General features: G+C 46.6%; 335 protein-coding genes, 1 tRNA gene and 1 pseudogene (1 of these 337 only partly in view). 185 read left to right on the top strand and 152 right to left on the bottom strand.

Translation table 11 applies throughout. From position 1 onward, the window contains the following. From K1Y79_RS01680 to K1Y79_RS01645, 8 genes are all read left to right on the top strand, one after another. On the top strand, positions 1-1,083 hold the end of the coding sequence (locus tag K1Y79_RS01680) for a non-ribosomal peptide synthetase (protein ID WP_220248264.1). It extends 1,569 nt beyond the left edge of the window; 1,083 of the gene's 2,652 nt are visible here — the last part of the coding sequence; its start codon lies beyond the left edge, outside the window; it ends in the stop codon at positions 1,081-1,083. 8 nt (positions 1,084-1,091) lie between these two features. Next, positions 1,092-5,435 (top strand): type I polyketide synthase, encoded by a 4,344-nt coding sequence (locus K1Y79_RS01675; protein WP_220248263.1) that lies wholly within the window; start codon positions 1,092-1,094, stop codon positions 5,433-5,435. Between the two features lie 32 nt (positions 5,436-5,467). Continuing rightward, on the top strand, positions 5,468-9,430 hold the full coding sequence (locus K1Y79_RS01670; RefSeq protein WP_220248262.1) for a condensation domain-containing protein: 3,963 nt from the start codon (positions 5,468-5,470) through the stop codon (positions 9,428-9,430). 111 nt (positions 9,431-9,541) lie between these two features. Beyond that, the gene (locus tag K1Y79_RS01665) at positions 9,542-10,249 is read left to right on the top strand and encodes a thioesterase II family protein (protein ID WP_220248261.1); all 708 of its coding nucleotides are present in this window, start codon (positions 9,542-9,544) and stop codon (positions 10,247-10,249) included. A 23-nt stretch (positions 10,250-10,272) separates the two neighbouring features. Beyond that, the gene (locus K1Y79_RS01660) at positions 10,273-14,685 is read left to right on the top strand and encodes a non-ribosomal peptide synthetase (RefSeq protein WP_220248260.1); all 4,413 of its coding nucleotides are present in this window, start codon (positions 10,273-10,275) and stop codon (positions 14,683-14,685) included. A gap of 10 nt (positions 14,686-14,695) precedes the next feature. Then, entirely contained in the window at positions 14,696-16,324 is a 1,629-nt protein-coding gene (locus K1Y79_RS01655) for a cyclic peptide export ABC transporter (protein WP_220248259.1), read from the top strand. Then, positions 16,312-17,277, top strand: a complete 966-nt coding sequence (locus K1Y79_RS01650) for an aminoglycoside 6-adenylyltransferase (protein WP_220248258.1) — start codon at positions 16,312-16,314, stop codon at positions 17,275-17,277. Before K1Y79_RS01655 ends, K1Y79_RS01650 begins: the two co-directional genes overlap by 13 nt. 25 nt (positions 17,278-17,302) lie before the next feature. Next, positions 17,303-19,672 carry an outer membrane beta-barrel family protein gene (locus K1Y79_RS01645; RefSeq protein ID WP_220248257.1) on the top strand — a complete coding sequence of 790 codons (2,370 nt, stop codon included), beginning with the start codon at positions 17,303-17,305 and terminating at the stop codon, positions 19,670-19,672. A gap of 67 nt (positions 19,673-19,739) precedes the next feature. Here the strand turns inward: K1Y79_RS01645 and K1Y79_RS01640 are convergent, their stop codons facing one another. After that, complete coding sequence (locus K1Y79_RS01640) at positions 19,740-20,513, bottom strand: OBAP family protein (protein ID WP_220248256.1); 774 nt, start codon at positions 20,511-20,513, stop codon at positions 19,740-19,742. Positions 20,514-20,711: 198 nt separating this feature from the next. Between K1Y79_RS01640 and K1Y79_RS01635 the strand changes: the two genes are divergently transcribed. Together K1Y79_RS01635 and K1Y79_RS01630 are read left to right on the top strand one after the other, a co-directional pair. After that, the gene (locus tag K1Y79_RS01635; RefSeq protein WP_220248255.1) at positions 20,712-21,131 is read left to right on the top strand and encodes an organic hydroperoxide resistance protein; all 420 of its coding nucleotides are present in this window, start codon (positions 20,712-20,714) and stop codon (positions 21,129-21,131) included. A gap of 104 nt (positions 21,132-21,235) precedes the next feature. After that, positions 21,236-21,682, top strand: coding sequence for a MarR family winged helix-turn-helix transcriptional regulator (locus K1Y79_RS01630; RefSeq protein ID WP_220248254.1), 447 nt, complete (start codon positions 21,236-21,238; stop codon positions 21,680-21,682). A gap of 48 nt (positions 21,683-21,730) precedes the next feature. Here the strand turns inward: K1Y79_RS01630 and K1Y79_RS01625 are convergent, their stop codons facing one another. Beyond that, positions 21,731-21,979 carry a hypothetical protein gene (locus tag K1Y79_RS01625; RefSeq protein WP_220248253.1) on the bottom strand — a complete coding sequence of 83 codons (249 nt, stop codon included), beginning with the start codon at positions 21,977-21,979 and terminating at the stop codon, positions 21,731-21,733. Positions 21,980-22,121: 142 nt separating this feature from the next. Between K1Y79_RS01625 and K1Y79_RS01620 the strand changes: the two genes are divergently transcribed. Further along, positions 22,122-22,514: a barstar family protein gene (locus K1Y79_RS01620; protein WP_220248252.1), complete on the top strand. Its 393-nt coding sequence runs from the start codon at positions 22,122-22,124 to the stop codon at positions 22,512-22,514. 108 nt (positions 22,515-22,622) lie between these two features. Here the strand turns inward: K1Y79_RS01620 and K1Y79_RS01615 are convergent, their stop codons facing one another. The 8 genes from K1Y79_RS01615 to K1Y79_RS01580 all read right to left on the bottom strand — a co-directional run bounded on the left by K1Y79_RS01615 (position 22,623) and on the right by K1Y79_RS01580 (position 38,671). Then, complete coding sequence (locus tag K1Y79_RS01615; protein WP_220248251.1) at positions 22,623-24,575, bottom strand: outer membrane protein assembly factor BamB family protein; 1,953 nt, start codon at positions 24,573-24,575, stop codon at positions 22,623-22,625. 133 nt (positions 24,576-24,708) lie between these two features. Continuing rightward, the gene (locus tag K1Y79_RS01610; protein WP_220248250.1) at positions 24,709-26,583 is read right to left on the bottom strand and encodes a Kelch repeat-containing protein; all 1,875 of its coding nucleotides are present in this window, start codon (positions 26,581-26,583) and stop codon (positions 24,709-24,711) included. A 25-nt stretch (positions 26,584-26,608) separates the two neighbouring features. Continuing rightward, a complete protein-coding gene (locus tag K1Y79_RS01605; RefSeq protein ID WP_220248249.1) occupies positions 26,609-30,199 on the bottom strand; it encodes a hypothetical protein in 3,591 nt (1,196 codons plus the stop codon). Positions 30,200-30,210: 11 nt separating this feature from the next. Next, positions 30,211-32,466 (bottom strand): hypothetical protein, encoded by a 2,256-nt coding sequence (locus tag K1Y79_RS01600; RefSeq protein WP_220248248.1) that lies wholly within the window; start codon positions 32,464-32,466, stop codon positions 30,211-30,213. Further along, positions 32,453-35,668 carry a DUF6603 domain-containing protein gene (locus tag K1Y79_RS01595; protein WP_220248247.1) on the bottom strand — a complete coding sequence of 1,072 codons (3,216 nt, stop codon included), beginning with the start codon at positions 35,666-35,668 and terminating at the stop codon, positions 32,453-32,455. The genes K1Y79_RS01600 and K1Y79_RS01595 overlap by 14 nt, the downstream gene beginning before the upstream one ends. A 97-nt stretch (positions 35,669-35,765) precedes the next feature. Further along, on the bottom strand, positions 35,766-36,488 hold the full coding sequence (locus K1Y79_RS01590; RefSeq protein ID WP_220248246.1) for a hypothetical protein: 723 nt from the start codon (positions 36,486-36,488) through the stop codon (positions 35,766-35,768). Between the two features lie 53 nt (positions 36,489-36,541). Then, the gene (locus K1Y79_RS01585) at positions 36,542-37,261 is read right to left on the bottom strand and encodes a tail fiber protein (protein WP_220248245.1); all 720 of its coding nucleotides are present in this window, start codon (positions 37,259-37,261) and stop codon (positions 36,542-36,544) included. A gap of 531 nt (positions 37,262-37,792) precedes the next feature. Continuing rightward, a complete protein-coding gene (locus K1Y79_RS01580; protein ID WP_220248244.1) occupies positions 37,793-38,671 on the bottom strand; it encodes a LysR family transcriptional regulator in 879 nt (292 codons plus the stop codon). A gap of 75 nt (positions 38,672-38,746) precedes the next feature. Here K1Y79_RS01580 and K1Y79_RS01575 point away from each other — a divergent pair, with 75 nt between their 5' ends. Continuing rightward, complete coding sequence (locus tag K1Y79_RS01575; protein WP_220248243.1) at positions 38,747-39,634, top strand: DMT family transporter; 888 nt, start codon at positions 38,747-38,749, stop codon at positions 39,632-39,634. Beyond that, entirely contained in the window at positions 39,631-40,149 is a 519-nt protein-coding gene (locus tag K1Y79_RS01570) for a GNAT family N-acetyltransferase (protein ID WP_220248242.1), read from the top strand. The genes K1Y79_RS01575 and K1Y79_RS01570 overlap by 4 nt, the downstream gene beginning before the upstream one ends. 211 nt (positions 40,150-40,360) lie before the next feature. Here the strand turns inward: K1Y79_RS01570 and K1Y79_RS01565 are convergent, their stop codons facing one another. Then, positions 40,361-41,227, bottom strand: coding sequence for a DUF808 domain-containing protein (locus K1Y79_RS01565; protein ID WP_220248241.1), 867 nt, complete (start codon positions 41,225-41,227; stop codon positions 40,361-40,363). Between the two features lie 90 nt (positions 41,228-41,317). Next, entirely contained in the window at positions 41,318-41,932 is a 615-nt protein-coding gene (locus tag K1Y79_RS01560) for a hypothetical protein (RefSeq protein WP_220248240.1), read from the bottom strand. Positions 41,933-42,115: 183 nt separating this feature from the next. On the opposite strand from K1Y79_RS01560, the gene K1Y79_RS01555 reads away from it, so the two are divergent. Further along, the gene (locus tag K1Y79_RS01555) at positions 42,116-42,886 is read left to right on the top strand and encodes a pseudouridylate synthase (RefSeq protein WP_220248239.1); all 771 of its coding nucleotides are present in this window, start codon (positions 42,116-42,118) and stop codon (positions 42,884-42,886) included. A gap of 267 nt (positions 42,887-43,153) precedes the next feature. Here the strand turns inward: K1Y79_RS01555 and K1Y79_RS01550 are convergent, their stop codons facing one another. The 3 genes from K1Y79_RS01550 to K1Y79_RS01540 all read right to left on the bottom strand — a co-directional run bounded on the left by K1Y79_RS01550 (position 43,154) and on the right by K1Y79_RS01540 (position 49,840). After that, entirely contained in the window at positions 43,154-44,995 is a 1,842-nt protein-coding gene (locus K1Y79_RS01550; protein ID WP_220248238.1) for an alkaline phosphatase, read from the bottom strand. 69 nt (positions 44,996-45,064) lie between these two features. Further along, positions 45,065-46,594, bottom strand: coding sequence for a SusD/RagB family nutrient-binding outer membrane lipoprotein (locus K1Y79_RS01545; RefSeq protein WP_220248237.1), 1,530 nt, complete (start codon positions 46,592-46,594; stop codon positions 45,065-45,067). Between the two features lie 42 nt (positions 46,595-46,636). Next, positions 46,637-49,840: a SusC/RagA family TonB-linked outer membrane protein gene (locus K1Y79_RS01540; RefSeq protein WP_220248236.1), complete on the bottom strand. Its 3,204-nt coding sequence runs from the start codon at positions 49,838-49,840 to the stop codon at positions 46,637-46,639. 361 nt (positions 49,841-50,201) lie between these two features. Here K1Y79_RS01540 and K1Y79_RS01535 point away from each other — a divergent pair, with 361 nt between their 5' ends. The 4 genes from K1Y79_RS01535 to K1Y79_RS01520 are packed head-to-tail and all read left to right on the top strand — an operon-like array spanning position 50,202 to position 52,045. Then, positions 50,202-50,525 (top strand): ArsR/SmtB family transcription factor, encoded by a 324-nt coding sequence (locus K1Y79_RS01535; RefSeq protein WP_220248235.1) that lies wholly within the window; start codon positions 50,202-50,204, stop codon positions 50,523-50,525. A 6-nt stretch (positions 50,526-50,531) separates the two neighbouring features. Continuing rightward, positions 50,532-50,999, top strand: a complete 468-nt coding sequence (locus K1Y79_RS01530; protein WP_220248234.1) for an SRPBCC domain-containing protein — start codon at positions 50,532-50,534, stop codon at positions 50,997-50,999. A 6-nt stretch (positions 51,000-51,005) separates the two neighbouring features. Continuing rightward, positions 51,006-51,410, top strand: a complete 405-nt coding sequence (locus tag K1Y79_RS01525) for a DoxX family protein (protein WP_220248233.1) — start codon at positions 51,006-51,008, stop codon at positions 51,408-51,410. A 59-nt stretch (positions 51,411-51,469) separates the two neighbouring features. Next, on the top strand, positions 51,470-52,045 hold the full coding sequence (locus tag K1Y79_RS01520) for a DUF4256 domain-containing protein (RefSeq protein WP_220248232.1): 576 nt from the start codon (positions 51,470-51,472) through the stop codon (positions 52,043-52,045). Positions 52,046-52,342: 297 nt separating this feature from the next. Here the strand turns inward: K1Y79_RS01520 and K1Y79_RS01515 are convergent, their stop codons facing one another. Continuing rightward, on the bottom strand, positions 52,343-53,107 hold the full coding sequence (locus K1Y79_RS01515) for a hypothetical protein (RefSeq protein WP_220248231.1): 765 nt from the start codon (positions 53,105-53,107) through the stop codon (positions 52,343-52,345). 228 nt (positions 53,108-53,335) lie between these two features. Between K1Y79_RS01515 and K1Y79_RS01510 the strand changes: the two genes are divergently transcribed. From K1Y79_RS01510 to K1Y79_RS01455, 12 genes are all read left to right on the top strand, one after another. Then, entirely contained in the window at positions 53,336-53,743 is a 408-nt protein-coding gene (locus K1Y79_RS01510; protein WP_220248230.1) for an HYC_CC_PP family protein, read from the top strand. 326 nt (positions 53,744-54,069) lie between these two features. Further along, positions 54,070-54,450, top strand: a complete 381-nt coding sequence (locus K1Y79_RS01505; protein ID WP_220248229.1) for a heavy-metal-associated domain-containing protein — start codon at positions 54,070-54,072, stop codon at positions 54,448-54,450. Positions 54,451-54,530: 80 nt separating this feature from the next. After that, a complete protein-coding gene (locus tag K1Y79_RS29245) occupies positions 54,531-55,817 on the top strand; it encodes an efflux RND transporter permease subunit (RefSeq protein ID WP_220248228.1) in 1,287 nt (428 codons plus the stop codon). An 8-nt stretch (positions 55,818-55,825) separates the two neighbouring features. Continuing rightward, positions 55,826-57,760 (top strand): efflux RND transporter permease subunit, encoded by a 1,935-nt coding sequence (locus K1Y79_RS29240; RefSeq protein WP_220248227.1) that lies wholly within the window; start codon positions 55,826-55,828, stop codon positions 57,758-57,760. After that, positions 57,744-58,997 (top strand): TolC family protein, encoded by a 1,254-nt coding sequence (locus tag K1Y79_RS01490; protein WP_220248226.1) that lies wholly within the window; start codon positions 57,744-57,746, stop codon positions 58,995-58,997. The genes K1Y79_RS29240 and K1Y79_RS01490 overlap by 17 nt, the downstream gene beginning before the upstream one ends. Next, positions 58,975-60,282: an efflux RND transporter periplasmic adaptor subunit gene (locus K1Y79_RS01485; protein WP_220248225.1), complete on the top strand. Its 1,308-nt coding sequence runs from the start codon at positions 58,975-58,977 to the stop codon at positions 60,280-60,282. Before K1Y79_RS01490 ends, K1Y79_RS01485 begins: the two co-directional genes overlap by 23 nt. A 15-nt stretch (positions 60,283-60,297) precedes the next feature. After that, positions 60,298-61,497 (top strand): efflux RND transporter periplasmic adaptor subunit, encoded by a 1,200-nt coding sequence (locus K1Y79_RS01480; protein WP_220248224.1) that lies wholly within the window; start codon positions 60,298-60,300, stop codon positions 61,495-61,497. 31 nt (positions 61,498-61,528) lie between these two features. Continuing rightward, complete coding sequence (locus tag K1Y79_RS01475) at positions 61,529-62,080, top strand: DUF3347 domain-containing protein (RefSeq protein WP_220248223.1); 552 nt, start codon at positions 61,529-61,531, stop codon at positions 62,078-62,080. Between the two features lie 177 nt (positions 62,081-62,257). After that, on the top strand, positions 62,258-62,749 hold the full coding sequence (locus tag K1Y79_RS01470; RefSeq protein ID WP_220248222.1) for a hypothetical protein: 492 nt from the start codon (positions 62,258-62,260) through the stop codon (positions 62,747-62,749). Positions 62,750-62,770: 21 nt separating this feature from the next. Then, the gene (locus K1Y79_RS01465) at positions 62,771-63,571 is read left to right on the top strand and encodes an SOS response-associated peptidase (RefSeq protein ID WP_236059448.1); all 801 of its coding nucleotides are present in this window, start codon (positions 62,771-62,773) and stop codon (positions 63,569-63,571) included. Positions 63,572-64,155: 584 nt separating this feature from the next. Further along, a complete protein-coding gene (locus K1Y79_RS01460) occupies positions 64,156-74,757 on the top strand; it encodes an Ig-like domain-containing protein (protein ID WP_220248220.1) in 10,602 nt (3,533 codons plus the stop codon). Position 74,758: 1 nt separating this feature from the next. After that, complete coding sequence (locus tag K1Y79_RS01455; RefSeq protein ID WP_220248219.1) at positions 74,759-75,742, top strand: PorP/SprF family type IX secretion system membrane protein; 984 nt, start codon at positions 74,759-74,761, stop codon at positions 75,740-75,742. Between the two features lie 199 nt (positions 75,743-75,941). Here K1Y79_RS01455 and K1Y79_RS01450 read toward each other — a convergent pair whose 3' ends face one another. From K1Y79_RS01450 to K1Y79_RS01415, 8 genes are all read right to left on the bottom strand, one after another. Next, positions 75,942-76,388: a lipocalin-like domain-containing protein gene (locus K1Y79_RS01450; RefSeq protein ID WP_220248218.1), complete on the bottom strand. Its 447-nt coding sequence runs from the start codon at positions 76,386-76,388 to the stop codon at positions 75,942-75,944. A gap of 186 nt (positions 76,389-76,574) precedes the next feature. Continuing rightward, complete coding sequence (locus K1Y79_RS01445) at positions 76,575-77,975, bottom strand: TolC family protein (protein WP_317197465.1); 1,401 nt, start codon at positions 77,973-77,975, stop codon at positions 76,575-76,577. A gap of 25 nt (positions 77,976-78,000) precedes the next feature. Further along, a complete protein-coding gene (locus tag K1Y79_RS01440) occupies positions 78,001-81,174 on the bottom strand; it encodes an efflux RND transporter permease subunit (protein WP_220248216.1) in 3,174 nt (1,057 codons plus the stop codon). A 26-nt stretch (positions 81,175-81,200) separates the two neighbouring features. Further along, entirely contained in the window at positions 81,201-82,283 is a 1,083-nt protein-coding gene (locus K1Y79_RS01435) for an efflux RND transporter periplasmic adaptor subunit (RefSeq protein WP_220248215.1), read from the bottom strand. A 164-nt stretch (positions 82,284-82,447) separates the two neighbouring features. Continuing rightward, positions 82,448-82,843 carry a hypothetical protein gene (locus tag K1Y79_RS01430; RefSeq protein ID WP_220248214.1) on the bottom strand — a complete coding sequence of 132 codons (396 nt, stop codon included), beginning with the start codon at positions 82,841-82,843 and terminating at the stop codon, positions 82,448-82,450. Between the two features lie 436 nt (positions 82,844-83,279). Beyond that, on the bottom strand, positions 83,280-84,167 hold the full coding sequence (locus tag K1Y79_RS01425) for a retropepsin-like aspartic protease (RefSeq protein WP_220248213.1): 888 nt from the start codon (positions 84,165-84,167) through the stop codon (positions 83,280-83,282). Positions 84,168-84,266: 99 nt separating this feature from the next. Next, complete coding sequence (wrbA, locus tag K1Y79_RS01420) at positions 84,267-84,866, bottom strand: NAD(P)H:quinone oxidoreductase (protein WP_220248212.1); 600 nt, start codon at positions 84,864-84,866, stop codon at positions 84,267-84,269. Positions 84,867-84,973: 107 nt separating this feature from the next. After that, entirely contained in the window at positions 84,974-85,348 is a 375-nt protein-coding gene (locus K1Y79_RS01415) for an SPW repeat domain-containing protein (protein ID WP_220248211.1), read from the bottom strand. A 197-nt stretch (positions 85,349-85,545) separates the two neighbouring features. Here K1Y79_RS01415 and K1Y79_RS01410 point away from each other — a divergent pair, with 197 nt between their 5' ends. Continuing rightward, on the top strand, positions 85,546-86,565 hold the full coding sequence (locus tag K1Y79_RS01410; RefSeq protein WP_220248210.1) for an SDR family NAD(P)-dependent oxidoreductase: 1,020 nt from the start codon (positions 85,546-85,548) through the stop codon (positions 86,563-86,565). Positions 86,566-86,663: 98 nt separating this feature from the next. On the opposite strand, the gene K1Y79_RS01405 is transcribed toward K1Y79_RS01410, so the two are convergent. From K1Y79_RS01405 to K1Y79_RS01370, 8 genes are all read right to left on the bottom strand, one after another. Continuing rightward, entirely contained in the window at positions 86,664-88,811 is a 2,148-nt protein-coding gene (locus K1Y79_RS01405; protein WP_220248209.1) for a RagB/SusD family nutrient uptake outer membrane protein, read from the bottom strand. 25 nt (positions 88,812-88,836) lie between these two features. Further along, positions 88,837-92,103 (bottom strand): SusC/RagA family TonB-linked outer membrane protein, encoded by a 3,267-nt coding sequence (locus K1Y79_RS01400; protein ID WP_220248208.1) that lies wholly within the window; start codon positions 92,101-92,103, stop codon positions 88,837-88,839. 930 nt (positions 92,104-93,033) lie between these two features. Continuing rightward, positions 93,034-95,640 (bottom strand): S9 family peptidase, encoded by a 2,607-nt coding sequence (locus K1Y79_RS01395; RefSeq protein WP_220248207.1) that lies wholly within the window; start codon positions 95,638-95,640, stop codon positions 93,034-93,036. Next, on the bottom strand, positions 95,640-97,637 hold the full coding sequence (locus tag K1Y79_RS01390) for a TlpA family protein disulfide reductase (protein ID WP_220248206.1): 1,998 nt from the start codon (positions 97,635-97,637) through the stop codon (positions 95,640-95,642). Before K1Y79_RS01390 ends, K1Y79_RS01395 begins: the two co-directional genes overlap by 1 nt. 115 nt (positions 97,638-97,752) lie before the next feature. Further along, positions 97,753-99,111, bottom strand: a complete 1,359-nt coding sequence (locus K1Y79_RS01385; RefSeq protein WP_220248205.1) for a RagB/SusD family nutrient uptake outer membrane protein — start codon at positions 99,109-99,111, stop codon at positions 97,753-97,755. Between the two features lie 10 nt (positions 99,112-99,121). Next, positions 99,122-102,679 (bottom strand): SusC/RagA family TonB-linked outer membrane protein, encoded by a 3,558-nt coding sequence (locus K1Y79_RS01380; RefSeq protein WP_220248204.1) that lies wholly within the window; start codon positions 102,677-102,679, stop codon positions 99,122-99,124. A gap of 224 nt (positions 102,680-102,903) precedes the next feature. After that, positions 102,904-104,061: a FecR family protein gene (locus K1Y79_RS01375; RefSeq protein ID WP_220248203.1), complete on the bottom strand. Its 1,158-nt coding sequence runs from the start codon at positions 104,059-104,061 to the stop codon at positions 102,904-102,906. 76 nt (positions 104,062-104,137) lie between these two features. Beyond that, complete coding sequence (locus K1Y79_RS01370) at positions 104,138-104,758, bottom strand: RNA polymerase sigma factor (RefSeq protein WP_220248202.1); 621 nt, start codon at positions 104,756-104,758, stop codon at positions 104,138-104,140. Positions 104,759-104,901: 143 nt separating this feature from the next. On the opposite strand from K1Y79_RS01370, the gene K1Y79_RS01365 reads away from it, so the two are divergent. After that, positions 104,902-106,140, top strand: a complete 1,239-nt coding sequence (locus tag K1Y79_RS01365; protein WP_220248201.1) for a PQQ-dependent sugar dehydrogenase — start codon at positions 104,902-104,904, stop codon at positions 106,138-106,140. A 193-nt stretch (positions 106,141-106,333) separates the two neighbouring features. Then, positions 106,334-107,209 (top strand): fructosamine kinase family protein, encoded by an 876-nt coding sequence (locus tag K1Y79_RS01360; protein ID WP_220248200.1) that lies wholly within the window; start codon positions 106,334-106,336, stop codon positions 107,207-107,209. A gap of 18 nt (positions 107,210-107,227) precedes the next feature. On the opposite strand, the gene K1Y79_RS01355 is transcribed toward K1Y79_RS01360, so the two are convergent. After that, positions 107,228-107,776 carry a lipocalin family protein gene (locus tag K1Y79_RS01355; RefSeq protein WP_220248199.1) on the bottom strand — a complete coding sequence of 183 codons (549 nt, stop codon included), beginning with the start codon at positions 107,774-107,776 and terminating at the stop codon, positions 107,228-107,230. A gap of 121 nt (positions 107,777-107,897) precedes the next feature. On the opposite strand from K1Y79_RS01355, the gene K1Y79_RS01350 reads away from it, so the two are divergent. From K1Y79_RS01350 to K1Y79_RS01325, 6 genes are all read left to right on the top strand, one after another. Next, positions 107,898-108,947: a sensor histidine kinase gene (locus K1Y79_RS01350; RefSeq protein WP_220248198.1), complete on the top strand. Its 1,050-nt coding sequence runs from the start codon at positions 107,898-107,900 to the stop codon at positions 108,945-108,947. After that, positions 108,922-109,683 (top strand): LytR/AlgR family response regulator transcription factor, encoded by a 762-nt coding sequence (locus K1Y79_RS01345; protein ID WP_220248197.1) that lies wholly within the window; start codon positions 108,922-108,924, stop codon positions 109,681-109,683. The genes K1Y79_RS01350 and K1Y79_RS01345 overlap by 26 nt, the downstream gene beginning before the upstream one ends. Positions 109,684-110,377: 694 nt before the next feature. After that, positions 110,378-112,585 carry a peptidase domain-containing ABC transporter gene (locus tag K1Y79_RS01340; protein WP_220248196.1) on the top strand — a complete coding sequence of 736 codons (2,208 nt, stop codon included), beginning with the start codon at positions 110,378-110,380 and terminating at the stop codon, positions 112,583-112,585. Positions 112,586-112,616: 31 nt separating this feature from the next. After that, entirely contained in the window at positions 112,617-115,172 is a 2,556-nt protein-coding gene (locus K1Y79_RS01335; RefSeq protein ID WP_220248195.1) for a lantibiotic dehydratase, read from the top strand. Between the two features lie 3 nt (positions 115,173-115,175). Further along, positions 115,176-116,009 carry a thiopeptide-type bacteriocin biosynthesis protein gene (locus K1Y79_RS01330; protein ID WP_220248194.1) on the top strand — a complete coding sequence of 278 codons (834 nt, stop codon included), beginning with the start codon at positions 115,176-115,178 and terminating at the stop codon, positions 116,007-116,009. Further along, on the top strand, positions 115,981-117,843 hold the full coding sequence (locus K1Y79_RS01325) for a lanthionine synthetase LanC family protein (RefSeq protein WP_220248193.1): 1,863 nt from the start codon (positions 115,981-115,983) through the stop codon (positions 117,841-117,843). Before K1Y79_RS01330 ends, K1Y79_RS01325 begins: the two co-directional genes overlap by 29 nt. A 497-nt stretch (positions 117,844-118,340) precedes the next feature. On the opposite strand, the gene K1Y79_RS01320 is transcribed toward K1Y79_RS01325, so the two are convergent. The 9 genes from K1Y79_RS01320 to K1Y79_RS01280 form a co-directional block, all read right to left on the bottom strand. Next, positions 118,341-118,529, bottom strand: coding sequence for a pinensin family lanthipeptide (locus tag K1Y79_RS01320; protein WP_220248192.1), 189 nt, complete (start codon positions 118,527-118,529; stop codon positions 118,341-118,343). Positions 118,530-118,597: 68 nt separating this feature from the next. Then, a complete protein-coding gene (locus tag K1Y79_RS01315; RefSeq protein WP_220248191.1) occupies positions 118,598-120,730 on the bottom strand; it encodes a TonB-dependent siderophore receptor in 2,133 nt (710 codons plus the stop codon). 23 nt (positions 120,731-120,753) lie between these two features. Further along, complete coding sequence (locus K1Y79_RS01310) at positions 120,754-122,199, bottom strand: DUF3526 domain-containing protein (RefSeq protein WP_220248190.1); 1,446 nt, start codon at positions 122,197-122,199, stop codon at positions 120,754-120,756. After that, positions 122,183-123,607, bottom strand: coding sequence for an ABC transporter permease (locus tag K1Y79_RS01305; RefSeq protein WP_220248189.1), 1,425 nt, complete (start codon positions 123,605-123,607; stop codon positions 122,183-122,185). Before K1Y79_RS01305 ends, K1Y79_RS01310 begins: the two co-directional genes overlap by 17 nt. 25 nt (positions 123,608-123,632) lie before the next feature. Continuing rightward, entirely contained in the window at positions 123,633-124,337 is a 705-nt protein-coding gene (locus K1Y79_RS01300) for an ABC transporter ATP-binding protein (RefSeq protein ID WP_220248188.1), read from the bottom strand. Between the two features lie 53 nt (positions 124,338-124,390). Next, positions 124,391-124,723, bottom strand: coding sequence for a hypothetical protein (locus K1Y79_RS01295; protein ID WP_220248187.1), 333 nt, complete (start codon positions 124,721-124,723; stop codon positions 124,391-124,393). Between the two features lie 79 nt (positions 124,724-124,802). Beyond that, entirely contained in the window at positions 124,803-125,642 is an 840-nt protein-coding gene (locus K1Y79_RS01290; protein ID WP_220248186.1) for a DUF922 domain-containing protein, read from the bottom strand. Positions 125,643-125,716: 74 nt separating this feature from the next. After that, on the bottom strand, positions 125,717-127,174 hold the full coding sequence (locus tag K1Y79_RS01285) for a hypothetical protein (RefSeq protein ID WP_220248185.1): 1,458 nt from the start codon (positions 127,172-127,174) through the stop codon (positions 125,717-125,719). Then, positions 127,171-127,614: a hypothetical protein gene (locus tag K1Y79_RS01280; RefSeq protein WP_220248184.1), complete on the bottom strand. Its 444-nt coding sequence runs from the start codon at positions 127,612-127,614 to the stop codon at positions 127,171-127,173. Before K1Y79_RS01280 ends, K1Y79_RS01285 begins: the two co-directional genes overlap by 4 nt. A gap of 341 nt (positions 127,615-127,955) precedes the next feature. Here K1Y79_RS01280 and K1Y79_RS01275 point away from each other — a divergent pair, with 341 nt between their 5' ends. The 14 genes from K1Y79_RS01275 to K1Y79_RS01210 all read left to right on the top strand — a co-directional run bounded on the left by K1Y79_RS01275 (position 127,956) and on the right by K1Y79_RS01210 (position 152,412). After that, positions 127,956-128,309: a Bor family protein gene (locus tag K1Y79_RS01275; RefSeq protein ID WP_220248183.1), complete on the top strand. Its 354-nt coding sequence runs from the start codon at positions 127,956-127,958 to the stop codon at positions 128,307-128,309. Positions 128,310-128,336: 27 nt separating this feature from the next. Continuing rightward, positions 128,337-129,848 carry an FAD-binding protein gene (locus K1Y79_RS01270; protein ID WP_220248182.1) on the top strand — a complete coding sequence of 504 codons (1,512 nt, stop codon included), beginning with the start codon at positions 128,337-128,339 and terminating at the stop codon, positions 129,846-129,848. A 305-nt stretch (positions 129,849-130,153) separates the two neighbouring features. After that, complete coding sequence (locus K1Y79_RS01265) at positions 130,154-130,948, top strand: MlaE family ABC transporter permease (RefSeq protein ID WP_220248181.1); 795 nt, start codon at positions 130,154-130,156, stop codon at positions 130,946-130,948. Between the two features lies 1 nt (position 130,949). Beyond that, positions 130,950-131,723, top strand: a complete 774-nt coding sequence (locus tag K1Y79_RS01260) for an ABC transporter ATP-binding protein (RefSeq protein ID WP_236059447.1) — start codon at positions 130,950-130,952, stop codon at positions 131,721-131,723. A 3-nt stretch (positions 131,724-131,726) separates the two neighbouring features. Next, positions 131,727-132,746 carry an MlaD family protein gene (locus tag K1Y79_RS01255; protein WP_220248180.1) on the top strand — a complete coding sequence of 340 codons (1,020 nt, stop codon included), beginning with the start codon at positions 131,727-131,729 and terminating at the stop codon, positions 132,744-132,746. Positions 132,747-133,045: 299 nt separating this feature from the next. Further along, positions 133,046-133,588, top strand: coding sequence for a sigma-70 family RNA polymerase sigma factor (locus tag K1Y79_RS01250; RefSeq protein ID WP_220248179.1), 543 nt, complete (start codon positions 133,046-133,048; stop codon positions 133,586-133,588). Positions 133,589-133,660: 72 nt separating this feature from the next. Next, the gene (locus tag K1Y79_RS01245) at positions 133,661-134,662 is read left to right on the top strand and encodes a FecR family protein (protein WP_220248178.1); all 1,002 of its coding nucleotides are present in this window, start codon (positions 133,661-133,663) and stop codon (positions 134,660-134,662) included. A gap of 55 nt (positions 134,663-134,717) precedes the next feature. Beyond that, on the top strand, positions 134,718-138,209 hold the full coding sequence (locus tag K1Y79_RS01240; RefSeq protein WP_220248177.1) for a SusC/RagA family TonB-linked outer membrane protein: 3,492 nt from the start codon (positions 134,718-134,720) through the stop codon (positions 138,207-138,209). Between the two features lie 11 nt (positions 138,210-138,220). After that, entirely contained in the window at positions 138,221-139,723 is a 1,503-nt protein-coding gene (locus tag K1Y79_RS01235) for a SusD/RagB family nutrient-binding outer membrane lipoprotein (RefSeq protein ID WP_220248176.1), read from the top strand. 27 nt (positions 139,724-139,750) lie between these two features. Further along, positions 139,751-141,265, top strand: coding sequence for a DUF5689 domain-containing protein (locus tag K1Y79_RS01230; RefSeq protein ID WP_220248175.1), 1,515 nt, complete (start codon positions 139,751-139,753; stop codon positions 141,263-141,265). Positions 141,266-141,280: 15 nt separating this feature from the next. Then, complete coding sequence (locus K1Y79_RS01225; RefSeq protein ID WP_220248174.1) at positions 141,281-142,774, top strand: calcineurin-like phosphoesterase C-terminal domain-containing protein; 1,494 nt, start codon at positions 141,281-141,283, stop codon at positions 142,772-142,774. A 250-nt stretch (positions 142,775-143,024) separates the two neighbouring features. Beyond that, a complete protein-coding gene (locus K1Y79_RS01220) occupies positions 143,025-149,558 on the top strand; it encodes an Ig-like domain-containing protein (RefSeq protein ID WP_220248173.1) in 6,534 nt (2,177 codons plus the stop codon). A 24-nt stretch (positions 149,559-149,582) separates the two neighbouring features. Beyond that, a complete protein-coding gene (locus K1Y79_RS01215; RefSeq protein WP_220248172.1) occupies positions 149,583-150,551 on the top strand; it encodes a PorP/SprF family type IX secretion system membrane protein in 969 nt (322 codons plus the stop codon). Positions 150,552-150,576: 25 nt separating this feature from the next. Further along, a complete protein-coding gene (locus tag K1Y79_RS01210) occupies positions 150,577-152,412 on the top strand; it encodes an OmpA family protein (protein WP_220248171.1) in 1,836 nt (611 codons plus the stop codon). A 169-nt stretch (positions 152,413-152,581) separates the two neighbouring features. Here K1Y79_RS01210 and K1Y79_RS01205 read toward each other — a convergent pair whose 3' ends face one another. Then, positions 152,582-154,048, bottom strand: coding sequence for a DUF6770 family protein (locus K1Y79_RS01205; RefSeq protein ID WP_220248170.1), 1,467 nt, complete (start codon positions 154,046-154,048; stop codon positions 152,582-152,584). Between the two features lie 21 nt (positions 154,049-154,069). Then, entirely contained in the window at positions 154,070-155,539 is a 1,470-nt protein-coding gene (locus K1Y79_RS01200) for a M48 family metalloprotease (RefSeq protein WP_220248169.1), read from the bottom strand. 170 nt (positions 155,540-155,709) lie between these two features. Here K1Y79_RS01200 and K1Y79_RS01195 point away from each other — a divergent pair, with 170 nt between their 5' ends. Next, on the top strand, positions 155,710-157,407 hold the full coding sequence (locus K1Y79_RS01195; protein WP_220248168.1) for a trypsin-like peptidase domain-containing protein: 1,698 nt from the start codon (positions 155,710-155,712) through the stop codon (positions 157,405-157,407). Positions 157,408-157,518: 111 nt separating this feature from the next. Then, positions 157,519-157,791: a UBP-type zinc finger domain-containing protein gene (locus tag K1Y79_RS01190; protein ID WP_220248167.1), complete on the top strand. Its 273-nt coding sequence runs from the start codon at positions 157,519-157,521 to the stop codon at positions 157,789-157,791. Positions 157,792-158,024: 233 nt separating this feature from the next. Here K1Y79_RS01190 and K1Y79_RS01185 read toward each other — a convergent pair whose 3' ends face one another. After that, a complete protein-coding gene (locus K1Y79_RS01185) occupies positions 158,025-162,338 on the bottom strand; it encodes an nSTAND1 domain-containing NTPase (protein WP_220248166.1) in 4,314 nt (1,437 codons plus the stop codon). Then, the gene (locus tag K1Y79_RS01180; RefSeq protein ID WP_220248165.1) at positions 162,335-164,407 is read right to left on the bottom strand and encodes a CHAT domain-containing protein; all 2,073 of its coding nucleotides are present in this window, start codon (positions 164,405-164,407) and stop codon (positions 162,335-162,337) included. The genes K1Y79_RS01185 and K1Y79_RS01180 overlap by 4 nt, the downstream gene beginning before the upstream one ends. 316 nt (positions 164,408-164,723) lie before the next feature. Here K1Y79_RS01180 and K1Y79_RS01175 point away from each other — a divergent pair, with 316 nt between their 5' ends. Beyond that, positions 164,724-166,553, top strand: coding sequence for a beta-N-acetylhexosaminidase (locus tag K1Y79_RS01175; RefSeq protein ID WP_220248164.1), 1,830 nt, complete (start codon positions 164,724-164,726; stop codon positions 166,551-166,553). Between the two features lie 132 nt (positions 166,554-166,685). Beyond that, positions 166,686-167,276 carry a hypothetical protein gene (locus K1Y79_RS01170; RefSeq protein ID WP_220248163.1) on the top strand — a complete coding sequence of 197 codons (591 nt, stop codon included), beginning with the start codon at positions 166,686-166,688 and terminating at the stop codon, positions 167,274-167,276. 472 nt (positions 167,277-167,748) lie between these two features. On the opposite strand, the gene K1Y79_RS01165 is transcribed toward K1Y79_RS01170, so the two are convergent. Then, a complete protein-coding gene (locus K1Y79_RS01165) occupies positions 167,749-168,513 on the bottom strand; it encodes a hypothetical protein (protein WP_220248162.1) in 765 nt (254 codons plus the stop codon). 863 nt (positions 168,514-169,376) lie between these two features. Here K1Y79_RS01165 and K1Y79_RS01160 point away from each other — a divergent pair. The 23 genes from K1Y79_RS01160 to K1Y79_RS01050 all read left to right on the top strand — a co-directional run bounded on the left by K1Y79_RS01160 (position 169,377) and on the right by K1Y79_RS01050 (position 209,094). Next, positions 169,377-169,991, top strand: a complete 615-nt coding sequence (locus K1Y79_RS01160; RefSeq protein WP_220248161.1) for a DUF4255 domain-containing protein — start codon at positions 169,377-169,379, stop codon at positions 169,989-169,991. 2 nt (positions 169,992-169,993) lie between these two features. After that, positions 169,994-171,217, top strand: a complete 1,224-nt coding sequence (locus K1Y79_RS01155; RefSeq protein ID WP_220248160.1) for a hypothetical protein — start codon at positions 169,994-169,996, stop codon at positions 171,215-171,217. An 11-nt stretch (positions 171,218-171,228) separates the two neighbouring features. Beyond that, complete coding sequence (locus tag K1Y79_RS01150) at positions 171,229-172,626, top strand: phage tail sheath family protein (protein ID WP_220248159.1); 1,398 nt, start codon at positions 171,229-171,231, stop codon at positions 172,624-172,626. A 60-nt stretch (positions 172,627-172,686) separates the two neighbouring features. Continuing rightward, on the top strand, positions 172,687-173,628 hold the full coding sequence (locus K1Y79_RS01145) for a hypothetical protein (protein WP_220248158.1): 942 nt from the start codon (positions 172,687-172,689) through the stop codon (positions 173,626-173,628). 44 nt (positions 173,629-173,672) lie between these two features. Next, positions 173,673-174,515, top strand: coding sequence for a hypothetical protein (locus tag K1Y79_RS01140; RefSeq protein ID WP_220248157.1), 843 nt, complete (start codon positions 173,673-173,675; stop codon positions 174,513-174,515). Positions 174,516-174,556: 41 nt separating this feature from the next. Beyond that, the gene (locus tag K1Y79_RS01135) at positions 174,557-175,000 is read left to right on the top strand and encodes a phage tail protein (protein ID WP_220248156.1); all 444 of its coding nucleotides are present in this window, start codon (positions 174,557-174,559) and stop codon (positions 174,998-175,000) included. 2 nt (positions 175,001-175,002) lie between these two features. Beyond that, entirely contained in the window at positions 175,003-175,467 is a 465-nt protein-coding gene (locus tag K1Y79_RS01130; RefSeq protein WP_220248155.1) for a phage tail protein, read from the top strand. A 23-nt stretch (positions 175,468-175,490) separates the two neighbouring features. Next, complete coding sequence (locus tag K1Y79_RS01125; RefSeq protein WP_220248154.1) at positions 175,491-175,658, top strand: DUF5908 family protein; 168 nt, start codon at positions 175,491-175,493, stop codon at positions 175,656-175,658. Continuing rightward, positions 175,658-176,365, top strand: coding sequence for a CIS tube protein (locus K1Y79_RS01120; protein ID WP_220248153.1), 708 nt, complete (start codon positions 175,658-175,660; stop codon positions 176,363-176,365). Before K1Y79_RS01125 ends, K1Y79_RS01120 begins: the two co-directional genes overlap by 1 nt. 2 nt (positions 176,366-176,367) lie before the next feature. Then, complete coding sequence (vgrG, locus tag K1Y79_RS01115) at positions 176,368-178,158, top strand: type VI secretion system tip protein VgrG (RefSeq protein WP_220248152.1); 1,791 nt, start codon at positions 176,368-176,370, stop codon at positions 178,156-178,158. Between the two features lie 14 nt (positions 178,159-178,172). Then, a complete protein-coding gene (locus tag K1Y79_RS01110) occupies positions 178,173-178,463 on the top strand; it encodes a PAAR domain-containing protein (RefSeq protein ID WP_220248151.1) in 291 nt (96 codons plus the stop codon). A gap of 25 nt (positions 178,464-178,488) precedes the next feature. Then, positions 178,489-178,947, top strand: coding sequence for a GPW/gp25 family protein (locus K1Y79_RS01105; protein ID WP_220248150.1), 459 nt, complete (start codon positions 178,489-178,491; stop codon positions 178,945-178,947). Next, positions 178,947-182,945 carry a baseplate J/gp47 family protein gene (locus K1Y79_RS01100; protein WP_220248149.1) on the top strand — a complete coding sequence of 1,333 codons (3,999 nt, stop codon included), beginning with the start codon at positions 178,947-178,949 and terminating at the stop codon, positions 182,943-182,945. Before K1Y79_RS01105 ends, K1Y79_RS01100 begins: the two co-directional genes overlap by 1 nt. A gap of 29 nt (positions 182,946-182,974) precedes the next feature. Further along, the gene (locus tag K1Y79_RS01095; protein WP_220248148.1) at positions 182,975-184,654 is read left to right on the top strand and encodes a tail fiber domain-containing protein; all 1,680 of its coding nucleotides are present in this window, start codon (positions 182,975-182,977) and stop codon (positions 184,652-184,654) included. A gap of 45 nt (positions 184,655-184,699) precedes the next feature. Further along, positions 184,700-191,887 (top strand): hypothetical protein, encoded by a 7,188-nt coding sequence (locus tag K1Y79_RS01090; protein WP_220248147.1) that lies wholly within the window; start codon positions 184,700-184,702, stop codon positions 191,885-191,887. Between the two features lie 28 nt (positions 191,888-191,915). Continuing rightward, on the top strand, positions 191,916-195,125 hold the full coding sequence (locus tag K1Y79_RS01085; RefSeq protein ID WP_220248146.1) for a hypothetical protein: 3,210 nt from the start codon (positions 191,916-191,918) through the stop codon (positions 195,123-195,125). Then, entirely contained in the window at positions 195,122-196,885 is a 1,764-nt protein-coding gene (locus K1Y79_RS01080) for a contractile injection system tape measure protein (RefSeq protein WP_220248145.1), read from the top strand. Before K1Y79_RS01085 ends, K1Y79_RS01080 begins: the two co-directional genes overlap by 4 nt. A gap of 35 nt (positions 196,886-196,920) precedes the next feature. After that, on the top strand, positions 196,921-200,877 hold the full coding sequence (locus K1Y79_RS01075) for an eCIS core domain-containing protein (protein ID WP_220248144.1): 3,957 nt from the start codon (positions 196,921-196,923) through the stop codon (positions 200,875-200,877). Positions 200,878-200,883: 6 nt separating this feature from the next. Next, complete coding sequence (locus K1Y79_RS01070) at positions 200,884-201,996, top strand: SMI1/KNR4 family protein (protein ID WP_220248143.1); 1,113 nt, start codon at positions 200,884-200,886, stop codon at positions 201,994-201,996. 28 nt (positions 201,997-202,024) lie between these two features. Next, positions 202,025-202,804: a ParA family protein gene (locus tag K1Y79_RS01065; protein WP_220248142.1), complete on the top strand. Its 780-nt coding sequence runs from the start codon at positions 202,025-202,027 to the stop codon at positions 202,802-202,804. A 28-nt stretch (positions 202,805-202,832) separates the two neighbouring features. Next, on the top strand, positions 202,833-204,434 hold the full coding sequence (locus K1Y79_RS01060) for an eCIS core domain-containing protein (RefSeq protein ID WP_220248141.1): 1,602 nt from the start codon (positions 202,833-202,835) through the stop codon (positions 204,432-204,434). A gap of 49 nt (positions 204,435-204,483) precedes the next feature. Continuing rightward, positions 204,484-205,866: an ATP-binding protein gene (locus K1Y79_RS01055; RefSeq protein ID WP_220248140.1), complete on the top strand. Its 1,383-nt coding sequence runs from the start codon at positions 204,484-204,486 to the stop codon at positions 205,864-205,866. 1,677 nt (positions 205,867-207,543) lie between these two features. Further along, a complete protein-coding gene (locus K1Y79_RS01050; RefSeq protein ID WP_236059445.1) occupies positions 207,544-209,094 on the top strand; it encodes a M81 family metallopeptidase in 1,551 nt (516 codons plus the stop codon). 1,394 nt (positions 209,095-210,488) lie between these two features. Here the strand turns inward: K1Y79_RS01050 and K1Y79_RS01045 are convergent. Continuing rightward, the gene (locus K1Y79_RS01045; protein ID WP_220248139.1) at positions 210,489-210,905 is read right to left on the bottom strand and encodes a hypothetical protein; all 417 of its coding nucleotides are present in this window, start codon (positions 210,903-210,905) and stop codon (positions 210,489-210,491) included. 78 nt (positions 210,906-210,983) lie between these two features. On the opposite strand from K1Y79_RS01045, the gene K1Y79_RS01040 reads away from it, so the two are divergent. From K1Y79_RS01040 to K1Y79_RS01030, 3 genes are all read left to right on the top strand, one after another. Continuing rightward, positions 210,984-213,647 carry a T9SS type B sorting domain-containing protein gene (locus K1Y79_RS01040; protein ID WP_220248138.1) on the top strand — a complete coding sequence of 888 codons (2,664 nt, stop codon included), beginning with the start codon at positions 210,984-210,986 and terminating at the stop codon, positions 213,645-213,647. A gap of 408 nt (positions 213,648-214,055) precedes the next feature. Next, on the top strand, positions 214,056-214,463 hold the full coding sequence (locus K1Y79_RS01035; RefSeq protein ID WP_220248137.1) for an NUDIX hydrolase: 408 nt from the start codon (positions 214,056-214,058) through the stop codon (positions 214,461-214,463). Positions 214,464-214,520: 57 nt separating this feature from the next. Beyond that, positions 214,521-215,636, top strand: a complete 1,116-nt coding sequence (locus tag K1Y79_RS01030) for a metallophosphoesterase family protein (RefSeq protein ID WP_220248136.1) — start codon at positions 214,521-214,523, stop codon at positions 215,634-215,636. A gap of 9 nt (positions 215,637-215,645) precedes the next feature. Here the strand turns inward: K1Y79_RS01030 and K1Y79_RS01025 are convergent, their stop codons facing one another. After that, positions 215,646-216,347 (bottom strand): alpha/beta fold hydrolase, encoded by a 702-nt coding sequence (locus K1Y79_RS01025; protein ID WP_220248135.1) that lies wholly within the window; start codon positions 216,345-216,347, stop codon positions 215,646-215,648. A 151-nt stretch (positions 216,348-216,498) separates the two neighbouring features. On the opposite strand from K1Y79_RS01025, the gene K1Y79_RS01020 reads away from it, so the two are divergent. Further along, a complete protein-coding gene (locus tag K1Y79_RS01020; protein WP_220248134.1) occupies positions 216,499-217,467 on the top strand; it encodes a YjgN family protein in 969 nt (322 codons plus the stop codon). Then, the gene (locus K1Y79_RS01015) at positions 217,355-218,551 is read left to right on the top strand and encodes a M48 family metallopeptidase (protein ID WP_220248133.1); all 1,197 of its coding nucleotides are present in this window, start codon (positions 217,355-217,357) and stop codon (positions 218,549-218,551) included. The genes K1Y79_RS01020 and K1Y79_RS01015 overlap by 113 nt, the downstream gene beginning before the upstream one ends. Before the next feature lie 263 nt (positions 218,552-218,814). Here K1Y79_RS01015 and K1Y79_RS01010 read toward each other — a convergent pair whose 3' ends face one another. After that, positions 218,815-219,453 (bottom strand): hypothetical protein, encoded by a 639-nt coding sequence (locus tag K1Y79_RS01010; RefSeq protein WP_220248132.1) that lies wholly within the window; start codon positions 219,451-219,453, stop codon positions 218,815-218,817. Positions 219,454-219,680: 227 nt separating this feature from the next. Here K1Y79_RS01010 and K1Y79_RS01005 point away from each other — a divergent pair, with 227 nt between their 5' ends. After that, positions 219,681-220,628 (top strand): alpha/beta fold hydrolase, encoded by a 948-nt coding sequence (locus K1Y79_RS01005; RefSeq protein WP_220248131.1) that lies wholly within the window; start codon positions 219,681-219,683, stop codon positions 220,626-220,628. Positions 220,629-220,712: 84 nt separating this feature from the next. Here the strand turns inward: K1Y79_RS01005 and K1Y79_RS01000 are convergent, their stop codons facing one another. Beyond that, entirely contained in the window at positions 220,713-222,317 is a 1,605-nt protein-coding gene (locus K1Y79_RS01000; RefSeq protein ID WP_220248130.1) for an alpha-N-arabinofuranosidase, read from the bottom strand. A gap of 78 nt (positions 222,318-222,395) precedes the next feature. Then, a complete protein-coding gene (locus tag K1Y79_RS00995) occupies positions 222,396-223,307 on the bottom strand; it encodes a ClpXP adapter SpxH family protein (protein ID WP_220248129.1) in 912 nt (303 codons plus the stop codon). A 187-nt stretch (positions 223,308-223,494) separates the two neighbouring features. Here K1Y79_RS00995 and K1Y79_RS00990 point away from each other — a divergent pair, with 187 nt between their 5' ends. The 9 genes from K1Y79_RS00990 to K1Y79_RS00950 all read left to right on the top strand — a co-directional run bounded on the left by K1Y79_RS00990 (position 223,495) and on the right by K1Y79_RS00950 (position 234,207). Continuing rightward, positions 223,495-223,821 (top strand): winged helix-turn-helix transcriptional regulator, encoded by a 327-nt coding sequence (locus K1Y79_RS00990; protein ID WP_220248128.1) that lies wholly within the window; start codon positions 223,495-223,497, stop codon positions 223,819-223,821. 326 nt (positions 223,822-224,147) lie between these two features. Beyond that, positions 224,148-224,618, top strand: coding sequence for a DMP19 family protein (locus K1Y79_RS00985; RefSeq protein ID WP_220248127.1), 471 nt, complete (start codon positions 224,148-224,150; stop codon positions 224,616-224,618). A 60-nt stretch (positions 224,619-224,678) separates the two neighbouring features. Continuing rightward, on the top strand, positions 224,679-225,743 hold the full coding sequence (locus tag K1Y79_RS00980; protein WP_220248126.1) for a zinc-dependent alcohol dehydrogenase: 1,065 nt from the start codon (positions 224,679-224,681) through the stop codon (positions 225,741-225,743). Positions 225,744-226,045: 302 nt separating this feature from the next. Then, the gene (locus K1Y79_RS00975) at positions 226,046-226,816 is read left to right on the top strand and encodes an SDR family oxidoreductase (protein WP_220248125.1); all 771 of its coding nucleotides are present in this window, start codon (positions 226,046-226,048) and stop codon (positions 226,814-226,816) included. A gap of 125 nt (positions 226,817-226,941) precedes the next feature. After that, on the top strand, positions 226,942-227,481 hold the full coding sequence (locus tag K1Y79_RS00970) for a DUF4142 domain-containing protein (protein WP_220248124.1): 540 nt from the start codon (positions 226,942-226,944) through the stop codon (positions 227,479-227,481). Between the two features lie 52 nt (positions 227,482-227,533). Further along, positions 227,534-228,157 (top strand): alpha-ketoglutarate-dependent dioxygenase AlkB family protein, encoded by a 624-nt coding sequence (locus K1Y79_RS00965; protein ID WP_220248123.1) that lies wholly within the window; start codon positions 227,534-227,536, stop codon positions 228,155-228,157. 187 nt (positions 228,158-228,344) lie between these two features. Continuing rightward, on the top strand, positions 228,345-228,827 hold the full coding sequence (locus tag K1Y79_RS00960; RefSeq protein ID WP_220248122.1) for an LIC11966 family surface protein: 483 nt from the start codon (positions 228,345-228,347) through the stop codon (positions 228,825-228,827). 590 nt (positions 228,828-229,417) lie between these two features. Continuing rightward, the gene (locus K1Y79_RS00955) at positions 229,418-232,432 is read left to right on the top strand and encodes a SusC/RagA family TonB-linked outer membrane protein (RefSeq protein ID WP_220248121.1); all 3,015 of its coding nucleotides are present in this window, start codon (positions 229,418-229,420) and stop codon (positions 232,430-232,432) included. A gap of 11 nt (positions 232,433-232,443) precedes the next feature. After that, positions 232,444-234,207 carry a RagB/SusD family nutrient uptake outer membrane protein gene (locus tag K1Y79_RS00950; RefSeq protein ID WP_220248120.1) on the top strand — a complete coding sequence of 588 codons (1,764 nt, stop codon included), beginning with the start codon at positions 232,444-232,446 and terminating at the stop codon, positions 234,205-234,207. 203 nt (positions 234,208-234,410) lie between these two features. Here the strand turns inward: K1Y79_RS00950 and K1Y79_RS00945 are convergent, their stop codons facing one another. Further along, on the bottom strand, positions 234,411-235,400 hold the full coding sequence (locus K1Y79_RS00945; protein ID WP_220248119.1) for a hypothetical protein: 990 nt from the start codon (positions 235,398-235,400) through the stop codon (positions 234,411-234,413). Between the two features lie 250 nt (positions 235,401-235,650). Between K1Y79_RS00945 and K1Y79_RS00940 the strand changes: the two genes are divergently transcribed. Continuing rightward, entirely contained in the window at positions 235,651-236,307 is a 657-nt protein-coding gene (locus K1Y79_RS00940; RefSeq protein ID WP_220248118.1) for a dihydrofolate reductase family protein, read from the top strand. Between the two features lie 29 nt (positions 236,308-236,336). On the opposite strand, the gene K1Y79_RS00935 is transcribed toward K1Y79_RS00940, so the two are convergent. The 5 genes from K1Y79_RS00935 to K1Y79_RS00915 all read right to left on the bottom strand — a co-directional run bounded on the left by K1Y79_RS00935 (position 236,337) and on the right by K1Y79_RS00915 (position 239,829). Further along, a complete protein-coding gene (locus K1Y79_RS00935; protein ID WP_220248117.1) occupies positions 236,337-237,239 on the bottom strand; it encodes a Ppx/GppA phosphatase family protein in 903 nt (300 codons plus the stop codon). A 51-nt stretch (positions 237,240-237,290) separates the two neighbouring features. Further along, complete coding sequence (locus tag K1Y79_RS00930) at positions 237,291-238,112, bottom strand: HEAT repeat domain-containing protein (protein WP_220248116.1); 822 nt, start codon at positions 238,110-238,112, stop codon at positions 237,291-237,293. A gap of 45 nt (positions 238,113-238,157) precedes the next feature. Continuing rightward, positions 238,158-238,763, bottom strand: a complete 606-nt coding sequence (locus K1Y79_RS00925) for a PhnA domain-containing protein (protein WP_236059444.1) — start codon at positions 238,761-238,763, stop codon at positions 238,158-238,160. Positions 238,764-238,847: 84 nt separating this feature from the next. Then, entirely contained in the window at positions 238,848-239,609 is a 762-nt protein-coding gene (locus K1Y79_RS00920; RefSeq protein WP_220248115.1) for a hypothetical protein, read from the bottom strand. Positions 239,610-239,625: 16 nt separating this feature from the next. Further along, entirely contained in the window at positions 239,626-239,829 is a 204-nt protein-coding gene (locus K1Y79_RS00915) for a hypothetical protein (RefSeq protein WP_220248114.1), read from the bottom strand. Between the two features lie 289 nt (positions 239,830-240,118). Between K1Y79_RS00915 and K1Y79_RS00910 the strand changes: the two genes are divergently transcribed. Next, on the top strand, positions 240,119-241,003 hold the full coding sequence (locus K1Y79_RS00910; protein WP_220248113.1) for a sugar phosphate isomerase/epimerase family protein: 885 nt from the start codon (positions 240,119-240,121) through the stop codon (positions 241,001-241,003). 132 nt (positions 241,004-241,135) lie between these two features. Here K1Y79_RS00910 and K1Y79_RS00905 read toward each other — a convergent pair whose 3' ends face one another. Further along, positions 241,136-241,840, bottom strand: a complete 705-nt coding sequence (locus K1Y79_RS00905) for a DUF4198 domain-containing protein (RefSeq protein ID WP_220248112.1) — start codon at positions 241,838-241,840, stop codon at positions 241,136-241,138. A 155-nt stretch (positions 241,841-241,995) separates the two neighbouring features. Further along, entirely contained in the window at positions 241,996-242,568 is a 573-nt protein-coding gene (locus K1Y79_RS00900) for a hypothetical protein (RefSeq protein ID WP_220248111.1), read from the bottom strand. 77 nt (positions 242,569-242,645) lie between these two features. Between K1Y79_RS00900 and K1Y79_RS00895 the strand changes: the two genes are divergently transcribed. From K1Y79_RS00895 to K1Y79_RS00885, 3 genes are all read left to right on the top strand, one after another. Next, entirely contained in the window at positions 242,646-243,209 is a 564-nt protein-coding gene (locus tag K1Y79_RS00895; protein WP_220248110.1) for a Crp/Fnr family transcriptional regulator, read from the top strand. Between the two features lie 78 nt (positions 243,210-243,287). Then, on the top strand, positions 243,288-243,617 hold the full coding sequence (locus K1Y79_RS00890) for a DMT family transporter (RefSeq protein WP_220248109.1): 330 nt from the start codon (positions 243,288-243,290) through the stop codon (positions 243,615-243,617). A gap of 56 nt (positions 243,618-243,673) precedes the next feature. Further along, positions 243,674-244,123: a GNAT family N-acetyltransferase gene (locus K1Y79_RS00885; protein WP_220248108.1), complete on the top strand. Its 450-nt coding sequence runs from the start codon at positions 243,674-243,676 to the stop codon at positions 244,121-244,123. Positions 244,124-244,129: 6 nt separating this feature from the next. On the opposite strand, the gene K1Y79_RS00880 is transcribed toward K1Y79_RS00885, so the two are convergent. From K1Y79_RS00880 to K1Y79_RS00865, 4 genes are all read right to left on the bottom strand, one after another. Further along, a complete protein-coding gene (locus K1Y79_RS00880) occupies positions 244,130-244,549 on the bottom strand; it encodes an arsenate reductase ArsC (protein WP_236059442.1) in 420 nt (139 codons plus the stop codon). 14 nt (positions 244,550-244,563) lie between these two features. Continuing rightward, positions 244,564-245,409 carry an arsenite methyltransferase gene (locus K1Y79_RS00875; RefSeq protein WP_220248107.1) on the bottom strand — a complete coding sequence of 282 codons (846 nt, stop codon included), beginning with the start codon at positions 245,407-245,409 and terminating at the stop codon, positions 244,564-244,566. Between the two features lie 56 nt (positions 245,410-245,465). Beyond that, on the bottom strand, positions 245,466-245,798 hold the full coding sequence (locus K1Y79_RS00870; protein ID WP_220248106.1) for an ArsR/SmtB family transcription factor: 333 nt from the start codon (positions 245,796-245,798) through the stop codon (positions 245,466-245,468). 68 nt (positions 245,799-245,866) lie between these two features. Beyond that, positions 245,867-246,235, bottom strand: coding sequence for a winged helix-turn-helix transcriptional regulator (locus K1Y79_RS00865; protein WP_220248105.1), 369 nt, complete (start codon positions 246,233-246,235; stop codon positions 245,867-245,869). Between the two features lie 94 nt (positions 246,236-246,329). Between K1Y79_RS00865 and K1Y79_RS00860 the strand changes: the two genes are divergently transcribed. Next, positions 246,330-246,875, top strand: coding sequence for an NAD(P)H-dependent oxidoreductase (locus K1Y79_RS00860; RefSeq protein WP_220248104.1), 546 nt, complete (start codon positions 246,330-246,332; stop codon positions 246,873-246,875). Positions 246,876-246,935: 60 nt separating this feature from the next. Here K1Y79_RS00860 and K1Y79_RS00855 read toward each other — a convergent pair whose 3' ends face one another. Next, a complete protein-coding gene (locus tag K1Y79_RS00855) occupies positions 246,936-247,799 on the bottom strand; it encodes an alpha/beta hydrolase (protein ID WP_220248103.1) in 864 nt (287 codons plus the stop codon). 207 nt (positions 247,800-248,006) lie between these two features. Here K1Y79_RS00855 and K1Y79_RS00850 point away from each other — a divergent pair, with 207 nt between their 5' ends. Both K1Y79_RS00850 and K1Y79_RS00845 read left to right on the top strand, forming a co-directional pair. Then, entirely contained in the window at positions 248,007-249,095 is a 1,089-nt protein-coding gene (locus tag K1Y79_RS00850; RefSeq protein ID WP_220248102.1) for a sensor histidine kinase, read from the top strand. Continuing rightward, a complete protein-coding gene (locus tag K1Y79_RS00845; RefSeq protein WP_220248101.1) occupies positions 249,092-249,790 on the top strand; it encodes a LytR/AlgR family response regulator transcription factor in 699 nt (232 codons plus the stop codon). Before K1Y79_RS00850 ends, K1Y79_RS00845 begins: the two co-directional genes overlap by 4 nt. A gap of 64 nt (positions 249,791-249,854) precedes the next feature. Here K1Y79_RS00845 and K1Y79_RS00840 read toward each other — a convergent pair whose 3' ends face one another. Then, positions 249,855-250,955: a S41 family peptidase gene (locus K1Y79_RS00840; RefSeq protein ID WP_220248100.1), complete on the bottom strand. Its 1,101-nt coding sequence runs from the start codon at positions 250,953-250,955 to the stop codon at positions 249,855-249,857. Between the two features lie 281 nt (positions 250,956-251,236). Between K1Y79_RS00840 and K1Y79_RS00835 the strand changes: the two genes are divergently transcribed. Then, positions 251,237-254,305 (top strand): beta-L-arabinofuranosidase domain-containing protein, encoded by a 3,069-nt coding sequence (locus K1Y79_RS00835; protein ID WP_220248099.1) that lies wholly within the window; start codon positions 251,237-251,239, stop codon positions 254,303-254,305. A 32-nt stretch (positions 254,306-254,337) separates the two neighbouring features. On the opposite strand, the gene K1Y79_RS00830 is transcribed toward K1Y79_RS00835, so the two are convergent. From K1Y79_RS00830 to K1Y79_RS00805, 6 genes are all read right to left on the bottom strand, one after another. Next, positions 254,338-254,679 carry a nuclear transport factor 2 family protein gene (locus tag K1Y79_RS00830; protein WP_236059440.1) on the bottom strand — a complete coding sequence of 114 codons (342 nt, stop codon included), beginning with the start codon at positions 254,677-254,679 and terminating at the stop codon, positions 254,338-254,340. A gap of 152 nt (positions 254,680-254,831) precedes the next feature. After that, a complete protein-coding gene (locus tag K1Y79_RS00825; RefSeq protein ID WP_220248097.1) occupies positions 254,832-255,926 on the bottom strand; it encodes a cytochrome-c peroxidase in 1,095 nt (364 codons plus the stop codon). A 9-nt stretch (positions 255,927-255,935) separates the two neighbouring features. Then, complete coding sequence (locus tag K1Y79_RS00820) at positions 255,936-257,438, bottom strand: DUF6850 family outer membrane beta-barrel protein (protein ID WP_220248096.1); 1,503 nt, start codon at positions 257,436-257,438, stop codon at positions 255,936-255,938. After that, on the bottom strand, positions 257,438-258,769 hold the full coding sequence (locus tag K1Y79_RS00815; protein WP_220248095.1) for a DUF4876 domain-containing protein: 1,332 nt from the start codon (positions 258,767-258,769) through the stop codon (positions 257,438-257,440). The genes K1Y79_RS00820 and K1Y79_RS00815 overlap by 1 nt, the downstream gene beginning before the upstream one ends. Before the next feature lie 106 nt (positions 258,770-258,875). Beyond that, positions 258,876-261,905 (bottom strand): carboxypeptidase-like regulatory domain-containing protein, encoded by a 3,030-nt coding sequence (locus tag K1Y79_RS00810; protein ID WP_220248094.1) that lies wholly within the window; start codon positions 261,903-261,905, stop codon positions 258,876-258,878. After that, positions 261,886-262,746, bottom strand: coding sequence for a FecR family protein (locus tag K1Y79_RS00805; protein WP_220248093.1), 861 nt, complete (start codon positions 262,744-262,746; stop codon positions 261,886-261,888). The genes K1Y79_RS00810 and K1Y79_RS00805 overlap by 20 nt, the downstream gene beginning before the upstream one ends. A 221-nt stretch (positions 262,747-262,967) precedes the next feature. On the opposite strand from K1Y79_RS00805, the gene K1Y79_RS00800 reads away from it, so the two are divergent. The 3 genes from K1Y79_RS00800 to K1Y79_RS00790 all read left to right on the top strand — a co-directional run bounded on the left by K1Y79_RS00800 (position 262,968) and on the right by K1Y79_RS00790 (position 265,441). Further along, the gene (locus K1Y79_RS00800) at positions 262,968-263,525 is read left to right on the top strand and encodes an RNA polymerase sigma factor (protein ID WP_220248092.1); all 558 of its coding nucleotides are present in this window, start codon (positions 262,968-262,970) and stop codon (positions 263,523-263,525) included. 143 nt (positions 263,526-263,668) lie between these two features. Then, complete coding sequence (locus K1Y79_RS00795; protein WP_220248091.1) at positions 263,669-264,499, top strand: SDR family NAD(P)-dependent oxidoreductase; 831 nt, start codon at positions 263,669-263,671, stop codon at positions 264,497-264,499. A 36-nt stretch (positions 264,500-264,535) separates the two neighbouring features. Then, positions 264,536-265,441 (top strand): helix-turn-helix domain-containing protein, encoded by a 906-nt coding sequence (locus K1Y79_RS00790; protein ID WP_317197464.1) that lies wholly within the window; start codon positions 264,536-264,538, stop codon positions 265,439-265,441. Positions 265,442-266,040: 599 nt separating this feature from the next. Here the strand turns inward: K1Y79_RS00790 and K1Y79_RS00785 are convergent. Continuing rightward, positions 266,041-266,697, bottom strand: a complete 657-nt coding sequence (locus K1Y79_RS00785; protein WP_220248089.1) for a DUF6766 family protein — start codon at positions 266,695-266,697, stop codon at positions 266,041-266,043. A gap of 382 nt (positions 266,698-267,079) precedes the next feature. Here K1Y79_RS00785 and K1Y79_RS00780 point away from each other — a divergent pair, with 382 nt between their 5' ends. From K1Y79_RS00780 to K1Y79_RS00770, 3 genes are all read left to right on the top strand, one after another. Then, positions 267,080-269,281, top strand: coding sequence for a glycoside hydrolase family 88 protein (locus K1Y79_RS00780; RefSeq protein ID WP_220248088.1), 2,202 nt, complete (start codon positions 267,080-267,082; stop codon positions 269,279-269,281). Positions 269,282-269,331: 50 nt separating this feature from the next. After that, positions 269,332-269,901 carry a chemotaxis protein CheB gene (locus K1Y79_RS00775; protein WP_220248087.1) on the top strand — a complete coding sequence of 190 codons (570 nt, stop codon included), beginning with the start codon at positions 269,332-269,334 and terminating at the stop codon, positions 269,899-269,901. 208 nt (positions 269,902-270,109) lie between these two features. Next, the gene (locus tag K1Y79_RS00770; RefSeq protein WP_220248086.1) at positions 270,110-271,141 is read left to right on the top strand and encodes an LLM class flavin-dependent oxidoreductase; all 1,032 of its coding nucleotides are present in this window, start codon (positions 270,110-270,112) and stop codon (positions 271,139-271,141) included. A 31-nt stretch (positions 271,142-271,172) separates the two neighbouring features. Here K1Y79_RS00770 and K1Y79_RS29470 read toward each other — a convergent pair. The 10 genes and pseudogenes from K1Y79_RS29470 to K1Y79_RS00720 form a co-directional block, all read right to left on the bottom strand. Next, positions 271,173-271,520 (bottom strand): annotated as a pseudogene (locus K1Y79_RS29470) (DUF1016 N-terminal domain-containing protein); the annotation flags it as partial. Positions 271,521-271,854: 334 nt separating this feature from the next. Next, entirely contained in the window at positions 271,855-275,358 is a 3,504-nt protein-coding gene (locus K1Y79_RS00760; RefSeq protein WP_220248084.1) for a carbohydrate-binding protein, read from the bottom strand. Between the two features lie 114 nt (positions 275,359-275,472). Further along, positions 275,473-276,936: a RagB/SusD family nutrient uptake outer membrane protein gene (locus K1Y79_RS00755; RefSeq protein WP_220248083.1), complete on the bottom strand. Its 1,464-nt coding sequence runs from the start codon at positions 276,934-276,936 to the stop codon at positions 275,473-275,475. A gap of 10 nt (positions 276,937-276,946) precedes the next feature. Further along, positions 276,947-280,216, bottom strand: a complete 3,270-nt coding sequence (locus tag K1Y79_RS00750; RefSeq protein WP_220248082.1) for a TonB-dependent receptor — start codon at positions 280,214-280,216, stop codon at positions 276,947-276,949. A gap of 253 nt (positions 280,217-280,469) precedes the next feature. Then, a complete protein-coding gene (locus K1Y79_RS00745) occupies positions 280,470-281,699 on the bottom strand; it encodes a FecR family protein (RefSeq protein ID WP_220248081.1) in 1,230 nt (409 codons plus the stop codon). A 123-nt stretch (positions 281,700-281,822) separates the two neighbouring features. After that, a complete protein-coding gene (locus K1Y79_RS00740; RefSeq protein ID WP_220248080.1) occupies positions 281,823-282,407 on the bottom strand; it encodes an RNA polymerase sigma factor in 585 nt (194 codons plus the stop codon). A 193-nt stretch (positions 282,408-282,600) separates the two neighbouring features. Continuing rightward, entirely contained in the window at positions 282,601-283,218 is a 618-nt protein-coding gene (locus K1Y79_RS00735; protein WP_220248079.1) for an SIMPL domain-containing protein, read from the bottom strand. 31 nt (positions 283,219-283,249) lie between these two features. Beyond that, positions 283,250-283,675 carry a hypothetical protein gene (locus tag K1Y79_RS00730; protein WP_220248078.1) on the bottom strand — a complete coding sequence of 142 codons (426 nt, stop codon included), beginning with the start codon at positions 283,673-283,675 and terminating at the stop codon, positions 283,250-283,252. 131 nt (positions 283,676-283,806) lie between these two features. Beyond that, positions 283,807-284,448 carry a response regulator gene (locus K1Y79_RS00725; RefSeq protein WP_220248077.1) on the bottom strand — a complete coding sequence of 214 codons (642 nt, stop codon included), beginning with the start codon at positions 284,446-284,448 and terminating at the stop codon, positions 283,807-283,809. Further along, positions 284,438-286,363: a tetratricopeptide repeat-containing sensor histidine kinase gene (locus K1Y79_RS00720; RefSeq protein WP_220248076.1), complete on the bottom strand. Its 1,926-nt coding sequence runs from the start codon at positions 286,361-286,363 to the stop codon at positions 284,438-284,440. Before K1Y79_RS00720 ends, K1Y79_RS00725 begins: the two co-directional genes overlap by 11 nt. A 274-nt stretch (positions 286,364-286,637) precedes the next feature. On the opposite strand from K1Y79_RS00720, the gene K1Y79_RS00715 reads away from it, so the two are divergent. Continuing rightward, entirely contained in the window at positions 286,638-288,038 is a 1,401-nt protein-coding gene (locus K1Y79_RS00715; RefSeq protein WP_220248075.1) for a ThuA domain-containing protein, read from the top strand. 115 nt (positions 288,039-288,153) lie between these two features. On the opposite strand, the gene K1Y79_RS00710 is transcribed toward K1Y79_RS00715, so the two are convergent. The 10 genes from K1Y79_RS00710 to K1Y79_RS00665 form a co-directional block, all read right to left on the bottom strand. Continuing rightward, complete coding sequence (locus K1Y79_RS00710) at positions 288,154-289,311, bottom strand: hypothetical protein (RefSeq protein WP_220248074.1); 1,158 nt, start codon at positions 289,309-289,311, stop codon at positions 288,154-288,156. Positions 289,312-289,394: 83 nt separating this feature from the next. After that, positions 289,395-290,180, bottom strand: coding sequence for a M90 family metallopeptidase (locus tag K1Y79_RS00705; RefSeq protein WP_236059437.1), 786 nt, complete (start codon positions 290,178-290,180; stop codon positions 289,395-289,397). A gap of 977 nt (positions 290,181-291,157) precedes the next feature. Then, positions 291,158-291,895 carry a metallophosphoesterase family protein gene (locus K1Y79_RS00700; RefSeq protein WP_220248073.1) on the bottom strand — a complete coding sequence of 246 codons (738 nt, stop codon included), beginning with the start codon at positions 291,893-291,895 and terminating at the stop codon, positions 291,158-291,160. Between the two features lie 11 nt (positions 291,896-291,906). Further along, positions 291,907-292,680 carry a metallophosphoesterase family protein gene (locus K1Y79_RS00695; protein WP_220248072.1) on the bottom strand — a complete coding sequence of 258 codons (774 nt, stop codon included), beginning with the start codon at positions 292,678-292,680 and terminating at the stop codon, positions 291,907-291,909. A 21-nt stretch (positions 292,681-292,701) separates the two neighbouring features. Further along, complete coding sequence (gene arsB / locus K1Y79_RS00690) at positions 292,702-293,787, bottom strand: ACR3 family arsenite efflux transporter (protein WP_220248071.1); 1,086 nt, start codon at positions 293,785-293,787, stop codon at positions 292,702-292,704. A gap of 217 nt (positions 293,788-294,004) precedes the next feature. After that, positions 294,005-294,259 carry a hypothetical protein gene (locus K1Y79_RS00685; protein ID WP_220248070.1) on the bottom strand — a complete coding sequence of 85 codons (255 nt, stop codon included), beginning with the start codon at positions 294,257-294,259 and terminating at the stop codon, positions 294,005-294,007. 145 nt (positions 294,260-294,404) lie between these two features. Continuing rightward, positions 294,405-294,893: a GNAT family N-acetyltransferase gene (locus K1Y79_RS00680; RefSeq protein WP_220248069.1), complete on the bottom strand. Its 489-nt coding sequence runs from the start codon at positions 294,891-294,893 to the stop codon at positions 294,405-294,407. Between the two features lie 10 nt (positions 294,894-294,903). Continuing rightward, positions 294,904-295,746: an arsenite methyltransferase gene (locus tag K1Y79_RS00675; protein WP_220248068.1), complete on the bottom strand. Its 843-nt coding sequence runs from the start codon at positions 295,744-295,746 to the stop codon at positions 294,904-294,906. 62 nt (positions 295,747-295,808) lie between these two features. Further along, a complete protein-coding gene (locus tag K1Y79_RS00670) occupies positions 295,809-296,138 on the bottom strand; it encodes an ArsR/SmtB family transcription factor (RefSeq protein WP_220248067.1) in 330 nt (109 codons plus the stop codon). A gap of 189 nt (positions 296,139-296,327) precedes the next feature. Beyond that, complete coding sequence (locus K1Y79_RS00665; RefSeq protein WP_220248066.1) at positions 296,328-296,585, bottom strand: hypothetical protein; 258 nt, start codon at positions 296,583-296,585, stop codon at positions 296,328-296,330. 609 nt (positions 296,586-297,194) lie between these two features. Between K1Y79_RS00665 and K1Y79_RS00660 the strand changes: the two genes are divergently transcribed. Next, complete coding sequence (locus K1Y79_RS00660) at positions 297,195-297,452, top strand: hypothetical protein (RefSeq protein ID WP_220248065.1); 258 nt, start codon at positions 297,195-297,197, stop codon at positions 297,450-297,452. A 63-nt stretch (positions 297,453-297,515) separates the two neighbouring features. Here K1Y79_RS00660 and K1Y79_RS00655 read toward each other — a convergent pair. The 4 genes from K1Y79_RS00655 to K1Y79_RS00640 form a co-directional block, all read right to left on the bottom strand. Next, positions 297,516-297,588: transfer RNA gene (locus K1Y79_RS00655), tRNA-Lys, on the bottom strand. Between the two features lie 111 nt (positions 297,589-297,699). Further along, the gene (locus tag K1Y79_RS00650) at positions 297,700-301,095 is read right to left on the bottom strand and encodes a carbohydrate-binding protein (RefSeq protein WP_220248064.1); all 3,396 of its coding nucleotides are present in this window, start codon (positions 301,093-301,095) and stop codon (positions 297,700-297,702) included. Positions 301,096-301,377: 282 nt separating this feature from the next. Further along, complete coding sequence (locus K1Y79_RS00645) at positions 301,378-304,554, bottom strand: Ig-like domain-containing protein (RefSeq protein WP_220248063.1); 3,177 nt, start codon at positions 304,552-304,554, stop codon at positions 301,378-301,380. A gap of 126 nt (positions 304,555-304,680) precedes the next feature. Next, on the bottom strand, positions 304,681-307,575 hold the full coding sequence (locus K1Y79_RS00640; RefSeq protein ID WP_220248062.1) for a ligand-binding sensor domain-containing protein: 2,895 nt from the start codon (positions 307,573-307,575) through the stop codon (positions 304,681-304,683). 226 nt (positions 307,576-307,801) lie between these two features. Here K1Y79_RS00640 and K1Y79_RS00635 point away from each other — a divergent pair, with 226 nt between their 5' ends. Beyond that, on the top strand, positions 307,802-309,028 hold the full coding sequence (locus tag K1Y79_RS00635; RefSeq protein WP_220248061.1) for a family 16 glycosylhydrolase: 1,227 nt from the start codon (positions 307,802-307,804) through the stop codon (positions 309,026-309,028). Between the two features lie 172 nt (positions 309,029-309,200). On the opposite strand, the gene K1Y79_RS00630 is transcribed toward K1Y79_RS00635, so the two are convergent. Together K1Y79_RS00630 and K1Y79_RS00625 are read right to left on the bottom strand one after the other, a co-directional pair. After that, on the bottom strand, positions 309,201-311,495 hold the full coding sequence (locus K1Y79_RS00630) for a GAF domain-containing protein (protein ID WP_220248060.1): 2,295 nt from the start codon (positions 311,493-311,495) through the stop codon (positions 309,201-309,203). Between the two features lie 87 nt (positions 311,496-311,582). Then, positions 311,583-312,485: an NAD(P)-dependent oxidoreductase gene (locus K1Y79_RS00625; protein WP_220248059.1), complete on the bottom strand. Its 903-nt coding sequence runs from the start codon at positions 312,483-312,485 to the stop codon at positions 311,583-311,585. Between the two features lie 175 nt (positions 312,486-312,660). Here K1Y79_RS00625 and K1Y79_RS00620 point away from each other — a divergent pair, with 175 nt between their 5' ends. Next, complete coding sequence (locus K1Y79_RS00620; RefSeq protein ID WP_220248058.1) at positions 312,661-314,085, top strand: serine hydrolase; 1,425 nt, start codon at positions 312,661-312,663, stop codon at positions 314,083-314,085. Between the two features lie 30 nt (positions 314,086-314,115). Here K1Y79_RS00620 and K1Y79_RS00615 read toward each other — a convergent pair whose 3' ends face one another. From K1Y79_RS00615 to K1Y79_RS00600, 4 genes are all read right to left on the bottom strand, one after another. Next, the gene (locus tag K1Y79_RS00615; protein ID WP_220248057.1) at positions 314,116-314,862 is read right to left on the bottom strand and encodes a YggS family pyridoxal phosphate-dependent enzyme; all 747 of its coding nucleotides are present in this window, start codon (positions 314,860-314,862) and stop codon (positions 314,116-314,118) included. A 65-nt stretch (positions 314,863-314,927) separates the two neighbouring features. Next, complete coding sequence (locus K1Y79_RS00610; protein WP_236059435.1) at positions 314,928-315,548, bottom strand: MarR family winged helix-turn-helix transcriptional regulator; 621 nt, start codon at positions 315,546-315,548, stop codon at positions 314,928-314,930. A 19-nt stretch (positions 315,549-315,567) separates the two neighbouring features. Further along, the gene (locus K1Y79_RS00605) at positions 315,568-315,834 is read right to left on the bottom strand and encodes a DUF2024 family protein (protein WP_220248056.1); all 267 of its coding nucleotides are present in this window, start codon (positions 315,832-315,834) and stop codon (positions 315,568-315,570) included. 62 nt (positions 315,835-315,896) lie between these two features. After that, entirely contained in the window at positions 315,897-316,661 is a 765-nt protein-coding gene (locus K1Y79_RS00600; RefSeq protein WP_220248055.1) for a hypothetical protein, read from the bottom strand. A 345-nt stretch (positions 316,662-317,006) separates the two neighbouring features. On the opposite strand from K1Y79_RS00600, the gene K1Y79_RS00595 reads away from it, so the two are divergent. The 3 genes from K1Y79_RS00595 to K1Y79_RS00585 all read left to right on the top strand — a co-directional run bounded on the left by K1Y79_RS00595 (position 317,007) and on the right by K1Y79_RS00585 (position 319,592). Then, positions 317,007-317,435 (top strand): hypothetical protein, encoded by a 429-nt coding sequence (locus tag K1Y79_RS00595; RefSeq protein WP_220248054.1) that lies wholly within the window; start codon positions 317,007-317,009, stop codon positions 317,433-317,435. Between the two features lie 21 nt (positions 317,436-317,456). Continuing rightward, positions 317,457-318,014, top strand: a complete 558-nt coding sequence (locus K1Y79_RS00590; protein WP_220248053.1) for a globin family protein — start codon at positions 317,457-317,459, stop codon at positions 318,012-318,014. Positions 318,015-318,194: 180 nt separating this feature from the next. Then, complete coding sequence (locus K1Y79_RS00585; protein WP_220248052.1) at positions 318,195-319,592, top strand: aminopeptidase P family protein; 1,398 nt, start codon at positions 318,195-318,197, stop codon at positions 319,590-319,592. A gap of 351 nt (positions 319,593-319,943) precedes the next feature. On the opposite strand, the gene K1Y79_RS00580 is transcribed toward K1Y79_RS00585, so the two are convergent. The 3 genes from K1Y79_RS00580 to K1Y79_RS00570 all read right to left on the bottom strand — a co-directional run bounded on the left by K1Y79_RS00580 (position 319,944) and on the right by K1Y79_RS00570 (position 321,252). Further along, positions 319,944-320,498 (bottom strand): anthrone oxygenase family protein, encoded by a 555-nt coding sequence (locus K1Y79_RS00580; RefSeq protein WP_236059433.1) that lies wholly within the window; start codon positions 320,496-320,498, stop codon positions 319,944-319,946. A 5-nt stretch (positions 320,499-320,503) separates the two neighbouring features. Next, on the bottom strand, positions 320,504-320,800 hold the full coding sequence (locus K1Y79_RS00575; RefSeq protein ID WP_220248051.1) for a c-type cytochrome: 297 nt from the start codon (positions 320,798-320,800) through the stop codon (positions 320,504-320,506). Positions 320,801-321,006: 206 nt separating this feature from the next. Next, entirely contained in the window at positions 321,007-321,252 is a 246-nt protein-coding gene (locus tag K1Y79_RS00570) for a hypothetical protein (RefSeq protein WP_220248050.1), read from the bottom strand. Positions 321,253-321,624: 372 nt separating this feature from the next. Here K1Y79_RS00570 and K1Y79_RS00565 point away from each other — a divergent pair, with 372 nt between their 5' ends. From K1Y79_RS00565 to K1Y79_RS00555, 3 genes are all read left to right on the top strand, one after another. After that, positions 321,625-322,383, top strand: a complete 759-nt coding sequence (locus K1Y79_RS00565; protein ID WP_220248049.1) for a hypothetical protein — start codon at positions 321,625-321,627, stop codon at positions 322,381-322,383. Between the two features lie 124 nt (positions 322,384-322,507). Then, the gene (locus K1Y79_RS00560; RefSeq protein WP_220248048.1) at positions 322,508-323,101 is read left to right on the top strand and encodes a TetR/AcrR family transcriptional regulator; all 594 of its coding nucleotides are present in this window, start codon (positions 322,508-322,510) and stop codon (positions 323,099-323,101) included. Between the two features lie 145 nt (positions 323,102-323,246). After that, positions 323,247-323,846, top strand: a complete 600-nt coding sequence (locus K1Y79_RS00555; protein WP_220248047.1) for a TetR/AcrR family transcriptional regulator — start codon at positions 323,247-323,249, stop codon at positions 323,844-323,846. 93 nt (positions 323,847-323,939) lie between these two features. On the opposite strand, the gene K1Y79_RS00550 is transcribed toward K1Y79_RS00555, so the two are convergent. Next, complete coding sequence (locus K1Y79_RS00550) at positions 323,940-329,495, bottom strand: Calx-beta domain-containing protein (protein WP_220248046.1); 5,556 nt, start codon at positions 329,493-329,495, stop codon at positions 323,940-323,942. Positions 329,496-329,807: 312 nt separating this feature from the next. On the opposite strand from K1Y79_RS00550, the gene K1Y79_RS00545 reads away from it, so the two are divergent. From K1Y79_RS00545 to K1Y79_RS00500, 10 genes are all read left to right on the top strand, one after another. Continuing rightward, the gene (locus tag K1Y79_RS00545) at positions 329,808-330,839 is read left to right on the top strand and encodes a LacI family DNA-binding transcriptional regulator (protein WP_220248045.1); all 1,032 of its coding nucleotides are present in this window, start codon (positions 329,808-329,810) and stop codon (positions 330,837-330,839) included. A gap of 428 nt (positions 330,840-331,267) precedes the next feature. Continuing rightward, positions 331,268-334,234 carry a SusC/RagA family TonB-linked outer membrane protein gene (locus K1Y79_RS00540; protein ID WP_220248044.1) on the top strand — a complete coding sequence of 989 codons (2,967 nt, stop codon included), beginning with the start codon at positions 331,268-331,270 and terminating at the stop codon, positions 334,232-334,234. Positions 334,235-334,253: 19 nt separating this feature from the next. Then, a complete protein-coding gene (locus K1Y79_RS00535; protein ID WP_220248043.1) occupies positions 334,254-335,846 on the top strand; it encodes a RagB/SusD family nutrient uptake outer membrane protein in 1,593 nt (530 codons plus the stop codon). Positions 335,847-335,889: 43 nt separating this feature from the next. Beyond that, positions 335,890-336,927: a SusE domain-containing protein gene (locus K1Y79_RS00530; RefSeq protein WP_220248042.1), complete on the top strand. Its 1,038-nt coding sequence runs from the start codon at positions 335,890-335,892 to the stop codon at positions 336,925-336,927. A gap of 67 nt (positions 336,928-336,994) precedes the next feature. Continuing rightward, on the top strand, positions 336,995-338,854 hold the full coding sequence (locus tag K1Y79_RS00525) for a glycoside hydrolase family 13 protein (protein WP_220248041.1): 1,860 nt from the start codon (positions 336,995-336,997) through the stop codon (positions 338,852-338,854). 30 nt (positions 338,855-338,884) lie between these two features. Next, positions 338,885-339,544, top strand: coding sequence for a beta-phosphoglucomutase (gene pgmB / locus K1Y79_RS00520; protein ID WP_220248040.1), 660 nt, complete (start codon positions 338,885-338,887; stop codon positions 339,542-339,544). A 44-nt stretch (positions 339,545-339,588) separates the two neighbouring features. Next, positions 339,589-341,913 (top strand): glycoside hydrolase family 65 protein, encoded by a 2,325-nt coding sequence (locus K1Y79_RS00515; protein WP_220248039.1) that lies wholly within the window; start codon positions 339,589-339,591, stop codon positions 341,911-341,913. A 12-nt stretch (positions 341,914-341,925) separates the two neighbouring features. Beyond that, positions 341,926-343,299 carry an MFS transporter gene (locus K1Y79_RS00510; protein WP_220248038.1) on the top strand — a complete coding sequence of 458 codons (1,374 nt, stop codon included), beginning with the start codon at positions 341,926-341,928 and terminating at the stop codon, positions 343,297-343,299. A 463-nt stretch (positions 343,300-343,762) separates the two neighbouring features. Further along, entirely contained in the window at positions 343,763-345,451 is a 1,689-nt protein-coding gene (locus tag K1Y79_RS00505; RefSeq protein WP_220248037.1) for an arylsulfatase, read from the top strand. 87 nt (positions 345,452-345,538) lie between these two features. Continuing rightward, complete coding sequence (locus tag K1Y79_RS00500) at positions 345,539-346,417, top strand: SDR family oxidoreductase (protein ID WP_220248036.1); 879 nt, start codon at positions 345,539-345,541, stop codon at positions 346,415-346,417. A 3-nt stretch (positions 346,418-346,420) separates the two neighbouring features. Here the strand turns inward: K1Y79_RS00500 and K1Y79_RS00495 are convergent, their stop codons facing one another. Next, positions 346,421-346,696: a hypothetical protein gene (locus K1Y79_RS00495; RefSeq protein ID WP_220248035.1), complete on the bottom strand. Its 276-nt coding sequence runs from the start codon at positions 346,694-346,696 to the stop codon at positions 346,421-346,423. A gap of 112 nt (positions 346,697-346,808) precedes the next feature. Then, positions 346,809-348,446 (bottom strand): carboxylesterase/lipase family protein, encoded by a 1,638-nt coding sequence (locus K1Y79_RS00490; RefSeq protein WP_220248034.1) that lies wholly within the window; start codon positions 348,444-348,446, stop codon positions 346,809-346,811. A 120-nt stretch (positions 348,447-348,566) separates the two neighbouring features. Between K1Y79_RS00490 and K1Y79_RS00485 the strand changes: the two genes are divergently transcribed. Further along, a complete protein-coding gene (locus K1Y79_RS00485; protein WP_220248033.1) occupies positions 348,567-349,118 on the top strand; it encodes a gluconate 2-dehydrogenase subunit 3 family protein in 552 nt (183 codons plus the stop codon). 11 nt (positions 349,119-349,129) lie between these two features. Next, a complete protein-coding gene (locus tag K1Y79_RS00480) occupies positions 349,130-350,839 on the top strand; it encodes a GMC oxidoreductase (RefSeq protein ID WP_220248032.1) in 1,710 nt (569 codons plus the stop codon). A gap of 67 nt (positions 350,840-350,906) precedes the next feature. Here K1Y79_RS00480 and K1Y79_RS00475 read toward each other — a convergent pair whose 3' ends face one another. The 5 genes from K1Y79_RS00475 to K1Y79_RS00455 form a co-directional block, all read right to left on the bottom strand. After that, positions 350,907-351,878 (bottom strand): hypothetical protein, encoded by a 972-nt coding sequence (locus K1Y79_RS00475; protein ID WP_220248031.1) that lies wholly within the window; start codon positions 351,876-351,878, stop codon positions 350,907-350,909. Positions 351,879-351,964: 86 nt separating this feature from the next. After that, positions 351,965-353,005, bottom strand: coding sequence for a hypothetical protein (locus tag K1Y79_RS00470; protein WP_220248030.1), 1,041 nt, complete (start codon positions 353,003-353,005; stop codon positions 351,965-351,967). A gap of 65 nt (positions 353,006-353,070) precedes the next feature. Further along, complete coding sequence (locus tag K1Y79_RS00465) at positions 353,071-353,478, bottom strand: hypothetical protein (protein ID WP_220248029.1); 408 nt, start codon at positions 353,476-353,478, stop codon at positions 353,071-353,073. Between the two features lie 11 nt (positions 353,479-353,489). Further along, positions 353,490-354,263, bottom strand: coding sequence for a DUF899 domain-containing protein (locus K1Y79_RS00460; RefSeq protein WP_220248028.1), 774 nt, complete (start codon positions 354,261-354,263; stop codon positions 353,490-353,492). A 110-nt stretch (positions 354,264-354,373) separates the two neighbouring features. Then, positions 354,374-355,468 (bottom strand): DNA alkylation repair protein, encoded by a 1,095-nt coding sequence (locus K1Y79_RS00455; RefSeq protein WP_220248027.1) that lies wholly within the window; start codon positions 355,466-355,468, stop codon positions 354,374-354,376. A gap of 125 nt (positions 355,469-355,593) precedes the next feature. Here K1Y79_RS00455 and K1Y79_RS00450 point away from each other — a divergent pair, with 125 nt between their 5' ends. Genes K1Y79_RS00450 through K1Y79_RS00440 form a run of 3 tightly spaced genes read left to right on the top strand, consistent with a single transcriptional unit; the run spans position 355,594 to position 358,684 of the window. After that, positions 355,594-355,860: a hypothetical protein gene (locus tag K1Y79_RS00450; RefSeq protein ID WP_220248026.1), complete on the top strand. Its 267-nt coding sequence runs from the start codon at positions 355,594-355,596 to the stop codon at positions 355,858-355,860. A gap of 39 nt (positions 355,861-355,899) precedes the next feature. Further along, the gene (treF, locus tag K1Y79_RS00445; RefSeq protein WP_220248025.1) at positions 355,900-357,510 is read left to right on the top strand and encodes an alpha,alpha-trehalase TreF; all 1,611 of its coding nucleotides are present in this window, start codon (positions 355,900-355,902) and stop codon (positions 357,508-357,510) included. A gap of 1 nt (position 357,511) precedes the next feature. Then, on the top strand, positions 357,512-358,684 hold the full coding sequence (locus tag K1Y79_RS00440) for a DUF5009 domain-containing protein (protein ID WP_220248024.1): 1,173 nt from the start codon (positions 357,512-357,514) through the stop codon (positions 358,682-358,684). Here K1Y79_RS00440 and K1Y79_RS00435 read toward each other — a convergent pair. Further along, positions 358,668-360,014, bottom strand: coding sequence for an NAD(P)/FAD-dependent oxidoreductase (locus tag K1Y79_RS00435; protein ID WP_220248023.1), 1,347 nt, complete (start codon positions 360,012-360,014; stop codon positions 358,668-358,670). The two genes, K1Y79_RS00440 and K1Y79_RS00435, sit on opposite strands and share 17 nt — an antisense overlap. 122 nt (positions 360,015-360,136) lie before the next feature. On the opposite strand from K1Y79_RS00435, the gene K1Y79_RS00430 reads away from it, so the two are divergent. From K1Y79_RS00430 to K1Y79_RS00420, 3 genes are all read left to right on the top strand, one after another. Next, on the top strand, positions 360,137-360,649 hold the full coding sequence (locus K1Y79_RS00430; RefSeq protein WP_220248022.1) for an alpha-ketoglutarate-dependent dioxygenase AlkB: 513 nt from the start codon (positions 360,137-360,139) through the stop codon (positions 360,647-360,649). Positions 360,650-360,676: 27 nt separating this feature from the next. Beyond that, positions 360,677-361,327 carry a GDSL-type esterase/lipase family protein gene (locus K1Y79_RS00425; protein WP_220248021.1) on the top strand — a complete coding sequence of 217 codons (651 nt, stop codon included), beginning with the start codon at positions 360,677-360,679 and terminating at the stop codon, positions 361,325-361,327. Positions 361,328-361,447: 120 nt separating this feature from the next. Continuing rightward, positions 361,448-362,725: a PQQ-dependent sugar dehydrogenase gene (locus K1Y79_RS00420; protein WP_220248020.1), complete on the top strand. Its 1,278-nt coding sequence runs from the start codon at positions 361,448-361,450 to the stop codon at positions 362,723-362,725. A 252-nt stretch (positions 362,726-362,977) separates the two neighbouring features. On the opposite strand, the gene K1Y79_RS00415 is transcribed toward K1Y79_RS00420, so the two are convergent. Then, positions 362,978-363,271, bottom strand: a complete 294-nt coding sequence (locus K1Y79_RS00415) for a chaperone modulator CbpM (RefSeq protein ID WP_220248019.1) — start codon at positions 363,269-363,271, stop codon at positions 362,978-362,980. Positions 363,272-363,281: 10 nt separating this feature from the next. Beyond that, complete coding sequence (locus K1Y79_RS00410; protein ID WP_220248018.1) at positions 363,282-364,208, bottom strand: DnaJ C-terminal domain-containing protein; 927 nt, start codon at positions 364,206-364,208, stop codon at positions 363,282-363,284. Positions 364,209-364,298: 90 nt separating this feature from the next. Between K1Y79_RS00410 and K1Y79_RS00405 the strand changes: the two genes are divergently transcribed. The 5 genes from K1Y79_RS00405 (at position 364,299) to K1Y79_RS00385 (ending at position 370,252) form a co-directional block, all read left to right on the top strand. After that, on the top strand, positions 364,299-364,769 hold the full coding sequence (locus K1Y79_RS00405; protein ID WP_220248017.1) for a hypothetical protein: 471 nt from the start codon (positions 364,299-364,301) through the stop codon (positions 364,767-364,769). Between the two features lie 5 nt (positions 364,770-364,774). Beyond that, complete coding sequence (locus K1Y79_RS00400; protein ID WP_220248016.1) at positions 364,775-366,622, top strand: sensor histidine kinase; 1,848 nt, start codon at positions 364,775-364,777, stop codon at positions 366,620-366,622. Then, entirely contained in the window at positions 366,588-367,331 is a 744-nt protein-coding gene (locus tag K1Y79_RS00395) for a LytR/AlgR family response regulator transcription factor (protein ID WP_220248015.1), read from the top strand. Before K1Y79_RS00400 ends, K1Y79_RS00395 begins: the two co-directional genes overlap by 35 nt. 187 nt (positions 367,332-367,518) lie before the next feature. Next, positions 367,519-369,066, top strand: coding sequence for a SulP family inorganic anion transporter (locus tag K1Y79_RS00390; RefSeq protein ID WP_220248014.1), 1,548 nt, complete (start codon positions 367,519-367,521; stop codon positions 369,064-369,066). A 34-nt stretch (positions 369,067-369,100) separates the two neighbouring features. Further along, entirely contained in the window at positions 369,101-370,252 is a 1,152-nt protein-coding gene (locus K1Y79_RS00385; protein ID WP_220248013.1) for a putative sensor domain DACNV-containing protein, read from the top strand. 399 nt (positions 370,253-370,651) lie between these two features. On the opposite strand, the gene K1Y79_RS00380 is transcribed toward K1Y79_RS00385, so the two are convergent. Further along, entirely contained in the window at positions 370,652-371,398 is a 747-nt protein-coding gene (locus K1Y79_RS00380) for a 4'-phosphopantetheinyl transferase family protein (protein WP_220248012.1), read from the bottom strand. A 390-nt stretch (positions 371,399-371,788) separates the two neighbouring features. Here K1Y79_RS00380 and K1Y79_RS00375 point away from each other — a divergent pair, with 390 nt between their 5' ends. Continuing rightward, the gene (locus K1Y79_RS00375) at positions 371,789-372,163 is read left to right on the top strand and encodes a response regulator (RefSeq protein WP_220248011.1); all 375 of its coding nucleotides are present in this window, start codon (positions 371,789-371,791) and stop codon (positions 372,161-372,163) included. Positions 372,164-372,165: 2 nt separating this feature from the next. On the opposite strand, the gene K1Y79_RS00370 is transcribed toward K1Y79_RS00375, so the two are convergent. Then, entirely contained in the window at positions 372,166-373,596 is a 1,431-nt protein-coding gene (locus tag K1Y79_RS00370) for an MFS transporter (RefSeq protein ID WP_220248010.1), read from the bottom strand. A 388-nt stretch (positions 373,597-373,984) separates the two neighbouring features. On the opposite strand from K1Y79_RS00370, the gene K1Y79_RS00365 reads away from it, so the two are divergent. Then, positions 373,985-374,521 carry a hypothetical protein gene (locus K1Y79_RS00365; protein ID WP_220248009.1) on the top strand — a complete coding sequence of 179 codons (537 nt, stop codon included), beginning with the start codon at positions 373,985-373,987 and terminating at the stop codon, positions 374,519-374,521. 63 nt (positions 374,522-374,584) lie between these two features. On the opposite strand, the gene K1Y79_RS00360 is transcribed toward K1Y79_RS00365, so the two are convergent. From K1Y79_RS00360 to K1Y79_RS00345, 4 genes are all read right to left on the bottom strand, one after another. Continuing rightward, complete coding sequence (locus tag K1Y79_RS00360; protein WP_220248008.1) at positions 374,585-374,809, bottom strand: hypothetical protein; 225 nt, start codon at positions 374,807-374,809, stop codon at positions 374,585-374,587. A 48-nt stretch (positions 374,810-374,857) separates the two neighbouring features. Further along, positions 374,858-375,358, bottom strand: a complete 501-nt coding sequence (locus tag K1Y79_RS00355; protein ID WP_220248007.1) for a CinA family protein — start codon at positions 375,356-375,358, stop codon at positions 374,858-374,860. 19 nt (positions 375,359-375,377) lie between these two features. Beyond that, a complete protein-coding gene (locus K1Y79_RS00350) occupies positions 375,378-376,898 on the bottom strand; it encodes an FAD-dependent oxidoreductase (RefSeq protein WP_220248006.1) in 1,521 nt (506 codons plus the stop codon). 138 nt (positions 376,899-377,036) lie between these two features. After that, positions 377,037-378,194 carry a zinc-dependent alcohol dehydrogenase gene (locus K1Y79_RS00345; protein ID WP_220248005.1) on the bottom strand — a complete coding sequence of 386 codons (1,158 nt, stop codon included), beginning with the start codon at positions 378,192-378,194 and terminating at the stop codon, positions 377,037-377,039. A gap of 461 nt (positions 378,195-378,655) precedes the next feature. Here K1Y79_RS00345 and K1Y79_RS00340 point away from each other — a divergent pair, with 461 nt between their 5' ends. The 5 genes from K1Y79_RS00340 to K1Y79_RS00320 are packed head-to-tail and all read left to right on the top strand — an operon-like array spanning position 378,656 to position 384,151. Then, positions 378,656-379,699 (top strand): glycosyltransferase family 4 protein, encoded by a 1,044-nt coding sequence (locus K1Y79_RS00340; protein WP_220248004.1) that lies wholly within the window; start codon positions 378,656-378,658, stop codon positions 379,697-379,699. A 16-nt stretch (positions 379,700-379,715) separates the two neighbouring features. Then, the gene (locus K1Y79_RS00335) at positions 379,716-380,999 is read left to right on the top strand and encodes a glycosyltransferase family 4 protein (RefSeq protein WP_220248003.1); all 1,284 of its coding nucleotides are present in this window, start codon (positions 379,716-379,718) and stop codon (positions 380,997-380,999) included. Continuing rightward, complete coding sequence (locus tag K1Y79_RS00330; protein WP_220248002.1) at positions 380,977-381,573, top strand: D-glycero-alpha-D-manno-heptose-1,7-bisphosphate 7-phosphatase; 597 nt, start codon at positions 380,977-380,979, stop codon at positions 381,571-381,573. The genes K1Y79_RS00335 and K1Y79_RS00330 overlap by 23 nt, the downstream gene beginning before the upstream one ends. Further along, positions 381,549-383,033, top strand: a complete 1,485-nt coding sequence (gene rfaE2 / locus K1Y79_RS00325; RefSeq protein ID WP_220248001.1) for a D-glycero-beta-D-manno-heptose 1-phosphate adenylyltransferase — start codon at positions 381,549-381,551, stop codon at positions 383,031-383,033. The genes K1Y79_RS00330 and rfaE2 overlap by 25 nt, the downstream gene beginning before the upstream one ends. Next, positions 383,033-384,151: a glycosyltransferase family 9 protein gene (locus tag K1Y79_RS00320; protein WP_220248000.1), complete on the top strand. Its 1,119-nt coding sequence runs from the start codon at positions 383,033-383,035 to the stop codon at positions 384,149-384,151. Before rfaE2 ends, K1Y79_RS00320 begins: the two co-directional genes overlap by 1 nt. Here K1Y79_RS00320 and K1Y79_RS00315 read toward each other — a convergent pair. The 4 genes from K1Y79_RS00315 to K1Y79_RS00300 all read right to left on the bottom strand — a co-directional run bounded on the left by K1Y79_RS00315 (position 384,116) and on the right by K1Y79_RS00300 (position 388,153). Beyond that, entirely contained in the window at positions 384,116-385,096 is a 981-nt protein-coding gene (locus tag K1Y79_RS00315; protein WP_220247999.1) for a glycosyltransferase family 9 protein, read from the bottom strand. The genes K1Y79_RS00320 and K1Y79_RS00315 overlap by 36 nt on opposite strands. 1 nt (position 385,097) lies before the next feature. Further along, on the bottom strand, positions 385,098-386,069 hold the full coding sequence (locus tag K1Y79_RS00310; RefSeq protein WP_220247998.1) for a glycosyltransferase family 2 protein: 972 nt from the start codon (positions 386,067-386,069) through the stop codon (positions 385,098-385,100). A 7-nt stretch (positions 386,070-386,076) separates the two neighbouring features. Beyond that, the gene (locus K1Y79_RS00305) at positions 386,077-387,795 is read right to left on the bottom strand and encodes a carbamoyltransferase family protein (protein WP_220247997.1); all 1,719 of its coding nucleotides are present in this window, start codon (positions 387,793-387,795) and stop codon (positions 386,077-386,079) included. Positions 387,796-387,901: 106 nt separating this feature from the next. Beyond that, the gene (locus K1Y79_RS00300; protein ID WP_220247996.1) at positions 387,902-388,153 is read right to left on the bottom strand and encodes a hypothetical protein; all 252 of its coding nucleotides are present in this window, start codon (positions 388,151-388,153) and stop codon (positions 387,902-387,904) included. A 39-nt stretch (positions 388,154-388,192) separates the two neighbouring features. On the opposite strand from K1Y79_RS00300, the gene K1Y79_RS00295 reads away from it, so the two are divergent. The 11 genes from K1Y79_RS00295 to K1Y79_RS00245 all read left to right on the top strand — a co-directional run bounded on the left by K1Y79_RS00295 (position 388,193) and on the right by K1Y79_RS00245 (position 396,466). Next, positions 388,193-388,369, top strand: coding sequence for a hypothetical protein (locus K1Y79_RS00295; protein WP_220247995.1), 177 nt, complete (start codon positions 388,193-388,195; stop codon positions 388,367-388,369). 597 nt (positions 388,370-388,966) lie between these two features. Beyond that, positions 388,967-390,091 carry an NAD(P)/FAD-dependent oxidoreductase gene (locus K1Y79_RS00290; protein ID WP_220247994.1) on the top strand — a complete coding sequence of 375 codons (1,125 nt, stop codon included), beginning with the start codon at positions 388,967-388,969 and terminating at the stop codon, positions 390,089-390,091. 6 nt (positions 390,092-390,097) lie between these two features. Beyond that, positions 390,098-390,811, top strand: a complete 714-nt coding sequence (locus K1Y79_RS00285; RefSeq protein ID WP_220247993.1) for a methyltransferase domain-containing protein — start codon at positions 390,098-390,100, stop codon at positions 390,809-390,811. Beyond that, a complete protein-coding gene (locus K1Y79_RS00280) occupies positions 390,808-391,860 on the top strand; it encodes a type III polyketide synthase (RefSeq protein WP_220247992.1) in 1,053 nt (350 codons plus the stop codon). Before K1Y79_RS00285 ends, K1Y79_RS00280 begins: the two co-directional genes overlap by 4 nt. After that, on the top strand, positions 391,854-392,651 hold the full coding sequence (locus tag K1Y79_RS00275; RefSeq protein WP_220247991.1) for an SDR family oxidoreductase: 798 nt from the start codon (positions 391,854-391,856) through the stop codon (positions 392,649-392,651). Before K1Y79_RS00280 ends, K1Y79_RS00275 begins: the two co-directional genes overlap by 7 nt. Positions 392,652-392,654: 3 nt before the next feature. After that, positions 392,655-393,101 carry a 3-hydroxyacyl-ACP dehydratase FabZ family protein gene (locus tag K1Y79_RS00270; RefSeq protein WP_220247990.1) on the top strand — a complete coding sequence of 149 codons (447 nt, stop codon included), beginning with the start codon at positions 392,655-392,657 and terminating at the stop codon, positions 393,099-393,101. Beyond that, positions 393,094-394,365: a beta-ketoacyl-[acyl-carrier-protein] synthase family protein gene (locus K1Y79_RS00265; RefSeq protein WP_220247989.1), complete on the top strand. Its 1,272-nt coding sequence runs from the start codon at positions 393,094-393,096 to the stop codon at positions 394,363-394,365. The genes K1Y79_RS00270 and K1Y79_RS00265 overlap by 8 nt, the downstream gene beginning before the upstream one ends. A gap of 5 nt (positions 394,366-394,370) precedes the next feature. Next, positions 394,371-394,625: an acyl carrier protein gene (locus tag K1Y79_RS00260; RefSeq protein ID WP_220247988.1), complete on the top strand. Its 255-nt coding sequence runs from the start codon at positions 394,371-394,373 to the stop codon at positions 394,623-394,625. Then, the gene (locus K1Y79_RS00255; protein WP_220247987.1) at positions 394,622-395,161 is read left to right on the top strand and encodes a 4'-phosphopantetheinyl transferase family protein; all 540 of its coding nucleotides are present in this window, start codon (positions 394,622-394,624) and stop codon (positions 395,159-395,161) included. Before K1Y79_RS00260 ends, K1Y79_RS00255 begins: the two co-directional genes overlap by 4 nt. Positions 395,162-395,203: 42 nt before the next feature. Next, entirely contained in the window at positions 395,204-395,455 is a 252-nt protein-coding gene (locus K1Y79_RS00250) for a hypothetical protein (protein WP_220247986.1), read from the top strand. 42 nt (positions 395,456-395,497) lie between these two features. Further along, positions 395,498-396,466 (top strand): TIGR03885 family FMN-dependent LLM class oxidoreductase, encoded by a 969-nt coding sequence (locus K1Y79_RS00245; protein WP_220247985.1) that lies wholly within the window; start codon positions 395,498-395,500, stop codon positions 396,464-396,466. Positions 396,467-396,563: 97 nt separating this feature from the next. Here K1Y79_RS00245 and K1Y79_RS00240 read toward each other — a convergent pair whose 3' ends face one another. Both K1Y79_RS00240 and K1Y79_RS00235 read right to left on the bottom strand, forming a co-directional pair. After that, positions 396,564-396,953, bottom strand: coding sequence for an SPW repeat domain-containing protein (locus tag K1Y79_RS00240; protein WP_220247984.1), 390 nt, complete (start codon positions 396,951-396,953; stop codon positions 396,564-396,566). Positions 396,954-396,967: 14 nt separating this feature from the next. After that, positions 396,968-397,573, bottom strand: coding sequence for a DUF4142 domain-containing protein (locus K1Y79_RS00235; RefSeq protein WP_220247983.1), 606 nt, complete (start codon positions 397,571-397,573; stop codon positions 396,968-396,970). Positions 397,574-397,682: 109 nt separating this feature from the next. Here K1Y79_RS00235 and K1Y79_RS00230 point away from each other — a divergent pair, with 109 nt between their 5' ends. After that, positions 397,683-397,922 (top strand): hypothetical protein, encoded by a 240-nt coding sequence (locus tag K1Y79_RS00230; RefSeq protein ID WP_220247982.1) that lies wholly within the window; start codon positions 397,683-397,685, stop codon positions 397,920-397,922. 100 nt (positions 397,923-398,022) lie between these two features. On the opposite strand, the gene K1Y79_RS00225 is transcribed toward K1Y79_RS00230, so the two are convergent. Both K1Y79_RS00225 and K1Y79_RS00220 read right to left on the bottom strand, forming a co-directional pair. Next, on the bottom strand, positions 398,023-398,703 hold the full coding sequence (locus K1Y79_RS00225) for a DUF421 domain-containing protein (protein WP_220247981.1): 681 nt from the start codon (positions 398,701-398,703) through the stop codon (positions 398,023-398,025). Positions 398,704-398,705: 2 nt separating this feature from the next. Then, positions 398,706-399,401, bottom strand: a complete 696-nt coding sequence (locus tag K1Y79_RS00220; protein WP_220247980.1) for a DUF421 domain-containing protein — start codon at positions 399,399-399,401, stop codon at positions 398,706-398,708. A gap of 197 nt (positions 399,402-399,598) precedes the next feature. Between K1Y79_RS00220 and K1Y79_RS29235 the strand changes: the two genes are divergently transcribed. Then, positions 399,599-399,730 (top strand): hypothetical protein, encoded by a 132-nt coding sequence (locus tag K1Y79_RS29235; RefSeq protein ID WP_262903152.1) that lies wholly within the window; start codon positions 399,599-399,601, stop codon positions 399,728-399,730. A 310-nt stretch (positions 399,731-400,040) separates the two neighbouring features. Here the strand turns inward: K1Y79_RS29235 and K1Y79_RS00215 are convergent, their stop codons facing one another. The 3 genes from K1Y79_RS00215 to K1Y79_RS00205 form a co-directional block, all read right to left on the bottom strand. After that, entirely contained in the window at positions 400,041-400,688 is a 648-nt protein-coding gene (locus K1Y79_RS00215) for an HAD family hydrolase (RefSeq protein ID WP_220247979.1), read from the bottom strand. Between the two features lie 2 nt (positions 400,689-400,690). Then, on the bottom strand, positions 400,691-401,872 hold the full coding sequence (locus tag K1Y79_RS00210; protein WP_220247978.1) for an MFS transporter: 1,182 nt from the start codon (positions 401,870-401,872) through the stop codon (positions 400,691-400,693). Positions 401,873-402,034: 162 nt separating this feature from the next. Continuing rightward, on the bottom strand, positions 402,035-404,485 hold the full coding sequence (locus tag K1Y79_RS00205) for an MG2 domain-containing protein (protein ID WP_220247977.1): 2,451 nt from the start codon (positions 404,483-404,485) through the stop codon (positions 402,035-402,037). Positions 404,486-404,603: 118 nt separating this feature from the next. Between K1Y79_RS00205 and K1Y79_RS00200 the strand changes: the two genes are divergently transcribed. Then, a complete protein-coding gene (locus K1Y79_RS00200) occupies positions 404,604-405,185 on the top strand; it encodes a Crp/Fnr family transcriptional regulator (RefSeq protein ID WP_220247976.1) in 582 nt (193 codons plus the stop codon). Positions 405,186-405,626: 441 nt separating this feature from the next. Here the strand turns inward: K1Y79_RS00200 and K1Y79_RS00195 are convergent, their stop codons facing one another. From K1Y79_RS00195 to K1Y79_RS00165, 7 genes are all read right to left on the bottom strand, one after another. Next, positions 405,627-406,244, bottom strand: a complete 618-nt coding sequence (locus tag K1Y79_RS00195) for an alpha/beta hydrolase (RefSeq protein ID WP_220247975.1) — start codon at positions 406,242-406,244, stop codon at positions 405,627-405,629. Between the two features lie 20 nt (positions 406,245-406,264). After that, positions 406,265-406,567, bottom strand: coding sequence for a GNAT family N-acetyltransferase (locus K1Y79_RS00190; protein ID WP_220247974.1), 303 nt, complete (start codon positions 406,565-406,567; stop codon positions 406,265-406,267). A 10-nt stretch (positions 406,568-406,577) separates the two neighbouring features. Continuing rightward, positions 406,578-407,510 (bottom strand): ring-cleaving dioxygenase, encoded by a 933-nt coding sequence (locus tag K1Y79_RS00185; RefSeq protein WP_220247973.1) that lies wholly within the window; start codon positions 407,508-407,510, stop codon positions 406,578-406,580. Positions 407,511-407,527: 17 nt separating this feature from the next. Further along, positions 407,528-408,388, bottom strand: coding sequence for a pirin family protein (locus K1Y79_RS00180; RefSeq protein ID WP_220247972.1), 861 nt, complete (start codon positions 408,386-408,388; stop codon positions 407,528-407,530). A 23-nt stretch (positions 408,389-408,411) separates the two neighbouring features. Then, entirely contained in the window at positions 408,412-408,723 is a 312-nt protein-coding gene (locus tag K1Y79_RS00175; protein ID WP_220247971.1) for a response regulator, read from the bottom strand. A 10-nt stretch (positions 408,724-408,733) separates the two neighbouring features. Continuing rightward, positions 408,734-409,312, bottom strand: a complete 579-nt coding sequence (locus tag K1Y79_RS00170) for a nitroreductase family protein (RefSeq protein ID WP_220247970.1) — start codon at positions 409,310-409,312, stop codon at positions 408,734-408,736. 82 nt (positions 409,313-409,394) lie between these two features. Next, complete coding sequence (locus K1Y79_RS00165; RefSeq protein ID WP_220247969.1) at positions 409,395-410,114, bottom strand: pirin family protein; 720 nt, start codon at positions 410,112-410,114, stop codon at positions 409,395-409,397. Positions 410,115-410,445: 331 nt separating this feature from the next. On the opposite strand from K1Y79_RS00165, the gene K1Y79_RS00160 reads away from it, so the two are divergent. The 3 genes from K1Y79_RS00160 (at position 410,446) to K1Y79_RS00150 (ending at position 412,099) form a co-directional block, all read left to right on the top strand. Beyond that, entirely contained in the window at positions 410,446-410,829 is a 384-nt protein-coding gene (locus K1Y79_RS00160; protein WP_220247968.1) for a hypothetical protein, read from the top strand. A gap of 162 nt (positions 410,830-410,991) precedes the next feature. After that, positions 410,992-411,183 carry a hypothetical protein gene (locus K1Y79_RS00155; protein WP_220247967.1) on the top strand — a complete coding sequence of 64 codons (192 nt, stop codon included), beginning with the start codon at positions 410,992-410,994 and terminating at the stop codon, positions 411,181-411,183. A 19-nt stretch (positions 411,184-411,202) separates the two neighbouring features. After that, positions 411,203-412,099, top strand: a complete 897-nt coding sequence (locus K1Y79_RS00150; RefSeq protein ID WP_220247966.1) for an SDR family NAD(P)-dependent oxidoreductase — start codon at positions 411,203-411,205, stop codon at positions 412,097-412,099. A gap of 21 nt (positions 412,100-412,120) precedes the next feature. Here K1Y79_RS00150 and K1Y79_RS00145 read toward each other — a convergent pair whose 3' ends face one another. After that, a complete protein-coding gene (locus K1Y79_RS00145; RefSeq protein ID WP_220247965.1) occupies positions 412,121-412,789 on the bottom strand; it encodes a class I SAM-dependent methyltransferase in 669 nt (222 codons plus the stop codon). Positions 412,790-412,898: 109 nt separating this feature from the next. Between K1Y79_RS00145 and K1Y79_RS00140 the strand changes: the two genes are divergently transcribed. The 3 genes from K1Y79_RS00140 to K1Y79_RS00130 are packed head-to-tail and all read left to right on the top strand — an operon-like array spanning position 412,899 to position 418,758. Further along, complete coding sequence (locus K1Y79_RS00140; protein WP_220247964.1) at positions 412,899-413,174, top strand: hypothetical protein; 276 nt, start codon at positions 412,899-412,901, stop codon at positions 413,172-413,174. Positions 413,175-413,216: 42 nt separating this feature from the next. After that, on the top strand, positions 413,217-417,572 hold the full coding sequence (locus K1Y79_RS00135; RefSeq protein ID WP_220247963.1) for a CusA/CzcA family heavy metal efflux RND transporter: 4,356 nt from the start codon (positions 413,217-413,219) through the stop codon (positions 417,570-417,572). Positions 417,573-417,585: 13 nt separating this feature from the next. Beyond that, positions 417,586-418,758, top strand: coding sequence for an efflux RND transporter periplasmic adaptor subunit (locus K1Y79_RS00130; RefSeq protein ID WP_220247962.1), 1,173 nt, complete (start codon positions 417,586-417,588; stop codon positions 418,756-418,758). Between the two features lie 134 nt (positions 418,759-418,892). Here the strand turns inward: K1Y79_RS00130 and K1Y79_RS00125 are convergent, their stop codons facing one another. Next, a complete protein-coding gene (locus tag K1Y79_RS00125; RefSeq protein WP_220247961.1) occupies positions 418,893-419,954 on the bottom strand; it encodes a winged helix DNA-binding domain-containing protein in 1,062 nt (353 codons plus the stop codon). Between the two features lie 74 nt (positions 419,955-420,028). Next, positions 420,029-420,748 carry a DsbA family oxidoreductase gene (locus K1Y79_RS00120; RefSeq protein WP_236059431.1) on the bottom strand — a complete coding sequence of 240 codons (720 nt, stop codon included), beginning with the start codon at positions 420,746-420,748 and terminating at the stop codon, positions 420,029-420,031. Positions 420,749-420,848: 100 nt separating this feature from the next. On the opposite strand from K1Y79_RS00120, the gene K1Y79_RS00115 reads away from it, so the two are divergent. Next, on the top strand, positions 420,849-421,247 hold the full coding sequence (locus K1Y79_RS00115; protein WP_220247960.1) for a winged helix-turn-helix transcriptional regulator: 399 nt from the start codon (positions 420,849-420,851) through the stop codon (positions 421,245-421,247). An 8-nt stretch (positions 421,248-421,255) separates the two neighbouring features. Here the strand turns inward: K1Y79_RS00115 and K1Y79_RS00110 are convergent, their stop codons facing one another. The 3 genes from K1Y79_RS00110 to K1Y79_RS00100 all read right to left on the bottom strand — a co-directional run bounded on the left by K1Y79_RS00110 (position 421,256) and on the right by K1Y79_RS00100 (position 425,895). Then, the gene (locus K1Y79_RS00110; protein WP_220247959.1) at positions 421,256-422,551 is read right to left on the bottom strand and encodes an acetyl-CoA hydrolase/transferase family protein; all 1,296 of its coding nucleotides are present in this window, start codon (positions 422,549-422,551) and stop codon (positions 421,256-421,258) included. 88 nt (positions 422,552-422,639) lie between these two features. After that, positions 422,640-423,461, bottom strand: a complete 822-nt coding sequence (locus tag K1Y79_RS00105; RefSeq protein ID WP_220247958.1) for an MBL fold metallo-hydrolase — start codon at positions 423,459-423,461, stop codon at positions 422,640-422,642. A gap of 28 nt (positions 423,462-423,489) precedes the next feature. Next, entirely contained in the window at positions 423,490-425,895 is a 2,406-nt protein-coding gene (locus K1Y79_RS00100) for a glycoside hydrolase family 127 protein (protein ID WP_220247957.1), read from the bottom strand. 105 nt (positions 425,896-426,000) lie between these two features. Between K1Y79_RS00100 and K1Y79_RS00095 the strand changes: the two genes are divergently transcribed. Continuing rightward, on the top strand, positions 426,001-426,639 hold the full coding sequence (locus K1Y79_RS00095; RefSeq protein WP_220247956.1) for a pseudouridine synthase: 639 nt from the start codon (positions 426,001-426,003) through the stop codon (positions 426,637-426,639). A gap of 70 nt (positions 426,640-426,709) precedes the next feature. After that, complete coding sequence (locus K1Y79_RS00090; RefSeq protein ID WP_220247955.1) at positions 426,710-429,028, top strand: family 20 glycosylhydrolase; 2,319 nt, start codon at positions 426,710-426,712, stop codon at positions 429,026-429,028. A 91-nt stretch (positions 429,029-429,119) separates the two neighbouring features. Here K1Y79_RS00090 and K1Y79_RS00085 read toward each other — a convergent pair whose 3' ends face one another. Together K1Y79_RS00085 and K1Y79_RS00080 are read right to left on the bottom strand one after the other, a co-directional pair. Beyond that, on the bottom strand, positions 429,120-430,931 hold the full coding sequence (locus K1Y79_RS00085; protein WP_220247954.1) for a RagB/SusD family nutrient uptake outer membrane protein: 1,812 nt from the start codon (positions 430,929-430,931) through the stop codon (positions 429,120-429,122). 10 nt (positions 430,932-430,941) lie between these two features. Next, positions 430,942-434,049: a SusC/RagA family TonB-linked outer membrane protein gene (locus K1Y79_RS00080; protein WP_220247953.1), complete on the bottom strand. Its 3,108-nt coding sequence runs from the start codon at positions 434,047-434,049 to the stop codon at positions 430,942-430,944. Between the two features lie 460 nt (positions 434,050-434,509). Here K1Y79_RS00080 and K1Y79_RS00075 point away from each other — a divergent pair, with 460 nt between their 5' ends. Further along, positions 434,510-434,974 carry a macro domain-containing protein gene (locus tag K1Y79_RS00075; RefSeq protein WP_220247952.1) on the top strand — a complete coding sequence of 155 codons (465 nt, stop codon included), beginning with the start codon at positions 434,510-434,512 and terminating at the stop codon, positions 434,972-434,974. A 10-nt stretch (positions 434,975-434,984) separates the two neighbouring features. Beyond that, the gene (locus K1Y79_RS00070; protein WP_220247951.1) at positions 434,985-435,365 is read left to right on the top strand and encodes a DUF5071 domain-containing protein; all 381 of its coding nucleotides are present in this window, start codon (positions 434,985-434,987) and stop codon (positions 435,363-435,365) included. Positions 435,366-435,375: 10 nt separating this feature from the next. Here K1Y79_RS00070 and K1Y79_RS00065 read toward each other — a convergent pair whose 3' ends face one another. Together K1Y79_RS00065 and K1Y79_RS00060 are read right to left on the bottom strand one after the other, a co-directional pair. Then, positions 435,376-435,927, bottom strand: a complete 552-nt coding sequence (locus tag K1Y79_RS00065; protein ID WP_220247950.1) for a hypothetical protein — start codon at positions 435,925-435,927, stop codon at positions 435,376-435,378. 3 nt (positions 435,928-435,930) lie between these two features. Next, a complete protein-coding gene (locus K1Y79_RS00060; RefSeq protein WP_220247949.1) occupies positions 435,931-436,407 on the bottom strand; it encodes an RNA polymerase sigma factor in 477 nt (158 codons plus the stop codon). Between the two features lie 803 nt (positions 436,408-437,210). Here K1Y79_RS00060 and K1Y79_RS00055 point away from each other — a divergent pair. Genes K1Y79_RS00055 through K1Y79_RS00020 form a run of 8 tightly spaced genes read left to right on the top strand, consistent with a single transcriptional unit; the run spans position 437,211 to position 459,744 of the window. Next, entirely contained in the window at positions 437,211-437,924 is a 714-nt protein-coding gene (locus K1Y79_RS00055) for a hypothetical protein (protein WP_220247948.1), read from the top strand. Positions 437,925-437,969: 45 nt separating this feature from the next. After that, positions 437,970-440,987: a hypothetical protein gene (locus tag K1Y79_RS00050; RefSeq protein ID WP_220247947.1), complete on the top strand. Its 3,018-nt coding sequence runs from the start codon at positions 437,970-437,972 to the stop codon at positions 440,985-440,987. A gap of 6 nt (positions 440,988-440,993) precedes the next feature. Continuing rightward, a complete protein-coding gene (locus K1Y79_RS00045; protein WP_220247946.1) occupies positions 440,994-442,091 on the top strand; it encodes a hypothetical protein in 1,098 nt (365 codons plus the stop codon). Further along, complete coding sequence (locus K1Y79_RS00040) at positions 442,088-442,588, top strand: hypothetical protein (protein ID WP_220247945.1); 501 nt, start codon at positions 442,088-442,090, stop codon at positions 442,586-442,588. The genes K1Y79_RS00045 and K1Y79_RS00040 overlap by 4 nt, the downstream gene beginning before the upstream one ends. Beyond that, positions 442,585-449,991: a PA14 domain-containing protein gene (locus K1Y79_RS00035; protein WP_220247944.1), complete on the top strand. Its 7,407-nt coding sequence runs from the start codon at positions 442,585-442,587 to the stop codon at positions 449,989-449,991. The genes K1Y79_RS00040 and K1Y79_RS00035 overlap by 4 nt, the downstream gene beginning before the upstream one ends. Positions 449,992-450,009: 18 nt before the next feature. Beyond that, on the top strand, positions 450,010-450,795 hold the full coding sequence (locus K1Y79_RS00030; RefSeq protein WP_220247943.1) for a hypothetical protein: 786 nt from the start codon (positions 450,010-450,012) through the stop codon (positions 450,793-450,795). Between the two features lie 26 nt (positions 450,796-450,821). Then, on the top strand, positions 450,822-459,332 hold the full coding sequence (locus K1Y79_RS00025; RefSeq protein ID WP_220247942.1) for an RHS repeat-associated core domain-containing protein: 8,511 nt from the start codon (positions 450,822-450,824) through the stop codon (positions 459,330-459,332). Position 459,333: 1 nt separating this feature from the next. Further along, positions 459,334-459,744, top strand: coding sequence for a hypothetical protein (locus K1Y79_RS00020; RefSeq protein WP_220247941.1), 411 nt, complete (start codon positions 459,334-459,336; stop codon positions 459,742-459,744). A 237-nt stretch (positions 459,745-459,981) separates the two neighbouring features. On the opposite strand, the gene K1Y79_RS00015 is transcribed toward K1Y79_RS00020, so the two are convergent. After that, a complete protein-coding gene (locus K1Y79_RS00015) occupies positions 459,982-460,344 on the bottom strand; it encodes a helix-turn-helix domain-containing protein (RefSeq protein WP_220247940.1) in 363 nt (120 codons plus the stop codon). Between the two features lie 154 nt (positions 460,345-460,498). On the opposite strand from K1Y79_RS00015, the gene K1Y79_RS00010 reads away from it, so the two are divergent. Then, complete coding sequence (locus tag K1Y79_RS00010; protein ID WP_220247939.1) at positions 460,499-460,711, top strand: SymE family type I addiction module toxin; 213 nt, start codon at positions 460,499-460,501, stop codon at positions 460,709-460,711. After that, positions 460,692-461,373, top strand: a 682-nt coding sequence (locus K1Y79_RS00005; RefSeq protein WP_236059428.1) for a CHC2 zinc finger domain-containing protein, incomplete at its 3' end; no start/stop codon positions are given. The genes K1Y79_RS00010 and K1Y79_RS00005, both read left to right, overlap by 20 nt.

Below are 461,373 nucleotides of genomic sequence, written 5' to 3'. Positions count from 1 at the left end.
GTAGACCTGTCACAGTTGGCTTCTCTGAAGAAGGTGATTCTTGGCGGGGAAGCAATTGATATCAGGCAGGTCAGGAAGCTGCAACAGGTATATCCTGAAGTACAGTTTTACAATAGTTACGGACCTAGTGAGGCCAGCGATGTATCGGTTTATCACCTCTTAAGAGATACAGAAACGGCTAATATACCAATCGGAAGACCTGTACGTAATACTACGGTGTACATCCTCAACAGCCATGAACAGGTCGTGCCCGTAGGTGTAGCCGGTGAAATATGTATAGGAGGTACTGGCGTAGGCTTAGGGTATCTCAACAATGACCAGTTAACCGGCGAAAAGTTTGTCGATACTATAACATATGGCAGGATCTATAAAACAGGAGATCTTGGCCGCTGGTTGCCGGACGGAATCATTGAGTTCCTGGGCAGAAGGGATCAGCAGGTGAAAGTACGTGGTAACCGCGTAGAACTGGGCGATGTAGAAGTGAACATTGCCCGTTTTGATGAAACCATCAGGCAAGTGGTGGCAGATGTGCGCGAAGTAAATGGGGAAATGATGCTGGTTGCCTATTATGTAGCGGGTGCAGCGATTGATAAAAGCGCCTTGCGTGAATACCTGCTGAGGAAGCTGCCGGACTATATGACGCCCAGTTTTTATGTGGCGCTGGATGTGATTCCATTGACCCCTAACGGAAAGATTAACCGCAAAGCATTACCTGCAGTTACTTCCCGCGATATTATCCGCAAAGCATATGTGGCCCCCGAAAGCAATATTGAACGCCACCTGGTAGAACTATGGGCAGAGATCCTGCACCTGGGAACAGCAGATATCAGTGTGGACAGCAATTTCTTTGAAATAGGCGGCACCTCACTCAAACTTATCAGGATGGTGAACGCCATTAACAGTATTGAAGGTATAAAGAAGGAAGTGGCTCCGATGACCATTTTTGAATATCCGAATATCCAGGGGCTGGCTGCTTACCTGACAGGTAATGTGACTAAAGATGAAATGCTGGAGACTACTATCACAGAATCAGTAGAGGTAATGGATGAGACACTAAATATTTTAAACAGTATCAATAATTGATCAGGCGTATGGAAAATGGATATACAGGTCTGGAGGTAGCAGTGGTGGGCATGTCCTGCCGTGTTCCACAGGCAGACAATCACCGGGAGTTCTGGGCAGGTCTGCTGGCAGGGTTTGAACCAATGGAAGTATTGAGTGCAGAAGAAGTAATCCGGTCAGGCGTAGATGAAAAAACTGCGCGTGCAGAAAGTTATGTGCGTATTTCCAGACGGTTGAAAAACAAGAAATACTTTGATGCCAACTTCTTTAAATTCAACCGTAATGAAGCGCCGCTGCTATCTCCGCAGACGAGGCAGTTACATGAGTGCATATGGGAAGCGATAGAAGATGCCGGCAGTGATGTCAGTACCATGGAAAACACGGGTCTGTTTGTCAGCCTTATTGAGGACTTTACCTGGCAGTTACATGTACGTGCCATGAGAGATGAGGCACCAATAGACTTTTTCTCATTTAATTTTCTTACAGCGCACCATTTCACACCAGCGTTGCTATCATATAAATTCGGATTTCAGGGCATCACCCTACCGGTGATCAGCGCCTGTTCCAGTTCGCTGGTAGCGATACATAACGCCTACAAGAGTCTGTTGCTCGGAGAAAGTAAAATAGCTATTGCCGCAGGCGCTAACCTGATCAATCATAGTGAGAAAGGTTATCCCTACCAGGATGGCAATATTGAGTCAAGGGATGGCCGGTGCCGGTCTTTTGACAAGGACTCAACAGGAACCAGCTGGGGCGAGGGAGTGGGTGTGATCGTAATGAAAAGGCTGAAAGATGCCTTGAAGGACAATGATCATATCTATTGCCTGATAAAAGGCGGTGCATGTAATAATGATGCTGACAGGAGGGTAGGGTATACTGCGCCAAGCGTTACGGGCCAGACTGAATGTATCACAAGAGCGCTCCGATTCAGTAAAGTAACGCCGGAAAGCATTGCTTACATCGAGACGCATGGTACTGGCACGCAGCTAGGTGATCCGATAGAAGTGGAGGCGTTGAACAGGGCATTTGAACTGACAACCCCCAATACAATCCCTATCGGGTCTTTGAAGAGCAATATTGGTCATACCAGCTATTCCGCTGGTATCCTGGGCTTTATTAAGGCAGCGCTTTGTCTGAAAAATAAGACGATACCGCCCAGTATCAACTTCACAGCGCCTAACCCGGGTGTTGGGTTTGCCAATGGTCCGTTTTATGTCAATACACAAACCAGCGCTATGGACCGTAAAGACGGACAACCTTTACGGGCAGCGGTTACTTCACTAGGTATTGGTGGTACAAATGCGCACATGATACTGGAAGAAGCGCCCGCGGTACTTCCAGCCAATGCTTCGGTTGCGCCTATACAAGTAATAACCATTTCAGCAAAGACGCCACAGGCGCTGAAGGGTAATGCCATCAGGTTATTTGATTTCCTCCGTAAAGAGGACGTGAACTTCGCCGACCTGGCATACACTTACCGGTCTTCACGTGCCGGTATGGAATTAAAGAAAAGTTTTGTAGCTGCATCGGCAGCTGAATTATTGGCAGCCCTGCAGGAATATATTTATTCAAATGTGTCTCCTGTACAGCAGCAGTCAGCGCCGCTTGTATTTATGTTCCCCGGCAACGGAGCACACTTCGCGCAGATGGGAAAGGCGCTATACGGACAATCTGCTGTGTTCAGGGAGTACATGGATATTGCTTTTGCCACATTGAGTACCCTCAGCGGAGAAGATTATAAGGCTGCATTATATGCCGACGATGAGCTAACGGATGATATAGCCTACCTGCATCCATTGATATTTGCTATTCAATATGCGAAGTCGAAGATGTTATTACAGGCAGGAATTAAACCGGCTTATATGTCCGGCTACAGCCTGGGTGAATACACCGCTGCCTGTCTGAGCGGAGTGTTTTCATTTACTGCCGCATTAACCATGTTGTACCGCAGGGCATTGTTGATGAAGAACCTGCCCGCAGGCAGGATGGTAAGTGCCAACGTTACCAGGGAACAGTTGGAAACATTACTTGCGGACCATCCGCAGATATACATTTCCGGGGAGAATAACAGCGGCAACTTTGTGTTATCAGGATTGACGAGGCCTATGGAGGCGCTGGTACGTACATTGGAAGCTGCAGAGATTTACTATCGGGAGGTAAGTGGAGAAAAGCCATTTCACACCCCCTTGTTGCAGGTAATGGCAGCCGCTTACCGCGAAGTAATGAGTCAATTCGCATTCAGTACGCCGGAACTGCCTTTTCTTTCTTCACTGACCGGACAGCTCATAAAACCCGAAGAGGCAGTATCCCCCGATTACTGGATCAGTCAGATGATGAGCGCTGTGAAATTCCACCCGGGGATAGAAAACCTGGTGGCTGCAAACAGTCCGTTATTGTTCATTGATCTGGGTCCTGACCATACCAGTTCCAAAATGCTGCGCAACATCAATAATGAACTGGAAGTACTGACAACCTATCATAAAACGGATGAATTAACGCAATGCCTTACCGTAGCTGGAAAACTGTGGGAGAAAGGCATTGACATCAACTGGAATGACTTGCAGCCTGCGGGTAAAAAAATGTCAGTGCCAACTTATGCATTTGATAAGCAGGAGTTTGTCGCGGAGGTGCGTACGTCAAAGTTATTGACAGGGAAAAAGATAAAACCGAAAGACTACGTGTCCTATACGGAAACGTGGGTACAGGATAATTCATTCAGTATAGACCATGCCCAGGCATTTCGCGAAAGGCAGGTACTGCTGTTCTCACATGACAAGATAGCGGCTGAGCAGTTCGCAGCGCTTGCCGGAGAGCAGCAGGCATTTATACTGATCCCCGGAGATGCTTACCAGCGTACGGACAATCTCATTGTATTCAATCCGGCTACAGACAGCGAAAGGTTGTTCGCCGATCTTAGAGCCATCAGCTTTATGCCCGCAGACCTGATTTTCATCTGGACAGATGGAAAAACAGGCCTGGTAGAAGGGTTGGAATATGGATATACATCCCTGTATCACCTGGTGAGGGCTTATACCAATGTGTTTGCGGATCGCAACCTGCATCTTTCTTTTGTAGCGAATGGTATACATAGGATGGGTGATAATGCTGCGCTGCAACCGATAAAGGCTACCGCAGCAGGGGCGGTGAGGATGATCAGTATAGAGTTCAGCAATATGCGTTGCCGCGTGATTGATGTAGACATACTTTCTGCGCAGAACTTGCCTGTTGTTATCAATGTAATACTGAGTCATGAAAAACTGCTGGAAATCACTGTAAGGAATGGTCATACCTATCATAAAGAATATGTGGACACACCACTGGAAGTATCCGGCAAAAAAAGATTATCCGGCAGGAAGACCTACCTGGTAACTGGTGGCGTACGTGGTCTGGGATATGAGGTAGCCCGCCATATAGCAAAAAAGCACAAGGCAGGGCTGATCATTATCGGAAGAAGTGCCGAAAATCAGGAGCGTACCGCCGCACTTGAAAAGCTGGGCACTAGAGTGGTATATATCCAATCAGACCTCTCTTCACTGGAGCAGCTGTCGCCTTTATTGGCAGCTGCGCAGGAGAAAGTGGGTATGGTAAAGGGTGTTATTCATGCAGCAGGTGTAGGCGACTATAATGGTATCATATTGCGTAGAACAGCGGATAATGATGCAGACATCTTTAATCCTAAAGTATACGGCACTTATAACCTGTACACCATTCTGAAGGATAATAAACTTGATTTCTTTGCAGGTTACTCCTCCAGGGCAGTATCCAAACCGTTTGTCGGACAATTCGGTTATGTAGCAGCCAACTCCTTCCTGGATAATTTCCTCGTAGCCATCAATGGTACAAGTATTCACTGGCCTGCAGTATCAGGAGTGGGGATGGCAATTGATGCATTGAAGCTGGTACCGGAGAATCAGCATGAAGCCATCCTCAGCAGGACCATCCGGCCCGAGACTATGCTGGAGGTACTGTTTGACGGCATTCGTAGTGATGAGCGGTTGCTGGTAGTATCTAAAACAGCTATTGACACCAGGACCGGTTATATCATCGGGGTTGAAGAAGAGAATGCGGCGGATAACACTGTTTCAAGGCAACGTACCGGTAGTACCAATGAGTATGTAGCGCCTGTTACAGAAATGGAGACGGGGGTTGCTGATATCATGAAGGAAGTACTCTGTATTGATAGCGTGGGAATGAGAGATAACATGTTTGAACTGGGAGGCGACTCGTTGAAAGCCATGGTTATTCTCAGTAAAATAAAAGCCCGTTATAATGTAGACTATACCCTGAAAAAACTGCTAGAAGCACCTGACATAGACAGCATTGTCAGAGACATTGATGAAATACTCAATGACAAAATTGTAATCACTATCTGATAAAAAATCTTTCATCGCTTAACTGTTAACATATGGACATCAACGAACTGATCGTGGAGATCGAAAGTAGCAACATTGAAATTACTATCAATGATTCCGGCAACCTGAATGTAGTGTTGTCGAAGGCCAACATGAAAAATGAAGCCCTCATCAATAAGATCAGGGCAAACAAAGAACTGCTGATCAAACACATTCAGGAAAAGAAGGCAAAAAAGGGTATTTCCCGTTTTAGCATTACCCCATTCCAGGAAGGCCTTGTTAGCTTTGCAAAGAATAACCCTGACAGTAAGCGTTACATTATTCAGCTGACCTTTGAAGCTGATCAGCCATTGTCTTTCGAGTCTTTCCACAAAGCATGCGAGTTCCTTATTTCCCGTCATGAAATATTGCGATCTACATTTGATTTTGACCTCAATGAACAACTTTTCAGAACCCGCCTGCTACCCGCAGAGTCATTGGTATGTCTGAGAATAAACGGAGACGAGGAGCATGCTTTACGTAACAAGCCATTCCAGATCTCTGAAGAATCGTTGATACGTTTTTGCCTGGTAGATGACAAACGTATTGTACTGATCATTCATCACCTGGTAGCAGACGTGCTTTCTGTGCAATTACTGCTGAAAGAATTGTTCAGCGTGTATTCCAGTCTGGAGAATGGTACCCCGCAGCTGGAAGCAACCGAGACCATGCAGTTCTCATCTTATGTAGAGTGGGTATTACAGCAGGACAAGAAAAAGGCCAAAGACCATTGGACCAGGCAGCTGAAAGATGTTGCTCCTGCAAGACTGGAGAATGTGATCATGCCGGATAATGCGATCCAAGAAGAAACTTATAAGGAATTTAATCTCCAATATACGTTGAGTGCCGGTACAAGAGAGCTGTTAAGACGTAAACACATCGCCAGCTCTACCGTGCTGAACTTCCTGGGCGGGCTTGTATTGTCTGCTTATCATGGCGGCGGACAGTTTGTATGGGGTAATACTATCACTCACCGTTATTCTGGTCATCCACATTTCAGCAGTATTATCGGTCCGCTGATTGCCACCGTACCGCTGGTATATGATTTTGGGCAACAGAAGACATTACTGGAAGCATTAACAGAGTTTCAGCAGCAGTTACTGGAAGCCAGAGACTTCTCTTATATCTCCCTGAATGAAATCTACGATACAGTTAAATCACAGAACCTGTTCAGTGCCTCCTTCAGCTTCCAGGATATTACTGAGCGTATAGATCCTTCCTTTGCCGGAGCTGGTATCAGAAGGGTAGTAGAGGAAAGTCAGAGCATCTCTCACTTCCCGCTGGCTATTCTGGTATCTCTACCCGAAGACGCAGCAGAATTTGATGTGAGCTACAGAGCAGACCTGTTCCCTGAAGCAACTATCCGTAGCATTGCAGACCTTATTATTGACCTGTATAATAAATTTGGCGAGATCTGCGAGCAGCAACTGACCACCCTTGATATATTCGGAGCGGCGACAGCACGTGCGCTGATTGCAGGTACGACCACACCAGCCGCATCCGCTACACTGCTGGATCTGTTTTATAGCTCTTTACAACAATATCCATCCAGGGTTGCGGTAGAGGACTACGACAATCATGCTTATACCTTTACAGAGCTGGACGAGAAGAGTAATCATATTGCTAACTTATTGACAGACCAGGGAATCACAGGCAATGTCGGTATTCACCTGAATTATTCTGTTAACCTGGTAGCCAGTGTGCTGGGTGCTTTGAAAGCAGGATGCAGCATTGTAAGTCTGGAACACGGTTTCCCAATTGATAAGCTGAACTGGCTGGCGGTAGAAGCAGGCATTTCAGCCGTATTGCTAGGCGACAGAGAGCGTACGCTGTTCGGCGATATGCTGCATACAGTGCTCCCTTCCTGCAAGATCATTTCTTTACCGGAAGAACTCCCGCTGGCAGCATTAAAAGTTCCGGCAGCTAAGCCTGCACCGTCAGATATATGTACACTGTATTATACATCGGGTTCTACAGGTACGTCAAAGATTATCAGGACAAGTCATGAAAACGTACTGAACGGTTTTTACTGGCTCAAAGATCATTTCCCGGTAAATGGAGAAGAAACATTCTGCCTTAATATCCGGTTGTCTTTTAGTCCGTCTATCCGTAACATCTTTGAATCGCTTAGTCAGGGAGCGCGCCTGCTGGTAATACCAGAGTTTCTGTATCACAACGTAGACAAATTCACGCAGTTTATTGCAGACAAGGGTGTAACCAGGATATCACTGACACCAAGTTTTGTGAAGGTGCTGATGGAAAATGAAAAGACCTCGTTATTGCAAGGCGTACGTTTGCTCGAACTCCGTGGAGAGGCTGCCAAGATGGCCGATGTTAAGGCAATTAAAGCAGCCATGCCGGATGCAGTTGTCATCAACCGTTATGGATCTACAGAGGCATCTTCCACAAGTTATAACTACGAATACGATACTGAATTTGAATATTACCCGCTTGGTAAACCAGTATACAACACTACCATCAGCATCATTGATGATCACCAGCGTACCAAGCCACTGAACGTAGTAGGAGAGATATTGATCCAGAGTAGAAGCGTATCCCTGGGATATATGCATCCTGAAGATAATAAAGATACTTTTCTGTTTGGCACTGATGATACCCGCACATTAAAAACCGGCGACCTTGGTTTTATTGATGGCGAAGGCGTATTGCATTATATCGGCAGGAAAAACAGGATGCTCAAGCTTAGAGGTTACAGGATCGAGCCGAGCGAAATTGAATATAACCTGGAGCAGTTTGAAGATGTGAAAAAAGCAGAAGTGCTTGTGGTGGATAACAGCCAGGGAGCTAGGCTGGTAGCTTTCTGTCAGGTAGATAATCCTGCTGAATTTTCTGAAAATAACCTGAAGCATTTCCTGAAAGACAGGATTCCGAATTATACGATCCCGAACAAGATTGTGTTCATGAAGGAATTTCCAAGAACTGTTACAGGCAAGGTTGATCAGATCGGATTGCAGGCGTTTCTTAAGAATGAAAGTTTGCAGCGGGTGAAAGAACCGTCCACCATTACTGAGAAACGTACCAGGGACGTGTTTGCAGCCCTGATGCCTGACGCAGTGATTGCCCTGGATGAGGATCTTTACAGCATGGGCGCTAACTCTATCGTAGTAATGAGAGCAGCTTATAAGCTGGGTATGGAGTTTAATATTAAACTGAAAGGTGCGGAGCTGTTCACTTACAATACTATTGAAAAGTTATCTGCATACATTGACGAGGTGATGGGCAATAAGAACTTCAAGCGGAAAGAAAATTATCATATTCTAAATCAGCGCGAGGGTAATGAGCACATCTTCTTCCTGGTACCACCATTGACAGGTACATCTACACACCAGGCATTGACGCCTTTTGTTCCGGAGAACATGGACTTTGTTGTATTTGCCACTATTGCAGTTGAAGAATATCAGACACTGGGTCGAGATATGGAGACGCTCGCAGGCTTCTATAAGAATACCATACTTCAGCTGTCTAAAGGCAAGTCAATACATATGGCAGGGTGGTCTTTCGGCGGATCGCTTTCATTTGAGATTGCTTTACAGCTGGAAGCGCTGGGGCTGAAAGTCAATTCACTGATCCTGCTGGATCCGAATATGTACAGACCGCACTTTGACGATGATAACAAGCAGCGTGAAGATTATGACAAGATCATTCGTGCACTGCTGATCCAGGAGAATATTGATCCGGATGAATTTGGTACGCATAAGATCCAGGAGCAGATGTATCATGCCAATCAGGTAACGAAGAAGTATCGTCCGTCAAGAAAATACAGTGGCGATATCTCTTTGATCAAACCACTGCTGACCTCTCCGTTTGAGCGCAACCATGATACACCATTTAATGGTTTACGTGAGCACAGTACCGGTGAGATACATGTAAGTATGACGAAAGGCAATCACATGACGATGGCTACCGGTCCTGCGAAGTATATAGCTGACATGATCTTCTCGAAGATTGTGTGGTAGTGGTTCAATATCAATATAATTTTTACTCCCGGTTGTTGCATTTGTTTAGCAGGCATACAACCGGGAGTTGCGTCAGCACAATTATCAATATAAAACCGCATCTGAGAGACTATGCATATCATTATGCTTCCTTTCGCCGGAGGAAACAAGCATTCCTATCAGGCTATTACCGGAAATGTTCCGAATATTCACACACTTGAGTATCCCGGGCGTGGTACAAGGATCAGAGAGCCTTTACCTGTGACATTGGATCTGCTGGTTGAAGATGTATTGCAGCAGCTTAAGAAGACAATTGACATTCATAGCAAGTACATGCTGTATGGACATAGTATGGGTGCATTGATTGCCTATTTGCTGTGTCGTAAGATCAAAACATTGGGATTGCCAATGCCGCAGAAACTGGTAGTAAGTGGCCGCAAATCACCTCATATAAAACGTAAGCGGTTCCTTTCACAATTACATGATGCAGATTTTATACAGGAAGTAACCGGCATGGGAGGTATACCTGATGAAGTGTTGCAATACCCGGAACTGATGGAGTTTATTATTCCGATCCTCAAAGGAGACTTCAGGGTTTACGAGTCCTATCAATATATACCAGGTGAAAAATTGTCTGTGCCAATCGATGTGTTCTATGGTTCTGAAGAGGGTATCAGGGAAGAAGACATCGTAGGCTGGAAGGAAGAAAGTCTTCAACCGGTGCATATCCGCGAGATGAAAGGGAATCACTTTTTCATTCTTGATCATGCAGCCTATTTCTCGGAATACCTCCGTAATCACCTGGGTTATACAGGAGTGGCAGGACGGACGTATCCCTGATTAACTATTTAAAATAAATGAGTATGGAGCAGTTGCAGCAAAAATACCCGCTTTCATTGCCCCAGCAGGACATTTATTACGAGCAGCTTCTTTATCCGGATGAGCCGATTTATAATATCGGTGCACGTGTAGAGATACAGGGCCCACTCGATGTAAGCATTCTGCAGGAAGCATACAGGCAATTAATCAATCAGCACGAATCTTACCGGATGATCATTGGAACGGATCTGGATATACCTGTGTTTACCATTGCTGAAGGGCACAATACAAGTATCCAGTTAGTGGATCTGTCAGCAGCGGCAGATGCAGTGCAGGCGGCAGGATTGTTAATGGATCAGAATTTCAGGATACCGTTTGACCTGGAGGCGGGCAGGTTACTGCATCGCTTTATGCTGATAAAGATAAGTCCCACATTTCATTATCTCTTTTCAGTCTACCACCATATTATTACCGATGGTTGGGGCACCTCACTGATGTTCCAGCGTTTTGTAAAGAACTATAACGAGCTGATTACAACTGGTGAGATCCGGACTACCTATCCATTCCCCTATACCTCATTTGTACTGGAAGATCAGCAATACGTTGCTTCAGATGCTTACCAGGAAGATAAAAAATATTGGTTGTCTGCCTTTTCTTCCCTTCCGGAATCGTTCATTCCGCTAAAGGAGGCACGGAAAAATAAAAGCAGGCAACAGGAATTGTTTATTCCGAGGAGTATATTCAATCAGCTGATATCCCTTGCTGGCGAGTTGAAAGTTTCAACATTTCACATCATACTAGGGGTAATATATACATACTTTGCGCGCTACTATAACAATAGCGACATTACTGTGGGACTGCCGGTACTGAACAGGGGCAAGGCTGTCTACAAGAAGACGGTAGGTCTTTTTATGGGCGTTTCCCCCTTGCGGATACAAGTTGATTTTGATGCGGATTTCCGTTCATTAGTGAATAAGATCAGGGATGAGCTGAAGATAAATTATCGTCACCAACGCTTTCCACTTGGCAAGCTGATACAGGCTTTGCAGGTCTTCGGAGAAAAGGACAGGCTATTCAATATTACATTGTCTTACGAAAAGCAGGACTATTCAGATCACTTTGAAGGTACGGTTACAACCGTCAGACCGATGAGCCATGGCGCAGAGCGTGTAGCGCTGGCCTTGTATGTGCGTGAGTTTGATGATCATGAGGACGTCAGACTGGACTTCAGCTATAACCTTAGTTACTTTACAGATGATGACATCTTCCGCCTGACCAGGTATTTCAATGTAATAATACAGGCAGTAATTGCAACGCCTGGCGCGGCAATACGGGATATTGATTATATGCCAGCGCAGGAACGGCAGGACGTACTGCATACATTTAATCAATATGCGGCAGAATATCCTTCCTATAGTACTGTCATTGATTTGTTCAGTCAGCAGGTAAAACTGTCAGGTGAAAAAACAGCTGTAATAGACGCAGGTAAGCGCTGGAGTTATGCAGCGCTGGAGACGAGTATGCTTAAAGTAGCAGCCGGTATTGGAGGTGATGATATAATAGACCGGCGGCCGGTAGCAGTATTGATGTACAGGTCAGCAGACCTGGTGGCCGCGCTGCTGGGTGTAATGCGCACCGGACGGCCATATATTCCGCTGGATCCTGATTTTCCGGTAGAGAGGCTGGAGTACATTGTTCGCCATAGCGGATGTGAATGTATGCTGCTGGATCGTGCATTACAGGGGTATCTCAGTCTTCCGGAGGTTACAACATATATAGTGGAAGATCTGTTATCAGCAACGATTGAAGAAAAGCAGTTAGTATCGCCTACGCCGGCAGACAGTGCCTATATAATTTACACATCCGGATCGACCGGTAATCCTAAGGGAGTAGAGATCGGACATCAGGCACTGACTAATTTTCTGTGGAGCATGAAAGAAAAGCCGGGCATTACAGCAAAGGACCTGTTCTTTGCAGTGACCACTTGTTCCTTCGACATCTCAATCCTTGAACTTTTTCTGCCATTAATTGCCGGCGCAACGGTGTACATAGCCAGCCGGCAACAACTACGGGATCCGGCGGCATTGATAAGTACGCTTGAGCAGGTGCGTCCAACGATGATACAGGCAACACCTAGTTTCTACCAGCTGCTCTTTAACGCCGGGTGGACAGGACAGTCTGCATTGAAGGTGCTTTGTGGCGGAGATCTGTTGAGTGAAGCACTGGCAGAAAGACTACTGAATAGTTGCGCAGCATTGTGGAATATGTACGGGCCGACCGAAACAACTATCTGGTCTGCCGTTAAGCGCATAGTACATCCGGCGGAGGCAGGTAACATTGGTACGCCAATCAACAATACCGGGATTTATATACTGGATAGGTGGCGGAAGCCAGTAGCAATAGGTGCAACTGGAGACATTTATATCAGCGGTCATGGTCTGGCAAAGGGATATTATAAAGATCCTGTGCAGACAGCCGAAAAATTTCTCAATGGAGAACCCATGTTATACTTCACCGGAGATACTGGTAAGTGGATCGCCACCGGTGAGATAGCGTTTGGCGGTAGAAGCGATGCGCAGGTGAAGATCCGTGGATATAGAATTGAAACAGGGGAAATAGAGAAAAAACTGGTAGAGTCAGGCCAGGTATCACAGGCGGTTGTAATTGCCCGTAAAACAGCAGAAGCAGCTTTCCTTGTCGCCTATGTGAAACCCCTCGGTAACTTTAATGCAGAGGCATTAATCGCAGTTTTGCAGCAACGCCTGCCAGAGTATATGGTGCCTGCTGTAATAATACCTGTAGATACCTTTCCATTGACGCCTAACAATAAGATCGACCGAAAAACACTGGCCGCAAGGGAGATAAATCTGGAAGGCGGGGTACGTTATATAGCGCCGGGTAATGAGACAGAAGAACAGTTGGTCAGGATCTGGAGCAAGTACCTGCAAGTAAAAGGCATTGGTGCAAATGATCATTTCTTTCGGCTTGGAGGACATTCACTGAGTGCGGTCAGGGTAATTTATGAGATCAATACATTTTTCTCCTGTAAGCTATCTCCGCGTGACATATTTGAATGTCCGACGATTGCAGCGCTTGCACAAAGAGTGGCATCTGCAGAGAAGATACTATACCAGCCTATTCCTTCCGCGCCTGAGCGGGATAGTTATCCGTTAACACAAGCGCAGCAACATATCTGGATACAGTCGCAACGTTCGGAGGGGTCGATCGCTTACAATATGAACGCAGCTTATGAGATATCAGGACAACTGGAACTTCCTATACTGGAAAAGGCAGTAACATTTATCATAGCGCAGCATGAGAGTCTCCGTACCGCATTTGTTGAAATAGCGGGTGTGCCCAGGCAGGTAATACTTCCTGCTGATGAACGCACATTTCATATACCAGTAGTGGAGAATGCCACGGGGGAGGTAATCAGTAGCCTACTCCATCAGGAGTTCAATCTTGCCGCGGGATCTCTGTTGAGGATGGTACTGGCAGTTACCCGGAAAGGAAGGCAGGTATTACTGTTTTCAACGCATCATATCGTGATGGACGGGTGGTCGCTGGAGGTATTCATCAGAACATTAAGTGATGTATACAATCATTTACAAAGTTCGGGCCGACCACCGGAATTAACAAAACCAGCAAGGTTTAGAGATTATGCAGAATGGATTACGAACCGGCTACCTGATGCTACAGCCGCTATGTTCTGGAAAGAACAGCTGCAGGGCCGTCCCGCGAAAGGGTTATTCTCTGACCCCACCAGGCATGCAGATACAGGATTTTCTGGCAACCAATGTACTTTTCTGCTGGATGATAAAGAAAAGACCGCATTGACAGAGATGGCCGCCAAGCTGGATGTTACATTATACTCACTGCTGATTTCGCTTACTGGTATATTTCTGTGGCGTTATACAGGGCAAGAGGACTTTTATATAGGTACAGTTACCGCTGGCCGTGAACAGCCGGAGTTAAGTGATGCAATTGGTATGTATGCACTTACGATTCCCCTGCGCATGCAGGTGCAACGGGACAGGATAGTAGCGCAGCAGGTAGGGGATGTTCACCGGCATATACTGGAAGCAGGCAGACATAGGCCTGATGAAGCATCTGCTGCATTATTTGACGTAATGATAGCCTATCAGGATCCAGATGCAACACTAACAGATATCAGGACCTTTAATGGTTTCCGCATGCAGCCATTCGCTTATCAACACCTTAGTAGCAGGTTTGCCTATACATTTAACTTTTATCATGTAGCAGAAACATTGGTGTGTGATGTGGAATATAATACAAGCGTTAGTACTGATACAGTTGCCGGCAAGGTTGCGACAGAACTGAAGCAGTATCTGCAACAGGGCCTCGCATTGATAAACGCGCGGGTAGATGCAGTAGTAAATACCCCGGAGCCTGCACCTGATGCAGCTTCGTATTTCCCGATTGATTTTAATTTTTGAACAGCTTATTATGATTAAAGTAAAATCCAGGCAATGGTTATTGATTGGAATATATGCATTGCTCAACACCGCCTGTACGGTGGCGATCCTGTATATTATCAATATGGGCATACGGGGCGACCGGCAGTTTAATACCGGAAGTGTGGGCGGCATCTTTTTCGGCATTGTTATCTTTTCTTACCTGTTCAACCTGTTCTTCCAGAAATATACTGTGCGCTACTCCTACGAATTTGTATATGGTACGGAGCTGCGGCTGGCAGAACGAATACAGCAACTGACCCTGCACCAGCAGGAAGCTATAGGGTCGGAAAGGATATATGGTGTGCTGGAAGACCTGCGTGTGTTCATTTTCATGGCGGGCGTTGTCAATAATACACTCAATTCCCTGTTGATGATTTTGGTCAGTATCATGTATCTGTTTTATATATCATTGACAGGTGCATTGATTACGCTATTGCTCATCGCCGGCACCGCCCTGGTTTACTTTATAGTTGGCAAACAGCAGGCACACAGACTGAACAGATTACGTAACTATAATGAGCGTTTTACCAAAATGGTAGATGATCTGTTACAGGGATTTAAGGAGTTTAAGATCAGTGCCGGACGCAGGAAGAATTTCAGGGAGCTGCATCTGTCAGCCAATAGGAATGAAGCCCGTGAACTGGACGTATTGTTGTCAGGCAATTTTGTTGGCGTGAATATATTGAGTCAATATGGCCTGTACCTGGTATTTGGCGCTATTCTGTTTGTATTCCCGTTATTCGGAGGTATGCAGTCGCAGCAGACCGGAGTTTTTATGGTTGTACTACTGTTTATGTCAGGACCTATCAACAGATTGATATCGCTGCAACATCTGTATACACGGATGAAGGTGGCTGCGCGGAGAGTATCCGGCTTCTTCAGAGAACTGGACAGCTTTTTACCAGAGGCTCCTATGCAAACGGCAGCAGCTGGCACGGTTAATTTTGAAACGCTTGAATTTAGGGATTGTGTCTGGCAACATGGTGAACACTTCCAGCTGGGCCCTATGAATTTTAGGATCACTAAGGGAGAGGTGGTATTTATTATCGGAGGAAACGGCAGTGGAAAGAGCACGTTTATTAAATTATTTACCGGCCTTTATACACCTGTATCTGGAACGATCTTGTTGAATGGCAGGAAAGTGGATAGTAACACAGCGGATTATCAGGATCTGCTGTCTGTCGTGTTCACTGATAATTATATCTTCTCGTGTAATTATGATGATTACATCCTCGAAGATAATCCGGTATACAAAAAACTTTTGAAGACCATGGAGCTGGACCATGTGATCCGGGATACAATGGACGAGAGTCCGAGGAGAAGATTTTCCCAGGGGCAGCGTAAAAGGATCTCCTTAATATTTTCCTTGCTGGAGCAGCATCCATTATTGGTATTAGACGAATGGGCGGCAGATCAGGATCCTTATTTCAGAAAATACTTTTATGAGCAGTTGCTTCCGGCATTGAAACAGGAAGGAAAGACAATTCTTGCTGTTACTCATGATGATGCTTATTTCCAGTATGCGGACCGTATTGTGAAATTTGAACATGGCAATATCATAAGTGATATCGCTGTGCAGGAGGGTGCGCAAAATCAGAAAATACTATGGACAAACTGACGAATAAATTGCAGCTTATTGAAGAGGGACTTAAGTCCTTTATTAGTAAGAACAAAGACATTAAAGCTCTGCTTTCGATAGGTAGCTACTCGCAGGGTGCATTCGATTCTTTTTCAGACATGGATCTGTTTGTGTTTACAGATAAACCAGCCGATTACATGAGCTGGGATGACGCGACATGGGCGGAACCACTGGGAAAGATCATCTCAAGACGGGTATTCCGCGACAGGGGTGATGGCGTAGATAAAAACAAGCTGGTCACCGAAACAGGTATTATGTATGATCTGACATTCGTGCCGATGAATCATCTTCGGGTGATCCGCTTCTACCTGGGATTAAAGCGGCGAAACCTGCAATTCCTTCTGCCAGGTTTTCTAAAGAACGGCATAGGAACAGCCGTGGCCAGGTTTTACGATACTATTAAGAGAGGATGTCATATTCATCATGATACGATCGGGCTAGGGAAGATCGTGCCCTATTTGCGTGCAGCATATAGTCAGCAGTCACCGGTTTTCCCTGATAAAAAAGCTTTTGCCAACAGCTATAATAATTTCTGGCAGTCATGTTATACCGCTTCGGTGAAGTTAACTAAGGGAGAGTATTACCACAATCTGCTTTTGTATGACAATTATATGAAGCATCAGCTGTTACGGGCGATGGAGTGGCTGGCTATTACAGACGATCCATCTGTGGATGTTTTTTTCAATGGCGCAAGATTGCAGCAATGGGGGCCACATGATGTATACGAGCGTATATTGCCTACATTATTTCATGATGACGTGCTGGAGATGCAATACTGCTTGTTACGGTCAGCGGCCTTGTACCAGGAATTATCTGCTGCTTTGGCGCAGGCCTATGGTTTTGCGCTGAACAAGCAGTTTGAGGCATTTGTCATCAATTTTATTGAACACACTGCCATACCATATACCAGGCGTCGTTTGTCAAAAGTATAGGACGGTATAGTTTAAATGTAATTTCATGTTCAGAAAGATACTCTGTATACTATTATTGATATGCTCAGGTCAGCAGCTATTTGCACAGGTTAGCATAAAAGGGCGGGTGAAGGATTTACAGCAGCAGCCGGTGCCCTTTGCGACCGTCAGGCTGGTACCAGTGAGTGACACACTGAAAGGTCAGATGGCGCTGACTGATACAGCAGGTATGTTTACGTTTACTGGCGTTAGCAGGAATAAATACAAAGTTATTGTTCACAGCTCTATCTATGAGTCGGTGACTGCAACAGTCGTTGTTGACAACGCCACGGCGCAGCTGGAAGACATTGTCATGAGCAAAGAGAAAACAGTGACATTAAGTGGTGTGTCAGTCAGAGGCACTGCGCCGGTAATTACGCAGAAGCTGGACCGCCTGGTGGTAAATGTTAAAGGAACACCAATAGGAGTAGCCGGTAACGCACTGCAGGTAATGGAAAGGCTGCCAGGTATAGAAATTAGTCCGGATGGATCCTCCATTAAGCTGAACGGAAAAGATCATGTTGGTATTCTGCTGAACGGGAAGCTGACACGTGTACCTATTTCATCGCTGTTATTGATGCTGAGTAGTACTAATGCTAAAGATATAGACAGAATAGAACTGATTACGACCCCACCGGCACAATACGATGCAGAGTTCACGGGAGGGTTGATTAACATACAGCAGGTAGTGAGCACTACTGCAGGAAGTAATGGCAGCATACTGCTGGGCATTGGTTATGGCTGGAGAGATAAAGCAAAGGCAGGCTTTAACTGGAATGTCCGGAGGAGCAAGACGAACTTTTACGGCGGCATAAACTATGACAGGAATAACAACCCCCGTAAGTTTGATTACAGGAGCTATAACGCGTCTGATTCGGACCCTTATTCCAACTTCACAGTTACCGACCGGTACCCGGTTATCACAGGAGTTACAGGTAGAATAGGCCTGGATTATGATATCAATAAAAGGTTGTCACTCGGCTTACTAGCTAATGGAAATCTGAATCTGTTTAAACAACATGTGAGCGGATCCACTGAAGGTTCTGAGCGCATCGGTCTGGTAAACAATGAAGATAGCCGTCGGAGATTATATATTCTGAATGCGCATGTAGGGTATAAGATCAGTAAGTCGCAGGTATTTAACCTGGACGTGGACTATCTGAATTATTACAGTTTTGCACCAAATGAATATGTCAATACCTACTATAAGACAAATGCAGATTCTGTAGTAACATTTACAGTAACCAAGCGTACACCGGTAAATGTATGGACAGGTAAGGCGGACTATATTACCAGTCTGACGCCAGACATAGAGCTGGTTACGGGTAGTAAACTAACCTTTTCAAGGCTAAAGAACAACGTAGTAGCAGAAGATGTGTTCAGCACAGGTGCTGAGCCGGTGGATTCATTGAGTGAACGGTCCACACTTGCGGAGAATATAGCAGCTGCCTATGCGTCTGTGAGCTGGACGTTCAATCAGCGTACACGGATGAATGTAGGATTGAGGTACGAGTATTCTTCGCAGGACCTGGTGACAAAGTCCGGTAAATCAACGTCAAACAGATCGTTAAGTCAGTTTTTTCCATCGCTGTTCTTTTCCCGGGTGTTAAACAAGAACAATACTTTGCAGTTTGCCTACAGCAGGAGGATAGCCCGGCCAACTTATACAGATCTGGCACCATTTGTCTCATTTATTGATCCAAATACTTTTTATATCGGTAATATTAACTTAAGACCTGCGCTTAGTAATACGGTTACAGGATCATATCTGTTCAGGCGGTTTATATTCACAGCAGAGCTCACGAGGGAAAAGAATGCCATTGCAAAAACGCAGGCAGTATTTCTTGATAGTAAGCAACAGATGCTGACTTCATTGAATATCCCGGTGTTATGGACATCGTCATTATCAGCAAGTATACCGGTTACAGTAGCACCTTGGTGGAACATGCAGTATAATATACAATTATCGCATATTAATCAGCAATATGAGGGCAATACCACTTCTAATACTTTCTATTTTATAAAGACGACGCAGAACTTTAAACTTGACAAGAACTGGATGTTACAGATCTATGGATCATATAACTCGGAGAAGATGTACGGTACCACCCGTATTGATGCGTTTCAGCGAATGGATGTGAGCATTACCCGCGAGGTAAAGAAGTGGCACAGCTCTTTCCAGTTAAGTATTAATGATCTGTTAAACAAATATTACAGGTTTCAGTCAATTAATCATCCTGCCAGGTATTACAAACAGTTTGACGAATATGAACCGAGGGTAGTACGACTTACTTTTACGCATGATTTTGGTAATCTGCAGATTAAGAAAGAGTCAAAACGGGAAACTAGTTCGGAAGAAATCAGGAACCGTTTCTAGGCATTGGCGGGGTAGGACATACAGCTACCCCACCAATGGAGTCTGAGCAGGTACCGGCAACATGCTACTAACGCTGCGGATGTCCCTGGTGCTTATGTTGTGCACTGTCAACCTCTGAGGTAATGACAAACTGCCTGAGAACGCCTTTTTCCCAGGCATTGGCGGATGGATCAACAGCCGGCATCGGAATATCATTCCGCTTTTCTTTTATGCGTGCGGTAGAGATGTTGAATCGTTTGTCACGTGCCTGTAGTAGCTCAGGGTGCAGTTGACCTTCTTTGGTGAATCCCATCATAATCATTGGCGATCCTATCGGTAGAGAACTTTCCTGATCAGTATGCCATGTATGAATGGTTTTACCGTAGGTGGAAACCAGTTTTTCCATAAGCTCATGTTCAGCTACTTCGGGTATACCGGGAGCAATCAAGGTGCCCGACTTCACTTCGTGATGATGGGAATGCCAGAGTGCTTTTTCTTCCTGCGGCAGAGTTTTAAATAGTTTCTCTGTTACGATATACTCTACCCCCATAATTTTTGCGTCTGCACCATTTCCATCAAAGATGATAGCCTGATACATGTCTTCATTCAGCTGCTGCACATAGTGATGAGCCTCCATCTGTGCGTTGATATTGCCGTTATAGAAGTGAAAGCCGTCAAGGTAAGCGGTAAATTTCTTTAGAGGCGTTTTGTCCTGTAGAATGTCAGCGCCTGTATTTAATAATTTGTCTTTACTGGTTTTGTCATCTCCGGGCGACTGTACATTAGATGAGGTGTTTTTTCCTCCACAGGCTGAAAATATGAGAAGGGTGATGCACGCTGATAGTTGAAGGAATTGTTTCATTTTTCCAGGATTTATATGATTTTGATTAAAAAGTATGTCTGGCCATTCAATGGTTACAATACAGCAGGTAGCGTCAACTACTATTCAATGCTGTTTATCTTTAGACAGGCAAAAGTTGTACCTCTGAAACTTTTTTTGGTGTGTAATAAATATTCCTATATTTGTATCGTAAACGATATAATCGAAAACGATAGTCATATGAAACCATTGTATCAGACAAGTGCTACTGTAACAGGTGGCAGAAACGGGAAAGTAACAAGTGAAGATGGTGCGCTCGAGCTTGAAGTAAGGATGCCGAAGGAATTAGGTGGGAGCGGCGCTGGTTATACGAATCCGGAGCAGCTGTTTGCAGCAGGATATGCGGCATGCTTTGACAGCGCTTTGAATCTTGTGATGAGTCAGGCGAAAGTAAAGCCGGCATCACCCTCTTCAGTAAAGGCTGCTGTATCATTAAATCCTAACGGACAGGGAGGTTTTCAGTTGGGAGTAACACTCGGAGTAACGATCCCTGGTATTGAGCGTGAGCAGGCGCAGACTTTGGTAGAGAAAGCGCACGAGGTCTGCCCGTATTCAAATGCTACCCGTGGTAATATTGAGGTGCAGCTGGAAGTGCTTTAGTAATCAGGCCGTTGTTGTATAAGGGATAGCTGTATAAAGTTACCGGCGAAAGTGGTACCTTGTTGAGGATTTGACCTGTGAAGTATTTTTTATCTGCGACTGTCATGAAAGTAAAGAAACTGAAAGAGAATTACGATTTTTACAAACTGGAAAACCAGTTATGTTTTCCTTTGTATGCGGCTTCCAGGTTGGTAACCAGATGCTATCAGCCGGTATTGGATGAATTGGGTATCACTTACCCGCAATACCTTGTACTGATGGTGCTTTGGGAAAGCGACGAAGTGAACCTTTCTCTGCTGGCAGACAAGCTGATGCTGCAATCTAATACATTGACGCCTTTGCTGAAAAGAATGCAGGAGCTGGGATTAGTAGATCGGGTACGGTCACAAAAGGATGAAAGAAGTATTGTTATTTCATTGACAGAAAAAGGAAGAAACCTGAAGCAGGAAGTTCCGCGATTACAGGCGCAGTTGACGGATTTGGGTATTACGCTTGATGAGGCGATGCAATTGAAGGGTTTATTATCTAAAATTATTAATCACGCTGAATAGCGTTGTACCTGTTATTAAAGCCATGCATACCTGCATGGCTTTAATGCGCTATATACCCCGGGCGCTTTTCTCCTGTCTGATCTTTTTCAGGTTAACATAATTTGCCAGGAAAATTGCAAGTAATGACACGGGAATAGCCAGCAGTGCGCTGAATTTCCTCTTGGCGAAGGTCAGGTAAATCCCTACGGCAAGCATCAATATCACGGATACGGCTGCCAGTGTAACTGCTACTAATGTAATTTTTTCTTTTTTGAGTAGTTCCTCATTACTCATTTCGGTGGGTTGTCTGTTGGCCATTTTTTAGATTTTGGTTGTTATAAGTATCTTGTAAAATAATATTCTTTGCTAGATGTTACAATAGGTCAGAAAATTATGACCATTCCCCACTGCCTTACGTAATAGTTATTATCTGCCTGCATTTTTGTAGTTTGTACTTTATATGAAGAAACAGCTTGTTATAAATGGAGATAGTATCAATGATATTGCATCCTTTTACCAGGAGATCAACCGGGTGTTTATGGAACGGGAAAACTGGCAGATAGGAAATAGCCTGGATGCCTTCAATGATATATTGTACGGTGGGCTAGGTGCCATTGATGGTAATGAACCGGTTGAGCTGGTCTGGCTGAACATGGATAAAAGCAGGGTAGCACTTGGTTATGAAACAACGAAACAATATTACCAGGAGAAGCTGGCTCCCGGGTCACCTTACAATCAGTCTTTCTTCACCAGAAAGCTGGAGGAACTGGAAGCAGGAGGTGGACAAACCTACTTTGATATCTTACTGGAAATTATCGGTGAACATAAGAACATCACATTAACCAGGAAGTGATGCTTCTATGATAGTACTTCATTAGTCACTGTCACAGTACCGACTATCTTGTAATAAGGTGTCAGGCATGTATGAAGACTTATTACAAGATAGCCAGGCTGTTTTCTTTTAGAAACCTGTTTTGCAATTGATGGTACCGCCCATTTGCACGCTAAATCCCTTTGAGAAATTGATTGCTGTGCCGCTATGGATCACGATATTCTGACGACTTGTTACTGTTTTACCTGCTACGTTGACCGCTCCTTCTGATCTGTAAAGATACTCACTCTGAAATTCGTCTGCATTAGCAAAAGGAATATCTATTTTCTCTTTTAATGCAAATCCGCTGGGATGGACGGAGAACAACCGGTTATCATTACCTGTCAGCAGATTCCCTTCGGGTGTAAGGACTAGTCTGTTACCAGTAAGGTATCCATTGGCATCGAAAATTGTCATAGTAGGGAAAGTGACTGCTCCTGGCGATACCAATGTCAGCGATTGCTTTCCTTCTTCAGGATTCACAATATAGACATGCTCACTGGCATCCAATACGAGTGAGCTGGCCGGGTTAAGGCCTGTAACAGCAGGCGTGGGCAACTGTGAGCCATTAGTCAGCAGATAAGATTGCAGTTGTCCATTGTTAATGATAAATACTTTATTTGTGCCAATTACTGGTTGAGAGATCGCATCGGCTGTACTTTTTATACTCGTATGTATACGTCCGCTACCAGCATCAATCATAAATAGACTGCTGCCTTTGATTTGCCCATTGGTAACGCATACTGTGCCTCCTTTCACTGATGGTACAGGTACATCTTTAGCAAAAGTGGTTCCGATACTAGCTTCCCATTTTGTTGAACCGTCCAGACTATTAATAGCGATTATTTTTCCTCCTGCACCATCATAGACATAGACTGTCTGTTCTGATTCATCCAGGGCAGCAGTACCAAATGTGTTCTTGTTGGCAGTGTAAACCCATTTCAGTTTACACTGGGGCTGTGGTGTATAGGCGTAGATACCATTATTAGTAGAAAGATAGATGCTTCCGTCAAAGCCAATTACAGGAGCAGCAGTTGTTTGTGCGCTATTCTCAAGTGTTTTCGTGACAGGCATGATAGCACCTCCCTGATTCAACATGGCGAGTGTGTTGCCGGTTTGTCCGATTACGCAATGTATATCCCCTTTTCTATCTGCAAATGGTCCAAACTTCACAATTCCCAGAGATTCTATATTTGCTTCGCGGATAAGACGACCCTGCTGGGATAGCATTAGTAATCTGGAGAAGGGAGGTGTTGATGCCTGATAAGCTGTTATAACCTGGTCATTATTAATCAATGGATCTGACTTTATAACGTCACCATTACTGGTCGTAATTATGCTGTTCAGTTTAAATCCTGTGGCTGTTGTATTGGTCTGCCAGCCAAGCATAGCAGTATGTTGCGCGTCATATTTGTATTGAGGCCAACTTTTTTGCCTGACCTGGTTAGCTGGCATATGGTAGGATATTACAAGTTTAGGTTGCTTCGGCAGGTTACCTATTCTTTCTGTATAGTAGCCATATGTTTCGGCTTCTTCTGCTGCTAATATGCAAAAGAAATTGCCTTTCTTCCTGGATACCCATGTTTCGCCGTCTACAATATCCGGTTGAAGATGAATAGCTCGGCCAATATCGTCTTTCGATACCAGGGCTATAGCGCTACTGGAAGAATCTGAGATGTTGATAATCTGGTCGCCTCTGGCGCTGTTTAATTCATACAAATTTACACCCTGTTCAAAGACGGAAGATGTGTTCTTTACTTTATTCAGGTAAATGATCAGATCAACGGTGTCAATGATTGCCCCTTCTGGTATGGCATCCAGACTGAAATGCAGGTAGGCGGAATAATCATGTCTGACTTTCCTGTTCTGGGTAGAGGAGGAGATGAAAAAACAACTGTCATTTCTGCAAAAGTCTCTGGTTGACTGACTAACTGTTGATTCAACAGGCCGTTGGGTCTGTGTGTATGCTGGCAGAATGACCATTGTTCTAATATCATTATAGTGAACCTGCGCAGTTACATTACTTATAGTAGATAGTAACATGATCAGTAACGAGAAATTTGCTAGGTATAGCCCCTGCTTTTTTTGGGTCAGCAGCGATGTACATTTTATGGGGTTTGTTTTCATCATAAATATTTTTATAAGTGATAGGCATAATAGTATCCGGTGCGATCTGTTATGGCATTGGGCACGAATAATACAGGTTTGATACAACCACATTGCCTTTAGATATATATGCAAGTATAACAGTCCAGGCACAGCCATTAAATCCGATGGTGGCGGCAGTGAAGTTTCGCACATTCGCAAATACGGCAGGAAATTGCGGTCTGTCAGTATCAGTGACCAGGCTCCATCTATAATCGTGATCTTGCAGATCAACGCCTACTATCCAGCTACAGACTAATTGTTTACTGTTTCCTCTCAGATCACTTGATAGTATGTAACGGTAAGTGTCGGATACCGGGTCGGGTACACTGTTTAGTCTTGTTCTGATATAACACAGTGACGCTGCTGCCAGCCATTCCTCACTATAGTTCAGATCCGCATTACCTGTTTCATCCTGCGCCTTCACCCACTTGGTACCGTCGTACAGCCAGAGATCGTTTAATGTGCTTCCGTTGTAACGGGTAGCGCCTCCACCTATCCAGATGCTTTTCTTGCCATGCACGTCTGTTTGAACAGTAGCGGCAAACCTGCAGCGTTTTGGGAATGAGGCGTCGCCTGTAGGTACAGCTATCCAGGTGGTGCCGTCAAACCGCCATACATCGTTTAGACCATTACCATTTTTATCAGCTCCACCGATGACCCATATATTATCATTGCCGGCAGCGTCAGGATATATTACGCAGGCGTGTAATGAACGAGGCTTCATTGCAGGTGGGAAACGATACCTGGACGAATCGATGGTGTTAAGCCTGAGATTGAGCACAGATACGGTATTGACACATACGCTGATGTCTGCTTTGCTGCCACCTATAAAATACAACTCTTCGGTTCCGAAATGAACACAGGGGCAATGCACAAGCTCGGCCGGAATAGTTACATCTGTAGATAGGATATCGCGTGTTTTGTTTTGGAAACTATTCGTATGCGGCATCCATGTGATACCGTCAGATGATTTCCACAAACAGGGGGGAGTATCGGCTAAGGTAGAAAAATCGTCTCCTTTCTGCATAATAGCCCACATCATATCATCCCTTTCGTTGAGTATCAGGTCCAGGACTGTATATTGTTCCAATTGGTAGATGACTGTCCCGTCTTCATTGATCACTGGCACGCGTCTGCTGAAGTTATCTAATTTAGTCCATTTGGCATCTTCGCATACAGTTACTTCTCTTACGGTACTCGCGACAGACTCTCTCGCGCCATCCCTGGCATATAGGTGAAAAGGAGGGCAGGGAAACGTTCCTGGTTTGGCAGGTTTGAACTGTCTGGTATACCTGAATGATTTGCTTGGGTCAATGTTTGTTTGTGTGTCGAAACTTTGCCCGGTACCGTCTACCAGCTCGCAGATAACAGCGTCGGTGGTTTCGTAAGAAATAGCGATGTAAGTGCTGTCCTGGACGATTGAGGGATTTATTCTGCAGCTATTGATGACAGGTTTTTTATTAGCTACCTGTATGGCATTGTAGGTATAATCGGTTTCAGGGTTACCAATCACTGTATTGCCAGGTGTCTTTAACTTGAATGTAATGGGTGCGGTAGGTGGAAAACTCTGACCTTCAAGTTTATAAAGGTTAGGTATTACAAAAGTTATTTCGTTATTATAATCTTTAAAGTAAGTTTCGTCATCCAGAAAGGTGAACAGGATCTGGCCTGTCTGCAGACCGCGGCTGGGCCCTATCCTGCACAGAGGAGCGGGTGTTCTGGTAGTAATGATTTGCGGAGTAACGCCTTGCCAGTCTACTATATCAGCCAGACTGGTGAGATCTACTTCAATGAATTTAAGTAGGGTCTCGCTGTTGTAATCGCTGCAGGTAATGCTAAACGATACATTGGCGTTGGTACTGGATATTGTATTTTCCTTTGTGATCAAATGGTATGTCTCCATAATGCTGTTGTTGCTGTGGTAAATATTATTGTTGCTCATTTGTAGCCGGTGACAGTGAAAGGTAGCCTTCGTGTATCATTTGCGTATTGATTGAGCCACTCTGAAGGTGATTCTGATTATCAATATTCGTTTGCTGCCAGTCTCCTGTCGGTAATTGCTGTTTAAATATCCACTGGCGTTCCGGTTCAGTGCCCAGTGGTATAAAAGGGACTGTTCCCGCACCAAGAATGGGGGCTGCGAGCATGTCCAGCTCCATGTGTTTCAATCCGCCGGTGTAAGTATCGGGGAGATCAATATATTTTACAGGTAGTATGCCTGCATCTGCCTGTACTCCACCTCGGGGATCCATTAAAAGGGTGATAGCCTGCAGGGAGGGATCCGCATTAAATGCCAGTCTGACGTCATCGCTCGAGAAATATGGACTGGCAGGTTTGGGCATTCCGTAGGGGATATGCATTTCGGAAAATCCTTTACCATTGTCTTTAAAATAGCCAATCAGCCCGTCTTTGTTGTTGCGGGCATCTCCTAATGCAACAGGGAAGGATAAGTTTACTAAGCCCGGTGGTTTAGTCTTGCTTTCTTCCGTAATGGTGTGTTCATAATGCTGCGGTTGAGCAGGTAGTCCTTGCAATTCCATTTTCAATGATGCTCTTACCAGTGCTACTGGTTGTCCCATTATTCCAGCGATGCCAGGTGCTTGTTGTCCGGAGGATGTTGACAGGAAAAGCGCTGTCTGATTACAAAGCTCAAAAAGGGATCTTAGCGCTGCCCCTCCTGTAGGCTGTTCTTCATTGTCACGATAGTTGAGAAGGCCATTTACAAATCCCAGCAGATATCTGTTGGTAATGGCATCTTCCGGCGTTGTCTTGAGGGCGGTACCAGGAGGATTACTCCATTGTAACTGCGGCCTGCCATCAACGCTAATCATCCGCAACGCCCCGCATTTCAGACCGCTGGTAGCGTAAACATCCAATGACTGATCGAGATGATCGGGGAGCAGCCATCCGCACACAGGGTTGGTCTCCGGATCATTGCTGCTCTCCACAGGCAATTCAGATTGTGCACTGCACCATCTGAATAGTAGTCTTGCGGGTTGTGCCAGTCTGGGAGATAACGTGACCTGGAAGCTATTACTCAGGTGATTGAGGTTTTCAGCAATATGTATATGCCCTTTCTTTACAATGCTGCCTCCTGCGTTGATATCTACTACTTTCTGCACCTGTCCGAAAGCGTCGGTGATCCATAGTCTTGTAAATTGCAGATGACCAGCCCCAATCGGGAAGAAGTTAGCGGCTCCGCCAGACTTGCCAGAGACGTCCGGGAAGAAATACGCATCATTGGTGATGTAATTATCCAGGCTATGGTCACGTATCAGCTTCCACTTAGTATCCGCAGGATTTTTCAGTAGTGGCAATTGTATAGATTCTTGTCGCATCAGCAAAGCATCTGAAAACGAGCCGATCGTCTGCGACAAGTGTTGTCCTGCATCAACATTGGCAGGCAGCTGTTGCTTGCACAGGTCCGTCAGCATATCAGTCAGCAGTACTTTCCCGGAATACTCAATTGCTTTTGTTGTATCTGGTGTACCTCCAACATACAGGTACTTCTTGTCTTTCCATTGCCAGTCTTCCTGCTTGTATTGCCATTGTCCACCTGTCTGCGAGTAGGAGGGGATGAATTTCGCATACCATATAAGGTAAAGAGGTGTCCATGGATGTTTCCATTGCTGTATACCACGGGTGGCATATAATTCAGAAAGTGCATCCAGTGTCCAGGCAGTTGGTCTGATAATAGTACCATTACGAAGAATAACGCCTTTAAATTTACCAGTTGGTGTTTGTGCAACCAGTTGCAGTATATTTTTTAGGTATGCTGCCAATGCTTGCGTATTCGCATTGTTGCCCGGACTATCTTTATAATACTGCTGTGCCCATACCAGTGCCCAGGCGGGGTCGAATAGTATAGCTTCAGCATATAGCTGGGTGATGAGTAATATATTGTTTTTTAAAGAGCCAAGTTCTTTCAAGCCGAGGTTTGTGTTACCAGGTGAAATAGTTCGCCCTTCTCCGGTGGTATTGTCATTCAGAATGATGTCTGCAATAAGCTCAGTTGCTAAGCGACAGGGTAGTTTGTCGCCTTTACCCGGATGCTTGTATTTTGTTGATCCGGTGACGCCAGGACCGGAGAATAGCAATGTGGGATCATTGGCCTGCCAGTAACGTGGCATCTTCTTCTGCTTCAATTCGAACTGAGCAGGTTTCTCTTGTAGTGATACAAATGCAGGCATTTGCAGCATGAGGTTTTGCTGTGTAGTAACAATCGCTTGCTGTCCTGCCATTGTGGTTGTCATTGCGTCAATGTCAGCCTGCAGACGGTTGCGGTCTGCGGTCAGTCTGGCCAGAAGTACCTGATTATTATCTGCAGTTGCCATGATTATTTTATCGCACAGTGCCCTAAATTCGAGCATGAGCGATCGCCTTTGCTGGAATAGTCTGTCAGCAGCCTGTTGGGCCATGTTGATGGCCTTAAAAGCTTCAGAAAGGCCAGGATTGGTTTCCGGATCAGGAAAGGCGGGTTGGGGTGTATCCCTGCCTTCCTTGGCGTCGGTATCCTTTTCTCTATGGACGATTTCCCATAATGTTCCGCCATCGAAGGAAGTATAGGTTTGATTATCGACCAGCGTGTCCAGGGTGATGGCATCCACCGTATCTTTCAGTATATCGTAGAAATAGCCATTCAGTAATTTCTCTGCTGCTCCAGTCTGCCTTGACAATTGTGCGGTCTTAGCTTCTACTGCAGTGAGGCCAATACCTGTATTCACTGCTGCGCTGTTAACAGGTAGTGAGTATAGTCTGGCGGGGTCCCAGGTCACGCTATGTATGAAACCATGACATAGTATGCTGTCTGATAGTGTACCGCTCACCTGCCATTTACTTCTGATGTTGTCAATAATGACCTGATCTGCATTGATGAGCGGCTCAATAGCGGGATCTGAATACCATCCGGTGACCAGGTAAGAATATGTAGCGGCTGTATTATCGAGGCCGGACAGGTCATCCCATAAGCCAAACACATTGCGGCAATACTGGTAAATGCCAGCAAAGGTGGGATTACCCGGTGCGATGGCTGTGAGTGGTATTGTACTACGTGGTTGCTCCACTGTCCAGTTATCGAGAACTGTTGCCTTGCCTATATTGTGCGAGGTGGAAAAGCTGCCGTCCGGGTTTTGTATAGCCCAGGTACTTTTATCTGACAGGTAGGGGCCGATGTAATCACTTTCCAGGATCCATTTTTTGATGACAGGCTGACCATTCACAAAATGTGTTCTGATAACGAGCCATCGGTTAGGTACAGCTGGGAAAACGGTTTTACCATCCTGTTGTATGCCATTGGTGAGGGCCGCGGGTAGCGCCCAGTGCAGGTGAATGCCTTTTTCGCAGAATCCTCCACGGTTAAGTTCTTTTAATTCGCCAGGTTCCATATAAGTGCCTAACCGGGTGAAAAGCCCGTCATAGTCTATATAGAAGTTTTTCCAGTTGTAAGCCGTGTCCCGTGCAGTGACTTTGTCTACTATCAAGGCCTCGATTTTTATGGGAACTAATATTTTTTCACTCATAGCAAACCGGGTTATAATTGTGGAGATGTGTTCCAGTTATCGAATATGTTAAGCGTGTAGATAACCGGACTTTCCAGCATCTGAAAGGCAAGTTCTGCGGATGTTAAAACCTTGGTACCTTGTGCGGTTATGCTTGTGGCCACGCTTTGAAAGTCAAATACGCCATCAGGGCATTGCAAGGTGATGGTAGATTTGCCGACATTACCTGACTGATCTCTTAACGCTTTCTGGTAATTATTGCCAATGGCATCTACGCCAAAGTGCATGCCTTCGGGAGGCTGTATGAATAATAGCTGCTGAACTTTGCCTGCAAAGACACACAGTTGTATGTCGTCAGCTATTCGCTCGATTCTCAAAGGATGCTGCATCCAGCTACCTTTCTCATCTTTGGCAAAAACCTTGATACCTTTCCAGCCTGAAACCAGTTGAGAGCGTAGAAAGAAACCTGTTATATGCCCTTTTATAGATTGCGGCAATGGTACCTCTTCACCTTCTCCTGAAGGAATGAATCTGCTGTTTGCTTTATTGGTCATCAGATTAGCTGGTAGAAAGCGTCCTTCCTTGAGCATATTAAGTAGGGCAGTAGAGTCTTCCGTTGTAACAATGCCAAGGGCTCCACCCAGTAATGCCTCTATCCAGTCATAGTCTATGTAAAAGAGGCCAACTGCTTCTTTTGCAATTGCACCTCCTTCACGACTGATCAGATAGTTTTCATGCGGAATGAGGTAATTGATAGGTACGCCTTCCAGCAGGAAAAGTCTGCCAAGCCAGTCAGTGACCGCCGCTGGTATTTCGTGTAATGCACCACCGGCAGTAGCAATATTGTTCAGTTGTTGTTGAACAGCTTCTGGCTGATTGGAGAAAGGGACAGGAGATTTGTCGAAGTTACTGCCTGTATTGTACCAGGTGGCTAGAAAGTCCTTCATAGTATCTTCCAGGGAGGCTGTGGCCTCTATGTGTTCGTTGAAAGCGGCAGGAAGCAGTTTTGTGATTTGCTGCCTGCTGGCTGTCTGGACCACTTTTCTTTTTCCCTGCAGCTTCCATTGATATAGCGCAGTGCTGAAGGTTTTATCTTTCAATGCCAGCAGACGACCTAATTGCCATGCTGTTGCGTAAGAGACATCCGTGAGTCCTGTAAGCTGGTCAAAACGAAGGGCCTCACTCGCACTCTTGTAAATTTTTGTAACAGGATTAGCAGGCAGGAAATTTGGATTGAACGGACCCCGGTACCAGGAGTATGTCTGAACACCATTTTGTGTAATATGGGGTAGAAGCGTATAGCCGTAATCATATGACTTTTTCAGCACTTCATTGGTATTTGCTGGATAGTTCATTTTAAACGGACTAACATGCAAACCTTCACACAGCTCAAGAAAATTTTTACCTGCTGCCACTGTGAAGCTCCATGATTGTAATACCACAAGGCGCACTTTGTTTCTACCTTTTTTCTCGATGTATTGGTTATCTCTGAAATAGTTGTGATAACCTTCCAGTGATACGAGAAACACGGTATTCCTTACTGCACTGGACTGGTCAGCAGCTCTTACAGGCAGCCTGTTGCACATTAATGTTGAGAAGTAGCCGTCATCTTCAATGTCAGCACGTTCCTTATTCTCATCTACCTGTACTTTTCTGACGTGCGCCAGATAGTACAAATCTTCCTTTTTAGGTGCGATTCTTTTGAAGAGCGGCAAGGGTATGTCAATGACATCATAAGCGGTATTGACATCTTCCCAGGGCGCTAGTTTTGGGTTGTTCCCATTGGTAAGATCGGCAGATATCTCGGGTACAAATACATTACCTCCCGGGTCTTTCAGACTTTTTTTACCAGGCAAGATGGCATCTTCTGGTTTTCCCAGTCCTTTCATCTCGTCTTCGCTAAGTAATAATAGTGCCATCCAGGGGGCATGACGCAGCGGGGCCTGTTGTCTGAAAGCGGTATTATCATGCAGTTCTCCATCTATAGTACGCTCCCAGGGAAGGGTACGCCGTCTAAATACAATTTGTGGTAAGGTAGTTTCAAAACGGCCGGTGATATCCCGGGGAGGATATAAAGAATATATAGCTGCTTCTTCCAGGATAAAGCGTGGTGCGCCCACCCATACCTTTTTAACGGCTGTTTCAAAGTCACCGTTGAACTGCTTTGCCACTTCTACTGACAGATCAGCGGTGACGGTATATTCGCCTGCCACCAGTTGCGGCAGACTTTCATGTATGAACGCCAGTTGTTCAGGCGCTTGTAATATTGTTTGCTCAGTTGCCATCATCAGCTTTTGTATTTTGGCCAGTTTCCTTTTTGTATTGGGGTAGTCCACCCAGCTGTACTATTACAGGGTCCGCGCTCAATGCCGCTATCCAGGTATGCAGACTACCCGTAGTTGCATTACCTTCTTGCTCCTGAACCAGTAAGGCTGCTGCAATAATTGCCTCCCTTTTGGCAGTAATAGTAGCATCGTCCAGCTTATTATAGATCACGGTTTTGATAGGTGCGCTATACGCAGTATTGTCCGGACCTGTCAGTGCTGCTATGTAGGTCCAGCTTAAAGATGCTGCAATGATCCTGAACTTACCATCCAGGTTAAATCCCGGAGGATCTGGCGGGATGGGCGCAGCTCTAGGCGTAATTACAACACCTTTAATAGCATTTTTCAGCACTTTTACGTCTTCAGGATGGTCGTTACCAGTGCGAGCCTGTTCATGACTCCATAACGATCCCGGCACACCGGCAGTATAAGTGGAATAGTCAGGGGCTACGTTACCACTGAGCGGCTGTCCGTTCATTAATACTTTTACGTGGAGCGCTGATTGAAGGACTGTTTCGTGCATCGGGCGAATACCGAGCATCTGATTACGGTCTGCATATCGTAGCACACTATTGTCGCCCTGCATGTATGAGTCAGCGGCTATTTCATTGAGCACGCCTTCGTCGTTAGGGACGTTCACAGTCGTTACCGGTACGGCTACATCTACGGTTATTCTTAGCTGATGAGGATTGACCAGCAGATACTTGATTTCGCCTGTACTTGTCTTAATGGTGTATTCATTGATAATACCACTATTAATGATAATTTCAGGTGCAATTTTTTTGTTGGTATTGGTAGGAATGAACTGTTCTTTAAAGGCCGGCCAATCCAGTTTCTGAGGTTCTTTTCTGGCTCCGCTGCCAAACGGTATGGTGAAGGAGAATATACTCCAGTCAACATGCGCTTCGCCGGCAAATGGTGGTCCCCAGATCTGTAGCTGCGCACCCATTTCCAGCTTAAAATGGACGGTGAACAGGCCCATATCTATATTGGCTTCTATTCTTACCCTGATACCCATATCGAGCGCATACTGGAAGGGTGCCCATGCTATAAGCATATCGGCCCAAATGGTTATGCCGGCCGTCAGGAAGCCAAGACTGAACGTCACTTCCAGCCGTCCACCAGCCATAATGGCGTTTGGCGTTAATGCGTAGTATAATCCGCCCTTGATCTGTAGTTGGTTGGATATTTTCCAGTTCAGGCCCAGTCGGTCCACCTCCGGATAGTGAGCTGGCTTATTGAATTTTGGATGGTAGCCTCCCAGTGTGATCACAAAATCGCCGGCATGTGGTCCTTTTACCCATGCATAAAAAGCGAAACCTCCTGTTAGTTTACAGTTCCTGTCCAGCACGTAAGAGTTAGGCGTCAGCATCGCTTCTACCGCTATTACGTCGCTATCCGGTCCAAAGCTGATTTTCAGTGCGAGTTCCACATAGGCAATCGCTTTATTTTTTGACGGCCAGGCCAGTATAGAAAGGCCGAGTATAGTAAATTCAGTCCGTGTGCCAAATTGTACCATTAGCAGTACAAAAGATTCTATCAGCTTAAAGGACGTAAACTTAATACCAACAGCCAGCCAGTAATCCCCTGGCGATGCAGGAATCCATTCCTGGCTTACCAGGTCCGTTAGTACGTCATTCAGTGTTTTACGCGGATTAGGATTCAGCGCCATTGATACCAGCGGGAATGTGTTGACTTCCCGTATTGATGGTACTTTTACTTTACGATTGTAGCCAAATCCTGCTGCAATACCTGTTACGAAAAAGAATGCCGGTCCACCGATAGTCCCGGCGTACATTGCATAGATGAACAAAGAGACAGCGCCTTCCGGCTTTGGATTGATCAGTTTACTGTAAGCCCCGATTCCACTGATGGTGAAATTTGCCAGCGACAGTTGCGCTGCGCCGTAGTAAGAGTATTGTTCTACATCCGGAACAGGAGTAGTTCTGAGGAACATGCCGCTGATACGCACAGGATCCTTGGTGTAAGATAATCCGATGCCGTCGATATAAAACTCCGGCAGGGTAGGAGGGAATTTCCATTCCAGTTTAAAGCCCAGTCCAAGACTGATCAACTGCATTCCCATACCGGCCATCAGCATAGAGGCATCCAGAAGTAGTACTACTTTACCATCATTGTACATAAAGCCGAGACGTTGCACTGTCACCGGACCGATTCGCTTATCAACCTTTGTCCATTTTGCTTTTGCTGCAATATCACCGGGCAGGGTGGTGACTGCCGGCGTATTATTACCAGGAGTATTTCCTTCATTGGCAGGAGGATATGTCTTACCTGTTCCCTCATTCAGCACATAATACGCTTCATCGCCATTAATAAGCAGTTGCACAGACACGTTAAAGCCAGGTGCGACATTTACTAACGGCAGCCCTGTATAACGTTGCAACTCGGCTTTTGAAAAGCTGCCACTGGCGTACAAGGCTAATACTTCTCTGAATGCAAATGCATCATCTTCGGCAAACAATGGTCCGGCAAGCGGTAAATCGTCGAGTGCGATGTTCAGTCCTGCTCCCATGCCAGCCAGAAGTGCTGTTGTGCCATCCTGCGCTTTGCGGTATAGGAAAAAGGCCTTAAAATCATCCAGCGATAGGGATACGTCCGGAATTGTATTGGGATCGTTAAACAGGCTGCCAGCTATGTCACGTAGTTTAAGGGTGGTAGTGCCGTCATGTATGTACCCGGCATACATATACCAATCGTCTCCTACTTTTTCATAGCTGACGCTAAATTTATGACTGCCCGTATGAATGACACCGCCGAAGGTAAATGCGCTATCTGAGCCTGGCGTTTTTTCATAAGCTGCTTTGATTGTAGCATTTACTACCCGGCCGTTAATTGTAAGCACACTGTCAAACAGCATACTGAATTTACTGGCATGTTCCCCCGTACCATATTGTAAGGAGATAGCCCGGATACCGGGTAGCTGGTCAAGGAAGCCGGGTAGTTCAGTTTTATCGTCTGGCGCAAGTGCATTGAGCAGCGCAGGCAAACCGATACCTTTCGGCTCTTCAGTCTTTAGCGTTGCATATACTAACTTGTCAGTACCGTTCATCCTGAGGCCGACAGATATGTCAAACTCAACCGCATCAGTATCGCCAATGCGGGTTGAGCCTGAAATATCCAGCAAAAAAGGGTGGGGTTGCGTCATAATTCCTGATGCCTGTTATAGGGAGAATATTCCGACAGCGAATTGTCTTTGCGGGAGAAATTGTCCTGGGTGTTAACTTTCTGAAAACCCGGGGGCGTTAGCTTTTTGGTGCTTCCAGTGAAGGGTTTACGCCGATATTCGTCACTCTGAATCCTACTTTCTTAATAGTGAAGTTACCAAAGCTGATCGTCTGACCTTCCTTGGATGTTACCCAGAAATCGAAGGTTTTCTGTGTAATGTTATAGTAGAAGTCTTTGAACTGTATGATAAAGTCTTTCGGCTCTTTGGTTGTTGCACCATTCGCATCTTTGATAGCTGGAAATTGCGGTACAGTGCTGTCACCGGTATTTCTTTTGATCCAGTCGATCAATACCTGCAGGTTAATTTCGCTGCCGCCTGCTTCATCTGTCTTATCACTAAAATCAATGATCCAGTCGCCTTTTGGATTCAGTTTGCTGATAAGGTTACCCAATCTGATATTCACGATGGCTGCCGCAGCATCGTTACCTTCAGGGCCGATGGTCAGCTGACCATTTACACCGACGCTGTATTTTGATGCGTTGGTCAGGCCGCTGATGGTTGCCGTAGTACCGTCCACTACCAATGTTCCGTTTACTGCGCGGATTACTTCTGTAGTGCCGTTAGACCAGGTCACCTGTATGTTGTCATTTGCAGTAGCAAATTGTTGCCAGGCGTCTGCACTAACATTCTTTGCGCTGATCTTTTCAGCGAAGAGTGTCTGGCTGGCGAATCTGTCAATTTCAGCCTTAGGCAATGGGGTAGTCTCCCTCGAAAGGTTCTCGATCTTTGTAATTGTCATGTTTTTATTTTTTTGTGGTTAATGTGTGGTGTTTGCAGGGTACGCGCCTGTTATTAATACTTGATGATGTAGTTGATGGCAATCCATTTTGGACGGTTTCTGTCGTTGGAATTGCCGGTAGTAGTTGATATCTCCGGAAAGATATAGCTGTGTGAGTGATCGCCGGCTTCCTCTGTAGACTGATTTTTTACATCGTCGCCACCTGTGTCAATGGAAGTGAAAGGCCCTTTACTCATTCCTCTGAAATACCAGTTGTAGGGAAACTTGTGACGATGTCTGCCTGCCTGTGAGCTCGTCATCGCTTTCTGCGGTAGATAGATACTGTGATTGTGCACGTCGGGGCCACCGCCTCTTCCTGGTGCGTCCGCAGGAGAAGCTGTGCCAGCGCCCATCAAAAAGGTCTCGCGCAGATCAGGTACTCTAAACCTATCAGCACCTTCTGTACCATAGGTATTACCAATAGCAGCGTAAAGTTCACGTTGATCTCCATTCATCAGATAAGAGTTACCATTGCAGAGCAACCATCCAGGAGGAGCCGTGCTGCCGGCAAAAGGAAGAATAGTTCCTACAGGCATAATGGGGCCTGTTTTGTCAATAAACCGGCCATTGGCTTTTACATTTCCTTCTACCTGCAGTTTTTCTCCAGGGGTGTCTGTGCCAATGCCGACATTGCCATCGGCCTGAATTTTCAGCGCGTTAGATTGCGCGTTTACTTGACTAATCGCGGTATTGCACACGAATGCAGTAATGAGCAGTTTTAGACTGTGCTTCATTGTGTTAGTACAGGGGTTAAAAATTAAAAATTAAGTATGTTCGGGACTTTGCCTTTAATGCATTTCCAGGGCGTTATTTTTGAGGTATTTTGAGGTGCTCCGGGTCTGTAGAAAAAGTCAAGGTCAACAGTAACGGCACTCCGTTACAGTAGTGAATAATGCTGGGGCGTAACATAACCAGTGTTGTTGGTGTTTTTTTTTAAGGGTAACAGAATTGATTTGTGAGAGCAAAGTTAAAGACTAAATGCACACAAATCAAAACATTATGTGCAGAAAAAAAGACTAGACATCTTTAATTTATTTGCTTACCGCGCCAGGTTAAGACAGTAAAAAGTTTCGTCGATTTCTTGGTTTTCTGCCCGGCTTTTTTCATCCTGTAATTTAACCATTCTTGTAATTTTTAGTTGCCTGATCACTTAACCGGATTAATTTGCTTCGATCTTATGTTACCTGAAATAAATCAGGCAAACAGCCTAGAAATTGGAGCTTCTCACTATAACTTTTTACCCTGACTGACACCGTCTACCCGTTTCACATGCTGCCGTTATCTTCTGCAAGTAACCGGATGATACGTTCTACTACCGGACTGTTTTCATTCTTTCTCCAGTTGATATAGAGCTCCGCATTGAATGCAACAGGTATAAATCTGACACCTTTTACCTGGGAGGCTTCATAAGAGATAGGCATGATGGAAATACCGTATCCTTTTTCTATCAGTGCCAGTATTGCAGATCCAAAGTGTGATTCTATTAACACGCCTGGCTGTATTGCATACTTGTCAATAATGGACTTCATTGACATGTCATACGAACTCTGTGGCATCAATGGTGGCATAATAAACTTCTGCCTGTTCAATATTTCTGGTGTCAGATCTTCATGTGTATTGATATTGCTTTTTTCTGATACGACAAAGGCAAATGGCTCAGTACTTATATAGCGGGAGTCAATAGCATCTTCTCTTAGCTGGTCCCTTGTATAGGCAATATCCAGTCTGTAGTTCTTTAAGCCCTCTGCTTCTTCACCGTAGACAAATTGCGTCAGCTCTATTTTCAGCTTCGGATAAAGTGATGATATCTTACGTACCACTTCCGGGATAGTAGTACCGCTGATAGAGGGCGGATGAGATATCCTTACCACGCCTTGTTCTCCACGTTCCAGCTGTTGCGCATATAGCTGGGTTGCCTCTAATGTATCCAACAGGGGTAACCATTTATCATACAGAAATCTGCCGGCGTCTGTCAGCGATACATTGCGGTTATCCCTGTCAAACAGCCTTACCTGTAGCTCGTTTTCCAGGTTCTGTATCTGGCGGCTGAAGGCAGACTGGGTAAGATTGACCTTCTGTGCTGATTTCATAAAATGCAGCTCGCGGGCCAATGCTATAAAGTATCTGATCTGTTCTGTAGTCATGATTTATGCAAAACCTGCATCATTTGTGCCGAATATAGCATTGTTTCGGGATAATTGGCAGACTAATTTCGCGGGATGAATCGGAAATATGTATATCTGTTGCTCGTAATTCTCGGCACCAGCTTTTGGGGAATCTCTTTTAGTCTGGTGAAAATGACTGTCCAATATACCTCTCAGTCCGTTTTGCTATTCTATAAATTCGCCATTGCCGCCCTTGTATTGTCAATCATCTTCTTCAGACAACTGAAACAGATTGATTGTGCTGTATGGAAAGCAGGGATGATTACCGGCGCTGCATTAATGGCCGGTACCAGTCTGCAGACAATGGCCATCAAGCACACCTCCGTTTCCAATGCTGCCTTCCTTTCGGGCCTGGCAACGCTGTTAATACCCATCCTGAAGATGACTTTATACCGTAAACAGGTATCCCCGAAGATTTGGTTCGCCTGCATTGTTGCTCTGGTAGGACTGTATATGGTGGCAGTGCAGGACGGGTTTACGCTGAGGTCCGGTGATATATGGGCCATTGCAGGTGCCGTAGCCTTCTCATTTTACATTATTTATGTTGGGAAGTACGCTACGGCTGAAAAAGTAATTCCATCTGTAATTACCATGATGACCTGTTGTGCCGTCGGCTCTGCGGTTATGGCTATCTTTGATACTCAATCAGTCTGGATACCCCTGCATGCCGATTTCTGGTGGGGTATACTGTTTATTGCTTTACCGGCAACGGCTTTTATGTATGCTGTATCTAATACTGCACAACGGTATATCGGTGACGAAGGGGTGGCCATAGCCTACCTTTTCGAGCCTATATTTGCTGCTGTTGCAGGTGTATACCTGCTGAACGAGCATCTTACGGTGAATACGTTCATTGGCGGCGGATTAATCATCCTGGCCATGTTCATTTCAGAATACAATTTTCCGGGCCGGAAATTAACTGTTAAACAAGCAAACATATGAATATCCGAATCAGACAGGCATCCGCTGAAGATGCCGCCGCAATTGTGAAGATTGGCGCTGCTACATTCATAGAGGCTTTTGCTGCCTTCAATACCACGGAGGGTATACAGGATTATATAAGTAAGAATTTCTACGAAGAAAAGATCCTGGAGGAATTGAACTGTCCCGGTTCTGTATTCTTTCTCGCTTTTGACGCAGATACAGTGATAGGGTATACCAAGCTGAATACAGGAGATGCACAGACGGAGCCTCAGGGCGCTGATGCCCTGGAAATTGAACGTATCTACGTCAGCGCTGCCTATTACGGCAAGGCTGTTGGTCAGCTACTTATGGATACTGGTATCAACTATGCCCGGCAGGCTGGTTATCGGCGCATATGGCTGGGTGTATGGGAAGAGAATCAACGGGCATTGGCTTTTTACAGAAAAGTGGGATTCGTTCCCTTCGGAACACACGTTTTTACGATAGGTAAGTCTGATCAGACAGATATTATGATGCAACAAATATTAGCTTAAACAACTGCACATCCGTTTTGGATAGCGCATTGGATAGTCTGCTATTTTTCACCGTCGTTATTGACACGTATGAGAATAGGATTAACAGGATCTGTCTCATAAGGACCGTCAATATCACTTATTGCTTTCAAAGTATAACGAAGGATCTACACCAGGCTGATCCAACCAGATAGCATGAGACCAACCTCCTGCGGATCCTTCGTATATAGTCCTATCGCTTTACCAGCGAAACGATCTTTTTTCCACCAGTAATCACCAGCACCATAAACAGGCCTGCTACCAGTCCGATTGCCATCTCTTTGATCATACCTGGTACTGTTGGCAGTAAATGGTGTAAATATTCAATATTATGGACAAAGATGCCCCCCGAAACCAGTATCAGTGCGATGGTACCTACAACACCCAGAATCCTGATAATAACAGGCAGCGACTTTACCAGTAATCCACCCAGGGCAGAAAGGAAGCCTTTGTTATCAGAACGCTTGATCAGTTTGTAGCCTGCATCATCCATCCTTACAATCAGCGCCACAATACCGTATACGCCTATAGTTGCCAGCAGGGCTACGATGGAAACAGAGAAGATCTGTATTGTCAGACTTTCACTCCGCACAGTTTCCAGGGCAATAATTACAATCTCTACTGAAAGGATAAAGTCGGTTAATACTGCAGATTTGATCTTCGCTTTCTCTGCTTCTGGATCATTTTGCAGAATAGGAGCTGGCTCACCATGACTAGGCGCAGAGCGGTGGAATAGAAATTCAACAATCTTTTCTACGCCTTCATATGCGAGGTAAAATCCGCCTAGTATCAGGATATATTTAATTGCTATCGGGAAAAAGAAGTTTAGCAGTAGGGCGATAGGTACTATGATTACCTTGTTGATAAGCGACCCCTTCGTGATTGCCCATAATACCGGAAGCTCTCTTGAAGAAAGGAATCCGGTCGCCTTTTCTGCATTCACCGCAAGATCGTCTCCTAGAATGCCCGCTGTTTTTCTTGTTGCTATCTTGGCCGTGACCGATACATCATCCATTAAAGCAGCTATATCATCCAGAATAGCAAAGAAGCCTGATGCCATAAAATTAGTTCGTTAATTGTTCGCAAATTATAGATTGAAATCGAAATATTACAAAAGCGCCTATACGGAATATACTCCCGTCAACCGGAGTTATCCGGCCATCTTTATTGCTTTAAGTTTGAGATGGCCTTTAGCCGTAACGTCAAACAGGTAAATGATGTTAAATTCCATCGTCTGCTCATCTTCTCCTTCACTACCACCAGGTATGCCTGTGGCGGCCAGATTGAGTACTAAGGAGTTCTCAGCCTTATCCCAATTCACATACATGATATAACTGGTGGATTCCGTACTGTCTACTAAGGATACCGTTTCATATTCACTCCGCTTTAAAAGCTCGTCTGTTTTTACTTTCAGCAGTGTCTTAATGAAATATGGAGGAAACAGCCGGCTGAAGTATTGCCTGAAATCTTTTTCCGTGAAAGGTTTGGCTTCATCCGGCAGTTTCTCCAGCGCCTTTTCGTTAGCTCCATAGGCCAGGAACCAGATCTCATTGCTTTCATCCAGGATGGGAAAGTCAATATATACCCTGGCTTTTGCAATATCATGTTGATACACAGCATCGCGGAACTGCCGGAAGTTGTATATCCAGTAGCTCGTATCTTTCTGTGTAAATGCAGGGGTTGGTGAATCAAAAGTAGTTTGTGCTGAAGCTGTTATAAAGCAGAACAGCAACAGGGAAGCCATCAGGGTTGTTAGCCGGGACATTGTACGTTTTTAATGAATTGAGGCGTGAAACTAGAAAATTTAATTGTAACTAAGAAACCGGTTATCATTCCTTCCCGATGACTTATCACGCAGAGGTTCACTTGTTAATAGTTGGTAAAAAAATTCATAACCTGGTAAAATTAGCAGAACTTTGCGCCCTTTACAACTTTAGAGCAGGGCGCAGTGAGCAGACCAGTGTCAATTTCCTCAGTATTTTCTCATTTTGATGCATCGGCAGATGCGGAAAACCTGTCCCGTGGACTGGTATTCTCTCCCGATAACGGTACGCACCCACTTTGCCTGCTGGCAGTAGCGGAGTTACAAACCTATCTGCAGGGACAGCCCGAATGGAACCATAATTTCGGTTTGTCCGGGGATATAGAAAAGGTGATTGGTAAGATGTTCGGGGTATTGGTTGTCCGTACAAAGGATGATCACACCGGTTATTTATGGGCATTTTCCGGTAAAATAGGTGGAGGCAATCACTACCCCTCGTTCGTGCCGCCCGTTTTTGACGGTTTGCAGGACGGGAGTTTCCTGAATGCTGGTATGCGTGAGCTGACGGCGATTAACCAGGAAATAAATGACCTGGAATCCCTGGCAGTCCATCCGGATAAATACAGAATACAACAACTGAAGCTTTACCGTAAACAGCATTCTCTTGCATTGCAGCAACAATTGTTCTCCCATTATCACTTTTTAAATAGTGCAGGCGTTTCCAAAAGTCTGCTGGAGCTGTTCAATGCTGCAGGTTACAGGCAACCGCCGGCGGGGGCAGGGGAGTGCGCCGCCCCAAAGTTATTACAATATGCCTATCTCCATGGTATGCAGCCGCTGGCAATGACTGAGTTCTGGTGGGGGCTGTCTCCTAAGTCAGCTACCTGGAAGCATGGCCGCTTCTATCAGCCCTGCCGGGAGAAATGCGCTCCCATTCTCGCACATATGCTGTCTTAAAGGATCATTCCTGTCAGATCGTTAGTTCGAGCATGGCTGACAGTTACTGCAATTTGAAAAGTTAGCCGGTTACATCAGATATTCTTTGTTAAGATTGCTCCTTGCAATTATGTAGTATCCGCTAAAACTCCCATTTTTCACCATTGATTTCGACGATCGTGACATGCTAATGCATTAGATTGTGTCACTGGAAATGGATGGGAACCACGACTAACAAAACGCAAAAAGCCGGAGGCATGCTAGTTACCTCCGGCTTTTTGCCGAGTTTTACTTCACCAACATCTCTACTATCTTTACTGCTATCTCGTTATTCGGTACAAACCCGGCAAACTGCTCTGCTCCGGGTCCATATCCCAGCAAGGGTACTGGCAATCCGGTATGGTCGGTCGTAGTAAATGTTCCGGTTACCATGCCTGTTTGATAGTTGCCGTCGTATAATATCAGGCCGCCGGTTTCATGGTCTGAAGTGACAAGTACCAGCGTCTCTCCATCTTTATCTGCAAATTCCATAGCTTTTCCGATCACTTTGTCAAAGCTGAGGTATTCATCGATACATTGTTTAATCTTGTTGCCATGCCCGCCTCCGTCAATTTTAGCGCCTTCCATCATGAGGAAGAAGCCTTTACCTTTACTTTGTTCCTGCAGGTATGAGATACTTTTATCAAAGGCATTTTCAATCAGACGGAAGTTTTCGGCTGGCTTGTCATGGTCGAAACACAAAAGTCTTTTGCCGCTGAATGCAGCTGTACCGATGCCTTCCTGTATATTGAAGCCTTGCTGTTTCAGGGCCTTGTTCAGCTGACCGTCATTTGCATCAAAGGTGGTTTGTTTGCCGCCTACCAGTAAGGTTACCTGACTTTTCAGGAGGTCATTGGCAATTTTATCTGCATCGTTCCGCTCTACCTGGTGTGCATAGAAGGAGGAGGGCGTTGCACCAGTTACCCGGTCATTGCTCACAATACCACTTTTTATGCCTTTTACGGCCAGTTTGTCTACCACGTTGAGGATAGGCATGCCAAGGGTGTCCATGCCAATATATCGGTTTCTGGTCTTTTGTCCGGTGCCCATTGCGGTAGCACCGGCGGCAGAGTCAGTATTGTAGTCATCTGCAGGGTTGGTTTTGGAAAAACCAATATGTCTGAATGCAGTAGCATTCAGGTGTCCGCCATTAGCGGTAGCTGCTGCCCATAGCTGGGAGAAGCCGGCTCCATCACTGATCAGCAGGATCACGTTTTTAGGCTTTTTGCCTGAAACGTCTGTTTTATAAGAAGGCTTATAAGGGATGTGTTTCTCCGGAGCGGTATAGGTATTGTCCGGATATGTGTTGAGGAATCTGGCCATATCTCCGGGCATATCTGTATTGAGATAGTCTACGCCCAGTTTGATGAAGGCCTGCCAGGTTGTTTTGGTATCAGGCGCTCCCCAGAAACGTACCTGTTTGCCTGCAGTATGTACCGAGTCCACAAAGTGCTTTACCTGTTGGTATTCCTGCTCTACTATCCGTCCCAGGCCGTTCCATACTGTATATCGCTGGAATGGCGCGCTTACAAATGCAATACGCTCCAGTTGTGCTTTGGTATAGTTAACGCCTGCCCGGCCGTCAAAGAAGAAGATCGGGTCAAAGTCAGCAAAACGAGCCGGGGCTGGCATATCTCCGCTGATCACCAGTCTAACTGCATTCGGATTAGCTGCTACATCAAAGTGCTGGCGGATCGGTTTCAGCTTTTTCTCCAGTAACCTCAGGGCAGTATCGCTACCATTTTTCAGGTCTATCAGGAATTGCAATTTATCCCCGTTGGCATATGGCTTACCGCCATTCATACGGATCTCCCGCAGTAAAGGTTCAATGTAAAGGGCCTCTATGGTGCGGTTAGCTGTTATTTCTTCTGGTGTATGGGCTACAAGCAACTGATCTCCCTTCATGAACAGATCCATTTCTATGGAATAGAAGTGGTGGGCATGCGCCAGATAGAAAGGCTGCTGTTGAAGGTAGTCATTGTGCGAGTGTGCATTGCTGTTTACATGGTACTGCTGGGCTGTGGCGCGTTGTGACGCGGTGGCTGCCATCAGCACGGAGGCCATCAGCACTGTATTGATACGCTTATTCATCGGTTTAATCGTTTATTGACAGAAAATAACCCTCCGGCAATATATTGATACTGCCGGAGGGTATTGCATTTATGGCTGGAACCATACCTTCGTGTCATGGGTAGGCATCTTACCATCCATTGTCTGGTTGATCCACTCCACGAGATTCGGGTTGTTCTGCTCATTGTCCGAGTATACATAACGTACAGGGATAGGTGCCAGTACGGAAGGTCCTGCTTTAAGTACCGGGTAGCCCAGTCTTCTCCAACCTGCCCAGCCTTCAAAACCATTCAGGTATGAGTCAATCCACAGTTGCTCAGCGATCTGCTGGATAGCGGTAGATGGATGCAGGATAGTAGAAGGCTGGTTGAAATAGGCCGTCTGCTGCTCTGCACTGATAAATGGAGCAGATGCGATATTGCCCGCGCCGGCAGGCCATTTATCAAAAGAAGCCCTGATAGCTTCCTGGAATACTGTTGCCGCGTCGCCGGATACACCCATATTGCGATGAATCGCTTCTGCTTTTAATAACAACAGTTCTGCATAGGTCATGAGGAAGGCACGGTTCTCTGCTCTGAAGCGACGGCCGATTACTGAATAGTCGTCTTTATTCAGTCCTGTACTGGCGTCCTGCGCTACCTGCTCTGCGGTGCTCAGACCAGCTCTTTGTCCACGATACTCCAATGGCGTAGCCGGATTAACCCTGTTTGCCAGGAAGGAGTTCCTGGTAGGCGCTGCGTAAATGTACAGACGCGGATCGTTTTTCGCCTTCAGCATATCGACCATTACGTCACTTACTCTGCTGTTTGCGCCGAAGTCTACGCCGCTACCGTCTGCTGGCAGGTTTCTGATAAACCAGTAGTAGAAGTCGATGGAGTTGTTATATACCAGTGCCGCCTGCTCGCTTGCTTTGGTGAATACCGGATACTCTGCCGGATTGTTAAAAATGGCTGCTACCTGCTCGGCTACGTTCACCTTCGCTGATTGTCTCATCAGGATACGGATCTTCAGGCTGTTGGCAAATTTACGCCACAGGGTAGCGTCACCATTGAACAGGATATCCCTGTTGATAGTAGCTGCGGGTGGCAGCGCTTTCAGTAACTGGTTCGCTGTTTCAAGATCTGCCAGCATCAGCTGATATACTTCCTGCTGTGACTGATAATGCGCAAATTCATAGCCCTGCACATTTCCCATCCCGGCCTCATTGTAAGGAATATCACCAAAGGCGTCGCTCATCAGTGACAAAATGTACACTTTCATGATATGTCCGATCGCTTCGTACTGCGTCTGTGATGACTGCTGCGCAATCTGCTTCAGCTGATTCACATCTTTTATCAGGCGCATCGGACCATTCCATTCCTCACGGAAGGAAGCGCCGGTCAGGTTGTAACGGCCATCTTCCTCACTGGTACCTCCCAGCCATGCCAGGTGCTGTACAAACTGTCCTGCTCTGTTACCACTACCGGATACTGAGCCAGCAGCAGAACTGATTAACGGTGGCAGCAGCATTTCTGCTGGTACCGTCGCCGGATTATTAGGATTGACGTTGATTTCTTCAAACTTGCTGCAGGATGTCATCATAGAAAATGACAGGCCCGCTATGATTAATATCTTCTTCATGTAGACTCTTTTTTAAATAGGCAATACCCTGATGAAATGTTGTTAGAAAGTAACATTAAGCGATACACCCAGGCTTCTCAGAGAAGGGAGGGACATTGCTTCTACACCCTGGAACTGTCCGTCATAAGCGGATACTTCCGGATCGATGTTAGGAACGTCAGACCATAAAAACAGGTTACGTCCTACAAATGATACGCTCGCAGTTTTAACAGCGATCTTTTCCAGCAGCGATGGTGCCAGCGCATAGCTCAGTTTCAGCTCTCTCAGTTTTACATAAGAAGCGTCGAAAGTAGCAATCGCATCATTATTATAAAATGCTCTCCAGTAGTTACGCACAGTTACCTCAGTATTGTTTGGTGCATTACGGTCGATGTCAACGCCTTCTCCAATCATATTACCCGCGCCATTCGCATCCCTGTTTACCAGTGATTCTTTCAGACTACCGGCATTAATACCATCAATATAGGTACGGGAGTGTACTACGCCGCCTTTCTGGATGCTCAGCAGTGCGCTCAGTGAGAATTGTTTGTAACGCAGGTTATTGGTAATACCCATTGTATAATCAGGTCTTACATTACCCAGGTAACCCCAGTCGCCATTCTCTTCCTGTGGCAGACCGTTTCTATGTGTCAATGCGCCGCTTCTATAAATCAGGTAATCTCCGTAAAGGGATCCAAAGGAACCATCCCCTTTGGTGTTCTCTGTACGCATTTCCAGTGATGCCCAACGCTCCAGCTGACGGATACGGGAGATGCCGTTGTCTTCAGACATTGACAATACCTTGTTGCGGTTCAGGCCAAAGTTACCCACCACTTCCCAGTTGAAATGTTTAGTGCGGATAGGTGTAACGCCCAACATTACCTCAAAACCATGGTTGGTCATCTTACCCACGTTCATCAGTTTAGTGTCATAACCGGCTGATGGATTCAGCGTAACCGGTATGATCAGATCTGTCGTTGTACTCTTGTAGTAAGTGAAGTCAAGGTTGATCCTGTTATCTAATAAACGGGTATCAAAACCAAATTCATAAGAGACAACCTTCTCCGGACGAATATCCGAATTAGGATAGTTATTGTTGTGAACAGCCACAGTGTTACCACCCCAACCCTGAGATACCTGGAAGTTAGCCATTGTCTGGTATGGCTCCAGGTCCCTGCGTACAGAAGAGAAACTGGTTCTCAGTTTCAGGAAGTTCAGTGCGTCAGACTCCAGCTTGAACAGCTCCGATGCTACCACGCTTAAGGAAGCAGATGGATAGAAGTATGAATTGTTCTTCTTAGGCAGTGCACTTGACCAGTCATTCCTACCTGTCAGATCCAGGAACACGGTATTCTTATAGCCAATCTGGGCAGTACCGTACAGGGAGTTGATTCTTTTCTCCTGATAGATATTACCCGCCATGATTGGCACCGCGTTATTCGTCAGATTGTAGACGTTCGGTATCGCCAGCTGACTGGCAATAGCACCTAGTCGCTTTGATTTCTGCGTCAGCAGGTTACCGCCGGCAGAAGCACTGAAAGAGATGTCGTTGCTGAACTGTTTGTCATATGATAAGAGGAAGTCATGGTTGGTCTCAAGGAAGTATACATCATCTTCCTGGTAGTAACCATTTACATACTGTGCAGACGACATCGCATGACGCATTGTACGTTTGTCATTATAGAAATCACGTCCGGATCTTACTGTCAGTTTAAGATTGTCAAGGATATCATAAGTGAACTTCACATTACCATACACCCTGTCACGATTGTTACCATTCAGATTCTCATGTGCTACAAAGAACGGGTTATTCAGTCTTGCACCATTCGGGTTATAGATAGGCGTGTTCTGTACCTGGTTGCCTGTACCGGATTTCCAGTAGTCACGCAGACTGTTCACACTAACGTTACGTGGCATGAACAGGAATATTCTCATGATAGCATCATCATTCTTAGCACCGTAACTGGCCCTGTTATCACTACCCGAGTTGACATAGTTAAAGTTAACATCCACTCTTAACTTTTTGTCAATAGCATATCCAGAGTTCAAACTGATGGCATTACGCTTCATGTCGGTATTTTCAACAATACCTTTCTGATTCAGGTTGCTATAGGAAAAGCGGAAGTTCAGCTTATCATTACTGCCCTGTAATGCTACGTTGTTAGTATAGGTCTGGCCAGTCTGGAAGAAGTCTTTCAGCTGATTAGGCTGTGCAACAAATGGCGTTGCAATGCGTGCGCCTGTACCAGGATCGATCGGTGAGTCAAACTGAGGTATCAGCTGACCATTCATTGCCGGGCCCCAGTTTTCGAGGATGTTGTCGTTGACGCCACCGCCCATACCATCTCTATAGCTGTACTGACCATCACGGCCCTGACCATACACATACTGGTAGTCAGGAAGCTTCAGCGGAGATTCAAAACTCGCCTGTGAATTGATACTTACACCCAGTCCCTTCGTGCCTTTACCAGATTTTGTGGTGATCAGCACCACACCATTGGCAGCCCTGGAACCATAAAGCGCCGCCGCATTCGGTCCTTTCAGCACAGTGATTTTATCAATATCGTTCGGGTTGATCTCAGCAGCAGCGTTACCATAGTCTACTTCACCTTCATTCGCAGTGAAGTTAGGGTTGTTGAAGTCCTGACGACCAGTGAATGCTCTTGTAGACTGTTCATTATTATTACTGATAGGAACACCATCTACCACAAACAGCGGCGAGTTGTTGTAGTTATAGCCACTCACGAAGTTCTGCCCCCTGATCTGTATATTGGACGATGCCCCGATGTTACCGGAAGCACTGGTGATCTGTACACCCGCAACACGGCCATTCAGTGTGTTAAGCAGGTTCGTCTCGTGCGATTCCTGCAATAGTTTACCATCTACCTTCTGTACAGAGAAACCAATAGACTTAGCTTCCCTTGTAATGCCAAGCGCAGTTACCACCACTTCGTTCAGTTCCTTCTCTGAACTGCCTAATTTAATGACAGGGTTGTTGCCTGTTACTGTCCATTCAAATGTTTTGTAGCCAATGTAACGGAATAAGAGTACCTGTCCATCGGATGCTTCAATTGTAAATTTACCCTCCCCATTCGTGGTAGTTGGTTTGCCCGGGCCAGTCTTATGACTGATGCTTACCCCCGGGATCTTCTCTCCATGCTGATCCGTCACTGTACCTGTAATTACCTTTACCTGTGCCAATGCAGTCTGCATGCCAAGAGAACACATTGCAAAGAACAATGCAATTAATGAAATAATTCTACGCATATCGGCTGATTTAAAGCGCAAATATATTTTCATGAATGTTAAGCCTATGTTTCCTTTACGTTATCTATGGATGAATGGTATAAATAACGTGTATCCTTCGTACACCAGTTGTCAGGCCTGCTTTTCTCCATAAGCCCCGGAAGTTCAAAAGCAAATACATTTTTACGAAAAGATGATAGCATTTTATTACGATCACAGATCCATCTTTTCAGATCCTCCCGTTTCGTGCATACTGTCGGCAGAGATATTCACTGCTGTTATTTTAAAATGACATTGTAGGAATGGCGAATATGCCTCAAGCCAAAGAAAAATTTGTGTAGTTATATGACTACATATATATTTGTAGTCAAATAGCTACATAATGAATTTAAGACGCGATGTTTTCCAGGCAATAGCAGACCCTACCAGAAGGGCCATACTGCTGTTGGTAGCTTCCCACTCCATGACGGCAGGCGCTATCGCAGCCAATTTCGACACGGCCAGGCCGACCGTATCCAAACACCTGCAGATATTGATTGAGTGTGAGTTACTGGAGCAGGAGCAGAACGGGAGAGAAATTTATTATCACCTCAACGGAAAAAAGATGAAAGAGATAGCAGACTTTATTGAACCCTTCCGGCAACTGTGGGATGACAGATTCAATAAATTAGAAGCGCTGATGAAAAATTACACACCTAAAAAATAATACCTCATGGAACGGAAAACCCAGGTACATGCGGCGGAAGGCCGCCATGATCTCACCATTACCCGAGAGTTTGACCTGCCTGTTGCGCTGCTGTTTAAAGCATATGAAGAAGCTGAACTGCTGGCTCAATGGATGGGTACCAAAGTCGTAAAGCTCGAGAGCAGGAAGCATGGCTGCTGGCAATTCGAGACCAGCGACCCTAAAGGCAATGTAATGTTTCGCGCCAATGGCACTTATCATGAGTTTATCCCGGAGAAGAAAATCACCCGTACCTTTGAGATGGAAAACGCCCCTTTCGACGTGCAACTGGAGTTCCTGGATTTTGAAGCGCTCACCGACAACACGAGTAAACTTACCATGCACGTCATTTACAAATCAAATGAACTCAGGGACCAGATGCTCAAACTACCGTTTGCCTACGGCATTAATATGGCCCACGACCGTTTACAGGAAATTGTTCACAAACTAAAATAGCCCGTTATGAAAAAAAGAAACAAGATTATCTATTGGATCTTTACCTGCTGGTTAGCATTAGGTATGGTGTCAACAGCGGTGGTACAGTTAATGAAGCTGAAGGATGAAGTTGATATGATGACACACCTCGGCTATCCGGTGTACTTCCTCACAATACTGGGTATCTGGAAGTTGCTCGGTGTACTCGCAATATTGCTGCCCCGCTTACCCATATTGAAAGAATGGGCGTATGCCGGCTTTTTCTTTGCTATGTCCGGAGCCGCCATTTCCCACATCACCATGGGCGATTCACTCGGAGAAACAGCACCCTCTCTGCTGTTACTGGTATTAACTGTCATCTCCTGGTACTTCAGACCGGCAGAGAGAAAGGTAGGTCAGCCGGCAACAGGGATCCCTGCTATGGGACTATAATAACAATCGCCTGACAAGCATATTTCCTCTTTACTTACTTAACTGAAAAATAGATCGCTATGACTAAAGTAGCCGCCGGTAAAAAGAAACTCTCCACGGCAGAACGTGATGAACTGTTTAAGACATTGAAGGCGCGTTTTGAAAAGAACATGCACAGGCACAAGGGCATTGAATGGGCACAGGTACAGGCTAAGCTGGAAGCAGATCCCGCAAAACAATGGTCGCTGAATGCTATGGAAAGTACAGAAGGTGAACCCGATGTAGTGGCATTCGATAAAAAGACCGGTGAATATATCTTTTACGATTGTGCTGCTGAAACGCCTAAAGGCCGCCGTAACGTATGTTACGACGGGGACGCACTGGAAGCTAGGAAAGAGTTTAAACCTGCAGATAGTGCGGTGGATATGGCTGCTGATATGGGCATTGAACTGCTGAATGAAGAAGAGTACCGCGCATTGCAGGAACTAGGTAAATTTGATACTAAAACTTCCAGCTGGCTCGCTACCCCCGCTGCTATCAGAAAACTGGGTGGCGCTATCTTCGGCGATCGCAGATATGACCAGGTGTTTGTTTACCACAACGGCGCACAATCGTATTACGCTGTAAGAGGCTTCCGCGGAGCGCTCAGGGTATAGCCTGTATTCGGTATACTGTTCTTATAACTGATGTATTGCTGGTACCTGTTAAGAGTATATAACGGACCTGATCGCATAGATGTAGACGTGGACTTAATACGGTGATGTGCATTGCCCCGTATTTCAGGCGATTGTGGGTAAGTGAAGATAATGCAGGAATATGCAGGCAATAGCAAGGCCGTTTCATGGCTGGGAGGCCATTACAGCAAACAGGAAAGCGGTATAAATGGTATAATGCGGATGGTTGTCTTATCGTATTGTTCATTCACCAGTATATCGTACTAAGGCAGCACCGGATCACTCTCTTTGGATATAGGCGGTCAGTCGGCGGCTGACTGCCATTGTCCTTTGACGGAAAGTATCACCAACAGTATCCTTTTCTTTAGCGTACGTTTTTACAGTAACGCATGCGGGAGTTGCTTGCTCCCGTACTGCAATAATATCTGCTGCCATCAGCTGACTATTCCCGGTAATAAGTCCTTCACTTATACCGCATACCTGTAAGGTGATAAACAATATACCTGTACCGGGAACATCTATCTCTGTGCTATATCCTGCGAATGTTGCTCCGGTTACTACAGTAAATATATGACTCATTGCGCCGGTCATCTCCCGTGTACTGAAGTTGATACGTGTGGCGATCACTTTTACCTGTAACGCATCAATGCCCTTGATAGCAGGTATAGCCTGCGACGGAATGCGTAATATGCCCGACTTCGACAATACCGGCATCTCTGTAAAGAAACGGGTGATACTGGCCTCTTTGTTGAACCTGAACCCTGTTAATGATCCGATATTACTGCCACCTGAAGGAATGAGCTGACTGGTAAGCCGGTTAATATGACTGCTGTCACAGCATACATCCAGCAGCCCTTTGACGCTCCGACGGACCATTGCTGCCCGCTGACTGGCTTTTCCGAAGCGCAGCGCTGCCCGCCGGGTGCCACTCGTCTGCCGTACCTGCTGCGGCATATTGCGCAGGAACAGCCTGCCGTTTCTCTTATATCCGATCATGTTACCCAGTCTTCCGGTAAAGGTGATCAGTGAAGTTTGTTTTGCCATAGTTCATAAATACTGGTGAAATGTAAATGTACTAAAACCCGCGGAGGGGCTGCCGCAGTGCATTTTGCAGGTATTTACTGCCCAGTAACAGACGATTGTAGTTTTGTTAAAGCCGGTTCGAACAAGGGTTAGAAATTATCTAATCGGTATAGGTCTGGTAATAAAATATAAAAACAAACAAAAATTATATAAACAGTTTCTGATAATTACTACTATTTTTGTTCCGTAATGAAGAAAGTCCTTGCACTCATATTAGCTGTCTTATACATGGGTACCTCTACAGGTGCTACCCTGCACATGCACTATTGCATGGGCGAGCTGACAGGAGTGCAGTTATGGCATAGCGAAGCGAAGGCAAAGCAATGCAGTAAATGCGGCCGCACGTCTGCCGGTAAGATGCGCGCAAAAAAATGCTGTAAGGACGAGCATAAAACCGTTAAACTGGAGAAAGACCAGAAAGCTACTGAGAATGTAGCACATGGCATGCAGCTGGTTGCTGTAGCCAATCCTGTTTATTATTTCGACAGCCGGCCTGTACACACCACAGCTATTGCAGAAGAATATCCTGTTACCAACGCCCCGCCAGGAGGGTGTTGTGTGCATATACATGTGCTGAATTGTGTTTTCCGCGTTTGATCAACCCTTATACCGGTGTACATCTCCTGATATGCATTCCATTTGCATAACACACCGGTGCCTCTCAATCAATAAGTCTCCTTTTACTCCGGACAGCTTCAGCTTTTACTGATTGCTATCTGCATTGCCATCCGGCCTACAGACATGCTGCTGTATAGCTTATATATCCTCGTCAATATCCCTGCATAAGGAATTGATGATTTGAGGCTTAATTGTCCGTTTATACTGACTTATTCTCTACACATCTTCCCATCTGCACATATGGACACCTGCCTGTGTACAGATAAATATTACCCTTTATTCAAACGACTCAAATAATATAAAGCATGAAAAAAGTAATCTCTCTTTCCATCGCACTGATGTCTGTCCTGGGTGCGTCTTCCGCCTTCGCTCAATCAGCAAAGAAAGCTTCCTTTAAAGTATACGGTAACTGCGGTATGTGCAAAAACCGGGTAGAGAAAGCGCTGGCAGTAGAAGGTGTTAAGAAAGCAGAATGGAACGTGAAGTCCAAGATGATGACTGTTTCCTATGATCCGGCTAAGATCAGCAGTGATGATATTCAGAAGAAAGTTGCTGCAGCAGGCCATGATACCGATAACGCCACCGCGTCAGATGCAGTATATGCAAAACTGCCGGGTTGCTGCCTGTATACCCGTAAAGGACAGCAGGCTACCGGCGCTGAACCTGCTCACCAGCACCAGCATTAACGCTGCTTTCCGGTATTTAACGTAAACAGTCCGGATGTGGCAGCAGACCTTGTCACATCCGGTTACAGAAAAGAAGAGATATGATACATCGCATTATTGAATGGTCGTTACGCAACAGATTTATTGTACTGGTCATGGCAATCGCCCTGTTTGCCTGGGGAGTATACTCCGTTAAAAAGAATCCGATTGACGCTATTCCCGACCTGTCAGAAAACCAGGTGATTGTCTTTACTGAATGGATGGGAAGAGGACCTCAGCTGATCGAAGATCAGATCACCTATCCACTGGTGACCAACCTCCAGGGATTACCAAAGATCAAATATGTACGAGGCACCTCTATGTTTGGCATGAGTTTCATTTATGTCATCTTCAATGACGATGTAGATGTCTACTGGGCAAGGGAACGGGTATTGGAAAGGCTTAGTACCGTCTCCCGGACGTTGCCGGCAGGGGTTAGTCCGCAGCTGGGTCCCGACGGTACCGGCGTAGGACATATACTCTGGTATACCCTGCATGCACCTGGTATGGACCTGGGAGAGCAGCGCGCGCTGCAGGACTGGTACGTAAAATTTGCCTTGCAGAACGTAGAAGGTGTCAGTGAAATTGCCTCTTTCGGAGGCTTTCAGAAGCAATACCAGATCACAGTAGACCCTAATAAACTGCTGTACTTCAGGCTCTCAGTAGCAGATGTGATCAATGCTGTACGCGCCAACAACAATGAATCAGGCGGTCGGAAGTTTGAGCTGAGCGATATTGGTTATATCATCAAAACCTCCGGTTACCTGCAGTCAGTGGGTGAAATAGAAAACATATCGGTAAAGACCCAGAACAGCATTCCGGTACGTGTAGCAGATGTGGCCTCGGTACAAATGACCGGAGAAACGCGGCTGGGCATCTTTGATCAGGACGGTGAAGGAGAGCGTGTCGGCGGCATCGTGGTAATGCGCTATGGAGAAAATGCAGCCACCGTCATAGAGAAGGTAAAGGCTAAGATGCAGGAGGTATCAAAAGGCTTCCCGGATGGGGTGAAGTTTGATATTGTTTATGACAGGGGAGAACTGATCAAAGAGTCGGTGGATGCTATCAGGCATACACTGATAGAGGAAATGATTGTCGTATCTGTTGTTGTTATCATCTTCCTGTTTCACTGGCGTAGTGCGCTCAGCATTATTATACAGATACCTATTACACTCGCAGCCAGCTTTATACTACTGAATGCTTTTGGTATATCCTCCAACATTATGTCTTTAACAGGTATCGCGCTCGCGATAGGGGTGATAGTAGATAATGGCATCATCATGAGCGAGAATGCTTATAAAAATCTTGCTGAACGATATGCTGAATGGGAGCGCCAGCAGAAAAAATAAACGAGATTATGAATTGGTTAAAGAAAATAAGGAGACGATCGCCCGACTGGATCACGGAAGAAGAAAGACTGAAGATAATAGAACAGTCCAGTAAACAGGTCTCCCGCGGCGTATTCTTCGCAACGATTATCATTATTACCTCTTTTCTGCCTGTTTTTATGCTGACAGGGCAGGAGGGGAAGCTATTCCATCCGCTGGCCTATACCAAGACATTTATCATGGTTATGGATGCTTTCCTGGTGATTACTCTTGGCCCCGTCCTGATCTCGTTCTTTATGAAAGGGAAGTTCAGACCGGATAATGCCAATCCTGTCAACCGGATACTGGAACGTATCTATGAGCCGGTAATCAGGGGAGTACTGAAATGGAGAAAGACGACCATCGCTATCAATGTCATTGCCCTGGTGATAACTATACCATTACTGAAAAGCCTGGGCAGTGAGTTTATGCCACCCCTGGATGAGCAGAGTATCCTGTTTATGCCGGTTACCCTGCCGGATGTATCCAATGCAGAAGTGAAGCGGATTTTGCAGGTACAGGATAAGATCATCAAATCAGTACCTGAAGTAGATAAGGTGCTGGGTAAAGCCGGAAGAGCGAGTACCGCTACAGACAACTCGCCTCTGAGCATGATTGAGACGATTATCATGCTGAAGCCGAAAGATAAATGGCGGGAAGGCAAGACTAAAAAAGACATTATCAATGAGCTGGATGCCCGGTTGCAGATACCTGGTGTAGTGAACGGATGGACACAGCCTATCATTAACCGTATCAATATGCTGGCTACAGGTATCCGCACCGATGTAGGAGTGAAGGTATATGGCCAGCAACTGGATACGATTGCGGCCGTATCTGAACGGGTAAAGGCTGCACTGGAAGGTACAGCGGGTATTGCAGATCTGTATGTAGAACCCGTAACCGGTGGTAAATATCTGAGCATAGACGTGCGGAGAGGCGACCTGGCCAGATATGGTCTGACCGTTGATGATGTGAATCAGACAGTAGAAACGGCGTTGGGCGGTGCGCCGGTAGGTAATACTATTGAAGGCCGGCAACGTTTCTCTATCAGTGTACGCCTGGCCCAGGAATACCGTAACAGCGTGGAGCAGATCAAACGTATTCCCCTTATGTCGCCTTCATTCGGAGAAGTACCATTGTCCTCTGTCGCAGATGTAAAGTTTGAGGACGGTCCGCCGATGATCACTTCCGACAATGCCATGCTGCGTGGCGCGGTACTGTTCAATGTACGTGGCAGGGACCTCGGTAGCACTGTGGATGAGGCTATCAGTAAAATGAGTCAGTCAAACGGCATCCTGCCGCAGGGGTATTACCTGGAATGGAGTGGTCAGTACGAAAACCTGATCCGTGGTCAGCAGACCCTCCTATGGATCGCACCAGTAGTACTGCTGATTATTTTCTTCTCACTCTACTTTGCCTTCCATTCAGTAAGAGAAGCATTCCTCAGCCTCATAACAGTGCCTTTTGCACTGATAGGGGGCGCTTATATGATCTATTTCTGGGGCGTGAACCTGTCAGTGGCAGTAGCGGTAGGGTTTATTGCCCTCTTCGGAATAGCAGTGGAGACAGGTATTGTGATGGTAATCTACCTGAATGATGCCATGCAGCAGCTGGTGAAAGAGAAAGGTAACTCCGCAGCAACGATCACGCGGGAAGATCTGCGTCAGGCGGTGATATATGGAGCGGCGAAGCGCTTACGCCCTAAACTCATGACAGTATGCGTGTCCCTGTTCGGGCTGGTGCCGGTATTATGGGCCACCAGCGTAGGCACTGACCTGATGAAGCCGATCGTACTGCCGATGATCGGTGGTGTACTGACCTCTTCTACGCATATCCTGCTGGTCACACCGCTGATTTTCCTGCTCACGAAGGAATATGAATTACGCAAGTACGGAAAAATAGAAATCCATGAAACAAATCACTAGATATATACTACTGTTTGTCGTCAGTGTGCCGGTACGGCTGGCAGCACAGCAGACGGTGGTCCTGCCGCTGGATACAATTCTTCAGCGCGTGGACCGGAATAACCTGTTGCTGCAATCCTATGCACTGAAAGCAGAAGGCTATAAGTATGAGGCAGACGCCGCAACCGCCTGGATGGCCCCCATGTTTGGAGCAGGTACGTTTATGACGCCTTACCCCGGACAGAACGTCATGGATGGCAGGGATAAAGGTAGTCTGATGTTCCAGGTGGAGCAGGACATTCCTAATCCGGCCAAATTAAGCGCAAAGAAGGCCTATATCGCCTCACAGGGTAACGTAGTACGCGCAACCCGGGATATTACCTTAAACGAGCTTAAATCGCAGGTAAAACGCCTTTATTTCAACTGGCTGATCGCCAGGCAGAGGATCGTGTTGCTGAAGGAAAATGGACAGATCATGCAGACCATGAAGAAAATTGAGGAAGTCCGGTTCCCTTACAACCAGTCCCAGTTGAGTGGTGTGTTCAAAGCTACCGCAAAGATTGAGGACAACCGTAACATGATCCTGATGCAAGAGGGGAATATTGCCCGGGCAAGAGCGTGGATGAACAGTATAATGAATGCCCCCGGCAACCAGGTATTCGAGATAGATACCAGTTATGAGCCGCAGTTTACTGCCGGCGCTTCCTACGATACGGCTTCCCTGGCCACCGCCCGTAAGGATGTGCTGAAGATGGATGAAAGCATACACTCCATGCAGCTCAATATCCGGAGTATGCAGCAGGAGAAACGTCCTGACTTCAGGGTGCGGTTTGATCATATGTCTCCCCTGGGTGACATGATGCCTAAAGCATTCAGTGCCATGGGCATGATCAGTATACCAATCGCGCCCTGGTCTTCAAAGATGTACAGGTCTGGTATCAGGTCCATGGAGTATAACGTGCAGGCTATGGAAAAGGAAAGAGCTGCAATGCTCCAGGAAACGCAGGGTATGCTGTACGGGATGCAATACGAGATACAGTCTATGCAGCAAAGGATAGAAGGGATGGAGCGAAAGATCGTTCCGGCATTACGTCAGACGCTGGATGTCAGCTTCCTGAATTACCAGGAAAATAAACTGGCACTCGCCGCTGTGATAGATGCCTGGGAAGCGCTCACCATGATGCAGTCGAATGTGCTGGATGAGAAGTTGAAACTCTATGAAATGATAGTTGATTATGAGAAACAGTTATATCGTTAATATATCTCTGCTAACAGTAGTAGCCATCGGCGGATTGACAGCCTGTACTTCCACCACGGAAAAAGCGCCGCATGCGGAACAGACGGTTATGCAGCAGTATACCTGTCCGATGCACCCGGACGTGGTACGTACAGCACCCGGTACCTGTCCGGTGTGTAATATGGACCTGGTACAAAAACATGGGCATACAGAGCAGACGATCGATAGCGGCATTACCCGCCAGACAAAGCCCGTCAATGCCCAGGTGATAGCTACTATACCCGTGACACGTGCAGAGACAGGTATGCGTATTTACAATAGTGAAGTGCAGGGAGTCGTAACCTATGATACCCGTAACCAGACCAGTATTGCCAGCCGAGTAGGAGGAAGAGTAGAACGGCTGCTGATCAGGTATAACTATCAGCCGGTAAGAAAAGGGCAATTGATTATGGAGATATACTCCCCCGACCTGGCAGCTGCACAGCGGGAGATGCTATATGTAGCACAGCAGGGTAGCGGGCTGCTGGATGCAGCAAAGCAACGCCTGTTATTGCTGGGAATGCAGCAGGAACAGATTGCCCAGGTATTAAAAACAGGTACAGTGTCATATCGTATACCTGTGTATAGCAACAGCGATGGTTATATATTGGAAAAGTCTTCCGTACCAGTTACTCCTGCGCCTGCCGCTATGCCGGCAGCTGCCAGTGATGGCGGCGGGATGGATGGTATGTCCGGAGGTGGCACTGGCGGCACAGCCACATCAGTGCTCTCTGTACCTGCTACCGCACCTGTATTGTTACGCGAAGGACAGTATGTCAACGCCGGACAGTCACTGTTTACTATCTATCATGCACAATCCCTGGTGGCCGAATTTGCCTTTCCTGCCAGTCTTGCTGCAAGTCTGCGCCAGGGCCAGAAGATCTTGTTTGCACCTGCCGGCAATGGGAACGTACTGCAAGCAGGAAGTATCGGACTCATAGAGCCAGTCTTTAAAAACGGGATGAATTTTACACGGGCCCGGGTATATCTGAAAGGGAACCAGCTACAGGTAGGACAGTTGCTGACCGGTAACATCCCTGTAGTATACAACGAAGGATGGTGGCTACCGGCGAAAGCAGTATGGAAGCTGGGTAAGAAGGCAGTAGTATTCAGGAAGAATAATGAGATATATACACCGGTGGAAGTAGAGACAGGAGCGACAGTAAATGGTATGGTACAGGTAAAAACGGATATCAGCGTATGGGACGTAGCAGCCAGCGCACACTATCTGGTGGACAGCGAGAGCTTCATTAAAACAGATCAATAAAGAGATAACAGCAATATGGAAAGGAAGAACTTCTTAAAGATCGCCGGTCTGGTGGCACTAATGCCCGCACTGCTGCTGGCGGCATGTAAAGCGCCTGTTAAGCAGGAAGCGGCCGCAGCACAACAGCAGACTTATACCTGTCCCATGCATCCTCAGATTATACAGCATGCGCCGGCAACCTGCCCGATATGCGGTATGGACCTCGTACCGTTCGATAAAAACAACAAAGAGGCATCATTGACGCTGGGAGAGAGTCAGGTCAGGCTGGCAAACATTACGACAATGGTAGTGGGTGCCGGCGGACTATCAGACTTCCGGCAACTGAATGGGCGGCTGGCTGCTAATCCGGAGAAAACAATGGTGGTATCCAGCAGGGTAGCCGGAAGGATAGAGATGTTGTATGTGAAAGAGACAGGCGTAAAAGTGAACAAGGGCCAGCCGTTATACAGGATTTATTCTGAACAGCTGAACGCCTTGCAACAGGAATATCTGTTGGCCGTAGCGCAGGTAAAACATTTCCCGGATGATGCGCGCTTCAGGCAGATAGAACAAGCAGCGCGTCAGAAGCTGTTATTATATGATCAGCAGGAAACCCAGATTGACGCACTGGTTAGATCTGGGAAGGTGAGCCCATATGTGACTTATGCAGCCAGCGCCAGCGGAATAATAGCAGAAGTGATGACCGCTGAAGGGCAGTATGTACCAGAGGGAGGAGCCATTATGCGCCTGGAGGGATACGACCAGTTGTGGGTAGAAGCAGATATCTACCCTGGCGAGGCAGCGTTCATTCATGTAGGGCAGTCGGTAAAGGTGGTCGTTGCAGGAAGTGAGCAGGACCCGCAGATGATGGCTATACAGTTCATAAATCCTGCATTGCAGACATCCACACAGCTATTGCAGATCAGGGGTACCGTTAATAATGCCGGTAACCGCTGGCAGCCCGGCCAGCAGGTCAATGTACTATTGCCCGTAAAAAGCAGTGATGATGTGATTAGTTTGCCGGTAGATGCTGTCATCCGAAGCGGTAAAGGAGCCCACGTCTGGGTAGAAACAGCTCCCGGAAAGTTCGAGGCACGCGAGGTAACCACCGGTATGGAAAACTTTGACAGCGTTGAGATCAGCGATGGCCTTGACGAGGGAGACAAGGTTGTTGTTACCGGCGCTTATCTCTTATACTCCGAGTATATACTAAAGAAAGGGGCAGATCCTGTTTAACAGCAACACCCTTTATAAAACGTAAACATATATGAAACAACTCATGAAAGTAGCAGTATTACCAGTATCAGCAATATTTCTGCTGACAGCTTGCCGTAATGCGCCAACGAACAATACTAGTGTTAAAGAAGGGGAACAGGAGGCTGTGTCTACAGCTACCATTTCAGCTACAGCGGTGCAGCTGAAGGACGATAAGTTGAATGCAGTGTACCAGCAATATGCACAGCTTACCACTGCCCTGACAAATGGTGATGCTAAAGCAGCGCAACTGGCGGGTAATGCTATTGAAGCCGGTGCAGGTGCATTGAAAGATGGTGGGGCGCTGGCGCAGAGTGCAGCAAAGATTACAGCAACAGCAGACATAGAAGCGCAGCGGGAGGCATACTCAACGCTAAGCAACGAGTTGATCGGACTGGTGAAACAGGCCGGTGTTGCAGGCGGTGTATTGTATGTGGACTACTGTCCGATGGCAATGGAAGATAAAGGTGGCTATTGGCTGAGCGGAGTCGAGGAGATCAGAAATCCCTATTTTGGTGAGTCAATGATGACATGTGGAGAGGTAAAAGAGAAGGTAGGTCATTAGTCTGACAATACCTGACTCTTAGTATCGACATATAGTAAAGACAGAGAAGAGATCTTCACTACGGTATTGGTTGATAGTACGTATAACGGCGGCATTGCATTAGCAGTGCCGCTTTCTTTTAGTGCATAGTAGGTGCGTGGAAGTGAGATTTTATTGATATTTTTACATCATAGTTATATGAGCCGGTTGCTGACATATAATCCCTTCGAGCCGCTGGACCTTCCTTTCATAGAAATGCTGGTTCAACGCAGGTATTACTACCTGATTCTGCAGGTATTCAGGTATCCTGGAGTCCATGAGAACAAAGGCTTTATGGCTACTGCCTATCAGACACTGCCAGAAGCGCAGGTACACCTTGCAGAACTACAACAGGGCGAGGGAAAGATGCTCCAACTGGATCATCCGGAGCATCGGGACAGGCTACTACCGTTACTTGATCCGTCTTCAGGCTATCAGTTCTTTTATGGCACTACCCCGGATGCGATAGCAGGTAAAACGCTGTCACAGGTATATAAGCAGAAGGTAAATGGCTATATAAAAAGCCAGCTTAATATGAAGAACGCTGGCGGATTTGAAGTGACGCTTAAGATGATACACGGTAGGTTTATGGCCGTCATCACTTCCGGAGAGCAGCGCCGGGAAGTATTGTTTTACGAAATGATCAAATGATTTATGTGCAGAAGTATATCCATGCATTGTGAAATAGCTTTAACAGCAGACGCATTCCCTGAGATTGAGAATGAAAAGCAGTTAGTGTTTGATGCAGACAGTATGATTTATATTGACGCTACTTCCTTCCCGCAGACCAATGTTATCGCGCGGAAAGATGACCGGCTATTGCTAACAGAAATGGCGTGGGGAGTGGTACCGACATTTGAGAAGGACAGAGATAAAGTAGCTTCCAGAAGGATGGATATGGTGAATGCCAGGGCAGAACGCGTATTGGATGAAAGCTCTTTCTGGTTCAAATCAGGACTGGTAAGAAAGCCTGTGTTAGTGCCTGTTACAAACATATTCGAGTACAGGCATATACATGGCTGGAATAATAAAGTACCCTATGCCATACGTACGAATCAGCAGCCAGTGTTTCACCCTTTTTATATACCTGGCATGTATCAGCTGCATCATGAACATGATAACCAGGGACGCCTGATAGAAGTGGGTAGTTTTACTATCATCACAACTGCCGCTAATGAAGTAATGCGTCAGATACACAACGGTGGTAACAATCCGCACCGTATGCCTTTGTTCCTGCCCCTGGATATGGCGAAACAGTGGATATCGCCTGCCCGTACAAAAGGAGATGTGAAAGAGCTGTTAAGTTACGCTATACCGTCTGACCAGTTGGATTATCATACAGTATTCACTTTGAATAGTAAAAAAGTCCGCCCTGACGGTAAGCCAAAGGATGCTTATTGGGAATGGCCTAATCTCCCTGATTTAGGCAATGATTATCCGAAAGGAAGCGCTACCCAGACGAGTTTATTCTAATAACTATTACAGGATTGTTTGTTACTTGGATCAGTATGTCAAGACACTGGTTGATTATTTTATATCTATAACATCTGAAGAGGTTCTCTGGACGTATATATTAAATATGAAACGTGTTGCGTGCCAAAAAATGCTTGTTTTACTGGGCTATAGATTTAGTAATGAATCAAATATGTTGGTTTTACACCCATCGTATTAACAGTTTAATGTTCGGGAAAGGCTTGCTGGAGGCGGAATGCGTTGATATTCAATGAATGTGTGAACAATGAGCAGTCAACATAAAATAACGGTTACTTTTTTATTAAAAGTTTCTTAAAAAAATATGTTCGACAATAGATTGTGTTTCAATGTAGAAAATGATACACAATTTCAGAGCCCCGTTTTACGTATATAATCATTTATGTTATTTGGATATTTTTATATATTTGCTCGATATAGGACTGGTAATCATATTATCACTGTAGGTCAGATTATCGGAATTGAATAACCTACCCCTATCTTCCCTCGCAATGTGTAATAATGTATACACCATTACCTATACCTTATGAATAACGGTTGTCTGTGGACTACCTCTTGCTATATCTATGAAAAGACTTATCGTAAACGTTTTATCAGGTTTAGGCCTGATACTTTGTTCTTTGGTCACGTTTGGCCAGATGCCCTTTAGCCCCTGCAACCCTAGTGGTGGTAAGAAAGGAGATATATTAGGCATTGAGGCCAGATACAGGGCACCAGGTGGTGCTGCTCCGGTTTTTAATATCCCTGCCGGTACCAGGTCAATAACAGTTTATATCTCGTCAGAGACGGGACTTACAACTATTGCAGATAATCCGATGGGTGATGAGGATTTCATCACTGTTAATGCAATTATCGATCTGGCGAGTAATACATCTTCAGGTTATGTAAACTATGCCAAGAACACCTTTGTTGATGGCTCAGGTACAAACCTGTATGGATGGTTAAGACAGCCGTTGGGCAGTTTTATCCCTGATGCAGGTAAGATCGGAGATGCAACGCCTAATCTCAACAATGTCAATTTCGTTGTTGCAGGTAATACCCTGACAATACAGGAAAGTGAGACATCTATTCACTCGTCGTATTACGTTGAGTATGTGTCGCCTTACAACAACTCCATCAATCCCCTTACGCCAGAAGTAAGGGCTTTACTGCATGGTACAGGAGCTGCAAATACCAATCTGACCATACCGATTCCGGCAGGAGCCAGTATTGTTTGCATCTCAGGAAAAGGTACTAACTCGAGTGCAGTAGACCTGAATACATCTGCAGGTACGGAAGAAGGTTATTCCAACCTCCGTGTAACCATTGACCTGGACGCTGGCCTGACAGATGGATTTGTTACACTTGCCAATGGAGGCGCTGACGATAGAAGATCAACTTATGTGGTCAACAACCTATCAAGCGCTTCTACTATGAACTTCCTTTCTTCGGCCGCCGTCACCGGAGATATCGCCGGCAAACGTGTTTCTCCGGGTGCTGTTGGTATTTACAATCCACAGATATATGTGAGTGGTACCAACCTGGTAATCCGCAGAGATGCCAGTTATGCCCGGGACTTTGACGACGCTTATGTTGTCGAGTTTTACACCAGGGTAGGACAGGGGATGAGCGCTGAATTTATTAACTCTGATATTCAGGCTATACCTAAGGGCGTTAGTTCTACAGCAGGTATCAGCAGGACATTTAATATCCCTCCGGGTACCAATACTATATACTTTAACCAGACGGGTAACGCTTGTAATACTGACAGAGAGAGTAATGAAAATGCTATTGCGGCCTATGCTTATATAGATCTTACCACAGAGACAGCTACCGGTTACTTTTATCAGCAGGTAGGTCTTGATAATGCTAACAGAAGAGATGACAACTACGCATTCAAGAGTGTACCGCTGAATAATACCAGCACACGTTCTCATGGCAATACAGTAGGGTTTAAAGGTCCTACTAACTACGATATCCTGTTTTCCTTATCAGCAGATAAAACGCAACTGACAGTTACCAATAGAACAGGTTTAGCGAATCCTGACTATCAGTTTCTGTTAGCGATGGACTATTATGGAGCAAGACCAGATGTTGCTTTTGACTCTACAGGCATCACGCTAGCGAAGGGGCCTTCCTGTAAAGTGATTACTGCTACCTTTAATGTCTGTAACCCGGGTGCGGGTAATAGTAGTGGAGGAATGCCGGTTTCATTCTATCACGGAGACCCTACTACCGATCCGGCAGCAGTATTGCTGCATACAGCTAATTTCCCTGAAGATCTGCTGGAGGGAGAGTGTAAAGTATTCAGCTTCGATATTGATATGAGTAATTTTATCGATCTGAATGTCGATCTGACTATCTTACTCAATGATAATGGTAGTTTCGTACCCGGAGGAGTTGGGAATGCTGTAGGTACACCTTTTACATTAAGTTCACTTGCTACCCAAAATTCGGTATACAGAGAATGTAATTATGATAATAACCTCATCACCCAAACATTAAATGTAAATAACTGTCCGGTTCCTAACCTGGATCCTGACCATAGTTCCGGTGCCGTTGGCAATTATAATTATCTGAATTATTTCAATGCGGGTAGCGCAACCGGAGCGGAAATAACAGACGCAGATCTGAGCATTCTCGATCCCGGCGGACTGACAATCGCCACAGCAACAATTACACTTACAAATAGGCTGGATGGCGCTGCGGAGTCAATCTTTATCAACGGAACGTTGCCTGCAGGTATTACAGCAACAGGTAGCGGATCAGGTACCATTATACTGACAGGTGTTGCATCTCATGCAGATTATGTTACTGCACTGGGAATGATTGAGTATCTGAATACCAATCCATCGCCTAATACTACTAACAGGATTATTACAACCGTATTAAATGACGGACTGGAGACCGGGCCGGCATCTACGACAACGATTGTAATACTGACAGACCCACGCATTAATGTGGTTGGTAATACGACAGTTATTGCCGACAATAGCACTACGGTAAGTCCGCTAGACAATACGGATTTTGGCGTTACGATCGCTACTACTATTGACCGCACCTTCACGATTAGTAATGTTGGCACTGGTGTGATCAACTTAACCGGTACGCCAACTATTAGTTTTGTATCCGGCGATCCTGGTTTTTCGATTGCTACACAGCCTGTTCTGACATCGTTGCTTGTTGGGCAAACTACTAATTTTGTTGTACGCTTTGATCCGGCGGCGCACCCGGTAGGTGTATATACAGCAGTAGTACGTATTATTAATAACGAGACTGACGCTGACCGGGCTGATTATACATTTACAGTGTCGGCCACTGTAAATGGTTTACCGGTTATTACGGATAATGCAGTTACCGGTAACGAAGACAATGTATTAGCCTTTACAGCTACTAACTTTACAGACCAGTATACAGACCCGGATGGTGCACCACTGACCAGCGTCAGAATTACTAGTCTTCCGTTGAATGGTAGCTTCCGACTGAATGGCGTTGTAATTACAGTAGGCCAGGATGTACCAGTTGCACAACTGGGAAATATAACATTTACTCCTACCGCTAATTGGTCCGGAACGACAGGTTTTGACTGGAGGGCATATGATGGTACTTCTTATTCTGCAGCTACTGCGAGAATGACCATTAATATCCAGCCAGTGAACGATGCTCCGCAGATCACTACCCCAACAAGCATAGCAGTAACAGAAGATGTACCTGCTTCACTGAAGGATATTTCTTTCTCGGATATAGATGCCGGTACAGGAGTTGTTACAGTTACATTTTCAGTGCCGGAGGGAACCTTAAGTGCTGTATCTGGTGCTGGTGTTACTGTAACCGGTACGCCGGCTGCATTAGTACTGAGCGGTTCTATTGCAGATATCAATGCATTCCTGGTTGCGAACAGGGTTAATTACCTGTCTTCTCAGCATCCGCCGGCAACGGTGTTACTCACTGTACAGATTTCAGACAATGGTAATACCGGTAGTGGAGGTGCTATGCAGGCGACTGCAACAGTACCATTAGGTATAACACCGGTGAACGATGCCCCTGTCGCTGTAGATGACTCTTTAACTATAGCGGAAGACCAGATAGGTACCGGCAATGTATTAACTAACGATACGGATATAGAAGGAGACGCCTTAACCGCAAGCCTGGTTACTGCCCCTGTTAACGGCACAGTAGTACTAAATGCAGATGGTAGCTTCACCTATACTCCTAACGCCGACTACAATGGCCTGGATAGTCTGATCTACCAGGTATGTGATAACGGCACTCCAAGCCTGTGTGACACTGCTGTACTCAGACTCACTATCACTCCGGTGAACGATGCCCCTGTCGCAGTAGATGACTCTCTAACTATAGCAGAAGACCAGATAGGAACAGGTAATGTATTAACTAATGATACTGATATAGAAGGAGACGCCCTGACCGCAAGTCTCGTAACTGCCCCTGTTAATGGTACAGTAGTCCTGAATGCAGACGGTAGCTTCACCTATACCCCGAACGCCGACTACAATGGCCTGGATAGCCTCGTCTACCAGGTATGTGATAATGGCACACCAAGCCTTTGCGATACTGCGGTACTGAGACTCACTATTACGCCTGTCAACGATGCACCTGTAGCCGTAGATGACTCTCTTACTATAGCAGAAGACCAGGTAGGTACAGGTAATGTATTAACTAATGATACGGATATAGAAGGTGACGCCTTAACTGCAAGTCTGGTAACTGCACCTGTTAATGGTACAGTTATGCTGAATGCAGATGGTAGCTTCACCTATACTCCTAACGCCGACTACAATGGCCTGGATAGTCTGGTCTACCAGGTATGTGATAATGGTACTCCAAGCCTTTGCGATACTGCTGTACTTAGACTCACTATTACACCTGTCAATGATGCACCGGTAGCCGTAGATGACTCTCTAACTATATCAGAAGACCAGGTAGGTACAGGCAATGTACTGACTAACGATACGGATATAGAAGGAGATGCGTTAAACGCAAGTCTCGTAACGGTCCCTGTTAATGGTACAGTAGTCCTGAATGCAGATGGTAGCTTCACCTATACCCCTAATGCCGATTACAATGGCCTGGATAGCCTGGTCTATCAGGTATGTGATAATGGCACACCAAGCCTTTGCGACACTGCTGTACTTAGACTCACTATTACGCCGGTAAACGATGCTCCGGTAGCCGTAGATGACTCTCTAACTATCGCAGAAGACCAGGTAGGTACCGGCAATGTATTAACTAACGATACGGATATAGAAGGAGACGCCTTAACCGCAAGTCTGGTAACTGCTCCTGTTAATGGTACAGTAGTCCTGAATGCAGACGGTAGCTTCACCTATACCCCGAGCGCTGACTACAATGGCCTGGATAGCCTTGTTTACCAGGTATGTGATAATGGCACACCAAGCCTTTGCGATACCGCGGTACTGAGACTCACTATTACGCCTGTCAACGATGCACCTGTAGCCGTAGATGACTCTCTTACTATAGCAGAAGACCAGGTAGGTACAGGTAATGTATTAACTAATGATACGGATATAGAAGGTGACGCCTTAACTGCAAGTCTGGTTACTGCCCCTGTTAACGGTACAGTAGTCCTGAATGCAGATGGTAGCTTCACCTATACACCTAACGCCGATTACAATGGCCTGGATAGCCTCGTCTACCAGGTGTGTGATAATGGTACACCAAGCCTTTGTGATACTGCTGTACTGAGACTCACTATTACGCCAGTCAACGATGCCCCTGTCGCAGTAGATGATTCATTGACGATAGCGGAAGACCAGGTAGGTACAGGTAATGTATTAACTAATGATACTGATATAGAAGGAGATGCCTTAACCGCAAGTCTCGTAACTGCCCCTGTCAATGGTACAGTAGTCCTAAACGCAGACGGTAGCTTCACCTATACACCGAACGCCGATTACAATGGCCTGGATAGTCTGGTCTACCAGGTATGTGATAACGGCACTCCAAGCCTGTGTGACACTGCTGTACTCAGACTCACTATTACGCCTGTGAATGATGCACCGGTAGCTGTAGATGATTCATTGACGATAGCAGAAGACCAGGTAGGTACAGGTAATGTATTAACTAATGATACAGATATAGAAGGAGACGCCCTGACAGCTAGCCTGGTTACCGCACCTGTTAACGGTACAGTAGTCCTGAATGCAGACGGTAGCTTCACCTATACCCCGAACGCCGACTACAATGGCCTGGATAGTCTGATCTACCAGGTATGTGATAACGGCACACCAAGCCTGTGTGATACTGCGGTACTCAGACTGACTATTACGCCGGTAAACGATGCTCCTGTCGCAGTAGATGATTCATTGACTATAGCAGAAGACCAGGTAGGTACAGGTAATGTACTGACAAATGATACGGATATCGAAGGAGATGCCCTGGCTGCAAGCCTGGTAACTGCCCCTGCCAACGGCACAGTAGTCTTGAATGCGGACGGTAGCTTCACCTATACCCCTAACGCAGACTACAATGGCCTGGATAGCCTGGTCTACCAGGTGTGTGATAATGGTACACCAAGCCTTTGTGATACTGCTGTACTGAGACTCACTATTACGCCAGTCAACGATGCTCCTGTAGCAGTAGATGACTCTCTGTCTATAGCAGAAGACCAGGTAGGTACAGGTAATGTATTAACTAATGATACGGATATAGAAGGAGATGCCTTAACTGCAAGTCTGGTAACTGCCCCTGTTAATGGTACAGTAGTCCTGAATGCAGATGGTAGCTTCACCTATACGCCAAACGCCGATTACAATGGCCTGGATAGTCTGGTCTACCAGGTATGTGATAATGGTACACCAAGCCTTTGCGATACCGCTATCTTAAGACTCACTATTACACCTGTCAATGATGCACCGGTAGCCATAGATGACTCTCTAACTATAGCAGAAGACCAGGTAGGTACAGGTAATGTATTAACTAATGATATGGATATAGAAGGAGACGCCTTAACCGCAAGCCTGGTAACCGCACCTGCTAACGGTACAGTAGTACTAAATGCAGACGGTAGCTTCACCTATACTCCTAACGCCGACTACCATGGCCTGGATAGCCTCGTCTACCAGGTATGTGATAATGGCACACCAAGCCTGTGTGACACTGCTATCTTAAGACTCACTATTACACCGGTCAACGATGCACCGGTGGCAGTAGATGACTCTCTAACTATCGCAGAAGACCAGATAGGTACAGGTAATGTATTAACTAATGATACGGATATAGAAGGAGACGCCTTAACAGCAAGTCTGGTAACTGCCCCTGCCAACGGTACAGTAGTACTAAATGCTGACGGTAGCTTCACCTATACCCCTAACGCCGATTACAATGGCCTGGATAGCCTCGTCTACCAGGTATGTGATAATGGTACTCCAAACCTGTGTGATACTGCTGTACTCAGACTCACTATTACACCTGTCAATGATGCACCGGTAGCCATAGATGACTCTCTAACTATAGCAGAAGACCAAGTAGGTACAGGTAATGTACTGACTAATGATACTGATATAGAAGGAGACGCCTTAACTGCAAGTCTGGTAACTGCCCCTGTTAACGGTACAGTAGTCCTGAATGCAGACGGTAGCTTCACCTATACTCCTAACGCCGACTACAATGGCCTGGATAGCCTCGTCTACCAGGTATGTGATAACGGTACTCCAAGCCTTTGCGATACCGCTATCTTAAGACTCACTATTACACCTGTCAATGATGCACCGGTGGCTGTAGATGATTCTCTAACTATAGCAGAAGACCAGATAGGTACAGGTAATGTACTAACTAATGATACGGATATAGAAGGAGACGCCTTAACCGCAAGTCTCGTAACGGCCCCTGCTAACGGCACAGTTGTGCTGAATGCAGATGGTAGCTTCACCTATACCCCTAATGCCAATTACAATGGCCTGGACAGCCTCGTCTACCAGGTATGTGATAATGGTACTCCAAGCCTTTGTGATACCGCTGTACTGAGACTCACAATTACGCAGGTGAACGACGCACCGGTAGCCGTAGATGATTCATTGACGATAGCAGAAGACCAGGTAGGTACCGGTAATGTATTAACTAATGATACCGATATAGAAGGAGACGCCTTAACTGCAAGTCTGGTTACTGCTCCTGTTAATGGTACAGTAGTCCTGAACGCAGATGGTAGCTTTACCTATACTCCAAACGCCAATTACAATGGTCTGGATAGTCTGGTCTACCAGGTATGTGATAACGGTACACCAAGCCTCTGCGATACTGCTGTACTTAGACTCACTATTACGCCAGTCAACGATGCACCGGTAGCCGTAGATGACTCTCTAACTATAGCAGAAGACCAGATAGGTACCGGTAATGTACTAACTAACGATACGGATATAGAAGGAGATGCCTTAACCGCAAGCCTGGTTACTGCCCCTGTAAATGGTACAGTAGTCCTGAACGCAGACGGTAGCTTCTCCTATACCCCGAACGCCAATTACAATGGCCTGGATAGCCTTGTCTACCAGCTATGTGATAATGGTACACCAAGCCTTTGCGATACCGCTATCTTAAGACTCACTATTACACCGGTGAACGATGCACCGGTAGCAGTAGATGACTCTCTAACTATAGCAGAAGACCAGGTAGGTACAGGTAATGTACTGACAAATGATACGGATATTGAAGGAGATGCCCTGACTGCAAGTCTGGTAACTGCTCCTGTTAATGGTACAGTAGTCCTGAATACAGATGGTAGCTTCACCTATACTCCTAACACAGATTACAATGGCCTGGATAGCCTCGTCTATCAGGTGTGTGATAATGGTACTCCAAGTCTTTGCGATACTGCTGTACTTAGACTCACTATTACGCCGGTAAATGATGCTCCTGTAGCAGTAGATGATTCATTGACTATAGCAGAAGACCAGATAGGTACAGGTAATGTACTGACTAACGATACGGATATAGAAGGAGATGCCCTGACAGCTAGCCTGGTAACGGCCCCTGCTAACGGCACAGTAGTCCTGAATGCAGATGGTAGCTTCACCTATACCCCGAACGCCGACTACAATGGCCTGGATAGCCTGGTCTACCAGGTATGTGATAACGGCACTCCAAGCCTGTGCGATACTGCTGTACTCAGACTCACTATTACGCCGGTGAATGATGCACCGGTGGCAGTAGATGATTCATTGACTATAGCAGAAGACCAGATAGGTACCGGCAATGTATTAACTAACGATACGGATATAGAAGGAGACGCCTTAACTGCAAGTCTGGTAACTGCCCCTGTTAATGGTACAGTAGTCCTGAATGCAGATGGTAGCTTCACTTATACGCCAAACGCTGACTACCATGGCCTGGATAGCCTCGTCTACCAGGTATGTGATAACGGCACTCCAAGCCTGTGCGACACTGCTGTACTAAGACTCACTATTACGCCGGTAAATAATGCACCGATAGCCGTAGACGACTCTCTGACTGTAGTACAGGGCCAGTTAGGTACCGGTAACGTGTCAATTAATGATTCCGATCCGGAAGGTGACGTACTTACCTTCAGCCTGGTTACTGCACCAATGAATGGCACAGTGCTCCTGAATGCAGACGGTACCTTCACCTACACACCGAATGCTAACTATACAGGTCTGGATAGCCTCGTCTACCAGGTATGTGATAATGGCACTCCAAGCCTGTGCGACACTGCTGTACTAAGACTCACTATTACGGCAGGTAACAATGCGCCCCTAGCCCTGAATGACTCGCTCACCATCCTGGAAGATCAGTCAGGAACTGGCAATGTATTGTTAAACGATACGGATCCGGAAGGCAACGCCCTCACTGCAGCCCTGGTTACTGCTCCTGCTAACGGCACAGTTGTCCTGAATGCAGACGGTAGCTTCATTTATACTCCTAACGCTGACTATAACGGCCTCGATAGCCTGGTATACCAGGTGTGTGATAATGGTACTCCAAGCCTTTGTGATACTGCTGTCCTGATCATTACCATCCTACCGGTTAATGACCCGCCAACTGGTACCGGCGATATGCGAACTACCCTGCAGAATACGCCTGTAAGCGGCGCTGTAACCGGTAGCGATGTAGATGGAGATGTATTAACCTACACACTCGCTACACCGCCCGCCAACGGTACTGCCCTCGTTAACGCAGACGGTACCTACATATATACGCCTGCTACCAACTTTACAGGTAATGATAGCTTCACCATCACTATCAGCGATGGTAACGGCGGCACCGTGACGGTCACTGTCAATATTGCGGTTATCATCATCGTTCAGGAGCCTGCTGTCGGACTGGTAAAGGTCGGTACCTTAAATGGTAACACCATTACCTATATATTCAATGTGACCAATACTGGTAATGTGCCGCTGGTCAATATCGTGGTAACTGATCCGAAACTGAACGAAACCAAAACCTACAGCGGCGTACTGATGCCTGGTAACTCTGTTACCCTCACATCGGTATATCTGCTCACTGATCAGGATAGGGAAAATGGTACTGTGCTCAACACGGCAACTGTTACCGCTAATACAACGGATAATGCTACTGTGAGCGACATCTCTGGTACAATGCTGAACAATAACACACCTACTGAAACAGTATTGCCTGGCCAGCCGGTAGCGAATGACGATGAAGCCGAAACACGTACTGCTACGCCCGTGATCATTCCGGTGCTGGATAACGACGATCCGCAGTCATCCTCCTTCAGCCTGGGTACCCTTACCATCGTTACCATACCTAAACATGGTACTGTGACTGTCAATGAAGATGGTACAATCAGATACCTGCCGGATAACTCCTATGCCGGTGAAGATGACTTCAGTTACCGTGTCAGCACCATTGCCGGCTATGAAACCAACGTGGCTGTAGTTAAGATTACCATCCTGGCATCTGACCTCAGAATAGCACCACTGTTCACGCCAAATGGTGACGGTAAGAACGATGTGTTTGAAATACGTGGTCTGAATAATTATGCTGAAAACGAACTGATTATAGTGAACCGTTGGGGTAACGAAGTATTCCGTCAGCGTAACTACCAGAATACCTGGAAAGGAGACGGTCTGAACGACGGTACTTACTACTACCTGTTACGCGTGAGGAAAGCACATGGCGGCGGCTGGGAAGTAATAAAAGGATTCACTACCATTATTCGCAAATTGAAAGATTAACATGAAAAGAAATATCATATTAATGGTGTTGTTGATGCTGGGTAAACTATCGTTTGCCCAGCAGGACGCACAGTTCAGCCAGTACATGTTCAACGGTATCTACATCAATCCTGCCTATGCGGGCTATAAAGAGGCGTTGAATCTGCATGGCTATTACCGCAATCAATGGTCGGGTATCGAAGGCGCTCCCCGTAGCTTCTCCCTCGCACTGGACAACGTCTCTGCAGACGGAAATGTCGGTTGGGGGGTACAGGTGGCTACCGACAGACTAGGCGCTCAAACTGCCGAATCTGTTTACGGTAACTATGCTTACCGTATCCGTACCAATGAAGACGGTACTGCCCGCCTTTCCTTCGGTTTCAGCTTAGGGGTCGTGCAACTGGGTATCAACGGAAGACTACTCTGGACCCAGGATCCCGAAACCGAAATTGTGCCCGGCGTTATTAAAACAATGGTCCCGGATGCCCGTGCTGGCATCTTCTATGCTGACCAGCAATTCTATGCCGGGATCTCGGTTGATAACCTGGTATCTCCACATGTCAACAAATCAAAATACGCCTTCATCCCTCAGCCCAAGCCACACTATTATCTTACCGCAGGTATGATGCTGCCGCTGAATGAACAATTGCAGATTCGACCCTCGTTTCTTTTAAAAGACGACAGGGGTGGACCCACCAGCCTCGATCTGAACGTGTTTATCCTCTTCAAAGAAATGCTCTGGTTAGGCGGTGGTTATCGTACCAGGGTAGATGTCTACAGCAAAGAATACCTGCAAAAGGCGCTTACTACCAGCAACGCTGCTATCGCCGCAATCGAAGTGTTCCCTACTGAGAACCTCCGCATAGGCTACGCCTACGACTTCTCCATCGGACCGCTACAAAACTATAACTCAGGCACCCATGAATTATCCATAGGCTTCACGCTTCGTTCTGCGGCTAGTGAGGAGAAGCGCAGGAATATGGTGTCATGTCCGAAGTTCTTTTAAGCTGTTAAGGCATTGTTGACATCAGGCAATACAACCACTGAATTTGATGCCTTTACATACATCTAAGCAGGGCTGACCTCCTAAAAGAAGTCAGCCCTGCTTTATCCCTTACCAAACACGATTTTACAGTATACGCCCGCGTAGATGACATGCCACCACATCTTCCGTCGGGAATTGTTTACCGACTGGTCTCCAGCTTCTAATTCTTCTTTACATAGGTAATTGTCATACGGTCGCCTGCCTCCAGCGCTCCATCCACATACAATACCAGGCTCTTACAATCGAAGCTGGCAATGTTTCCCTTCACTTCTCCATCTATCGTGATCCTGTTATTTTCCAGCTTCCACACGCCTTCGTCTGATCCCTCTGTCTCGCATACTGTTCCTGCGTCGTCATAGGTATACTTACCATCACTGGCGAAAGTCATCATATCGTCTTTTTCACATTCGTCCATGAACTTCATGAAGTCAATAGGGGTTTCGTTGGGGCCCGGCGTATACTGTATGCCTGTCATCCTATAAGTGCCTGCGATGTTTGTAGTGTTAATGGGGCATCCTGTGGGTTTGTTGTCTTCTTTTTTACAGGAGAAAAACATGCTTGCAGTTACAGCTGTCAGTAAGGTCCACTTCAATGTCGTTGTTTTCATAATTACTATTTGATAAATTAAATTGTTATTTAATAGTAATACCCACGCCGGAAGTGAAAGGGTTGGGTGGGATAGAAAAAATTATCTGCTTATTTTTTCATGATAATTTGACAACCCAGATAGTAGGATCATTTGCATAAAGAAGCCGGTCAGCATACACTGACCGGCTCTTCTCTCATAAACAGGCTATTTCCAGCCACCCCCTAAATCCCTATATATACTTACTACTGCATTTAACTGTGATTTCTTTGTTTCTACCAGTTCGAGCCTGGCATCCAGTGCGTCGCGCTGTGTCATCAGCACTTCTAAATAGTCTGCTCTGGCAGACTTAAACAAGTCGTTTGATATGTCGATAGACCGGTTCAGTGCATCTACCTGTTTTGCCTTCAGGTCATAACTCTTATCCAGGTTGCTGATATTGGAGAGTTGGGTAGATACTTCAACATAAGCATTTAATATGGTCCGCTCGTAGTTATAGAGTGCCTGTAACTGCCGGGCATTTGCATTGCTGAACTCTGCCTTGATGGCGTTCCTGTTGATCAGCGGGGCTGCCAGGTCTCCTGCCAGTGAGTACAGCAGGGACGCAGGCGTTTTGAACAGGTAAGCAGGCTTAAAGGCCTGGAAGCCTACGCCTGCCGAGATGCCCAATGATGGATAGAACTCTGCCCTTGCTACTTTTACATCCAGCCGGGCTGCGGCCAGTTCCAGTTCTGCCTGTTTGATATCGGGTCTGTTTGCCAGCAGCTGAGCGGGGATGCCGGCATTGACCATAGATGGTAATACCTGCAGGAAGCTGCTTTTATCCCTCGGGATCGCCTGCGGATAACGCCCTAGCAGGAAATTGATCCTGTTCTCTGTCTCTTTGATCTGTTGCAGGATGTCGTATTCAAGGCTTTGTGACTTCAGTACTTCGGCCTCAAATTTCTTTACTGCCAGTTCTGTAGCCCGCGTGGCTTCTTTCTGGACCTTCACGATTTCCAGTGCATTCTGCTGAAGTGCAATGTTCTGCTTCACGATCTCCAGCTGATTATCCTGGGCCAGTAACTCATAGTATGACCGCGCAATTTCAGCGATCAGGTTAGTCAATACAAAGTTCCTGCCTTCCATAGTCGCCAGGTAACGGGTTACCGCAGCTTTCTTTGCGCTGTGCAGCTTGTTCCAGATATCGACTTCCCAATTCGCATATGCGCCAATGGTGAAGTCCGGCAGCGGATCCGGCATCTCTTTGCCCGGTTCTATCTCGGTTGTGGCATCGCCTGCGCCCTGACTGGTGTAACGGCCTACTTTTTCCACACCCGCTCCGGCGCGGATACCCGCTACCGGCAGTAACTGGGCCTGCCGGGATCTGATGTCGTTTCTCGCAATGTCAATCTCCTGCAACGTGATCATCAGTTCCTGGTTATTTTTCAATGCGGTATCTATCAGCCTCACCAGGTCTTTATCTTTAAAGAACTCCCGCCATTGTATCAAGGCTGTATTGGTGGTATCCTGTATGCCGTTGTAACTTCCCGGGGCCGTAGCCGGGGCTGTAGGCGTTACCACCGCAGGAACCTTACAACCAGCTATTGCCAGGCAAATGCCTAACACGCCAATACAGCTGTTTATCCTGAATCTATACATATACATTATGATCAATTTCTTCGGTTAATGGATTCTCTTCTTCTTCTTTAACAAGCATCCGCTTCTCGGCGATCTTGCCAAATACGTAATACAGTCCGGGTATAATCAGTACCCCGAAGATGGTACCGAATAACATACCCCCGGCCGCTGCGGTGCCTATCGTACGGTTGCCGATCTTACCAGGGCCGGTAGCGATGACCAATGGTATCAGTCCGGCGATAAATGCAAAAGACGTCATCAGGATCGGGCGGAACCTCACTCTGGAGCCTTCCATTGCCGCTGCCAGTACGGTCGCTCCTGCGCGGTGCTCCTGTACTGCAAATTCAACGATCAGCACCGCATTCTTACCCAACAGACCTATCAGCATTACCATCGCTACCTGCGCATAGATATTGTTTTCCAGTCCTAATACTTTCAGCAGGAAGTACGCGCCGCAGATACCTGCCGGCAGGGAAAGGATGACTGCAAATGGCAGAATAAAACTCTCATATTGCGCCGACAGGATCAGGTACACAAAGCCCAGACAGATCAGGAAGATGTATATAGCCTGATTCCCCTGTGCTACTTCGTCTTTTGAAATACCTGCCCAGTCAATGCCATACCCTCTTGGCAGACTTTTTCTGGCTACTTCGTCAATGACCTGGATCGCTTGTCCACTACTATATCCCGGCGCGGCTGACCCGCTGATCTGGGATGAGTTGTACATATTATACCGCGTGATCTCTGACAAACCGTAGACCTTCTCCATTTTCATAAAGGCGGAAAACGGTACCATCTCGTCACGGTCATTCTTTACATACAGTTTCAGGATGTCTTCCGGCAAGGCGCGGTATTGCGGAGATGCCTGTATGATCACCTTATAAGGGCGGTCAAATTTGATGAAGCTGATCTCATAGTTACTACCTATCAGGGTAGATAAGGTACTCATGGCATTATCAATGGTCACGCCTTTCTGCTGCGCAATGTCATTGTCAATCTTCAGCATATATTGCGGGAAACTGGCACTGTAGAAGCTGAATACGGACGACAGCTCCTTATGCTTACTCAGCTCTTTCACAAAGTCATTACTCACCGTTTCCATTTTCTTATAGTCACCCGATCCGCCTTTGTCCAGCAGCCGCAGTTCAAATCCGCCTGCTGCGCCGTACCCTGGTACTGCCGGAGGCTGGAAAAATTCAATGTTCGCGCCAGCAATGTCTTTTGATTTCTTTTCCAGTTCTTCGATGATCTGCTGTACTGAATGTTTCCGCTCTTCCCAGCTTTTCAGGTTGATCAGACAGGTACCTGAGTTGGAGCCGGTACCTTCTGTCAGGATCTCATAGCCTGCGAGCGCTGATACCGATTGTACACCATCAATCTCTTCACAGATCTTCTGTAACTTCTCTGCCACTTCATTAGTTCTTTCCAGTGATGAACCGGGCGGTGTCTGTATGATGGCATACAGCATACCCTGGTCTTCGTTTGGTATAAAGCCTGAAGGCACGTGCCCGTTCAGGTACCAGGTGGCTGCGCAGAATCCGGCCAGCAGTCCGAACGTTACCAGTCTTCTGTTGATGATCAGCCGTAATACGCGCAGGTACCTCCCGGATAACCTGTCAAATCCCCTGTTGAAGGCGGCAAGGAACTTATCTACCGGCGATTTTTTATGCTTTTTGCCATGGTTATTCTTCAGGATCATGGCACACAGCGCCGGTGTCAGTGTCAATGCTACTACGCCCGAAAGAATAATAGCGGTGGCCATGGTGATAGAGAACTGCCGGTAAAAGATGCCCACAGGCCCAGACATAAATGCCACAGGTACAAATACTGCCGACATCAGGAAGGTGATGGCAATGATAGCACCCGAAATTTCATGCATCGCTTTTTTGGTTGCTTTCAGCGGTGAAAGATGTTCAGTTTCCATTTTAGCATGTACGGCCTCAATCACCACAATGGCATCATCTACCACCACACCAATTGCCAGTACCAGCGCAAACAAAGTGATGAGATTAAGGGTAATGCCAAAGAACTGCATAAATACAAACGTACCAATCAGCGATACCGGCACGGCCATGGCGGGAATAAGCGTAGACCGCCAGTCGCCGAGGAAAAGAAACACTACTATACCTACCAGTACAAACGCTTCTACCAGGGTATGCACCACTTTTTCAATAGATGCATCCAGGAATTTCGACACGTCATAGCTGATCTCATAGTTCATACCTTTCGGAAAGGAATTAGCTTTGATCTCTTTCAGCTTAGCCTTTACATCTTTAATGACCTGGCTGGCATTACTGCCGTAAGACTGTTTCAATACAATCGCTGCGGATGGCTTGCCGTTCAGATTTGAATAGATATCATACATTGAGCTGCCAAACTCTACTTCCGCTACGTCCTTAAGACGTAGTATCTCCCCGTTAGGACTGGAGCGTAGGATGACATTTTCATACTGTTCCTTATTACTGAATCTTCCTGAGTATTTCAATACATATTCAAATGACTGGGAACGTTTGCCGGAGCTTTCACCGGTCTTACCGGGAGAGGCTTCCAGGCTCTGTTCGTCCAATGCCTTCATCACCTCGTCTGCCGAGATCTTATAAGCCAGCATACGGTCAGGCTTCAGCCATATCCTCATGGCATACTCCCTGTTACCCAGAATGTCAGCAAAGCCGACGCCATCCACCCTTCTTAACTCCGGCAACAGATTAATATCGGCAAAGTTGAAGAGGAATTTCTGGTCTGCATTGGGGTCGTCGCTGTAAAGGTTCACATACATCAGCATGCTCGATTCCACACGCGATACCTTTACTCCTTCACGTACTACCAGCGGAGGCAGTTTGTTGACTACTGATGCTACGCGGTTCTGTACGTTCAGCGAGGCCTGGTTCGGATCTGTGCCAAGGTTAAATACTACCTGTAGGGTGGCTTCACCATCGTTACCGGCGTCAGAGGTCATGTATTTCATGCCCGGAACACCGTTAATAGCTCTCTCCAGGGGAATGATCACTGATTTGATCATCAGCTCACCATTGGCTCCAGGATATTCGCAGGTTACATTCACTTTAGGCGGTGAAATGGAAGGGAACTGGGTTACCGGCAGCTGGGTAATGGAGATCACCCCCAGGAACACGATAATAAGTGATATTACTATTGAGAGGACAGGCCTCTGTATAAATTTATTAAACATTGATCTACGCTGTTTGGAATGAAGAATTATTCCGCTTTTAACCGCAGGTGAGAGATGACTTCCTGTGGAGCCAGATATTCATATTTGATCTTGTCATCATCCTTCACTTTCTGGATACCGTCCAGCAGTATCCTGTCGTTCTGGGATAAGCCGCTCTGTACCACATACAGGTCTGGAATTTCTCCGCTGATAGTGATGTTCTTTGATTGCAGCACATTGTTTTTATCTACTACAAATACATACTTCTTATCCTGGATCTCATACGTAGCTTTCTGCGGTATGATCAGCGCTTCTTTCAATGGCATCGTCATCATCACTTTACCTGTTTCACCGTTTTTCAGCAGCTTGTCAGGATTGGGAAATTTTGCCCTGAAGGCGATATTGCCTGTTTCATTGTCAAACTCACTTTCTATTACCTGCACTTCGCCTTTATAGGCTAACGGGTGATTGTTAGCCAGCAGCAGATTTACATGATTGTCTCCCCGGCTTTTGGCGTTGGTCTGATACTCAAGGTACTCTGGTTCTGATACGTTGAAGTAGGCAAACATTTCGCTGTTGTCAGACAGGCTGGTGAGCAATTCTCCTTCATCTATCAGGCTACCGAGTTTTTTAGGAATGCGGTCAATCGTACCATCAAAAGGAGCCCTGATCTCTGTAAAGGAAAGGTGCAGTTTGGCCAATGCTATCTGAGCTTTTGCCTGATCCAGCTTGGCCTGCGCCATTGCCTGCTCATTTTTAGACACAATGTTCTTGTCTGCCAGTGTCTGGGCATTCTGCAGCTCAATTTCTGCGGCTTTGGCTTCCGCCTCCGCTTTTAGCAATTCTGCTTCGTACAGTTTAGGCATGATCCGGAACAATATCTGTCCGGCCTTTACATACTGCCCCTCATCTACGTAGATGTTTTCGAGATAACCTTTCTCCTGGGCCCTTAGTTCGATGTTCCTGACAGAGCGGATCTGGGATACATATTCCTTGGTGAACGAAGTATCCATTACCACCGGACTGGTAACGGTATACCTGATCACTTCTTCTTTTTCTTCCTGGTGTGGCTTGCAGCCGGTATGCCACAACAGGGCACACACGCTGGTGAACATGACGATTGTCTTCATGATATTTGATAATAAACGATAGGTTGCTTAAACTGCTTGATTTGGAAGGATGAACATCAGTCCCGGAGATGGGAGCTATGAGATGAAGCAGCAGGGAAGTAGGGATAGGATACATCCGGCTGGCACCTATTAATACACCTCCGTAGACTGAGGTATAGTGCCAATCAGATTCTTAGTGCACGCTGGGTGAGATACTTATAAGATGCCTGATCAGAAAAAGAGGGAGGAGCCTTAAAATACCTGCGGAGGTACTTCAGGCTGGACTGGTAGTCGTATGCGTTCCGGCTTCTGGACAGCAGTTTTACTTTGGGGCTGAAATAACTGTTCGGATCCTCATCTTCCACTTCTTCACTGATGATAAATTCATCTTCTGTGACCGGACGGGTATCCCTGAAAAAAGCATCATTCCGGTCGCCGGCAGTAAAGTGGCTGTCCGGTTGCACCGCCGTCGCTGTAAGCAGCGTATAGTCTGCGCTGTGCTGATACGTACCTGCCCGATTAGTTTCATTCCCGCCAGATAGCAGGAAGCACAGGTACATAAAAAATACAGCTAGTCTCATTTGGAAATCAAAACTAGGAAATCTTTGAAACGGAAAAGATGGAGCGGCAAATTTTAATCAATTTTTAAAATTGCTGCCCTGGCGGAATACTATCAGGCGCTGATATCATTTTAACATGAGTAATTTACAATATATCATACCCTGTTGTGTGCAAGTGATTGGTTGTCAATAGTAGTGTCTTTTTATTCCGGATGCACAGCATTCGAACAAGGGACGAACTAGCGGCGAAGACGCGACGGCGAAGCGACGAAGACGTGACCTGGTTAGATAAAATAATATCATTGTCGATGGATTGTTCATGTATAGCCGAAAAGACGTTTTTCCCGTCAAACCGACATAATATCCTGTAAATGATAACCTCCGGCCAGCCCGCACGTACAGGCCTGACCGGAGGTCATTATATGGCAGCATTAAAATCTGCTTAAATCGCCAGCGGTTAACGTTGTACTAACAGTACTTTGTTATCCAGGTCAAAAGTGATCTGTTTGCCCAGCCAGTTGATCCAGATAATACCATCATAAATCAACCCCTCCAGGAACTGTACCGGGAAATCAGTACGCTGCACTGCCGGTGCTTCCGCCGCCGCAATCTTATCCAGCTTTGTCAGGTAAATATGCGACACATGCTGTGTATTGATCTCGCTTTTCTTCTCATACTTTTTCACCTTCAGTGTATCATTGACATCTACACCCAGCTGTTGCAGATATTTGGCGTTCAGGCGGAACACTTCCTTACCAGCGCCGCTATCCAGCGACAGCTGCAGATGAAGTGTATCATTGATCCGGAAGTAGGAGAAGATAGTCAATGCCTTGTTCCTGGACTGCTCCAGCTGTACCGGGATAGATTGCGCCTTCTTCCTGATAGCCGCAAGTTCCTTTGCAGATTCAAAATGCAGTACCTTTTTGTCAAAGTCAATGGTAAATGGCAGCGATTCGACCAGTTTCAGCGAGATGATACCATCTATACCTCCCAGGTTAGCGTCTACATAACTTACTTCTTCATCTGTCTTTTTAATGTGCCCGAACTCGAAGGTTTTAACACGGTACAGGTCAATATCCAGCCGCTCGCCGGTAGCTCTGAAGCCAGTATATCCACCATCTTCCTTTTTTACCTGCTTTAGTTTTTCAAAGAAAGGCTTTGTAAATACGGTCAGTCCTGCGCCGGTATCAAATATAAAGTTACCATCCACGCCGTCAACGCGTGCTTTCACCAGCAGGTGACCTGATTCCAGTAAAGTGAAGGGGATGTCATTTTTTGCAGATTGGGCAAATAACAGTATGGGTATACAAAGGGTCAGGCATAGCGAAAGGAATACGTTTCTCATTTTTTATTTTAAAAGTACTGTTTTTCATGAATACCGTATTCCCGGTAAGGTTATTTGCCGGTAAAGAAAAGAGGGACTATGTAGTCCCTCCCGGTATCATTAAGCGCCTTTGAACTTGGCAGCTATTTCTGCAACTCTTCGTCCTTGTAGCTTGGCAGCGGTGATGGCCACCTGGTCAGGGTCTAGTTTACCATTGTTAGACGTAAACGATGCGCCGTAAGGGTTACCTGACTCGAACTGGCTGGGCTCTACATAACCAGGGGAAACAATGATCATACCCCAGTGATAGAAGGCTGTGTTCAGTGCAAGGATAGTCGCTTCCTGTCCGCCGTGTAAAGTAGCAGTGGTAGTAAAGGAAGAGCCGATTTTATTGGTCAGTGCTCCCTTCGCCCATAATGCGCCTGTCTGATCAATAAACTGTTTGATCTGCGCCGCTGGCAATCCGTAACGGGTAGGAGAGCCGAAAATAATGGCATCTGCCCATTCCAGGTCGTCATTGGTTGCTTCCGCGATGTCTGAAGTTTCCTCAATGTGTTGTTTCCATACAGGGTTGCTTCCCCATAATTCATCGGGAGCTGTTTCCTTTACTTTCAGCAGACGGGTCTCTGCGCCGGCAGCTTTTGCGCCTTCTTCAATTGCTTTTGCCAGCAGGTGAGTGGTGCCTGTCTGGCTGTAATAGATGATTGCAACTTTAGCCATGGGTCATGTTTTAGGTCTTACAGGGAGCAAATGACGTACCAGTGGCATATAAAAAAGAAAAGCACTCCCTGGACAGAGAGTGCGTCTTCTGATAATTGAGATAGAATCTAAATATTTGCAAAACTCTTCGCATTATGACCTGCTACGATCTTCGTTGCCGATGCTGCACCAATTTCAAACACACCTACAATCACATGTGGTAGCCACACCTCTCCGGCAAAACCAAACAACCAGGGAGATAATGCCAGTAATATACCCGACATCACATCCAGCGTCAGATGGGTACTCATGTTCAACCTGCGGTATATGCCCAGCTCGTAGTCAGTCAGCAAACTATATATAATAGTTGCAATACCCATTCCGATCGGTACCCACGATTCAGCCCCTCCGTTATAAAAGCCCAAAATCCATGGCGCCGCTATCAGCAGCACTGCTACGATGTAATCAAGGTAGCCGTGCATTCTTGTTCCGATAAATCTCATAATCACATATTTTAGGTTACTGATAGAAAAACAGCAATTGTGCCAGTCGCTCTTAAGAGAGGGTTATAGTGCATTTGTGGGGAGAAGTGTTGACAAACGTACCTGCAAGGTGTAGTTAAAACCTTACTGTGGTAGCGTTCCTGCCTGAAAAGCCGTAGGTACAAGATTTGGCGGTAACTGGATACATCTGAAGAATTATGCGTAAGAACTATTTTGAATGCCTGCTGCTGATACTATGTGTATTGATCATAAGCAGCTGTACTACCTGGAAGCCTGGTAAATCCGGTCAGCGAAAATTACAACAGAAGACTTTTGTGATACTGGGTGCATCCAGTGGCTTTGGCCGGGGCGTAGCCGAACAGTTGGGCGCTTATAAAGCTAATGTTGTGATTGCCGCCAGACGTACCGCTGTACTACAGGAAATTGCGGAGATCATTAACCGCGCAGGAGGAACAGCACTTGTTGTTACTGCCGATGCCTCCAATCCCGAGGACGTTAAACGTCTCAGTCAGGCCGCTATTGAAAAGTTTGGTAAGGTAGATGTCTGGATCAATATGGCAGGTATTGCTACCGTAGGCAAGTTCTGGGAGGTACCACCTGCCGATCAGGTACGGGTTATTGATGTAAATATGAAAGGTGTTATATACGGTGCTTATGAAGCAATAGCCATATTCCGCAAACAGGGCTATGGTACATTGATCAATATGGGTTCTGTGGAGAGCGAAGTGCCGGTTGCTTATCAGGCTGCCTATACCGCCTCAAAGGCAGGGGTGAGGAATCTGGGTCTTGCTTTGAGCCAGGAGCTAAGAATTGATGGACACAAGAAAATAAAGGTAGTGACCATCGAACCCTGGGCGGCCGATACGCCATTCTGGAGGCATATCGGTAACTATACCGGTGGTGCGCCATCTATGATAGCACTGGATCCTCCGGATAAAATAGTGAATGCCGTACTCCGTAAATCACTGCGTCCGAAAAAAGAGGTGCCGGTTGGCTGGAAAGCACACACTATGTGGGGCATGCACCGGATGTGGCCACGTTTAACTGAAAGAATTACGGGTAATGTAGCTAACCGGTACCAGATTAAGTTTGGTCCTCCTGTGGCAGATACGGTGGGCGCTATCTATCAACCCATGCAGACAGGAACAGGGATAGATGACGGGGCCAAGGAACGTACGAAAGCACATAAAAAGATAAAGCGGAACAAAGAGCAGTAGGTTGCTTGTATGCGGTAAATACCGTTATAGGCTTTGATTGCCATTTTGAATAAAGTAAAGGGATCACGACAACCCGCGTGATCCCTTTTTATTCATCACTAATACCCTGGATTCTGATAGGCGGCTAATGCTGAGGCATCCAGAGCCTGCCCGTTTTCGTCTGTCAGCTGTCTCAGGAAATCATTCGGCCATGGCCGGAATGTAAATTCTTTTCTCATCTGCCCTTTACCATTACCATCCTGCCCGTTGCCATTTGCCGTATTATCGGCTATCGGCCAGCGGCCGGATAAGGTAGATGCCATCTGGTTCAGGTATACCATACGCTCATACAGGATGCCGGCATTGTGCAGGTCTTCCCACAACATACCCTCTGCCAGGTGTTCCCTGGTTTTTTCATTATAGATAAAATGGATAAACATATCCTGCACACTTGTAGCGGTAGGTACATAGTGTTCTGCCAGCGCTTCCGGCGTACCTGGCGTGAAATGATTTGCTGTAACACGGATAGCGTTGTACGAGCTACCATCCGCAGGGTAAGGAGGCAACTTCTCTGACGCATTCAGGGAAGCAGCCTTGGGCTCCCATTGTACCAGTACATCCGGACGGCTTTCTCCACTCTTAAAGGCAGCCCGCTGACGCAATACGTTGATGTCTTCCAGCGCCCTGTCATACATGCCTTTACGGCCATAAGCCTCTGCACGTAGCAGATAGGTTTCTGCCAGCCTGATAAGGATAGCATCCCTGGTACCGCTTTCACTGTTGAAGTTGCTTTCGTCTGCACTACCACCTCTCATCGGATCAATATATTTCTTTACTGAGAGATAAGGGGAAGGAGCGCCTGTATTCAAACCAATAGGATTCTGATTGTAGTTCAGGCGGTAATAATACCTGCCGGTAACACTGGATCTGACCCATCTTACGATGAACTGATAAGGCTGACTCATCACTGTGGTGGAGTCCAGTGCTTCTGATCGCTGGTTCTCCAGGTAAATCAGTGCTCTTCTGCCAGGCAGCGTTCTTGGGTCGCCGGAATTAACAGTTGGTTCACCTGCTGGTTTATTAAGATTCCACCAGGCCGCTGCCGCCGCGTTCCAGGTAAAACCTGCTGTGCCGTTGCGGAGGTACTCGTATTGGAATGTCTTGTAATAGCGGGAGTCGTTCACTTTGTCTGTAAATACGTCGTAACCGAAGTCTGTAGGTTTGAATGTACCAAAAGGACGTCCGTATGCCATAGCCCTGATGACCCCTGTACCATCCGTATAGTTACCGGTATGGTAGTTAGCCGAGCGGTTGCCGAAGCGGCCATTCAGGGTGGTGTTCACGTCAAATTGTGCTGCCCATAGTACTTCTTTGTGCGGAGTTGTCTCTGTTACTTTAGGATCAAACAGGGTCCAGTAGTCAGGTGCCAGTCCGGATGCCCCACCTGCTGCATTGATCACATCTGTAGAGATGGCGATTGCCGAGTCCAGGTCTGTGTTTACACTACCTTTATATAACATGGCGAGGTGTCTTTCCGCATTGTTCATAAAAGGGGCTGCCTGCGCACGGTTGAGGTATAATTTGGCCAGGAAATGTCCTGCCGCCAGTTTACCAACACGGCCACGGTCTGCCAGCGAAAGCGGTAGGTCGTTATAAGCCTGTCTCATATCGCTGATGATCTGCTTATAGATGTCTTCCAGTTTGGCCTTAGGATAGTGGTATACCTGGTTGTCCTGCGTTCTGGGAGTAAGCAGCAAAGGTGCATCACCCAGCTGATTGGTGATCAGGTAATAGGCCCAGGCACGCAGAAACAGGATCTCTGCTCTTCTGATAGTACGGTAAGCATCATCAGTACCAAACCTGCCTGGTCTGATCCTGTCTATCACATCCAGCGCAATGTTACAGTTATTGATATGCGGGTATGCGCCCATGGGTGCATTGCTGGCATTGGCTGCGCCCAGGTAGTTATAGACGTTGCCTGTGATGGTGCTCACGTTAGAGCCGTAACGCGTGGCCGTCATGGTTGCATACGTGTTATCGCTGGTCATATAGGCATCAGTTTCGGCTTGCGTTAGCCTTGCACCATTGCCATCCCACTCATGTTTTACACGTGCATATACATAGAGGCCGTTGATCAGGCCATTGAGTCCGTCTTCGTTGTTATAGTAGTCCTGCGTAAGGTTGGCTACCTGTTTTTCTTCAAGAAATTTTGTACAGGAGAAGCTGCCGGTCGCAGTAAGCAGTAATATCAGGATGTATTTTTTCATACCAGTATTTTGAGAACGTGAACGATCAGAATCCTACTCTTAAGCCGAGTACGATGCTGCGCGGCAGTATAGTGTTGTTGTTCATCCCACCCAGTGGATTTGTGTTAAAAGAGTTAGGCTGTGATTCCGAAGCCCAGTTGGTTTCGTCGTCAGGATTGAGGCCCATTTTTACCACTTCGCCGCCAAAGATGAACGGGTTCAGTACCTGTACATTGAACTGTGCACTTTTGATATTTGCTTTGCCCAGCAGTCTGCCCGGCAGATCATAAGTCAGTGATATGTTTCTTACCACGGCGAATGAACCGCTGGCATATTGCATAGCGGAAGAGATATTGGTATATCCTGTGCTGCCCAGCATCTGTAAAGGATATTTGCCGCTTTGGTTATTCCAGCTCCAGAAGTCTTTTTCATCCCTGCCGAAAGTGCCTGGGTAACCGCCAAAGTACGTCTGTCCGATACGCGTATAAATGAAGGTGCTCAGGGTGAGGCCCTTATAACGGAAGCTGTTGGTAATACCGCCATACCATTTAGGTCTTGGCGTCCCCCTGATCACGTAGTCGTCAGCATCTATCTTATAGTCGCCGTTCTGATCAACTACCCTTACAGTGCCCGGTCTGAAATCGAGGCCGCCGATGGTCTTGAACTTGTCCATTTCTTCCAGTTCCTTGGGACTGCTGCCCCATATACCATCATTCTGTAACTGGTAGAATACCTGCCATGGCTGGCCGATAAACAGGCGCGAACCGATGATATCTTCCTTCCCGTTGATCAGTTCGCGGATCTCTTCCCTGTTGGTACTCCAGTTGATTTCCGTACTCCAGGTGAAGTCTTTTGTCTGTACGTTGATAGTATTCAGGGTAACTTCCACACCGCGGTTCCTTGACCTGCCAATATTCATAACTTTGGTAACGTAGCCAGAGAGGGCCGGAATGTCTCTGGTGAAGAGCAGGTCAGAAGTATTCTGTACGTAATATTCCACCGATCCGGATACACGGCTGTTAAAGACAGAGAAGTCTATACCCGCATTAATCTGCGCAGTCTTTTCCCAGCTGAGGTCCGGGTTTTGTACGGACTGCGGCAGGAAGCCTACCGCAGGTACAGACCCGAATACGTAGTTATTACGGCTCAGCGGACCGGTAGTAGTATATGGAGATACAGAAGAGTTGCCGGTTACGCCATAACCGATACGGGGTTTCAGTTCATTGATCCAGCTGACGCTGTGTACAAAAGGTTCTTCCTGCATTTTCCAGGCGAGTGCGAAGGATGGGAAGAAGGCCCATTTGTTACCCGGGGAGAGTACGGAAGAACCATCCCAGCGGCCGGAGGCCGTCAGCAGGTATTTATTCAGTAAGGTATAATTCACCCTACCCATGAAGGAAGCCAGTGTGTTAGCCGTAAATCCGGTACCAATACCCGGATTACCCTGCGTATTGGAGGCCAGGTCATACCAGTGGCTGAGCGGAATGACAAGTCCGGCTACGCTGGTACTCGTGTTTTCCCTGCGGGACTGCTGTGCAGACTGTAACACGGTTACGCCGAGGGAATGCGCTTTGCCGAATGACTTATCGAAGTACAGGAGGTTTTCCAGCACCCACGAGAAGTTCTCATCACGCGAGTAAGAAGCGGTATTCGCTCTAGCCCCGAGGTGGGCTGTAATATTTGGGCCTGTCCAGGAGCCGCTACGGAAGTTCCTGATCTGAGCGCCGAAGTTGGTCCGGTATTTTAGCCATGGAGTGAACTTCACTTCAGTATATACATTACCCAGTACAGAGGAGGTGCGGCGTTCGTTCAGTGCTTGTCCGATGTCTATTAGCGGGTTCCACATATTCAGGTTACCGCCCGGGTTTCTTACATACCCACCACTGGTATCGGTAGGTAGCGCCCATGGGTACTGTTCAATCGCGCGGCCAAAAAGATCTTTTGCGCCCGTATTACCCTGATTGGTAGTGATGCCATAGTTCTGTTTGGCGAGAGAGGCAATGACAGATACCCCGAGTGAGAACCATTTGTTAGCGTTAATATCGCCGTTCATGTTCAGGTTGAAACGTTCAAAGTCCTGGTCACGCTGTACGCCGGTCTGTTTATTATAGCCAAGCGACATATACAGGCGGGAGGTTTCAGTACCGGTAGATACAGCTACCTGGTGATTCTGAGTGATGCCGGTGCGGGTTACCGCGTCTCTCCAGTTGAAGCTGGGGATATTAGCCGAGTTGTATATTGGCACCATATCGGGCCATCCCAGCGCCTGTTCGGCAGGGGTGGTGGCACGCATTTTCACAGTACCGTCGGGGTTCCATTCGTAGCCTTTCATGGTAGCTGCCAGCAGTTCGTTATAGTTGCTGGTAACACCGGAAGCAGCAAAGTTCAGGCTGTCCAGGCGTGGGTCGGCATACCATTGCTGGGGGGCCACTTTCAGGTCGGTAGGGGCACCGGGCTGATAGCGCCGGCCGTTGATCAGTGCCTCTCTGAGGCGGTCTACGTATTGGCCACCGTCGATCCAGTCAGTTAAGTTTTTATAGCTGTCGAAAGAGACAGTAGAGGAGAGGTTGACAGACATTTTGCCTTTAGACCCTTTTTTGGTAGTAACGAGTATGACCCCGTTAGCGCCTCTTGAACCGTAGATGGCAGTAGCCGATGCATCTTTCAGGATTTCTACCGAGGCAATGTCATTTGGGTTCAGGTCGTTGATAGAAAAGGAAGTGACCCCAAGAGCAGAGACGATAGGTACGCCATCTACCACATACAGCGGGTCGTTCGAGGTATTGCCAGAGCGGGTACCACGTATGCGGATAGCAGGTACTTCGCCTGGTTTGATGTTGGTGGATACGTTCAGGCCAGCAGCTTTACCCTGCATAGCCTGGGCGAGGTTGACCACAGGGCGTTCCTGTATGGTTTTGGCGGAGATGCTGGTGAGCGCTCCGGTCACATCGCTTTTGCGCTGTGAGCCATAACCGACTACAATCACCTCATTGATTGCCTTGGAGATCGATTGCAAAGCAATGTCAACATTGGCACGGTTGCGGATTTGTTGTTGCTGACGCTCGTAGCCTACGAAGCTGAAAGCGAGATTGGAGGTACCTGAGCGTACCTGCAAGACGAATGACCCATCTGCCTTGGACAGCGTCATGTTCTGCGTACCTGGTTCTACGACGGTTACCCCTTCCAGCGGTTGCTGGTTGCCGTCAGTCACCTTTCCTGATACCCGGAATGTTTGTGCAGATACAGACATAGAGAGCAGTATCGGGATGGCGGTGAAGAGAATACGCTTTAACAGTGTAATTGTTTTATTCATAATGTAAGCGGTTGTATTGTCAAACTATTTGAATAGCCTGTGTGTGTCAGTTAATACCCTAAGATGTTCTTTATAACTCCCCTGAAAAAACAGGCATAAGTATATTGTTGCCGATAGTGACTGTACGATGGAATAAGATGGAAATAAAAAGTTGATCCGCAGGTCCGTCCCGGATTGCGTTGCTTAGTAAGGGGATAGCATGTGCGGAATGCTCAATGTGTGTGTTGCATCTTCACTGTTCTTACATTGTATGAGCTGGTCCTGAGTGTTGTGTACTGCCTGTCTGTTTACATCAGTATTGCCGGTGTTGTACTCCTTTCGGAAAACTACAGCTGCTATTGTATGATGGATTGAGCTGGTGAGACAGTGATCCAGGTTGAATGTGGTCGTATCTCTGACGACAGTGCATAGTAAGGTGAACAACGTTTTTTCATAACGGCGAAAATTTGTGGAACATGTTAACAGCCCGATATTATGATTAACTATGGTAATAAGTGTCCTATGGTGTCCTACGATGCTGCTGTCCTCTTGCCTGGCAGGAGTGAAGTTCTTTACCTGTAATCCGGATTGCCACGCAGTGGTTTATGCATGACCTGTAGTGCCGCGCGCTACATGCAAGGCGATGGAGCGGCATTCTGTATGATCTTCAGTGGATAACTTCCCGCTTTGCTACGCTGCCCACAGGCTTGCCGGAACCCCCCGAACCATCCTCAGGAAATAATGAGCATAACCGGTAGACAGATGTTAAATGAAGAAAGGCGTCACATATATATGAGGCGCCTTTTTCATTCATCATCTTCACTGTTTGACAAGAAGCGGTTGTCCCGAATACAACGGGTACTGAGACAACCTGCTGCTTTTACATCCGGATCTTAGGATTTTCACTCGGACGGTCGAAGCTCTTTACGTATTATGGGGATGAAAAAGATGTTAGTAATCATATTTTTGGTCTACATTCCTTTCATCTATACTGATCCCTTCCTTCATCCATCTTGGCATTGGTTTGCCTTTCAGGTAGTGATCAAAGAACTGCCCCATACGTAATGTCCAGTCTTTTTGTGCTTCTTCTCCGTTGAGGGAGTGGTTTTCGCCTTTGTAATTAAGTAGCCAGGCTGGTTTGCTTAGCCTGCGCATAGCCAGAAACATGTCAAGCCCCTGAGTAAATGCTACAGCGCCGTCCTTGTCATTATGGAAAATGAGCATGGGTGTCTGAATCTTGTCTGCATTGAAGATAGGAGAGCTTTGAAGGTACTCTTCCCGGCCTTCCCAAAGGTTTTTGCCTATGCGGGATTGCTCTACCTCGTATTTGAACATGCAGGGTGCGCCGTTCTGGCGAATGGCAAAGTAGTTATATGTTGCGTTGGATACACCTGCTCCGGCGTTGACGCATTTGAAGATATTAGTACGCGTTACCAGGTAATATACCTGGAATCCTGACCAGCTATGTCCCTGCAGACCAATACGATCCTTATCAGCAATGCCCCTTTTGATCATCTCTTCAGTACCACTCACGACTGCACTGTAAGTACTTTCCCCTGGAACGCCGGTTTTAAAATGCACGTCAGGACGGAATACTACATATCCATTGCTTACATAGGTAGGAATATCAATGGTACTTGTGCTGTATTCTGGTGTAAGATAGGCATGCAGGCCGTCTGTGTGTGTCTCATAGAAATCCACGATCATCGGATAAGTCTTGCCGGCATCATATCCTTCCGGCACATATAATACGCCCTTATTGTTGTTTCCTTCGTAGTTCTTCCATTCAACAAGTTTAGCGGTACCCCAGCTATATTGGTGTTGTTGGGGGTTAATGTCGGTTAGCCGCTGCTCTTTTTTGAAATCCGAGCTGGTTACCCATAAATCAGGATAGGTATGGAAATTTGACTTTGTATATGTAAATGACTTTCCATCTCCTGATATGGCTGCAACCTGAACGGAGTAGTCCGGATTGTCAGCGAGGGCAGTTACTCCTTTCCCGGGAACAAGCCTGTATACGCCATGTGACATAGTGCGCTCGTTGAAGCTCTGGAGGTTCATAGGCCGGGATAGGTCCACACGATTGATAAAAGGTGTAGACATCCATCTTAGCTGTACCTGGTGACTGCGTCCATACCCGTTTGTTATGCAGCGTGCAGCCTGTTTTTTGAGGAGGTCAATTGCCCATATATCGTATCGGTCATATACCAGCACCGTATTCCCATCATCGGTCCAGCCGGCAATACCATAAGATCCGGCCGCGCTGGGATGATCATGATCTTCGTCAAACACCGGATGACCTATCTGTGCAGAGATGCCTTTAAATACGCCTGCAACAGGGTCAAGCACCTGCCATTCTTTAGCTGCACGGTTAAAAAGTACGGCATATTGTCCATTAGGGCTCCACTGAGGATTCTCCGGACTATCTTTCAGCAACAGCTTACGCTCGCCCGTACGTACATCTACCATGTAAAGATCCGCATTGGTATCATATTTCCAGTCTACCAAACGTATATACGGCTGCTGGTCAGCGATGATTGCATAGTTATAGTCGCTGGTTTCGGGCGTAAGAAGCCTGCCGGATTTCTCTGCCATTACTTCTACTACCTTTTTGTCAGAAAGATGGTAAATGAATTGCGCATCGTCCATTTGGGTGCGGTTGTACACACCTCTGCGCTGTCTGCGCTGGGATACGGGTTCATTCCACGTCCATAGTTCCAGTTCAAAGCCCGTATCTGCTGGTTTCACCATTTTCGGGCGTTGATTACTGTTATTGTAGGATACTTCCAGCAGTATATGTCTGGCTTTGTCAGAAATATCATATGTTTTAGGTCGGATGGTATATCCGGCCGGAGGCTTAATTTCACTATAATCCAGCAATAACCGGGTTTTACCTGTTTTTACCGAGAAGAAGTACAGGCGGCTGCCGGCCAGGAAGGTACCTTCCTGTGTATCCTTGTTGAATGTATAGTCGCTGATATTTTCGTCAAATACCGGCTTATATGCCCCTTTTAGTGGCCCGGTGATCAATTTATTGTTCTGCAGGCAGATAATCGATTTTTCCCCGTTAAAAAGGTTGAATTTGCTGGTTCCTGGTAACGTCACACTGTCCTGTGTATCTATATTGTATAAATACGCACTGGAAGTACCATCCTGCCAGTTGCTGTAGGATATCCATGGGGATGTGGGCAGTGTGAGTATATAGCTGCTTTTAGTCCATTCTATTTTCCGGCCATCTTTCAGGCGCGTCAGCGCAATAATCTGTTTGCCATCGCTGCTCTGGCTATATTTCATCCATTTACCGGCATCAAAAAACTCAGGATTGTCTGCGTCTTTGAGCTGTATCGTTTTCCCGGAATGCGTATTAACCAGATATTTATAAGATTCCTGGTTATCTGCAATACTGTAGGCCGCCCAGGCCCCGTCATATGAAATACTTGGACTACCTGCTCTTTTCCATTCTTTATAATTGGCCGTATCCAGCGCCGTGCGTTGTGCTACAGCCGGATGTATAGCGATACATCCAGCTATAGCAGCCAACAAAATACCTTTTTGCATTAGTTTTCTGCTTTTAATATGTCAATTACATAAGTCAGTTCGTCGGCCAGCTTGCTTGGGCTGCCCTGATAGCCTTCCGCTGTATAACGTATCACGCCGTTTTTAATAACAGCCTTTCTTGGGATGGCTGAGGAGTGAAATACCGGCAGCATACTTCTGAATACCTTGTTATTGGTACCATTTTTACCCGCTACTTCATCGAAAAGTACGTTGAAACGGAAACCCGAAGACTTCATATAGTCTTTTACCTCCTGCTTGTAATGCTGGTTGTTTTCCATTGTGGAGATGAAATAGAATGCTACACCAGGATCATTTGCGTATTTGTCAACGGCCATCTGCATACCAGGGAATGCCATTTTACATGGGCCACACCAGGTAGCCCAGAAGTCCAGTACTACAATCTTGTCTTTCCATGCAGCCGCATCTACTGTCTTGCCATTAATGTCTTTGAGCTTGAAAGTCGGGAAAATGCCATTGATTAAATTTGATCTGATCTCTTCTTTTGTCCTGGCTACATCCTCTGCTGATTTTAGTGATTCCATGTACTGTTCAAATCCATCTTCCTTACCGTTTATTAGAACGTATTGCTTTTTCAGCTGTTCAATCATGGCTGGAGTAGCAGTATTCAGTTTGATAGCAAGTTCCAGCATTGGTAGCACCAGCTGTTTGTTACCGGTATTTTCCAGGATGCTGATCCTGGCTTCATTCAGGTTGGCATTACTGTATTTAAATGCGTCAGACAGTTTTACCAGGTACTGAAGCGCTTCGTCGTATTTTCCGATTTTATTAAGCAATCTGATATGTACGGCAAGTTTTGTATCTAGTTGCTTTACTGCATTCTCATTGGCTTGCCTGGGGGTGTACTGCATCCCTTCCCTATATGACAAGTCATTACGTCGCTGGATCATTGCGTCAATAAAGGCTTTTGATATAGGATATAACTGCTCCGGCGGCATTTGCTTCAGGCTGAATGCCTTATGTATGTTCGCATGATAGACATCATTCAATGTAGCAAAGGTCATTTCGGGAACCAGTGCAAGGGCCTTGTCATACATGCCCTGGTCAAAGTAGAGTGTTTCCAGCGTTCTGTATGTATTATGATAAATAAAGCCTTGTGTTGCGGTTGAATCCTGCCGGTAAGCCGCAACCGGAAACTCCTGCAGGAACTTTTCAAGAGCGGCAATTTGGGCTGGTGTTTCAGCATCTTTTGCAAAAGATGCCTGGTATTTTGCCATGCGCATAGTTCTGCCTTTCGGGAACTTCTGTATAATGACATTCCTGATAGAATCGGCTTTCTTTTCATTCTTCAGCTGAAAGCGGTACGTATCCCACACAGTAATGTATCCGGCTTCATTTACACCTGGTAAGCTGATAAACCTGTCCAGGTTGCGGGGCGCCACTTCAGCAAATTCATCGCCTTTGCTGATTTTCAGCATAGTGATGTAGGTATCGAAGTATTTTGGCATGTTTTGCGGGAAATCTTTCATTTCTTTCCTTACCCACATCTCCAGTGCTTCGTCGCTGATATTCTTCTGGTCGAAATAGCCTTGTGGCGCTTTATTAATGGATGGTTTACGGAACGTGCCCCATGCCAGAACACTACCAGGCAGTTTTGATCCATTCTTGTCAACCGTCGTAGCTACAAACCCCAGGTCATTATTATTGTCTCCTGCAACCGCATATCCGTTTTCTTCCGTAATAAATTTGATAGCGACAAAGGCGCAATTGGCGGGCAGACCATATTTTCCTTCCAGCTTTCCTTTGCTATCTCTAAGTTCAATATCATCAAGTTCCCAGCGGTAGTCATTAAACATGTAAATAATTGCACGTATGTTATCCTTCCCCTGCAATGGTCCTCCCTTAGGATCGTAAGTCAGCCTGATGGTATCTCCGGCTACGGGTGTGCCCAGTCCTGTCAGCCTGGAGCTGTCTGTCTGACTGAAAGCCTGGTATACAATACCCAGTGATAGCGTCAGTACACTCATCCATTTTTTCATAAAGTTTGTTCTGATTTGCAAGGCAGTGCCTGGGGAACAATTGCTTTATGACTGCAATTGTTCCCTTCAGGTTGCCTTTAGTGATAGTGGGTTATGGTTGGTTGGTGATGAATATTTAAGGATTCTGTTCAATCTCCGGATTTAACAGGATATACTTTTGCCCAATCGGATATACATACCGATTACTGTTTGGCTCAAGTGTATATTCTATGCCTTTAAAGCGGCGTATCACGGTAGTTGCGAATGCAACGTCTTTGCTCAGTCGTTTCTGGTCAATCCATCGCAGACCGGTGCCAAACAGTTCACGTTTCCTTTCATCAACCACGCTTTTCAGTGCTTCTGCAGCTGTTCCAACCTCCAAAGCAGTGTAGTCAGCTGCCAGGAAACGTTTTTCTCTCAGCTTGTTTAGTAGCTCAATCGCTGTTGCAGCATCATTGTTTCTTGCTGCACATTCCGCTTTAATCAGCATCATCTCAGCTACCCCAGGCCCGTTATTGATAACGTTTGTCTCCCGTGAGTACCTGTGTCGCCAGAAACCATATCCGGTAAATGCAGGTGCAAAATTGCTACCTGGCCTGATAAACAGTGTAAAGCGAAGATCTTTTGACCCCAGCAGCGACAGCAGGTCAGTATCAGCCTGCATACTGGTGAAATAGAAACCGGTAGCTGTTTTCGAAATGATCACTTCTTTGTTATCCAGCCGGTATGGAAAGGCAGAAATGTCCGTTGCATAATTTCTCAGGTCCAGAATATCATTCTGGATGGCAAGCGTCATATCTGCATAAGTCATCGCGTTGGTAAAATCCCGCATCCCGAGATAGGTGCGTGCCAGCAGGGCATAAGCAGCCGCCTTTGACGGACGGGTATTGTAGTCCGGCAAGTCAGGTAGTGCAGGCGCTGCCTCTTTCAGATCGCTGATGATCTGATCGTAGACTGTAGAAACGCTTGCTCGTTTCAGCGGTGCAAACAGATCGGGGGTTAATAACAGGGGTACCCCGGGATCAGCTGCTGCTGTAGCCGCGTCATATTGTTTGGCATAGAGTGAAACGAGACTCCAGTAAAAGTAGGCACGGTTCACCAAGGCTTCTGCATATAATTGCCTCTTCTGGTCGTCATTGCCTCTCTCACTGGTCATCACACCATTCAGAATCTCGTTGCAGGTGTAAATGGATTTATACAGCCTTTCCCAGTCCACATCTCCCTGTATATCTGACCAGTATTGTGGCTGCCAGGTATATGCATTGGCATATATGTCCTGCATCGCTACCTGTTTAGACGAATCCAGGAAACGGGTATCGTCTCCGGAATACATAGGAAGGCTGAAACTCGCTTCCATTGTTGCGCTATTGTCGAGAAGCGCGCGATAGTCATTTGTATATTTAAAGGTACGCGTACCTGTCTGATCAATTTCCACGTATTTACGACAGCCAGTGAAGATCAGGGAAGCCGCCATAAGATATATTAGTCTTTTCATTTGGTCACTGTTAGAATGATGCATTAATGTTGAACATATAACTGGTTACCGGAGGCATGCTATAGTAGTTAGCATTTGCATTCAGGTATTCCGGATCATACCCATCCTTATTTCTCGTCCATATCAGGCCCAGGTTGCGCATACTGCCACTCACGCTCAGGCTCTTGAATACCCGTTTTGGCAACAGGTTGTTAGGAACGTTATATGCCAGTGATATTTGTTGCAGGCGGATATTGTCTGCGCTTCTTACTAGTTTGTCTGAATGGCGGTAACGAGTGATACTATTGAAATTCACGTTACTAAGTCCTGGCACGTCGGTATGCGCTTCGTCACCTGGTTGACGCCATCTGTTGGCCAGGTCTTTCTGTCTGCCTACAACTCCGTAGAAATCCCCAGAGAACATCGGGTAATTATTGATTGTCGGAGCCATAAATACATGTCCGAAATAATAGGTCATCTGTATTCCGAGTTCAAACCCTTTAAGACGGAAGGTGTTAAAGAAACCGCCGTGATAAGGAGCTATTGTCTGACCAACATATTTGATATCGTTGATGTCAAATGCTGATGTTAGGAAGGTGCTGCTCTCTATTATTTTATCATTCCTGTCATAAATGCGTGTCTGCCCGGTTTCGGGGTTTAGTCCTGCTGATCTGTACACAAAAAGCGCCCCCATAGGATAGCCATTTACCATGGTACTGCCCATTACCAGTGTTGAAGCTAGTGTTGTATTGAACCGGGACTCTGTTATTTTTGTCTTGCCATAAGAGAAGTTGAAAACGGAAGTAATACCCCAGTCCTTTTTGTCCACAATCTTAGCAGTAATGCCTGTTTCAATACCATGACTTCTCATTGTGCCAGTATTGTAAGATAAAGAAGGCCATCCGTAAGTAGGGTTGAAAGGGAAGGTAGCCAGTATGCCTTCGCTTCTCTTTTGATATGCATCCACACTTCCATTTAAGCGGTTATTCAGTAACCCGAAGTCAACGCCTACATTGGTAGTGCGGGTCAGTTCCCATCCCAATTGTTGATTAGCTGGTGCCTGAATTGAAGCAATAGGCAATTGGGTGTTTTGATCTACAGCGTTCAATGTGATGATTGGTACGTTATTGCCGCCTAATGGTACAGTACCACCGGTGCCATAGGTAAGACGTAGCCCCAGATTAGTGATCCATGCGATGCTTTGCATAAAGTCTTCCTGGTACATATTCCATTTAGCTCCCGCTGACCAGAAAGGTTTTGCTCTTTTACTCCGTTCCAGGCCAAGTAATGTGTAATCGTCAAAGCGTACACTTCCACTCAGATTATATTTAGACTTATACGTATAGCCTGCATTGCCAAAATAGGACAGGTAGCGGTTTCGTATTTCAGCAACACCGCTTTGGTTTGCGCCCAGGATGGTTGTCCAGCCATACATTGTCATAAAAGGAGTAGTAGGATTTACGGTTGCAAAACTGTTGGCCTCAGGATCATATCCGTAGCGGATGCTGTTATAAGACTTATTATACGTCTGCCTGATTTCACTGCCCGCCAATGCAATCAGCTGATGATCTGCATTCAGGTTATAGTTAATATTCAGCATACCTCGCATGTTGTAGTCCCATGCATTACCATCAGTTAAGGTATATGTGCCACCGTAAGGGATATTATATACTGGTTTATTTGTAGTGGGTGATATGACGGTGCCGGTGTTGACAAGCGTCCTGCCAGCGTAGCTTTCTAATTCATTTACCGACATCATATTCATGATGTTTCGCTGATACATACCGGAAACATCAAAGTTCATCCAGTTAGTTAGTGTTATGTTTACGCCGGTATTGATACGGATAGCATTTGTGGTGGTTTTTGTGGATGAATACTTCAGCTCATCCACCGCATTGTAAGTGAATGGCAGATAACCCAGGTTAACCAGGCTGTCATTAACTTCTGGACGCATGGTAATGCTGCGTCTGATCGGCTGCCCATTGTTGTCAATCAGCATGTCATATGGACGAAGGGAGATGGTGGAATTACCTAAGGCTTCTACTGCTGAAATATTAGCTATCCCTTGTGCATACTGATAATTAAAGCCTGTTCTCAGTTTGACCCGCCTGTTAAACAGATCGTTGGTGAAGTTACCGGTGAGAATAGTATTGGTAGCGCTGTTACCCCGGTAAATCGGCAGATCTTTGTTAAAGTTGCCCGATATGTAGTAACTATTATTATCACCGCCGCCGGAAATAGATAGGTTGTGTTGCTGATTAACAGCAGTACGTAAAAGGTACTTCCTGATTTGTGACTGATTATTCCGTTGGCCGATTGCCTGTAGTGCAGCATCCGCTTCTGCCTGACTGGCGCTTCCTCGTTTCACTTTAAAGAGCCACTCGATTGCCTCGCTTGGATTGTTGTTTTGTAACGGATAATACCAGGGTAGGGTTGTATTGTCTGTGAAAAATCCTTTCTCATACATCTCCTTCTCAAGATCAACGTATTCCGCACTATTCATCCAGCGCAATTTTTCAAATGATGGCGCTTTTGAGAAACCGATAGTAGAGGACAAGTTGATGACAGGCGCACCTTTTTTGCCTCTTTTGGTTTCTATGACAATTACTCCATTTGCTCCCCGGGACCCCCATATTGAAGTGGCAACAGCATCTTTCAGGAAAGTTATCTGTTCAATATCATTCGGGTTGAGCGTTGATAGTACCGAACCATTGGCTGTCTGAGTGCTTCCAAGTGTTGTCAGATTTTGTTGATCTGTATTGGGCGATATCAGTGGGAATCCATCAATGACAATCAGCGGAGCAGTATTGATAGAGTACGTGTTAAGTGTACGTATCTGTATTTTATTGAAACGGACGTCGAAGCGTACTCCAGGTACTTTTCCCTCCAGCTTTTCGAGTATGTTGTTTGCAGGAACATCCTGAAGATCTTCTCCTTTTATAACATTATATGCGCCGGTCGCGCGTTCCTTCGATATTGTTTGGAAGCCTGTGGAAACTTTGACATTGATCTCTTCAATGTTGATAGTAGCACGTTTTAGAATAATAATCAGGTCTGTGCTATTCGAAATCTTCAGTTCCTGTGTCTGAAATCCCACGTAGCTGATAATCAGTACATCCCCAACATTAACAGTAATCTCAAAACGGCCATCATTTCGGTTGATGATAGAGCGTTCGGTATCTTTTACCTTGATAGTAGCTCCATATAGAATATGCCCATTTTCGTCGTATATAATACCTTGTATAGGAATCAGCTTATTGTCAGAAGCACTATTGCCTGTAGCGTCTGGCACGGCTAGTTTTTTACTGACAAAAATAGTCTGCTCCCGGATCAGGTATTGCAACGACTGATCTTTGAAGATAATATTCAGAAACTGATCCAGCGGCATATCCGCTGCGCGTACGTTCACGGGAACGGCCTCTTTTAACAGCCGGCGGTCACAGAACACATGAAAGCCTGTCTGGGCCCGGATCGTTTCAAATGTTTTTTCCAGGGGAATATTTCTGCCGGAGAGTGTTACGGATTGAGATACACCTTTTGCACTGGCCCCCATGAATGCAATGGTCAATAACAGAGCGGTTAGTTTCATCACTAACAAGATTTTGGTTGATAACCGGCTGCGGTAACGCCTTCTTCCAGGCATAGCATGGCCTGTCCGGTTACAAGAAGCAATTTTTTGCATAACTTGCAATTGGTTAGGTTGATTTGAAAAACAGTTTTCCGAAATAATTGTCTATCGTCCACCCTGACTATCAGGCCGCTTTGACTCCTACCTCAAAGCGGCTTTTGTATAGGGATAAAACTCGTTGTTCATTACGGTAATACTACCAGTCTTTTGTCTTCTTCAATACGAAAATTGACCCCGGATAGCTTCAGTCCTTCCAATACCTGCGAGAGGCTGAGGTTCCTGCCTATTTCTCCATAGAACCTGATATCCGGTACATTCTTTTCATAAACTACTTCTATGTCGTACCATCTGGCCAGTTGGCGCATTACTTCTTCTACGCCCAATTCGTCGAAATTAAATATGCCGTCTTTCCATGCGGTGACCTGGCCTGTATTGATCTGGTTGTTCACTTGTATTGTCTCCCGTATTGCGGCTTGCTGTCCTGGTTGCAATACGGCTTCTCCTGATGTTGTGTTCACTTTGACCCTGCCACTAAGCAGGGTGGCCCTGATGCTTAATTCATCTTTATAGGCGTTTATATTGAAATCAGTGCCTAATACATCTATGGTTGCTTTATTATCTATTTTCACTCTGAATGGTCTGGTGGCATCTGGCACTACTTCAAAATAGGCCTCCCCGCTGATCTCTACTGTTCTGTCTGCGCCATTAAAGGCTGTAGGGTATCTGATGGCGCTTTCGGCATTCAGCCATACTGCAGAACCATCAGGTAGCACCAGCTTAAACTGTCTGGAGGCGGGGGTGTGTATCGTATTATAACTGGCTGTGGCTGCGTTGGCAGCGTCATACTTAAGACTGCCATTCTGTAATATCAGCCGGCTACCGTTCTGATTCCCGATCTGACCATTGCCAAGGCTATCGAGTGTTACCTGACTACCGTCTGCCAGTGTCAGAACTGCGCCGTTCCTCCCAGGCGCAATGTCCTGCACTGGTATGTTCACTGTTACTTCCTGGCGTAAAGTGGGGCGTTGTAATACTACCCATGTACCAGCAGCCAGGACCAATACGGCTGCGGCTGCCCACCACAGGCGGCTGATTTTTCTTACCGTACCACCTTTCTGCTCATTGTCCATCGCTGTCAAACGGTCGCTCAACTGTGTGAGGAAAGCAGGGCTGGCCTCTTCATATACTAATGGTAAACCGTCATCCGCTGCTCTCTGCACCAGCTGATGGAACTCTTCGGCACTCACATCGTGGTACCAGGTAAAGAAGTCGCTCTCTTCCTGGTCCGTCAATGTGCGGTCCATATATCTTTTGATAAGTAATATCTTTTGGTCGTCGTTCATGTACGGGATTATATACTACAGACGAACACCCAATGGATTTGTATACGCTTCGGCAAAAAATATTTTTTGTAGCAGGCTATTTGCCTCTTAGCCAGAGCAGGAAAAGTATCGAAATCATGCCCCCGTGCTGCTCCAGGACAGATTTCAGTGTATGGAATGCAGCATAATAATGTTTCTTTACAGTTACTACTGCCATATCGTACCTGGCAGCAATTTCCTCGAAACTAAGCCCTTCCTCCGTCCTAAGCAGAAAAATGTCCCTTTTCTTTGGCTCCAGTTCATTGATGGCCCGAATGGCCAGGGTATGCAGTTCTTTATATACTAACGGGCCTTCACCGCCAGTAACTTCCATTGCGGCACGTTGCGCAATGGTATCAATTGCTTTCAGGTGTACTTTCTTACGCCTGAGCTGGTCAAACAGCAGGTTTCTGGCAATCCTGAATGCATAATTCTCGAACGATCTTATAAGTAACAGCTTTTCACGGGTCTTCCAGATCCGGAGGAAAGTTTCCTGTAAGAGTTCATCTGTTTCGTCTTTATCCTGTGTAATGAAGGTAATAGCTACCTGCAACCCGGGGTAGTAGTGTGTATATAACTGTCCATAAGCATCCCGGTCGCCTCCTGCGGCTGCTCGTACTAAATGAATTTCATTGTCCGGTAGTACGCGTTGAAATAGTGGATGGTCCCTCTGCGTCAATAAATAAGCGAATATTTTGCAAGATACGCAAACATTACCGGATCTTGTTAGATTTCTTCTATTTTGTCCGGATTTACTGCACTATCAACCGTTCAACCATAAGCCAATTGACCAATTCAGATTTTTGAGCTATATTTTCAGCCATGAAAAGATCACTTCAGGCAATCATCACCGGGACAGGCTTCTTTTTTGCTTCCTGTGGCGCTCCTTCTGCTCAGCAGAACGGAACCGACAGCACAGCTATAGATAGTACCTATGGTCCCGTAGAAACGAAAAAACCTAATTCTGATTACAAACCCGCATTTCCGGGGCAGACACGCATCAATGGAGTGAAAACCAAGACTCCCTTTGAAGCAACTGTTTTGTCTGACAAACTTGAGAATCCATGGGGTATTACACCTCTACCAGACGGCAGACTGCTGATTACTGAAAAGAAAGGTGTAATGCGTATCGCTACCGCTACCGGACAATTGAGCGAACCTATCACCGGCCTGCCAAAGGTAAATGCTGATGGACAGGGTGGCCTGCTGGGGGTAAGGGTAGATCCCGATTTCAACAAAAACAGAACTGTTTACTGGGTATTCTCAGAACCTTTGCCGGAAGGTAATTTGACTGCTGTCGCTAAAGGGAAGCTTTCTGCCGATGAGAGGACCATCGAAGGAGCTGCTGTTATCTACCGCGCAACCCCTGCTTACAAAGGCACCCTTCACTACGGCGGAAGGATCGTTTTTGACAAAGACGGTAACCTGGTTATCAGCACCGGTGAACGCTCCGATCTTACAACGCGTCCACAGGCCCAAAGCTTGAACTCTGGTCTCGGAAAAGTTATCCGTATCACCAAAGAAGGTAAACCGGCTGCCGGCAATCCTTTCGAGGGTAAGGCAGATGCTCGTCCGGAAATATATAGCTACGGCCATCGCAATGTACAGGGGCTGGCCTTCAATCCTGAAACCGGCGACCTCTGGGAAACCGAATTTGGTCCAAGAGGTGGTGATGAACTTAACCGTATTCAGCCAGGTAAAAACTACGGCTGGCCAACTATCACTTATGGCATTGAGTATAAAGGCGATAAAGTTGGTGAAGGTATCCAGCAGAAAGAAGGCCTGGAACAACCCGTTTATTATTGGGATCCGGTATTATCTCCTAGTGGCATCGTCTTCTATTCAGGGAAAGGTATTCCTGAATGGAAAAATAACCTCTTTGTATGTGGCCTAAGCAGTATCCATATCGCCCGACTGGTTATTGAAAATAACAAAGTGGTAGGCGAGGAGATGTTGCTTAACAGTGAAGAGCAGCGTTTCAGGGATATTACTGAAGGTAATGATGGTGTATTATATGCGGTAACTGACAATGGAAGATTGTACAGCATCCACAAGAAATAATCCAATGCTTATTTGGTAAAGACGGCAGTATCATTTATTTGATACAGCCGTTTTTGCGTTATAGCCAGCTATTAACGCTTTTCCTTTCATGCCAGTGCCCACCAGAAACCGGCTCTCCATTTGTACATACCTCAGTGTTGAATCGTCTACCATATCGAATGCTTCGACTTAGGCATCAATTAATAGTTGTTATATGCAAAAAGACCTGCTCCTTCACCTCGAGTCCGTTCTTACTACCTACTTTCAGATGCCCGTTTTTATATCTCAGGTACATGCGGCAGGAGGGGGTGATATTAACGACTCCTTCGTTCTTGATACCTCCCAGGGTCCTTTGTTTATCAAGCTGAATGATACTCGCTATGAGGACATGTTTACTAAAGAATCCAATGGCTTGCAGTTACTGGGTACTGCAAAAGCACTGAGAGTACCTACGCCGTATTGTTATGGTAGTTTTCAGCAATATGCTTACCTGTTGATGGAGTATTTACCTGGTGGACGTCCCGCACAGCAAAGTATACAGCAGCTGGCAGAAGGATTAGCAACTCTTCATCGTTGTAGCAGTGAGCAGTTTGGGTTACAGGAAGATAATTACATAGGTACCTTGCGGCAGCATAATAAACAAACTAGTTCCTGGGGAGTATTTTACGGACAGTATCGCATTCTTCCGTTGGTCAGACAGCTGATTGATATAGGGCATTTCGGTGATAAAGACCTGCGGCAAACTGATAGTCTGGTCAAACGACTGGAAGACATGTTTCCGGAAGAAGTCCCTGCATTACTGCATGGAGATCTGTGGTCTGGTAATTATATGTTTACAGTTGATGGTCAGCCGGCCATCTATGATCCGGCGGTATACTATGGTCACAGGGAAATGGATATTGCTATGACACGCCTGTTTGGAGGCTTCGATGCTTCTTTTTATGAGCATTATCAATCAGCCTTTCCGATGGTTGCCGGCTGGCAGGACAGAGTACCTCTCTTTCAGCTATATCCTGTACTAGTACATGCCGTGTTATTTGGCGGACAATATATCACTCAGTCAGCCCGCATTATAGCGCAATACAGTTGACGGAAGATCGCTTGTATATCATTCTTCTTTATCGTGCTGGCACCATACCAGGGCGTCGGTGTCATAACCGATTTCCCGGGCTTTGGCCAGGTAATTTTCCTTCACATTATCCGGGATGGTCGTTTCCCTGGACAATATCCAGAGGTACTTCAGATTATTACCCGCTACCAGCGCATACTTGTAAGATCTGTCTATTGCAATAACATTATACCCCGCGTAGAAAGGACCAAAAAAAGATACTTTCAGCCTGCCAAGATCACCTTCTCTTACAAACTTAGCTTTCCCGATACTCTCTTTCCACTTGTTCTTTGTGTAATCATAACCACGGTTGTCAACCCGGATAGCCCCATCTTTCCGCAGACTGTAAGTAGCAGTTACGTTATTAAGGTCTTCCTCATATTTGTAATCCAGACGGGCAATTTCGTACCATTTGCCCAGGAACTTATCTATGTAGAAAGGTCTCACGGCAACAGCCCCTTTAGGGATGGTAACGGCAGTAGCAGTGCTAAGCATCAGCAGACCGGCTCCTGCCAGCAGGGCAACATGTACTTTGTTAAATCTGACCATATGGATGGGTTTGTGGTAGTTAATCAAAATACATGCCCTTTCCGCCGCCTCATACGTCGTTTTGTCCGTTTCAAAGCATTGATCAACCTGTCATACCTTAAATTTCCCCTACCTTTAATTGATGAAAATGACTCCTTTCGTCAGGGAACTGTTACGCTATTGCTGGGTGTTAGCGTTTATATCGGCTGCATCTGCCGTTATGTTCATAGTCGTTTTCAGACTGGGAAAAGGTGCCCCCTGGGGCATTGCCTCACTGACCGGATTCAGAACCCTGATGCAGGGGTTCGTGAATGTAGCAATCATTGTCTGGCTGAGACGCTATTATCCCATGCAATCAGGGCGACAGGAAAGAGCCGTCAGGTACATACTCGGCTATCTATTCGCTGTTGTCACCTTTGTGATAACACTTCCGCTCGAAGGATTAATAAATGTATCGTTCATAACTGTACCTGTGTGGGAAAAACTTCCAGGTATTCTGGTACAGGGTATATGGGTAAATAGTCTTGTTGTTGTTACACATAATCTCGTGATTTTACGTTTTGAAAAAGAACATGCTGAACTGGAAAATTCCCGCTTGAAAGCAGCTAATCTTGAATCAGCCAATCTCCTGCTAAAGCAGCAGATCCATCCTCATTTCCTCTTTAATGCATTAAGCATGCTGAAAAGCTTGTATAAAACTGACGTGCATGCGGGGGAAGTATATCTTTCCCACCTGGTAAACTTTCTGCGGGCGTCACTGGCAGAACCACAATCCCGTGTGGCCCGTCTTGTTGATGAAATAAGGCTTTGTGAGGATTATATAGAAATGCAGCAGATCCGTTTTGAGGATGCAATGAGCTGTTATATAGATATTCCAGGCGAGGTCCTGTCCAGTGGATATGTACCTTCGTTCTCGGTACAATCCCTCATTGAGAATGCCATCAAACACAATGAAGCTACCGATATGTCTCCTCTGGTCATTGAGGTATACTACAAAGATGGTCGTATCTGGGTAGAAAACAATTTACAGGTGAGGAAGTATATTGAAGTTCCTAGTGGCAAGGGCCTGATTAACCTCATAGAACGATACCGTATATTGTCTGGTGATGAGGTGATCATATCACAGGATGAGCATAAATTTACTGTAAGCATTAAAGTATTGAGCCATGAAGGTAGTGATCATAGAGGATGAGAAGATTACAGCCAGAGACCTTGCCCAGACCATCCGGCAGCTGTTTCCCGAGGTGACCGTCGAAAAGATATTGGGCACGGTAAGAGAAAGCATCGCTTACTTTAAAAGTAATACGAGTGCAGAGCTTATCTTTTCGGATATTCAACTCGGTGATGGCCTGAGCTTTGAAATATTCCCTGCAGTTGAAATTGATATACCTGTCATCTTCTGTACGGCATACGATGAATATGCGCTACACGCATTTAAGGCCAACGGCTTCGATTATATACTGAAGCCTTTCACAAATGAATCAGTGACGGCTGCTATTAATAAATACCTCGCTTTCAGAGGCAGGATAGCAGGTAACACCCTTCCTTATAGAGCGCTCGAACAGCTGTTCTCCAATAGAAAGGGTGCTGAAGCAGGCGCTGTGCTTGTTTATCAGAAAGACAAGATCATGCCTGTCTCTGTCAATGATATTGCGTTTTTCTATCTGAAGAATGGTATTGTCGGATTGACTACTTTCGATAAGAAAAGCTATGTTGTCAATAAGACGATGGACGATATCGGTAAGATGACCGAACCACTGTTCTTCCGCGCTAACAGACAGTTCCTCGTTAACCGCAAGGCCGTTCAGGATGCTACCAGCTCTCTGTCCCGCAAACTCACACTTACGCTGTCCGTACCTGTACCCGAAACGGTCACTATCAGCCGCGAGAAGATGCAGCAATTTCTTGAATGGCTTACGCAGCGCTGACGGGAAACATCCTTTCAACACCATTTCAACCGGCAAATTGGCTGTTTCACCCCTGTTTTGCTGGCCCGGGCCAGTGAATACCCAGATATTTGTACTGGCAGTATCGCGCTGCCTGTTCTATGGATATACTCTCTTAAGCATATAAGGTACATAAACACACACTCAATATTCGTAACAGAATATCAACAAAAACGGCGGCGTATTCCTGCGCCGCCCTTCTTTTGGAACCCGGCCGATTCAGGATGTAATTTGTCCGTTTCACCCCTTTTCGGTTGAGATTCTCTACAGATTAGTAGAACTTCGGACCAACGCATTAAATACAATAAAGATATTATAAACGCACTCGTTGCTGTGACAGTCGGCAACAGTTGTAGGTTTAAGTCAGCCGGTACATTCCTGTTCCGGCTTTGTCCTTTTATAGCAGGCCACCCTCCGCAATCACACTTCGTATGCCCAATCACCTGTCAGAACAACCAACTTAAAGATGACTAACCAAACAGGTTCAATCACACGGTACTCCCACAACTGCTATCAGGTAGTTTGTCTGCTTTAGCTCCCTGATGTACCGTTTATGCTCCCGGGTCTTTACGCTGCCGATCTCTTTTCCGGCTACTCACCCTTAATAACATACAACATTGCCGGTAATATTTTATGAAGCATTGTTTCATATTCTATTTTTACATAGATTGCAACAATGTTTCAATTCCTATATACCAGGAACGCCTTCCCTTTCTTCAGACAAGCCGACGCCATGGATTGTGGTCCGACCTGCCTGCAGATGATTGCTGCCTGGCATGGAAAGACATACCCTTTGCAGTATCTGCGCAACCAATGTAAAATATCCCGTCAGGGCGTAACCTTTGCCGATATCATCGCGGCGGGAGAACAACTGGGCTTCAATACGCTCTCTGCTGAACTTCCATTCACCGTCCTGGCAGAGAAAGCGCCACTACCATGTATTCTGCACTGGGACAGACAACATTTTGTTGTGCTGTACAAGGTAACCCGGGACAAAGCATACATTGCTGATCCTGCACTCGGACGAAGCGTGCGTTACTCCATCCCTGAATTATTACAGGCCTGGCAGCTGGACGAAAAGCAGGGTAGTGGAAGAGCATTGTTCCTCGAACCTACTCCGCAGTTCTTTGAAGCACCGGAAGTCGAAATGCCCGCCACTACCTTACGCACGTTCTTACCCTACGTACGTCAGCACCGGCGTAAACTTATACCGGTGGCCGTTACTGTATTCATTGCTGCTGTATGCTCCTTCCTCACTCCTTTACTCACCGAAGCGATCGTAGACAAGGGGATCAGTAGTAAACAGATGCCATTGCTGTTACTCATCGGACTGGGTCAGCTCACCCTTTTTTCCGGCAAACTGATTGCTGACTTCCTTCGGGCACGTATACTACTTACTCTCGGGGCACAGATCAGCATTATGATGCTGGAGGCCTTCCTCCTGAAGCTGATGCGACTCCCGTTCGCCTTTTTCGATAACAGGCAGGCGGGTGATAATATGCAACGGGTCACAGATAATCAGCGGGTTGAAGACTTCCTAACCACGTCTGCCGTCACCTTTGTGATGTCAGTCATTATGCTGCTCGTACTAGGTGGGACCCTGCTCTATTATAACTGGTGGATCTTCCTCCTGTTTGCTGCCGGCGCTGGTGCCGGCATTGCCTGGACGGGAGCTTTCGGAGAAAAGCGGGGCCGGCTCGATCAGAAGCGGTTCCGTGTATTAGCTGCCAATCAGGACACCTTGCTGGAGATCTTCTCCGCTTTTCAGGAAGTAAAACTGACCGGGGGCGAACAACTCAAAATCAATCAATGGACTACCCTGCAACAGCAATCTTTTGCTGTCAAACTGGAAAGCCTTAAACTCGATCAGTTTATTCAGGGTGTTGCTCTTTTTATCAATGAAACCCGGAATGTAGTCATCACCTGCCTCACCGCTATACTGGTCGTAAAAGGACAACTCACGCTGGGTGAAATGGTCGCGATTACATTTATCTGCGGACAGCTTAACGCGCCTGTGGCACAACTGGCTGACTTTATCCGGGCCTTACAGAATACTAAATTCAGTCTGCAGCGTATTGCGGAAGTACACCACGAGAAAGAGGAAGATCCTGTAACTGAGCAAGACGCTCCTGCACCTGCCATTACAGGTGATCTGCGCCTTTCGGATGTAAGTTTCCAATATGGAAATAAATACACGCCGCTTGTACTCAACCATCTGCACCTCACCATACCCGCAGGTAAGATGACAGCTATCGTCGGACTCAGTGGCAGCGGTAAGACAACCCTGTTAAAGCTCCTGCTGAAGTTCTATGGTCCCTCACAGGGCCACATATCTGTCGGTAACCACTCGTTCCAGGATATCACCGCGCATCACTGGAGGCAACAATGCGGCGCTGTGATGCAGGATGGTTATGTATTCAGAGATACAATCGCCAACAACATCTTCGGCGGCGCTACTGTAAGAGACAGGGAGCGTATGATAGCAGCCTGCCAGATGGCCAACATACACGGGTTCTTTGCTGCAATGCCCTTCGGTTATGATACCATGATAGGAAAAGACGGCTACGGACTGAGCGAAGGACAAACTCAACGCCTGCTCATCGCACGGCTCATCTACCGTAACCCGGCATACATCTTCCTGGACGAAGCCACTAACTCTCTTGATGCCAGTAATGAACGCGACATCATCAACAACCTTCATGACTTCTTTACCGGAAAGACAGTTGTCGTGGTAGCACACCGCCTGAGTACCGTCAGACATGCAGATCAGATCCTGGTCATGGACAAGGGAGCGATCGTTGAAGCAGGTACCCATGAAACCCTTATTACAGCAGAAGGAGCCTATTACCGGCTGATCAAAAACCAGCTCGAACTAGGCCGTTAATCAGATTTGTTATACCTGAAAATACCATCCTATGGCGCTCAGAATATTTCCGCACCTGCTGGTGCGTTATGCAGGCATGCCACTCAGCGTTTTGCAAACGGCGCAGCTGACGGATACCACGTCTGCCATTGAACAGCAATGGCTGCTGGAGCAACAGCTTCATAAAGAAAAAGCAGCCATCTGCGACCTGTTGTACGACCTTATCAATCAGTCCACAGACCCAAAAGAACGGGTACAGTTGTTACAGCTTAAACGAGACATCTTCAATGACAAGCTACCCGCTAAGCTACCTGCTGCTGCCCCGCCGTCCATACACGCTTACGTACAGCTGATACTGCATAAGAAGGAGATGCAACAGCTGCGTTCCCTCGGGTACGATCAGCTGCTGATCCAGGCCAGACATGAACTGCAGCAATATGCCAGGCAGGAGTCGCTGCGTAAAGGTATTCTGCTGTCAAGCCCTGTACTGTATGAGCAACTGAACAACTTTGCTGTTGCTGACTGCAACAGGTTCAGAAGTAAAGAACTCAAAAACGAATATAGCCTGGTCAGGTATGTCAGCCGCATGGCGGCAAAGACATCCCCCTTCAGCACGTTTACCTATGTAGGAAGAGGCGCAATAGCGCCGGCAGCATCCAATGCTGAAAGTGCATCCGTACATAGTAGTGTGCGCCTACACAATGGCCTGTTCAGCTATCTGCGACTACTAATGATCTACCACCCTGTACTGAATGAAATAGTCGAACTCAGATTAAACGTCACTGCCACGCTGCAACAGGAAGAGATATCCTTCCTGGTGAACTATTTCAACGTAGAGGCTTTTCAGCGCCTCCCCGCCCGTAATCTGCCGTTATGGCTTTACCATTATTTCAAAGAACATATTAAGCCCGTCAGTATCGGCGCATTAACTGATCACCTGTGTACACAGATACCTGATACTGACAGAGCAGTGATCAAATCATTCCTGCTGAAGCTTGTCATCAACGGACTACTTGAACCACATATAGGATGTGCCGCTATCGATCCTGAATGGGACAGGCAGCTGATGAACTTCCTGCTGCCATACCGGCAACTGCTCGTTGTAGCGTCCTTACACACAGTACTCGTACAATTGCAGCTGGCGAAAACAGCTTATGTAAACGCTCCTTCCGACCAACGTTTCCAGCTGTTGCGTGATACATCTCTCCTGGTGAATGAACAATTTTTACGCTTACAACAGCAAGCTGACCTGCCGGATGAAACAACCGCTCCTGACGGCAGCTTTGAACTATTCCGGTTTCAGGCCAGGAAGTTCCTGCCACAGGACATCTTTTACGAGGATACCTACACCACAGATATCCCCGCGCTGCCCGAAGCAGGCATTACCCCGTTTATTGCTGCTGTCAGCAAACTATGTATCCTGTTGCAACCATTTGATGGGTTGCAGGAGGAACGGCAATCTATGCTGCGTTTCTTCACCACGCATTATGAGGGTACGGCCAGCATACCTGTTACCCGTTTCTATCATGACTATTACCGCCAGGAAAAGAAGCCTGCGGCAGCTGCTGTTAAGCAAGACAGGAAGGATATTCCCCTGCCCGATACCTTACAGCTGACAGCCACGGCTGACGAAATCCAGCTTACGCCTGCGACAGATATTCCCGCAGTTAGCAACCACACAGGTGGCGTGTTCGCCCAGTTATACAAAGACCAGCACCAATACAAAGGCGTTGTAAACGCGGTGTTACCTGGCATGGGAAAAGTAGCCGGTCGCTTCCTGCATCTGATGGACCCCGTGGTCACCAGCGATTTCCGGGCCTGGAATACCAGCCTACATGAAAACTGCCTGCTGCTTGAGCTAAATGACGGATCTGCATTTAATGCCAACATACACCCACCATTGCTGTCTTATGAAGTATGCATGCCCGGTGGTAACAACAGTTACGCCGAGGAAGGCAGAATTTCCCTGCAGGATATTGTTGTCAGATATGATGCAGACAACAACGCCCTGATGCTGTTCCATACGGGGTATAACAAAGTGGTATATGCCTACGATCTCTCTCTCGAATCATTTTATAACCGCTCGCATTTCTATCGTCTGCTGGCCCACTTCAATACGGACTGCCGTGTGCCGTTGCGCGCTTTGATGCAGGCGGTTGACAACCACTATTCCGCTCCTTTACAGGCAGATAATACAGTGATCATAAAACCACGTATCTGCTTTGGCGACCATGTCATACTACGCAGAAAAGGATGGTTGATCCGCACGGCTGCCATACCTGTATCCGGCAATGAAGAAACCAGCGCCGCTTACTTTGAAAGGCTTAATACCTGGCGAATCAGCAACGGGGTGCCGGAACAGGTATTTCTCTTCCTCAGATCTGCCTGGATACCCCCTACGACTGGCCAGCAAAGCCAGTTACAGCGAGACGATTACAAACCACAATATATCAGCTTCACCCACCCGTTACTTGTCAGCCTTTTCAGAAAAGTCCTGTCAAGGGCAGGGGAGTGGTGCTACCTGGAAGAAATGCTGCCCGATGCTGCACATGTAGCTGCTGACGGCGGACTGGTAAAAGAATACCTGATTCACTGGTATAACATGTAGTATATGCAATATTCCTGGCTCTCAGCACACCTTTTTTACACCGGAGATCTGCGCCTGTTGCTGCAACACGCAGTTCATCCTTTCCTGCAGCAGACGGGCCACCGTGCTTTCTTCATCCGCTACTGGGAGCACGGTCAGCACATCAGACTACGGCTGCACATACCGGCACACACTTTTCCCGCTGTCCAATCTTCGCTGATAAGCGCAGTAAAAGGCATAGCAGGTGTTGAGGTCCAATTCATCGCCTACGAACCAGAGATAGACAGGTATGGCAATGAATACTCCATCGGGTGGGCCGAAGACCAGTTTGTTGCTTCGTCCCGGTATGTGATCGATGTGTTAAATACTACCTCAGAATGGTCTGTATCAACGGCCCTGCTACAGGCACTGAAAATGAATATGGCCCTGTTGTATGCCTGGGATACATCCCCTATGCAGCAACTGGATACCTGTCGCCTGTTCATCCGGAACTGGCTGCCCCGGCTTTATGACCGGTCCCAACCTGCGGCAGCACAGGAACAATATTTCACCTCGCTGCTGGAAGCCCGCTTCACCCAATATGCTGCTGTGCTGCTACCCGCCGTCCATAACCTGTGGGAGGAGCTGCATGCCGGTACTGCTGCCACTCCATTAAAGCAGTTTGTTGCCTGCAACAGGCAGGTCTTCTGTGCGTACGCCACCCACCCCTTCGACACACACAAAATGCAGGAAATAACAGGCAGCTTCCTGCACATGGGCCATAACCGCCTTGGCGTATCCAACCTGGATGAGGCCTATATCATGTTTTTTACCCTGAAATGTTTACAGCATGTACATGCCCGACACCCCCTCTCATGATGAGCAACGGATACAAATCGCATTATCCGCAATTACAGACCGTTTATTGCCGCTGATTCACCCCGACCGTATACAGGAAGATCTCAGTCAACCGGGGGCCAGTATCGACCTGTTTAATGGCAAAGCAGGGATGATATGTTTTTACCTCCGGTTAGCAGATTACCAGCCTGCATACCGGGCTGCCTGTATCGCCGCCGCCGACACTTTACTCTTCCACCCGGCTGTTTTCCAACAGTCGTACTATACCCTGTATACCGGCGCTACTGGCTTGTTATACCTCTGTGTTCAACTCTATGAAGTTACGAACGATGCCCTGTACCTCCACCGCGCCGGCGAACTTACAGCCCGTTTTCAGGAAGGTATTTTACAGGAAGTTATACAGGATGATTTCATCAGCGGACATGCAGGTAACCTACTGGTGCTTACGCAGTTATATGGATATACAAAAGACAATGAAATACTCCTGCTGATACGGCAGCTGGCGGATAAACTACTGTCAAATGCGAGGATCGCTAAGCAGGGTTTACGCTGGGGCCATTTTAAAGGATCATATGACTGTCTGACGGGATTTTCTCACGGCGCTTCCGGTATCGCGCATGCGCTGTTACAGGTGGCAGGTTATTTTAGAGACGAAGGACTCGAGTATCTTGCTATGGAGGCATGGAGGTATGAAATGACATACCATGACCCTGCCAGGAATAACTGGCTGGATCTCCGGCTGACCAGTACCCGGTTACAGGACGCAGACATCATGGATTGGGAACTGACCCGCTTTCAACAATATATCAGCGATGTAAATTCCTGGGCACACGGCGCTGCAGGTATAGGACTGGCTAATTTATACGCCTGGCGGCAAACCGGACAGGCGCACTTTGGCACTGCGGTTACCGCCGCCCTGGAACGTTGTATGGCGGATGCCAATAATCTTAGCCGGGGCGATTACACCCTATGCAGCGGTTATGGGGGTATAGCGCTATTCCTGCTACAGGCGGCGGAGATCCTGAAAAAGCCGGATCTGCGTGATATGGCCAAACAGTTAGCGGTGGCTGCGGTGAACTACTTTGAAAAGCACGGTACCTACAACAGCTTTATCAGCGGATCAGTAAATGACCCTGGATTGTTTTCAGGGATGGCAGGAGTGGGGTATCTGTTCGCCAGTGTATTGCTGCCGCCAAGATCCAATGATATAATAGTTCCCTGCATCTGCGTTCCGGCACATGACAGCCCTTTGTACGCAGCAGGTGCCGTGAAAAGGCAATTATTCAGCCGGTATTATGAACGTTCGCTTGCCATAGCCGATCCGGCTGCGGTTGACATGGCAAACGATGTACACCAGCTGGAAGCCCTGTTACGCCCCACACTTTATCGGGAAGACTGTTTCATTTATGAACAGTCGCTTACCAACGTATGGCGGTATCACCGGGGATTGCTATACTACACACAACGGGGTGCGCTCCTGGAAAGAATAAACAGTGTATACCTCTCTGCTCCTGATACAGCTTTACTTGAATATACGTTTGCTCCCGTACAGGGGCTGGAAAGCTGTTCCGTCGCGGATACCTGGAATCTTGCTGCTGACGTAACCGGTGCGGATAATAACGGGACCAGCCGCAGTTACTACCTGCACTATGCACATGCACAGGGAGTAAGTACCTTCCCCGTCAGCCGGTTCACCGCGTTACTGTTGGAGGCACTTCAGCGATCAGCCACACTGGCTATTATCATTCAAACTGTATTATACCCACAGGTGGATGTGCCATTGGAGGCCCTGCAGGCGGCGGTAGTATCCCAGATAAGGGTATTGTTGCGGCAGGGGCTGATCACTGCAAGATAAAGTTGCTTTTGTGTGATCACGCTGCCACCCGAAAGAGGTGTATCTGATATACTTTATGGTAGTGCTATTGCTGGTATAACAAACATGCACATCCTATTCAGGAAATTACTTATTGGACGCAGTTGTACCCCGTACAAAGACCAGGACATCAAAGTCCGAACCCGGTCTGATAAGTACTCATATGCAAGTTGCTTAAAATTACACACCGTAATAGGATAATACAATATGATCCGGACTTTCCGGATATAAAACTCATATGCAAGTTGCTTAAAATCACACGCCGTGATAGGATAATTCAATATGATCGGAGCTTTCCGGATATAAAACTCCTATGCAGGTTGCTTAAAATCTCACACTGTGATAAGATATAATATGATCCGGGCTTTCCGGTTATAACATGCATGTGTGCCTTGTAATGCTTCAGCAAGTGTAATAAATCAAAGGGGGCAGCTCAAATTGGCTTTGAGCTACCCCCTTTCTTTTACCCTCAAACGATATTATGCACAGATAATAGTCGTGCACAGATGACCTTGGTCATCAGTAGCCAGCGTGTGGGTAGGATGGCTCTGTCCTGCGAGACCACCTGCCAGACGGGTATTCATTTCACTGTCAATGCTTGTTACAAAACTGTCGATTTTGAGGTCATCGATGCTCAGTTTGATCTGGGTTACCTGATTGTCTTTCATAAAATAGTATTTAGAATTTAATGCCTACTATTATGGGGTTTCGGCATATCCCCTATTGCGCAATAATGTTATAATCTGATTCCTGCAAACGCTTTGAATGATACCGGCGCTCCTTCGATATAATAGTAACTGCTGACGCCTTCATATACTGAACCGGTCAGCATATCTCCGCTGGAGAAGTAACGTTTATTGGTAAGATTATCCGCTACCACACGCACATACCATTTGCCATGCGTATAAGCAATACCTGCATCAAACTTTGTGTAACCTTTGAGGTCAAAGCCGGGTGTATAAGTGGCTGTTTTGGTAACGGTAGTATGCCCAACGCTGCATCTTATCTGTGACAGATCCGTGAGTGGCAGGGTATACTGCGCCCAGCTGTTAATAACCTGTTCAGGTGTAAATGCCAGTTTATTACCCTCATTCTCCTTCCTGGTATCTTTGCTGGTGATGGCATGGGTATAGGAGTAGTTAGCAGAGACGGACAAGCGGTTACTGATACGTCCCATGATATCTACTTCAGCGCCTGTGCTGGTGGCTTGCCCAATCTGTCTTCTGAATCCGGGATGTTCCAGGTCAGATACCAGCAGGTTATTTTTAATGATCTTGTAACCGGCAATACTGGTAATCAGTTTCTGTTGAAACCACTCTTTTTTTGCCCCTGCTTCGATGCTGTTGCCCCGTTGTGGATCGAATCTTTGTCCGCTGGCATCAACGCCCGACTGTGGAATAAACGACTGGTCATACAAGGCATAGACGGCCAGATTGCCTTTCAGCAAACGTGTAATACCTAACCTGGGCGAAAAGGCAGTTTCATCTTTTTGTGGCTGCCGGGCATTTGTCGTAACAGGCGTGTTGATGGTAAAACGACCGCCGAAGTTGAACAGCCAGTTCGTATGTATACGGCTGGTGCTATACACAAAGGCGGATGTCCAGTTGTTCTCCCGCGCAATCAATGTAGCTTTTCCCAGCATCTTAACGCTGTCTCTGTCCAGCCCATATTGCGGACGGTTTTTATCAAATGTGAAAGTGTGCTGACCATAGGCATTGGTATAATTATCTTTGCTGTAGTTATAATCCATTCCGCCTACAATGTTATGTACGACATGATGGCCTGTCCGGAAGCTACCGCTCAGATATGCCTGTACTGCTGCCACCCGCCCGGTGATACTGTTATTCACAGGTAGCCGTCTGGTCACATTTGTGCTGTCAAAGTTGACAAGAGAATAGTTGTCGGATATCAGGTACCATACGTCGGTAGTGTTAACAGTATACTTGGATTGTACTGTCAGCCGCAGGTTGTCATTAAACCGGTGCTCAAAAGCAATTCTGGCGCTCTGTGAGGAAGAACCCGACTGTGGCAGGTTCGGATCGCCGGCATAGTTATCAGCCATCCTGTCTTTGAGCACTTCACCTGCTGTACCTAGTCTGGTTACGCTGCTGCCACCATCCGCCCGCATGTCTATCAGGTTATATTCTGCCAGCAGATAGGTGCGGCGGCTGAAGTTGTATTGAACTACCGGAGCCAGTACATACTTCTTTGTGCTGATAAAGTCCTGGAAAGACTGACTTCCCTGGTAGGCCCCGTTCAACCGGTACGATACACCTTTTGATTTTACTGCACTGCCAATATCTGCTGCTGCGCGCATAAAACCAAAGCTGCCACCTGCTATTTCCGCATGCCGGATGCGCTGTTGCCGGGGTGTTTTGGTAGTAATGTTAATACTACCTCCGGGATCGCCGGATGAGATAAGGAAACCTGCCGGTCCTTTGATGAAGTCTACCCTTTCTATAAATGCGGCATCTTCTGTCAGTGCGCCCATGGTACTGCGTTGAGGCATGCCATTGACATATGTCTCTGCCGAAAAGCCACGCATCATGACTGTTGCGGATGCATCGAACAGGGAGCTGTTATAACCCATCTTTACGCCACTCGCATTGCGCACAATGTCCTTCATTTCAATAGCGCCTTGCTCCCGCATCAGGTCACTGCTAACGCCGGTAATGTTCTGCGGTATTTCCAGCAGCCTGCCCTCCATTCTCAGCACCGGCGACATACTGTCTGTCTTCATACTTCTCTTCTTCTCCATGACGGCAATCTCTTTCAGCTGCTGCCTGCGCAGACTGTCTGTTTTTTGTTGTGCCTGTGTACTCAGTGCGAGTAAACATAAGCCAACAGGTATGGGTAGTGATTTATTCATCAGCATAAAAATTGAATAGTTGATCATATACTGTAACGCCTGTGTGTCACGCTCAATAGCATTGTGCCCGCTATAAGAAAACCAACGGCAAGCGATAACAGATAGCAGCTGCCTTTCATCCACAATAGTGCCCTGCCGGGGTCACGGGATGGTTGGTAGACTGGTAGTGATTGGTAGTCGTTGATCGTAAACTTTCTGTCGTTGAAATGAAATGTATAGAAGTACTGCTTCCAGCGTTCTCTGAATAGGCTAACCTGCCTGTCAAAGTAGATGTAGTCTGTCAGGTCTGTGCCGGCAATACTGTTCAGCAGCACCTGTGCATATACGGCCGGGTTATACAGGCAGGATGCATGAACAAGGGCCATATCTTGCTCCCATGCTGCTTTTATACTGGCATTGGCACGTTGCGCCCTCCGCGATACCAGGTCGTAGTAAGCTATCATCCGGCGGGTGCTGCCAGCACTTGTATCATACGCCTGTGCATTACGGTATGCCGGATAGTAACTATAAAAGCTGTCGAGCAGTTGCCGTTGTGGCAGTTCCCATGTTTCCCATTCTATCTCCCGCTGGATAGATGCTGCCGCTGCCATATTATCGTCTGCACCATCTGTAAGTCTTGACAGCAGGAAAGCGGGCAGTGCAATGAGTACGATGATCCAGGTACATAACATTGTCATCAATGTAAGCGCAGAGGCTTTGTTCCAGGATAAGATCAGCCATATGATGCCGGTCCATACGGCCAGGTAAGCAGCGCTTACCAGTAACCAGGCCATCACCTCATTCCATGGAAGGGTTGTTGCCGGTAGGATGCCACAGGCAGTAATTATCAGCACGCAGCACAGCAATATGACGTAACGTAACCCTAAGCGGAGGAACAGGATGGTAGCCATGTTACTGCCCTGTAATAACAATAATGAAAATGTACCCTGCTCTTTCTCCTGCCCCAGCAGGTTGTAACTGATACATATCATGGCCAGTGGCAGCAGATAGATAATCAGAAAAGAAACATCAAAAGCGCCGGCCAGCAGGTGTAAAGGATTGCTGATACTTTCATCAGCAGGTACGAAGTTTTGTTTTACAGCAACCGGTACATAATAAGTAGCCCTGTCACTTAGTCCGACAGCCAAACCAGCAAATACTGCCGGTGGGTGAACTGCTGTTCTATGTAAACGGAAGTCCACTACTGCGGGATGTGCAGCTGCGGTGTAAGCTGATTTACCGGCAGGTGTGGACGTGTCAGCATGGAAGCCCTGGGATAACTTCTCATACGCTGCTGCATAATCTTTACTGATGCTGTCCAGCGTATTCAGCTGTGTGGCCCTGACCTGTTTTCCCAGCAGTGCCGCTGTAATGCCTGTAGCTAACACTATCAACAGCAATGCTGGCAGTATACCGGTGCGGAGCAGCGTACGCAGCTCAAATAGAAGAATGCTTTTCCAGCTGTGCAGCTGACTATTCCGTAGTGACATAACGCGCAATAATTTGTAAAAGAACAATACCGGTTGTCAGCCATAACAGGAGGGAAGCTATCATCCATGCCTGACTGCGCAATACAGCGGAGAGGCTGACCGGTATATAACGAAACACGGGAATACTTTTATAGAAAGACGCTGACACTTTCCAGTGCTCGTCGCCCGTACGGCTGCCGCCATAAGCCAGTTCATGATTCAGCCTGCGTATGAAGTCATTACGGTATGTTCTGGCTGTATGATCGAAATGTTTTTGTTGCAGATAATCTGTTCCGCAGAGGGCCATTGACAGACTGTTTACAGCCAGGTAAGGATCTGCCAGTGCAAAGTAACCGGTAAACCTGTTCTGTAAATCAATAATGCTGTCTGTCTTTGCAGTATAATGCTCATATACCCGCTGTGAATAATCTTCGCCGGCCTGCATAAGAAGGGCGTTCATATTCACCGGCAATGCATCTATGCTGGTAACCTGGTATTGCTTCAATGTTGCTGCAATGACCTGCTGCTGCCTTTCTTCCCGGGGCGTTTGTCCGTCTATACCCATTTTTATCCCTTTCTCTATCTGTTCCTGTACAAGGTATTGAGAGGGGAGGGGATAGATACGCGCTGCCAGTCCCGGCCCGAGCCGGGGGATGATGATGTTCCAGATCAGCCATATGCCGGAAAGCAGTATCAATGCCTGCCTGGCATTTGCAGCTATTACCGATATGACCATTGTTATCAGTACGAAGATGCTGCAATAGCTACTGTAGGCGAGCACGAGTATCATCAGCCGGAGGGGGAGCGCTTCATCTGAAGCAGGGGTGCCTGTAAACAGCAATGCTGGTATGCACACCAATAGTCCGGCAATCAGCATTACATTGACCACTGCCAGGTAATACCTTGTTTTACTGCTGATGATTGTACGATGTGTAGCTCCCTGGATCAGCAGTAGTTTAAGCGTACCGGCATGCTTTTCCTGCAGGTATGCATTGTAGCAACTGAATATGATGAGTAGTGGAAAGAATAATTGTAATACGCTGGCAGGTGTCAATGCACCGAAACGCAGGTAGGCGTCTGCAGCGCGTGCCGGCGGGGCGGCCATGGCGTGTTGCACATGTGCCTCTACACGCATGGACGTACCGGTAACGGATTCAAGTCCTCCATCAAAACCACTTAATAAGGTAATAGGTTTAAATATATACGTACCAAAGTGCGCCGCACTATGCGGATCGCCGGTTTGCAGTTGCTCCCATTGCTGCCTGAAATGCGCATTCGCTTCCACCCGCGATTGCCGCAGGCTTTCTGCACGTTTGTATGTGCCGGCAAAAGCAATCCCTATCAGCAGGAGCAATGTCAGCAATGCGGCAGGTAATGCGTAGGTACGTATTCCCGCCAGCCACTCTTTGGTCGTGAGTAGTAGAAGCATCTTTCGTTAAATATGAATGGTTAGGTCAGACAGTCCGCATGTGTTGCATGTAGATGTTTTCCAGCGTGTAATGATCAACTGCATCGGCTTCCATCGTGGTGATCAGTCGTCCGTTTTTCATAATGCCGATACGCGTGGCTACTTCCCGTGCATGATACAGGTCATGTGTTGCCATCAGTACTGCCCGCCCTTCCTCGCTGAATCTGCGCAGCAAATGGGAAAACTCATAACTGGCATGCGGGTCAAGACCTGAAGTGGGTTCATCCAGCAGCAGTACGCTGGCATTCTTGGCGGTAGCGATTGCGATGCCTACCTTCTGCCGCATACCTTTGGAATAGGTTTGCACGCTTTTACCGATCGCATCCTCCTGCAGTCCTGCCTCCAATAACAGGTTGATGTAATACTCTTCTTCATAATGATTGCCGGTAAGGGTATCAAAAAAGGTAAGGTTTTCGAGTCCTGTCAGGTGAGGGTATAGCATGACTGTCTCCGGTATATAAGCAATATGCCGGCGCGCTTCGCGCAGTTGCCGCGTTACATGGATGCCATTCACCAGGGCACGGCCGCTGGTGGGTGTAACAAAACCCAGGAAACAATTGACTGTAGTAGTTTTGCCAGCGCCGTTGGGTCCGAGCAGGCAGAATATTTCACCCTTTTCAACGGTCAGATCGAGCGCATGCAGGGCAGTATGCTGTCCAAATTTTTTGGTCAGCGTAATAGCTTGCAACATAGCATTATGGAGATGCAGTTATGAAGGTTGTGTCGGTAGGGGAGCGTATGGGATTAGCACACAGGCGCAGGAGGGCCCCTGTCGGCATGTACTGCTGGTAAGCATGTTAGGATAGCAGATACAGAGACGGTATCTAACATCAGGTAATAACGCAGCGGCTGATGAAAAGCAGGTAAATCGGGCAGCACTGCATCTTTGCAAAGATGATAGTCGCATACAGCACAGTCATGTGCAGCTTTCAATACGGAATGGGTGACGTCAGTATCATACCTGGCTGACACAACATCATGGCGGTGAAACGCCTTCACACCCTGTACATACACAAGGATAGACAGCAGCACAAGAGCTGCCAGTCTTCTTATAATTGTATGTCGGGTTTCACGCATAATATAAAGATATGTAAATGTAACTTTGTTGCAAAAACAAAAGGCATATTTTTTTTGTCCTTTCTATTTTGCTGGATAATTATCTGGCATATGCCTCCATACTGGCCAGTGCATCTTTTACTTTGCGGGTCCATTGTTCCTGGGCAGCTGTTTGCAGACCATGTTCTGTCTCTGCGTCATACAACGCCTGCTGCTCTCTGTATAACCGGTAAGTTTCCAGGAATGCGTCTTTGGAAATCCGGGTCACGTTTCCGGGTGTGAGCGGGGTGGTAGATAATGTCTTTCTTAAACTTCTTGCGTATACCTCGCACAGGTCGAAGTGTAATTGCTCATGTGCCAGTATAGCTGGCTTTTGCTGATCGTTCTTCGCACTGCTCTGGTAACATATAAATTCATTGGTAACAATAACGCGGGCTTGCCCGGGCGTAGTCAGGGTATCAATTTTTATCCCGAACCTGCAGGATGTTCTCGCACCTACATGCCTTTCGCGGATGCTGGCCGCATTACCTTTATAGTCAGCCCATGTAAGTGGCCGGTCAGCACTCCAGGGGAACTTTCTTTCGTATGTTCGGGGATGATCGACCCGGTACAAACCGGCGCTGACATATTCACAACGATGGCTGCGATCGGGATTAGTATGAGCCGTAACTTTCACAATATTTGCCCCTTTTTGCCTGGCGGCCTGTTTCATCCGGGTAATGATCTCATCATAGGCGCAGGCAGCAGCAATGTGATCGTCAGTTGATTGGATGATCCCTGTTTTTTGTCCGCCGGTAAACCTATCCTCTTCTTCCAGTACTACAACAAATGCTGTATCAGGAAGTGCCGGAAATGTGGCAAAGGAATGATCCGTTGACTGAAGTTTTGGTGAACACGCAAACAGGCCGGCCGCCGTTAGAAGATAAAGTACATTTTTCATGGATGAAACAACTGTTAAGTATATATATGACGTAAGGGCTAAACGTTGCAACATGTACAGAAAACATGCCGTAATTAGTCGCCTCCGCCGCCGCATCCACCACATCCGCCTCCACAGCTACTGCCTCCACAACTGCTTCCTCCGCTTCCGCAACTGGAGCCACTGCTACCGCAACCTGATGCACCGCCAAAGTCTTTCTTCTCCGGCTCTCCAAAGGTATTGCGGAATGATACGGTACTATATGCGGCAAAGACGCCTGCCAGTAATGCCACATCAGGAATATCCCGTACGGCGGATAATCCTTTGACTGCAAACTGGTGTACTACCGGATCTGTTTCCTCTTCCGGCTTTCCATACTTATGCTCATACAGCGCCTTGGCTGTTTTGTACATTGACAGGTCCCGCCTGCATCCTCTTGATATTACCCGGCACAATATTGCTGTCAGTATTATTCCTATTATAAGATACCCAAACGGTTTGTGATGAATCCATCCCTGTAAAATCCGGATGACCGGTACTCCATATAACAGCACGTGTAGTAGTCCGATGAAACCACTGTTCCTGCTGGCAAATTGATCCATCGCTATGAAGATCGGGTGACTGGCATCTGCGGGTGTATACCATCGTTCTGAAATGGCTTTATAATCTACTTCGGTCTGATCATCTTCCAGTTCAAAGCCCGGTATCAGCGGGTTCTTTTCCTGCTGTTGCGGTATGTACCCGGCTTTATTCACTGTGAATACACCCTCTTTGCTGGTCAGTAATAATCCTCTTTTCATCAGATCTACAATGCCTGTCTGGACTGCCCTCCCTTTTCCGTATACGAAGGCTGCGATATGAAAAGGTGATGCATCTTCAGGGAAGTGAGCGGTTAACAGGCGGTTAACCTGTTCCTGACTTCTGATATGGTATATCAGGTAAATGGTCAGCAGTGAAAGCGCAAATAGTGCAAAGAACCAGATGAACTGCGGGCCTTTAAGATAAAAGGGGAACAGCTCTCCATATACCATCCCGGAAAAGAGAAAAGGGAGTAATGCCAGCATTGAAAAGGTAACTGTCAGCTTTGTGGTCCATTCCACCGGTGGGTAATCAGGTATTGATACATAGTCGATCGGTGTTGGCCAGATATCTTCCGGCGGCGTTGTTTCAAATATGTTCCGGTATAACTGTCTGGTTCTTTTATACCAGGCCAGGTGCCGGTAATCTTCGCTGGTACCACCGTCTGAGGGGTAATGGTGTACGTCCCTGCCAAGGGTGTTTTTACAGAAGTCTGTCCAGTAGGACTGCGTATACGTCAGGTGCAGGTGCCATACTTCATCAACGACATTCGATGGTGCAGCGCCTGTGGGCGAGATACAACAGAGAAGCATAAACTTTTTATACTCTTCGATGGCCCGCCGGGTAAAATCGGGTGTCCATTGCTGTTCAGCAGCGAGTTTCTTGGCAAAGGTGTTCACTGCTGTTCCATTGTCGAATGAGAAAGCCTGGATCTTCGTCCACAGGGGGAGGTGTGTTTGCATCATAGGGTTCATGTTGCTTTCATTTTGTGATATAATGGTGTGTCGGAATAAAGTATAGGTGGAGGCATGTCTGCTGACAGTGGCATACCGGCATGTCGGTAATGCCTTGTTTTCAGGCAGGCAGCAGTGCGCTCCGGGCAAATGTTTGTAACAGGATGTTGTATATAAGATGGTGTACTGGTAAGGTAGTTATTGCAAGCAGGTATATTGTTGATGGTGCAGACAGGGGGAACGTATGTTAATGGAAGAAGGGTCAGATAAAAGGGACTGTCATACAGGGCTGCGTTAGCAGAGAAAAAGCAGGCGAAGAATAGATAAATGATAAAGGTGATGATTGTTCTCAAACGCGATCGCGGTGGATCTTTGAGCGTCGGAAACTGGTTCTCCCGCGGTGGAGAGATATCTGGTGGAGGAGCTGCCCCGGTGGGCGATATCAGATACATTCGTATCATAGGCTGATTCAGATATTTTCCTACCGCAAGGTAATGTGAATTTTTGATATTGAGAAAAAAGGAGACCTCTGAACGTAATAACCATTTATTCCGGGGGAACGGAACGGCCGTATATCGCCCTGGCCTCGTCCTGGTCTTCATACCTTACAGGCCTCAAAAGGTCATTTGGAGGTCACTAAAAGGGCACCTGGATATCCCCGGGATATCCAGGTGCCCTTTTAGTGACCTTTTAGTACAGGGATGGTATAAAACACAAAGCATTACCAGGCGGGTAAGGTAACCTGCTGTTGCCGGCAGGTTGTAAGAGGGATAATGGTTAACTTTACGGAAAGATCAACCCCATGCATTCCCCAAAAATCCACAGCACGCTGCATGCAGTTATACTGTCTGCAATCCTTTTATGTTCAGGCGGTTGCTATTCGTACCGGCTGGCAACACAGGCGCTCCCCTCCACAGGAAATTCTCCCCGTAACAGGATCCGGACCTGCAGTTTATTCTGGGGACTACTTAACAAGCCGCAGATCATCCATACCCCAGTATGCGACTCGCTCGGTGTCAATGGTGTGGCAGAGGTAAGGGTGAGGAACAACTTCGGCAATGCCCTGCTTACCGTCTGTACATTAGGGGTTTATTGTCCGCTGACCCTGGAATGGCAGTGTTCAACTCCTTGTTCACCGACGGCTGATCCGCTATAAATCTTTTTCACCCCAAATCTTGCAGTTATGAAAATTGTCAGAAACGGCGCTTTCTCATGGAGTAATGAGCATGGCACTTTTTCGCAGCGGGTAAAGGACCTGTATGACCTGGCCAATGAAACGACAGGCAGTGCATTGGAGATTTACAATGACACTACCCTCGGTATCCAGCAGATCATCCGGGAGGCCATCAGTTCAGGTACCCCTCTCAGGGCATTGGGCGGCAGCTGGTCCTTTACCCCGATTGCGGCTACCCAGGGAATTATTCTTAATACCCGGCCACTGAATATACGTTTCCCCGTATCAGCGGCCAGTGTGTCGCCCCGGTATAAAGGGCATCATAAATACCTTTGTCTGGCTCAGTGCGGCAACCGTATATGGGAGCTGAATAAGTACTTCAATGACAGGGGGCAGTCTTTGTCTTCCAGTGGGGCCAGTAACGGGCAGACCATCGCGGGGGCCATCGCCACAGGCACACATGGCGCAGCCTTGGATTTTGGCGCATTACAGGAGAATGTGGTGGCCCTGCATATCATTACCGGACCGGATAGTCAGCTCTGGCTTGAAAGAGCGTCTTATCCTGTGATGGATGACACCTTTCCCGACAGGCTGGGGGCAGACCTGATGAGAGATGATGAAGTGTTTGACGCTGCACTGGTAGGCATCGGGGCAATGGGTTTTATCCATGGAGTAATGATTGAGGCTGTGGATGATTTCCTGCTGGAATCCTACCAGCGCAGGGTGCCCTATGATGAGACGCTGGTCAGGCAGCTGACTACCCTGGATTTTTCTGATGTGAGACTGCCTTATCCCGGTGAAAGACCATTTCATATGCAGATGTTGATCAATCCGTATGATATGGCCAACGGGGTATATGCCACAACGATGTACAAGCGGCCTTTCCGGAATGATTATACGCCGCCGGGACCTAATGGCGCAGGGATTGGGCCGGGAGATGATGCCCCATGTTTTATCGGGAAGCTGGCAGGTATGATTCCGGGCATCGTACCGGTGATGGTAACGAAAGTACTGGGCGAGAGCCTGCATATACATGAGCGGCAGTTCGGGCGGCTGGGCGAGATATTCAGTAATACCACCCTGCGGGGTAAGGTAGCCAGTGCGGCCGTGGGCATACCACTGAGTGCCGTACCTGTTGTAGTGCAGGCGCTGATGGAAGTCAATGCATCGGCAGGGCCATTCGTAGGTCTGTTTGCTTTTCGTTTTGTGAAGTCGTCCAAGGCCGTGATGGCGTTTACCCGGTATGCGCCAGTGACGTGTGTGATGGAGCTGGACGGGGTGTTAAGTCCGGAGACCCAACATTTCTACGATGCCGTATGGACTAAGCTGGATCAGCTGCAGATACCTTTCACGTTCCATTGGGGGAAGATGTGTAGTATCCATCCTGAGCGGCTGCGGCATATGTATGGCGACAGCCTTGACAGGTTTCTGATTGCGCGGTCGAAGATCATAGATCCTGCTACAGCTGCTATTTTCAGCAATGATGTAATGAAGACATGGGGTATTGACAATGTAAGCTGAGCCATATGGACCAGTTGATCCGCGCTGCCATTATTTTAGGCCGTAGTCAAAGTTGCCCAAAACGGCTGGAGGTGTGCAACTTTGGCTACAGGTTTTTTCACGCTACGAATCTACTTCATACACCTGCATTTAAATTTTTATTATTAAATAGTAATATATGCAATCCCATTGCGGATAAGTCCGTATCTTGGAATTTTACATTTGATTAGCAGCAGGTTGTTGCCTGATTTAACAAATGAGAACTAAAATTGTATTTAGTTATGATTATCAGGCTACTTATCTTAGCGAATACTTAAAAATAGCGAATGGACTCAAACATCGAACAGCCGGAGAAGCCAGTGATATCGAAAGGTATTGATGGTTTCTTCAAAGACATTAACAACATTTGTAGGTTCATTATCAGGATCTTCGTTGAGGCCTTCAAACGGCCTGTTGAGATACGTGAAGTTATCCGCCAGTGTTACCAGGTGGGCTACAAGTCGCTGGCGCTGATTACCATGACCGGGTTCATTACTGGTCTTGTATTTACCAAACAGTCCAGACCATCATTGTCAGAATTTGGGGCTACTTCCTGGTTGCCCTCCCTTATTGCTATTGCGGTGATCAGGGCGCTGGCACCATTGGTAACAGCCCTGATCTGTGCCGGTAAGGTAGGTTCAAGTATCGGTGCAGAGCTGGCATCTATGCGGGTAACCGAGCAGATAGACGCCATGGAGGTATCAGCCATCAATCCATTTAAATTCCTGGTGACTACCCGCGTACTGGCTACCACCATTTCTATCCCCATCCTGGTAGCCTATACGGGACTGGTTGGATTACTTGGTTCGTTTCTGGATATTCATCTTAATGAGCAAACATCTTTTATCAGCTTCTTCCAGGAAGCCTTTAAAAATATATCCTTCCTTGATTTCATAACCACCGGTGTCAAAGCTGTCGTTTTTGGTTTTACCATCGGTGTGGTGAGTTGCTACCAGGGTTACCACGCTACCCAGGGTACGCAGGGGGTAGGTAAAGCAGCGAACATCTCGGTAGTAATATCGATGTTCCTGATCTTTATAGAAGAGATATTTATTGTTCAAATTGCCAATTCTATCCGTTAATATGAAGTCATTTACGCCGGAAATAAACATGAGTGAAAAGGTGATTGATATCCATGACCTTTACAAGTCCTTTGGATCCAATCATGTGTTGCGCGGTATTGACATCAACGTGCATAAGGGAGAGAACGTAGTGGTCCTGGGCCGCTCAGGTACAGGAAAGTCTGTATTGATTAAGATCATCGCTGGTTTGCTGACGCCAGACTCCGGCACTGTGAATGTACTGGGCAGTGAAGTAGATAAACTAAGTAATGCCGACCTGCGTGAATTGCGGTTGAAAGTGGGTTTCTGCTTCCAGAACGGCGCGTTGTACGATAGTATGACTGTTGGAGAGAACCTGGCCTTCCCGCTGAAACGTAATACCCCAGGGATCAAAAACGAGCAGGTGAAGAAGATGATCAATACGACACTCGAAGCGGTAGGACTGGCTAAGACCATTGACCAGATGCCGTCAGAGCTATCCGGTGGGCAGCGTAAGCGTATAGGTATTGCGCGTACACTCATCCTCCGCCCGGATATTATGTTGTATGACGAACCGACTGCCGGTCTTGACCCGATCACCTGCACAGAAATCAATAACCTGATCAACGAAGTACAACGCCGTTTTCATACCAGCTCCATTATCATCACGCACGATCTTACCTGCGCCAAAGATGTAGGAGATAAGATAGTTGTGATGAAAGAAGGTAAGTTTGTAAAGCAGGGCACTTTTGATGAAGTCTTCAGTACAAAAGATGAACTCATCAATGAATTTTATGACTATAATTTTATACAGTAAGATATGAAAGAAACAAGCAACAGACGCTCCGTAATAGTAGGCATTTTTATTTTTATAGGTTTGCTGATCGTTATCGTTGGCGTACTTACACTTGGCGGACAGAAAAAGGCTTTTGTACAGGCAGTACGCGTTACAGCGACCTTTAAGGATATTGGTGGTGTGCAGACCGGAAACAACGTCTGGTATTCAGGTGTGAAAGTAGGAACTGTCAAGAAGATCACTTTTCTTGAGCATGATAAGATAGAAGTAGCTATTAATGTCGAAGAAAAATCAGCCCGCTTTATACATAAAGACGTTATTGCCAAAGTAGGCTCTGACGGTCTGGTAGGTAATAAGATCATCTCACTGGCCGGCGGCTCTGACAATGTACCTGCCATCCAGGATGGAGATACCTTAAGAGTTGCGGTGAATATCAGCCCTGATGAGATTATGACTACGCTACAGGAGAATAATAAGCAGCTGCTGGCTATCACCGGTAACCTTAAAACACTCAGTCAGCGCATCGTGGACGGAGAAGGTACACTGGGTAAGCTGGTGACAGACGAATCATTATATAATAACCTGTCACAGACCGTTTCTACCTTCGAGAAGGCCGCCTCCAACACCGAGCGCCTGACCAAAGGTCTGGCTGACTATGCGGCGAATCTGCGCAGGGAAGGTACATTGGCTAACGATCTGGTAACAGACACCGCTGTATTCAGCAACCTTCGTTCTGCTGTTGCGCAGATGAAAAATGTAGCCGGTAATGCCAATGACGTGGTGAACAACCTGAAAAGCACTACCCAGAACCTGAACGACAATCTGAATAGTGCCAAGTCGCCGGTAGGCGTATTGCTGAATGACGAGCAGTCAGGGGAAGATCTGAAGCAGACGCTCAGAAACCTGAATGTAAGTACCGGCAAGCTGGATGAAGATCTGGAAGCGCTGCAGCATAACTTTCTGCTGAGAGGGTACTTCAAGAAGAAAGCGAAACGTGAAGAGAAAGCAAGAAAAGACAGTATTAAGAACGCACAGAAACAGTAAGTTGCGTTCATATATTACAGGCCCGTGCAAGCTGCTTGCACGGGCCTTTTTTATTTTCAACGTATAACAGGCGAGGTGTCAGTAGTATAGCCTGCCAGGCGGAAAATATCTATTTAAGATAACAATTACTTAATCCAAACTTAACATTCCCCCACTATTTTAGCGCCCTGAAAAATAAGTCGTACAGCTATCAATTGTCAATGTGAAACATCCTGTACCGGAATAAGCCATTCCGGTATAGTTAACATTCGCTTTACAATGGCAGCGTACTTTTGCTCGTAAACACCAGGTTAATTAAGATGCGAATTAAAGCTACATATAATCCTTCATCTGACCCTGAGATGTATTTTGACAGGTTGTTTAAAGATACCTATTCCAATACGATCGCATACCTGGAGAAAATCAGCGGTGACAGAGATCTTGCGGGCGATCTCGCCCAGGAGGCTTATCTGAAAGTCTGGCAGAAGCTCGACCTGTTACCCCAAGCTGAGGAAGAAACCCTCAGGTACATCCTGATTATTGCACGTAACTGCTTCCTCGATCATCTGAAGAGTGTCCTGAAAGAAAAGAAAAGGCAGGATGCCTACGCCGTTGTATATACTGAAACCAGCGCTGCTGTCAATTTGATGGAAGTCAAAGAGCAGCAGCAGATTATTGACCATACTATTAATACCCAGGAAGAAGCCGCCCGTCGTTTTTACCTGCTGAACAGGGAAGAAGGCCTTACCTATAAAGAGATCGCCCGGCAGGAAGGCGTATCTGAAAAGACCGTAGAGCGCTATATCGGAAGAGTGCTCCAATCCCTGCGTACCCGCCTTGCAGGCTTCCTTTTTCTTTGGTAACAATTCCTTAACCTTGATGGCTGACGGTGCCGGATTTCTTTTACTGTTCTTATAATAAACTAAGTCAGTTAAATGCATCTACAGGATATCCGGACAAGGCTGGACGATTTCAGAAAAGGTAAATTAAGCTCCGCAGACAAAGAAGAGTTACAACAGGCATTGGATGCGCTTACTGAAGAAGAGCGTAACACTTTATTTCCTGTGGATGGTTATTTACAGAAAAGAGAACACCAGCTGCCGGAGGAAGAGATTGCCGCCGCGCTGGCCCGTCTGAAACAATCCAACCAGCCAGGTAAGGTAATACTACTGTCCCGCTGGAGAAAACTGAGCCAGTACGCCGCTATCCTGGTACTGGTAATGGGAAGCGCCTTTCTGCTTAGAAAACATACAGGGTTTTTCCTGAGAAAAAGCGGTTATACCTCTACCAAACGTTATCATACCATGAGAGTAGCCGATGGTAATCATGGTACCATTGTACTACAGGACGGTACACGCATCGTTGTGAACGGCGGTAGTGAGCTGCAGTATCCGGAGCAGTTTGAAGGTAGTGAACGTATGGTATACCTGAAAGAAGGAGAGGCCTACTTCGAGATTGCAAAAGATGCCGCACACCCGTTTATAGTTAAGACACAACAGATGCGGGTACGGGTATTGGGTACCTCGTTTTCAGTAAGAGATTATAAAGAAGAAGACCGTGCGACCGTGTCGGTTAACAGCGGGCGGGTAGCACTGGAGAATATATTAAACGCCGGCCCCTGTCTGGAGCTTTCTGCCGGAAACGGATCCGTATTGGAAAAGTATACAGGGACAATTACAAAACAGGACATAGATATCAATGGCACTACCGCCTGGATAAGGGGAGAGTTTAATTTCCAGGATGCCGCCTTGCAGGATGTATTACAGGTATTGCAGCATAAGTATGCAGTACGCTTTGAAGTGAAAGATTCAACCTTGCTGAAACGCAGATTTACAGCCACTTTCAGAAATAACAGTATTCAGAACATTATGCAGCAGCTGAAACTGATGGGGCATTTGGAGTATACTATTACAGACAACCTAATATTAATACAATAATAACCACCCGATAAGGGGAGCAAAAAATTCGGTACAAAAGCTAAATTTTAATTGAATGGACAAAAGTACAAATAAGCGGGGAGGCCCGCTAGGGGATTGCTGTCCGCAACTGAAAGCAATGATCAGGAACGCGGGGCTGTTAGTACTATTATTCCTTACTGCATGGATGCCGGCTGTATATGCACAGACTGGCGAACAAAGGCTCGATATCTCTATAGAGGGACAGCCGCTGAAAAGTGTGTTTCAGTTTATTGAAAAGAACACCGCTTTCGTGGTTAACCACAGCGAAGACGAAATAAACACCACTGTTAAAGTAGCTGTAAACCTGAAGGGAGCTACCGTACCGGATATTCTGAGAGCTGCCCTGCGCACTACCGAGTATGGCTTTGTCCGTAATGGCAACACCTTTGTCATCACCCGCAGACAGCCGGATATCGTGATCCGTGGTAAGGTGGCCGACGAGAAAGGAGAGGCGCTGATAGGTGTGAACGTACGTCCTAAGAATGGTGCCAGAGGTACTATTACCAACAAAGATGGTCAGTTCACTATTGCAGTACCTTCTCCGGGTACTTCACTGGTATTCTCCTTCCTGGGATACACCAGCCGTACCATTCCGGTAGCTGAAACGCAGACCCTGAATGTGCAGATGATACCGGACGCAAAAGCGCTGAATGAAGTAGTGGTAACAACCGCGTTAGGTATCAAACGTGAAGAGAAAGCATTGGGTTATGCGGCGACAATCATCAAAAATGAACAGCTGACAGATGCGGTGTCTAACAACTGGACAGACGCATTATCCGGTAAAGTAGCGGGTCTGAACCTGGTAAGATCCAATGCAGGTCCTACCGGTTCCAATAAGATCATCCTGCGTGGTGAAAGTAACCTGAGTGGCGATAACGAGGCCCTGATAGTAGTAGATGGCGTGGTTATCAACCAGAGCAGCGGCCGTCGTAGTGCTATCGCAGGTGAAACGCCATACGGTACCGGTAGTGATAACATGCCGGCAGATTATGGAAGTGGCCTGAATGATATTAACCCGGAAGATATTGAAACCATCACCGTACTGAAAGGACCAGGTGCAGCCGCATTGTACGGTCAGCGCGGAGCCAACGGAGCACTGATCATTACTACCAAGTCTGGTAGTCCGAAGAGAAAGGGCCTCGGTGTCAGCTTTAATTCAAATGCCGCTGTTGAGCAGGTGAATCGTTGGCCAGCCCTCCAGTATGAATATGGACAGGGCCTGGATGGAGCAGCTTATTACTCCTATGGCGCTTCTGCCGATGGAGCCAGTACCAGCGGAACGAGTTCTTCTTATGGTCCGCGCTTTGAAGGACAGCAGTTCTTCCAGTACGATCCGGTGACCCAGGCACAGGGTAAAGAAAGAACCCCTTGGGTGCCTTATAAGGATCAGCTGCAGCAGTTCTTCCAGAATGGGCAGACATTTACTAACTCCATCAGCCTGGATGGCGGTACAGATAAAACAACTGCCCGTTTCTCCTTCACCAATGTAACTAACAAATGGATCATCCCTAATACAGGTTACGGACGTAATACCGTAGCGATGTCCATCAATTCAAAGGTGAATGACAAACTACAGATCTCCTCTAAAGTAAATTATACGAACAAGTTCAGCGATAACCTGCCGGGTTCCGGTTATGGTAACCAGTCGTTAATGTACTGGTATATCTTCTGGCAGCCGAATGCTGACCTGGATTGGCTGAGGAATTACTGGGCTAATGGTCAGGAAGGAAAGGTGATTAAATATCCTTTCAGCTCATTCCCCGAGAACCCATATGCCGTAGCCTATGAGTTCCTGAATCAGACCAACAGGCATGGCATCACCGGTAACATACAGGCCACTTACAACATTGTAAAGGGGCTGAGCCTGCAGATAAGAACATCTATTGATTTTGCCAATGAGCACCGTGAGCAGAAGCGTCCTTATGATGCCGGCGCTAAATTCCGCAAGGGCAGCTTCCGTACGCAGAATATCTTCGGCATGGAAGCCAGCTCGGACTTCCTCCTGAAGTATCAGACGAAGATCGGCAGGGACCTGGAAGTATCTGTCACAGGCGGTGGTAGTACGCTGAGAAATACTTATAACAGGGATGAAGTACGTGCAGACTCCCTGACATTCCCGGGTATCTATACCATGGCAAATGCCGCAGGTCCGCTGGTAACCATGCCACATAAGTCAGAGTATGCCTTCAACAGCTTTTACGGCTTGCTGGCCCTTGCTTACAAAGACTACCTGTTTGTGGACTTTACCGGTCGGCAGGACTGGGCTAGTCCGCTGGCTACACCACGCCGTACCACAAATGCCGGTTTCTTCTATCCATCAGCTAACCTGAGTTTTATTGCATCAGAAGTATTCAAGATGCCTAAGCAGGTAGACCTGGCTAAACTGAGACTGTCGGCTTCCAGCGTAGGTAGCGGTGGTACCATCGCTTACCAGACCGCATATGTGTATCAGCTGGCAGGAAGCCTGTATAGCGGAGGACTGGAAAACCCTGCGGCTTTGGCCAATCCTAACCTGCGCCCACTCAGAACGATTTCCTACGAGGCAGGCGCTACCGGTAAGTTCTTTAACAAGCGTGTAGGGTTTGACCTGGCATTATACAAAGGACTGTCCAGGGATCAGCACCTGCAGCGTGTAGTTGACCGTGCGTCCGGTTATTCCACCATCCTGGTGAATGCCGGAGAGGTAAGCAACAGCGGTATTGAGCTGGCATTGAATGGTACCCCTATATCTACCAGAAGTGGGTTTAAATGGAATACCAACATTGTGTTCTCTTCTAACCGTAACAAAATTGAGAAGCTGCTGGATAGTTCCCTGGTACTGAAAACAGGTTACGTAGGCGGTGGCCAGATTGTGGCACAGGTAGGAGGTAGTATGGGCGATCTGTATGGCCGTGGCTATCAGCGGTCTCCCGACGGGCAGGTGATCTATGACGGTACCACTGGCGTAGCCCTGATTACGGAAGGAGTAAAATACCTGGGTAACACTATCCCTAAGTGGAAGCTGGGTTTCAGCAACGACTTTACTTATAAGCAGTTCCATCTGAGCCTCCTGTTTGATGCACAGTATGGCGGAGTAGCACACTCCCTCATGCACTACAAACTGGCAGAACAGGGCAAGACGGTGAATACACTGCCCGGCCGCTACAATGGTATCATCGGAAATGGTGTAATAGCAGACGGAGACGGTAAATACAGAAGGAATGATGTCATTGCCACAGACATCGACGAGTACTACCGCTCTCATTATGGGGTGGACAATGCAGAGGGCAGCACCTTCCGTACGGACTTTATCAAGTTCAGGGAAGCCCGCCTCGACTACTCACTGAATCCTAAACTGGCGAAACGTATCGGTTTCCAGCGTGCATCGTTTGGCGTATATGGCCGTAACCTGCATATCTGGTCTAAGTGGCCGATGTTCGATCCTGAATTTGGTACTATCACCGGTACTGATATCGTGCAGGGTTTTGAAGTGGGCCAGTTCCCATCTACCCGCACATTTGGCTGTAACCTGGTACTTGTACTCTAATGCTAAAGACAATGAAGAACGTGATATTTAAATTAACCACTGCAGTACTGATGGGTAGTATGTTATTCTCATCCTGTACAAAAGACTTTACAAGCATCAACACAGATCCGAATGCTACACCGATAGCATTGCCTGAACAATTGATGGCCCCTGCGCTGGTAAGCACGCTTTCCTATAACATGCTCCGTAACCGTAACTTCAACAATGAACTGATGCAGGTAACGGTAGATGCGAGCGATGCAGAAGGAAAGGTATTCAGATACGACTACCGCGCTACCTGGGCAGACTATCTGTACAATGGCCTGTTTCTGGAGCTGACCAACTTCAAGGATATGTATAAAGTGGCTAATGATCCGCTGACCTTCAATCCTTCCTATAAAGGTATTTCGGTGATCTGTCAGTCCTGGATTTATTCCATTCTGACAGATACCTACGGCGACATTCCTTATTTCCACTCTAACCTGGCCAGGGATAGTGCAGTATATGAGCCCCCTTTTGATGCCCAGAAAGATATTTATATGGATATCTTCCGTCAGTTGGATTCGGCTAATGTTTGGCTGGCAGCCAATCAGGGAATTAACGGCGGCAATGACCCTGTATTTAATGGTAATGTTGGCAACTGGCGGAGGTTTGGTAACTCCCTTTACCTGCGTTTATTACTCCGGGTATCCGGTAAGGCAGAGATGTCTGAGTTCTGCAGAACAAAGTTTAAACAGATTGTTGATTCGTATCCGGTGATGACCAGCAATGCAGAATCGGCGATACTGAGATGGACAGGTCAGGGGCCTTATACTTCCCCGTTGATCAATGTAAGAGAGCAGGATTTCAGATCGCCAGGTATTGCCAGCTTTTTTATTGACAACCTGAGCGCGTGGAATGATCCGCGTATTGATATCCCTACTTACGGTACCAGCAACATCAACAGATGGGGCATAGCGCCTTATTCAGGCAGTTACCAGGGTATACCCAGCGGTTATGCACCGGGAGAGAATCCGGTTAAAAAGTGCTACTTCTATTCCAATACATCTGCCGTATCCCTGATGACAGAACCGATGACCGGCATGATGATGAACTATGCAGAGCTGCAGTTTATCCTGGCAGAGGCAGCAATCAGAGGATGGATCCCCGGATCTGCGCAGACTTACTATGAAACAGGTGCGCAGAACAGTATTACCCTGTGGTTACCTCAATGGGCAGTGCCGATTAAAAATTTCCTGGCCGCGGCTGATATTGAGTGGGATGATACCTTGTCTTTCGAGGATAAGATGGAGCGCATCCACAGACAGAAGTACTATGCATTGTTCCTGGTAGACATGCAGCAATGGTTTGAATACCGCCGCACCGGTCACCCGATACTGCCAAAAGGTGCAGGCCTGAAGAATGGTGGTGTAATGCCGGCAAGGATGACTTACCCGGTATATGTACAGTCAACAAATCCGACAAACTATAAACTGGCAGTTGCCAGACAGGGTCCTGATCAGATCTCTACCCAGGTCTGGTGGCAAAAACCATAATTGATATTCAATACCAAAAATACTGTCATGAAAAAGATATGCTTATATACCTTCCTGTTATCTTCATTGATCTCCTTCTGGGGATGTAAGAAGGACACTTACCCCGGCGGACAAATCAGCCCTTATATCGCTATCTTCGATATCAGGAACCTGCACAGAGGGCAGGACCTTGTCTTGAACACCGACAATCTGAAAGGCTCTGATAGACTGGCAGCGATGGTCGTGTCAGATCATTCCGGCGGCAACCTGCCTGCCGGTTTGCTGGTAGTACAGGATGCACGCCGGCTGTCTATGCTGCGCGGTATCTCTATCCCCTTAGGAGAAGCCGCAGCTGGCTTCGTACCCGGCGATTCTGTCATCATCAATATTGAAGGTAAAACCCTGTCGAGAGAAGGTGGCGTGCTGCAAATCAAAGGAGTGACTGCCGGTGACGTACAGAAAGTGTCCAGTGGCAATACTATCCCGATTAACCGGGTAACCATTGGTCAGATGCAGGCTAACCCGGATGCGTATGAAAGCACCCTGTCTGTGATAGTAAAGGGTACCTTTGATCCCTTGCCAGCGCCGACGGATGTGTTATCGGGTAACAAGACCCTGAACGATGGTTTTGGTGATATCCTGCTTCAGACGGAGAGCGCTGCTGCCTTTGCGAACGATTCCGCATATGTGACGGCTAACTACTACGGTATCGTATTCAATGTAGAAGCAAAGGAAGGGCAGCTGGTACCTCAGTTCCGGGTACGTACCGGGAAGGACGTTGTAAAACTGAGCTCCAAGATTGAAGTAGCTCCTGTACTGATCACCGGTTTTATGAGCGATGCTGCCGGCGCTGACGGTAATAATGAGTACGTGCAGCTGATGGCCACAACAGATATTGACTTCGCTGTTACGCCATATGCTGTAGTGGTGACCAATAATGCCAATGCTTCTACACCTACAGGTTATCCTGCAGCGGGATGGGCCACCGGTAATATGCGTACTTACAAATTCAGTCTGAGCCAGGGCAAGGCGGCAAAAGGAACCTTCTTCTATGTCGGCGGAGCCAATAAGTTGATTAACGGACCAAACTCCACCAGCATCAGTGCTGCAAACTGGATCAGGGCATTTGACTATACTAAAAACGACGGCGACGGCTTCGGTCTGAAAACAGGCGGTCTGCTGGCCAACAGTGGTAATGCTTCCGGCATTGCAGTATTCAGAGATTCTGCCGTAACGGTTAACTCCACACCAGTAGATGTGATGTTTATCTCAACAGGAGGTAGCCTGTTTCAGAGTGGCAAAGGTTACCGTATTGCCAACACGGACTTCTATGATATTATCAACCCGATCACGATGGCACAGCAACCGTTTTACAGGCAAGGCTCGAATACCCTGGCACTCTCTTATAATACCGCAGATATGGGCTACTTCAACATGCTGGGTGGCATATACAATCCTGCGCTGGGTAAATGGGTAAGAGCAAGGGCCCAGAATAATGTACTGCTGACCAAAACTTCTGCACTCTCAGCAATTGAGGGCGAAGGAGCAACCGTTCTCAAATAAACCGATCTAACAGTTATGACGCTTAACAGAAGAAAATTTCTGAGGAACCTTGGTATTACCGGATCACTGCTGACCATGCCTGCGGCTATCCTCAATGCAACGCCGCTTTTCAAAAAAGGCAGGATTGATCTTTCCACTATTACATTAAAGGGGAAAGTACATAGCAATGGGAAAGGTATTCCCGGTGTACAGGTAACCGACGGTATCAATATCGTGCTGACAGATAAACATGGAGAATACAGCCTGCAAAGTAATGCTACCGCTGAATTTGTATACATCAGTGTTCCTTCCGGTTATGCGTTTCCGGAAGAGAAGGGGATTGCCGCTTTCTTCCGTCCGCTGACAAAAGGTAACGGCGTTATCAAAAATGACTTTAGCCTGGAGAAACTGATGACTGACGATCAGCAGCATACTTTCGTAGTATGGGCAGATCCGCAGATGAAGTCAAAAAAGGACGTAGAACTGCTGATGAGCCAGTCCGTACCTGACCTGCAGGCGCTGGTAAAATCCTATCCAAAGGAGACCCTGATACATGGCATTGGCTGTGGTGACCTGGTATGGGACGAGTTTGAACTGTTTGCCGACTATAAACAGGCGGTAGCGCTGAGCGGTATTCCGTTCTTTAATGTGATCGGTAATCATGACATGGACCTGGAAGCCCGTAGTGATGACGGCTCCGCCAATACATTTAAAAAGCAGTTTGGTCCGACTTACTATTCTTACAACAGGGGCGCAATCCATTACGTTGTGCTGGATGACGTCTTCTTTGTAGGCGCTGCTAAAAGCTATATCGGTTATATTACCGAAAACCAGCTGCAATGGCTGGAACAGGATCTGGCAAATGTAAAACCAGGTAGCACAATTGTACTAAGTCTGCACATCCCCACCTTTACAGGTGCACAGAGAAGAGCAGGAAAGCCGGAAGAAATCGGGGGCGGTACTGTAGCCAACAGGAAACAGCTGTACAAGATGCTGGCCCCTTACAAGGTGCACATCATGAGCGGGCATACGCATTTCAACGATAACTGGGAAGACGGCAATATCATGGAGCATAACCATGGTACTGTATGTGGAGCCTGGTGGACCGGCCCTGTCTGTGGCGACGGTACTCCGGCAGGCTACGGCGTATATGAGGTAGACGGCACCGATATCAAATGGTACTACAAATCTACTGGTCTGCCGAAAGAAACGCAACTGCGCATCTATCCAAAGGGGAAAGTGAAAGACGCACCGGAGGAAATAGCCGCCAACGTCTGGAACTGGGACAGTAAATGGAAGGTTGAATGGTATGAAGACGGCATCCTGAAAGGACCGATGGAACACCGTGTAGCTTATGATCCATGGGCGGTAGAACTCTATGCCGGACCATTGCTGCCTAAAAAGCACAAGTTCGTGGAGCCTACGTTGAACGATCATATGTTCTTTGCGAAACCTTCACCCGATGCTAAGAAAATTACAGTAAAAGCAACCGACAGGTTCGGTAACGTATACGAGGAAACTATCGGATAACAGGCTTTCAATTTTTCAGGAAAGGCAGGTCATGAAAAATGGCTTGCCTTTTTCTGCTGCAATATATTAACATAAAGGAGTATATTTGCGCGTCGAGTACAAAGTGTCGAATTGAGGTAACCCGCTTTCGGCATTTTTTTATGGGCATTGTTCGGCAGGATAATAATGTTCTATCCCTTATACAAGTAAGGGAGTACTTCCTTATATCTTTGAATAAAACAGCTTGCTGCAGCTGTAAACTGAATTACCTATGAAGTTATTTCTGATCAGGGCCCTATCCGGCCTTTGTCTGATGCTCTTTCCAACCCTTGCTTTCGGACAGTTACCTTACAGTCCCTGTAGTCCGACAGGAGGAAAAAAAGCCGATGTACTGGGCGTAGAGACCAGATACCGTGCACCCGGAGGAGCAGCCCCGACCTTTACTATTCCCGCAGGCACAAAGTCCATTGTGGTATATGTAGCCTCAGAGACAGGCATTGTTACTGTTCCCCCTGTAGAAGAGACCGAAAAAGGGGATGAAGACTTTATCACGATCAACGCAATCATTGATCTTCCATCTTTGACATCTTCAGGGTTTCTTAACTACGCAAAAAATACTAACACCAACGGTTCCGGTACCAACGTGTATGGATGGAAGCGAGCTCCTCTTGGCGCTCTCATTCCTGACGCTGCAAAGATTGGCGATAGGTTTCCCGACCTGAACAACGTAAGATTCTCCATATCCGGCAATACATTGACCATTGCTGAAAACGCAACTGGCATCCATTCTTCCTATCATGTAGAATATCTGTCGCCCACTACCAGTTCACTCAATCCATTACCGACCCTGATCCGCTTCATGGAGCACGGAACGGCTGTGGCCAACAGAGACCTGACAGTGCCACTTCCCGCAGGAACCAACATTATCAGTATATCTGCGAAGGGTAGCAATACCAGCACCACTGATCTGGTAAGTTCCAACGGTACGGAAGAAGGCTATTCCAACCTGCACTTCCTGATCGACATCGATAAGTCGCTGATCAATGGTTTCGTTACACTGGCCAACGGCGGTTCTATTGACAGAAGATCTACCTACGTGGTAAGTAATAAAAACACAGCTGCTACCGGCAGCTTGCTGGCATCTGGTACTGTTACCGGTGATTACTCAGCTAAAAATACCAATGACGGCGCTGTAGGTGTATACAATCCCGAGATCTATATCAACGGCGGCAACCTGGTTATCAGAAGAGACGCGAACTACGCCCGCGACTTTGACGATTCCTATGTACTGGAATTTTATAGCAGGACCCCCCAGGGTATGAGCGCTGAGTTTATTGACTCTGATATCCGCGACATCGCAAGCGCGACCTATCCGCCTGCCGGGGTGACGAGAACATTCAAAATACCGTCAGGTACCAACTTTATCTATTTCAACCAGACGGCCAACGCGATCAACTTCAACATGGAAAGTAACGAGAATCCGCTGGCGTCTTATGCATATATCGACCTGGAAAAGGAAACCGCTACCGGATATTATTATCAGCAGGTGGGTGCTTCGGCTACTACGAGAAGAGAGGACAATTTCGCCTTTATCAATGTTCCGCTGGATAGCATCAGTACACGCGTACATGCTAATACTGTGGGAAGGAAGGCCGGAAACCCCTATAATCTGTCCTTTAAACTTTCTGCTGATAAAAGTGAACTGATTGTTACCAACCAGACCGGCCTTGCCAACCAGACCTACCAGTTCCTGTTGTCTGCCGATTTCTATGGTGCACGTCCGGACGTTGCCTTCAACCCGACGAATATTTCCTTCACTAAAGGTGGTAGCTGTACTATCGTACAGACGCATCTGCAGGTATGTAACCCGGGTTCCGGTAACAACAATGGCGGAATGCCGGTGGCTTTTTATGAAGGCGATCCTACAAGCAACCCTGCAGCAAGGCTGTTGTATGTAGGTACCATCGATGAGCAGATCAAAATGGGCGATTGTAAGGATTTTACCTTTGACCTGGATCTGGTGGGTAGAAGTAATTTGAATATTCCCGTGACTATTATCCTGAATGACAACGGCTCTTTTGTGCCGGGAGGGGTAGGCAATGTTGTCGGTACGCCTTTTACACTGGCGTCGCTGGCTAATCAGGATCCTTTCTATACAGAGTGTTACTACGATAATAATATATATACTACCACCCTCAACGTGAATAACTGCCCGGTACTGAATCCGGATCCGGATCATAGTTCAGGTGCTACAGGTACCTATTCTTACCTCGACTACTTTAATGCAGGCAGCACTACTGGTACAAAGATTACAGATAGTGACGTTTCTATCAATGATCCCGACGGAGGCACGATCGCGGCTGCTACCATTAGCCTGTCTAACAGGCCCGATGGTACAGACGAAGTACTGCGGGTGAATGGTACGCTGCCGGCAGGTATTACCGCTACCGGCGATAATACCGGATCTATTGTACTGACGGGAGTTGCCTCGCCGGCTGACTACATCGCGGCGATCCGGATGATTGAATACCACAACGCCAGGCTGACGCCCGACCAGACTGACCGTACTATCTTCACTACCCTGAACGATGGTACAGAGGATGGCCCAGTTGCTACTACCACTATAAAAATACAGGTTGCGCCAAGTATCAGTGTGTCAGGCAACAATATCGTTATTGCCGACAACAGCACTACTGCTACCGCAGCCGATGGCACCGCTTATGGCGTTGTAGCTACAGCCGCGACACCTATCATACATAATTTTGCTGTGCAGAATACCGGAACCGGTACCTTGCACCTGACCGGTACGCCTGCAGTAACTATTGCCGGCGACGCAGGTTTCACTATCAGTGCCCAGCCGGCTGTGGTGAACCTGGGAGGTAGCGTAAGCACCAACTTCAGTGTATCTTTTAATCCGGCAGGACATGCAGCGGGCAACTATACCGCTACTGTGACTATCGCAAGTGACGACGCAGATACAGACAAGGCTGATTATACCTTTGTAGTAAGTGTAACGGTAAACAATCCGGCGACTGTCTCTAATAGTACCGTACATGTGGATGAAGATAACACCCTGCAGTTCAGCGAGACAAACTTCACCGCTCATTACCACGATGCCGACGGCGCTACGCTGACGAAGATCAGGATTAACACCCTTCCTGCAAATGGCAGTTTGCGATTGTCCGGCACTTCAATTACTCCGGCCCAGGAAATTGCGCTGGCAGATCTGGCAGATATTACCTTTGTACCAACAGCTAACTGGAACGGCACGACCACCTTTGAGTGGGTAGCGGCGGATGACCTGGCGTATGCACTGACACCGGCTACTATGACTATCATCGTGGCACCTGTCAACGATGCGCCTGTGGCTACCGTGCCTGCAGGTGTGGCGGTAACTGAAGGTACACCGGCAGTGATAGACGGTATCTCATTTGTTGACATAGACGCAGGCTTCAATTCCGTTCGAGTTACTATCACTGTTCCGGAAGGCAATCTGAGTGCCAGCGCAGGAGCGGGTGTCACTATCGGCGGTACAATCGGAGGATTAGTACTGAACGGCTCCATCGCTGATATTAACGCCTTTATTGCCTCCGGCAGAATAAGGTATACTTCCATCTCCAATCCATCAACGGTAGTTACTGCTACTGTCCACATATCTGACAATGGGCATACCGGTAGCGGTGGTCCGCAGCAGGATGTGAAGACGTTCCCGCTGAATATTACCAAACTGAATACGCCGCCAACAGGTACCGGCGATAGCAAGACGACTATCCGCAACACCCCTGTGAATGGTAGCGTATCTGGTACTGACGCTGACGGCGATCCGCTGACCTTCACCAAAGGCACAGATCCTGCAAATGGTTCCGTAACAGTAAATGCTGACGGTACCTACTCTTATACGCCTAATGCAAATTATACTGGTAACGACCACTTTACCATCAGAATAGAAGATGGTAAAGGCGGTTCCACTACCGTAACTGTCAATATCATCGTAACACTTCCGCCGAACACCCCGCCAACGGGTACGGGCGATACTAAGACGACTATCCGTAATACTCCGGTAAATGGCAGCGTCTCTGGTACTGATGCAGATGGCGATGCGCTGACCTTTACCAAAGACACAGATCCTGCGAACGGTACTGCAACTGTAAACACTGACGGTACCTACACATATACACCAGATGCCGGGTATACGGGTAATGACAGCTTCACCATTAAAATAACTGACGGCAACGGTGGTGAGACTACAGTTACTGTAAATATTATAGTGACGCTTCCGCCAAATACACCGCCGACCGGTACTGGCGATACTAAGACAACTACGCAGAACACCGCTGTGAGTGGCAGTGTGTCTGGCAGCGATGCCGACGGCGATGCGCTGACCTTCACCAAGGCTACTGATCCTGCGAATGGTTCTGTTATGGTAAATGTTGACGGTACCTACACTTATACGCCGGATGCAGGCTTCCTGGGTGGCGACAGCTTTACGATCAGCATTGCAGACGGCAAAGGTGGTACTACTACTGTCACTGTGAATATCACCGTGATACTGGCAACACCTCCTCCGAATAACCCGCCTACTGGTACCGGCGATAGCAAAACTACCACCCGCAATACGCCGGTGAGTGGCAGCGTAACTGGTACAGACCCAGACGGCGATGCGCTGACTTTTACCAAAGGTACTGACCCTTCCAATGGAACTGTTGTGGTAAATACCGACGGTACTTACACCTATACGCCTGCAACAGGGTATACCGGCAACGATAGTTTCACAATTGAGATAGCTGATGGCAGGGGAGGAGAGACTACTGTAACGGTAAATATCTCGGTAACACTGCCGCCAAATAACCCGCCTACTGGTACCGGCGATAGTAAAACAACTACCCGCAATACCCCGGTAAGTGGCAATGTAACCGGTACTGATCCCGATGGCGATGCGCTGACTTTTACAAAAGCTACTGACCCTGCCAACGGTACTGTTGTGGTTAACACCGACGGTACTTATACCTATACGCCTGCAACAGGGTATACCGGCAACGATAGTTTCACGATTACTATATCAGATAGTAAAGGTGGTACGACGACTGTAACTGTAAATATCTCAGTAACGGTTCCGCCGAATAACCCGCCTACCGGTACCGGCGATACCAAAGTGACGCCGCAGGATACGCCGGTGAGTGGCAGCGTAACTGGTACTGATCCCGACGGCGATGTGCTGACTTTTACCAAAGCTACAGATCCTGCCAATGGTACTGCTGTGGTGAATACCGACGGTACTTATACCTATACGCCTGCAACTGGCTTTGCCGGCAACGACGCCTTCACCATCGCAATAGCAGATGGTAAAGGTGGTAGCACAACAGTTAGGGTAAGTATTACGGTAACGCCGGTAGTACCTCCCGCAAATAATCCGCCTACTGGTAAAGGTGATAGTAAAACGACTACCCTTAACACACCGGTAAGTGGCAGCGTAACTGGTACAGACCCCGACGGCGATGTGCTGACCTTCACCAAAGCTACTAACCCTGCTCATGGTAGCGTAGTCGTGCGTACCGATGGTACTTACACCTATACGCCGGCCAGCGGATATAGCGGTAATGACAGCTTCACTATCACAATAGCTGATGGCAAAGGTGGCAGTACTGTTGTTACTGTTACTATTACTGTCACCGCGCCGGGTAACAATCCGCCTACCGGTACCGGCGATAACAAGACGACTTCCCAGGATACGCCGGTGATTGGTGCTGTAAGAGGTACGGATCCTGACGGCGACGTACTGACTTTCTCCAAGGCCACTGATCCTGTCAATGGTACTGTGATTGTGAATGCAGATGGTACATACACCTATACGCCTGCTGCCGGCTTCAGTGGAAACGACAGCTTCACAGTGCGTATCTCTGATGGTAAAGGTGGTAGCGCTACGGTTACTGTCAATATTACCGTAACGCCTGTTACACCGCCGGCCAATAACCCGCCTACTGGTTTTGGAGATTCAAAGGCTACTCCCGAAAATACGCCGGTGAGTGGTACTGTTACTGGTACTGATCCCGACGGGGATGTACTGACTTTCACGAAAGCTACTAATCCTGCTCATGGTACCGTGGTGGTGAATGCAAACGGTTCTTATACCTATACACCGGCTGCTGGTTACAGCGGACTTGATAATTTCAATATCACTATCAGTGATGGTAAGGGTGGTACTGCTACTGTAACGGTTAACATCAACGTTACGGCGGTAATTGTGATCGAAGCGCCGGTAGCCATGAATGACAGGGGCGAGACCAAAGCCAACATGCCTGTCACCATAGACGTACTGGCCAATGACGACGCCCGCAATGCTACACTGGATGAAACTACCGTAGAGATTATCGGGATGCCGGCACACGGTTCGGTAAAAGTGAATGAAGAAGGCACAGTTACCTATACGCCTGATCCCGGATATACCGGCGATGACACCTTTACCTACCAGGTGAAGAATGACAATGGTCAGGTAAGTAATGTGGCCACGGTTGCAGTAGTTATTACAGCCACCGATATCAATGTTCCTAATCTCTTTACGCCGAACGGCGACGGTAAAAATGATTTCTTCGAGATCCGCGGACTGAACCAGTACGCAGAGAATGAACTGATCATTGTTAATCGATGGGGTAATGAAGTATACAGACAAAAAGGTTATCAGAATACCTGGAAAGGTGACGGACTCAATGAAGGTACCTACTACTACCTGCTGCGTATCAGACGTACCAGCGGTGCAGAGTGGGAAGTGATGAAAGGATACGTTACGCTGATCAGGGCTTTCAAATAACAATGTGAAACATAGACTTATACTATGAAAAAGATATTTCTGATAGCCGGACTGCTCACGTCAATGGGTTTGCGTGTACAGGCACAGCAGGATGCACAGTACAGCCAGTACATGTTCAACGGCATTTATATCAATCCGGCCTATGCCGGCTACAAAGAGCAGCTTAACCTGCACGCCTTCTACCGCAATCAGTGGACAGGTATGACCGGCGCGCCTAAAAGCTTTTCCCTCGCAGTAGATGCTGTGGCCAACGACGGTAACGTCGGACTGGCATTGCAGGTATCCAGTGATAAACTGGGTGCGCAGGATAACCTTTCTGCTTACGTGAGCTATGCTTACCGCATCCGGCTGAACCGCGAAGGTACTTCCCGCCTGTCCCTGGGGCTGAGTGTAGGGATGCTGCAAACCGGTATCAACGGGTCTGAGCTGAATCCTAATGACCCTGAGACGGATATGCCTGCGGGCCTGCGCCGCCTCACGCCCGACGCCAGAGCAGGGATCTACTTTGCCAACGAGAAATATTACGCAGGCTTCTCCGTTGACAATATTGTGGTACAGGCATTCGACAACAAAGGCCGCTTCCTGTATCTGCCACAGACTAAACTACACTATTACCTGACGGCAGGTACGCTGATACCGCTGACGGAGGATATCAGACTGAAACCTTCCTTCCTGTTAAAGGACGACCGTGGCGGTCCGACCAGTCTGGACCTGAACGCTTTCCTGCTCTTTAAGGATGTGGTATGGATAGGAGGTTCCTATCGTACTGGTCTGAAGATGTATGACAAAAGCTATCTGCAGAAAAACCTGATGTACCGAAACGCTGCAGTGGGTGCTGTGGAGATATTCCCTGTTCCTAACCTGCGTATAGGTTACGCCTACGATTTCTCTGTTGGTCCGCTGCAGAATTATAGTGGCGGCACACACGAGATCTCTGTAGGGTTCACATTTAATAAACACAATATCAGAATGGCTAACCCGCGGGTATTCTGATAGCTTTAATCATCCTATACTGAAGATGAAAAAACTGCATTACGCTACCGGCCTGTTTTTGTTGCTGACTGCTGTTACCACACGGGCGCAATCTGTTATCAAGGAGGCTGATAAAGCATACGACAACTATAAATACGCAGAGGCTATTGGTCTCTACGAAAAGGCTTATAATAAAAAGGCAAGTCTGCATGCGGCTGAACGCCTGGCTGACTGTCACCGTCTCAATAACAACTACCCGCAGGCGGAACAATGGTATGCGGCGGCGACAGGTATGGCGGGCAGCAAACCTGAAAATCTTTATTACTACGCGCGCGCCCTCCAGAATAATTCAAAATATGCGGAAGCGCGTAGCCGCTATGAACAATATGCGGCGGCTGATAAAAGCATCACGCCTGAAATGAAACAGACCTGGATCGCTTCGTGTGACTCTGCTATCAGCTGGATGAAAACGCCCGATCTACTGCGCATAGACAATTTCAAAGCTGTCAACTCAGTCACCTCTGATTGGAGCGCTGTTCCCTACATGGGCGGTCTTGTCTTCACGTCAGACCGTTTCACCAGCAGAGCCCCGCAGCCAAAGAAAAAAACTTTCTTCCTGCGCTTCGATACCCGGGTAAAACCTGACCCGCTGACCAACGCCTGGACCGGGAATGACTACCTGCACCTTTTTGTGAAGCCTTCCGGCGGAGACAGCGTACAGCTGTTCCCGCTGCACACTGGTACCGGCTACCATACCGGTTCTGCCAGTTTTACAAAAGAGGGTAATGAAATGTTTTTTACCCTGACACGCATTCCTGGTAAGAGAAGCCGTTCAAAAGGCAAGGCTACCACCGCCAATGTAGAGATCTATAGCAGTAGAAAAGACGCTACCGGTAAGTGGTCTGCGCCGGTTGCTTTCACACATAACAATGCAGTTGCTTACTCCGTAGGCGATCCGTTTATTACCGGAGACGGTATGGCACTCTATTTTGCGTCTAATATGCCGGGAGGCGCAGGCGGTACTGACATCTACGTATGTTACCGCACTGCCATAGGCGAGTGGGGCCCGCCCCTCAACCTGAAAGCTGTCAATACTGCGGGGAATGAACGGAGTCCTGCGCTAACCCCAGAGAATGTACTCTACTTTTCCAGTGATGGCCGTATTGGTATGGGCGGACTGGATATATACCGGGTGAAAATGGGTAGATCCGGACAAACTGACGGCGCTATCAGAAACATGCGCTACCCGTTAAACTCACCACAGGATGATTTTGCCTTTGGCCTCACAGAAGCAGGTATTGCCTATCTTTCTTCCAACAGGGAAGGTGGCAGCGGAAGCGACGATATTTACTCGGTAGCTGCATTCTCATCCTACGACACACCGGCGCTGGTGAAGGAGACGCCTCCTGCCCCGGACACTATCAACCGTGTACCTGTTAAGCATAACGATATCGTTGTTGCTCCCACCCCGGTACAACCGCCGGCTGTTGCTACCAGCAAGCCTGCTGAAAAGCCACAGGTGCCGACAGAAGAAACTGTATTACTGGATATCTACTTTGATCTGAATAAAGCTGCTATCCGTCCTGAAGCCGGTAAACAGCTGGATAACCTGGTTAAGATCCTTAATGACCATCCGGACAAAGCTATTGATATCAGTGCGCATACTGACGCCCGTGGCGACGATGCCTATAACCTGATGCTCTCCCAGAAACGTGCGGATGCTGTTGCCAATTACCTCATTTCAAAAGGTATCGCAAAAGACAGAGTACATGCAAAAGGTTACGGAGAGACCAGATTACTTAACAAGTGTGGCAATGGTGTAAGCTGTAATGAACAGCAGCACAGAATGAACAGAAGAACTGAGTTCAAACTCAGGAACTAACATTCTGCCTCTGGTTGCACATTGACTTAACATACAATACCAGGAGGCAGATACGGCGGAGTAGCCGGCTGTGCCTCCTGGTTCAAACAGATAACAGGAAACTCCCTTAAATGACAACGGTCATCCTCGCACTAACAGGCAGGATGACCGTTGTAGTTAAATGAAGTTGTTAAATGGACTCAATAGAGAGCGTCGTAGATTTGTCTTTCTTATTGTATTCCGCTATCATCAGATGTCCTTCTTTAGCCGGGAATATATGCAGGCGGTTGTTACCATCCCTGCGGGAAATAGTACGCATCACTTTACCCTTATCCAGACTATAGATAAAAGTATTGCTTTTATCATTTATGATCAGGTAGGTGGACTTTGTGTCAGGAGATACTACTGAATAAAAGCGGTTCACATACGGCATATTGTCTGTAATCGCCTCCAGGCGGGTCTGGGCAAAAAGATGAGAAACAGCAGTCTTTTTGGCAGGGTCCTGTTTAATCAGTACTACACTGCCCCACTTGCTCATACGCATAGTATTATAGCCGGTCAGGTAAGTATTACCGTGATAGTCCCGGAAGGCGGTTACCTCATTCAGAAATCCGTTGGTCGTTTCCAGAAAATCACTGCCAGGGCCTCCCGCTTCAACATTCTCTGTCCAGTAATTAAACAGTCGCTTCACCGCCGATTTCTCGTGACCATTGATATTGATGGTGAACATACCCTGGTACATGTGCTGCTCAATACCCTTGTAGGTCTGATACTTATTGATGCCCATTGTATGATGGATATAGCCGGAAATGAATGGCTTACCAGTGGCAGGGTCATTATCAAAAGCTACTACGCGTAAGCGGTTCCGTTCAAAGTCCTGCAGCTGATACTTCAGTATGCCCGTTTTAGTATCTGTATTGTAGGAGATGACGGTATAGTTGTTGAACATCGGATCGGTCTGGTTCCTGAGCAACAGGTATACATCTCTGCCGGAAGTCAGCATATAATACTGTCCGCCTCTCTCCAGTACATACTTCTCCCACAACAGTTCTGCCTGTGTAGTCAGCACCAGCAGGGTTACATGATCTTTGTCGCCGTAAAACACACAAAACCCTTTCTGATCTACGTTCTGCATTTGCAGGGGATGTTCGATCAGGGCATTGCCTATCTTACCGTCTTTTATCTTCTCCCATGCTGCCTGTACGTCTGTATTAAGTTTCTTCTCAAATGTATGGGCTATCTTTCCGTCCAGGCTGATAAACTGTGCAAACACGGCAACGTAGCCTTTGTCCAGCGCTTCCTTTCTTTCTGCCCTGCTTTTCCAGTCATAACCCAGTACATTGCTCTTCATATATGCCAGGCAAAGGGTATCATTTACAAACGATACGCTTTGCAGATCCAGTTTCAGTTCTTTGAATTTCACCACGCCCAGGTCATTCAGGTTCTCGTCCATGATAGTGATGGTGTAGTTGAAAGAATCTTTACTGGCCCTTTCCAGTTCAGTGAAAGACAGATAGCCTATCAGTGCGCCGTTTTGCGTGATAGTTTTGAACTCTGTGGATATTGCATCGCTGACTTCCCTGAATACCTTCGTCTGTGCCTTGGCACAACAAAGGAATGCTATGAAAGGTATAATGGTCGTAAATAACTTTTTCATGTAATGTTAGATAAACGATGACTATTTCTTCGGAAGTTCTTCTGTGTACTCCCGGTAAGCGCTGGTACTGAAATCTACCGAGTATACTCTCTTGGAAGACCTGATATTGGCATCATAACCACCGCCCGGGTTGGCCGCCGTAATTGCCAGCATCAGCTTCTTAAAGCCTCTCTCGGCATCTGTCATCTTGCTCCAGAAAGCAGCTTCCTGCATGCTCTTGCACGATTTATCCAGCTCTTCTCTGGGTATCTGCTCCAGCATCGTCTGTAATTCATAAAAGTCTTTGGAAACGTACTCCTTCTGGGTTACGCCAATAGCGCTGAACCGATGCAGGTCTTTATCGGCATAGGCCAGTTCCAGTATGACGTTATGCAGCATAAAGTCGAACCAGGGATCGTCGGCATACTTGTCTTTTGCCAGCAGGATTCTATATGTGCAGGTGGCAAGCGACATATTGCAATACATATTCCAGATCACCATCTTATCCGCCTTCTCCTTTATACCGGCAGGAATCGGTGTGAACGGACTGCCACTGCCTGCGGCAGATTTCGTGCGGTTATATCTTTCAATACAGTCAGGGTGCGTTTTCAGGGAGTCCTGCATTGCTACCGCTTCCTGGAAGTTGTAGTTTTTGGTAGATAATCCCCTGGAACGTTTCTTCAGCCAGGCATCTTCAATGGTAATGCCATAAGGTGCGAAGTAGTTCTTCACGGGTTGCTTTAATCCCTGCTTGTATACCATGTCTGCACTATCCAGTCGGAGGAAGAAATCCGGCGAGAAGGAGATATGTGCGTTTTTCAGCAATACCAGTGCCAGCGAGTCTGCATCGCTTTCATGGTAGCGCTGGTGCCTGCTTCTGTCAAAAGAATAGTTTTCATACACCTTCTTCAACCGCGTAAGCCGCTCATATTTCGAGTCCAGTACCTGGTCCAGCGATCTTTTATACTCGTCAGAAGTCAGCCATTCCGCTCTTTTCTTCATGGCATTTTCAGCATGCTGCATAATATTGTGCGACAGCTCATGGGCCAGTGTGAATGCCAGGTCTTCCCTAGTCTGCACGTAAGACAGCAGTCCGAGGTTAACTGCAATCACGTTATTACCGATAGCATACGCATTGACCGACGGACTTCTATCCAATACCAGGAAGGGCTGTACTGGCAGGTACTCTTTATTGGCGCGTGTAAGTTCGCCAATTACGGCGGCTACATAGTCATACACCTCTTTCTCATACAGGTAATTGTCTGCCTTGATAGCACTGGTGAAAAAGCTTGTTCTGCCGTCCCAGATCTCTTTATACTTCTTCTGGGTTTCTTTTTCTTTGTACACGGAGGGACATGCCCAGTTCTTTTCCAGTGAATCTCTTTGTTTCTGGTAGTACAGATGTGACAGATGCTGATAATTGTACAGTTGATTTGTCTGACACAGGGACACCTGACTGTTTGCCATCAGCAACAGCAACAGCAGGGTTACGCATTTAGGTATAGGTCTCATAAATTATTGCTCTCTCTGGGGGAGATTATAGCGCAAGATAGTCGTTTTTAAAATATATTTAAGGTTTTCAGTGTAAGGATGGTGCAGGTTCTTTGGATAGGGGAGATGCAAACATCGGCGGACTGAATTATCTTTAGTTTTCCGGTTTCAACTACCGGGCACCAACCAATATGAAAAAAACGAAGCTTTTATCTCTCATGCTGCTGGTATCGGCAGCATCTGCCTATGCTCAGCAATACAAACCCTTTCCCGCCGGTTTCCCATCTACCAGTGCCGCCGCAGTAGCTCCTGCCTGTGTCAGGATGTGGGAATATGACACGATTGCCAATCAGCAGACCAACGCTCCCTTCAGCGGAGTGGTAGTTACAAAGGAAGGACACATCTTAACTGTTGCACATACTACCGTTCCGGGTCGTACTTACCAGGTTAACTTTCCTGATGGAAGAGCCGTGATCGCACAGGCGCTGGGAAAGATCAATTTCCCCGAGACGCCGGAGCTACCGGATGTGGCTATGATGAAGATACTCACTCCCGGTGAGTGGCCGGTTGCACCTATGGGTACCTCCCGTACGCTTACACCTGCTGCTCCCTGCTTCAGCATTGCCTATCCCGAAAGCCTGAACGACCGGCTGCCGGCTATCCGTTTTGGTTATATTACTCTTCCGCAGAATGAAAAAGGCTTTATTCAGTCCAGCTGTATGATGGAACCTGGCGACTCCGGCGGTGCGCTATTTGACTATGACGGTAAGCTGATTGGTATGCGTAGTGCGGTACTTGTTGAAGAAACGCTGAACTTTGACGTGCCGGTAGATCTTTACCGCAGATACTGGACTGCCCTCAATCAACAGGTACATTATACAAAGTACCCTGAAAAGACAGATGACGTACCTGAACCGGCGGATAATACGACGACAACATTCACAGCGGGGATGCCTTCGCCTGGATTTAATATAAAACCTGCCCGGTTTGCTGACTACCTGGTGAGCGTCACCAGCACCGGCAATAAGGGTGAAACTGTTATCAACGGTGCGCTGTTTGCACACAAAGGCGGCGCTGTGGTAGTCTCCAAAAGTTCTGAAGTAGGCGGGTCGCCTGTTATTACTTATAAAAACAAGCAGGTCAAGGCAAAGATTATTGCCCGCGATAAAGAAAACGACCTGGTCCTGCTGATGCCGGTTACTCCGCTGAAAGGTGGTATTCCGGCAAACGCGCAGCAGTTCCGGTCAGTCGCGGGTGAGCAGCTTGTTTCTCCACGTCCCGACACCTTGCCTGTTTGCAGCGTGCTCGCTAAAGAAGTATTTACCCTGCCTAAGATGAGCAATACCGGGTTCCTGGGGGCAGCCATCGCGCCTGACAAAACCCCGCTGGTGCTTACCTATGTAATGCCCGGATCACCGGCTGCTGCCAAGGGCTTCCAGCCCGGCGACGAGATCCTTGCCATTAATGATGTGGCGCTGGACCAGCCGGCAGACTACGGCCGCGAGTTATATACATATTGGCCGGGAGATACGTTGGTAATAAAGCGCCGTCAGCAGGCGGAGGGACTTGTATCCGGATCAGGCGGCCCCGTACCGCATTACACAACGGAAATGACTGATACCCTGGTGCTTGCTAAACGTCCTTTACCGCCGCCACAACATGCTGCTGACCTGTTTAAAGGGGGCAGAAGTGAAAGACGGGATGGGTTCAACGGCATCTTCGCTCACGATGCGGTCCTGCAGGCGTCACAGTGCGGCGGCCCGGTGTTTAACGTGTACGGCGCATTCGGTGGGATTAATATCGCCCGCTTCTCCCGCACCATCACACTTGCGTTACCGGCTGCTACCGTTTATAGCTTTATAGATACGCATCTGAAGAATGGTGAATAAGGCAACAATCCCCGTTTTTCAGACAATGATTTCCTTCTCCATTCCTGCGGGAATGAGGTATCTTGTTTCCTGTTAATACAAATAGTTATATACCAGTAAATAGTTATTGTTATGGAAGATCAGTCTGTGTGTCAGCACCTGCTTGCCGTGAAGGAAGTGCAGCTGAGCGAAGACCATGTATGCGAGGAATGTATTAAAACCGGAAGTGACTGGGTACACCTCCGCACCTGTCAGACCTGCGGTGTAACGCTGTGCTGTGATCAGTCTCCGCACAAACATATGACCCGTCACTATCGGGCTACTGCTCATCCTGTAATTGCCTCGGCAGAGGAAGGGGAACGCTGGTTATGGTGTTATCCGGATGAGCAGTTTGCCGGGTACTAAACGGCAGCTTTTATAGCAACAGGTCCGGGTTCGTCAATATACAGTATGTTCTCCTTTTCCATTTGGGATATTGCCCAACTCCGGGGGTGCTCAATAAAAGGGGGCTGTTCACAGCTGGCGGCTATCAGTGGATATTCCATCCGGGTGGGCATGGTGTAAAATCCCTTCCGCCTGCGCCTTCCCGGATGGATCATACAGCGTAGTCTTACCGGCTGCGCTGCTTCATATGCTCCTTACCTGATGGCTACATCTTCCATTGCCTTGTCCAGCTCTGCGGCAGAGAAGTTACGTAGCTTTCCCTGTGCTGCCAGTGCCTTCGCCGTACCCTTCACCCAAAGCTTTAGCCTGGAACCATTGGTGCTTAAGATAATATTGGTGTTAGTTGGATTGAACGTCCAGGAGGTATAGTTGGTATACCCGCCGAAGACGTCTGTCTGTTTACCATCTCTGTTAAATATGATCAGGGAACCACTTTCTCCGGTGATCATATAGTCGCCTTTTTCTGACAGGACAATCCGTCGGCTGTAAGCGATATCATTCGGTATACGCCGGGTAGAATTGGGCGCATTGAACGTATATAATAGTGGCGCGCGCACCAGCTGAGGCCTGACGAAGTTCTTGCTGATCACTTGCTGCTGTTGTTGCAACTGTTGCTGCAGTCTTTGTGTCTCTTCCGGTTCGGCCATGAAAAGAAAAGTTTGCAGGTTGTCGGCAAGACTGATCACTGATATCCTGGCATATCCTTTATCTAATGGAACCGTATAACGTTCTGACGCAATCCTGTTACCTATGCTTCTGGCCAGGAAGATATCATTGCCGTCCACGGTGATGAATCCTTGTCCACTCTTGTCAAGAAAGCTGCTGGCCCCTTTGTACTGCCTGATCAGTCGCCCGGTAGTCAGGTCATAGGCTTCAATCATATTGCTCTTTCTGACGTACAGCAGGGAGTCGTTGGAGCTGACTTCTGTATCATCTGTGTTATACGCGGAGGGGATGACTACCGTATTGGCAGCGTCTGCACTTCGCCGGATCTGTATGTCTGCCGGTGTTACAATCATGACCCTGCCCCTGGCTGTATATACGGCTTTGATCACATTGTCCATACGTTCTGATTTACTTTTCAGGATGCCGGTGGTGCTATAGTTGTAGATATGATTTTTAGTGGCGATAAGCGCGTTGTTATCCGCCGGACTGAATTGTGCTGACAGAATTTTTCCGTCAATGGTGACTGGTATCTCCCGTCTGGCGGCAATGTCCAGCAGCGACAGTTTGCTGTCGCCCTGTACCGCCAGTACTGTCCGGCCATTATCAGAGAAGAATGCAGATGATACGTTATCAAGGATAAAAGACTCGTAGTAAGTATTACGATGCTCCAGGGTATCATGAATATAATCTTTGATACGCTGATTGGTACTGTCATATTTCAGGGATGCCAGGGCCAGCTGATAAGCCAGGGCGGGGTCAGACAGCATCAGCGATCTTGACCTGGTGAGAAAGGCTGCCGTCATCTTTGCGTATTCCACTTCCCTTGTTTTGTTCTGAATGATCACCAGCTGTCTTTCCAGCGAGTCTGAATATGTACGTAGTGAATCTGCTTTTGATTGCAACCGCAGCGAATATTGTTTCACTTCCTCCTGCGATTGCAGCAAGGCGGCCTGTTTGATCAGCAATTCCTTTTTTTGCCTTTCGACTGTTGTACGTGTTCTTTTCTCCTGCCGTGCAGCAGAATCTGCTTTCTGCCTGGCAAGATTCGCATCTGCCGCATTCTGCCTTGCGGCCGCTGCTGCCAGGTTCAATGAAGTATTCAGTTCCTGCAGGTCATCAGAAGAACTTTGCAGCTTGCGGTTCAGCTCCTGGATCTTACGTACTGATTTCTCTGACTTGTTCCACTGACTATACACATAACTGGCGGCAATCAGCAGCGATACCAGTCCCAACGCCAGCAAAATGGTTCGCTGTGTCTGCAACCGGGTCTTAGCTTTTTCTTCTGTCAGCTTTTCCGTCAGCAGCTCCTTTTCTCTTTTTTCCTTCTCCGAAGCCAGTTTGGCAATAGCCTCCTGCTTACTCAGTTTTTCTCTCAGGAGGTCCTTTTCGCGTTTCTCCTTTTCACTGTTTAGTTTTGTGACAGCCTCCTGCCTTCTTAATTTTTCTTCTATCAGTTCCTGCTCCCGCCGCTTCTTTCTGTCTTCCAGCTCATTGCGGCGTTGCAGACTCTTTTTGACGAAAGTTGTTTCCTGTTTATTCAGCCAGTTATCAGGCGACCGCAGGATGCTGAGTAAGGTGTTGAGTTTAGGGTCGTCATGCCACAGCTTTTTGTTGTTGCTTTTGTATTGCTTCACAGCGTCTGATAAGTCCTGCTGCAGGTACAATATGTCTTTACCATATTGTTTGATCCAGTCGCCTATCAGGTTCCAGGAACGGATCAGTGAGTCATGGGCAGGTTCATAGTAGATATGCCCTGTTTCATCCGGTCCGGACACTATCAGCCTGCTGTTCACCAGTTCATTCAATACTTTCTGTACACGCTCGTTTTCCAGGGGGTCTTCATACACCAGGTCATCCGCCACGATGCGTTTGGAGGCTTTCTCATTAATACTGAGCGACAGCATCCGGAGCATTACGTTCTTGATAGTATGCTGTGTCTCCGGATCAGAGCCAGTATACAGTTTGGTAGCCCTGAGTCTGAGCCCGTCCACTACGCCGCCGATGGCATTGTAGTGGTCTTCTGTCAGGAAGCCGTCGTTGGCTCCGCTTTTTTCATATTCCAGGTACATCTGCTGTAAGGCGTAGGAGAGCAATGGCAGTGTACCATTTGATTGCATCACATCCCGCACAATGTTGTTGACGAGGTAAGGCGGCTTGTATTCCAGTCCGGCGAGATAGGCAGGCTCCGTAATAATTTCCATGACAGAGCTTTCTATCAGATCCGGAACCGTCTTCTTAGATTCCCGCCACCCGGTCAGTGCCCTTTCAAATTCATATTCATAATCCGACCGGACGCTGAGTACAATCTTCACCTGTTGCAGCACAGGATCGGTGGTATCCAGCAGTTCGTTGAGCAGCCGGATAAAGGTTTCACTTTCTGCTGTAGAAGACTGGGTGCTGAGCTCTTCAAACTGATCGATGTAGATAAGTAGTTTGCCGCCGGCAGTAGCGGCGATCTTCTTTTCAATCTCTTGCCAGAATAGCATAGGGTGTGTGCTGGGTTCCCCCTGGATAACCTGGTACCCTTCCGTTCTTAGTGCCGGTATAATACCAGCTTTGATGATAGAAGACTTTCCTGAGCCGGACGGTCCTACTATTACCAGGAATCGTTTATCTTCAAAGAAAGTCAGCAGTTCCCGCAGTATGACGCTGCGGCCAAAGAATACGATGGCGTCTTTTTCGTCGTAGGAGGGCAGTCCTTTGAAGGGGTTTCCTTTTACCACCGGGTGCAGGTTGCGGCCCCGGGCCGCGGCTGTCTTGTTCTGTACAATAAGGGGCACAAGACTGTCGTGCGTCAGGAAATAGACACTTCCGGTACCCTCTTTTGACTCTTTAATAAGTTTACTCTTACCCAGTTCTTCGAGCCATACCAGGGCTGTCTGGGGGTCAATATCCTTTATGTCGCTGATACGCAGCGGCTGTTTGGTGTGGGAGTGCGATACAAAATGCTGCAGCAGGTACCATACTCCGCCGGTTCGGCCTTTTGAAATCCTTTCTACTACCGCCTCCAGGTAACGGGCCAGTATGTCGCGGCCATCGCCGAGTTCGCGCAGCAGGCTATGGGTGAATGCAATGCCGGTTTCCGGATCGGCTTTTTTAGCGGCCTTCTCCCATGCCCAGAACAGGTATACCTGCAGATTGCCCAGGTCTACCCGCCCATCGGTAGCGCAGCTGGCCGCAATCCTGGCGGCACAGTGTTGCCGGTCCCCATCAGGCGTACGGATGTTGTTCTTGTCCAGTAGTTTGGATACTGCTTCGGTGGCCTCAGGGATGCTCATCGGCTCTATCTTGACAGAAGCTTTGAAGACGGTCAGACCGGCATCCTGGAATGTTTTAAGATGACCATGATACTCCTCTCGCAATACCAGGATGATCTTACATTGCACTTCGCTGTTCTGAATCTCCTTCATTGTGCTTATAAAGCCCTGAATTTCCGCTTTCGTCCCGAAGATGAATAGTTCCTCCAATTGATCGAAAACGAGGAATATGGGCTTAAAATGCTTCAGATATACTTTCCGGATCATTTCCGGCAGCGGGGCAGGTGGGTTTGCCACTGTTTCGCCGGCTTCCTCGGCCAGTTTCGCTGTAAGGCTGCTGTTTAGATCCTCCCTGCGGGTGATCCATACTGCATGCCAGTCGGTACGTCTGAAACGGTTGGCCAGTCCGCACTGTATCAGGCTCGTTTTGCCCACGCCTGACATACCATATATCAGGATGAGATTTGCAGCAAAGGACAGGTTGTACAGGTGGTCAATTTCCGTGGTCCGTCCGCCCCAGATATCTTTGTCCTCTTTCGTATAAGATTCCAGTAGCTTGAACGGATTGTCCGTCAGTATGGTCATGGTTGGCTGTTTATGGGAGTGGTGCTTTCTACTGTGGCAGGTGTAGCGGCGATCTTCGAGCGGTAATAGCCAAATTCTGCGTGCAGCTGCAGCAGCCGGTTGGTAATCCTGTTCTTTTCCCGGTCGGTCTTGCTGCCCATCTCTTCAATGAAAGGCAACGTTGTTTTGGAAATGGTAGCCGCGCCCAGATCTATTTCCTGCGTTTCCGGCAGAATGTGCATCAGCCGCTCATTGCTGGTCAGGCTTTTGTATACGATGCCGTTGCCTTCTGTATAATTGTAAAAATAGAGGTCAACACCATCATACTCGCACAGTACATTCCTGTCTATCAGGAACGGCGATAAAGAAAGGTATTCAAACATCCTGTAGATCTCTTTTACCAGTATCACAGAATAAGACTCTGCATATTCGGGCAGCGACTGTAACTCCATCACCTCCATTCTGTCAGAGATCCGCTGTTCCAGCAGCATATACCTGTGGAAGTACGTCTTCGCCAGCACGTTCCTTTTCCGGATAGCCTCCACGTTTTTGATCACGACCATCTTATACTGCAGGATGAAAAACAGCTCCTTTAACAAGTTGATTAAACCCTGTTCTATCAGTTTACAGTGATGGATATAGGCGGCAGTCGTATTCAGTGAAGGGATCTTCGCCTTGATGCCTTTAATGACCATATGTGAATTGAAGAAGTTATTCTCATATGTATTAATACGCTCAAAATGCAGGTACTCCTTCACAAAGGCATCGATCTCTGTTTCGTCTTTCAGGTTTTCTTTCAGCACCTGGCTGATAACTTCGATAAACGATGTATAGTCAAAATCCTGTTCGGTATCTTTTGTTTGCCGGAAGTAGCTCAGTATAATTTCTTTCTGAATAGGATTGAGCACTACCTTCCTGTTGTATTTCTCTTTCAGGCCGTATACTTCCAGCAGGTCGGACAGGATAGTAGCGGCAGCCAGTTTCACCAGTATCTCGTAGAAGTTAAGCTGTAACTCCAGGAACTCTGCGTAGTCATCTTCCGTTCGCAGGTTTTCTTTGCTGAAAGAATACATCCTTTGTAACAGTTTACCCAGGGGCAGGGGAAAGGTGTTGATCAGTTTATCGGCAATGTCACTAAGACCCTGCGGATCCCTGATATAGGCGGCGTAGAGATCGTTGATCTCCTTCAGCTGGAGGTTACGCCGGTTAAACCGGTCATTGATATTCTCCATCTCTATGTCCAGTTCCTTGCGGCCCAGATCAGCTTTATCGTACAGCGCCGCAATCAGCTGGTCTTTTTCTTTGGCAAGCGTGCTATACAGGCGGCTTGCATTATAGGCCAGCGCCCGGATCAGGTCATCGTTGGGCGCATATTTTATGTTGTCTTCATATTTATCATGGAGGTATTGTGTTACCGACCATTCATCTGTGATACCGGTTTTATAATAGAGTCCCCAGGGAAATATACCGTTATCATCTGCTTCATCTTCGTCATCATCCATCACGGCAGCCCGTTTCAATCCGACGTAGCGGTTCGTACCTTTCGGAAACAGCGCAAAGTGCTCGCCTGACAGCACGAAGGTTTTGGCAAAATCAAACGCTTTGCCGATAGGCCATGACTTTGTGAGGGCAGTGTAGAAGTAGATAGAAAATTCGGACGCTACCTTGTCATATACCGGCCGGTGTGTACCAATTACAATAGGTACGCCTTTCTGTGGTTGGGCAGGTTCAGGCGTATGTAATACTTCCACGATTTCCCTGGATGCACACGCATTGAGGAATACCAGTTTCAGATGAGGCGCGAACGTCATTAGTTCTGCCAGCCCTTCTTTTCTGAATACGCCGTCTTTCGTGAAGAACAATGCCATACTGTTACCATGACCGGAGAAATGTAATATTTCTATATCGGGACCATGATCAGCAAAGTAACGGAACAGATCTTCTTTTGTAGCACTGATGAGGATATCCGGATTCAGGTGATTTTTAATATTCCCGAAGTAAAGATTGACCTCTTTTATTTCCTGCTCGACATAATGAAGGGGCTCTTCTTTCATATCGTTGGCATACGCCAGTAGCGCTATTCTTGCCATGACCTTGTTGTGTTTTAACCTGCGTGGAAGGATATATTGGGGTTGGGGTATTTCCTAACTTAAACGTAATCTCTAATATGCTGATATTAAGTTAAGGAATTTAACTGCAATAGAAAAATATAATAGCCAGGTCTGTGGCTTGCTTTGATTCCGGTTATTTAATTTCTATATTGGCTGATCATAAAGCCCGTTACGGAAAGCCGGCATATATAGTATCATTATCAGCGAATATTATGTAAGAAAGGGCATATTCCACGGTTACAGGTATCACAATCTTACACCAGGTAACTATTTCGTAAACTATTAAAGCAGTAGGATGTTAAAAAAGATCGCATCTATTTTAGTCTTTTCTCTCGGAGTGAATGTCGCTCATGCGCAAAGCAGCTACTCCATTATTCCAAAACCCGTAAGTATTCAGGCAGCAAGCGGCCGCTTTGATCTCGGTCGTCAAACCGTCCTGGTGGCGCAAACAGATGCGGCACGAAAAAATGCGGAACTATTCAATGAATTTCTCTGGAACCGCTATGGTTTTAAGATGAGCATCACCCGGGTTGCCACCGGCAAAGCAATTGTGCTCGAAGACCAGGCTGATGCAGCTGCCGCTGAAGCTTACAGCCTGACGGTAACTGCCGACAAGATCACCGTAAAGGGAGGCAACACCGGCGTATTCTATGGCCTGCAATCCGTATTACAGCTCATAGAACAGCAGAACGGCGCTCTGGCCGTACCGGCGGTCACCGTCAACGATAAACCGGAATTTGGCTACCGCGGTGTCATGATCGATGTGGCCCGGCATTTCTTCTCACTCGATGAACTGAAGAAAATCGTTGACCTGATGGCATACTTTAAATTTAACCGGCTGCATTGGCACCTGACAGACGATCAGGGCTGGAGACTGGAAATTAAAAAGTACCCGAAGCTGACACAAGTAGCTGCCTGGCGCGATTCCAGTATTCTCGGACAATACGGCGACTTCAAACCTTTCGTCTATGATGGGGTGAAACATGGCGGCTATTACACGCAGGAAGAAGCGCGCGAACTGGTAAAATATGCAGCTGACCGCAAGATTACTATCCTGCCTGAAATAGAACTGCCAGGTCACAGTACCGCTGTACTGGCTGCCTACCCGCAACTAGGCTGTAAAGATACCATCTACCAGGTGCCTGGTTACTGGGGTGTACACTACGCCATCTACTGTCCGAAAGAAGAAACCTTCCGCTTCCTCGAAGATGTACTGACAGAAGTAATGGCCATCTTCCCGGGTGAATATATCCATGTCGGCGGCGATGAAGTGCCTAAGGAACACTGGCAGGAATCATCCTTCGCACAGAACATGATCAGAAAACAGAAACTCAAGGATGAACATGAACTACAGAGTTACTTCATCTCCCGTATAGAAAAGTTCCTTAATAAAAACGGCAGACGCCTCGTAGGCTGGGACGAGATCCTGGAAGGAGGGTTGGCACCGAATGCTACTGTAATGAGCTGGAGAGGAGAGAAGGGCGGTATTGCAGCTGCACGTATGCAACACGATGTGATCATGACGCCTAACAGTCACCTGTACATCGATCACTACCAGTCAAAGGATAAAACCAGCGAGCCTACAGCTATCGGCGGTTTCCTGCCGCTGGAAAGAGTATACAGCTACCATCCGCGCCCTGACTCGCTTACGGCAGCAGAACAGCAACATGTACTCGGTGTACAGGCCAACCTCTGGACTGAATACATCGGTACCAACAATAAGCTGGAGTATATGTTGTTCCCGCGCATGCTGGCATTGTCGGAAGTTGCCTGGTCGGCTAAAAGCGCCAGAGATTATACTGACTTCTCTACCAGACGACTGCCTTTACGCTTGCAGGAACTGGAAAAACTCAATGTGTTCTACCGCATACCCGAAGCGAAGGTGACATTCAGTAAAAATGCGGCAGGCGTAAGCACCGCGGAGATTACTCCCTTTGTAGCTAATAGTCAGGTGTATTACACAGTAGATGGTCATAAGGCTGATCAGACCGCGAATCTGTACAACGGACCATTTGCATTGCCGGCAAAGGGTAAAAGTGAAAAGGCGATGGTATTGAATTATATTATTGTGACGCCAGGCGGAAGAGTGAGTAATATGTTCACTGTGCCGCTGGAAGAGAAGTAGTGTTGATATTAGCAACCAGACCGGCACCAATTTAGACAGGTATTTGATAATTAATTTTATACATTAAACATAATATATATTTTAGCTGTAATTGCGCTATATTTGCGGCAGTAAAATTTAATCCTATACACTATGAAAAAATTGGTTGCTGGTTTACTTATGACCGGCTTATTGTTCGTTGGACTCAACGTTAATGCCCAGACAATCGTTAAAGGTAACCTTTCAGCATTAAAAGGTGCAACAGGGGTGAACGTTGTGTTTACTTATAATGGTCTTACAGTAGGTAAAGAAGGTAAAGAAGAAAATTACCTCAAGAGAAAAAAACAGGAGAAAGACAGCAAAGAACCTGGTTCGGGCGACAAATGGATCGAACAATGGAATGCTGACAAAGAAAAAAGGTATAAACCTAAATTCATCCAGTTACTGTCGAAGTACACCGAATGGCAGCTGAACGAGGATACCAAAGAGAAATACACCATGGTAGTGAACACTACTTTCCTGGAGCCAGGTTACTACGTAGGTGTTTCTGCCGGTCATGCGAGATTGAACCTCGAAATTTCCATATATGAGGCTGATAACATGAACAAGGCTTTGTGTAGAATCACAATGGAAGATGTAAAGGCAGGTAAAGGTCAGTTCGATACAGCATCAAGAGTAAGTGAGGCTTATGCTAAAGCTGGCAAAATGATAGCCAAATTTATTATGAAAAATTCTAAAAAATAGTCAGAAGAGGGGTAGCCGTTACAAGGGATCACTCAAAATTAAAAGACTGCCTGATAAAGGTGGTCTTTTTTTTATCAGAAAAGTATTATCGTCTTTTATACAGTTTTGAAGCAGTTTACCATCATCTGTTCCTGTTCAGCGTATTACCGCAAAGCACGGCTTATGTGAAGCAGTCCCTTACGTACAGATAATACGACAGGAGATGGCTATTTGAGATCTGTCATTGCGCGCCTGTTCAGGTATACTCAGGACGAAGTAAGTCAGAAGAAAAGGTGGACCTGAGCCGGTCATCATTTCAGATAGTAATTTAACAGGAATAACAACAGGAGAGTTATGCCAGGATGGCAAGGGGCAATAACAAGATGTATCTGCGCATATAGATTCGCAGAAAAACATAACAGGGATATATCAGATCAGGTTCTGTAAGGGATAAAGATGCACACCAATATACAACACGCAGGCAGCAGTATATTTATTCCCGCTGTATACAGGAGGGAGCCGGCAGGGACAGCCGGTTATTACCAATCTTGGCAATCATCGTGCAGGTAGCGGTTGTACGCCCCATCGTCATAATATCAAAGACCTGTGAAGACTTCGGCAGTTGCACAGCAATAATATCCGCCGCTACGTCCTGCCGATGACCTGCTGGTCTGCCGTCATGCAGGCCGCGGACCTGTACCACTACCATCAATATACCATGCCCTGGCACGTCAATATGCATATCTGCGCCGGCAAATGGTCTGTTATGGTCAATGGTCATCGTTGTGTTGGCAGTACCTGTTACCGATTGACTGCCGAAGCTGATACGTGCAGCGATTACTTTCACTTCCACGCCGGTAATACCTTTTACGGATGGCAATGTCTGCGCCGGAATATGTAAGATACCCTCCGGCATAAATACAGGTGCCTGTCTTAAAAAGCGGCTGATACCCGTGTGCTGGTTGAACCGGAAACCGGTGACTGCCTGATGGGGTGGCTGAGCGCTTTTGATCAGTGTTTTGGTAAGCCGGTTAATATGGCTGCTATCACAGCATACATCCAGTCCGGAACTGAATGCTTTACGGATCAGCGCACCTCTTTTACTGGCTATCCCGAAACGCTGTGCAGCACGGCGGGTAGCAGTGGTCTGCCTGACCGTCTCCGGTATACTCCGCAGGAAATGCTTTCCATTGCGGTAATAGCCGATCATATTAGTAAGGCGGCCGCTGAATGTGAGAATAGATGTTTGTCTGGCCATGTGAAATGATATTGGTGAACCATAAAGATACAGCAGTACGGTTTGGAGCGGGGTGCAGTCAGTTAGTGGGTTTATAAAAATCAGTGACTGCCCTTGCAGTATGATCAGCAAATGTAAATCAGGTGTTAGATTGGTACGAAACCCACCGCGTCGCTCTTAGAGGATGTGTAAAAATGTGTGCCGGAATGCACTGCGGTCGGGGAATGTACAAAGTTCAACAGTGCAGTGTATATTTGATCATGAAATAGCCCGAAAGGCCATTTTGTTTATCAGATAACCAATATTCCTTTGTAGGAAATATGCAGATTTGTTATAGCTGTTATTGCCGTCTTTCGTTACAGGATTATCTGTACAGTCGGATACTGTTTTTAATCAGCTGAATACTGCCGTTGGAAAACAGGGATATTGGAAGGGCTGGAATTATGTTAAGGGTACGCTGACCGGTATTATCCCCTTAACGTACTTATACGTGATTTTTGCCTGGACCGTTTTTAAGTTTTTTATTTCGGGAATAATAAGTAATTTTATAATCTCTATGGTAATCGTGTGTTAAGCGTTTGAAGAACTCCAAAGTATATAGAATTAGAAGACAATTTTTTTAATTACCCCGAAAAGAAAAATCATAACAAGTAAGAAGAACTAATGACTTTTGATGCGCTGCCGTCATTGTAACATGTGCATTGTGATAATTACACCCCAAATAAATCAACTACTATCAGAATGCTGCATGTGCTGACAGTATTGGAGGACTGAAAAACAGTCTTCTGCATCATCCGTATCGAAAAATCATCTATCATATCGAGTATGCAGCCGCTGGCAATAGCCACTGGCCTGGCTTCCATGTCTTGATTAAAATCATAACCATGATTTTCACTGCTTTTAAGTTATTAAAAGACCAGCTGGATAGTTATATCCAGTCCTTTAACCCTATGGGCAACGACCCCGAAAGCCATGTAGTACTGGATAATGTAGCTACACTGGAAACGCCTGACAGGCCGCCGGGCGCTGAAGAGCGCATCATCCTGAGCATGGTGAATATTGAGGAAGAGGCTACCCTGAAAAATAGCACGCATTTTTACAGGAATGCACAAGGTATTGCTTATCATAATCCTCCTATTTATCTGAACCTGTACATGCTGGTATCAGCACATTATAAGAACTATGAAGATGCACTGTCGCGTTTATCTCAGGCTATTCAGTTCTTTCAGGGCAAGAGTAGCTTTAACCTGAAGAACTCACCCAATGAAGTCCTGATCAATAGCGGGCAGGCATTGGATGACCTGCAACTGCATCTTGAACTGTTCTCGCTGTCCTTTGAACAGCTTAACCACCTATGGGGTGCCTTGGGCGGAAAACAGATGCCCAGCGTATTATATAAGGTAAGACTTGTGAAGATCACAGAAAACAGAATAACAGGACTAGGTACTATCGTAGAGCAAATCCAGTCAAAAGACAGTATTGCTTTCCCCAAATCATAATAATGGCTTTTCAGATTACATACAGGCGTCTGGCAGTAGTGAATATGTTGCATAGCTTCTATCTTGATAAAGAAGATAGCAGCTATTACAGCCTGTCCCAGGAAGACCAGGAATTTAGATTGGCCGACCTGCTCATGGATAACAGGTACAACCTCATGGATGATGTGGAAATCATACCTACGCCGGCAACTGACAAAATAATAAAGGGACACCGTATCGTATACCGGCAAACGTCCACCGGTATTGTGATAGGCGTGGCTTCCAGCCCGGGAGCGGATGGCGCGCTCACAACCGCCGTGCCTTTAGATGCAGCACTGCGCCTGCAATTCCTCATACGTCTGAAGAACAACGCTTTGCTGTCGCGCAGCAACCTGCGCATCAACCCCGTATTCCCCGCATGTTATTATTTCACAAATGATGATACGACGACCGGTAAATCTTTTCCCTCACTCTCTGCCGCTATCCAGCCTATACAGGAAGGGAGGGTCTATGAGATGGGAGAAACAGCGATGATGAATGGTAACGCCTCACAGGCTATTGCCCGCACAGACAGCGCCGCAGCAGGATGGATCGCTACTGACAATTACCATTACATCAATGAAGAAGATCGGATACTGCTACCGCTGAAATTCACTTACACCTTCGACCAGCAGGGTGTGACGACAGCCGGTTTTACATTGCTCAAAGGTGCTGACGAGATCAGCGTACTGCCTTTTCAGCAGGCAGGCGGATTGCGCGAAGCATTGCTTGACTTCACCGGTACGCCGGACGGGATCTACACATTGAAGATTGCCGGCAGCAACAACTACAACCGCACTTATACCGTGTATCTGCATTCAACGCTTTACCAGAGAGAGGCATGGGGTGTGCTCGACCTGGTCATGCATACCGCAGAACCGGCATATCAGCTCATTGATGCGGAGGGTTTGCTGACTGTACCCGCGGCCCCGGTGTTTGAACTACGCTTTGCCAGCCGGTCTACCTACTGGAAATATTATCTACAGAAAGGCGATACGCCGGGTGCAGACAGCAACTGGAATGAAGTATCTCCTGCGCCACCTGGTATCAGGAAGGTCATCATCAGCAAACAGCCATACCCACTCATGCAGTCTTACCGGAAAGTCAGCTACGCCGCTGTTAACCTGCCCAATCCGGATGGCGAGTTACTCAGCAGGCAGGGCGATCTCATTTGTTCTGAAATATTACTTACCAAAATGAAATTATAAATCGATCAAATATGGCAAACACATACTATACACCCGGCGTGTATATTGAAGAAGTCTCAAAGTTTCCCCCATCCATTACCGCAGTAGAAACCGCAATTCCTGCATTTATTGGTTTTACGCAGACTGCTATCATCGACGGTGCAGAAGTATATGGCAAGGCGGTACGTATCAGCTCCCTGCTGGAGTATGAGAATATCTTCGGCGGTCCGCAGCCCGAAGTAAACCTCATCGTTACCGTTACTACCAGCGACACTTCCGGTACCCGCTATTCAGTCAGCTATGATCCCGCTGATGGTAAAGGTTTATCCAAACACATTATGTATTATGCCCTGCAGCAGTTCTACGCAAATGGCGGTGGCCCCTGCTGGATTATATCTGTAGCGCCGTACCAGGATTTCGGTACGCCGATCATCGATCAGGAACCTTTCCTCGATGCACTGACAGAGCTGCGTAAACAGGATGAGCCTACGCTCATTATCTTTCCCGAAGGGCAAAATATGCCGCAGGATACCTATAAAACCCTGCTGGAAGCTGCACTCACACAATGTTATGACCTCAAGGACCGCTTCGTGATTATGGACATCTTTGATAATGGGCTGACATTAAGAACAGAAGGTGAGATACTGGCGGCTGCACAAACGTTCAGAGACGCTATCAACTCTCCGTACCTCAGCTACGGTGCTGCTTACTTCCCTAACATCCGTTCTACTTTTGACTATGCATATGATGAGAATACCGTGGTGATTGCCGGCGGCAGTGCCGACTCCTTCGGCGCACTCACCAGCCTGGAGAAGGCCAATGTGAAACTGGCTATCTCTAATTACTCTATCATTCTGCCCCCGTCTGCATCCGTAGCTGGTGTATATGCCCGTGTAGATAATTCACGCGGTGTATGGAAAGCGCCCGCCAACGAAGGACTGCTGGCAGTATCTGGTGTAACCTGCGATATCAGCGACCAGATCCAACGTAACCTGAATGTGGATGTAAATGCAGGGAAGTCCATCAATGCCATCCGCTTCTTCTCCGGCAGAGGTATCAAGATATGGGGCGCACGTACCCTGGACGGTAACTCCAACGAATGGCGCTATATCTCTGTACGCCGTTACTTCAATATGGTCGAAGAGTCTACCAAAAAAGCATCTGAAGCTTTTGTATTTGAGCCGAATGATGCCAATACCTGGGTGAAAGTTAAGGCCATGATCGAAAACTTCCTGATCAATCAATGGCGCACAGGTGCGTTGGCAGGCGCAAAGCCGGAACATGCTTTTTATGTAAAAATAGGCATCAACGAAACCATGACAGCCTTTGATGTACTGGAAGGCAAGATGATCATCGAAATCGGTCTGGCAGTAGTAAGGCCGGCAGAATTTATCATCCTGCGCTTCAGCCATAAAATGCAGGAATCATAACCACCGCATTGCTACCCCGATCAATTAAAACAATAACCCCTTTAAGAAAATACACCACATATGAGCGACAACAAACCTCCTGTGGACACACCGGTAGTACAATGTACTCCGCCATCGCCCTCACAGTTTGACCTGCTGATGAAAGATTACGGCGTCGTCCTGAAAGACGAGCTGCAGCAGAAATCATCTAACCTGGAAGCTGAGGTCATCAAAACAAATACCGCCAGTCAGGTAGTATGTGTAGAGCGAAAAGTGAATGATAAATATGCCCGCGCTGTAAAAGAATACAACTTCCTGAGCAATTGTGTTACTGTATATGCCGGTCAGGACCTTGAGGGCCTTACCACTACCGTAGCGCTGGCACAGGCCAGGTATGCCGGTATCAAAACAGCATTTGATACCGCAGTAGCCGCTATCAAAAATGCCAAACAGAAATCAGGGCTGGTCAATACGCTGGCAGGCAAGCTGAAAGACGCAGTGGCGGATTCCTGTAACTCTGAAGAACTCAAGCTGATCCGGGAGAACCTGTCTAAAGGCGGACCCGGTAAAAAGAGTATTGAAGACAGCGTGCAGGAATTTGTAGCCTACGCAGAAAAGATCGTGAATCAGGCAGATGATGTTGCCCAGGCAGCGGTAAAGGTAGCCGGTATCAACGCCTTCGTGAATATTGACAACCTGACATCGCTGATCGCTACCGCTAAGGCAGACGGTACCAACCTGCTCACTGACGTTGAAAACAATGTAAAGAGTATACAGAAGAAATACGACGACTCCCGCAAACCATTAGGCGAAGCGCTGAAAGAGCTGAGCAAGGCAGGCAGTCTGAAATATGCAGCATGGGTAGTGAAAGATGCAGTTGCAGATACGGCCAAGTTTGTGGACGATAAGAACTGTAACGGCGGTGGATGCAAAAAGCTGGATGAGATATCCGAAGAAGCAGAAAATGCTTTCGATAGTGGTAACTGCGGAACTCCCAATGAGCCGGAATATGAATCGCATTAGGCGGCCTTCCACATTATTTAACACCGTTTACAATTTATAGCATCATGGCATCTAATTACGATACCGTTCAACAATATCTGGACCGCCTCAGAAAAGATTGTATAGAGGCAGACCAGGAACTCAATAATGCCAAAGCCCAGGAGGCATTTAAAAAAAGCGCACTCGATAAAAAGAAGCGCTGGTCTGAAGTGCTGAAAGATATACTGTCCACCATTACCGAAACAAACCGGCTGGGACTGATCTATCTGGGTACGCTGGAAAGAACACGCAAGTACAATGAGAAGGCAGGTAAGAATGCACGTCTCTGTATTGACGCTATCAGGATCCTTATCTGCGAAGCAAAACAACTCCTGGATTGCGCAGAGGTGTTAAGAGCGCAGATCAAGGTACTGACAGACCGTATTGATAACAAGATACCGTCAAAGGGAGCCAATTCAATACTGGCTAATCTGACGGCCCTCAAATCGGCTGGTGAAGAATCAGTGACAGCCATCAGAGATGCTATCAATGCCCTGTTGGTCACCTGCCGCCACGAAGAAGAGCTGTGGGGACTACTGGCAGGAGAGAAGGGACTGGTGTACCAGGTAACAGGCGCTTATACGCTGGTCACTGAAGGTAAGAAACCAGACCTGGAAGACTGCGCGTCCTGCCATCCGCAGAAGACACCGTTGTTTCCCATGGATGATGAAGCCTGCGATTTCTACACCAAGACAAAACATCAGTATGACAGCACGCTGGATGAACTGAAAGAACTCCAGAAAGATGTAGAGGTAGTATCCTGCAAGCGCGAGTTTGCCCAGGCCCGTAAAGATGCGCTGGATAAAGCATATGCAGCCGCATTGGCAGCAAAGTCCTGTGAAACCGCTCCTGCGGCCGCCAGGAAGTAAATCAATTTCATAATCACTCATAACAGCACAAAAGAAAGACAATGGCAAATTATCCATTACCCAAGTTTCACTTCCAGGTAGAATGGGGTGGTAAAAATATCGGGTTCACCGAAGTAACCGGTCTCACTGTCGAAACAGAAGCGATAGAGTACCGTCACGGTGCCAGTCCTGAATATCATAAGACCAAACAGCCAGGTCTGAAAAAATACAGCAACATCACGCTGAAACGCGGCACGTTCCAGTCAGACAATGAATACTTTGATTGGTGGCAGGAGACCGTTTTCTTCCAGGAGAACAATGGCAAGTACCGCCGCACTATTACTATCAGCCTGCTGGATGAGATGCATAAGCCCATCATCGTATGGAAGGTTAAAAATGCCTGGCCGATAAAGGTACAGTCAGCCGACCTGAAGGCAGACGCCAATGAGATTGCAGTGGAAAGCGTTGAGCTGGTACACGAAGGACTGGTGATTGAAAATAAATAAGGATGACAGCCGCTAATTATCCTCCTGTAGGGTTTCATTTTAAGGTAGAGTTCCTGTTTGACAAAAAAGGTAATGTCCAGCAAACGGACAATGACATCCTCTTTCAGTCAGTATCAGGACTCAACTTTCAGATGCAGACAGACACCCTGCGGGAGGGAGGAGAGAACCGCTTTGAGCACGTCCTGCCCCTGCGCAACAAGTGTACGGACCTCGTGCTGCGCCGTGGTATCTTCAAACCGGCGGATTCCATCGTCTCACAATGGTGCCTGGATGCATTTAAGAATTTCAGCTTCGCACCCATTGATCTCATCGTCACCCTGCTCAATGAACAACACCAGCCCCTGATGGTATGGAAAGTACACCGCGCCTGGCCTAAAAACTGGAAGGTGGCAGACTTTAACGCCGACAAAGGAGAGGTGGTCATTGAAACATTTGAACTGAATTACAACTATTTCAGCGTGGAATAGCAGACAAATTAAAAACCAGGCTCATGCCAGTAGAGATAAGAGAAATGGTTATCAAGGTAGCGGTAGACGAAGCTGCCGGTAAAGGAAATAAAGCCGGCGGCAGTGACCAGCAGGAGGGCTCTCCTGATGCCATCGTCCGTACCTGCGTCGAAAAGGTGCTTGAAATCCTGAAAGATCAAAGAGAACGCTGATGGCAAACAAAGAAACAGCGAATGTAGAGAAGATCGTGATCCGGCCGTTTCTGGACCAGAAACAGAAACAGTCGGCCGGTAGCGACTTCACTATTCCCATTAACCCCGAAAGTTATGCCCAGTCTTTTAAAATAGAGGCAAAGGAAAAAGCGACCGGGGGTAATCAGGGCAGTGCGCCGGAATATAAGTTTACCGCCCCCGAACAGCTGAAGCTGGACTTTACCCTGGACAATACCGGTACCATCGAAGGTAATATCCTGAACGGTACAGAGGTAAAAGACCAGGTAGACCAGCTGCTGAACGTGGTGTACCGGATGCAGGGAGAGGCACATAAACCCGCTATACTGAAAATTCAGTGGGGGTTGTTCACCTTCGATTGTATCCTGGCTACCCTGGATATCAATTACGTGCTTTTTAAGCCCAATGGAGCCCCTTTAAGGGCAAAGGTGAGTGCTAGCTTCACCCAGTACACAGAACCGAAAAAACGGGTCGCTAAGGAGGATAAGCACTCGCCGGATCTATTCAGGAGTATCCGGGTCACCGACGGCGACACACTACCGCTGCTCTGCTACAAAAGTTATGGCGATCCCGCATTGTATATGCAGGTAGCCTACTACAATGAACTGGTCAGCGTAAGGCGGCTGCGTACAGACGACGATCTGGCATTCCCCCCGCTGAAGCAGTCTGAAACCCAAAAAACCTCCTGAACATGGCCAATGAGGAAAATGTAGCCGCAGATGAAAGGATTATTCCGACGCCAGGTGTGTATGATTACACCAGCTTTGAAGTGCTGATTAACGGTAACCGGGTCAATAACCCTGCTTATAACCTGCGCTCCGCAGTGATCGTAAAGGAAGTGAACCAGATTCCTTATGCCCGTCTGCAATACCTGGATGGCGATGTCTCTGATGAAAAGTTTGCCGTGAGTGAATCCGCCGACTTCATCCCCGGTAATAAGATAGAACTGAAGACAGGCCGGGATGGCAAGCAGACCACCGTCTTCAAAGGGGTGATTGTCAAACATGCCATCCGCGCCGCTGAAAATGGTAACGCCTCTCTGCACCTCGATTGCCGGGATGAAGCAGTATCGCTTACCCTTGGCAGGAAGAACAGGTACTTCCGGGAGATCACTGACAGTGATGCACTGCAACAGGTGCTGGGCGCAAAGGCCGGCACACTGGCAGCCACCTCCGTACAGCATAAGGAACTGGTACAATACTATTGTACCGATTGGGACTTTGCCCTGAGCCGCGCTGAAATGAACAGCTGTGTGCTGATGGCGCACGATGGCAAGGTGGATATAGTCAGACCTGAACTGGCAGGCATACCTGCCCTCACACTGGTATATGGCGCTACCATCGAGGAATTTGAAGCAGAGATGGACGCCCGTACGCAATGGCAGGAAGTGAATGCCAGCGCCTGGAATTACAAAGACCAGTCAGTCACAGAAAATGCTACCGCCAGCGTGCGCTTCCAGGAAGCAGGTAACCTCTCTGGCGCAGAACTGGCCAAAGTCGTCTCTCCGGAAAAGCTGGAACTGCGGCACAGTGGTCTGGTGAGTGAACCAGAACTAAAAGCCTGGACAGAATCGGTCATGCTGAAAAGCAGGATGGCCAAGATACGGGGCCGTGTAAAGATCAAAGGCTCGCCTGCCGCTATACCTGGCGACACTGTCGAACTGAAAGGACTGGGCAACCGGTTTAACGGACTGGTATACGTAAGCGGTGTGAGGCATGAATATGCAGATGGTATCTGGTCTACACAAATGCAGTTCGGTATCTCTCCTGAATGGTTCCATCACAAGACGGAACTGATTGAAACACCCGCTGCCGGCATGATGCCCGCCATTCACGGGCTACAGATAGGCGTAGTAGTACAGCTGGAAAACGATCCCGACGGCGAAGACCGCATACAGGTAAAGATGCCCCTGACAGACAATAACGACAAAGGCACGTGGGCGCGTGTGGCTTCCCTGGATGCCGGTAACGATCGTGGTTACTTCTTCCGGCCCGAACTGGGCGATGAAGTGATCGTTGGCTTTGTGAATGATGATCCGCGCTTTGCCATTGTACTCGGCATGCTGCACAGTAGTAAAAACCCGGCCCCCGTACCTGCAAAAGATACTAATCATATAAAAGGCCTGGTAACCCGCAGTAAAATGAAGACCATGTTTGATGATGAGAACAAAGTCATGAAGATGGAAACGCCAGCAGGCAACTTCATCGAGCTGAATGAAAAGGATAAAGCTATCACTATTCAGGATCAGCATGGAAATATGATTAAGATGGAAGCAGCCGGTATCACTATCAAAAGTGCAAAAGATATAAAGATGGAAGCAGCGCAGGCTTTTTCCCTGACAGCCGGCACTGATATCAGGATAGCAGGAATGACCATCTCCGCCAAAGCAGACACCACACTGGAAATGAATGGTCAGGCCAAAGCAAAAGTAGCCTCTTCTGCCATGCTGGAACTGCAGGGTGGAATGGTAAAGATTAACTGATAAAAAGAGCGACAATGCCCCCGGCAGCAAGAGTAACTGATATGCATGTCTGTCCGATGGTGACAGGAGTTGTACCACATGTAGGCGGTCCTGTAAGTGGACCTGGCGTACCAACTGTACTGATAGCAGGGATGCCCGCCGCAGTAGTGGGCGATATGCTGGTATGTGCCGGTCCGCCGGATGTGATTGTGAAAGGTTCTGCCACCGTAATGATAGGTGGCCGGCCGGCAGCCCGCATGGGCGATACAACTGCACACGGAGGTTCCATTGTTATTGGTTGTCCCACCGTCATGATAGGCGGATAATATTGATCGAATAAAAGTTTTGTATATGCCCGACGCTAAAGATTTCTTAGGATGCGGCTGGTCTTTTCCCCCCACCTTCCGCAAAGATAATGAAGACAAAGACTGCTACGCCGTCATGGCGGTAGGCAGAGAGGATATAGAACAAAGCCTGCATATTCTTTTATCTACCAGCCTGGGAGAACGGGTCATGATACCCCAATTTGGCTGTAACCTCGCAGATTATCAGTTTGAATCCATGAGCAATACGCTGATCGGGTTTATTACCGATATGGTTACTAACGCCATCCTGTATTATGAAGCAAGGATCAAGGCTGACAAGATCACCGTCTCACAGTCCGATTCCTGGGACGCCATCCAGGGATACCTGCGCATCAGTATTGATTACACCATCCGGGCTACTAACTCACGGTACAACTATGTGTACGACTTCTACGTACAGGAAGGCCGTGCCGAAGGAATAAATGCAGCTATAGCTATAAGATAATGAACGCATCAGACAACATATCAAATAACCTGGTACGTGATGGCGTAAGCCAGTTACAGCGTAAAATGGAGGCGCTGTCAACCGATACGGTACAGATAGATGAGCGCAGCACCGCACAGTTGCTGGGTTTCCTGTACCGGTATGCCAGATATGTACTTTACTATGACGATACCGATCAGCCGTTCCGCCGGGCAGATACGCCGCTTGTATCACGGGGCGACTGGCAGGATTTCTTTCGCAGTAATCCTCCTTTCCAGTATGCCGCGATCCAGCAGTTTGATACAGCAGGTTTTGATGCCGCCTACCAGAAAGCCAGAAACAGCTTGTCCAGACAGCTGCCCGCAGATCAGTTCTGGTCTATGTTCTTTCGTATACTGGACATGGCTATGCAGCTGAACAGCTGGCAAACCCAGCTGGATACAACAACAGGGCTGCATGGTATGCTACATGCACTGGTCACCGCCGATTTCAGTAAAGCCCTGCACCGCCTGATCGCTATCGCCAATACCATGAAAGATGCCGCACACCCGTTGCCGCAGGAAGCAGTCAATAATATCGGCGTGCTTCGCAGCAATACTTCATGGGCACTGACGATGGACAAGCTGCTGGCAAAAGATGCCTATCTCGACCGGTTAAGCAGTTATCCCCGCCGTAAAAAGGAAAAAGTACTTGCACAACTTGATGAACTGTTTCTGATCTTTTATAAAGGTATCCAGCAGGTGCAGAGCTTTGCCGTGAAAGACTTTGATAATGTAATGAAGGGTGCGCAGCAACACCAGCCACATGCAGGGCTATTGTATGCATTCCTGCAGCTTTTTTCTCAGGTAAAAACGCAGATGAATACCCTGGGAAGGCAACACCTCAATTTCTTCTACGAAGAGGTGCTTCAACTAAAAAAGAAGCCGCTCATACCAGATCATGTACACCTGGTAGGAGAGCTGGCCAGGCAGTTGCCCGACTATCTGCTGCAGCAGGATACAGCTGTGAAAGCAGGAAAGGATGCAACAGGAAAAGAAGTGACGTTCTATACAGCAGAAGATGTAGTATGGAACAAAGCAAAGGTAAGCGAGCTGCGTACTTTATTCAAAGATGACAAGGCAAACATCTATATAGCGCCTGTTGCTGCCAGTGCAGATGGTAAAGGCGAAGGTTTCCGGAATCCGGCATATAACAGCTGGCCCTTGCTGGGCGCAGCGTCTTATGTCAGCAAAAACAACCCCGCGGCTGGTACTACACATTTCCCGTTTGGCAATACCGGCTTGCTGCTGGCATCGCCTGTACTGCTGCTGAAAGAGGGTACCCGACAGGTAACTGTTGCTATTCAACTGACCCAGCCAGCTGAAAAGGCAGATCAATTGGCGGCGCTGCTGACCAAACCCTTTTACCTGCTGAACGAAGAAGTGCTGACTGCTTTTAAGAAAGCAGGTGTAGACAACGGCATTGTGTCGGCCCTGAAGGTGAAGATGAAAAATGCCGGTATCACTGAAAAGTGGCTGGATGATGTAACCGGCGATAACGAGTTCCGTACCTATACCGGTGTAAGTCCGCAGCAATTGCAGCTGGCCCGGGATATTGCCCGGATAAGGTTATTGCAGGTGGATTGTACAACAGCAGAGGGATGGTACCCTGCCCCTGTAAGCAACATATTGTTTTCAGCCGGTATGCTGACCATTGATTTTGTACTTGCAGCAGATGCCCCCGCACTGGTCGCGCCCGCGCCGGAGGCGGTGCAGGCAGTATACCCGGTCAAAGATCCGGTGTTAAGGATATTATTTAATCACAGTCTTCATTATCACCTGGCAGAGCAGGATGAACCCTGGTATGATGTATTGAGTCATCTGGCGATTCTCAATACGACTATCAACGTACATGTTACGAACATCAGAAACCTCCTGATAGGTAATGATGAAGGTCCGCTGGATCCTAATAATAAGTTTATTCCGTTCACCAGCGTACCTAAATCGGGCAGCAATTTCTATATCGGCAGTGATGAGGTGTTCAGGAAGAAGCTGACAGCTATGCAGCTGAACATTGAATGGGAAGGATTGCCGGTTGATTTTGCGGCGCATTACACCGCATATAACCTCGGTATCAACAACACTTATTTCACCGCTACCCTGCAACGACTGAATAACGGACAGTGGGAGTCAGTCAATAGCGGCACACCATTGCAGCTGTTTGAGCAGGATGGCAGCAATCATCTGCAGGCAACCCGGGAGATCACAATACCTGAACCAGGGGCAATACCCGTGCTTCGGCAACAGGCCCCCTTGCTGCCTTATAACAATGCTGCATTATATGGGTTTCTGAGGTTACGGCTGGTGAACAGCTTTAAACATGAAGAGTACCCAGGTATACTGGCCGATCAGCTGATCAAACTGGGCAGTCTGCAGCTCAGTGAGGTAACTACCCGTTCAGGGGCATTGGTAGCAGAAACATTGGATACCAGGAGTCAGACATTGTCGGTCGCCAACAAAGCCAGCGTATTGCACAGCGGAGATCCCGAGCAGGAACACACGGATCTCAGAAACGCATCGAATGCAGCATTTGCCAGTGCAGACGATTCATATAACAAGACAGTGGGAATGAACCAGTACCTGGTGGGCACCCCTGGAAATGTAAAAGGGTTTCCGCCACCGCCTTATACCCCGGTGATCAAATCTTTTTCGCTGGAGTATCAGGCAGCAGCAGGGGCGGCAGAAGTCATGCTGCTGCATCAGTATCCATATGAGGCCGGCAACTACAAGACATTATCCGCCGGTAATACCATGCATTTCATGCCCGTCTATGAAGATGAGGGTACGCTATATATAGGCTTACAGCAGGCCGTACCTGGTACTAACGTGAACCTGTTGTTCCAGCTGGCTGAATTTACAGCAGATCCTGATATCCGGAAGGCGTCTGTTAAATGGCATTACATGTCGGGGAATGAATGGAAGGTACTGGAGGATCATTCGCAGATTATCAGCGATACGACAAAGGATATGCTGGTGTCAGGTATTGTAACCATCGCATTGCCCTGGGATGCAGATACAGATCATACAGTGTTGCCATCCGGATATCACTGGCTGCGTATCAGCAATCACCGGTATTCCGCCGCCGTTTGCGAGTGCATTGCCGTGATGGCACAGGCAACGCTGGCCACCTTCCGTAATACCGGTAATGATCCCGCACGTGTGGGTGTTGCACTGCCGGCACAGTCAGTCAGCGGACTGGTTACTCCGGATGCGATGATTACAAAGATCAGTCAGCCTTTCCCTTCATTCGGTGGCAGGCAGCAGGAAACGGCAGAAGAGTTTTATATCCGCGTCAGCGAGCGGTTGCGCCACAAAGGAAGAGCCATCAATGTATTCGACTATGAGCGGATCGTACTGGATGCCTTCCCTGAGATCTTCAAGATAAAATGTATACCACATTCAAAGATGTGCAGAGATACTGAAGGGAATATCACACAGTTGTCATCTCCGGGATGGGTAACGCTGGCAGTGATTCCGCGCATTGATGCTTACCCTGCTGATGAGCGGTTCAGTCCCAGGGTCAGCAGGATCGTACTTGAAAAGGTGAGTGACTATCTGCAGCAAAGAACATCCGCATTTGCAAAGGTCCAGGTGATCAATCCTGCATACCAGCCGGTCAGCTTCAAAGGAAGTATCCGCTTGCGGGCAGGCAAAGATGCCAGCTTCTATCTCAGGAAACTGGAACGGGAAGTACAGGCCTATCTGTCCCCCTGGATCAACACCGGTTCACAGGATATTGTGTTTGGCGGCACGCTGATGATGTCGTCAGTATTACAGTTCATTGAACAGCAGGACTATGTGGACTATGTGACAGACTTTACCATGTTTGTGAAACAGGGAGGTATAGAAGGGCCGCCAGTCAAGGCGATTACAGCAGATACACCCTGGTCGGTACTGGTAAGCGGCGAACAGACATATACTAATATCACCACCGATACCTGCACAACAGGCAGTCAGCAACCGGTGTTCAGGATCAAATAAAACATTCATAAAAACTAAAAGATACTCCCATGTCTATAACAACCAGAGCAGCGCTGAAAGCACAATTCAAGACAGGCGCTATACCCACTTCGCAGGATTTCTTTAACCTGATCGATTCCACGCTGGTAAGAAGGGATGATGCTTTTTTCGGCAAATGGGCAGCCGGAACCTGCTATTACGAAGGAGATGTAGTCATCTATAAAAACGCATTATATACCTGCACGCCGGCAGGAGATAAGCCTTGCGGCTGCGAAGGAAAAGAAGGCGGTAATACTGACAAGTCCAAAGGCCACTGTTCAGTAGATAGTCCTGATACAGACTGTGCCAACTGGAAGATGCTTGATATCGATGCTGCTGACGAAGACTGGGAAATCATCCGTAATGAAGAGAAGATACCAGTCATCATGTACGCAAAGGTATTCGGGAAGATAGGAATGGGCACGGAAGATCCGCAGGCCCGCGTGCATATTCATGTGGAAGAACTGAAAAGCGATTTTCTGTTTAGCCCCGATAATACCCAGACCCCGGAATTTGTAATTCAGCAGACGGGCGACACCGTCCAATCCCTGTCGGAGAAGATAGCTGACAATAAAGCCGTTTTTACAACCAATACAGCCGGTTTTTTGTTTACGACTACTATTACCCCGGTACCGGCAGAAGGGGAGGAAAATGCGCCTAAAGAGGCGCTTCCTGTGAAACCGGTGTTCATCACCACGCCTGATGCCGGAGCTGCTATAGGTGTTGGTACAGCATCCCCGGAAGCAGCGGTGGATATACAGAATCAACCTACTGCCCGGTTATTGCTGAATCCTGTACAGGCAGTAGCGCCACAGACAGTACTGATGCACAAAGGGGAATATGGCCAGCAGACCTACGCCGGCAACACCCTGGATGGCAGCGCCGCCACTTTTACCACCAACGCACCAGATGGGTTCTATTTCCGCAAAGGACTGGAAGAGGGTAAGAACTACCTGAAGAACATCGCCAAGCCGGCAGCGCAGACGCTCGTCGCTATCAAGCAGGATGGCAGGGTAGGTATAGGTACAGAATCGCCGGGTACTAACGTAGAGATCACAAAAGATAACAGCGCAGGCGCTTTCCTCCTGTGCCTCGATAATACCAACCCTGCCTTCAGTATTATCAACAACCGGCCCAATAATGAGAAGCGGAACTACCTGCTGCTGGGCGCAGATAATGACTGGGGCGCTTTCCTGACAGATGCTTCCAAAGGATTTGTTTTCCGTAAAGGCGGCGAGTATGGTAATGGTAACGAAACAGAGATCAACCAGGGCGATGACCTGGTAACGATATCCAATGAAGGGAAAACGATCGTCGGCGGACTTACACCTGCGGGTTTCGATCTGAATGTAAAAGGCAAAAGCAGAAGCTACGGGCACTACCTGGATACCGATGTAAGGAAAGTGACCAACCAGGCAAAGCTGGGCAGTGTGATAGATAAAGTAAAGAAACTGAATCCGATCACTTTCAACTTCAACCAGAAAGCAAACTGTCCGGCCAATGAAACACAAATTGGGTTTCTGCCGCACCAGGTGGAGGAGTTCTTCCCTGAGCTGGTAAGCACTGACAGCGATGGCACGCAGACGCTGGCATATGCAAACATGGTAGCGGTACTAACCAGGGCCATACAGGAGCAACAGGATACCATAACAGCATTACAGAAGCGGCTGGATGCACTGGAAGGAAAATAACAGGAATCGCCGCCCTGATACATTATACCAAGTACATATCTTACAATGCCTGATCTCAAATATATTACTACGGATAAAAACAGTGGCTTCCCGGAATACCTGGACTTTGCCACACTGCGTAAACTGGGTATCCAGCATATTGCGGAGCTATCCGGCAAGATATGGACAGACCATAACCTGCACGATCCTGGCATCACAATCCTGGAAGCGCTGTGTTATGTGCTGACAGACCTGGACTACCGTACCAAGCTCGATTTCAAAGACCTTATCGCAGCTCCGGCAGGCGCTAAAGGAGATGATAACTTTTACACGGCTGCCAGGATATTGGGTAATAATCCGCTGACAATCACCGATATCCGCAGGATGCTCATAGACGTGAAAGGCGTGCGCAATGCATGGCTGGTACCTATTAATGAAGATGAAACAGAAGCAGACTATTCCCTTGTATACGACTGCGGGACTGGTGTACTCGACAATACCCGGGTAACTGCAGCGCAGTCTGCCGTACCACTTAAAGGATTGTACCGTGTGTACATAGAGCCGGATGACGTATACGCAGCTGCTTATGAAAAGGATGCCTGTGGCAATGACGTCTTTCCTATGGAGACCGTTCTGTCAGATATAGATCAACGCCTGCATGCCCATCGTAACCTGTGCGAAGACTTCCCTGATGTAGTGGTGCTGGAAAAAGAACCGGTCAGTCTTTGTCTGCATATTGAACTGGCCGCCAATTACGACCCTGACGAGGTGTTGTTAAACATCTATAGCAGCATACAAGACTTCCTGTCGCCCGCGCCGGTGTTTTATAGCCTGCAGCAGTTGCTGGACAAAGGAAGGAGTATGGAAGAGATCTTTGAAGGTCGTCCGTATGAATTTGATAAAGACGCACCCTTACAGCAGAACGGCTTCGTCGATGTACAAGAGCTGGAAAGCCTTGAGCGCATCACAACATTACAGGCTTCTGACCTGTACCGTATTATCATGAAGGTGCCTGGCGTGGCCGGCATCACTCGTCTGCTGATGACCAGCTTTGATGAATACGGATACGCATTGACAGATGCCGCCGGTAATCCCGTAAAGCAGGAAGGAGAAGAATGGTGTCTGCGTCTGAAGAAAGATCATCGTCCTGTATTATCCCCCGAAACCTCAAACGTTATTTTCTTCCGTAACAGGTTACAGTTTGGTGCGAATAATGAACTGGTCAGCCAGCGTTACAAGAAAGGTATCTCAGACTATAATAAGTTCCCCAAAGCACCGGCATCACTTGACACAATTGTACCCAAGGGCCGCCAGCTGGATCTTGCGCAATATTCCTCAGTTCAGTACGAATTGCCGAAAGTATACATGGTTGGTAAGCATGACGTACCCGGAGATGCCACTGCCGCCAGAAAGGCCCAGGCGTTGCAGCTGCAGGCCTACCTGTTATTCTTTGACAGGCTGCTGGCAGATTACTTTGCGCAGTTGTCTTCGGTGAGGAAACTATTCTCCCTTGGTGCAGCCATCCCCGGTGACGAACGTACCTATTTTCCGGCAGATCTGAGCGGTATACCGCAACTGCCATCCCTGCTGAGGTATAAGAAACAGTTGCCATTGACCACCCAGGGGAAGTCCTACAACGGGATGCAGCTGGCCTATGAACCAGCACCCGGCGGCGGAAGGAAAGCCTATAACTCCATGTATCTGCGCGATGAAGTAATACGACGTATTATCAGTGAATGTTCCAACAATACAGCCGGCAAAGAAGTCAGACAGCTGGAAGATACTGGTAACTGGTACTTTGTACTGACAGATTCCGGAAGCAGCGTGTTACTTGAAAGCGCCGTGTACTTCACCACCGCAATAGCCGCGGAGCAGGCCGCTCTGGATGTTATTTTCCTGGCCACCTTACCGGGTAGCTATAGCCGTAACAATAACCGGAAAGACGACATATATACGTTTGACCTCGTGTTCAATGATGCAGGAGATACCGAGATGCTGACTGTGCTATACGAAACTGCCGAGCAATACCAGGCAAGAAAGGAAAGATTCCTCGATCATCTGCTGGCCAGATTTTCAGAAGACTTCACCGACTATGCGCTCATGATGTATAACATCAGCGGCAGAAAGAATGATCCGGAACGTAACCTTGCAGACAAAGCAGCATTTTTATCCGCTTATCCTGAAACCAGCGCTAACAGGGCACTGGCATTCAATTATAAAACGCCGGGCACCGGCTTTCCTGTCTGCGGATTGGAAAAACGTGTGGCCGGCCTGATGGGCATACGGCAATCTCCTTCCGCCTCCCTTAGTAATTTTGATCTTGTTCATGCTGAAAAGCAGACAGGTTTCATTTGCCGTTTGCCTCATCAGGAAACCCCGTTGTTTGTCAGCAGCAGCCTTCATACCAGTGAGGAGATCAACAGTGTATTCAGCCAGTTTCTCGAACTGGGGAAGCAAAAAGCTAACTACAAGCCATTTGGCTGTACAGGAGAAGGGGTGTATGGGTTTAGTATTGAATCACCTGCTACCGCCGCCAGCTGGATCGCTGCAAAGTGCAGTGTACAGTACACTACCCCTGAGGAGCGCGATGTATTGATAGACTGGTTTGTGCAGTTTTTCCAGGAGGATGGCCAATATAAGGTCTATCCGCAGACACAGGAAGGATATTATTTCCAGTTGCCCGACGACTATGGCAAGACCTTGCTGAAGAGTCGTCAGGGAGTAGCTTCACAGGAAGAGGCATTGTCACTGGGGTACGATTGCCTGGAAGTGTTGCAGCACGATGCAGCATGGGAAATAGAAGAAGATGTTGCCGCCGCCAATTTCAGGATCATCATCGTACAGGAAACTGTACAGATAGCCTATCATCCCCAGACGTTTGGTACTGCCGAAGCAGCTGAACAGAAGAAAGCCGCATTACAGGCATACTTCCGCCAACATTACCTCACCTATCAGCGTGAAGCAACGGAGGTATACAACTGGACACTAAGTCAGAATGGTCAGGTAGCCTGGGAGGGTATTGTTCCTTACAAAGACAAAGCGCAGTTGCCAGTCGCGTTCATACAGTTTATCGAACTGGCTGCTAAAGCGGATAACTATCACATTGTCCAGACAGGAGACGGTGTATTCCGCTTGCAGGTTGTACGCACAGAAACTGGCGAAGAAGAAGGAGAGTTGTTATCTACCTTAATAACTGTACATCTTCAGTCTTTTGCTTCCGGCGATGCAGCGCAGCAGGCCATGCAGACTAATCTGTCGCTATTCAGTCAGCTATGGCTGACTGTCAGTGAAGCCGTAAAGACCGGTCCTGCAGCTATCTATTACTTTAAAGACCTGGAGGCAGCCGCCGGCAGTCAGGATGTACTATTGACCACCACCCGTCCTGTGCCGGATGGACCAGCCGTTACCCAGATAACCCGGAATATTATCCGGTCAGCAGCTAATCCGCGTAATGTCAGTATCAGAACACTGGATAATTACAGCTACGTGGTGGAGATCAGCGATGACGCCGGACAGTTACTTGCCGAAAGTGGTATCATAGAAGATCATGGCGCAGCACTCAGGTTGATGGAGAAAATATTGTTGAAAGCAGGACAGGATGTCCTGTGGGTAGAAAAGGGCGCAGCTACGGACGGATACGGCATCTACTGGCAGGAGACTTCGACAGATACACCGCTGATGCAGAGTATAGGTGTATGGGAGACCCGGGCAGCCGCTGTACAGGCTTTTGTTGAATGGATACTGACTGCACTATCCGAAGATATCCAACCCAGTCAGCAGCCAGGTAATGGCTACGGTTATACCATTACAACCAGGGCCGGAATACCATTTGCCAAACAGGGACAATGGTCAGCAACAGTAGAAGAGAGGGACGGTTTGCAGTTACTGCTGAAGCAGCAGCTGGCAGCTTTGCAGGCGAATGCCGGATGGGCGGATGTTACCCGTTCCCACTTTTACTTTAAGATCAGTGATACAGCGGGTTTGTTATTGCAGGAACCGCACTTCTATACCAGCTATGACGAGGTACGTACCGCTTTCTATACAACCATGAAGTTTGGCAAGCAGCGGCAGTATTATCTGCTGACGATACACGACAACTGTACCTATGGATTTAGGATCATTGATAACAATAAAGAAGTACTTGCCGTTCATCCTTTTGAATACACGACTACGGATGAAAGAGATGCCGCAGTAGAGCGCACCCTTCGTTTCCTGCAGGAACATGGCCAGATAGCAACAGCAATTAAGCTGGCCGGCGCATGGAAATATAGCTGGCAATGGTTGTCCTGTTGTTGCTGGTACCCGGAAACAGCGCTGGAAGGACTGGACGAGAAACCGGAAAAAGAAGATGCTGAAAAGACATTGGTACATATCATCAAGGTACTGGCACCTCAACCGGATAATTATGAGATTGTACAGGAGGAAAGTGGTTACCGGGTATTCCTGAAAGAAGGAGAAGACAGGGTAGCAGTTCATCCACAGTGGTATGACTGTGCAAAAGAAGCCGAACAGGCGAGAGACAGATTGGTGGCATGGTCCGGATTTAAGCTCAGCAACATTGAGTCTGGCAGTTATACAATACTGCGGGATGTAAGAACAGATTTGTTCAAGGCCGGAGACCACGAATATGCGTTTGGATACAGACTGTGGGACCGGGACTACCGGATTGCCCGTTATACCCGGAAGTTTGAAAGCAATGCGGAACGCACAGCGGCAGTAGCCGCTCTGTTACAGCGTTATCAGCGTAGACTGCCGGTATTTACTGCACTGGAAAGAGGAGCTTCCGCCGTAATAGCTGATAAAGGCCTGTACTATTACCAGCTGCGCCGTAATGATCTGTTGTTGTGGCAGAGTATAAATGCATACCCTACAGCAGCAGCGGCAGCGGCCGCATTTGAGACAGCATCGTGGGAGCTGTTGCAACGCACACTCCGGCAGGAGCATTACAGCCCCTGGACACCATTGACAGAAGAATTGTTCCTCAATGATGACACCGGGCAACCCATTGCCGTAGCGAAGATCACACCAGGTAGTTATGAAGCCTATATTGCCGCCATCCGTGAACGTCAGCAGTTTGCCCGTAAGCACGGCGTATACCGTAATGAGGCAGGTAGTTTCTCCTTTCACATATACAATACAAAAGCAGGTGTGTACGAATGGGACAGCATACATCGATATGCCACACCAGCAGCAGCGGAAGAAGCGTTGCTGGAGTTCAGACAGTTGTTGTTATTCCGAGGTAACTACTGCCTGGATGATGAGACAGTAGGTTGCTATTACTCGTTGACACTCGGTAAAGTATTACTTGATATACAGCATGTGACCCGTAAATGTGAGGACGACAAAGAGGAGATGACAAAAACAGACGCCTGGGACCGTTTACAGGTGTTCCTGGATAATCTGGATCCTGACAACCGTAACTTCTTCCCATATACAGATTATGCAGCCGGTTGCCGGTATGCGTTCCGTATGGTGGATGACAGTAGCTACCGCGTAGCACAGCATACAGGATGGTATCAGGGTATGGAACGGCGGGAAGAAGAAAGAATGTCACTGCTGGCAGATATTTACTGTAAACGAAAGCTATATGGCTGGTTTGTCAAACCAGTCAACCTGAATACCGACCCTCATATACTGGATTGTTACTTTGCACAGCCGGAAAAGATAAACTTTGGAGAGCTGTGGATGAGTTACGGACACATTCCCGCTTTCGATCAGATATGGCAGGTTGCAACAGAAACTTTACCGGCCGTTACGACAAAACTGTATTACTATCAGTTATTCAGTACAACAGACGAGCAGGATAAGGTAATGTGGAAGTCAGTAAGCCGGTACAATACCCCGGCACTGGCAAAAGCAGCAGAAGCACACTTTTACGTTTACCTGCTTGAAATGGCGCGTTCAGCAGCGTCTTACTATTATGAGCAGATGGCAGGTTGCGATAATGCATATACCCTTTATCTGAAAGATATGGATGGGAAAGTGATTGCAGTAGCCCCGGGCATTATTTGCGGAGAGGATATAGAAAATGACCGGGCCAGCCGCATGTTCAATGCCATGATGTTTCCGGTTGTAGAAAATGGCAAAAAGTACTCTTTCGAGATAAACAACATTACACAGCTGGTAGAAGACACTATCACGTATGAAGCAGCAGCAATATGGGAATCTGTTCACCAATACGATACACCTGAAGAAGCGCGGGAGGCATTGAATATAGCATGTACCCTGTTGAGCGACCTACGCAATTACCAGCGTGGGGACGAAGATACCTGTGGACCATTCAGCGTAACGTTAGTGAATCCTGAAGGCGTATTGGCAGAACATCCGCTCACTTACACCAGCATAACAGCAAGAGATGCAGCGATGGAACACGTACTGCAGGCAATCAGTGCCGAAGGTATGCATGTACTGGAACATATACTGATGCGGCCCAGGTCACAACAGCAGTCGTACGAGTCATGGCAGCTGGAGCTGGAATGGTATGCGCAACGGGAATCACCCCTGACATTAAGGATCATCAATGAAGGCGTGTTTGCAGATGCGGCATCTTTCCTGGATGCACTTAAAAAAGCAGCAGCCGGTGATAAAGTCTTCGTTGATACACATATCACTACAATAACGATTTCCTTTTACCAGGAAGATGAGCGCATTGCGATGGCTACGTTGCCGGCAACAGCGCAGATAATAACCTTGTTAAGTGATTTGTCGCAGATGCGCACAGCTATGCAGACGTTGCTCAATGATGTATCCGATGAGATGGTCAGTCAGGTGGTAATACCAGTCGTTTGCACAACTAGCGATGCGATGCTACCGGTATGTACAGATGTATGCTTCTGCTGTGATGAGGAGGAGGAGGCAACCGATCCGGAAAATGCCAGGTATTGTGACAAGACATTTCTGGCGGACCCTTATTCTTTCTGGGCAACGGTCGTATTACCGGCCTGGCCGCAACGATTCAGACTGGCGCGGTTCAGACAATTCTTTGAAGATACATTACGCAGGGAAGCGCCCGCACATATCAGACTGAATATTGTATGGATCAGTCCACAGCAGATGCTGGCATTTGAGTCAGCATGGAAGCAATGGTTGATGGCCCTTTCACGGGAGGAGAGTTGCGAATATGAGGATAGTCTCAAGGCATTGAATAAAGTATTAAAGGACCTTAAGAACGTATATCCGGCAGCATACATGTGGGATGATGAAGGAGGTGATGACAAGCCGTTGATCTTATTGGATGAAGCTATGCTGGGATAGTGTTAACTAAATTAAAATTCTTCAGAAAATGATAATTAATAATTCTACCCCTTACCCGATCTTTAAAAAGGGGCAGCAGTTGAAGAGTAGCAGTCTGAAAGGTATCGTTGATTTTGCGGAAAGAGAGGTAATGGATTCCCGGATGTTCCTGGATGGTTCAGGTATATTCTACGGACTGAATATAACGATTGACGAACAGGCGGGAACATTGCGTCTTGCGCCGGGAACGGCCGTTACCTCTGATGGTAAGCTGTTCACGCTGGAAGAGGAGATCGTCTATAATGGCTTCAGTGCTGAAAGCCAGATCACATTGCTGAAGAAGACACCTACCGTTGCCATACTAAGTACCGGGAATGAAAATCATAATGAATTTGCGTGGCGTATTACCGGAAAAGACCCGGGTAATGCAAACCGTCCCCCTGATACAACAGCATACCTGGTATTGCTCATCCTGAGTACAAGTGAGACTACCACAGGTAGTTGCCTGTATGGCCAGGAGAATAGTGAAAGTCTGCAAACGCGTACCGTACAGACAATCCTGATCGACAAAAGCCTGGTAGATCAGGCAGACCTGGACAAATGGTTCATCGGGGACCAGTCAGCGGCCGGAACAAACGACGCGGTGATCAACCGGTTTGGTTATCTGAATGACGACGGACATGCATATATCTCCTTTGAACGTTTTACCAGCTGGAGTGCAGTAAGCGAAGGGTTTGACGAAGTATGTACCGCAGCAGAGCCACTGATAGCGAATACATTTATGCAGTTGTATGACCTGGTGAAAGAAAAGCTGGGACTACCGGTGAATAATCCTTTTAACAGCCTGGAAGCTAACCTGAAAGGATTGAGAGAGCATATAAGGTCGAAAGGCGGATACCTGTTCCCCTGGCTATATGATTACTATCGTGATCTGATAGCGGCTTATCAGGAGTTCGCAGCTACAGACCTGTTTAGTTACCTGTCATTATTTCCTGACAGGAATCGTTTCGCAGAGTATATAGCTTTAGGCAGTATCAGAGCGAAGTATGCAGGTAATGATACTGATTACCGCATGGGCTTATATCGCCCTCCATTTGCCGACCTGAGTATCAATGCATTGGAGAAGCCTTTGTTACTGATTAATCGCTTGCAATACCTCGCAGATATCTCACATACCCGGTTCACTGATGCCGCATTTCCATCGTTCGGCGTTAACTTTACACCAGATGCGGGTCTTGGTAAAATGCTCTCTGGGCGTGCCATTCCGGGATATTACAAGGAGGCGAATCACCTCTCAAAAGTGTGGAATACGGAGCTTGTACGTAATCAGCGAACGTTTACAATTCCGGGTATCGCTGATGACAAAGACAGGAACCTGCTACTGGGCAATATAGACATTTATAACTTCTTCAGAATAAAGGGACATACAGGAGTATCCATACAAACAGCGTTGGAGGCCATTGAGAATGAACGGAGCGAGCTGCACCTGCCGTTCGATATCAAAGTAGTATACCTGGGCGAAGAGGCAGATATGTTAGCGTTGATTAAAGAGCGTTCTGCAGCATTCAGTGATCTGACTGTATTGCTGGAGAAGGTGGTGAATGACATCCGTTGTGCGCGTACCTGTTCTGAAAACTTTGAAGAGATCATCTTCGGGCGGCGATTCGACAGAGATGATATAGGAAATATGTTTGAGGCGCTAGTCGCTTTGTTCGGTCCGCAGCCGGTAGATCTTGAGAAGAAGTTGGAAGTGCTTTGCAGCAGGGAAGGGACCTGTTACGATGAAGATAAAACATGTTGCCGTGCGCATCTTACCTCCTTGTTTGCCGTCTATGAAGAATACGTACGTAGGAAAGAAGAGCTGGCGGGCAGCCTTTTGTTTCATCGATTTGCTGAACAGCATCCGGGGCTGGAGCATAATGGTGGTGTGCCAAAAGGAGGAACGTTAGTGCTGGTATGTGGTAAGACTGATCCTGCATTTTTATCAGAAGAAAAGAAGGCAAACCTGGTTAAACTGATGTTTTCTGATCAGGCAGCAGGCGTGAATCTGGCAGAAGAGCTGGCGAACTATGAAGTGTTAGCTGACTTTAGTTTGCCGTATACATGTTGTTCTGGTAGGCCGTCCATCAAGCTGATATTCCAGGATGCACCGCCGGTGGCATTATTCTCTGTGGCAGAAAGAAAGGTACTGCCGGAAGGCACAGGAACGGCCGTTGTGTTAAAGAACCAGTCTCTACGGGCAGATGCATATCACTGGATATTAGAAGATCATAAAGGCGATGTGTTGAAGGAGACGGATACAGCGGATATTAATGAAGTGGTGGAACTGGAACTGCTTGTTGAAAATGGCGTTGTGTTCACCATCCGGCTCACAGCATCCAGAGATGGTATGCATAGCACATATGCGCAGGAAATAGTGATTTGTCCGCAGGGTAATGTAAAGGTCACCAGTAATGGTAAAGACTCGGTAGACTGGAATATCAGCAGCGGAGAAGAGCTGGATATTGAAGCGGCTCCTTATGGCGGAAGTTTTGCCCTGGTATTGCAGCAGAACGATAGCGAACAGGAAATAGATCCTGCTGACTATGATATCTCCTGGAAGGGGGATAGAGAGCGGCTGACATTAAGTATTGAAGATCCGCAGCAAGGCACGTACAGGCTGCGATATACCTTTGAGGACGTGGAGGACTGTCAGAAGGGTTTTGCTATCCTTGACATACATACCTTCCAGTCCTCGGATACAGAACCAGTATCTCCGGTGACGGACAATAATGTACCGCCGGTTGTTATCAAGTCGTTATCGGCTGGAAGCAATGATGCGCTGTTCAATAAGCGTATACTGAGTTACCGGGGAGGACTCAATGCGATGTCGAAGGAAGACGATACGCTGCTGGAAGACAGTCGCTGGTCAGATACAAAGACATTCCTGTTGGCAAGTGGAGCGCCAGAGGAATTACACGCTGCTTATGAGCGATTACAGGGAGCATTACAAAGCGGATTCGGAAAGCTGAAGGCCGTGCAGAAGGCACAGGTGGTCAGGTTGCTGATATATGCTACAGCTTATTACATAGACCGGTTAATAGTTGCTTCTCCGGATAAGATACCGGCGATAGCCAGAAAGCTGATTAAGAATGCAGCAGAGACTATCAGCGCGCAGAAAGAGGGTATACAGCAATGGTCACAGGTATGGACAGACCAGGATATTGCTACACCCGACAATGAGAAGACAGTGGCTACCTATAATGGATTAATCGGATGATGGAACAACAGCATGCCATAGGAAAGCTGATAGTAGAGGTGCAGTTGCCTTCCAGGGAAGACGCTTTTTCATTACAGGGCCGGCTCAGTACCCGTTTAAATGAAGAGCTACTACCGATGATGTCGGCAGTATTGGATAGCTGGGTGACACCGGATACATTGCTGCAGATAGACAAATTGGAGATCGACCTTGGTAAATGTAGCATGCAGGCGTTGGCAGAGACGCTTCCTGAACTGGTGGCTGACTACCTGCGTAAGCATTTTGAGACGATATCGGGCAGCCCTGCCGCAGGCATGCATGTACAGCGGCAACCGTTGACACATGCCTTTTTCGACAGCTGGTTGCACTTCATGCAGCATGGAGTATTACCATCAACTACGGTGAAATGGGAACAGGAGGAGTGGGAAGCCGGTATACTGACGGTGCTGGCGACCGATTCAGGCGCTTTGCATCGGTGCGGGCAATTGTTTACAGCGCATCCATATGCAGTCAGGCGACTGGTGAGGCAGTTCTCCGGTAGCTTCATTCACAATTGGATTCAGGCATACAGCGCCGGGGCATATCGGCAGGTATTATTGCTGATCACCGAATGGCAGCAGTTCTTATTCAGTCCCCGGTTCACTGATGCATTGAGAACAGAGATAGGTGCAGCATCAATACCGATTATTGTTTTGCCTGATCAGCAGCGTTATGTGGAGCAGGTGATAGAGTGGCTGATCAGTGATATAGTCATCAATGCCCGCAATATCAGCAATTCATCATTGATGGAGCAGTTATTACGGATAGCGGGAGGCGCTCAGCCATTGGCAGATCATTTGTTTGCAGTGGAACGGGTTGCCGGAACAGGAGTGAAGATGCCCGTATTGATACATGATACGCTAGCAGCAGTTGCCGGAAGACATGCAAAAGAAATAGCAGTACGCAGAGAACAGTTCAGGTCTGTCTACGAACAAGAGCGGCGAAAGATCACTACTGCTGATGAAGAAGTACGAAATGACCTGCCGCAGCAGGTGCCGGAAGATAGTGCGGGCAGGCATGACCAGCTTTCAGACGGTTCGGCAGCAGGTAAGTTGGATCAGACTGAGGGACTATTGCCAGCTGAAGGAAGTGCGCAATTACCTTTAGCAGATAGTGTACCTCAGCAGATTGACCCCGCTGCTGGTAGTAACAGGGACGAGGTGTCGTCTGACGCTGTTTCTGGCAGCGACCAGGCTAAGGAACTTGGTGATGCATTGGCGGTCGAACTACCGGCAGGAGGGACGGTATATTACATCAATAATGCAGGGTTGATATTGTTGCATCCCTACTTGCTGTATTGTTTTGATGCACTGGAACTGAGAGACGGGCAGCAGTTTAAGAATGAAGCGGCAAGACATAAAGCGGTACAGTTGCTCGGTTATATGGCGTATGGCGAACAAGAGATACCAGAATATGATCTGGTATTGCCAAAGTTGCTGTGCGGTGTAACGCCGGCTACGCCTGTAAGACGTTTTGTGCCTTTATCTGAACCAGAAAAAGAAGAGGCCAACCAGTTACTGAATGCCGTCATCGGCCACTGGAATGCATTAGGTAATACCTCGCCAGATGGCTTGCGGGGCAATTTCCTGTTGCGCGAGGGTAAGCTGGAGTGGAGGGAAGAAGAATGGCAGCTGTATGTTACACAGCAAGCCTATGATATGTTACTGGACCGTTTGCCATGGGGGTTCAGTGTAGTAGGATTATCCTGGATGCCATGGTTGATAAAGACAGTGTGGGCATAGTGAGAAGTAAGTGTTTAAACCCCTGAAAATAAGAGATGATCAAAGCGACCGATAATAAAAGCAAGACCTCAAAGGCAAAGCCGCAGGCTGCCGGAGGTTCCTTTTTCAGCAGAGAGAAGGGAACTGATAGCGCGTTTTTGAGAGAGACTGCCACATCGGAAGAGCCCTTTTTCGTTCAACGGAAACTAACAATTGGCAAGCCGGATGATCATTACGAGAAACAGGCAGATCAGGTAGCCGATAAGGTTGTGCAGCGTATGAGTCAGCCGCAGGTGCAGGCATCGGCTGTGGCACCCGCTGTAGTCAGTAAGGTATCCGCTGGCGCTGTGCCATCATCCGCCGCTCAATCAGGCGCTATGCAAATGAAAGAGCAGGACAAAAAGGATGAGGACATACAACCGGAGGATAAGAGGCTGCAACGTAAGCCGATATTTGACAGTATGGGAGATCCTCCTGATGATATTCAGAAAAAAGAGTCTTCCAACGCGCAGGCTAATGATACTAAAGTAGCTGGTGGTAATAGTCTGGAGCAACGGTTACAGCAGACCAAAGGCTCCGGATTTCCCTTGCCATCAGATACACGTACTGCTATGGAGTCATCGATGGGTGCTGACTTCAGTGGGGTAAGAGTGCATACAGGCAAAGAAGCAGCTGCACTGAGTAATGATCTTCAGGCGCAGGCCTTCACGCACGGTAATGACATCTACTTCAATGATAATAAATTTGACGCAACCAGTAGTACTGGTAGGCATCTGCTCGCACATGAACTGACGCATACTATACAACAAGGCGCATCTGTACAGCGTAAGGTGGCCGAAGCAGACACGGAGCAAAAACAGGATACGCAGTCAGCTGTTACTGGACATAAGCAGGAAGATGCAACGCTGCAAAAGAAGGTAGAGAGTACGCCGTCTGTATCAGCTGATACTATTCAGAGAGCTCCGGCTAATACCGGAGGAGGGGTACCACCTGCTGCTTCCGGAGAGGTAGTGGATATCTCTTCAGGTACTTTCAACCCTTCCGCCAATTTGCTGGAAGCGATCAAAGGGGCAGACAAGCGAAAAGGGCTGGATGTAAGTATCAGTGGCGGTAAAATAGCAGGTGCCGGCGTCATGAAAGTAAGAGAGAAAGACGGTGTGCTGGAAAGTCTCAGGAACGCTTACCTGCCACTGAATATGCCGATGTTCAGCGCCGCTAATCCGATGCTGGCAGTACGACTGGCCAACGGGCAGATCAGCGGGTTTGGTACAATTGGGAAAAATGATGCTCCGGAGGCCATTCCACAATGGCTGCGTAAAAACGGCAAAGCGCTGGGATGGCTGACAGGTATTGATGTAGAGAATGTGTTATCCAAGGCGACAAATACATTTGAGAATGGCGTATTTACCTTTACGCTGAATGGTACAAAGGTAAAGGTTGGCGGATTTGCTTCTGCTACTATGGATCTTGGCTTTGAAAATATGAAGCCGTCCGCCCATGTAGTAGCTGAAATGGATATTCATGGAGTGGCGAAAGGCAACCTGGACATTACGCTAGCTGAAGATAAGATGTCGGGCGAAGGTGCTTTTGGCGTCAGCTTCAAAGGCTTTTCCGGTGAAGTGGCAGCGAAGTTCCAGGAAGGTGTGCTGGATGTGAAAGGAACCGTACAGTACACAGGAGACAAGTTAAGCGGTTCGCTGACACTTGTAATGACAGACAAGCAAACAGCAGATAACTTTGCGGTGACCACACTCGGAGGCACACCTGCAGCACAAGCAGAACCACCAGGAGCAGTGCCTGCGCCGGCAGAGGGCAAAGGTCCGCGTGGAATGGCGGGCGTCGGCAATCTGACGTTTAGCTTGACAGAATGGTTTGCAGGTAGTGTAAACGTCATTGTAGATGGAAAGGGATGTGTGACCGTCGTAGGTAAGATAGCGCCTCCAAAGGAAATTGTATTGTTCCAGCAGAAAGACTATACCAAAGAACTGTTCAAGCTGGAAGCCAGGGCTGCTTATGGTCTGCCGGTTGTGGGTAATGTCTTCGTCTTTGCCAATATGGCCTTGATAGCACTGGCCAAGGTTGGTCCCGCGAAGATATACAATATAGAGGTGGAAGGTACTTATTCCAATAATCCTGACATCGCTAAGAGCATTACCCTGTCCGGTTCCCTGAATATGTCCGCTTATGCCGGATTGCGACTACGTGCAGAAGGCGGAGCGGGAGTTGAGCTACTCGGTCATGATCTGAAAGTAGGAGTAGGTCTGAATGCTGATGCAGGTGTAAAAGGATATGTGGACGCAAGGCCAACAATCGGGTACCGTGATCCGGGTGAGTTCTTCTTTAAAGGACATATGGAGATTGCGGCTCAGCCATTCCTCGGCTTAAGTGGAGATCTTTTTGTAGAGGTAGATAGTCCGTGGTGGTCTCCGTTACCGGATAAAAAATGGACGTGGCCTATTGGGGCGCTTGAATATCCATTGCCTGGTGAATTTGGTATTGGGGCTGATATGGAATATGTCCTGGGTTCTGGTAAAGTTCCTGAGGTTACGTTTAGTGAAGCGAAGTTTGATGGAACGAAATTCATGACCGATCTCGTGAATGATCATGTACCGCAGAAAGGTGGTGGTGGAGAGAAGGACAAACAGGGCAAGTTTACTGATGGTGGTGGTGCTGGTGCAGCACCTGCGGCAGGGGCACCTCCTCCTGCCGGAGCTGGTCAACCAGGCGCAGGTGCCGGAAAACCTGGTGCAGGTGGTCCACCGGCGAAAGGCAGCGGCGGTAGCACCGGTGGCGGTAAAGGTAAAGACAAGGATGGGGCCAAAGCAGATCCTGAACAGATGAAGAACTTTGCTGCTGCTATGCAGAAAGTAAAGGCATTGGAAGGTCATAAGCCCATGACGCGTGAGGAGATTACAGGTGCTATCGATAGTATCAAAAAGCAACATAATACACCAGGAATCGCCTTTAAACCCCAGGGAACGGACCTTTGGATAGTGACTGGTACACTCAAAGGACAACCCAATAAGCAGTCTGTGAAAGTGAAGGCGATCATGAAGCCAGGCGATGATAAAGAAAAGAAGGGAGATGAGAAAGATAAACAGAAGAAGCTTACTGCAGGCTTACAGGCCATTGATGCAGCAGAAAAGCAATATCTGAATAACGAAGGTGGTGGAATTAAGCGGGAGGAGGCAGAGAAGGTGGCAGCTACTGTAAAAGGTGGTCATCCGGTATTTAAGTCTATTACTGTAATTGACGGAGGTACTAGATGGGATTACAGTTATGTGCAGGCTGCACAGATTAAACCGGGTGAGCCTAAAGCGACACCTAAGAAAGAGGAGTTCCTGGCACTAGCCAAAGCTCATTTTGGTACTGAGAAGTTTACAGTCAGGGACTATACCATATTTGCAGGGAAGCATGGGCTGACAGGACATGCGCATCGTAACTGGCGTAAAGAATGGGTAGCAAACGGTATTTTGTTCAAACAGGTATCGCCCAAAGGTGATAAAGACCCTTACCAGGATCTTTGCTTTGAAAATATCTTCAAAGAAAAACACCGCGATGTTGATTTTGACAGGCGTTCAACATATGGCTATTCCAACCCGGATAAAGATAGTAAGCCTGGTCGGGAGATCATCAAAAAGAGTCTGATCAAAGAGGCGCAATATGGATGGGTAGCTGGTAAAGAAAACGATCCTGCTTACCTCAGATCTGCAGAAGCGCGGTATAAGTGTGAAAGATCAGGAGAAATTGTAACTTACAAAAATATTGTATTGGGCCATGCTGGTACCGAAGGTGCTTCTGAACATTGGAATAGGGTGGGTCATACACAACATAAAAAGGATAATGTTATATGGAACAGCGATCCTGGGAACTACTGGGGCGTAGAAAGTCCGAAGGCCTCTCAGGAAAGTTCCAAGAAAGCGCCAAGATACAATGATCCGATACCTAATGTCAGCCATGACATGTGGTGGAATGATTCACACGCAGATTACTTCAAAAAGCATCTAAAATAGCCATATATGAATGAATTGATAGACCTGTATGAGGAAAGCTTTGGTACACCGGGTAGTCTCATTGAACTGACATCCGAAGAAGGGACTACCTTTCATGTAGCCGTTCGCTTTCCTGATGCCGAACTTGAGATCACTGACACAAAAATAGTCTCCCTGGGATTATCGCAGTTGACTGATGAAGATGGGCTCGACATTGAACTTACGCTAACGACTCATGCAAAGTCATCTCCTGAATTAGTCGAAGAGACAGGTACGTTCTTTTATCAGCTTTTTGAGCAGATTAAAGAAGATGGTGGCTTCAGGTCAGGCACTATTTACAAAACAGGAGCGGTACCCGGCTTTGATGGTAAAGATGCGGTTATCATCCTCAACGCTGGATACAGGTCCCAGGAATGGCTGAATGAAGAGGATTATAAAGGAGAGCTGATTAAAATAGTGCCGCTGTTCTCTGTGGAGGCAGAAGAACTCGAAAAAATAGATATAGAAAACAGAGAACTGTTCATTTATAAGTCAAAAGTCGCTTTCACAGATCCACAGCGAAAGCAGACAAGTATAGTATATGACGCTGTATATAATACTTGGCAGGCTATTTCAGTATGGTATACAGAACATCAGGTAAATAATGCTGATGTACTGACAGACATGCTTGCAAAGTCTAAGTCTGAGGAAGGAGCGCAACTGGAGTCTGCTTTACCCACAGATCTGCCGGAAGATTTCAAGCAATCATTCAACATTATTAATGATACGGTACGCATAGGAAGGTATTATCTGCATGATAGCGAAAAAATTATAGAGACACATCAGTACATGACCAAGATGAACGATGATGGTGAATTTGAAGAAGCGCTGGATAAGCTGGACACAGCTCCTGAGTTTCAACCCGTGTGGTGGCATGCGCAATGGGTACCTATAGCATCTGACAGCTACGGAGACATGATCCTGCTGGATATGGCTCCTGCTCCGGAAGGCACTGCCGGACAAGTACTCAGACACTCTGCAGTTGAAGGTCCTGCATATACAGGTAATCCGAGCTTTCTCGACTGGCTGGATGATTATGTGACCGCTCTCAGAACCGGACAGTATAATATAGATGATGAAGGTATTTTGACAGAGGCTTAGTATCACATAGCCTTCATAACCCCAGAAGATGATAACAATCTCCATTGCCATACAAAAAGGAGGCTCAGGAAAGACGACAACAGCTCTTAATCTTGCGGCTGCGCTGCAAAGAATGGGAAAGAACGTCTTGCTGATAGACCTCGATCCGCAGGCTAATCTTACCCAGTCTTTGGGTATTGCTGACGACTCCTCTCTAAGTATATATGAATTGCTGAAACAGGCCGCATCCGGAGAACTGACTGATGTGTCCCGGGCGATTATTGAAACAACGGTACTTCCCATTATACCTGCTAATCTCGAATTGGCAAGTGCCGAATTGGAACTTGTCAGTATGTATGGGAGGGAGCAGTTGCTCAACCAGATACTTGCACAGCTTGAAACAAGCTATGACTTTGTAATAATTGATTGTCCGCCGGCAGTTGGTATGCTGACTGTCAATGCGCTAACAGCCAGTGATTATGTGCTTATGCCTTTGCAGGCAGAATTTCTCCCGTTCAAAGGTGTGCAACGTTTTGTAAAGAATGTTCAACTCATCAAAAAGCAGTTGAATAAGAAGCTGGAAATATTAGGCATTGTACTTACAAGGTTTGATGAACATAAGAGTATGCACCGGCACATCCGTGCGCAGCTACAGGAGCTATATCCTGGTCTTGTGCTGGATATTGGCATTCGTAGTAACATCTCTCTGGCAAAAGCACAGGAACAATCGCTGGATATCTTTACTTTCGATAATACAGCCAATGGCGCGAAGGATTATCGTGCACTGGCAACTGAAATAAATGATCGGCTGATATCAGTAGCGGAATAGTACTCCCCATTTACTTAAAACGATAGAAATGAAAACGAATAGTCGTCGCTATCGGAGACACCGTAACCCCGAGAACACAGATAAACAACAGGCTCCTTTCTTCAGCCCTGTCCCCAAAGAATTACCAAGTAAACAGGATGCTTTCTTTCAACCTAAGCTGGCTATTGGTCAGCCTGGAGACGCATATGAAAGAGAAGCAGATGCCGTAGCAGACAAGGTAATCAGCAAACAGCCTGCTAGCACCGGTGCGCTACAGCGAAAGGAAATCTCTGCAATTCAGGCAATGCCGGAAAAGAAAGAAGAAGATAAGAAAGTACAGAAGAAGGACACCGGTGATAGGAAGGAAGAAGATGAGAAACCAAAAGCGGCAGAGCAGAAACAAGAAGAGAAAGCTATACAGAAGAAAGAGGATAAACTGTTAAAGGAAGGGCAACAGCCTACGGCCACTGATAAGAAAGAGGATGATAAAACTGTGCGAAAGAAAGGAAGTCAGCCGGTAAAAGAAGAAGAGAAAAAGTCCGTAGTAGCTGATAAAAAGGAAGACGACAAGGCCGTGCAAAAGAAGGAGGAACCAGAGAAAAAGCCGGCTGTGGATGAACTTATCAGAGAAGAAAAGGACGAAAAAGAGAAAGGTAATAAACCTTCTTTAATGGCGAAAGAAAGCAACTCCCGCGGAATGGAAGAAACTAGTGACCAACTGTCCAGACAATTAAAACAGGAACAAACTAACGGTATGCCCTTATCTTCTGATGTACGAAAGGAGATGAGCAGTGCGATCGGAGCAGATTTCCGCAACGTCAGGGTACATACAGGGGAGAAGGCGGCTGCTTTAAGTACAGAACTTGGTGCACAGGCCTTTACTCACGGCAACGATGTCTATTTCAATAGCGGTAAATACGACACCGAGTCTTCTGCTGGTAAACACCTGCTGGCACATGAACTGACACATGTTGTGCAGCAGGGTGCTGCTCCTGCGATGGATAGTAAGGCTCCTGCTACTGCTGCCGGACATAACACTCCCGGTCTACAAAGAGATATCTCCACTCCGTTACCGGAAGGCATAAAGCCTGATGAAGAATCGAAGGTGGCTAAGTTTCCGGTCGGGGATTTTAAAGTAGAAATCAAGCCTGACAGAAAGGCTACAAAAGAAGAGAATATTCCTGATAACCATGCAGAGACGAAAGGAAATATAGCCACCTATATTTCCTACGAAAAGAATAATAAGAATAAGATCACGAAGGTGAAGATTTCAAAGACCTTGATCATCGAGACGGTGTACGGAGCCGCCGCTACCGCTTCGGGTGACTCAGCCTATGGCCGCGGGCACATCAAGGCTGATCAGGAAAAGGGAAATAAGTCACTTGGCTTCCATGAAGGAAATCACGGCCTGGATTTTATGGAGTATATCAAGTCAAACCCATTCCCTGAGATAGAGATTAAGAAACCTGTATCAGAAGCAGAGTTCAATACACTGAAGGCGGCCTGGCAAGTGCAGTATGAAGCATATGTGGCTGATATGATTGCAACTAGCAAAAAGAATACGGATGATGTTACTGATCCTCCGGTAGTAACGCCGCCGCCAGCTGCCGCTCCTGCTCCTGCACGTGCTCCTGTGGCACCTCCAAAATAATACCACGCTGCTGATTGAATCCTTCTGAAGCAATAATCACTTCCCATACATGACGATCGATAATACAAAGAATGCACACGTCCTACAGGAATATTTAGCCTGGCTAAGGGACGAGATGAAGAAACGACTGGGCCAGTACTTCAGTCCGGACAACAACATTGTTCCTGTTATACCCAATCCTGAGGTAACGCCAGGCGACTCCTGGCAAGATGCTCCCCTTGTCAGGTTTATCCGGGACAATGAGCTGGACAAAGAAGCACAATTGCTGTTAATAATGGCATTGGCACCTCATATTAACGCTATATTCTTTGAAGATGTCATCAATGAATACCTAGTCGATAAAGGCGATTTTCCCCTTATTGGTTGTGTAAAAGGGACACAGTTCCGCGGATTGCTACCAACCGGTGATACTTTCCTTTTCCTGCTTGCTGGTACCGATCTATCGGCACGCATTGAAAAAATGCGTTACTTCAATGAGGCGCATATATTTGCCAAGCGACAGGTACTCTGGCTCGAAAAGCCGGAAGAAGGTGATCCTGCCATGAGTGGAAAGATCGTGATGTCACAGGAGTTTATTGATCTATTCCTGACCGGAGCTTATGCCAAACCAAGATTTGGTAACGACTTCCCGGCTGAAAGTATTACCACACCATTGGAATGGGCCGACCTGGTAGTTAACCAGCAAACGATGGATCAGTTGCAGGAGCTCAGGAAGTGGTTGAAACTGAAAGATAAGCTGCGCGCGACCAATAAGCGACTTAAACCTGGCTTCAGAGCGCTGTTTTATGGTCCGCCGGGAACTGGTAAAACCCTCTCTGCCTGCCTGCTCGGCAAACGTGATCCTGCGGAAGATCCAAATGGTACACAAGACGACCTTGATGTATACCGTATAGACCTGTCGCTGGTTGTCTCCAAGTTTATAGGTGAAACGGAAAAGAATTTGTCAAACCTCTTTGACAAAGCAGAACATAAGAACTGGATACTCTTCTTCGACGAGGCGGACGCGCTCTTTGGAAAGCGTACCAATATACGCGACGCACATGACAAATATGCCAATCAGGAGATTGCTTACCTGTTGCAGCGCATAGAGAATTACAACGGATTAGTTATACTGGCGTCGAATTTTAAGAATAATATTGACCCTGCCTTCGCTCGCCGCTTCCAATCCATTATCCAGTTCCCAATGCCCAATCAGGCGGAACGATTGCAACTCTGGAAGATGATTTTACCCGACCAAATGATGGAAAGGCCTGGCATACTTGAGAAACTAGCCGCTACGCATGAGATATCAGGCGCTTCAATCATCAATGTGGCACAGTACTGCTTTCTGAAAAATATGCAGCCCGATGGGGAGATACGGGCAGTGTCTGCTGTAGATCTGGAGGAGGGAATGGTGAGAGAATTTAATAAGGAAGGCAAAATATACAAATGACATTTCGTACCGCATTGGTACTATTAAAGAAATAGAATTGAGCTTCAAACAAGGAAGATAAGGGGGGATTTGTTTAAGGTCAAGGCTGTGATGAATTTGTATTGGTTTATTAAGCATAATTGACTTCATTACCAATGTACTGCCTTTCGCTTAAGGAAGGTATTTGTTTGTTGACCAAAGTATTTTACACCGCTGCTGAGTTACTTGTGTGACTTGCTAGTCAAGGTAAATTACCTTATTAATAGTAAGCTCTCCGTTATGAAAATTACCTGCTAGTTTTCGCACAACAATATTTTACGCCGCCGCCGAGATGTATGTGGATCATATCATTCAATGTGGAGAATCGTATTGGCATCTTACTCTCTGTTGCGGACACCGCCTACTAGTTTTCGCACAACAATATTTTACGCCGCCGCCGAGATATATGTGGATCATATCATTCAATGTGGAGAATCGTATTAGCATCTTACTCTCTGTTGCGGAAACCGCCTGCTGGTTTTCGCACAACAATATTGTACACCGCTGCTGAGATGTTTGTGTATGATAGCATTTCAGGTTAAGAATCACGTTGGCATCTTACTACCTGTGGCGGGAAACATAAACTAATTTTGTGACGGAAGCAGGGTACACCGATGCTGAGATGTTCATGTATGGATTTAATCTAACCAGACGTTCCGGTGAGCAACATGCCGCCTGTTGCCGAAAATAGCCGTACCTATTCTAATAGCAATCTCCTGCACGAACGCTGAATTATATAATTTTAGTAGTGCATGATACATACGCTTTCTTTCACAATTTACACTGTGTTCCATACAATTACTTAACGCCTCCCGGAGATAACATAAGAGGTGTCCGAGTATACAACTCATTTGCAGGGTACCGATACTGGCAATGTAATCTTCGTGTCGATATATAACAGTTATGAGCGGTACCTTAAAAGTAATACGGTATTACCCGTGTAAGGTGTATGCTGAATTAGCGTCTTACTCTCCGTTTCGGACACCGCCTACTAGTTTTCGCACAACAATATTGTACGCCGCTGCTGCAATGTTTGTGTATGATAGTATTTCAGGTGAAGAATTAAGTTGGCATCTTGCTACCTGGGGCGGGAAACATATACTGATGCTGTGACGGAAGCATGGTACACCGATGCCGAGATGTTTATACATAGATTCCATCTAGCTAGGAATTGCGTTGAGCAACATACCATCTGTTGCCGAAAATAGCCGTATCTACTCTAGTAGCAATCTCCTGCACGAACGCTGAACGATATATTTTTAGTAGTGCTTGATATATACACTTCCTTTTACAATTAACGCTGTGTTACATACAATGACTTAGCGCCTCCCGGTGATAACATAAAAGACCCCCGAGTATACAATTCATTTGCGGGATACCGGCACTGGCAATATAATCTTCGTGCCGATATATAACGGTTGTGAGTAGTACTTTTAAAATAATAGGATATTACCCATGGAAGGTATATGCTAAATGACAGATTGTTTATTGCGATATGCGGGCAGCCTACCTATATCTGCCAGTCCATGTGCCAAGCAGAGAATGGCTAGCGTTTCATGCAGGCTCCAGGTAAACATGTTCCCGGTATTATGAACTGCGCTAGTTTTTGGCTAATTTGACTACTTTAATGCAAGTCACATTGTTAGCTAAAATCTATATATGAGAAGTTTATTGTCGATATTGATATTATGTGTTATGTTGGTCTGGGGGAATGTACAAGCACAAAGGACAGTTCTTCCCCGTATCGCTATTTGCGGACTTGGTATAGAGTCCAGCACCTTTTCTCCTGCGCTCACCACCGAAGAGGCTTTTCATGCCCGTTACGGTCAGGACGTTTTCAAGCCATATCCCTTTTTTGGGGTGGATTCACCTGTCAGAAGCAGGGCAACCTGGTTCCCGGCGCTGGTCGGAAAGTCCTTACCAGGAGGCGCGGTAACCCGGGAAGCATACGAATCACTGGTGAATAAAACCCTGGACTCCCTTCGCCGCCACCTTCCTTACGATGGGTTATTCCTTGATCTTCATGGGGCCATGAGCGTGGTAGGATTGGATGATCCGGAGGGAGACTTTATTACCCGGATCAGGAAGGTGATCGGTAATAAGACAATTATTTCTACATCTATGGATCTGCATGGTAATGTATCCCGCAGACTGGCCGAAAATGTAGACCTTATCACCTGTTATAGAATGGCTCCTCATGAAGATGCCATGGAAACAAAACAACGCGCTGTCGTGAACCTCCTCCAACGCTTAGAGAGCGGCAAAGGAAAGCCTGCTTATAAAGCCTGGATTCCTATCCCGGTACTGCTGCCTGGAGAGAAGACCAGCACCCGCATAGAACCGGCTAAAACGGTCTATAAAGCGGTAGCACCGGCTGCTGCACAACCTGGCATTGTGGACGCTGCCATCTGGGTAGGATATGCCTGGGCGGACGAACCCCGCAATCATGCGGTGGTAATGGTAACCGGCGATGATAAGCAGAAAGTAGTAACCACCGCCGAAAAACTTGCCCGAAGTTTCTGGGAGGTACGGAAAGATTACGCTTTCGTGGCCCCTACCGACGATCTGAAAGGTAGCCTGGATAAAGCTATTGCCAGTAATAAACATCCGTTTTTTATCAGCGATTCAGGAGATAATCCTACCGCAGGAGGTGCCGGAGACGTTACGTGGACGCTGACAGAAATCCTGGCACGTAAAGAGTTCCAGTCTGCCGACGGCCCCTCTCTCATCTATGCGTCGATTCCTGGTCCTGAATTGGTTGAGCAAGCGATTGCTGCCGGTGTAGGCGGTCATGTTGATGGTTATGCGGGTGCAAAAGTTGATGCGCGCTATGCCCCTCCGGTACGATTAAACGGTACTGTCACAGCTATCGAAAAAGGTGACCGCGATGCGGTGGTTGAAGTTGTGGTAAAAGTCGGCAGTGTGCACGTCATTGTTACCCAAAAGCGTAAGCCTTATCATAAAGAGGGTGACTTTACCAGGTTGGGACTTAATCCGCGTAAATCAGATATCGTTGTTGTAAAGATTGGCTACCTGGAACCGGAACTATATGCTATGCGGGCGGACTGGATACTGGCATTGACGCCTGGCGGAGTAGACCAAAACCTGGAACGGCTGCCTTATAAACGGATTAAACGTCCTATGTTTCCCCTGGATAAAGAAATGCCAACCCCTGATTTGTCAGCACAACTGATTAAGGTTACTCGATAACTGTTAAGAGTCATTAATTTATAGATAACAAAGATTATGCGGCGAAGGCAGGCTAGGTACGTGCAGTTGTCAAGTATCGACTTGTCTTCGCCACTTTACTACTCATAACGGTTATTCCCGCTATCCTGTTTACTATTTGACCTTTTTTTGAGGCCATCAGGTGTTTGCTATCAAAGCATTAAAGCTATGAAGCTTTATTACCCACACCGCCTGTTCCCGCAATCCGGTTTTATCGTTTACACTTTTTTTAGATTATTTGGCCTTGGTTGCTAACGAATTGTAGCTTTGCTGTGTTACTACACACAATGGCGGCTTCTGCTATTTTGCTTTATCGTTTGCCCTATTTTGAGATCATTATGGCTTTGGTGCTTTCCTACATTCATTGACGGTTTCTGCTATTCAGTTCGACCATTTACTCTATTTTTAGATCATTTAGCCTTGGTTGCTAACGAATTGTAGCTTTGCTGTGTTATTACATACCATGGCGGTTTCTGCTATTTTGCTTTATCGTTTGCCCTATTTTGAGATCATTATGGCTTTGGTGCTTTACTACACTCATTGACGGTTTCTGCTATTCAGTTCGACCATTTACTCTATTTTTAGATCATTTGGTCTTGGTTGCTAACGAATTGTAGCTTTGGCGAGTTACTACATACAATGGCGGCTTCTGCTATTTTGCTTTATCGTTTGCCCTATTTTGAGATCATTATGGCTTTGGTGCTTTACTACATTCATTGACGGTTTCTGCTATTCAGTTCGATCATTTACTCTATTTTGAGATCATTTGACCTTGGTTGTTAACGAATTGTAGCTTTGCTGTGTTACTATATACAATGGCGGCTACTGCTATTTGGTTTTATCATTTAGCCTATTTTCAGATCATTTGGCCTCGGTTGCTAACGAATTGTAACTTTGGTGGGTTACTACATACAATGGCGGCTTCTGCTATTTTGCTTTATCGTTTGCCCTATTTTTAGATCATTTGGCCTCGGTTGCTAACGAATTGTAGCTTTGCTGTGTTACTACATACCATGGCGGTTTCTGCTATTTTGCTTTATCGCTTGCCCTATTTTCAGATCATTTGGCCTCGGTTGCTAACGAATTGTAACTTTGGTGGGTTACTACATACAATAGCGGTTTCTGCTATTTAGTTCTATCGTTTGCCCTATTTTGAGATCATTAGGTATTCATCGCTAATGCGTTGCAGTCTCAATGCGCTGCTGCACACATCACCTGCTGCTGCTATCCTGTATATCTACTGATACTATTTTCACATCATCACGTCTTCGTCGCTAGTTCGTCGCTTCTTCGCCGCTAGTTCGTCCTTTGTTCGTCCGGAGTATAGGGTGAAAATATGCCAATAAAACGTCAGTCGGTAGTATGTCGTGTATGGTTTAACGAAGACCCTCCAGCAAAAACTGTAGCCGGTTCCGCTGGCCGCCCCGTTTAAGAGACACAATTTTTAACTCGTTCTCCCTTTTAGACAGATAAGCCAGAAGAAAATCCAGTTTGGCGGTCAGCCGGCCTAAAGGTTCATAGTTGCCCGCGTCCATCAGCATATCAGCTTCTTCAAACAACAAATCTGTAACGGTGTCCAATGTCTGAAGACCAATCTCCTTCTCTTTAATATAGGCTTCCAGGTCATTGACAGTCAACTGATCAAATTGTTCCTTGGACTTAAACTTAGTTGCCGTAAATACTGTCCGGATGCTCTCAAGTGCCTTAAAAGGCTCAGTTTTTTTCATACTGATGACCGCCCGTAACGCCCGACCCAGTTCTTCAATCATTTCCAGTATGTAGTCCTTTTGCATAGATATCGTGGTTTAGAAACGACTATTTTATTTAACTTCACCCATCATTCATTAAGATAACCACGCACAAAATCTACCATGAGATCCCGCGTTCTGCCTATGTTGGTATCGTTTACCCTGCTCTGTTGTCGTATAACCGCCCAAACCGCGAGTTTTACGACGCCAGATACTGTGTGCGTAAATCAGACGTTCAAAATACAAAATAATTCTACCGGGGGCTCCACTTATTTCTGGAATTTCTGTTCGGGCAGTCTGTTCAGTACTCCGGCTGTCACTAACCTGACTAACATCGGTGGTGCGTTGCGTACACCTACTTTCCTCGCCATGGCTAAAGATGGCGCTAATTATTACGCATTTATTACCAATAATATAGGAGAGCTGGTCAGATATAGTTTCGGTACCAGTTACCTCAATACACCCATCGTTGATAACCTGGGTAGCATGGGCGGATTGATCCCCAATCATACGGAAGGAGTGCAGGTAGTACAGGATTTCAACGGATGGCATGTCATAATAGTTGGGGGAACCAGCGAGATAGCGCCACGCATTGTACGCATCAGTTTCGGAAACAGTCTGGCGAACGCACCGCCTGTCTCGGTGAACTGGGGCAATCTTGGTAACATGGACTATCCGCATGATCTGTATATCACCCAGGAAGGCGGTAACTGGTATGGCTTTACTGTCAATCTACTTAGCAATAGCATCACCCGCTTTAATTTCGGTAATTCTGTGTCTAATACCCCTACAGCCGTGAACCTTGGAAATGTGGGCGACCTCAGTCATCCAACGGGTATCTTTGCCACCCAGGAAAACGGTAATTGGTACGTGTTTGTAACGAATGAAACATCTAATAGCATATCCCGGCTGGATTTTGGAAATTCTCTGACAAATACGCCTACAGGTGTAAATCTAGGCGGTGGCGGTGGCGTCATCAGTAAGCCCAGAGACCTTTCTATCATCAGAGATTGTGGTAAGATCTTTGGCCTCGTGGTAAGCGCTGGTGCATCTGACCTGATCCGGATTGATTTCTCCGGAGGGATCACCAGCAATTTCACTTCAACGCAGATTAACTCGGGCGGCGGCTTTAGCTTTCCCCACTCTATTTCAACCATCTTCAGGGAAGGAAACGACCTGTATGCTTTTATTACAAATGCTACCGGACACAGGCTGTCACGGTTTGTTTTCAATAGTTGTAATTCTTCAAGTATTGCCTCCTCCTCGCTACGCAATCCGCCGGATATTTCTTACGGTCAGCCAGGTATTTATAATATCAACCTGCTCATGAACGAGTCTTCGGCTACGCAAACCACCTACTGCAAAACAGTGGTGGTACTGAATCCTCCTACGGTCAATCTGGGGCCCGACAGGACCCTTTGTGAAGGAACTTCCGCTGAACTGGATGCAGGTCCTGGTTTCAGTAGTTATCTGTGGAATACAGGGGCCCGCACGCGCACCATCTCGGCTAATGCGCCCGGCAACTACCAGGTGACTGTCAGCAATGGAGGTTGTACGGCGACTGACAATGTAAACGTAGCGGTATCGCAGGTACTGAACATGACAGTCAGTATTACTGATATTACCTGTAATACTCCGCAGGGCCGGGTACAGGTAAATATTACCGGAGGCACACCTCCTTATACCTATCACATCGGAGGGACCAGTAACGGTAACAACAACGTATTTGACAACCTGATGGCAGGAATGTATACAATCAGGGTGGAAGATAATTCGGGTTGCTCCGTATCAAGGATTGCAGAGGTGAAAAGAGATGCGACTAAGATGCTGGCAGCTACGGCTGCTGCAGTACCACCCAGTTGCGGAGGAATTGCCGACGGCACTATCAATGTTACCGTTACGGAAGGTGTTGCACCCCTTCAATATGCCCTGAATGGCCGTAACTATCAGGCAAGTCCTTCTTTTAATAACCTGGCTGCTGGCGATTATATTGTAAGTGTCAGGAACGCTTCCTGTAAAATAGATATACCCGTTACCATTACAACTCCTCCTGTGTTAACATTGGCTTATACGAAGGCGGACGAACACTGTAGTGCGTCAGACGGCCAGATTGCCGCAACTGTCAGTGGGGGTATACCTCCATACAGATACGCCTGGAACGGCATTCCCGGCGATCAGGATACCAGCAATTTAGTAGCGGGTACCTATCAACTGGTCGTGACAGATCAGCGTAATTGTCGAGCGGAAGAAGTGATTATGCTGGATAATCTGACGCTACCGCCGGTATATATCACTAATAATGACACTTCCATTAATATCGGACAGTCGGTCCAGTTGCATGCGCTGAATGCAGTTGATTATACCTGGTCTCCTGTATCAGGACTTAGTTGCACAGATTGTGCAAATCCTATCGCTATTCCGCAGGAAACCACGACCTATACGGTTACAACTGTAACAGGTAAAAATTGTCTGAAGACAGACTATGTGACCATCAATGTAACTTTCAACAATTCTGTGTATGTACCTACCGCCTTTACGCCGAACGGCGACGGCGTGAATGATCTCTTTGTTGTTAAATCCCGTGGCGTAGCTACTTACAATGTGCGTATATTCAATCGCTGGGGACAACAGATGTTTACCTCTAATAGTACGTTGACTCATTGGGATGGTCGTTATGCAAACGTATTGCAACCCTCCGGTACTTATGTTTATATTGTTAATTACAGCTTCTTCGGACAGGAAGATAAAGTGCTGACACTAAAGGGTGCGCTTACATTGATACGTTAATGTTGTGAGCATCACCGTATCCATAGTTCCATATTAAAAGCTTCAGGTATGATCTTACTGTGTACGACCTGGCATATACATCCACGAATGTGTAGCGATCCTTGCTGATGATTACTTTGTGATACTTTACCAGCGTATTGCTTCAATAAGGAATGATGCGGTGTGTTGATGCTGAACTATCAGTGGAAATGCTCCTGTTCCCTGGCTCAGGTAGTCAATAATCTGCTGATATCTCTATTTGCAGTCATAAATCTTATCTGCTATAAAAAAAATGTACGCTATCTTGGGCGCCATACATTTCCGTTGACAATAAGTACACAGTGAGAGGTTGGTAAATGGTATCAACAATAGCTGAAATGATTTTCAGGCGGACGAGCAATTTGATACAGGTATTAATTATAGCAAACAATGACGGCATTAAAAACGGTTGGACTTCTTATCGTAAGAGACAAAAAATTGTTATTGGCATATAGCAGGAATAAACAATGTTTTTATCTGCCCGGCGGAAAGGTAGATGAGGGAGAAACAGAGAAGGAAGCATTGTGCCGGGAGATAGCAGAAGAATTAAATGTGGAGGTAACAGCTGACGAATTGGAATACTACACACATATTTCTGCGCCCGCATTTGGTGAACAGCAAGGTGTCATCATGGAACAGGATTGTTACTGGCTGCACCGGGATGTAACACCCCGGCCAGCGGCAGAAATAGGGGCTATTCATTTTTTTTCTTCGGATGATTATTCCCGCCAGGAAGCGCAGGCACCGGGAGTTATCGCAATATTAAATCAGTTGAAGGCCGATGGATTTGTAGACTAGAGACTACCTACCAGTTGAATTTGGTTATATCTTTATCCCGGACCAGAGAAAATTGTCATGAGATATAACACACCTGTGCTAAAGAAAGACCAACCGGATGATTCTTATAAATTCCGTGAATTACCGAAACCCAGCGGCAGCTATCCTTACCGTTTATCACTGAAAGACGTACTGCCGGACCTGCGTGACGACAGTATGGTATTTCATCTGGTGGGGGATACGGGCAGTATGCGTAGTCCGGATTTCCAGCGGGAGGTAGTAGGGCAGATGGTGGAGCAGTTTCAGCTGGCAGCGCCTGATGAGCGGCCGCAGTTCCTCTATCACCTGGGAGATGTGGTATATAACCATGGAGAGGCGTCGCAGTACCAGCGGCAATTTTTCGGACCCTACCAACAGTATCCAGGGCCTGTCTTTGCCATCGCAGGCAATCACGATAGCGATGTAAATCCGGATTCACCGGTAGCCTATAATACCCTGGAACCGTTTATGGCAGTATTCTGCGATACTACACGTCAGGCGGTACCATTCAGCGGTGGTGCTGAGCGCAAAAGTATGATTCAGCCGAATGTTTACTGGACATTGAAGGCACCGCTTGCCAACATCATCGGGATGCATAGTAACGTGCCGAAATTTGGCGTTGTTACCGAGGAACAGCGGGAGTGGCTGAAAGGAGAGTTAATAGCTGCGGATAGTGAGCGGCCTGATAAAGCGCTGATTATCTGTATACATCATGCACCGTATTCAGCCGATATCAATCATGGTTCCAGTTTGCCGATGATCACACTATTGGAGGCCGTTTTCGAGGAAACAGGTATCCGTCCGGATATCGTTTTCAGCGGCCACGTGCATAACTATCAGCGGCTGAGCAGGAAATATCCGGACGGCAAATCAGTCTGTTTTATTGTTGCCGGCGGTGGCGGCTATGACGAGTTACATCCGATCGCTTCTTTGGAGGATAGCAGGTTCACCAATGACTATCCACTGTTCCCGTTTGTGAGTCTGGATAGCTATTGCGACGATAAACACGGTTTCCTGAAAGTAGCAATACAGAAAACAAGCGAGGGGCTGACATTAACAGGCAGGTATTATGCGGTACCGCATAGTCCGCAGCCGGATGCGCCCATTGATGCGAAGCTGGAAGACACATTTGTCTTACAATTCGGCAAGTCCTGATTACGGTGTTCAGGCAGTTACGCTGACAACTACGGGGGCCAGGAAGAAAGATAATAACAAAGCATCTACCTGTTCAATCGGATGCGGGGTACCTGGCAGAATAGCCAGCCTTGCATCCGGTAAGCCTTTATAGGCAGCAATTGTCTCCTCAAATGAGACCATTTTATCGCGGTCGCCCAGCATAATGAGTACCGGTGTTTCAATCTCTTTGTAATGCGCCGGTTTAAGGGGATTATCCTGACCCATGGACTGGAGCATGCCGGCAGTTTGCTGCAGGATGGTTTTCCAGTCATTAGGTGCATGCAGGCGGGAAAGGTTTTCGGCGAAGGCCGGAACTTTCTGCAAAATGGTGTCTGCGTCCAGCATCTTGACCTCCCTGGTAGCTGTTATCTCATCCCAATGAAACTTTGTACCGAGGGTAATGACCCGGCCTATCAGTTTTGGATATTGCCGGGCAAGATAGAGCGCAACATAGCCACCCATACTGTAGCCAAAAATGGTTAGTTCCTGCAACTGGTGCCTGCGAATGTATTCCAGTGTCGCCTCGGCGAATACCGCGATGGAAAATGGCTGATGGGAGAAGGGGGTACCACCATGGCCAGGAAAATCAAAAAGATGTACATCATAGTGTGAAGTCAGTTGTGCAGCAAGTGGTTGTAACTGACGGGATGCGCCAATGGCACCATGGAGTAGTAACAAGGATGGTTTCATTGTATGAATATACTTGTTTTCGGCCTAACTCCTTCATTCACAATGGTAAAGTATTTTGATGACTGGAAGTAAATGCAGTTGTTATAAAATGATAAAAAATTAATATATTTGTCCTTATTCTTTAACCTATACCCTTTAATCCCTACGACACATGCAACAACAGCACAGCCCTTCGGGCTTTGTAAGTCATCGTCCGGCACTAACTTATAACGGCGATGGCGGTACTTATTTCGGCATTTTACTGGTAAACGCGCTCCTGACCACTGTAACACTTGGATTTTATTATCCATGGGCAAAGGCTAAGAAGCTGCAGTACGTTTATTCTTCCACAGAACTGGATGGCTCCCGTTTTGCATGGCATGGTACGGGGAATGAAATGTTCAAAGGCTTTCTGAAAACGCTGGCCGTATTAGCAGCATTCTTCGGTGCACGTTACCTGCTTGACAAAATAGGACTTGGTATTATTACCCCGTTCCTGACACTTGCCGTTGTAGCGCTGGTGGTGCCATTCGCTATTCATAGCTCTAACCGTTACCATTGGTCCAGAACATCCTGGAGAGGTATCCGCTTTGGTTACCGTGGCGACAGGAAAGAGTTGTCCGGAATCTTCCTGGGTAGCTTTGCGCTGACAGTGGTTACCCTGGGTATCTACAGCTCCTGGATGGCAATCAACATGCGTAACTATGTACTGAGCAAGATCCGTTTCGGTAGTGGTGAATTTAAATATGAAGGCCGTGGTGGGGAGTATTTCGCCCTGAACCTGAAAGGTTTTATATTGACTTTCCTGACGCTGGGTATCTACTCTTTCTGGTGGCAGGCTGACCAGTACCGTTACCTGGTTGACAATCTGTCTCTGGAGCATGAAGGTAAATCCTTCCGTTTACGTTCTACAGCAGAAGGAACTGAGTTTGCCGGACTGCTGATCGTAAATGCTATTCTCCTGGTGTTTACCTTGGGTCTTGCTTTTGCATGGGTTGAAACACGTACAATGTCATTCCTGATGTCTCATGTTGAGATTGAAGGCGATATTGAACTGTCTCAGCTGGCTCAGACAGAAGAAGAATACAGAGATGCAATGGGCGAAGATATGGCTGATCTGCTGGACATCAACGTTATCTAATCTGACTATGTTTAAAGGAACATTTTATAACCATCAGGTAGCAGCTGCTCACAAGGTCATGGTGCGGATCTTTGATGAAAGTCTGCAGTTTGACAAAGTGCAGGACGGTATGCCCTCGCACAGGTATCACTGGTTATTCACAGAGATTAACATCGAAGTGAATAACAGTCGTTTCATGCGTATTGTTAATAATACGGAAGACGGTGGTTCACTGGAAATCACTGACCCTGAGTTTATAAAAATGTTCCTTGGTCAATACAAACGCACGCGGAGTATCGGTCTTCACGGACTGATACTCCATAGTGGCGTCCAGTTGGGTATTGCTGCGATGGTCATTATCATCGGTCTGGCCTTGCTGGCGCATTTTATTGTCCTGCCTTGGTGTGCAGACAAAGTGGTTGATCGATTGCCCCGTTCTTTTGACAAAGAACTTGGAATGACCGCCATGCGGAGTATGAATGAAGATAAAGATACCGTTGCCAGTGAACTGCTGACAAAGTTTGCTGCGCAGATGCAGTGGGATTCACCGGATTCGTTGACCTTTACAGTGGTGCCGGGCGATATAGAAAACGCCTATGCGCTTCCCGGAGGATACATCTTTGTATATACAGGTTTGCTGGAAAAGCTTCAGCAAAAGGAGGAACTGGCAGCATTGCTGTCTCACGAAGTAGCCCACGTCACCTGCCGTCACTCAGTACGTGGCGTATGCCGGGATATGAGTTCTGCTGTTGTGTTAAGTCTTATACTTACCAATAGCGGCAGCCTTACCAGCGCATTAGTTACGAACGCAAATGCCCTGTATGGTCTGACATATTCCCGTAAATATGAAGAACAGGCGGATATTGTAGGAATGCAGACGATGCGTCGTAACCATATCGATCAGCAAGGTATGCTGCAACTGATGGAGATACTGCAGAAGCTTAGTAAGGATACAAGGGTGCCTGAATTTATCAGTACCCATCCACTTACCAAAAACAGGATCAACTATGTCAGGAATGACATAAAGGAGCATCCAGGTAAGGTGAATGAACATGCGCAGATGGAAAGCCTCTTCCATCAGCTGAAGGCACTATCAAAAAAATAACACCCTATTTATATTTGTTAACCAATGACGTTTGACATGCAAAAAGATCATGTCGAAAGTGGGGGATGCCGCTAATAATCACCAACACAAAATAAAACTGGCAAGCCTCAACATAAAAGTTTGTAAACGTTGTATAGGCCAGCAATTAATGATGCGCAGTCGCCGGCACCGTGTATGAACAGCCCGGATAGTCTATCCAGCTGTCGCGTCGGATGGGTTGCCTGATTAGTGTAGTTGTGGCGGTCCAAGGTTGTCTTCTACGCTTACCAGCTGATATAAAAGATACTTTTTCCTTCCTCAAAATTATCAATAAAGTGCTGCTGGAAGTTCTCAACGCACCGGCGGTAGGCTTCAGGATCATTACCGTCCAGATAAGGTAATACCTCGGCTACTTCTTCTTTTTTGAAAAGCATAGCATTATTGATGAAGTCCTCGTAGAAGAGTAGCTTGACGCCTTTACGCTGATACCCGGCGGTAGTATGGAAAATAACCTGATAGGTTTTATAGCTGGTGGTGTAACTTCTTTCAGTTACCTGCAGATGCTTAAATTTTTCATTGGTAGGTTTATACAATAACTCACGGTCAAAAGAGAGGCAGTCAGCAGCATCCAGCTGATATTGTTGTTCTATATTACGAATATCCGTGGCAATATTTTCTGGGTTGTTGACCAATAATTGCTCGCTTGTTCCGGTTTTCCCATAGCGGCTGTATAAGCGCAGGTCCTGCTCATTTGCAAAGATTAGTATCCTGAAATGGGTATCAGGCACGGTGTTATCAGTGATCAGATGCCTGTTAGGTTCAAGTATCCCGGGAAAACTGGTAAGGCTTTCTACCGTATAATAGTCGCCGTCTGAGGCCTCCTGCTTGTTGGTAAGTTTGAAATGATACATATCAAGTCCCATCGTTACATCATGTTATTAGTTGGTTGTCATTGAATAGGGATAGTATACAGGTGACCATACCGGCGTGTGTATCGTTGCGCAAAGATATCCAATAAACTTTTCCCTTCCTAAATGTCCACTTAGTAATTCGTTTCGTCCACCTGCCGTACTTCTCCATTGCCGGTCTTGCCACCTGCGGGTACTTTTGAATTGTCAATCATACAAACGAATACTTAAAACACACGAACATGACAAGTAAAATACGAATGGCCTCCATGACAATGCTGGCATTACTTACGATGCTTACACTCGGTTTTGCCGCATGCAGTAAAAAAGAAGACCCTGGAAAAGATCCAGCTATAGTAGATGATCATCAGCATGCTACAACGCAGTTTGTGGTAGCGGGGGATACAAAATATGCGTATCGGGTATTGGGCAGTCAGCCAGGTATACCGGTCGTGATGCTTTCTCCGCTGGGAAGCGCTATGGACGACTGGGACCCCGCAGTAACAGATGGTTTTTCCCGCAAATACAAGGTGATCCTTTTTGATAACCAGGGGGTAGGTGCGTCTACGGGGAAAACGCCTGCGACTATTGCGGATATGGCAAAAGGCGCTATTACCTTTATTAAAGCCCTGGGGTATGAGAGGGTCAACCTGGTAGGATTTTCTATGGGATCTTTCATTGCACAGCAGATCGCGCTCACAGCGCCTGAACTGATCAATAAGATGGTGCTTACCGGCGTTGGACCAAAGGGAAGTGAAGGATTATCACGCTTGCCCGATATCATTGCAGGTGGGCAGGGACTGGACCCGGAAGCGCAGTTTTTATACTTCGGATTCACCGCTTCGGATGAGAGTAGAAGCGCAGGTAAAGCAGCCTTTCAACGAATATTGCTTCGTCAGCAGGATAGGGATCTTCCGCTGAGCAATGAGAGTAGTGTAGCACAGCTTACGGCAGTATTGGCGTGGGCACAGCCTTCTCCCGATGCGCTGAAAGAACTTGCGGCAGTGAAAGTACCTGTTCTGTTGATTCAGGGAAAGGAAGATAAGCCAGTACCCGTTATCAATGCAATTAACATGTCGGAATATTTGCCCAATGCACGGCTGATGGTGTATACTGATGCGGGACATGCAGCCCTCTTCCAGCTGGCAGACAAGTTTGTAAAAGACGGCATTGATTTTCTGAGTGAATAGCGCAGGTACAGGCCGGAAAAGCATGGCCGGAGTCAAGAGCAAGAAGGTCGCTGTATACAGCGGCCTTCTCCAGTATGGTAATGACTATTTGCCGATATACCGGTATTTGATGGCGGTAATGGAATGCGCCGGAAATGTGTAGTCATTTAAGGCACCAGACAGCTTTTTCTCTGTGGAGGTCACCACATTCTTATCGGGATGGGACAAGGTATTCATTGCATCAATAGCTGTAGCATTGAGCTCAAATACGGCCACCGGTTTATACTTTTTAGCGTCTATACTTCGTAGGTCTGTTTTTACTGCCAGTGCAGGATGCCGGTTCACGCCAAATACCACCAGGCTACCATCACTGTCATGCCTGGTCACTGCAATGTCCAGTGCCTTGGCATCTTTCGACCCAGGTACCTGCAGGTTGGGGGTGTTGACCGCTGTTTTCAAACTGACATTGCCTGCATGCTGCCGGTAGAACTGCATAGGGTAGTAGATGGTCTGACAGATGGAAGCCGTTTTGCTGGTCATAATCGGAGCCAGTACGTTGACGGTCTGTGCCCAGGTAGCCATACCGACTACAGCGGACTGCCTGATCATAATGTTATAAAACGTGGCGGTACCCAGCGCATGGTCCCATGTATAATATTCTTCCAGTTCGTAAGCGCCGCTGCCTCCAGGCTCCCATATGCCTAATTCGTCAATAGAGATTTTTACAGCATTGTTTCTGGGCGGAAAGCGGAACCATTTGCTGAAGTCTGTCACCTTTTCCTGCGTGTGAGTCTGTATTTTACCTTTCAGTGTAAGTATCAGTTGTTCCATACTATCTACCTGTGGGAAGAGGGAAGCGGGCTTTTGTTTGTCAGAGCTGACATAGTGGTGCATGGATATATAATCGCATACAGGGCCCATTTCTTTTAGCACATAGTCGTTCCAGGCATCATCTGCGCCGCACAAGATGAGCTTTGCTTCTCTGTCCTGCAACTTAATTGCCTTGGTATACAACCAGGCTTCCTTTACAAACTCTTTTACATCCTGCAGACGGCCTATATCAGGGCCGGCAGCCTCCTCATTCCCTATTCCCCAATACTTGACCTTAAAAGGGTCGGCATGCCCGTTTTTCCGCCTTAAATTGGCATAATAGGTATCCTGGGTGCCATTACAGTACTCTACCCAGTTGCCTGCTTCTTCAGCGGTGCCACTTCCCATATTGACTGCGAAATAAGCATCCGCTTTCAGGAGGCGTGCGTAGGCGATAGCTTCGTCGGTACCGAAGTGGTTATCTTCCACGCCTCCCCATATCAGGTTAGGACGGCTGCGACGTTCGTGGCGTGGGCCGATACCATCCATCCAATGATAGATCTTCGTAAAGGTACCACCGGGATATCGAAGTATGCTAGGCTGCAGGCCTTGTACTTTTTGCAGCACATCCTGTCTGATGCCGGCAGTATCTGATAACGGAGATCCTTCATCGAATATACCGCCGTTAATGGCCCTGCCCAGGTGTTCTATAAATTGGCCATAAATGCCATCGTCAACTGTTCCTTCCGGATGCTCGAAGTCAATTTCAATACTGGCATCCAGCGGTGGCTGGCCGGTAAGAGAGCGGACAGCGGCATATGCGCTGCCTTTTGCCACGAGCCCTAATCCGCTCATGCCTATAAGTCCGATAAAATGTCGTCTTGTTACCTGCGCATTCATGTAATGGGAGTTCTTAATTGTTCACTGATAAACAACAAGATGGTGAAATTTTCGCACATTACATAACAGGGCCGGTGGTCAGCTTTTGCATATCCATAACGGACCATTCTTACTACTGAACTTTTCAAGATGCTGCTGTTGGCATAATTGCTCCAGGATGATTTCACTCTGCTGCATACTATTACCACTCAGTTCTGCAAATTCCCGGGTGGTCAGTGTACGGAACTGAAGGAATAGTGCTTGCCAGCCGGAATCGATCTGTTTCTTAACGGCGTCGGGTAATAATTTCCGGATGCTGGTTTCAAATACTGCATAAGGTTTGGACCCATACACCATGTCGCGGTTGCCCTTATTATCAGTAACAAACATGGTTGGGAATCCTCTTACTCCGTATTGGCGGCTGATAGCCAGATCTTCCTGAAACCGGGTAACCGCTATTGTTTCGTAGTCTGTTTTCAGGCGATTGGTATCCAGTCCGGTAGCGGCGGCGGCATGGCGCAGGTGCTCCCACCGGGTAATATTCTTCTTTTCCAGGAACACCATTTCCCGGATCTTTCTCAGGAAGCGTACAGCCAGCTGTTCATCCTGTATCTGGGCGGCCTTGAAAGCAATAGAAGGGGGATAGGAAGAAGAAAGCGGGTCTTCCAGCCATACATCGCCATCTATAGGCATCTGGTAGTGGTGGCTTACCTCATCCCAGTGATGGGCCACATCTGAAGGTTTGCTGATACCACCGCTATTGTAACTCCAGTCAGGCAGCAGCCCGCCCATTCTATATTCAATCTCTATGTATTGGCCGTATTCCATTTTCAGCTTCCGTAGCTGAGGCTCTATGCCCCAGCAACTGGAACAGATAGGATCGGTGAAGTATATGATCTTAAGTGGTTTGTTTTCGATAACCGTCGTTGCGAAGGTCGCTTCACTATTACTACCTGGCATTTCACATATGCCGTTCTCCGGATCGCATAAGAGCGGATTCATTGTTTTCATTTGCTGATTTTGAGCTTGACACGTAATTGTAAACAAGGCATATACGGCAGTAAGTACCCACATGAGCCGGTGATAGGAACTTCCAATTATCTCTTTCCGGTGAGTAAGTATCTGACCACTGAGCATTGTCAATATTTTAATGCAAATTTGCTGTGAGGAATTTGCCTGAACAATAAGTCAGAAAAACATGACCACTAACAAGGATATAAAATGTCAGCCGGAATGTGATGCTGAGAAACTGCTAAAGTTACTCTCAGGGAAGTGGAAGCCGCAGATATTCCGTCTGGCGGTAGAAGGCCCATTGCGCTTCAGCAACCTGTTGCGGCAGATACCAGGCGCTAACAAACAGTCGCTTTCGGTAGCGTTGAATGAGCTGGTAGAGGAACTGATGCTGGAGAAGTTAGTGATTCGCCAGAAGCCGTTGCATATTGAGTACCTGCTGACAGACAAGGGGCGCTCTCTGCTGGGCGTATTCCGGGAACTGGAAGCACTATCCGACAATAAGAACCCTTGATTGGCCATAGTGGCTTATTGAGGATACGAGCTGGCTGCTGAAGCGGTGATTTTCTCAGGCAGCTGCCATACTTCGATTTTATGATATAAAAAAGGGCATATCAAAGAGATATACCCTTTTTTATTTCCCGGACATATGTATTTTTAGCGCTGATATCCCTGCCTTTTCCGACAATGCCGGTAACCGACAGGGATGCCAGACTTTAATAAACCGTACAAAACTGGGTTACAGATAAAAGCGCCATATCGCATTGATTGCAATGTAGTTAGTTGATGATCATGCCCTATGCAGCCCTCAAATTATCTGGGACCATAACATGGCACCATATGAGTAAAGTTCGAAAAGCCTTATTACTATCCTCAGACTCTGACATCGTTCTGAAACTTAGCGAATTGATCTGGGACAAAACCGAGCCTGCAGATAAAAGCTTTTCCTCCCTGACTGCCCCTGAACGTAATTTTCTTTTTATGGACATTTTCGACGGACAGGTCAAAAATGGTGGATTCCGTCAGTTCTTTTATGCCAGCTCTGGTAATTACGTTTATGAAATACTTGATGCCTGCAAGATTATTAAAGCTGAAAAAGCGGGTGAATTACTGACGCGTGCAGTGAGTCACTTTCCTGCTACCAGCATTGCAAAAGACATGAAAGAAAGGCGGGTACAGATGGAACAGCTGACAGATAATGCAGTAGCTGAGTGGAGAGAGCTGGATGCTGCATATGCAGAGTGCGACGAAAACATAGACCAGTTACTGGTTGCCTATATAAAAGGTAATATTGATGAGATAGGCCGCTAAAGAAGTTTGCTATTATAGTGGTTTCGTATTTGCAGTTGTTGCTGTAAAGCGTAATGCACTATGGAAACTAACATGAAAGCAGCAGTGAAAACTGCTGACGGAAAATTTGACCTGCAAAATGTAGATGTTCCTGCTATCTTACAACCAGACTGGGTAATAGCCAGGGTGAGAGTAGCAGGTATATGCGGCACAGATCTCCGGCACTGGAACAAAGCAGAAGAGGCGCTAACAGGCAAGATTATGGGACATGAGCTTGCCGGAGAGATCGTAGCAACAGGTGAGGATGTGAAACACCTGCAACCCGGGGATCGCGTAGTTATTGAAACCCTGCTAGGCGACGACACCTGTGAATGGTGTAAAGTACAGCAATATAATCTTTGTCCGCACCTGTATGAGGTCAGGATGAAAACACTCTCTCAGGCTTTCGCTCAGTTCGTAGCCGGCCCCTCCCGAAAATTCTATAAACTTCCCGACCATGTCAGCTTTGAAGAAGCGACGTTATTAGACACGTTCTCTGTGTGTCATCATGCGTTACAGTTAAGTAAACTACAGCTTAATGACAAGGTAGCCATTATTGGCGCAGGCCCGATCGGACTAGGACAATTGCAACTGGCAAAGCTTGCCGGTGCGGATGTGATTGTTACCGATGTGGTAGATGCTTCTCTTGAACTTGCCCGTGAACTGGGTGCAGATATGGTTATCAATTCGTCGAAAGAAGACAGTTATCAGCAGGTGAAGGAATTTACGCTCGGCAGAGGCGCTGATATTGTGTTTGAATGTGCTGGCGGTCCGTCCATCCCTACCACATTGCCTCAGGCAGTATCCTTTTCCAGGATTCGCGGCAAAGTAGTAATTGTTGGTGGCTTTGATCCTGGCGTCACTAACATCGGACTGGAATGGCAGCATATCCAGATGTCGGAGATTCAGCTGGTACCCAGTGCCAGCTATGCTTACCGGGATATTTATCCGGAGATGCAGATTTGTCTTGACCTCCTTGCAAAAGGGCAGCTGAATGCTAAAAAGATGATCACCCATAGCTTCCCACTTGAAGAAATCAATAAAGCATTTCAAGTAGCACAGGATAAGGAGTCAACACATGCTGTGTTTGTTGCACTAAACATATAATGGCTGTTGTGCTGGCTGGCATAGCTTTAATTGTGTGTATCATCACCAACAGTACTGTAAACACTTGTCAGCACTTCCCATAGTGCGAGCTGTAAAGGGTAGCGTACATCTGCGGGAACGTTATTTGTTTACATGCTAAAGTAGGTAGGTATAACATGCATGTCATAGTTTAATACGATAGTAGTGAACCCATATTAAAAGTTTACGCAGGAAATCAGGAAATACAGGCTGATCATTCTGGAAACAATATTCTTAACGGCGATCAGCAGGTGATGATTACATGGCAATAAAACCATTGTAAAATGCAACAGACAAAAAGTGAATACAGTACTTATCTGCCGCAGGATATTAGCGGCAAATCAGTGATTATTACAGGCGGCACAACAGGTATAGGCAGAACCACTGCTATACTGCTTGCAGGTCAGGGCGCCAATGTGTTGGTAATAGGAGAAGATCCGGCCCATCTGTCAGACACAATGAATAGTGTTGTGCACGAAGAACTGGAAGGAAGCCTGACTGGCCTGACAGCCGACCTGGCTACAGAAGAAGGCATTGCGCGTCTCTTTAGTGCTGTTGACAAACAGTTCGATAAACTGGATATCTTCATTAACAACGCAGCGCTGGCATTCCAGGGCGTACAGAGTGGTTCTTACCAGGACTGGCAGAAGGTGATCAATACCAATCTGCTGGGATACATCGCTTGTACGCACGAAGCACTGTCGCGTATGAAAAAGTACAAAGAAGGTCACATTGTTAATGTAGGCTCCATGAGCGCCGACGTGCGTGAGAAGGACAGCTCTGTTTATGTGGCTACAAAATCAGGTATTCAAGGATTTTCAGAAAGTCTGCGAAAAGAAGTAAATGAACTGGGTATTAAGGTATCACTGATAGAGCCGGGCGCTGTTGGTACAGATATGCAACCTGTAAGTCCGGAAGACCAGCGGGAAAAAGAAAAGAACCTCGAAATGCTGACTGCCGAAGATATTGCCGCTGCCATACTTTACATCGTCTCACAGCCAAAACGCTGTGATGTCGTTGACATCAAGATCCGTCCGCATCTTCAACTTATCTGATTTTTTCTATTAGACTACATTTCCACGGATCATTTATAGCGTTGATACCGGAAGCTCCGTCTGGCTGTTTCCCGGTGTCCCGAAAGGAAGCATAATTCATTCACTAATCACAATTATCTGTTCTTATGACAAATCTTAAACATTTCCTGGCCGCAGGCCTGGTAACATTCGCGTGCGTTTTTGCTGGTTGTTCTGATGATGACGACGATATGGACAATCCAATGGTGACAAGAGAAGACCAGGACTTCATGATGAAGGCATCCCATGGTAACTGGGCAGAAGGAGATATGGGCAAAGTAGCCGATTCCCTTTCCAATGACGGCGGCGTTAAAATGTATGGCAGGCATATGCAGGAAGATCATTCTAAGGCGCAGGCTGAATTGAAAGGCATCGCAGACGGATGGGATGTGGATGTTCCGGAAGCACCCGATAGTCTGCATTTTGTAATGCGACAGCAGATGAGCAGGATGACTCCTGAAATGTTTGATACTACCTACATTAAAGGTCAGATAGCAGATCACATTAAGACAATAGCGCTTTTTGAAAACGCAGCTACCAATGCTAATCGCCAGCAGCTTAGGGATTATGCCAACAAACATCTGCCAGCAATCAAAATGCATAAGGCCATGGCAGATACGATGATGCTGAGACTTATGGCGCGCTAGTGGAATACTAAAAATTTTAGTATTTCCTATCCTTTGGCTATCTTCGCAGTCTATGACACTTTTTGAGGATATCGACCTTTTTGATGAAGGGAAGAAGCGTTTTACTGATTTTCAGTTACCGGATACTGATTTGAAGCTGTGGGAGCAGTTTTTTGAAAAGCGGGCCTCAGACGAGTACTTCAGTATCCTGAAAGATGTCACTCCCTGGCAGCAGCGTACCCGTAAGATGTATGATAAAATCCTGCCAGACCCAAGATTGACAGCCTTTTATGGCGGAGAGAATGGTCTGGAATGGACACCGTTATTACTTAGTATCAAATCTGCCGTCGAAATAGCCTGTGGTATTACGTTCAATCGTGTTCTGCTAAATTATTACCGGGATGGCAATGATTCTGTATCCTGGCATAGCGATAACCCGTCATCCAGTGGTAAACACCATGCAATTGCATCAGTAACCTTTGGAGAAACCCGGTTGTTCAAGGTCAGGCATAAGTTCAGGAAAGATATTCCGCAGCTGGACATTCCGCTAACACATGGCAGTTTTCTGCTAATGGGCGAGACTATGCAGGAATATTATGAACATTATGTACCTAAAACGTCCAGACCAGTGGGAGGAAGGATCAACCTTACTTTCAGGCTATCAGATGGGGCTGTGAACACTAATTATGTTGGTTAAGGCCATCTTAGTATTGAAACATAGACATTAAAAGACCTTACAATACAGTCGTGTGATGACGGCAGTTCTCTGTTTACAGTAGACTGCCGTCTTTCGTTTTTATAAAAATGGTTGATTTTCGGGAGTACAGCTACCTGTGCCGCTGCTTACTTTTGTGTTATTGAAAAAACACAAAAACAAAGCAGATATGTTCGGAAAAATGAAAACCTTGCTCTATGTACTGGCATTAGGTATAACTATGGCTTCCTGTAATTCTTCCATGGATGTGGCTACCTATAACAATGAGCTGATTACAGTGGTGAACGACAACGAAAAGCAGGTTACCAGTATGAATGACGCTATGAATGCAAAGGATTATACCAAGGCAGAGCAGGTACGTACCACCTGGGCGGAAACATTGGATAAGCAGATTAAAAAGGTCGAAGATCTGGGTAGTTATAAGGGTGACGATGTGCTGCAGAAAGGAGTACTCAATGGTCTTCAGGCGTATAAGAAGATCGTTTCCGCAGACTATAAGGAGCTGATTTCCATCCGTAAGGCAGGCATCGCAGACGAAGAAACTGCTGCAAAGGAAGAAAAGGCCCTTGAGAATATCAATACTGCCTTTGGCAAAGCCGCAGAGGAAGTAAACAATGCCTCAGATGCCTTCGAGAAGAAATATGCCAAATAACAGCTGAAAATAGATAAACAGCCCTGAGTAGGCCATAGATATTATCTTGCCTTGGAATATTAGCCTGGCATGGTTCGTCTATGGCCTATTTACCTGTCAGGCTGCTAATCGCATCAGGCATACATCCTTTTCCGGTCTTTCATCTTCCAGCTTAACCCGACCGACTGACGTAACCGCATTGTCAGTTCAATGCCCCGAAAAATCCTCCCGTTTCCTTTATCCCTGACCTATCTCTCCTCGTGGTACTTCTGAAACAAGGTCTTAACCAGTAGGGGCCTTTATATAAGAGGAGATTGATAATCATGTCAAATTAAAGTAAAGATAACTTTGCGTTAATAGTAAAATTCCCGAAACCGTCTTATCATTACACCCGATTTTAAAAATGATGCCGCTCTATGGGGGATTTTTACGCGCAACAGAACAATTTTAATATTGAAGGAGTTAATCTTATTTTCGCCTATCAACCAGATCCACGTTGCGCGCTTACATAATTTCAGATACAAATAGGGGTTGACACAACTTTGAGAAGCAAATGACCGTCAGGTCACCATATACACGTCTATTTACATAAAGTCTAATAGTAGATTGCAATGAACAAGCAGTTTCTTTTAATGGTTGCGGTATGGCTTTCGGCCGTAAGCCCTTCCATGGCCCATGCGGCAGGTCATTTCGTATATGATCAGGTGGTCCGCCAGGAACCTATCAAAGGAGTGATAGTCGGTTCCGACGGTACTCCGATACCCGGTGCCTCAGTGAAATCGCTTTCCTCCAATAAGGGCACTACCACCAACGAAAGAGGTGAGTTTACACTTCAGGCAGCTGCCGGAGATAAACTGGTAGTAACTTTTATTGGTTATACGCAACAGGAAGTGATCGCCACCAGCACTCCTATGCGCATTACATTGTCAGGCAGCAGCAGCCAGCTTGGCGAAGTGGTGGTTGTAGGTTACGGTAGCCAGACCAAGGCTGACGTAACAGGCGCGCTGACGCAGCTGAAAGCTGACAATATCAAACAAGGGGTCAATATCTCTGTTGATAACATGCTCCAGGGTAAAGTATCTGGTGTGCGTATCGCACAGTCCAGCGGTGAGCCAGGCGCGGGTGTGGACGTATTTATCCGCGGTGTCGGCTCCATTCGCAGTGGTAGCACGCCGCTGTTTGTTGTAGACGGGGTACCTTTAAGTAACGATAACGTGAGTGCCGGCGGACCAAACTTCGGTCTAGGCTCCTCTGAACCTAAAAACCCGCTTAACTTCCTGAATACCAGTGATATTGAAACTATCACTGTCCTGAAAGATGCTTCTGCTGCTGCCATCTATGGTGCCAGAGGTTCTAATGGCGTAGTACTTATCACCACCAAACGTGGTAGCAAAGGTAGTCCAACGCTGACGTACGATACCTACGTAGGTAGTGCAAAAGTAATCAGGAAACTTGATGTACTGTCGGCGGACGAATACCGTAAAGCTATCAAGGATCCCGCTTATGATCATGGTGGTAATACTGACTGGCAGGACGTGATCTATCGCAATGCTTTTGTACAGAATCATAACCTGTCATTTGCTAAAACGACCAATACCGGTAGCTATATGGCGTCCTTGTCTCATATGGACCAGGATGGTATCGTAGAGACCAGTTCCTTCAAAAGAACGACTGCCAGGCTGAATGCAGAAGAGTCTTTCTTTGACGATAAACGCCTGACTGTTAAAATGAACCTGACTGCGAGTAACATCGATGAAACAGGTATCCCGAACGGTAATACTGCCGGTTCTGATGGTCAGCTCATTATCCATGCCCTGATGGCAAATCCTACCCGTTCAGTGTTTGACTCCCTGGGCGACTACACTAACTTTAACATGAATGCTCATTATAATCCAGCCTACCTGCTGAGCATTTATAAGGATAAAACCAATACCTTCCGTGTGCTGGGCAATGTGGAAGCTGCATTCAGAATCGCCAAGGGTTTGAATTACCGCTTTAACTACGGTATAGACAAGTCTACCTCTGAGCGTAACACCACTATCTATCCCAACATCACTGACAGAACGCCGTTAGGTGCATATGCGCAGAATAACCTGCAGTCGCTGACCACTCTATTGGATCAGTATCTGACCTATAATCATTCCTTTAACAAGCACCAACTGGAACTCCTGGGTGGTTTCTCTTACCAGCAGTTTCAGTTTGCCGGTACCGCCTTCGGTGTACAGAATATCGCTAAACAAGGTCAGGGGGTAGATCCGGAATATAACCCTGGTTACTCTGGTCTCCCAACCACGCCAAGCGGTTATGCACAGGAGAATGAGTTACAGTCCTACTTCGGCCGTGTAAATTATAACTATGACAACCGTTACCTGGTAACTGCGTCATTGCGTGCAGATGGTTCTACCCGTTTCGGTCAGAGTAAAAAGTACGGTTACTTCCCATCCTTTGCATTAGGCTGGACACTGTCTCAGGAAGGCTTCATGAAAGACGTGAGCATGATACAGAACTTGAAGCTGAGAGCCAGCTGGGGCCAGACAGGTAACCAGGAAGTGCCTAATAAAATTACACAAGCCAGCTACTCTCTGTCGCCAACCGCAGGTTACTACCTGTATGATGACCTGGAGATCGTAAATGGTGTACTGGTAAACCGTACGGCCAATCCTAACCTGAAATGGGAAATGGTGGAACAATACAACATAGGTGTTGACTTTGACCTGTTAGGAGGCAAATTGTATGGTTCATTGGAATACTATAACAAAACTACCAAAGATCCGATCCTGAACATACCTTCCGGTCCATTAAGCCCGACGACAACTGTGTGGCAGAACGTAAATGCCAGCATCGTTAACAAGGGTTTTGAGTTCATGCTGGGAACTAACCTGATCCGTACTAAAGACTTTAACTGGTCATTGGATGTAAATGGATCAACTCTGTCAAACGTGATTAAAGATCTGCCGGTATCTGAACTGTACTCCGGTAGTATTTCAGGCCCTGGTCTGTCAGGTGTAAATGCGAATATTTACAAGAATGGTTATGAAGCAGGCTCCTTCTTTATGCTGAAGCACCTGGGCTATGACAAAGATGGTAAGGATATCTTTGAAGACAGAAATACAGATGGTGTAATCAATGCGGCTGACAGGCAGATCTTTGAAGGTGCCATCCCTAACTTCAACTTTGGTATCAACAGCCAGATGCGTTATAAGAAGTTTGACCTGTCCTTTGCTTTCATCGGTCAGACCGGCGGTTATCTGGTGAACAATACAGCGCTGGATCTGAATATCAATAGTCTGGCATCAGATCGTAATGTGCTCAGCAAATATTACGAGGCAAACGCAAACCCTGCGAATGCTGTACAGCTGTCAACCCTCTACCTGGAGAAGTCTGACTTTATCCGTCTGAGTAACTTGCGGCTCGGTTATACTTTATCATTTGATCGCCTGGATTGGCTGAAATCACTCAACCTGTATGTGAGCGCACAGAACCTGATGACCATCACCGGTTATTCCGGTTATGACCCACTGGTAAATACGACCAAGACCGTTGGTGGTAACCAGTCACTGGGTATTGATTATACCACATATCCGGCAGCAAAGACCTTCCTGTTAGGTGCAACGATTAAATTTTAAGCGAATTGACTATGAGAAAGAAATCATTACAACTGCATAAATTAGCCTGTATCGCTCTGACCGTTGCTATGGTCGGCTGTACGGATCTGAAAGAACAAGTGATAGATGAGGTGCTGGGTTCCAATAACTCCAATCCTGAAAATGCACTGGCGGCGGCTTATGGCCAGATGGGCGATGCTACCTTTGTGGATCACGGTAACGTATTTGCGTTACAGGAATACTCCACAGATGAAGCACTGCTGCCTACCCGGGGAAGTGACTGGGGTGACGGAGGTACCTGGCGTGCCATCCATGAGTTTACATGGGCACCTGATAACTCAGTAGTTACCAATACCTGGAATAACCTGAATAGTGGTATTACCAAATCTCTGACTGCTATCAGCAGTATTAACAGCAGACCAGATTTTACCAACAAAAAGCTATTTCTTGCAGAAGCCAAGGCCCTGCTGGCGTTCTATACTTTCCATACACTGGATCTGTACGGACAAGCGCCATACCGTGATCCGTCAGATGTCAATGCGCCTGTAACAGTAAGAAAAGCAGATACAGCTATCGATGAGCTGATCAAAGAAGTAGAAGCTATCCTGCCTGATCTGGCTAATCTGAAAGAACAATCAACACATAATGGCCGCTTCACTAAACAGGCTGCCTACGCCTTGCTGGCAGATATGTATCTTAACCGTGCGGTATTTAAAAACCGTTATGCAGCAAGCTTCGACTTCAACGAAGTTGCAGTAAGCGGTACTGGTACAGACATGGACAAGGTGATTGAATATACTTCAATGAATATCAATAACACCCAGTTCAAACTATCCAGCAATTACTTTGATAACTTCAGCATTAATAATACTGCTGGTCCAGAGCTGATATTCGTCGTATCTCAGGAGATCAATACGCTGCGTAATAGCGATAATGACTTCGCTTATATGTCCATGGAGAGAAACCAGAAGCCTTCTCCTGCTAACAGGGGGACAAATGCTTCCTGTATCACTCCTGAGTTCTATGCAACCTGGAACAATAATCATGACGACCCTCGTTTTACCCGTCACTATCAGTATGCTGACGGTACCTGGTTTATGAACGATGGTACAGACGTGAGTGTTCCTGCTACCAGCTTTGTACCAAACAGCGCTTCGCTGCCATGGTTCCACTTCAATCGTGGTCTGCAGGTCGGTCAGCAGTACGGTCCAAGGCTGCTTTCAAATGGTACTTTCGAGATGACTGCTGATGGCCGTATCAAAGTAAATAAGCTGAATTGCGAAAAGAACACTTCACTACCCATGGACTTTACTCCTGAGCTGAAATTTGACAATCCGGTGCAGGCTGTATTTACGCAGGCGCAGATCAATCAGGGCGTACGTGTCTTCAAGTATGAGTTCGATCCTGAACGAGATAACAGTTCCAGCAATGTAGATATTCCATTGTACCGTCTGGGTGGTATGTATTGTATGAGAGCAGAAGCTTACTTCCGTAAGAACCAGGCTGCCCTGGCAATGGAAGATCTGAATAAGCTGCGTACCAGCAGAACCCGTGAGGCATTATACAATAACGCTCCTGGTAAAGAACTGACTACCCTGACAGAGCAAGCACTGTACAATGAAACAGGGTTTGAAATGTACTGGGAAATGTACAGAAGGAAAGCGGCGATCCGTTTCGGTAAATTTGATCTGGCAGGTACTGCAAAGCAGGCATCTCAGCCTTACAGAAGAATATTCCCGATCCCGCAGTCTGCAATGGATGCCTCCAAGCTGTTCACGCAGAACGACAAATATTAACTTTTGGGTTAGTCCAACATACACTGAGAGAGGAGAAGCCTGCCGTTTGGCGGGCTTCTTTATTTTATAGAATAAGCTCACTCTGATTACACGACGGAGGAGCACCATTGTAGTATTGGATCAATAATGCCAGTGTTAAATGAACTGCCCCTGTAAAATCTTCGCTTTACAGGGGCAGTCCGCAATTATCGATATCGCCGGTATTATTTCATAATACTTTTAACTTCCGTCAATAAGCGCTCTATCTTGCGCGTGTTACGGAAGGAGTGTAATTGCAGCGTTTTTTCTCTCTTGTCTCCAGGTTTATAGAAAAACATTAATACCTGTGTGCCGGAGTAGATGCCGTTGTAGGTGTTGCGCACTGTCTGAAAACTAACGAAGTGTTCAAACGGAAACTGATGGTTACCTAATTTAATAGGGCTTTTCCGTTCAATCATGCGTGTACCGGTATTAAAGGTGATCTTCGTAAATGCTGCTGCGATAAAGATCAGGCCAAATAACAAACAGGCCCCCGTTATAGACACTCGTCCTACCGTACTCATAGAGGTCATCCATGCCGCGGGTGTACATTCATGTATACCTAAGGCCAGCAGACTGATGCCCATTACGGCAAGGAAGATATTGTTTGCTTTGAGTGTATAAATCCCGCCGTCCGAAGTAAAATATTCATAATCGGTGATCATCACCTCTTTTTCTTCCGGTAATGGATCTGCTGCATCGAGGTACTGATGTATCAGCGGAATAACTTCATTATTAAAGGCGATTGCATTGGCGTCAGTATCCTTACTATATCCGGATGAAATAATAGTACCACGGCCATACTTGCTGGCTTTTGTAAAGATCCGGAAGCTATAGGAACCGGCTCCTTGTGTAACGATATTTACGCCCTGCAGCTTATCGAACGGGATACTTTTTACAGGAACTACTCCAAACAGCATTTTCTTCATCCTGTTGTTAGCACGGTCAAATACGATATAGGTAAATCCGCTGAGAATGAATATGCCTACGGCAAATACCAGGAAGCCGGCAATGTAAACATCGTTCACTGCATAGCGCTGCCCGCTGATTCGGAATGCTATAATGAGGCCGACAAGTAATACGGCAAATACAGCGCCTAATATGAACATCAATCTGTTAGGTTGGATAACGATCCTGTCGGATTCAATTTTCCATCGGGTTTTTGTAAGAGACATAAAAAATATGGTTTACGAACGCGCGCAAAATACACAATAAATGATTAGCGATAAGGGATATGTGATGACTGCCTGGGAAACAAAACCGTCCTTCATTCCGTTATCTTGATAAGTAATATCTGATACCTGTTATTCCACCGCACGCACTCCCCGATTACATTGTCGTAAATGTACCGTATCATGTCCTGAATACCCCTTAGCTCATGATAGCCAGTGCTGTATTTTTGTACGGTACCCAAATTAGCAACTCATGAGAAAGATCATTGTAACTATGTTTTTATCTATGGACGGAGTATTACAGGCTCCCGGCGGCACAGAGGAGGATACTTCCGGGCAATTTAAATGGGGCGGATGGATTTACCCTTATGCTGATGACAGTATTGATAAGAAATTAGGAGATATTATGTCTCAGCCATTTGACCTGTTGCTAGGGAGACGTACATATGAGATCTTTGCCGCCCACTGGCCTTACCAGCAGGATGATATTGGTAATTTATTCAATCGCATAGAAAAGTATGTGGTATCATCCGGATCCTTGGAGCTTACGTGGGACCACTCTACACATATTACTGGTGATGTTGTTGCTGAACTGGAAAAGCTCAGGGCTCAGGATGGCCCTAATTTGCTTGTGCATGGTAGCAGCAGACTGGTACAATCCCTGCTTGCGCATCAGCTGGTTGACGAACTGCATACATGGATCTACCCGTTAACCATAGGGCAGGGGAAGCGGCTATTTCAGGAGGGGACGCAACCACAGCAATGGAAAGTTGTTGATACTATTGTGTCGCCACAGGGTGTAATGGTCATCAGTTATGTACCTGCCGGAGCAATACAGACAGGTACATTAGGTGCTGGTTATGTGAGTGATGCCGAACTGGCACGCAGGAAAAAGCATGCGAATGACTGAGTTGAAAGTATTGATAGAATCAATACCGGCTACTTAAGCAGCGAATGCAGAATACCCATTTTCAGATCATAAGTAGACAGATGTAATGCTTGAACGCCAGTTGTGTCGAGTACATAGCTGGTTAGTATCGCAGCGATCACGATCATGTCTACCCGTAATGATATGAGACCTTTCATGTCTACTCTTTGAGCGTGCGTAGATGCTATCAGGTGTGCTGACAGCGCTCTGTAAGACGCAATATCCAGCGGCATAGTGGGTATATCCTTCGCTTCTTCTCCATTATTCAGCATAGCTGCATATGATTCAAAGGCACCTGCTGAACCTACCAGCGCCTTCGGTTTGTAATGTGTACAGGCGGACTTAAGTTCTCCGAGTGTTTCATCCAAGACTGTGATGATCGCAGAACGGTCAGCGTCACTCATAGGGTCTGAGTGAAAATACGCCTGCATTAGCCTGGCTGCGCCGATATTATAGCTCTTTTTCCATAATAACCCCTTTGCATCACCAATAATAAATTCTGTACTGCCTCCACCTATATCCATCACCAGCACAGTGTCTTTGATTACGCCGGTAGCCCTGACTGCATCAAAGATGTATGCCGCTTCCTGATCACCGGTGATGACTTCAATCTCAATACCAACATCTCTGGCTTCGTCAACAAATGCCTGACCATTGATGGCGCTTCTTACAGCGGAAGTAGCAGTTGCTTTTATAACGTCTGCTTGATGTTGATCAATGGTGGCTTTGAAAGCGCTAAGTGTTTTGATGCCTCTTTCAAACGCTTCCGGTATGATCATATTTTCATTGATACGGCCTTGTCCGAGTAATACGGGTACTGTAGTCTTGTATAGCATGCGTACCGTTCCGTCAGACAGGTCTGCGATGATCAGGTGGAAAGTATTAGTACCAAGGTCAATAACTGCCGCTCTCATGCATATTTTGTTTTACGGGTCTATAACGTAATTTGGAAATAGACACCATCATCAGTTATTAGTAGCTGACAATGCTTTTATCGTTTCTGCCAGCTTAGCTAGCCACTCCGGGTGAATACCAGCGGCTTTCACAGACGCTTTATGCAACTGTTTCAATGCAGGCAATAATGCAGGATCACCCAGAGCCGTCATGGCTTCAAATAAAAGTGTGCCCGCTTCTCCGGTTTGCAGTTCCTTTATGATAAGCTCTCTTACACGAGGGTCTTTTCTGATAGCTAGTCCGGCAATTGCTTCCAGACGCGTATCTTCATCCTGATCATGTATTCTGGCGTATAGCGCTTCCCTTATCACCTTATTATTTCTGGTAATCACTGCTCCCAGGCTATAGGTGGCCCAGTTGCGTATGTCGATATCTTTATCTGCAGAGAGAGCGATAAGTATATCTATTGCGGCCGGTTTATCTATCCCTTTGATGGCGACGGTAAGAGCAAAGCGTACTCCAGTATAACGATGTGCTGTCAGTGGTAGTAGCTTCCCGATGCCCTCATTGTCCAGTCCTTTGTTGTTGTGCCCGATTGCATGCAATAAGGACTCCAGTACCTTCTGATCGTTTTCTTTAGGAAGGATGCGCAGGTAGAGTGCCAGTGTTTCCTTCTCAAACGGACGTTCTTCACCGCCCAGCTGAGACAATATATCTATGCCTGCACGTCGCTCTTGCGGTAACGCGGATTTCGTCAATGCAACGCAGCGTTTATATACATCCTTGTCCGGACGCCTGCATAGTTCTCTCACATTATCCCAGTAGGTACGGGAGGACTTATTGCCCAGCAGGCGATCGAACAATTTATCATTTGACCAGTCATTCCGGCTCATGCACAATAGGTTGATTGTAAGGCGAAGGTAGTGGGCGATGCCGCATCAGGACGACTTACGCACGTATTTAGTCAGTATTACAATTGTCTGTTCATTAATCTTACCTTCTATCTGCTCCGTATTATCTGCTACAAGTCTGATCTTCCGCACAATAGTACCTTTAGGAGCCATGAAGTTAGCGCCTTTTACATTGAGTCCTTGGGTCAGCACGACAGTATCGCCATTAAGCAGTTCAGTACCGTTGCTATCCAGATGTATCGGCTTTACTTCAAATGCGCTTAATGCCCAGTTAACCACAGCTTCATCTGGTTCTACGGAACCAATGATTTCAGCAGCCCATTCGTGGTCTTTATGTTGATATAGTAACCGGTAGCTTAAAGCTTGTACTGCTGGCTCAGCGTTCCAGATGCTTCCTGCAAGACAATGCCAGTGCATGGCGGCTGCCGGGTCTTCCATTGCAGAGAGGCAGGTATTACAGATGGCTACCTCGTTCTCTATAGCGTCATTGTTCCTCGGGCTGACAGCATATGCGATGGCTGCATCGTCATTGGTACAAAGTTCACAGGTTCCGTTGCTGCGTGCCTGTAAGGCAGGTGTGATAGTTGTGCTCATTAATGTGTATTGCGCTGTAAAAGCTGCAAAGATAGGCATATAGATCCTCAAACGGATTAATTTATATCTATATGGGAGCTGCCAAAAATCATTTTTTTATTGACTGGAATCACCAGTAGTAATCTACATCAGGAAGTCTCCCCAGAAGGGCAGTTTACGCAACGCTGATTTATCTTCATACATGAAACTGGGTTTGTATTCCTCATTCAGTACCCAGTCCCAGCTATCTGTTTTTTCATTGTATATCCGGTGGTAGATGTCCAGATGCTCATTAAACTCGTGCAGCAGATACTTGCGCAGGTCAAGTCCATAACACACAATATCTGCTCCCCATACGGATAATACAGGTCTTCTTTCCATAGACATATCCGCTACCAGGAATCTGTGGCCGTTCAGTGGAACCAGTTTAGGCGCTTTTTCAAAAGCCTGTGTAAATATCTCGGTTCTTTCGCTGTCAGTGTCAGGTCTTTCTCCCCATGCTCTTGCCTGCCATATACCCATGCGCAATACATCGTCCAGGATAGTGTTATAGGCAAATTTCAGTCTGAGGCGGATCGCTTCTTCATCTTCCAGCCAGTTGTACAAAAAGGGTTGTTCAAAATAATCGCCCTGTTTATCGCCATATTGCTCATAGACGCGCTTTTTCCTGTCGATGGTATGCAGTATCTGCAGGAATGCACGGTGTTCCGGCGTGAAAATAACATCAAACTTCTCCTGAACCATATCAATCTGTTCATCGGTCATACCTATCCATTTCGCACCCTGTATCCATTCAGGACACAGATTTTCGTCGGGACCGGCATTTCTGTCTTTACCCCAGTAAGTCTCTGTATGATTTTTGAACCAGTGGAAGAATGCTGTATAATCTGCAGGAATAATTTGCATCTAATGAGTGTTCTGATTAAGCGTAATTAGTATATTGATCTGTCCAGTAAGCCAGCATCTGTAAGGCCGTAGCTGGTGTTGCCACCATGAACGGCTCATCTGCATATGAGGCGTATCTGACCGGGTTATCGTGCCGGAGGTATCTTAGAAAGAAAGAACCCGCGTAATAGCTACGCGGGTTCTTTCTTTGCAGGTGATCCTGTAATGATTGTTCAATCACTACAATTCACTCTATATAAAGGATTTTTACAGCTTAGAGTAATTTCCGGCTACCAATCAATCCACCTTCTGAGCTAATAATAAAAGATCATTCATGGCAATGCTGCCAGGGGGGCAAAGATATAGCATCCATCATATACTTTTTGCTATTGTGGGTAACTAAAGTTATCAACAGTTATTGATAGCCAGGAGATAATCACTTACTGCTACCGCTAAAATTTGCAATATCCTCAGTATTTGCATAATATCGCAGTTGGTATTAATTTCAACTTCCCGAAAATCGATTAACAATGCATTCAAGGAGAACATTTATTAAGCAGATTGGTATTGCGTCAGCAGGCGTTTTGATGCTTCCGTCACTTTCTGCTATGGCAGGAACAGCGAAGGTTAAAAAAGTTGGTCTCCAGCTTTATACCCTGCGCGACCTTTTGCCAAAGGACGTTAAAGGAGTAATCGGACAGATAGCCGCTGCCGGTTACAAAGAGGTTGAAACATATGGCTACAATCCACAGTCTGGCTTCTGGGGCCTGTCTCCAAAGGAATTTAAGGCTTTACTCAAACAGCATAAACTGTCTGCTGTAAGCGGCCACGTAAGTATTGATTCCTTCATCAAAGGCGGATCTGCTGACGACCTGAAAGCCAATATAGAGGCGTTAAAAACAGTAGATGCAGAATACCTTATTGTTCCATGGCTGGGAGAGGACATCCGTACCAGTGCTGACGACTATAAGAAAATTGCATCCAAGCTCAATGAAGCAGCTGAAATATGTAAGTCATCCGGATTGAAATTCGGTTATCATAATCATGACTTTGAATTTAAACAATACAACGATACCACTGGTTACGATATCCTGCTGAAAGAGACTTCCCCCAAGCTGGTTAAATTTGAATTAGACCTTTACTGGGTAGTTCGTTCCGGTAAGAAGCCGGTAGAAATGTTCGAGCAGCATCCGGGCCGGTTCCCTTTATGGCACGTAAAGGATATGGACAAAGCTAATCCTGACCAGAATACCGAAGTTGGAAATGGTAGTATTGACTTCAAAGAAATCTTCGCCAAAGCATCTACCGCTGGCATGAAGCACTTCTTTATAGAGCATGAGAACAACTATAAGCCGAATGAAATCGGTTCTATCCAGGAAAGTATCAGCTATATTCAGAAGAATCTCTTGTCTTAATAGCATTAGAATAAGCAGCCTTCCACGATCCATAAGCCACTATGGCAGGCATCTGCAGCAGGAGGAGGTAATTGAAAAGGGGCGATCAGGCATTATGCCTGATCGCCCCTTTTATTTAGATAGAAAGGGTAGTTATTTTTTTACATTTACGGCATGCGTTACAATATGCGCCACCGATTTGAATGGCTGATCTTTATGCGTACCTGATACTTTTTCAGTTGCAGATGCTTCCAGGAGGTATTGTCCTGGTTGTACAGGAGAGAAGGAAGCTTCGCCTCTCTGATTACTTTTCAGTTCTTTAATCCATCCATCAGGAGAGATCACCTCAATCTTGCCTTCTGCCAGCGGTTGTTTATTGCGGAATAGTGTTAAAGGCACTGTCGCCAGGTTTTTAGGCTCCTCTGCGCCCGGTACAATAGAAAATGCGGTACCTGAAGATAATTGAGACGTACTTTCTTTTCCTACTACAACGGTAGCTGTAGCATAATATTCAATTTTCGTTTCTCCGTAAACTGTTTCCACGGTATGGCTGATTGCCAGCGTATAAGTACCTTCTGTAGCTGGCGTAAAGCTACCAGACAGGCAGGTGCCATTATCTTTGAGCGTAACTTCCTCCCGGCTACCGGTAGGTGTTACTGCATACAGTTTGATATCTTTCAGATTACTGAACCAGTGTGCAACTGAATCTGTTTGATTTTCCGCATATTCTCCCAGGTACACTTTAACTTCCTGTGCTTTGTTCTTCGTGCCTTTCAGTGCGGTCTCAATCCATACTGCGTGTGCAGAAGCAAAGAAGGCACATAAAAGAAGGGCAACGCTCAGTGTGATTTTTTTCATCTCAGTTGATTAGTATTAAAAAGTTCAGATGACGGCTATACTTACAACATATAGTCCCGTCAGCTATTGTAGTTCGCACGCAAATATGCGCTAATCATCACACTAGCAATACGCAGATCCGAAATTTCTTTTACGCAAAAGGGAAAAGATGTACACTATTTACCTTTCCTTTTAATCTTATCACGCGTAGCAGCCAGCTGACCAATAGTCTGCTGCAACCGGTCATACGCAGTACCACCGTCCAGGGTCATCTGTTTCTTGCTCACATCCAGCCCGTTCATAAACGCTTCCAGGTAGGAAAGGTACACATTGCCTTCACCGTTGAGTACGTTAAAGATCTGATCATTCACCCGGTCTCCCTCCGCGCGCAGGGCATCGTTTGTCAGGTCAGTGACGTTGCGCATCTGGCGGATAATCTCACCCATTTGTGTTTTCAACAGATCCAGGTTTTCCGGGTCTTTCTTGCCGGGCGCGATGTTGTGACGGAAGATGCTGTCTGATAAGCGTTTCCTGGTCTTCATGTAGATGGTGACTTCCCGCTCCAGTGCCTCCAGATTACGGGTCAGTTCTTCGTGTTTCTCACGTGTATAATACTTGTCTGCGTCTGCATGCAGATGTTTACTCCAGTTGAGCAGGTTGATCGAAACATCCTCTACCGGAACAGACTGTGCCGATGCGTGAAGGGCAGGCAGCAAGGTAATCAGCAGTAGTAAAATGGAGCGGAGCATCTTTTTTTACTCAAAATAAGAAATTATGAGACACGTTGCGCCGTACCTGAATATAGCTACCTTTGGGCAATACGGCAATGGACATAGAAGAAATCATATACAGCATATACCGGCTCCCGGCCGGCTCAATGGAGACGCTCAAGTCTTATATCACAGAACACGAATATGCGAGGGGCAGAATCCTCATTAAGGTTAACAGGATAGAAGAAAGTATCTTCTTCATCAAAACAGGTATAGCGCGGGCATTTGCCACCAAGGGTGATAAAGAGATCACTTTCTGGTTCGGCAAAGAAGGAGATACGCTGGTATCTATGAGCAGCTTTGTCGAAGGGAAACCTGGTTATGAAGATATCGAGCTGTTAGAGGATGCACAACTATACGAAATCAAATCCAGCGACCTGCAAAGCCTTTTTATACAGGATATTCATATTGCTAACTGGGGCAGAAAGTTTGCTGAGACTGAACTGATGAAAGCAGAACGGAGACTGATCTCACTCCAGTTTGGCACTGCTACAGAGCGTTATAAGGAGTTGCTTGAAAACAATCCCTCTCTTATACAGCGCGTACCCTTGGGACATATTGCGTCTTACCTCGGCATTACGCAGGTCAGCCTAAGCCGTATCCGTTCCGAAATCAAATAGCCGCACTTTTTATCATTTGTAAAATTTATTAGCTGAAACGTATACTATTTTTGTCCAGTCATGTGAAAATATTAAACAATGCACTGGATATTATTAATTATCGGAGGGTTATTCGAAGTAGGATTTACATTCTGTCTTGGTAAAGCAAAAGAAGCTGCTGGTAGCGCTACCTATCTGTGGTACGGAGGTTTTGGCATCTGCCTGCTTGTAAGTATGTGCATGTTGATGAAAGCTACAGAAGCGTTACCGTTGGGTACTGCCTATGCTGTATGGACAGGTATCGGCGCTGTAGGCACCGTGCTGGCAGGCATACTGGTATTTAAAGAACCTGCTACATTCCTCCGGATACTCTTTATTATAACACTTATCGGGTCTATTATCGGATTGAAGGCTGTATCCTCTCATTGATGAAACGGGGCGCAGGCCGATAATCGTTGCTTTTGCATACCTTTGTCTCCACAATCATGAACTACACAATTGACCGGGTAAGCAATACGGAATATCACCAGATTATTGACGTCTGGGAAAGGTCCGTCAGAGCAACACACCATTTTCTTACAGAAGACGATATTGCCCACTACAAGCCATTAATCCTGCATACCTATCTTGATGCAGTGGAGCTACGCTGTGTACGCAATGCCGAAGGTAATATCATTGGCTTTCTGGGTGTAGCGGCAGACAATGTAGAGATGCTGTTCATTGATCCTGCTTACAGCCGCCAGGGGATAGGCAGGCAATTATTGTTATATGCCATCCAGCAGCTAAAGGTAACAAAGGTCGATGTGAATGAACAGAATGAGCAGGCTGCCGGCTTTTACAGGCATTGTGGGTTTGAAGTTATCGGCCGCTCAGCGCTGGATCCTTCCGGTAAACCCTATCCAATCTTACATCTGCAGCTGGCGATGGCTAAATAAACGGCCCTATGACAGATGCCTCTCTACAAATTCCCGGCTGTATTGCTTAATCTGTTCGCGTACAGCACGGAACTGTTCCATGATCTCCTCTTCCGTACCCGTTGCCTTTGCGGGATCAGGGAAATTGTAATGGAACTGCTTCGCGGAGGACGGCAGTACAGGGCACCGTTCTTTTGCGTTATCGCATACAGTAATCACATAGTCAAAGTCGATGGTACGATACTCCTCTATATTGTTGGAAGTATGCCACGAAATATCAATATCATCTTCTTTCATGGTGGCAATAGCACGAGGGTTTACACCATGTGTTTCAACCCCCGCGCTATATACAGTTGCTTTACCTCCTGCAAAATATCTCAGGTAGCCTTCGGCAATCTGGCTACGGCAGCTATTGCCCGTGCACAGTACCAGAACTTTCTTCATCATATTCATTGATAATTTTAACTACAACATCCTGGAGGGCAGCAGGCACTGGCTTCCGCTGGTTTTTCCGCATATACCGTGATGCTGTAAATGCCTGTCTGAGAGGCTTTAAATGCAGTGATTTCTTCTGCTGACAGGTATTTGTCAAGTATGTCATCAGGTACGATGATCGCCTTCTGCTTCTGGATGGCAATATTTACAAAGCCTGTAGCAGAGATAAGCCCCATGTATTCATCCTGTTGTATCGCTCCAGATACACAGCCTGCATACATTTCAGCCGCTTCCTGGATATTAGGTGGAAGTACGCCATTCAGTACAATATCAGATATACTGAAATGACCGCCTGGTTTTAAGACACGCAGTATTTCCCTGAATACAGCCGGTTTATCTGGTACCAGGTTTAAGACACAATTGCTCACAATCACGTCCGCAACATTCGCGGTAATGGGCAACTGTTCTATATCTCCCTGACGAAATTCGACGTTATTAAACCCAAGTTTCTCCGCATTGGTCCGCGCCTTTTCAATCATTGCAGGTGTGAAATCAACACCGATGACTTTCCCTGTTTCACCTGTTTCCGAACGGGCAATAAACGCATCATTCCCCGCGCCACTACCCAGATCAACAACCGTGTCTCCTTTTTTTATGGCAGCAAACTGCGTTGGCAGTCCGCACCCAAGTCCCAGGTCCGCATCTGCCTGATAACCTTCCAGGCTCGTATAATCATCACTCATGATGTTATACACTTCTGTGGAGCAGGAAGATGCCCCGCAACAAGATGCCTGATTGTCTTCTTTTGATTGCAGCGCTATCTCGGTATATTTTTGCTGCACCATGTCTTTCAGTGCTTTGTCTGTACGCATACGTCATGCATTATTTGGAGTATTTTGCAATATTGCTACGATGAGTTTCAAAATGATTAACAGCATTGTTGCCCTGTTGTATCAATCTCTTTGAAGAAGTTGTTAAACAAGGATTTATATACCTTCCATACTTCCGGATTAATACAGTAACATACGCTCGCGCCCTCAACACTCCCCTGGATAATACCTGCCTGTTTTAACTCTTTCAGGTGTTGTGAGGTCGTCGCCTGCGCTAGCCCCAGTTCCTCTACCAGCGTACTTGTAATACACACATTCTTCTCTACAAGGTACTGTAAGATAGCTATCCGGGCAGGATGCGCCAGCGCCTTTGCCATCGCGGCAATCTCGTTCTGTTCCGTAGTGAACAAATCGGTCTTTGATGCTCCCATGCTGTTTTCTTATATCGCAATATTACGATGATAATTACTGATTTCCAAATAATATAGTGAACGATCAATTACACCTCGGATGACTGTGCCGCTTTGTGCTTTCTGCCCCATTCTTCCAGTTGCTTGAGGATAGGTATTAATTCCAGGCCAATTGGGGTAAGCTCATACTCCACTCTTACGGGCACATCCGGGAATACGTGACGTATAATCATACCTCTTTGTTCCAGTTTCTTCAGTTCAAGTGTGAGTATTCGCTCAGTAATACCAGGCATTACTTTTTTAAGTTCGCTGAAACGAAGTCTGCCATTACCCAGCCAGCTACAGATGCCAATCGTCCACTGGCCGCTGATCTGATTTGCGGCGTATATCTCCGGACACTCTGCTTCCAGTAATTGTTTGTTTTCCTGATGGGTGGATGACCGCTTTATTCTACTCATAGTTACACTTTTGTAAGTTCCTAACATTTGGCGTACACCAAACACTTAATGCGCAACTTAGATATTTTTGTGCAGAGTTAAAAAGTATACAGATATGAAAAGAGTATTAGTAATGGTTATACATCCCGATCTGGCGCAGTCAAAAATCAATAAAAGATGGGTGGAGGAGTTAAGCAAAGATGAACAGCTTTTTCACGTACACGACCTGTATAAAGCCTATCCGGACGGAAAGATAGATGTAGCCAGGGAACAGGCATTAATAGAAGCATATGACCATATTATTTTTCAGTTCCCATTCTATTGGTTTAATTGTCCTCCTTTATTTAAAACCTGGCTGGATGACGTACTGATACACGGATGGGCATTTGGCAGTAAAAGCGGTTATAAGCTTGAGGGTAAAAAGATTGCCCTGGCGGTATCTGCCGGCATCGACGAAGAAGAATATCAGCCGGGAGCCAAGTATAAATACACGCTTGAACAGTTAACGGCTCCTTTTCAATTATCATTTGAATATGTGAAAGCTGACTATCAGCCAATGTTCGCCTTCTTCGGAGCAGAATATCATTCCACTACTCCCAGAATAGAAGAAAGTGCTACCGCATATATAAACTACATCAGATCTTTTGCCGCATTGCAATAAAACATACCATTTTCACCAACATGGTATAGCCGAAGGTGTGATAAATATCACGTACGCGTTTTAAGCAGGCAATAGCTCATTCCAACGTAGCCAGGCGGTGAACCTGTCTTTCCAGCCATCCATCGGTACATCTTTAGGTGTAACGCCGCAGCCGTGAATACCATTCTGATAAAGATGGAGCTCGCAAGGCTGTTTTGCTGCCATCCATTTCTCAGCTATACGCAGCGTTGCTGGTGCAAGCCCAAGCCAATCGTCGGCAGAGACAGTCAGGAACATGGGCATTCTTCCGGCAGGTATACTGAGGGTGGCAGTATCAACCACACCGGGATACACCAGTGCCAGGAATGCGGGCTTTTCAACAGATAGGGGACAACAGGCTGCTGAAAGTGTAATAGCGCCGCCGGCAGAGAAGCCGAGTATACCCAGTTTTGTCTCGTCAATCCTGTAAGCAGCTGCCTGGTCACGGATATGCGCCAGTGCCAGCAGCGCATCTTTCACTGCCATCTGCTGCACTGCGGCCAGCTTCTCCCTGTCTGCCTGATTAATACAATGCCAGCTTTCGAGCATATCCCTTAATGGATGCCCGGAATTGGAATGTACAGTCCGGTACTTTAAAACAAAGGCGGTAATACCTTGTTCATTCAGCCACTGTGCTACAGTACTGCCTTCCTGATCAACTGACAGCCAGTGATAGCCGCCTCCAGGAATAATCAATACGGCCGTACCGTTTGCACAGGCAGGTCTGAACACCTGAATAGCAGGAGTTACCACATCATATACAATGCGGGGAGCCCACGAACTTGCGTTAACTGCTTTCTCTTCCCAATTCCATTTTTCTGATCCTGGAGGATACCCTTCGTACAGCGGGATAATATCTGGTGCAGAATGAACCGATGATGTTGGATAATCTTGTATGTCAGCCACTGTAGTAAATGATTTGCTGTGACCTTACAAAAATAAATAGGAGCGTCTAAGATAGCGGGAAATTATACCAAATAACCTCTGCTGTATACCAAAATACGCTCCTTCACTACAAAATGCCGACTGCTGCGCAGCATTGTCTTGTCCTCTCCGGTAGTCACTTGATACAGCTGATAATTTCGACTAACTTGCGCAATTAAAGTATGTGCGATGTCCGACATTACCACAGCAGGTGTCTCAACAGCAAGGGAAGACCTTTTTGTTAAATTTCTCACTCACCGGGAATACCGGGTGTTACGGCACCTGATCGGACTCTTTCCGTTTCTACTCCTGATCTGGGCGGTTATCTTCAAAAATAATCATCCGGAGTTTGCAGGGTTCTACAGTGTCTTAGACGCGCTGATCTTTTTGCTGCTGATCACAGGTATGATGTACAGTAACATGTACTATCTGATTCCGGCATTCTTCTACAAAAAACGGCAAACACTTTATTTCCTGCTGCTCTCATTACTGATAGTTGCCGGCATTATCCTATTCCGCTTTGGTCACGATCTCCTGATAGAACCTCACCGTATTTCTCCTGCGGCCGACGGTGCCCGTTCACTGATTGCTCATCTGATAATGGGCTTGCTGTTCTTTCTCCCGCTACTGCTCACCACCACCGGCTTCAAATTGTTTCAGCAATGGATAGAAGATACCAATAAGATGAAAGAGCTGGAAACAAAATACCTGGAAAGTGAACTCAGGGAGCTGCGCAACCAGATCAATCCTCATTTCCTGTTCAACATGCTCAACAACGTCAATGTGATGATCATGAAAGATCCTGATAAAGCTTCTCAACTGGTAGTTAAGCTGTCAGATCTGCTTCGTTATCATCTCAATGAAAGAAGTCATCATCACGCCTTCTTAAGCGCTGAAATCAAATTTATAACTGACTTTATTGAGCTGGAAAAGGTGAGAAGAGATAACTTCCGCTTCACCATTAATATTGACCTGGATCCTAAAGGTCTGAAAGTGCCGGCCAAGATCTTTGTGAACTTTGTAGAAAATGCTGTCAAACATAGTGCTGACTCAAGATCACCGTCTGAAATCAATATCCGGTTCAGTATGAACGGACGTATGCTGTTGTTTGAATGCACTAATACCAAACCTGCCAAACCGGGTGCGCACATTGAACGGACTGGTATAGGAATAGCCAATATCAAACGCAGACTTGAACTACTCTATGGACCACAGTTTAATCTGAATATCAGCGACCGCCCGGACTACTATCAGGTGAACCTAATGTTTCCTTTATGAAGTGTATTATAATCGATGATGAACCGCTTGCAAGAGAAGGGATAAAGATCCTGGTTACACACTTCCCTGACCTCCAGCTGGAAAAACAGTTCGGAAATATTGTGGATGCCAGGGAATATATCGCTCATCATGAAGTAGACCTGATATTCCTGGATATTGAGTTATCCGGTGATAACGGTCTTGACTTCGCACGTTCACTCCCGGAAAAAATCATGGTGATCTTCACTACCGCTTATCCTGACTATGCAGCAGAGAGTTATGAGGTGGAAGCTATTGACTATCTGCTCAAACCTGTCTCCAGAGAGCGGTTTGAAAAAGCGATTCTAAGAGCCCAGCAAAGCAGCAGGATGTTGAGTGCCCTGAAAAATTCAGTAGAGCGCATCGGAGACAATTATCTCATTATTAAAGCTGACGGCAAGTTTCACAAATTGATGCATGACGACATTCAATTTATCGTAGGACTCAAAGATTATGTCGTCATCCATACATTGCACGAGAAGTATTTAACGGGCATGAACCTGAAAAATATCCATAACAAGCTACCACTTACCCGGTTTATGCGTGTCAGCAAGTCCTATGTTGTTAACAAGGATAAAGTTACTTCCTTTGATTACAACACGATTTATATCAAGGATCATGAGATTCCAATAGGGAAGATGTATCAGAAAGAATTTTTCGATCTTTTTTTTAAATAAAATTCATTGTACATCTTCCCTGAAATCGCGTATATGAGCATATGCCGGTTAGCAGGCATTCACATTATTTTGACAACTCGGCTAAGGCACGTTTAAGCACAGGATCAGATTTTTCCTCCAGATCTTTCCGGGTGTTCAGTACCTGGATATCAGTCGGGGTGCCTTTACCCTCATAGCATTCGCCCTTGCTGGTATAATAGCGCTGATTTGACAAGGAAACCTGCCATTTGTTAGGCAGCTCAAATCCATACATATCTGAATAGATGCCCAGGGTGTGATTGCCAACCAGTTTCACCTGTGGCAATGTTTTCATGATCATTGCAAACACGTCTGCGGCACTGGCTGTCTGGTCATTGGTCAATACCATTACCGGGTGATGATACGCCACGCCTTTTGGTTCAATGTACCAGTCTTCACGTGGACCAAAATCTTCGTAGCCACCGTTTCTCGTTTGCTTATAGTGCCCATGCACGCGCTTTCTAGCAAACCTGCCCGCCATGGCATAGGAAAATTCATCATTCCCGCCGATATTGGCTCTCACATCAATGATCAGTGCCCTGGTGTCTTTAAAAGTATTCAAGATAGAATCCAGTAATTTTCCCGCCACCACTGCATCTTTGTTACTGTCGTCTTCCTCGGCGGAGGAAAATGACCGGCGAAACCGGATATAACCCACGTCCTTGGTCCGTGCAAAACTGAAAAGCGGAATATCCCGGAATTTCTCCCCCGCAGTATGTAATTTTCCGAACCCGGATGAAGCAAGGCTTTCGTCTACCATTGACCAGAAACGTCCGGTCATCTCACCTTTCGGAAATTCTGACAGGAATTGTGATGGCTTATCAGACCGGAACTGTCTTTTCCCTGGAATAATGACGTTGATATGATCGTCCTGGAAGGGTGTCACCATCCGTGACAGTATATGAAACAGGCTATCATCAGTGGTGGATGACATAACCTGCGGGCGGTACTGTGCATACGCAGCTTTCCAATCCACCTTACGAAGTTTAAAAAAGGCGTAATGATCTTCAAAGGTCTGCCAGAATACTTCAAAGGTTCGCTCCGGCAACGATCCGTCAGGATGTAATGGCGGAGACGCAGGTTGTTGGGCATTCGCCATCATTGTAAACTGTAACAACAAGCCGGCAAGCAAAGTGATTTTTCGCATGGTGTTCTTTTTGAATGGGTGTCTGTAATGGGATAAAATGCCCCAGCCAGCTCATCACAATAACAAATATATTCAAATTTGTCAGGTCTTTTTCATCAACTACATTGCATACTTGTTAATATCATTTGATCATTAGCTAAAATATATTTATCCTCACGCAGGTATTCTTCCTAGTTTCATAGCATATTATCAGGCATTGGCAATATCACGCCGGTAGAGCGGGTGGCACATTGCCTCCATCGCCGGATCAACAGCCGGCTATTGATGAAAATTATCCAAATATGAAAATGTACAAAGTGTTCCTGCGTGTCTTTCTCGTTGCCACATTCATGACCCGGGGTATTCTCATCATGTATGCACAGAACGGAGACCAGATACTGGACGGAATAGGTGAAACGGAAATGATTGCACGGTATGTATTTAACGGAGATCTCAGGGACTGGTCCCGTAACAACCTCCATGCCCGCTCGCAGGCGGACGCTCTCCGGTTTGTAAATGATGACCGGTTTGGAAAAGTGTTATCCCTCCCGGGAAATAATGATGCTTTTGTCACCATCCCTGGTGAAGCACTGAAGGATATGGAATCACTAAGTATCTCCGGTTGGATTTATCTGCGCTCCAGTCAGCCCGGTCAGCGCTTTTTTGATTTCGGAGCCGATACTTCCCGGCATTTCTTTGCCGCTCCTGTTGGTACCAACGCGCAGCCCGGCTATCAGGCCTTGATTACGGCAGATAATCACAGTCGGACCGGAGCGCATGCTCCTGCCATCCCTCTCAACAAATGGGTACACCTGGCAATAGTAATAGACATTCCCGCAAAAAAGATGATTACCTATGCTGACAGTAAACCTGTTGGTGAATCAAAAGAAATTCCTGCCGAATTAACAACAGTATTTGGTCAGCAATCTGCTGATAAAAGACGCCTTTATATCGGAAAGTCCTTACTGCCGGGAGATCCCGCACTGAACGCTATGATACACGATTTCCGTATTTACCGTGTGGCATTAAGCGCCCGGCAGATCACCGGCATCTATCACAATTCCCGGAAGGGTATCAATGAGGGTATGGTCAATACGACAGGAAAAAAGGAAGATGATCTGCCTCGTTTTTCAGGAGCTGACGCCCAACTCTATAATCGCTTCCTGGTAGCTGTATCCGATGTACAGGTAGAAACAGCGGTAGGAGAGCTGCCTCGTTTACCTGTCTATCTGCCAGGCACCTACCGCAATAACGAAAAAGGACCAAAGGTACGCGTACTATGGCCGGCAGCTACTGATAACAGCGCCGTGCTTAAGCCGGGTACCTATACAATCACCGGAGATATTGCAGGGACTGACCTGCATCCCAAAGCTTTTATTACGGTTAAAAAAACACTGGCTACCGGTACCCCGGCACTTAAGCTGGAAAAGTTTAAACTTGGTCAGGTCTCCCTTACTAATGATACCCATGGTCATGGTACGCCATTCGTAGAAAACCGTGATAAATTCATCACCACCCTGGCTGGTACTGACCCTAACTCTTTCCTCTACATGTTCCGGCATGCTTTCGGCCAACCACAGCCCACCGGCGCTAAGCCCCTTGAAGTGTGGGACAGTAAAGACACCAAGTTAAGAGGGCATGCCACCGGGCATTACCTCACTGCTATTGCGCAAGCTTATGCCAGTACAGGATATGACACTGCGCTACAGGCGAATTTTGCTGGCAAGATGGCATATATGGTCAACACCCTCTACGACTTATCCCATTTATCCGGAAAGCCAGCAGCAACCGGCAATAGTGCTGTTGCTGATCCTGCTGCCATACCATATGGTCCCGGAAAATCGGGTTATGATTCAGACCTGAGCGACGAAGGTATCCGCAATGACTACTGGAACTGGGGCAAAGGTTTTATCAGTGCTTACCCGCCGGATCAGTTCATAATGCTGGAGAGAGGGGCTAAGTATGGTGGACAGAAAAGCCAGATATGGGCACCCTATTACACCCTGCATAAAATACTGGCCGGCCTGATCGATGTCTATGAGGTAAGCGGTAATAAAAAAGCCCTGGACATAGCAGAAGGTATGAGCGACTGGGTATATGCCCGTTTAAGCCAGCTACCTAAGGATACACTCATCAAAATGTGGAATACCTACATAGCAGGGGAGTTTGGCGGTATGAACGAGTCTCTGGCACACCTGTACCGTATCAGCGGAGATGCCAAGTACCTGAAGACAGCTCAGCTGTTTGATAATATCAAGGTATTCTTTGGCGATACTGCTCACTCTCACGGTCTTGCCAAGAATGTAGACATCTTCCGGGGGCTACATGCCAACCAGCATATCCCGCAAATTGTTGGAAGTGTCGAGATATACAGGACGTCTGGCCAACCCGAATATTATAAGATAGCTGATAACTTCTGGTATAAGGTTGTCAATGACTACATGTACAGCATTGGCGGCGTTGCCGGCGCACGTAATCCTGCAAATGCAGAGTGTTTTATCAGTCAGCCGGCCTCCCTGTATGAAAATGGATTCTCTTCCGGCGGACAAAACGAAACATGTGCTACTTACAACATGCTGAAGCTCACCAGCGACCTTTTCCTGTTCAACCAGCGGGCAGAACTGATGGATTACTATGAACGTGCATTGTATAACCACATACTCGCTTCTGTAGCGAAAGATAATCCGGGAAACACCTACCATGTGCCACTCAGACCAGGGTCTGTCAAACAATTCGGTAATGCTGATATGACAGGCTTTACCTGCTGCAATGGCACGGCTATAGAGAGCAATACCAAGTTGCAGAACGCGATTTATTTCAGAAGTAAAGATAATAATGCGCTGTATGTGAATCTATATGTGCCTTCTACCTTGCACTGGACAGAGCGGGGCATAACTGTAGTGCAGACTACCAGTTTCCCGCATGAGGATCATACCCGTTTAACAATCAATGGTAGTGGCAAATTTGATATACATGTACGTGTGCCAGGTTGGGCCACCAAAGGCTTCTTTGTGAAAATCAACGGTAAGACACAGGCGCTTACAGCAACGCCAGGCAGTTATCTGAAAATAAACCAGGTATGGAAAGATGGCGATGTAATAGAACTGCAAATGCCTTTCGGTTTTCACCTGGACCCGGTAATGGACCAGCAGAATATAGCCAGCCTGTTCTACGGACCGGTATTGCTGGCCGCCCAGGAACCGGAAGCAAGAAAGGAATGGCGGACAGTCACTTTAGATGCAGCCGACATCAGCAGATCCATCAAAGGTGATCCGGCCCGGTTGCAGTTCACTATTGACGATGTGCCATTCAGGCCATTTTATGAGACGTACGGCCGCCACTCTGTTTACCTGGACGTCAGATTGAAATAGTTAATCTAGTACAACCTACGCATTTGTGATACTCAGGCAGGTATCACAAATGCTTTTAGTTTGTCCATCTTTCCCTCCCGGAATGTCCATACGTCGCAGTACTCGTAGTTTGCCATAGTTCCATCTTTCTGCTGCATGCTAATTTTGCCGCCGGCAGTAAGCATGTCCCCTTCGGCAATCAGGTACTCAACGATATTCTCCGGAGGTGCTATATATGATTCTGCCATGTATTGCCTGACAGCTTCTTTTCCCTGTAATCTTCTGTCGCCCACAAATGTCCACTCTGTATCATCTGTGCAGTAAGATAGGAATGCTTCATAATCGCCGGCTGTTACTGCCGCATTAGCTGTTTCGAGAATTGCTTTGTTACTCATATGCATATTGTATCCCTGGTTTTTGAATCAGATCATGACGCCGGCATACGGCCGGGACTAAACCTGCGTTATGAGATTGCATTATCAAAAATAGGCCCAAATGATCTGCTGCCAGTTCTTCAAACATGCACCAGTATTTTAACAAGCCTCTATTATTGTGGCAATACCGGTCTTGCTACATGTAACGGCTTGGCTGAGATGGCATGTAGGAAAGCAACCAGCGCACTTTTCTCATTTGCTGTTAGCTGTAATGGCTGCATCAGTATATCTGTTTTAGGAAACAGTGCATCGTTTTCCTGACCAGGTTTCGGACTCAACTGCATTCCGCTGTTATAGATGTTGATCACGCCCAGCAGCTCAGGAAACAGGCCATTGTGCATATATGGACCTGTGTAGGCTACATCTCTCAGCGAGGGTGTACGAAATCTGCCGATATCTGCAATGTTGTGCGTGATGTTATACCGTCCCAGATCCTCATATTTGCGCTGATAGTAGGTAAGCCCTATATTATGAAACTGTTTATCAGTAAAGTAAGGGCCATAGTGGCAGTTCATACAACGCGCTTTTGTACGGAATAAATGCAGTCCTTCCAGCTCCTGATCACTGAGCGCATTCACTCTTCCTTCCATGAACAGATCGAATTTGCTTCTACGGCTGCGGATTGTTTTTTCAAAGGTGGCAATGGCGGTAGCAATATTATCCACCGTAATTGGCTGCCCGGGGTACACTTCATTGAAGAGGGAATCATATTGCGCTATTGCCTGCAGTTTGGCAGGTAATAGCGCAGCATCCATATCCATCTCATGATGTGCGCCCAGCGGACCAAGCACTTGTTTATTCAGCGTACCCGCACGGCCATCCCAGAACAGATTGTCATAGATGAATACGTTGATGAGCGACGCCGTGTTACGTGAGCCCTGCAGATGATCATTCCCCAGTGAAACCCGTCTGCCATCACCCCACGCCAGGTCAGGTTCATGGCAGCTACTGCATGAGATCTGGTTGGAACGTGACAGTCGCGGATCAAAGAATAATAGTCTGCCCAGTTGTGCCTGCGGATCTTTTAACCCTTCTACCCAGGCATTCTCTTTGGGCAGAGGGGCCATCTCTTCCCATACCACACCACTGTCAATCGTTGGCCTCGGCCATTCATTCACAGGTTTGCTATACAGTTCGCGCAGTGATGTTGAGTTGGTCAGGGCGCATAAAACAATAAATGCCGTTATAATAAAAAGTGTTCGCTTCATCAGATACAATTAGAAATAAAAATTCAGTGACAGGGATGCTGATACCCTGTCCTTACCCGGCATCATTGCCTCGTCGAGCACAAGAGCGCTGAAATTCATGCCGCGCAGATAAATGATGCTGGCCTTGATGCCAGCGTAATAGCCCGGAAAGTATTTGTTGTAATGCAGGTCCAGATAGCCGCCCGCCTGGTCTGCTGTGTTAAAATAGTAATCATGGTAAATGACCTGTTGTGTAAACATGCCTGCACTGCCGTCATTTACTGACAATGTTTTGTCTGTTGCTTTACCGTAATGCAGGGTAACCGCGTATCCCCAATAGTCCTGTTTTGCTGATTGCCGCACCATCCCGAATGAGGGACGCAGTGTAAGCATCGTGTAGTGGATATGGTTACCGGTGGTTCCGTCCAGCCGCTGCGTGCTGTGACTGGCAACAGACACGCTATAGTTATTCCCATTACGGCTATGTGTAATCTGCGCACCGTAATTTTTTCCCCTGTACTGATAGTTGTTAGCTTTGTGGCGCACATGAAAATCTTCTCCTTTTTGCGCCTCATAATCCAAGGTGGCCGTCCAGGCTCGCCTGGACCATACCACATGCATGCTGCTGGTGGTGAGCGTGTACAAGGCAAGGGAGTCAAAGCCTGCGCCTGACTGATAAATATAACGTTGTTGCTCCCTGATCCATTTACCTGTAGCTGCAATAATGCCGGTTATACTATCTTTCCATACAAAAGAAGCCCCTCCGCCGGAACGGATCATCTTATTACGATACACTCTATCGTTGCGCTTCAGGGCTGGTTCTCCGTAACCGTTGATCAGGTAATTGGCATATGCAGGATAGGCATGACTGTCTACATAGTTGATGTTTTTATAGGCGACGTTCAGCTGTTCCTGTCCATAACCATAATACCCATCTATAGTAGTAGTGAGCTTAGATCGCCATATATATCCTGTACCGGCAGATAGATCAAACTGATAGTCTGACATGCTGCCCCTCGGATCATTCACAGAATAATGATCGCCGATCCGGTAGTTCAGACCTACAGCGAGCGGTAGATGGTTACTCAAGAAGACGCGCTGTGCTATGGCTTTTGCCTGGTAGACGTTTCTATTATAGCTAACCGGAACGGGGGAGCCCATATAGTAAGGGGTAGTGGTATTATTCCTGGTCTGGTGTGCAAAACGTGTACTGTCTTCAGTGATACGCTGATAACCGAATTGCCCCCACAAAGCTACTTTGCCCAGTGTTGTCTTGCCCTCCGTGTTAAAGCTGACAGCACGAATCTGCGTACTACCCTGAGCGGGAACAAATGTTCCTTTTTCATAAGTATATCCCAGCCTGACGGTATTAAAACCGTCAGGCATCAGGGTATAAATGAAAGTATGTGATAGCTTAGCGGCTTCATATAGCAGGTATTGCGCAGAGTCTCCCGCCAATGAAGCGGAAATCTGTCCATTTGCGCACAATGGTCCAATGAAGCAGGGTACTAGTAATGTCAATAATTTTCTCATTATTTAAATCCACGTGGATTGGCGAAATCCAGGTAATCAAAGTCTTCAGTTGAGTTATTAGTATCTTTCAGAATAATGCGACCATTCACTGTTCTGGCTGTTTTTCTGATTACTGACTGAGAAGAGTAACTACCTTTAGGTACAAAGGTGAAACCTGCATCAAAAGCAGCATTCAGTTTTTTTGGAATACGGTCTTCTGCGGCAGACGGCTGTACTTCTACACCGTCAATAATGTACTGGTTAGGTACTTGTATATAGTAATCGGCAGTCGATGGGGGCGGCGCTAATGTTGGCAACGGATAAGAAGGCCAGTTGCGTACATTCTGCGAAGCATCTACTTTAAAGATGATATAGGCATCTCTGCCGGGATTGTCAAGTATGTAGTCTCTGCCGTTATACTGGTACACCACCATGTTGGGTACTTCGGGATTGTCGATATCAGATGCAAGCGGAGATCCTGCAAAGTCGCCGTAATAGGCTTCAAAATCGGCTCCGCTCAGATCTACCGTCAGTGATGGATCTTTAACGGAGATCGTATTACCATTTGCGCCAGTAAAAGGCGTTTTATGGTTGAGCGCTGTTTGCGCTATGATAATGCTGCTACCAGGTTGTACCGGATAAGTTGTGCCATTGCCGGGCACCATCAGAATGGAGCGGGTATACACGTAATCATTATTTGCATCAATATTCGGGTTCATACCAACAGAATGTGTCCAGTCAACCTGCCCGTTTGGAAGTACGTGTGTGTTATTACGCGTTAGACTTTGCCTGCCAAACAGCTGGCCGATATAAATACTATCTGCATACAATACCTTGTCTGTGTTGTTATACAATTCAATGAACTGATCACGGTATAATGCACCTTGGGTGGTATGCGAACCTGCATAGTAAATTTGTTTGATCACCCAGTCTCCCACAGTACCTGCTACCAGTGTAAGGTTCAGTTTGATTTCATCGCCTACAGCTACACGGGTGTTTTTTTCAGACGCATTAAAAGTGATGTTCTCTTCAATCAGGTTACCGGTGATCCTGTAGTAGGTGGTATCAGCAATGGTGACCATGGCGTCAATATCATAAGCGCCGGCCTGCACGTTGGTAAAGCGTACCCTACCTGAATCATTGGAAGTCGCAGTTTGTACCGTGCCTGAGTTGGTGTTGGTCATCTTGACGGTGATGCCACCTACCGGCAGTTTGTATTTACTTGAGTCAAGTCCATAGGATAGATTTACTGTAACATCTACAGGCCGTATGCCGGTGCTGATCGTATCCTCTTTTTTACAGGATATGGCTGCTGTGATGATCAGTAAAAGCAAGTAAGAAATCTTTTTCATCTGTTAATTTTTAATTTTAATTGTCAGTGGTATCCTTGTACGATGTATTGTCACTGCCATATGCCTGAAAGGATAGCCTGAACAGAACATATGCATACTGCTGATGTTAAATCTTTATAGACATCTCTGCGCCAAAAGTCGGTGCGGAATTAGGGAAATTGTACGTTCCTCCTGAATTGATATAATATGGCTGGTAGTTAAATACATTGTATACATTGAATGAGAACCGGAATCTTTTTTTAATCTCTTTGCCTATGCTCAGGTGATAGTTCATTACCGCCCTGGGTATATTCTCCTGATTTAACTCACTTTCCGGTCTGAGCAGATGTCCGTAAGCCGGATTGGTCTGATCAAATCCTTTGATTGATACGAACTGCAGGTCATTCGTGAAGTAAGCATCAGGGATCCCGCTTTCTGCCGCTTTGAGTGTCTTGTTCAGGAAGTTGCACTCTGCGGTAAACTGCAGCATCAGGCTGATCTTCGGAATGTGTGTAATCGATGAGATGCGACCATTACTGAAGTAGCTCGTATATCGAGAGGAAGGATATCTGCCCATGTAGGCATGAGCCGGTGCCGTTACACCCGATTCACGGGTCATCCAGACAGGGGCAGACGAATGATACGCTGATCTGTTAATACCGGCGCTGAGATTAAAAGAAGTCTCAATTGACTTGACTTTTGGCGTACTGACCATTAGCTCTACGCCCTGACTATTCGTGTTCAGCAGGTTCCTGAATATGTTGCCGTTTGCCAGGTAGCGTCTTGTGCCTGTTTGTGTAACAAGTGGTTTTAAGCCTGGCCGGTACTGCGCCGTATAAACCGGTAGTTCCAGCACTTCCTGCACTTCAAGCGTTCCGATGCCATTGCGCGACCATTTACTATATACATTAGAAGAGAGGCTGAAGCCGGCATGTTTATATTGTGCTGACAGTTCTAAAGTCTGCGTACTTGAAGAGCGTAATCCTACATTACTCGGGTCATAACGGTGAACGAATATCCTGCTTTCACTTTCTGCTACATTTCCGTTGTAGGCATTCAGTAAGGGAATGTCTGTGAAGATAGGGCCGGGGTAGCGCATGGCCAGTCCGGGAGACTTATATGCCAGTCCATAAGCAACCCCCAGGCGCAACTTGTTGCTCGCTTCATAATTGATATTGATCCTTGGCGAACCGGTAACGTATCCATTCTGCACATCTAACCGGGCCCCTGCACGCACATGGAGATAACGACCCCTGACATTAGCTTTGAATACGTCTTCAGCATAGATGCCCAGATCCTGTTGTGCAATCACCCTGCTGAAGTCATAATAACGCTCCGATCGTGCACCTCTTGTACCATTAGGGCTGATATCCGTAGTACTGCGGGGTCTGCCGGGGTCTATAGCCTGCCCTAATCCTTTATTTTTCCCATAACTGTAGTTACCGCCCATTGTCAGGAAGTGCAATATGCGCCCTGTTCTGTATTCATTACTGATATCCAGGCTGGCAGTCATGTTAACAGGCCGGCCATCAATAATGCTCTCGGCTGTGTAAATGCCTCTGTCATATATACCCTGATGGATGCCTGTGGTAGTGGCATCTGTATATAACACGTATGGCTCATTCATCTGCCATTCCCGATAGGAATACTGATGCCCTTCACTATAGCGTACATTCAGACTCACATTTTTTACGAACCGGCTGTTCACCCTATATGCAGCTTTGTTGCTGATACTAAAGTTCCAGCTATCAAAACGTACGATTGTGCTTGTCGGATCATCGGGGTCGCGTTTAATGCCATCCAGGTTTCTGCCATAATCAGCGATTGTGGTGATCTTTAGCCGGTGCTCTTTTCCGAAATAGTTGGTCCAGATGACGTTGCCATTAATACGGCGGTAAGCTTTCAGTTTATCGCGCGAATCTGCATATGAGTTGACATAGCTGAACCCTGCATTCATGACACCGGCTTTTTCAGACAGGCGAAAGCCTTTACTAAAACTGGTACTGGTTGCATTATCTCTTAGCTGCGTGCGAAAGTAACCTTTGGAAATGCCTGCCTGTCTTTCAATGATGATAGCTCCGTCGGTGAGGTCGCCGTATTTGGCAGACGCTACGCCGGATACTACTTCTATCCGCTCGATATTATCTGGAGTGATCTGCCTGAGGTCCGTACCGCCGAAAGTGTAATCGCCGGTATAGGCTGAAGTTCCGGTACCTCTCAGACCGTAAGTATTCGGACTACTAAGGAATGAACCAGCAATACCCCTGTGGCCTGGATTGAAGGTCTGCATGTTCATGTTGTTGGATAGGGTATTGCCATCCATAACAATAGCAACGCCAAAAGCGTTATTCAGCTCAAACGCGCCTTTGTTTTTCTGTGTCGAAAAGAAGTTTGCCCGCAGGTTAATGTTTTGTACGTTCTGCAGCGAAGGTGGTGTAATCTGTTTATTAGGGATATGGTTAAGCAGATCATTCAGACTGAGTGCTGTAGTCTGCTCGATCATCTCCCGGTTTATTATCAATGATGAATTGGAACTGGCCTCAAACGTCCGGCTGGCGGTAACAGCTATGTCTTTCAACCGCAGGCTTACTTCTTTCATCACCGTATTTGCAAGGATGGTATCTGCCTGTATGGTGGAGAGTTTGAGTGTCTGCTGCTGATATCCCACATAACTGATTTCCAGGGTAAAATTGCCGAAGGCAGACGCCTGGAGATGGAAGTACCCTTGTGCATCTGTGGCGGAGAACTGGTTCAGCTCTGTTATCCGGATAGTGGCAGCGGGAAGCGCAATGCCTTCTTCATTCACTACCCTGCCAGATACACTATGATTAGTAGGTACAGCGGGCGTAGTTTTCGTAGCAGACGTATGTTTATATATGACAAGCCGGCTGCCTTGCAGGCGATAGCTGAAATCTGTGCCCTGCAGCATACTGCTGATAATATGCCTGACTGGTTGCTGCTGATAGTCCTGTGCGGCAAGTTTTACCTGCCTGGCCTCCTCCGGATTGAAGGTAATATGAACGCCCGACCGTGCTGATAAAGCCGCGAGGGCCTGATCCAGCCGGGTGCCTTTACTGATTGTAAAATCAGTTGTCTGTGCATGACATGCTATGGCCAGCAGTGACAATAGCAATATATTAATTACAGCCTTTGCCATCTATGATAATTTCTTGCTGACGGATAGTATATACGATGCCGTATACCAGTTCCAGGTTATCCAGGATATTGTGTATCGGTTCTTTTTTACTGAAGCTGGTAGTGATTTTACAAGCCATAATCTCTTTGTTTTTTACTACAAACCGTACGTTATAACTTTCCTGCAGGGATTGTAGCAGCTGACGAACTGTTACGTTTTCAAGCGACACATCCTCATGATCAAGTAGGCATGTTTCCCCTGCATGTAATTCTATAGCGCCTATCTGAACGACTCCTTCAGTTACGTTGACACGGGTTATTTTCCTTACAGGGTCACTGCTTACATGAAAGGCGGTTCCGATATCCGTGACGGTATACCCTGTGCTGGTTTCAATTGTGAACGGATGTGCAGTGTCATGTTTCACCTCGCAGTATAATGTACCCTGTTCCAGCAGCACTTTTCTGCTACCTTTCAGGTATTGTATACGTGTGCCTGGTTGTAAATACAATAATGTACTGTCAGAAAGGAAGAACTTTTTAAGCTGACCTGCCTCAGTAACAACTGGTTGCAGCCTATCCGTACGTAACCATCTGTAACCTGCCACTGCCAGTATTGTTACGGCAGCAGCAGCAGCTATCCATCCATACAGGGAAACTTTTCGCGGACGGGTAAGTTGTCTTAATTGCTGCTCCGCATTCCACTGATACATGCCATTAATCAATACGGCTGCTTCTTCCAGCACCGGCAAATGTTCAGGGTGCGTGGTCTTAAATTCCTTCCATTGTTGATTCGTAGCTGCATCAGCTGTTCCCAGGCAATAGCGGATATAATTTTCGTCTAACAGTAGGGCTTCTACGTCCATTCGGTTCGTGCGTTTACTCAATAGAGTGACTCCCGACCAGTTTTTACCCGGTTGTATTTTGCCGGAAAAATATGTTGTCGGCTGTAATGCTTTGCTGTGGCCTTGTGACAGGCCATTGATCAATTTGGGAAAAAATATAATGACTTGAATTTCCCGAATGCGTAAATCATATTTTGCAGTATAAGATACATTTGCGCCTTCTATCAATTAATCGCAACCGCATGGGAACCAGGGGGACTGAAGAGATCAATGCGTTGTGGATAGCATTTGTAAACGATCAGGGCGAACAGGAGTTCTATGCATTGTATCGCCGTTTTTTTCCTTATCTGCTTTCAGTAGGATTAAAAATCAATCCGGACAGGTCACTGGTAACAGATACGCTGAACCAGCAATTCCTGCACCTATGGCAACAGCGCGCCAGGTTAAATGACGTCGCGTATCCGCTCACTTACATCACTACCTCTTTTAAGAGGCGGTTGTTAAAAGAAGGTATTGCTTTTTATACCGGACAGGAACTGACAGATGAGCACCTGGAATTACTTACGGAACAATCTCCGGAACAATTATCCCTGCTCAGAGAAGCGGATGCTGTACAGCAGCAAAAGATCACAAATGCTATTGAACAACTTTCGGACAGGAAGCAACAGCTGATCCGGATGAAGTATTTTGAAGGATTGTCATATGCTCAGATGGCTGTCGCTACAGGTCTCAGCGAACGGACTATCTATAACAAAGTACATGAAGCCATCAAAGAGCTGCGCAAACTGCTTGTGCCGTAAGGAAATGTAATACCTGTTCAACAGGGCGATGCTTAAGATGAGGGTATGCCATCAGTAATCTGGATACGTGTTCCCGTAATCCGGCTACTTTTGTGATAGGCTGACAACCGAATTTTGTAGCTATAAAAATGCTGCAAATGAATATGAACGAAACATCCCAAGTCTGGCTGGTTACTGGTGCTTCCCGCGGACTGGGTTTACATCTTACCAAAACATTGTTATCACTGGGACATCGCGTAGTTGCTACCAGCCGTAATATCACTTCGTTCAACAATGCAATTAATGTTGATGAAGCGCGTTTCTATCCATTAGAATTGGATATTACTTCAGATCAGGCTGTTAAGCAGGCAATAGATAAGGCGGTATCACATTTCGGCAGGATTGATGTCGTGGTTAACAACGCCGGTTATTGTTTAGTAGGAAGCATTGAGGAAATGACAGATCAGGAATTTCGGAATACTATCGATGTGAATCTGTTTGGAACTGTAAATGTGCTGCGCCATGTCATCCCTTATCTGCGGAAGCAACAGTCTGGTCATATCATCAACATCTCTTCCAACGCCGGATACGTCGGTTTTGCAAACGCTGCCAGCTATAATGCCGCCAAGTTTGGTATTATTGGTCTGACAGAAGCGCTTGCGCAGGAAGTAGCACCCTTTGGTATTAAAGCGACCGTTGTTGCTCCGGGGCAGTTCAGAACCAGGTTTATGGACTCTCTCCAGTATGTAACGAATAGAATTGCTGTGTATGGCGTAGACCAGGCTGAGAAAATGTGGTCAGGTTTTAGTGGTCAACAACCTGGAGATCCTGATAAACTGGCAAAGATCCTGGTGGAAATTACCACTATGTCACAACCACCCCTGCATTTGCTGTTAGGCGCTGATACCTACCAGCTTGTTCCGAAAAAAAGGAAAGAAGAAGATGCAGAATTTGCACAATGGGAGTATCTTACTTTGTCAACAGATTTCGATTAATGCTGCGAACGCTGTTTACCTTTTCAAATGAAATGTATGACGCCATATTCCATCAAGTCCATCCGGCAATTACATGAACTGCTTGATCTGCCCCGGCCCCGGCATCCGCTTATCAGCGTCATTGACTTTTCTACAATCAAATGTTTCGATGATCCTGTGCTGGAATCAGTTACGTACAGTTTTTATTGTATTGCCCTGAAGAAGAACTTCAAGGGACATATGCGCTATGGGCAGCAGCATTATGATTTTGATGATGGCGTCATGACATTTTTCAGCCCTAATCAGGTAGTCATAACTGAGATCCGTGATGACTGGGATCTTTCTGGATTATGGCTTGTTATTCATCCTGACTTTATACATGGAAATCCGCTGGCAAGGGAAATCCGCCGTTATGGATATTTTTCTTACGCTGTTAATGAAGCGCTGCATTTATCTGAAGATGAGGAACGCATGATCACGGCATTATTAAATGAGATTGCCAGGGAAAGTGCATTACCGACCGATACATTTTCACAAACTATCCTGATCAAACAGATTGAATTATTACTTAGTTACTGTGAGCGGTTTTATTACCGTCAGTTCCTTACACGCAAACAGGCTGGTGGTAACCTGTTGAGTGATTTTGAGCAGTTACTGGATGAGTACTTTGATGATGAAACCGCCCATCACCACGCTGTGCCTACTGTATCCTTACTGGCAAAGAAAATGAACTTGTCAGCCAATTATCTGAGTGATATGTTACGTAGTCTCACCGGTCAGAGTGCGCAACAGCATATCCAGCTGAAGCTGATCGATAAAGCGAGAGAACTGCTGAGTGCAACAGATCTGTCTGTCAGTGAGATTGCTTACCGATTAGGATTTGAATATCCACAGTCTTTCAGCAAATTGTTCAAAAACAAAACAGATAAAACACCCAGGCAGTTCCGGTCTATGTTCAGCTAGTTGCTGTTGCGCGCACTACCGGGATCATACCTGTACATCCCTTTTAACCACTGAAAGCAGCTATGCGTTTGTCAGCAGGCAGCTGCCTTAAAAAGCTGCTGCGTTATTAGTCTGGTGATATTGAGACTAATTATAAACCATTATTTCAAAGAGCTACGCTGATAGCGCTGCTTATCCTCTCAGCTGACATGTCTTCACCATGTAAGGTTCCAGGAGCAGTCTTTCAGTATACCCCGTGCGCAAACAAACAGTCTTTCACGAGGTTGGTAGTCATTATCCTGATAGGTGTTAACCAGCAACTTTTTCGCCTTTATAGCACCCTGATGATGACTGTTGAGACAAAATTAACGCTGTTATAGACGCGATTCCGGACTATGTCCATAGGACGCCAAATCGTGTGCATAGGACGCCATATCATGGTGTGGCGAGGCTGTGAAGCCATGTAAAATGAGGGAGGGGTGAGCGATGGGTACTCCGGCTGATTGACCGGTTTTTGCGGTTTTTTATCATGCTACGTTGATCTTACGTTTTTGAACGTAGCATCAACGTAGGATGATGAAGAGAGTACCGTCCTGAAAGAGGTTTACACGGCCGATCAATTATTCGCCTGTTTCGTAATCAGGCGCATCCACAGGTTTAGATTGGGGAGATCCTTTCTGTCGTAGGAAGATAGACAGTACGACAATGGTGAATACGGATAGAAACTCGCTTTGCCAGTTCTGGAAAGATTCAAACCAGAACCGTGTATCTGCAATGTAATTACTCCATGACTCCAGTGGTAATCCCTTTTGTGCAAGTTGTTCATTCTCATCTTTCAGACTACCATAGAGGTGCAGTATAAATGAAAGAATAAACAGGATGAGCAGTATGATGGTAAGTGAATGTTTGTATAGCGCTAATATCCAACCACCTTTCCTGACAGGCCAGGGGGCATCTTTACGTAGTGGTGAAGGTTCACGGTCTACCTCTTCCGACTCATCCATCTTCTTGGATTCGGAAGATCCTTTTTGCCGTAAAGATATGGTGAGTACAACAAACAGTGCCATTTGCAGAAATTCACTTTCCCAGTTTTCAAAGGTAGCTTGTATAAAATGCCCTGACATCACATACTGACCCGCATTTACAGGTGGTTGATGTTCTTCGGTAAGTTCTTTGTTATGCTCAGCCAAACCGGTATAAAATTGGCCAATCAGGCTGATAAAAAAAAGCAGGAAAACAACGATAGAAAGTCCGTTGTTGCGCAATACGTTTTTCATGGTTTGAGTATAGTGACGGTGATACTAAATACATACCATCCTTGTAATTTTCCCCTGAAGTATATGGCGGGGAGGGCTTTAACTGATCATTACTGAAATTGCAACTACCAGATGTTTTATTACCTTTCAGTGTTGCCGTAATTGTTGTGTATAGTCTTACACACACTATGTACATATATACTTAAAGATATTTTCTGTCGTGCGATGCCTTTTAGCAGACAGCTATTGATATGATGCTTCTTCGGGTGTAGCAGGTGCAATATTACTACGGTATAATATTCGCGGTGAGTTGGTGAAGGCCATATCCGTAATATAACCACCATGTGGTGTAGCAGCGATTGATTTGTATTCACATCCTCCAAACAAGCAGAAACTATTTACTATGACACATTCACTATCTCCCTGGGCGGTTGCCGCCTCACGTTATTTTATGACAGATGAAAAACTGGAACTCTATAAAATAGTGTTTGCGCCATATACTTTCCAGGTGTATGCTACGCCTGATTCGATATGGATAACGGTGAGTCAGCCATCGGGAGGTAAGGTGATGTTCCGGGCGGCCTATTGCGCGGGAGGTCATATGACAATAAAATACTGTACAAAGTCAGACACTGGGTTACATATCGGCGCAGATTGTCCTGCAGGCGACCAGCGTGTACTTATTACAATAGATGAAGGTAAATGGCCTGTACTGCATTACCAGACAACTTTCACCCCTGCTGCTCCGGTATTCATTCCTTTCTGGCCGCGGGATATCGTTGTCTCAGGAGAAGATAACAAACCGGAGAATACAGAAGGAGAGCTGCATGTGAAGCAGGCTGGTACCCGTTCAGGGCTGTTATACTTTACAGAAAGGAAGCCTGCATTTGGAGCAGTGCTTTACCTGCAGAATTTAACCGCCCTGGCCGCTTACAATGAAGTGACCGGTACATCTGCAAAAGAACTCGTAGGCGGCCAATGGCCGGAAATAGGTATGGCATTGCCCACCACTAATGACAAGTCCCTGCCAGCAGATGAATCATTTATTGTGAATGATGCATATGTAACCTTTGATACAAATATCGCTATAACAGATACAGACATGAGCAGGCAGTTCGTGGATATGCTAGCAGCAGTGTATCTGAAAATGCCGCGACCAGAGACCACGTATAAGCATTGGCCGGATATTCTTGAAAAAGGATTACAAGACCTGGATAATCATGGTTGCTGGACATACATTGCTGGCAAGAAATATTTAAACGCTTATTTCTGTGATTATAAAACGCCGCCGGAGATCATGGTACAGCTGGCCGTTCTGCTACCGCAGCTCGACTTCGCAAAGTGGAGCGGTCGTGACCTACCTGTTATAGCGGATATCCGGAAGACGGTTAATGACTTCTATAACCCCGAACTAAAGACCATCATGAGATGGCTACCTGCTGTGCAGGATTGGCTGGAAGGGGAGGAGGAACAGAAAGCGCCGCTTACTATGGACTCCTGGTATCTTCATCATCCGTTGCTGAATCTTGCCCGTTTAGCCGCTGAAGGAGATAAAGATGCGGAACGGCTTTTCTTTGATTCGCTTGATTATACAACAAAGGTAGCCAGGCACTTCAATTATAAATGGCCGGTTTTCTATAAAATGGATACCCTCGAAGTACTTAAAGAGGAGACAGCACCAGGCAAGGGTGGAGAAAAAGATGTTGCAGGACTATACGCTCATATATTGTTACAGGCATATGAGCTTTCCGGTAATGCAACCTACCTCGAAGAGGCAGAGCGTGCTGCTGAGACATTGGCCGGATTGGGATTTGAACTCTTTTATCAGGCAAATAATACTGCTTTCAGCGCAAAAGCGCTCCTAAAGTTGTGGAAGGTAACTGGTAAACGGCAGTATCTTGACCTGAGCATTACCTGCCTGGCTAACATATTCCGGAATGTACAATTATGGGATTGTAATTATGGATTCGGAAAACATTATGGAACCTTCTTTGGACTGTTCCCGTTAAATGATGCTCCTTACACAGCGGCCTATGAAGAGTCTGAAGTGTTCTGTGCGCTTAATGAATACCTGGCGCTGGCCGAAGGGGAGCCGGTTCCCGACTCAATACGTCTGCTGGCAAGTGAATATATACGGTATCTGATAGACCGGGCATGCTATTACTATCCTCCAATGCTTCCTGAAGAGATGTTATCGAAGGAGATTAAAACAGGCGAGCTTGACCGGAACTTATGGATCGTACTGGAAGACCTTAACGACGGTTGGCTACCCTCAGGGGCCGTGGGACAGGAGGTGTATGGCTCAGGAAATGCATTTGGAATCGTACCCAGGCATTACCATTATGTACCTGAAGCCGGTTTTGGTGTTGCTGTAGATTATCCGGTTGTGCGTTTTGACAACTCACAACAACAGGTATCCTTTGATATACTAGGTAGCAACCAACTGCGTTGCCGGCTGGTGTTGTTGAAAATAAGCGATAAGGAGTTGCCACAGCTGACAGTCCGCTTACAGGGAGAAAAGATTGCCACCACCGGCAACTTACTGGCGGAGGGGCATCTTGCCTATGAAATCAGCGGCGGCCAGCATGTTGACATAACCTGGTAATGCAGACTGGGCACAATTTCTGCACCTGACGATAACCAATGTTGAAAAGTATGAGTTTCTTAGTTGTTGCAATTGCAGTGTCTGGCGGCGGCATAGAAGATCTGAAAACACTGTTTGGAAAAATACCCGCTAATGTACATATTGCTTTTATAGTCGTTGCTCCGTTAAGACGGGACAGAGAAAGCAAGTTGTCCGAACTCGCACGCCGGTACAGTTCACTTCCCGTTATTAAAGTCACGTCAACTACCAGGATACAGCCCGGATATGTCTATGTTATCGCTGAAAACAGTCTGATATCCGTTAATGAAGGAATGCTGCACGTCCGAGCGAGAAAGCCGCATGAACTAATAAACACTGCTATTAAGGATCTGTTTTATTCGATGGCTATGGACCTCAAAGAGCGGGCGATTGCCGTTGTATTGGGTGGTATGGGAGATTCCGCCACTTTTGGAACAACAATGATAGGCAAACAGGGAGGGTATGTTATCACCAAAGAGCCTGAGATTGGAGCAAATAGCGAAATGACAAAAAATGTGATCGAGTATGACTCCCCTAATGTAATACTACCATTGGATGATATCGCAAGTCACCTGGTCGAGCTATCGGAACGCCATGTATAAATAGAATTTTTACTGTCTCCGGATAGTCAAAACACCGTTTTTACTGCTATCCTTGCTATAAGTTTAGCTTTCCTTTGGGAAAGTACTATACAAAGTATAGCGATTTATGGTTAGCTTTGACTATAATTTTGAGAAAAGGCTCCCGCTGTCATCCCGAGATGGATATATGGCAGTGTGTAGCTAATGGGATGGTAAAAGAACAAATAATATGGAACAACAGCGTATCGCATATTCGATTTTAGAACTGGCATTAGTGCCGAAAGGCAGTACAATAAAAGAGACACTGAACAATTCGCTGGCGTTAGCGAAGGAAGCGGAGGCATTGGATTACCAGCGGTATTGGTTTGCAGAGCATCATAACGCTAATTATCTGGGCAGCAATGCCCCTTCAATACTGATAGGTTACGTGGCCGATAACACAGACAAAATCAGGGTAGGCTCCGGTGGCATCATGCTACCCAACCATTCTCCACTGGTTATCGCTGAACAATTCGGGACATTAGCTCACTTATATCCTGGTCGTATTGATCTGGGATTAGGCAGGGCACCAGGTACTGACCAGCAGACTGCCCGTGCTATACGCTCTGATTTCATGCAGGCGGCGCACTCATTTCCGCAGGAAGTAAATAAAATTCAGCAGTATTTTTCTGAAGAGAATAAAGTGGCGCAAGTACGTGCTTCCATCGCAGAAGGCACAGATGTACCATTGTACATTTTAGGTTCCAGTACAGACAGCGCTCACCTTGCTGCTGACAAAGGGTTGCCCTACGCGTTTGCCAGTCACTTTGCCACTACACATCTGATGAACGCTTTAAGGATCTACCGCGAAGAGTTTAAACCTTCACCATCACTGAACAAACCATATACCATCGCTGGTGTCAACGTGTTTGTAGCAGATACTGATCGTGAAGCTGAAATGCTCTTTACAACATTGATTAAAATGTTTGTCGGCGTACTGACAGGTGTATCTGATGCCTTACAACCACCGGCAGAAATGACCGATGATCTGAAGGATGTAACGAAACATCCTGCTATCAATCAGATGTTGAAATATTCCTTTTATGGAAGTAAAGAGACTGTAAAGAAACAAATCAGTGAGTTCCTGGATGTAACAAAAGTAGATGAGCTAATATGCGTTACACCTACTTTTGATATCAAAGACAGAATAAAGTCTATCAGAATGTTTGCTGAGATTATGGGCGAGATTAACAAAGAGAAGAATAGCGTTGTAAACGCATGACTAGGGGCTGACCAAAAAGTCAAAAAGGACTTTATGGTCGGTCCCAATTTTTTGGATCAATTTTTAAGATTAATCTGTTAAGCGTATCACGGGACCAACCGTTTTTATGGGTGGCATTCGCGTAAACAATGGCAATATCGATGTCTTTTACCTTGGAAATCAAGGTTCTTTGATACGACCAAGGCAATTGTGCCACAGGTTGTGGCACAAATTCGAACTGTTGAGAAAAGAACAAGTACCATTGACGTATCGTATATAAATTCCTACGGGAAAATCCATTTACTTGAGGAAAACTTGCCTTTAAATCTGTTGATAGCTGTTGAAGAAAATTATCGCCCCATTTAAATTCTGCCTGCCTCGACACGATTTCCTTTCCTAAATCCCAGTAAAGTTAAATCAGAATAATATTGAAATTACTAGTGGCCCGCAACTGGGCTTGTTGAACTTTATGTTTAATTTGTGAGAACCATTCTTTGTATATTCTGTCCATAAAAATATTAGGTACTATTATAGTATGATTTTCAAAAATAGCTTTATGCAGACTTCGACAGGTTAATCCGATGTTAATCTCTATAAATAGTACAATAACAGCTACATGTTAACAAATAACCTTTTAATCATCGATAATATTTGGTTCGAAAACACTCCACTATTGGGCAAAAATAGTGGGCTGACCATAAAGTCCTTTTTGACTTTTTGGTCAGCCCCACTATTTATATTTTTATAAACGGAATCCCTGCCACAGGGTTATCTCCTTCAATTTTAAGGATATACATGCCCGCTGGTAACGCGCTGACATCTCTGCTGACTATCTTTTCCAGTTTTCCAATATTCCATTGTCGTAAGATATTTCCCTGAAGGTCGCAGACCTTTATCCGTTGACAGGACACGCAGTTTAAGTTGATTGTCAGTTGTCCACTGGTAGGGTTAGGATAAATAACAGGCGAACCCCCAATACCTGTATGCGCTACTTCTTTTATTGCCGCATACGAAACGCTAGGCATTGAAGTATCTTCCGCGCAATTATCTATACTGAACCAATTGAATTTTAAGGAGCCGCTTAATACATGCACTCCTGTATAATTAAGTGACGGCAGCCTGATGCTGTCACTGATAGTTTTCCATACACCGCCTGTTGAAGGCACATTGATAGTATCAAATTTAAAGTTGCTATGCCCTATCCATATTTTTGATGGCGCTGTAGAGAGCACCCTCAGACTGATACGGTAGCGGCCATTAACAGGCACATTAAGATTGCTGTAAGCAAACCAGTCACCTGTTCTGAGATTAGTGAAATTTTGTCCGCCGCCGATATCTGTACAGTTTTCCAATACAGTATTGGTAGCACGGTTGGAAGCACTTTCTGCTTCGTACTGATCATTTACACTGCAGGTATAGTCTGTAGTAATAATGACAGTATCTGAAATATTGTTACTACTTGCCGTGATCACAAACGTACCTGCGGCAGTGCCGGCAGTGAATATGCCATTGGTGTCAATGGTATTACCAGTGCCTGTTGTATGCCAGACTGGTTTGAATGTAAAAGGATTATTTCGTTGATCAAATCCGTTGGCTACGAACTGCTGCGATGCTCTCAGCGGCACAGTTGCGGAAAGCGGCGTAATAGCGATCCTGACTAGTTGCGGTGGCGTAATAACGTTTACAGTTGCAGAATCTGCAATCAGTCCCTGGGTTGCTTTTACCACATAATTACCAGCTGTGTTGGCGGTAAATACACCGCTACTACTGATTGTGCTGCCCGGTGACGCCGACCATACAGGGGCGGAGGGTATCAGGCTGCTATCCTGCGCATATGCAGTTGTTGAATAGGTGAGTGTTTGTCCTGTCAGGAGTGTTGCAGTATCTGGTTTTACCACCAGGCGGGAAAGTTGAAACGCATCTGCCGGTACAATATTTATCCAGTTAAAGTTCCAGCCGTCTTTATTGGCAACAATACGGATGGTTTGTTGTCCCTGGTTTAATGGCAGCGGCGCAGAAGTTACTGTGATCCATTTCTGCCAGCCTCCGCTTGCGGGCAGGTTGACAGTTTGCAAGGTATTAGTATCTGACAGCACTTTCAGGCTGGATGCGCTATTTACAGCAACGCGATACTGTATGCGGTAGCTGCCTGCGGCTGGAACGTTGATGTCGTATTCAAACCAGGTACCTGTGCCGATGTAGCTGACGTTTAGTCCGCCGCCGTTATCGGTGGTAGGTTCCGTACAACATACGTTGCTGTTATCGAAGGCCTCTGCCTGTATCCTGGCCGGAATGTTCTTGTAGTTTGTTGGTCTTTTAGTGACGAACGCGCGTCCTGTTTTGGTAGTGGTATCCAATGTAGCGGTAGCAGTGACTTGTCCCGAATTATTCAGCGTAGCCAATCCTTCAGCAGTAATACTGTTACCAGTGCCGGTTATACTCCACACTGGCGTAATATTAAGAGGTCTTCCATTCTGATCAAGGGCTTTTGCTGTAAACTGCTGTTGTTTACCAGGAAGAAACGAAGTGCTGGCCGGCGTGACCTGGATAGAGTCAAGTACAGGCGTACCGATACCTTTCTGGTATATCCTGGCATAGTCTACCAACATGCTGTCAGGCCAGTCCGCATCTGTAACAGCACCACCCATACCTCCACCTATTGCCAGGTTCAGGATAAGGAAGAACTGCTGGTCGAATGGCCAGTCCTGCCAGTCTGTGCGTGGATTGACATACGTCAGGATATGTGAACTGTCAAAAGTAAATCTGATTGAGTCTGCATTCCATTCCATCGCATACACATGGAATACGGTATCTACGTCCATCATGATTTTCGTTCCTGAAATACCACCTGTATTCGTCCAGTTACGCTTCTGAGTATGGATAGTAGAGAGTACAGTGCCAAATTTATTGCCTACATGTTCCATTACATCCAGCTCACCGCTTCTGGGCCACGCGCCGTATGCGCTGGTGGTAGGCATAAGCCAGATGGCAGGCCAGGATCCACGCGCACGCGGCAGTCTTGCTCTGACCTCTACTTTACCATAACGGAAATCAAATTTGCCCTGCGTAACGAGGCGTGCAGAAGACCATGGTTCTGCGGCGTTGCCGGTGGGATAGTCTTTCTTCCCGGTAATTACAAGATGGCCATTCCGCTGTCTGGCATTATCACGGGTTGAATCTACGTATACCTGCTGTTCGCCGTTGATCCATCCTTTAGGACGGGGGTCTATGTACCATTTACTACGATCAGGCATACCTGTCCCATTAAATTCATCTGAAAAGACGAGGGTCCAGGCAGGATTGCCTTCAAAAACCACATTACCTTTTGCGGTGTAAGTAATCGTGTTTGTGTCGGCCAGTTCAACACCGGCAACAGTTAGCTTTAGTACGGAGCGTGAATAATTTGCAGGAGAATTACCACTGAGCGTAATCGTAGCGATACTATCATTTATACGGTTAACACTGGCAACAGTCACACCGGGAGGCAGATTCGCTGCCCGCCAGTTAGCGCTGGTCAAGGTAGTCGCAAAAGTACCGCCGGTAACTTTGGCAGTAAGTGTTGCACCGTTTTCGCTGCCCATTGAAATACTGGTATCCTTTACCGTGATAGCGGTAGGATGTGGTGCTTGCAGGAGATCAAAATATAAGACACCGTTCGCTTTTTTACCATCAATGTACTGGATGGCAACAGTATTGAAATCAGTGCGGTGTTTTACGCTGTTGAAGTTGTAACTGGCTTCTTCCCAGGTATTGACACGGGAAGGCTTGAAGGTGAAAAATATGGCCTTGCTATAGTTGCTGCCGGGTTGTAATTTAAACATGATTTCGTCCAGCGTGCTGCTGTATACAAGCATTTTGAAAGTACTGGACACAGACAGGTCAAATGAGTCCTGCAATTGACACGAGGCGCTCATGTATTCAAAGCTGCTGGTGTCCTTTGTGAATTTGGCTACCAGCGGACTGGTATTCAATCCTGAAGGGTTAGGATTCGGAACGCCAAATTCAACTTTACCGGTTGTTGTATTGCCAGCGTAATATGTCCATCTGCCGGAACATAGTCCACGACCTTCCATATCGTCCAGCAGCAGGTATTGCGCATGGAGGGTACAGGAAATCAACAGACAGAGAGGCAGTAGTAAACGCTGGATCAGCTGTATCCTGTTGGACCAGCATTGGCGCAACCAGACATTTGCCCGCATAGCTCCGCGAGCATCAAATGTAGATTTGATCATTTTCATAACGGGAATATTTGGGTGGAATTACCAGTGACGCTCATCCGCATCACTGGTTGATAATAAAAAAACAGCGTTTATAGAAACAATTAGTTATGTTGGGTTTTGCTCATCTATCGGTCATAAATTAGGATTGATCACGGCATCTGCACCAGGCACTGGCATCCAGTAGTTAGCCTTGGTGATAGTATTGGCAGGTGGCAGGTCGCCCGGGGCTTTGACCGCATTAGCGGCTTCTACCATTTCCAGTCTAACCAGGTCGAACCATCTGTTCCATTCACCGGCAAACTCCCAGGCACGCTCATTAACAATTGCAGTCGCAAAATCAGCACCTGATAAACCGGCTGGTAAGGGAGGTAAACCCGCACGCTGACGTACCGCATTAACAGCGGCGTAGGCATCATTGTCAGGAGAGCCGGCTGCACGGGCCTGGGCCTCTGCGTAAGTCAGCAGTACATGTGCGTATCGCATCATCACTACAGGATTGTTAGACATGTATACGTCTCGTTTACCTGATTGTATTGTATACTTTTTATAATAGGGATGTTGGGTGGTAGTTTCCTGCCAGGGGATGGTGGTGCCGTTACTCAAAGTGAATGTTGTACTGAAAGTGGCATCCTTTCTTGGTCCAGCAGGAAAATTATTGAAGAAGTTCAGCTCAGGGAAGAAGTCACTCCAGCCGCCTTCGTTCTCCGGCATGGTTGATAAACCATAAAAAGAGTTGTAAGTGATCCAGTTTCCGCGCGTAAATAATGTAAATACGTCTTCGACCGTACCGCCGGCAAATATTTTCAAGTAGTCGCCAGTGAATAGATCAAAACCATAACTCGCCTTATTATCAATTACCTCTTTCGCTTTTGCAGCAGCCAGCGCATATTTGGTCTGATCTTTCAATGGCCAGCCTGCTTCAGTCAGGTATACTTCTGCCAATAACGCCTTGACGGTACCATTGTTAGGGCGTCCCAGGCTTCTTCTGGTATTGGGTACCCATTCTTCCGCCCTGATCAGGTCTGCTTCTATGAGACGATAGATGTCAGCAGGTTTACTCTTTTTCAGTGTAAGAAACTCCGGGGTGTATATCTCAGAGGGTATCACCGGAACTTCACCCCATAATCGCGTGAGCCAATAATAACAGAGTGCGCGCAAATAGCTTGCTTCTCCTGCGATGGCGTGCAGCGTATCCAGGTTACCACCCTGTACCTGTTCATAATTGTTGATGATGTTGGTAGCAGATTGAATCGTTTTGTAGCAGCCTAGCCATATAGGATTCATTCGGCTATTAAGGGAGGAGACATTGAAGCGATCAAATTCCCTAAATTCTTCTTTGTTAGAGCCGGGATGCGTGGTAATATCGTCAGCTCCCATTGTCATGGCTATCTGTGAAACAGATGTAAAGCCGCTGGTCCATGGAACCAGGAGACTTCCGTATGCTCCGTTTAATACTGATTCAAGGCCAGCAGGGCTGCTCAGTGCATCGTCTCCAGCTACAAGTCCTCTGGGGTCTTCAGCAAGTTCTTTACTACAGCCAAGCGTCAGCATACAGCAGAAAAAAAGGTAAATATGAAATGTATATCGTGTGCGCATAAGTTTATCTTTAGAAATTTAGTGTAACTCCTCCTGTGATAGTTCTGGCGTTCGGATAGGTTCCGAAATCAATACCCTGCCTGATATCGCCGGCAGAAGAATTGCTTTCGGGGTCGATGCCGGAGTAGCTGGTCCATGTAAACAGGTTGGTGGCGCTTACAAAGATTTTGACGCCCAATGTATTTTTCAGTGTAGATCTGGGTATATCATAAGACAGGCTGATGTTTTTCAGGCGCAGAAAATCGCCTTTTTCCAGGAATCGTGTGCTTTGCGTAAAATTACGGTTGGTCGTGCTGAAGGCCGGTATGTCTGACGTTTCATTAACGCCTGGAATATAGCGGTCTTTGATGTCGGTATGTGTTGCTTCACGCGCGTCGCCACCGTAGTACATGGCAACAGCCTTGTTGTAATTTAATCTGTCAAAGCCCCAGAGTCCCTGGAAGAGCAGGTTCAGCGTGAACGCTTTATAACTTATAGTATTGTTCCAGCCAATAGATGTTTTGGGTATACCAGTTCCTATTACATGGTAGTCATCTGCGTCAATGGTGCCATCATTGTCTACATCGAGATACCTCGCATCACCAGCTTTGGCTCCGTATTCACTGGCTTTACCGTCTCCCGGTTTCCAGGTACCAAGATAGGAGAGTCCCCATATTGCACCCAGCGGCTGACCTGGCATCACCACAAACTCAGACTGCGGAGACATACCGCCACCGATCTTTCTGTTGTTAGGATCAAAGATCCTGGTCTTACCTTCTCCGAGCGACATTACCTGGTTCTTAAGAAAGGAAATATTAAAACCAGTGTTCCACTTAACAGTGCTGCTACCGGTTACATCACCTTCAATAGAAAATTCCCAGCCTTTGTTTTGCACAGCGCCTACATTCCTGGTGATGGTATTACCGCCCAGGTACATGGGTAATGTTTCCTGCAGCAGCAGGTCACGCGTGTCTTTTACAAAGTAGTCAACTGCAATCGCCATTCTGCCTTTGAGTAATCCGATGTCAAGACCCACATCTTTTTGTTCAGTAGTTTCCCACTTCAGCGCCGGGTTACCAATATTACCTATTACAAGACCTACCTGATGTGTGCTATTGTTAAATGATGCCGGTATGTTTGAATAGGACGAAAGTGTACTATAAGGGCTGATGGCCTGGTTGCCTGTCAGTCCCCAGCTACCTCGTAATTTCAGATTACTGATGAAGGACAGTTGTTGCATAAAGGGTTCATTGCTGATGACCCATCCTGCTGAGAGGGAAGGGAAGTAGCTATATTTATTATTGCCCTGAAAGCGGGAAGAACCATCTCTTCGTATAGCAGCGGATATCAGGTACTTATTGTCGTATCCATAGTTTACCCGGCTTACAAGCGAGAACAAGGCCCATTTGGAATAACCGGAGTTGGGGCTTGAAGGTGTGCCTAACGCCAGATTGTTCCATTGGAAGTGTTCATAGGTAAGGTTGGATGAACCTGCCGAATGAAAGTTATAGGTAGATTGCTGGTACTCCATTACTGCAGTCACGTCAAGATGGTGAACGTTGTTGAATATTTTTTTGTAATTGAGGGTATTTGTGTTTTGCAGTACAATCTCTTTATTAGATCTCACACCGGCGGTGGATGTATTATTGTTAGTCACTTTACCTGCGAAGGACTTGTCTTCATATTGCAGATAGTTAGCGCCGTATTGCAGGTTAAATGTTAATCCCGGCAGAATACCGAACTTGATTCCGCCGATGACGTTTGCGAGCATTCTGTCTCTCATTGCCAGCCTGTCTACAGTTAGGGCAACGGGATTATAGAACAGCGATCCGACGGGGTCGCTCACTACAAAATTACCATTGGGGTTACGTACAGTAGTAGTAGGAGACCAGGTGATAGCCTGTGCCAGCGGGCTGCTGGGACCATCAGCAGGTATGTCCACATTCTGGGCATTGCTGTAAGAGCCGGTAATGTTCAGGAAGGTGGAGATATGATCTGTAAGATTAGCGTTAATATTTGAACGCAACGTATAACGTTTGTAGAAGGAGTTGTTGATGACGCCATCCTGATTCAGGTAATTACCTGAAATAAAATAACCGCTTTTTTCAGTTCCGCCGGACAGGCTAAGCAGGTACTCCTGGCCTGGCGCTGTTCTGAAGATCTCCTGTTGCCAATCGGTACCGCCATTCGTGCGGAAACCTGTTATTTGCTCATCGGTGAACTTAGGCGTAGTACCTACCGCCAAAGCATGCGCGTTAGCAGTTTCAGCAAAGTCGGCCGCATTCAACAGATCCAGTTTTTTGATAACACTAGCCGCAGACAGACGAGTGGTAAAGTTTACTTTTAATTGGTTGCGGCTGCCTTTACGGGTTGTTACTAATACAACGCCATTAGCGCCCCTGCTGCCATAGATAGCAGTGGCAGCAGCATCTTTTAGTATCTGTATATCGGCAATGTCATCAGGATTGATAGCAAAAAATTCTGCTCCGACAAAACCATCTACGACATACAGCGGTTCGTTACTGCCATTAATGGAGTTAGATCCGCGGATACGTATACGTACACTACCACCCGGAGAGCCGGCAGCATTGGTCACCTGTACGCCCGCAGCTCTGCCTTGTAATACCTGATCCAGGCGGTTAACAGGCGCATCGCGGAAATCCGCTGCTGAGATGGAGGAAATAGCATTGGTCAGACGGCCTTTGCGTTGCTCACCGTAACCGATTACTACCATTTCATTAATATTTGAGGCAGATGCCTGAAGGGTTAAGGACATCTCTTTTTTCCCGTTTACAGGAGTTTCGATGGTGTTGTAGCCTATGGATGAAACGACCAGCACTGTATTGGCAGCAGGAATTGTAATGACATATTCTCCGTGTTCATTCGTAACAACTCCTTTCGCAGTACCTTTTACCTGGATGGTCACACCAGGAAGTGGCTCTCCTTTGTCGTTAGTGACTTTTCCCCTGACTTCCTCATCAGGAAGCTGTGAGATTTCTGTCTCAGCAATCTTTCGTTTAACAATGATCACTTTGTCTGTGATGGAGTAGGTGAATGGCTGACCTTTAAAGCAGGCTCTCAGTGCATCATCCAGGGAAGCGTTTTTCATGTCCAGACTTACATCCCGGCCTTGCCGCATCTGTTCATCCGTATAGAGAAAGGTATATCCGGTTTGTCTTTTAATCTCCCGGAATATTTTTTCCAGTGAAGAATGATGCGCTGAAATGGTAACTGTTTGGGAGTACCCGGCAGCAGCAACCTGCAACAGGGTAACGGTCAGCAGGAGTACCGTTAATTTCATAATCAGTAACGTTTGTTTCGATAATCGTGGAAAAAGGCGACCCCGGGCAGCACGTAGCCGTTTGCCTTGGGGAAAAGGCATCAATTGCATACATTTGTATGGTTAGGGTAAGTAATGAATAATTGTCGTAAGCGATTAGCATACAGGCCCTATGTAACCGGGCGGCGGGGCAAACGCTTCCCGGTTTTTTGTGCAGTATGGGTGAAGGGAGTGGAATTTATGGACTCATATTTTAGTGATTTAGTCGATATATCTAACGGGATACGATAATCTGTTTTCCCTTGATGTCAAAATGAACTTCACCCGTCATTTCCATCATCTTCAGTACCTGTGATACTGGAACATTCTTAGGAATAGCTCCTCTGAAATGACCTGGTACTTCATCAGCAAATATCACCTCAACATCATACCAGCGTGTAATCATGCGCATGATGGATCTCAGATCGTTCCCTTCCAGTTGGATAAACCCGTTCTTCCAGGCAACTGCTTCCTCTGTATCTGTCTGTTGTAATGTAAAGGTCTGGTCCTGCTTATTAAGAATGGCCCCCTGACCTGGAGTCAGCTGTTTACTGCTGTGGTTACTGATCACTTTAACAGCGCCTTCGAGCAGGGTAGTTTTAACTATTTGTTCATCCGCATAGGCCATTACATTAAACTGTGTGCCCAGTACAGCCACCTGCATACTATCCTGAAGCTGCCCAGTGCGAATAGTGACGTGAAACGGCATGTGTGCCTTCCGGGCTACCTCAAAATAAGCTTCACCGGTAAGCTCCACCCGTCTTTCGGCCCCCTTGAAGGCGACAGGGTATTTTAAGCTGCTCGCTGCGTTTAACCATACATTGGTTCCATCAGGAAGGGTTATCCTGAATTGACCGCCACGTGGAGTACGGAGCGTATTATACTGTGTGAGGCTGGGTGTTTGTTCCCGTCCTTTATGATCATGATATAGCAGCCTGCCGCCGGCTATCTGCGAGATACTGGTATTACCTTGTACCGATAATGCTGTATTAGCGGTGGTATCTATCTCGATTTCTGTACCATCTGCCAGCGTGAGTACCGCCCTGGTGGTACCAGGAGCAATGTCCTGCAGCGTATCTGTTTTTGCTATTACAGGCTGATTATCAGGCTTGTGACGGAATAGGTATAGGGATATAGCTAGTAATAATACTGCTGCGGCAGCGGGCATCCACCATATCCGGCGTTTGGGGGCGAGTGCAACAGGTGCAGGCGAAGCGAACGCTGTACCGGGCAATGGTTTGTCTGCCGATAGAATATCTGACACAATCCCGTCCCAGTAAGCCGGATCGTAGTCGGTAACTGTTTTGTCCTGAAGTTGCTGCAGCAGCAATTGTTCCAGCTGCCTGGTAACGTCTCCGCTTTCATCTTTCCGGATGAGCGTTGACAGTTCCAGTAGCTCTGCTTCACTGGCAGAATGATCCAAAGCCTGCATCAGCAGGTATGTTAGGCGGTCTTGTGTAGGCAATGTTGGTTGTTTTGATCAGTTTTTAACGTGGCAACTACTCTGTTTACATTATACGTGGAAACCCCTCCTGCAATAACAGACGCACAAGTTCTCATTTAGGACCTATAGGTCCGGAAAAAAATTTTATATCCTTAACAGCCATAGCATAAAAGCAGGCAACAGCATGCCGAGTTGCTCGAGATGCTGACGAATAGCATGTAATGAACGGACGAGAGCGTTTTTGACAGTGTTGGGTGATAATCCCAGTTGGGATGCGATCTCGGGTATTTTGAGTCCCTGTTCACGGCTAAGTAAGTAGATCCGCTTTGCCTGCGGGGGCAGTTGTTGTATTGCAATGCCCACCTGTTCCTTCATCGCTGCATAGGCCATGTCTTCATCCAGTGTGAAGGCAGGCTCAACGACAGACAGGTTTGCTATTGCTTTGTCATGAACATTCCGTTTCCTCAGAAATGTGAAGCACTGATAGAATACAATGCGCATGAGCCATGAACGGGGTTGTTCTATTTCCCGGAGTTTGTCTCTGCTGATCCATAAGCGGAGAAAAGTTTCCTGAACAATGTCTTCTGTAACGGATGCCGTTTTGGTCAGATGTAATGCCATGGCGCGGAACTGCGGGGCATAAAGATGAAAAAGCTGTCTGAAGGCTGTCTCGTCGCCTTCGGATATCAATGTGAAGAGTTCTTTATCATTACGAGGAGAATCATGCATTTGGACAGCCTTCCCACTAAAATAAAAAAATATTTGATTTATTTAATTTTTAGGGTGTGGGACTGGGGACGTCTACTATAATACAGTAAATGGATCCAAATACAAAGGCTTCAAGCTGGCAAAACTTGAAGCCTTTGTAATGTACACTGTTCTTTATAATGAACTTCAGGATCAAAGAATGGATGAAGACCGGTTATTCAAATGAGAAGGTAACCAATAACGTCAGCGATTGATCTTCAATTGGTTTGAAGTAGAAGTTCTCTTCCATTGGCGCTTCTTGTGGGGTAAGATCTGTCACACTCACCACAGCACCGAGTTTCTTATTGATAGCTTTTGCAATCATTGCCGCTTTTTCCTGGCTGTTACGGAATGCCGTTTCAAATTGTTTGTCTGTTTTCACAATTGGTTTGAATTTCGCCCTTGTACCAGTAATATTGACAACGGTCCCGTTTGCAAGTTGAGACGCTTTCAACAATTCATCGCGTGAAAGCGTACTGAAAGTATACAGATTACCTTCTCTGTACATCCTTAGAGCCTGGTATCCCATTTTATCTTCTTTGAACTTGCTTTCATCCAGGCCAGCCTCCTTTACTTTTGCAAAGAAGCTCTTCTTAAGATCTTCAAAGGATTTTCTGCTTTCTGTTTCACCATATGCATAGTCTACCGCTATAGAAAAATCGATCTGATAGCTTTCCACTTCGCGGGTAACGCTGGAGGTACCGGTAACCTGAATCGAGTGGTCTTGCTGTTCCTGAGCCTGGCTTCCCAGTGCCGACATCAATATGATGCCGGCAAGTATTAGCTTTTTCATTGTCTGAAGTTTAAATGATGAGAGAATAACGTTAGGCAACACTGAAAACGAAAGATGCAACGATCATCCAGGCACCAACGATAATACCCAGGATACCAAGTTTTCCTTGTTTAGGCGCTACCTGTGCACGGATCCGTACTGCTTTTTCTCTGGCCTTTTCATTACCGGACAGGAAGAACTTGTTAATTAGTGGAAACCCGAGTAAGAAGCCAAGGCATGCCTCTACCAGGCTACCGGCAGTCAGGGTTATCCACCATATGGGAGCAGAAGTGAGCCAACCCATATTCAGTACTGCGGATACAAGGCCCCAGATACCCCAGAAGCAGAAGATAATTCCGATCCAGCCCTGATAAGGTTCAACTTTCTCTAACAGTTCTTTGGCATTAGGCTTCCTTGATAAAAGCAGGGAGGGAACGGCGATGATACTCAGCAGGATTAATGTTATTCCGTAAATCATAATGTTGCATTTTTAGGTTTAAAATTGTTTCGTACGGGATTGTTCCGTTTTGTTATGCAACAAAGGTAGTCCGGTACGAAGGGGGGAGCAACATCGTATTCAGTGAAAATCAATACCCTGTTTTCAGGGGGTTAACTGAGGAGGCCTAGTTTAACCGCATACCTGGTCAGGCCCGCCAGATTGCGTACTTTTAGTTTCAGTATAAGGGTTTTACGGTAACTTTCTATGGTGTGTTTACTAAGAAATAATTTGTCAGCGATTTCCTGGGTAGTATATTCTTCTGCAATCAGTTTCAATACATCTTTCTCCCGGGAGGTGAGCATCTCCAGTGTTTCTTTCTCTTTATTGAAAACGCTTTTGAGATAAGCTTGTTTGATGGACTCTGAGAAGTACTTGCCGCCTTTAAGGATTGTTTTGACAGCTTCCAGTAGTTCATCTGAATCAGCATTTTTCGATAGGAAGCCATCAACATTATTCTGGATAAGTGTATCAATCATATTACTGTCGGTATGCATGCTTACTACCAGCGTACTGATCTCAGGTCTCTTTTCCTTAATGTAACTATTGAGCGTGATACCGTCCATATCCGGCATACTGATATCCGTGATAACGAGATCTACCTGTTCGTCGGGATGCTGGTCAAGATAATTCATGATTAACTGGCCATTATGTGCATAATAGGGTACGTGAAGGTCTTTTTCCTGTGATATTAATCTGATAACACCTTCCAGGAATAATTTGTGATCGTCTGCAAGGATAATATTATGCTTCATAGCATTCCGGATTTAAAGGGATTTCAATGTCAATTACCGTGCCTTTCGAAGGAAAGGAGTCAATAGAAAATTCGCCGTTGAAGAGTTTCAGGCGTTCCCGTATATTCTGGAATCCTAGTCCGAATCTTACGTTTTCCAGGGAAAAGCCCTGGCCATTATCTTCAAACAACAGTTTCAGGAAGCCGTCCAATTGCGTCAGTTGTATTTCTACTTTAGATGCTTTACTGTGTTTCAGTGCATTGGTAATGAGTTCCTGTATTATTTTATAGATCTCCACTTTCAGAGATGTCCCTATTTTGTCTATTTCTTCATTGGGATAAGCATGAAAGGTGATCATAGCGTTACCAGGTATATTGAATTGCCGTACATATCCGGAAATGAGTTCGGCAAAACCGGTTTCACTAAATTTCTGCGGAACGAGGTCGTGGGAGAGATTACGTACCTGGTGGTAGGTATCATCTACCTGCCGGATAAGTGTATCTACTCTGTCGATGCCGTTTTGGTGAGAAAGCTGGAGTTTAATGGCTGCAAGATTACCGCCGATACTATCATGCAGTTCTCCAGCTATTCTTTTGCGCTCTTTTTCTTGTCCGCTGACAGAGGCTTTCAGCAGTTCCAATTCCTTATCCTTCAGCAGCGCTGCTATTTTCTGACGGTTCATTTCTTCCAGGGTAGTATTCAATTTGCTTTGCGTCTGCAATTTCTGGTAGTACATGTACAGTAAGCCGATGACAGGTAGCAGAATGACCAGGAACCCGATGAGCATACTGTATTTTACTGTCTTCTGATAGTTGAGTTCATTTTCCTTGGTCGCTATTTCTTTTTCCTTTCTGGCGGTCTGGTATTTTATTTCCAGTTCGTTAATTTCTTTTTTATTCTGCCGGTTTATGACTTCCCGGGAGATAGCCAGATACTGTGTCATGAGCGCATAGGCGTTTTCATAATCTCCCATTGCAGCGTGTACGTTCCGGAGACTGTTTAACACATTTAACTGCGCCTTCATATCATTCCATTGCAATGCATTGGAGTAAACCAGGGACAGTAATGCACTTGCGTTGTCATACTCTTTTCTGGCAATCAGTAGGTCGCCCAGCCTTTGGCCGGCATTGATATACAGGTCAAAGAACTGCTGTTCCTGTGCTTTGTTTTTGACTTCATTGTAAATGGAATAGGCCTCGTCAGTTTGCATGCTAAATTCTGCAATGATGCCGAGCGTTAGTTTAGTCTGCAATTCTTTTTTTCTCTGGTGTTGTTGCTGGAAGTAAGCCTGTGCTTTTTCAGTAAATTGTTTTGCCTGAAGCAGGTCTTTTTGTTCGAGAAAGATGATGCCTAATCTTTCATATACGAGATGCATCATTTGTTCATCGGGCGCTGTATTTAATAAGTCTTTATATGCGGCGACGGCTTTATTAAGTTCATGCCGGGCAGCATATACATCGGCGATGCCTAGTTTATTGCTGTCTATGGCAGATTTGTTATTCAGCGATTCTGATACTCTCAAGCCTTGCAGGTAATAACGCAAGGCTTCATCAAACAGGCCATCTTCTCTGTAGGCATTGGCCAGGCTGAGGTAAAGAGAAGACTGGAGGGGGAGTTTATCAGCAGCTGATAGCTTACTTTGATCAAGGTGGCTAAGCAGTTCTTTGGCGTAGTGAATCACGGAGTCTGCAGCCCCATGGGTTGCATGGAATGACAGTAACGGTTGTGCAGCCTGTATCTTTGCCTGAATATCATTGGTGAGATGCATGCTTCGGATAAGGGAATCAGGCGTTTTAACAGGTAGTTGCCCATAGCCTGTAAAGCTTGTCTGCTGCTGGCCCAGGCAGGATGCGGAAACAAGTAACAGCCCAAGAAACATCAGGGCTAATACATTGATTCTTATATGTTGTGATGATATGTTAACTTCTTTGTTCAAGAAAATATCTTTTATTTGGAACAGGGAAGATAGTAAATAAATTATTGTAGGTATATAGTCCTGGAATGGTATTGCATGTTACCTCAATTCATGGGAAAATGGTTATTTTGAGTTTACAGCGCATGAAGTAGGCGTTTGATTAGTTGGCCAGTGGCCGGAGTAACTTATCATGAGCAATACCTGGTTTGGCAATTTGCCGAAAATTCTCGATGTTCGACATAATGAATTTGCCTGATCCCAATCTCCATTGTAGTTATACGCTTAATAATCAGTTATGAAACAGCTCTTATTTTTCGTTATTAGTTGTTGTATTATCAGTAATCAATATGCGCAAAACCGGCCTAAAGCTCTTATTCTGACAGGGAATGGTAATGTTCCCGTCTTAAAGGGCATTTATCCGCCATGGGTGCATGAGTTCCATAACGAGGCAGTAGCATCAATTCTTCACGGGATTGTGGATGTAGACACAACAGCAGATCTCCGGCAGTTAAATGCACAGTACTTAAAGCAGTATGACCTGCTGATCAGTAATTCACTTTTCCTGGATCCTACAGAGGAGGGATTAAAGGCAATATATAATTTTGTAGCCGGTGGAAAATCTTATATGACGTTACATTGTGGTATTTTAAGTCTTCTGAACTGGGACAGGTATGAGGAATTCATGGGTGGTATTTTTATAGGCGGACCATCTACTGATCCCTCAACTTACCGGGTGTATACCAGCAATGAAGAGCTTTGGGGATATAAATACCGGTTCAGGGATTCTTCGCAACATCCAGTATCCAGGGCTGTAAATGATTTTGACATCGAAGATGAGATGTATTATTTCCAGCCATCTACTGCCAGGATGGAAGTAATTGCCAGGGCTGAGAATCACCCGGTAATGTGGTGGCATCCTGTTGGAAAGGGGAAGGTAATGAGTCTTACGCTGGGTCATGATCTTCGCGCAAAAGGTAATCCGGGGTATCAGGAGTTGTTAAAAAATGGTGTCAGATGGTTAACAGGATATCCGCTGATTTACCCTGATAGAATCCCGGTTGTCTCTAACAGAGAACTATTCTATAATAACTTTATACAGTCTGCGGTGGTAACCGAAAAGGGCACGTCTATTCATTCAATTATTAATCCGGATTCGCTATATAAGATTGTATCTGGAACAGATCTTTCACTTGATGGTAGCGCAGGTTCGGCGGCTTTTATGGTGTCTGTGAAAAATGATAAAGGGCGCATCACAAACCGTGAAATAACTTTATCAGTTGTTAAGGATGGAACCGGCAATATTGCTGCGTACTATGGTAATACGATTAGTGGTACAGCCTCAGAGAATACAAATATCATGTTTGACGTGCGCAACATCATAGATTCCGATGTCGGAAGCCGGTGGTCCAGCCGGAACTGCGAACAGGCAGAGGTGACACTTGATCTTAAGAAGGAATATCCGCTCAGCCGGATCTTAATTCATTGGGAGGCATCTTATGCAAAGCGGTATAATATTTGGGGATCCGGTGACGGCAGGAAGTGGACAATCATACAATCAGTCAGCGATGGCGATGGGGGAGATGAGGAACTTACCTTTTCGCCTACGACGGTGCGGTTCATCAGGCTGGATCTGCAGGAGAAGGCAGCTGGAAAAAGAGGATACTCAATTTATGAGATGGAGGTATTTGTTAAGTAAACTTTTAGTGATAGGATGGTAGTTGGAAGTTACAAGGTGATAGTTGAGTATGCGACCGGGGGGATCTGCTTCGCTGCGATTCTATTAAAGATGTGCTATCCTGGGAAAATATATCTTATAGCCGCCCCATTGGAACTTCCCCTCTTTTCATTGTCTCTACCTGCGCTGGTGTAAATGCTGGCTGATAGAGTTGTTCATCAAAATGATAACAACGGAAAAGTTCGGTAATGAAATGCATACGATCAGTGAGGTCAGCCCAATCTTGTGCACCACTTTCTTTTAAACTGTCGGGAGTTGTGTCGATCTTTGTCATTAATTGAACCAGGTCCGTACATGAGAGGGTTGTAAATACCGTTGGGTAGGCACGCTGCAGGTCTTTCGATAATAACAGGCGCTCATGGGGGAAGGTTAATGTCATGAGGCAGGCGGTAATCTGCTTTCTTACGAGATGTTGCAGCTCCATGATCAGTCTGTCAATTGCGGCTTCCAGGCGGGAGGCTTTACCAGTGGCTTTCAGATAAAGTAATCGTACACCAGAACGCCAGCTTCCCGGAGGGAAGAGGAAGTCAATGATTTCCTTGCGAAAAGTGTCTTGTCCTGTAAAGGCAGCGTTAAGAGAGGCCAAAATCTCTGGCTGTAATCTTGTTTGCTCATGGAATCCGATCTCGAGGTTAGCCAGGAGCAGTTTTTCCAGGCGTAGTTGTTCATCACTTTCAAAAAAGGCCATATAATAATTTGTGAAGGCTCTTCTTAAGTATTGTTGCCCATCAGGCGGATCACCGTCAAGCATTTCCCGGCAGAATAATTCGCACCGTTCTACATTAGCTTCGGTATGGCCGAAGCAGCTTGCAATAAACCGAGCGAATTGAAAACCTATTTCTTCAAATACTTTCTTATTTCCTATGGCGACTGCTTCCGCTATACGGTCAACTATTCTGGCAAACAGACTTTCTTTTACCATCGCGCGGAGTCTGAGGTTAAGAGAAGCGCCGATACCCATTTCAGAGGCAACTGAAAGCAGTGTCTGAAATTCTTTTAGGACTTCAATGTCTACCCGTGCTTCAAGTGTTCGTTGAAGATCTTCTTTCCGAATACTCTGTCCTGCCTGCTTGGAAGCCCAGGTGGCAAAGGTGCACCAATTCGCTACGTACCCAGTTCGGGACATGATAATCTGTGAGAGCTCGTAGTAAGACTGTGTGATGAGTACATTGCGTAGTACAGGATTACTGATCAGGGCTATCCGACGGATGTCTGCCATATTTGGGGAATGCATAAATAGCGTTTTATGGCGCAAAAATAATGAATGAACTTATTATTTGGACAAATAGCTGTTTTTTGCTTTATATTATTCAATTGTCAGCTGCCTGTTTCAGGAGGCATCTGTCCAAAGATCCTGCTCATTTGCGCGTAAATTTCAGGATGATGCTCTTTAAATTTCTCAGGTTTCTGGAAGAAGTATTCCGAAGTTACCGCTAGAAATTCCGCTTCATTTGTCAACGCATAAGGATTGATATCAGATTGGCCTTGCTCAATACGACGCATTTCTTTGTGCATCATCTTCAACCAAGGTACAGCATATTCATTTCGCATCAGATTTTCCGGTATGCCATCTGTGGCACCATCTGACATATCAAGTAGATGTACAAATTCATGGATAGCCGTGTGTTCAGCACCCGATACAGAAGAAAACGCCTTGATCAGAGCGGCCCTGGATAGTAACATCTGTCCATTCATATAACCCGAACCAACCATACCCAATATATTTCTCTCATCGCCTTCAAACTGGAAATTGTGATCAAAGGTATCCGGATAAAGAATAACGTTTGTAAGATTACGATACTTCCAGCCAGGAAAACCGAAGATTGGTATTACGGCACTGGCTGCAATGTACACTTTGTCCAGATCAGTAACTTCTGTGCCTACTCCCTCAATGTGTACATATTGTAGAAACTCATTTACCATTGTTCCAAACCGTTCTTTCTCCTTCTCGTTCAGGAGTTGATAATACTGAACATGTTCATTAAGTAATTCGCTATAAATATTTGCTGCGGCTTTATTCTTTCTCTGCTTTTCTTTTTTACGCCGTACGTACAATATAATGAACAGCGCACCTAATAGCAAAGCAATTGTATACAATATCATAAGTTAAATGTAAGTAAAATACCTAAGTACCAGGTACGTATGTTGATCTTTACTTTGAGATCCAGATCTGGAACGATTGAGACACGTAAATTAAGTTGTTTTCTTATTTAGATATTAAGTAATTTATAGTACGGAAAATGAGAATAAAGTAGTCGAAATAGAGTTGTATGATAAAAGGCTAAGGATGACTGAAAAGATCCATGTGCAGGAACTTACTGGTTCAACTTTTAGAATGATTGACAATGATATATTTAATTGCAGACTAACACTTGGGACTGAGTTTGAAACTAGAATTAATAAGGAGGGAAAACATGAGATTATAGGAATTTTAAACCTGAATAGTGGAAAATACGGCCGCTCATAATACTCATGCCATTTATTTAAGTCATCTTTTGTGAACTCGAAACGTCCGAAAAAGGTTGTTTTGCCAGATGTGGTAATCCTAGATTCAGTCTCAATAAAACATAGTCTCGATCTACAAGCAAATGCACTATAGTTAAATCGGGTAAAAACTAATGAATCCATGACCCATAAATAGTATTTCCACTTTACAACTCTATTTTGCTATCGATATAAAGATTATCAATATAACCAGTGTCCTTTTAAGCTACAGCTTTTTTTGCACTAAATAATAAAAGTAAACACATAGGTAATAGGTAGATGTCTAATCCATGAGAGTTTCATTGTCGATTTTTTTTGTTTGTTAGTCTTCTTTAGATGATTACAGTGACAATATTGTTGTGATCATCTACCCATATTTGCAGATCCATTGTATCTATATCATAGACATCTTGCATTTCGTCATCGCTCACATACACCCTGTCTTTAATAAGGTCGGCCTTAGTTATATTAAAGTGATTGAAGAATTTATCCACGTCTGCCCCAAAGAGAAAGAATCCATCTAAATAACAGTCTGTTCGACAGCTCTTGAAGAGCCGTATTATTCAGCTGACCAAGAGCCGTGTTATCTATGTTAATTAGTATGCTTTTCTAAGCATATCTGCCAATTCATTAGCAAGAGGGCTATTTTCAATTGCCGCCGCCGCTACTGCTACATCATAAACAAAACGTTTAATTTCAACATCAACGCCATTTATGTCAGTACCGGACGAATTTTCATTAATTCGAATAAGAACGTACGATCCCCTAGAATCCCCATCCTTCGGCTTACCAACTGAACCTGTATTTATAGCATGAGCAAACCTCTTACCTTTAGCATGGTTAATTGGAATAACCCTATGATAAGGTTTATGAGTATGCCCAAAACATATAATGTCAGCATTTTCTTCTGTAAAGATGGAGGTCATAGTATCCAGGTCAGTTTCCTCATACAAATATTCATTAATACTTCGAGGACTTCCATGAACCAGCAGCAGGGTTAATTGATCACCGTTTAATTGAAACGTCACCCGTAAGTGAGCAGGGAGAGCGTCAAGATACTCTTTACTTAATTCATTTATAATGTCATAAGCATAGCTTTTAGCGGATTTCTCTGCCCCTGGCTTGCTGCCTTTAACTTTTATGTCGTGATTTCCCGCTATAGTGGCTATTTTCCTTTTCCTAAGTTCGGCTATCACCTCATTAGGCCAGATATTATATCCAATAAGATCTCCGAGGCAGTAAATAGCGTCAGGTCCGTATTGTTTTACATCTTCAAAAAAAGCCTCTAAAGCAGGAAGATTTGCATGTACATCACTAAATATTGCAATAGTCATTGAATTGTGTCTTAAATTCCTTTCCTTAAACTCTCAGCATACGCATTAGGTAATGGGCTATCTTCAACTGCTTTAGCTGCCTTTTCTACATCATATTCAAATCTGATAAATTCTACCTTAATACTTTCTTTGTTGAATATGCCACTATTTTCATTGATATGAAGCATGACATATCCTCCCCTCGAATCCCCGTCTTTAGGTTTTCCCACTGAGCCTATATTAATTGCATGACGGAAATGCTGATTTGCTTCCGGTTGTGTTGGTAGTATACGATGATAAGGCTTATGTGTATGACCAAAACACATAATATCGGCATCTGCATCCAGCATTATGCGCAACATGCTTTTCTCTTCACGATCCTCAAAAAGATATTCATTGATCTTACGTGGACTTCCATGCACTAAGAGCAGGTTCAACTTATCATTGTTGAGCTGAAACTCTACTCGGATATGCGCTGGTAAGGTACGTAGATAAAGGCGTTCATCTTCATTTACAATGCTATTGGTAAAAGATATTGAAACAGCCCCATTTGCCTTTTCATCATCTGTTTTATAAGCACAGCCACAATCATCACTTGAACGTCCTATGCCAAAGTCGTAGTTACCTGCTATGGTTGGAATCCCACGCTTACGAATTTCATTGATAACTTCGTTAGGCCATATGTTATATCCAACAAGGTCTCCCAAGCAGTAAATCGCATCTGGATTCCGGCCATCTACATCTTTAAAAAAGGCTTCTAATGCAGGTAGGTTTGCATGTATGTCGCTGAATAAGGCTATTTTCATTATCGTGATATTTAAAATTTGCTATTTAACTGTTTGAAATTCATTTCGGTTGCGATAGTATCTCTTTCTTAACCAAAAGGCAACATTCACAAGCGCAATCAATGCCGGAACCTCTACCAGTGGCCCAATTACGCCAACAAATGCCTGTCCTGAGTTAATACCAAAGACACCAATTGCTACGGCTATTGCCAACTCAAAATTGTTCCCAGCAGCAGTGAATGCTATTGATGCGTTTTTCGAATAGTCCGCACCTAAACTTTTTCCTAACAGGAAACTCACCAGAAACATTATGGCGAAGTATACTACCAGCGGAATAGCCACCCTGATCACGTCAAATGGTATCTGAACTATTAACTCTCCTTTTAGACTAAACATCACGATAATTGTAAACAACAGTGCAATCAACGTAATAGGTGATATGAATGGGATATATTTTTGGTTAAACCATTGCTCACCCTTCCAGGCAATTAGGGAGTAACGACTAATTACGCCTGCTAAAAACGGAATACCGAGATATACAGCAACACTTTTTGCTATCTCTGCAATGGTTATATTAACAGCTATGCTTTTCATACCTAATATTTCAGGTAACCATGTCATAAACACATAAGCATAAACACTATATAGGAGAACTTGGAAAATACTGTTTATAGCTACCAGCCCTGCTGCATACTCTCTATTACCCTCTGCAAGCTCATTCCAGACTATTACCATAGCTATACATCTTGCCAAACCTATCAAAGTTAGTCCAGTCATATATTCTGGATATCCATGTAGAAATAGAACGGCAAGTCCGAACATTAGAACCGGGCCGATAATCCAGTTTAGAAAAAGCGACGCTCCTAGTATTTTCGTATTTTTAAATACCTCCCCCATATTTTCGTACTTTACTTTTGCCAAAGGAGGATACATCATGAGAATCAATCCTATGGCCAAGGGGATGTTAGTAGTGCCGGATGAAAAGCTATTAATGAATGTAGCTGTTGATGGTATGAAATATCCTAGTCCTATCCCTATTGCCATCGCAAGGAATATCCATAAAGTTAAATACCTATCAAGGAAGCTCAATTGTTTTCGTTGTGCAGGATTGCAATTACTATTACTCATGCTTACTATTTTATCATTTATTTATCAGTGAGGTGAATCATGTAGGTGGCTACGGCATCCACAGCGACCTTTAAGTTATTGCCATCGTTTAGATCATTGAAACCTTCAATTTCTAATTTTCGATACAGGATATGTAAATTTTACATCTTTCCAATGGTCAAAATTAGCGGGGTCTACCGATATAGGATATGTTTCTTTTGCATTTAGTGCGGGATCATCAATACCCTTTGCATATGTGAAAATTGCCGGAGCCTCGTTTACGATCCTTATCATCCATAGAAGCCATTACTACTGCTCCCTTTAGGATGCCAAGAACCTCTCTTTCGTTTCTCCGGATGGTATTCTTTCTTACAGATATAAAATATTTTGTCAACTCAGGATATAACCGTGGAGCTGGAGCGATTTCAGGCATAGCAGCGAATGACAAGAAGGCTGCAACTAACAGTAATAAGCTGAAAAGTTTCTTGTTCATAGTTGTTGGTGCTAGAAGTGATTATTAGACATGGAATTTTTACCAGTCTGACTTATCTGATCCAGAGTTATAGATATAGATTCCCTGTTCCGCAGAATAGCTATCCCGCAGAGGTATTCGATTTACACTACTATTTAGTTTGAATTTATAGACCAGTTGATTTGCTGCGCCTTTCTAATAACAGGGTGTCACGCCATACTCCGTTCATTTTCCCAATTTTTTCCCTATAACCTACCTTTCGAAATCCATTGTTCTCATGCAATTTTATACTTGCCAAGTTTTCAGGGAAAATCCCGGATTGTAAAGTCCAGAAATTATGTCTCTCACTTTCGTCAATAAGGGCTTTCAATAATTGATTGCCTATACCTCTACCTCTTGCACTCTCTTTTACATATACACTAACTTCAGCTACTCCGGCGTAAACACATCTTCCCGAAACTGGAGATAAGGCCGCCCAACCTAAGACCCTGCCATCTTCGATTGCAACAAATCGGCATTCCTTTACATGGCCATTGTCCCATTCAGCCCATTCAGGGGCATTCGTCTGAAAAGTGGCGTTACCTGTTGCAATGCCACCTTCATAGATATCTTTTACTTCCTTCCAGTGAATATCTAATAAACGCTCTATTTGCATATGTCACTGTTTAACTACAACAACCTGGAGGGCAACATGCAGCTTCTGTAGGCTTTTCCGCATATACAGTTACGCTATATATTCCTGTATTACTGCTTCTGAAAGCTGTAAGTTCATCTTTTGAAAGATATTTGGAAAGTATGTCATCCGGAACTATAATAGGCTTCTGCTTCTGGATCGTAATATTGACGAAACCATTATCTGCAATAAGATCCAGATATACCTGTTTTTGAATCGCACCAGAAACACAGCCAGAATACATTTCAGCAGCTTCTTTTATTGCTGATGGAAGATCTCCATTCAATACAATGTCAGAAATGCTGAAGTGTCCTCCAGGTTTTAGAACGCGAAATATTTCCTTAAATACCCCGTCTTTGTTCGGTACAAGATTAAGTACACAGTTACTTACTATCACATCAGCAACATTTGCCGAAACAGGTATCTTCTCTATATCTCCCTGACGAAATTCAACGTTGTTGAAGCCGAGTTTTTCTGCATTCAAACGGGCTTTTTCAATCATAGCAGGGGTAAAATCTATCCCGATCACCTTTCCATTTTCTCCAGCTTCCTTTCTTGCTACAAAACAGTCATTTCCAGCACCAGAACCTAAGTCTATTACAGTATTGCCAATTGCAATTTTTGCGAACTGTGTAGGCAGGCTACAACCCAAGCCCAAATCTGCATCCGGATTATAACCTTCCAGAGTGGAATAATCATCACTCATAATATTATAAACCTCTGTCGAACACTCACCAGCTCCACAACATGAAGACTGATTAGTGTCTTTATCCTGTAAAGCAATTTCACTGTACTTCTGCCTTACCATTTCCTTTATTTGAGTATCTGTAGACATGATAGTAGAAAATTTATTTATCTTATTATTGCAATATTGCGATGGTTAAAGTCAAAAAAAATCTAACAACAAGAATCAATGCAGCCTATTTCGGCGAAAAAACCGCCAAATACTTGTCCGTACTGCTTCCATACTTTCGGGTTTATACAATAACAAACACTTGCCCCTTCAATTGTGCCTTGAATAAGTCCGGCTATCTTTAACTCCTTTAAATGTTGAGACGTGGTAGCCTGGGCCAAACCCAGCTCGTCAACCAGATCCCCGCAGACACAGGCATTTTTCTTAACCAGATATTGCAAAATAGCAATTCGGGCAGGGTGTGCAATTGCCTTAGCCATATTGGCTATATCGTTCTGTTGTTTAGTAAATAAGTCCGCCTTAGTCGCTCCCATAATTACATTTCTATCGCATCGCAATATTACGATTGAATTTTAGAATACCAAAATCTTTTTCACGTATTGAAACAACTATACATGTAAATTATTCTCATAAAATAGACTGAATTAATAAACGTAGACAAACTTGAATCCGGGACTACAATTAAAAGTAGTCTCGGGACATTCTAATGTATGTTATGGTCACTATGCTGCCTGTACGTATTTTTTATTCTCAAAAATGTCCATTTCGCCTCCCTGATTATATCGTCCGAATTGTACGGCCCTGCCTTTCTCTGGAACCTCGATCACTACATCCACGTCATGCTGAGCTTCCTGCGATCCTCGGAACTGTCCAGTCTTTGTAACCTGGTATACGTAGATAAAAGATTTACCAGGATAAGATTCTTTGAGAGCACGAAGATCTTCCGGAGTTAACTTGAGCCGCGTTACGCTATCCAACACTATAAAATCATAAGGGCTAAGGTCATCCGGTAGTTATCCAGCAAAGTCGGCAAAGAGACTTTTCCCAATTTTGAGCCTTGCACTTACCATAGCGGAAAAACCGGGGGCTGGATCTCCGATGAATTCTCTCCACTTACCCATAAAACCTAATGTCTCAAACTGCATCCCCCAAAAAGCTGTAAGGCTTTTGCTCTTAATGCGAGTAGCTTTACTTTATCCAACTTTTTCTTATCTGCCAATTCTGTACTTACTGGCAATATATCTGTTAGGATAAGACGATCCTTATACAAGTTGTAGATAAATCCTTTCTATTGTGGCATATTGTCACATTCTCTGTTAAATGGAGAATTGGTTGATGGGAAACATGAGAAACTTGTCAACAAAGAGATTTTCTTAATGGCAAATGAGGAATAGAACAAGGTTACACACGGCTTTACACAAAACCCACTAAATGAAGAATTGCCTTTAAAGCTCTTTATGAAATGTGAAACCTGTGATATGTATCTAAGCGGGTATATAGTAAAACGGAAGAACTTATATTATTATAAATGTGATAATGGCAGTAAATGCTCTTGCCACATAAGCGCAGCGAAGTTACACGAAAGATTCATGACCATTCTTAACGAGATAACTCTTCCTGAGAAATACATTTATCTTTTCCAATTACAGCTAAGAAAGATCTTCACCACGATTAATGCTGAAAAGGAAGAGACAGCGAAATTATACAAGGCTAAACTAACGGAGCTGGAACAAAAAATCGAAAATCTGGAGGAGCGATATTTCCGGAAGGAATCTATTATAACAAGGAAAATGACCAACCTCGAACCACAAACTTTAATCCTTTATTCGCGCTCGTTGCAGACCTGACGGGTACTTCATACAAAGAAGAAACCCGACCTTTTGAGACTATTCTCAAGAAGTCGGGTTTCGTGATCCCGCTGGGACTCGAACCCAGGACCCATACATTAAAAGTGTATTGCTCTACCAACTGAGCTACGGAATCATTCCCCTTAAACGGGGTTGCAATATTACAACAGATATTTAAAAACTCCAAACAAAAATAAAAAAAGCCGCCTCTTAAAGAGGCAGCTTTTGGATAAAACCATTGCCTGGATTATATCTTCACGAATTTCTTCGTCACAGATTTTCCAGCATTGGTGAACTGTAATATATACACGCCTGCAGGCAGACTGCTCACATCCAGTATTCCGTTCATTGATTTGATAACGGTGGATTGTGAGGTGGCTACGTTGGTGATTGTGAATAAGCCGTTGCCTTTCACATTACCTACCGTTAGCAGATTCACTACCGGGTTCGGATACATCCGGATAGCCGGATCTGGGAGTACCGCAGCACTTCTAGCTGTCTGGGCATTAGAAGAGAACGCTATCCAGTTAAGGTTGACGTCTGCATGAGAAGCGTAGACACGTAAGGTCTGTTTGCCGGCGGAAAGGGTTACTGTTTTGGTCACAGTGGCCCAGGATTGCCAGCCGCCAGTAGCTGCGATATCTACTGTTGTAAGAACAGTACTGCCTGACTGCAATTGCAGTTGACCACCACCTGGTGCGCTGGCAACCCGGAAGGATACCTGGTAAGTGCCTGCTTCCGTGACGTTCACAAAATAGTCCATCCAGTCGCCGGTATCTACCCAGCCTATGTTTTCACCACCGCCGGTGTCAGCGCAACCTTCCGTTTGTATGCCTGACATAGCATCAAAGTCTTCTGCTTCAATACGGCCAGGTATCAGTTTTTCTACCGGCGCTGCTGTTACATTGATGGCAACAGGAGTGGAGATAGCTGTCATCTGATTGTTGTCGGTGGCTCTGGCAGTAATGCTATAGTTACCTGCGGCCACGCCTGTCCAGAGGTACTGGTAAGGGCTGGTGGTGTCTTCACCTATCTTGGTAGCGCCCTGGAAGAACTCTACTTTCCTGATGGTACCGTCAGTGTCTGCGGCTGTTGCTCGCAACAGAATGTCGCTATTGCTGGCGAAGGCTTCTCCGTTGACCGGGGCAGTAATGCTTACAGTTGGTGCATTGCCGATAGCCAGATCAAAGTTGAAGTAGTTAACGTTGAAGTCTGCCGCTTCCAGTGCGATACGGAATACGTGTACGCCTGCCGGCAATGCCTGCAGGGTAGTGGTAGCTACGGTCTGCCATGCCTGGAAGCCGCCTGTCGTTGGAACAGTCACCGGACCGGTAATGTCAATACCATCCATTTCTACATGGAAGGTTTTCGCTGCACCCGGATTCGCAACACGGGCAGAGAAGGTGTATCTGCCGGTGATGGTAACATTAGCTGTATATTCCAGCCATTCTCCGTTAGCTACGTATCCAATATTGTAGCCGCCTTCAGAGCAGTTCTCCAGATCTACTCCTTCATTGATACGGTATTGGTTACCCTGGTTGGCAGCGCTTGCATCATGGTAGGCAATACCTTCTCCGCCAGCGTCGAAATTCTCTATTTCTATCTTGCCGGGGATGGTAGCCGGAGTACTGGCATCAGGATAAGGTGTCTGTCTGGAAGCACCCGCTTTATAGGTTGCACGATAGGTGGTATTTACTGCCGGTACACGGATGGATTGTAAGGCATCTCCTCCATGCGCCCATGATACGAAGTCATATGTTGTATCTCCGAGCAGCTGAGGCGTAACTGCCTGTAAGGTTGTCAGCGAGTTTACTACCATTGTCTTTGTAATAGGTGTTGCTGCTCTTGAACCCAATACCAGGTTGATACCAGGTACATTTGTCACAGCGGATACTGTCACCTTATTAGGGTAGATATCCACCGAGTCTATACCGGTACGGCCATTGGAATCCTTTACTGTCAGCATAAGCCTAAACCAGATATTTGGTGAAGACTCGCCCAGGTTGTCTGCTGTAAAGCTGCCTGCTTTTACTCCTGCAGGCAACGTCGGACCAGGATGCCAGTGTTCACTGGCTGGACTGTCGGCATGATAGAAGCGCGCTTCCCATGAATATGTACTATCTGGTAAAGTACCATCTTCTGTATCTGTTGCGGTAGCCGAGAAGTTGACAACTGTACCTACATTCCATGTCAGCGAAGCAGATGGTGTAAGTATTTTCGGCACTGGTCGGGCATTGAATTTCAGTACGGTCAGCTTAGCGGCATTACTGTTTACGCTGCTGATAGGATTTGTCACTACACAACGGTATAGACCAGAATCTGCCTGTGTGGTCTGTGCAATACGATAGGTGGCTGCTGTCGCTCCTGCGATATTGACACCGTTCTTCTGCCACTGGAATGATAAAGGTGTTCCACCGGAGGCGGTCACAGAAAAAGCAATATCATCTCCTGCTGTTATAGTGGCGCTTTCAGGTTGATTGACGATAGAAGGAGCCTGATTATTGTTATACTCTATTCTATACAGACTGCCATCTCCTGCATAAGCAATGTAGTAGATGTTGCCATCTATACCTACGCTGGTACCCAATATCCGGGTGAAGTTCCTGGTTGAAAACTCCATATACTGGGAGCTGGGTCTGAGTCCGTTTACATCTACAAACCTGTACCAATCGCGGCACCAGTCTGAGAAGAAGAACTTGTTCAGATACTGAGGAGGATAGTTCGTTGCCGGTGGATTGAAAAACAATCCTGACGTAATTGCACAGCCGCCTGTTGTCTCGGAGTGATTATAGTAATATACGCCTGGAATTGTTGTTGTTGTATCCTGTTCAGCGCCACTCTTCCTGTTTTGATCCCAGCCATAATTATATCCTCTGTTAGGATCGGGATTAGTGACGTCATTAATCTCTTCATATTCACCGCCTACATCCACTACAAAGATTCGCTGTGACACGGGATCAAGGGACATGCGCCACGGGTTCCTTAAGCCTCTTGCCCAGATGCTTCTCTGCTGGCGGCTGGCTCCGGGAGTGTCATAGTAAGGGTTTCCTGGCGCTGGCTGACCGTCTTCTGTCAGTCGCAGGATCTTACCTCTATATGTGTTCAGCTTCGGCGCTTCGATCGGCTCATTGCTTTCTCCGATAGCCACATATAGCAGCCCTCTGCGGAACAGCAAGGCACCTCCGTTATGTGCCCCGTTAATAAGCGGATCAAACTCCATCACTCTCCGGACAGAGTCTACGCCATTCGCCGGATTGATAAAGATGATATCCAGGTAATGACGGTTCATCTCTCTGTTAGTGTAAAAAATGTAGCATCTGCGGTTTGTTGAGAATTGTGGGTGAAGTGTGATACCCAGTAAACCCTGCTCTGCATCGGTTACTGTCTGTGCGGTATACACGGTAGATACGGTTCCGTTCTGATAGACTTTCAAGGCTCCTCCACGTTCCGCCATAAATATCCGGCCATCAGCAGCATGTGCCATAGCGGTCGCTTCGCGAATAGAGTTGTCTGTCAGTTTTCTGAGCGTAAAGCCAGCAGGTACCTGGCTGTAAGCACGGTCTGTGCTCGCTGCGAGCATGGCAATTCCAAAGCAGGCTGTAAAGATCCGCTTATGAAATGTAAGCAGCAGGTTTTTCTTCATTTGTCTTAAATGGTTTTTGTGAATATTAGGTTTCCAAGGTGACGGTTGCCGTTCGTTAGTCTAGGGAATACGAAATAGTTATATCTGAGGATAGGTTTTCAAATGGTTTTTGTCAGACAACAATTTACAAACATAACCTGATAACTTGTATCAACTACTCAGTGAATTTTCATGTTATACTCATACAAGTATAACAGACACCGGCCATAATATTCCAAAAGAACAGCCGGCACGCTGTATAACGTATATAAATACACGTGCCGGCTGTTAACAAATTATTACTTATTGCTTAACAAACTTCAGTATCAATTGCTGCTGTGTGCTATTTTGTAATTGAATGAAGTAAATTCCTGCCGGTAAGCGACTTACATCTGCACTGTATGTAGATGATACCTTACCCTCCTGAGATAATTGCTGCATAGACCAGGTACGCCCGTTGAGATCTACTATCCGTAGCTGGCGGATAGCCTCATTGCTGCGTATCTGAATCCTGTCATCTACCACAGGATTCGGATAAACCCATGCTTCCCAGCTGTTATTTGCTGATACCCTTGATGTCGATGGACTGCTTAACATACTACTGCTGCTACGTAGGCTGCCATATGCTTCCAGTTCAAAGATCGAATAGCCATATACCGTCGTCCTGGCAGTACCGTAAATCCGGAGATAACGGCCATGTCCTGACAATCCGGTGAAATCATTCACTAATGTACTGTTGTTGGTTACCGTCCGCAGCGCTGTCCAGGTAGCTCCATCATTGGATACCTGGATGGCGTAGTCTTTTCCTGCTGCTGCCTCCCAGGTAATCTTCACCCTATTGATATTGTAATCTGCGCCCAGATCTACCGTAATAGACTGCGGATCGCCAAAGACACTGGACCAGCGTGTATTGATATTGCCATCTACTGCATACTTCCCTTCAAACGAAATGTTTTCATAAGAGGTGGTCACCACTGGTTTGTTCAGCGCCAGGTTAGTCTGTACGCTGGTGGTATCCGGGGTAACGTAGTAGATGTTGTCGATATAGAAGCTGGCTGCTGCCGCTGGAGCATCTCCGGAGAAAGTGAAGGCCTGTGTGATCCTGGTCAGGTCTATGCCTGTCAGCGAACTCACAGGTATACTTACTTCATGCCATTGCCCGTCTCTGATCAGCCCGAGCTTCTGCTCACCAGGAGCAAAGTTAATTGCCTGCTCTCCGCTCTGTGAGATTATAGTAAACCTGAACTGTCCCTGGTAAGTGGTTTTAAACTGAAACTTCAGGAATCCATTACGATAGTGACTCAGGTCGCGTATGTCATTTGCCACTCCTGCACCAAACCAGCTGCCACCAGCTGCTGTAAAAGCCATCACCTCCGTACCCTCGTAAGGAGCTGCTCCACTAACGGCCGACAGATTATTCCATACGTACAGATTGGCGTCCAGTCCATAAGTCAGCCTTTCGGTTATACCGGGATCTTCACTATAAATACCATACCTGTTAGCGAGAATCTTATTGTCTCTTACGGTGATGGTTACGGGGGGCGATGTGGTACTCAGCTTACCATTATCCGTGGCTTTTGCAGTGATCGTGTAAGTTCCCTGTGGCACATTCTCCCATGTATAAGTATATGGTGGTTTGCTAACCGTACCTAAAAGGGTGCTGCCATTGTAAAACTCCACTTTGTAAATCAGTCCATTGTCAGAGACGTTTGTATTGATCACTACCTTGGCTGGTGTACGGTAAGGTGTAGCTGTTGTGGGTGATGTAATACTGATCTGAGGCGGTGTATTACCCGGTGCTGCTACCAGTATAGTCACAGGTTTGGAGGTTGTCGTCTTTTGCTGATTGTCTGTTGCCTTTGCTACCAGCTGATATATACCTTGTGCCGCTGGCTGCCACGTATAATTAAACGGCGCTGTTGTACTGGTCCCCAGGTAGTACGTGCCATTATAAAAATCGACCTTGCTGATGCTGCCGTTAGGATCGCTTGCGTTCGTCTGTATAGCGACAGATGCGGGCGTTGTATACACCGTTTCATTAGCAATATTGGTAATCGCTACAGTTGGTGCCGGATTTGCCGATACGCCGCCTGTATAATAGATGTTGTCAAAGTAGAAGTCTGCCGCTGCTCCTGGCGCATCGCCTGAGAACATAAACAGCTGTGTGATCTGCAACAGATCCAGCGTGCCGAATGCACTTACCGGTATTGTTACTTCATGCCATTGGCCGTCTCTGACCAGGCCGTATTCATTGCTACCGGTGAAGTTCACCCAGCCTTCTGCTCCGTCGGCTGCTATTCCAATCTTAAATGGGGCAGTAGAAATGGTTTTCATATGGAACTTCAGACTGCCGCCGGCATAGTTACTCAGGTTTACTACATCATTCGCTACACCCAGACCATACCATACGCCGGCATTGGCACGGAATGCCCATACATTGCTACCTTCAAACGGAGTGGGTGCAGGGGAGGTGATGTTAGTAATGTTATTCCAGAGATACAGGTTAGCGCCTTGTCCGAAGACAACCTTATTGGTAATGGCTGCATTGTCTGTAAAAACGCCGTAATTACCTTCGGGCGCATTGTTTGTTGCCAGTATCAGTTCTTCTCCCTGTCTGCGGTCCTGGTACAACCGCAGGTAGTCAATCTCCATACGGCCGGGCAGGGGAGCGGTTACTCCGGCGGGTGAATGTATGCCGGGGTAGTTACCGCCTACCGCAAGATTCAGCAAGATATAGAACGGCTGGTGGAAGGCTTCAAATCCATTGCCGCCGTTAATGGCAATCCGGTAATACGGACTGTTATCCAGGAAGATGGTCAGGTACTGCGGATCCCACTCCAGCTTATACAAGTGATAGTCGTCGCTGAGGTCTACGCCATTTGCTACGGTATCCTTGGCATAGGTGGCATGGCCGGTATAACCGCCTGGATTTTCAGTCCACCAGTGTGTAGCTGCACTCACGGTGTTATTCGCCTTTCCGGCGGCAATGGCACCGGCAAATCCCATCTCAAGGATGTCTACCTCACCGTTATGCGGCCAGGTACCGCCAGTAGCTCCGAGTAACCAGAAGGCGGGCCATAAGCCATTACCTACCTTCGGCACTTTAATGCGCGCCTCCAGTGCCCCATAACGGAAGGTAACCCTGCCGGCTGTTTTGATACGGCCGGATGTGAAAGGCTTACCTCCCATATCCTCCCGCCGGGCTTCAATGATCAGGCGGCCGTTCTCAATTCTGACGTTTTCGGTGCGGTTGGTATAGTATTCCAGCTCCGCATTTCCCCAGCCGCAATTGCCCTTGTTACAGCCGTCGCCTGTCTCATAGGCCCAGGTCTGCGGATTAAGGGTGGCAGTAGTGAAGTTTTCTTCCCAGACAAGCTGCCGCTGGGCATAAGTGGAAAATGTAAACAGTGAAAGACAAAGCATTGCTGCAAGTACAACGCTCCTTTTCACCATGTTTAATGTGTAAAACCGGCTCTTCATGTGGTTAATTTTAAGATAACGTGAACGTGATATTTTAAGATTTTCAGGATACACAAAGTTCCGTAAATTGACTGCGATCCAGTGTCAATACACCGTTTTTCGGGCAGAATATTTGTGCGTCGAAACTCAATGCTGTATTGGATTTGCATTAGGATCGGCTACTGCCAGCAGGAAGTCGTACAGGCTCGTTTCTGCCGCCAGATCCAGCTTCTTCCTTAACCGGTATCTGCTGGTTTCTACTCCCCGTACCGAGATACCCAGGGATTGTGCGATCTCTTTGGTTGTCAGGTTGATACGAAGATAGGCGCACAATTTCAGATCTGTGGTACTCAGCTCCGGGTAACGCCGCTTTAAAGTAAACAGGAAATTGTTGTGTACTTCGTCAAAATGCTTTGAAAACTGCTCCCAGTCTTCTTCGTTATTCTCGGCTTCTTCAAACAACCGTAGTACTTTTTTAAACGCGCCTGCCGGCGGCTCCAGCTTCTTAACAGCCGCCAGCAGCTCTTCCTTGATATTGGACAATACCTTCCCCCGGTGCAGCAGATACATCGTTGCAGAGGCCAGCTCTTTGTTCTTAAACCGCACTTCTGCGGTCAGCTTTTCATTCTGCAGCCGGATCAGTTCTTTCTCCCGCTGCTCCTTTTCATACTTATGGCGTAATATCAGCTGCTCCTGCTTCTGCTGATACCGTTTTCGCTGGCGGATGAATTGCTTCTTCTGGTAAATGTAGCCCCACAACAGCAAGGCCAGCGCCGTCATTACATATAGGCTCTTTGCTGCTGCCGTCTGATACCAGGCGGGCAATATCCTGAAAGCATATACTGCCGGAGCAGAGATGTTCCCTAAATTATCTTTAGCCCTGACAGAGAAGCTGTAATAACCATAGGGCAGGTTAGTATAGTCTTTCTCTGTCTTCGCCGACCATTCACTCCATTCCTGGTCAAAACCTGCCAGCCGGTAACTGTATTCGATGGTATTACCCTGACTATATACCGGCGAGGCATATTCAAAGTGAAATCCGGAATAGGCATGCGGCATGGATTTAAAAGAAGGATGGCCCGGAGGATGGTACCCGCCGAACAACAAACTATCCCTTTTCCCATGTGCGCTGACCTGACCAATCAATACCACCGGCAGATCCCGTGCATGACGGTAGTGCCGGTAATTGATGTGGTACATCCCTTTTTCTGCGCCGACGAAAATGTTCTCGTCGTTATAAGGGTATACAAACTCAAACCCGCTGACTACCTGCCCCTTTAACTCAGGGAAGTACACCACACTGAAAGCATGTCCGGGTCGGGGCTTGTGAAAGTCAATCACGCCCGGCACCTTGTCTGACACAAACCAGATATTGCCGGAGGCATCTTCTGCCAGCTGCTGCAAAGGGATATCCTTGAGTACGGGGTATAACCAGGCCGATGGTACAAACCTGTTCTTTGCTGCATCGTATTCATATACGCCCTGCTGTGTAGCTATCAGGGTCTTTTTCCGTATCCTGAAGACAAAATTGTTATTATCCGCAGGTAAACCGTCTTTACTGGTGTAAAGGGTATATTGTAACAGGGTGTCGCCGGCTACCTGCATCCTGAATACGCCCCGGTAAGGATGCGAGGCCCATACAATGCCATCGTCGTCTACTGTCAGAAAACGAAGGGATTCAAACAGTCCCCTGACCCGGTCAGCACCTTTCAGCGCCTGACCATCCTGGTGGATCAGCTGCAGCCCCGTATAACCACCCGCCAGTATATAAGGTGAGAAGGGCTGGAACAACCAGCACCCGCTACGGCCGGATAATGGAATGGCCTGGTCGTTCCTGATCTCAAAAGCGCCTTCATGATGTCCCATCAGCAGGTGCGATCCTATCTGGCTGAGGTTCCATACCTGGCCTTGTGTTTTTGCCACCCGCCGGAATCGTCCCTCCTGAAAGCTGAGATCCTGCCGGGTATCTACCGGAGTGCTATATACACCATCTGATGTGCCGATATACAACTGGTTCCGGAAGACGGTGGCGGCATAAGATGTCAGATACCGTTTGCCGTCGGGTAATATCTGTTTAACGGCCGTATTATACCTCACCATATCAATACCATTGTCCAGTGTCAGCCAGATGTTTCTGGCACGGTCTGTAAAGATCTCCAGCACACTGTTATGCTGTAACCCTTCTTCTATGGTAAATCGCTGAATGACGTGTCCTGTTATCCGGTCTACAATATAACAGCCTCCATAAGAGGTGCCGATCAGCAGTTGCCGGTCGCCCCAGATCTTTGCACAATAGATCTGCTTCTCCCGGAAGAGGTTATCTGCTGCTGTGCGCAGCGGCGTCAGCTGCCCTTCATGCAATTGGAAGATCCCATGTTTCAGGGTGTATATCAGTACAGTATCGCCACCGCCATCTGTCAATCCCCTTACCAGCATCTCTTCGTCGGCAATAGTTTTACAGCTCAGCTCCCAGCTGCCGTTTTTGAACTGCAGCAATCCGGTTGACCTGTCCTGTGCAAACAGTTTCCCGCCGGCCTGAAACAATGCCAGCCATTCGGAGCGGGCGGGGTATACCTGAATTTTCTCCCGGTCATAATAGAAGATCTTGTTGGTACTTCTGAAAAAGATCCCGTTCTCATACATAACGATATCCCAGATATCTGCAAACTGGTCTTTGTCATTCTTTACTGCCGGTTTCAGCGAGGTATATCGCAGTACGCCGTCGGCATCTGCCAGGTAATACCCGAAGTCATCCTGCGCACCTACATAGATACGTCCATCCCTGTCTGTTTTAACGGCACGTAAACGGGTATGGTTAGGTACGGGCAGTAGATTCCAGGAATGACCATTGAAGGTCATCAGTCCTTCGTTATTGGCAAAATAGAGCATGCCGTTTTTGTCCATATCCAGGTCCCATGTCTGACCGCCACCCGGATATTGCTGGCGGGTATAGTTCACAATCGGTGGCAAACCGATGATTTGTTGTGCGTGGATAATTGTTGTCCATAGGATAGACAGCACAAGCAGCGACAGCTTGTTCATTTCTCATAACGTTTCTCTAAAAATAACAATAATCCGGCGGGAAGTAATGCTGACGTAAACAATCTTTATTGATTATCAGTGAACTATCTTGTTGTTGTAGTAGATTAGACGTACCCCCGAAATGATGTTGGATAGAAATTAACTGCACCTTTGTCCGGAGTCAAATAAACCTTTCTTTCCGCGTTATGACATACGCGGATTCCACGAAACCCGGAATTACTTAGTTATGAAGAAACAAACCTTTTCCACGTTTGTGAGCATGCTGCTGCTCACCGCTGCTGTTACCTCCTGTACAAAAGAAAGCAAACCAGACCAGTCACCCAGGTTGTCGGCAGATGACAAAACTGTTGGCGCAGTACAGGCTGCTGCCAGGTCTTATCAGCTGATATGGTCTGACGAATTTGATGGCACCAGCCTCAATACCAGTAAATGGCAGTATGAAAATGGCAACCTTGGTGTAAACAATGAAAAACAGTATTACCAGTCGCAGAATGTTGCTGTCAGTAATGGTAACCTGGTCATTACTGCCCGTAAGCAGACGGTCAGCGGACAGCCCTACACCTCCGGCCGTATTAATACCAACGGCGGTAAGTTCTCGACCACCTACGGCCGTATAGAGGCCCGTATCAAACTGCCGGCAATTCAGGGACTCTGGCCTGCGTTCTGGATGCTGGGTAACAGTATCAGTACCGGTGCCGGCTGGCCTGCCTGCGGCGAGATAGACATTATGGAGCATGTTAACACCGGCAATAGCATCCTGGGTACTATCCACTGGTTTAACACTTCTTACTCCTATTACGGCGGTAACACTACGACTACGCCGACCGATTACCACATTTATGCAGTGGAGTGGGATGCGGCTGCCATCCGCTGGTATGTAGACGGCGTACAGTACCATGAAGCGAATATCCTCAACAACGTGAATGGTACCGAAGAGTTCCACCGCCCGTTCTTTATCCTGCTGAACGTAGCAGTTGGAGGCAACCTGCCAGGCAATACCATCAACGATAACGCACTGCCGGCGTCTATGCTGGTAGACTATGTAAGGGTGTACCGTATTACGGAAACTACCGGCTCCGCTCCAATCGGATCTACTATCACCATGCGGGGTAGTAACGGCGCTTTTGTCAGTGGTGAAAACGGGGCACAGGCCATGACCTGCAGCCGTACTACTGCACAGGGGTGGGAACAGTTCACCGTAGTAGATGCCGGCGGCGGTAAAATAGCACTGCGTAGTCAAGGCAAATATGTATCATCAGAAAACGGCACCCAGGCCATGACCTGTAGCCGTACCACTATCCAGGACTGGGAGAAATTTGACTGGGTAGACAATGGTGACGGCACATTCTCGCTCCGTGGTAGTAACGGAGCATATGTTTCCAGCGAAAACGGTACCCAGGCCATGACCTGTAACCGTCCGTCTATACAGGGGTGGGAGAAATTCACCCGCTAGTATAAACGGCCCTCTCCATTCATTTAATTGTCCTATTGTCAGGGCGTTGCCCCTGCATCTGGCGGATGTACTACCATCGGTTCACGGTAATCAATGCCACGGTTGCGGGTGTAATGTCCTTTCATAGGACAATTACCATTTCTTGGCCTGCTAGTAATGCCCCAGCTGCATGTCAGCAGGAGGGGATGCCTGCGTCATGCACAATTTTAATACGGATCGCCCTCAGTCCGGACACGCCCTGCAGATCTTCTACCTCAAACTGCTCAATATCCCCCTCCAGCAGCGACTGCAATTGCAGTTGCCCGATGTACGCCAGGTATTCTGCTTCTTCCGCGTTGTTGGAATAGACAATGGTGATCTTCCCCGACTGGGTAATACGCTCGTTAGTATCTTTAATACATGCCTTATCGATCCGTTTTTTTACGATCTCAAATCGTGCATTGTAACTGCCATCCACATCAAATCTCTTCTCATCCATTCTGAAGCGGATGGAAATAGTGGAATGGTATACCAGTATAAGACTGGTCACCTCCAGTGCAAAAGGAAGCTGTGGCTTCAACTGATGATGGGCCATCTCCATCTTACACAATGTCTGCAATTGCCATAGCCGCAGGGTATGTAACTTTTGCAGGTCAAAAGGCTGTTTAGGGGCAATCGAATGACCAATATACAGATTGTGCTCTACGCCATCTGTCTTGAACCTTTCAAAGTAATGCGGGAAAGTTTGCTGCGCGGTTACCTGTGCCTTGTCAATAATGCCGGTCAGCTTGTCATTGATAGCAGCTATCGTAGACTCATACTTTCTGCGTTGCAGATGAAAACTGCCATAGACCCTGTCATTGTTGGCGAAGTAGGCAGCCACATCCGGATGAGCGGCGTGCGGTTGTAACAATGGATGTATCTCACTGACCAGATAGGCGGTAATCTGCTGCTCTGTACTGGCCTTTAATGGAAAAGACAGTTCAAACAGGTACTGCCGCAACTGTTCCTGTATAGCCTCAAAGGAGCCCAGTTGACTCAGTAACTGCGAAAGTGTCTTTACCTGTAAGGAAAGGTCTTCCTGCACACTGTTGTTCCGTACCTCCGAAGAGCCTTTGATATCAATCTGTCCATACAGCGGATATACATCGCGGAATACTATTTCGTGGGGAGTATATTCCTTCCCGGCGTGATGATGTGCAATCAGCCGTTCAGCCTCTTTTCTGAATTTCCAGTATACGCTTTCATGTATGGAGGTATACTTACTTTGTATCACCGCCTGGAGCTCATTCTGCATTTCTGCCAGCAATCTTTCTACTGTATCAGTGAGGAAAGGCATAACAACCTCCAGTTTATTGGCGTTGATGCTGTTCAGTTCTTTGGCGCGGATAGATACCATCTCAACCACTCCCAGCAGGTGACCATTCTTAACAACCGGAGCCAGGATGAAACTCCTGATACCCTTCTTATAAAAGAAATTGCCTAACCGGTTCTGCGGATCCTGCTTCAGATATTCTTCCATATCAGACACGGCGAAGTACCGTTTTTCTTTCACAACGCATCCATATGAATAGGTACAGAGCAACTTGCGGGCTTCATCACTCTTATTTCCCTGCACAATAAAGCTATGCATCTGTTGCAGCCCGAAAGGATCAGCGGTGAAATGATCATCTTCGGGGTTATACAATGTGAAACCTACTTTTATATCGGGAATGCGGTAAATGGACCGGAAGATTGACTGTATCTTATCTTCAAAACCTGCGGTGTTGATACCCAGTAGTTTTTCTTTAAAAATAGACACGGCATTTTCCACTGTGGCATCATACAGTGTCATAATAGCAAATCCTTTCAGGATCCAGCTCTCTTTGGGAAACTTGGCCTTCCAGAGCGCAAGATCGTCATAGCTGTTTAGTAACAGGTCAATGTCTTCCTGTGTTAGTGTCGGCGTATTGCCCGTTGGCAGGATGTCCAGAAAATCTGCATTATACAGAATGCGGTAATGTTTAATCACACCATCCGCAGTAGGAATATCGTAAAAAAACGGCTTGCCAAAGTCCAGGGTCGTCCCATAAAACTCATTGAGGATGATACAGCAGCTCAGTACATAGAACTGGTGCTCGTCAAAATCCCTGATCGCAAATGAAAAATCCGGTCCTGCGGCCTTCATGATATTCTGAAAACGCTGTGTTGGATTCAGGATAAGATCTACATATGGCAGATTGACGGCCTTTATTTCGTTCATGGTAAGGCTGGCAGGGAAGTAGTCTGCCAGCAGCCGGTGTATCAGGTCTTCATTCGCTGCTATCTGGTCCGGCGTGGTCAATCCCTCTATCAGTTCCGGATGTAGCGCTATCTCTGCCAGCAGTGCTTTGGCCCGATCCGCAGTTTCTCCTGCTGCTCCTGCTGCCTGCTGTTCAAGCTGCGCGGCTATCTGGTAAAAACTGAGTTGTATCTTAAATGGACTATCTGGAAACGAATGCAGATTCATGTGGTTGTTATCTTGCCGCCCCTAAATTAATCATAATTTATCAGCCTGCAGAGTTACCCGCACATGATCTGCAAATAGGGCGTACTGCTACTGGGACTGAAGACTTTCACTCCTGAGTACTTTCACCACCGCCGCTACTTCCTGATTATTATACCCTGCTGCTGCTGCACGGCGGAACAGGCTTGCGGCATACCGGGGAAACTCGTCGTTGATCCCGGCTTCACGGGCCTGTTGCAGTATCCTTTCCACGGCATCTACAGAAATACTCAGCGGACTTTGAGAAATACTGTAATCCCCGCTGTGCACTACGTTGCCCTGATGCTGAAGAAACTCGCCGAAGGAGGGTGCAATACCAGCTACCAGCTCACCAAAATGGTCTACCGGTAGTCCGGCGCTTTCCACCACCCTGATACCATGGAAGAACCCCAACGTTGTACCATATATGTAAGACAGGGTGGCCAGGTCCATTGCCGCTGCCAGACTTACCTTTTCTCCCAGCCAGGATAGTCCGCCGCCAAATGCCTGTAATAGTGGCAAGGCTCTTTCATAGGCGGTTGCCGCTCCTGACACAAGAATAGGTGTATCCGGTCTGCCCATTTGTGAAGGACCGGCCTGTATAGCGCCGTCGATGTACTGAGCGCCCTGCTGATGCGACCAGGATTCGATGCCGGCAGCTTCCTGCGGACTTCCACTCGTGAGCTGGATAATCAGTTTGCCATCCAGGGCTGCACTAACGCCAGGGTAGTTGAATATCTCCATAGTAGCCTGGTAGTCATGTACACACACCACTACTATTTCGGCCTGTTGTATTGCCCGGGCGGGATCAGCGGCTGCATGAGCGCCGGCAGCTACCAGGGACACTGTCTTCTCAGTCGTTCTGTTCCAAACGGTTACGGTATAACCGCCATCCAGTAACAGCCTGGCAAGTGTTGCGCCCATCATACCTGCTCCTATTACCGCTACTGCGGGGAGATGTGTTGTTGTTGTCATGATAAAGAATTGAATTGTTGATGACACAAAATTGCCCTGTAGCGCACCGCCGGCCAATAAGGGAGAAAAGATTCAGTAGGGAGAAATAATTCCCTATGCCTGGAGCAGAGCTTTGAGGAAGAAGGTTTGCTGATTACGCTTAAAAATGCCGAACTTACAGCAAACGACGTTAACCATGTATGAGAAGAAAATCCCGGAAATGCTGGACTGTGGGATCACTGTTACCAATAAGGTGCTGGGTGGTAAATGGAAAGCCTGTATTATCGATGGCATCAATAAGGGTATAAACCGCCCGAGTGAGCTGCATCGAAACATCCCTGAAGCACCTGCACGGGTAATCAATATGCAGCTGAAGGAACTGGAAGACTACCAGATCATCGGGAAAACTGTCTACCCGGGATATCCATTAAAAGTAACCTATCATCTGACAGAAAAAGGTAAAAGCCTGTTGCACATCATCGGTGCGATGGATAAGTGGGGAAATGAAAACAAGGATACTGTGAATAGTATCAGCCAGGCGCTGGAGGCTACCGGTGTAGCAGCGGCCTATGAAGGTGAGGAGATCAAGAGCTCAGGCATTATCCACCGATGTATACTTATCCTGGTAGCCATCTGCTTTTCATTCAGTCAGTTATTCGCACAACAACATACGGTAGCGCACCGTATAGACTCCTTACTTCGTGCCCCTTCGGCAACACGGTTTAATGGAGTGATCTGCATCAGTAATGGCGAAAAAAACGTTTACAGTAAAGCAATGGGATATGCTGATTTTGATCAGAAGAAAGAAATGACCCGGCAGCACCAGTTCATAATCGGCTCAATCAGCAAACAGATTACAGCTGTGATCGTACTGCGGGAGGTTGATAAAGGACGTATTCACCTGCAGGATCCCATTGGTAAATACCTGCCGGCAATAACTTCTTCCTGGGCAGACAGCGTAACTATACATCAGCTGCTGGCACATACGCATGGTATTACAGAGCTGGACAAACCTTTGTCATTTACTCCAGGCAGCCGCTTTCAGTATGGCTTCAGAAGTTATGACCTGCTGTCGCAGATTGTTGAGAAGAGCTCCGGACAATCATTTCCTGATCTTTGTAATGACTTATTTAAAGCATGTGGCATGACGCATAGTTCTCATCCACGTGGCAGAACCTATACGCGTCTCTGTAAAGGATACCGCATTGAAAACGGAGCACGGGTGGAAGAAGCGGCTTATCTGGACGTATTTGCCGCCGCCGGCGGACTGGTATCGGCTGCAGAGGATCTGGTGAAATGGAATAATCAGCTGCATGGAGGTAAGTTGCTATCTGATAGCGCCTATCAGCTGATGATCACTAAAAAAGAAAATGCATTCAGAGACCATGTAACGTTAGGTACAATTGATTATGGTTACGGCATGACAATCCCACGTGTAAGCAGTGTGCCGGAAATGGGAGTGACCGGGGTAGCACAGGGATTCATCTCTATGGACATGTACCTTCCTGCTACAAAAACCAGCGTGATAGTGTTGGAGAATGTTGCCACTGATATGAAAGAACTGAAAAACAGCTTTTATTATCATGATCAGATATTACGAATTGTCAGGGATGCACAATAAGTACTTATACCGGATGCTTATGCATCCGGCTTATTGCCCCTGCTCATTCCAATAGTAACTGTCCGGGTATTGCCGCTTGCCAAATACGGCTGTTCCTACTCTGATAATGGTAGCGCCTTCCTCAATAGCCGTCTCCAGGTCTCCGCTCATACCCATACTCAGGTGAGCCGCATCGGGAGATAACAGCTTCTGCTGTATGGCAGTGTCCCTGATTTCGCGCAACAACCGGAAGGACGGCCTTACCTTTTCAGGGTCTGCATCAAAAAGCCCGATGGTCATCAGTCCTTTTACCTGCAGGGTCCCATATGACTTTACTTGCTCCAGCAGCCGGATTGCTTCATCCGGGTGTACGCCGAATTTGCTTTCTTCAAAAGAAGTGTTCACCTGTACAAATACATCCATAGTGCGCTTCTCATACTGTAACCGGCTGTCCAGTTTCTCAGCCAATTCCTGACGGTCTACAGATTGTATGCAGGTAACATATTTCAATACGTCTTTGATCTTATTTGTCTGCAGATGCCCGATGAAGTGCCGCTGTACCGGTAGTGTGCCAAGCAGATAGTCTTTTTCTTTCAGTTCCTGTACTTTGTTCTCTCCCAGCAGGGTTGCTCCGGCATCTGCGGCTACCTTAATGTTTTCAGCAGCGACTGTTTTGGTAGCCAGCAGTAGCTGTATATCTGTTGCAGACCGGCCTGCTTTAGCAGCAGCAGCCGCTATCCGTTGCCTGATAAGGTGGAGGTTAGCGAGTATGTCAGCAGATTGAGCAGCGATATCCATAATGAATCATTTAGTGCTTGATGAGAGTATATTCGTCAGCGTTGACGGTAATAATACAATACCGGTCAATCCTTCCGCAGTTCGTGCTCCGGGCAGTCCAGCCGTAATGTTTCCGGCAGGAGGGGCAGTCGAAGCAGGTTACAGAAATGCTGATCCCCTTCGCCCGAGAAATGTGTGCAGGAAAAGCACATCCGCTGCATGGTAATGATATTTTCCTGGTAGAGGTGGTAGATCAGCTCCAGCAGTATAGTCTTCAGTCCTGCTTTTTGCGCATCACCCAGCTGACCGATGTATTGCAGGAGGGTATTGGCAAATCCGCCGGTAGTTTCTGCCACTTTTTTGCCGGCAGCAGTCAGCTTAAGTACCTGTGCCCTGCTATCGGCAGGATTGTCTTTCCTCACCACCAGCTTTTTTTCTGTCAGTACTTTTACCACATCGCTCATGGTAGCCTTGGTCACATTAAATTCTTTGGAGAGGTAAGTAACTGTGGCTTTCGAGGCGCTATGGGTATGCAGGAAGATAAGCGATTGTACTTGTATGGGACTCAGGCCATTCTCTTTGGCCTGTTCCCATAGCATTACACGGAACGATTCGCCTACCCGTTCAAGGGCTGCCAGTATCAAAGCGTCGTTAGAAGTGTTCTGCGTATCCGGATTGAACGGTATTGTATGTAAGTTACCCATCATAGGGGTAAAATTAAGCTCTTTAATTATTACATCCCTGCATCTCTATAATTGAATATCCATGAGCGGTGATGTCGGCAACCACATTATCGTCAGCTTCCTCTATATGGCAGAAGCGGCATTCGTTAGTGGTAAGTGGCTGACCTTCCTGACCTTTCCGGGTCAGATATTCACGGCCGAATGTGTGGATCTTATCTACATCCCGGAGATCGGAAGGGACTAATATATCGAAGTGCATAATAGCACCGTCTTTCCTGGTGACATATGTGTCAAATACTGAAACTTTCATGAGAATGGTTTTTAAAAAGGTAAGAGGAGAAGGATGTTCTCCTCTTACGCCGGTTGAATAAATTATTTTACCTGATAGGGGAGGCTGAGATTTTTTGACAGTACGCTATATACTTTGTATACACCCAGCATTGGCATAGCGCCTCCTTTTGTATGTTCGCCGCCTTCACCGGTTACAACCTGCATAAATGCGCCAACAGCGTCGTACTTGAAGGAGGTATTGAAACGTACTCTGTAATCAGGCACTACTACCCTGATTGCTTTCCCTTCGGTTACCACCTGGAAACCAGGAGAGTCCATATACATCGGCATACCAGGATTTGTTTTAGGCAATACAACTGATTTATCAGCAGGATCAAATTCCTTTACTGCCAGTCCGCCGGGCACGCGTTTATCTTCAATAAGCACTACCCAATGCGGGTGCCAGACGATCTTATCATTCTTATAATCCCCGTCGCCGTCTTCATCCCATAAAGGCGTATCGTCAAAGTCAGGATGTGCTGTTAGTGCCAGTGCAACGATACCCGCTGTTTTGCTGAAGCCTACATCTTCAGGTTTCAGGGTAGTAGGAAACACATATCCGTCTACCGGTGCGCCGTTCATCTGACCTGCGGCTTTGGAAGTGCTTCTGCCAGCCTTTCCTTCTACAAAGATTTCAAACTCCAGCTGTCCCCATTTCTTATTGTGTGTAACCGTAGCTGAGGTGATCTTATAGTCAGCTTCATTAATTGTTGATTTCGTGCGTTTGCAGGAGTCGCAAAAAGTTCCGGCAAAGGTTGTCATGCTGGTGAGGAGAACCATGCTCCATACCATTAGTACGCTTTTCATGTTGATATAAATTAGAGAGTTAAATAAATGACATCACAAATATAGGTAGGAATCCTAACTAAAACAAATAATACTTTAAAATGAGTGTGAGAGAGGGTTTTAGGCGATGGGAAATTCGTTGTTCTTTATAAAATAAGTATTTTAGGATAGCAGCGGTAAAATTCTTTTCACTTTTGAAAACCATGCAGAATAAATTGCCGTATCTAATCATGTATCGGTTTTAGATAATAAGTAAAACAATCATCAACTCACTGAAACCCTACAAGGAAGCAGATATATTATACATGCCAGCTACCCTGCCAGTGCACGTGTGCAGGGTATCACGTTAAATAATCCAGACCTTTTATGATAAGCAAAAAACTGAAGCAGATCCTGCTATGGGGCGGAGGTATATCCTGTTGTCTCGTAGTAATACTTGCGGTCCATATCTATATGGTAACGAGACCCAAAGCACCGGGCGCGAACACCCGTATCATGGCCAGAATTGATATCAGGCAGGACATTTCGCAGGAGGATGCGAATAAGATAGCTGCATGGTTATATCAGCAGCAGGGTGTGGACAGGGTGATGATTAGTGCGGATAACAATATTGCCGTGTTTACTTATTTCCCTGTAAAAGCAAATGCAGACGATATAGTACAGCATTTCAAGACAGCATTTCACTATCCCGCACAGCGTTATGTGCCCGATGAAGCGGAACTGAAGAATGGTTGTCCGGCAATGGCGCAGTCTTTCTCTGCCAGGATCTCCGGCTTCATCAAATATATTTTCTAAACGGCTAATCAATAATTTCATATGAAAAAATCAGCGTGGTTATTTATTCTCGGATTAATTGCATCTATCGGCGTATTCGAATCCTGTAAGAAGGATGATGCACCTGTTGTTACAAAGATGTCTTTGTATGATTCTCTTGGCGGTACAGCTATGGTGAATGATCCGGCTAATGCAGGCGTAAAGATCGAGCAGGGAAGACTGGGTATCCGTTCTGTTGTAGACAGTGCAATATTTGTCATTGCAGGCGATGCAAAGATCAATGGATTCTTTACTGTGTTACTGGCAGAAGTAACGAGCGGTAATACCAGCGGCTTTGAAGCGCTGAGTAAGAACCTTACAGATTTCATCTGTGTGGCTACCGGTGCAAAAGGTTTTACCTACGGTGGATTAAACATGAAGGATGCACATGATCCTGCAAAGAATCCACGCATGAATGGTAAGTCAACCAATGCAGACTTTGATGCATTTGTTGCCGACCTGGTAGTAGCAGCAAAAAAGAATGGTCTTTCTGATCAGCTGATTGGTCAGGTAGGCGCACTGGTAGAAACACTTCGTCCGGTAGTCGTACAGAAAAGCTAATACAGTCAGCAGCCTCACAACATTTTAACGGCTGCAACAAACAACTACACACTTGCATGTGAAACAACACACGAAGGGTCTTCGCTGAACATCGCGGAGGCCTTTTCGTGCATAGATCAGCAGATTATATTTTATCATTAGATACCGATGCACTAAATTCGCAGATCATCAAGAATGGATATGCACTTACATTTGTTTGATAAGCTCGTTTATAGTCATCGCAGAACACAACTCGCTACCAATGTCGGGAAAGGTCTGATTCTCCTGATGGGGAATGAAGACAGCAGCATGAACTACGCAGACAACACCTATCCCTTCCGTCAGGATAGCACCTTCCTTTATTATGCAGGTATTGATATCGCCGGACTGGCACTCTTACTGGACACTGAATCCGGAGAGGAATTTCTGTTCGGTAGAGAAGCCGGTATAGATGATATTATCTGGACAGGCCCCCTACCTTCTCTGCAGGACCTTGCAGATTCCGTAGCCATTGCAAAAACGCTCCCTTACGCACAGTTGGGTGAAGTGCTGAAGAAAGCTAACGATGCTGAAAGACGTGTACATATCTTACCGCCTTACAGACCTGAGAATAAAATCAAACTCGCCAGTTGGCTGGATATGCCGATTGCAGCGCTGAAAGATTATGCATCACTGGAACTTATCCGTGCGGTTATTGCACAGCGTGAATGTAAAGATGCAGATGAAATAGCTGAAATGGAAAGAGCAGTGTCTGTCAGTGTTGACATGCACCTGGCTGCCATGAAGTATACCCGTCCCGGCATGAAAGAGTATGAGATTGCTGCAAAAGTGGAGGAAGCGGCACTCGCAGCTGGCGGACGATTATCTTATCCTACTATCCTGACCATCAACGGGCAGGTACTCCATAACCACTTTCATGGTAATGAAGTAGCTGAAGGACATATGATACTCTGCGATGCAGGCGCAGAAACAGCCATGCACTATGCTGGTGACCTTACCAGAACATTCCCGGTAGGTAAACAGTTTACCACCCGTCAGCGTGAGATGTACCAGGTAGTTCTGGACTCCCTGGATCATGCAGCCGGTTTGCTGCAACCCGGTATACAGTATAAAGAAGTACATACCCAGGCATCTGTCAAACTGCTGGAAGGACTGAAAGCCCTGAACCTGGTGAAAGGCGATCCTGCGGAAGCAGTAGCCGCCGGCGTTCATACACTTTTCTTTCAATGCGGACTGGGACATATGATCGGACTGGACGTACATGATATGGAAGATCTGGGTGAACAGTATGTAGGTTATTCCGATACGCTGAGAAAGAGTACTGAGTTTGGCTGGAAATCATTACGGCTAGGCCGTGAATTGAAACCAGGTTTCGTACTGACAGTGGAACCGGGTATTTATATCATCCCCGAACTGATAGATCGTTGGGTAGCTGAGAATAAACTCAGTAACTTCATAGATTATAAGACGCTGGCTACCTATCGCGATTTCGGTGGCATACGTATTGAAGATAATTTTGTTATTACCGATACTGGCAGCAGAAAATTAGGAAAAGATCTGCCTAAAACGATTGCGGCAGTAGAAGCATTAAGACAATAGGCTAACTAACCCATTCATATATGGTAAAGGCGTCTCCCGAAAGGAGGCGCCTTTCTTTTTTACCCGCACTTTTCCCTGGCAAATTGAGGTGCTGGCCACGGCCTGATCAGGGCTGATGTCTTACTTTACCCCCTCATTAATAGTACACCAGAAGGTCACCTCAATATCCCCGGGATATTGAGGTGACCTTCTGGTGCCCTTGTGGTGCAGGGATGGTATGAATACCAGAACGATAGCAAGACCTGATGCTGTGCCGGTAACAGGCAATAGCGATGGTTGCCGGCCGGGTGTAAGCAGCGTCGCAGTGAGCAGGTGCAGGCAGGGGGAACGGTTGGTACTCTACTATCGAAACTAAGGACGGAAGGAGTCAGTAATGGATTCCCTGTCAGGTATGGGCGTCAGGCAGGCTATGATCACCAGTAGCAGCGCCAGGAGGTTTGCGACTGTGCGGATGTTGTGCAGGTATACCCATGGGTGCTCAAACTTCCTGCGCATCCCGGCCAGCGCTGTTGCTGACGCAGTGGTAAGGTCAAAGGTGTCGAGCATATTATTCAGAGGAACGTTCCCAAAGGCAGTTACACCAAATGTTCCGCAGATATAAAGCAGGGAGGCCACCAGTAATAACCAGAAGCGCACAGGCAGGGCCGGGCTGTAATGCAGGTAAGTGCATAGTGGTAGCAGCAGGGTGGTTCCCATGAAGCTGAGGAAGAACAGCGGGTTTAATATAGCCCGGTTGATCTGCTGCATAGATTCCAGGTACGTATGATCAGCGACCCTTGCCAGCCCTGGGATCACGGAACAGGACCATGCGTAGAATAGTCCGCCGATAAGGGCGGTTGTCAGTGTGGTGATTATAAGTATCAGCTGTGAGAAGGTGAACATGGTTGTTGGTTTTCGGGAAGTCATTGTCTTTATTTTCTGAAGCTTTTAATATAGGTAGAGATAGCGTTGAGCTGATCTGCAGGAAGCCGTTTTCTGAAAGATGGCATTATTCCTTTGCCGTTGATGATCTGTAGCAGTATGGCGGTGTCTGACAGGCTGCTTTTCTGTAGATTTTTAGCGCCAAACATGCCTTTTGTACCATCGCGGCCATGGCAACGGGCACAGTGCTGTTCATAGTTTCTTTTACCATCTTCAACAGGCCGTGTAAAGCCCACAGCAGGTAGCAGGTGTAGGGTAATCAGCAGAATATTTTGTAGGAGCTGCATATTTTTTTCATCAAAATTAGCAGGCCTGGAGGTTGGAAAATAGAATAAAACCGTCAGGTATTAACAGGGAAGCAGGTCAACGTGAAAGAGGTTACAGGATGGAGTAGAGTGCGTCAGGAAGGTGGATGGAACGCAAACGGGCGCAGGAGTGGAGTGACCCGGAGGTAATCAGAAGGTTATTTAAGAGGTATAGGGATGAGGACATATTATTCTTTACTTGGAGTGACTTCATAGAGTCTGTTAGCAATTTCCTGTTCCAGAGATACCGGTAAGATGGAAGCTACTTCGTCCAACGGCGCATACCGTAATGTTTCTTCGTCCCAGGCAAATACGAATGTCTCGCTGCCATTAAAACTTACATTATAACGATGTTCATCGTTGAAAGAAAAAGGTTCCGCTTTTACCATGTATGGAACACCGTCAACCAATAAGTTAAATGATAATTTACTCATAGTTCTCCATTTTGTTTTATGTGTACAAGAATCAGACCTTAATGGCAGTCACAGCCATTGATTATTAATTAGTTACTAGGAAAAGTAATGAAAAAATTCCTCACTGTGGGATCGATACTGCACGGGAAAAGCTACAACTTTGAGTATCAGACAAACTGCGTATGAGGAGGGGCGCGGGTAAGGTGTTAACGGTACGATGTTTGTTGCATGCACTGCGCCCCCTGGAATACCGGCAGACGCCTTATTAAAACCATCTATCAACGAAACACCAAAGCCATTACCGGCATATCAGGGATAGCATTTGTTATGATCGTATTGTAGAGCCTTTCTTACCTCAACTTTTATTGGAAACACTTAAATCAGATTTCACTCATGAAAAGATCTTTTCTTCAGTTGTGCACAACTGTGACCCTGGTTGCTGCCTTATTTACCGCCTGCTCCAAACAAGGTTCAAACGAAAAAACAGATGACGTTAAGCCGGAAGGCTCAGCTACTGTTAATTATCAGATTCAGGCTGTTAATCCTGCAGGTACCGTGGTAGCGGATGGCGCGGGCGCTGAGCGTCTGGGCAGAATCATCAACGATCCTTCCGTGGCTGCTTTTCCTGCATTGCGATTTGACCTGACCTGGGATAGTATTAAGGTGAGGTTCAGAGAATTGAAATTCGTTGCTCAAAGCGGGGCAGATGAAATTAATATGAGTATCAAAACCGACCGCTTTATTGATATTCTGGATAGTACTTCATTAGGTAGCATTGTCATCCCTGTTGGCAATTTCGACCAGGTAAAAGTGTATCTGCGTGCACAGGGTGATAAGCAGAAACCTGCTATTATGATGAAAGGCCGGATCACCTGGGAGGGTAATACCATCCCTGTGGAGGTGGTAATTGCCGGTAAACTTGAATTTAATGCAGAAGGAGAAGATGTGGCAATAGGCGCAGACGGGTTGAGTTTTGATGGCAAGCTGAAACTGGATCTTAACCTGGTGCTGACCAAACTGCAGATCGGCGACTTCACTGGTTCCTTTACTGGTGGAAAGCTGGTGCTGACGATCGACGCAGATGTTGATACCAATAATAGGGTCAAATCCGCACTGGAAAGCAGCCTGTCAGTTGAACACCGGTTAAGATAGTCATGATTTTATAACCATTGGTGATGAAAGGTAAGCCGTCCTGCTTATGCGGGACGGCTTTTTACATTTATTTGTGATATAAGACTAATTGGTCTATTTTTGTGAGATTCAATTGTCCCGCAGGATGAAAAAGTCAGAAAGAACCAGACAGCTGATCATAGAGCAGGCCGCAGAGTTATTCAACGAGAAAGGCGTTGCCGGTACGTCTATTGACGAAGTACTGCTGGCTGCGAAGGTGGCCAAAGGATGTCTGTACGGGCATTTCCAGAGCAAGGATGAACTGGCGTGTGCAAGCGCCGATTATCTGCTGGATAAAGTGACGCTTCGCAGGAATAATTTATTGCAGTCTCAGCGAACTGCCGTTGATAAACTGATTGCTTTTGTAGAGATGAATCCTAATCCGTTGGATGACTCTTTTATACATGGCGGTTGTCCGATACTCAACTTCGGCATTGATACAGATGATACGAATCCGGCTATCCGGGAAAAGGTGCAGGGAGTGATAAAAGGGGCTACACGGCACCTGACCATCATCATTAAAGACGGTATTGCAGCGGGAGAGTTATCTGCCGATCTGTCTGCAGAGGAGTTTGCCGTTAAGTTATTTGCCACAATGGAAGGCGCTTTTATGATGTCCCGCGTGATGGCTTCTCCGTTGCCAATGAGGACAGCCATTAAAGCAATGAAGAAAGAGATTATCTCGTATAGTCTGATTTAACCGTATACAGCAGCCCAGTGATACCAGGCTGTTTTTTTATGAATACTTTTAAGACTAAATAGTCTATATGATCTAATTATAAGCGACATATTTTTTTATTATAAAATAGACTGAATAGTCTTCTCCGTACATTATAACACTCGTCATGGAAGCACAAGAGAGAAAATTGAGACTAAAAGAAGAGATCCGCGCGAACATACTGGAAGCAGCTTTCAGATTGGCCAAAGCCAATGGCTGGGAGGCAGTCAGTATGCGGAAGATAGCTACAGAGATCGCACATACCGCCCCGGTGATCTATGATTATTTTCAGAATAAGGAGGCCATCATGCGTGAACTTGCCCGTGCAGGGTATCAACAGCTGACGGCCGCAATGACACAGGCGCAGCAGCAGCAGGATCAGGCAGATCAGCAGCTGGAAGCGATGTGGATGGCCTATTTGCACTTTGCGCAGGAAGAAAAGGAATATTATCAGCTGATGTTTGGCATTGGTGTGCCAGTAAGCGGCGATAATATCTCCTTGCCAGAGATTACAGATCCGGTTGTATTGATCGGGCAGGTGATCAGGCAACAGGGTCTTACAGAACAATTAACTGATGAAGAAGTAGAGCGCCGTGCATGGACACAGTGGTCTGTTGTACATGGATTGATATCTCTGGGACGCCTGTTTAAGGAAGACCGGGAAGCGTTCAACAGAAGTGTGCTGCAGGACCTGTTACGCGCTGCAAACGTAAATGCCGGGGTTTGAGGTAATTCGCCGGAACTTGTCGCCGGCAGGTAGCCGGAAAAGAAAAGTCGCTTCGTTACGTAAGCGACTTTTCTTTTTCAAAGGAAGTGGTATTTATCTGATTAGTACAAAGTCTCCCTTATATACTACTGTTCCTTCCGGTTTCTTTACTTCAGCGATATAGATATAGCCACCTATGGGCAGATCGAGCGCTTTCCAGTCATTCTTATAGTCGCTGGATTGATATACCAGGCTACCCCACCTGTTATATACCAGCAATTTCGAGCCAGGATACTTTTCCAATCCGACGATAACAAAGCGGTTATTTGTACCATTTGTACCCGGTCTGAACGCATTGATAAATACGAGGTCTCTGATAGAGGCAGCAGCGGTTGTGACGGCGATGTTGTTATGCAGGTCTGTCTCGCTTTCAGCAGCGGTTACATACGCGGTATTGACGATGTGTTTATCATTAATACGGCAGGTCAGGGTCATCGTAACTTCTTCACCTGGCAGCAGATGGTGGATAGTGTTGATGACTTTTCGTGCAGCTACGTCCGGGACGACGGCACCACGTGTGCTCGCGTAGGTGGAAGGCATGTCGAGGGCGGCAGGTAAGGAGTCAGTGATAACTACATTAGTAAATGTCTTTTCTCCTTCATTACGCACAAATACTTCATAGGTGATATTGTCGCCCAGGATGTAATGCTGTCCATTGGTAGGAGGGGTGAGAGCTCGTTTACCAATCAGCAGATCCCCCTGGGGTTCACGTACCGGTACCAGTGTTTCATTACCCATATTACAATCCGTCTCAGCAGGGTCGCAGGCGAGGGTGTGTTTAGAAGTGGTCCCGTCGCTTACCTGTGCAACGTTGCTGATCATCTGCACCCCTGAAAGATGGCTATCTGTACGAACAGTAAAGCTCACCTGGCTGACAGCATTCGGCTGCAGATCAATTACGTTATATAAGACGTTATTGTCGATCAGTGCACCGCCGGTGATATAAGTTGTATAGGCGGGTACAGGGTCTTGTATAGTCAGCTGAGGGATAGTAATAGTACCCGTGTTACGAATGTAGATAGTATAGGTGATCTCTTCTCCCTGCCCGATTTTACCGTCGGTATTCGTATCAGGCAGTGTGGCAGTTTTCCAGGTATCGAATGTGGCAATACCGTTGTCATCATCACTGATATTGACAGTAGCGGTCGCATTGTCACTACTAATGGTAAAATCGCCCAGCGTGGCAGTGGTTGCCTGTGTGAGCGTAACGATAACCGTTTCATTACCTTCTGTCAGTATATCGTCTATCACAGTGACAGGTAGGGAAACAGTTGATTGTCCGGCGGGAAGGACCACGGTACCACTTAACATTGCGTAGTCGGTACCATTTGTAGCAGTGCCACTCACAAGGTAGCTGATGCTGATATCTTCCGGCGTAATAATACCAGTTGGGAGACTGATGGCGAAGCTACCGTGGATAGCCGGTTCGGCAGCATGAGCAGTTGTAGTGATGCTGATAGTCTTATTGGCGCTGGTATTTTCATCATCAGCGATGGTAATGGTTGCGCTTGTAATATCTGTAGTGAATGTTCCGAGGTTTGTGGTAGTTGCTTCAGTGATGGTAACGATAACAGTTTCGTCGCCTTCGAGAAGCAGGTCATCCATAATAAGGACAGGTAGAGAGGCGCTATTTTGTCCTGCGGGGATGATCACATTGCCACTGAGCGCAGTATAGTCGATACCTGCGGTAGCAGTACCGCCTACTGTATATGTGATGACAATGTCTTCGGCGGCGGTAATACCCGGCGGCAGGCTGATGGTGAACCGTCCGTTTGTAGATGGTTCAGCGGCGTCATTTGCAGCAGTGATACTTAGTACCTTGTTAGCCGGAACATTGTCTTCATCTGTAATAAGCACTGTTGCGGCCCCATTAGCAGTACTTGCCGTGAAATTCCCTAGTGTTTGTCCAAAACCTGTCGTGAGACCTAAAATAACAGTTTCGGTATGCTCAATTATGTGGTCATCAACAACAGCGACGGTCAGGTGCATATTGTTCTGACCAGCTGGTATAATTGCTATCCCATCCAACGTGTTGTAATCCTCGCCATTCGTAGCCGATCCTGCTATATTGTATATGACGGTGACGTTTTCACTTGCTGTGATGCCCGCCGGCAGACTGATAGTAAACCTTCCGTTTGTAGATGGTTCAGCCCCGTTATTTGCAGCGGTAATACTTATAACTTTATTGGCAGCTGTATTGTCATCATCGTTGATGGTCACAGTCGCTTCATTTACTGTACTTGCGTTAAAGGTGCCGAGATTTGTGGACACGCCTTCTCTGATGCTTACAATAACTGTTTCTGCATGTTCAATAATGTTGTCGTCCAGCAACATGACAGGTAGGGTAATATTGTTCTGTCCTGGTAAAATAGTAGCGCTCGTGTTTAATGAAGTATAATCTTCATTAGCGGTAGCAGTACCTGTTACATTAAAGTTGACAGTTACCGGTTCGCTGACTGTTATGCCGGCAGGTAAGCTAATCAGGAATGCGCCGTTGATACCAGGTTCTGCACCGTCATTGGCATTCGCTATACTAATCATTTTATTGGCGGCAATGTTATCATCATCGTTGATGTTAACTATTGCACTACCGTTAGTATTGCTGGCAGTGAAGCCGGTCAGGCGGATGCCCTCGCCGTGAGTTAGTGTTACTATCACTGTCTCCGTTGCTTCTATAATACGGTCGTCAATGACATGAATGTGCAATGGAACGCTGTTTTGTCCGGCACTGAGCGTTACCGCTGATCCCAGCGCTGTATAGTCAATACCAGCAGCAGCTGTTCCACTTACGCTATAGTAAATAATAATGTCCTCTGAAGCGGTGATTCCTGGCGGCAAACTAATGTTGAATACACCGTTTGTTGAAGGCTCATTCGCGTCGCTTACTTTATGAATGCTGAGGGTTTTATTGGTAGCTGTATTATCATCATCCTCAATATAACCTGTCTCGTACCGTTTACCGATACCGAAAGATGTCCATGTAGGAGAGGAGCCTCCCAGTAACTCAATAGTAAAGGCTTCCCTGTTCTCAATGATCTGGTCATCAATAGGCGTGTAGTTTACCAGTACCTGATTTTGTCCTGCCACGATAGTGGCTGTACCGCTTAACGCAATATAGTCTGTTCCCGCAAGTGCAGGGTCGTCAGGACCGCCTGTCAGCGGCGTAATACGGTACGTTACAGTAATATCTTCTGAGGCTACCATTGTACCCGGTAACTTAATCATGAAAGCGCCTGAAGTGGCTGGTTCACTTGCAATAATACCTGTAGCTTCGACATATAATTGTCTGCTGGCCGGAGTATTTTCATCATCAGCAATGATTACCGTAGCGGTATTGCTGGCAGGATTAGCAGTGAATGTACCTGATAACGCGCTTGTCCCACCGGTGAGCGTAAGCACTACTGTTTTATCACCTTCCAGTATATTATTGTCGAAGGGCTGCGCGGTTACCTGTACATCAACACTGTTTTGTCCGGCGACGATGGTTGCTATTGTGGGAATAGCCGCATAATGAATCCCACTGACAGCAGTACCTGCGATTGTATAGGAGACATTAATCGGCTGACCGAAGCTGACGCCTGGCGGTAAACTGATCCTGAACCGTCCGTTACTGGTGCCTTCAATAGCATCATCTATGTTAGTGATACTCAATATCCTGTTTGCTGGATTATGTTCATCATCATCAGCAATGGTAATGACAGCGTTGGCCCCGGGACCGATAGAGAAGCCAGTGAAGGTGGCACTGCCAGCATCAGACAGAACAATGCTGACTGTCTCCTCTGTTTCAATCTCAACATCATCGATGACAAATACGGAATCTACTCCTTGGTTTTGTCCGGCGGGAATAATCATCGTTCCACTTAATGTTACATAGTCGGCACCCGGGGTGGCAGTACCGGCTACCGTATAGTTTACATAGACATCCTCAGATACAGTAATGCCGTTGGGGAGGAATACGCTGAAAGCGCCGTTGGTAGATGGCTCAGCGGCATCAATAATACGCGCACACTGGATGACCTTATTAGCAGCTATATTATCATCGTCCTCGATGTTGATGGAAGCAGTTGCGTTAGTGGTACTGGCAGTAAATGATCCGAGTGTGGGTGCACTAGCTCCTGTAATGGCTATTGTAACATTTTCAGTGCCTTCAATTATTTTGTCGTCTATCACCAGTAAGGTTAGCGAGCCGCTGTTTTGTCCGGCAGGTATTATGCAGGTGGTACCGATATCTGTATAATCAATACCGGTAGCTGCTGTGCCGCCTGTGGTAAAAGTAACGGTGATATCTTCCGTGGCGGTAAATCCTGCCGGTAAACTAAATTCGTACCTGCCGTTGGAGGAAGGCTCAGCTGCGTTTGCCGATCCGAATACGCTGATGATCTTATTTGCAGCAATATTGTCATCATCCGCAATATTGATTGTAGCCGTAGGATTTGTTGCACTGACAGGGAATCCTGCGTGGGTAGCAGAAGTAGCATTAGTGACCGCAGCTATCACGGTTTCTGGACCTTCTATGATCTGATCATCTGTTACAGTAAGAGGGACTGCAACACTGTTTTGCCCTGCAGGTATAATTACTGAGCCGGGAAGAGGTAGATAATCAGGTCCACTTTGTGCAGTACCAGCAGTGGTATAATTAACAGTAATGTCTTCATCGAAGGTGATACCGGCCGGCAGACTGAAACGGAAACTGCCACCTGTTGAGGGTTCGGCAGCATCTGAAATTGTGGTAACGCTGATAGCTGGCAGGAGGGCGTATACAGAGAACTCCCACAGTGAGTAACCATAATTGGTTCCTCGAGCTGTACCTGACATGCGCACATAGCGCGCATTACCTCTCAGAGGGATGGTGTTATCCCGCATGTAGTTACCTGTAACTGTTTTTAAGGTAGTCCAGCTGGATCCGTTCGTAGAGATATCTATTGTATAGTCCCGGCCATAAGCAGCTTCCCAATTCAGTACCACGCGGCACAGGTCATAGTTAGCGCCCAGGTCAATGGATATGAACTGCGGATCACTGTGTGCGCTCTCCCAGCGTGTGCCTGTGTTATTGTCAACAGCGTTTGGCCCGCTGTGACCATTAGCAATAGATGATACAGTAACCGGCCGGAGTTGCGCAACGTTTGTATTTGAACAATAACTGATAGGTTCTGTACCGATCACTTCAAAGTCATATAGTGAGTATCCGTAGCCGGACCCCCTGGTAATACCCGTCATTCGTACATACCGACCGTTGGCTGGTACGTTGTAAGATTTATTTAGTCCCGTGTTGGCAGTTTCGGTAACAAGGTTTGTCCAGGATATACCATCAGAAGAAATCTCTAGTGTATACCCGGTAGCAAGTACCTGCCATCTCAGATTGATGGTGCAGATGTCGTAGTTATGTTCGAGATCCACCATTATCCATTGAGGATCGCTCCATGTACTTTCCCAGCGACTGGTAGGATCGCCATCAAAGGCGCGGATTGGCAGGTTGCCTGCCTGTATGGATGATGCGGTAACGGGTTTGCCCATTGCAACGTCTTTGTTGCAGGTTTGTGCATAGGTTTGCGGACTTAAAAAAGCCACTAACAGCAAAGTAAATAAAAGCCTGATCATTCTCTCATGCATAGGTTAGGGAATAGGTTGCCCACGCAACCAATTATGTTCATTTAGTTGTCTGCGATTATGTTGATCGGAAGTAACTGGTCATCCTGTTAGTTGCAGGATAGCGCACTTCTCACCAGTCAGTCTTTTTGAGGGAAAACCCGTAGGTTGTGGTATAGGAATGCTACTGATTAAAATATTGTCTGTAAAGGTATCAAAATGTCTTATTATTTTATATTAAATAAGTAATATACGAGAGGGAGGCATAGACAGATGTCTATTATTCAGCTATTTTATCTTAATTTGGTCGCTGAGCCTATTTAAACAACTTTAGCAATGGATCGCGTTGATATTAAAAGGTTGGCTGAAAAACTTAATTTGTCTACTTCCACGGTTTCCAGGGCATTCAGGGGCAATAGCGACATTAATCCAGAAACAAAGGCCAGGATCTTATCGGTGGCTAAGGAATTTAACTACCAGCCGAACCACCATGCCAGCAATCTTAGGGAGAAGAAAAGTAAGACGATTGCCATCATAGTGCCGGAACTGGCCAACAACTTCTTTTCGCAGGCTATACACGGTATTGAGCGTGTTGCCAGGGAAAAAGGATACCATACACTCATCTATGTAACTGACGATGAATATCAGAAAGAGGTGACGTTTATCGATAAGTTGTATAATGGCCGTGTGGATGGTATTATCATGTCAGCTTCAGGAGAAGCGAACGATCATAAGTATATCAACAGACTGGGTAACAAGCATATTCCGCTGGTATTCTTTGATAGGGTGTACGATGATATAGATGTGCCGAAAGTTACTACAGACGACTATGCGAGCAGCTTTGCAGCTACCCGGCACCTGATAGAAGTAGGTTGCAAGAATATTGCTTTTCTGGTAGTGAACAAAAGTCTGTCTATTGGTAGTGTGCGTATGCAAGGTTATCAGGATGCCCTGAAAGATGCTGGTATTCCATATAATACCCACCTGGTGATTGATTGTTCCAATGACTATGATGAGAACTTTGACATTCTGTCGAAGGCGTTAAAAGACCAGCAACCTGATGGTATATTTGCATCGGTTGAGCGCCTGGCTATATCGAGTTACTATGTATGCCATAATCTGGGCATCCGGATTCCGGAGGACCTGAAGATAGTCAGTTTCTCAAGTCTGGAGATAGCGTCTTTGCTTAATCCCGCATTATCAACAATTACACAGCCGGCTTTTGATTTAGGTACCAACGCAGCAGAACTACTGTTTAAAGCATTGGAAAGTGATACCCCTGTAAAGGACCATGTAGTGTTAAGTTCGCAGCTGATCCCGAGAACATCAAGTACTGGTCTTAAAACCAGCATAGGAGGGAAGGGATAATTAAAAGAAACAAAACGAAAGCCTCACTCTTTTTCCGGAACTACAAATTCAGGATTATAAGTCGCTGGTAGCCATGCTGATATGTTGCTGCCTGGCGGATATCACATCCCTAAACCTGCCAGTCTCTTAACTTTTTTTTAAAAAAATGTGTTTCGGAATGTTACAGTTTTCATAAAAAGGTATACTTTAGCAACATGTTCCGCGTTCCGGGAACGTTCCCGGAAATGAAAAACGTAACGAAAATGAATCCTACTTAAAGTATTACATCACTTGTATTGCCGGTAGACAGATAAATGTCAGTCCCCGGTTCCATGTTTAAAACGAAAACAAAGTATTGTCAATTGAATCCGAAAGGATTTGAAAGGGGGGACTTTTTGCCCAGAAAGTATCTGAATTGAACTTATTGTGAAACTATTAATTAACGTTAAATGAAAAAAACACGCTTTGCCCGGTATGCATTTCTGCTGTGCTTTGTGTTAATCTCCCTGTTTACCTATGCACAGTCAGGTAGTATTAGTGGGAAGGTGACAGATGATGCAGGACAGCCAATTCCCGGCGCTACCGTCTTCGTCAAAGGAACCAGCCGTAACGCCACTACAGATGGAGAAGGTAAATTCACCGTTACCGGTGTTACTTCCGGCAACATCGTACTGGTTGCCCGCATCCTGGGATATGAAACATTTGAGATGCCTGTTAGTGCAGGCGACAACACATCTCCCGTTACCTTTCAGCTGAAAGCTGACACCAAAGGTCTGAACGAGATAGTAGTAGTAGGTTATGGTACGCAGAAAAAGAGCGACCTGACCGGAGCTATTGCAGTTGTTTCTTCCAAAGATTTTAATAAAGGCCCTATCAGTTCCGCTGATCAGCTGATTACCGGTAAAGTGCCTGGTGTGCAGATCACCTCTAACGGCGGCGCACCTGGCGCAGGTAGTACGATCCGCGTACGTGGTGGTGCATCACTGAATGCAACGAATGATCCACTGATCATCATTGATGGCGTACCGGTTGATAACAATAATATCAGCGGCGCTTCCAATGCACTGGCATTGATCAACCCTAATGATATTGAATCATTCAACGTACTGAAAGATGCATCTGCTACTGCAATCTACGGTTCCCGTGCATCCAATGGTGTAATCATCATCACTACCAAGAAAGGACGTCTGGGTGAAAAGCTGAACGTATCTTTCAGCTCAACTAACGCTATATCCAAAGTGACCAGCTATTCTCCGGTGCTGACTGGTTCCCAGTTTGCTGACGTAGTAAAAGCAAATGGTACGCCTGCACAGATTGCACTGCTGGGCAATGATGCTACCGACTGGCAGAAGCAGATCTATCAATCTGCCTTCAGTACAGATAACAACCTCGCACTAAGCGGTTCCTGGAAGAAATTACCTTACCGTATATCAGTAGGTCACCTTAATCAGGATGGTATTGTGAAGACTTCCAACCTGAAAAGGAACTCTGCCTCTATCAACCTCTCGCCAAGTCTGTTAGACGATCACCTGAAGATTAATATGAACGTCAAAGGCTCTATTGCCGACTATCGTTTTGCAGATCCGGGAGCAATCAATGCTGCAGTAGCGTTCGATCCTACGAAGCCTGTACGCACTGGCAACGACGAAGAGTTTGGAGGTTACTACGAGTGGAAGTACAATGATAAACTGTACGACCTCGGTACTAAAAACCCACTGGCAATGCTGGAGCAGAAAATGGATAACTCTGAAGTGAAAAGAAGCATTGGTAACATCCAGTTTGACTATAAGTTTCATTTCCTGCCAGAACTGCGCGCTAACCTGAATCTGGGTTACGACTATCAGAAAGGTAATGGTACTGTGAATATTCCGAAGTACGCAGCCCTGGCATTTTACAATGGTACCGGCGGTTCCTACAGAAGCTATTCTCAGGAAATGAAGAACAAACTGATGGACTTCTACCTGAACTATGCAAAAGACCTGAAAGGCATCAAAAGCCGTATTGACGTAATGGCGGGATACTCCTACCAGGACTTCATCAGCGCTACTCCTGGTTTCCCGACGCTGGACGAATCAGGCGATACTACTACTGCTGCCAGTAACTATAGCGAAGCGCAGCATACACTGGTATCTTTCTTCGGTCGTTTAAACTACACTTTCAACGAGAAATACCTGCTGACTTTCACCATGCGTCGTGATGGTACTTCCCGTTTCCGCCAGCATTGGGGTAACTTCCCTTCTGTAGCTTTTGCATGGAGATTGAAAGATGAGAGTTTCCTCAAAACATCCAAAACAGTATCTGACTTGAAACTGAGACTTGGCTACGGTGTAACCGGTCAGGAAAACATCGGTGTAGGTAAAGAATATGCCGCCCTGTCACGCTACACTTACGGAGATGCCAACTCTTCCTACCAACTGGGAGATGCATTCTACAAGACGCTGCGCGCAGCAGGTTACGACCAGAACATCAAATGGGAGCAGACTGCCACCTACAACGTCGCATTGGACTACGGCTTCCTGGACAACAGGATCTCTGGTAGCGTAGACTTCTACTACAAGAAAACTACCGATCTGCTGGCAGATGTTACCGCTCCAACCGGTACTAACCTGACCAACACACTGTATACAAACATCGGCAGCTTGGAAAACAGAGGGGTGGAGTTTATCATCAATGCAGTGCCTATCGAGACAAAAGACTTCCGCTGGAATGCAGGGTTTAACGTAACATACAACAAAAACAAGATCCTGTCTTTGTCCAAAGCACAGTCTGATAGTTCTGTAGGCATCGCTACCGGCGGCATCACAGGCGGTACGGGTAACACTATCCAGATCAACACTGCCGGCCATCAGATCAACTCCTTCTATGTATACAAACAGATCTATGATAAGGCTGGTAATCCGATAGAGGGACTTTATGAAGATACGAATGGCGACGGTGCAGTAACTGCGGATGATAAATATCGTTATAAGTCTTCCAACCCAGTAGTATACCTCAACTTCAATTCCCAGTTTAATTACAGGAAGTGGAGCCTTGGTTTCAGTGTACGTAGCAACATCGGTAACTACATCTATAACAACCAGGCATCCAACAACGGTGCTTATAAAACTTTCCAGAACAGTAACTACCTGGCTAACCTGTCTACCAGCGTGCTGAAAACAAGGTTCAGAAATACACAGTACTGGTCTGATTATTATGTCGAAAATGGCTCATTCCTGCGTATGGACTACCTGAACCTGGGTTATGACTTCGGCAGAATCGTGAACAAGAAAGTAGGTCTGCGTGCCAACTTCAACGTTCAGAACGTATTTGTAATCACCAAATACAGTGGCCAGGACCCTGAAGTATTCAGCGGTATCGACGATAAGTTCTACCCTCGTCCGCGTGTATATTCTTTAGGTGTTAACCTTGATTTTTAATTAACAAACAGGAAACGTTATGACTAAGAAATTCATATATCAGGTGGTACTGGCAGGAGCGATGGCGTGCGGACTGGCTTCCTGTACCAAAGATCTGGACCGTACTCCTATCACAGAGGCAACATCTGCCAGTGTGTACAGGGACTTTTCAAACTATAAAGGCATACTCGCTAAATTATACGGAGGCTTTTCAGTAACAGGGCAGCAAGGACCTTCAGGTAACCCTGATATCAGTGGTATCGATGAAGGTACTTCCAGCTATATCCGGGGGTACTTTCAGATGCAGGAACTGCCTACTGACGAGGCAGTGATCGGATGGAACGATGGTACCCTGCAGGACTTCCACCAGATGGACTGGACGCCAGATGATAACTTTATCAGCGCAATGTTTGCCCGTCTCTTCTACCAGATAGCACAGTGTAATGAGTTTATCAGGCAGACTTCTGACGATAAACTTGGTAGCAACGGCATTGCTGAGAAGGACCAGGAAACAGCCAGAACCTTCCGCGCAGAAGCCCGCTTTCTTCGTGCCTTATCTTACTATCACGCAATGGACCTCTTTGGAAGTGTACCTTTTGTGACTGACAGTAATGAAGTAGCCTTCTATTATCCTGACCAGATATCCCGCGCTGACTTGTTTGCCTACATTGAGCGTGAACTGAAAGATATAGAAAGCAGTATGCCTGAAGCACGTAGTAATGAATACGGTCGTGCTGATAGAGCATGCGTATGGGCGCTGTTAGCCAAAATGTACCTCAATGCTGAAGTATATACCGGTACCGGTCGTTATACTGACGCGGTAACTTATAGCAGTCAGGTGATCAACTCCGGCTACGGACTTGTAACCAGCTATGCAAACATGTTTAAGGCAGATAACAATGTGACTTCTCAGAACGAGTTTCTGCTGACAGCTAACTTTGATGGGTTGCGTACACAAACCTATGGTGGTACTACCTACCTGGTACATGCCGCAATAGGTGGTAACATGGATGCTGCTGCATTTGGCGTAAACGGTGGCTGGGGAGGTTTACGCACTACCAGTGCTTTTGTAAACCTGTTCACAGATCTTACCGGCGCTACAGATAAACGTGCTATGTTCCATACGGAAGGCCAGAACCGTGAGATCGTTGACCTGGGTACCTTCACTGACGGCTATGCTATTACCAAATGGTCAAACAAAACATCTACCGGCAAAGACGGTTCCAACGGCACCTTTGTGGATGTAGACTTTCCGCTGATGCGTGTAGCTGAAATGTACCTAACCTATGCAGAAGCGGTATTACGTGGTGGTACCGGCGGTAGCGCGGCAACTGCGCTGGAATACATCAATGATCTGCGTGGACGTGCCTATGGCAATGCCAGTGGTAACATCACTGCCGGTCAGCTGGATCTGCGCTTCATCCTGGATGAAAGAGGCCGCGAACTATACTGGGAAGGTCACCGCAGAACAGACCTGATCCGCTATGGCCTGTTTACAGGAAGTGGATACGTATGGCCATTCAAAGGCGGTGTTGCAGCAGGCGTAGCGGTAGGAGACTTCCGTACCATATATCCTATACCAACTACTGCGAGGGTAGCCAATCCTAACCTGGTACAGAACAAAGGTTATTAATTTCGGGAAAAGCATTTAACCACTATATCAAAACACTTGCATCATGAATGCCTGGTTGAATAAAATAATCGCAGGAAGTTTATGTGTGATGGCTTTCGCCTCCTGCGAAAAACAGGACAGCTTCACTCAGGTGAAGACAGGTACTACACCTACCTTCTCTGCAACAGCTACTGAATTTGTCTTTACTGCCGCTGACGCGGATAAAGAAGCAGTTACCTATAAGTGGACGGCCTCCCAGGACTGGGGCTACAGGGCTGTTGTTAATTACGCGCTCGAAGTAGATCAGAAGGGAAATGGTTTCAGAAATGCAGCAGAGATATTCAATGCCAATAACGGATTGAGCAGAACCTTTACTGTTGCCGCCCTGAATCAGGCGATCAATAACCTGGGGCTTGCTGCCGGCCGCCAGCACGAGCTGGTCATCCGTATCAAAGCTGCTGTTGATACTGCCGCAGACAAAGTATACTCTGACAGTGTACTGCTGACGGTAACTCCTTACTATGTACCCAAGGTATACCCGTCTATCTATGTGCCTGGCGGATACCAGGGATGGTCTTTCGATGATCCGCGCCTGGGTACACTGGCGTCAGTCAATAACGACAAGAAGTACGAAGGTTTCCTGAACTTCCCGGATGCTAATACTGAATTTAAGATCACGCCGATGAAAGGATGGGATACCAACTATGGCGACGGTGGTGGTGGTACCCTGGTTAGTAATGGTGGTAATCTCAAAGCTGCGGAAGCCGGATATTACAAGCTGACTGCTGACCTGAATACCCTGACCTGGACCTTAACGCGTACCACCTGGAGTATCAACGGCAGCGCTGTCGGTGGTGCTGATAAAGCCCTGACCTTTGACGCAACAACAAAGAAGTGGAGTATCACTACGCCGTTGCAGGCGGGTAGCTTCTACTTCAGAGCTAACAACGCAAATACCATCAGCCTGAGTGATGATGACAATAACGGTGTGCTGACTGCCGGTAACGCCGGTGCCATTAACATCGCTACAGCCGGTACTTATACCATTACGATGGACCTGAGTAACGCCGGCAACTATATCTACACTTTAAGTGTACAATAAGGAATCATATTACCAGCAACCCGGTGACATTGCCGGGTTGCTGTTCTTCACCCATAGATAAATAAGCATGTTACAGACGAGAAGATTGTTATTGACTGGTATCCTGGTATTCACTACTGCACTCAGCACACTGGCACAACTACCCAGGCTCGAAAGAGTGGAACCCGCCTTCTGGTGGACGGGTATGCACGAGCCGTTCCTGCAGCTGATCGTTCACGGCGATAAGATCGCTGAAAAAGAAGTGTCACTTACCTACCCGGGCGTGACATTGCAGGAAGTACATAAAGTGGAGAATCCTAATTACCTGTTTGTCGATATCAATATCTCTGCTGCCGCTAATCCGGGAACGTTCCCAATCAGGTTCACGAAGAAAGGACAGAAGGATATTGTCTATAACTATGAACTGAAGAAAAGAGAAGGCGGCATAAAAGCGCAAGGTGTAAACAGCAGCGATTTCGTATACCTGATTATGCCCGATCGCTTCGCCAACGGCGACAAAAACAATGACGTTGTTAAAGGCATGCAGGAAACCTCATTGAACAGAGATTCCATGTATAAACGTCATGGCGGCGATATACAGGGTATCATTGATCACCTGGGTTACCTGCAGGACATGGGCGTAACGGCATTGTGGATGACGCCACTGGTCACCAACGATCAGCCGGCAGCTTCTTACCATGGGTATGCGGCTACAGAGAATTACCGCATAGACCCCCGCTTCGGCTCTAATGAGCTGTATAAGGTGCTGGCTGACAGTCTGCATAAAAGAGGCATGAAGCTGATTCAGGACCTGGTGCACAATCATATAGGCAGCCAGCACTGGACGATGAAGGATCTGCCTATGAAGAACTGGATACATCAGTGGCCTGCCTTTACCCGCTCCAGCTTCCGCGCAGCTCCACTTATGGACCCGTATGCAGCGCCATCAGATCAGAAGATCATGACCGAGGGATGGTTTGATGTACACATGCCTGACCTGGATCAGAAGAATCCATATGTACGCAGGTATTTCACACAAAGCCATATCTGGTGGATCGAGTATGCCGGCGTAGATGGCTTCCGACTGGACACTTACCCCTACAATGATGCTGATTTCATGGCGGAATGGGGGAAAGCTATTAAAGCAGCCTATCCGGAATTTACCTACTTCGGAGAAGTATGGGTACGCAGTGGTCCGGAGCAGGTATTCTTTACCCAGGGCAACACCGTGAACAGAGGCTTCGATACACAGCTGGCGGGTATCACAGACTTCCAGAGTCTCTGGGCTATTGCCGGTGCCCTGAATGAAAAGCCAGGATGGGATGAAGGCGCTGTAAGGCTGTATGCTACCCTCGTTCAGGACTATCAGTACCAGGATCCGATGCGTAATGTTGTCTTCCTGGATAACCATGACCTGAGCCGCTTCTACTCCGTAGTAAAGGAAAATAAGCAGAAATATAAAGCTGCCCTCGCGTGGCTGCTTACTACCCGTGGGATCCCACAGTTGTACTATGGCGCGGAGATCGGCATGAAGAACTTCAGCGCTCCTGATGGTCTGGTACGTGAAGACTTCCAGGGCGGATGGGCTGGCGACGCAAAGAATAAATTTACTGCTGCCGGACGTGATGCAGCAGAGAATGAACTATTTGACTATGTCCGCACAATTGCTACCTACAGAAAGCAGCATCCGGTACTGCAAACCGGTAAACTGATGCAATATGTGCCCCTGGATAATGTGTATACCTACTTCCGGTATAACGCTGATAACACCGTGATGATCGTGCTTAATCCTAATGAAAAGGAAGTAGCGGTATCTCCCGCGCGCTTTACTGAGAGAGTAGCCGGCTTCACGCAGGCGAAAGACATAGTGACCGGCAAGACCTGGCCGCTGAGCGACAGTCTGCGTATTCCTGCCGAGTCAACGCAGATACTGGAACTGCTGAAATAAATTATTTATCACAAGATTTTATCTGAATATATGCAAGTATTTGAAGCATGCATCTTTGACCTGGATGGGGTGATCGTGGATACCGCTGTCTACCATTTCAAAGCCTGGAAAAGACTGGCCAATGAGTTAGGATTCAATTTCACCGAAGCGCAGAATGAGAAGCTAAAAGGAATCAGCAGAGTGAAATCACTGGAGCTGATCCTGGAGTGGGGCGGTATTGAGAAGACGGCCGAAGAACAACAGGTACTGGCTACCCGTAAGAATGACTGGTATGTTGAAATGATCAACCATATGACGCCGGAAGAAATTCTGCCGGGTACTAAAGAACTACTGGAAAGCCTGAGAGCGGCCGGTATCAGAACCGCCCTGGGATCTGCCAGCAAGAATGCTACCGTCATACTCGAAAAGGTAGGCATCCTGCCTTTGTTTGAAGTACTGGTAGATGGGAATACTGTTACAGCTTCCAAGCCCGATCCTGAAGTATTCCTGAAAGGTGCAGAAGCCTTGCAGATATCACCAGAGAAGTGTATCGTATTTGAAGATGCGATTGCGGGGGTACAGGCAGCACAGGCGGCCAATATGAAGGTTGTCGGATTGGGAGAGCAGGACGTACTTGGTGCGGCAGACCTGGTAGTGAGCAGCCTGGAGCAGATCAATATGCAAACACTGACCAACTTATACTCAAAATAAACAATACCGATTGCATTTCGCAAAAGGTGCCATTCATCAGCGTCATGAAGCAATACATAAAAGTAGACGGGTGGAACATTATCGAAGAAGGTTTTGTACCCCATTATAATAAAATATCCGAGAGCATCTTCAGCCTCGGTAACGGCCGCATGGGCCAACGCGCCAACTTTGAAGAAACCTATTCCGGAGAAACATTACAGGGGAACTACGTAGCAGGTGTATACTACCCTGACAAGACCCGTGTGGGCTGGTGGAAGAATGGTTATCCGGAATACTTTGCCAAAGTACTGAATGCCGCCAACTGGATAGGTATCGGCCTTCGTATTGATGGGGAAGTGCTGGACCTGCATACGGCGCAGGTGAATGATTTCCGCCGGGTGCTGAATATGCAGGAAGGATATCTGCAAAGGTCTTTCACTGCAACGCTGGCAAGTGGTAAACAGGTCAGGGTGACGGCCACCCGTTTCTGTAGTATTGTGCAGGATGAAACCGGCGCTATCCGGTACAGCATCACCCCGGTGAATTTCAGCGGTGCGCTGGAAGTAACCAGTTCAATCGACGGGGATATTAAAAACCAGGATGCCAACTACGATGAGAAGTTCTGGGAGGAGGTATCAGCCACTGTTCAGCATACCAGCGCTTTCATCACCATGAAAACCAAAAAGACCGGTTTCCAGGTATGTACAGGTATGCAGTTCAACATTCACCAGGAAGGTAAACCACTTCCCTTGCAGGTTACGCCGGTACAACGCGAAAAGTATGTAGGTCTTGTTACTACTGTGCAGGTGAATGAAGGACAGGAGACGATTATCTATAAATACGCTGCCAATCTCTCATCAGAAAATCATGCAATAGCCGCACTGGCCAACAACTGTGAACTGGCAGTAAACAAGGCTGCTGTTAAAGGTTTTGAAGTTATGCTGCAGGAGCAGGCTGCGGCATGGGCCATGAAATGGAAGGAAAGCGATATTATCATTGAAGGAGATCCTGCGGCACAACAGGGCATCCGTTTTAATATCTTCCAGCTTAACCAGACCTACACCGGTGAAGATGCAAGGCTGAATATCGGGCCTAAAGGATTCACAGGTGAGAAATATGGCGGCTCTACCTATTGGGATACGGAAGCTTATTGTATACCTTTCTATCTGGCCACTGCCGAACCACAGGTAGCCCGTAATCTGCTGGTATATCGTTATAAACAGCTGGGTAAGGCCATAGAGAATGCAGCTAAGCTAGGCTTTAATAATGGCGCTGCGCTATACCCGATGGTGACTATGAACGGGGAGGAGTGCCATAATGAGTGGGAGATCACCTTTGAAGAAATACACCGTAACGCTGCCATCGCTTTTGCTATTTATAACTACATTCGCTACACCGGCGATGCTGCCTATCTGGCCGAATATGGCGCAGAGGTACTGATTGGTATCGCCCGCTTCTGGGCGCAGCGCGTGAACTGGAGTGAGGCCCGCAGCCAGTACGTGATGCTGGGTGTAACCGGTCCCAACGAATACGAGAATAACGTTAACAATAACTGGTATACCAATACTATGGCTACCTGGTGCCTGCAATACGCGACAGAAGCCTTAGAGCATGTCAAGGCAACAGCGGCAGACAGGTATGAGGCGATAATCAGACAGACTGCTTTCGATGCCAGTCAGGAGCTGGAAAAGTGGCAGCATGTAATTGATAACATGTACTATCCTGTGGATGAACAACAGGGCGTATTCCTGCAGCAGGACGGTTATATGGACAAAGAACAGATCCTGGTAAAGGACCTGGATCCGGCACAACGGCCGCTGAACCAGAAGTGGAGCTGGGACCGTATCCTGCGTTCCTGCTATATCAAACAGGCAGATGTATTACAGGGGCTGTATTTCCTGGAAGACAGATACGACATGGATACCCTGCGCAGGAACTTTGATTTCTACGAGCCGCGTACCGTACATGAAAGCTCCTTATCACCCTGTGTACACGCTATACTGGCAGCTAAACTGGGTGATGAAAAGCGGGCGCACGAGTTCTATCTCCGTACTTCCCGTCTGGATCTGGATGACTATAACAATGATACGGAAGACGGCCTCCATATTACTTCTATGGCAGGTACATGGATGAGTGTAGTAGAAGGCTTTGCCGGTATGCGTGTAAGGGATGGCCAGTTACAATTTACCCCATTCCTGCCGGGTAAATGGCAGTCATTCGCTTTCAATATACGTTTCCGTGGAAGGATACTGAAGGTGAAGGTCAATCAGCAAGGTGTAAACATTGAAAACGATTCAACGAAAGATATCACCGTGCTGGTATACGGAGAAGCGATAGAAGTACCTGCCGGCAAGACGGTTACAACGAAGCAAGGAAATTTAGTTAACTAAAATATCAATCCCATGAAAGGAATGGCTAAGCCGCGGTTGTCTGCTGCGCGCATATGGAACATGAGCATGGGCTTTTTCGGTATCCAGTTTGGTTTTGCCTTACAGAACGGAAATGCATCCCGTATTTTACAAACCTATGGAGCAGAGGTAGAACACCTGTCACTTTTCTGGCTGGCAGCCCCGCTGACCGGAATGATTGTACAACCGATTATCGGTCACTACAGCGATCGTACCTGGAACCGGCTGGGACGCCGCAGACCATACTTCCTGGTGGGTGCTATAGCAACGGCGCTGGCGCTGATGCTGCTGCCCAATTCTTCTCTGCTGGCAGCGGTATTACCGCCTGTATTGATAGGAGCAGGTATGCTCACTTTAATGGATGCCTCTATCAACGTGGCCATGGAACCCTTCCGGGCATTAGTTGCAGATAACCTGCCCGATGAACAGCGTAGCCAGGGCTTCTCGGCGCAGACATTCCTGATCGGGGCCGGTGCTGTATTAGGCTCTTCTCTGCCTTTCCTGCTGGCAGAATATATGGGAGTATCCAAGACTGCCGCGCCGGGCGTAGTGCCGGATAATGTGATCTATTCATTTTATGTAGGCGCATTGGTACTGCTGGCGACCATCCTCTGGTCCATCGTAACTTCAAAAGAGTATTCTCCGGAGGAGTTTGCCAAATTTAATCCTGAGCAGGCAGCAGAGCAGCATAGCGGCGGATTGAAAACCATCCTGAAGGATTTCTCCCACATGCCATCTGCAATGAAGCAACTGGGACTGGTACAGTTCTGTTCATGGTTTGCACTATTCTCTATGTGGGTATTTACTACGCCCGCAGTAGCGCATCATATCTACAAGGTGGCTCCGCAGGATACCTCTTCTGCACTCTTCGCAGATGCCGGTAATAAGGTCGGTTTCCTGTTCAGTATCTATAGTGCGGTATCGGCTGTGTATGCGTTGGTACTACCCGCTATTGCCCGCAGAACCTCCCGTAAGATAGCACATGCTATCTCTCTTACGGCAGGTGGATTATCCATGATCTCATTTTATTTCATACAAAACCCTGACCTGCTGGTATGGCCTATGATTGGTATCGGGATGGCCTGGGGCAGCATTCTGTCTACGCCATACGCCATTCTATCTGGTGTTATACCCTCACACAAAACGGGTGTTTATATGGGAATATTCAACTTCTTTATCACCTTCCCGCAAATCGTTAACGGCATCTTTGGCGGCATGATCGTAAAACACCTGTTTGCCGGAGAAGCGATCTTTGCCTTGGTCATGGGTGGCGCATTCATGATCATAGCTGCTATAGCGGTATTGAATGTGAAGGATAGAGAAAAGAAAGCTGCAGAACAATTGGTGTCAACTTATGGTGTTGCTTAAGCCAATACGGCCAACACAAATCTAAACGTACTTTATTCGACCAATCAACAATGAATGTCCAGGGGTACGATGCAGCTATAGGCATCGTACCCTCTTAATTGCTGGTAATTATAACCGCCGGATATCTCTCCGGAATTATGTCTTTATGGCAGTTTAACAGTCCCCAATATCCTCCATTTTCACAAAAAAGAGCTGAAAAACCCACTCCATTGCACTGACAGCGCAGTTTTCTGACCTTCCCTTGTTCGTCGCTTGGCCGTCGCTAGTTCGTCGCTTGTTCGTCCACACTTCGTCCTGACTACTCCCTTTTGAAATAGCTATATCGGAACAGTCATTCTGGCATCCGGAGAGCCAGTTATTCTAATGCTATTTTTATCCTGACCAGAGATCCGTGAAGGATAACTATGAAATTCTTCCCCCTTTAACTATTTTGGGTGTCGGACCCATTAAACTGTTCACGATTATGAAACAACTGCTTTTGTTAATCCTGATCTCTATAGCCGCGTTATCCCTGGCAGGTACTACGCCGGCTATTGCTCAACAGAAGAAAGACCAACGGCCTAATATTGTGCTGATCCTGGCAGATGATCTGGGATACTCTGACCTGGGATGCTACGGCGGAGAGATACAGACACCGCATCTTGACAGCCTGGCTGCCGGCGGCATCCGCATGTCCCGTTTTTACAATACCTCCCGTTGTTGCCCCACAAGGGCGTCTTTGCTGACCGGGGTATACAATCATACCGCAGGTATTGGCGAGATGACGGCAGAAAGGAATACGCCGGGATATCATGGCCGGCTGACCAACAACGTAGTCACTATCGCGGAAGTGCTGCAGGCCGCAGGTTATCATACCGGTATGTCAGGCAAATGGCATGTTTCCAATACCATAGAACAGCAGCCGGCAAAGGCACAGATGGATTGGTTAAATCATCAGACAGTACATCCTTACTTTTCGCCGGTAGAACAATACCCGGTTAACCGTGGCTTTGAAAAATACTTCGGCAACATCTGGGGAGTGGTAGATTTCTTTGATCCATTCAGTCTGGTAAGTGGTACAAAACCGGTTGAGCAGGTACCTGCAGGATACTATCATACTGATGCTATTAATGATACCGCTGTCGCCTATATTAAAGCTTTCGCCGGCAGTGAACAGCCGTTCTTTCTGTATGTTGCGCAGACGGCTCCGCACTGGCCTTTACAGGCATTGCCGGAAGATATTGAAAGGTACAAGGATAGTTACAAAAGCGGCTGGGATGTAATCAGAGAGAGACGCTACAGGCGTATGCAACAACTCGGACTGATTGATACGGCTACTGCGCCGTTGTCGCCACGTATAGACAATGAGCTGACGTGGGAGCAGAACCCGGACACTGCCTGGGATGCGAGAGCAATGGCCGTACATGCGGCAATGATTGACAGAATGGATCAGGGTATCGGGCGGATCATCCAGGCATTGAGAGTGACTGGGAAACTGGATAATACACTGGTCATATTCCTCAGTGATAATGGAGCAAGTCCGGAAGACTGTGCGCGTTACGGTCCAGGCTTTGACCGTCCTGACAAAACACGTAATGGACAAAGGATTGTGTATGCTGTCAACAAAGAAGTGATGCCTGGTCCGGAGACCACCTATACTTCCATAGGCCGTAGATGGGCCAATGTAGCCAATACGCCTTTCCGTTACGCCAAAGCCGAGTCATATGAAGGTGGTGTACGCACACCATTCATTGCCTACTGGCCGGCAGGTATCAAAGCCAGGAAAGGCAGTATCAGCCGGCAGCCCGGACATGTAATGGATCTGATGGCAACATTTACAGATATTGCCGGTGCGCGCTATCCAGCTGTTTATAAGGGGCAGCAGATCGTACCCATGCAGGGTATCAGTCTGAAGCCAGTTTTACACAACAAAACGATGCGCGGACATACTATACTATGCAATGAGCATTTCGGAGCGAGATATATCCGTAGCGGACAGTGGAAGATGGTGATGCGGAATGGTGACAAAACATGGCAGCTCTATGATACGGAGAAGGACGAAACCGAACTGAATGATGTGGCGGCGGCGCATCCTGCGATTGTAAAAATGCTGGATGGTGAGTGGGGTAAATGGGCACGTAGCCATCATGTACTACCTAAGCCCGGCAAATAACCTCATTTCGTTTTCGTACAATACCAGGAAAGTGGCTGATGCTACATTTGACATGTCAATGATTGATCAAACAAAAACGCAACTAACATGTCAACACAAACATCAGCAACTATTCTTATTACAGGCGCTACCGGCAGTATTGGCACGGAACTTATCAGGCAGCTGTCTGCACAAGGCATTGCCGTAAACGCAATGGTACGTTCTCCCGATCGTGCAAAGGATCTGGGGCAACTACCTGGCGTGACGCTCGTACAGGGCGACTTCGATGATGCACAATCGTTGAAAGCAGCGCTGAAGGGTATAGAAAAAGCTTTCCTGCTGACCAATTCTTCAGAACAGGCAGAAGCGCAGCAGCTCCGGTTTGTAGCAGCAGCAAAGGCGGCTGGCGTAAAACATCTGGTGAAGCTATCACAGTGGGCGGCACACAGCGATTCTCCCGTAAGATTCTTACGGTATCATGCTGCTGCGGAGGCAGCGATTATAGCATCGGGTATAACCTATACATTTCTTCGACCTAACCTGTTCATGCAGGGACTGCTTGGTTTTAAGGATCCGATCAAAGCTGATAATAGATTCTTTGCCGCGGCAGGCGACGCAAGGATCTCACTGATAGACATCAGGGATATTGCAGCCGTAGCAGCAGTAGTATTAACAACGGATGGGCATGCGAATGCTGTATACGATCTTACGGGACCGGAGTCATTAACTCACACAGCACTGGCAGAGATCTTCTCCGCAGTGTTACAGCGTCATATTACTTTTGTTGATGTGCCGGAGCCTGCTATGAAAGCGGCTTTGTCAGGGGCTGGATTCCCTGAATGGCAGGCAGAAGGTCTTTTGGAAGACTATGCGCACTACCGTCTTAATGAAGCTGCAACCGTGACTACTACAGTGGAGGATGTAACTGGTAAACCAGCCCGTTCATTCGGGCAGTTTGTGGCAGATTATGCCTTCCTTTTTAGTTAAACCTTATGCTTTGCCTCCCTTGAACTGGGGAGGGAACAGCGCAATCTGCTGCCATAAGACATCTGCAATCTGTTTACCTTCCTCGCTCAGTGTCTGGAGGTTATACTGAGGCTCTTCATTGTCATCAGCTTTGATGATATCAAAGTGCTCCGGAAAGGCAGCAACAGATTTAGACAGCGGCTTGATATGATAAACAGTGGCATTCTGCTGTCTTTCAAAAGCTACATCGTACATGTAGTGCTGATCGTTATACGATACGGTGATTTGGCGGGTCATCATATGATACGGTTTATAGTATATGCTGCAACAACCAGACCAGAGCCATTAGCAGGAATCAGGAACTAAGCGGGGAATTACTGCCGTTTCCTTCCTGATTCCTGAGAGGGGATAGTTACTTATATTTTTTGTCCAGGAACAGGTAGCGTTTCCTGTTGTCTTCTTTTTTCATGCCTGACTGCACATCAATGTTCATATATCGTGAATCAGGAGTAACATCCTGTTCCCATTTAGGCAATCCTGTGCCATTCGGATTGCCTGTTTTTACGAAATTGGCGAAGTAGTTCAGCATGGTATTGGAAACAGTGAAGTCGTCCTTTTTCCAGGCGTATACTTTGTTGTGCGGCAGATTACCCATTGCATATTCAATCTCGGCAGCATGCGGCGCACCTTTGAGTGGAGTAGCCTGTTTTGGCTGCGGCGTATTGGTTTTGATGACACCGCCAGCCAGTCCTGCCTGGGCATTACCCATTTTGGGGACCATTTCAGGGCGTGGGCGGGAGAAGATGTAGCGGTATACAGGTTGCTCGCCGGTTGCTTTATGAAGGTCTGCCCATTTCCAGGTGCTGTATACGATGAACCGGTCACTTGCCAGGTCTGTAGCAGATGCAATGACCTGTTCCTGCGTACCACCCGGGTAGAGTTGGAGTACCTCGTCGGTATTGTCAGGGTATAGTTCAGTGATTTTCTTTACATAGTTTTCGGTGGTTGGTTCATCTTTCCAGAGGAGAGCCCTGTAGGGTATTTCGGCGGAGTTCCAGCCAACCAGCAGCGGCACATGGGCCTGTTTACCTGCAGCATAGATATCTACAGGTTTCTCGGGCAATACATAGCCATCTACATTACAGGCTAATGGCGGCATGCCTGGTCCGGAGGCTTTGCGGAGTAACTCCTCTGCCGGAATAGCACGTAAGGCTGCTAATCCGGATACGCCGAGAGCGTTGGCAAACGCAACGCCGTTTTTCTCTGCTTCTTCTTTGCTGACAGGGGCCATAGTCGGGTGGATCATAGCGCCGCTTTCACCGATTGCGCCATGAAGCAGTTCTTTAGACAGTGGCGAGGCCATGAGCGCAGATACGGATATGGAACCGGCAGATTCACCAGCTATGGTGACTCTATCCGGATCGCCGCCGAAGGCAGCAATATTTTTCTTCACCCAGGCAAGCGCAGCCTGCTGATCGAGTAGGGTATAATTGCCAGAGGCGTTGTATGTAGCCTCCTTGGAGAGCTCAGGATGTGCGAGGAGGCCAAATACCCCCAGCCGGTAATTGACAGTGAGTGATACAATTCCTTTTCTTGCCATACTTTCTCCGTCATAACGCGCTTCAGAGCCATCGCCGGCCACCATGCCGCCGCCGTAGAAGTACACCAGTACAGGCAGTTTCTTTTTAGCGGGATTAGCAGGAGCCCACACATTGAGGTACAGGCAATCTTCGCTCATACCATTGGAGCGGAAGCCCATGTCTCCGAAGATATTACCCTGCATGGCGCGAGGGCCGAAACGATCCGCTTTCAGGATAGTATCCCATGCTTTTTCAGGGAGTGGTGCTTTCCAGCGGAGGTCACCGACAGGGGGCTGGGCGAAAGGGATGCCTTTGAAGCTTTTTATACCTGTAGCGGGGGAGATGACACCCTGAATCCGGCCGCTTTCAATCTTAACAACAGGAGAGGCAGCGGCGGCTTTTTTCTGGCCAATGCCCGGTAACCAGCTCAGCTGACCGAGCAGTAGTAGCGGCAAACAGTATGATTTCATAACATGCGTATTATTGTAAAGTAGCAGCGCTCAAGTTACAGCAACGAAAATTAGCAAACAATTAGCTTGGAAATATTAATTATAACGTATACCTTAACTCGGTTATGTAAACAATTACTCATGCTAGTAAACAGAAGAACCGCATTAAAACAGGCCCTGGTTGTCTCTGCCGGTCTGGCACTATTGCCAGCCTGTCTCAGAAAGACGGCCCCGGCTTCTATCACATTAAAGAATATCGCGGTAGACAGTGAGGGAGAGAGCATGCTGGCATTGCTGGCAGATACACTGATTCCTACTACCTCTACGCCGGGAGCAAAGGATGTCAAAGCGCATCTTTTTGCTTTGACTATGGTTGACGATTGCTTCAAAAAAGAAGACCAGCAGCAATGGACAGCCGGCATGAAAGCATTTTCGGAACTGAGTGAAAAGAAAACTGGTAAATCATTTGAGAAAAGTACGCCGGAAGCCAGAGCAGCATTGCTGGGAGAGCTGGAGAAAGCCAAAGCCGAAGACGGCGGTGCCGCTTACTTTTACCATGCCACCAAACGCCTGATCATTCAGGGTTACACCACTTCAGAATATTTTCTTACAAAAGTTCAGGTATATGAGCTTGTTCCCGCTCGCTTCCACGGAAGCATACCTGTTAAACCAGCAAGCAGAAGGACTGCCTAACAGCAATCATTATGGCGAATTTAAATACAAGTGCGCAGGATCGCACGTTTGATGCGATTGTGATAGGATCAGGCATCAGTGGAGGGTGGGCAGCAAAAGAGTTCACAGAAAAAGGGTTGAAAACACTGGTACTGGAAAGAGGAAGAGATGTCAAACACCTGAAAGACTATCCCACTACCAACAAATATCCCTGGGAATTTCAGCACCGCGGACAGATACCTGAAGCCATCAGGCAGGAAGCGCCTGTTGTGAGCCGTTGCTACGCTTTTAAGGAAGATGCCATGCATTTCTTCGTAAAAGATAAAGAGCATCCTTACGAGCAGGATAAACCATTTGACTGGATCCGCGGATACCAGGTAGGAGGTAAATCCCTGCTGTGGGCCAGGCAGACGCAGCGCTGGAGCAACTATGATTTTGAAGGCCCGGCAAGAGATGGCTTTGCGGTAGACTGGCCGATACGCTATGCAGATATTGCACCCTGGTATAGCTACGTGGAGAAGTTTGTCGGCATTTCCGGTAATAAAGACGGAATTGATATTCTGCCTGACGGAGAGTTTCTGCCGCCAATGGAGCTGACTGCCGTAGAGCAATATTTCAAAGGATTTGTTGCAGATAATTATAAAGACCGCCATGTTATATATGGCCGCTGCGCCCATCTTTCTGAGCCGCAGCCAATCCATACCCAGCAGGGCAGGGTACAGTGCCAGAAGAGAAATCTTTGTCAGCGCGGGTGCCCGTTTGGCGGATACTTCAGCAGTAACTCGTCTACATTGCCATGGGCAGAAAAGACGGGCAATCTGACCCTTCGTCCGCATTCAGTAGTACACTCTATCATCTATGATGACAAGAAAGGTAAGGCTACCGGCGTACGCGTGGTGGATGCACAATCCAAAGAAATGATCGAGTACTATGCACGTATCATTTTTGTAAATGCAGCAGCCATCAATTCCAACCTGATACTGCTTAACTCAACATCCAGCCGTTTCCCTAACGGATTAGGTAATGACAGCGGCGTACTGGGTAAATACTTTGCGTTCCATAACTACAGGGCAACCATTTATGCAGACTATGACGGGTTCCCGGATGTGACGACCGAAGGGCGTCGTCCGACAAGCGCCTACATCCCACGCTTCAGGAACGTAAAGAAGCAGGAAACAGACTTCCTGCGCGGATATGCAGCCGGTTTTGATACAGGCCGCCGCAGCTGGCGTAGCAATGACGGATTCGGCACCAGCCTGAAAGATCAGTTGTTCAACGAAGAAACAGGTAACTGGTATGTAGGTTCCCATATGATGGGAGAAACCATCCCGAAAGAAAGCAGTCAGCTCACGCTTGACCAGTCAAAGAAAGATGAATGGGGAATGCCGGTGCTGCACATCAATATTGGTTATGATGATAATGATGAGAAAATGATCAAAGACTTCCATGAGCAGATGGAGGAAATGTATACCAAAGCAGGTTTCAAAAATATCCGTACCGGCGACTCCAAACAAGCGCCCGGACTGGATATACATGAAATGGGCGGCGCGCGTATGGGGCATGATCCGAAGACGTCCGTACTGAATAAATGGAATCAGCTGCATGCAGTCAATAACGTATTTGTGACAGATGGTGCATGTATGACTTCCACTTCCACGCAAAACCCGTCTTTGACCTATATGGCGCTTACAGCCAGGGCGGTGGACTATGCGGTGGGGCAAATGAAGAAAGGCGAAATTTAACGCTGTATATACGTTTAAAAGCGAAAGCCTTCCTGCGCAGGAAGGCTTTCGCTTTTATAGACTGTTATTAGTATGTTTTCAGATCGATCAGCCGGCTTCTTTTGCCTGCTTTGTTGGCTACAAACTGGATCTCAATCTTTGCGCCGGGATGACAGGACTGATTGGGGATATGCATAAGGGAGCCGTCTCCCAGTCTCAAAAAGCTGTTGCGGACGGTCGTCTTGCCACTTCTGACCCTGATGCCTAGTATTTCACTGACAGTAGTCCGGATAATGATCTTGGTATCAGCGTTTCTGGCAAGCCATCGCGCATCTATAATGATCCATAGACTGATCAGCGCTATCGGGCCGGCTGAGAAGGCAAGGGTGAGCGGAAATATGTCACTTTTAAAGCTGGTGAAACAGCCAATGAGCAATGCAATGCCAATTCCGAAAAGAAATAACCATCCCGCCAGTTGGAAATTTTCCTTCACCATCTTGTCCCGGTCTTCCTGATCCAGAGGTACAACCGCTTCTGTTAATGTTGACTGACCATACACAATGTCAAGCAATACATTTTCCTGTGGTTGAAACGCTACATAAGATATCCTGACTGGTATATTAGTTAATGTATTCACGTCTTCTATCGGCCTTTTGTGGCGGAAAAAGGAAGGATGATATCCTTGTCCGCCGGCGATGTAAAAGTCCATCTGGTAGCCCTGAAAATGGTAGCGCAGTACCTGATTGCCGACCAGTTCTACACGTAGCAGGTGGTCGGTAAGTACCTGTTTTAGATTGCCATAAGGCGGATTGTTAAAGAAGTCTTTATTTCTCCGCTTCTTTCGTATCGCAACGATTATAGTGATAATGCCAATCAGCAGAATGGGGCCGGCCAGTGCCATAGCGAATATATCCATGAAAGCAAAAAGGCTGGTCAGCGCGCCCATGACAAACATAATAATGCCAAAGGTAAGGACACCTTGAAGCGTAGCGCCTTCCGGTTGTTTCAGGTCGTTGAGTATCTTCAGTTCCTGTTCTGTTAATAGGGTCGTAGTCTGCATCGTTAATATTGGGCTATACTTAAAAATCGTCGCTGGAAAGATAAAAATTATCTGTTGAAGTTACAACCTATTCATGACAGGTAGTTCTATTGCTTCTTTACTTCCAGTAACAATCCCTTGCTGCCATTACGCCTTACGATATACTGTATAGCGATCTTATCGCCTGCCTGAAATGACTCGTTGTCGAAGGTGATAAGTCCGCCGTCGGCAAGCCGGTAGTAAGGTTCCCGCTTCCAGGATTCGCGTGTACTGACGGTAATGCCCAGTACTTCCGTGATGGTGGTATGTATAACGACCTTGTCGCTGGCTCTTAGAATGGTAATAATTTCCCGCAGTGTTACAGGTACAAAAAAGAGCATAAAGAACGCATAAGCGATAGAAACAAATACACGTGCTACCGTCTCAAATTGAGGTACCAGGAATACGAACAGCAGGATACCTGTTGCGATGCCGGTCATTCTGCCTAATCTGAACAGCAGTTTGTTAGTGAAATACTTTCTGTCTGCCGGCTGCATGGTCACTATCCGTTCTGCATGCAGATATCCGGGGTACTGAGCTTCCAGTAGTATGAATGTGCCTGGTTCGTATTCTACATAGGATAGCCGGACAGGTACGTGGCTGAGGGTAACCGCGTCCTGGATCCACCGCCGGTAACTCATATCATCGGATCTGTTATCCTTTGCAGAAAGGATATGCAGATCCAGGCTATGACCCTGACATTGGTAGCGGATGGTATTGATAGAGGATAGTTCAGCATACAGCAGTGTATCCGTCAATATCTGCTTGGTGCTGCTATAGGCAGGATGGGCCGCATAGTTACCTCGCTTTTTATTTATGCCGATTGTAACTGCGCCAAGGGTGAAGGCAGCTGATGTGAGTACTACCCCTGATTGCAGTAGTGCATCATCATCGAAGCCCGTGAAGAGCAATAAAAAGCCCCCTATCAGTAAGGCAATGCTTACGATAAAAAAGATCCTGATAAGGTATATTCTCCTGGTACGTAGCTGGTATAGAGAATTAATATTTTGTGTTGTCAACGGTGTGTTGGTCTGCATCTCGAATATTGTCCGGTATCGTTCTTCTATATATGATAAGTAGCAGCTGTTGTACCGTAGGATGGTGGTCATCGCAGCAGGCGTATTTCATAGGTGACGATAATTAATGGGTGCGAAGGTAGCGAACTTTTGCTAAATCAGCATAACCACAGCAGGCTATAACCGATCAGTATACCGGCGGTGCTGATGAACAGCCATTTTCTCTGCGGTGAAATGTAGCGAATGAGGGATTCATTGTATAGTAATCGGGCTAAGTGTGTAGCAGCGAGCAGGGACAGTGGTATGATGCCTGCACAGAGCAGGGATATGTGCAGATAACGGGCGCTGGTAACAGATAATCCGATACCGGTACCCAGCGCTAGGTAAGCGGCAAGGCAGAAGGGGCATTTAGGGATGATGGCAAGGAGAAAGGCCGGCAGTAGTGGTTTGACAAACCGGATAACTCTCCGGAAGATATTTCCGGTAGGTGTTGAACGCGGTTGCTGAGTAGTATTGCAGGGAGCACCCGTAGTCGGGCGCTCTCCGCAACAATGATATGTACCCATGCTATAGAAGTTTAGTGACTGCAGCAGCTATGTGCTTCAGGGGCCTGATGCTGATATTTATCGTGATGCTTTACCCAGTCTGTCAGATTACCTTCTCCGTCTTTTTCATTCCGGCCTTTCGGCGTCATATCCAACATGTTATAGGTGCCGAGTACAGTTTCTGCACCACGGCCGTAGGTGGAGTAGGTATGGTAGATATCGCCGTGTTCGTCTTTGTAAAAGACACTCATTCCGGGAAGTTCCTTTTCAGATACCGGCACATTTTCGTAATTATACATCATCTCATTGCGGGCAATATCTTCCTCTGTCGCAGAGACATGGTAGTCGAAATTAAAGTCAGTATTAAAGGAGGAGACCCATTTGAATGACCAGCCCATACGTTCTCTGAAAGGAACGATTTCCTTGTAGGGAGCGCGGGAAATGGCCACATAAGACACGTCATGGTTGAGCAGGTGCACCAGTCCGCTGTCCACATTATCTGCCATAAAGGAACAGCCTACGCAGCCTTCTTTCCAGCCGGGTGCCATCATAAAGTGCTGTACGATCAGCTGACTGCGGCCTTCAAACAGCTCTGATAAGGATACGGGGCCATCTGCACCTTCAAAAATGTAGACTTTGTCTACTTTCTGCCAGGGAAGATCGCGGCGTAATTTGCTTAATTCATCGCGGAGGCGGGTTAATTCTTTCTCTTTTTTTAACAGGTCCGTGCGGGCTTTGATCCATTCGGCTTCATCAACGACAGGGTGTTCCATTTCAACAGTCTGATCATTATTGTAAGCTTTCATGTCATGGAGGTTTAGTGTATTACAAATGTCTGCCAGTATCCGCAATACCCGGCAGTGCATACCTGCCAAAGTAAGGGGGTATTTGAGACATAAATACAACAAAACAGGTCCTAGATCAGTTCAAAATATTTTGCAGGTTGTTCTGCCCCGTTGATGATGACAGACAGCTGGTGTTTGCCTGGGTAGAACACGCGGGTGGTGATCAGGCGGAAAGACTGTTTACGGATAACAGTCACCTGTTCGCCGGCAGCGTAGGTTTTCTCACTGATCTTAAAGACCTTTTTGGATAGTGTACCGTTTTGTTTGAGATAGTACACCGCATATTCCAGGCGGATCGTCTGGGCCTGGGTATCGGTATTCCGGATAGTAAATGAGAACTCCAGGCTGTCTCCGGTGTTTACTTTTGGCGTAAGGATCTTATAGTCGCGGAAGGCGACGTGCGTGCTTTTCAATCCGTAGTGTGCGAGTATTTCCTTACTTCCTTGTTTAAGGAGTGTGCGGCAGCCATGTTTGATGATAGCATCCGTTTCTTTACTGAGGCCTTTCCATTTCGTGGCTATGCCGATGACGATGGCAGGATGATCTTTGGCAATGTCGTTCAGGTTATTGGCAACGCTGCGTCTTACAGACTCGGAAGGGTCCTGCTTCAGGTTTTCGAGTATAGGCAGTACAGGAGTGGGGTCTTTTTTCAGGAAGGGAACAGCCATAGCCCAGGGCAGGCGGGGGCGGCTGCCTTCAGAAGCGAGGCGACGCACTTTTGCATGCTTGTGCACGGACCATTTCAGCATCTGTTGCATCATTTTGTCACCATACCGGATCAGGAAGGGGCGTACGGCAAATTCACAGGTAATGAACTGCGTGACAGATTCCAGGGCTTTTACCGAGGCGGTGTAGTGTTCCAGGCCATAAGTGGCCAGGTAGTCTGGCAGGAAGATAAATTCCAGCGCTTCCCCGTAGCCGGCTTTTTTAAGTGCCTGAATGATCTGGTCAATGAGTGTCACGGCTTTTTCATAGTCAGCAGGCAGGAAAGTATGCAATACCGCTGTGGTATGCTTCATACGTTCTTTCAGTTCTTTGGCTTCAAAATCCGGCTGATAGATGCGTTTTATAAATGCTCGTTTATTGAACGCAGGCAGGGTCTGGGCCAGTACATCGGCAAATCCATTATAGAAAGCGGGGGAATAGAGATCTTTCAGCAAACTCATTATCTGTTATTTTCGGCAGTTGCAAAAGTAAGGATTGTGATGTTAGGGTAGCAGGATGATAAAATTATCCGTATCCACCGGTAATAGCGTAACTTTGCACTTTGAATAGCTTGAAATGTGTAATTATGAAAATAAGTAATTCGGATATCATACGCCTGGCAGAGATTAAATCCTATTTTCTTGACCCCCCTTACACCTTCAGGATTTACAGCTACGCGAAGCCACAGGTAGACGAAGCGATCAATATCGTGAAAAAGTATAACGTATCGCCTGTACTGCTGACGCAGATGGAGGACCTCAGACAGCTATTTGAACAGTCAGAGAACGATGCCAATGCAACCCGTGAAAATATGCGATCTTTTGCTATCCTGCTGAACCGTATTAACCGGTAGTACAATACAGGTAGCGATTAATATAGAAACCACGTAAATATGAATGGAAGACTTTTGCTCATTGCCGGAGCGATAGCCGGTATTATGTCCTGTAAACAGCAGGATCAGGTTGTTGTAAAAGAGCGTTCACCCCGTCAGGAATTTCCCGGATTATTTGAACAGGTACAGCATGCGAGGATATTTGCAGACAGTAAGACCTTGGCTGATTGTGCCCCTAAAACTTCTCCCGCTGATGTACTCCAGGCATATGCAAAAGAAAAGACTGCGCCCGGCTTTGATCTTTCCAAATTTGTGCATGCTCACTTTTATGTACCGGCAGCAGCTACTTCCGGCTATGTAACTGACAGTACACAGGATGTAACAGCACATATCGAATCTTTATGGAATGTACTGACACGTATGCCTGACACGATAAACGCCCGCGGGTCTCTTATCGCTCTGCCTGAAGCATATGTGGTGCCGGGGGGGCGTTTCCGTGAGGTATATTACTGGGATAGCTATTTCACTATGCTCGGACTGAAAGAAAGCGGCAGAACTGACCTGATAGAAAGCATGATCAAGAACTTCGCGTACCTCATCAGGACCTATGGGTTTATTCCTAATGGTAACCGGACTTACTACCTTACGCGTTCACAGCCGCCTTATTTCTCCCTGATGGTACAGCTACTGGTGGAAGCAAAGGAAACACATAAGCAGGAGATCCTGACGCATTACCTGGACGTGCTGGAAAAAGAGTACCAGTTCTGGATGAAAAAGCCAGCACAAGGCAAAACAGATGGTCACCTGGTCGTATTGAAAGATAGTGCTATACTTAACCGGTACTGGGACAGAGGCGACTGGCCAAGGGAAGAGTCCTGGCGGGAGGATATTGCTACGGCAGAAAAGTCGCCCCGTCATACTGCCGTATACCGGGAGCTGCGTACCGGTGCTGAATCGGGCTGGGATTACAGCTGCCGCTGGTTTGAAGACGGAAAGTCGCTGGAGACCATTCACATTACAGATATTATCCCCGTTGATCTTAATTGCCTGCTGTACAACCTCGAAATGACCCTTGCAGATGCCTACAGTATGAAAGGTAATACGGTAAAGTCATTGCAATACGAATCTGCGGCCAGTGTACGCAGAGATGCTATCCTGCGCTATTGCTGGGATGCGAAGTCCGGCTTTTTCAGGGATTATGACTTCAGGAAAGATAAAATGACGCCTGTGCTGCACCTGGGAGGTATGTATCCTTTCTTTTTCGGCATTGCCAGGGAAGGGCAGGCAGACAGTATGACCACTGTATTAACAAAAGAGTTCTTATATCCAGGCGGACTCGTATCCACACCAGTAGAAACGGGCGAGCAATGGGATGCACCTAATGGCTGGGCCCCACTGCAATGGATGGCCATATCAGGTTTGCTTACCTATCACAAGGACTCGCTGGCTGGTGAGATTGCCGGCCGCTGGTCAAAGCAGAATATCCGAGTATTCAGGCAAACAGGCAAACTGCTGGAAAAGTACAATGTGAAGGATACTACCCTGGCCGGAGGTGGGGGAGAGTATCCAAATCAGGACGGTTTCGGATGGACAAATGGCGTACTGCTAAAAATCCTGCGCATGCAACAGCAGGGGCTATTGAAAAATGGGAAAAATATTGATACCTTATAGCATGCTAAAATCATCCCAACGCCTGTTATCCATAGATGCCTTCCGTGCCCTGACCATGCTCACCATGATATTTGTCAATGACGTAAGCGGAGTGAAAAACATTCCCGGCTGGATTGACCATGTGAAAGCTGAAGACGATGGTATGGGCTTCGCAGATACCGTATTTCCTGCTTTTTTGTTTATTGTCGGTTTATCCATTCCATTTGCCATCGGCAAACGCATTACCAGGAATGATTCCTTTACCAGTATAGCCGCTCATATCCTGGTACGCTCACTCGCACTGATCGTGATGGGATTCTTTCATGTGAACCTGGAAGGGTATAGCGCCGCTGCGCCATTACCATATGCGTTATGGGAACTGCTTATTACCATCGGATTTTTCCTGGTATGGCTGGATTACCCCACGGAGATGAAAGCCGGTAAGAAGTATACCCTCATAGGAACAGGTATCTTGCTGTTAGGGGCGCTGGCCGCCCTGTACAAAGGGGGAACTCCTGAAGATCCGCATTGGATGCAGCCATCGTGGTGGGGTATTCTGGGTATTATAGGATGGGCTTACCTGGTAACAGCGATGTTGTACCTCCTGGTGAAGGGCAATTTTACCGGAATAACGCTCATTCTGGCCGTTTTTCTGCTGATTAATATACTTACGCATGCCCGGTTGCTGGATATCAGTATTCCGCTTATAAATGATGGTTCTTCCGTATCCCTGATTATGGCAGGTGCGGTGGTCTCTTCCCTGTACACGCTGATGGACAGGAAAGGCAAATTATCAATGGTACTGCCGGTGTTTATTGGTCTGGGTGTCCTGGCTATTGTAGCGGGGTTTGTATTGCGGCCTTATACCGAAGGCATATCCAAAATACGCTCTACACCGGCCTGGGTACTGATCTGTTCGGGAATCAGTATACTGGTATTTGTAACGATGATATGGCTGGTAGATATCCTGGGCAAGATGCACTGGTTCAAAGCGATACGGCCTGCGGGCACCAGCACATTGACCTGTTACCTTATTCCATACCTTTTGTACTCATTGCTTATGTTACTGGGTATTCAGTTTCCGGCATGGCTGAGTGAAGGCATGCCCGGTCTGATCAGGTCGATCGCTATAGCTTTCCTGGTTATATTCCTGGTCGGTTGGATGGAGAAGAAAAAGGTCAGGTTGAAGATTTAACCGCTACTGGTTCCACAGCCTTCGGTTCAGGCTTTACATCTGGTTGCCGCAGAATCGGCTTGATAATCATACGTAATGCCTGATCCCTGGTGAAATAAGCGACGGTCCAGTTGTATATCGTCTTCAGCTTATTGCGGTAGTTGATCAATGCCATCACATGTATAAATAACCACATTACCCAGGCAATGAAGCCGTTAAAGTGCAGTTTAGGCGATGGTATATCTGCTACTGCGTTATTACGACCTATGATAGCCATACTACCTCTGTCTACATAACTGAACGGGCGCAGCGGTTTATCATCTACCATCAGAGAGAAGTTTTTAGCCAGATTACGGCCCTGTTGCAGGGCGACCTGTGCCAGTTGGGGATGACCTTCAGGGAAGTTCTTATCTGTTTTGGTAAGGCAGGTATCGCCTATAGCATAAATGTCGTCTACACCGATCACCCTGTTAAATGCATCCGTCATCATACGTCTGCCCGGGCCGGTGCTGGCAATAGGTATACCTTCATGCAGACTGGCCGTTACGCCGGCAGCCCAGATAAGTGTTTTTGTCTGGATAGTTTCGCCGTTATTAAGAATGACCTGGTCATCAACAAAATCCTTTACCCTGGTCTTTAGTTTAATCTTCACGCCCAGTCGGCGTAAAGCGTCAAAGGTATGTTTCTGCGATTTGGGGCTCATCGGTTCCAGCAGACTTTCCCCTCCATTTACCAGGTATATTTCGCCGCCCTGACCTTCCAGTTCGGGGTAATCTTTTCTGATAACATACTTCCTCAATTCTGCCAGCATCCCGGATACTTCCACCCCTGTAGGGCCGCCGCCGGCGATCACTACGGTGGTCAGTTTCTTTCTCTCGATGGGATCTTTGGTAATAGAAGCGACTTCCAGCCTTTTAAGCAGCCTGTTACGCATTTCCAGGGCGTCATTCACAGTTTTCATCGGAATGGCGTCCTTCTTTATATTTTCATTGCCAAAGTAATTGGTCTCAGTGCCGGTTGCGAAAACCAGGTAGTCATACTGAAGTTCGCCGTTATTCAGGAAGACAGAACGGGTCACAGGATCAACCCGCTGAAATTCGCCCATGTGAAAGTTAAGATTAGGCTTGTCTCTGAACAGCTTACGGAATGGGTAACAGATACTGGATGTTTCCAGGAAGCCGGTCGCCAGCTGATAAATCAGGGGCGGGAAGTAATTATAATTATTCTTGTCTACTAATGTGATCCGAAAACGCTTGTCACGCTGTAATTTCCTTGCCAGATTGATACCTGCAAATCCTCCGCCAATGATCACTACCTTAATTGCTTGTCCTTTTGTTTCTGAGCTTTCCATTGTAAACATAATTTCCTGGTTTGTAAATATAGACAATCTAGCTTACATGAGTCCTAACATATATCATTACCAGGTGAATATTGATATGCTATCAGGAATGGATTGTCTAAATTTACCGGCATATGGAAGGAATTACGTTCATAGAGCAGTTTATACCCGATCCGGATCTTTTATTTAGTTCACTGAAAGATAATACCTTATGGGATGAAAGGATGACTGCGCGGAAGACCGCCAGTTTCGGAGTGGCGTATAACTATTCTCAGATAAGTTACCCATTCCAGGCATTTACGCCTGTATTGCAGGAGATTGTCAGCGCCATCTCTGAAACAATAGGTTATACACCCAATAATTGCCTGATCAACTACTATCCTGACGGGAAAGCAAAGATGGGATATCATGCAGATCAGACGGATATTCTGCATGAAGGCACGGGTATTGCAATTGTATCAGTCGGTGAAACGAGGCTGCTCCGGTTTAAGAACATTGCCCGTCCGTCGGAAGTGGTTGATTTCCCGTTGTATAACGGCTCCCTGATTTATATGACTCAGGCGGTGCAGCAGGAATGGTTGCATGCAGTGCCTGCGGCAGCTACCGGTAACGGAAGGATGAGCCTCACCTTCAGATCCATTAAATAATCATTACTTTTAACCAGCACCATATTTATGACAAAACTAGTAACTTTCTGCGCACTGTCTCTGATGGTTTGTCTGACAGCCTGCGCACAGCGCTTCCAGGATGATGTGACTACTATTCTGAAATATGATAAGATGTACACGCCGCCCGCCAATCCTGTTCTGTTTACCGGCAGCTCTTCTATCCGTAAGTGGGAAGACCTGGAACGTACCTTCGCCTCCCGGGCCGCAATGAACCGAGGTATAGGCGGCGCAGTAACCAATGATATCATTCACTATGCGAACGATATCATATTCCCTTATAAACCACGTGAGATTGTACTATATGTAGGAGAAAACGATCTGGTAGAACGAGGCGTGACCGCAGATACCGTTTTTAACCGGTTTAAAAATCTGTATACACTCATCAGAAGTAAACTGCCCACTACGCCAATTGTCTACATATCGATCAAACCCAGTCCCAGCCGTGAGCAGTACATACCCGTTGCAAAAGCGGCCAATGCATTGATCCGTGATTACATCGCTCATGAAAAGCATATCAAGTTCATCGATGTCTTTTCCCTGATGCTGGATAAGGACGGAAAGCCCAGAAAAGAGCTGTTCGTATCTGATATGCTGCATATGAACGACAAAGGGTATGCAATATGGAGAAATGCCATTGAGAAGGAGATTATTAATTAAGCAGCAGGCATCAGGAGTGGCTGTTATTGTGCGACCACCGACGCTGTAATATACCACTCCTGATGCCTGATCACCTCCCGGTATGTGTTTTGCTCTTCCTTCGGCAAACACGTCATTGTTATGAGAATATTCCTCTTCTTCTCTCTGCTGGGAGCTTCCTGCTCTCTGTATGCGCAGGAAAAAGGCCCCGAATTGCCCCCGCCCCACGCTACAAAGTCTTACATGAAATACAGCAACGTCAAAGGCTGGAAGGACAATGAAAAGCCTGTAGCGCCGGAAGGCTTTATGGTAACTCCATATGCCGAGGGTCTACAGAATCCCAGATGGCTATACGAACTGCCTAACGGCGACCTGCTGGTAGCAGAATCTAATTCCCATTATAAGTTCTTCAAAAAGATAGGTGCTGCTATTGTCGGGGCTACCCGGTCCAATAGTATGAAAAAGAGCGCTGACAGAATCACACTATTGCGCGATGCAGATCACGACGGTATCCCCGAGACAAAAACGGTATTCCTGAAAGGACTGAATCAGCCGTTCGGCATGTTGCTGACAGGCGATAGCTTTTATGTGGCTAATACTGACGGGCTGCTACGCTTCAGGTATATTGAAGGAGCTACCAGTATTAGTACAGCGGGAGAGAAGGTAGCTGATCTGCCGGCCGGAAAAGTGAATCAGCACTGGACCAGAAATATCATTACCAACAAGGACCGGTCTAAGCTCTACATCGCCGTAGGCTGTGGTACAGACCATGGAGAAAAAGGAATGGATAAGGAAGTAAATAAAGCCAGTATCCTGGAGATGAACACCGATGGCAGCCATATGAAAGTATATGCCTCCGGACTACGAAATCCTGTAGGGATGGACTGGGCTCCGGGTACCAATACGCTGTGGGTAGCTGTGAACGAGCGCGATAAGTTAGGTAATGACCTTGTACCTGATTATATCACGAGTGTGAAAGAAGGAGGTTTCTACGGATGGCCTTACAGTTACTTCGGCCAACACCCTGATCCCAGAGTGCCTGACGCTCCTAAGGGACTTATTGAAAGTGCCATCGTTCCTGACGTAGCCCTGGATGCACATACCGCCTCTTTAGGACTCGTGTTTTACACACGTAACGGTTTTCCGGAGAAGTACAGGAACGGGGCGTTTATTACCCAGCATGGTTCATGGAACCGCAAGCCGGTATCTGGCTATAAAGTGATCTTTGTTCCTTTTAAGAATGGAAAACCTGCCGGACCGCAGGAAGACTTTCTGACGGGGTTTGTGCAGGATAGTGTGAAAGGTGTTGTGCGGGGAAGACCAGTAGGTATTACTGTATCTCAGACGGGCGCGATGTTTATTACAGACGACCGGACCAACCGGGTATGGCGTGTAAGTTATGCCGCGCCAAAGCCGTAGATAAAGGAGGAATCAGGAATTAAGTATTAAGCAGTTCCATCTTCAGGTTGACTGATGCTTAATTCTTAATTCCTGATCAATTAATTGCATTGACCCAATGCCCAATAGATAATGATAAACACCACAATGGAACCCAGGCAGCCACCGCCAAATTTCTTTGCGCCCCAAAAGGCAATAATAGCTCTGAAAAACTTATTCATACTGATGATCTTTTGTTTGCAGAATACAATAATCAGGCCTGTTCAACTGGTATTACAGGCCTTCATACAAATGAAGGCGTGCCCGCAGGTGGCTGATCTCCATCTGCATATGCCTGATCCTGTCCAGGAGGTGCCTGATCACATCAATACCGGCTGTGTTAACACCCATTTCATGGTACCAGCGGGTATACAGTTCCAGATCCTGTAGTTGCTCTTCCGACACGAAGCTGTTACCTTCTACAACGGTAATGGCTATCAGTCCTTCGTCGGCCAGTGAGTCTACAAAATTAGATTCTATTTCATGAACACTGCAATATTGCTGTATAGCTATCAATGTCGCCTGCATAACGAATAGTTTAATTTGATGATTGAGCCAGCTGCCTGAATAACGACTTCTGTGCTTCCGTCAGATTGGTCGGCAGCAGGATAGAATAGGTGATAATCAGATCTCCGAATGCGCCATCCTGTTTGTATACAGGAAAGCCCTTGCCTTTCAGCCTCACTTTCGTACCATTCTGCGTTTCCGGTTTCACCTTCAGTTTTACTTTTCCGCTCAGCGTATCTATCGTAATATCTCCGCCCAGAATGGCCGTATACAGGTCCAGTTCTACAGTCATGTACACGTCATTGTCCACTCTCTTAAATGCCGGATCATCTGCTATAACAAAAGTGATATACAGGTCTCCGTTCGGACCTCCGTTGCCACCGGGTGCGCCGTGTCCTTTCAGCTTAATGACCTGTCCATTAGCAATACCTGCGGGTACCGTAATTCTGACCTGCTTACCATTCACGTTCAGGGTATGCTGATGCGTAGTATACGCCTCCCGCAAACCGACGTGCAATTCTGCATTGTAGTCCTGGCCCCGGAATTTACGGCTCCTGCCTCCGCCGCCGCCCCGGTTACCGAAGAGAGACTCAAAGAAATCAGAGAACTGGCCTTCTGAGAAGTCGCCTCCAAAATCCTGTCCGCCAAACCCTTGTCCGCCGAAACCCTCAAACCCTTGTCCGCCGTAACCGGCGTTACCACGCTGTTGTTTCGCCTGTTCGTACTGGTCTGCGTGCTGCCAATGCTCTCCGTAAGCGTCATATTTCTTACGCTTTTCAGGATCACTTAACACTTCATTTGCTTCATTGATCTGCTGAAACTTAATGTTTGCCTCCTTATCATTGGGATTCATGTCAGGATGATGCTTCCTGGCCAACTTCCGGTATGCCTTCTTAATGTCATCTGCGGAGGCTTTTTTATCTACTCCAAGTATCTGGTAATAATCTATAAAAGCCATATGTATATTGTATATGCTGGTGAAGCACAAAATCTTTGCCAGCTCTCATTATGATAATTTATTTATATTTGGTACCTAAACCCTTATCCCTTGGACACACGACGCACTGTAACCGGCAAAGCGCCCGGTATCATTGAAGTTACGCCGCCTTCCCAGGCCACAATCAAAACCCAAAGCATAAGACTACTTGCTTCAGGTATTATGGAACAATTTACAACTATGTCACCCCTGGTGTCATTACGTAAGTCTGCAGACTTCTACGACTGCTATGATGTCAGGATGCACCTGTACCTGCCCGATCATGCCCGTAACCTGCACCTGGACGAGGACATTTCACAGGCGGGTATTGTTGACATTGAAAACGGTCCGATCGAAGTACGTGAGATCAACATCATTTACGACACGCCGGAAATCAAACCTGAAATTTACGCCTACTCTCTGTGGGAGATCAGCTTCCGCTATTTTGTAGAAGGTCGTGAGTTACCGGCTATCCGTGTGCGTTATATCATTGACGATCCTGAAACGACGCACGGTACCGTTACCAGTGTGGAGAAGACCTGATCGCCATGTTAAGAAACCTGTGTTGCAAACTTGCCATCTTATTGTTTTGCTGTACCAGCTTCGCCAACAAAGCGGCTGCACAGAAAATTAATTTGCCGCCTGCCATCCGCCAGCTGATAGCGCAGCAGTGTCATACCTGCGCTCAGCTGCCGGCAGGGCAGGACAGTGTCGTATCCCGGTATTTCCATCAATGCCACGTTGCTTTTATAGATAGCGGTAACCTGGACGATGGCTTTAAATACGCAGCCACCATTACCGCTATCACTGACAGTACTGCCATTGTACCCCGCCTGCTTACCACCCGCTTCCTGAAAGCCAAAATCCTGTACTTTAAAGATTTTTATAAAGAAGCATTATCGGAATACCTGAAGCTTGTAGCTATACCCTCTCTCGATAGCAATATACAGGCTAACATCTATCCTAACATTGCAGAGATCTACCTGGAACAGGGCCAGTTTAACAAGTCGCTGGAATACCTTCATCTGGTCAAAAGAAAGTACTTTCACTTCTATGACCCTGCAGTTGCCCGTAAGATATTGAACAATACCGGCGTATGCCTGCTGCACCTTGAGCGCCTTGAGGAGGCCGAGCAGAACTTCAGCAACAGTATTGACATTGCCGCTGCACTGAAAGACACTACTGCCCTCGTGAACTCTTACCTTAATATTGCCTTGTTGTACGACCAGCAGTTCAGGTATCCGCAGGAGTGGAACTATCTGCAACGCGCGCTCTCACTGGCCAGGAAAGCCAGCGATCTGAAGATCCGCAGCAAGGTATACCTGAATATGGCCATCGTGGAAGAGCGCAGAGGGCGCCTGAAAGAAGCCCTGGCATACCGCAAAGAATACGAGGATGTGGAAGCGCAGATTGCCAACAGGGATAAGATATGGGAACTGGCACAGCAGGAAAAGAAGATTGCCATCCAGCAGCAGGAATTAAAGATGCAATTACTGCAACAGGAGAATAAATTGCGGGCCGCCGAATCTAAACGAAGGCAATGGCAACGTAATACTTTCTTCGTCCTGTCGCTGTTCTTCCTGTCCTGCGCCGGACTGATTTACTTTGCCTACCGGCAAACCAACAGGCAGAAGCGCATTATTGCTGAGCAGAAAGATAAACTTGAACTGCTGAACGAAACAAAAGACCAGCTGTTCTCTATTGTGGCCCACGACCTCCGCTCTCCGGTTCATCACCTGAAAATAAACCTCTCTTATCTGAAAGATGCGCTGTCGCGTAATAAGATCCGGGAAGCCACTGCATTGTCTGAAAACATTGAAAAGATCTCTGATAATACCTATGCACTACTGAATAACCTGCTATACTGGTCCCTCGGACAAACAGGGCAGCTCAGTCTGCAGGCAGCGCAACATGACGCCAGTATGATAGTGGCACAGGTAGCCTATGACTTCAATGCCGGTGCCGCCTTGAAGCGCATCGCCATCAATAATGAAGTGCCAAAAGGACTTTATTTCTACGGAGATATGAATACCATCAAGATTATCTTCCGTAACCTCATCGATAACGCTATTAAATATACGCACGCCAACGGATCCATTACCATTACAGGACATATCGTGGATAGTCGCTGTGAGATCGCTGTACAGGACACCGGCATAGGTATGGACGAAAAGATTATCCAGGCTATTCATAAAAGAGATACAAAAAGAATACAACACGATACTACCGGAACCAAAAGCACCGGCCTGGGTTTATGGCTGGTAAAAGCAATGACCGAAAAGAATGGCGGCTCCTTACGTATCACCGGCAGCGTTGGTGCCGGTACCCGCATTGTGGTTTGCCTGCCGTTAAAAGAACACTATGACGCAACTGAAAGTGCTGATCCTGGAAGATAGCCCTGCCGAAGCAGATTTCCTGGAAGGCTTCTTACGCCAGCTGGGATGCGCCGACATCAGGATCACAACTAACCTTAAAGACGCCGTTGCAGCCTATGATGCTGCGCTGCCTGACATTTGCCTGATTGACATTTACCTGGCTGACAAACCAGACGGGATTCTCTTTGCTGAAACTATCAACGAACACAGAGAACAGAAACGTCCCTTCATCTTCCTGACCAGCGCCGCTGACAGTACCACCTTCCGGCTGGCCAAGTTCACCTCGCCCTACAATTATCTGCTGAAACCTTACAATCCGCTTGAACTGGAATATGCCATAGAACTGGCACTGTCAAAATTCAGGCAGGAATCAGCCACCCCGCCGGCGCAGGCAGTAGCTCCTGTATCTGATACGTTATTTATCAAAAAAGGGAACCTGCTACAGCGGATCGCCTTCGACGATATCAGGTACATAGAGGTAGACGGGAAGTATAGTAAGGTGGTATGTGCAGGGGAGAAGTTTGTCATCCAGCAGTCACTGAAAGACCTGCATGCCCAACTACCGCAGGTACAGTTCTGCCGCGTACATCGTAACTATATCGTGAACGTCAAAGAGGTGACTAAGATTAACACGCTCAATAACGAAATATTCTTCAGAGATGGAGAAACCCTGTTCTTCAGCCGCCGGTACATTGACGAATTTCTACAGGCATTTAAGATCTTTAAATAAGAAAGAAAGGAATGCCAGGGGTCAGGGCATTCCTTCTAAGAACCATATCCATATCCTGTCTTAAAGCTGTATCTAAGGTCAGATTTATTACAGTGTAGATGTAAACAAATGTCATAAAATGTACACCACCGGCATAAGCGGTAGTTTTTAGGGTATAAAATGAATAGCTTTGCGCTCATTTTAAATTATGGCCGGACTACTCAACCTTTTTGACTTCAGACAAAGAGTTAATTATAAGAACGAAATACTGGCGGGCCTCACGGTCGCAATGACTATGATGCCTGAATCGCTCTCTTTCGCCATCCTGGGAGGTTTCCCTCCGCTGGTAGGCTTATACGCAGCATTTATCATGGGATTGGTAACCGCTATTCTTGGCGGTCGGCCGGGTATGGTATCCGGTGGGGCAGGCGCTACCGTGGTGGTACTCATCGCATTAATGCAGTCCCACGGTATAGACTACGTATTTGCCGCGGTGGTACTGGCGGGTATGTTACAGATATCCGTAGGTGTGTTTAAACTAGGAAAGTTTATCAGACTGGTACCACAACCTGTAATGTATGGTTTTGTAAATGGCCTGGCCGTCATCATCTTCACCTCTCAGCTGGAGCAATTTAAGGTAATCGGTGCAGATGGCGCACACACCTGGATGTCTGGCAGTCCGTTGTATATTATGCTGGGGTTGGTAGCACTTACCGTAGCTATTGTGCTTGTGTTTCCCAAACTGACGAAGGCTGTGCCGGCATCCCTGGTAGCTATTATCATTGTATTCCTGCTGGTATTGGGCTTCGGTATAGATACCAGAACGGTCAGGGACATTGCATCGGTAAGCGGCGGATTTCCTCCATTCCACCTGCCTTCCGTTCCTTTCAATCTGGCTACCCTGGGAATCATCTTTCCCTATGCACTGATCATGGCGGGTGTTGGGCTGACGGAAAGTCTGCTTACGCTCAACCTGGTAGATGAAATGGTCGGTAACAAAGGAAATAGTAACCGGGAGTGTATTGCCCAGGGAAGCGCCAATATGTTGAATGGGGTCTTCTCCGGTATGGGTGGTTGCGCTATGATAGCGCAGACGTTTGTGAATTTGTCCGCCGGATCCCGCGCACGCCTCTCTGGTATTATTGCTGCGATGACCATTCTGATCGTTATCCTCTTTGGAGCACCTGTTATTGAACGCGTTCCGATGGCGGCGCTGGTAGGTGTGATGATCATGGTATCTATAGGAACCTTTGAATGGAGCAGCTTCCGGATTATCAACAAGATGCCACGGCCTGACGTGATAGTCGGTATACTGGTCGCTTTGATCACCATCTGGCTGCATAACCTGGCACTGGCGGTATTGATAGGCGTCATCCTGTCGGCGCTGGTTTTTGCCTGGGAAAGCGCTACCCGCATCAGAGCCCGGAAGCATGTAGACGAGGCAGGAGTGAAACACTATGAGATCTTCGGTCCGCTGTTCTTCGGTTCTGTTACCGCGTTCAATGAGAAGTTTGACGTAGCTGCCGATCCGGCAGAAGTGGTGATTGACTTCCGCGAAAGCCGGGTGGCTGATATGTCAGGCATAGAAGCCCTGAATAAACTGACTGCAAGATATAAGGAGGCAGGTAAGACATTGCATCTCAGACATCTGAGTGATGATTGTAAGCAGCTGTTACACAACGCATCTGCCGTGATCGATGTAAACGTCATGGAATACCCTCAGTACCGGGTCGCCTCCGACGGAATAAAAGGTTAATTTTGAATAGACACTTGGCGCTAATTCACAAGCTATGGATTTGACTCTCGACTCTACCTATCAGGCTGCCGCAAAGGTGGCCGACCAGATAGAAAACCATTTCTCCAAGCACCTGGCTATTGCCGCAGTTAGCGGTGAAGAGGACCTGGCCACTGTTCCTCATGCAAAGTTTATAGAGAAGATGCTGGACGTAGCCTTCTGGGCCAGCTTACGCCGCGAGGAAGGGATACCTACCCGTATATCCCTGGCATTCCTGAACCCGTGCCAGGCAGGAAAACCACTCAAGTTCGGTCAGAAACTCCCATTTGACGTACGCGTACTTACCAAACTGGCTCCCGGCGTGGAACGGGCTGGTGTACATGTAGGCGTATGGTTTGAGGGTGATAACTTATATATATGGGGTACTACACTGAAACTGCCCAACTTCTGTTTCGTGCTGGATGTATCCGAACCCGGACTGCTGGTGGTGAAACACCGCCGTAGTGTCGGATTAGGCAAGTTTGCCAACGTTGCCGTACTCAAAGGAGACCAGGTAAAGATTGTAGACGAGTCCTGCGGGTTACTGCCGGATAGTCCTGAGATAGTGACTTCCCTGCTCGGATTGACCTCCTCAGCCGTATGGAATGACCCTGTAAACGTCCAAATACAGATAGCAGTGTCCATGCGGGCACATAAACGGGGTGGCATCCTGCTGATTGTACCTCACGATAGCGAACGGTGGAAAGAATCTATTATCCACCCGCTTACTTATCCTATATCACCGGCGTTTTCGGGCGTATCAGACCTGGTACGTCAGGACAAAGGCAAGGTCACCGAGATATTCTGGCAGAATGCCATGCGCCGGGAGGTAGATAATATTACCGGACTTACGGCGGTTGACGGCGCGTCTGTTATCAATGACAGGCATGAAATGATCACTTTCGGGGCTAAGATCACCCGTGCCCCCTGGTCCAGCCGTAGTGTGGATAAGGTAGTGATGATCGAGCCAGTCATCGGTGGTACACCCGAACTGATGCACCCATCAGCTATAGGCGGTACCCGCCATCTGTCTGCAGCACAGTTTGTATATGATCAGCGGGACGCTATCGCGTTAGTGGCTTCCCAGGACGGGTACTTTACTGTGTTTTCCTGGTCAGACCAGGTGCAATTGGTGCAGGCGCATAGAATAGACACATTGTTGCTGTAGCCGGCAACAAGGGTATTACACTGATCTGCCTTCCATTAATTTCTTTTTTCCCAAACCATATGGTCCGTGCGCAGTTGCCGCACCGGAATAGGAACATCTTATCTATAATGATCCTGCCAACAGGTATAAAACCCTGTCTGATCAGGGTGGAGATTCGGTGTTATCCCTTCGTTTAAAGCACACCAAAAGGGCACTTCAATATCCCGGCGATATTGAAGTGCCCTTTTAGTGTCCTATTGATGCCATAGAGGATTGCCGTTCAGATGAAAAGAAGGCCATCAGGAAATGCGATGATAAGCCCCGCAAGGAGGAGGCGCAGCTGGTTGCTCGCTGAGGATCGTCAGGCGGCAGTTTTTATGGTAGGAAAACAAGATGTTGGATCTTTCCTGCTGGGGCAGCTTATTCCGCTTTGATAACCAGTTGTTCAAAGGCGTCCCAAAGCGGTGAAAGGTCGGCCTTTGTCTTACGGGGAATAACGACTGAGCAAGCGTAAGAGCCTGATAAGCAGGATATTGCCTGATATTGTATCAGGTGTTTAAACTGGCTGGTAAATACGGTATCACTGACTTTCACCAGCGACTGGATTTCAAGTAACTTCAGGTCCATTGTCAGGCCTGTCTTGAGCACTTTGGACAAGGCTTCTTTCATGGTCCATATCATGGTAGTAGAGACCTTTTCCGGCAGGGTAACTGTTTGCAGCAGGCCTTGTTCGTCGGCAGTCAGCTGCTCTTTAATAACGGCTGTATTGGCCTTGTCTGTCTGCTCAATATCTATTCCCAGCGGGTGTGCTTCCGGATAAGAGATGGCAATGCCGAGGTTCTCGCAATGGGTAATACATACCTGGAGATTGCGGGTAACACTGTATTTAACGATCGGGAACTGGAAGATGCCGGAGGAGATGGCGATCTTTTCGAGGTCCTCATATGCTGCAAGTGCGCCGATGGCTTTTTTGGCAGACACGCGGCCTAGCAGGTAGCTGTGTTTTCTTTTATCAAACCTTAAAGTGTCGTAATAATTCCGTTCCTCTTCATGCAGTATATGCAACCTGTTAACCAGGTCGGGTAATTCGGCCTGCAGCATACAGAAGCCTGCCTGATATTGTGTGTCTTCTCTGTTTAACTCAATTTTGCCTCTCTGGATCAACATAATCTAATGGTCTGAATGTCAATGTATATTACCGGGTTACCGTTTTTAAAATGGTCGCTTCCGCCGGAAGTTGTCGGCTGCTCTTTCCAATGATACGACATTTTAGACAAATTATAGGGATCATCATTAGCCTGGTTGGAGGCGAAAAGGAGGATTTTTATTGCAGGATTTATACCCTGCAAGGGAAGGAATTGATTTGGCCGCTACCAATATTTTACTTATATTTAACTACTATTCTGACGGATTCAACCATTTCTGTTACACAGCTTGTTCAGGTCTCGGTACAACGATGTACTTTCCTTTCATTGTTAGAAGTGTTTATCCCCAAATCCAATCATGAATCAATAGCTGATATCCCTGTGTTATTTTTCCACTTCTAAACAACATAACATGAAGTCTATCTTATTAATTGATGATGACGCTGATGAAATCAGTATCCTCAATGAGGCAGTTGCCATGACCGGTACTGATAGTACCTGCAATTGGGCAAAGGGAGCAGAAATGGCTTTCCGGTATCTCAGTGGCAATCTTCCCGACCTTATTTTACTAGACTACAACATGCCGGGACACGATGGTTTAATGTGCCTGGAAGAACTGAAGAAGAACAATGCGCTCAGCCACATTCCGGTAGTCATGTATTCAACATATATAGACTATGGTCTGCGCCAGGAAGCGATAGACAGAGGTGCCTTCCAGTGTATCCAGAAGACAACCTCTGTAGGTGATCTTATAAAAGAGTTGAAGCTGCTATTTTTACGCTTTTGATATTATCTGTTTTTGATTCTTTTGGTGATTACAGCTGGTACGCGGATCAGGCGTGTTTTAAAAGACAACAACATTTCTCCCAATACAATACTTTTCTTTTCTTCCCCATTCTCTTCTACGTTTCTTAGCAAGCGGATAGAGAACATCGCAATAATTGCACTCATTACGAAGAAGAAATTCCAGGATTGCAGGCTGAGTAAGTGAACATCAGCCACACCTTCCGGGCTTTTCCACTCCATCATCCATGTGAGCTGATGGGTGGCGAAGAAGTCTGCAAGCATACCGCCTAATAATGGCGCTGCGGCAGAGCATAATGCGATGAGCATATTCTTCGCAGAAAGATACACCATGGCATGTCCCGAAGGAGCGAGTTTAATACCCAGATTATTCAGAGAAAGATTGATACCTGAATTGGCTATGCCCGTCAGGATATTAATGACAGCCAGCAGTACCAGGTTGAAATGCATCGAAGAGGAGACTGCTGTGAATGCCCAGGCAAGCATGCCGGCAATGTATAAAGGTGCGCAGATCAGTATGACGGTTTTATTGCTATATCTGTCAGAATACCGGCCCCACACACGCACAAACAGGATTCCGCTCAGCTGTGCAATGACCGCCAGTACTGTAATCATGAATACTGACAAGCCCATTGTCTTCAGCATGTATACAGTCAGGAAAGGAGTGGCCAGATTCATCGCAAAGATCCAGCTGCCATTGAAGAACAACAGCTTTCTGAAATTGCGGTCACGCAAAGGTAACACGTACTGTTTGAGGATATTGGATGGTTGCACCGTGGCCAGTGGTTCAGGAGTGCGTATCAGTAGATACAGGCTGGACAACCCTGCTACACTTCCAGCGAGGAAGAGTATGGTCAGGGACAGCGTTTCATACTCCGGGAACTGGGTTTTTACCCGGTCTATCAGGAGGGATATCGTCAGACTAAGCGTCACATTCAGTATCTGTGTAAGCCGGGTTCGCTGGGCATAAAAATTCCCCAGTTTTTCACCTGGTAAGAGGTCTTTCATCCACGCATTCCATGTAGCTCCGGCAAAAGAACCAAATAGGTAGTGGAAGAATAATAAAAATATCAGTGTCTGAATAGTAGTGCCTGCTGAGAAGAGAAAAGGCATTAGTCCGATCACTATCAGCGGACATCTTGCAAGAGCGGTACATACAACCGTAATCACGCGCCGGTTGTTGTAACGCTGCGCCAGCCAGATGGCAAATAGCTGGAAGATGTTTGTTAATGTTGGTAATGCGGCGAGCAGGCCTATTTGAAAATTGGACGCGCCCAGTTTTAGCGCGAGTGCTGTCAGGAAAGTACCACCTGTCAGCACAACCATTGTTTCTACTGCTAATCCATCATTGGTGACCAGACGCATGCCTGCGTTCACCTGTTCTTCGGTTAATTGTTTAGTGGGTGTAAGTCTCATGCTTCTTCCTGTTCGCCAGACAGCTGGCGAGTAAATTTGTTGCGGTGTTGCTTAAGTCGGGTTGGGATAAATAAGCCAGGTCTTTCTAAAAGTTCCTTACTAAGTATAGTGCCATTCTGCAGTTTCTTTTGCCGACGCAAAATTAAATCATGACATCCGGATATTTATACCTGCCTGCATACCCAAAAAGTAGTAGGTTCCCCGATTGACGGGCGAAGGCATTTTTCGGCATGGCAGATTATTTGTAATACTATCTGTAAAATGATTCAGTTATGCTCATACCATTATTAGCACTCATAATCGTAATCATTGGCATCATTACTTATCTGGTACTTCAGACGGGAAAAGGTACCCGGGATGAAGGCAATAAAAACTAAAATGTTTTGATATGGAAAAAGCATTTACGCGCGTAAGAAGCAGCGCAGAACAAATGGACCTGCAGGACAGTCCGCAGGATGAACAGAAAATGCAACCCGAAGAAATAAATATGGAACTGCCTGATGTATCGGATATTCCCGGACAGGAACATATTCAGGTAATGCCACTAGGTGAGTTGGCAGACACTACTATATCTTCTGATGACGAGGAAGGAAAAGGCATACTGGATGATGAAGAGGATGATGACCTGGAGAATGACGCAGACGTAACTGATGAAGAGCGCCGCGATCTTGATGCCAGTGCTAATATTACTCCGGGAGAGGAAGATGCCGAGAATCTCAGAAGAGCGTCGTTGGATAGTACAGATGAAGATGGAGACCCGCTTAATGAAGGTAGTTTCGGTGAAGAGACTTCAGGAAGAGACCTGGATGTTCCTGGCGCAGAACTTGATGATGATAATGAAGATATCGGGGCAGAAGACGAGGAGAATAATACTTATAGCAGGGGAGGAGCCGACAATGATAATATGACAGAAGGTACACCTTGAGTAATCTCAATAATTCGGCGAATAAAATGTGGTCAGTCCGTTTGTGCGGACTGACCTTTTTAGTTATCTTGATTTCTTATCCTGGTAAGCTTTATCCCATTCGCTGAAAGCTTCATCAACAGACTTACCACTGCCGAAGACGCCTGTTTCCTTTTCTGTACCCAGTATACAATGGTATACATCGCCATCACGATATACGGAGGGCTGAAAGTTCTTCACTGATTCAGGAATACCTTCCTGCGTGTAATCAATCTGCATAATCTCTTTATCAATGGACATCTTTTTCATAAGACAAGTTTAGTAGTTGGGGCACAAAGATTATTCCATGCCACCGGCCTATATATTGATCTGCCTGCAGGCTTCATAGAATTTCTGCAGTAATGTATTAGTAAAATGTAATCTGACGGTCAACACGTCCAGCTGCGGAGCAGAGATACGCTCAGATTTGATACACTGGTCACGATGGTATATGGCGTAGTCTGCAAATAGTTCCTGGATATTCTCTTCCGGAACGGGCGAAGCATACCCGGTGATAGCGATGCCCCAGTCGGCGGAGAACATTTTACCGACGGCTACAGCCATCTGTCCTGCTACCTTATCAGACACGCAGTTACAATTACCTGCATGTACCGGGTCAATCAGCAGGTGCCTGGCTTTCTGACCGATGTTATAGGCTGTGATGCCACCTTGGAATATCTGGGTGGCTCCTTCAGCCAGGGAAAAGGCCATTTGTAATTGTCCGGCAGTAACACTTTCTGCAACCGCCAGGGTTTCCTGTTTCTTTTGAAGTAATGCTGAAATATTATTTATTGTATCAATATCATATCCGTAATTCATATCGTTTACCGTTTTTCGCTTATGACAGGGCTAATCCTTCGAGGTCTGCATCCGCAGGACCGGTAATCACCTTGCCATCGTAGTTATATCTTGCACCGTGGCATGGGCAATCCCAGGAGCGTTCTGACTGATTCCATTTCACATCACATTTCATGTGTGTACAGGTTGGATTCAGTGCATGCAGCTTACCTTCTTCATTTCTGTACAGGGCCACCTTCCTGTCGCGGTAGGTAACCAGTTTGCCTTCGCCGGGGGCCAGGTCGGCCAGTTGCTTCAGTTCGTCAGCCGAAAAGAGCTTTCCGAAAAATTCTTTGATAACATCTGTATTATGCGTCACGAAGTTGGTGAAGCCGGCTACGGGTTTAATCCTGTTAGGGTCAAACAGTTTTTCGAGCACAGGCGTCTCTTTCATGATAATACATTTCAGCAATTGAGCTGATACGGTACCGTAGGTCATACCATTTCCACCGAAGCCGGAGGCCACGAATACGTGGTCTTCATAACCTGGCAGGTATCCGATGTATGGGAGGCCGTCGGTAGGCTCGTAGTATTGAGAAGACCATTTGTAAGCAACTTCTTTCACTTTAAAGTGTTTTCTCACATGTGCTTCCAGTTGGCGGAAGCATTGGTCTGTATTTTCCTGCGTACCTGTTTTATGATCCTCCCCGCCAGCTATGAGGTAGTACTGACCGTTCACAATCTGCGTACGATAATAGTGGTAAGGGTCGTACAGGTCGTAGCTGAGGTCATATGGGTAGGCTTCATCTTCAAGCGTAACCGCCATTGCATAACTTCTGTATGGCGCACAGCGCAGGTGCAGCAGGTTGATACCCGGAGGAATATGTGTGGCATACACTACGTCTGTAGTACTAAAGATACCGGCAGTAGTAGCCACTTTCATAGAGTCGTCTTCCGTTACGTTAATCACACGTGTTTGTTGGAGTATGACGCCACCTGCAGCTTCAAAAGCTTGTGCAATTCCCTGAATATATTCCAGCGGATTGAATTTTGCTTGTCCGGCAGCGCGTATTGCCTTTGTATAATGCATATTCACAGGAATTTCCTGTACATAGCCGATGTTGAGGCCAGCATCTTCAGCCGATTTCCGGATCTTCTCCAGTTCTTTCTCCTGATCGGCATCCTGGGCGTAGAGGTAAGCCGAAGCTTCCTGGAAGCCACAATCTATATTAAACCTGGTTACATTACTGCGGATAAGATTGAGGGCCTCAGCAGTAGCCTGCGCCACATGCTTTGCATGCTCCTCCCCAAAGTTCTGTGCAATAACATAGTAAGGAGTGTCGAGTAGTGTATTCAGATGAGCGGTGGTGCCGCCGGTAGTACCAAATCCAAGTTCTTCTGCCTCTACCAGCAGACATTTTTTGCCTGCTTCCTGCAATAGCAGTCCGGTGGTAACGCCTGTAATACCGCCGCCTATGATGACTACATCGTATTTAGCATGTCTGTCTGCTTTGCCTGTCGGGATATATGACTGAATATTTCCCTGCCATAAGCTGGTCTGTGCTCCGTCTCTCTTTATCATTTCTTTTGGAGTTTGGTTCGCGTAGGAAGATCAATTAGTGTGCCCGACGGTATGAGTTATACCAGGGCGGATGGATAATGATGGGTAATGGTATGCTGTGTAAGAAAGCCGCTTACTGTTAAGCGGCTTTCCGGTATTTTAAGGATTAAGTATCACTTTCACACAACCATCTTCTTTCTTTTTGAAGATGTCGTAGGCATTCCTGGCTGCGGACAAAGGCAGTTTATGCGTAATGATGTCGTCCAGTGTAACGCGGCCGGTGGTTACCAGTTCTATCAGGTGGTCTATATAGCTATGTACAGGAGCCTGTCCTGATTTGATGGTGATACCTTTATCGAATATGCGGTGAACAGGGAAGTTATCATAAGGGCTTCCATATACACCGACTACGCTGACAGTACCGCCACGGCGCACCGCTTTGAAGCAGTTTTCCAGTACTTTTGAAGTACCTTTTTCTACATTGATGGTAGCTTTAACTTTCTCCAGGAAACTGCGGTCAGCTTCCATACCTACTGCATCTACACACACGTCTGCACCTCTGCCTTGCGTGAGGTCATAGATAGCCTGTACAGCGTCCGACTCTGCTGAATTGATAGTTTCTACCCTGTTAGTATTCCTGGCCATGTCCAGCCGGTATTGTACAGGGTCAATTGCAATAACTCTTCCTGCACCATTGATCCAGGCAGCTTTCTGCGCCATCAGTCCTACAGGGCCTGAGCCGAAGATGGCCACTGTTTCTCCACCTTTCAGTTGCGCCCAGTCAATAGCAGACCATCCCGTAGGGAAGATGTCGGTGAGGAATAGAACCTGTTCGTCTGTCAGGCTATCGGGTACGACACGCGGGCCGAAGTTGGCGAAAGGTACACGGGCATATTCTGCCTGTCCGCCGGCATAAGCGCCATAAAGGTCAGTATACCCGAACAATCCGCCGCCTTTACCTGAAGTAAGATCACCCTGGGGGCCGTAATGTTCTTTATTACTGTTTTCGCAATGGACAGGTAACTGGTGATTACAGAAGTAGCAACTACCGCATGCGATAGGGAAGGGTACGACGACGCGGTCGCCTTTCTTCAGCTTATGCACACCAGAGCCAACTTCTTCGATAATGCCCATGAACTCATGTCCCATTACCTGGTCTTTCAGTTGCGGAAAGAATCCGTCATAAATATGAAGATCAGAGCCGCATATAGCAGTGGAAGTGACTTTGACAATTACGTCTTCTGCGTGTTCAATTCTTGGGTCTTCGACAGTATCTACACTGATGTCACCTATTTTATGAAATACAGCTGCCTTCATATGTTTTTTGTTTAAGTAAGTAAAAAAGGTTGAACGTCCGGGGTGAGGGATAGACAGGTTATTCATGCAGTTGGAAAATCATGCCATGGCGATTATAATACATACTTGTCTTGATCGGACAGCGGGATGTGAACAACACACATCAATTGTAGAACTGGCGCGTCAAGTGTGTATTTTATCTGTTACACCTGCAGACCCATGGGATCAAAAAATACTCTACCAGCAGCGTCCGCCGGGGAAGCGCTTCTACTCAGTGCTTTATGCGAATTACTAATCTGTAAAAATAAGATACTATAAATCAATTGTTTCGGGATTGACAGATTTGGTTTGTTTATTGATCTCAGACGCATGAAGCCCATTTTAGACAAGTAAAGAATGTTTGGTCTGGTTGAAACTAAAGACACATCGGGAAAGCGTAAGCACATTTTTGTTACCAACTGTCAATCCTATCAATTATATATATGACGACTACACAGCAGCGGCCCAGGCTGAAGATTTTTACATGGCATATACATGGGAGTTACCTGTATTATTTGTCACAAGGTAACTTTGATATTTATATTCCGGTAAATGAGCAGCGCACGCCTGGGTATTATGGGAGGGGCAGAACATTCCCTTTCGGAGACAATGTACATGAGATTCCCGTTAAGATGGTAAAGGACTTTGACTTTGATGTCATCCTGTATCAGTCCACAAAAGATTATCTGGTAGATCAGTATGATATACTGTCTCCTGCGCAACGAAGATTACCCAGGGTTTACCTGGAGCACAACACACCTGCAAAGAATCCGGTAGCAGCGAGACACGTTGTGAATGACCGCAGGATTTGCCTGGTGCATGTAACCCATTATAACAGATTAATGTGGGATAATAACCGTACCCCCGCTACCGTGATAGAGCATGGCGTAACGATGCCGGATGTGCCTTACACAGGTGAACTGGCAAAGGGACTGGTGACTATCAACCACCTTCCGCAGCGTGGAAGAGGTCTCGGTTGGGACATCTTTCAGCAGGTGCGTAATATCATACCTGTCGATCTGGCCGGTATGGGCAATGGCGCAGACGGCGTAGGAGAGATCCTGCATCCACAGCTGCCGCAGTTCAGAAGCAGATACCGATTCTATTTCCATCCGGTACGGCATACCAGTCTGGCACTGGCAGTGTGCGAAGCCATGATGCAGGGGTTACCTGTTGTCGGACTAGCAACAACTGAGCTGGTGACTGTTATTGAGAATGGAAAGAACGGGTTTATCCATACTGATGTCAACTACCTGATCCGGAAGATGAGAGTGTTGCTCAATGAGCCTGAGATGGCTGCACAGATGGGAGCCGAGGCAAAGGCTACTGCTATGAAGCGTTTTAGTATCAACCGTTTCATTGCAGACTGGGAAAGGTTATTCTATAATGTTTGCAATGGCAACATGAACGAAGTGATTTATACTGACCAACTGTTCGGAAAGCAACCGGTGGAATCTGACCCAAGTACCATCGCCAGCGACATCTGATCTTAAAACTTAGCACATGGGAAGAAGGATTGCATTTATCAGCGAACATGCTTCGCCACTGGCCGCATTGGGTGGTGCTGACGCAGGAGGACAGAATGTATATGTCGGAGAGGTAGCCAGGCAGCTGTCATTAAAAGGATATCAGATTGATATCTTCACCCGCAGGGATGAGCATGAACTACCTAAAGTAGTTGCTTTCAGTGAGCAGATCCGTATTATCCATGTGGATGCCGGACCCGCTGCCGATATTCCGAAAGAAGAGCTACTGCAATATATGCCGGCTTTTACCAATGATGTACTGCACTTTATCAGTAGCGAACAACTGTCATATGAGCTGGTACATGCAAATTTCTTTATGTCTGCACTGGTTGCTATGGAACTTAAGAAGACGCTGGGTATACCCTTTGTCGTTACGTTCCATGCCCTGGGACATATCCGTCGCATTCATCAGGGAGACAATGACAGATTCCCCAAGGAGCGCATTGCTATTGAAGAACAGGCTGTCAGAGAAGCCAGTATGATCATTGCCGAATGTCCGCAGGATAGGGATGACCTGATTAACTATTACGATGCGCAGGTAGAGAAGATTACTATCATTCCCTGTGGCGTCAATACGGCAGAATTTTACCCGGTCAATAAATCAGTGGCGCGCAGTCTATTACAGCTGCCTGCCGATGAACGGATCCTGCTACAACTGGGCCGGATGGTTCCCAGGAAAGGAGTGGATACAGTTATTACCGCCCTGGCAGCAGTACGTTGCAGCGATGCGCCGGTAAAGCTGCTGATAGTAGGCGGGGATATTGATACAGCCAGTGAGCTACAGCGCTTACGAGAGCTGGCAGCAGAACTGGGGCTTAGCGATAAAATCAGTTTTCTGGGGCAGAAGTCCCGGGAGGAACTAAAATATTATTACGCAGCAGCTGACCTGTTTATCACGACACCCTGGTATGAGCCGTTCGGTATCACGCCGCTGGAAGCAATGGCTTGCGGCACGCCGGTAATAGGCAGTAACGTAGGCGGCGTCCGTTTCAGTGTGGCTGATGGTCATACCGGCGCGTTGGTACCGCCTAAGGATCCGGTTGCGCTGGCGGCAAAGATTACTTCATTACTGCGTTCGCCTGCACGTCTGAAAGAGATGAGCGTGAATGCTGTGAGAAGGATTAATAAGCTCTTTACATGGGAACTGGTAGCACAGGACATACAGAGCTTGTATGAAAAGGTGATCGGCAGTGGTGTGGTATACCCTGAGAAGACAGCGTCAGCCCAAATGATCACTTATGAGAAAAGCAATCTTCATTGATAAAGATGGCACGCTTATCCGTAACGTACCATACAATGTTGACCCTGACAAAATACAACTCGAACACTTTGCCATAGAGGGGTTGAGGTTGTTACAGCAAAAAGGATATCTGATCGTGGTAATCTCCAACCAGGCAGGTGTCGCACATGGATATTTTTCAGAAGATGCACTGCAGCCTGTAATAGGGACGGTGAGGCGTCTGCTGGCTGATGGTGGAATCAGGCTGGACGGATTTTATTACTGTCCGCACCACCCTGCTGGAAAAGTAGAACCATTCGCGGCCTCCTGCACTTGCCGTAAACCCGCCCCGGGCATGATCATTCGTGCGGCTATTGATCTGGATATTTCTCTGGGTGAATCATGGATGATAGGCGACATACTACATGACGTAGAAGCAGGTAACCGCGCTGGTTGTCAGTCGATACTCATTAATAACGGAAATGAAACAGAATGGGTTATAAACCCTAATTCCAGGCCGGAATATATAGTTAAAGATTTACTCGAAGCGGCAACAATGATTGCCAATCACTCTACTACAAACCATAGTACATGGAACTCATATATCAGACATTGATCAGGTCTTTTGTAGAACCTGCAGTGCTGGTACTTGGCGATCTGATGATAGACACTTATCTGAGGGGAGCAAGTACCCGTCTGTCTCCTGAAGCGCCGGTACCAGTAGTGGATATCAGCTCGCATACCTCTGTATTAGGCGGAGGCGCCAATGCAGCTGCCAACCTGCGTCACCTGGGCGCGAAGGTTACATTTGTCAGCCTTACCGGCGATGACCATGCTGCCAGATTAGCGGGGGAATTGCTCGAGAAAGAGGGTATTTGTGATCAGGTAGTACGTTGTGATACACGACGTACCATTACCAAAACCAGGGTGATTGCCGGGCATCAGTTACTGACCCGGTATGATGAAGGCACAGAACTGCAGCTGGATCAGGACTGCGAACAGCAGATCATCGCTGTGCTGAGTGAGCAATTGCCTCTGCATGATGCCATCCTGATCGCTGATTATAACAAAGGACTGATTACACCAGCTATTATTGAAGCCCTGACTGCCATGAACCGGGACTTCCGGAAATTTGTAGCTGTGGATGCTAAACGGCTGGACAGGTACAAGTGTCTGCAACCTGACGTAATCAAGCCTAATTACAAAGAGATTACTGAATTGCTTGGTCTACCGGAAATGCCAGGTCGCAAGGCCCAGCAGCTGGAAGAGATGGGTACGGCTATCTACCAGGCGACAGGTGCTAAGATAAGCGCCATCACCCTGGATGAGGAAGGCGCATTGATATTCCAGGAAGATAAACTATTATGTCATACTGCTGCACGCCCGGTTAATACTCCTAATGTATCTGGCGCAGGTGATACTTACATCAGCGCCTTTACACTATCCTGTCTTACAGGGGCAGCAGCGGCAACTGCCGCCGAAATAGCCGGAGCGGCAGCGGCAGTAGCTATCAGTAAAAGCAATACAGCACATTGTAAGCATAGTGAACTGGTGGCATACTTCTCTATCAGGGATAAGTGCATTAGTGACCTGGAAGAACTGTCAGCCTTATGTGAGATGTACAGAGCACAAGGCAGAAAGATCGTATTTACCAATGGCTGTTTTGATATACTGCATAGCGGACATGTCAGCTACCTGGAAAGGGCAGCTTCACTAGGTGACGTGCTGATTGTCGGGGTAAATACCGATGAGAGTATCAAGAGGCTGAAAGGCCCCGAAAGACCTATTAATAGTCTGAATGACCGGGTACAGGTGCTGGCAGGGTTAGGAGCTATCTCACACCTCATCGCATTTGGCGACCAGCACGATGATACTCCCGAACCACTGATCAGGATCATCCGCCCGGATGTATTTGCCAAAGGTGGCGATTATAACAGGGAATCGCTTCCGGAAGCAGCCGCAGTAGAGGAATATGGTGGAGAAGTGGTATTGCTGCCATTAGTGCCTGACCGCTCCACGACGCTGATCATAAAACGTATTTATACTACGCCTGTCTTAAAAGTAGCGGAGGCATAATGGAAAAGGAATGGCATGCATGCCGGCGGATATTGTGTATTCGTCCGGATAATATAGGCGATCTGCTGATGAGCACACCGGCTATCAAAGCGTTAAAGCAGACATTTGATTGTCATATTACGGTACTTGTTTCTTCTATGGGAGCAGCCGTAGCGCCGGAAATTCCCGAGATAGATGAGGTTATTGTATGTGATGTGCCCTGGGTGCAAACCAATGGTGTTACTCATCCTGCTCAGTTTACTGAACTGGCCGACCGTCTGAAAAAGGAAGCTTTTGATGCGGCAGTGATCTTCACTGTATACAGCCAGAATCCGATGCCGTCGATCCTGCTGGCTTATCTGGCAGAGATTCCTTTGAGACTGGCCTATTGCAGGGAAAACCCATATCATCTGCTCACCCATTGGATACCTGATGAAGAGCCGTATACGTACATCCGGCACCAGGTAGTCCGTGACTTGAATCTTGTGGCAAGGGTAGGGGCAGTAGTAAAGGAGAGCAGGTTTAGTTTACAGGTAAGAGAAGATCTGTGGCCTATTGTTCTGCATAAACTACAGCTCCTGGGTCTGCAACCAGATCAGCCGTGGGCCATCCTGCATCCCGAAGTGTCAGAACAGAAGCGTAAGTACGCAATGGCTGACTGGGTAAAGGCAGGCAGGGAGATAGTCGCTCAAGGCGAATGTCAGTTGCTGATTACCGGCAAATGTAATGAAGTGGAGGCAAGTGCAATGAGACATGAGATAGGCGGGCATACCTTTTCAGCGGCAGGAGTGTTTAATCTGCAGGAACTGATTGTATTAATCAGGCACTGTTCGTTACTCATCTCTGTTAATACTGGTACAATACATATCGCATCTGCAGTTCAGACACCTGTACTCGTGCTATATGCATTGACTAATCCGCAGCACACGCCCTGGAATGTGACCAGCGAGGTGCTCTACTTTGATGTACCCGAGAGTATGCAGAGTAAGAATGAAGTGGTAAGGTATGTTTATCAGTCTTTCGCCCGGCAGGAGCTGCCGTTGGCAACTCCCGGCCGTATTGCTGAAAGAGCATTATATATGCTGGAAAGAAGCTGCGCTATATCAGGTAGCTTCCAGCAGCCGCATACCCTGCCTTAAGACAATTTCATAATCTGGTTCAGTAGTCCAGTCTATTGTATAATGTAAGTTCTTATTTAGTGGAGCCCATCTCCCCGGTTCTCCGTCCATACTGATTACGACACTGGGAGTTTCAAATGCGGCAGCCATATGCGAAACGCCTGTGCAGTTAGACAATAATGCACGGGCGTTTTTAATTAACACACCCAGACTACCCAATGTTGTTCTTCCAGCAGTGTTCATAGATTTATGCTTCATCAGCGCTGCTACTTCATCAGTAAGTGGCTTCTCGTCTTTTGTGCCTGTCAGTACAATCTTCCAGCCTTTCTCTGCAAATTCATCTGCCATTGCGGCAAACATATGCGGCGGCCATTGCCGCCAGCTGCCTCTTGAGCCAGGGTGTACACACAGGTATTCCTGTGCTTCTAAAGGAAGACACAACTGATTAAAGTCATCTACATCTTTAGCTGTGATAGGAAATTCCAGATGTGTGCCTTGAGATGGAATGTTGAGGTATTCCATCAATTGGAGGTGCCTTTCTATTTCAGAAACATCTTCAGGGTATTCCATGAACAGGCCTGCATCCGGACAACCATCTTCTTTGCGCCAGTACCCACCGGTGTAACGTGCCCCAAATAATGCCACCATGGGATTAACAATAGAACCATTGCCCTGCATCTGTAATACCAGGTCAAACTGCCGCTCCTGCATGGCTACCAGGAATGGAGGTATCAAAGATGGTATTATAGGCTGTTCCGGCAGACCAGGATAGCCGGGGAAATGTACAAATTCATCCAGCAGGTGGTGGAAGCGTTCTGTGAATGCAGCTTCCCAGGGTAAGCCAAGTAATGTAATATGCGCATCGGGGAATGCTGCGCGTAGTGCCCTGAATGCGGGTACTGCGCATAGCATATCTCCCAGTTGTAATGCGCGGAAAATCGCGATCTTTTTGATGGATGTTTCCATATCAGAGGTAAAGTACTTTATAGCGCCATGCTCCGTAAAGTGTCCAGTAGGTGGCCGCAAACGGGATAGCTGCTGATGTGACAATCATTTCAAGGACGTGGGAAATACTGCGGGAGGTATGCCTCAGCCGCTTTTCCGCAAATATTCCTATCAGCAATAACCATGCGCCAAATAGCACAGCCGCCACTGTCGGTTGTCCGTAGCCAAGACTGACTATACCTGTTGCAAAACAGGCAATCATTACATAATAGTTCCAGGCGGGATTTTTCTGTATCCTTGTACGATATAGTTGCGGGAATTTCTTATATAATAAAGCATTGAAGATATTCTTCTTCTGCTCTTTAATGCTGACTCCCCAGCTCGCCTTTCTAACAGGATGCACGACAACGGCGTTCTGCAGATGATAAATAGGAATATTTTGTTGCAGTAATCTAAATTCGAGATCACTGTCTTCGCGCCAGGCTGCTTCAAAGGATTCGTCAAATCCGTTCACCATCTCCAGTGCCTGTCTTGTACAGGCACAGTTAGCGGTAACAAAGTCTGCTTTCTCCAACTGGGCAGTATTCCATTCATAGTCTGTTGGTCTGCCGTTGATAGGCACTACTACTCGTCCTGTATATACTACAGCTGCCTGTCCTTTCCAGCCTTTCCAGAGGTTTTGCAGCCAGAAAGGATCCGGTTGGGTATCATCGTCGGTAAATGCGATAAACGGCGACTGACTTAATCTCCAACCGGCATTCCTTGCTGCGGCAGGTCCTTTCTTGGCTGGCAGGGCGTAATATTTTACATCAATAAGTCCGGCGTATTTCCAGCTGGCTGCAATCTGACGGGTATATTTGTCAGGACCGTCGCTGACTACAATCACTTCAAATGCTCCCGGATCAAACTGTTGCTCTTCGAGCGCTTTCAGGCAGCGAGATAATAATTCGGGTCGTTGGTAAGTGGGTATAACAACACTAATCTTTTTTTCCATGACAGCTTTATTTCTGAATGAGAAAAGATCCTATTACCAGCGCGTCAAATGGTGAAGACCAGAAGCACTCAACGGCGTCGCGGGGGGTACATACAATTGGTTTTCCCAATGTATTGAATGAAGTATTGATCAGTACAGGTACGCCTGTTTTCTTATAGAACGCCTGTAACAGGTCATAATAACGCGCATGCTGATCACGGTTGATGGTCTGTATACGCGCAGTGCCGTCCACATGCGTAACCGCAGGAATTTTGTCCTTTTTGTCATCTTTTACGCTGTATACAAACAACATAAAGGGTGAGAACTGAGCGCCATCAAACCATTCACTGGCTGCTTCTTCCAGTACAACCGGCGCTACGGGACGGAAGTCTTCCCTGTCTTTCACTTCATTCAAACGGGCCTGCATGTTGGCAGAGATCGGAGATGCAAGAATAGAACGGCTACCAAGAGCTCTTGGACCAAACTCCATTCTTCCCTGGTACCATCCGATGATCTTATCCTGTGCCAGCAGTTCAGCGGTTTCTTCTGCAACATTGTCAAGTTTCTTGTAAGGCGTCTTAGTCCAGTCCAGGAAGGCTTTAATCTCTTCATCGCCATATTCCGGTCCCCAGTATGCATGGTCCATACGGAAGGTCTTCTCCTGACTACCCCGTTCCTTCGCATCTGTCCACAATGCTGCACCCAAAGCTGTGCCGGCATCACCTGATGCGGGTTGTACCCAGATGTTTTTGAAGATGCCTGCGTCCCTGATCTTTGCATTTAACACACAATTCAATGCCACGCCGCCTGCAAAGCAAAGATTATCTGCCTGCGTTTCTTTATACAACCAGTCTGTTAGTTGTAACACAGATTCCTGGAGTACCGCCTGCAATGAATGTGCGATATTGAAGTGATGTGCTGTAAACTCATCTCCCTTCTTCCTGGCGGGTCCTAATAGTTCCACCATCTGTGCATCATCGATGGCATACTGTCCTTTATCCAGCATGCTGATCATAGAGCGGAAAGCGTTCACAAATACGGGCTTGCCGTAAGAGGCCAACGCCATTACTTTGTATTCGTCAGAGGAATGCAGGAAGCCCAGATGCGTCGTCACTTTCTCATATAACAATCCTAACGAGTGCGGCATGTCTACCTGACTGATCCTGTGCAAGTCATTCGCTCTTCCCATACTGAAAGTTGTGGTTGCTTTTTCCCCACGACCATCGATGGTCAGTACTGCCGCTTCATGGTAAGGAGATGGCAGGAACGCACTCGCTGCATGACAAAGATGATGTTCAACAAAATGCCATTGGTCATTATTGAAGCTTGCGCCGCGAAACCGTTTCTGCAAATGGTGTGGGTATCCGTCTACCAGTTGTCCGGGTGCATTGATAATTGCTGAGAGGAATAAAGGATCCCAGGGAGAGATCCACTTCTCGGGAACAAACTGTGATGGTTGCTTCAGGGGAATATCTATCAGACTTTTTTCTGCATCCTCCTGAGGCAGTAGGATAAACGGATCGAAAGAATATGAAATGTGGTCAACATCACTCAGGTGGATGTTAGCCGTTTTCAGGCAATAATCAATTGCATGATACGGTAATTCGTATGCAGAGAACGGAATAGGTCGTTTACCATGTTTGATGTGTGTAAAACGTTCGTCTTCTGCAGCAGCGATCAGCTGCCCGTCCTTAACAAGGCATGCTGCCGAATCATGGAAAGCGGCATTAATTCCAAGTGTATACATATATTGAGTGATTTGTGTCAGTGGAGGGTGTGTCTTATTCAGTAAGAAGGGCAATGAATGATGAATGACATTCATTGCCCCTGTGTAGACGTAGCAAAGCTACGGGTTAACTATTTTTGGGAGGTTCCCATTGTACTTTATCTGCATCCTCATCAGAGAGATTATTATCGTCAAGGTCATCTTCGTCGAGTTCAGGCGTATCATCCAGATCGTCTTCTTCATCATCTTCCAGATCTTCATCAAGATCTTCATCATTTACAACGTCTTCATTTTGGATATCGCCCTGATCTTCTGCCAGGTTTGCATTTAGTGGATCTTTATCGTTTTTCAGCGGCTCGTTGCCTTCAGGAGTTTGCATAACAAGTAAGTTTAGTGGAGTGAAACAAATATTAAAAGCATGTACAACTATAGGGGCACAAAGATTACGCCACGGGTCATTGATAATGAGAAGAATAGCAGTCTCCCCCATAAAGGGGAAAGCTTATCTACACATGTATGTAGTTTGAGAAACATCTTCCTGGAAGCGCTTACGGGTAAGTGGCTTATGGCACATTTCTGGACATGTATTATTTAGACACCAGTACGATTGTTTCCATTAAGAAGATGACAATACGTTTCATCACTTGAAACACTGACCGCGCAATTGTTTTGTATCTCTACGAACTTGTCATCATCAGCTTATTACCGGAACAGTTTGGCGGTGTGCAGCAGCAAATTCCAATCCTTACAGCATGTGTAAATACTACACGGAGAGCAATTGCAACTGCAGCCTGGGGAGGCATTATAATACTCGTTAAGTAAGTGGCTATGGTTTATCAGATAAGGGTGGAGTGGGGTCGGCATAAGCCGGCCCCGCTTTTTTGTGTCCAGGTCTAGCTGACATAATAGCTTAACTACCTAGTGTCAGTACCTGCCCGTATACCACTGCTACCGATAGCAACAGTAGTAACAACAATCGGAGAAGCTCCCTTGGCAACACTCATCCCCTCATGAAAAGTAACATACGAAACCGGTTCTCTTTCTTTCTGATGATCATCTGAACAAATTTGACAAAAAAATTAGGAATAAGCAGCTACCTGGGTTCGCCATTTCAGGAATTTAGCGTACACTTGTTGCAACATACACTTTGTCATCTGATGTCGGGAAGCAAAAAACCAATTAATTACGTCCAATGCCAGTAAATGATATCATCATTGTGGGAGGCGGACTGGCCGGATTAACCAGTGCCCTGCACCTGTTACGTGCAGGTTTGCATGTTACTGTTATTGAGAAAAACTCTTTTCCGAAACATAAAGTCTGCGGAGAATATATCTCCAATGAAGTATTACCCTACCTGCAATGGCTGGGAGCTGATCCGAAGTCGTTACAGCCTGCCAGTATTGAACGCGTCTTGGTATCCACTGTCTCCGGAGATAGTGTAGGGGCGTCACTACCCCTGGGCGGATTTGGCATCAGCCGTTATGCCTTAGATCACTTTCTGCTACAACTGGTACTTGCCGCCGGAGGAATATTGCTCGAAGATACAGTGGTTGATATCACCTTTACAAACGACAACTTCCAGGTGTCAACGGCTGCCGGACATACACTCCATGCTCGCTTTGTAATAGGCGCTTATGGTAAACGCGCGGCCCTGGATCAGCAACTGGATCGTGGGTTTTCTGCTCAGAAGTCTCCGTGGCTGGCAGTAAAATGTCATTATAAAGGTGACTTCCCCGACGGGTTAGTAGCGCTACATAACTTTAAGGGTGGGTATTGCGGTGTATCCAAAGTGGAGAACAATATCATCAATATCTGTTACCTGGTCAGCTACGATATCTTCAAGCAGTACAAACATATTGAAGCACACCGGGAAGCGGTATTATACAAAAACCCGCATCTGAAATACATCTTTACACATTGTACACCACTGTTTGAACGGCCAATCACCATCAGCCAGGTGTCTTTTGCTGAAAAGCGTAAAGTAGATCACCATATACTGATGACTGGAGATACGGCAGGACTGATCCATCCGCTATGCGGTAACGGCATGGCCATGGCTATACATAGCGCCAGAATCGCATCGGAACAATTATTGTCCTTCATCTCCGGAAGTATCACTTCGCGGGAGGCGATGGAGAAAGGATATACAAAAGCATGGCAGGCAGCTTTCGGAAAGCGTATGCTGGCAGGTAAGTTACTATCTTCCGTCTTCAGAAAAGAACAGCTGGCATCAGGCATGATGAAAGGATTGGTGCTGTTCCCCGCTATCTTGCCGGTCATTATCCGGCAAACACATGGAAAACCTTTAAACAACTAGTTACTCATGTTTGTCAATACGCAGCAGCGGACCCTCGCGCCAGAGATTATGGATGATTTCCTGATGGAAGGAGAGATATTACGTAGTACCTTAGACCAGATTGCTTATGTGAACCGTATGCTCGGTGGAAACAGTATCACCCTGAGCGGAGTGTCCTCGCTGATGGAACACGTGCCTAAAGGGAAATTGATCACCATTGCCGACATCGGGTGTGGAAACGGTGATATGCTCAGGGCTGTGGCAAGACTGGCCCGTAAGAATAAATGGCAGGTTAAGTTGATGGGGATCGATGCAAACAAGTGTACAGTAGATTATGCAACCCGTCTGTCAGTAGAATACCCGGAAATCACTTACTATTGTATGGATATTATGCAGGACCCCTTCAGAAACCTGCAATACGATATCGCCTTATGTACGCTCACGCTGCATCATTTTGAAGAAAAGCAGATCATCAGGCTGATGTCTGTGTTCCGGAGAAATGCAACACTGGGAATAGTGATCAATGACCTGCACAGAAGCGCGCTGGCTTACCGCCTGTTCCAGGGATTCAGCTGGATTGCTGGTATGGGACAGATGGCCAAAACCGACGGACTGGTATCTATCCTGAGAGGATTTAAAAGAAACGAGATAGAAGAATTATCACATAAACTAAATTTTAGTCAGTATACACTCAAATGGAAATGGGCTTTCCGTTACCAGTGGATAATCACAAATGTATGAGCGTTAAAATAACAGCAGTTGCGAAAGCCTTACCTCCTTATACCAGAACTACCGAGGAAATTATGCCTTTTCTGGACGTATGGTTGTCCGGTCAGGAAGACCGCTTTGCCAGAAAAGTCAGAAAGATCTTCGAGAATGCAGCGGTAGAAAGACGCTATTCTATTATGAGTCCGGAAGAGGTATTTACCAATACCTCATTTGAAGAGAAGAACGACATCTATATGCGGGAGGTGATTAAACTGGGGCGTCAGTGTCTGCAGGATGCGCTTACAAAAGCTGGTCTTGGTCCGCAGGACCTGGACTATATCATCACTGTCAGCTGCACCGGTATTATGATCCCCTCCCTGGACGCTTACCTGATCAATGAATTACAACTCAGGCAGGACATTATACGTTTGCCCGTAACAGAAATGGGTTGCGCAGCAGGTATCTCAGGAATGATCTACGCCAAGAAATTCCTGCAATCCAACCCGGGTAAACGGGCTGCTGTAATAGCGGTAGAATCGCCTACTGCTACTTTTCAGCTGGAAGACTATTCCATGCCCAATATTGTCAGTGCAGCCATCTTCGGCGATGGCGCTGCCTGTGTAATATTGTCTTCTCACGAAGAAGACAAGGGCCCAGGCATAGTGGCAGAGGAAATGTATCACTTTTATTCCGCTGAACATATGATGGGATTCCGCCTCACTAACACCGGTCTGCAGATGATACTGGACGTTGAAGTACCAGAAACCATTGCTGCTCATTTTCCCGCTATTGTTCATCCTTTCCTGGAGAAGCAAAACAGCTGCATCGAGGAGATTGACCATCTGATATTCCATCCGGGAGGGAAGAAGATCATTCAGACGGTAGAACAGCTTTTCGGCAATATGGGAAAGAATATAGATGATACCAAGGAAGTGTTACGTTTATATGGTAACATGTCCAGCGCAACGGTCCTGTACGTACTGGAACGCTTTATGGACAGGGAAATACCTGCCGGCAGCAAAGGCCTGATGCTAAGCTTTGGTCCGGGATTTTCCGCACAGCGAATATTATTACAATGGTAAAGGAATTTGCTTCATATAATTACTGGGCAGTAATACTTGGCGGCAGCAACGGTCTTGGACTGGCTACTGCACACAAGCTGGCGCAGCACGGTATGAACATCTGCATTGTACATCGTGATGCCCGTATAGAATTGCCCCGTATCGAACAGGAGTTTGCAGCCATCCGGGAGATGGGTGTATCATTGCTCACGTTCAACGCGGATGCGCTGCAAAGTGTAAAAAGGACCGACATCCTCTCCTCATTGCAAACGGCCATGGGAGCAAATGGTCGTGTCAGAACGCTTGTACATAGCATTGCCAGGGGGAATCTCAAGGCTATGCTTAAGCCGGAAGGTGCTGTACTTACTAATGACGATTTCCATATTACCCTGGATAGTATGGCCATCAGCCTCTATGACTGGACACGGGCCCTCATTACACAAGGACTATTTGCTGCGGATGCACGTGTATTGTCTTTCACCAGTGAAGGCAGCAGTCGCGCCTGGGCGCATTATGGTGCAGTGGCAGCTGCAAAGGCAGCACTGGAAGCAATCACCAGAAATATGGCATTAGAATTTGCTCCATTGGGCATCCGGGCCAACTGCATACAGGCAGGCGTTACCGACACCCGCTCCCTGCAGGCTATTCCCGGCAGCGAAGCGCTTATTACACATACAAAACAACGTAACCCCTTTCACCGGCTTACGACTCCTGCTGATGTAGCCAATGCTGTTTATCTCCTGTGTAAAGAGGAAGCAGCCTGGATCAACGGAGCCGTTATTCCGGTAAACGGGGGGGAACATATCAGCTGATATATGACGATACAGTCAATTCTTGATAAACTGCCCTATAGTGATCCCTTTCGTTTTGTAGACGGTCTGGATGCTATAGATAGCAACAAGGTAACCGGGCACTTTACCTTCCGTGAAGACCTGGATTTCTACAAAGGACATTTCAAAGGATACCCCATTACTCCGGGTGTTATACTTACGGAAGTTGCTGCTCAGATAGGACTGGTATGTCTCGGTATCTATCTGACAGCAGAAGAGGAGCAGGACGGACAAATGACCTTCGGACTTACCTCCACAGAAATGGAGTTTATGCGGCCGGTAATGCCCGGTGAAAAGGTGTCCGTAGCTGCAGAGAAAGTATACTTCCGTTTCGGTAAACTAAAGTGCAGGGTTACAATGAGCAATCATACAGGAGAAGAAGTATGCAGTGGCGTTATTGCCGGAATGATCATTCGCAAATCACATGAATAAAAGAGTAGTAGTGACCGGACTAGGTGTAGCTGCACCCAATGGGGTGGGAATACCTGCTTTTGCGGCTGCAATAAAGGCTGGTACCTCGGGTATCCGGCATGATGCGGAACTGGCTGCCTTACAGTTCTCCTGTCAGATATCCGGGAAACCGGAAGTGCCGGAAAGTCTTCAACTGCAATACCTCGATCCGCTGGAGCTGAGAAACTTTAACAGTAATGGCATTATGTACGGTCTGATAGCCGGAATAGATGCATGGAGAGATGCACAACTGCCTGCAGGGCCGGATCTGCCGCCTGACTGGGACAGCGGGACGATCTTCGGCGCTGGTTCTGCTGGTGTTGATAAGCTGCGTGAAGCGATATATAAAGTCGATGCCATGAATGTGCGCCGTTTGGGGAGTACTGTTGTACCGCAGACCATGGCCAGTGGTATCAGTGCATGGCTGGGAGGAAAACTGGGCCTGGCTAACCAGGTGACGACCAATTCATCTGCCTGTACAACGGGTGCAGAAAGTGTGCTGATGGCCTATGACCGTATCAGGAACGGGCATGCAAAACGTATGCTGGCAGGTAGTACCAGCGATGCCGGACCATACATATGGGGCGGTTTTGACGGATTAAAGGTCTGTACCTTCAAACATAATGATGATCCGCAGGGAGGTTCCCGGCCTATGAGTGCGTCGGCCAGTGGCTTTGTACCAGGCAGTGGGGCTGGTGCCCTGGTGCTGGAATCGCTGGAAAGTGCCCTGGACAGAGGTGCTGTTATTTATGCGGAAGTACTGGGTGGGCATGTTAACTCAGGCGCACAACGCGGTGATGGCTCTATGACAGCACCAAACAGTATTGCGGTACAGCGTTGTATCAGGGAAGCTGTAAAAGCTGCAGGCATTGATGCCGCAGAGATTGACGCCATTAACGGGCACCTTACCGCTACTGGCAAAGATGCGCTCGAGGTGGAAAACTGGGCGGTTGCTCTCGACAGGAGAGGAAGCGACTTCCCCTATCTGAATGCATTGAAAGGAATGATCGGGCATTGCCTCAGTGGCTCAGGAAGTATTGAACTGGTAGCGGCCGTACTGCAACTACATGAAGGCTTCCTATTCCCGAACATTAACTGCCAAGATCTCCACCCTGAGATTGCGGCGATTGCTGCTCCCGAAAAAATACCTCAGCAATTGATATATAAAGATTTAAATTTGATTGCGAAAGCCAGCTTTGGCTTTGGAGATGTGAATGCCTGTGTGATATTAAAGAAGTACAATTAAAAACGATGGATAAAGAAACGCTGATCGCACAATTAAAAGAGATCGTCAAGCCGTACGCTAAAGACCAGGAAGCCTGGCAGCAGATCAATGAAAATACTGATTTCGTCAAAGACCTGAAGATCAACTCTGCTAACCTGGTAGACGTTATACTGGATGTGGAAGAACAATTCAACATTGTGATCGATAATGAAGCAATGGAACATATGCTGAATGTAAAATCAGCTATAGAGATCATTGAAGCCAAACTTGGCGGACAATGATCGGCAATGATATCATAGATCTCCGTCTGGCCTGCCAGGAAAGTAACTGGCAACGCAAAGGATATCTTGGCAAGATCTTTACAGCTGCCGAGCAGGAAATGATTCATCAGGCAGTAACGCCATCAGATATGGTCTGGCTGCTCTGGAGCTGTAAAGAAGCTGCCTATAAGATTGTTAACCGCATCTCAAATATCAGAGTATACAACCCCATTAAATTTGACTGCTCCCTCTCAGGGCAGCAGGAACAATCCATCACCGGTAAAATATACCACGCCGCTAAAAGCTACTCGTTTATCAGCCACAGAAGTCAGCACTGTATACATACCATCGCTGTTGCACATGAGATATTCTTTGACAGTCTTGACATATACACTGGTCATGACTGGCCGCTACACCTGCTCGATAAATGTGCGCTGATGAAAAACCAGGATGGTATACCCTATATGATGAACTGTTACAGCCATTCTCCGCTGCCTGTTTCTATTAGTCACCATGGCGAGTACTATGGTGTTGTCAAAAACAGAATACAGGTGTAACAGGTGCAGTTTTTGAAGATGGATTTCGTAAAGATATGACATATGAAGCTGAACGAAGATCTCATCAAGAAACTGGCTAAACAGTACACGCCATCATCCATGATCGACATGGAGTTCAGAGGAAACGATCTCTCTTTTAAAACAGACGATGAAGGCAACGCTATATTGCTCTTTATCGGAGAAAGAACTGCTGACGGCAATGTCAGGGGAGAACGCTATGCCCGCACTTTAAAGTACGATCGTGACGGTAACCGTATCAAAGACCACTGGGAGCTAAAAGGCAAGGCTACCTGATGTACAGGGCTATTTTGGTACAATGATGGTATGTTGTACAGTATGGCACAGATTACTTATCACGCATCTCATGAACAACATGCGCCATCAGCGCTCTTACAATTTGCGGTGGCTGCTGAACAGGCAGGATTTACAGCAATTCACTGCTCAGATCATTTCCATCCCTGGAGTGAAAGACAAGGACAAAGCGGTTATTCTTTCGCCTGGATTGCTGCCGCTTTGCAGGCTACCAAAGTACCCATCAGTATGGTATGCGCGCCCGGGCAAAGATACCATCCAGCTATTGTAGCGCAGGCTATCGCTACTATTGCAGAAATGTTTCCCGGCCGGTACTCTGTTGAGCTGGGCAGTGGTGAAGCCCTGAATGAATGTATCACCGGCGAAGTATGGCCACAGAAAGCGGAGAGGAATGCACGTTTACTCGAATGTGCAGATGTGATCAGAAGACTGCTGAAAGGCGAATTGGTAAACCGTACAGGGCGTGTTACGGTAAAAGAAGCGAAATTATATACTTTGCCTACTGTACAGCCCCCCTTGATGGTGGCTGCATTAACGGAAGCTACTGCGTCCTGGGCGGGTGCCTGGGCAGACGGGCTGATTACTGTAGCAGGCGATGATGAACAAATGGAAAAGATGATCAGCGCCTTCAGAAATAACGGGGGTGCTGATAAGCCTATTTATGTTCAAATGGCCTTTTCCTATGCACGATCTGAGAAAGAAGCGCTTGAGGTAGCCTTCGACCAGTGGCGCACTAATTTCTTCTCGCCAGAGGTACTGAATGAACTGTCTAAGCCTACCCAGTTTGACAGCGCAGCTACCTATATGAGACCAGAAGACCTGGAAGAGAAGATGCTTATTTCGGCGAGTACTGAAGAGTGTCTGAAGTATATACAGCATTATGTTGACCTCGGCTTTGACAGGGTTATTCTACACAATGTAAATAGGGATCAGGAGCTGTTCCTGCAGGATTTTAAGGATAAAGTGTTACCGCATATCCGCCTGCCGCAATAACAGCAGGTCACAGCGGTCATAAGGCAATATCATTGCAGATGCGGAGTAACAGGCTTCGCATCTGCTTTTTGCTATTACAAACTGTCTTGCCAACTGCCTAATAGTTGTGCGCAGTTCTTCTGAACATTTCCTTCCCTAATGGAAAAGGCGTACGGTCGGTAGCAAGACCTACCAGTACCTGCATCAGTCCAAGCAGAAGATGCGGTAACATCACTGTTTCTCTGAACCCGAATATCCATGGCGAAAAGGCTAATACTAACCCTGCCAGTGTATCTACCGTCAGGTGGGTCTTCATGCTGATTACGCGGAATATACCTCCCTCATAATTAGTGAATACCGATAGCAGCAACATGGTCATTCCGTTAATGATAGCCATCCATGGGGCCGCACTACCATCGTGGAACTCAAATATCCAGGGTGAAGCTACGAGTAATACACCCGTAGCATAATCAAATATTGTGTGTGTCTTTGTGCTGATTAACGACATAACAATACTGTTTACTATTGGTAAGATTCAACATCGTCAAACTGTTCAGGCGCATATTGTTTACGAACGTCTTCCAGTATATGTCTTGCTTCTTCCAGGTGTGCTGATACAATAGGTAATGTCTTCTTTGCATAGTTCTGTAATGCAGTGTCCTTCATATTGTGAGCAGCGGCATCCAGCTTTTCCATTGTCTCCTGATGTTCACGTACCATCCGCTTGATAAAGGCTCTGTCAAAGGATTTATCCTTTTTCTCTGCCATCGCTGAAATATCTTTCATTTCTTCTGCGGATAGCCCGGTAGGGACAGTTACTCCCGATTTATAACAGGCCTGTTGAAGGTCGGCATTTGATTGTGTATGCGCAGTGACCATTTTCTGGCCAAATTCCTTAAGCCGACCGTAGTTGGCGTTTGTTTGTGCCAGCTTACCCAACTCTATTTCACGCAGGTTAGCAGTTGCTGCTGTAGTGGCAAATTCTACTGCTGCATTATCTAAATGGTCCATACTCTCGGTCATGGCATCGGCGCTATCTTCCCTGGCTGCTTCCTGACTCTTTACTTCTTTATTCTGACAGGCAAAGAGCAGGCATACGACAGAGATTGCTAAGGTTAGTTTTTTCATAAACAGATTGTTTACAGTAGGTGCTTCAAAAAAAGTACCATCAGAGCTGGCATAGTTTTATTAGAGATAATAGCATTAAACCGGATTTTCTCACTCAAAAACACATCGTATGAGCACACTACTTAACAAGGGTCATGAAGAAGGACCAGTAGCAAAAGCGATTGAAAACCAAACGGCGAAACTGCCTTCAGATACATATCTGTGGGCCGCGGTAGGGGCAATGGGTGTATCTTTGGCTCTGCAATGCCTTAAACAGAAGCACGTAAGCCTGTTTATAGGTCAGTGGGCTGCTCCTTTTCTGTTGATGGGTATTTACAACAAAATTGTCAAGGTAGAGGGCAATGATTAACCGTTGTTTGTTTAAATGAAAAAGTCTGAATGTTTATGACATTCAGACTTTTTTTTTGCGGGTACATACTTGCCATGAAGTGTTACCGTTTGTACACGTATCAGCAAACTGCCTTTGTCTTTTCATTTGCTCCGCAGGCGGCACAGTCCTGATTTCCAGGGGCAGCATCTTCTCCGCAATAGCTACATAGCAATATATCTTTCGCTTGTCGCTGCTCTTCCAGAAAATCTTTGTCAAACGCTGGTATCACTGATAATCCGGGTTTGGCATCTGTATGGCGTAAAACAGTGAATGCACCATTAGCTTCCATATACATCCGTTTTACCTGCCCCAGGTGTAAGATCTTCTTCGCTCTCAGCTGTGCCATGAGCTGTTCACGGCTGATACGTGCTTTCTTCATCTCTTTCATCTTCAAGCAACCGTCTTCTACCAATGTACTGATATATCCCTGAGACAGCCGTTCTATTCTTTGGCTCCTTATGCTGAGCCAGGCTACCAGTCGCTGCACGCATACCACGACTATTGCTATCACAAGTCCTGGCAGAATGCCTCTGTCTGGCGTAAACATCGGTATACCTATCGCTGCGGCAAGCGTAGAGATAGCAGCAAGCTCATTACGCGTTAACCGGGTGGCCATCCGCTTACCCATTATGCGCAATGCGCCCATCAGGATAATGTACACAAATATGCCCCGGATGAGTATTTCTATAAAAAATTCAGGCGGCGTATCTCCGGTAAGTATGCGGCCTATGTCTTCCAGTTTGATTGCTGATTTGTCCATGATTATTTCTGTATTACTGCATTTTCCCATTCACTATTGCCACATGCCCGGCAACTATCCTGATGTTCTTTGCTGGTTACATGTCCGCATCGGGTACAGGCTAATTCACCGGCGTCGCCGTTCTTCTGAAGTTCGGGTTGTAAGTCCTTGTCTATTTTCGGCATAATACTATATCCCGGGCGGGGCTTGTCAAACCTGTAGATGCTGAAGTTGCCGGTTGCTTCCTGGTAAAGTCGCTTTACTTCTCCCAGCTGAAAGATGCCTTCTTCCCGTAAGATGGCAAATAGCTGTTCTTTCGATATGCGTATTTTGTCCAGTTCTTTCACCTGTAGTTCGCCATCTTTGATCAGCATGCTCATTTTACCTTGTGTGAGCGCTTCTGTCTTTTTACTTTTGAAAATAAACCAGGTAATTCCGCGCTGGAATCCCAGCACAAACAATAGCATTAACATACCGTGCAGGATACCTCTTTCGGGCATCTGCATGGGCACAGATATGATAGCACCCAATGTAAGCATCACTGCCATTTCTGTAATAGTCAGTTGTCCGCTCATGCGCTTACCTAACAGCCTGATGATGACTAACAGGAATATGTAAATAATGAGGGCTCTGATGAGCACCTCCACGAGAAATACAACGGGCGCGTTGCCATACAGCAGGCGTTCCCAGTCATTTAAATGAATTGATTGCGGGTCCATGATGAATGTAGTTTATGATAATATTGATAAGGCTCCTGCGTTTACCGCAGGAGCGCTTACGCTACGATACACAGTAGAAATTGTGCTCATTATATCAGATGCCTGTTTAACGTTTAGTACCGTCCGGCTCCTATCCGGAAGCGGCATTGTTATTTTATTGGCGAAGGCCTAACATTGTTGTTGTTTGACTTAAACTGATGCATAAATATATCTTCGCACACGTCAGAACATCGCCGGCAGGCTTCTGCACATATGCGCGTGTGCTCGCTTTCCCACTGTACGTGGGCTTCGCATACCTGCATGCAATGGTCGCAGACATCTATACATAGCTGGCATTGTTTTTCACTGAACGTCCCTTCCAGGCTCATTACAGCTACGGTCGCACGACAGATAGCGGCGCACTCAAGTAATGAAGTAATACAATCTTTTAATTTTTCAGGGTGTTGGTTTTTCAACATCGCAGCAATACCGTAATCACATGCTAATGAACATGCCGCACATGCTTCTGCACACTTCTGTAATTCCTCTCTATTCATATAATTACATTAAAACAGCAATAAAAGTCTTCCTGTTAATGTAACAATCAATATGCCTGTGTGCCAGGCTGATGGCTGAAAAACATGCGGGAAGATATCCCGTCTATAGATGGAGCAGGGGTAACAGGTCTTTCATATCATAAAATATAGTAGCACCTTCTTTTCTGAGCTCGTCACCGTTGAATGGTTTGGCATAACCCAGTATCTTAAAGCCGCCTCTTTGTGCGGCAATAACGCCCGCTTTACTGTCCTCTATCACTACACATTCGGCAGGAGCGAAACCCATCTTCTCAGCCGCATATAAAAATATACCCGGATCTGGTTTCCAGCTGTTGATCTCATAGCCACTAAATATCCGCTTGCCGTCTGCGAAGTATGGATACAGGCCCGTCAATGACAGATTCAGTTTCATTTTCTCCATCGGCCCGCTGGATGCAACGCAGTAAGGTATACGAAGACGATCAAGCACTGCTTTAATTCCATTTACCGGGCGCATCTCTGTCTTAAACACTTCATAAGAGCGGGCACGGAACAGTTGCTCAAAATCTTCAGGGAAAGGGCTGCTTGCTTTCTGCTGCAATATCTTAATCCCCTCTCTTAACCGGATGCCGCTGAACTCTTCCACTGCTTCCTGCAGATCCATGGAGACGCCGTATTCGGATGCCATATCCAGCAATACTCTTACGCCAATTACTTCGCTATCCACCAATACGCCATCACAATCAAAGATGATACATCCGGGTCTATGCATGTTTACGCTTTTATACTTTCATTTATTGTCGTTGTCTGTGCGGCCTCCTTTACCTGTAATATCAATACGGTGATTAATATCCCGAATGCGGCCATTACGGCAAATGCCCACCTCATACCTGCTGCTTCTGCCAGAAAACCGACTACAGGCGGTACCACCAGGAAACCCATATATCCTACGGTAGATACTGCTGCTATGGCTGCACCACTATTCATGCTGGTAGTCGTTGTGGCCATCCTCAGCACCAGCGGTACCACACATGATACGCCGAAACCAATCATCATAAAGCCTATACTTGCCGTGATGGTGTAAGGGGCAACGGCCGATAGCATAAATCCGCACAGTACCAATATACCGCTATACTTAATCATCGCAGGCACACCCACCTTGTTTACCAGGCTATCTCCTGTGAACCGTCCGGTACTCATGGCAATCATATAAATGACATAGCCGGCGGCTATCAGCTTTTCCGGCGGATGTACTGCCTCCCGGAAGAAGATGTTACTCCAGTCATACATCGTTCCCTCACAGGCCATTACCGCAAAGGATATCAGGCCAAACTTCATCAGGTGCTTATCCGGCCATATGAACCGTTTGGTATCTGCGCTTCTGGTAGGCGGCTGGTGCGGACTATCCGGGAAGGCCAGGAAACCCATAATTGTCATCAGTACAGAAACGCCTGCAAAATGCCAGGACGGGGCTATGCTGACATCTACCATTATCGCCCCCAGCGCTGCTGCTGCAAAACCTGCCAGGCTCCACACTCCATGAAAAGTAGTAATTATTGACCGATTATACAATGCCTGTACCGCAACAGACTGTGCATTCACAGATATATTCATCAGATTTCGGGAAGAACCGAAACAGAACAATACCAATCCCAGCTGCCATGGCTCAGTTACTACGCCTATCAGCCCCAGCATCAGGTTAAATATCAGTACGCCTATCATCATAATATTCCGGCTGCTATGCCGCTGTAACAAGTAGCCGGTGACAGGCAGTGTCAATACCAGCCCTATAGGCAGCGCAAACAGGAAGAACCCCAGTTCGGCCTTGTTCAATGACAGCTGACGCTGAATATCTGGTATCCTGGAGGCCCAGCTGGAGAAACTGAAACCTGAGATAAAGAAGAAGGCAGCAGTTGCCAAACGTGCAGCCCGGGGAGAGGAAGGTGCTTTTGTCATCACCCTGCAAAAATAGTCAGGAATCGGGAAACTGGAAGGAGGAAATGAAGTGTACCATCATAAGACGGTGTAAAATACAGCAGGCCGCCCCATATAGTAGGAAGCGGCCTGCTGCTATTACTGACAGGAACCCGCGAACTACCGGTTCCTGCATATGTTTGATTAAAACACCTGCTCTACGCGGCCCACACGACCATCAGCAGAGATACCTTCTACTACTATTCTGAACTTCTTGGAGAAGTCATTATTGTAGAAGTGGATCGTTCTTGCATAGGTGATGGAGTCAACAGAAATATACGGACTCCAGAACAACGTAAGTCGTTTGTCAGGCAATTCGTGTACTTCTTTCTTCACCGCATAATCCGGCGAATAGAACTCTTTCACCAGGCTGTAACCTGCTTTCTTCATACGCTCGAAGCCCCGGAAGTTCTGGTCGCCGGCATTGTCGCCACCTTTCTTGGTATACACAGCAATCGCACCGCCTGCGCCTCCACCAAAGCCGCCCATGAACGGCGGACGGAATACTTTCACCAGCGCAATATCATTCACGTTAACGTTAGCCAGCATACTTGCGTCAGAAGGCATCTCGTTCAGGTACAGCGACGGTGCTGCGCCTCTCCATGACATAGAGGGATTATTAAGGTCTCCGGTAATATTCAGCCCTGCTACTTTCGCCTGCAGGTACTGGAATATGTTCATCTGGTAAGGCGTCTCCTTGGTCAGGTCGAAGGTGTAACCATCTCCGGAAGCAAACATGCCCGATGTATAACGCTGTTCGGTGGTCTGCGCCGGTGTGATTTTCTTATCGCGGATGTTCACCTCTTTCAGGTAAACGGTCTTGTTAGTAATGGCCCTGTTCACCTTGTTGCTTTCATTGGCTGTAGTCAGGAAGCGGGTCATCGCTGCATTATCCAGTCCCAATGGTACGCGCATAGGGTATGGAGTATTTACCTGCGGTGATCTGTCAAAGAAGTGTTGCTCAAATGTTACCTGCACATCTTTCCACCGCTTCTGTTTGTCATTCCCCTGGAAGTACACCAGTACGGTGTCCATGAACTGCATATTGGCTATCTCAAACTCACCTTTGTCATTTGTTTCTGCGGAGCTGAAGGAGGTAGTACTATCCAGCGGCTGCTTGAAGATGAAGTCTACTTTACCACCTACCAGTGGATAACGGCCGGTGTTGGTGACAGCTGTACCTTTCAGCGACATGCCCTGTTCATATGGATATTTCAGCTGAGGCATTTCGTTGTTCAGCAGTTTCTTCCAGCTGAACCGGCTCCAGCCGTTTGTCAGCATCACCAGGTCAATGGCGTCAACAGTGGCTTTGGCGGTATCTCTGAAATACCAGGCCGGGTTATATACATATCCTTTCAGGTCTGCTGTCATCAGGAGGGTAGACAGGATGTTGTGTTCATCCGGATCTTTCAGCACCTGCTCTGCATCCGTAATAGAGATAGACATACTGGTCTGCATGCTGTCGGGTGCAAACAGTTCGATGGAGCTTTTGCCTCTCGGCGCGTTACTGATCTCTGCATTCATGAAGCTGAGGTCAATCTGGTCAGCCTTTCTTACAAATGCCAGGCGTTCAGATACCGGCAGGCCTTTGTTGCTGAACAGCGTAACGTGTAAGATACCGGTAGGGAGAGACTGGGTAGGGACAAAGCCGCTGATCCTGCCTTCCGCTACGTTAAGTACTGCTTTGTAGATCAGCTGATTCTGCATCTGGGCAATCACCATCATGTGATGGTAGGCGGTATCATCCGGATTGGCCAGTGTTGCCTGGTAGAAGATGCGGTTACCCCGGTTAAACAGCTTGAGGGCTACGCCTTCTGTAGCTGCTGCCGGCAGGTCTATTGTTCTTTGCTGACCGGTGGCTGATTGGATTACGGCTTTATACTGTTCACCTGCGGCAGGCGTCAGCTCGAAAGTACCCATACCATCATGTACGGTTTTGATCTCTGCAACGGTCTCATTCTTACCATTCTTTACAGCGCCGGTAACAGCGATCGGATAACCACTCTGATCTACCGCCTTGAAGGCTACCAGGCCGGCATTGTTAGCCAGCATATTTCCTCCTTCCGGGAAGAACTGCACGGCAAAGTCGCGGGTAGTCGCGGTATCTTTCGGCATGGTATTCTTCCTGGCTGGGTCAAGTATCTCTATGTTTTTATAGAAAAGGAATGACGGATCATAGTTGAGCATCCAGGCGGTATAAGCACGGATCTGGTAGTGGCCTGTCTTCAGATTTTCCGGTAGTTCCAGGTCGCCCGCAGCAGAAGCGCCCTGGGCGGGCAGACGTTTTTTCGTAACAACGTTGCCATCCTTGTCCAGCAGTTCTACATAGAGTATCGCTGCGGCCAGCGATGGCTGGTTCTGCAACATGATATATGCCTTGAACCACATCGTTTCGCCGGAGGCATAGATGTCTTTGTCAAAATGCAGGTACACCTTTTCCTGCGGATAACGTTTTGAGAATAGCGCCAGTGCATTTGTAACCTTATCCTGCCAGTCGTCAGCCGGCAATAGTGAGAATGCTGTCAGTACACCCGCCGAACAGATAGGGATGATCCATTTCAGCCGGGTGAACCTCTTTAACGATGAAAATTCCATGCGGGACGATTTATTAATAACTGTCTAATTTACTATCAAAAACTAAGCGCTTTGCTTATTATTGCGGTTGAAAGTAAGCATTTAAGTAAAATTTAAGACAACCGCCCATCAATATACTATGTTCGGCCCAATTGACCAATTCGTTGCACGGTTTATTCAGCTTACGCCGGAGGAGCTGGAAATCTTTCATTCCCTGCTGGAATACAGGAAGGTAAAGAAAAAGAGCTTCCTGCTCAGAGAAGGCGAAGTGTGTGATTATGAAGCATATATCCTGAAAGGGTGTGTGCGTACCTTTTATGTAGACAAACAAGGGGCCGAGACTAACCTCACTTTCGCTATCGAAGACTGGTGGGTGGCAGATCTGGCCAGTTTTACCGAGCAGCAGCCCTCCCGGCAAAACATTGAGACACTGGAAGACTGCGAACTGCTCACTATCAGTTATAAAGATAAAAATACCCTCTACGAACAGGTGCCAAAGTTTGAACGGCTGTTCCGCCAGCTCTTACAACGCACTGCCAGCGTCATGCAGCAACGTATCTATGCCTCTATCTCACAGACGGCCGAAGAACGTTACCTGGCCTTTCTGGAAAAATACCCTGCCATTGTACAGCGGATCCCTCAGCACCATATTGCCAGATATATAGGCGTATCGCCCGAGTTCCTCAGTAAGGTGCGGAGTACCATGTACCGGAAGCCCTAATCCGGCTATATACCAGGGAATCGATGCTCAAAACTGCTGATTAACAGCATATTAGTTCTCTGCGTCTCCGCGCAGCAGCATACCTGCTGCCACTTTTTGCCGGCAACCAGCGCAGCCGGTTGCGGGACATGTATGCCTGCTACCTGAAACTTTCCTTCCCGGATGGCAGTCCTTTGCCGCTTACTGGTAAAGTAGATCCCTTTGTCCCTGCTTGATCACGTTTCATTCTCCTAACTTTCAGGTCACCATCAGTACACTAAAAGGTCACCTCAATATCCCCGGGATATCCAAGTGACCTTCTAGCGACCTCTTAGTGTACTGGAAATGCCCTGTTGGTATAAAAGAAAGACCCTGTTCAGGGATATAGCCAGGCTATAACAAAAACGGGGATATGGCCGTATCCGCCACATCCCCGCCATAAGCTGGAAAGATATATGTTGATTACTTGAAAACCAGTTGGTTAGCCAGGTTGATTTCGTCCTGACTGATGGTGTGACCCATATTGTTATAGATGTTAACCGTAATATCAGCTCCCATTTCTTTGAGTACCTGCTCAGAGGCCTTTACGCGGTCAACCGGTACATGGGGGTCAGGGTTGCTGGTGCCGATAAAGACAGGGCTACCACCAAAATTACCGGTGTAATTTTCCGGGTAAATCTTGTCGCCGATCAGTCCACCGGTGAAGGCGACTGCGCCACCGTATTTTGTTGCATGGCGGGTGATAAATTCCAGCGTCAGACATGCGCCCTGGGAAAAACCCAGGAAGTAGATGTTTTCCGGCTGGATGCCGTCAGCTACCACATCTTCCACCAATTCTTTCAGTACGCTCAGTGCAGACGACAGCCAGGGTTCATTCTGTGCCGGCGGCATGAGGAATGAATAAGGATACCAGGTATTGCCGGCGGCCTGTGGGGCCAGCAGTGCATAGTCCTTCACATTCAGGTAGTTAGCGAGTGAAAGAATATCCTCTGCACTACCTCCACGACCATGTATCATGATCAGCGCCTTTGCTGCTTCCGTTGTCTTTTTCCCTGCTGTGATAATATTCTTCTTATGCATAACTTCAATGATTCTATTCGTTATTCTCCTTCCTGTTTCAACCAGATGTCCGCATATTCATCGGGATGTTTTTTGAACTGTGCGTGTACGTAAGCACATAACGGTCTGACTTTCAGCTGATGTTCCCTGGCATATGCCACCATACCATTGAGCAGTACCCTGGCCAGTCCTTTGCCTTCGGCCTGTGGGATAATCTCTGTATGATAGGCAGTGAGTACGCCACCATCTACGGCGATCACCATTTCACCGGTCTGTTCGCCTTCATGCATCAGGTAAAAAGCGCCGTGGTTTTTGGCATTGAGCCTTATTACAACTTCGTCCATGGTAGTCAGATTAAAGAACAGGTAATACTTTTTCGATATCTGCGCGGATAGATTCATACTGTACCGGCAGTTTCAGGTGCTGTCCCAGCTGATCCAGCGGCTCATCTACGGTGAAACCCGGATTGTTGGTCGCCAGTTCAAACAACACGCCGCCTGGTTCTCTGAAATAGAGAGAGAAGAAGTAGTCGCGGTTAATCTTCTGGGTAATGTTCAGTCCTTTTTTAAGCACCTTATCTCTGAAGTTCATCAACACTTCTTCATTGTCTACGCGGAAGGCAATGTGATGGTTGGTACCGCCACCACCTTTACCGGCAGCTTCTTTCGGTGATTCGATCAGATCGATGATAGCAGCTTCCTGCACTGCGTCAGTGATAAAACGGTGACGGTTGCCTTCCTGTTCCAGGAATGTATATCCGAGTACATCGGTAAGGATTGCGGCAGTAGGGCCAATGCTTCTGAGGTTCAGTGCTACGCTGTGGAAGCCTTTGGTGGCATGTGCTGCTTTCACGTCGGTTGTTTCCCAGCCTTTGCGGTTATCAGCATTTTTAGGTACGATCAGGTTCAGTTTCAGTCCATCCGGATCTTCAAACGGAAGGTACTGTTCTCCGAATCTTTCTGCGATCGGACCGTGTACTACGTTCTTTGCTGCGAAGCGCGCCGCCCAGAACTCCAGGCTGCCTGCAGGTACTGCATATCCTATTTCAGTAGCCATACCGGTACCGTTCTGTCCACGGCCAATACCTTCCCACGGGAAGAATGTCAGGATGGTGCCCGGTGTACCATGTTCATCACCGAAATAAAAGTGGTAAGTACCCGGATCGTCGAAGTTGACTGTTTTCTTTACGAAGCGAACACCCAAAGTATCTGTATAAAACTGAAGGTTTCTCTTTGCATTATCAGCAATGGCTGTAATGTGGTGCAGGCCTAATATTCTATCTTCCATAAAAAATGTTTTAAAGTTTAATAATCCAGTTTGCCAAAGCGTCCATTCTTATAATCTTCCATTGCCTGATCCACTTCCTCTTTCGTATTCATAACGAAATTGTCTTTAGCAGCCACTGGTTCGTCGATCACTGCTGCGGAGAGGAACAGCACCTGGCTGTCTTCATTGGCGGCCACAGAAAACGTGGTGCCTTTCCGGTCAAATACTACCAGGCTATGTTCCGGAACAGGAGTAATATCATCAATTGTAACACGTCCATGCGCTACGTAGAGCAGTGTCCAGTAATCTTCTGTTACATTGAACTCAATCTCTTTACCATTTGCTATTTCGCCCACTGCTGCTGTTACAGGAGTGAAAGATATATTCACAGGTCCTGTTTTGCCATCCAGTTGGCCGCTGACCAGTCTCAGATGCACGCCTTCCTGTTCATATACCAGTGGCATTTCTTCTTTGCTGACGAACTGGTAGCGGGGATCGTCCCATTTATTTGCTGCGGGCACATTTACCCACAACTGAAGAAACTCCATTGTGCCGCCGTTTTCATGCATCTGCGCTGAAGGGCCTTCACTGTGAAGGATGGCCTTACCTGCAAACATCCATTGCGCATCGCCACCACGGATAATCTGGTCATTACCTTCCGTATCTCTGTGATGGGCTTCACCCTGTAGCTGAAAGGTTACAGGTGCGAATCCACGGTGAGGGTGGGGGTGAATCCTGTTGTCAGATCCGGGAGGAACAACATCCGGTCCGCCGTGGTGTAATACGATAAACGGATTAGCAAAGCGGAAATCCGCATGCGGTAACGGTTGTAATACCGTTTCTGTAGGAGTGATGTTCTTTGCTCTTCCGGCAAGGATGTGTGCAATGTTCTTTTTCATAGCAGCAATTTTAGACGGAGCTTTTATTTATTCTCCAGTGCGTATAGTATTTCGTTTTTCAGTAAACCGCTACCGCCGCCGTAATGTCTCTTCACAATGCTACCTGGTGTGCGTTGCTTAAAGTGCGCAGTCAGTATGGCTTCTTCTTCCGGCGTAATGCCTGCGCAAAGCAATACGATATCAAACTGCTGCTCTTCAAAGGCTGACAGGGCAGCTTCGTTGGTGGTCACAGCCAGTCCGGTCCAGTTGTCGGGTGTATTGAGCAGGCGTTGCATCACGGTCATGATTTCAGCGTTTCTGCCAATAGCCAGTATATGTAGTTTTCCGGTATCCATTTCACTTGCTTTAGTCCAGGTGAGCGGCAATTGTAGCGATAGGATTGCGGCTTCTGGGTGTTAATTCCCTTGTTTTGTATGGTTCTTCCAGTTTTTCAGCATCATCGATATAACCCAGTGCGATGATAGAAACCGGTTCTTCATTTGCAGGCAGCGCTGCTACTTCACTCGCCTGTTGTTTGTTAAACCCTGCCATGATATGACCATATACCTCCATCTCAAGTGCCTGTAACAGCAGGTAAGAAGTTGCCATACCTACATCGTGCATGTAGTAATGATTTTTCTGTTGTGTATCCGGCGTTTCACGTATACCGATGGTTGCTACCAGCGCCGCTGCATTTTTAGCCCATGGCTGGTTACCGGGAGCGAGTGTTGCCAGTAGTTTGTCAAAACCGGCAGTGCCACGTAAAGCATATATAAACCTCCATGGTTGTGAATTGTTTGCACTTGGTGCCCATGTACCGGCTTCAAGGATGGTCTCAAGCGTTGCCTGGCTTATATCCTTCGCAGAGAAAGAGCGTGGGCTCCACCTGTTTTTAATCAGATCAATTACTTCATTTTGTGTAGTGGCAATCTTGATTGAAGACATATTTGTAAGTTTATATTTGATGTTTACGTTAAGCAAAGGTATAATTATCAATGCTGGCATTTCCGGCAATGAGTTGTCGATTTCAACTGAACATAGGTATATCTATCACCAGTATCTCTGCATTATCTTCCAGCGCGGTGATGTTGAACTGCTGCTCATCCTGTATACCATATCCATCTCTGGATTCCAGTAACTGACCATTCACAGAGAAGGCCCCACTGATCACAAACAGGTATACCCCGTTGCCCTGTTTTCTGACCGCATATTCAGTCGATGTGTTTTTGTCAAACCTGCCCATATGGAACCAGGCATCCTGGTATATCCAGGTACCCTCGCCGTTCCGGTCAGGAGAGATCAGTTGCTGCAGACTGTTTTTTCTTTCCCTGATATTGATGGTTGCCTGGTCATAGCGGGGGGCAACGTTTAACTGATTGGGAAACAGCCATATCTGCAGAAAGCTGGCATGCTTGTCAGCATTGGCGTTGTACTCACTATGGAATACGCCGGTGCCGGTACTCATCACCTGGATCTCTCCGGCTTTGGTGATTACAGTATTACCAAGATTGTCTTTATGTTCCAACGCGCCTTCCAGCGGAATGCTGATAATCTCCATATTATCATGAGGATGGGAGTCAAAGCCCCGGCTACCAGCTACAATATCATCATTTAACACTCTGAGTGCTCCGAACTGCATCCTCTCCGGATTATAGTAATTGGCAAAACTGAAGGTGTGATGGCTGTCTAACCAGCCATGATTCGCATGTCCGCGGGTTGCTGCCTTATGTAATATCGTCTTTGCCATGATTTGCTTTGTTTATATGTTGCAACAAATATACGACAGTATCAGACAGGAATCCATTAATGTAGCTTAAGAAAACGGGGAAGGGTGGGAGCGGGGCTGATAACAAATACGGCTGGTAATGACGGCAGTCAGGATCTATTGGCTGACCGGGGCGTAACTTTACAGCGCATTCATGATGATATACAGGAGGATAGCTATTGTGAGCTCCAGCGCCTGCTATCTCATCAATAATTGCGAAACTGGCAACTAACGACCCGCTTATTTGTTTAACACAAGGAGGAACTATGCCCGGCCGACTGGATATCCTGTTAACTTATTAAACCGCAACACAATGGAAATCTATATCAGTGAAGAAGACATTCTGCTGAATATCCAGAACAAATTCCGTGAGGTATATCCTTACCTGAAACTTGAATGTTACCTGTGTCCGCATGCTCCCGGCGAACCATCTGATTATCATCAGCGGGTACCGGCAGATACACCTATTGAAGACATCCGCCTGGTCCATAGCTTCGGATGGGTGGACATTGGAGCGCATCGTACTGTAGCTGATGTGGAAAGGGACTTCTACCGGGATATGGGACTGGCTATACAGGTTTTCAGGCGGAATAAAGCCAAATGGCTGCAAACGACGAAGACAGATGGGCTGACATTGGGTGAGCAGAATGCGATGGGAAAAGAAAGTCTGACAACTGAAACAGAACAGGAAGCATAGTCTTGCCTGCTGTTATAATGCTTATACAGTAACAAATTCCACACTACTGTATCAGCAAGTATACAACTATGCCGGCTGACCACGCTTCCGGCTACCCGCTGGTATACATGGCTTGTTGTTTGTTCCATATATTTCATTGATCACCTTTAAAACTGAAATATCATGGGACAGGATAACAAAGACAAAGACCAAATGCAGAACGATCTTACTGGTAAAGCTGAACAGTCTGAACCAATCATTGACCAGACTGAAAGTGAAAGTCACAATAAAGGCGCAAAAGATGTAACACCGGAAGCGCATGAGGAGAAGAAAGAACTGAAGGAAGCTCCGGAAAGTCTGAAAAATTCCAAATAACGCTTTTAAACTCAATCTTATGCCAGTAGTGAACGTAAATAACCGTAATCAATATGCGCTGATCACAGGCGCTACCAGCGGCTTCGGATACGAATTGGCGAAGTTGTTCGCAAAGGACGGATTCAGTCTGGTGCTCGTCGCCCGGTCAGAAGAACGGTTGCAGGAAGTGACCAATGAACTCAAGCAACAATGCAGTGTTGAAGTAACACCCATTGCCACCGACCTTTTCCGCCCCGAAGCGGCGAAAGAAATATATGATGAAGTAAAAGCGCGAGGTATTAACATTAACTATCTGGTGAATGACGCCGGACAAGGGGAATGGGGTAAGTTCATGGAGATTGATCTGCAGCGTAGTCTGGATATCATCCAACTGAATATATCGTCGCTCGTTGCTTTAACCAAGTATTTCGGTACTGACATGGCTGCAAGAGGTGAAGGACACATTCTGCAGCTGGGTTCAGAAGCAGGCAAGGCACCCATGCCGCTGTTATCAGTGTATGCTGCTACCAAGGCTTTTGTGATCTCTTTCAGCGCTGCGATCAGCAATGAGTTGGAAGGGACAGGGGTGCATGTTACCGTGTTATTGCCAGGTGCAGCAGATACAGACTTCTTCCACAAAGCAAATATGGAACATACTAAAACTTATCGCGAAGAGTCTTTACAGACACCTGAAGAGGTAGCTGTGGATGGCTATGAAGCCCTGATGAGCAATGAAAGCAGGGTGATCTCCGGAGGTAAGACTAAAATGCATGTGTATATGGCAAATCTTATGAGTGATGAAGCCAATGCTGCTAACATGCGTAAACTCATGGAACCGTCGAAAGAGGAAGATGGCCGCGAACAAGCGGATCATGCCGCCTCCCGAAGAGAACGTGAAATGATTGGACAGGAATCGGGAGATATGAAAGAAAGATAGGCATCGCCTATCTTTCTTTTTTTAATGACGTGTGTGTAGTATACCTGCTGATAACGATTTACTATATACGGCGGAACGAATAAATTTCCCGAAATAAAAGCATTCAGTCGTCAGACTATACCCATTTGACTGAAATAGGGGTGCTACATTCTCCAGTGCGCCTGCCTCCACTTTACAAATTATCCTGAAGAAAGTATACATGGTATTCAACAGCACCTGTTGCCAGAATGGAGTATGCTGCTGGTAGTGAAAATCTGTAAACAGCCACCTGCCACCCGGTGCAAGCATATGATGCAGCTGCATGAATACCGGTGTGATACGCGCTGCGCTGAAGTTGTCAAACAGGAACGGCGTAATGATCACATCAAATTGCGACACACCTGCTTCTGCCGGCCGGAAGTCCTCAATTGCCTGGTGAATGAAAGTGACATTATTGGGCTGATAATGTTTTTTCTTTGCCTGCTCCAGCATCTTTGCAGAGATCTCTACATACCAGATATGCAGCCCCGGAGCAGCATGTGCAGCTATCTTCTCCAATATCCATCCGGTGCCGCCTCCTGCAATCAATATACGACTGTCAGCAGGGATGTAGGACAATAACGCTACCTGGGCATCCCGCTGTGAGGATCCGAATACGACGCGGCTTAACACATCGTAGTACCTGGCGATATTATCGTAATTGTTAGTCATTGCTGAGATAGTGTGTAAATTAGGAGAAAACGGGCAGGTGACAAACAACATGGTTGCAATCTTTTCCTTCTGTTAAATTAACCGATTGTCCTATATTTGGGCCGGCATTATGAAACTGATCACACTGGTCATATCCATCTACGTGCTGCTCATGGCAGTCATCCCTTGTTGCAATTTTGACAATTGCGAGGGGGACAGGCATGATGAGCCGCAAGGGATCTGCTCACCGTTTTTCAGTTGTCATAGCTGTTCTGTTCCTGTTGTACTGGAACGTACCATACATATTGAACCTGTAACCTCAGTTATTTATCCGGCTTACAGTGAATATAAGGCTGCATCACTGCCTGGATACACGGCCATCTGCTGGAACCCTCCCAAAGCATAATACATCGTTATTATTGCTTTTTTCATTTTATAAATTTAGTCCATGCTCGATAAGATCATCGGTTTTTCCGTGCGGAATAAACTGATCATAATGTTATTTGTCATGGGGCTGATCGCGTGGGGTATCTATGCCCTGAAGCGATTACCCATAGATGCGCTGCCTGATATTACCAATAACCAGGTACAGATCATCACCACGGCTCCATCCCAGGCGGCCCAGGATATTGAACGCCTGGTGACCTTTCCGGTGGAGCAGGCCGTTGCTTCCATCCCGGGTATTACTGAAGTACGTTCTTTCTCCCGTTTCGGTCTGAGTGTAGTCACCGTCGTATTCACAGAAAATATTGACGTTTACTGGGCCAGGCAGCAGGTCAGCGAACGGCTTTCCGCTGTCAGAGAGCAGATCCCGGCAGGGGTAGGTAGTCCGGAACTCGCTCCTGTTACTACTGGTCTGGGGGAGATATATCAGTACGTGATACATACCAAACCCGGTTATGAGGATAAGTACAATGCCATGGAGTTGCGGAGTATCCAGGACTGGATTATCCGCAGGCAGCTGCTGGGCGTACCCGGCGTGGCAGATGTAAGCGGCTTTGGGGGCTATCTCAAACAGTATGAGATAGCATTGGACCCAGAGAAGCTGCGTAGTATGAATCTGAGTATTACAGATGTATTTACGGCCCTTGAAAAAAACAACCAGAATACCGGCGGCGCTTACATTGATAAACGCCCTAATGCCTGGTTCATTCGCAGTGAAGGGCTGATCAGCAGCCTGGAAGATATCGGTAAAGTAGTAGTTAAAACACATAGCAGCGGCATCCCTGTGCTGATAGATAATGTAGGCAAAGTAGGTTATGGTCATGCCATCCGTTATGGTGCATTGACGCGTAACGATGAAGGCGAAAGAGTAGGAGCGCTGGTGCTGATGTTGAAGGGCGCTAATTCTTCTGTTGTGATCCGTAATGTGAAGGAGCGGATTGCGCAGATAGAAAAAACCTTGCCCGAGGGAGTGCTCATAGAGCCTTTCCTTGACAGGACCAAACTGGTTAATAATGCGATAGATACGGTCGTCCGCAACCTGGCTGAAGGCGCGTTAATCGTGATATTTGTACTGGTACTGCTGTTGGGCAATCTGCGGGCAGGCCTGATAGTCGCCTCTGTCATTCCCCTGGCGATGTTGTTTGCAGTGTGTATGATGAACCTCTTCAATGTATCCGGTAACCTGATGAGTCTTGGTGCTATAGACTTCGGTCTGATCGTAGACGGGGCCGTAATTATAGTAGAAGCGACCATGCATCACCTGGGATGGCGTAGTAATGGCCGGCCGCTTAACCAGCAGCAGATGGATGATGAGGTACATATTGCTGCCAGCAGGATGCGGAAATCTGCCGCTTTCGGAGAAATCATCATATTGATCGTTTATCTGCCTATCCTGGCACTGGCAGGAGTGGAAGGGAAGATGTTCCGCCCGATGGCGCAAACGGTCGCATTTGCCATCGCAGGGGCCTTTATCCTGTCGCTGACATATGTGCCGATGGCCAGTGCGTTGTTCCTGAGTAAAAAGCCTGTTACCAGAAAGAATTTTTCCGACCGGCTGATGGAACCACTATACCGTATCTATGCCCGGATACTGGGACGGATACTATTTTTCAAACGTACTGTAATACTGATAGCTGTGCTGCTCTTTGCGGGCAGCGTATGGATGTTTACCCGCCTGGGAGCTGAGTTTATACCTTCCCTGGATGAGGGCGACTTTGCAGTGGAAGTCAGACTGCTGACAGGTAGTAGCCTGCACGAGACAATTGATATTGCCGGCAAGGCGGCCGGCATTCTGATGAAGCAGTTCCCCGATGAGGTAAAAGAAGTAGTCGGGAAAATAGGCAGCGGGGAGATCCCGACCGATCCTATGCCTGTAGAAGCGTGCGACCTGATCGTCTCCCTGAAAGACCGGTCATCATGGACAAAGGCTGACAATAAGGATGATCTGGCAGAGAAAATGACGACCGCACTGGAGGCAGTTCCCGGTGTCAGCTTCGGCTTCCAGCAGCCCATACAGATGCGCTTCAATGAACTGATGACTGGTGCACGGCAGGATGTAGTGGTGAAGGTATATGGAGAAGACCTGGACCGGCTGGTGACTTATGCAGGGAAGATAGGTAATGTGGTAAGCGGCATCAGGGGCGCTACTGATCTGTATGTGGAACAGGTATCAGGTTTACCGCAGATTGTTGTGCAGTATCACCGGGACCAGATAGCGCGCTTCGGACTGAACATCGAAGATATCAACACCGTCATCAACACCGCATTTGCGGGTCAGCGTGCCGGCATCGTATATGAAGGCGAAAGACGCTTTGACCTGGTCGTACGTCTTGATAAGCAGAACAGGGCCGCACTGGAAGATGTATCCTCGCTGTATATCACAGCGCCTGATGGCAATCAGGTACCCCTGAACCAGGTAGCAGATGTGAGTCTGAAGATAGGGCCTAACCAGATACAACGAGATGATGCCAAACGGCGTATCACAGTAGGCTTTAATGTACGTGGCCGGGATGTGGAGAGTATAGTGGAAGAGTTGCAGCAGCAGATTGGCCGTGAAGTGAAAATGTCTCCGGGTTACTACGTTACTTATGGCGGCGCATTTGAAAATCTGCAGCAGGCGCGTTCCCGTTTGAAGATTGCCGTACCGGTTGCATTGCTGCTGATATTTATATTGTTGTATTTCTCCTTCGGATCATTGAAACAGGGGCTGCTTATATATACTGCAATCCCCCTATCAGCAGTTGGCGGAATCATAGCGTTATGGCTGCGGGATATGCCTTTCAGTATATCTGCTGCGGTAGGCTTTATTGCCTTGTTTGGTGTGGCCGTACTGAATGGTATTGTGCTGATTGCGGAGTTTAACTACCTGCAGGAAAAAGGGATGGCCAACCTGCGGGAGATCGTACTAACCGGCACACGCACACGTCTGCGGCCGGTAATTATGACTGCCACAGTAGCTTCTCTTGGCTTTCTGCCGATGGCATTGTCTCACGGCAGCGGCGCAGAAGTACAAAAGCCGCTGGCCACGGTCGTTATCGGTGGGCTGATAACGGCCACGCTGCTTACCCTACTGGTATTACCGTGTCTTTATATCATGTCAGAAAAATTCAAGTTACACATGATCTTTGATAAGAAACTCATGACAGTACTGTTGCTGTTAGGCGTACCCCTGTTATCCAAGGGGCAGCAGGCAGTGACGCTGGATGAACTGGTACAGGCAGGCCTGCAACAGAATAAAGGGGTGCAGGCTGCCGCCGCAAATGTGGACTACTACCGGCAGGTAAGAAAAACCGCCGGCGAGTTGCCCAAGACAGATGTGAGTCTGATGTATGGTCAATACAATAGTTATGTCAAAAGCGATAATAACGTCACCATTATTCAGAAGCTGCCCTTTCCGACAGTCTTCGGCGCGCGTGCTGCATTGTATGATGCGCAGCTGGAAGGAAGCAGGTTGCAGCAGGCGGTTACCAAACATGAGCTGGTGTACCAGATCAGACAATACTGGTATGAGCTGCAATATCTGTATGCTTACGGGCGGCTGATCCAGCAGCAGGACAGCGTGTACCAGCGCTTTGTGAAAGCGGCTGATCTGAAGTTCAGAACAGGTGAAAGCGGTATACTTGAAAAAACGTCAGCAGAGACAAGGCTGGCAGAGATCAGGCATATCGGCAGACAATTAGGGGCAGAAGAGCAGGTGTTACTGGCCGCGTTGCAGGGGCTGACCGGCTCCTCCTCGCCGTTGGTGATAACGAGAGATAGTTTGCAGGCATTGCCAGTGCCCTCTCCCGGAGATAGCGGCCGACTACGACGTTATCCCACGTTGCAATGGCAACAACAGCAGGTGGTGATACAGGAAAAGGAAAGAAAGCTGGAAGCCAGTGCATTACTACCCGATCTTTCCGTTGGTTACTTTAACCAGACACTGAGTGGTACGCTGTTGAATGGTACTGGTACCACACTGGCAGGTAGCGGCGACCGGTTTCAGGGATGGCATGCAGGCATCGCCGTGCCATTGTGGTTTGGGCCACTCAAGGCGAGGGTAAGGGCCGCTGAACAGCGCCGGAAGGAGGCAGACCTCAACTATCAGCAAACGGGTATTAACCTGACCAGCCGCTGGCAGCAGGCAGTCGCCAGCTTCTCCCGCTATCAGAGCAGCCTGGATTATTACCGGGAAACTGCCATACCCAATACCCTCCTGATGGAAAAGCAGGCATTACTTGGCTATGAGAAAGGAGATATCAGTTACACAACGTACCTGCTTAGTCTGCAGGAAGTATTTAATATCCGCGAAGCCTATCTGCAAACAATACGTGCATACAATAGCGCCGTACTGTCACTGGAAATGCTGAACGTACAATAAACCAACAGGATCTATGAAACAGCTTATATACATACCATTGCTTGTTATACTGGCAGGTTGTGGTAATAAAACTGAGAAGGCTGCTGAACACGAGGACGAGCATGCAGCTACGGAAGGCGTTATTGCCGAACTAACCCCTGCTCAATATGCAACCGCAGGGATTAAAACAGGTAAGATAGAACAACAGCAGATCAGCAGTAATATCCGTGCTAACGGCAAACTGGATGTACCGCCGCAAAGCATGATCACTATATCCTCCCCATTCGGCGCTTTTGTGAAGAATACCGAGTTGTTACAGGGCTCTCTGGTCAGAAAAGGGCAAAAAGTTGTTTCATTGCAACACCCGGATCTTATACAGCTACAGCAGGAATACCTGGAGAACAAAGGACAGGAGGAATACCTGCTGGCAGAGTACAAAAGACAGGAGGAACTGGCAAAAGAGAATGTCAATGCACAGAAGGTATATCAACAGGCAAAGGCGAACTATCTCTCCAATGCTGCACGTACAAAAGGACTGCGTGAAAAGCTGCGCTTACTGAATATTAACCTGCCATCGCTGGATGCGGGCAATATCCAGAGCGAGATTCAGTTGTTTAGTCCTATTAACGGGTACGTAACAGCAGTGAACACCAATATCGGTGTGTTTGTGAATCCCAGCGACAAACTGTTTGAAATTGTAAATACTGAGCATCTGCATGCAGAAGTGACTGTTTTTGAAAAAGACATTCCCAGGCTGAAATTGGAACAGCGGGTACGGTTTACGCTGGCTAATGAGACCACCCAGCGTACTGCAAGGGTGCATCTGATAGGTAGGCAGATCAGTAATGAACGCACTGTGCAGGTACATTGTCACCTGGATAATGAAGACAAGGAATTATTGCCGGGTATGTACCTGACCGCCTGGATAGAGACCGGCAATGCCATGGTCAATGCCGTGCCGGATGAAGCAGTGATCCAGTTTGAAGGCAAGCCATGCATTTTCATCGCGAAAGGCCGGGAAGGAGGCGCTGAAGGTAACTATGTGTATGAAATGCTGTATATAGAAAAAGGGAATAGTGAGCTGGGATATACTGAAGTGATCCTGCCACCGGGCTTTGATATCAAAGGCGCTGATATTGTGGTTAAGGGCGCGTATGCGTTATTTTCGGTGATCAAGAATACAGGAGATGAGGACCATCATCACTAATATACTTATCAGGAGGAGGTCCGGATCCGGGCCTCTTCCTTTAACGTCTATGCACGAATGCGTGCCGGGTGCTACCTTGCCGGTATTGATGGGAAGTCTATATTTCCCTCGCTGATACTATTGCCATTGACCGCCTATTCCAGCCGCATGAACTGCCGGAACCGCGTTATTTCTTTCTCAAGTCCGGATTGCAGCGTCTTATTAAGTGGTGTACTAGGGTACATATCCATGACAATTTCTTTCTTTTTGATCGTTCGTTTCCAGGTGCCGGCAACTGCGCCGCGTACCAGGATGATATTGCTGAATAGCGGGTTGCCATCTCGGCTTTCCAGTCCGGGATGCTGTCCGTTAAGCATCACTTCCCTATCCTTATAGGCAACAAGGTATTCATCATAATTAGGTAGGAGTAATACCTCCCGGGTATTGTTTTTTTCAGGTGAGGAGGAGGGATGATAGTATTCCAGTCCGGCGACGGTATCAACCAGTAGCTGATCTTTTATCAGTTGCAATCCCTGTCGGGCAGCAGTAACAGGCAAACCGCTCCAGCCGGCAAAGTCTTTCAGCGTAGCAGGACCATGGCTATTGAAATAGCGGAGCGCCAGGTTTGCAAGGGCTTCTTCCCGCGGTATGGAGGGTGTGGCAGGCACTCTTTCATCAAAAAGGGCATAGGTAATATGTTTATCCTGCTTGCCGCCGTTACAGATGACCATATCCAGTTCGGCTTTTATGAGCAGGAAGTTCATGCGGAGGTCATTGGTAGGGATATTTGCTTCCTGGAGGGCCGCAGCCAGGGCAGTACGAGTTAGTTCTCTACCGCCCTTTAGCGCCTTTTCTAATACTTTATTACTCTTGCGGAAGACTTTTTCATCCAGTTCCAGCTTGCGGTTATAGGTACCCATTGCCTGCTCGATGTAAGGGCCGCTCAGCAGGAGCATCCAACGTATATCAGCCGGATGTACCAGGTGCCAGGTAGGGCGCAGTACGTGGGTACGAATCAGCTCTCCCGCAGCGATACATTTTTCTATATCCTGACTGTTACTTTCAGGTAGCCGCATGCCCACCGCCCATTTAGACATCTCATAGTCCTGGGCCTGAATGGCTCCGCACCATTTTACCAGTTCGGGGGCAGTAGTAAAAGCAGGGTGAATCAGTTGCTGATTCGCAAGTCTGTGCTGAAGGAGTTGTCTGGCTGTCATCCTTTGTAGTTTGATTACAGTTACAAAGGAAAGGTACGAAGATGACAACAGTATGTCAGCAGCTGACGAAACAATTAGCAATCGCCGTCAGGCCCGCAGGTTTGTCCTTCTATGATTTCGAGACCGGCGGGCTGGGATTTCTTCCATTCGCCTACTGATTTATTCAGCACTTCCAGGAAGGTCTCTGAAGCCTGTGCCCCTGATACGCCATATTTTCTGTCAAACACGAAGAACGGAACGCCGTTGATGCCCAGGGCAGATGCTTCCTGAATATCGCGTTTAACGTCCGGCGCAAATGCCTGGGAATTGACCAGTTCTTTCAGTTCGCTTTCCGGAAGGCCGATTTCCTTTCCGATAGCTACCAGGGTTTCTGGATCGCTGAAGTCTTTACCTTCTGTGAAGTAGGCTTTGAAGAGACGTTCTTCAGCAGCATCGCCCAGCTGGTGTTTCTTAGCCAGTTGAATTAAGCGGTGTGCATCAAATGAGTTGGCCACTACCGCCTGTTCCATGTTATAAGTAAGTCCGAGGGTACTTGCAAGGGCGGTCACCTGGTTATTCATCTGAACAGCCTGTTCATATGGAACGCCTTTCCTTTTGGAAAGGTAGCTATACAGGTTATCGCCGTGACCGGATTCGATGGTTGGGTCCAACTGGAAACTATGCCATTCTATCTCTACAGATCCGGCGTCTGTGAACTGTTCCATAGCTGCTTCAAAGCGGCGTTTGCCGATATAGCACCATGGGCACATAATATCAGACCAGATCTCTACTTTCATTTTATTCGCTGTACTCATAATATCGTTTTCTTTTGTAAAGTTCCTAAACTTACTTTACTTTTGAAAGTGGTATCCCGAAGGAAAGTGCTTTCATCGGAGAAACTATCAGGAAGTATTTATGAGCAGAAAATCACAGGTTACAGAGAAGACAGAAGGATGCGCCGAGCATCTGCGGGCTATCCATGACACAATGGATGTGCTGAACGGGAAATGGAAGATCGCTATTCTGGGCTCTTTACGCTTTGGGAAACGCCGGTTTATGGAGTTGCAGCGGGAAGTAGAGGGTGTAGGGTCAAAGATGCTTTCCAAGGAGCTGAGAGAGCTGGAACTGAATGAGCTGGTGAAGAGAACGGTTTATGATACTAAACCGGTTACGGTAGAGTATGAGTTGACCCCTTATGGCAAGACCCTGGAAACGATCATCGATGAAATGGCGAAATGGGGGCATGTACATCGTAAAAGGATGATGCATCCCGTAAATCAGTTAGACCTACAGGATGCACTTAGCCATCTCTAACCTTCAACTTAAGACTGAAACTCTTTTTTAACGAAGCGCTCGAAGTAGGCCCGTTCCAGGGTTTCCCGGTGATCGGGATGCGCTATTTCAATGAGCGCTTTAGCGCGTTGTTTGAGACTTTTTCCAAACAGGTTGGTTCTGCCATATTCTGTGATCACCCAATGCATATGTCCGCGGGTAGTTACTACTCCAGCGCCTTCCTTCAGGAAGGGAACGATGCGCGAAATACCTTTATTGGTCACAGAAGGGAGGGCGATGATGGGCGTACCTCCTTCAGACAGCGAAGCACCGCGCATAAAGTCCATTTGTCCGCCGATACCTGAGAACTGGTAAGTGCCTATAGAATCCGCGCATACCTGCCCGGTAAGATCGATTTCTATTGCGCTGTTGATTGCCACGACCTTTGGGTTCTGGCGTATAATACTCGTATCATTCACATAACTGATATCCATTACCCTGATGGCAGGGTTATCATGTACAAAGTCATACAATCTGCGGGTACCCGCCATAAATGCAGTGACAGATCTGCCTATGTTCAGCTTCTTCCTGCTGTTGTTGATTGCGCCACTTTCTATCAAGGGGATTACCCCGTCAGACAACATTTCGGTATGTAGTCCCAGATTTTTATGATGTGTGAGGTTTTTCAATACCTGGTCCGGGATGTTACCGATACCCAGCTGTAACGTAGCCCCGTCTTCCACCAGTTCGGCGATATTACGACCAATCTTTGCGGTGATATCACTTGATTGTTGTGCATAATCCAGTTCGGGTAAGGTGGCTTTCTGCCATACTGCGGCGTGAAATCTTGATACATGAATGAAGCCATCGCCATGTGTACGTGGCATCAGCGGATTCACCTGGGCTATCACATACTTAGCTACGTCCACCGCTGCACGGGCAATATCTACGGAAGTACCCAGTGAGCAATATCCGTGTGCATCTGGTGGCGACACTGTTACGATGGCCACATCCGGCGGCAAGATGCCTTTCCTGAACAACTGCGGGATCTGGCTGAGGAAGATGGGAACATAGTCTCCGTCGTCGCTGTTCACAACTTTACGGTTGGCAGCGGAAACAAACAATGAATTAATAAAGAAACTCTTTCTGTATAGTGGGTTGTCGAAATCAACGTCTCCGAGCGTAGTGATACTTACCAGTTCAACGTCTTTAAGGTCAGCATGTCTGTTTTGCAGAGCTCTCAGCAGGTGAACAGGGGTAGCGGCACTACCATGAATAAATACACGATTACCAGACTCAACGCACCTTACGGCTTCTGCCGCGGTGGTATATGATATGTCAGACATAGAATTGTATTTTAAGAACGATGTCCCAAAATTATGCCCGCATTACTTCTTAAAACATGATAATGATTAGCCGGAAATATGATATATGTTAGAAAGCCAGTTGTCCCTGTATATAATCAATCTTCGGAATGACAGTCTGTGGCACAGCGCTAATGTGATATATAGCAGTTTCCACATCGCGGGAGGCTACGACTACCTGTGTGCGTCCTGCATGCGGACGGAACAGGTCTAGTACCAGTTCAGGTTTATTATTGTCTCTGGACAGGTGGGAAAGCAGGAGGTGTGTCATGAAGGCCGGTTTGTGCTTTTTGAACACTTCCAGCGCCTGTGCATTGGAAAGGTGACCTCTGCCGCCGCGGATACGCTTTTTGAGAAAATAGGGATAGCGTCCCTGTTCCAGCATCTGTTCATCATAGTTAGCTTCCAGGAAGGCTGCATGACATTGCTGGAAGTGACTGATCAGGTTACTGCAGGGTATGCCGATATCAGTGAATACGCCTATGCGGATATCATTATGGCAGATCATGAAGCTATGTGGCTCAATAGCGTCGTGTGCTTTGGAGAAGGCGTGAATGGTCAGTCCGCCAATTGCAACCGGAGTCATTGCATCAAATACCTTGACATACAGTTCATTGAGGGCCAATCGCCCGTGCAACATGGTCTTAGGTGTGATGTATACAGGCAGGCAGTATTTCTTGGACAGTACTTCCAGTCCGCGGATATGATCGGAATGTTCATGAGAAATAAAGATGGCCTTTACTATGTCCATCTTCAATCCCAGCCTTTTCATCCTTCTTTCTGTTTCCCGGCAGGAGATACCCGCATCTATCAGGACTGCATCTGTAGCATTCCCGATATAATAACAGTTTCCGTTGCTGCCGGAATTGAGTGACGTAATTTGCAGTGACATAGCACCGCAATTTTACTAAAAATTTTAGTCATTTCACTATCCATTCATGGATACCTGACGCATTTTCAGCAGGAAGTTGTATTTCCAGTTTCAGGGCCCTTGTTTTTACTGGTTCAAAGGTCACCTTGTCATACTTATCTTTAGTAATACTATAAGGGGTGTTGTTTTTTACGGGTATCCACTGGTCGCCTTGTTTGTAAAGTATCTTCCAGGAGGCCGGTACACGGCAGTCGCCGAAAGGGCTGTCATCATACCAGTATACTTCGGAGCCGGAAACGGTATATTCCTGGTCAAAGTCATATTGTACCCATTCCAGCGTATTATGTTTAGGCCACCAATGGAGGTACATGGCATTTTTGTCCTGTGCATTGAGCGGCTCATACTGATCGTTCAGCGCCATATACATCTTCTTATTAGGAGCGGAGGCACTAACCTTACTTTTGGAAGCAATGGTAGGAGCAGGTTTCGGTCTTGCTGCAGAGGCCTCATAAGGTATCCATACGGTCATCTCAGCAGGACCCCGGTTTGCCCATGTATAGTAGGGAATAGCAGTTACCGGCTGTGCTGTACTAGTCAGCTGGTCAGTATTCAATTGTCTGCTGGCAGCGGTACCCTGCATTTCCAGCACTGTTACTCCGTTCAGGAAGCCAGGTTTATAGGTCGCCTGAACAGGGGCATTTTTTTCAACCACAATATTCTGTACTACTGCATCTTTGTTGTCCGGGCCTTCCAGGCAATACATAATGGGCCCCCGTTGCAGCGCAAAACGGTTTTTGTCGGCAGTCACGGAATCGCGGGCCAGTATTTTCAGTACCTCCATAGGGAGTTCGAAACTTACCTTATCGCCTTTCTTCCAGTTTCTTTGCAGTACAGCATAACCTTTGGATGTTTTGTACTTTACCGGTTTGCCGTTCAGCAGTATGGTAAGTGGTTGACGTACTGCGCTGTCTGCCTCAAAATACAGGTCGCCGGGGACTGGCTTACCATTGGCCCATTCTGGAATACGGATGTGCAGACTGAACCCGTTAGTAGTTGCAGGATTGACAGTAATGGCTACCTTTCCATCCCAGGGGTAATTTGTTTGTTGTTCCAGCCGGACTTTGCCTGCAGGCAGTTGGATGTCAGCGGTATTACCTGCAAAGAGATTGACGTACAGATCATCTTTATTCTGCGCATAGATATATCCTGGCATAGATGGCAGGAAGCGGGTCATGTTAGAGATACAACAGGCGCAACCAAACCAGGCGCTACGCTGGTGTTGCCCCATCGACATCAGCGGATTGGGATAGAAGAACCGGTCTCCGCTGAGCGATACCCCTGAGAGCAGTCCGTTATACAGTGTACGTTCCAGTACATCGATGTAGCGGGCATCGCCATGCAGCAGGAACATGCGGCTGTTCCAGTATACGTTGGCAATAGCGGCACATGTTTCTGCATATGCCGACATATTGGGTAAGTCATAGGGTTTACCGAAGGCTTCACCGTTACCAGTGGCGCCAATCCCCCCGGTGATATAGAGCTTTTTTTCAACGACATCATGCCAGATATCATCAATGGCATGCAGGTATTCCTGATCGCCGGTAAGGGCTGCTACGTCGGCCATGCCGGTATACATGTAGGTAGCCCTGACAGCATGTCCAACTGCTTCATGCTGGTCTACCACTTTCTTGTAGGATTGATTGTATTCGCCGCTGTATTTTTTACCGGGGCCGCGTACATCCAGGAAGAACTTTGCAAGGTCGAGGTAAGACTTGTTACCAGTAACACGGTACATCTTTGTAAGTCCCGTCTCAACAATCTGGTGACCGGGGAAGCGTTCTTCTTTTCCGAAGCCGAAAGTCTTTACCAGCAGGTCGGCATTTCGTATAGCAATGTCCAGCAGGTTTCGTTTGCCAGTAGCCTGGTAATGTGCTACAGCTGCTTCAAACAGGTGGCCTGAGTTATACAGTTCATGACTGAGATCTTCTTCTTCCTCCCATCTGCGCGCACCGATCCAGGCATGTGGCTGAGTGGCATTCACTGTACGGAAGGTGTACAAATAGCCATCCTTTTCCTGTGCAGCGCCAATGATATTAATGAGCGTATCCAGGTATTGTTCCAGGGCGGGGTCTTTTCTTACCTGCAATCCATAGGAGGCCCCTTCAATGACCTTATACAGGTCAGTATCGTCAAAAGTATACTCTGTCATCTTATCGCCGGGGATGGTGTGCGCCGCACGTTTGAAGTTGTCAATACGTCCGGTTTTCCGGCATTGCTCCAATGTATATGGGATGGTAATTTCCGCATTAACCCGTATTTTTGGTGCCCAGAAATTGTCGGTTACCTGTACCTGTGTAAAAGCGACCGGTTGAATAGGATAGTCTTTCTTCAATTGCGCCTTCACAGATAGGCCGGCACAAACCAGCGATGTAAGCAAGATCACATGTAATTTCATACAACAGGAGTAATTTTGACAATGCTTAAAATTATGGATAGTTGTCAGAAGTGATTTTAAATATATTAATCGGATCTGGGCATATATTACCTGAATTGAATACGCATGAACGAGAGCGGCCACCGATATTTCATTATCAATAAGCCATATAATATGGTTTCTCAGTTTATCAGTCCTGACAAGGTCAGACTGCTGGGAGATCTTGATTTCGACTTCCCGGAAGGCACACATGCGGTGGGCCGGCTGGATAATCATTCTGAAGGACTGTTGATCCTGACGACCAACAAAAGGGTCACCCGGTTGTTATTTGAAAGTGACCAGCCGCACAAGCGTACTTACCTGGTGATGGTAAAGAATGTAGTGACAGAAGAAAGTGCAGAACAGCTGAGAAAAGGTGTCAGCATTCGTATAAAAGGCGGAGCAGACTGGGTCACTACGCCCTGTGAAGTGGAGATTGTGGAGAAGCCGGCGCATATTGCGCCACGCACACAATATCCGCTGAAAGAGTTTTTGCCGCATTCGTGGCTACTTATCACGCTTACAGAAGGCAAATACCATCAGGTACGGAAGATGACATCCGCTATCAGGCACCATTGTGACCGGCTGATCCGGGTATCTATTGAAGACCTTCAACTGGGGGATCTGCCCCCGGGTGGCGTCAAAGAGATGGAAGAACAGGAGTTTTTCCGCTTATTAAAGATAGAGAACTGGCAACCCGAGGCGTCAATATTGCCGCAGGAATGAGCAATATGGCATCAGTTTCCTGTTGAGATTCTTGGTATTTTGCCAGCTTATCATGCTTAAAGAATCTATTATGTTTAAACCATTCAGGCTTACGGGAGCCGTAATATTCAGCGTATTGCTGGGTGTTGCTGCCGCCCGGGCACAGGAGGCAGATCCGGCACGTTATGCGATTGTCCCATATCCGCAGCAGCTGGTTCCTGCTGCCGGTGAGTTCGAGATCACTGCAAAAACCAAATTGGTATTACCTTCCAACAAAACATTCTTCAGTAATGAAGCCGCTCAGTTACAGTCGCTGATCAAACAGGGACTGGGAAAGACGTTAGGCGTTACCACCAAAAATGGTAATGGTACCATTGTACTGAAACTGGACAGTCAGCTGACCGGCGAAGAGGATTATACGCTGGAAGTAACCCCACAGCAATTGACCATTGCCGCTAAGACGCCAACAGGTATGTTCCGTGGCGTTCAGACAGTACGTCAGCTGATGCCTGCGGGTATTGAAGGCGTTAAAAATGCGAAACTGACAAAGATCGCCATACCAGCCGTGAAGATTACAGACCATCCCGTATACGGATGGCGTGGTATGCACCTGGATGTATCAAGGCATTTCTTCTCAATGGACTACCTTAAAAAGTTCATTGACCTGCTGGCCTTGTATAAAATGAATAAATTCCATATTCACCTGACTGATGACCAGGGCTGGCGCATAGAGATCAAAAAGTACCCTTTGCTGACACAGCAGGGTGCATGGCGTGAATTTAACAACCAGGATTCGGTTTGTATGGAAAAAGCAAAGACGAATCCTGATATGGAGATAGACAAAGCTCATATCATTCAGAAGGACGGAAAGACCCTGTATGGCGGTTTCTATACCCAGGCACAGATGAAAGAACTGATTGCATACGCAACTGCCCGTCACATCGAGATAATTCCTGAAATTGATATGCCGGGTCATATGATGGCCGCTATCAAGTCCTATCCATACCTGAGCTGTGTGGGAGGTTCTACCTGGGGTGCTTTATTCACTACACCTATCTGCCCATGTAATGAATCGACGTTTGAATTTGCTGAAAACGTCTACAAAGAAATCTTTGCGCTGTTCCCGTCACAATATGTTCATCTTGGTGCGGACGAAGTAGAGAAGAGTACCTGGGCAAAATCGCCGGCATGTGCTGAGGTGATGAAAGCAAATAACCTGAAAACGGTTGAAGAGCTGCAAAGCTACTTTGTGAAAAGAATGGAGAAGTTCTTCAATGCCAATGGTAAAAAGCTGATCGGATGGGATGAGATACTGGAAGGTGGTATCAGCGAAACCGCTATGCTGATGTACTGGCGTAGCTGGGTACCTGATGCACCCGTGAAAGCTGCAAAAAATGGCAACTTCGTTATCATGACGCCGGGTAATCCGTTATACTTCGATGGTACGCCCGACCGTAACTCCATCTCGAATGTATATCACTTTGATCCGGTTCCAAAGGACCTGACAGCAGAAGAAGCAAAATATATCATTGGTGCACAGGCAAATACCTGGACCGAATATATTCCTTCTGAGAAAAGAGCAGACTTTATGATATTCCCGCGTATGACGGCACTGTCTGAAGTACTATGGACGCATCGTCAGAATTATGACAATTACCTGCTCAGACTGAACAAGCAGTACAAACGCCTGGATCAGCTGAAAGTACATTATCGTATGCCGGACCTCGATGGATTTACAGATGACAATGTACTGGTTGGAAAGACTGTCCTGAAATTAGAGAAACCAGCCCCGGAGATCACTATTCGTTACACTACCGACGGTACAGCTCCTACGATGACTTCCACTGAATTACCGGCGGCATTCATTGTACCTGGTCCTGGTACTATCAAGTTAGCGTCTTTCAGTCCTTCCGGCAGCAGCAGCGATATATACACCCTCAATTACCGTCAGCAGTCATTCTTTGCTCCGGTGAACGTGAGCGGCCTGCAAAGCGGGTTGCAGGTACAATACTTTGACAGCTCATTCAGGAGTGTTACAAAACTGCCTGATACGCCAGATAGTGTTGTGAATGTCAGCAATGCAGTTATACCTGAAGGCATGGGTAAAGGCGGTAAGGCTTTTGGTGCGAAGATCGTTGGTTATATTGAAGTACCGGAGACGGCTATTTACAGCTTCTTCCTCACGGCAGATGATGGTGCAAACCTGTATATTGCCGGTGACAAAGTAGTTGACAATGATGGCTGGCATGCACCTGTTCAGAAGAGCGGTCAGGTTGCGCTGCAGAAAGGTATACATCCTTTTGAAATCAAATTTGTAGAAGGCGGCGGTGGTTACACACTCAAGCTGGAGTACCGGGTGAACGGCGGTAAGATACAGCCGATTCCTAACGACTGGTTCAAAAGAAAATAATAATCAGCAAAGGATATAAATAACAAGGGGCTAATTTCATAATTAGCCCCTTGTTATTTATATCCTTTGCTCGCTCTTTCGATACCTGTTATTAATAATTCGGATTCTGATAATAAGCTCCGCCATCTTGTAAGGTATTCAGGAAGGTTGAAGGGATGGCTCTGACCTCATACTGGTTATCATTGAAGAATTGTCCGACGTCAGGGTTGGTAGACATAAGGTAGGCTTTGTTCAGTTTTTTTGTCCGTTTAAGGTCATAGAAACGTACATATTCCCCACACAATTCACGGGCTCTTTCATCGAGAATGGTTTCGATGGTCACCCCGCCTAATGGAACAGCGCCTGCCCTACTTCTGATCCTGTTTAGATACTGAAGCGCATTTCCTCCGCCATTAGCATACAGGTCAGCTTCTGCAGCAATGAGGTATACTTCTGACATACGCATCATGAAGGTAGCATTTAGGTTACCATAACGATTGTTGTTGGGATTATTCGTGTAGTAATTGCTGCTGTTATGTTTGGTAAGCGAAGGGTAGAAGCTGAAGAACGGATTGGTCGTGAGCGTACCTCCGCCATCCAGGGGCCTGTTTACCCTATTGTATTGCATCTTTACGGATTTCGTTGTCGTGTTGTATACATCTGCATGATCTACTACGAGATAAGGCTGCGATAACTTGCCGGCTACCTTTGATGCATAGTCAGGTTCCCCGCGATGAACGAATTGAATTGCCGTATCATTAGCGCTGAGCGTAGTAGTATTTGTTATATCTGCACTACGGTCAAATATTCTGAGGGCGGCGTCTGTCCAGGAATAGGTGGGTTTGTTGACCGTCCAGGAAGTCTGGAAAGATTGATGATACCGTGGATCCAGTGTCCCGTCAGGCTGTAAGAATAGATCCAGCAGATGTGCGCTCGGCATGAATTGTCCACCGGAACGCCTTCCCCAGGTGGTATAGTCGGCACCCACCTGTTGAATAGCGCCGAAGTCAGTGACTACCGCATAGAACAGCTCACTGTTCATGTTCATATTCCATGCATTGTTACTCACACCTCCAACCACAAAACGATGTGACCATAGAGATTCCTTATTGGTGTAATTGTTAGTTTCCAGGAATACTTCACTGAAGGTTGGATACAGGAAGGTGTTATATTTAGCCCCGCCACCTTCACAGTCGTCGATCAGCATCTTTGCAGTTTCCAGGGCTTTGCCGGCAAGAGATCTGCTATCATCATATTCAACCGTTTGCAGGTAAGCCCGCGCAAGAAAGCCGAGAGCAGACTTTTTAGATGGTTTGGTAGTACCATTGTCAATAGGTAGCCATTGTACTGCGAATTGCAGGTCTGGGATGATCACCTGATTATATATATCCAGCGGCGCTGTTCTTGTCGGGCGCAGGTCGATGGTTACGCTGGGAGTTGTCGTCAGGGTAACACCGCCAAACTGCTCTACCAGGTTATAGTAGTACATAGCCCGTAGAAAGTAAGCCTCTGCCACCACTTTGTTTCTTTCTTCTTCAGTAGTGAATGGAGCAACTGATGCGTAACTGATAGCAGTGTTGCAGGATCCGATACCATCGTAGCAGGAGTTCCATACATCCTTGCCTATTGTCAGGTTAGCAGCAGCGCCGGCGTTGTATTTAAAAAACTGTGAGAACGATACACCATTCTTCTGGTATGTCCATATATCGGTACCGGCTTCACAAAGCATCATCCAGTAGTTATAGCCGTATAACTGGCGTTCCATACCGAAATAGCAGTTGTTGATCAATTTCCTGTAGCCTTCTACAGAAGATGCAGCAACAGCATCTATAGTAAATCCTGAAGGATTTACTTCCTCCAGTGAACAGGATGATATGCTGGTCAGCAGTCCGAGCATTAACGTGGGTAATATTCTGAATTTCATGATTGCTGGATTAAAAAGTGATGTTCATACCAAATACGTAAGTCGCGAAGAGCGGAAATGCATCCGATCCATTCGTTTCAGGGTCTGTACCTTTCAGTTCCCGGTTTTTGGTAAATATCAAAGGATTGTATGCCGTGGCATAAATCCTTCCTTTGGTGATGCGGGCATGTCTGGTAAACTGTGCGGGTAGTGTATAACCGGCGGTGATGGTTTTGATCTTGATAAAGGAACCATCCACATATCGCAGGGATTCTATACCGGTTGTGCTATTGATGCCCGGGCGCGGATACCGGCCGGACTGATTTTCAGGCGTCCAGTAATTGATGCCGGATGGTTGTCCGTCGTCATTGGTAGAGTACCAGCCCAGCAGACTACTATTAATAGTTTGTCCCCAGCGGATCATCGTGAACACATTCAGGTCGAAGTTGCGGAAGGTGATGTTGTTATTGACGCCGAGCAGCCATTTGGGTACGGTAGAACCGAGTATCATGCGGTCGTTCTGAGAGTAGGGGTGTACGCCTTTATCACCTACACCATTAGCATCAAATTTTTCGTTGGTAGCAATTTTGACAAAGCCTGGTTTAGCACCGTAGAGTGCAGCAGTTGTTTCTTCAGCAGTAGACCAGATGCCCTGGTACTTGTAGTCGAAATGACTGCTGATAGGGTGGCCTTTAAATAGCTTTTCTGCTATAACGTCGCCATCGGGGAGGAACACTATCTTCTCTTTATTGCTGGTAAAGGAGAAGTTGGTGCTCCATTCAAAAGCAGGTCTGACTATATTACGCGTACTCAGTGTGATCTCTATACCTTTGTTATTGGTTTGTCCGATATTCTGCCAGGTTTGCATCGGAGACGCCCAGGTGGTAAGTCCGGAAGTGATGGGCAAAGTACGTTTAAAGAGCAGACCTTTGGTATCGGTGTTATATACGTCTGCATTGAGGGTAATGCGTCCTTTAAGCAGCGTGAGGTCCAGACCGATGTTGGTGTTATAGCTCCGTTCCCAGCTGATCAGCGGGTTGGAATACGTGCCTGTATTCTGAACATTGGGAACCACCTTTCCGTCAAGGGAAATCACCTGATACGTAGCGGCTTGTGTTCTGGAAGAATAAGGTGTCATACCACCTGAGTTGCCTGTCACGCCATAACCAACACGTACTTTAAATTCATCCATCCATCCACCGGCCCCCTTCATAAAGCCTTCATCAGATACCCGCCATGCAGCAACGGCGGCAGGAAAGGCGCTCCATTTATGCCCCTCTGCGAGGTGAGATACACCATCCCACCTGTTAGTAAGCGTGAGCAGGTATCTGCCGCGGAAGCTGTAGTTGATTCTTCCTGCAAAAGACATACGCTGGCGCTGTTCATAGGAAGAGGCAATGCCCATCTTCTGCGTACCATTTGCAAGGTTATAGAACTGATAATAGTCCAGTTCCTGTCCTTGTCCGATAGCATTATTCAGGTCTGCGCTGTTCTTTGCCCAGGAAGTGATACCGGTCAGTGTCAGCTGATGATCAGTTGCAATGGTCTTATTGTAGGTAACAATATTCTCCCAGGTATAGCCATAGCCAAAACTATTATAAATGCCTGCCAGGGGAGCGGCAAAACCGGGTGTTACATTCGATACCGCCTGTTTGCCCCAATACTTGCCATTACGGAAATTATTCAGTGTCACACCTATTACTGACCGGTAGGTCAGGTCTTTCCAGGGCTTGATATCCAGATATCCGTTGAGATAGGCGTAGGTAGTACGGGTATTATCAGCAAACTGGTCGGGCAACTGATCGCCAAGTGGGGTAGTTTCACCCTGCATAAATTCGGGATTAATGTTACCCTGGGCATCAAAGGCATCACCGAGCGGCAGTGCAGACAGGGACTTGGTAAAGATGTTTTTAGCCCTGGCATTCTGGATGGAATAATTGAGATTGATGTTGGTGCCGACTTTCATCCAACTGGCGATATCGCGGTCCAGGTTCATGCGGAGTGCATACCTGTTCAGGTTTTCGTTACTGAGAATACCTTCTTCTTTTGTGTAGGTAAAGGAAGTGTATACTTTTGTTTTGCCGGTACCGTCAGACAAAGACAAGTGATACTTCTGCTGTGTAGCGGTATTGTCAGTGATCAATCCTACCCAATCGATCCATTTACCTTTATTGTAGGCATCCAGCAGCGGTTCTATCGTAAATATCTGAGAAATATCCTGTGGGTACTCGTTATTGACGGTGCGGTAAAGCTCACGACGATAGTTGACGTATTCATCTCCTGTCATTCCCCGGAAATAGTGGGGGCTTCCGGAGAGACCATAGAATACATCGAGGTTGACCGTAGATTTACCCGCTTTTCCTTTTTTCGTGGTGATGATCACCACACCATTTGAACCAGCGGAGCCGTAAATGGCGGTGGAGGATGCATCTTTCAAGATGTCAATTGACGCAATATCAGATGGGTTGATCTGGTCATAGCTGCTCTGGATACCATCTACGATAAACAACGGACTGTTTTCCCCATAGATAGATCGGCTACCGCGCAACAGAATATTAACATTGGTACCCACCGCACCCGAGCTACGCATAATATCCATACCGGCAACTTTACCCTGCAGCGCTTCCATCGGGTTGTTAACGGGGGTGGCGGTGATATCAGCTTCTCTGATTGAAACTACAGACCCCGTCAGGTCTCTTTTTTTGACAGTACCATAGGCGATTACAACACTTTCGCCTAATTCCTGCACGGAAGAGGTGAGTGTAATCTGCAGGTAAGGTGATGGTCCTGCGGTTACCCGCAAATTGTCTGCATCAGTCGCTTTTACAGCCGCAGCAGCGATGCCTTTATCGGAAGCGCTGAGGGAGACTTCGATAGCGTTATATCCCATACTGGATATAACAAGGACGGCATTGTCGGGAACTGCGGAAAGGGAAAATTCGCCTGAAGCATTTGTGGAGGCTCCACCAGTGCCACCTTTTATGCGGATAGATGCACCTATTACAGGAGATCCGTCCTTATCGGTAATTTTTCCGGTAACGGTGATGGGTGGTCCGGAGGGCTGGTTAACTGCATGTGCATGAACGATATGCGCGTGGAGGGCGCAGATGAGCAGCAGCAGCATTGATAGTTTTTTCATAAACGTCATTTTATATGCATGATAAGTTCGCAATAGGAACTGCATACGGGCTGTATAGCAGGTTGGGCTATTCTTGTGGAATTGTAGCAATAAGTGTTTTAACGCATAGTACAGGTAATGTTTTTCACATGGAGATGTACGCTGGTTGTGTTTTTATGGATACAGAGACTAAAAGTATAAAATAGGTGTGAAAATGACACTATAGGTAGAGAATTTTTTTTATGAATGCGGTAGTAGTGCTGATGAAGGGGTTGGAGCGGCCAGGGCAGTGGTGGGTGGTATAATTTAAGAGATCGATGATAAAGGCGTTGATTTGTTGGTAAGAGCAGAAAGAATTTCCGCTGATGAAGTACGACAACTTTTGTAACTTGTCGGAAGTTCCTGTACAATGAGCGTGCCTATGAAGAAACTCTGGTTGTCGCCTTCCTGAACTGGTACTTAAAAAATTATACTGATACAAATGGTTCAGTACATTGAATATGGAGACATCTTCGGCATTGAGGGTGTCCAGAATTACGCGCACGGTTGTAATTGCGCAGGTGCTATGGGAAAAGGAATTGCCGTAGCATTTAAAGAGAAATATCCCCGAATGTACGTGGAATATAAACGTCGTTGTAAAACCGGAGAATTTCGGCCTGGAGATATATATCCTTATAAAGATGCTGCCGGGTACGTGTTTAATCTGGGCACACAGGTATCATGGACAACCAGGGCCGAATTACCGGCAGTAGAGCAGTCGTTACGGAAGATGATGACATTTGCCGTAGAAAATGGTGTATACCGCATTGCGCTACCGAAAATTGGTGCCGGGTTGGGTAGATTAAACTGGGAAGAGGTTAAGTTGGTGATTGACCAGGTAGCGGCTGACTATCCTGACGTTGATCTGTATGTGGTTGAGAATTATAAAGTCGAAGCTGGTCTATAAAATTGGCAGCATGAAAAGGCATATACCGAAGCAAAAGCTTGACATGGAAGCAGTAGCATTTTTGCAGACATGTGATTTTGAAGACATCCGGCAGGACGTGCCGGAGTTACTGGAATGGCTACAGGATCTGAACTGGTGGGTAGGCGACGGAATAGGGGAGTATCTGAGACCTTATGCGAATGATATTAAGTCAGAGATACTGGCTGTATTGCATACCAATGATGACCAGTGGAAATACGGCGTGATGATTTGTATATTGGCTGTCACGCCGGTGAAGCTGGATGACGACTACATGCCGGTATTGGGGCGTATCATGGCAAGTCCCACCCCTTCGGAGAAGGAATGGGAGCTAGAGCTTTTAGCAGCTGATATTATGGATAAGCAGCGTTAGTGAGGGCAAGTTACAATTCCGAAGTGAGCTCACTGAAGGTTGCTTTTAGTCGGGCTATCCTGTTTGACCATAAACGACTTAATAAGAAAATCTGATTGGCGAATACCAAGACAATTGCAATGAGCAGGAGATATTTGCCTGTTGTGAAAATGATGACTGAACAAAAGAAGGTCAGCAGGCAAACAGCTGTCAAAATCCTTATCAGTATTGATAATCGTGAATACCTGCGCAAGTCATTCAGACTTTGTTCCAGCGACGTTGTGATAGAGGATAGGGGAACAGATTTTCCTGCGAGTCTGTATCCTACAATGTTGTATGATATGGCCAGCAGTAGTCCGCTTACTAATGCAACATTGCCATACAAAGGTTTTTGGTGTCCATCGAAGAAATCATAGTATACCAGTAACAATAGTGCGAAGCCAGTTATTTCAATAATCATCTGCAACCGGATCTTCCTACGTACAGGATAGGTACGTTCAGCGATCATAGACTTCAGCTTTTCCTGGTCGGCGGGTTGCTTGCCTATATTATCCCACATAGCCATTAAAGGATCATTTTGCATAGTTCATTTTTTTAGTTGTAATAGTTGCTGTAGTTTACTTTTTATTCTATTGATCTTTACACCCGTATTATTCTCTGAGATACCGAGTATAGCGGCGATTTCCTGATAGCTTAGTCCTTCGAGATAGAGGGTTATTACGGCTTTATCAGCATCATTTAATTGTCGGAGTGCCCATATCAATTCTTCATTTTGCTGTTCGTCATTAGTGTTTTGCGCAGCCAGATCCGGAAGTGTTTCCGGATAACTGATATTAGGTTGCTTTTTACGGAATGAGGCGAGCGCAGTGTTCAGTGCGACTTTGTATAGCCAGGAGCTGAACAATGATTTGCCTTCAAAGGAAGAGGCAGACTTCCAAAGCTGGAAAACAATTTCCTGAAAGAGGTCTTCCCGGTCTTCTTTTGAATCCCTGTATAACCAGCAGATTTTATGAATGACCTGCTGATGAAGAGTGAGTTGATCTAAAAACTGTTTTTCATCCATTCGTGGTTGTTGCTAGTCAGGAATAAATGCCGGTTTGCATGTTGTAAACCGGTTGTACACAGATATTAGTTGCCGGATTAGCCAAAAACTTACAGTGCCTAAAATTTTTTCTAAATAAAATGGCTGCGTACATCTATTGCGTATAGCACCGGTATTTTCGCTGTGAGATAAGATAATACAATTAGTAAAAAACGGGTGATTCGAGAAAAAAAATTTCCTTGTATAAGGAATATTATTTTTCTTCGCATAGAATTTATATACCTATGTTGATTTAATAAGATGTTCGATGATGTAAACGTTGTTAACTACTACCTGTATTATCTGTCAGGGCAGTAACCCATTTCCCGTACTATATGAACTCTGGAGGGACCGCTTTGCCGGAGCATTGCTGATGGTTCATGTTTGCTACAACATAATTTTCGCGTCGATTATCTCTCGGGGGAGGGAGAATGGCGTGGGGGGAATCTGCTGCTTAGAACAGCTGTTAAACAAGCATTTTACGTCTGAATTTATAGCATTCGAGCTTCGTCACACCACAATTTGGCGTCCTATGGACATGTTTTGGCGTCCTGTGGACATCGCTTAAAAAGCAGCGAAGATTCTCAATAATTTTGTTGGGTCAGTTCGGCTTAATGCTGATGATACAGCACTTTTGCTACAGGCGTAGGCATGGTTGTGTCATGTTGCGCTACTCCAATACAGTATACATCAACAGGATGATTTCCAATGTTGTATAAACAGTTGCCAAGATGCACTGATACCTGGTAAAGATTCAATTTTATAACTCTTTAAAGAACAATATTATGGGCTTTGTAAAGAAACTGTTTTTAATTTTTCTTGTATGTCGCGCTGCGGTAATACATGCTCAGACACCAGACCTGCAGGCTGTTACCAATGCCGGCAATTCGACCAATAACAGTATGGTGATCTGGAACAAAGATGGTTTAAGTATCGGAATGGATTCAACCACTGGTTACACAGTAAAGAGCCATTTTCTGCGGCCATCATCGGTAGAGACAAGAACGTTACGGTTTGACTGCGATGCAGAAACAAATACAGGTGGCTGGGAGTTTTATAACACCTATTCGAGGAGAAGTGTGTTATTTATCAATCAAGGCACTGGTAACGTAGGCATCGGTACCACCAACCCACAGGCAAAATTGTCAGTTAATGGTGATATCAGTGCACGATTAGTACGTGTCAGACCGGAAGGCTGGGCAGACTTCGTCTTTGAGCCATCCTACCACCTTATGCCTTTGGCAGAGCTGGAAGCATATATACGCAATCATAAACACCTGCCTTCAGTTCCATCAGAGAAAGAAGTGATTGAGCATGGATTGGACCTTGGCAATAATCAGGTTGTCCTACTACAGAAAGTGGAGGAACTCACCCTGTATCTGATCGAACAGGAGCACAAGATGACTGCTCAGAAAGCATTGCTACAGGAACAGTCTGTAGTGTTTGCCCAGCAGGAAGAACGCCTGGCTGAACTGGAACGTAGAATGAATGTGAAGTAGCGTTCAGACCAGCAATTTTTATCAGACAAATCGATCCCTATATCTATGAATAATTTTAGAATCTTTCTGATTGCCGCATTATTGCTGGCAGTATCAGATGGTTTTTCTCAGACCCCAACATTACAGGCCGTGACGGATCAGGGTAATTCGACAACAAACCCTGTTGAAATCCGGAACAGAGACGGCCTGGCATTTAATGTTGACCCCAGGTCTGGTAACGTGAGGGTACACTTCCTTAAGCCTTCCGTTGCCAATATGGCTACGATGCGATTTGAATGTACATCAAACGATATTACTGCAGGATGGGAGTTTTATAATTCAAATCAGCAGAAATCTTTGATGTATATCCGCCAGATCAGTGGCTTTGTCGGTATCGGTACTACCGGTACGCCTTCGACTATGTTGCGGCCACAATTGGCAGTTAATGGTGACATCAGGTCAGACAATACCAAGGTTACCCTTAATAACTGGGCAGATCATGTTTTCGATGTGTCTTATCAACTGCGCCCGTTGCGGGAGGTAGCAGCTTATATCGCGCAGTATAAGCACCTGCCGGATATTCCTTCCAGAGATGAGATATGTGCAGAAGGACAGAATCTGGGCGACATGCAGGTGAAATTGTTGCAGAAGATTGAAGAGCTGACAATTCACCTGATCGATCAGGAGAAAGAAATGGCTGCGCAGGAAAAGCTTATTGCTCAAAACAGAAAGTTGCTTGCTCAAAGGGAAAATAGATTGGTGATGCTGGAAGCATACATGATGCCTCCAACTGATACTGTGCCTTTAACGATTGATCAGGATGTGATGGAGCGGCCGGCAATAAAAACAGCCCTTGTGAACGCTATTAATCGTCAGGTTGTGAACACAATGCCTGGTGATAGTATGGTTAACACGCTTCCATTCGACAGACTTGGTCTGGGCGGTTTGCATACGAGTGCGCGATCGCAATTTACCGGATACATGCGTGCAGGTAAGACAAATGTCGGTATCTCTGGTATGCAGCGCGTATTCGACAATATGAAGGATAGTACCAGGAAGTTACAGTACATCAATAATAAGCTACGGGGATTTTATGCGTTGCGTGACCGTCAGTCGCCTGGCAGCTTTACCCTTCCCGGTAAGCCTGAAAACAAGCTGAAAGGGGCTTCATGGACTTCTACATACAGCGACTCAACCGGCGCGATGTCAGGTTGGTGGAATGAAGGGCTGATAAGCGATGTGTTCTCTATCGGAAGCATTCCGTTTCAGCTGAACTATTCGACACTATCAGGTTACGATTATGCGCATGCTGCATTGCAACCTGCACAATTTGCGAAAATTTCATTTGACAGGGAAGCATATCTTGATAAAATTAACCAGCAGCTGCAGAAGAAGTATGATCTACAGAAGTATTTTCTGGAAGATCTGGATATCAAAGCTGGAATGAAACAATATGTAGCGCAACAGTTGGCAACCATGAAGGGGAAGGATAGTTTAAGTAACACCTTATCTGTGGAGCAACTGATGTACCTGGATAGTGTGCAGCTGAATAATGTGCTGCAAAGGAATGGTGATACTGCTTCCGGATACTATCAGCGTGTTATGTCGCTTAAAAAGCAACTTGGCGGTGTAAAAGAGATGAACAAGGTGCTTGGCAGCCAGCGGGAGGTAACACAAAATGTGACTGATTGGATGAAAGACCCTGGTAACACTGCAAATATGGCCGACCGCCTCATGCAATTGGGACCTTTGCAACGACTGATGATGCATATGAAAGCATTGAGAGTAGGAAGTATTGGAGCTGATGCCAGCAAAGGCAGTGTGTCGGATCTGTTTATGACAGGTGCAATGGGTTCATTCCTTAAAGGAAATAAGTTCATCATGCTGGGAATGGGTAAGTCCAAAGAGATGGGAATCCAGGATGTAGGGCTTCAATCTGCGACAGGAAATGCCGCTTATAGCATGCAATTTCTCCGTATCGGCAGAGGCGATATTGGTAAGCGTCAAAGCCATGTGTCGGTGTTAAACGCAAATGCAAAACCAAACCAGCAGTATGGTTTCAGTACCAGTGCAATCAGCCGGAACATATTTGTTGGCGCTGTTTCCAAACAATTGAGCCTTGGCGATCTCGGTACGCTGGATCTCGAATTGTCGAAGTCGTCGGGACAATTCGGGACAAATGCACAGGATGCTGCATCCGTGTCTAAGTCTGCGGCCGGACAATTCATGAATGACATATGGGCCACAGCTGCCATTGGTATGGCCTACAATGGCGACGTTAAGAAACTCGGTTTGTCACATAAGGTGTACGTCAATTACGCCGGGCTGGGATATGTGAATCCAGGAGCGCCTTTCGCCAGCAGAGGCACATTTCAGTATGGGTTACATGTTAAACGCAACTGGTTAAAAAACAGGGCAATGGTGAGTGTGAGAACGGACATTCGTAATCTGGCAGTATCTCCGCTGAGCGATGATAAACGCCGCAGTATGCAGTATGCATTTGATGGACGTTATCGTTTTACCCGCCGGTTTTCACTTAGCATGAATCTCTTACAGCATTCGCTGAATGAGATGTCTGACGGAAAACAACAAACAGCATTCCTCAACCGGAAGCTGTCGTTTATGAGCCAGGCGAACGGGAAAATTGCTGGCAAATCTTTCAGCAATAGCAGCAGTATCGGCTTACAGCAGTTGAATTATCTGCAACCGGAGATGCCGATCAAGAGCCTCTTCGTGAACGTATCATCGATGCAGACATGGATGGCTGGCCCGGGGATGTTCATGGTAAGTGTATTATATAGCCGGGACTTAAATAATGCAGCAGTATATAACAATCTGCTGAACACAGAAGGTGGTTACCAGTATATGTTATGGAAGCTGTCGTGCAGCAGCACGCTGGTGTACATGGATAGTAAAGAGATCGTGACACAAGTGGGCCTTCGTCAGCAGGTTGCGGCACAGCTGCTGAAAAGATGGAGTGTGAGTATGTCGGCAGATGGACGCCATAATATCAGAAATACAGCTGCCAACTATTACTATGGCAGATTTAATACAGCAATGTCTTTGCATTACCAGATAAACTAACAGCAAATGAACAGATACAGCATAATATTAACTGGGCTGTTACTTAGCGTCTTGTTACCGCTGAAAGCACAGATCACGTTCTCTTTTATGCCGGAGATCCAGGGGCGCACGGTAGAAAATATTTATAAGGTGCGCATGGCCAATCCGGGTGGCAGACAATCAGTCAACCTTGTGATAACTGTTACGGAAGCAAAATCCGGAGCAGTGGTGATTATTAAAACAGCTCCTTTTGAGCTATTGCCAGGTATGAATACTGTGCCTCCAGGGGCAGTGTATAACGCGGGTGTAACATTTGGCAACAGCAGGATAGCGACGGTAGCCAGGCAGAGTGGATTTTTTGCTGAAGGAGACTATGATTACTGTTTCCAGTTATACGAAGGAAGTGGTCATAGCAGTGGATTACTTGAGGAGCAATGTTTCAGCTACGAATTGCAGCCGTTTAGTGCTATGCAGTTGATTCAGCCATATGATGGAGATCAGATCTGTGACAAGCGGCCTACACTTTCCTGGCAGCCACTGATACCGGCAGTAAACGGAGTAATGTACCGGCTGTTGCTAGTAGAAGTAAAAGAGGGACAGCAACGGGCGGAAGCCTTGAGGATGAACCTGGCTATCATTAATCAACGTCAGATACCTATGCCTATGCTGATTTATCCGTCGCTGGCTAATCAGCTGACAGAAGATAAAACGTATGCATGGCAGGTATCGGCATATAAGAATGAATTGCTGTTGGCGGAATCTGAAATATGGGACTTTACAGTTTCCTGCGAGAAGGCACCGGCAGAAGTATCTCCGGATGCTTATAGAAATCTGGAAGACCTGACGAAGGGTAACTTTTACATGGCCAGGGGGCAGATATTATTTGCTTTCAACAATACTTATGCAGAATCGAAGCTGCAGTATAGTATCCAATGTCTCACCAAACCTGACCAGGCTCCTAAAAAGCTTCCGGTTGTGAAAGTAGGCAGAGGCATGAATCAGATAACAATATCATTATCTGACAGGAACGGGTTTGTGGACGGTTATTTCTACATAATGGATGTGAAGCTGCCGTCAGGTGAGAGTAAACAATTGAGATTTATCTATAAACAACCGGAGGAATGATGAAACAGATAATCGCAGTATGCGCCTTATTTGTATTTAGCGCATGCGGTGCCAGTAGGAAAGAGATGATGCAATCGGTGAAAGAGAATAATCTTTTGCAGGAAAAGCAGGTAAATGATTACGTGTTCAGGTTGCAATACATGCCGCCCGAAGGTAGTAATGCGGATACTTCGCTGGTATATTTCCGGATGAATATTTTGAATGCGTCCGGTACACCTGTAAAGGGGACTACTACCCCTGCATTTAGCTACGGACTTGACAGTCTGTTTGCCATAGTTTCTGGCGTTGACACCATTATTCCGGTAGATGCAACCAGGATTGCTAATGGTACGCTGAATGGTGCAGAATACATGCTGGTATTTGACAAGCAATCAGTACTACGGAACGTAGAGAGTAAGTTGTTGTTCAGGGACTGGTTGTTTACCCAGCAATATATATCATTCCCATTGTCAGGGAATGCAATTAATCACATTGACTCATTAAGTCTGAAGATATGAAAGTAAGAACAAAGCGTGGCCGGATTCGGATCGCCTGTTTTTTCCTGGGGTTATTAGTAATACAGGGTTTAACCCCGACAGTTGCCTGGGCATTGACGTCCGGTCCGGTACAGCCAGAGGCAAAACAGTTTGAAGCGGCAGGAACCAGTGATATGGTGGACCTGTTCTCCGGTGATTTTCAATACAATATTCCCCTGCTGGATGTAGGCGGTTATCCTGTAAACCTCAACTACAAATCAGGTGTCGGCATGGATGATGAGGCCAGCTGGGTTGGTTTGGGCTGGAACCTGAACGCAGGTGCTATGAACAGGCAATTACGTGGTATTGCAGATGATAGTGACGGTGATACAGTGAGGAGCGAGAATTATATGAAGCCTAAGATTACAGGAGGCGGTAAGGTAATGGTAAGAGGAGAATTATTTGGTAGTGGAAAGAAGGGTGGAACAGAGGAGGGAACAGAGGGTGGAACAAAGGTAAGCGGTTCACTTTCTCTTGGGATCTTCAATGACAACTATACTGGGTACGGTGCAGAGTTTGGTGCGAACGCAGGTATATCCATTTCTTTATTAAGTCTTGGTAAACATTTACCAGGCTTCGGTGCCGGTGCGGGAGTTGGACTCAATTCAAATACTTCGGACGGCGTGACAGTTACACCAAACGTATCATTGTCGGCCAGAGCGGAAGATGAAGAGGATCATACAATAAGTGCCAGCACCTCGCTGGCGACAAGTTATAATACAAGACAGGGATTAAAGAGTCTGTCACTCTCCACTTCCTATTCCATAGATAAGGGGTCTCAGCATCACAATGGTGCGACGATCAACTATAATACGCCAACTTTTTATCCTCAGGCGGCTATGTCATTTAAGTCAACCAATGCTACTTACAGCGGTGACTTCGGAGGTGCTGCTTTTGGTGTTTTTGGGGGAGTAGGTGCTACTGGTTATATATCTAAGCGGGAGGTCCGGAATGAAAAGCAGAATAATCGGGCGTTTGGGTTCTTATATGCACATAAGGGTAGTAAAGCACCCGATGCATTAATGGATTTTATGAGGGAAAAGAATAACCCGGTTGTTCCTGAATTAAACAATACACCTGTACCTATTGCAACCCCAGATGTATTTTCTTATAGCAGTCAGTTAGGTGGTGGCCAGCTCCGATTGTCACGGATGAGTAGTGGTGTATTGTTTGATAATGCTTCCGGAGAGGTGTCTGATAATCAATCATTAAGCGCGGAATATGGAGTGGGCAAATTTCTTCATATGGGTGTCAATGTATATTATCAGGATATTGTAAACAAAAACGGGAAATGGAAAAATAAAAACAAATTTCTTCCCAAAGGCGACTTTGCTGAAGTAGAGACATTAGAAGAAGAGCATGCTTACTTCCGGCAAACAGGTGAGAAACATGTGGATGATGAAAGGTTTCTTGAGAAAATTTCCGGTGAGGAGGCAATAAGTATTCCCATTAAAGGAAAAGAAGCACAGGAATTTTTGAAGACATCCGCTGACAGAGAGCTTGTAGTGGATAAATCTTATAAAAGAGATGGCCGACAGCTAAGGCGTACGGGTGTAATGTATCTCACAGCCGCAGAAGCCATGCGTACAGGCTTGGAGAAGCAAATCCGTAACTATCCGTTAAACAGACTGGCCGGCGCTAAGTTCCAGCCAACGGGAGCTCACATGGCATTTGATACGATTTCCCGTATTGATAATTATCGTAGGAGGAATCATATTTCAGAAATGACTGTAACTGGCGATGATGGTAAAAGGTTAGTATATGGTCTGCCAGTATATAATATTAGACAGGATGAATATTCGTTCGCTTCTCACGCGCGCAAACTTGATACAGCAAGTGGACTTGCCAGCTTTGATGTAAGGGCAGATGGGAAGATTGAGCATAAGGATATGGGGCGGAACAATAACTCCGTGGATGAATATTATCATAAGGAATCTCAGCCTGCCTATGCAAGCTCTTATATGCTTACAGGAATTTTGTCTCCTGATTACGTTGATATGACAGGCGATGGTATTACAGAAGATGATCGCGGAACTGCGTTTAAATTTAATTATTCTAAAGTAAAACGCGACTTCCATTGGCGTTCACCTTACACTGTAAATTCAAAACAGGCCCAGTTCAATAAGAATTTACAGGCAGACCCGGATGATGACAAGGCATCGTTTGTTTGCGGACAAAAAGAATTGTGGTATCTGCATTCAATTGAGTCTAAAACAATGGTCGCCTATTTTATCACTGAAGACAGGAGAGACGCTATTGGTGCAGACTGGCTGGGTAATCGGGACACGCTGACTAAGCAGCAGGTATTGAAGGAAATTCGGCTGTACTCGAAAAATAATCTGATCACACCGATTAAAACGGTCGTTTTTGATTATGACTATTCTTTGTGTCCGAACGTTCCTAATTCACTTGATAATAAGGGAAAATTAACGCTGAAGTCGGTTTATTTCCGGTATGCCAGTTCGACAAAAGGAAAGCACCATCCGTATGAATTTACGTATGCTACTAATGCATCCTACAACTTTCTGTCCGTTGATAGATGGGGATCTTACAAGCCACGATTTGCCAACATTGCAGGTGGTTTTCCGCAGATGCGTAATGATGAGTTTCCATATGCGACACAGCGCGTTGATATGGCTGCAAGCTTTGCAGGTACATGGCATCTGTCAAAGATTAAGCTTCCTACAGGCGGTGTGATTCACGTCGATTATGAATCTGATGATTATGCTTATGTACAGGATAAAAAGGCGACAGTGATGTCGGCCATTACGGGTATGTTTGATGGAGATGGAAAACCTACTGCCAATCTTGTAAATGCCAGATCATTCGATATTAAGGTGGACAATGTCGGGTTGACAACTACGGATAGGGAAGTATTCAAAGAAAAGTGTCTGAACGGGGAAGAATATCTTTATATGAAGTTGTACGTGAACGTATCGAATAAGGTATTATCTACCGACGAAGCTTACTACGACTATATCCCATGCTATGCCCGTATTAAGGATGTCAATGTCGCTAACGGTGTGGCTAGAGTAAGATTTGAAGATGATACGGTAGAGGGAGTGAAGGCAAATCCTTTTGCAAGTGCTACGTGGCAGCGTATGAGGCTTGATTATCCGCGTTACGTGTATCCTGGATTTAATAACAGGATAAAAGGCGAAACGGATGTTGAATCAATTGTGCGTGCTCTCGGAAATGCTTTCGGCAATCTTTCAGAATTGTGGCAGCCGTTTGTTAGTAAGTCTTTGTCCAAGCGTTGGGCTACTAATATAAAGCTAGGTAAGAGTTATGCCCGCATCGGTAAGCTTGATGGAAAGAAACTAGGTGGTGGATCTCGTGTGAAGCGTATTCGTATGAGTGATGAGTGGAGTAGTATGGTTGATAGTCAGCGGAATGCAGTATATGGCCAGGAATATGATTATACTACTACCAGGGGCACGCAGGTAATCAGTAGCGGAGTGGCTGCTTATGAACCTATGATTGGCAGTGATGAAAATCCATTACGTCAGCCATTAAAATACGCGCAAAGCGTTAAATGGAGCCTGGATAACTTTTTCTATATGGAAGAGCCATTTGGAGAGACGCTATATCCCTCTCCACAGGTGGGTTACCGTGAAGTAAAAGTTAGAAGTCTCGGTGCGGATGGTATTCCTGACCCGCTAAATAAAACCGGCTGGTTGAGTTATGAGTTCTATACAGCCAAGGAGTATCCGGTGTATTTGCGTCAGACTCCTTTGCAGAAATATGTACACAATCCTGATTCATGGTCCAGTTTTTTTGGCGGCATGTCTGTCTACGAAATGAGTATGTCTCAGGGGTATACTATTTTTCTGAATGATATGCATGGTAAGAGTAAAGCTGAACGTGTTTATAATCAAAAGGGGCAAGAAATTGCATCGACCGAATATTCATATAATGACGAAGAGGCGGGAGGTGCAAAACGGTTGAAAAACATTGTAGATGTAGTTGATTATACTGGTACAATCAGCCGTGATCAGGTAATAGGCCGTGATATCGATGTTTTCAGTGACATGCAGGAGTCCGAAATGAAGAATACCGGACAAAGTGTAAATTTTGGTGTCGATATCATTCCTTTCTTTACCTATACTTTACCAATATTTCATTTTCCATTGGCAATAAATGACGATTACCGTTTATTCAGATCTGCGTCTGTTTTAAAGACGGTAGAATATTCCGGGGTAGTTAAAGCTGTCAGGAAGATTATTAATGGTTCGTCAACCACAGCATCGTATCTGTTGTTCGACAAATATTCCGGGGAGCCGGTGTTAACACAATCCGAGAACGAGTTCGAGGATCCCGTTTACAGTCTTAACATACCTGCGTACTGGATGTATGAGGGTATGGGCATGGCTTATAAAACGCTGGGTACAGTGTTCCCGGAATTTACTACCGATAATGATGGTCTGCCAGACGCTAAATTCAGACCGTTTCTAGCTCCCGGTGACGAGTTGATTAATACTGCTACCGGATTTAGATCCTGGGTTATCAAAACACCTGCTTCCCAAGGCAGCTCACTACGTGTAATTGAGCGCACGGGACGTTTGGCGAAAGGATTAAAGGGGCCTTTCAAAGTATGCCGATCAGGCTACCGTAATATACTGTCAGCTCCGGCTACAGCGATTACGAGTTTGAAAAATCCGGTAATAGGTAACAAACTTGTACTGCTCGGTGCTGGTGATCTTGCCAAGTACAAGGTCATCAACGCAACCGCCGTTTTATATGATGAGGCATGGGGGCAGGCCGCTGATTGTAGTATGGTTAGCTGTCCTCCGGGCTATCAGGAAAGTGCTGATGGCCGATGTTACCTGGCACCCAACGTCAACAGAGCGCATGAGGTTATCAAAGGTAGCCAGCTTGCTAATTACGGTGTGCATGGTGGGATCTTTTTTGCGGATACCAGTAACGTAGGTGATGCGGAAAGGAGTCTAGCACCGATTTGGACCAATAGATTACGAAATGTCGGTGTTTGGATGAATGACGTCACCCCGAATTACCATTGGTGGGGCTTTGAAAAGTGTATAACGATAGATACTGACGAAGACGTATTTATAGGCCATGCCGCTGATCAGAGTATGAAGATATTCATTGACGGCATGCCATATTACCACTTCGATAATGGTTCCGACAATATCAGTTCCTGGAACATCAGGAGCCTGCATTTGAGCAAGGGCAAGCATATATTCAGAATAGAGGCATCCACTGCCAGAGCTTCACAAGCTATGGGTTTTGAACTGTATGTTGCTTCAAAACAGGTACTCTTTGCCGGTACCAGTCCTTCCATTCTTGAGAAAAGGCTGTACTCCACTGAGTTCCTCAAGAACGACCCGGATGCATTACTTTTTGTCAGGAACGGAGAAAACGGTGCTATAGGCTGGGCTAATTATACTTGTGCAACAGGCAAAAATCCTGATCTGTGCGATGGTCCCGTTAACTGTGGATATGCAGAGAAAGGTAGCTGTCCTGAGGGGTATACGCGTAGCGCGGATGGACTTACCTGCATACCGAAAGTACAAGAAGATATGTCTGCAGGCGGGTTGGCAATTACAGCAGGTAAACAGTACAACAGATTTGGCGAAAATGGCGCTTGGTTTTATGATTTGAAGGGCAATGAGGTCGGCCGGTCGGCCAGTGGACCCTGGGCACCATGTGGTACTGGTGGCGGCGCGGGCGCAAGAACTGCTGTATCAGGAATGGCTGTGGCGAGGGACTCATCAATGGCAAAATCATTAGCTGTTAATGCTTCAGCAAGTTCTGCATGTGGCCGTTTAAATGATGCTGGTATATGGTTTTCCGGAGGGCCGTACATGAATCAGTGGATTGGTATCAATAGGTGTATCACTGTTCCGGAAAGCAAAGTGTACTATATGGGTATGGCTGTAGATAACCAGATGAGGGTATTCATTGATGGTAAGCTCACAAGAGAGTTGATGATGACACATAGTGTTGACGTTACACCTTTCACCAGCTGGCGAGTATACCCGGTTTATCTGACAGCGGGCCAACATGTGCTTACAATAGAAGCGATGGACAAAGGCGGCGATTATTCGGTAGCGCTTGAATTGTATGATAATTCCGTTTATGATATGCTGCGGGCAGTGCGTTTGTCAGATCTTAAAATACTGTTTACAACAGCCAATTTAAGAAATCAAACGCAGGTGGACACTTATCTGAAGGACGATGTGTCTGGTCAGATTATTAAGCGTCGCTATTCATGTGCTTCCGGCCCGATAGATGTTTGTTCCGGAAACTTCTCTTGTCCGCCGATGCCATTGGATAACTCCCTCAATCCTTATCTACTGGGCTATCTCGGTAACTGGTTGCCTTATAAGCAGATGGGATGGTTAACTAGCCGTACAGGTCAGGATCTGATCAATAAGACGCCAGTTCAGGGAGCCGGCGTACGTACCAGTGGCGCATATGGAAAATTCCGCGCATTCTGGGTGTATAATAGCGGCTGGAGCATTGCAGATAATGTAGAGTGGGTGACATCCAATACAATGACATTGTATGATCCATATTCTCAGGAATTGGAGACAAAAAACGCGCTTGATCTTTATAGTGCTGCCAGATATGGATATAAATCAACATTGCCTGTTGCCGTAGGCGCTAATATGCGTCAGCGTGAAATATTCTACGAGGGTCTGGAGGATTACAAGTTTAACAGGCAACTGGGTGCATTACCAGTATGTGATCCAGATGAATTTAATATCGGAAAGCTGATTGACAAGGGAGGAAATACCGTTGCAATAGACAGTAATGAGGCGCATAGTGGCAACTATAGTCTGAAGTTGAATGGTTCAATCGACCTGAAAACACATGCTTTCACCTATCATCATATGCCTGGTATTTACCTGGAAAATAATGCTAGTGGTGAATATCGACGTAAGGCGGATGGTTGGCTTGGATTGAGGGGCTTTTGTCCGGTGACAGGTAGCAGGTACATTTTCTCTGCCTGGGTGAAGGATAACGCGCCGGCAGGTGGACCAGGAATCAGCGTGATTGTCAATGATAAGCAGGTTGAACTGAAAAAGGTAGCCGTTGTAGAGGGCTGGAAGCTGGTAGAAGGTGTATTGAATCTGGCGGAATATACCCAGTCTGCAAATCTTGCAGTTATCAACATGAAGCTTCAGGGAAGTGGCTGTAACCTGGATGATATACGGATTTTCCCATACGACGGACAACTAAAAACCTTCAGCTATGACGACACTACGCAGCGGGTAATGGCAGAGCTGGATGAAAATAATTATGCAACGTTCTATGAATATGACGACGAGGGTTCACTTGTGCGAGTGAAGAAAGAGACTGAGCGGGGAATCATGACGATCAAAGAAAGCCGGTCGGCATATCGTAAATCCAAACCATAAAAATCTTATTCCTATACTATGAAGTTATTATTTAAATATATAAAGATCATTGTTCCGGTAGTTATCATATTGATAACTGCCGGGGCCTTTGCTTCGATACCTGCGTTACGCGAGCAGTTTAAAAAGGACGCACCAGTTGAGCTGCCGCAAGAGGAGATTGCTGGGATCGATGAGCAGGACAAAGCGATCATTGAGGAGTTATCCCAGGTTATGCATGCTATGGATACGATGACGGTCTTGACTATAGATGGATCTGTGGAAGGACAGGATGTTGCTGATAGCACGGCTGGACTACAATCTGCGTTCTCTTATACCCGTCAGGGCAATCAGGCATATTATCAATTTAACCGGCAGGAGATCATCTCTTTAACAGACGCTTATATTGTTATTGCACACGATGTAAAAAAAATATTTCTGTCGCGTCCGAAGGAGGTGATGAAACCGATAAGGGTACCGGTAAAAGCGGAAGTTGATTTCCTGTCACATGAATCATATAGTGTGAGCAGGGAAACGGTCGGCAGACTTACTACAATTTCATTGAATAATCCTTCGCACGCCAGTTGCAGAGCCTACAGTGTTTCTTTTGACTCACTCAACATTATCAGAAGCTCTGTAATGCGGATGACAAATCCGCAGGCAATGACTGATCCGTCAAGGGATAAGATTCTAAAAGTTACAATAAGTAATTGGGAACTGGGTGTGGTGAGAAAAGAGCTGTTGCGGAAGGAAAGGTATATAACCTTTATAAATGGAGGTATAGCCCCGGCTGCAAGGTTAAGTGACTACGATTTGATTAATGACTAAGTGTTAACCTCAATTTTGATAACATTATGCGTGTTGTTTACGCTAAAATATTAATATGTCTCCTGTGTGTAGCCGGTTTTTCGGCTACAGCCGGTCGTGTGATGGCATATAATGCTGTTGAAACCTACCAGCATCAGATTCAGGGAAGACTGAAAAAAGGAGATACTTTACTGTTAAAGGATGAGAAGTTTGATAACACGGACTTTGAATGGTCCAAGCTTCATCATCGCACAGTTAGTAATATCCTCACATTTGGATTATTTAGGGATTCTGGGATAGTGATTCCGAAGGCGTTTAAATGCGAGATAGATCTAAAAGTGGAATATTGGTCCCAACCAGGACAGGCAGAGCCTGAAACGAAGGATCATATCAAACTGTGGATCAACTATGATCCGAAGGCGGGGGTGTCTTACAAAGATGCTGATGTGTATCGATTTATGAACGGGCATAGGGTGAAGGTGACGATCAATGATATTACAAGTGCAGAATTAGGAAGTGACTATCCTGCTATTTTCCGCCTGGAAAGTCAGGTGATTATTGAGCGTTCTTATGAGTTGGATCCAGGGAAAAGGCTGGTGCCGGAAGTTTTTCGTCAACAAATCGGCCGTGACGGAAATAGCGGGATTTCAGGTGTGGACACCAGTAAGTATGACATTACTTTGGCTTGGGAAAAAATTACCGGTGCAGAGGAATATGACCTTGAATGGACATTTATTGACGAAGAATCGGATAACGGCGGAATCTTGGATAGTCAGCCAGCAAACGTGTCGGCTGATGTCTTAAAGAAGATGTTCAGAAATAATGCTACCCGTGTGACAGTGCCGCATGAGTATTATAGCATTTCACTTGTTCATAATTCCCGGTACTTAATTGTCCGGATACGTCCGGTTCAATATCAGCAGAATGGGTATCGACAGGAATTTCCCTGGGAGTATCAGATAAAGGAAGCAGGCGTAATCAAATCTGCTGTTATTGAACTGGCGAATAGTCCGTGGCATGAATCCGGTAAAAACTGGCAATACAGTGCTGTCTATGCTGAAGATGGTAAGAAAAAGGAAGTAGTTAACTACTTTGATGGTTCGTTAAGGAACCGGCAGACTGTAACAGTGAATAATTCTGATAATCACGCGGTTGTTCAGGAGTCAATATACGATGAATTTGGACGCCCACTGGCTAGTATCATGCCGGTACCCTTAAAGGGGTCTGTATTCAAATATTACCCAGGACTACATCTTGTTCAGAAAGATTCCTCCTACGGTTTCAGGCACGTATATGGGAATACAGCTGTTTGTATTGGCACTCCTCTGGCATTGAGCAACGATACGGGAGCAGCCAGGTATTATTCATCGAGGAATGAGTTTTTAAATGACCCGCAACGGCCGGAGAATAAATTCATTGCAGATGCGGAAGGTTATCCATTATCTGTTACACGATACACAGGGGATAATACTAATCGGGTGAGCGTACAGGGTGGTGTCGGACCGATGTTTCAACCAGGAGCAAAGGGTGCGACCCGATATTTTTATGGGAAACCAGTGCAGTTGGAGCTGGACAGACTGTTTGGTAATGATGTAGGTTATTACACCCATTATCTGAAAAATGTAACGATTGACGGTAACGGACAGATTAGTATAGCATATGTAAATGCCAGCGGTAAAACGATTGCGACTGCGTTAGCTGGTGACAATCCGGATAACATGGATGCGTTGCCTTCAAAGCAGGATACTGTTCATCAGACGGTGACATTGATGGAAAGGGAATTTACGTTTGATCCGTCGAAACTTCAGATTGCAGCTACAACTACCCATGTAAGTACCGTTGAAGGGCCTGTAATGCTTCGGTTTGATATTAGCCGGCTGGTTAGAGTGTATTCCGAAAAGAACGTCAATATCTGTAGTAACTGTTATTATGAAGGCAGGATTTATATTACAGACAACTGTGGTAATGAGATTTATAACTCCAAAGAACCAATAAAGGTTGGGGCCATACTGGATTCATGTATGGAAAACGCCGGCATTGTGTCCACTACTGTCAATACTAAATTTACAGTGGGGGAATACTATATAAGATTTGAACTTGGTATTCCCGAAGACGCGATCAGTTTCTATACAAAAGCCTACATCCGCAGGAATACCAATCTGAAATCTGAATGGTCATTTATTAACAAGTCATTACTGGAGAAAGATTTCTTTGCATGTTTTAACGATTGCGTAACCTGCAAGGAGTCGCTGGGTGAGCGTGCTACCTTCAAGCAAATGGTTATTGCGCGTTTAACGGCAGACAGTGTTGCAGTAAGCAGATATGCTTCTGTCATTAATCCGTGGATTGACAGTTTGTATACTGCGTTGTATAACCAATGTGCGGCACTGAAACTTTCCTGTAACACTACACCATGTGATGATCTGGAAGATAAGATGAAGATGGATGTTAGTCCGGGAGGGCAATATGCTCTCTTCACAGCAGCAGGGGATGTTTTAGAGGCAGATATGAATGTATTATATCGCAACTGGAGAACTGTATTCCAACCATTACCTTCTAATAGTGAGAATTATATAAAGTTGCAGTTTGAGCTGGAAGATGGTCATATTACTTCTCCATATGATAGCACCTTTACACTGCCCTTGCTGGTCAGATACTGGAATGATGAATGGGCAGAGCGGTTTGTGAAATATCATCCGGAATATTGTGCGTTACAGTTTTGTCAGGACAATGCAACTTCATATAACTGGGATAACAATCTGCGTGACATGGCTACAACCGTAGCTGATATTCCGATCATTTCAGGTGGTGCAACTTTTAAGCGTGATGTAGTCGATTGGCTGGCGGTGAAAGATCCGCTTTTTAATGGACGGGAGAATTATAGGCAGTTGTTTATCAATGATCTAAGGAATTATTCCAAGAATATCGCTGGCATAAATATATCGGGTGCTGCTGTGAAATCCTTGAGTGAATTTGTAGACTATATGTTATACTGCGCGGATTTCACCGGAAATACTAATATTAATAACATACCGAGTCAGCAAGCTGATAACTGGAACACTTGTCAGCCGGCAGCAGCTTGTAGAATTGTTGACAGGGAATGGGGATTGTATTTTGAGAAATATCTTGAATTGAAGGGTAGGTATTATCAGCGTTTAAGGGACTCATCCAATTATTGTGGTGGCTTCTGCGCAGTTGGTCGCCCTTTCAGTTATGATACAGCCGTTTGTCCGGAGATTTCTCACTTTGTGATTGAAGGAATGCCCAGTTCATGTGATGGTGTAAGGCAGAATATAAAGGTTAGGTATTTGGGTGGCAAGTTGCAAAGGAATATCACGCTTAATCTTTACTATCCTGTTGAGTATGACACCGCAGCTAATACTCCTAAGACACTAACGATTGCGGCGGGACAGTCTGAAGGTCAATTGTGTATAAATTCTTCGGTAGATGTATCATCGCTTCGAGTGTTGAGCACAAGTTGCAGGAACATGGCAGTTGGTGGAGGAAGCGATAATCAAAACAGTTTTGATTGTAGTAAAGTTAGTGTAGAGATTAGCTCTGTGCTCAACAACGGTAGTGCAAGAACATTTACACTTAGATATCTAGGGCCACAAATCCCTGAGGGAATGTCAGTAATAGCATTTAACGATCTTGGGCCTGTTATCCGGGTATTTTTTACTTCGTCTGTTTCGTCTTTTAACTTAGCAAGTCCATTAACAATTGAACAGATAAGAACACTACAATTCGAGATACAATGTAATAATGGTCAGCCGATTAATACATGCCCTGTCGGTTATCAAACAAAAACTTCCAGAATTGGTGCGATAAATTACGCTACACCAGCAATCACAACAGATACTGTTGCGCTTAAGGCTATGGGTGAAAAGGCATTACTAGACATGATCAGTAGCAATTGTGAAGCGCTTGCCGACAACTGGATAAAACAATTGAGTGGCTGTCCCCAGGTGGCGACCGATGTTACGATACAAAGGCGTTTAAAGAGTAAACTTATGGAACTCTGTAAACTGGGAGGCGATATTGAGCATCCTAATGGCGCAAGCACGCTTCCTGGAAACAAAGCTACCGTGGAAGGGTACAGGTCATTTTCGGATGTTATTTTCGGTATCACAGGAGCTACACCTGACATGCTGTGTAATTCCTATTTAATAGACGCTCCGTATCCTTATGATGTAAAGCCACAAGTGGTTGAACAGATACTTACATCAACAAACCCTGCACTGTGCGAGCAGCTGGGAAGTCTGAATGCCGAGTACAATGCTGCAAATACATCAGATTCTTTCCATATCTATCTTAAAAAGAAGTACGGTAAGGCGATGAATATCTCTTCAGCAGAACTGGCATTGCTGCAGGCAGGGTGTACTAATTGTCGTTATTTGCTGAAAGAGCCTGTTCCAATGCCCGTTTTCCTTGAAAAAGGGGCTAAGGGATGCATTACGCCGGCTGAGTTCAAGCAGGCGATGACCGCATTGCAAAGCTATTTTGGCAATAGCCTGGATTCTACACATGATAACTACGAAATGGTGGTTGCCAATTTCTATAATAGCCGTTTTGGCTTCACCTTGCCATTTAGTAGTTATAAGACCTATGCCGACACCATTGCCGCGAATACTGCACTAACGATGCTGTTATGTAATCGGCCTGTGTTTGCAAATGTAACGCGTGATAAGTACGCATGTCTGATGGTCGTAATCGGGGATGCTGTTAGGACAGGAAGAAGTTTATACAGAGATTATATCGATGAGGAAATGAGATTATTCCGAAAGGATTATCTGGCAGTTTGCGGATCTAATAAACCTACTGTATTACTGAAAGAGCCTTGGCAGACTTATCATTATACTTTATACTATTACGATCAATCTGGTAATCTGATCAGAACCATACCACCTGAAGGTGTTCATCCTTTGGATGATACACTTGCGAAGCAGATAGCTGCGGCGAGAGAAGTGCGGGATGCAGATTGTTCTGAAGCCATCAAGCCCGGTAACCATACTAAAGAGTCCGTGTTGGTATCATTGACGCAGGCATTTGACCAAAGTATTGATGAAGCAATGGAAATGTGGATTTATAATGCAGCTTCAGGTGGGAGTCAGGTGTTGGCAACGACAGGTGGAAAAAAATATCTGTTTAATATTTGCATTGATAACGGTTATCTGAACTTTGATATCTATAGAACAAATGCCTTGAGTGGTGGCGATGCGGATATTGTGCTATCCGGACATACTACTGTAAGCTTATCGGGAGTCGGCCAGCTATCTAAATGGACGCATATTGTCATTCAGGGAACAGGTTTGACAACTAATAACCGGACAATTTATGTAAATGGGACGCGTTGCGCAGCGGTCACTACTCCTCCAACTGGAGCATGTGGCTGGGAGCTAAGGGCAAGTAGTACAGGTGCGGTATTCCCCGAAAACCTGGCGTCATTGCGGCACCTCCGTTTGTATAACCACTTGTTGCCGGAAGAGATTATTGCGGCTAACGCCGGGGTTTCGTGTTTGAGTCCGAGTATGTCTTATACGCCAGCAGGAAGAGATTCTCTTGTGCTATGGGCAACCTTTAACATACCAACAGGAAGTAATGGAACGGCGGAAGCCCGTTTTGCGCCGATATACCCAGCGCATACGCTTGCCACATCCTATGCTTATCATTCGTTGAACGGCATTCAGGCACAGCGTACACCAGATGGAGGCGTGAGTCACTTCTGGAATGATATGCTTGGACGAATGGTTGTTTCCCAGAATGAAGAGCAGAAAATACCTACAAGAGGTGGTGTGCCGGGACGTCAGAGTTACACGATCTATGATGCGCAGGGCAGGATAGTGGAAGTAGGGGAAAAACTTGCTGGTGCTACCTATCCGGATTCAGTTGCTTTTGTAAGCAGAGAGTCGCTGACAGAATTATATAGCAATAACGGGCATCAGGTAACTAGCACTTACTACGATGTGCCTGTTAATCAATTAAATACTGATGTTGCAGCATCTCAGCAGAATCTCCGGAAGAGGGTAGCGGCTACTGCTTATAGAGAAGGCACGAGTGGGGCGCCTCAGCAGGTTACTTACTATAGTTATGATCAGTTAGGAAACGTGAATACCTTATGGCAGCAGATACAAGGTTTAGGTGTTAAGAAGATTGATTATCAGTATGACCTTGTGAGCGGTAAGGTAAATAAAGTCGGTTACCAGCTGGGCAAGAACGACAGGTTTTTATACGGTTATGAGTATGATGCGGAGAACAGGCTTACGAAAGCTGTTTCAGGGATCTCGGCTTTATCAGCTGACAATTGGTATATTGAGAATGCACATACCGACGCTGCCTACCGATATTTCCTACATGGTCCGTTGGCTAGAACAGAACTGGGTAATACTTCACTGGCACAAGGCGTAGACTATGCCTATACTTTACAGGGATGGCTGAAAGGAGTCAACGGTAATTATCTGCAGCCTGACAAGGACATGGGAACTGATGGGGTTAAAGGTACTAACCGCGCATATGTTGCCCGGGACGCCTACGCCTACGCCTTGGACTATTTTGAGGGAGACTATAAGCCAATTGGTGCCGCAAATCCATTCCCATTGTCCTGGATAGCTGACAGTAGCGCTCAAGCAGGTGTTGATCTATACAACGGAAATATCAGTCGAAGTACACTGGCATTGAAAAATATAAACGATAATAAATCAGTAGGTTACAGTTATCGTTATGACCAGTTGAATCGGTTAAAAGCTATGCTTCAGCATCAATTAGCTCCACAAGCTACTAAATGGAGCGCCTTGAGTGCCGGAACAGCATATAAAGAAGACATTACCTACGACGGAAATGGTAATATACTTAGTTACCTTCGTAATGGAGGTGCTTCCCGTGGTGAAACAATGGACAAGTTGGCCTACGTGTATGCGCGGGATGCTTCCGGTAACTTGTTGCATAACAGGCTCTTGCAAGTGACAGATAGTGTAGATAACACTGCCTATACGGAAGATTTAAAAACACAGGGACCAAATAACTATCTTTATGATAATATTGGCAATCTTGTAGTCGATAAGCAGGCCGGAATCGACTCCGTCACCTGGACTGTTTATGGCAAGATCGCACGTATAAGGAAGGCAGACGGTAGTCTCCTGCAATACGGTTATGACGCAGCTGGTAACCGCGTATATAAGTTCTTTACAAGCCGGGATACCATTCATCGTACTTGGTATGTGCGTGATGCACAAGGAAATACACTAGCGGTATATGGCAATAAGGATGGTCAGTCAGACATTTTCTGGAAAGAGCAGCAATTATATGGAAGCAGTCGGTTAGGTATCTGGAAGCCAGAGATGGATGTCACTCAGGATAGTAGCTATGTCCGCTGGACGCGATGGGGATTGAAAGAGTATGAGTTGACAAACCATCTGGGCAATGTGCTGGCGACGATATCTGACAAGCCGCTCGACTCAGTTTCAGGAGGCGTTTGGTCGCATTATGAGCCGGAGGTGCTGACAGCGCAGGATTATTATCCGTTTGGGATGTTGCAGCCGGATAGGAAGTGGAGTTTAGGGGGTTATAGGTATGGGTTCAACGGGAAGGAGAATGATAATGAGGTGAAGGGAGAGGCGAATCAGCAGGATTATGGGATGCGGGTGTATGATCCGAGGATAGGGAAGTTTTTGAGTGTGGATCCGTTGACGAAGGGCTATCCATGGTATACACCTTATCAGTTCGCGGGAAATACACCAATACAGGCGATTGATTTAGATGGAGAAGAAGAATTACACTATACACTGACAAAAAAGGATGATGGATCTGCATCTCTTAAGTTAACTAATATAACCTTTCTACCAAATAAAAATTGGTTTTATAAAGCTTTTGGTGTTTTTAATACTAGAGACGAAGAACCTCGTATACCAGAAAGGGCTGTTATTAACTATGGAGATAAAAAATACTACATAGGCTTCTCCGGATCTAAGGGTAGGGGGAATGAAGGGGCGATGGAATTTTTCAAGTCAATTAGGCGTAATCCCAATGAGGTTCTCTATGCAGTAGACAACATTTTTCTGGATGAGGGACAGTCAAAAAGCGTTGAAGGCTTTTCCATGGCTGTAAATACCCAGAATAATACGGCGATGTACGGTTCGTTGACTGATAAGGCTTGGTATTCGAGAGTAATGGAGGATGTAAGAGTTTTTAGAGTACAAGGGGGGCAGGGGGATAACCAAAGCCAGCCAAGAGTCTTATTCGGTCGGGACGGCAAAATATCGATAAGAGGCAACGAGATGTTATTTGTAACTTTAGATGATAAAGCCCACCAAATTTATTTTTATCAAAAAAGAGGTGGTGCAGAAGCGGGGGTAGAGATTGTCTCGTTTGAAATACCACGTAGTTTAGCTAATGAAATAGTTAACAATGCAGTGCCACAAAGAAAAGGGCGTGAGTTTCCAAACTCACCTCAAATTTCAGATCCAAGTAAATCAAGGAGTGCTTATGGCTTGCCTAAAGCTTATATTGATAAAATAAGACAACGCGCGATACCTGGAACTGGTAGACGCGAACAACCACATTAAAATGACTATAGAAGAAAAGTTAGAACAGGGGTATTTTGTAGGATGTATTAAATACAAAGATGAGTATGGCTTGTATCTAATGCCCATAGCTTATTGGATTCTCAATATGCATACGTATGATCCGGACTACGATCCAAGTGAAGATGAGTTTGTGTTTCGAAATAACGTGGAAGTAGTAAGTGATGACAAAATTCTTGATTTCTTTAGCGGAATAGAAGAGTACAGGATTAGTTATCAAATTCTTAGAGGATCTGGTTTATTACATGTTATATTTTTAATAGATTTCGATGCGAAATTAGTTATTAGTTGGTTTAATGATATAGAGGTGGAAACATATTTGCCAGATAAATCCTGGAGAGGGCTTTTTGATGATCCTAACAAATATATTTCTTTCAAGGATATAGAAGAGTGATAAACCTCCCTCGGTTAAAAGGCATCATGCTGTTTAAAACTTGACGTTTTGCTTGAGACAACTATTGAAAGATCCATTGGGTGCATCGAAAATAAATGACGTTCTCAGTATCGCCCAAATGACTATCTGACTCCATCAGGTACCCGAATAAAAAGAGGCTGCTTAAAGTTGAGACAGCCTCTTTTTATTTTTATTGGCCCGTTAAGTATAATCTGGGAATAGGAAGCTTTAAAAGCACTAATGTGTATAAGCTTGTTTAGTTTTAACATCCCTAATAAAAGCGGAAATAACCCTTAGCAGCGCTGCCTTATCTTCAGCTGGCAGTGTCTCAATGTCTTTAAAATGTCTGATCACCTCAGCGTCCTGTAACGTTGCGTTGGCCTTATCGGATGAGCTGCCATTAAGTAGGAAATCCACGGAGGTATCGAGCACCTCAGCTATATTCTTTATTACTTCAGCAGGGGGCTGTGCTCCCTTGGTCTCATAGCGTCCTATTTGGGCGTAAGAAATACCTACTTTGTCCGCCAGTTCCGTTTGTGACCATCCCTTCGCTTTACGCAGGTCAAGGATACGCTTGCCTAAGTTGTTGTTTTGAGACATAGATGTCTGTTTGTGGTAGCAAAAATAACTTATATGCGTCATTGTGTGTTTGTTTTTGATGCTTTATTGTATTATCGTGCGAAATATAAGTTTGTTGATTTACTGCAAAAGAGTTTACTTTGCTACATAAGTGTAGTAATAAAAACTTATCCACATGGCAAAAACAGTAAGACACGGCAAACTGCATGGTCAGTATCAAGAGTTAGCTAACCACTGGAACAGGGGACGTAATGTACCCTGGTTGAACGTCCGGGGTTTATGGTTGGAGGAGGCAGGGTTTAAGGTAGGCGACCCGATAGAGATCACGGTGAGTAAAGGCAAACTGGTGGTAAAAAAGGTGACAGGGGATGGAAATAGCAGAAATTAAACGGCAGTTGACGTTATCGCAGGTGCTGGTGCATTACGGGTTAAAGCCCGACAAGCACCTGCGGTTACACTGCCCGTTCCACGAGGACAATACGCCTAGCCTGCAGGTGTATTACAAGACGCATACGTGTTATTGTTTTAGTAGTAACTGTAAGACGCATGGGAAACCATTAGACGTGATAGACTTCGTGATGCACAAGGAAGGTACGACCAAGCGTGAAGCGATACTAAAATGTAAAGCACTGATAGGCGGCGTATCGGCGGCGGTACCGTTACCCCCGGTAGATCGTTCGGATATCTTACGTCAGATGTTTATCTATTTTAGAAACGCGGTACCTAACAGTAAGCCAGCACAGGATTATATAGTAAGCAGGGGATTGGACGCTACCCGGTTGGAGATCGGGTATAATACGTCCCAGTTCCATCACGGAGCACGCAGGGACGAGCGGTTGATATCGGGTTGTGTGTCAGTGGGGTTACTCGCGCCATGGGGCACGAAACGTGAAGGAGGTCAGGCCTATAAACCTTTTGGGAAGTATTGTATCGTGTTCGCGTTGCGTGATAGTGTGGGTCAGATCAGTGGGATGTACTTCCGCAGTACAATCAATGATCAGGATCAGCGTCATTATTACCTGAAAGACAGGCGGGGATTATATCCAGGCT

Source organism: Chitinophaga rhizophila, assembly GCF_019492185.1.
Lineage (GTDB): Bacteria > Bacteroidota > Bacteroidia > Chitinophagales > Chitinophagaceae > Chitinophaga > Chitinophaga rhizophila.
Note: the sequence above shows the minus strand (reverse complement) of the source record. Positions and strands in the feature narration are given on the sequence as shown.

Coding starts and splice junctions, on each gene's coding strand:
- K1Y79_RS00845 (WP_220248101.1), top strand. CDS start 249,092: ATGAAGTGTATTATAATCGATGATGAACCGCTTGCAAGAGAAGGGATA.
- K1Y79_RS01580 (WP_220248244.1), bottom strand. CDS start 38,671: ATGACTACAGAACAGATCAGATACTTTATAGCATTGGCCCGCGAGCTG.
- K1Y79_RS00995 (WP_220248129.1), bottom strand. CDS start 223,307: ATGAAAACAATGAATCCGCTCTTATGCGATCCGGAGAACGGCATATGT.
- K1Y79_RS00030 (WP_220247943.1), top strand. CDS start 450,010: ATGAAGTTATTATTTAAATATATAAAGATCATTGTTCCGGTAGTTATC.
- K1Y79_RS01135 (WP_220248156.1), top strand. CDS start 174,557: ATGGCAAATTATCCATTACCCAAGTTTCACTTCCAGGTAGAATGGGGT.
- K1Y79_RS01240 (WP_220248177.1), top strand. CDS start 134,718: ATGGACAAAAGTACAAATAAGCGGGGAGGCCCGCTAGGGGATTGCTGT.
- K1Y79_RS00040 (WP_220247945.1), top strand. CDS start 442,088: ATGATGAAACAGATAATCGCAGTATGCGCCTTATTTGTATTTAGCGCA.
- K1Y79_RS01260 (WP_236059447.1), top strand. CDS start 130,950: ATGAAGTCATTTACGCCGGAAATAAACATGAGTGAAAAGGTGATTGAT.
- K1Y79_RS00410 (WP_220248018.1), bottom strand. CDS start 364,208: ATGGCTTTTATAGATTATTACCAGATACTTGGAGTAGATAAAAAAGCC.
- K1Y79_RS01070 (WP_220248143.1), top strand. CDS start 200,884: ATGAATGAATTGATAGACCTGTATGAGGAAAGCTTTGGTACACCGGGT.
- K1Y79_RS00290 (WP_220247994.1), top strand. CDS start 388,967: ATGCCAGTAAATGATATCATCATTGTGGGAGGCGGACTGGCCGGATTA.
- K1Y79_RS00940 (WP_220248118.1), top strand. CDS start 235,651: ATGAGAAAGATCATTGTAACTATGTTTTTATCTATGGACGGAGTATTA.
- K1Y79_RS00080 (WP_220247953.1), bottom strand. CDS start 434,049: ATGAAAAAACTATCAATGCTGCTGCTGCTCATCTGCGCCCTCCACGCG.
- K1Y79_RS00170 (WP_220247970.1), bottom strand. CDS start 409,312: ATGTCTTCAATCAAGATTGCCACTACACAAAATGAAGTAATTGATCTG.
- K1Y79_RS00100 (WP_220247957.1), bottom strand. CDS start 425,895: ATGAAATTACATGTGATCTTGCTTACATCGCTGGTTTGTGCCGGCCTA.
- K1Y79_RS01220 (WP_220248173.1), top strand. CDS start 143,025: ATGAAGTTATTTCTGATCAGGGCCCTATCCGGCCTTTGTCTGATGCTC.
- K1Y79_RS00035 (WP_220247944.1), top strand. CDS start 442,585: ATGAAAGTAAGAACAAAGCGTGGCCGGATTCGGATCGCCTGTTTTTTC.
- K1Y79_RS01160 (WP_220248161.1), top strand. CDS start 169,377: ATGATTTTCACTGCTTTTAAGTTATTAAAAGACCAGCTGGATAGTTAT.
- K1Y79_RS01655 (WP_220248259.1), top strand. CDS start 14,696: ATGATTAAAGTAAAATCCAGGCAATGGTTATTGATTGGAATATATGCA.
- K1Y79_RS00310 (WP_220247998.1), bottom strand. CDS start 386,069: ATGGAAAAAAAGATTAGTGTTGTTATACCCACTTACCAACGACCCGAA.
- K1Y79_RS00210 (WP_220247978.1), bottom strand. CDS start 401,872: ATGACAAAAGCACCTTCCTCTCCCCGGGCTGCACGTTTGGCAACTGCT.
- K1Y79_RS01280 (WP_220248184.1), bottom strand. CDS start 127,614: ATGATACGAATGTATCTGATATCGCCCACCGGGGCAGCTCCTCCACCA.
- K1Y79_RS00585 (WP_220248052.1), top strand. CDS start 318,195: ATGCACTTACATTTGTTTGATAAGCTCGTTTATAGTCATCGCAGAACA.
- K1Y79_RS00920 (WP_220248115.1), bottom strand. CDS start 239,609: ATGCAAATTATTCCTGCAGATTATACAGCATTCTTCCACTGGTTCAAA.
- K1Y79_RS00385 (WP_220248013.1), top strand. CDS start 369,101: ATGGATTTGACTCTCGACTCTACCTATCAGGCTGCCGCAAAGGTGGCC.
- K1Y79_RS00230 (WP_220247982.1), top strand. CDS start 397,683: ATGAGCACACTACTTAACAAGGGTCATGAAGAAGGACCAGTAGCAAAA.
- K1Y79_RS01575 (WP_220248243.1), top strand. CDS start 38,747: ATGAATCGGAAATATGTATATCTGTTGCTCGTAATTCTCGGCACCAGC.
- K1Y79_RS00980 (WP_220248126.1), top strand. CDS start 224,679: ATGGAAACTAACATGAAAGCAGCAGTGAAAACTGCTGACGGAAAATTT.
- K1Y79_RS01605 (WP_220248249.1), bottom strand. CDS start 30,199: ATGAGTGAAAAAATATTAGTTCCCATAAAAATCGAGGCCTTGATAGTA.
- K1Y79_RS00780 (WP_220248088.1), top strand. CDS start 267,080: ATGACACATTCACTATCTCCCTGGGCGGTTGCCGCCTCACGTTATTTT.
- K1Y79_RS00900 (WP_220248111.1), bottom strand. CDS start 242,568: ATGCTCCGCTCCATTTTACTACTGCTGATTACCTTGCTGCCTGCCCTT.
- K1Y79_RS01480 (WP_220248224.1), top strand. CDS start 60,298: ATGGAAAGGAAGAACTTCTTAAAGATCGCCGGTCTGGTGGCACTAATG.
- K1Y79_RS00880 (WP_236059442.1), bottom strand. CDS start 244,549: ATGATGAAGAAAGTTCTGGTACTGTGCACGGGCAATAGCTGCCGTAGC.
- K1Y79_RS00540 (WP_220248044.1), top strand. CDS start 331,268: ATGAAAAAAACACGCTTTGCCCGGTATGCATTTCTGCTGTGCTTTGTG.
- K1Y79_RS00605 (WP_220248056.1), bottom strand. CDS start 315,834: ATGAAAGTTTCAGTATTTGACACATATGTCACCAGGAAAGACGGTGCT.
- K1Y79_RS01100 (WP_220248149.1), top strand. CDS start 178,947: ATGAACGCATCAGACAACATATCAAATAACCTGGTACGTGATGGCGTA.
- K1Y79_RS01465 (WP_236059448.1), top strand. CDS start 62,771: ATGCATTGTGAAATAGCTTTAACAGCAGACGCATTCCCTGAGATTGAG.
- K1Y79_RS01630 (WP_220248254.1), top strand. CDS start 21,236: ATGAAAGTAAAGAAACTGAAAGAGAATTACGATTTTTACAAACTGGAA.
- K1Y79_RS01345 (WP_220248197.1), top strand. CDS start 108,922: ATGAAGGTAGTGATCATAGAGGATGAGAAGATTACAGCCAGAGACCTT.
- K1Y79_RS01155 (WP_220248160.1), top strand. CDS start 169,994: ATGGCTTTTCAGATTACATACAGGCGTCTGGCAGTAGTGAATATGTTG.
- K1Y79_RS01515 (WP_220248231.1), bottom strand. CDS start 53,107: ATGGCAAAACAAACTTCACTGATCACCTTTACCGGAAGACTGGGTAAC.
- K1Y79_RS00950 (WP_220248120.1), top strand. CDS start 232,444: ATGAGAAAGAAATCATTACAACTGCATAAATTAGCCTGTATCGCTCTG.
- K1Y79_RS01040 (WP_220248138.1), top strand. CDS start 210,984: ATGAGATCCCGCGTTCTGCCTATGTTGGTATCGTTTACCCTGCTCTGT.
- K1Y79_RS01265 (WP_220248181.1), top strand. CDS start 130,154: ATGGACTCAAACATCGAACAGCCGGAGAAGCCAGTGATATCGAAAGGT.
- K1Y79_RS00425 (WP_220248021.1), top strand. CDS start 360,677: ATGACAAAACTAGTAACTTTCTGCGCACTGTCTCTGATGGTTTGTCTG.
- K1Y79_RS01165 (WP_220248162.1), bottom strand. CDS start 168,513: ATGGCCAGACAAACATCTATTCTCACATTCAGCGGCCGCCTTACTAAT.
- K1Y79_RS00790 (WP_317197464.1), top strand. CDS start 264,536: ATGACGCCATATTCCATCAAGTCCATCCGGCAATTACATGAACTGCTT.
- K1Y79_RS00285 (WP_220247993.1), top strand. CDS start 390,098: ATGTTTGTCAATACGCAGCAGCGGACCCTCGCGCCAGAGATTATGGAT.
- K1Y79_RS00550 (WP_220248046.1), bottom strand. CDS start 329,495: ATGCATGAGAGAATGATCAGGCTTTTATTTACTTTGCTGTTAGTGGCT.
- K1Y79_RS01055 (WP_220248140.1), top strand. CDS start 204,484: ATGACGATCGATAATACAAAGAATGCACACGTCCTACAGGAATATTTA.
- K1Y79_RS00700 (WP_220248073.1), bottom strand. CDS start 291,895: ATGACTATTGCAATATTTAGTGATGTACATGCAAATCTTCCTGCTTTA.
- K1Y79_RS00275 (WP_220247991.1), top strand. CDS start 391,854: ATGGTAAAGGAATTTGCTTCATATAATTACTGGGCAGTAATACTTGGC.
- K1Y79_RS00500 (WP_220248036.1), top strand. CDS start 345,539: ATGTCAACACAAACATCAGCAACTATTCTTATTACAGGCGCTACCGGC.
- K1Y79_RS00490 (WP_220248034.1), bottom strand. CDS start 348,446: ATGAAATCATACTGTTTGCCGCTACTACTGCTCGGTCAGCTGAGCTGG.
- K1Y79_RS00535 (WP_220248043.1), top strand. CDS start 334,254: ATGACTAAGAAATTCATATATCAGGTGGTACTGGCAGGAGCGATGGCG.
- K1Y79_RS01125 (WP_220248154.1), top strand. CDS start 175,491: ATGCCAGTAGAGATAAGAGAAATGGTTATCAAGGTAGCGGTAGACGAA.
- K1Y79_RS01505 (WP_220248229.1), top strand. CDS start 54,070: ATGAAAAAAGTAATCTCTCTTTCCATCGCACTGATGTCTGTCCTGGGT.
- K1Y79_RS00120 (WP_236059431.1), bottom strand. CDS start 420,748: ATGAGTACAGCGAATAAAATGAAAGTAGAGATCTGGTCTGATATTATG.
- K1Y79_RS01335 (WP_220248195.1), top strand. CDS start 112,617: ATGGCGCTCAGAATATTTCCGCACCTGCTGGTGCGTTATGCAGGCATG.
- K1Y79_RS01590 (WP_220248246.1), bottom strand. CDS start 36,488: ATGACAATTACAAAGATCGAGAACCTTTCGAGGGAGACTACCCCATTG.
- K1Y79_RS00020 (WP_220247941.1), top strand. CDS start 459,334: ATGACTATAGAAGAAAAGTTAGAACAGGGGTATTTTGTAGGATGTATT.
- K1Y79_RS00250 (WP_220247986.1), top strand. CDS start 395,204: ATGAAGCTGAACGAAGATCTCATCAAGAAACTGGCTAAACAGTACACG.
- K1Y79_RS01640 (WP_220248256.1), bottom strand. CDS start 20,513: ATGAAACAATTCCTTCAACTATCAGCGTGCATCACCCTTCTCATATTT.
- K1Y79_RS00360 (WP_220248008.1), bottom strand. CDS start 374,809: ATGAAAAAGATGTCCATTGATAAAGAGATTATGCAGATTGATTACACG.
- K1Y79_RS00625 (WP_220248059.1), bottom strand. CDS start 312,485: ATGACAACAACAACACATCTCCCCGCAGTAGCGGTAATAGGAGCAGGT.
- K1Y79_RS00300 (WP_220247996.1), bottom strand. CDS start 388,153: ATGCAAACTCCTGAAGGCAACGAGCCGCTGAAAAACGATAAAGATCCA.
- K1Y79_RS00760 (WP_220248084.1), bottom strand. CDS start 275,358: ATGAAAATGATCAAATCTACATTTGATGCTCGCGGAGCTATGCGGGCA.
- K1Y79_RS00485 (WP_220248033.1), top strand. CDS start 348,567: ATGCTAGTAAACAGAAGAACCGCATTAAAACAGGCCCTGGTTGTCTCT.
- K1Y79_RS00805 (WP_220248093.1), bottom strand. CDS start 262,746: ATGGACGTAGAAGCCCTACTGTTAGACGAAAATTATATCCGCTATTGC.
- K1Y79_RS00570 (WP_220248050.1), bottom strand. CDS start 321,252: ATGAGTAAATTATCATTTAACTTATTGGTTGACGGTGTTCCATACATG.
- K1Y79_RS01210 (WP_220248171.1), top strand. CDS start 150,577: ATGAAAAAACTGCATTACGCTACCGGCCTGTTTTTGTTGCTGACTGCT.
- K1Y79_RS01095 (WP_220248148.1), top strand. CDS start 182,975: ATGTCTATAACAACCAGAGCAGCGCTGAAAGCACAATTCAAGACAGGC.
- K1Y79_RS00245 (WP_220247985.1), top strand. CDS start 395,498: ATGGCACAGATTACTTATCACGCATCTCATGAACAACATGCGCCATCA.
- K1Y79_RS00710 (WP_220248074.1), bottom strand. CDS start 289,311: ATGCATTCCCCAAATATGGCAGACATCCGTCGGATAGCCCTGATCAGT.
- K1Y79_RS01675 (WP_220248263.1), top strand. CDS start 1,092: ATGGAAAATGGATATACAGGTCTGGAGGTAGCAGTGGTGGGCATGTCC.
- K1Y79_RS00635 (WP_220248061.1), top strand. CDS start 307,802: ATGAAGAAACAAACCTTTTCCACGTTTGTGAGCATGCTGCTGCTCACC.
- K1Y79_RS00430 (WP_220248022.1), top strand. CDS start 360,137: ATGGAAGGAATTACGTTCATAGAGCAGTTTATACCCGATCCGGATCTT.
- K1Y79_RS01400 (WP_220248208.1), bottom strand. CDS start 92,103: ATGAATAAAACAATTACACTGTTAAAGCGTATTCTCTTCACCGCCATC.
- K1Y79_RS29240 (WP_220248227.1), top strand. CDS start 55,826: ATGAATTGGTTAAAGAAAATAAGGAGACGATCGCCCGACTGGATCACG.
- K1Y79_RS00365 (WP_220248009.1), top strand. CDS start 373,985: ATGGAAAAAGCATTTACGCGCGTAAGAAGCAGCGCAGAACAAATGGAC.
- K1Y79_RS00115 (WP_220247960.1), top strand. CDS start 420,849: ATGAGCAGAAAATCACAGGTTACAGAGAAGACAGAAGGATGCGCCGAG.
- K1Y79_RS01530 (WP_220248234.1), top strand. CDS start 50,532: ATGGAACGGAAAACCCAGGTACATGCGGCGGAAGGCCGCCATGATCTC.
- K1Y79_RS01525 (WP_220248233.1), top strand. CDS start 51,006: ATGAAAAAAAGAAACAAGATTATCTATTGGATCTTTACCTGCTGGTTA.
- K1Y79_RS00835 (WP_220248099.1), top strand. CDS start 251,237: ATGAAAATGTACAAAGTGTTCCTGCGTGTCTTTCTCGTTGCCACATTC.
- K1Y79_RS00970 (WP_220248124.1), top strand. CDS start 226,942: ATGACAAATCTTAAACATTTCCTGGCCGCAGGCCTGGTAACATTCGCG.
- K1Y79_RS01295 (WP_220248187.1), bottom strand. CDS start 124,723: ATGCGTGAAACCCGACATACAATTATAAGAAGACTGGCAGCTCTTGTG.
- wrbA (WP_220248212.1), bottom strand. CDS start 84,866: ATGGCTAAAGTTGCAATCATCTATTACAGCCAGACAGGCACCACTCAC.
- K1Y79_RS00850 (WP_220248102.1), top strand. CDS start 248,007: ATGTCCGACATTACCACAGCAGGTGTCTCAACAGCAAGGGAAGACCTT.
- K1Y79_RS00105 (WP_220247958.1), bottom strand. CDS start 423,461: ATGTCACTGCAAATTACGTCACTCAATTCCGGCAGCAACGGAAACTGT.
- K1Y79_RS00200 (WP_220247976.1), top strand. CDS start 404,604: ATGTTCGGCCCAATTGACCAATTCGTTGCACGGTTTATTCAGCTTACG.
- K1Y79_RS00610 (WP_236059435.1), bottom strand. CDS start 315,548: ATGATGGGTAACTTACATACAATACCGTTCAATCCGGATACGCAGAAC.
- K1Y79_RS01230 (WP_220248175.1), top strand. CDS start 139,751: ATGAAAAAGATATGCTTATATACCTTCCTGTTATCTTCATTGATCTCC.
- K1Y79_RS00830 (WP_236059440.1), bottom strand. CDS start 254,679: ATGAGTAACAAAGCAATTCTCGAAACAGCTAATGCGGCAGTAACAGCC.
- K1Y79_RS00055 (WP_220247948.1), top strand. CDS start 437,211: ATGGGCTTTGTAAAGAAACTGTTTTTAATTTTTCTTGTATGTCGCGCT.
- K1Y79_RS01015 (WP_220248133.1), top strand. CDS start 217,355: ATGTTGAGATTGAAGGCGATATTGAACTGTCTCAGCTGGCTCAGACAG.
- K1Y79_RS01455 (WP_220248219.1), top strand. CDS start 74,759: ATGAAAAGAAATATCATATTAATGGTGTTGTTGATGCTGGGTAAACTA.
- K1Y79_RS01285 (WP_220248185.1), bottom strand. CDS start 127,174: ATGAACCCTATGATGCAAACACACCTCCCCCTGTGGACGAAGATCCAG.
- K1Y79_RS00565 (WP_220248049.1), top strand. CDS start 321,625: ATGAAAAGATCTTTTCTTCAGTTGTGCACAACTGTGACCCTGGTTGCT.
- K1Y79_RS00110 (WP_220247959.1), bottom strand. CDS start 422,551: ATGTCTGACATATCATATACCACCGCGGCAGAAGCCGTAAGGTGCGTT.
- K1Y79_RS01510 (WP_220248230.1), top strand. CDS start 53,336: ATGAAGAAAGTCCTTGCACTCATATTAGCTGTCTTATACATGGGTACC.
- K1Y79_RS01365 (WP_220248201.1), top strand. CDS start 104,902: ATGAAAAGATCACTTCAGGCAATCATCACCGGGACAGGCTTCTTTTTT.
- K1Y79_RS00095 (WP_220247956.1), top strand. CDS start 426,001: ATGAACGAGAGCGGCCACCGATATTTCATTATCAATAAGCCATATAAT.
- K1Y79_RS00975 (WP_220248125.1), top strand. CDS start 226,046: ATGCAACAGACAAAAAGTGAATACAGTACTTATCTGCCGCAGGATATT.
- K1Y79_RS00195 (WP_220247975.1), bottom strand. CDS start 406,244: ATGCATAAGAAGAATATTATCACAGCAGGGAAAAAGACAACGGAAGCA.
- K1Y79_RS00580 (WP_236059433.1), bottom strand. CDS start 320,498: ATGACTTCCCGAAAACCAACAACCATGTTCACCTTCTCACAGCTGATA.
- K1Y79_RS01025 (WP_220248135.1), bottom strand. CDS start 216,347: ATGAAACCATCCTTGTTACTACTCCATGGTGCCATTGGCGCATCCCGT.
- K1Y79_RS00075 (WP_220247952.1), top strand. CDS start 434,510: ATGGTTCAGTACATTGAATATGGAGACATCTTCGGCATTGAGGGTGTC.
- K1Y79_RS00600 (WP_220248055.1), bottom strand. CDS start 316,661: ATGAAAAGCGTACTAATGGTATGGAGCATGGTTCTCCTCACCAGCATG.
- K1Y79_RS01305 (WP_220248189.1), bottom strand. CDS start 123,607: ATGCTTCTACTACTCACGACCAAAGAGTGGCTGGCGGGAATACGTACC.
- K1Y79_RS01645 (WP_220248257.1), top strand. CDS start 17,303: ATGTTCAGAAAGATACTCTGTATACTATTATTGATATGCTCAGGTCAG.
- K1Y79_RS00955 (WP_220248121.1), top strand. CDS start 229,418: ATGAACAAGCAGTTTCTTTTAATGGTTGCGGTATGGCTTTCGGCCGTA.
- K1Y79_RS00450 (WP_220248026.1), top strand. CDS start 355,594: ATGAAAATAAGTAATTCGGATATCATACGCCTGGCAGAGATTAAATCC.
- K1Y79_RS01475 (WP_220248223.1), top strand. CDS start 61,529: ATGAAACAACTCATGAAAGTAGCAGTATTACCAGTATCAGCAATATTT.
- K1Y79_RS01180 (WP_220248165.1), bottom strand. CDS start 164,407: ATGGCAAGAATAGCGCTACTGGCGTATGCCAACGATATGAAAGAAGAG.
- K1Y79_RS01005 (WP_220248131.1), top strand. CDS start 219,681: ATGACAAGTAAAATACGAATGGCCTCCATGACAATGCTGGCATTACTT.
- K1Y79_RS00545 (WP_220248045.1), top strand. CDS start 329,808: ATGGATCGCGTTGATATTAAAAGGTTGGCTGAAAAACTTAATTTGTCT.
- K1Y79_RS00205 (WP_220247977.1), bottom strand. CDS start 404,485: ATGGAATTTTCATCGTTAAAGAGGTTCACCCGGCTGAAATGGATCATC.
- K1Y79_RS01670 (WP_220248262.1), top strand. CDS start 5,468: ATGGACATCAACGAACTGATCGTGGAGATCGAAAGTAGCAACATTGAA.
- K1Y79_RS00555 (WP_220248047.1), top strand. CDS start 323,247: ATGGAAGCACAAGAGAGAAAATTGAGACTAAAAGAAGAGATCCGCGCG.
- K1Y79_RS01415 (WP_220248211.1), bottom strand. CDS start 85,348: ATGAGATTTATCGGAACAAGAATGCACGGCTACCTTGATTACATCGTA.
- K1Y79_RS01330 (WP_220248194.1), top strand. CDS start 115,176: ATGCAATATTCCTGGCTCTCAGCACACCTTTTTTACACCGGAGATCTG.
- K1Y79_RS00705 (WP_236059437.1), bottom strand. CDS start 290,180: ATGATATTGTATACAATTGCTTTGCTATTAGGTGCGCTGTTCATTATA.
- K1Y79_RS00910 (WP_220248113.1), top strand. CDS start 240,119: ATGCATTCAAGGAGAACATTTATTAAGCAGATTGGTATTGCGTCAGCA.
- K1Y79_RS01010 (WP_220248132.1), bottom strand. CDS start 219,453: ATGGGACTTGATATGTATCATTTCAAACTTACCAACAAGCAGGAGGCC.
- K1Y79_RS01245 (WP_220248178.1), top strand. CDS start 133,661: ATGCATCTACAGGATATCCGGACAAGGCTGGACGATTTCAGAAAAGGT.
- K1Y79_RS00025 (WP_220247942.1), top strand. CDS start 450,822: ATGCGTGTTGTTTACGCTAAAATATTAATATGTCTCCTGTGTGTAGCC.
- K1Y79_RS01020 (WP_220248134.1), top strand. CDS start 216,499: ATGCAACAACAGCACAGCCCTTCGGGCTTTGTAAGTCATCGTCCGGCA.
- K1Y79_RS29235 (WP_262903152.1), top strand. CDS start 399,599: ATGCATAAATATATCTTCGCACACGTCAGAACATCGCCGGCAGGCTTC.
- K1Y79_RS00420 (WP_220248020.1), top strand. CDS start 361,448: ATGAGAATATTCCTCTTCTTCTCTCTGCTGGGAGCTTCCTGCTCTCTG.
- K1Y79_RS00615 (WP_220248057.1), bottom strand. CDS start 314,862: ATGGATATCGCTGCTCAATCTGCTGACATACTCGCTAACCTCCACCTT.
- K1Y79_RS01395 (WP_220248207.1), bottom strand. CDS start 95,640: ATGCAAAAAGGTATTTTGTTGGCTGCTATAGCTGGATGTATCGCTATA.
- K1Y79_RS01315 (WP_220248191.1), bottom strand. CDS start 120,730: ATGAATAAATCACTACCCATACCTGTTGGCTTATGTTTACTCGCACTG.
- treF (WP_220248025.1), top strand. CDS start 355,900: ATGAATGGAAGACTTTTGCTCATTGCCGGAGCGATAGCCGGTATTATG.
- K1Y79_RS00925 (WP_236059444.1), bottom strand. CDS start 238,763: ATGCCTATCTTTGCAGCTTTTACAGCGCAATACACATTAATGAGCACA.
- K1Y79_RS00015 (WP_220247940.1), bottom strand. CDS start 460,344: ATGTCTCAAAACAACAACTTAGGCAAGCGTATCCTTGACCTGCGTAAA.
- K1Y79_RS00225 (WP_220247981.1), bottom strand. CDS start 398,703: ATGGACAAATCAGCAATCAAACTGGAAGACATAGGCCGCATACTTACC.
- K1Y79_RS00175 (WP_220247971.1), bottom strand. CDS start 408,723: ATGGATACCGGAAAACTACATATACTGGCTATTGGCAGAAACGCTGAA.
- K1Y79_RS01665 (WP_220248261.1), top strand. CDS start 9,542: ATGCATATCATTATGCTTCCTTTCGCCGGAGGAAACAAGCATTCCTAT.
- K1Y79_RS00255 (WP_220247987.1), top strand. CDS start 394,622: ATGATCGGCAATGATATCATAGATCTCCGTCTGGCCTGCCAGGAAAGT.
- K1Y79_RS00330 (WP_220248002.1), top strand. CDS start 380,977: ATGAGAAAAGCAATCTTCATTGATAAAGATGGCACGCTTATCCGTAAC.
- K1Y79_RS00590 (WP_220248053.1), top strand. CDS start 317,457: ATGAAAAAATCAGCGTGGTTATTTATTCTCGGATTAATTGCATCTATC.
- K1Y79_RS01320 (WP_220248192.1), bottom strand. CDS start 118,529: ATGAAAGACAATCAGGTAACCCAGATCAAACTGAGCATCGATGACCTC.
- K1Y79_RS00415 (WP_220248019.1), bottom strand. CDS start 363,271: ATGCAGGCGACATTGATAGCTATACAGCAATATTGCAGTGTTCATGAA.
- K1Y79_RS00440 (WP_220248024.1), top strand. CDS start 357,512: ATGCTAAAATCATCCCAACGCCTGTTATCCATAGATGCCTTCCGTGCC.
- K1Y79_RS00680 (WP_220248069.1), bottom strand. CDS start 294,893: ATGCAAATAGAGCGTTTATTAGATATTCACTGGAAGGAAGTAAAAGAT.
- K1Y79_RS01620 (WP_220248252.1), top strand. CDS start 22,122: ATGAAGAAACAGCTTGTTATAAATGGAGATAGTATCAATGATATTGCA.
- K1Y79_RS00380 (WP_220248012.1), bottom strand. CDS start 371,398: ATGTTGATCCAGAGAGGCAAAATTGAGTTAAACAGAGAAGACACACAA.
- K1Y79_RS01660 (WP_220248260.1), top strand. CDS start 10,273: ATGGAGCAGTTGCAGCAAAAATACCCGCTTTCATTGCCCCAGCAGGAC.
- K1Y79_RS00350 (WP_220248006.1), bottom strand. CDS start 376,898: ATGATAAAGAGAGACGGAGCACAGACCAGCTTATGGCAGGGAAATATT.
- K1Y79_RS00510 (WP_220248038.1), top strand. CDS start 341,926: ATGAAAGGAATGGCTAAGCCGCGGTTGTCTGCTGCGCGCATATGGAAC.
- K1Y79_RS00270 (WP_220247990.1), top strand. CDS start 392,655: ATGACGATACAGTCAATTCTTGATAAACTGCCCTATAGTGATCCCTTT.
- K1Y79_RS00725 (WP_220248077.1), bottom strand. CDS start 284,448: ATGAAGCATAATATTATCCTTGCAGACGATCACAAATTATTCCTGGAA.
- K1Y79_RS00715 (WP_220248075.1), top strand. CDS start 286,638: ATGAAACAGCTCTTATTTTTCGTTATTAGTTGTTGTATTATCAGTAAT.
- K1Y79_RS00530 (WP_220248042.1), top strand. CDS start 335,890: ATGAATGCCTGGTTGAATAAAATAATCGCAGGAAGTTTATGTGTGATG.
- K1Y79_RS01385 (WP_220248205.1), bottom strand. CDS start 99,111: ATGAAAAGACTAATATATCTTATGGCGGCTTCCCTGATCTTCACTGGC.
- K1Y79_RS00495 (WP_220248035.1), bottom strand. CDS start 346,696: ATGATGACCCGCCAAATCACCGTATCGTATAACGATCAGCACTACATG.
- K1Y79_RS00370 (WP_220248010.1), bottom strand. CDS start 373,596: ATGAGACTTACACCCACTAAACAATTAACCGAAGAACAGGTGAACGCA.
- K1Y79_RS01190 (WP_220248167.1), top strand. CDS start 157,519: ATGGAAGATCAGTCTGTGTGTCAGCACCTGCTTGCCGTGAAGGAAGTG.
- K1Y79_RS01450 (WP_220248218.1), bottom strand. CDS start 76,388: ATGAAAACAACGACATTGAAGTGGACCTTACTGACAGCTGTAACTGCA.
- K1Y79_RS01170 (WP_220248163.1), top strand. CDS start 166,686: ATGAAAAAATTGGTTGCTGGTTTACTTATGACCGGCTTATTGTTCGTT.
- K1Y79_RS01470 (WP_220248222.1), top strand. CDS start 62,258: ATGAGCCGGTTGCTGACATATAATCCCTTCGAGCCGCTGGACCTTCCT.
- K1Y79_RS00465 (WP_220248029.1), bottom strand. CDS start 353,478: ATGGGTACATATCATTGTTGCGGAGAGCGCCCGACTACGGGTGCTCCC.
- K1Y79_RS00130 (WP_220247962.1), top strand. CDS start 417,586: ATGAAACAGCTTATATACATACCATTGCTTGTTATACTGGCAGGTTGT.
- K1Y79_RS00560 (WP_220248048.1), top strand. CDS start 322,508: ATGAAAAAGTCAGAAAGAACCAGACAGCTGATCATAGAGCAGGCCGCA.
- K1Y79_RS00990 (WP_220248128.1), top strand. CDS start 223,495: ATGACCACTAACAAGGATATAAAATGTCAGCCGGAATGTGATGCTGAG.
- K1Y79_RS00060 (WP_220247949.1), bottom strand. CDS start 436,407: ATGGATGAAAAACAGTTTTTAGATCAACTCACTCTTCATCAGCAGGTC.
- K1Y79_RS00435 (WP_220248023.1), bottom strand. CDS start 360,014: ATGGAAAGCTCAGAAACAAAAGGACAAGCAATTAAGGTAGTGATCATT.
- K1Y79_RS00280 (WP_220247992.1), top strand. CDS start 390,808: ATGAGCGTTAAAATAACAGCAGTTGCGAAAGCCTTACCTCCTTATACC.
- K1Y79_RS01585 (WP_220248245.1), bottom strand. CDS start 37,261: ATGAAGCACAGTCTAAAACTGCTCATTACTGCATTCGTGTGCAATACC.
- K1Y79_RS01430 (WP_220248214.1), bottom strand. CDS start 82,843: ATGAGACTAGCTGTATTTTTTATGTACCTGTGCTTCCTGCTATCTGGC.
- K1Y79_RS01550 (WP_220248238.1), bottom strand. CDS start 44,995: ATGAATAAGCGTATCAATACAGTGCTGATGGCCTCCGTGCTGATGGCA.
- K1Y79_RS00865 (WP_220248105.1), bottom strand. CDS start 246,235: ATGAGTAGAATAAAGCGGTCATCCACCCATCAGGAAAACAAACAATTA.
- K1Y79_RS00660 (WP_220248065.1), top strand. CDS start 297,195: ATGACCATTCTTAACGAGATAACTCTTCCTGAGAAATACATTTATCTT.
- K1Y79_RS01200 (WP_220248169.1), bottom strand. CDS start 155,539: ATGAGACCTATACCTAAATGCGTAACCCTGCTGTTGCTGTTGCTGATG.
- K1Y79_RS01195 (WP_220248168.1), top strand. CDS start 155,710: ATGAAAAAAACGAAGCTTTTATCTCTCATGCTGCTGGTATCGGCAGCA.
- K1Y79_RS01215 (WP_220248172.1), top strand. CDS start 149,583: ATGAAAAAGATATTTCTGATAGCCGGACTGCTCACGTCAATGGGTTTG.
- K1Y79_RS00595 (WP_220248054.1), top strand. CDS start 317,007: ATGATAAGCAAAAAACTGAAGCAGATCCTGCTATGGGGCGGAGGTATA.
- K1Y79_RS01000 (WP_220248130.1), bottom strand. CDS start 222,317: ATGAATGCGCAGGTAACAAGACGACATTTTATCGGACTTATAGGCATG.
- K1Y79_RS00960 (WP_220248122.1), top strand. CDS start 228,345: ATGTTCGGAAAAATGAAAACCTTGCTCTATGTACTGGCATTAGGTATA.
- K1Y79_RS00515 (WP_220248039.1), top strand. CDS start 339,589: ATGAAGCAATACATAAAAGTAGACGGGTGGAACATTATCGAAGAAGGT.
- K1Y79_RS00815 (WP_220248095.1), bottom strand. CDS start 258,769: ATGAAAAAGATTTCTTACTTGCTTTTACTGATCATCACAGCAGCCATA.
- K1Y79_RS00375 (WP_220248011.1), top strand. CDS start 371,789: ATGAAGTCTATCTTATTAATTGATGATGACGCTGATGAAATCAGTATC.
- K1Y79_RS01610 (WP_220248250.1), bottom strand. CDS start 26,583: ATGGAGACATACCATTTGATCACAAAGGAAAATACAATATCCAGTACC.
- K1Y79_RS01080 (WP_220248145.1), top strand. CDS start 195,122: ATGATGGAACAACAGCATGCCATAGGAAAGCTGATAGTAGAGGTGCAG.
- K1Y79_RS00480 (WP_220248032.1), top strand. CDS start 349,130: ATGGCGAATTTAAATACAAGTGCGCAGGATCGCACGTTTGATGCGATT.
- K1Y79_RS01535 (WP_220248235.1), top strand. CDS start 50,202: ATGAATTTAAGACGCGATGTTTTCCAGGCAATAGCAGACCCTACCAGA.
- K1Y79_RS01290 (WP_220248186.1), bottom strand. CDS start 125,642: ATGAAAAATGTACTTTATCTTCTAACGGCGGCCGGCCTGTTTGCGTGT.
- K1Y79_RS01060 (WP_220248141.1), top strand. CDS start 202,833: ATGAAAACGAATAGTCGTCGCTATCGGAGACACCGTAACCCCGAGAAC.
- K1Y79_RS01545 (WP_220248237.1), bottom strand. CDS start 46,594: ATGAAGAAGATATTAATCATAGCGGGCCTGTCATTTTCTATGATGACA.
- K1Y79_RS01405 (WP_220248209.1), bottom strand. CDS start 88,811: ATGAAAAAATACATCCTGATATTACTGCTTACTGCGACCGGCAGCTTC.
- K1Y79_RS01380 (WP_220248204.1), bottom strand. CDS start 102,679: ATGAAACTAACCGCTCTGTTATTGACCATTGCATTCATGGGGGCCAGT.
- K1Y79_RS00770 (WP_220248086.1), top strand. CDS start 270,110: ATGGAACAACAGCGTATCGCATATTCGATTTTAGAACTGGCATTAGTG.
- K1Y79_RS01030 (WP_220248136.1), top strand. CDS start 214,521: ATGAGATATAACACACCTGTGCTAAAGAAAGACCAACCGGATGATTCT.
- K1Y79_RS00985 (WP_220248127.1), top strand. CDS start 224,148: ATGAGTAAAGTTCGAAAAGCCTTATTACTATCCTCAGACTCTGACATC.
- rfaE2 (WP_220248001.1), top strand. CDS start 381,549: ATGGAACTCATATATCAGACATTGATCAGGTCTTTTGTAGAACCTGCA.
- K1Y79_RS00190 (WP_220247974.1), bottom strand. CDS start 406,567: ATGGACGAAGTTGTAATAAGGCTCAATGCCAAAAACCACGGCGCTTTT.
- K1Y79_RS01065 (WP_220248142.1), top strand. CDS start 202,025: ATGATAACAATCTCCATTGCCATACAAAAAGGAGGCTCAGGAAAGACG.
- K1Y79_RS00165 (WP_220247969.1), bottom strand. CDS start 410,114: ATGGCAAAGACGATATTACATAAGGCAGCAACCCGCGGACATGCGAAT.
- K1Y79_RS00750 (WP_220248082.1), bottom strand. CDS start 280,216: ATGAAATTAACGGTACTCCTGCTGACCGTTACCCTGTTGCAGGTTGCT.
- K1Y79_RS01185 (WP_220248166.1), bottom strand. CDS start 162,338: ATGACCATACTGACGGACAATCCGTTCAAGCTACTGGAATCTTATACG.
- K1Y79_RS01090 (WP_220248147.1), top strand. CDS start 184,700: ATGCCTGATCTCAAATATATTACTACGGATAAAAACAGTGGCTTCCCG.
- K1Y79_RS01520 (WP_220248232.1), top strand. CDS start 51,470: ATGACTAAAGTAGCCGCCGGTAAAAAGAAACTCTCCACGGCAGAACGT.
- K1Y79_RS01410 (WP_220248210.1), top strand. CDS start 85,546: ATGCGTAAGAACTATTTTGAATGCCTGCTGCTGATACTATGTGTATTG.
- K1Y79_RS01540 (WP_220248236.1), bottom strand. CDS start 49,840: ATGCGTAGAATTATTTCATTAATTGCATTGTTCTTTGCAATGTGTTCT.
- K1Y79_RS00905 (WP_220248112.1), bottom strand. CDS start 241,840: ATGAAAAAAATCACACTGAGCGTTGCCCTTCTTTTATGTGCCTTCTTT.
- K1Y79_RS00860 (WP_220248104.1), top strand. CDS start 246,330: ATGAAAAGAGTATTAGTAATGGTTATACATCCCGATCTGGCGCAGTCA.
- K1Y79_RS00460 (WP_220248028.1), bottom strand. CDS start 354,263: ATGAAAGCTTACAATAATGATCAGACTGTTGAAATGGAACACCCTGTC.
- K1Y79_RS00155 (WP_220247967.1), top strand. CDS start 410,992: ATGGGACAGGATAACAAAGACAAAGACCAAATGCAGAACGATCTTACT.
- K1Y79_RS00685 (WP_220248070.1), bottom strand. CDS start 294,259: ATGAACAAGAAACTTTTCAGCTTATTACTGTTAGTTGCAGCCTTCTTG.
- K1Y79_RS01595 (WP_220248247.1), bottom strand. CDS start 35,668: ATGACGCAACCCCACCCTTTTTTGCTGGATATTTCAGGCTCAACCCGC.
- K1Y79_RS00775 (WP_220248087.1), top strand. CDS start 269,332: ATGAGTTTCTTAGTTGTTGCAATTGCAGTGTCTGGCGGCGGCATAGAA.
- K1Y79_RS01360 (WP_220248200.1), top strand. CDS start 106,334: ATGCAAAAAGACCTGCTCCTTCACCTCGAGTCCGTTCTTACTACCTAC.
- K1Y79_RS01140 (WP_220248157.1), top strand. CDS start 173,673: ATGGCATCTAATTACGATACCGTTCAACAATATCTGGACCGCCTCAGA.
- K1Y79_RS01440 (WP_220248216.1), bottom strand. CDS start 81,174: ATGTTTAATAAATTTATACAGAGGCCTGTCCTCTCAATAGTAATATCA.
- K1Y79_RS00090 (WP_220247955.1), top strand. CDS start 426,710: ATGTTTAAACCATTCAGGCTTACGGGAGCCGTAATATTCAGCGTATTG.
- K1Y79_RS00890 (WP_220248109.1), top strand. CDS start 243,288: ATGCACTGGATATTATTAATTATCGGAGGGTTATTCGAAGTAGGATTT.
- K1Y79_RS01635 (WP_220248255.1), top strand. CDS start 20,712: ATGAAACCATTGTATCAGACAAGTGCTACTGTAACAGGTGGCAGAAAC.
- K1Y79_RS00355 (WP_220248007.1), bottom strand. CDS start 375,358: ATGAATTACGGATATGATATTGATACAATAAATAATATTTCAGCATTA.
- K1Y79_RS00640 (WP_220248062.1), bottom strand. CDS start 307,575: ATGAACAAGCTGTCGCTGCTTGTGCTGTCTATCCTATGGACAACAATT.
- K1Y79_RS01150 (WP_220248159.1), top strand. CDS start 171,229: ATGGCAAACACATACTATACACCCGGCGTGTATATTGAAGAAGTCTCA.
- K1Y79_RS01490 (WP_220248226.1), top strand. CDS start 57,744: ATGAAACAAATCACTAGATATATACTACTGTTTGTCGTCAGTGTGCCG.
- K1Y79_RS00185 (WP_220247973.1), bottom strand. CDS start 407,510: ATGGAAGATAGAATATTAGGCCTGCACCACATTACAGCCATTGCTGAT.
- K1Y79_RS00755 (WP_220248083.1), bottom strand. CDS start 276,936: ATGCGCACACGATATACATTTCATATTTACCTTTTTTTCTGCTGTATG.
- K1Y79_RS01560 (WP_220248240.1), bottom strand. CDS start 41,932: ATGTCCCGGCTAACAACCCTGATGGCTTCCCTGTTGCTGTTCTGCTTT.
- K1Y79_RS00180 (WP_220247972.1), bottom strand. CDS start 408,388: ATGAAAAAGAACATTGCACACATCCTTGCCGGAAGAGCAAAGAACATC.
- K1Y79_RS01130 (WP_220248155.1), top strand. CDS start 175,003: ATGACAGCCGCTAATTATCCTCCTGTAGGGTTTCATTTTAAGGTAGAG.
- K1Y79_RS01105 (WP_220248150.1), top strand. CDS start 178,489: ATGCCCGACGCTAAAGATTTCTTAGGATGCGGCTGGTCTTTTCCCCCC.
- K1Y79_RS00475 (WP_220248031.1), bottom strand. CDS start 351,878: ATGCAGACTACGACCCTATTAACAGAACAGGAACTGAAGATACTCAAC.
- K1Y79_RS00885 (WP_220248108.1), top strand. CDS start 243,674: ATGAACTACACAATTGACCGGGTAAGCAATACGGAATATCACCAGATT.
- K1Y79_RS01085 (WP_220248146.1), top strand. CDS start 191,916: ATGATAATTAATAATTCTACCCCTTACCCGATCTTTAAAAAGGGGCAG.
- K1Y79_RS01035 (WP_220248137.1), top strand. CDS start 214,056: ATGACGGCATTAAAAACGGTTGGACTTCTTATCGTAAGAGACAAAAAA.
- K1Y79_RS00735 (WP_220248079.1), bottom strand. CDS start 283,218: ATGAAAAAGCTAATACTTGCCGGCATCATATTGATGTCGGCACTGGGA.
- K1Y79_RS00305 (WP_220247997.1), bottom strand. CDS start 387,795: ATGTATACACTTGGAATTAATGCCGCTTTCCATGATTCGGCAGCATGC.
- K1Y79_RS01110 (WP_220248151.1), top strand. CDS start 178,173: ATGCCCCCGGCAGCAAGAGTAACTGATATGCATGTCTGTCCGATGGTG.
- K1Y79_RS00395 (WP_220248015.1), top strand. CDS start 366,588: ATGACGCAACTGAAAGTGCTGATCCTGGAAGATAGCCCTGCCGAAGCA.
- K1Y79_RS00730 (WP_220248078.1), bottom strand. CDS start 283,675: ATGATTTACGGAATAACATTAATCCTGCTGAGTATCATCGCCGTTCCC.
- K1Y79_RS00870 (WP_220248106.1), bottom strand. CDS start 245,798: ATGGGAGCATCAAAGACCGATTTGTTCACTACGGAACAGAACGAGATT.
- K1Y79_RS00260 (WP_220247988.1), top strand. CDS start 394,371: ATGGATAAAGAAACGCTGATCGCACAATTAAAAGAGATCGTCAAGCCG.
- K1Y79_RS00335 (WP_220248003.1), top strand. CDS start 379,716: ATGGGAAGAAGGATTGCATTTATCAGCGAACATGCTTCGCCACTGGCC.
- K1Y79_RS00340 (WP_220248004.1), top strand. CDS start 378,656: ATGACGACTACACAGCAGCGGCCCAGGCTGAAGATTTTTACATGGCAT.
- vgrG (WP_220248152.1), top strand. CDS start 176,368: ATGGCCAATGAGGAAAATGTAGCCGCAGATGAAAGGATTATTCCGACG.
- K1Y79_RS00945 (WP_220248119.1), bottom strand. CDS start 235,400: ATGTCTCTTACAAAAACCCGATGGAAAATTGAATCCGACAGGATCGTT.
- K1Y79_RS01570 (WP_220248242.1), top strand. CDS start 39,631: ATGAATATCCGAATCAGACAGGCATCCGCTGAAGATGCCGCCGCAATT.
- K1Y79_RS01255 (WP_220248180.1), top strand. CDS start 131,727: ATGAAAGAAACAAGCAACAGACGCTCCGTAATAGTAGGCATTTTTATT.
- K1Y79_RS01350 (WP_220248198.1), top strand. CDS start 107,898: ATGAAAATGACTCCTTTCGTCAGGGAACTGTTACGCTATTGCTGGGTG.
- K1Y79_RS00345 (WP_220248005.1), bottom strand. CDS start 378,194: ATGAAGGCAGCTGTATTTCATAAAATAGGTGACATCAGTGTAGATACT.
- K1Y79_RS01340 (WP_220248196.1), top strand. CDS start 110,378: ATGTTTCAATTCCTATATACCAGGAACGCCTTCCCTTTCTTCAGACAA.
- K1Y79_RS01045 (WP_220248139.1), bottom strand. CDS start 210,905: ATGCAAAAGGACTACATACTGGAAATGATTGAAGAACTGGGTCGGGCG.
- K1Y79_RS00140 (WP_220247964.1), top strand. CDS start 412,899: ATGAAACTGATCACACTGGTCATATCCATCTACGTGCTGCTCATGGCA.
- K1Y79_RS00070 (WP_220247951.1), top strand. CDS start 434,985: ATGAAAAGGCATATACCGAAGCAAAAGCTTGACATGGAAGCAGTAGCA.
- K1Y79_RS00455 (WP_220248027.1), bottom strand. CDS start 355,468: ATGAGTTTGCTGAAAGATCTCTATTCCCCCGCTTTCTATAATGGATTT.
- K1Y79_RS01225 (WP_220248174.1), top strand. CDS start 141,281: ATGACGCTTAACAGAAGAAAATTTCTGAGGAACCTTGGTATTACCGGA.
- K1Y79_RS00675 (WP_220248068.1), bottom strand. CDS start 295,746: ATGTCTACAGATACTCAAATAAAGGAAATGGTAAGGCAGAAGTACAGT.
- K1Y79_RS00930 (WP_220248116.1), bottom strand. CDS start 238,112: ATGAGCCGGAATGACTGGTCAAATGATAAATTGTTCGATCGCCTGCTG.
- K1Y79_RS00620 (WP_220248058.1), top strand. CDS start 312,661: ATGTATGAGAAGAAAATCCCGGAAATGCTGGACTGTGGGATCACTGTT.
- K1Y79_RS00840 (WP_220248100.1), bottom strand. CDS start 250,955: ATGCGAAAAATCACTTTGCTTGCCGGCTTGTTGTTACAGTTTACAATG.
- K1Y79_RS00160 (WP_220247968.1), top strand. CDS start 410,446: ATGGAAATCTATATCAGTGAAGAAGACATTCTGCTGAATATCCAGAAC.
- K1Y79_RS00740 (WP_220248080.1), bottom strand. CDS start 282,407: ATGCATGATTCTCCTCGTAATGATAAAGAACTCTTCACATTGATATCC.
- K1Y79_RS01375 (WP_220248203.1), bottom strand. CDS start 104,061: ATGAACGACGACCAAAAGATATTACTTATCAAAAGATATATGGACCGC.
- K1Y79_RS00045 (WP_220247946.1), top strand. CDS start 440,994: ATGAACAGATACAGCATAATATTAACTGGGCTGTTACTTAGCGTCTTG.
- K1Y79_RS00215 (WP_220247979.1), bottom strand. CDS start 400,688: ATGCATAGACCCGGATGTATCATCTTTGATTGTGATGGCGTATTGGTG.
- K1Y79_RS00825 (WP_220248097.1), bottom strand. CDS start 255,926: ATGAAGCGAACACTTTTTATTATAACGGCATTTATTGTTTTATGCGCC.
- K1Y79_RS00470 (WP_220248030.1), bottom strand. CDS start 353,005: ATGACCACCATCCTACGGTACAACAGCTGCTACTTATCATATATAGAA.
- K1Y79_RS01250 (WP_220248179.1), top strand. CDS start 133,046: ATGCGAATTAAAGCTACATATAATCCTTCATCTGACCCTGAGATGTAT.
- K1Y79_RS01355 (WP_220248199.1), bottom strand. CDS start 107,776: ATGGTCAGATTTAACAAAGTACATGTTGCCCTGCTGGCAGGAGCCGGT.
- K1Y79_RS01600 (WP_220248248.1), bottom strand. CDS start 32,466: ATGATGGCAACTGAGCAAACAATATTACAAGCGCCTGAACAACTGGCG.
- K1Y79_RS00630 (WP_220248060.1), bottom strand. CDS start 311,495: ATGAATCTGCATTCGTTTCCAGATAGTCCATTTAAGATACAACTCAGT.
- K1Y79_RS00320 (WP_220248000.1), top strand. CDS start 383,033: ATGGAAAAGGAATGGCATGCATGCCGGCGGATATTGTGTATTCGTCCG.
- K1Y79_RS01050 (WP_236059445.1), top strand. CDS start 207,544: ATGAGAAGTTTATTGTCGATATTGATATTATGTGTTATGTTGGTCTGG.
- K1Y79_RS01145 (WP_220248158.1), top strand. CDS start 172,687: ATGAGCGACAACAAACCTCCTGTGGACACACCGGTAGTACAATGTACT.
- K1Y79_RS00935 (WP_220248117.1), bottom strand. CDS start 237,239: ATGAGAGCGGCAGTTATTGACCTTGGTACTAATACTTTCCACCTGATC.
- K1Y79_RS00085 (WP_220247954.1), bottom strand. CDS start 430,931: ATGAAATTCAGAATATTACCCACGTTAATGCTCGGACTGCTGACCAGC.
- K1Y79_RS00895 (WP_220248110.1), top strand. CDS start 242,646: ATGGACATAGAAGAAATCATATACAGCATATACCGGCTCCCGGCCGGC.
- K1Y79_RS01175 (WP_220248164.1), top strand. CDS start 164,724: ATGTTAAAAAAGATCGCATCTATTTTAGTCTTTTCTCTCGGAGTGAAT.
- K1Y79_RS00265 (WP_220247989.1), top strand. CDS start 393,094: ATGAATAAAAGAGTAGTAGTGACCGGACTAGGTGTAGCTGCACCCAAT.
- K1Y79_RS01325 (WP_220248193.1), top strand. CDS start 115,981: ATGTACATGCCCGACACCCCCTCTCATGATGAGCAACGGATACAAATC.
- K1Y79_RS01565 (WP_220248241.1), bottom strand. CDS start 41,227: ATGGCATCAGGCTTCTTTGCTATTCTGGATGATATAGCTGCTTTAATG.
- K1Y79_RS00670 (WP_220248067.1), bottom strand. CDS start 296,138: ATGGGAGCGACTAAGGCGGACTTATTTACTAAACAACAGAACGATATA.
- K1Y79_RS01460 (WP_220248220.1), top strand. CDS start 64,156: ATGAAAAGACTTATCGTAAACGTTTTATCAGGTTTAGGCCTGATACTT.
- K1Y79_RS00645 (WP_220248063.1), bottom strand. CDS start 304,554: ATGAAGAGCCGGTTTTACACATTAAACATGGTGAAAAGGAGCGTTGTA.
- K1Y79_RS01650 (WP_220248258.1), top strand. CDS start 16,312: ATGGACAAACTGACGAATAAATTGCAGCTTATTGAAGAGGGACTTAAG.
- K1Y79_RS29245 (WP_220248228.1), top strand. CDS start 54,531: ATGATACATCGCATTATTGAATGGTCGTTACGCAACAGATTTATTGTA.
- K1Y79_RS00135 (WP_220247963.1), top strand. CDS start 413,217: ATGCTCGATAAGATCATCGGTTTTTCCGTGCGGAATAAACTGATCATA.
- K1Y79_RS00150 (WP_220247966.1), top strand. CDS start 411,203: ATGCCAGTAGTGAACGTAAATAACCGTAATCAATATGCGCTGATCACA.
- K1Y79_RS01425 (WP_220248213.1), bottom strand. CDS start 84,167: ATGAGAAACGTATTCCTTTCGCTATGCCTGACCCTTTGTATACCCATA.
- K1Y79_RS01235 (WP_220248176.1), top strand. CDS start 138,221: ATGAAGAACGTGATATTTAAATTAACCACTGCAGTACTGATGGGTAGT.
- K1Y79_RS00125 (WP_220247961.1), bottom strand. CDS start 419,954: ATGACAGCCAGACAACTCCTTCAGCACAGACTTGCGAATCAGCAACTG.
- K1Y79_RS01075 (WP_220248144.1), top strand. CDS start 196,921: ATGATCAAAGCGACCGATAATAAAAGCAAGACCTCAAAGGCAAAGCCG.
- K1Y79_RS00875 (WP_220248107.1), bottom strand. CDS start 245,409: ATGCGTACAGACAAAGCACTGAAAGACATGGTGCAGCAAAAATATACC.
- K1Y79_RS00240 (WP_220247984.1), bottom strand. CDS start 396,953: ATGTCGTTAATCAGCACAAAGACACACACAATATTTGATTATGCTACG.
- K1Y79_RS01120 (WP_220248153.1), top strand. CDS start 175,658: ATGGCAAACAAAGAAACAGCGAATGTAGAGAAGATCGTGATCCGGCCG.
- K1Y79_RS01275 (WP_220248183.1), top strand. CDS start 127,956: ATGCATTCCCCAAAAATCCACAGCACGCTGCATGCAGTTATACTGTCT.
- K1Y79_RS00965 (WP_220248123.1), top strand. CDS start 227,534: ATGACACTTTTTGAGGATATCGACCTTTTTGATGAAGGGAAGAAGCGT.
- K1Y79_RS01435 (WP_220248215.1), bottom strand. CDS start 82,283: ATGAAGACAATCGTCATGTTCACCAGCGTGTGTGCCCTGTTGTGGCAT.
- K1Y79_RS00810 (WP_220248094.1), bottom strand. CDS start 261,905: ATGGCAAAGGCTGTAATTAATATATTGCTATTGTCACTGCTGGCCATA.
- K1Y79_RS01390 (WP_220248206.1), bottom strand. CDS start 97,637: ATGAAAAAATGGATGAGTGTACTGACGCTATCACTGGGTATTGTATAC.
- K1Y79_RS00800 (WP_220248092.1), top strand. CDS start 262,968: ATGGGAACCAGGGGGACTGAAGAGATCAATGCGTTGTGGATAGCATTT.
- K1Y79_RS00650 (WP_220248064.1), bottom strand. CDS start 301,095: ATGAAGAAAAACCTGCTGCTTACATTTCATAAGCGGATCTTTACAGCC.
- K1Y79_RS00525 (WP_220248041.1), top strand. CDS start 336,995: ATGTTACAGACGAGAAGATTGTTATTGACTGGTATCCTGGTATTCACT.
- K1Y79_RS00145 (WP_220247965.1), bottom strand. CDS start 412,789: ATGACTAACAATTACGATAATATCGCCAGGTACTACGATGTGTTAAGC.
- K1Y79_RS00505 (WP_220248037.1), top strand. CDS start 343,763: ATGAAACAACTGCTTTTGTTAATCCTGATCTCTATAGCCGCGTTATCC.
- K1Y79_RS01270 (WP_220248182.1), top strand. CDS start 128,337: ATGAAAATTGTCAGAAACGGCGCTTTCTCATGGAGTAATGAGCATGGC.
- K1Y79_RS00390 (WP_220248014.1), top strand. CDS start 367,519: ATGGCCGGACTACTCAACCTTTTTGACTTCAGACAAAGAGTTAATTAT.
- K1Y79_RS00235 (WP_220247983.1), bottom strand. CDS start 397,573: ATGAAAAAACTAACCTTAGCAATCTCTGTCGTATGCCTGCTCTTTGCC.
- K1Y79_RS01300 (WP_220248188.1), bottom strand. CDS start 124,337: ATGTTGCAAGCTATTACGCTGACCAAAAAATTTGGACAGCATACTGCC.
- K1Y79_RS00795 (WP_220248091.1), top strand. CDS start 263,669: ATGAACGAAACATCCCAAGTCTGGCTGGTTACTGGTGCTTCCCGCGGA.
- K1Y79_RS00050 (WP_220247947.1), top strand. CDS start 437,970: ATGAATAATTTTAGAATCTTTCTGATTGCCGCATTATTGCTGGCAGTA.
- K1Y79_RS01310 (WP_220248190.1), bottom strand. CDS start 122,199: ATGTCACTACGGAATAGTCAGCTGCACAGCTGGAAAAGCATTCTTCTA.
- K1Y79_RS00220 (WP_220247980.1), bottom strand. CDS start 399,401: ATGGACCCGCAATCAATTCATTTAAATGACTGGGAACGCCTGCTGTAT.
- K1Y79_RS01625 (WP_220248253.1), bottom strand. CDS start 21,979: ATGGCCAACAGACAACCCACCGAAATGAGTAATGAGGAACTACTCAAA.
- K1Y79_RS00695 (WP_220248072.1), bottom strand. CDS start 292,680: ATGAAAATAGCCTTATTCAGCGACATACATGCAAACCTACCTGCATTA.
- K1Y79_RS01205 (WP_220248170.1), bottom strand. CDS start 154,048: ATGAAAAAGTTATTTACGACCATTATACCTTTCATAGCATTCCTTTGT.
- K1Y79_RS00400 (WP_220248016.1), top strand. CDS start 364,775: ATGTTAAGAAACCTGTGTTGCAAACTTGCCATCTTATTGTTTTGCTGT.
- K1Y79_RS00010 (WP_220247939.1), top strand. CDS start 460,499: ATGGCAAAAACAGTAAGACACGGCAAACTGCATGGTCAGTATCAAGAG.
- K1Y79_RS00065 (WP_220247950.1), bottom strand. CDS start 435,927: ATGCAAAATGATCCTTTAATGGCTATGTGGGATAATATAGGCAAGCAA.
- arsB (WP_220248071.1), bottom strand. CDS start 293,787: ATGAGTAATAGTAATTGCAATCCTGCACAACGAAAACAATTGAGCTTC.
- K1Y79_RS01485 (WP_220248225.1), top strand. CDS start 58,975: ATGAGAAACAGTTATATCGTTAATATATCTCTGCTAACAGTAGTAGCC.
- K1Y79_RS00575 (WP_220248051.1), bottom strand. CDS start 320,800: ATGCAGCTCCTACAAAATATTCTGCTGATTACCCTACACCTGCTACCT.
- K1Y79_RS00295 (WP_220247995.1), top strand. CDS start 388,193: ATGTACAACTATAGGGGCACAAAGATTACGCCACGGGTCATTGATAAT.
- K1Y79_RS00315 (WP_220247999.1), bottom strand. CDS start 385,096: ATGGAAACATCCATCAAAAAGATCGCGATTTTCCGCGCATTACAACTG.
- K1Y79_RS00785 (WP_220248089.1), bottom strand. CDS start 266,697: ATGAAAAACGTATTGCGCAACAACGGACTTTCTATCGTTGTTTTCCTG.
- pgmB (WP_220248040.1), top strand. CDS start 338,885: ATGCAAGTATTTGAAGCATGCATCTTTGACCTGGATGGGGTGATCGTG.
- K1Y79_RS01615 (WP_220248251.1), bottom strand. CDS start 24,575: ATGTTACTATCTACTATAAGTAATGTAACTGCGCAGGTTCACTATAAT.
- K1Y79_RS00820 (WP_220248096.1), bottom strand. CDS start 257,438: ATGAGAAAATTATTGACATTACTAGTACCCTGCTTCATTGGACCATTG.